The following is a 378275-nucleotide window of genomic DNA, read 5'->3' as shown; positions in this document are numbered from 1 at the left end:
TCCGTCATCGCTTGCACGACGTTCGCGTCGGTGAAGCTCACCTGTTTGGCCGTGCGTTTCGAGTTCCAACCCGGATCGTTCGCATACACCTGGTCGATCAGGAACTTGTTGACCCAAAAGCCCATATGGAAAATGTCTTTGCCGCCGACCACGATCGGCGAAATGCCGCTGGCCTTCAGCTTCTCCTGAATCTCCATGAATTCGCCGTACGTTTTCGGCAGTTCGGTGATGCCGGCCTCCTCATACGCTTTCTTGCTGTAAATGATCCCCTGCGGCGAGTTCACCTGCAGCGGCGCGTTCCATACTTTGCCGTCAACCTTTGGCGGGTCGTGGAACAACTCCAGCAAATCGGATGGCAGTTCTACGATTTTGCCCGCGTCGGCAAACACTTCCGTATCGCGCATTTCCACCAGGTCCGGGAACTCGCCGACCGCGTCCTTCGTTTTCAGCCAATCCAAATAAGCGGCGGACGTCGTTTCGCTGATATCTTTGATTTTGATCTGCGGATTCGCCTCCATAAACCGCTGGACCGTATCGGCGATCGCTTTTTTCGTGGCGGGATCGCCGGAAGCGTAGCCGATCGTAAAGCTGACCTCTTTCGGAGCATCTCCCCCGGCGGCGGCATTTCCATTGCTGCCGGTTGAAGGCGTTGCCGCCGTATTTCCGCCGGAGCTGCCTCCGCCGCATGCGCTCAGCACCATGGACGCCGCCAAAACCAGGGCGGAAAGTTTTGAGCCTCTTTTTTTAGCCATCTTTCAGGTAACCTCCCTTTTATCCTGCGAACTGGAAACGAATGAACGATGTGCGCATCACCGTTTTGAAAACGTTTCCTTGGTTCAAGCATAACATTTGCCCTTCTGGGGCTGAATGAACTTTTTTAAGTTCGACATGCGTTGTTTTTAAGAAGGTACCGTTTCCTCTACAATGGGAAAGGTAAGTACAATCGAGGTGCCGAGATGCTCCCGGCTATTGATGACGATCCCATAGGTTTCGCCGAATACCGATTTGATCCGTTCGTGCACGTTTTTGAGCCCGACGTTTTTGCCGGGAGCTTCAGGATCGTTCAGCGCGCGGTTCAAACGCATCAGCGTATCGGAACTCATTCCGGCGCCGTCATCGTAAACCGTGATGACAATGGTCCGCTCGCGTCTTGCGACGGTAAGCCCGACCGTACCTCTCCCTTGCTGCTTTAACCCATGTTGGATGGCGTTCTCGACGATCGGCTGCAGGGAGAGCTTTAAGATGTGCCAATTCAAATCCACTTCCGGAGCCACATGGCAATTGAACATGTCGCTGAAATGGCGGGCGTTGTTGTAGCCGACGCGTTCGGCGATTTCATAGATCATCAGGTCTGTCTCCAATAGCAAGCGGAGCGCATGCTTCATCCGTTCCTCCGTCAAATACTGCTTGAAATTTTTTCCGGTATGTTTTTTGAAAAAGCTGCTGAAGTAGTACGGGTTCATATAAATCATAGCGGCCATGGACTCCAGCGTGATGTTTTCGGCGTAATGCTCCTCTATATACGTTTTGACCCGGCGCAGCTCAGCGATTTCTTTGTTTGCCAACTTATAGACGATCTGTTCGCAGGCACGCTCCACGATCGCCGCAAACTCCTTCTTTACGCCTTCATAAGCCGCATACCCCGAAAGTCTGACCAACAACGCGTTGGGATCGTGGCCTGATGCGCTTAACTGGATGCCGATTTTTGCCATATGCTGATCCAGCAGTTGGATCGCATTGTACACGCTCATCACCGCCAGTTGCTTACCGCCCGCCGCTCAATCGCCGCAAGAAGCCGGTTCGCCGCCGCATGCAGTTCCTCCCTGTTCTGCGACATCAGCGCCTTGGCTATGTTCTCCTCCAGCTCGGCGATGCTGCATAACTCTTCCGGGCGATCCACCGCGGTTTCATCCGTCTCGTTCACCCGGTTAAGGCCGGTGAAATATTTTTGGTTAAGCGCTTTCAATGCGGCGCGGTAGGAATCGGAGGCCGCCTCGATGCCGCATACCGGCCGGCCTATTCCCAGGGAAACCGGCAATTTGAGGAAAGCGTTGATCTTCCCGTGCAGGTCGTACGCCAACTTACGCGGCTCGTCCGCGTGTTCATGCTGGATCAAGATCCCGAACCTTCCGTCTTTATGGAACATCAAGCCGTTGCCGCCGGGCTCGATCGTTTCTTTGATTATGTTGTGCAGGGCGAAATGGACCAGCTTCCGCTCCCGTTCTTCCCAGCGGGAGGCGCTTCCCATCGTTTCATCCGGCTCCAGCAAACAGATGCTCGTATGCCGGCTCAGCGCCACCGCGCCCATGCGGGTTAATTCGGAAGCTGCCCGCTTGTCCCCGTCCATCAAGCCGTCCAGCAACTCTTCGATCGTCACGGTGCGTTGTTTCCGCTCATAATGGGTCAGCTTTTTCCTGGCCCGCTCGCCTTCGTTTTCCTCGCGGATCAGCGCCGCCGCCTTGCCGACGACGCTTTCCAAATGCGCTTTGTTCACCGGCTTGACCAAATAGTCTACGGCGCCGTATTGAATCGCCTGCCGGGCATAAACAAACTCCTGGTATGCGCTAATGAAAACGACTTTTACCTGCAGGGATTGTTCATGGATCTCGCGGATAATGTCGATACCGCTGCAGCCCGGCATGCTGATATCGCTGATGATCAGATCCGGGCGGCATTCGCGCAGCAATTGTCTCAGTTCGTTGCCGTCATTGGCCTCTCCGATCATCGAAAACCCTAGTTTTTCCCAATCTATCAGTTTTTTTAGCCCGCGCAATATGACCGGCTCGTCGTCCGCCAATAAGACCCTGATCTTCATGCCGCATTCCTCCCATCACAAGGTATAACACCGAGCTCAAACGAACTGAAACGATTACGTGTCTTCCATTATACAGCTTCGTCACTTAACTTTAACATGCGGGCTTTCTCAGCTTACCGCTGTTTTTTAAGCTCCATGTGCTATTTTTTAAGTTCCTTGCAGCCCGGCATGCACAAACAGGCCGCCAAGCGGTTTAGTCCGCACGGGGCTTGCAGGTTACACGCATGGTACAAACCAAACAATCAATATATATGAACAGCGAATACTGTTTCTTACACTACGGAAAAGGTGGAAAAATCACATGGCCGAAACGAAACATCGCCCCTTTATATTTGTAACGATCAAGGCGTCTACGATCCGGAATTTTATCATCCTGGATTTAATCGCCGGGACCGGACTTTACTACCTGATTAAACTGGCTACCGCGAGCGCATTGCTTGGCACGGTGGGCAGCGCTTTGGGAACGGAAGGGATGAAGCGAATTCCCGCCTTGCGGTTCGCCAAAGTTTATTTTTCAACAGTAAAGAAGTAAAATGCGGTCCCGCCTTTTCCGGACAGGACCGCTATAGATAGGTTTCAAGACCCCATTCACCTGCGTTGACGCGCCGCCCGCGCTACAGCACCGCCGCGGAACCTCCGTCGATGTTGACCGCCGTGCCTGTAACATACGACGCGGCATCGGAAACCAAGAAGGCGATCACCTTCGCCGCCTCCTCCGCCCGGCCGATGCGGCCAAGCGGGATGCCGAAGCGGGGATCGGCGGCAAATTGCTCCCAGGTAAGCTCCGGAGCCGTCGCCTTCCATTTCCGCTCGATCTGATCGCTGCGGATGAGGCCGATGCAAACGGCGTTGACGCGAATGTTGTCGCGCGCCAAATCCTTGCTCATCGCCTTCGTTAAGGCGAGCCCGGCCGCCCGGCTGACCGAGGTGGGCAGCGAAGAGGCGCCGGGCGTTTTGCCGCTGATCGCGGTGACGTTGAGGATCGCGCCGCTCCCGCTCTTTCGCATATGAGGGATGGCCGCCCGGGCGAAGTTCACCGCCCCGAACAGCTTCAGATGAAGGTCGGCTCCCCACGCTTCCGAATCCACCTGTTCGAAGGGCTGCGCAGCCGAAGTTCCGGCGTTATTCACCAAAATATCGATGCCGCCGAACTGCTCCGCCGCCCGCTCCACCGCCCGGCGCGCCTCGGATTCCGAGGAGACGTCCGCCTGCAGGATAAGCGGCTTGACTCCCGTTTGTTCCATCAGTTTAGCTTCCGCTTCCTTCAGTGCCTCAAGCCCGCGGGCTACAAGGGCCACCTGCGCCCCTTCGCCGGCGAGCGTCAAGGCCGTAGCCAGGCCGATGCCTTTGCTGCCGCCCGTGATGATCGCCCGCTTTCCCTTCAGTCCCAAATCCATGCCGCATTCCTCCTAAATACAAATATTGTTGCTGATTAAGCCAGATATCTCTCGGCTGCCAAGGCCGTCCTAACTACATCCCTCCACCTCACATTGGAAAAATCCAATAGAATTCGTTCAAAATGCCACTAGCGTTGCATTAAATCCGCCAAGATACAATTTCTCGCCACCACATTCTAACGGTTGCCACAGCCGCTATTTGCTTCAATATCGCCGTTTTCAAATTCTAACGGTCACAGCCGGTGTTATATTTATCGCGAAAGTTATTTCAATCCCTTGGCTTTCAAATATTCTTCCTTGTACGCCGCGGCCTTTTTGGCGATCAGCGATAAATTGCGCTGCTTCACCGCTTCGTTCGTCAAATCGGAGCCGATGCCGACGGCCACCGCGCCAGCTTTGATCCACTCGCCCAAATTGTCCAGCGTTACACCGCCGGTCGGCATGATGTTGGCCTGCGGCAGAGGCCCTTTGATCGCCTTGATCATCGAAGGATTATACAGGTTGCCCGGGAACAGCTTGACGATGTCCGCCCCCAGCTCCAGCGCCTCCTGGATTTCCTTGATCGTCATGCAGCCGGGCATGACCGGGATGCGATAGCGGTTGCACAGCAGCACCGTGTCGCGGTTCAGCGACGGCCCGACGACAAATTGAGCGCCGCTCAAAATAGCCGCCCGCGCCGTCTCGGGGTCGAGCACCGTACCGACGCCGATAATCGCATAATTCGCCGCCTCCTTCGCATCCCAGGAGTATTTACGGGCCAGTTGCTCGATCGCCTGCAAGGCGAACGGGATCGTCATCGTAATTTCAATCACTTTGATGCCGCCGGCAATCGCCTGTTCGGCCATTAACACGACTTCCTCCGGCGTCTCGCCGCGCAAAACCGCGACAACGCCTTCCTCTACGATTTTTTGTACGAGCTGCAGCTTTTTCATGGGAATTCCTCTTTTCTGTATATGTTCTAAGATAAATGTAATCTAAAACGAATCTCAATTCCACGTCATACGCTTTGCCGTTCAATTTCGGCTCTCCTGGATCGCGGGAATTGGTGTGACAAATGACACTTGCCAAACGAACCTAAATGGGATTAATATGAACCTATATGAACATTATACACCCAAACAAACGAAAAAAGGAGACGATAGAAAAATGGAACGTCGTTATGCCTCTCATCCGAATGAAGTGAAACAGTTCGATACGGCCCGGCTGCGCCAGGAATTTTTGATTCCGAGACTGTTTACGCCGGATAAGCTTGAATTGGTGCTCACGCACGAGGATCGCCTGATCGTCGGCGGGGCCGCGCCGGTAAATGGCGAGGTGAAGCTTGAAACCGATCTTAAGGAGCTGGGCGTATCCTATTTCCTGGAGCGGCGCGAGCTTGGCGCCATTAACGTCGGCGGGCCGGGATCGATCGTGGTGGACGGCACCGAATACGAATTGGACACCAAGGACTGCCTGTATGTGGGCAAAGGATCGCGGGAAGTTATTTTTAAGAGCAAGGACGCAGCGAAGCCGGCGAAATTCTATTTGAATTCCGCTCCGGCCCACAAGGAATTTCCGACAGCCAAAACGACTTTGGACGAGGCGGAATCGGCCGCGCTAGGTTCGATCGAAAATTCCAACGAACGGACGATCCATCGTCTGATTCACGAAAACGGCATTCAAAGCTCCCAGCTTGTGATGGGGATGACCCAGCTCAAGACGGGCAACATGTGGAACACCATGCCGGCCCACGTGCATCCTCGCCGAATGGAAGCTTATATGTATTTCGATCTGCCGGAGGACTCCATTGTGGTTCATCTGATGGGCGCGCCCGACGAAACCCGCCATATCGTGATGCGTAACGAACAGGCCGTCATTTCGCCGAGCTGGTCGATCCATAGCGGCGTCGGTACAAGCAATTATACGTTTATCTGGGGCATGGCCGGCGACAACAAAGCTTACGGGGACATGGACGCCGTGGCAATGAAAGATTTAAAATAAGAAAGGTTGTTCAAAAAGTCATCTTTTGATCACGAAGCTGATCAAGAAGCTTAATCGACATCGAATCTTGAATTCAGCTGGGCCTTCCGTTGCTCACGTAGGTTATCCTACGCTCCGCTACTCAGTCCCTGCTTCATTCAACCTTCTCGGTGCTGAAAACCTGACTTTTTGAACTCTTATTTTAGAAAGCAAAACCTTAACGGAAGAGTGAAGCTATACGATGAGTCAGATACGGCGGTACGAGAAAATCATGGAGATTCTGCTAACGAACAAGGAGGTTACGGTAGCGGAATTAAGCGAAACTTTGGGGGTTACCGGCAAGACGATCCGTGAAGATCTCGCCAAACTGGAGGAGCAGGGCCTGCTGGTCCGCGTACATGGCGGGGCGGTGCTAGCGCAAGGGGACCAATTCGGGATACTGCCCTCCCGGGAGCCTTTGGCCAAGCATGCGGAGGAGAAAGCCGACATCGCGCGCAAAGCGCTGCTTCATATCGAAGCGGACGACATTATCGCCCTGGACGGAGGCAGCACCACGCTGGAAATCGCCCGCCGGCTCGACAACCGCCCGCTGACCGTCATTACCAACGATGTATATATTATCGGCGAACTTGCCGCCAAAGACCAAATCCGCCTCGTTGTTCCGGGCGGCTACCGGGTCCGCAACATGCTGGCCGGCCCGGAGGCGGCGGCTTACGTCAAGCAGCTGAACATTCAAAAAGCGTTTATCTCGGCGACAGGAATCCATCCGGAACATGGGCTGTCGATTTATACCGGCGATCTGATCGGCCTCAAGCGCGCTATGATCGAAACGGCCCGCGAGACGATCGCCGTCATGAACCATCAAAAATTCGGACAAACGGCGCTGCGCACGTTCGCCGCGCTTAAAGAACTGTCGCGGATCATTACCGACGGCGGACTTAGCGCCGACACGGCGCGCAAGTATGAACATACCGGGGTCATTATCGAGCATTGAAACGGAAAATTGAAATGATAAGGAGTGTATTTTTCATGAAATGGTTTGATTTAACGGGGAAGACGGCTTTAGTTACGGGGGCGGCCGGCGGTCTCGGCCAGGGAATCGCCGCAGGATTGGCCGAAGCGGGAGCCGACGTCGTCAGCGCTTCATTAGGCTCCAGCGCGGAAACGGTTGAGAAAATTAAAGCGTTCGGCAGAAAGGGTGCGGAAATCATCGTTGATTTGAGCGATCACAGCAAGCTGCAGGAGACGTTTGACGAAGCGCTGGGGCTCACCGGACATATCGACATTCTCGTCAACAATGCCGGAATTATCCGCCGCACGCCGGCCAAAGACCACAGCGAAAAAGACTGGTTCGACGTCATTAACATCAACCTGAACACCGTGTTCCTGCTGTCGCAGATCGCCGGCCGCCATATGATCGAAAGAGGCAGCGGCAAAATCATCAACATTTGCTCGATGCTCTCCTACCAAGGCGGGATCAACGTTCCCGGCTATACGGCCAGCAAGCATGGCGTGGCCGGACTGACCAAAGCGTTCGCCAACGAGTGGGCGGAGAGCGGCGTTCAAGTGAACGGGATCGCTCCCGGCTACATGGCTACGGACAACACGGCGCCGATCCGCGCCGACGAGAACCGCAAGGCTTCGATTACGGACCGCATTCCCGCCGGCCGCTGGGGTACGCCGGACGACGTGAAAGGCCCGGCCGTGTTCCTGGCCTCAGCCGCTTCGGACTATCTCAACGGGCACATTTTGTGCGTCGACGGCGGCTGGATGGCCAGATAATTTTATCTTGAATTCAGCTGGGCCTTCCAAGCGGATGCTTCCGAAGCATGTTTCCTTCGGAAACATTTGACTCACGTAGATCTGTCTACGCTCCGCTACTTTCGTCCCTAGCTTCTTTCAACTCAAGCGTTTTGAAAAAACGCACTTCGGAAGCATTAGCTTCGGTCCTGAAAACCCAACTTTTTGAACTCGCACTTAAACGGAAATCACCTGCAGGCAGCTCCGGATATCTTTCACGGCGGCTGTCTGCTTCCATACTCGCCGGTAATTATCAAATGCTAATACAGCACTCTCCACAAGTAGAAGGTCGCATACGACTCCCATTTTTTCCAGCCTTCCGCCCATGCCAAAAGCTCCTTTCTGGCCGGCTTCCGGTCCATTCCAAGCACATGCTTGACCGCGTTATGCAAACCGACATCGTCAACCGGAAAAGCGTCCGGCATTCTGAGGCAGCGCATCAGCACGTAATTGGCCGTCCACGGTCCGATCCCGCGGATGCCGACAAGCCGTTTCTCCGCTTCCTTGATCCCGCCTGCCGCCCGCAGCCCTTCCTTCGTCAATTCTCCCGCAGCGATCAGACGGGCCGTCCCGATCAGGTATTCGGATTTTTTCAGGGTCATGCGGACTCCCTCCAGATCCTGAACGTTTAAAGCGGCGATGTCCCCGGCGGAAGGAAATACAAGGTACCGTTCTCCCTCACAATCCACGGACCGCCCGAACTGCTCAACAAGGCGGCGCTTTAAGGTGTAGGCAAAAGCCAGATTGATCTGCTGGCCGATAATCCCCCAGGCTATGGCTTCGAACAAATCCGGAATTCCCATATTGCGCAAACCGTAAAATGATTCCACCGCTCCACGCAGCAGCGCATCCTCTTTCGCCAGCTCATAAAACGGCCGTAAATCCGTATCCAAATCGAACCAATCTCTGACATAGCGGACCACCTCTTCGCGATCCCGCTTCCGGGATGGCGCCGTACCGCCGAGAAAGCGGACCGCCAGCGCATCGTTCCCGTCCGCGCTGATCTCTACGACGGGAATTTCTCCGTTTTCCAGCGGGATGGCTTTATACACCCGCTGATCGCCGATGCGCAACAGACACTCATTGGACGAACGCGACAAATATTTCATATTTTCGGCAAAACTGAATTCCTCGGGAACCGGCAGCCTCAACATATGCCCCTGATCTTCCCAAACCGCGTCCGGCTTCCCCGGATAAAATCGGTTATTCATCTACCCAACTCCCTCACTTTGGCGTCCGCTCCTAGCGTCCGCTTCTTCATTTATAGTTTTAACATGATCCGCGATCCTATCATTTCGTTATCTTGCTTTTCCATTCGAAAAGCATGGCTTGGTCCGGGAGGCAAAGGTATACTGAATGTGGAGGTGAGCTTATGGCGCGAGGCCAATATCCGACCTTTAGCGAGGAATGTGAACATATCCATGCAAAACGTGACGCCGGGAGCGAAGAGCAGTGGCAGGCGATTATCCATAACAATGCCGCGTATGACGGAAGTTTTTTTTACGCGGTAGCCAGTACGAGGATTTTTTGCCGGCCATCGTGCAAATCGAAGCCGCCCAAGCGGGAGAACGTGCGCATATTCGCTGGTGCCGAGCAGGCCAAAGCCGCCGGGTTTCGTCCGTGCAAACGCTGCAAGCCGGAGGGCTGGCCGCTGCCCGACACGGAATGGGTGGAGCAGATCGCCGATTACATTGATGCGCATTACCAGGAGAAGCTGACGCTGGAAACGCTGGCCGACATGTGCCACGGAAGCCCCTTCCATTTGCAGCGGACTTTTAAACGCGTCAAACGGATGACGCCGGGAGAATATATCCAGCAGCGCAGAATCAATCAGGCCAAGCAGGCGCTGCTCCATTCGCGGCGAACCGTGGCGGACATCGCCCTGGATGTCGGCATCGGCAGCCCGGCTTATTTCATCACCTTGTTTAAAAAAACAACCGGACTTACGCCTGCGGAATATCGAAAATCGCAAATGCGTTGAGCGCCGGGAACTACAGCGATCTATCACTTTTGGAGGTGCCTTACCAATATGAAAACAACCCAAGTCCAAACCTTATTCTGGTCGCAGCTTACCGATCAGGATTGGAACTTATATATCTGCGCAACGGAGAAAGGGTTAGCATATGTCGGTTCCCCGGCCTGGCCTTTTGCCGATTTGGAGGCGTGGGCCGGACGCCGCTTCCCCGGCAGCCCGCTCGTCCGGGACGAAGGCAGGATGAAGCCGTATGCGGCCGAGCTGACGGAGTATTTCCACGGCCGGCGGCAGCATTTTACCGTCCCTTTCGACCTGCAGGGAACCCCGTTTCAGCTTGCCGTATGGGAGGCTCTGTGCGCCATTCCGTTCGGCCAAACCCGCTCCTATTCGGACATTGCGCAACAGATCCGCAAACCGTCCGCAGTGCGGGCCGTCGGCGCGGCGATCGGGGCCAACCCGCTGCTCGTGACCGTCCCCTGCCACCGGGTCCTCGGCAAAAACGGCGCGCTCACCGGCTACCGCGGCGGCCTGGAGATGAAAACCAGATTGCTTGCGTTAGAAAAACAAACATTTTACAAATAAATCAATGATAGACATATTATTCTTTGTTTATTATAATGGAGTCACATAATGTAAACGCATACAATACATGGAACTTGAGGGAGGGATGCTCAACATATCTGCCAAACTTTCATATTAAAGGAGATGTGTGATGTTAAAAACAAAAGCAAGCAACGTATCCTTGGTATTGGCCTTAGCACTGGTTTTGACGATTTTCGGCGGATTGTCGCTGCCTTCCGCAACCGTATTCGCCGCCGATGCCAGCGGAACCACTGCGAGCATCTCGGACATTCTGAAAAACCAGCAGGCCGATGGCGGCTGGAAAAAGGATTACAAAGTAACCAGCGGGGAGTGGGCGAAGTCCACGATTGACAACAAGGCCACGTATACGGAAATAAGAAGACTAGCGGCTGAGTATGCCAAAACCAAAGACAGCAAATATTCCGCCGCAGCTATCAAAGGAATCAATTTCTTATTAAACATGCAATACGCCAACGGCGGATGGCCGCAGATTTACCAAAGCTCGGGTTATCATAAACACATTACTTACAATGACAATGCCATGGTCAATGTCATGATTCTGCTTGACGAAGTTGCCAACAAGAAAGGCGACTTTTCCTTCGTAGACAGCTCTTTGGCCAATCGCAGCAAATCCGCTGTTGCAAAAGGCGTGGACTGTTTGTTAAATACTCAGGTTGTCGCTAACGGAAAGCTGACCGTTTGGGGACAACAGCATGACTCAGCCACGCTAAAACCGGCAGGGGCAAGAGCATACGAAGTTCCTTCTCTTACCGCCAGTGAAAGTGTTGGTATTGTAAAATTCTTAAAAACCAGACCTTCCACCACACAAATTAAGGCTTCAATTCAAGCTGCGGAAAATTGGTTTAGAGCCGTTAAGATTACCGGAATCCGAATAGTAAAGACGGGCGATGATGTGATCGTTGTGGACGACCCCAGTGTAACGGCTCCGATCTGGGCCCGCTTTTACGAGATCGGTACGAACAAACCTATCTTTGTAGGGCGTGATGGCGTAGTGAAGTACAAGCTCAGCGATATTGAGCAAGAGAGAAGAACCGGATATGCTTGGTACGGCAACTGGCCTTCGAGTCTGGTGAATTAATCGAATTATTATAAGTAAAAGAGCTTATGCCAGCGCTGGCATAAGCTCTTTTACTGTAAAGTGACCCAATTCGCTCCGAAAACTTCTCAGTTCGCTCTTACTCCGGCCACCTTCCGCCTCCCGGCATGGGGCAAGTACGCTCCTTCAGCTTAGCGACGACCGGAACGATGCAGCCGCAAACCCGGCAGGTCGTGCCGTTCTCGAATTTAGGGCAGGCGCCGCAGGCCCGGAGCCGCTGTTCATAAACCTCATCGGGCACGCAATGCTCCGAAGCGAACATCGGCGACGCCAAAATGCGGGCGATTTGCGCCTCGGTCACCTTGTATTCCTCCCGGCAGCCTTTGCATTCCGCCGTTTCTCCCGCCATTTTGAGCGCTCCTTAGCTTTCCGCCGTAAGTTCCAGCGTAGTGACCGACATCGGCGGCAGCGTGACCGTGAGCAGGCCGTCCTGCAGCGCAAAACCGGAGAACGGCTGCGGCTTGACGTTGTCCGGCGCGGCAAACGTGTTGTGCGCATCGATCTTGTCCCCGGTCAGCGTCGTCCCGGCGACGGACAGCTTTTGCCCCGCCAACCCGCGGATATCCAGAATCACTTCATTTGAGTCAAGATGGCTCAGATTGCACAAGCTGATATGGATTTTGTCTTGGCTGTCCCTTGAGGCCGTGGCGGACACCGCGGGAATTTCCTCCCCATCGAAGCTGAGGCTTCCGGCGTCCAGCGTCAGGTCCAGGAATTCGGCGTCCTGATGCACCTTGTACATGTCGAAGACGTGGTACGTCGGGGTCAGGATCATTTTTTCCCCTTCGGTCAGGATCACCGCCTGCAATACATTCACGGTTTGGGCAATGTTGGCCATGCGCACGCGCTGATGATGTTTATGGAAGATGTTCAGCGTAAGTCCGGCGACCAGCGCATCGCGAATCGTGTTCTGCTGGTACAAAAATCCGGGATTCGTGCCCGGCTCCACGTCGTACCAGGTGCCCCACTCGTCCACGATCAGCCCGACCCGCCGCTCCGGATCGTATTTATCCATGATAACGCTGTGGCGGGTGATCAACTCGTCCATGTGCAGCGTTTTCCGCAGCGTCGTGAACCATTCGCGCTCCGCAAACCCCGTGGCCGGACCTTTATTCTGCCATTCCCCAGGGACCGTGTAGTAATGCAACGTAAGCGAATCCATGAACCGGGCCGCTTCCCGCATCAAGACTTCCGTCCAGTTGTAATCGTCCGAATTCGGCCCGCAGGCAATCCGGTGAATTTTGTTGTCGCCGTAGTTGCGCACGTATGTCTGATAACGCCGATATACGTCGGCGTAATATTCCGGACGCATGTTTCCGCCGCAGCCCCAGTTTTCGTTGCCGACCCCGAAGTAGGTCACTTTCCACGGCTCTTCCCGCCCGTTCTCCGCACGCAGCAGCGACATTGGGGATTCGCCGCCGAACGTCAAATATTCCACCCATTCCGACATCTCTTGAACGGTTCCGCTGCCTACGTTGCCGTTGATATAAGGCTCGCATTCCAACTGGCGGCACAACTCCATGAATTCATGGGTGCCGAAATGATTGTTTTCTACGACCCCGCCCCAGTGGGTGTTGACCATCCGCTTTCTGTCTGCGCGCGGGCCGATTCCGTCCTTCCAATGGTATTCATCGGCAAAACAGCCTCCCGGCCAGCGCAGCACCGGGATTTTAATGTTTTTAAGCGCTTCCACAACATCGCTGCGTATCCCATTCGTATTTGGAATCGGCGAGTCCTCCCCGACCCAAATCCCTTCATAAATGCATCTGCCCAAATGCTCGGAAAAATGGCCGTAAATGTTCCGGTTGATCGTTCCTTGCCCCACATCGGCGTTAAGTACACCCTTCAGCGTCATCGGTCGTTTCACTCCTTGATTAATATTTATGTTAATTAATTTATATACTACAAACTCATTATAATCGCACATTGCAACCAACGTCAATCATATTCCGGGAAAATCACCCAATTCATTTTGAGTATTGTAAACCATCCGACTTTTAAGTAATATACTTATTAATCAAATCGAAAAGGGCGGAAACACGATGAAACTCGATCTAACGGAAAAATCTTTGCCCGTTTACGAAGCGTTAGCCAGCCCCGTGCGGCTGCATATTTTGCGTTTATTGGCCGAGCGGCCGATGAACGTGAAGGAACTGGCCGGCGCCGTCCACTTATCCAGCGCCATCATGACCATGCACGTGCGCAAGCTTAGCGAAGCGGGCCTGATCGCCACGCAAATGGCTCCGGGCAAAAGCGGGCTGCAAAAAATCTGCTCCCTGGCCGCCACTTCGCTCGAGATCCTTTTTCCGGCCGAACAAACCGCAAACCGCCAAAGCCATCGGACCGAAATCCCGATCGGTCATTACGCCGATTTCCATATCGAGCCTACCTGCGGTCTGGCCACGACCAGCCATATCATAGGGAGCTTTGACGATCCCCGGTATTTCTGGGATCAGGAACGGATCCATGCCGCCATCCTGTGGTTCGGCAAAGGCTATATCGAATACAAATGCCCGAATTTCCTGCTGTCGAGCCAGCGGCCCCGCGAGCTCTTGATCATGATGGAAATCGCCTCGGAAGCGCCCGGCGTCAACAACAACTATCCGTCCGACATTACGTTTGCCCTAAATGAGGTCAAGCTCGGAACTTGGACGAGTCCGGGAGATTACGGCGATCAGCGGGGAAGATTTACCCCCGATTGGTGGCCGCAATATACGAACCAGTACGGGCTGTTGAAGCAGTTGCGCGTCACGGATGAGGGGACTTATATGGATGGCGTTAAGCTATCCGGCGTTACACTGAACGACGTCGATATCCGGCGCAAGCAATGGACGCTAAGGATCTCCGTGGAAGACGATGCCCAACATCAGGGCGGGGTAACGTTATTCGGCAAAGGCTTCGGCAACTATGATGAGCATCTGGTGGTGGAGTTGGTATATGCGGATGCTTGAGGAGAGGGGAAGGGGAACGCGGAATAACGCTGTCTTCCGAGGCGGCCCAGTCCACAGCCGTGAGAGCCGGCAAAACAAGTGGACGAGGGCAGTCTGACATGCTGGATTGAAAGGCAAGTAGATGGGGGCCATTCTGACATGCTGGCTTGGCAGGAACACGGGCCGCGGCGGTAAAATAGCGGTATTAGAGGGCGTTATTGTGATCGATTTGGCTATTTATCAGGAATAGAGGTAATTTAGGGCGCTATTTCTCAGTGAAACGGCCCATTGCCCTATTGCTGCCCTAGTTGTCCACCAATAGCGGTAAAAAGTTCCGCTATTCTTCCCCAAATTGCGGTTTGCTCAAAATAAGACCATTTTTTACCGCTATTCCCCGCCCGCTCCGCCTCCTTGAAATAATCTGGACCGGTTTGCTTTATGTCCCAGTCTGATCAAGTTTCACTTTAGCACCAACCTTCGGCTTAAGCCAAGGTTATGCTTATTTCACCGCTTCCCGCCTGCGGAACAATCCGCACGCCCTGCTCGCCGGCAGCCGCCGTGCCACCTTCCACCGAGGCTACTTCCGAAATGCCGCGCAGCACCAACTCCCAAGGCTTGCCCGCCGCCCCGCGCACCCGGCTCACCGTCAAGGCTTCGCCCTGCCGCTGCACGCACACCTCGAGTTCCTGCTCGCCTTGCGGGTTGTACACCCGGGCCGTCGTCTCGCGGCCGTCCTCCAGCTCAAACAGGTGCAGTCGGGCACCGTCCACGTAATCATAATCCGGACGCTCCCGGTTCGCGCCCACCGCGATCAAGCTGCCGGGGCGGACCATCAGCGGCAGGCTGAAATAATCGTGCCGCTCCTCCACCCAACGTCCGCTCTCCTTACCTCGCCGCTCAGGTAATTCGTCCAGCGCCCTTCCGGCAAGTAATACTTGGCGATTCCTTCACTGTTGAAGATCGGAGCGACCAACAGCGAATCGCCCAACATGTACTGGCGGTCGAGCGTTTCGCAGGCCGGGTCGCCCGTAAACTCCAGCACCATCGCGCGCATGACCGGCACGCCCGTTTTGGTCGCCTCTACGGAGGCGCCGTAAATATACGGCATGAGCGTGTCCTTCAGTTGCGTAAAGTGACGAAGCACGTCCACGGCTTCCTCGTCGAACAGCCACGGTACCCGGTAGGACTGGCTGCCGTGCAGCCGGCTATGCGACGACAACAGCCCGAAGGCGGTAAAAAAATGGCGTTATTTGGGCGAAATTCGCCCATTTGAGGGGAATAAAGGAATTTTATGGTCCTATTTTTTCGAATCGCAAAGAAATGCCCGCGTCCTGGACCATTTATAGGTAAATAAGGATAAAAAATTCCGCTAATGGGGATGAATCTGCTGGCTCTGGATAATAAGTACATAAAGTTCCGCTATTTTGAAGGCCGACGTTGGCCGTTCCAGCAGCCGGCTGTCAAACCGCAGTTCCGCTGAAAATAAGACCATTTTTTACCGTTACTCGTTTCGGGCGAATCACATGGAACAACGGCTGCACCCTGACTAAAGTCAATGAAGCAGCCGCCCTAATGGAGCAAAGTTCTAATAATAAATCCGTATAACACCCTGCTGTCCGTCTGTCTGGCCTTCCGCAACCTCAATCCGCTTAATATGCTCCTGGCCCGCCGGGACAATGACCGGCGTAATGACCGTGTAGCCTGCCTGCTCAATCGCGGGGATATTGAATTCCAGCAGCAGTTGCCCTTGTGCAACGGAATCGCCGGAGTTCACGTGGGCCGTAAAGCCTTCACCTTTCAGGGCGACGGTATTCATTCCAACATGAATCAAAATTTGCGCGCCGGATTCGTGTTCAAGCATGACGGCGTGTTTGCTTTTTTCCATCACGTGAACCACCTTGCCGGCAAACGGAGCGGTCACCTTCCCTTCCACAGGTTGAATCGCAATGCCTTCTCCCATCAGTCCGCCGGCAAACGCTTCGTCAGGCACCTCTGCAAGGGGGAGAACCTTGCCTGGCAGCGGAGCTAAAACTTCCAGAATCTGCTCCACGGCCTTCTTCTTTTTCCAACCAAACATACTCTGCCTCCGATATCAGATTTACAGATTTACAGATTTACAGATTTTTGGCGATAAAATAACCTTCTCTGGTCGCGTCCATCACGTTTCTCGGCTTGTTGGCGTCGCCGATGATGAAGGTGTCCGGGACAATATTGTAAAAGGAGTCGATGAGCTGCGGATTCGTTCGCATCCCCGTCGAGAGAATAACCGTCTGGGCCTTATGAAGTTTGCGCTCGCCGTTCTCCTCGTAAATCACGCCATCCGGGGCGATCTCCCCGATCCGGACATTCATTTTGACATGCAGCGTTGTTTGTTTGTCCATCGCTTGTCTTAAAGCAACGCGATACAGAATATTGCCGTTTTTCGCCAGCAAGTCTCCCGCTTCCATGATCGTCACGTTTTTGCCGTGCCGCGCCAGCTCGATACCGAGCTCGCAGCCGGTCGAACCGCCGCCGATCAGTACGACCTCCTGCCCTACCTCATCCATTCGGGTATATACGTCCAGCGCTCCGAGCACATGGCTTTGGTTCACCCCTTTAATCGGAGGCGTAAACGGCACCGCGCCAACGGCGATAATAATCGCGTCCGGGGACAGCTCTTTAACCCGCTCCGGCGTAGCCTCCACCCCCAACTGCACCTTGACGCCTGACTTTTTAATCTGGGTGATCAGATAATTCATGTAATTGTATAAATCGATTTTCAACTCTTCGTATTCGGCATACCGCAGCGCCCCGCCAAGCGAATCCTGCTTTTCCAGCAAAATAACCTCATGCCCCCGCTCGTCCGCCACCAAAGCGGCTTTCATGCCGGCCGGGCCACCGCCGATAATAACGACTTTCTTGCGCTGTTTCGCTTTTGGCAGCTCCAAAGGAACCAGGTCGTAACGGGTATAGCGCGGATTGACCGAGCAGCCGACATTTTTCCGCTCCGTGGAAATATGGTAGCAGTACTGGCAGCGCAGGCAGGGGACGATATCTTCGTCTCGGCCTTCCTTGGCTTTCTGCGGCCAGAACGGATCGGCGATCAGCGGGCGTCCCAGGGCCACGAAATCGGCCTTGCCCGCGGCGATAATCGATTCCGCTTCGGCCGGGCTCATAATCGCGCCGACGACGGCCACGGGAATCTTGACGTTCCGCTTTACTTCGGCGGCCCATTCCACGTTGGGCATATGCTCTTTAAAAATCGTCGGAGCCATGTGCACATTGCCTTCGTAATTGATGTCCAGGCCCGCCGAAATATGCACCATATCGAGTTTGTCTTCGACAATTTTGATAAACTCCAGCACGTCCTTGAATTCGATCGAACCGTCGACGATTTCGGAGGCACTGATCCGCATGTCCACGACAAAATCAGGGCCGACCGCCTTACGAACCCGGTCGATGATCATTTTCGGGAACTTGATCCGGTTTTCAAAAGAACCGCCATATTCGTCCGTGCGTTTATTGAACAGCGGGGAGAGAAATTCAGCCGGCAGCCAGCCGTGGGCAAAATGCAGCATGACCAGATCGAAGCCGGTTTCCTTGGCCCTTTTCGCGGTTTCCGCCCAGTCGTTCGCCACCTCGTCCATCATTTGCTCGTCCATCGCTTTTACGATGGTGCCGTCCGCTCTGACCAGATCGACCGGGCCGATCGCGTAATCGTCCACGCGCGCGTATTGGCCCGAATGGATCAGCTCGAGGGAAGCCTTTGCCCCGGCCTGATGGGCGACAATGACGCGGTTTCGCGTTGCTTCCATCTGGTATTTATCAAAGGCGTAGGGCTCGTCCGGCCGGGAATAGCTCGCTCTTTTACGGCTGACATTGACGCTGCCGGTAATGATCACGCCGGCGCCGCCGATCGCTTTATCATGGTAAGGCCCCGCTGGGGTGGCGATAATCCGGTTGTGGAACACTACGTTTTTAATGCGGATCGGCTTGAATAGGTTGGGAAATTTCATCCGTACCACTCCTCTGTCTGCTGTATACCTCTTTACAGATTTTTGGCGATAAAATAACCTTCTCTCGTCGCATCCATTACGTTTCTCGGTTTGTTGGCGTCGCCGATAATAAAGGTGTCCGGGACGATGTTGTAGAAGGAGTCGATGAGCTGCGGATTGGTCCGCATCCCCGTCGAGAGAATAACGGTCTGGGCCTTGTGAAGTTTGCGCTCGCCGTTCTCCTCGTAAATCACGCCATCCGGGGCGATCTCCCCGATTCGGACATTCATTTTGACTTGCAGCGTTGTTTGTTTTTCCATCGCTTGTCTTAACCCGACGCGGTAAAGGAGATTGCCGTTTTTCGCCAGCATGTCTCCCGCTTCCATAATCGTCACATTTTTACCGTGCCGCGCCAGCTCGATGCCGAGCTCGCAGCCTGTCGAACCGCCGCCGATCAGCACGACCTCCTGCCCCACTTCATCCATTCGCGTGTAAACGTCCAGCGCTCCGAGCACATGGCTCTGGTTCACCCCTTTAATCGGAGGTGTAAATGGAGCTGAGCCAACGGCGATAATGATCGCGTCCGGGGACAGCTCTTTAATCCGTTCCGGTGTAGCCTCCATGCCCAATTGCACCTTAACGCCGGATTTATTGATCTGGGTGATCAGATATTTCATGTAATTGTACAAATCGATTTTCAGTTCCTCATACTCGGCATAACGCAGCGCCCCGCCAAGCGAGTCCTGCTTCTCCAGCAAAATAACCTCATGTCCCCGCTCGTCCGCCACCAAAGCGGCTTTCATGCCTGCGGGTCCGCCGCCGATAATGACGACCTTCTTGCGCTGTTTCGCTTTCGGCAGTTCCAAAGGCACCAGGTCGTAACGGGTATAGCGTGGATTGACCGAACAACCGACATTTTTCCGCTCCGTGGAAATATGGTAACAGTATTGGCAGCGCAGGCAAGGAACGATATCCTCATCCCGGCCTTCCTTGGCTTTTTGCGGCCAGAACGGATCGGCGATCAGCGGACGTCCCAGCGCCACGAAATCGGCCTTGCCCTCGGCGATAATCGATTCCGCTTCGGCCGGGCTCATAATCGCGCCGACAACGGCCACGGGGATCTTAACGTTCCGCTTCACTTCAGCGGCCCATTCCACGTTGGGCATATGTTCTTTAAAAATCGTCGGAACCGCGTGTACGTTGCCTTCATGATTGATGTCGAGTCCCGCCGAAATATGCACCATATCGAGTTTGTCTTCGACGATTTTAATAAATTCCAGCACATCCTTAAATTCAATCGAACCGGCGACGATTTCGGAGGCGCCAATCCGCATGTCCACGACAAAATCCGGGCCGACCGCCTCACGCACCCGGTCGATGATCATCTTCGGAAATTTGATCCGGTTTTCAAAAGAACCGCCATATTCGTCCGTCCGTTTATTGAACAGCGGGGAGAGAAATTGAGAGGGCAGCCAGCCGTGGGCAAAATGCAGCATCACCAGATCAAAGCCGATTTCCTTGGCCCTTTTCGCGGTTTCCGCCCAGTCGTTGGCCACCTCGTCCATCATTTGCTCGTCCATCGCTTTAACAATGGTGCCATTCTCTCTCACGAGATCAACCGGTCCGATCGCGTAATCGTCTACACGCGCGTATTGACCCGAATGGAGCAGCTCGAGGGATGCTTTTGCTCCGGCCTGATGAGCAACTATGACGCGGTTTCGCGTCGCTTCCAACTGATATTTGTCGAACGCGTAAGGCTCGTCCGGCCGGGAATAACTCGCTCTTTTGCGGCTGACATTGACACTGCCGGTAATAATCACGCCGGCGCCGCCGATCGCTTTATCATGGTAAGGACCCGCAGGGGTGGCGATAATCCGGTTGTGGAACACTACATTTTTAATGCGGATCGGCTTGAATAGATTGGGAAATTTCATCCATACCACTCCTCTGTCTGCTATTCTCTGGATTCATCCAACATCTCGCCGTTCGACAGAATGACATTTTTGTACCAGTAAAAAGACTTCTTGCGCTCGCGGTTCAAAGTTCCGTTACCTTGATCATCCCGGTCCACGTAAATCAGGCCATAGCGTTTTTTCATTTCGCCGGTGGAGGCGCTGACGAGGTCGATGCAGCCCCAGACGGTATAACCCATCACGTCCACTCCGTCAAGCAAAACCGCGTCTTTCATATGAGCGATATGTGTTTTCAAATAATCGATCCGGTAATCGTCCCTGATCATTTCGCCTTCCTGCTTGTCGTCCACAGCGCCAAGGCCGTTTTCCACCACAAAAATCGGCAGCTGATACCGGTCGTACAAGTTATTTAAAGCGATCCGCAAGCCTAAGCCGTCAATCTGCCAATCCCAGGCGCTTTTCTCCAGATAAGGGTTGGCAATACCGTCCAGCATATTACCTTTTACTTGAATTTTCCGCTCGGGCTTGGCACTGGTAACGAGGGACATATAATAACTAATGCCAATATAATCAACGTTTCCGGCCAGCAAATCCCGTTTATCCTCCGGTGTGATATCAAGCGAGATTTGCCGCCGTTCCAGAAATTTATAGGCTTTGGGAGAATAGTATCCTCTTACTTGGACATCAGAGAAGTAATAATGAAGATCCATATTATGCATATTTTCCAGGTTGTCTTCCGGGGAACAGGTTTCCGCATAGGACAGCGGGTACAGCATCATCATACCGATTTTGAAATCCGGATTGATCCGGTGGCCCAATTCCACGGCTTTGGCGCTGGCCACCAATTGGTAATGCGCCGCTTGATACACCGCTTGCTCCGGGCGGTCGTATTGCTCGATGCGGATGCCCGCGGCAATCAGCGGATTCAAAGTAATGACATTGATTTCATTAAAAGTCATCCAATATTTTACTTTCGTGCGGTATCTCCGGAACAAGGTATCACATAGCTTGACGTAAAAATCGATCATCTTCCGGTTCGTCCAGGAACCGTATTCCTTGACCAAGTACAGCGGGGTCTCATAATGGGAAATCGTGACGACCGGTTCGATTCCGTATTTAAGGCACTCGTCAAACACCCGGTCATAAAAAGCCAACCCTTCCTCATTCGGCTCCGTTTCATCGCCTTTAGGGAAGATTCTCGTCCAGTGAATGCTCGTTCTGAAGCATTTAAACCCCATCTCGGCGAACAAGGCGATATCTTCCTGATAGCGGTGATAGAAATCAATCGCCTGATGATTTGGATAGTAAGTATTTTCCAGGATGCCTTCGGTATACAACCGGCTTTGGCCATGCTTGCCGGCAGCGGCGACATCGGCGGTGCTTATTCCTTTTCCTCCGATGTTCCAGGCTCCTTCGCATTGATTGGCCGATACGGCTCCTCCCCACAAGAAGTCGTCCAGCAGCTTTCGAGTTGACATACGGTTTCTCTCCTTACTCTCTATTTTTAACGGAACCTCTTTCGATAATTTCCGATTGGAAAATGGCGTCTTGTTGCAGCTTCTTCACCACATCCGCTCTCGTCTTGCTCCCGTCCATCATGGCAATCAGAGATTTGGCGACCCTCCTCATCACCTTCTTTTGATGAAGGTCAACCGTTGTGATCTGGGGAGTAACGATTTTGGAAATCGGATAATTGTTATACCCTACGATCGACACATCCTCCGGAACGGAAATCCCGTTTTCCAGCAGCTTTCGCAAGCCGCCGACCGCCAGATCGTCGGTGGCGTAAAAAATCGCGTCGATTTGCCCGGAAGCAATCTTGCCTATCATTTTTTCCGTAACGCCGTATCCGTGGTCGTAATCACTGCCGCGCGCTTCAAAAGTGAGTTCCTTATCGAACGCCAGTTTGTATCTTTTTAAAGTTCGCAAGTACCCTTTATAACGGTAATTCGTCCCGATTGAGGTTTTGCTTCCTCTGACAAAAGCGATTTTGCGGTGTCCCTTCGCAATCAGATATTCCACGATATCCTCACCGGTACGATCATAATCCAGGACGACATTGACCACATGCTCGTTTACAATGAATTCCGGCGTTCTGCCCATGACAAAAATGGGCATACTTTTATTGGCATACGCATTGACAAATTCGTCGGAAATAAACTTGGACATACAGATGACGGCATCCGCCCTATTCTCGGAAATAAATCGCTCCGCCGTGCCTTTATGCTTGTCATTTGCCGTTATAATGACCAAATCGATATTTTTCACCTTCAGCTCATTTTGTACGGCTTCCAAGGAATCTGTAAAGTACGGACGGGTTGGATTATCAGCAATGAGCAGAACCACATTTGTTTTCTTGCGTTGTAAATCTATCGCCGAACCGTTTCTGACATAGTTCAGCTGTTTTGCCGCTTCCCTGACCTTTTTCTTGGTTTTGTCGGCAATTTCGGGACTGTCGTTTAAAGCCATGGAGACGGCCGAAACCGAAATATCCAGCAGTTTTGCAATATCCTTGATCGTAGCCATTTTATTTGCACCTCGCGCCTATTCTTCCGTTTTTATTTTATTATAGAGTAGATTCGAGCATCTGCGCGATTTTCGGCTTCGGCTATCTGTTGGCGCCCCGCGGTTATGCCTTCGGCTTCTTGAAGTTGATATTTTGCTTGCTCAACAGAATCGTCGTAAAAAAAGATACGCTCAGCGAAACGCCCACCGCGATAAAATAAGTCACCGCGGTCGGGGACGACAGGAATGCCGGCAGCCCCAGTAAACCGCTAAAGGCAAAGTTCGTAATGTAGGTTTTGGTCACGCCGCAGACAATGCCCCCGGCCAAACCGCCCAGTGTCAGGGAAATGAAATATTTTTTGTTCTTCATTACCACCCCGTAAATCCCTGGCTCGGTAACGCCCGACAGGAAATTAACGAAAGCGGAGGAACTGGCCATCGCTCTATCTTCCTTGTTTTTGGAAATTATCATGACAGCAAGGCAGACCCCTAACACCGCATAGTTGCCCATTCCTCCAGATCCGAGGCTGTATTCCATACCATGTTCCGCCAGGTACGATAATTGCAGCGGCAGGACGACCCAGTGAATGCCCAGCATAATCACGTAGATGAACAAAGCCCCGAATATCGCATTAAAGATAATGACGTTGGAATTAAGGAAAAACTCGTATCCGTCAGCGACAAGATTAGCCAAAAATCCGCCAACCGGTCCGAACACCATCAAAGTTAAAGGAACCATGATCAGCAAGGATAAAAACGGCACAAAGATGAACTGCAGCGCTTTGGGCAAAAATCTTTTGAGCAGCTTGTCCAGATACGAGTAAGCCCAAATCGCCAAAATGATCGGGATGACGGTGCTGGAAAAATTCATCGCGGTAAAATGAATTCCCAAAAAGTCGATCACATTGCCCGTTGTCGTAATCCCCGTGATGTTCGGTTCCATCAAAGCGGCGCCGATCACCGCGCCGATATAAGGGCTGGCCCCGAACTTTTGCGCGGCCGTAAACGCCAGCAGGATCGGAAAGAAATAAATCAAGGCATTGCCCGCACCGGCCAGAATCAAATACGTATTGCTTGTGTTAGGGAGAATCCCGGATTGCGCCAAAATATCGATCAGACCTTTAATAATCCCGGAGGTCGCCAGAATGGGAATGTACGGTGTAAAAATCGCCGAAATCGTAGCGAGCAGCTTATCGAACCACGATTTTTTAGGGGCCTTGGCGCCAGCAACGGCGTTATCCCCAGGCTTGGCGGGACCGCTATCCGGCGTTTGCCCGTCCGGAGCGTTCTCCAGTTGCCGCATAATCTCGCTGTACATTTCATTAACGAGCGGGCCGATAATTACCATCGTTTGCCCTTGCGAATCCACTACTCCGAGCACTGCCGGCAGCGCCTTAAGCGCGTCCCGCTCGGCCAAGGAGGTGTCATGCAATTCAAAGCGCAGCCTTGTGGCGCAATGAACCAGGCTGGAAATATTGCTCTTTCCCCCCCACCAGTTTGATAATGCTTGTTGCGGCCTCTTTATTACTCATTCGCGTCACCCCGGTAACTTTTTCTCATGTGCTCAAATCCGCTTACTGAAACGTTACAGAAAACATTCAAAAAAAATTGAAATAATTGATCTGAAACGTTTCAGAAATGCTTCAAAAAAATTTCTTCCCTGCAGGTATGCACCCAGTATAAACGACATGATTCGACTTGTCAATGAACCGTTTTCAAAAATCCCGGGAACAATCCCCTTTACTTTAAGAAACGCAAGGAAATGGAGGAGAAATACGCCCCTTATTTATTGTCGTAATTTTTTTTAATCATGATTTCTATAGTTCTAGAAGTGTAAAAATGAAATAAATAAGGAGAGGAACCACATGAGGAATTCATGGAAAATTTATGTGCTGGCCATTGTCAGCTTTTTGGTCGGAACTTCGGAATACATTATCGCCGGATATGGGATATGGTCGCAAGCGATCCGCGGCCCCGACGATGTATTTGGGGCAATTAGAAAAGGAGCCATCCTGATTCGAGAGGCCCCTGTCAACTTGGATTTACGTATGGGATCTATAACATCGCCAACGCACCGCCAATGTTCAAGCCGTTGCTGTTCCGCTGAAGTTCAAGGACTTCCTCTTATTGCGGGCAGTTCGCAAAAAGCGTGAGCAATTCATCCACATTGGGTCCCGAACCTACTTGCTTGACAACGGCCTTCCCTTCTTTGATATATGCCAATGTTGGCGTACCCTGGAAATCAATATGGTCGACCAGAAATTGGCCGATCTCAGGTCCCCAATCACCGCCATCTAAATTATAGTAGTAGATTGGTTGTGAAATAAGTAAAGAAAAATCTTTTAAAACAGGCGAAAACTCCCGGCAATAATAGCAACTCGGTCTGCCTATATAAATATAAAATCCTTCACCGGAATTGAATTTAGCGATGGTTTCGTCCGCATTAAGCTTAGGCAAATGTTTTACATTGTTTTCGTATTCCTCTACAGTAACCCCGTTCTCATATTTGCCAAAATGCGCTTGGGTCATATTTGATGAGGCATAAGTGCTACCTGCAACAAATAGGCACATGATACAGGTTAAAGTTATGCTCCATAAAAAACGGATTTTTCTACTTCGCATACACAAACCTCCATTTCCGTTAGAGTTCACAAAAGTCCTGTCCAGAAAGCGCCGCATTGATCCGGTCCATTAGGACTGCAGTCATGCTGACAATCATCAGGGTCGCAGATTTGAACGGACATGTCGAATTCCTCCGCTTGCAGCCATTTTAATTCTTCCACTTTAATCCTCTCCTTTACTCAGTGGTAAGTACTTGATTTATACATTACGATAGTTGGACTATAAAACCGCAGAAATGTAACATTTAGCTGTATTTTTGCTATATTTAACATACTTTCTATAAAAGTTGATGACGAGCAAACCATGGAAAAAAGCAGTAAAATAAAGATAAAGCAATACGGAAATGAGGAGGAAAACGATGAACCGTATCCTGATTGTCGAAGACGACATCTCCTTAAGCAATGGAATTACACTGGCCTTAAAAGACCCTGACACTACTTTCGTGCAAGCCCATAGTCTCGCCGGCGCCAGAGATCAATTAAAAACCGCCGGATTTGATTTAATGATCCTGGATATTAATTTGCCGGACGGAAACGGACTTGAACTGTTGAAGGATATACGCAAAACAACAGCCATGCCGGTTATCGTCCTTACGATTCATAATTTGGAAACGGATATTGTAACCGGGTTGGAACTGGGCGCCGACGATTATATTACCAAACCCTTCAGCCTGATGGTATTGAGGGCGCGCGTGGCGGTGCAATTAAAAAAATCCGGAAACCAGCCCCTGGACTGCTTTCAACACGACGATTTCCGCTTTTCTTTTCATAAAATGGAATTCTTAAAGAAAGGAAGTCCTGTTGAGCTTAGCAAAACCGAACAAAAACTGCTGCGTATCTTGGTTGAACATAAAGGGATGACGGTTTCCCGCGAGCACTTAGTGGACAGCATCTGGACCGACGGAGCTGAATATGTGGGGGAAAACGCCCTATCTGTAACAATAAAAAGATTGCGTGACAAGCTTGAAGACAACCCTTCCGCGCCGCGATACATTAAAACGGTCTACGGGCTTGGTTATACATGGGCGCAGAAATGATGATTTTTAATTATCTATGCTTGGGTGTAGCCGCTTCCGCCGTAATCGGCGCTGCAATTACCGTCTTTTTATACCGGAAATATGTCAGAAATACGTTAAAAACAATTGATAATATGATCACGGCTGCTATTGACGGCAGTTTTTCGGAGCACGTCTTCGACGAGTCTTTGTTGTCTTCAGTGGAAGCCAAGTGCGCCCAATTTCTGTCCATTTATTCTGTATCGTCCCAAAAGTTGCTGGCGGAAAAGAATAAAATAAACAAGCTGATTTCCGATATTGCGCATCAGACAAAAACACCTGTCGCCAACATTCTGCTTTACTCCCAACTGCTTGGCGAATACGATTTGCCTCAGGATGTTTCCATATGCGTTAAAGCCTTGAATTCCCAGGCCGAAAAGCTTCATTTCCTTACTGATGTATTAGTCAAGACATCTCAGCTTGAGACGGGCATTATTAGTGTCTCTCCCCGCCGGGAAACGGTTCAAAAGCTGCTGGATTACGTAAGGCATCAGGTCTTTCCAAAGGCTGAAGCTAAAGGAATTTCGCTCGCTATACCAGATACGGCCATCCACGCCCGCTTTGACTTGAAATGGACCGCGGAGGCCGTCTATAACGTTGTCGATAATGCTGTAAAATACACGGATAAGGGTGGAAGTATCGTCGTTCGGGTTAGTGAATATGAGTTATTCTGCCGGATCGATATTACCGACACCGGAATCGGAATTGCGGAAGAGGAACAAACGAAAATATTCAAACGTTTCTATCGCTCCCCAGCCGTACAGATGCAGGAAGGCGTCGGCATTGGATTGTTTTTAACCAGAGAGATTTTAACCGCCGAAGGAGGATATATTCGGGTAAAGTCCGATTTTGGGAGCGGTTCTACCTTTTCGATATTTCTCCCTATCGACAAATTTCCACAATAAGAATCTGCATTAGACTTTTTGTTTTGAGGAAATACCGTAATTTAAGCATTCAATATTATTTTATTGAAATGACTCTCCAATTCCCTATCGTGCGTAATTAATAATATGGTATGGTCCAACTTAAGCTCTTCTAATATAGCCATAAAATTTTGTTTGACAATGCGATCCAAATTTGCAGTCGGCTCGTCAAAAATTAAAACCTCTTTATTGCCAAAAATGGTCCGTAAAATCGCAACAATCTGCTGTTGTCCGCCGGACAGGGAAAAATTTTTTCCGATGATTTGGGCGTTTCCGCCATCCTGGATAAATTTCTTGGTATCCAATAACTTAATATAAGCATCCAATCGCTCGATAGGGATTCCCTGTTTTCCTAAAGTTATGTTATTCATAATAGTATCCATATACATTACAGATTCCTGAAAACAAATGCCTATTTTACCGTTCACCTCCTCCCGTTTCCATTCCCTTAGTTCTATCCCGTCAAGAAAGATATCGCCCGTATAATTGCAATTGATCTTCGTTAATAATTTCAGCAGCGTACTTTTTCCGGCTCCATTGCGTCCGGATAAACAAAAAATCTCATGGCTATCGATAGAGAAGCTAATGCTCGATAGAACATCTTCTATTCCGTTATAGCTGTAGCTTACATTTCTGAATTCTAAATGCATCGTTGACTCACCTCGAAATAAAAGTATTGTTTATTTTACAGCTTTCATAGCCTATCTCCTTGTTCATGACACCAGGTACCATTTATTTGTCATAAAATACATTTCAGCTATTTTTAATCATTGAAGTTCTTTCAAGACTGTTAGAATTCTGAAAGATTGTGGAAAGATCAGTATGGTAATGTCTGTGTTGTAGAAATGCTTGCAAGCACAGACATTAACAGACATTATTTGTTTTGGAGGAGATCCGATGAAGATATTAGAAGCCAATAACCTGAAGAAATTTTATGGCAGCGGTGAGACTGCCGTTCATGCTTTGGACGGGGTGACCCTCGAGGTGGAACATGGGGAATTTGTCGCCATCGTCGGCACATCCGGCAGCGGCAAGTCCACCCTGCTGCATATGCTCGGTGGTCTGGACCGGCCGACAAGCGGAAGCGTCACGGTCGACGGCAAGGACATCTTTTCGCTTAAAGATGAAGAATTGACCATTTTCCGCCGCCGAAAAATCGGGTTCGTCTTCCAAAATTATAATCTGGTGCCTGTCTTAAACGTGTATGAAAATATTGTGCTCCCGATTGAATTGGATGGGAAACAAGCGGACAAAAACTATGTGGACAAAATTGTAAATACGCTGGGACTTGAGAATAAACTAAACAATTTGCCGAACAATCTCTCCGGCGGACAGCAACAGCGCGTAGCCATTGCCAGAGCTCTGGCAGCGAAACCGGCGATTATTTTGGCCGACGAGCCGACCGGAAATCTGGACAGCAAGACCAGCATGGATGTCATGGGTCTTATTAAGGTGTCCAGTCAACAGTTCCGCCAAACAATCGTGATGATTACCCACAACGAAGAAATCGCCCAAATGGCGGACCGCATCATTCGCATTGAGGACGGTAAATTAATCGGCGGTGCGGTCGGATGATCAAAGTAAAGAATAAAAAAGTCATCCGTAAGCTGGCGGATAAAAGTTATAAAACCAATAAAACGAGAAATCTCATCGCCATTTTAGCGATAGCTCTCACTTCATTGTTATTTACGGTGCTGTACACCATGGGCTTAGGCACCGTGGACAGCATACAGCAGACTACGCTGCGGCAGGCTGGCGGCGGTCATGCTGTCCTCAAACATATTGATGATGAGGTATTCACGAAGATTAAGGAACATCCTTTGATCAAAGAAATCGCCTATAGACGAATTTTGAGCGACGGTGTTTTAAACAATGAATTTTTAAAACGACAAACAGAGTTTTGGTATTACGATGATGCAGCGCTAAAGCTCGGATTCATTAAGCTGGCTGGCGGCCGTAAGCCTGTAGCCGAAAATGAAGTAATCGCCGATACCCAAACATTGCAGTTGCTGGGGATTCCCTTAAAGGTTGGCGAGCCTTTAACCCTGCAGCTTGACATTCGCGGCAAACAGGTTGAACGCAGGTTTAACCTTTCCGGCTGGTGGAAGAGCGACCCGATGTTTAATGCGGGACAAATCTACGCTTCCAGAGCTTATTTGGATGCGCATCACGCTGAACTGCAGAACACATATAAGAAAGACAAGTTTTATACAGGGACTATTCACCCTACTATCATGTTCAACAATAGTCTTGATTTGCGCGGCAAACTCGATAAAGTGATCATTGAGAGCGGATATTCTCTTGATGAAGAGGCAGCAAACTATGTCGAGAGTAATGTAAATTGGGCGTACCTTGCAGCCAATTTCGGTAATATGGACCCTGGAATCATAGTTGCGCTTATTTTAATGCTGCTGCTGATCATGTTTACCGGGTATTTGATTATTTATAATATTTTTCAAATTTCGGTAATACGAGATATTCGTTTTTACGGCCTCCTGAAGATGATCGGCACCAGCGGCAGACAGATCCGCCAGATTATTCACCGACAAGCCATGCTCCTGTCGGTCATCGGCATCCCCCTCGGCTTAATCATAGGCTACATAGTGGGAAAGTCGCTTGTTCCTCTGATTATAAACAACACGAACTTAGCCGGCGCGGAAGCATCGGTATCCCCGAGTCCGTGGATTTTTATATTGGCCGCGCTGTTTACACTTATCACGGTGTTTATAAGTACCAGCAAGCCGGGCAAAGCAGCCTCAAGCGTGTCGCCGGTCGCGGCGACGAAATATGTAGACCGAATTCCCGGGAACAAGACCATGCCGTTGAAATCCACACGCGGCGTAAGCATGCGCAGCATGGCCCGGGCTAATCTGGGGCGCAGTAGAAAACGTACACTTATGGTCGCGATCAGTTTATCCTTAAGTCCCGTACTCCTGAACACCGCGTTTGACCTCTCGCAAAGTATAGATACAAACAAATATTTGTCATCCCAGTTTGGCGATACGGACTTTCTTATCGGACATGCGGATTTGTTCAAACAGGAGTTTGTCGGACATGAAAACGGAACTTCCGAAAGCTTTATTCAAGCGGTTCAAGATCAGCCGGGTTTTGAAGAAGGTTGCCGATTATACGGAGACCGAAATGTATTTACGGTTGACAAATCAAAGCCTGCTGGAGATGTGAACGATGGAGTTGATGCCTACGGCAATTACATTGCCCAAGTATTCGGACTTGAAGAGTTGTGCATGGGCTATCTTCAAATCATGGACGGTGAGCTCGATTCTGGCAAGTTAGCTTCAGGCAGATATATTTTGGAGGGCGTCGATCTCAACGATTACGGCGAACCATATTGGGAACGAACGAAATACAAAGTGGGCGAGAAAGTTACGCTTCATAAGTTTATGGGGAACGAGGAAGCTACGATGGACCGATATAAAACCTTTCATTTTACGGTACTCGGTCATGTGGCTATGAAGGAGTACTCTAATTCTGATAGCAGAGCAATGAGTTATAACTTTTATCTCCCTGCGGACATCTATAAGTCATTGACGCGGCAACGCACGGTGATGAGTTATGCTTTTAATGTATCCTCCAATGAAGAAGCCGGCATGGAACACTTTTTGAAAAGTTACACCAAGACAACAGAACCGTTCATGGATTACCGGTCCAAATTTACCGTGTTAAATGAAGTATCGGGAATGCAAACAACGGTGAAGATGATTGGCGGCACGCTTAGCCTAATCATTGGTCTGATCGGTGTCCTAAATTTTGTAAATGCAATTCTAACCAGCATTATCACCCGGCAGCAAGAGCTGGCCATGTTGCAAAGTATCGGTATGACCAAACGGCAATTACGCAGCATGCTGGCTTTTGAAGGATTTTATTATGCGTTGGGCACTAGTTTGCTCTCTATCCTGCTAGCTATCATATCTTCAGTCTTCATTGTAAGACCTTTGAGTAATACCATTTGGTATTGTAGCTACCATTTTGTTATTTGGCCTGTACTAGCTGTATTGCCTATATTGTTTGCTCTCGGTACCCTCATTCCATTAGCGGTCTATTCTTCGAACAGCAAACGAAGTATTGTGGAGCAGCTTAGGCTGGCAGAATAAGTTAGTAAGCTATTACAGAACAATCGCTTTTTATTACACTTAGATATTTTTATTAGATTTTGGTTTTATGCTGTATCTAAGTTAACTGTGCATCTGATTATATTCATTGATAAAGGGAGCGTGTAAAATGGAAAAATTAGAACTGTTGGAAGCGGAACAATTTGACATGTCCATTCAAAGTTATTGCGATCCAAATGATTGTAATCATGATTGTTTTCCTACCGGGCGAAATGATTGCGGCTCTTTTTTGTCAAGAAAACAATAAGCATAAGAATAAGTCTTAGTATCAATAAATAGTAATACTCAGATGCATAGTTAGCTTTTATGTCCGAATTCTAAATATATGGTTAATCCACCTCTTCGGCGTTCATAATTAACTCGACTCTGTCGATGGATACTTTGGCCTGTTTCCAGCCGGCAACGTAGTTAGTCACCGCTTTAATCGGTCCTATTATTTGATTTGAGTAATATACAAACACCGTTAATATTCCTACGGTTATTTGATCGTGCATAACCAATAACGCTCCGACGCCCAAAAGAAAAACATTCCCGACCAAAATGATAATTGAAGGAACGATAGCGGCTATTTTAAGCGTGTTTCCCCTTTTTCGGTTTGCTTCAAGCGCCTTCTCCTCTAACGGCATATAGTTGCTTAAAACATAGTCTTTCAATCCCAGTCCGATAGAATACAGTATGGAATGAAGCGTCCCTCTTATGTAATAGAAAGAGTCATCATAGGCTTCCAACACGATTTTGCTTTTTTCCGTGATTTTTTTGTTAAAATACGTCTGGCTGATGAACGACAGCAACATAACCAAAAGGATGATAATAAATAATTTAGAATTGTAAACTAGCAGAACTATTGTAATCACTATAAGAAACAGCAGGTTGGATATAAAAATCGGAATGCCGTTGGACAGCCATCTTTCAATAATTCCTACATCGTTTGTAAACAAGGATAGCAGCTTATCATTATGTGCATTTATCGTCTCTCCGGGTAAACGAAAGAGCTTGGCCAGCAATTTTTGTTTCAGATTAAATGATATTCGTTTCGCTAATGCGGTAAAAATAAACTCGGAAAACAGGCTGAAGCAGTGAGACAGAACATACAATCCTATGGAGATCATCATAAACTTAAAGATCAAGGAAATGTCTCGCAACTCCAACCCGGCGTCTATAATTTTGCTGATGTATTGCGGAATCAACGTGCTGACTACGGCATCCGCAGCCTGAAGCATTAATAGCAGGAGAACAAAAAGATGGAGATGGCCGACTCCGGCGGCAATCCACTTATACTTCCCGAACATAAAGTTTCCCCCCCCCCCCCGTGCAATCAACAATGCGCTACTCTATATTACAACTCTAAGAGGCATTCCCCTTAGTTAATGCCATCAATCACCTTTTTTCTGTCACAAAATACATCAACTGCAGTTTATTTTGTCAGCAAAACATCGGATTATGACATCTGAACCATATTGTCAAAAAATAATGATTTATTTAATGTAGCGAATGATTGCATGAGAGGAGAGTCTGTATGAAATATGTATTTAATCCTTACTTGCATGAGTTATTCCACGATCAACAGGCCATTATCGCCAATACGAAAACAGGCAACTTTCTGAGGACCTCCAAATCCTATTATCACGTACTAAAAGAACTGATCGATTCCGAAGAAACCGGACAGTTGTTAAATTTAACGGAAGATGCGCCTCACTCTGAAGTTGTTCAGAATTTAAAGAAACTGTTTGATGCCCTGGTGAATATCGAATGCATTCTAACGGAAGATCAATTAGCAGATATCTATCGGGAACGCCTGGATGTCGTTTACCTGGCCTTGACCAATAAATGCAATCTGAAATGCAAGCACTGCAGCGCTTCCGCCGATATCCGTTTCACCGATGCACTAACAACAGACAAGATTAAGGAAACTATTGACCGGATCGTCAAACTCCGGCCTGAAGCCGTCAATTTAACGGGTGGAGAACCAATGATGCGCGTTGACTTCATGGAGGTACTGGCTTATCTAAGAGCCAAGTACGACGGGGCGGTTTTATTAGCCACAAACGGTCTATTTATAAACGAAAAAAATGCCGGACAGCTATTGAAATATATCGATCATATCTCTTTTAGTGTCGACGGATATGATGAAGAGACCTGTGCCAAGATCAGAGGCAGAGGCATATTTGGCAGAGTTATCCGAAATATCCATCTGTTAAAAAGTCTAGGGTTCAAGAAAATTTCTTTATCCATGACCATAACAAATTATACTTATGATGGAGGTAGAGAGCGCTTCCTTCATTTATGTGAGCAACTAGAGGTGGAGCCAATTGTTCGCACTTTAACATCGGAAGGCAGAGCGGGGGTAAATAGTGAGGAGCTTTTCCCTTCTCAGCCCCTTGCAGCAAAAAATGTCCCTAAAGACTTAAACTGTAGGTTATGTTCTCCCGGTAAAAGGGAGTTGTTTATTGGCGCAAATGGAAATATTTATCCGTGCGGCGGATTGATGGAGTCGGATCATTTTATATTAGGCAATATCTTTAATAATGATTTACTGGAATTATTAACTATCGGAAACTCACAAGTTGACTTTTCTCCCGTCGATCGGGCAAGACCTTGGAATCTCGAACCTTGCAAGAGCTGCGATGTCAACTTATTTTGCCACCATTGCATCAGCAATATTTATTACCTGCGGCTGAATAAGCCGTTGTTTGCTGCCGTATGCCAACAACACAAGGCGGAATTAACGCAAGCTATCTGGAAGGATTAGAAATAAAATAAGGGGAGGTTGGAAGATGAATTTTACGTATTGGGTGACAGAAGATTGTAATTTACGATGCAGTTATTGTTATGTCAATAAAGCTCCACAAAAGATGGATCAGGAAACAGCAGCCAAGTCCGTGCAATTCACTGAAAAAATACTTGCCGCAAATCCGGTAAAACGTAACGATAAAATCCACATTGGGTTGCATGGCGGTGAACCATTGCTTAATTTTTCAATCGTCCGTTACCTTATCGAAGAATTAAAAGCCAAAATTACCGGAAACGTTACTTTTTCAATGACCACAAACGGAACAATTCAGCAGTATGAGATACTTGATTACGTTGCGAATCAGGTGGAATTATCCGTAAGTATAGACGGAAAACAAGAAAGCCACGATATCAACCGCCTCTATAAAAATGGACAAGGCAGCTATAAACGGGTGATTCAAACCCTTGACTATTTAAACAGTCAGTCCATCATTTACCGGGTAAGAATGACAATCACCCCCAACAATGTCGCTTATCTGACCGATAACTTTATTGACCTTTATGAAAGAGGCTGCCCGGTGGTTGCATTTGCTCTGGATGACAGCAATCTTCATTGGAACAAACAGCTTATGGAAATCTATCAGCGAAATTTAAATGAGATTTTTTCATATTTGGTGAAAAAGAATTTTACTGATGCCCAGTATTATCTGTTTAATTTCAAAAACGAATATTTCAGGCCCAGAGGTACCTGTGACGGTTGTCATACAAGTTTTCATTTCTCCAGTGAAGGAAAAATTTATCCTTGTATTTTTGCTGTAGGTCATGAGGAATTCGCCATGGGCAGCGTATTTACCGGGTTGGATGCAGCGCGCTTATCCTATTTGGATAAAATTAATCAAAAAGATGAAGGTAACTGCACGAAATGCGCTATGTACAATAATTGTCGGAGTAAAGTCTGCAAGATTATCAATAAAATTCAAACCGAAAATTTCTACAAGGCGTCACCTGTATTGTGTACAGCTCAAAAAATCCACTACTCTACAGTCAAAAAATATGACTACATATTGGAAAATTTCATAGCAAACCATTGAACTTCAGCGAATATTTTCTCCTTAATTTAAAATATAAGTTCTTTCAACACTGTTAGATTCCAGAAAGATCATGGAAAGATTCTTATGTTAATCTTTGTACTATAAGCGATTATCGTACAAAGATTTTTTTTTGGAGGAACCGAAATGAAAATATGCGTCCCAATGATCAAAGTAAAGAACAGTAAAATCGTTCATTATTTAGCGGACAAAAGTTTACAAGCGAATAAAACCCGCAATATTATTGCGATTATTGCGATTGCCTTAACCGCTTTATTGTTTACAACTTTGTTTACTATGGGACTTGGCACAGTGGAAAGCTTACAGCAAGCTACGATGAGGCAGGCAGGCAGCGATGGTCATGCCGTACTTAAATATCTTACCGATGATGAATTTAACAAAGTCAAAAGCCACCCGCTTATCAAAGAAATCGCTTATGAACGCTTGTTAAGCAGTAAGATAACAAATCGAGAACTTTTAAAGCGCCATGCGGAATTTTGGTATTATGACGAGGTCGGGCTTAAACTCGGTTTTATTGAGCTTGAAGAGGGGCGCCAACCGGTAGCGGAAAATGAAGTCATTGCTGATTCGGAAACCCTAAAGTTACTCGACGTACCATTAAAGGTAGGTACCCCCTTAACCCTTAATCTTCTGATCCACGACAAAGAAGTGCAGCGTGACTTTATTCTTTCCGGTTGGTGGAAAAGCGACCCCGTGTTCAACGTAGGTCAAATCTTTGCTTCCAAAGCCTATGTGGATGCTCATGCGGAAGAATTGCACAGCACCTATAAGCAGGATTGTGATACCACCGGAGTAATCAGCGCATATCTCATGTTTGATAATAGCTTGGACTTGCAAGGAAAACTTAATCAAGTGATTAATGAAAGCGGCTTTTCCCTTGATAAAAATGCTTCCAACTATATTGAAGGTAATGTTAACTGGTCGTACCTCTCCACCAATTTCTCTTTTGACGGGGGAACAATTGTTGCGCTATCTGCCGGGCTGCTGCTTATTATGCTCACCGGATACTTAATCATCTACAATATTTTTCAAATCTCGGTGATGCGGGATATTCGCTTCTACGGTCTTCTAAAAACGATCGGCACAAGCAGCCGGCAAATCCGCCGAATTATTCGCAGACAAGCGCTGTTTCTTTCGGCAATCGGAGTCCCTATCGGGCTGCTGGGCGGTTATTTTGTAGGTAAATCGTTTGTCCCATTACTGATGAGCAACTCTTCATTCGTGAGCGGCGAAGTGAAAGTATCTCCAAGCCCTTGGATTTTTATCGGCTCCGCTCTATTCGCTGTCATGACTGTTATGATCAGCACTTTTAAACCCGGCAGAATGGCTGCGGCGGTGTCGCCGGTTGAAGCTGCAAGGTATGTGGATCGAGGAACTACCAGGCGGATCGGCAAACCAAAGAAATCGGCCAACGGTGCAAAAATGCCGCTGATGGCCTACGCTAATCTGGGCCGCCATAAAAAGCGTACCGTCCTGGTCGTAATCAGCCTTGCTTTGAGCCTAGTGCTTTTAAACACAACGTTTACGTTATCCCAAAGTATGGATATGGATAAATATTTGGCCAGTTATATCGATAGCGACTTTCTCATTGCGCATGCCGATTATTTTAAAGAAAATTTCACCGGCCTCGACAACGAGACATCGGAAAGCTTTGTCCAAGCCGTACAGCAACAACCTGGTTTTGAAGAAGGAGGGCGTATATACAGCGGGACAAATATATTCTCTGTTGATTATATTAAGAATGAAGAGGGATACGAACCCGATGCTCGTGGGCACTTGCCCGTAACCGCGTATGGGTTGGAAAAACTGCCTCTTCACCGGCTTCAATGGATTGACGGTAAATCTGATTTTAACAAGCTCGCTTCAGGAAATTATATTTTGGAAGGAGTTCCTCTGGACGATAATAACAACCCGGAGATGCAATATGCCAGATATCAGATAGGTCAAAAGGTGACCCTTCATTCGGATCAAATGAATACAAGTCGTGAATTTACGGTTCTTGGTCATGTAGGCTTAACAAGTACCAATTCGGGTACGGACGCCGCGGGTTACGCCAGCTTTTACCTTCCAGCGGAAATCTTCAAGTCTCTTGTTAAACAGCCTGCTGTAATGAGCTATGCTTTTAATATTTCCACGGATCAGGAAACAGCGATGGAGGCTTTTTTAAAGAATTATACGGAAACAACCGAGCCTATGATGCACTACAGATCCAAATTTATAGTTATGAATGAATTTAAGGGGCTTCAGGATACGGTTAATATGATTGGCGGTACGCTCAGCTTAATCATTGGTTTGATCGGTATGCTTAATTTTGCGAACGCAATTCTTACCGGAATTTTAACCCGGCGGCAGGAATTCGCCATATTGCAAAGTATCGGAATGACAATGAAGCAATTAAGGACCATGCTCGTTTATGAAGGATTGTACTATGTAGCGGGAACTAGTTTATGTTCCGTCTTATTAGGAAGTCTCTTTTCCGTCTTGGTTGCGAAACCGTTAAGCAATTTGATGTGGTTTATGAATTATCATTTTATTCTCTGGCCGCAGATTGCCATGCTGCCGATTCTTCTGGTAATGGGGGGTTGTCTTCCCATTGCTATCTACGCTTGGAGCGGCAAACAAAGTATTGTTGAACGGCTTCGTTCCATTGAATAATAAATTACCATAGCAAAAAGAAGAAGTATTCCTACTTCTTCTTTTTGCCGTCAATTGTAAAATTGATTTCCCAAGTCTTTACTTACCATTGGGTAAGAAAATGAGAACTACAATTGTTGGGTCCTTCGATACAATCCCTTTTGCACGAACCATCACAAACAGCCTGTACTTCCATATCGAAGTCTTCCACCGCAAGAGTTTCGAGTTTTTCCATCGTCTCTCACCTCCTTTTCTATTTTTACTTTACATCAAAACTCCCCTTACATTTTTATACTGTAAAAAACGGCATTTCTACTGATATAAAAGACAGTTCCAAGCCTCTTTCCAGCCGATTGTTTAAACCTGTAATAGAATGCTAACATAAAATTTGTTTTCATTGGTTTTTATATCCAATATTCCTGAGTTCCTCTGGACGATCTGCTTAATACTTTTTAAACCAAAACCATGCTCTCTTCGATTTAATTTATTGGTAGCCAATCTTCTTCCTGTCACTTTCGGATTAAAAGAGTTTGATATTTCAATATAAAGCTGCGCTTGACAATATTTTATATTCAAATTTATTTCTTTTTCACCTTCAGTAACCTTATCGCATGCTTCAATGGCATTATCCAATAAATTACCAAATATCACCGATATAATCTTGTTGTTTAGAGAAATCGCCTCGGGCAGCAAACAATGAACACTTACTTTGATATTTTTTGCGGCAGCCAGTCTTATTTTTTCACTCAGCAAGTAATTAAGTACGTTGTCAGGTGTATATTTCTGTGTTTCGGTATTTTTTATTTCTGCGAGAATCTCTGCGGTAACTTTCTCTGCTTCATCAAGTCGGCGATCTATTAACAACCCCTGCAAAGTTAACAATGTATTTCTCATATCATGCTTGATTTTACGGATATCGTTCTGGGATTTATCTAAATAATCATAATATCGCATTGCGGATTTAGTGGCGCAATTTAGTGATTGTTGATCCAGTAATTCTTTATAAATATGATTTGAATACTTTACAAAAATGAATAAGAGGAAATTCACCAATAAAATTCCCCCTATTGAAAGTAAACACTCCACTTGGACAATAGTTTCATGAAAATTGGAGAACAAAGCGATATGTATACACAAAATAATCGAAGAGAGGAAACAGTTTAAAATAAAAAAAACTTGTATGCAGGAAGATGTATATTTTTTCTTCATAAACCTCTTACCTTCTTACAAGAATACTTTTTTTGGATTTAAACAACTTTTTTAAAAAGCTTTCCTCATGTATTTTATCATTTTTTCTTTAAAATCTTTTTTGTATTTTCTACTGATCGGTAATTTTTTAAGCGTTTCCGGATGCTTCATGTTAATATCATAATTTATCAAAACGCTTTCATATTTGATTCCATAAACATATCTTAGGTTTATAATGTATGATGCATGAATTTGAATAAACGTCAGCGGATCGAGTTGAGAAAGGATCTGGGTAATGGTCTGATTACATTTTAATACTCCAGTTGTTGTATGAATGTACGCGGTTCTCCCGCTTTTTTCAAAATAGAGGATTTCATCCGTATTGAAAATCAATTTATTTCGTTCGTAATTGAATTCAAAATAACTATGATTACTATTCAAATAACTATCTGCTCTCTGCAGAACTTCAAAAAAGGCGTCTTTGCTGACCGGCTTCAGCAGATAATCGAATGTTTGAACTTTGAAAACATCCTTCATGTATTCATTGTAACCCGTTATAAATATGATGACCGCCTTTCTATCAAATTCTCTTATTTTCTGGGCCAAGCTGATTCCATCCATTTCTGGCATATCAATATCTAGAAGATAAATGTTGTATTCCATCTTATTTTTTATTACATATTGAAGCAACTTCTGTCCGCTTCCAAAGGCATCAACTTCAACCTGGGAAAATGGATACTGTAAAACCAGATTTTCAATGTGGCTTAGTTCTACCTTCATATCATCACATAAAGCGATATGCAGCACCTAAATCACACCTCAAAAGTTTTTTCACTAAATAGCACTTTTCTACATTTTATATCAAAATCATTATAAATAATATAATTTTTGTCATATTAAGGTTTTTTGATAAAATAAAAGCAGTTCTCCATTACGGAGAGCTGCTTTTATTTTAACTAATTAGTTTCATCGACAGTTCTTACTTCAGAATACCAACCTCTTTACAGAACTTGTAAATATATTGAACATTATCCACAATAGCATGAGGAACTACCTTTTGTCCTATTTCATCATAATGTTCGGATTGTTGCGCCAGTTTAGCCAGTGATTTGGAATATACGGCTGTATCTTGAAAGGAATCGGAGACTGAGGTATTTAGAGCTTCTTTATATACAGCTTCAGGAAGCGTGTTACCGGGTATTGTATAATTCAGTCTGCTTTTATCAATATATTTCTCAAATTGAGTATGATTACTATTTAGTGCGGTCAGATTTGCAGCATGATGAGGTACGTTGATGTCAGATACATAATGCGTTCCTTTTCCTAAATGGATAAAGGCCTCTTCGACATCTCCCATACGATAGGCTTCAAGGGCATTCTGATAATATTGTTCTGCCCTGGTTTTTGCCGTAGGTGAAGTTTGCCCTAACCAGTTTTTTCCTGTATCCGGATCATAGAAATGTCTAGCAAAGGTACCCAAGTCGTTTTCATATTTATCCGGCCAATCCGTATAGTATAACAAGGTGGACCTGTAAGTGCTAATCACTGTAGGACCTAGATCATGGTTTAAAATCGCAATGGCCTGAGCAACAATATATTGATGCGTATGGTCCGCCCCGCCGCTGGAGAAATTAGGGTGAACAACCTCATTGGCGAATTCCGGCAATCCATTCGAGGGCTCAGTTGCTTCTTCAGCGTTACCTACGGTACTGTTACTTACGAAAAAGACAGTTACCGCCGCAATAAGAAAGAGTAGCTTGGCCATCTTTTGAAACATTTTCATCTGTAATCTCTCCTTTTCTTTAATTTTGCACTTTAGTGTGATTTGCTATTTTGCAGACATTCCGGCAGTCCACCACCTCCTGTAGAAAATTCAATAATGCAGGGAGGCTGCAAACATTTTGTATATTGATTCTGTGATGGTCCGTTAAACTAAAATTCAACTCATTTTCCAAGTGAAGCCAAAAATCATAAAAATTATTAAAGTTGATTCCGGTTAACCGGGAAATAAAGGGGCCGTCATGAATTGAATCCAAGTCAATATGATGATTAGTTGTTTTGCTTATGGCCTTTTTTATTTTTCCCCCAAATACTTCTAGCAAATTATAATGGGTATCCCCATTTGATATAATTGGAACGTGGGGACGATCTTCTTGATGTCGTAAAGAATAATCTTCAAACCATCGATTGAATTCTGAAAATGTCATCCGTTCGCAGTTACCTTTTACGCTGTGTATTAACTTTAAGCTCATTCCGACACAGAGTGCGTTTGCTTTGGAAGTCCCTTTAAAAAAAGCAAACCTGTTGGCAAGCGTATATACAAATAAAGGAGAATCATCAAATATCGCTTGAATTTCTTTTCTGGCAGAGAAAGAAAATAATTCGTTGGAGAGGAAGGGTTGTCCCGCTACACCGATTACAGTAGGCAAATTAGCGGGATAACTGCTTTGACTATTATTTTTGATAGACACAAAAATGAGTTTATTTTGGTCCACTAACCGTTTCGTGATATCAAACAGTTCCTGCTGGTACGCCGCAGCGGTTACTGCCAAACTTATACAAATATACTTAATATTTAGTGAAAGACATTTAAATAATGCTTTCCGTAAAAGAGAAGTACTGGTTTTCCCTTCCGAATTCGCTATTTTAATCACATAAAACAGAGCTTCATCGTAAACTTGCAAGATCGTATCCGCGCACATCGTACCATGACCATTATCGTCTTGATAGAGATGATCTTCGAGGATTTGATCATTTAGACAACGAAACTCGGTTCCTCCTATGACATGCTTGCTTAAATTACAATTCTTCATATCAATTCCCGTATCAATGACTACTACCTGTTTCATATCGTACATGGATTCACACCTGACGTATTAAATATAGATAACCTATAACTAAATTACCACTTTCGTCCAAAATATTTTTTATATGTCATAAAAACATACTTACGTGATACAAATAACACCGCAGTTCCACTTCCAGCTTAAAAATCCAATAAAAAAAGCCGAACCATGCCAGGGCTTTTAACCCCGGATGGATCGGCTTTAACATATTCTATAACCAGTTATGTTTCTAAGGGAAAATTCCCCCCTACCCCGTTCTCCCAAGCCCTTGATCCGCCGAATGGACGCGTAATCCCGCCCCATATTTTTACACATTATACGAAACTATAAATCAGGGGGCGATTAAAAAAAAAGAACCTCCCTGATTCGGGAAGCTCCTGTCAACCTGGATTTTATACCTCCAAAATGGAAGGCATAATATGCGGCGTTCGGCCAACCTCTTTCATAAAATACCTCCGCATCACCTGCTGAGTCGCACGCAGCCAGGCTTTGCGGTCATATTCCTTGTCGCGCATCCGGTTCAGGCTCCGCTTCAGTTGTGCCTCAGCCCGCCGCAACAGCGGTCTGGCATCCTGCATATAGACGAAACCGCGGGTCACGATGTCGGGTCCCGCCAAAATCTGCCTTGTGTTCCGGTCCACCGTCATGACCACGATCACGATACCTTCCTGAGCCAATTCCATCCGCTCGACCAGCAGCTCATCTTCGAAGGTGCGCATCTCTCCGTTGCTGATGAACACTTCGCCGGACGGGATCGTTTTGCCCCGTTTGGCCCGGTTGCGGAACACCGACAGCGTGTCGCCGATATTCAGGATAAACACGCGGTCCTCGGGAATGCCCGTCTGCAGCGCCAAATTGCGATGGTTCAGCAGCATGCGGTATTCGCCGTGAATCGGAATGAAATATTTCGGCCGGATAAAGCTAAGCATCAGCTTCAAATCTTCCCGGTTGCCATGACCGGACGTATGGATATCGAAAATCGAGCCGTAAATGACATGCGCCCCGGCCCGCAGCAGCGCGTCGATGCTCCGGTTGATGTTCGGCGCATTGCCTGGAATTGGGGATGAAGAATAAATCACCGTGTCCCCGGGATAAACCTGCACATGGCGATGAGCGCCCGAGGCGATCCGGCTTAAGGCAGCATTGGGTTCGCCTTGGCTGCCCGTGCAAACGATCAAAATCTGCCGGTCCTCAAACCGGTCGATATGCTTCACATCAACCAGCATGCCTTCCGGTACGCGAATATACCCCAGCTCCTGTCCGATGGCAAATATTTTCTCCATGCTGCGGCCGATGACGACAATCTTCCGGTTGCACAGCGCCGCCGCCTCCACGACCTGCTGAAGCCGATGGACGTTGGACGCAAACGTGGCGAACAAAATCCGCCCTTTGCAGCCGCGGAACGAATCCAGAATCGCGTCGCCGACGCGGCGTTCGGAAGGAGTGAACCCTTCCTTCTCGCTGTTGGTGCTGTCGGCCAGCAGCGCCAGCACGCCTTCCCCGCCGACGCTGGCCATTTTAAACAGATCGGCCGGACGGTCCTCCGGCGTAAAGTCGAACTTAAAATCCCCCGTGTGCACGACGGAGCCGTAAGGCGTATCGACCACGATGCCAAACGCATCGGGAATACTGTGCGTCGTCCGGAAAAAATGCACGGCCAAATGGTTAAACTTAAAGCGATCATCCTCATGAAAAACATGCAACTCCGCCTCGCCCTGCAGCCGGTACTCTTCCAATTTCGCCTTGACTAGGCCAATCGTCAGCGGCCCGCCGTAAATCGGAATCTGCAACTGGCGAAGCACAAAGGGAATGGCCCCGATATGGTCTTCATGACCATGCGTCAAAAAAAGCCCTTTCATTTTATGTTTGTTATCAATCAAATAACGAATATCCGGAATAATGCAGTCGATGCCCGAAAGCCGGGAATCCGGAAATTTAAGGCCGGCGTCAATCAGGACGATTTCATCCCTATATTCGATGCCGTACATGTTTTTGCCGATTTCGCCGATGCCGCCAAGCGAAAAGATGCGGACGGGCGGCGGAGACGATTTGGAACGCCGGTTTGTTTTTGCTGGTTTATTTGCTGCTACATTCATTAGATCGTTAATCCTCTCTGAAGGGTTCATTCTTCGTAAGCATTCATACAAAATTATACTGAATAATGGGCATAATAACTATTTAAATTTTTCTTGTGGCGGTAAAGACGGTTTGGAGTTGTTCCATTGTCAATGGAATTAATACACCAGCAGCTTGCCTTTCGGTCATCAGAACCCTTGATTGCAAACAGAAATAGACCGTTACCTTGAGCGGAACGGTCTATTTCCGTTTAGTTCATTTTAGATGGCTTGTTTTCTCCAACTTCACTACCTGCTCTTCAGACAGCCCCGTAACCTTAACCACCAGCGATATATCCATTCCCTCGCGAAGCATATTAAGCGCCGCCTTTTCCATGCCGGATATTTCCAATGATAGATCAAAATGTCGATCGCTATCCGTTAATCAATTGGATTTTTCCAATGAGAGACGTCGGCACGATAGAGCAAAAAAGCACCGGATTCTCCTTACCAGGAATCCGGCGCTTTTTTACACAGCCGTCGTCGCTACTCCCACACCCTGCCGCTTTCCGCGGCCGCAAGCCATTGCTTCGCCAGCAGATCGTGGCCGGCTGCGGTCGGGTGCATGCCGTCCCATAGCCAGTATTCCGCATCTGCCTTTTGGGCGGCTTCCTCAAATGCCGCCTGAAGCGGAACATGCACGGCGCCGAACTCTTCCGCCAAACGGAGCACGGTTTGCTGGTAGCGGGAAACGATCTCCCACCACAACTCCCACTTCTCCGCCGTTGCGCTCGTTTTCAAGATGAAAGGCTCGCAGAGAACAAGCTTGGCGTCCGGCAAAACCTCTTTCGTCTCCTGCAACAGATGGCGGTAAGCGCGTTCAAACCGGTCCGTAAACCCGCCCGGCTGATCGTTCACGGTGAACCAGGCGTCATTGACCCCAATCAGCAAGCTGATGACGTCCGGCTTCAGGCTGATCGCATCCTCGTTCCATCTCGCGTATAAGTCGGATACCCGGTTTCCGCTAATCCCCCGGTTGATGAAGGATGGCCGAAGATGGGCGTACTCATTCCCCAGCTTGGCGGCGATGATGTAGGCGTAGCCGTGCCCCAAAATATGGTTGAGGTCGGTTCCGCGGTCCCGATTGCCGTCGGTGATGGAATCCCCTTGAAACAAAACAACCAACCCTTTTTTCATCTTAAATCTCTCTCCCTTTCTTTGGCGAATCATCGGCGAGTTCGCCTACTCGATACGAAACAGGTACAAATTTGCCGCCAAGCCACCCCAATAGTATACACCCTTTTCCATCCGGGGTGTCTTCATCCGTAAAATCGTAGACAAACGTATAACGGCGTGCTTTCAAAGTAGTTTCTCGCGATTGTACTCAATGTGATAACTCAATCTGCTCTCCGTTGTACTCGGCAGTGTCCACTTCTCCCTCATAATACGGCTTTTTCAGAGGGAAATCCAATCCCCTCCCAAAAAATTACACAGATACCTCAAGCAGTGATTTCTGAGCCTCAGCGATAACTAACACGTGGAGGATGATCTTTTTGATGTTTTGCATAATTGCGGCACCATAACTCGCCGTCAAACCACCTGATGCTTTTGGAATGCCCGATAAGAAAGCGGCACCAGCAACGCTATAACGATTACTGCAAACCCTGTCATGACTTTATACTCCAAAATCATTTGACCAAAAATATGGTACACTTCATAATCGGTTACTTTTTTAAAACCGTCCATCATATTTCCCGGAAACAAATCCATTAAATGATTAAACAGACGGCTGCTTTTGCTGGCCGGAATAAACAACGGACCGATCAAGAAAATCCCGCTGGCTACGATAACGGGAAAGGGGCCCCTCATCCGGCTCGACAACCACAGCGTCATCGCACCCACAAGCAGGCAGGCCAGACTGCCCATAAGAACCGTCCATAAATACGATTGAAAAACCGTATAGGGCACAGGCGCCAAAAAGTCAATAATCTGTACACTGGCATTCCCACCATTAAACCCATATATCCCCAATAGCAAGAGCGTATAGGACGCCAGCGCGAAGACAAGCAATCCCAGGGACACAAGGAAACTGGCTTTTAATTTGGCGGCGATAACCTTATTCCGGCCATAGCGGGAGGATAGGATGATCGAGTCAGCCCCGCTCTGGTATTCACCGGCAAACACGGGAGCGAGACAGATTGCAATCACAAAAGCAATGATTAAAAAAAGACTCCGCAGATTCTGAAGCACCTTCTGCCAACCGGTAACATAATCCATTTGAAGAGGAGTAGGAATGTTTTCAATCATCTTTATAAAAAAGGCTTTTTCTTCCGGCGAATAATTGCCATAGGAATAATTGTAATTCAAATATCCGTGGATCTTCTCGATCCGCTTCTGGTAAAACGCCTTTGAGTCACTTGGCTTCAATCTGTCGATAATATAATGATCGTACTCACTCAATGGAGAAAAAGTAAATCGGATCAAAGCAGTAAGCTGTTCTTCCTTTACTTCATATTTGGCATAAGCCCTACTAGTCATCTCCCCTTTCTCATCAAGGTTTCTCGGATCACGCATTATTTTTTGGTGCCGTTCAACCGCATCCGCTACTTTTTCTGCCGTTAACGGGCCCGCAAGCTGACGGTCGTATTCTTTTCGTAAGGAAATAGCCTCCAGTCCTTTTAATTCCTTCCCATCCTTATCCGTTATCCACGCACCCGTAACCATCATACTTGTCAAAAATAGGATTACTGCCGCTAAAATCGCCATCCCCGCATAAAACGATTTCCGGCGGGTGATTTTCTGCAGTTCGAATCGGGTCAACGCATCCATAAGTGGTCCCCCCTATTTTCTTCACCAGCTGTTATAGCCGTTTCATCTTGAAGATAGTGATTAGCCGAAAATAAATACTTATCTGGCTAAACCACCTGATGCTTTTTGAATGCCCGATAAGAAAGCGGCACCAGCAACGCTATAACGATTACTGCAAATCCTAACATAACCTTGTACTCTGGAATCATTTGACCAAAAATATGGTACACTTCATAATCGGTTAGTTTTTTAAACCCGTCCATCATATTTCCCGGAAACAATTCCATCAAATGGTTAAATAGGCGGTTGCTTTTGCTGGCCGGAATAAACAACGGACCAATTAGGAAAATTCCGATAACAATGATAACGGGAAAGGAGCCTCTCATCCGGCTGGACAACCACAGCGTCACCGCACCCACAAGCAGGCAGGCCAGACTGCCAATGAGGACCGCCCATAAATATGATTGGAAAACCGTATAGGGGACAGGCGCCAAGAGCTCAATTATCTGTATACTTGCGTTTCCGCCATCAAATCCATATATCCCCAATAGCAAGAGCGTATAGGCCGCCACCGCAAAGACGATCAGTCCCAGGGACACCAGGAAACTGGCTTTTAATTTGGCGGCGATCACCTTATTGCGGCCATAGCGGGTGGATAGGATGATCGAGTCAGCCCCGCTCTGGTATTCACCAGCAAACACGGGAGCGAGACAAATCGCAATCACAAAAGCAATGATTAAGAAGAGATTCGGCAGATTTTCAAACACATTTTCCCAACCGGTAACATAATCCAATTGAAAGGGAATCGGAATGCTTTCATTCATCTTTATAAAAAAAGCTTTCTCCTTCGCTGAATAATTTCCATAGGAATAATCACCATTCAAATACTGATTAACTTTTTCCATCCGCTTTTGATAAAATTCCTTTGCATCACTTGGCTTCAATCTGTCGATAATATAAAAATCGTACTCATTCAAAGGAGAAAAAGCAAAACTAATCAAGGTATAAATCTGATTATTTTTAACTTCATATTTGGCATGGGATTCAATGGTCATCTCTCCTTTCTTATCAAGGTTTTTCGGATCACGCATCACTTTTTGGTGCCGTTCAACCGTATCCGCTACTTTTTTCACGGTTAACGGTCCGGCAAGCTGACGGTTGTACTCCCTTAATAATCGGATAGCTGGTATTCCGTATAAGTATTTCCCATCCTTACCTGTTATCTGGGTATTCGTAATTAACACAATTGTCAAAAGTGGGATCATTACTACCAAAATCGCAATCCCTGCATAAAATGATTTCCGGCGGGTGATCTTCCGCAGTTCAAATCGGGCCAACGCATCCATAAGTGGTCCCCCTATTTTTCTTCACCGGCTGTTACAGCCGTTTCATCTTGAAAATGGTACAAATACAAATCTTCCAACGTCGGCGCAACCGATACTGCATCCTGGGAGGGCTTTACTGGGGACACGATGCGCAACTCCACCTGATTCCCTTCATGCCGCAGATTGCTTACACAATAGCGGGCATTCCATTCCTCCGCCTCTCTGGCCGAAACTTGGCAGGACCATACACAACCTTCCATGGTAGCAGTCAGTTGGGCCACCGTACCGGTCATCAACAGCCCTCCTTGCTTCATCACTATAATTTGGTCGGCTATGTATTCCACATCCGACACAATATGCGTTGAAAGAATAACGATCTTATCTTTGGCCAAATCGGCAATCAAATTGCGAAACCGTACCCGCTCCTTGGGATCAAGTCCGGCCGTCGGCTCGTCCAGCACCAACACACAGGGATCATTAAGCATCGCTTGGGCAATGCCCAGCCTTTGCTTCATGCCTCCGGAGAAGGTCCGGATTTTCTTGCGGGCCACTTCCTCCAGAGCAACTGTGCGCAGCAATTCACGAGTTTTCCCCTTCGCCGCCGCCAGCGTCAGTCCCTTCAACGAACCTACATACCACAGGAACTCCTCCGCGCTGAAATCAGGGTAATAACCGAAGTCCTGCGGCAAATAGCCCAGCAGATCACGATAACGCTCCCCCATGCGGGCAATATCCTGGCCGTTCATCTGAATCGTTCCCGATGTTGGATTGAGTATTCCGCAGATCATCCGCATCAACGTTGTTTTTCCCGCGCCGTTAGCCCCAAGCAGACCATACACACCGCTGGACAGGCGAACCGAAATATCGTTCACCGCTTTTTTAGCGGAAAATTGCTTACTTACCTGATTCAAGGTTAGTTCCATCATTGAGCGCCCCTCCACACTGATTTATATCTATAAAACCATAATTTTACACAACGATTCTCAACGCAGTTTCTATACTCCGACAGGCCTTGCGTACTCCGCTTACCTCGAAAGTAATTCCTGTGACTGTAAGCAGCAGCAATGCCAGCCATACTCCGATTGCCGATGTTTCAAACATTCCGAGGGAGGGATTAAGTGCCAGTATCGTTTGTACTAGTGCCACAAGACCGCAGTAAATCAAACAGTAATACCCGCAGCTCGGGGTGCGAACCCTATTCAACAGCCATAAGCAACCAAGACAGGTCAAATTGAAGGGCACAAGTAAATAGAGAAGAATGATGCTGATATCCATCTTCATATAGGCGCTCAATAATATGGCCAACACTGCCAGACCTATCAGATCCGCTATTCCCAACAAGCTCATACGAACCAATATCAGCTTCTCCAGAAGATGGCGCGTACTTAATTCGATCTCCAGCATACGGCAGCTTAACGATCGCGTTAACGTCTGTATACCCGCTGTCACCAGTAACGGTGCGGCAATAGAGACCAGCATGATAAGTTGGATATTTTCATTCGGTTTGTGAAGAGAATGCTGTAACATCAGAGCCGTCCCAAGTACAATAAATAACTGCGCAACCCACACCTTCCAGCTGATGAAGCGAATCTGGGTCATATAAAACTCTGAAAAGGATGTTCTGCGGGCCGCCTGTGTTCGGTGCAGTATCTCTCTCGCCCCTTTGACGGTTTCCTCCAGCTTCTGCTTGTCAACGAGGGGTGAGGGGTAGTTCTGCAGGGCGGCGATGATGGTATTTCGCGACTCCTTGTCCAACGGATTCACTCCTTTCCCAGTACTGCCTTAGTACAGTCAAACCACGTTTAACCCGATATTGCACCATACAAACATTCACTCCTGTTATGCGAGCAATATCACGGAAGGTCAAATCCAAGCAAAACCGCATGAACACCAGTTCCCGTTGCTCTTCAGGCAACAAATGGAGCAACTCATGAACCAGTTGCCTCCTTTCTACCTGATCCTCTATTGAGATGCTTTGCTGCAAGACTTTCCTTTCCGCCTCCTCCGCTGCTTCCTCCCAAGATAGGGACGGCCGCTTCCGTAGATGATCATTGCAAAGATGGCGAGCGATCGTGTATAAGTAAGCGCGGCATTTTCCTGTATTTCTGTAACCTTCAATGTGTCGACAAAAACGATAAAAGGTTTCTTGTGTCAAATCCTTCGACTCTTCCTCATTCCTTATCCGCCAGTAACAATATTTCTGAATGTCAGCATAGTAGAGTTCAATCAGTTGCGTCAGATATTGGGTTTCCCCCTGCTGGATACGCCTAATCCATTCACTCTCGTCCAACCTCCTCCCCCCTCTCCATCATGTATAACTGTTTTAGGTGAACAAAAAATGAAATAGTATGTGTCTTTTTTGTGAAGTTTCTCAAACAGAAACTTCATATGAATTTGCCTGCATATTACCCTGTTCGATTCTAACAAATATTAGAAGAGTAACGGGAAAATACGGCGGTCATTTGAAAACGGAAGTCGGAAACCATCAATTTGATACTACCGTCAGTCTCCCTCTTCCGGATAGTAATCCGGATAGTAACCCACGCCCAAGTTTCAGTACACCGATAAAAGTTGTTGACAGTAATACGGTGAAGTAAGTGGTCTCGAGAAAAAAAACTCGCTGAGGAGAGGCGAAAAATATCGGCAGATCAATACCCGCTGTCCGGACGCTTTGCACGATTATCCCGTTTGATCCGGCAGCAGAGAGGAAGATAAATTCAGGAGAGGAAAATAGGTTTGGGAGAAGCAGACATGTTCGAGATCGTTAGACAGATTTGTGAGAAGGAAGTTTAGGAGACGTGAAGCAGACCTGACGGGAGGAAGGAGGGGCAAGACACCGGGAAAAATGAAAGGGCCCTGATTAGCCCCCCTCTACCCCTGAACAAGAGGGATAATCGTGCAAAGAAGCATGAGGGATACCAGGACACGAACGCTATCATAATTTATTTTGTCAAGCACTGATCTCGGTTTTTAGCCAAAAATAGGCCGCCCAAAAGCGGCCTCCCCCGGCTTGCGGTTCGCCGTATGAAGTGAACCATATGTCGTTTTATACTGTTAGCCTTATCGCCGGCCCTTATTCTACCGTCGCAGCTGCCTTATTTCACGGCCACATAAAACAGCCGAGCGGCGTCATCCATCGCTTCAACCCACTCGAAGTCGGCGTAGCAGTTCACTTCGCGGAAGCCGCATTTCAGCAGCTCGCTTTTCATCCATGCCGGATCATAGGCGCGCTGTGTATGCGTCTCTTCAAAACGGCGGTACAAGCCCGGCCCGTTTTCCTCTTCGCGGGCGAAAATCGTCAAATGATGTTCGATCTCATTCCGGAACGGGTCGCGCTCGCACGTCCAAATATACGCCACCCGCGATTCGTCCCAAATAAACGGCTGCTCCTCCTCATACCTGATCAAGGTATTCGGGTGATGCACGTCAAACAGGAACGTCCCGCCGGGTTTCAGCCCCTCGTATGTACGGCGGAAGGTGCGGACGATATCGTCCTCTTCCAGCAAATAGTTCAGGCAGTCGCAAAAGGAAATCACCGAATCCACCGGTTCCGGCATGGCCCATTCCGTCATGTCCTGCTGCACCCAGCGCACACTGCCTTCCCGGAACAGGCGAACGCCCTGGGGCGTGCCTTCCATTTTGCGCCGGGCCACCGCCAGCATATCGGCGGATAAATCGATGCCCGTCACCTCGAAGCCGGAATTTACGAGCGGAATCGTGATGCTGCCCGTGCCGCAGCCGAGATCGACGACCGACTTCGGCATCCCGTGCCGCTCCCAGGCGGTACGGGCAAAGCGGATCCAGTCCGGGTATGGCATATCCTCCATCAGTTCGTCATATACATAGGCAAATTTTCGATACGAAGCCAATTTCGTCACCGCGCTTTCTGTGATTTAGCCTATTCCCCGGCATTTCCTTCCCCGGCCTCGGGCTGCGTCAAATAGGTCCAGTTCTCCTTCTGCACGACCTTGCCCTCTTTCATCAGCTTGCCGAGCGCGCGCTTAAACGCCGCTTTGCTGATGCCGAAGCGCTGTTTGATTAAGTCCGGCGGCGTCGCGTCCGAATACGGCATTCCCCCGCCAGGCCGGCTGCGCAAATACGCCAAGATGCGCTCGGCGTCCTCGCCCATGCCGACTTCCTTGCGCGGGGCCATCGACAGGTTGACGCGCCCGTCCTCGCGGACATGGGCGACCCGCACGCGGACGCTTTCGCCCAGCCGCAGCAAGCGGCTTCGCTCTGTGGCGTGGATCATGCCGATCGCGCCGAAACCGAGCACGCCGCCCTGCACGATCACGAACGTGCCCATTTGCAGCGGCTTGTATACAATCGCGTCCACCCAAGTGTTTTTCCACGACTGCGGGGCATGAAACGTATGCGGAGCCAACTCCTGCTCGCCGGCGAGCTTAGCCTTCAGCCGCCCCTGCTTGTCATGCTCCATGATCACGTAAACATGGTCGCCCACCTGCGGATGCAGTTCCTTTAGCTCCGGCAGCTCGCGGATCGGAAGCAGCAGCTGCCGCCCGAGTCCCATTTCCAGAAAGCAGCCCAGCCGGGGATGCACGTCCGCCACCTCCAGCAAAGCGAGCTCACCGAGCGTAAGCAGCGGTTTTTTCATCGTCGCCGCCAGCCGGTCCTCCGTATCGTAAAACAAAAACACATCCACCGTTTCGCCCGGCTTCACCTGCCGGGTCAGCTCGGAATAATGCAGCAGAACGTCCTGCCCGCCCGCGCTGAGAAAATAGCCGTAAGGCGAAACCTCCCGGTCGATCGGCAAAGAAACGATAGTGCCCGCAACGAGACTCATACTGTCTCCACAACTTTGGCGTCCGACCAAAGCCGTTCGATGTTGTAATATTCGCGCTCATCGCGATGGAACACGTGCACGACGACATCCCCCAGATCCATCAGCACCCAACGGGCGGAATCCATGCCTTCGATGCCGCGGATTTGCGCTCCGGCCTCCTGGGCCCGTTTGCGCACCTCGGTGGCGATTGCCTGTACCTGCGTATCCGAGTTGCCGTGGCAAATGACGAAATAATCGGCAATCAGGGAAATGCCTTTCAAATCGAGGGCCACGATGTTCATCGCTTTTTTATCGTCAGCGGCCTGAACCGCCAGGTTTAACAATTCATTTGATGTTACCGCCATTCATTCAGCCTCCTTGGTTTTTGCTCTTTGTTTGATCAAATCGTTGCGCGCCAGCAGCGTCAGCGGAAAAATCGGTTTACCCTTCTCCAGCAAAAAAGAAATGGTCGAATCGAAGCCGGCGATCAGCGCGTCTTCCAGATTCGTCTCGGCCAGTTCGCGAATCTTCTCCACCCCGGGAAACTCCCGCCCCGGCTCCATGTAATCGGCCAGGCAGACGATTTTGTCCAGCAGGGTCATGCCGACCCGGCCGGAGGTGTGGTAGCGGATCGCGTCAAGCACCTCCTGGTCCTCCACGCCGTAATCCCTGCGGGCGATAAACGCGCCGACCTCGGCGTGCAGCAATTGCTTGTCATGTTCCAGCAGTTCGGCGTTCAGGCCGTTCTCGCGGATGATCGCTTCCTGCCGGTCGATCGGCCAAAACTTGGCCAAATCATGCAGCAAGGCCGCCAGATCCGCTTTGACCGGGTCGGCCCCGTAACGCCCCGCGAGGATGACGGCGGTTTCCATCACGCCCTCGACATGCTTCCAGCGTTTCGCCGGCATCCCCGACGAAACCGCCGCAATCAGCTCATCACGACTGTATCCCATACAATCCGCTCCTTGTCATATAATCATGCACGGAATCCGGCACCATATACCTGACCGAACGCCCCTGCGCCAAACGGCTGCGGATCAGGCTGGAAGAGATGTCGACCAGCGGCATTTCCGCCAGCCGCACCGCCTCCTGAATAAACGGAGGCAGCGCATCCAGTTCCAGAAAACTGCCCGGCCGCTGCAGCCCAATGAACGTAAGCATTCCGGCCAAATCCTCGATCCCTTCCCATTTGGGCAGGTAATTCACCATATCCGCGCCGATAATAAAATACAAGTCCAGATCGGGATGTTGTCCCCGGATTTCCCGGATCGTATCCACCGTATAGGAGACGCCGCCCCGCTTCAGCTCAATGTCGAGCGGCTTAAAGGCGGGATGGCCCTGAATGGCCGCCTCGACCATTTCCAGCCGCTGCTTGCCGCTGACTCCGGCCCGGTGTTTATGGGGCGGAATATGCGAAGGCATAAACCAAACCTCTTCAAGATGATGCTGTTCTCTGGCGGATTCCGCCGCAAGCAAATGGCCGAGGTGGATCGGATCGAACGCCCCGCCCATAATCCCGACTTTTTTCATGTTGGTTTCCCCCCGGGCCGTCCTAAGGAAGCTCGATTTGTTTGTATTCGCGCGATTCCTTGTACAGGACGATCGTGCGGCCGATAAGCTGCACCATCTCTGCGCCGGCCCCTTCCGCCAAGGTTTCGGCAATCTCCCGCGGATCGTCCAAATTGTTGTTCAGCACGGAGATTTTGATCAGCTCGCGACGCTCCAGCGCTTCCGCGATCTGGCGGATCATATGCTCGTTCGTCCCGCCTTTGCCTACTTGAAAAATCGGCTGCAGCCCATGCGCCAGACTGCGCAAATAACGTTTTTGTTTTCCTGTTAGCATTGTATATTCAAGACCCCTTAACATTCAAATGTGCGATGCCCATACTGGCCATAACCGCCGCGCGCATCGCTTCAATCGGAGCGGGCAGGCCGGTCCAATGTTCAAACGCGTACGCGCCCTGGTAAATAAACATTCCGAATCCGCTGTGGATCGTGCAGTCTTTCATCTCGGCTCTCCGCAGCAGCTCCGTTTTCAGCGGATTGTAAATCAGATCGCTGACGACAATTCCCCCCGGAAGGAGAGCGGGATCGATCGGGGTTTCCTGCACATGCGGGTACATCCCTGCCGATGTCGTATTGATCACAATATCCGCCGCTTGCAGATATTCCGCCGCTTCCTCCATGCCGCAGCCGCTTATGCGGCCGAGATGGGCCCATTCCGCGGCCAGCTCACGTGCTTTGTCCGCCGTCCGGTTGGCCACTATGACGTGGGCGGGACGTTCCAGGAGCAGCGCGTAAATGATGCCGCGCGCCGCGCCGCCCGCGCCCAGCACGACTGCGGTTTTACCCGTCAGATCGGGCACCGTCTCCTCTTTCAGAGAACGGATGTATCCAATGCCGTCGGTATTGTACCCCGTCAGCGTGCCGCCATCGTTGACCACCGTGTTGACGGCGCCGATATAACGCGCCCCTTCATCGATCCGGTCCAAATATTTCATTACATCCAATTTATGCGGGACGGTGACATTGATGCCGCGAAAGCCAAGCGCCGCGATCCCCTGCACGGCCTCCTTCAACCGCTCGCCCTTCACGTGAAAAGGCAAGTAGGCCCCGGCGAGGCCGCAAGCCTTCAGCGCCGCTTCGTGCATGGCCGGCGATTTCGAATGCCCGATCGGATCGCCGATCACGCCAAGCAGCAGCGGCAGCTTGTTCTTCTCCATTTGTTCCTGACCGTTCATAACTTCCCCCTCGGCCCCCTCAAGATCAAATTAAGGAGCGGCGCACCAGCACCTTGATTCCTTTCGGAACATGGGCGGCCACGACGGCCCCGGCGTCGCTGTTGATTTTAATCCAGCCCAGGCCGGAAATGAACAGATCGCTGCTGCTTCCCTTGTCGATCCGGAACTCGTGCCGTGTCCATTCCGGAAGCTTGTCTATGTTTTCCCGGCTTGGCGGCGCCAGTATCTCGCCCGCATGGTCCGCGAACAGCTCGTCGGCCCGCGCCAGCTTCGTCCGGTGAATCGGCACGCGCCCGCTGACGAAACAGGTGAACGATTGCCGATCCCCTTGTACGAAATCAAAACGCCCGAAGCCGCCGAAAAATAACGTCTGCCCTTCATTCAACTGATAAACCGCCGGCTTCAGCGGCTTCTCCGGCAAAATGACGCCCAGATCGCCGGGGGCCACCATCTCGCTGTACCGCGAAGGATACACGATGCCCGGCGTATCGATGATCTCGCGCCCGTCATCGAGCGGAATATGGACCATATCGAGCGTCGTGCCCGGATAACGCGAAACGGTGAGCTCCTGCTCCAAATCGCTGTAATCGCGGATCAGCCGGTTGATGAGCGACGATTTGCCGACATTGGTCGCCCCGACCACGTATACGTCGCGATCGCCGCGGTGGGCCGCCACCGCCTCCAGCAGGCGGTCAAACCCGCTGCTTTGTTTGGCGCTGCACAGCACGACGTCCTCCACCTTCAGCCCCATATCCTTCGCTTCCTTTTGCACCCAGTTCCGCACCTTGTTCCAGTTCGTCACCTTCGGCAGCAGGTCGATCTTGTTCACGGCGAGCAGCACCGGGTTGTTGCCGATAAACCGCTGCAGCCCGGAGATGACGCTGCCCTGGAAGTCAAACAGGTCGACGATATGGATGACAAGCGCCTTTTTGCCGCCGATTTGCGCCAGCAGCCGCAGGAATTCATCCTGCTCCACCGTCACCGAAGACGATTCGTTGTAATTTTTAATGCGAAAACAGCGCTGGCAGATTACCGGCTCTTTGGCGAGCGCCCCGCTCGGGACATATCCCGGCTTATCCTGCGCCTCGCTTTGCAGGGCGATGCCGCACCCGCTGCAGCGAAGTACGCTTGCTGTTCCCCGTACCTCCGTCATCGTTTTTTTTCCTCCTCCAGCCATAATCCAACTTTGCCCAGCCGCCGTTTGACGATACGCTCCAGCAGCCGGTTGATGCGCGTTCCCAGCCCTTCATCCTGCACGGAAATCGGCAGAACCAGGATCGTGTATAAATCCAGGCGGTTGCCGCCGAACACGTCGGTCATCAACTGGTCGCCGACCACCACCGTTTCCTGCGGAGCCAGTCCCATCATTTCCATCGCCCGGCGGAACGCCGCGGCGGACGGTTTTTTGGCCGCATGCACAAACTCGATATTTAAAGGGTTGGCAAACGCCGACACCCTGTCCCAATTATTGTTTGACACAATGACCAGTTTAAACCCGCATTGCTTCACTTTCCCGAACCATTCGATCAGTTCGGGCGTAGCGAGCGGCGCCTTGGCCCCGACCAGGGTGTTGTCCAAATCGGTGATGATGCCCCGGTAGCCACCCGCGTACAGCTCCTCCAGGTCGATTTCGAACACGGTGTCGACGCGTTTTTTCGGTATAAATATCTCAAACAATTATGTTCACCTCAGTTTCCATACGACAAACTATACCATAATCTGCCGCCAACTGCCTATATTTTGAGAGGCAGCAACTCTCAATTTAAAAAGAAAACGCCCCTCGCGCTGGGGGCGCGGGGGAACGCAAATTCAAATGCCGTTTCGCCGGCTTAAGGCTGCATGGGCAGTCCGCAGCCGCGGCGACCGCTCGTACGCTTGAGCAGATCGCGGGCGAGACGACGGGCCGCTTGCCATTCTTCCTCCGAGACGGAGGCGGAGCTGTAATTCGCTTTTTCGAAGCTGGCCAGCAGCGGGTCGAGCGCGCCGGACAAATGCGGCTTCTCCCGCTTCCAGCGGGCGAACGTTTCCCGCAGCGTTTCCTGGTCGCCGCGCGTAAGCCCCCTGAGCCGCAGCCTTTTGACCACCCGCAGCGTCTCGAACACCGTCTTCTCGCCGGGCGTTAAAGGCCGGCCCAACCGCAGCCGCAGCCAAGTGAAGTAAAGCTCGTTCCGAACCTGATACAGTCCCCAAGCCAGCAGCACGGGCAGCGCGATAAGGGATACGCGGCGAAGTACGGCAGGATCGATCTTGTCCAGGAAACTTTCTTCTATGGCTGCGGTCTCCGTCTCTTGAGCCGGCTCCGGCGCCAGCGTCTCCACGCTGTCCTCCTCGGCGAGCAAAATCGGCGCGTCAAAGCCTGGCGTCGCCTCGAACGGAATCCAGCCGTAATCGCCAAAATACAGCTCCGCCCAAGAGTGGGCGTCGGCGTTGCTTACCGTGTAATTCCCGCTGATCCCAGGACTCCGCATCATCATTTCCTCGCTCGGCTGGGTTCCCGGCGCGTAGCCCTTCACCCACCTGGCCGGAACCCCCAGCGACCGGGCCATGATCACCATCGCCGTCGAATAATAATCGCAGTAGCCCTGCTTGATTTCGAACAGAAAGCTGTCGACGAAGTCGCCGCTTTCGCGCCGGGACAAGTCCGGCTTGTTCGTATATTCGAAGTTTTGCCGCAAATAAGCCTGCAGCAGCTCCATTTTCTCATACGGCGTGGACCCTTCCGCCGTGATCTCCCGCGCCAGATCCTTCACCCGCTGCGGCAGGCTGTCCGGAAGCTGCAAGTACTCCCCGTCCGGGGGCTCCGGATACAGCTCGTCATAGTCAGCCTGCTTCAGCTCCCGCAACGGGATGAGCGGAACATTTGCGACAACCTTGTATTTTCGCGGATAATCCGGGAGATCGCCGGGATCGCGGTACCCGTGCCAAAACAGTTCGCCTTCCCGCCGGGCCCAACGCATATCGGCAGACTGCTGCCGGTCGTCCAGCAGCTCGACGCTCTCCATCGCGTAGCCTCCGAACAGCACCGGATATTCCTGGTCGGTGTTCATCGTAATGATTTGCTCGACCTGTCTTGTCTCGACTTTCCCGGGACGATCCGCGGCGAGCGGCCCGTCGGACGGGGCGCCCCGATACCGCTCGGTCTCCCGCGGCTCATCCTCCAGATCGGCCCAGCCCTTGCCCGAGTAGATCCGGCGGGTTTCCCCGCGCCAGTATGACCTGACGGGCGTGGATACGGACATGACCGGCGTGTAACTGAATTCGAAGCCGTCGCCCAGGTCCTTGTCGTCGCGGCTGTATCCGGACATAATTTGCTCCTGGGATAGGGCCGTTCCCGTAGTTTCTACAGCGCCCGCAAGCGTTGTTCCCGCGTCGCCCCCCGCTCCGCCGCTGCGCTTGATCCAGGCCGTGTAGGGATCGGTCAGCGTCGGCGAAACCGCCGGCATGCTGATGCCGATCAGCAGGACGCAGGCAAACACCAGGGCGATGTTTATAGCGACTTTGATCGGCTGCCGCCGCAGCCGCTGCCACCCTTGCGGATATTTCAGCCGGTATTCGTAAAAATGCCAGCTGGCCAGCCAGCCCAGCCCGGCAAAAACAAGCCAGGCGACATTGGACCATAGATAATAGGAAGTAAAGGAGTCCAAAATCGTGAACGCCAGCAGATGAACCGCCAGAAACAACAGGATGCGTTTGCGGCCGACGACCAGCCGAACCGCCAGTTCCAAGAGCGCCCAGGCCGCCAGCGAAAACCAGATATACGGAACAAAGGACAGCGCCATGCCGCGGATCTGGTCGGGAAACAGCGGTCCGTAAGGGACGTAAACACCGCAGCCGGTCAAGACGATCCTCCATCCGGCAAGAACAAGCGCGATTTTGACCGTCCATCTCCAAGCGGCCTTGATCGGCAGCAGCACTTCGATAAGCGCTATGGTAATGACGGTGACCGTGACCAGCGTGGTCGTGGCCGAAAACCAGATCGGCTCGGTAAAATCGATCCACTGCATGGCGATGACCGTAAGCCAGAGCATCACGAGCAGCCGGTACGAAAACCATTTCCAGTGCGGCGCCGTGGTCATCATAGCTTCGCACCTCCCATGGCTGCCGGCAGCTCGCCGAGGGCAGCGATTTGGACGCCCCCCAGCCCTTGCTCGCGAAGCGTCCGCTGCCAGGCGGAAGGCTGGCTTCGATTGGCCCGCGGCTGGGCTCCCGCCGAGTTCCCACGGCCGATTTGGATATGATACGGCACCATTTGCCGCGTTTTGGCCCAACGCAGCATGCCCAGCGCCTTCTCATCGGCCAGCGGGCTGATGAGAATAAAAAACGCCCCCGGCGGAAACCATTCTTTATGCGATTCCAGCTTGTCGAGAGGGTTGCCGTAACCGTCCGCGTCGATGTCCACGAGATGATGGATCATCTGCTCGCGTTCCAGAGAACCTTCGGCGGGCGCAAAGAGGCGAAACGTTTTGCCCATCGTGCCCATGCCCATGCTGATCCGCGCCCTAGCTCCATACTCCAGCAAAGAGGCGGCCGCCGACACGGCCAGCTCAAACTGGGCTGCGCCCGCATAGCTGGCCGTATGGGCGTCGAGCAGCAAAACCGTCTTCGGCAGCGACTCATGCTCGAACTCCTTGGACTTCCACGAACCGGTTTTGGCCGTCGCGTTCCAATGAATCCGGGAGATCCGGTCGCCGTAGACGTAGTCGCGTACCCCGTTAATCTGCGTCGTTTCCCGCCGCGAAAGGGAGATGGCCGTCTCCGGCCCGGCCAGACGCGAATTGCGGCTGTACAGCTCCCAATGCGGGATGAACACGGTGCGCGGCAAGATGCGGAACTCCCCGCCGGACTGCACCGTCCCCGTATGCTCCATCAAACCGAAAATATCCTCGGCGCTGCAGGTCGTGCCGGCAAATACGTATTTCCCCCGCTCAAGCGGGGGCGTCTTGTACACCAGTTCCGCGCGTCCGCGAAAGTACGGAACCACACTGTCTTCAAACGCCCAGGTGTCGCCGTTGTGGCGCTTCAGCGTCTCGCGGATGACGAGGTAAGGCAGCGGCATAAACGCCGGGAGCTGCAGCCTAAGCCTGACGAGCACCTGCTGGCCCGCTTGCAGCACTCCGCCGCGTTCTTCGAGCGATAAATTCCGCGAGCCCCGGATCCGCTTCACGCCGCCAAGCCCGCCGATCGCCCAATAAGCGGCCAGCACCGATACCATCATCAACAACATAAACGAAGTCTTGCCGCCCTGAAACAAAACGTACAGGAGACAGATCAGCCATACGGCGGCCACTCTCCAAAATTTCCGGCTGGCAAGACCCGCTTTAACTCCTTCGAGAAACTCCCGCATAGTTACCGCCCTACGGATAGCGGCACCTGGACCTGCCGCATGATTTGCTCCAGAACCTGGGCGGCATGGACTTGCCCTAGCCGGGATTCCGGACGGAGCAAAATCCGGTGGCCGAGCACGTACGGCGCGAGCGTCTTGATGTCATCCGGCAGTACATAATCCCGCTCCTGCAAAAAAGCGTACGCTTTGGCGGCCGCCACGAAAGCCAGCGAAGCGCGCGGCGAAGCTCCGAGCAACACGTCTTGATGCTCGCGCGTACGGCGGACGATGTCCAGCAGGTAATCGGCCAGCGCTTCACTGAGATACACATCGCGGATTTCTTGCTGAATGGCCGCGATTTCTTCCATCGTCGTCACCGGCTGCAGCTGATCGGCCGGCTGCCCCTGGCTGTGGGAACGGAGCAGCGATTTTTCGGTGGCCGCATCGGGGTAACCGAGCCCGATCTTCAGCATAAACCGGTCCAATTGAGCCTCCGGAAGCATGTATGTTCCTTCAAAATCGATCGGATTCTGGGTCGCGCACAGCATGAAAGGCCGCGGCAGCTCATAAGTGATGCCGTCGGCGGTCACGCTCCGCTCCTCCATCACTTCCAGCAGCGCGGACTGCGTTTTCGTGGTCGCCCGGTTGATTTCGTCGGCCAGCAAAATATTGGTCATCACCGGCCCGGGCCGGAATACGAACCGTTCCTCATGGGGATGAAACACCGATACGCCCGTAATGTCGCTGGGCAAAATGTCGGGATTGCATTGAATCCGCCGGTAATCGCCGCGCATGGACTTGGCCAGGGCTTTGATCAGCTGCGTTTTCCCCGTACCCGGGACATCCTCGATTAATACATGTCCGCCGGCAAGCAGCGCGGAGAGCAGGAGATGGATTTCAAAAGATTTTCCTAAAATGCACGATTCCAAATTATTTTTTACGGCGGTTAAAGTTCGAATCGATTGCTGTTGTACGGGCACGTATTTTTCCCTCCCAAATAGAACCCTGTATATATCTACCTATTTTACATGAAGATAGATTGGGAGTACACTCGCCGGCCCGCAAAAAGCCTGATTGTTATTTATTTCCTAGCCTTTGGGCCGGACGACCAAGGCCGCCAGGAAGGAGAAGATGATCGCTGAAGAAATCCCCGCGCTGGTGACTTCGAAAATACCGGTAATGACCCCGATCCAGCCCTGTTGCTGAAGTTCGGTCAGCGCCCCGTGAACAAGCGAGTTCCCGAAGCTGGTGATCGGCACGGAAGCCCCCGCCCCGGCGAATTTGACAAGCGGATCGTACCAGCCCAAACCGTCCATGATTGCCCCCACAACGACCAGCGTGCTCATCGTATGCGCCGGCGTCAATTTAAGCACGTCGAACATCAGCTGCCCGACAACGCAAATCAACCCGCCGATTACAAACGCCCAAACATAAATCATGATTCGCTTTCCTCCTTTTCCAGAGCGACCGCATGGGCGATGCAGGGAATGCTTTCCCCCTGCTGATAGGACAGCGGGGACAAAAGCGCTCCGGTGGCAACGACCAGCACGCGGCCGAGCTCTTTGTTTTTTAATTTTTGCAAAATCGAACCGTAGGCGACCACGGCGGAACAGCCGCAGCCGCTGCCTCCGGCCATAACGAAGGGCTGTTTGCCGCGGTCGTAGATCATCAGCCCGCAATCGTTAAATTCCGTCTTATCCATCGGTACGCCGTCTTTGGCCAAAATATCTTTGACAATGGCATGTCCGACCGAGGCGAGGTCCCCCGTGACGATTAAATCGTAATCTTCCGGCCCCCGCCCGGTGTCGCGGAAATGGGAGACCAGCGTATCCGCGGCCGCGGGCGCCATCGCCGCCCCCATGTTGAACGGGTCCTTCACGCCGAGGTCCTGGATTCGCCCGATCGTGGCATGTGTGATCCGCGGCCCCCGGCCTTGCGAAGACACGACGGCGCATCCTGACCCGGTTATCGTATATTGAGCCGTCCCCGGTTTCTGCGAGCCGTATTCCGTCGGATAACGGAACTGCTTCTCCGCCGTGCAGTTATGGCTTGCCGTGCCGGCCATCACGTACCGTCCGGCTCCGCTATCCGTAATCAGCGCGGCCAGCGCCAGGCCCTCCATGGAAGTGGAGCAGGCCCCGAAGACGCCGAGGTACGGAGCGGCGATGGTCCTGGCCGCGAACGTGGCGGAGATGATCTGATTCATCAAATCGCCGCCGACAAAGCAGGACAACTCCTCCCGGGCGATCCCCGCGTTGACCAGGGCGAGGGCGGAGGCATGCTCGAGCAGCTTGCGTTCGGCCTTTTCCCACGTCTTTTCGTCGATTTCCAGATTGTCGTACACGAAATCAAAAGTCCCGCCGAGCGGTCCGCCCCCTTCCTCGGGACCGACGACCGTGGCCGCCCCGACGATCGCCGGTTTGGACCGAAACTCCCAAGTTTGTGCGCCAATTAGCATCAGTGGCCCCCCTCCAAACCGAAAATCGCATAAACCACCCCTACGATAAAAGCGGCCACCACGCCAAACACGACCACCGATCCCGCCAGCTTGAACATGTTGGCCCCAACGCCAAGCACCAGCCCTTCCGCCCTGGATTCGAGGGCGGAGGAGCACATCGAGTTGGCGAAGCCCGTGACGGGAACGGCGGTGCCCGCTCCGGCCCATTGCGCGATTTTATCGTATACCCCAAGCGAGGTGAGAATGACGGAAATCAAAATCAGCACGGCGGCGGTCGGACTGCTCGCCTCCCTTGACGTCATCCCGGCAAACGTCATGAACAACTGCTGGATACCTTGTCCGATCAGACAAATGAAACCGCCGACCAGAAAAGCTTTGAGACAATTGGCAAAGATGTTTGTCTTCGGCTTGTGCTGGTCGGCAACCTGCTTGTACTCCTCTTCCGTCAGCAGCAGATGGTTCAGCTTCACCCGGGCGCCCGGTTTACTTTTTGTTGGCAACGGTATCCCTCCTTTTTCTGCTCATGCCTTATAAGCACGGTATATTCATTATTTGTCAGCGACTGGCTTGTTATGTTTGGTAAATCATCCATAGCGGCAAGCGGCGAACAAAACAAAACCCGCCAAAGATCGCTCTGGCGGGTTCGGGACACCGGGTTTTGGGTAAAACAATTAGCGTCAAACAACGGAACTGGCGTCCAAGGCGTCCTATTTGTTTTTAAAGGTACAAAAGAATGATGACCAGCAGAATAAAGAGAAGACAGATCAACAGCCAATCCATGGAGCGGAGTTCCATTTTTTTGCCTCCCTTATTTGGCCCCTTGCTTGCTAAAGTATATGCGCCGCCGCGAATTTGGTGCTTGGCCCGGCGGCAAAAGAACAGGCCTTTTCAGGCGCATGGACAATCGGAACAAGGTGGTTCATACTAAATGTAGAAAGCGTATGGCCTTGCCATTTGCAGGAAAAAAAGGAGAGAAACAAGATGAATGAAAAAACGCAGCAGCTGTTTAAACAGCTGACCGAATTTCCGGCGGCCCCCGGGTTTGAGCGGGAGCTGCGCGCCTTGGTGAAGGAGAAAATGTCCGCTTTTACGCAGGAGTTCGTTCAAGACCGGCTCGGCAGTTTGTTTGGGGTACTGCGCGGCGATGAGCAGGGACCGCGGGTCATGGTCGCCGGGCATTTTGACGAGGTAGGCTTCATCACGACCGGCATTAGCGATAACGGTATGGTGTCTTTTCAGCCGCTCGGGGGCTGGTGGAGCCAGGCGGTATTGGCGCAGCGCCTGCAGATCGTTACGCCGAAAGGGAAGATCGTCGGCGTGGTCGGATCGACGCCTCCCCATCTGCTCGATGAAGCGCAGCGCGGCAAACCGGTCGACCTGAAAGCGATGTACCTGGATATCGGCGCCGACAGCCGCGAGGAAGCGGAAGCGGCCGGCGTGCAGATCGGGCAGCAGATTTTGCCGATCTGTGAATTTACTCCGCTCGTCAACCCGAAAAAAATCATGGCCAAAGCCTGGGACAACCGGTACGGCGTCGGTTTGGCGATCGAGCTGCTGGAAGCTTTGCATGGGGAAAAACTGCCCAACGTGTTGTACTGCGGAGCCAATGTGCAGGAGGAGCTGGGCACGCGGGGAGCGCGCACGGCGGCCAATTTGATCCAGCCGGACATCTTCTTTGCGCTGGACGCCAGCGCCGCAAACGATATGACCGGCGACAAACGGGCCTTCGGCAAGCTGGGCGAAGGCGCTTTGCTGCGGGTGTTCGACCCGACGATGCTGACGCATCGGGGGCTGGTCGAGTATATCCGGGACACGGCCGATACGCACCGCATCAAATACCAATATTTTGTATCCACAGGCGGAACCGACGCCGGTCCGGTTCATTTGAGCGGCATCGGCGTGCCTTCGGGCGTGATCGGCATCTGCTCGCGTTATATCCACACCTCGTCGTCCATCATCCATACCGACGACTACGCGGCCGCCAAGGAGCTGCTGATCCGGCTCGTCAAAGGGCTCGACCGCACAACGCTGGCTACCATTCTGGAGCGGAGCTGACCAAACGGCGGGGGCGCTGCTTTAATTAACGCCTGGATGGCAGGCTAACTCCTTGTTTAGCTTGACCGTCCGGCGGTTTTATTTTCGCTTAAGCAAGCCCGGTGAGCTCTCCCGCTGGATCCTGGCGACGGACCGAGACGCCTTTATTTCGGCGAAATCGCCGGCTTTCAGAATCTAACGGACACCGGACGACCTTACTCGGCACTAGCGTTGCATTAATTCTCTAGCCACAACTAATCTAACGGTTGCCACAACCGCTATTCGCTCAAAAAACGTTGATTTCAAATTGTAACGGTTGCCATAGCGCTTATTTCACTGAAATCCGGCTCATTTTGCTTAGATTCAGGCATATAACGCTTCTCACAACCGTTAAAATTTTGAACAGGGCTTTTTTCGTCAAATAGCCGCTATTACAACCGTTAGATTTTCTGCGAACCCAATTTTGCTTCGAACACCTAAGCCTTTCCAGGAAAACTGAACCCAGCCGTATGCGATAGGTCGCCATCAATACCTTGAATCTAAAATAGGATATATAGTACATTATTCCTATTAGACCCATATTTTACCTTCTTTTTCTAGAGCCAAAGTCATCCCCTTATAGTCCCCTATTATTGAAAATTTTTTGAATTTGCCGAAAATTTTATGAAATATCAGGGCCCGCTTTCCGATATAAGTAATATATTCCTAATCTGTGGGAGCGCCGCGACTTCACTCTCCCATCATTCACAACCAAATACAAGGAATAGGATGTAAATCGCAAACCTGGCCGAAAGGCAGGGACGCAAAGCCACGGATCTAAAATTCTTAACGGAATCATGACCGCCGGGATGCCAACCTTATGCCGAATCATGGCTTGTTGGCCGCCGGACTTTCTTCGCGAAAGTCTTTTTTTGGTTTCAATTAGGGCTTGGGGCCAGGTTAAAACGTCGCGGCGAAGCTTCGGACAAGGAAGGAGGGGACCTGCTTCTAAAAAAGTTAAAACGGCGAAACACGGAAAACGGCAGCTGCTAAGGGTATTAGAGTGACAGCAAAGGAGTAAGTAACTTGAAATTATCCCATTTCGGTAAAGGCTTAGCCCGCAAGTTGTTGTTGCTGATTGCCGGACCGCTTGCGGTGCTGGCGATCGTGCTCGTTCTGATCTTCTGTCTGCTTGGACTGATGAACGTCTGGGCCGCCGCGCTGATGATCGCCCTGTTTGCCTTGATCGGCGCGGGGGAGGCCGTGCTGATTGCCGGGCTGCTCGACAAATCGTTCCAAAAAATGGCCGAGCGGACCAAAGCCATGACGGAAGGCGATTTAGCCTTCGACGGCGACGTCCAGGTGATGGACGAATTCAGCGAACTGGCCGGCCACCTGAAGCTGATCGGCGCCCAATTAAGGGAAGCGGCCGGGCAAATGCAGGACATGTCGGCCAAGGTAGCCGATACGTCGCGGGACTTGACGGGCAATATGGAGTTTTGCAACGACCTCGTTGTAGGGGTCACGGAATCGATCAAAATGATTTCCGAAGGTAGCGAGCAGCTCGTCGAAAGTGCACGGAACAACCATTTGATGCTTGAAGAAGTCGGAAAAGGCATGGAGCACATCGCCCTGTCAGCGCAAGGTGTGGCGGAGGAAGCGACCGAGGCCGCGGCTCAGGCGAATGCGGGCAATGAAGGCATCGACCGCCTGGTTGACCAAATGAGCAAAATTTACGAAACCACGGTCGCTTCGTCGCAAACCGTAAACCAACTCGGCGAGCGGACGGAAGAAATCGACAAGGTCACTCTGCTGATCTCGGAAATTTCCAGTCAAATCAATTTGCTGGCATTAAACGCGGCTATCGAGGCCGCAAGAGCGGGCGAATACGGCAAAGGGTTCGCAGTGGTCGCGGGCGAAATCCGCAAGCTTGCCGAGCAATCGGCGGCATCGGCCAAGGACATCGCCGAGATGGCCGGCCATATCCGCACAGGCTCCGATCAATCGATCGAAGCGATGAAACGGGTCATGGCCGAGGTCGAGACCGGAAGCGTCCTCGTTACCTCCGCCGGCGATTCGTTCCAGCAAATCGTGCATTTGGCCGAGCAGGTGTCCACCCGGGTTCAGGAAGTTTCCGCGGTGACGCAGCAGATCAGCGCAAGCACGGAACAAATCATGGACTCCGTAAGACAGACGCTCGAGATTACCGAGGTCAATCTGGCCGGGACCAAGGAGATCATGGCTTGCTCGGAAGAACAGTTGACCGCCATGGAAGAAACGCTCGAATCTTCCAAGCAGCTCGAGACGGAAGCCGAAAAACTGAAGTCCCTATTAAACAGATACTCAATCTAGCAAGCGAGGAGGATGGACATGGAACGATTAGCTTTGCTGTTTGAAGCGCTGGAACGCCTGACCGGCGTGGCCGATATCGCCTATCACGAAATCAGGGAAGGCCGCTTGAACCCGGTGTTGAAAACGAAAACGGATCACCTTGGCGTGGAGCGGTGGAAAAGCGTACATGCGCAAAATCCGGTCTATATCGAACATGACCGCCTGCTTCGCGAACTGATGGCCCATCCCCAAACGGCGGCAGTGGTCCAGGACGTCAAAAACGATCCCAGGTCGGCCGATGAGTTTTTTCTGTTCGGGATCGACAGCATCATGGTTATTCCCGTCATGCAGGACGGCGCGGTACAGGGGATTGTCGTTGTCGCCTCGATAGGCAAGCTGCATTTTTTCTCCGCCGAGGAGATCGAACGTGCGGAAGCACTGGTGAACGAATACAGAGATGCGTTTCAACACTAGGATAAGGAGATATCCGGAATATGAACATAGCCGAAGCCATACTCAAGTATTTGAAGGAAACCGGAGTGGATTGTATTTTTGGGATTCCGGCAGGAATCATCGGTCCGATTTACGATGCGTTGATCGATGTCGATATGAAGCCGATCATTACGAAAAATGAAGCTGGAGCGGCTTATATGGCGGCGAGATATGCCAGCACCTCCGGGAAGCTGGCCGTTTGCGCCGGCGCCGGGGCGGTAGGCGTAGCGAACATGATGAACGGGATCGCCGACGCCATGCGGGCCAAAGCTCCGCTGCTCGTGATTACCGGCTACGTAAACCGGTGGCAGATCGGCAAAGGTGCCATCCAGGAGATGGACGCCCAGCATATCGTCAGACCGATCACCAAATACAGCAACACGGTCATGAACGAAACGGAAGTCATGGCCGAGCTGGACAAGGCGGTAAGGATCGCCCTTACACCTCCTTTCGGGCCAGTACATATTTCCGTGCCGATCGATGTGCAGCGGATGGAAGCGCCCCCCAGCCTTCCCGCCGCCCCGGATCCCGCGCTGCTTCAGCGGATTCCGTTCGATCCGGCGGAGTTGGACCGGGCGGCTGCCCTGCTGAACGAAGCGGAGCATGGACTCATCATGGTCGGACGCGGCGGGCGCGCCGCAGCCGAAGAGATTATGCGCCTTAGCGAGCGGCTGCAGTGGCCCATCATTACGACGCCGTCGGCAAAAGGAATCATCCCCGCCGACTTCCCCCTTAACCTGGGGAATTACGGGTTTTCCAGCACCGACGCGGCGTTTGAATACGTCAACGCTTCCCCGGCTTCGTGCCTGGTCATCTTGGGAACAAGCCTTGGGGAAGCCTCTACCTGCAATTTCAACGAAGCGCTTGTGGCCGGACGCAAAGTGATCCATATCGACCGCGACGGCAAAGAGCCGGGGAAGGTCTTCAAAACGGACGCGGCGGTGGTCGCCGATCTCCAGGACGCGGTCCCCTATCTTCTCCGGCAGGCTCAGCCTGCGCCAGGAGCTTTCAAAAAGCCGCTGCCGCTTAACGAACCTTATGAACTCAATCATACCGGCTTGTCGCTGCGGCTGTTTTTGGAGAAGCTGTCCAAGGTCATGCCGCGGGATACGCGTTATGTGTGCGATATCGGGGAATTCACCAACTTCGTGCTGAAGTATCTGGAAGTCCCCGCGGGCGGAGACTTTGAAATCAATCTAAACTACGGAGCGATGGGCTCGGCGATGGCCGGCGGACCGGGACTCTATCTGGCCGATTCAAGCCGTCCGGTCGCGGTGATCGCCGGCGACGGTTCGTTTTTCATGAACGGTTCCGAAGTGCTTACGGCCAAGGAGTACAAGCTGCCTATCACCTATATCATCATCAATAACGCTATGCTTTCCTATGTCGAACGCGGGCAAAAATTTCTGTACAACCGCACGATGCCGGACTATAAGCAGGAGCGGATATCCATCGCCGACATGATGCGGACGGCCGGAATCCGGACGATGTCCGTGGACCGGCTGGAGGATATGGACGAAATCCCGGGATTCGTCCGGGAAATGGCAGGCCCTTGCCTGATCGAGGTGAATACCGATGGCAGCGAGCCGGCGCCGATTCTCGATCGTCTGAAGGCGCTGAAAAAGTAATTTTTTTAATTTTTAACTATCAACGATTACAGGAGGAACCACATCCAATGGGAAGCTTTAATATTAAAATCGATCAATCCGCCAAAGTATTTCACGCCGATGTAGAAGGAACCTTTTCGCCCGAAGACGGACAAGCGTCCATCGAGGCTTATAGCAAAGCGATTTCAACCATTTCCGTACCGGAGTATGAAATCGACATCGACTGCACCAAACTGAACGTCTCCGCGCCGGATTCACTGCCGCTTCTGGAAGGATGCTTTGCCCTCTACAAAAAAGACGGCTTCAAAAAAGTGACGCTGCGCATTGTCAAAAACCCGATTCTGAAAATGCAGCTTTCGCGCGTGGCCCGAACCGTTAAGCTGGACAGCTACGAAATCATCGAAGTGTAAGGAGAGATGGCTATGAGAGGCGTGCAAATTCGCGAGATTGCCATGTACCATCCGGCAAATGAAGTGGATAACGAATACTACATCAACTATTTTGCGGAAAAAGGGACGGATGTGACCGGTCTCGTAACCGCGCTCGGGCGTAACAAGCGTTTTATCATCGACAACCCGGAAGAAAATACGCTGACGATGGCGGCGGAAGCCTCAAAGCTGGTGCTGAAGAAAAGCGGTCTTGAGGCCAAGGATGTAGACCTGATTATTTTTACATCGCAAACACCGGAGTATCTGCTCCCCAGCAATGCGCTGAAGCTGCACCATGCACTGGGCGGCGACCTCTCTACAGCCTGTTTTGATATCAACGCCAACTGCGCGGGCATGCTCGTGGCGATCGAGCAAGCCTGCCGGTATATGACGGCCAACCCGCGGGTAGAGCGGGCGCTTGTCGTCGGGGCGGATTATTTGTCGATTCACAGTCCGGAGCAGCCCGTCTATTACTCCAACTTTGCCGAGTCGGCGGTTGCCGTCATTTTGGAGCAGGCGGAAGGAACCCGCGGGCTGATCGACTCCGTTTATCAAACCGATACGTCCGTGATCGACAACTCCCTGTTCCCGGCCCACGGTTTGTCCAATTTGTACCGCGAGGAGTTTACGGCCAAAGACGCGCAGGTGCAGTTTACGCCGTTTGACGATTCGGTTTGCGCGGAATCCGCGGTGAACTCCATCCGCATTTTGCTCGAACGCAACAATCTGAACAAGGAGCAAATCGGCGGCTTCCTGTTCTCCCAGTTCACCATCGGCAATATTAAACGGGTTGCCGAAGGCCTGGGGATCGATCAAGACAAAGCCGTCTACATCGGCGACCGATTCGGATACACCGCTTCGACCAGCCCGCTGCTCGCCCTTCACGAGGCCGTGCAAGCCGGCAAAGTACAGCGCGGCGATTACCTCGTCTTCTGGACGGTTGGCGCCGGTTGGCAAAATGTCAGTCTGCTGATGCAATATTAAGAAGAGGAATTCCTAAAAAAACGCGGGTTGCCGAGGAGAATCTCCCTGCAGCCCGCGCTTTTGTTGCTCCCACCGCTACAGCATGGAGCGGCCCCCCGTTGTTATACAACGATCATGCATATTGCTCGTGCGTCATTCATGCCATCGGCCCTGCGCTTCCCTCTTCTCACTAAAATATACTTCATTCAGGTAGTCGCCAGAATGCGTGCCAACATTAAACATCCTTATTTAAACCGCTCCAAGTACGGGCTAAATGCTCCTCCGCCCAGCGGATATGATTCGCGTCGATGTACTGGCGGAACCTGCATTCGATATGAAGAATCAACGCAATGTACAGGTCGTACAAGGCCATCCGCTCGCGCTCCGCCAAAGTAAAATCCTGCTTGCCGTAGCCGTCCAGGAACGCCCCGTTTTCCACAAACGAGCGGAAGTAGTATTCCATCAGCGGATCGCCCCAGAGCGCCCTTTCGCAGTCGATGATGGCGATAAGACGCCGGTCTTTGACGAATACGTTCCCGTCCCACAAGTCCCAATGGACCAGCCGCGGAACCGTGACCTCCGCCAAGCTGGCCTGCCGCTCCCGAAGCAGGGCGAATACCTCCTCCGCATCCATCGGGAGGGCAACGGCTTGATCCGCGGCATCGGCCAACAGGCCGCCGATCATATTCGTAAAGACGGCCGGCCAGCTATCCCCTTGACTGTCTTCCCGTGCGTAATACCCGAATCTTTTTCCTTGAATTTCGTTAATCCGCCGGTTCACCCGGCCCAGTTCAACTTCAATGTCCCGCCGTTCCTCCGGCTTAAGCCGCTCCTTCACCTTGTTGTAAGGATCGCCCGGAACGAACTCCATCAGGAACCACTCGCTTCCCTCTACGCCACGCTCCTCGTACAGAATCCCGGGCACCGGGATACCGTCCGCCGCGGCGAGCAGACGAAGCACCTCCACCTCCGCGGTCATCACATTCCGCTCATATCGCAGCATCCCTTCCTCCGAACCGGGAGCAAGCTTCAGCACCGTCTTCATGCCGTTATCCAAGGTCAAAGCGTACGCGGAGTTGAACCAGCCGTCCTTTAATTCCTCAAACCCTTCCAATCGTCTCTGTCCTTGAAACGCTCGCTCCACTAAAGCCGTGAGCTCCTCGCCGGACAACCGCCGCTTGATTGCGCTTTCCACACCCGCTGCCTCCTCTTTGAAAAAGCACCCCGGACGCGAAACCGCCTGCAGGGTGCTTGATGAACGTGATTCTATTTATCTTCCAGGATGAGCACGCCGCGGCCGGGCACGGTTACGGTTCCGGTCAGCGTCTCCCCGCTAAGCAGTTCCTTTTTGGCATTGGCGCCGATATCCACTTGGGCGTCTTCCGCATTGTGGTTAAGCAGGAACAGATAAGCTTTGCCGTCTTTCACCCGGCGCGCCGTCTCAACGCCCGCTGGAGCTTCAAACAGCGGTTTGATTCCTTTTTCCTCGCATAGATTTTTGAGGAATCCTTGCAGGAAAGAAGCTTCCGGACTGCTGGCGACATAATACGCCCGGCCGTTGCCGAAGCGGTTCACCGTCAGCACAGGCATGCCTTTATAGAAATCCGCGCCGTACTCCGCCAGCACTTCGGCGCCTTCCGCATGAATGAGGTCGCAGAGCAAGCCGCATTCGTATGGTCCTGTAAGTTCGCCCCACGGCTGCTTCATGACGATTTGGTTCTTCTGGTCCGGGAACAGCGCGTCGATCTCTTCCGCCCAAATGCCCAGCACCGGGCGCAATTCCCCCGGGTACCCGCCCGTCGTAACCAGATCGTTCTCGTTAACGATCCCGCTGAAGAACGTCGTAACGAACGTCCCGCCGTTTTGGGCAAATTCCTCCACCTTTTTCGCAAAACCCGGTTTCACCATATACATGACCGGCGCGATTACGATCTCGTATTTGCCGAAGTCCTCTTCCACCGACACCATATCGCATTCCACATGCATCCGGAAGAGCGCATCATAATATTTGTGAACCTCATTAACGTAATTCAGCGCGACGGTCGGTCCGCTGGAGAGTTCCGTCGCCCACCGGTTTTCCCAATCATACAGAATCGCCACCTTGGCTTCCGTGCGAGCGTCGAGCAGCGTGTCGCCCAGTTGCTGCAGCTCCCGGCCGAGCTCGGCAACTTCGCGGAATACGCGGGTATGCTCATGTCCGACATGCTCGATCACGGCGCCGTGGTACTTCTCGCACGCCCCAATCGACCGGCGGAGCTGGAAGAACAGCACCGTGTCGGCGCCGTGGGCGACCGCCTGGTAACTCCATAGCCGCATTACGCCCGGGCGTTTGAGCGAGTTGTAGGGCTGCCAGTTTTGCTGGCTTGGCGTTTGCTCCATCAGCATAAACGGCGCTCCGCTTTTCAGCCCGCGCATCAAGTCGTGCGTCATCGCCGTATGGCTAACCGGCGTATCGAGAGAAGGGTAGTTGTCCCAAGACACAATATCCATGTACTTGGCCCATTCGAAATAATCGAGCTCCGGATAGAAACCCATCAGGTTCGTCGTTACCGGTATGTGCGGCGTATGCTTTTTGATGGCCTCATATTCCAGCTTATAGCAGTCGAGCAGCGACTGGGACTGAAAGCGCCGATAGTCCAGGGAAATCCCTTGGAAATTGGTGCGGTTTCCGTTCCATTCTTCACTCAACTCGTTCGGAACAACGATATCTTCCCAATCGTAAAACGTATGCCCCCAGAAGCGGGTATTCCAGGCGCGGTTTACTTCATCCAGCGTGCCGTAACGCTCCTTGAGCCAGGTGCGGAACGCCGCGGCGCAGTTGTCGCAGTAGCAATATCCGCCGTATTCGTTGGATACGTGCCAGATCAAGAGGCCCGGGTGATCCTTGTACCGCTCGGCCAAGAGCCCGGCGAGCTTCTCCGAATACTTCCGGTAAGTCGGCGAGTTCGGGCACGAATTGTGGCGTCCGCCGAACCGGCGTTTCCGCCCCTGCACATCGACGCGCAGCACATCCGGGTATTTCCGGGCCATCCAGGCGGGATGAGCGCCCGTGCTTGTCGCCAGGCATACGTGCACGCCGCTTTTATATAAACGGTCGATCGTTTCGTCCAAAAAGCTGAAATCGTAGGTATCCTCGTCCTGCTGCAGCATCCCCCAGGAGAACACGTTTACGGTTGCCACGTCGATGCCCGCCAGCTTGAACATCCGTTCGTCTTCTTGCCAAATTTCAGGTCCCCACTGCTCGGGATTATAGTCGCCGCCGTACCATATTTTCGGCAGTTTTTCGTTGATCACTGCACACACATCCTTTTGAGAGTAATATAATTATATCTCCATTGTAGGAAGTTTCTTATCCGCTTTATATATAATATTTTTGTTTTGATATATAATAATGTGGAACTCATCCCAGGAGGGAAAAATATGAGCGCACGCGCGTTTACCCGTTTTGTTTTTTCTCCCGCCGCCAACCCCGATCTTCCGCTTCTTGTGGAGAGCATCGGTTACAATCCGAGTCAGGAAAAAATCACCCGCCCGAACGGATACCCCTATTATCATTGGCTGCAAACCGAGGAAGGCGAAGGCCTGGTTACCTACGGCAGCGAAAGTGTCGTGTTGTCGTCCGGCTGCGGCGTTTTGCTGCCACCCGGGATGCCCCACGCCTATGAGGCGAAGCGAGGCGCCGGCTGGGCAACGTATTATCTAACCTTCGGCGGAGCGGCCGCAGCGGCGATTTTGTCGGCTTTCGGCATTCGCGATTCCGCCTTGTTCCGCTGGGATCCGGAGACCCCTCTGGCCCCGATACTCGGCGAAATGCTGAACAAGGTCGGCAGCGGCACCGACCTGTTCGGCCTGGAGACGTCGGCCGGCACCTACCGTTTTCTGGGTATGCTGAGCAAGTTCGGGCATGCCAGTAACATGTCCGTCTCCCGCAATATGGAGAAGCTGGCGCCGCTGCTGCATTGGATGGAACAGGAGTACGGCAACCCCGACATTGGCCTGGAACAGCTTGCCCAAGAGATCGGCATGTCCGGCCGCCATTTAAGCAAGCTGTTCCAGCAGACGCTTGGCGTATCTCCCTACGCTTACCTGACCCAAATGCGCATCCATAAAGCCAAGGAGCATCTGGCCGGCGAACCGGGAGTTACCGTGGCCGCCATCGCCGGCAAAACCGGATTCCGCGATGCCAGCCATTTCGTCGCCACCTTTCGCAAGCATACCGGCATGACGCCGCAGCAGTTCCGCCGGCTGCATTAGATGCGGCCCCGGTGGTTGCATTGGTTGTTGCCGGTGGCTGATGCGGCCGGTGGTTGCACTGGTTGTGGCCGGCGGTTGCACTGGTTTGTGGCCGTGGTCGCACTGGTTGTGGCCGGCGGTTGCATAAAGCGCTGACCGGCCGCAAACGGACCAAGTTTGGCTGCTTGCCGTATAGCCCGGCCCGGCGTAAACGTCTCAAGTAACGCTGTTTGCAATACAGCTTGACCGTGCGTACGGGACACCTAGTTCCGCCGACCGCCATTTCGGCCCGGCACGATGCCCAAGCAGCTCAAGCAATTCCGGCGGCCAGTTGATGTTGCGACAAATCATTTCTGACCCCAAAACAAACTCTAACGGTTGCCATAGCCGCTAATTGATCCCAAAACGCCGATTTCAAATTCTAACGGTTGCCATAGCGCTTATTCCACTTAAATCAGGCTATTTTCACCTGAATTAGAGTAAATAACGGCGCTGACAACCGTTAGAATTTAGAAAGGGACTTTTTTGATAAAATAGCGGCTGCTACAACCGTTAGAATTCCGCCAGTCGCAATGCTGCAAAAATGCAGGTCTCCCCCGCACGGTGCTCCGGCACGATGCACGGCACGATACTCCGATCTTTCCGAGCAACTGCAGTCTTGCAGCAGTTCGGTTTATGCTAGCCTAATGGTTTACTCTGGTAAGCTACTCTGATGAGCCTAATCCTAACGAACAGCAGTGACCTTATTTCCGCGAAATCAACAGTTTTCAAAGTGTAACGGACACCACGGACCTTATCTGGCACAAATACGTAAGGTTGCGGTCTTTTTCGCACAAATAGTAAGCTCCCCCCGTTAGAAATAAAAAGGGCGGCTTTTCAGGCAAATAAGGCCGTACAGGTCCGCTGGCCTTCACCAGTCAGATCTGCCTATTCAATCAAATACGGCGTATTCGCATCGGTCCAAAAGCGCTCCCCGTCCCCGGCCGTGCTTCCGTCCGGCAGATGAACACGCCGCCCATTCAGGCCGTGCACCGTACACCATCCGCCGACAGCCGATGTGATGCAGGCCGATGCGACCCCGCCGCTCTCCCAGGTTATATCGACGGTAAATCCGCCGCGCGCCCGCAGGCCGCGAACCTGGCCGGACGCCCAGGCCTTGGGCAGCGCCGGCAGCAAATCGATGCCGTTCATATGGCTTTGCATCAGCATTTCGGCGATTCCCGCCGCCCCGCCGAAATTGCCGTCGATCTGGAACGGCGGATGGTCGTCAAACAAGTTCGGATACGTCGAACGGGACAGCAGCGTTTCCACGAACCGGTGCGCCGTTTCTCCGTCCCCCAGACGCGCGTACAGATTGATCAGCCAAGCACAGCTCCAGCCGGTATGGCCGCCGCCGTTTTGAATCCGGTGCTGAAGCGATTTCCGCACGGCTTCCGCCATTTCGGGCGTATCCCGCACCGTAATCGAATCGCCGGGATAAAGCCCGTACAAATGCGAGACATGGCGGTGTCCCGGCTCCGGTTCGGCGAAGTTTTCGCTCCATTCCTGCAGCCTCCCGTCCGGGCCTACCTGCGGCCCGGCCATGCACTCCGCCGTTTCCGCCAGTTCGCGGCGCCACATCTCATCCACGCCCAAAATTTCCGCCGCCCGAATCGTATGCGCAAACAGCTCGCGTATTAGCGTCAAGTCCATCGTCGTTCCCGCCGATACACTGCACTTTTCGCCCTCCGGCGTCAAAAACTGATTTTCCGGCGAGGTCGACGGTGCCGTCGTCAGCAGCCCGTCAGGCCCGGGGACCAGCCAGTCCCGGCAAAATTCCGCCGCCCCTTTCATCAGCGGATAGGCGGTCTCCCGCAGGAACTTATCATCCATCGCGAATTCGTAATGCTCCCAAAGATGCCGGCACAGCCATACGCCGCCCATCGGCCAAAACGCCCAATTGGCCTGGCCGTCCGTCGGCGTCGATTGGCGCCACAGGTCGACATTGTGGTGAGCCACCCAGCCCCGGCAGCCGTAATGAATCCGCGCTGTCCTTGCCCCCGTATCGCTCAGCTCCCGGATCAGCCGGAACAGCGGCTCATGGCACTCGCTTAAATTGGCCACCTCCGCCGGCCAATAATTCATTTGCGCGTTAATATTGGTCGTATACCCGCTGTTCCAGGGCGGCTGAATATGCGGATTCCAGATCCCTTGCAAATTGGCCGGTTCCGTCCCCGGTCTGGAGCTAGCCATCAGCAAGTAACGGCCGTACTGAAAATACAGCGCCGCCAGCCCCGGGTCCTGCGCCCCGCCGCGATAAGCCTCGAGCCGCTCATCAGTGGGCAGTTGCGAAGGTGCCGTGCTCCCAAGCCGCCCTTCGGCAGGCAACACCGGTGGTACCGAGTCCCCAAGCCGCAGCTCGACGCGGCGGAACAAACCGCGGTGATCCGCGATATGTCTTTCCCGCAGCCGCTCATAGCCCAGCGAAGCTGCTGCTTTCAAAACGGTGCCGCATTTTTTGGCAAGTTCGCCTTCCTGCATCCCCGTTCCGGGCATGACCTTATAACCGGCAAAATCAGTCGCCGCGGCCAGCAAAAACGTCGCCGCCCGCGCTCCGCGAACAATCAGCCGGCCGGATTCGTCCGTCCCGACGGTCCCGCCTTCTGTCAGCGCTTGCAGATGCGCTTCAAAGGATATCCCCAATCCCTCTTCATACAAGACGGATTGCGGGTGGTCGCCGCGGTAATTGTCGGCAATATGGCTGGGGCAGCGCCCTGTCATGACGATTCCCGCTTCCCCCAGGAGCGCTTTCGTTTGGAACACCTGCGGGGAATCAAGCGATGCCGAAAGGTCGATAGTCCCCTCCCCTTCGGCGCGAATATGTACCGCAAGCACCTGGTCCTCCGCGCTGACCAGCACCTCGCGAGTGTAGACCGTCCCGCCAAGCCGGTACGAAACGGTCGCCACCCCCGCGTCCAAATCCAAATCCCGCCGGTAATCCGAAACCGCCGGAACGTCCTCCAGCAGGTCCAGCTTTAAGTTGCCAAGCGGCTGATACGCTTCGGTCCCCGTGCCGGCCATTTTGGCTTCAACCAACTGCTCGGCCTCTTTATATTTCCCGGAAAATATCAGCTCCCGAGCCCTTTTTAAATGCCGCAGCGCGTCGTAGTTTTGCGTGTCGCGCGGAAAACCCGACCAGAGCGTGTCTTCGTTTAAAGCGATAAGCTCCTGCTTCACTCTGCCGTAGATCATGCCGCCGATTCGCCCGTTGCCTACGGGAAGCGCTTCCTCCCAACGCGATGCGGGCTGCTTATACCATAACTTCCATCCTGCTTCCGCCGAACGTTCCAGTTTGGCCACCTCTCTCAATTTTATAATAAGTTGAATTATTGACTATACGTGTATACTCCTAAATTCTACGATAAATCCGCAGAAAAGGCCCGATGAAAATACGGGCCTTTTCGTTAATTTTCATATTTGCGGCAATTTCCGGCGATCCTAATTTATTGCAAATCTTTGCCTGTGAACAATTCCACTCTCTTCTTAACGAGTTCGGTATATTCGGCTTCCATCTTTTGAGCGCCGGCTTTGTCCAACTCGGCGAGGAAAGCGTCGTATACCTTGTCGAAGTCCGCTTCCTTGGCCAAAATGGCTTCCGGAATCCGTTTGCGGACAATGTCCTGCGTTTTCTGGAAAATAACCTGATAATCCCCGTCGGTCGGAACCGGCATGTTGTACAGGGCGCCCCATTCTTTAGCCGGGAATTCGTCCTCTTGCGGGAACAGGTCCTTCCAGGTGGTTGCGTTGTAAGCTTTCAACGTTTCCTTCTCGGCATCGGTGTAGTTCTCTACAATTTGTTCCGGGAAGTTGGTCGTATAATAATTGCCGGAAGCATCTTGAACACCGTCACCATAGCGGGCGCCAAATATTTTGTACAAGCCGTCCGGATTGCCGAGACCGGTCTCTTTGGTGAAATTCGTCGTATCGTTTACTTTTCGGTCTACAACCTCGGTCGGAATGACGCGTTTGCCATTCTCGTCGACCGTGTAGTGTTTGCCTTCAATCCCCCAGTTTACAAGGACCTGGCCTTCATCGGAAGAAAGCCAGTCGATGAATTTAATCGCCCGCACCGGATCTTTGCAAGCGGTCGTAATGCTGATGCCGTAATAGTCAACGCCGGCCGATTGGAAGGAGTGGTCCTTATATTCTTCGCTCAACGTGACCGGGAAGTGCGCATACGTGTATTCGTCTTTGCCGGCCGCTTTCAGCGCGTTTTCGGCATCCATGTAACCCCATTCCTGATCGATCAGGCCTAGCACGCGGCCGCTGGCGATTTTCGCTTTGTATTGGTCGTCTTTTTGCACAAACGTGTCTTTATCAAGCAGACCTTCGTTGTACATGTGGTTCAACCAACGGAAGTAATCCTTCTCTTCCGGACGCTTATAGTGCAGCTTCGCTTCGTAGGTTTGCGGGTCCACGTAGTATTCGCCGTCGTCGGGAGCGCCGGTGGCGATAAACGCCGGGTTCGTCACGGTGATCATAATTCTCCAGTCGTCGGCGTTCAGCGTCAGCGGAATCGTCGGCTGTCCGTCCGTGGTTGGATGTTTTTCCACATATTGCTTGAGGACGTTTTCAAAGTCTTGCACCGTGCGCACCTTCGGATATCCGAGCTCTTTCAGAACGCGCTGCTGGATTTCAAATCCGCCGCCAGAGTCAAAATACTGCTGGTCCACGCCGCCGTTGGTCGGGATCGAATAAATCGCCGGATCCTCCTTGCTGTATTTCAACCGGTTCATATTTTCGCTAAAAATCTTCTTGAGGTTCGGTGCATGCTTGTCGATCAACTCGGTCATGTCGACGACCAGGCCGGCATCGACCAGTTTGGATAAGTTGGCTTTGGCAAAAATCAGGTCCGGCACATCACCGCTCGCCGCCATCAAGGCGATTTTGTTGTCGCCGCCGCCGCTGCCCACGTCGAATTCGGCTTCGATCGTCACGCCGGTTTTTTCCGTAATCGCTTTCCCCACTTCATCCTGCATATTGTTCCAGTTCGGGCTGGCGTCAGCGCCGAAAAATGTAAAGGTGACAGGGCTCGTATCATCGCCCGCTTCGCCATTTGCGCCGGAGCCGCCGGACGCTCCGTTGTTGCTGCCGCAGCCTCCGACCAGCAAAGTGCCGGCCAGCAAAATCGCCGCGAAAGTTTTAGGGCTTCTCCATTTCATTTCTTCTTCCCCCCGTATTCTTATTCAAAAAAATGTATTGTATAACAGGCTATATAAGTTGATCTTGCTAACCTTCGCATTTCTTTAGTTCAACTTATATTGACCTGCGTCTACCGGCTGAGAGCCAATCATGTTAGGCTTTAACTGCTCCCAACGTCATCCCGTCCACGAAGTAGCGCTGCAGGAACGGATAAACGACCAGAATCGGAACGGTAACGACGATGGTGATCGCCATTTTGATCGATTCCGGCGACACCTGTGCCATCTGGTTGGCCAAATCGTTGGCGTTGGCCATATTCGCGCCCTGGTTAGTGCTTTGCAATATTTTCATCAATTCGTATTGCAGCGTCGTCAAATGCGGTTTGCTGCCGTTGTACAAATACGTATCAAACCAGGAGTTCCACTGGCCCACCGCCAGGAACAAAGCGATCGTCGCCAAAACAGGCTTGCAGAGCGGCAGGATCACTTTGTAGTAAATCGTGAAATCGTTGGCCCCGTCGAGCTTCGCCGATTCCTGCAGCGCATACGGCAGCCCGTCGATAAACGAGCGGATGACGAATACGTTAAAGGCGCTTACTAACGTGGGCAAAATATAAATCCAAAACGTCCCGATCAGTTCGAGATGACGCATCAGCATGTACGTCGGCACCAGACCGCCCGTGAAGTACATCGTCAGGGCCAGGAACGTGGACACGAATTTACGCGATTTGAAATCGGGCCGGCTGAGCGTGTAGGCCAGCATCGAAGAACTGATCAGTCCGAGTACGGTGCCCAGCACCGTCCGGAATATCGTAATTTTGAAGCCCTGAATCAGGCTGGTATAACCGAAGATCGTTTCGTAGTTTTTCCAGGTAAATTCGCGCGGCCATATGTAGATGCCACCTCTGACCGTATCTGTGGAATCGTTAAGCGATATCGCCAGCACGTTCAGGAAAGGGTACAACGTGATGATCAAAATGACCGACATCAGGATAAAGTTGAAAACATTAAACGCTTTTTCGCCTCTAGTGAGGTTAAACGCTTTGCCGCTGCTTGCCATCTATGTTCCCTCCCCCTACATAATGCTTTCTTTCGTCGTTTTCTTCATAATGCCGTTGGCCGCGAGCAGCAGGATAATGCCTACGACAGAAGTAAACATACTGATCGCCGTGCCGTACGAGAAGCGGCTGATATTAATGCCATACTCTAAGGCGTATATGTCGAGCACCTCGGAGTAGTCGGTAACCAGCGAGTTGCTGAGCTGGAATTGCTTCTCAAAGCCGATGCCGATCAGATGGCCGATCGACATGATCAGCAGCACCGCAATCGTCGTCCGGATCCCCGGCAGCGTGATGTTCCAGATTTGCCGGAACCGCCCCGCCCCGTCGACGCGGGCGGCTTCGTACAGCTCCTTGTCGATCCCGGTAATGGCCGCCAAATAGATGATGGCGTTCCAGCCGGTTTCCTTCCATACATCGGAAGCGGTTACAATCCCCCAAAACCATTTCCCTTGCGCCATGAACTGAATCGGCTCGTTGGTAATATGAAGCGCCATCAGCAGTTCGTTGACGACCCCTCCGTCGATGGAGAGCATTTTCGTGATGATCCCGGCCACAACAACCCAGGATACAAAGTGCGGCAAATAGGAAACCGTCTGCACCGTGCGCTTGAAAAATTTGCCCCGCAGTTCATTGAGCAGCACGGCAAAGGCGATCGGGAAAATAAAATTTGCGATCAGCCCCATGACGCTCATGGCCAGCGTGTTTCTAAGTACGAGATAAAACCTTTCGTCCTGGAACAAGTCCACGAAATTTTTGAACCCTACCCATTTCTGGTCGGTAAAAGATTTGGCCGGCTTATAGTTTTGAAAAGCCATCGTCCAGCCCCAGACCGGAACATAGTTAAACACGAACAACCATATGACAAACGGCATGGACATCAAGTATAAATACTTTTGCTGCACTAAACTTTGCCAGGTACCTTTTTTTCGCTTTTTTCGCGGCTTAGGGGCAACGCTTACATTATTGCCGGGATTTGATGACAGCGTTTCCACAGATTCGAGTCCCCCCTTCATTTCTATATATCAATCATAAGCGAAGGGGGAACACGGAAATACCCGACAGATTTCAAACAAAACCATATAAAAATTAGACATCGTCCGGCGAAAATCCAAAGATCCGCGATCAGGACGGGATCGTAAAAGCGATTTCCGTTCCGGAGCCGGGCGTGCTGGCGATATGCAGGCCGTGCTCCTCTCCATAGGACAACACCAATCTTTGGTGGACGTTGCGCAGGCCGATCCGCGTCCGCTGCGATTCCTCGGCGGCGGCAATGGAACGCTTCACTTCGGCAAGACGCTCCGCCGTCATCCCCGTCCCGTTGTCTTTAACGGTCACATGCACCAGCGCTTCTTTCACTTCCACCTTAACCTCCACGTTGACGCCGTCCTCCTTGCCCTCCACGCCGTGAACGACGGCGTTCTCTACCAGCGGCTGAATAATGAGCGGCGGCACCCGGATGTCCTCCGCCGCCGGATCGATCCGCAGCTCGTACTTCAAGCGGTCCTCATAGCGGAATTTCTGGACCTCCAGGTAGGAGCGCACCATCTCCAATTCCTCTTTGAGCGGCGTGTTTTCCCGGCCGACTTCAAGGCTTTTCCGCATCATTTTCCCGAGCAGGCGCACGACGTTGGCGATCTCTTTATCCCCTTTCAGATGCGCGTTCATCCGGATCGATTCCAGTGCATTGAACAGAAAATGCGGGTTGATTTGGCTGGCCATCATTTTCAGCTTGATTTCCCGCTGTGCCAGCTCCAAGGCGTTGTTTTGCTCCGTTTTTTCCACCACCTGATGCATCAGCCGGTTGATGCTGCCGACCATGTAGTTGAATTGGCGCGACAACTGCCCGATTTCATCGTTTCCGTCTATCCGGGATACGACATTTAGGTCCCCGAGCGCCAGCCGGTTTAAATGGCGGCTTAACCGCAGCATCCGGTTTGTGGTCAAAAAAGAAACGATATAAACGAACACGAGAGCGATCAGCAGGACGAGCAAAATAATGCCCAACCCGAAAAGGCTGACCGCATTGGCGCTTTTGACGATCGACTCCGTCGTGAACACGGAAACGATCTTCAGCCCGTTCATGCTGGAATCGGGAATCAAGGTATCCACCACCAGATAGGAAGGCGCGTCCCCGACATCCGCCTTGAACGTCCCTTTTTGCAGGTTCCGCAAATCGGTGCCGAAATCGAGCGATTCCAGCGTTGTCCCGACCAATGCCGGGTTTTTCGCAGCCACGACATAACCCTGCTCATCGGCGATAAACGTTTCAAAAGGCTCCTGCTGCAGCATCCGGTTCAATTCGTCCTGATTCAGAACGACCATAAGCACTCCGCTTTTCCGCGTGCCTTCAAACGAAATCTGGCGGACGAGACTTAATCTGCGGACGGGAAGTTCCTCATCCTCCTTGTTGTTAATGTAAAACCAGCCGATCCTTTTTTGGGACATCGCTTGCCTGTACCAGTTCGCCGACGCCGTCCGCTCATCGACCGGTATAAACTCCAGGTTGTTGATCAACGTCGGATTGTCGAAGTAGAACCGGATCCCCGAAATTTCCCGGTATTGCCTGACGTACCCGCGAAAATCGTCATAGTTCAAGTAAGCTTTGGTCAGCTCAAGCACCGACGGATACCGGGTAGTGACGAGGGCTTCGAGTTTTTTATCCAGCATAAAAATATCCGAGATGTCGCTGGGCACGCGAAGCATCGACGCCGCGCGCGATTTCACCCGTTCGACGTTGTTGACGGTCTGGGCGATCGCCCGGTCCATCGCCTGATTGCGGAAATAAGCGGTTACGACAGCGCCGACAATCAACACGGGAATCATCACGACAACGATGTAGGAGATAAGCAGCTTGTGCTTAAGTTTCAAATTGTTCGTGAACTGCACGATTTTACTGAACATTGGAATAAGCGATTCCTCCTTAGTCTCCTTAAAAGGAAAATATCCCCTCTTGCCAAGGGGAAAAGGGGATATTTCCAGGCGGCCGTTCGCATGGTCCGCCTGTCCGTGTTTAATTGTACACCTGCACGCCATCGCCGCGGTAGGCAATCACGCGTTATTTCAAGGTGATTTGCAGCTCCGCCTTGCCGGTGAACGCGGCTACTTCGATCGTTCCGTTTGCGGCTAGCGTTCCGCCTTGGACGGAGGCGATTTCGCCCATGCCGTGCAGCGCTACGCGGAACGGCTTGCCAGCGCCTTCGGCGCTCAGCGTCACAACGTTGCCACTCTTGGCTGCCGTCACGTTCAGCTCCGCGGCCCCTTTGGCACTGCGAACCGTGCGGGATACCGCAGCTCCGTCGGCAAGCTGGTACAAGCCGATCTCTGCGCCGTCCGCATAATCGTAATCCGGACGAGTATCATTCGCCCCGGTGGCCAGGATCGAGTTCGGGCGAACGAACAGCGGCAGGCTGAAGAAATTATGGTTCTCTTTACGCCATTTTCCGCCTTCGACCGTTTCCCCGGTCAGCAGATGCGTCCACTTGCCTTCCGGCAAATAATACGTTACATCGCCTTTTTCGCTGAATACCGGGGCCACCAGCAGCGAGTCCCCCAGCATGTACTGGCGGTCCAGCGTGTCGCAGGCCGGATCGTCCGGGAATTCCAGGAACATCGCCCGCATCGTCGGCACGCCCTGCTGCGTGGCTTGCACCGCCGTATCGAACATGTAAGGCATCAGGCGGCATTTCAGCTTCGTGAAGAATCGCGTCACATCCACCGCTTCATCGTCGTACGCCCACGGCACCCGGTACGAACTGCTGCCGTGCAGGCGGCTGTGGCTGGACAGGAGGCCGAAGGCGAGCCAGCGTTTAAATACGTGGGCCGGGGCCGTGTTTTCGAATCCGCCGATGTCGTGGCTCCAGAAGCCGAAGCCGGCAAGTCCGAGCGACAGGCCGCCGCGCAGGCTTTCCGCCATCGATTCATAATCGGCGTAGCAGTCGCCGCCCCAGTGAACCGGGAACTTCTGGCCGCCGACCGTTGCGGAACGGGCGAACAGCGCGGCTTCGTTTTTGCCCAATTTTTCTTCCAATACTTCAAATACGACTTTATTGTACAGGTACGTATAGTAGTTGTGCATTTTCACCGGATCTGCGCCGTCGTAATAAACGACATCCGTCGGAATCCGTTCGCCGAAGTCGGTTTTGAAAGAATCGACGCCCATGTCGACCAGTTCGCGCAGGTAGCCGGCAAACCATTCGCAAGCGGCCGGGTTCGTGAAGTCCACAAGCGCCATGCCGGGCTGCCACAGGTTCCATTGCCAAACATCGCCGTTGGCTTTTTTGACCAAGTAGCCGTTTTTCATGCCTTCCTCAAACAGGCGGGAGCGCTGGCCGATATACGGGTTGATCCAAACGCAAATTTTCAGCCCTTTTTCTTTGAGGCGCTTCAGCATGCCTTGCGGGTCCGGGAAAACGCGTTCGTCCCATTTAAAGTCCGTCCAATGGAATTCCCGCATCCAGAAGCAGTCGAAATGGAAAACGTGCAGCGGAAGATCGCGCTCCGCCATGCCGTCGACGAAGGAGTTTACCGTCGCTTCATCGTAATCGGTCGTAAACGAGGTCGTCAGCCAAAGGCCGAAGGACCAGGCCGGGGGAAGCGAAGGTTTGCCCGTCAAATCGGTGTATTTGTTCAGCACGTCCTTCGGCTCGGGACCGTCGATCACAAAATATTCCAGCGATTCCCCGGGAACGCTGAATTGCACTTTTTTCACTTTTTCCGAAGCGACTTCAAACGAAACCGCCCCCGGATCATTGACGAGCACGCCATACCCTTTGTTGGTGACGTAAAAAGGAATGTTCTTGTACGCCTGCTCGGAGCTGGTGCCGCCGTCTTTATTCCAGATATCGACAACCTGACCGTTTTTCAGGAACGACGTAAAACGTTCGCCCAGACCGTAAACCCATTCTCCGACGCGCAGGTCGAGCTCCTCGCGCATATACGTGTCGCCGTTGGAATCCGTCACATGCGCCATCGATTTGAAGCCGCTGCCGGTGATTCGCTCGTCAACGCGGTAGAAATCGACCGACCACTGCGGGCCTTTGTTGATGCGGACGCTCAGGCTGCCGCTTTTCAGTTCGGCATATTGCTCGTTTTCGGTGATTTCAACATGGGCGCCGCCTTCGTTCAATTCAAAGTGCGGGCCATGGTCAACAACCCCGGCGAAATGGAACAGCTTGACGCCGATCACGCCGGGAAGCGGGGAATGGAACTGCATCGTCAGCAGCGTTGTATTGATCATATCGCCCCGGCCGCGCAGCGGCATCGTTGAAGCGGAAGCGATCAGCGTGTTGTTTTGGGCTCGGAAATCGTATGCTTGTACCGCGGGAGACAATGTAATGCCATCGCGAATCAGCCAGTTGCCATCGGTAAATTTCATTTTTTCATTACCGTCCTTCCTCTAGCGCATTGTTTTAAAATGAAAAACGTTCTATACTTGCATTATACTGATACGCATCACAATAAACTAACATAATTCGACGATAATATAACACTATATTGATGAGGTGATCATGGATGGACCAAGCGCTCCGCCGCGCTTTGCACGAGAACAAAAGCCACGGCACGCAGCGCCTGCCGTTCGGCACATACTGGTACCGCTTCGGGCCGGGCGAGCATGTCATCGACTGCCACTGGCACGAGGAAGCCGAGTTTTTTTACTGCCTTGAAGGGGAAACGCTGTTCCAGGTCGACACCGATTATTTTCCGGTCCGCGCCGGGGAAGCGGTGTTTATCGACGGGGGCGACATTCACGCCGCGCATGCGCTCGGGGAGCAGGGCTGCACTTTTTTCTCCCTCGTGTTCGATACGCAGCTGCTGGCCAGCGCCCATTATGACGCGGTCCAGGAAAATCTCGTCCTCCCCCTCCAGGAACGGAAAGCGACGTTTCCCCGCCATATCCGGCGGGAGCAGCCTTATGAAATCGCGCTGCTCGAGCATATTCTCGCGATGATGCGGAGCTGCAGCAACGAAACGCCCGGGTACGAAGGCGCGGTGAAAGGCCATCTGTATTTGATGCTGGCCGAAATCGCCGCCGAAGGCCGTGCCGTCAGCCGCATAGCCAGCAGCCGCAGCGAATCGTCCAAAATCGAGCGGCTGAAAACGGTCATTTTGCACATCCAGCAAAACTACGGCCATCCGATCCGCCTCGGCGAACTCGCCGCGCTGATTCCGATGAGCGAAGGGCAGTTTTGCCGCTTCTTCAAGTCGATGACCCGGCAGACGCCGATCGATTACATCAACTCGTACCGCATCCGCCAGGCCACCGAGCTCCTGCGCGAACCGGAGCGGAAAATCTCCGACATCGCGCTGGAGGTCGGCTACGACAACATCAGCTACTTCATCCGGGTGTTCCGCAAGACGATGAACTGCTCGCCTTCGGAGTTCCGCAAAAAGCTGCAGGAGCCGGTCGAGGCTTAGGGCGGGGGGCGGCACGCTTGTATGGCGGCGGCGGGGCAGCGCTGCTTGCGAGCCGCCCATCGACGAAAAACATAAGGGCTAAAAATGCCGCTATTTCGGCGATCTCCCCCACTTCAGGTCAAACAAAGGACATTTATGTCGCTAATTTCTCGATTCGCATGGAAATTACCGTATTCTGGACCATTCCCAGGAAAATAAGGCCAAAAAGTGTCGCTAATGGGTATGCACATGCTCAATCCAGGAAAATAAGATCATAAATTTACCTTATTCACTTGATGAAGGGGTAAGGGGGGAGGTGCTGGTAGAGTTCGGCTCTTTTCCCCGTTTCTTTTTCATAGCTGCCAATTTCTCAGCCCTTATCGTCCCCTGCTACCCTAGCGGATACTGAACCGGCTGATCTGAACCTCGCCTTTGAGGTGAAGGTATACGTCGCGGCGGCCCGCCGCCCCCGTTACCGGCGCGGTCACCGTCGTCCAGGCCTGGCGGCCGCCGGTCGGCAGCACCCGGCACGTTCCGGCGGTTTCCCCATCCGGCGAGCCGAGCGTAACGACGATCTCCCCGCCTTTGAGATGCCCCGAAACTCTCGCCTCGAACTCCGACGCCCCTGTGCCGAAATCCACATCATGGAACGCGATCCAGCCGCCGCTGTCTTGAACGGTGCGGATGCTCTCCCCGCCCTCGCGGCATTCGTCGATAAAGACCCGGTCATAATTATCGTAATTCACCGCTTTGACCGATTCGCGGAGCAAACGCGGCGGAACCGTCTCCCCGTTGACCCGAAGCGTTGCCGCTGCCGCGATTTTCTCCGAGGACGGGCCGACCATAATCGTGTAGGCGCCGGTTTCCACACAGTACCGTTCGCGGGTCACATCCCAGAAAGCGAGCTCGGATGCTTTTAATTCCAGCGTAACCGTCTTGAACTCGCCAGCCTTCAAATGAATCCGTTTAAAGCCTTTTAATGTCTTAAGCGGCCGGGGCACGCAGGAAGCTTCGGCCCGGACATACAATTGAACAACCTCGTCTCCGTCCAGCTCACCGGTATTCCGGACGTTCACCGACACGGTGACGGTACCGTCCTGTCCGATTTCAGCAGGGCTCAATGACAATCCTTCATATCCAAACGTCGTGTAACTCAGCCCATGTCCGAAAGGATACAGCACTTCTCCGTCAAAATATTGATAGGTCCGCTTTCCTTTGATAATGTCGTAATCCATAATGTCCGGAAGCTGATCGGCCGACTTGTACCAGGTCATATTGAGCCGGCCCGCCGGGTTGTAGCCGCCGAACAGCACATCGGCTACGGCGCGCCCCAGTTCTTGCCCCGCATGGGATGTAAACACGATCGCCGGAATATGTTCCTGTTCCCAGTTCACCGCAAACGGGTACCCGCCGACAATGACGACAACCGTTCGCGGGTTAACCGCTTTAACAGCCTGAATCAGCGCCTGCTGGGATGGCGGCAGTGTAATGTCCGGCCGGTCGGTCGTTTCCTTTCCGTTAATGAACGGGCTGTTGCCGACGAACACGATCGCCGTTTCCGCGTTTTTCGCCGCTGCGGCGGCTTGCTGCAAACCGCCCTGCACCACTTCAACGATAAATCCGTCATGTATGCCGGCAGCGGCTCCTCTATTGGCGAAGTTGGCTCCCCCGCTTACCGCGGCTTCCGCATCAACTGTTGCACCAGCGCCAACCATTACGGCTCCTTCAGCTTCACCGGCGCCCTTTTCCTGGTCCGCTTCGACGTTCATGTATCCCCGGACGTCTACCGACACTGGCTTGCCTTCCCACGACAGCATCCGCATGGAGCCGTCTGCCTGCGTTTCGAACCCAAACGCTTCCTTCACGAACCAGCCGCGCGCCTCGTCCGCCGTCGCCTCGAGCCGGCCCGATTCGCTTTCGGTTACGAACTTCCCGTTGCTGAGCGCCCGCAGCGTAATTTGTCCCCAGCCCCAATCGTTTCGCTCGAACACTTCGGCCTGTTCCGCGTCTTCGCAGTTTGCCGCCAGAGCAGCTCCGCCCTCTTCGCCGGCGGCGATACCGACGTATTTGCCGGTGGCCGCCGAACGCAAGCGAATCCGATCCAACCCCGTCGTAAAATGCACCGGACGGCCGTTCATTTTCTCCGTCACACCCTGCAGCGGGGTTATGCGGTACGGCGGCGTGCCGCTGTACCAGTCGGTGAACGCCTCGTCCGCCAACGGGCCAATCACCGCCACCGAAGCCGCGTCCTTGCCCAGCGGCAACAGCCTGTCGTTTTTCAGCAGCACGACCGATTCGCGGGCCGCTTCCAGCGCCAGTGCGGCATGCTCCGGCGCGCACAGCTTTGATTCTGCCACATGGCTGTACGGATTCCGCTCCGCGGGATCGAATTCGCCAAGCCGGAAACGGACGCGGAACGTATTGCTCAGCGCGTGGTCCAAATCGGCCTCCGTCAGCAGTCCTTGCTGCAAAGCGTCACGCAGCGCCTGCTGCGAGATCGGCTGATCATCCGTAATGCTGTCGATACCGGCCTTAATCGAGCCGGCGACCGCTTCGGCGTAAGAGTCCACGTAATGGTGATCCATCACGGTGCCGAGCACGTCCCCGGCGTCGCCCACGACGAAGCCGTCCATGCCCCATTCGCCTTTGACGATTTCGTTCACCTCATGATTAAAGTTGCACGGCGTGCCGTTGATGCCGTTGTACGCCGTCATCATCGAACCTGCGCGCCCGTCGCGAAAAGCCGGCTCAAACGCCTTCAAGTAATATTCCCGCTTGTTCCGCGGATCAATGCTGACCGATGCGCTTCCGCGGTCCACTTCATTATTGTTGCCGTAAAAATGCTTTAAGGTTGACACGGCTTTGTAATAAAAAGGATGATCGCCCTGCATACCTTTGACCAGCCCGGTCGTCAAGGCACCGGTCAAATGCGGATCCTCCCCGTACGCCTCTTCGGTACGCCCCCAGCGCGGGTCCCGTTCCATATCGACCGTCGGCGCCCAAATCGTCAGCCCGTTAGCGGCCGGGTCGCGCTGGTAGTAAACCCTGGCCTCGTCCCCGATGACGGAGCCGATTTTTTGCAGCAGTTCGGGGTTCCAGGTACAGGCCAGCCCCGTATTTTGCGGGAACACCGTCGCTTCGCCAAGCCAGGCCACGCCATGCGCCCCCTCCGTGCCATGCTTGTATTTGTTCACCCCAAGGCGCGGAATATCCGTTTGATATTGGCACATCAGTTCAATTTTCTCTTCGAGCATAAAACGCGATATTAAATCGTTCACCCGTTCCATTAGCGGAAGATCCGGGTTTTGATAAGGATAACTCATGTCACGACCTCATCCCATTTTGAATTTCCGGTTTGTAAGCGCTGCACAAATCACGCGTTCCAAAACCGCTTCCGTTTCATCCCCCCCATCATACAATGGTCCGAAAGCGCTTTATACAACGATAATTAGTCATGTTTTCATGTAGAAATCTAGATTATCTGCTTAAGGAGTCGCTTTCTCAAATCCAAGAATTTAATCAACAAGTGAAGCAGACTTGACGGGAGGAATGGGACAAGACACCGGAAAAAAATGAAAGGACCGTGATTAGCCCCCTCCTCTTCTCCCTGAACAGAAGGGATAATCGTGCAAGGCAGCATGCAGGGATACCTAGACACAAACGCTATAGACAACCATCGATATCAAATTAAAGGATGCTGCTCGGATCTTAGGATCGAAGAATCGGTTAACAGTATCCTTAACGACAAGGATCTCAATGAAGACCTAGGCGTTTCGGTTAATGTGAGCGAGATTACTGGAATGAGATGCGACGGCGTTGTAGAGTGTATCTATGAGTATAAACCAACCATGGTTATCATAAATACACTGGTCCTTTATTCCTTTAGCATATTTGGACACTGGGTTGGGAAAGGAATCAGAGAAATATCCCGAAAACGTTAGGAATCGCCAGCCGCCGCCCAACACCAAAACGGCCGCTTTCCGCACTCGGAAAACGGCCGCTGCCAACGTCCAACTGGGCTTTCTATATATCATCCTTTCGCTTGCGCGAGCTTCTTGATCACGGCCTCCGTGACCGGGATGTCATAGACGCGGAGTTCATCCAGCATGCCTTTGAACGGCGGGTCCCACCAGTTCACGCCCAGGCTAAATGTGCCGGAGTCAGTCGTGAACACGCCCGGGAATCCGGTGCCGGCAAACTTCTGCACCCCGTCGATGTAGACCTTCACCGCTCCCTCATCGGCCGTGAAGGCGACATGGTGCCACTCGTTCAACGGGAGCTTGGCGCCGGTTGCTCCGTCGTACCAGGCTTCGCCCGACCACAGCATCGTATTGTTGTCCCACGATTCCGGCACCAGACTGATCCAGCTTGATGTGGAATTCGCACCGAAAAACGTCGTCGTAAACTGCGTATACTGCTGCGGGTTGACCCAAAACGAAACCGAATAACGGTTTCCGGAAATGAGTCCGCCGGGCAGCTTGATCCCGGAATTTCCATCGAACACCGCCGCCTTGCCCTCAACGCCGTCCGCATAAGCGATCGTACCGCCTGTACGGTCAATCCGGTCGCCGGTCGCCACCCCTTCGCCAAATTGGCCAAAGGAATCCCTTAAATTGTCCTCAAAAGAAAACCGCGCCTGCAAACCGTACTCCGGATCGATCGGAGCCACCACAACCGCGAACGTTTTGCTGGCGGCAGCTTTTCCTTTCGTTATCGTCGCCGTCAGCTTGGCCGTCGCGGCGGCTTCCCCAACCTCCGGCGGATAAATCACCCCGGTATCGGAAATGACGCCCGGGTCCGAAGATTTCCATGCGATCGCAGCGCCCCGGGTCCCCCGCCCCGGCAGGTTCAAATTGGCCATCACCCGGCTCGTATCCCCCAAATCCAGGTCTTCAACCACCGCTTTGACGACCTGCCGGTCGGACATATCCGGCTGCCGAATTCCCCATACGGACTCCCCTTTGCCGGAAACGGCCGTAAAAGTCAGCGTTTCGCCGCCCAAATCGGCGTCCCAGCCGCGGACGAATACGCCGCGAAAGACCTGGCCGCCCAACGTAAGGGTCGCCTCGTATTTGCCGGACAGCTGCCACTTCCCCGTCACATCGCCGCTAATCGTGTTGTCCTTGTTCAGACGGATGTTCACCGATTTAACGATATCCCCGGAGTAGGCCAGCCCGTGGTTGACGAATTTATAATCGCCGGCCACCTGGGACGCCTTCACCGTTTGCAGATTTTCCCCGGCATAACGCTCCGGAGCGACGACAAACCAACCGTCCCGGTTCAGGAACATCTGGTGAACCCGAAGCTCGTGCAGCTCTCCTTTTTGCGGAAAACGCGTATGGAACACAAGAAAATATTTGCCGGTCCGCTCATCATACAGCACCGAATTATGCCCTGGGGACGCATAACCGTAGCCGGTCCCCGTGCCGCTTTCTCCGATTTCCCGCGGGAACAGGAAGTTGCCCATCATTTTGATGCCGTAAGCGGAGTTTTCCGTATTTGGCGGCAGCACCGCATTTTGGCCCGCCGCATCCACGTAAGGGCCGCCCGGGCGCGAAGCGCGGAACTGCCTGATGTTGTATCCGCCGTTTGCTCCGAGCCATCCGTACGACACGTTCAAATAATAGTAGCCGGTCCCTTGATCATAAACGATGTACGGGCCTTCCCCGGACTTCGTGTGCCCGCCGGCGATTTTCGTGCCGAAATAGCGGTCGACCATCCGGCCGTCCGCCGCCGTCCCGTCCTTCCCGGGATAAACCGGCCGGCCTGTCGCCGGATCAAGCTCCAGCAGGAAGATGCCGCCCGACCAGGAGCCGTAAGCCATCCACAGCTTCCCGTCCCGGTCAAAAAACGGTGCGGCATCGATCGCGTTCGGATAAAGTGCGTTATTATAGGAGCCGTCGGTCTTGAACCAGCTCGTGTTCACGCCCGCGAGATCTCCGTCTTCGATCAGCCTTCCGATATTCGTATTCGTCCATTTTTTGTTCACCTTGCTGTCCGCATCGTACGCTTCATCCCTCGTAAAACCCGAATATACGGCGGTATCGACGTACTTGTAAGGTCCTTCGATATTTTTCGATACCGCCAGCCCGATCGCCGAACGGATATAGGTGGAGGACGCGCTGTAATACATCATGTAAGCCCCGGTCGTGCCATCCTCATTGACGAAATGCTCGTTCCGGATAATGCCCGGCGCCCAGACGGCAAAGCCGCCTTTGCTGTCCGAATCGTTTTCCCCGGCCCAGGCGAACGAACCGGCCAAATTTTCCGATAAATCCCCGTACAGCGCGTTGCCCGGCGTTTCATACCCGTTCGTGAACGTCGCCCAATTCAGCAAATCGGCGGACTTGGCCGCTTCGATATGCGAACCGAACACGTAATACGTCCCGCCGTCCTTTACGATTGAAGGATCGTGCACGGAGACGTTCGTAAATGCCGGGGGTTTTCCCGGCTTTTTCGCCGGCAAACTGCCGGCGGAAGCCGCGGCCGGCATCAGCATCGCGAACGCCAAAACCATAATCAGGCACCTGCCAAACGTTCTTATTTCCATGAATAGTCCTCCCCTTGCAATCGAATGGATTATCGAACCATCAGCCCTTAATCCCCGAATTCAGATTGATCGATTGCAAAAAATATTTTTGCGCGAACACAAACAGCAGAAACGTCGGAATGATCGCCAGAATCGCCGACCCCATGAGCTGCCCGATCATCCGGTAGTTGCCGTAAATGTCCTGCAGAAGCAGCAGCCCCGCCGTCACCGGCATCTTCACCACATCGGTGTACACGATGACCGGCCAAAGGAAATCGTTCCAGGACCCGACGAACGAAAATAAGCCGCACACGATCAGCACCGGCTTGATTAAGGGCAGAATCACGGAAAAATAAATCCGCAAATCGCCGGCCCCGTCGACGCGGGCGGATTCGTCCAGCTCATGGGGAATTCCTTTCATAAATTGCCGTACCAAAAAGATGTTGCCCATGCCCGCCAGCCCCGGAACGATCATCGCCCAGGACGTATTGACCCAGCCTAACGCGTCGATGATTTTATAAGATGGGATCAGGTTCACGACAGCCGGAAAAAAAGAGATGCCCAGCAGCGTGAAAAACAGCGTGTCTCTGCCTTTGAAGTTCATGCGGGAATAACCGTATCCCGTCAGCGAAATGACGACGATCACCAAAAAGGTATGAAACGCCGCAATATATAAAGAGTTGATCAGCCAGCGCAAAATGGGCGCCGTTGACGTATTTTTCAGAATCGTCACGTAGTTATCGACAATCCACTCGGCAGGCAGCAGCCTGAACCCGGTGGACACGACCTCCGATTGGGAGCGGAACGATGTGGTGACGCCGAAGATTACCGGAACGACCCAAATGACGCACAGCGCGATTAAAAACAGATAAGCGATAAGCTGGGAAACGGAAACGGTGAAGGATTTGCGTTTGGAGCCCGTTCCGATCCCCGGACCCGGAAGCCGGCTTAATTCGCTTGGCGCGCGGTTCTCCATGCGAGTTGACACCTCCTGTTCTTTTCTTCCATTCGTTGCTCCCGGATTATGCAGCGTTCCGGTTCATCACATAGTACTGCAGCGTCGATATGACCAAAATAACGAGCCCCAGCAGCACCGCCATCGCGGACGCCATCCCGGCGATCGATTCCCCGGTGCCGAAGGCGAGCTGGCGGATATACATCATCAGGACGTGCGTGCTTTGCCGCGGCCCCCCGTCCGTCATCATCAGCGGTTGGCCGAATACGTTAAAAGCGCCGGCTGTCGTCATCACAAACGTATAAATGACCGGAAAGCGGATCGACGGCAGGGTGATGCTGAAAAATTTGCGGACCGCTCCCGCGCCGTCGATGCCGGCGGCTTCGTACAAATCTTTGGCCACCCCGTTAATGGAGGCGCGGTAAATGATCATGTTCCCGCCGACGCCGCCCCATACCGTAATGACGATAATGATGATCCAGGCATAAGGCTGATTGGCCGCCCAGGCCACGTCCGAGCCGAACACGTTCCCGGCGATCCCGAGCTGCTTGTTGAAGATGAGCAGCCAGATCAGCGCCGCCGCCGAAATCGAGATCAGGCCGGGGACATACAGGATGGACTGGATGACGCCCTTCAGTTTCACTTTTTTGTGCTCCAGCGCGGCGGCGATCAGCAAAGGGAGCACGATCAAAATCGGAACGCTGAGTCCGACGAAAATAAACGTGTTTTTCAGCCCGTTGCGGAATTGGTTGTAGAACGTCGAATCTGCGTCAAACAGGATCGTTTTATAGTTTTGCAGCCCGACCCATACCGGATCGTTCATCAGATTCCACTGGGTAAACGAAGCATAAATTCCGTAAATCGTCGGCACGAAAACAAAAATGACAAACAAAATGAAGTGCGGACCTACAAAAAAAACGGGCGCAAGTTTGTTTTTGTTTTTCATCGCGTTCTACTCCGCCGCTTTGCTGCTTTCCGCGATTTTATCCTCCACGTATTTCTGCATCGTTTGCAGCGTTTCGCCGATGCCGACGTTGCCGCGGACGATATCGGCCGCGTACGTGTCCACCGCCTCGGCCACATACGGATAATATTCATAGGTGTAAATGTAAAGGGATTTAATCTCCTCCTCGTTGGACGTGAAGAAGGATTGGATGTAGGTTTGATACTCCGGGCTTTCGATCACCTGCTTGCTGGCGACGATTTGGCCGGCTTTCGCCCATTCCATGGAATTTTGGCGAATGAACTCCAGGAAGGCCCCGATGCCCGCTTCTTTCTCGTCGCTGCGTTCATCGTTTTTCAGCATGGCAAACAGGTGGGAAGAAGCCCGGTTCGTAAATTTCTCGGGCGTTGGAGAGTAAATGTTGGTCACGCCGAAGTTCAGGCCTTCCACCGCGGCATGCGCCGTCGAGCTCCAGGTTCCGTCCGTGGAGAACAGCACGTTCCCGGATTGGAACATCAGGTAGCCGTCTTCGCCAAACGGCGTCATCAGCCCCGCGTCGGCGATTTTTTTGACGTTTTCGAACGCCTGCTTCATCGCCTCCGTATTTACGGCCGGTTTTCCGTCCTGCTGAATGTCCCCGCCAAGGTTCTGCACCTGCGCCAGAATCACCCAGCCGAGCAAAGCGTCGTTTACTACATAATCGCCTTCGTCCAGCTTTCCTTGAAGCGACAGCATCTCATCGATCGTAACGACGTTATCGTCCAGGAACGATTCCGCATTGTATTTCTTCAGCAGATCTTTGTTGTAATACATCGCGTTGCTGTGGATGTCCAGCGGCACCGTATACTGCGTTCCGCCGATATTGCCGGTCGCCCACGCCTGCGGCAAATAATTGGCTTCTTTGATTTCAGGCTGCGCCCCCAGGACGGCCGTCATCGGCTCAAGCACGCCCTGCTTGACGTAGCCGGGCACGCGGTCGGCATGGATAATGGCCAAGTCCGGCACGCCTTTTCCCGTATTCAGCACGGTGGAAATCTTCGTGTACATGTCCGCCGTTACGATATGTTTGACTTTAAACTCCGGATTGGTGGCGTTGTAATCTTTGACGAGCTGATCCATGTAAGCCCCGTCATCCCCGGTCAGCGGCGTCCAAAAGCTGATCGTGTTTTTATCGGCACCGCTGCCGCAAGCCGCCAATAAAGCGCTTACCACAAAAACAAGGATACATGTAACCGTCCATTTTTTTCTCAACCTATTCCCCTCCAGCTTTGTTTTTCTGTGCAGTCCAGTAATGTACATATATGCAGGTTAAAATCATGCTTTAACAACCCCGTTTGTAACCCCTTACAAAACATCGACTTTGGAATCAGCCTCCTCTCAAACCCATAATTTTCATGCTTATGGTTAAAATACTAATCCTATTGTCCGTACACGTCAATGATTTATTTGTTTTTTTGATTTTATGTACGTACCTATTAAATGATGCTAGAAATGTGGATTTAGCGATTTTATGCTGTATTTATTATGGATTTGTTTAAAATAAAAAGTCTAAAACTATTAAACTCCTTCTATACAATGCATTCAATATATCAAGTTGTACGTACAATTTGATGCATCAGAAAGCCGTGCTTGTCCCTTCTCCCTGGCTCAACCGCAAAAAGCAGCGATGTTCGTTGTTCCACCAACATTCGCTGCTTTGGCTTCAGGCACTTCATCCAATCCTGCGCAATTTTCCTTACGCATTGCTCGCTGTTTTGCGGTATGCGGACGGGGAAGTCCCGACGTATTTTCTGAACTTGCTGTGGAAATAATCGACGTTGGTATAACCGACCCTCTCGGCCACCTGGTACACCTTCAGCCCTTCCTCCAGGTATGCCTTGGCCTTTTCGATCCGCACTTTGTCCAAGTAAGTATTAAAATATTCCCCGGTGGCGTTTTTGAACAATTTGCCCAGGTAAGCGCTGTTATAGTTAAAAATGCCCGACAACGTCTCCAGCTTCAAATTTTCGTTGAAATTGCGGTGAATCAAATCCAGCATGATCTTCACTTCGCGGTGTTTGCCGCCTTCGCCCAGCTGATGCATGATTTGCTGCAGCAGGAATTCCGTTTTCTCGTACAACCCCTCGATCGTCCGCATTTTGTGTATTTCCGATATATAATCGGAAAATTCTTTGCTGCGATCCTGCAAAGCGGAAGACTGCTTCAAGGCCCTGCCGAGAATCGACGTCAACACTTCCACAAAACGGCGCTTGATTTCCTTCTCCGGATACCCGCCGGCGGCAAGGGCCCGCCCGGCTTTACGAACGAGCGACTTCACCGCCTCCCGATTCCCGATATCCAGGGCATAATGCAGCTGCTCGCCGATCTCTTCGATCGAGGAGTCCGGCAATTCCGCAGGCGCCCCGCTCCGCAGCGCTTCGGGGGATAGTATGGCGCCCTGATCCAAAAAGAAATGCAGCTTAATAAGTTCGCACGCCTCAAGGTAGGAGCTGCGGATGTCCGGCAGACAGCCGACCTTGTTCCCCAGCGCCGCGGTAAATTCCGCTCCGGCGCCGTTTAGCTCTTCCCGGATCTCTCTGTATACGCTTTCGTATTCCACAGCGAGCAGCGGTTCCCTTAACAGCACGCCGAGCTTGGCTTGAATGCCGAACACCCAGCCCCGCCCGGTATCCTCAAACAGGTGGGCCAGTTTTTTTCTCACCAGTTCCCCTGCGCTCATATCGGCGTCATCCTCGGCATGTACGGCCACCAGCAAAACCTGATACGCCTTGCCCGTGATCCCCACTTCTCCGGCCCGCTCATACAGCGGCGCCGTCTGCTGCTCATCCGTACCCGCCAATACGGACTGGATCAGCGATTCGCGGGTCCACTCCGCCGTAACATGCCGCCATTCCTCGGAAGCGGTCTCTTCCTCGACCGCCTTTTTGATTTTCGCCAGATATTCCTTAAGCTCATCCTCGTCGACCGGCTTCAGCAAATAGCCGTCGGCCCGCTGCGTTATCGCTTGTTTGGCGTAGCTGAAGTCCGCATAACCGCTGAGGATCAAGATATGAAGCTGCGGATCCTCGCTCCGCAGCTTTTCGATCAGCTGCAAACCGTCCATCCCGGGCATCCTGATATCGGCCACAACCAAGCCGGGATGATGCCGCCTATATTTATCCAACGCCTCGTTTCCGTTTGCGGCCGTGTCAACCACGTCGTACCCGAGCGCATTCCAATCGATAAACGTACGAAGTCCTTCGCGCAGCTTCGGTTCATCATCGACAATTAGCACTTTAATCATGTTGCATTCCTCCAGCCGGAAAATGTTTCACATGCACCAACCTTCCAGCGAATGGTCTGATGAAACGTTTACAATAATTATAAGTTATTCGCAAAAAGAGGAACAAACATTATCCTGCTCCGTTATAGCACTATTTTGATCCTCCGGCGGCGGCTTTATTTGTCCATTTCCCGGCCTAACGGCACTGGCGTTGCATTAGCGCTTACAAAATCTCTGGTACACCTTAAGCGCTATTCCATTTAAGATCACGCCAGAAATCTAGCTATGATGAACGTAAACAAAAGACAGCCCTCCATATTGCTACATCTCGTAGGTTAAAATGGATAGTGAAAACCAAACCATTTCAGAGCTACATAGCAAAGGAGAGCTGATACTATGCAGTCTACCACAAAATTCGTCGGTTTAGATGTATCCAAAGAAAAAATTTCGGTTGCTATTGCAGATGCAAGCGGTGAAACTCCTCGCTATTACGGGAGCATTCCTCACACCCCGGCGGCGCTGCGCAAGCTGATCAAAGAACTGGGACCGGCCGAAACGCTATCGTTTTGTTATGAGGCAGGTCCGACAGGTTACGAAACCTATCGCTGGATCACCTCCATGGGAGCCCATTGCGTTGTCATTGCTCCGTCGCTTATTCCCAAACGCCCTGGCGATCACGTGAAGACGGATCGACGGGACGCCGAGCAGCTTGCCCGTCTGTTTCGTGCAGGAGAATTGACTCCTGTCTACGTCCCGGAGCGGGAAGACGAGGCTTTGCGGGAGTTGGTTCGCGCCCGGGAGGCCGCCAAAGAGGACGCGCATCGGGCACGCCAGCGGATATTGAAGTTCCTGCTCCGCCATCAAATCGAACCGCCGGCTACGATAAAGCGTCGTTGGACCCGGAAGTACCGTTCCTGGCTGGAGCAACTGACATTCCCTTATGAGCCCATGCAAGTAGCCTTCGACGAGATGCTCCATACCTTAAATGAGATCGAGCAGCGGATGGGGCGTTTGGAAAAAGCCTTGGTTCAGCAAGCCACGGTCGGCTCCAAGGCAACTCTGATTCGGGTGCTTCAGTCCCTGCGTGGGATTGGACTACTGACGGCCGTCACTCTAGCTGCTGAGATCGGTTCATTTACTCGCTTCCGCTCCCCGGCCCAACTCATGGCGTATTTAGGGTTGGTTCCTCGTGAGAGTTCAACCGGCCTGAGTACTCGGCGCGGAAGTATGACCAAAGCCGGTAACGGGCGCTTGCGCCGATCCTTGGTGGAATCCGCCTGGAGCTACCGTCATCGGCCTGCGGTGAAAGGAGATCTCGCCAAGCGTTTGGATGGCATGCCGGCCGATATACAACTGTTGTCGTGGAAAGCGCAAGAAAGATTGCATTACAAATACCGTCATCTCATTTTTGGAAAGAACAAACACAAAAATGTGGCCGTAGGCGCGGTGGCCAGGGAGCTAACCGGGTTCATATGGGCTGTTGCTCGAACGGTGGAACAACCGGTGGCTAACTAACGCCCCTTCCGTCCCCTTTGGGGAGACGCAGGGAGCGTTGCCCCCTGCACCCCCACACTCGCCGTGAGGCGTTCCTCATTTCCAATGAGGAATAGGAAAAGTGTTGATTTGAACCTAACCGCTTGTCAAGAAAAGCGCTTGACAAGCTCACGCCTGAGCACGAGGCCCGGGAGCAAACGAAGGTTCCGGGAGAGAATTTGCGTCAACCGTTTGCACTAGGTGAGTAACTGAACGTGCGCTTCTAGCTTGCAAGAGCTCTCCTTGACGAAGGCATAACATGTGGTACCAACCCACGGATAGCAGCGTGCCGACCGTCGCTCGCATTTTTGCTCTCGCGCCACGTGCTCAGGCACCTCTCACACGGAGGGCTTGACAAAAACGTTCATAGCAACGGTTGTGAGCGCTATTGCCTGCTCTAATCTGAGCCCAAATCGCCGGGTTTTAGCTAATTAAGCGCTATGGCAACCGTTAGAATGTGGTGGCGAGAAATTGTATCTTGGCGGATTTAATACAACGCTAATAGCCTAACGGACCCACATGACCCAATTTCGCTCTAAAAGAGTTCACCCCGGCCGATTCGAGGGAAATGGAGTCATCTCTGTCCGTTACATTTTTCAAACCTTCGTTTTTCCGCAGATAACGTCTCTAAAGGTCCTTTAGCCTCAGTCCCTCTATAACGTCAAAAAAAGCAGCCTCCCTGCCGCCATACGGCAGCGGTTGGTTGCTTTTTTTCTCCGGGTCTAACCCGTCTTTACTCGTCTCAAGAGCGGACTCCGTCTTTCACGGGAATGCCGAAATTCGGGGTTCCGTCAGGGTTCCAGCCAAAATACTGGGCCCGCGTGTGGCGGTTTGGATCGTACAGCGGATCGCCGGTGATCTCCTTGTAATTGCGGGCGTGGTAGATCAGAACGTCCCGCCCGTCTTCGGCCACGGTAAAGCTGTTATGCCCCGGCCCGTATTGCCCTGTCTCCTCGTTCGTTTGGAACACGGGAACCGGCGATTTCGTCCAGGCTGCGGGATCAAGCGGATCGGCTTCCTCGCTGGCCGTCAGCAGCCCCATAGAGTAGTGGTGGTCGGTGGCGCTGGCCGAATAAGCGATAAAAATACGCCCGTTCCGCTTTAACACCGCCGGACCTTCATTCACTTTAAAGCCGATCGTTTCCCACGGATACTCCGGCGTCGCAATCATCACTTGTTCCCCGGTCAGCGTCCACGGGTTGCTCATTTTCGAAATGTACAGATTGGAGTTGCCCTCGATGTCCGGGTCCTTCTGGGCCCAGACATAATACCGTACCCCGCGGTGCTCGAACGTCGTTGCGTCGAGGCAGAACGTTTCCCAGCGGGTGCGGATCTGCCCCTTTTCTTCCCACCGTCCTTCCAGCGGATTGGCCGCTTCATTCTCCAGCACGTACATCCGGTGGTCGAACAGCCCTTCCTTCGTCTCCGTCGTACGGGCGGCGGCAAAGTAAATGTACCATTTGCCGTCGATATAATGAATTTCCGGCGCCCAGATGTTGGCGCTCAGCGGGCCGGAGTCGTATTTGCGCCAAGCCACAACCGGCTGGGCCTCTCCCAATCCCTGAATGGTCGCCGATCTGCGGATTTCGATCCGGTCGTACTCGGGGACCGAAGCGGTAAAGTAGTAATATCCGTCGCTATGTTTGTATACCCACGGGTCGGCCCGCTGCTCCACGATCGGATTCACAAATTCTCTATTTTTGTCCATCGGTTCTCTCTCCTTTATATATGTGTTCGGAAAATTACGGAATTTTCTGGTTTTATTTTCGGGGATTGAATCTGTTCATCGCCATTAGCGGAATTTATTGTACTTATTTTCCAACGAACGGTGCAAAAAGCGGTCATCTCCCTGCGATTCAAGAAAGTAGCGCCATAAATTTCCTCTGTTTCTCCCAAAGTGGGGGATCTTGCCGAATTAGCGCCGTTTTTTTTCGTTATTTTTCGCCCGAGTTTTTATAGCTTGCTTATGCCCAGAGCCTCGCCCTAATTTTAATACAGCTCCCCAATTCCCAAAATGCTCTTTTACCCGGTCAGCCTTTCACCGCTCCCGCCGTCATCCCGTCGATAAAGTACTTTTGAAAAGCGACGAACAAGATGAAGATCGGAATGATGGAAAAAAAGGAGCCGACGATCAGCAAGTCGTAGTTGTTGCCGTAAGGCGTCAGCAGCGTTTTGAGCCCGATCGGCAGCGTATATTTATCGGCGTTGCTCAGCACCATAAACGGCCACAGGAAATTGTTCCAGCTGTTCATCCCGTTCAAAATCGCCATCGCCGCAAAAGAAGGCTTCATGACCGGAAGAATCAGCCGGACGTAAATGCCGTATTCGCTTGCGCCGTCCACCCGGCCGGCCGCGATGATCTCTTTCGGAATCCCGCGCAAATATTGGCGGAAGAAGAAAATCGTCGCCGCGCTGGCGATGCCCGGCAAAATGATCGCCGAATACGAGTTCATCAGCCCGATGTTGTAGGTCAGCGTATAAAGCGGCAGCAGCAAAATTTCAAACGGAACCATCATGATGAGCAGAACGCAAACAAACAAAGTGTTTTTTCCTTTAAATTCATAAGCCGAGAAGCCGTATGCGACCGTTGCGCTGACCAGCAGCGTCAGAACGACCTGCACAACCGTCAGCAGCAGCGAATTGAAAAACCATAGAAAATAGGAATGATCCCCGGTAAACAAATAAATGAAGTTGTCGAAGCTCATGGCGGACAAGTCAAACCGCAAATTCAGCCCATAACGGATCAAATCTTCCCCCGGTTTGAAGGAGGCGATCGTCACCGCGTAAAACGGAATGAGGATCAGCACGCACAACACGGCGAAAAAAGCAAAAAGGACGATTTTAAGCGGCAGTTCTTTTTTCATGCTTCCTCCTCCTTTTTGAACATGCCGGTGAAGGCCAGCTGCGTTAAATTAATCGCCATCGTAATGACAAGCAGCACGATGCCCACCGCCGCCGCGTATCCCAAATTGTTCTTCTCGATGCCCTGCCGGTACAAGTAACCGACGATCGTGAGCCCGATATTTTTCGGAGAATTGTTGCCGTTCCACAACATCATGCTCTCGATAAACATCGCCAGCCCCGCGTAAATGCTGATCGTCAGCACATAAATGGTCGTGGGCTTCAGCAGCGGCATGGTGATTTTCGTAAAGCGCTGAAAACGGGAAGCTCCGTCAATCGACGCGGCTTCGTAGTATTCTTCGGGGATGCTTTTGAGTCCGGATAAAAAATAAAGCATATTAACCCCCGTCCACCGCCACGTCGCCAATGCCACCAAAGCGATCATCCCGGTCGCCTGCCCCTTCAAGAACTTGACCGGATCCACGCCGAACCAGCCCAAAAAGCTGTTGATGAGCGAGCCTTCCATTTCGCCGAACATCAGCCGGAAGATCGTCCCGGCCACAACGACGGAAGTCAGTGCGGGAAAGAAAAACGAGGATTTGAAAAATTCCCTTCCCCACATGAATTTGGTGTTGATCAGCACCGCAAACAGCATCGGAAACGGGATGAGGATCACCAAGGTCAGCACCATATAGACGGCGCTGTTTATCACCGCTTTAAGAAACACGCCGTCGCCCATCAATTTGCCGTAGTTGTCAAAGCCGATCCAGGCCGGTTCCTGTCCCAACGTGACCTTTTGGAAGCTCATTCCGACCGAATTCGCCAGCGGGTACACCCAAAACATCAGAAACACCAGCACAAACGGCAACACAAAAACGTAAGGAGCAACTTTTTGCGAGTATAGGAATTTTTTTATCATCACTCTACTCCTTTTTAAACGGAGCTACTCTTTGCGGAAAAGAGCAGCTCCGTAACTTTATCATTCTATTTCAGTTCTTGTTCGATTTGCGCCTGGGCATCGTCCAGCGCCTGCTTGATGTCTTTGCCGTCCTCGAAAATTTCGTTTAGCGTAACCGTGCACAACACGTTGTTGATCGTCGGCGAAGCCGAAGTCGATTTGATCAGCTGGATCTCGTCTTTAATCTCGTTCAGCACGTCAAACGGGTTGTTGACGAAGTATTTCACGAACTGGTTTTCCGGATTGTGCGTCACGTCTTTCATATTCCAGACATCCATGTTGATCGGATCAAAGCCCAGCGTATTCCAAATTTCGATATTGGCATCGAGCGAAAGCTTGGCGTAAGCGATGAACTCCTTGGCCAGTTGAACGTCCTTGGCCGTTTTGGTGACGACGGTTGCCGTACCGCCGCCGCCGTATGAACGAGGCATCCCTTTCTCGATCACGGGCAAAGGAGCGATGGCGATCTTGCCGGAGAGATCCTTCATATAGTTCGTATATCTCGACATTTGCCAGAGCGGCATGAAAGCGGTCGCATAGTTGCCGGCATTAAATTCGCCGTAAGCTTCTTCCGTATCGGGTTGACCGCCGGCGATCGTGGCGATGACGTTGTTGTCCTGCAGATCTTTAAGGATCGACAGCCCTTTGACCAATTCTTCGGAGTTGACCTTGGGATTGCCGGCATCATCGGTAAAATCGGCCCCTTGCTGGGCCAGCAGCATCGAGGCTTGCCAGGTTGCGCTCGTATCCGCGGTCCCCATGTATTTGCCGGTTTTTTCATATACCTGCATCCCGGCTTTTTTGAAATCGTCCCAGGTAACGATCGATTTGTAATCAACGCCCGCTTCATTTAAAATTTCCGTGTTGTAAAAAGCTACGGTAGCCCCGACATGCGTGGAAAGGCCGTAAACCGTTCCGTCTTTGCTGTAAAGATCCAATTGCGACTGAACGACCGTACCCTTGTAAGGCAGAGCCACGTCATTCAACGATTCCAGTTGCGGAGTTCCTTGCATGAAGTCGGGATATTTGCCCAATTCGATATCGGCGATGTCCGGCGCGCCGACGCCCGTCTGCACGGCGATGGACAATTTATTGTGCATATCGTCATAAGGCATGACCGTCACGTTCAACTTAATCTGCCGGTCCGGATTTGCCGCGTTCCACTTCTCCAGCATCTTTTCGAAATGCTGTCCGTGCAGCTCCACGAACGTCCAGTAGGACAGCTCCGTCGCGCTTTCGCCGGCCCCCCCGTCGAGCACGGAGGTTTCCCCTCCGGCCGTCGACGAGGACTTGTTGCAGCCCCACAAAAACGTGGCCATCGTTAAAATCAAAAGCATGGCGATTCCTTTTTTCATACTTGACCCTCCTTGGAATTTGAATTTCTAGGCACGCTCTATACTATTCGGTTGCCCGCTTGCTTAGGCGAATTACGTTCCACGAAGCTTTGGCAAGACGGGCGCTCACCATGCCGTCACGGCACACCGCATCGCCCCCGGCATGAGGTGTTACGTTCTCCCGATCCGCCGTGTTGACGGCCTTCAAATCTTCATGTTCCAGCACCAGATGCTGGGTCAGGCGGTAACCCTCAAAGCCGCGAATATCGCAGGTAAGCTCCAGCGCTTCCTGCAGATGACGGTTGACGGCAAAAATCGTGAGCTCCTCTTCCGCCTCGTTGTAGACGACGGCGCTGTCCAGGTAAGGAACATCGGTGAAATCCTGGGCGTCATAAACCGACGAGTCGACGATCGGCAGCAGCGACGTGCCGCGTCCGTATTTGGACACATGCATATATGGATGAAAAATCGTCTGCTTCCAGGCCCGGCCGCCGTTTTCGGTCATAATCGGGGCGATGACGTTGACCAGTTGGGCCATGCAGGCCATTTTGACCCGGTCGGCGTGGCGCAGGAACGTAATCAGCATGCTGCCGACGAGCAGCGCGTCCTCGAAGTTGTAGATGTCCTCGAGCTGCGGCGGAGCGATGCTCCACGGCGCGATTTGCGCGTCCGCCTGATTGGAGTGATACCAGACGTTCCATTCGTCAAAGCTGAGGTGCATCGTTTTTTTGCTGCGCTTCTTCGCCTTGATATAGTCGCATGTCGCGATCACCGTGCGGATGAAATGGTCCATATCCATCGATCTGGCCAAGTAGTTGGCCGTATCGTTGTCCCGGTTGCCGTAATATTGATGCAGGGATATGTAATCGGCCACCTCGTAGGTGTGATCGAGCGTAATCGCTTCCCATTCCGGGAACGTCGGCATCGAAGAACTGGAGCTTCCGCAGGATACGAGCTCGATGTCCGGGTCCACCAGGCGCATCGCCTTGGCCGTCTCATAAGCGATCCGGCCGTATTCCTGAGGCGTCTTCTGCCCGACTTGCCACGGCCCGTCCATCTCGTTGCCCAGGCACCAGGTTTTGATGCGATGCGGCTGTTCGTAACCGTGGCTCCGGCGCAAATCGCTCCAGTAGCTGCCGCCGGGATGGTTGCAGTATTCGATCAGGTTTCTGGCGGCGTCCACGCCGCGGGTGCCCAAGTTTACGGCCATCATGACCTCCGAGCCGATTTCCTTCGCCCAGGCCGCAAACTCGTTCGTTCCCACATGGTTCGGTTCCACCGTTCTCCAGGCCAGCTCCAGCCGTTTGGGGCGGGCTTCCACCGGGCCGACTCCGTCCTCCCAGTTATAACCGGAAACAAAGTTGCCGCCCGGATAGCGGATAATAGGTACGTTTAATTCCTGAATCAACCGCTTTACGTCGCTGCGGAAGCCTAAGCTGTCCGCCGTAGGATGCGAAGGCTCGTAAATCCCCCCGTATACCGCTCTGCCCAGATGCTCGATAAATGAGCCGTATATACGTTTATCTACTTCGGCTATCTTGAATGCTTTGTCTACGACCATGCTTGCTCTTGGTGCGGTTGACGACAAATGTATCACCCTCCGTTTTATGAATTTATAAATTGATTTGAAATAACTTGAATGAATCCGCTTACAGGTATAAAATAGCACATGAGAATATCGTTGTAAATATATTTTTATAAATCTTTTTATGTTTTTATAAAATCAATTTAAGACAAGCTGTAAAACCGTGGTTTCACGGCGAAATCAGCATTTAATCCGCATTTCCCAGGTATTTTGTTTTATGATTAATTGAATTGAAGTACGTTTTTCCTGCAAATTTTAAGTAATATTGAAGTTGAATTTACATTTTTTTTATTTAACTATTTATTAAATAGTGCTGTTAGTTTATAATTATCTAAAATAAATGAAAATTAGAACTCTATTATCTCTAGCGGAAGAAGGTTCATGACGATGATCTACATTAAGGATTTGATGAGCGGGATTGATATTTTTAAAGCGTTAAGTTCGGAGATCAGAATTCAAATCCTCGAATTGCTCGCCAAAAATCAGGCGTTGAATTTAAACGACTTAGCCACCAAGTTGGGCCTCAGCAACGGCGCGATTACGATGCATATCAAGAAGCTGGAAGAGAGCGGACTGATCGAAATCAACACCTCCGTCGGCAAACACGGGATTCAGAAAATTTGCTATTTGAATAAGGATAAGTTGATGGTCGACCTGCGCAGCAAGGAAGTGGACAATTTATACGAAGTGGAAATTCAGGTCGGGCACTACAGCAATTATCAAGTGGCCCCTACCTGCGGGCTGGCCACCAAGGACAGCATCATCGGCGATTTCGACGATCCCCGTTATTTCGCCGATCCGCAGCGGATCGATTCGGAGATCATCTGGCTGTCCGAAGGTTACCTGGAATACCGGATTCCGAACTACCTCAAGCCGAACCAGACGTTCCGCGAGATCCAGTTTTCCCTGGAGCTTGGTTCGGAAGCCCCGGGTTTTAACGACAATTATCCGTCGGACATTTATTTTTATCTGAACGGCGTGGAGCTTGGCTTCTGGACGAGTCCAGGGGATTTTGGGGACGCCCGCGGAACCTTCAACCCGGACTGGTGGCCGCCGCATTTGAACCAGTACGGCATGCTCAAGCTGATCCGCATCAACCATGAAGGCAGCTTTATCGACGGCTGCCGGATTTCGGACGTTACGCTGGCTGAAATCGGACTGGACTACAAATCCGAGCTGACGCTGCGCATCGCCGTCACCGACAAAGCCGTCAACAAGCGGGGGCTGACGATCTACGGCAAAAACTTCGGCAACTACAGCCAGGACCTGCTCGCCCGCGTGCTGTATGATGTGCATGAGGAGTGAGGCAAGCGGTGGGCAGGATACGAGCTTGTTGTCGTGGTGCACCAGGTCCACTAGGCGCGTCGCCTTTGCCGTCTCATAAGCGATGCGGCAATGGCCGTTTGCGGGAAAAGGAGAGCGGGAAAACAACGTGCGAAACGATAGTCGGAAACGATAGCCGAAGACAATAACTGAAGACGATAGCCGAACGGCGGCATAACAAAAAGTCTGCCCGGAAGCTCGTTTATTGAACTTCTGGCAGACTTGCGCTTTGGGCTAAACACAAGCCAGGAAATAAGAACAAAAAATGTCGCTAATTCGGCGGGATCACCCAGTTGGAGAGGAATAGGGGAAATTTATGTCGCTATTCTAGTGAATCACAGGGAGATGGCCACTTTTCGCACCGTTCATTGGAAAATAAGGACAAAAATTGTCGCTAATGGGGATGAATATGCCGGATTCCGGAAAATAAAACCATAAAGTTCCGCTATTTTTTATGAGGGTGGTCCCGCAAGCAGGCCCGTTAGAAAAAGAAACTCTGTCTTTTCGAGCAAATAAGGTCGTTCAGGTCCGTTAGCAGCCGGAGTTTCACAATTTGTTCCACGCTGCCCGGCTACATTGTTTGCCCGTTATCCACCGTAATGATCTGCCCAGTGAGCGAAAACTGCTCCAGAACGGCGCAAATGAGCTGAGCGATCTCTTCCGGCGGGGAAATGCGCTCCAGCGGCAGGTGGGTGATGAGCGACCGCATTTGTTCTTCTTTGCCTTCCCACCATCTCGTCGCAACCGCTCCCGGAGCGATGCCGCATACGCGGATCTCCGGCGCCAAAGCGTGCGCCAACGATTTGGTTAAGCCGTGTACGGCCGCCTTCGAAACGGCGTAGGGAAGGGACGAGCCTTTTCCCGTCATTCCCGCGACGCTTCCGACGTTGACGATCGCCCCTTGCTTCCCCTCTCTCAAATAGGGTGCCGCGGCGCGCGCGCAGTTGAACATCCCCTTGACGTTCACTCCAAGCAGATCGTCCCATATCTCCTCGGTTACGGCATCCAGATCCTGCATCGCGATATATCGGGTGATGCTGGCGTTGTTGACGAGATAATCGAGCGTGCCGAATTGGCGTACCACCTGCTCCACCATCTCCCGAACCTCGTCGTCCCGCGACACGTCCGCCCGGATGGCCAGCGCCCGGCCCCCCGCCTGTTTGATTTCCCGTACGGTTTCTTCCGCTTCCACCGCGGATCGCGAGTAATTGACGGCGACGGCCGCTCCTCTTTCGCCCAGCAGCAGGCTGGTGGCCCGGCCAATTCCCGTGCCTCCGCCGGTGACTAAAACTACTTTGTTGTGAAAGCTCATATCTGCTCCTCCTCTTTATATGTCCGTTATGGTACGGCTCCCTTGCCCCTTCGCCTCGGCCGTGTCACTTTTTCCGGCCCCCCCTTCTTTAGCGCCGCCGATTTCCCGCTTGCCCTGCCAATTTACCATAAAAATACCGGCACAGATCAACGCTCCGCCCGCATATACATACCAATTCACCTGCTCGCCCAGCAGCAGCCAGCTTGTGAGCACGCCAAACAGCGGCACCAAAAACAGAAAAGCGCTTGTCCTGGCCGGATCGCTGTTTTGAAGCAAATAAAACCAGACTGAAAATTGCACGATCGAACACATAACCACCAGCCAGAGCAGCACCAGCAACGACGTCAAGGTCACGGAGAAAAACGGCTTTTCCGTCAGCCCGCTTAACACGAGCAGCGTAGTCCCTCCGGCCATCATCTGATAAGCGGCGAGGACCTTCAAATCAAATGCCGGGCCGATGCGGTTGATGATGAGCGTGGCGACCGTAAAGCAAACCGCTCCCGCAAAGGAAACAAAGGTCCCTAGCTCGATTTTCATATGCAATCCAAACGTCAGCAGCACGCCGGCAAACCCGATGACAACCCCAAACCATTGCCAAATGCGGTAAGCGCCGCGGTTCATGACCGCCCCGATGACGAGCAGCATCAGCGGGCTCGTGCTGGTGATGATCGCCGATTCCCCCGAAGTGATCCAATGCATGCTGTAGTAGGCGCAGCCCATTACGCCGGCCGACTGGAACAAGCCGAGGGCTGCGGCTTGCAGCCATTGCTTTAACCCGCGAGGCTGCCGCTTTTTCATCGTCAACAGCGCGAGCAAACCTCCGGCCGAAACGAACCGCATCCCCATCAGTAAAAAAGGCGGAGCATAATTTAACCCCAGCTTGCCGACCGGAAAAGCAATCCCCATCAAAAACGTGGTCAACAGGAGCAGGCCGGTATATTTGAACCCGTTCATTTTCATGTTGCAGCCTCCCTTTCGCGAATCATGTTTGTATTGTACCGGAGGCCTGCAATTATGTATAATGATTGATACAGATATCTGATATCATGTTTTTTGATACCAAAAAGAAACGGAGGAGAACGACCATGGAGAGCGCGGATTTGCGCATCTTTCAGGCGGTGGCCAGAGAAGGTTCCATTACGAAAGCGGCGCTGCGGCTTGGTTACGTGCAGTCCAATGTGACCTCGCGCATTCGGCAGCTGGAATCCGAACTCGGAACCGCGCTGTTTCATCGCCATAACCGGGGGATGACGTTATCCTCCAGCGGCAAAATGCTCCTGGACTACGCCGACAAAATCATCGGCCTGCTGGATGAAGCCGCCGCGGCCCTTACCTCTTCCGGCGAACCGGGCGGCCCGCTTCTGATCGGCGCTTCGCAGACGACGGCGGCCGTACGCCTGCCCAAGCTGCTGAGCCGATATTACAAACGGTACCCGAAAGTGGAAATTTCGCTGATCACCGACTTGTCGGATCGTTTAATGGAAAAAATGCTGCAATACGACCTGGACGTCGCCTTCATCAGCAGCCACTGCAACCACCCTGACCTGGAGGCCTATCCCGTCTTTGAGGAAGAAGTGGTGCTGATTTCCCCGCCGGACATCACGGAGCTCGACGAAGCGCTCGCCAAACCGAATCTCGTGTACAGCAGGGGCTGCGCGTACCGGGAATTGCTGGAGAGTTGGCAGCACAACCGCGGTCAGAACTACCCGCACACGATGGAGTTCGGCACGCTGGAGGCGATAATTGGAGGCGTATCCGCAGGGCTAGGCATCTCGCTGCTGCCGCGGGTTGTCGTCGAGAAAGAAGCGAACGCCGGCAATCTTTACGTTCACCAGGTTCCGGAGTCATTCCGGCAAACGAAAACCGAACTGGTCGTGCGGAAAAACTCGCATCCCACCAGCGCCCTGCTCGCCCTTATGGCCATGCTGAACATCGGAGAAGAGGAAAGGATCTCTTCATGAACAAAGCGAGCGAATATTAAAGCAAACGATTGCCAAAAAAACGAGCCGATTCGCGGTTTATACCGCCTTCGGCTCGTTTTTGTTCGAATCGGTTAAAAGCCTCGGAGTTCCTCACCGCTACCTTGCGATAGGTCCCCACAACGCTTCCGTTCCGTGATCACTCGTCCGCTTCGTTAAGCGCCCGCAGCAAGGTATGGCGGTCCCGGACCCGATGGGCTTCGAGCAGGCTGCGCGCGAACAAATCATCGTCGATGCCCAGCTCCGTGCGGCTCGCCGGTCCGCCTACCTGGCGCAGCAAATCGCGGATTTGCCCCTCCTCGGGCACATCCTTCAGCCATTCGCGGACCTGCGCGCCGTGCTGCCGGAGCGCCTCCGGCTCGGCGCCCGGGCAGATTCCCCGCTCGCCCGCGTTATGGTAAACGCGGGCGATCTCGGCGCAGGCCGCGCCCACTTTTGCGCCGTGCAGCACCGCCCGCTCGCCCCGGCGCAAAAATTCCATCTCCCAATAGTGGGAGAGATGGTGCTCCGCGCCCGAGGCCGGATGCGACTGCCCAAACAGCAGCATGGCGATGCCGGACTCGATCAGCGCCGTCATCAGGGCGCGGATGCCCTCCTCCGAGCGGGCGCCGATCTCTCCGGCATGCTCCACGCACGAACGCAGCGCCCGTTCGGTAATGAGCGCCGCCTGTTCGTCATACGGTTCCCCCGCCGTCAGGCTGGAGAACTTCCAGTCGAACAGGGAGGTGTATTTGCCCAGCATGTCGCCGAAGCCGGCGGCGACCAGGTGCTGGGGTGCCGACATCAGGATATCGAGGTCGGCGAAAATGGCGACCGGCGGCACGGCCGGGACGGTCTTTTTGACGCCGCGGATGATGAGCGGCGCGCCGGCGGAGGTGAAGCCGTCCACGGAAGGCGCCGTCGGGACGGAAACAAACGGCTTGCCGCTCTTATGGGCGGCAAAGCGAACGATATCGTGGATCGTGCCCGATCCGACGGCGATCAGCGCATCCGTCTCCTCCGGACCAACCTCCAGCAGCAATTGGACAAGCGACACTTCGTCGGCCACGACGTCGCCCATGTCGTTCGGCCGGATCAAGCATAGCTTGGCGGCGAGTCCGGCGCCCTCAAGATCGCGGGCCAGCCTTTCGCCCGCCGCTTTGTACGTGTTCTCGTCCGCCACCAAAATAGAGCGCTGATATTCCCGCTCCCGCAGAAAAGGCGCGACCTCCCGAAGCACTCCCCGCTCCAGCTCAATCCGCTCCAGATGCTGCAATTGCCAACCATCCATCTCCAGCATGGTCCCTCTCCCTCCTATTCACATAAACCTGTCTACTATTTGCATGAACGCACTGCCTATCAATATTGTGGCATACCATACGCCGGTAATCCTATGAAACATTTCTCCGCAACCTGACGCCCTCCACCTCACATTGGAAAAATCCAATAGATTGTCGGAAATCGGACGCCATTTCGCCCGCTCATTGGAAAACTTCCAATAGATTTCGCTCAGATTGCCCATTTTGCACCCTTCCGAGCCAATCTATTGGAAAATATCCAATCAAGCCGCTGTATTCACCACTTAATTTCCAATTCTATTGGAGTAATTCCAATCAGAACATGGTGTCAGGTCAAACATGGTGCCAGGCCGCGGAAACCTGTCATCCGACAATATCACTTACTCCGCCGACTTCTTAACCCGCTTCAGCCGCTTCATCACGTCGTTTTCGCCGCGGCCGAAGTAGTCGTGCAGCTTGCTGTATTCCTGATACAGACGGTCGTACACTTTCACGTGCTCCGGAATCGGCTTGAACGTTTCCTCTTTGACCCGGGCCATCTTCCCCGCCGCGTCGAGGATCGTGTCGTAACCTCCCGCCGCCGCACCGGCCGCCACGGCCGCAAACATCGCCGCGCCCAGCGCCGGCGTCTGCTTGGAATCCGCCACGAAAATCTCACGGTTCGTCACGTCCGCGTAGATTTGCATCAGCAGGCGGTTTTTTTGCGGCAGGCCGCCGCAGGCATACAGCGCGTCGACGCTGACGCCGTTCTCATGGAACGCGTCGACGATTTTGCGGGTGCCAAAAGCGGTCGCCTCCAGCAGCGCCCGGTAAATTTCCTGCGGCTTGGTCAGCAGCGTCATGCCGAGGATCATCCCGGTCAAATCGGTATCGACGAGCACGGACCGGTTGCCGTTCCACCAGTCAAGCGCCAGCAGACCGGTCTGCCCCGGCTTGTAAGCAGCCGCTTCCCGCTCCAGCCATTGATGAACGTTCAGGCCCTCTTTGTCGGCCGCTTCCTTGACGTACGCCGGAAGCGCTTCCTCGACGTACCATTCAAAAATGTCGCCCACCGCCGATTGCCCGGCCTCATAACCGTAATACCCCGGAATGATGCCGTCCTCGACGACACCGCACATGCCTTCAACCTGCTTCTCCTCGGTACCCAGCAGCATATGGCAGATTGACGTGCCCATGGCCATCACCAATTTCCCCGGCGTTACAACGCCAACGGCCGGCACGGCCGCATGCGCGTCAACGTTGCCGACCGCGACGGCGATGCCTGGCGCAAGGCCCATCATCTCAGCCATCTCCGGCAGCAGCCCGCCCGCGCTCGTCCCGAGCGGAATCACCTCGCCGCGCAGCTTCGTGTCTGTCAGATTTTCCAGCCGCGGATCAAGCGCCTTGAAATACTCCTTGCCCGGATAGCCGTCCTGCTTGTGCCAGATCGCCTTGTAGCCGGCCGTGCAGCTGTTGCGTACGATGTTGCCGGTCATTTGCGCGATGACCCAATCCGTCGCCTCCAGGAACATGTCGGCTTTTTCATAGATTTCCGGCGCTTCGTCGAGAATTTGCCATACCTTCGCGATCATCCACTCGGACGAGATTTTCCCGCCGTACCGCGGCAAAAAGGCTTCTCCCCGCGCGGCGGCGATCTCGTTGATTTTATCGGCTTCCGGCTGTGCGGCATGATGCTTCCACAGCTTCACCCAGCTGTGCGGATTGTCCGTCAGCTCCGGGTCGAAGCTGAGCGGCTGCCCCTTGGCGTCGACCGGCAGCATCGTGCAGGCGGTAAAATCGATCCCGATGCCGATCACGTCGGCCGGATCGATCCCCGACTCCTTCAGCACCGCCGGTACGGAACGACGCAGCACTTCCAGGTAATCGCCGGGATGCTGCAGCGCCCAGTCGTGCTCCAGCTTGATCCCGGATCCGGGAAGACGCTCATCGATCACATGATGCGGATAAGGCGTAACGTGATCGGCCACCTCGCGGCCGTCCGCCAGATCGACCAGCACGGCGCGTCCGGACTGGGTCCCGTAGTCGACGCCAATCGTGTACTTTTTGCCCATGTTCATACCCTCCCCCAAAAATAGCGAACGCCTGCTAGCGGCCAGCTAGCGGCAAAACTTGCTGTTTCCCCATGGACGTTAGCTTGGACGTTCACTTCATTTACCATGACTTTCGCACAACTTGCCTTGGTTACTTCTGCCCGTAATACGCGTTTGCCCCGTGCTTGCGCAGGAAATGGCGGTCCAGCAGCGTCTGGTCCATCGGCGGCGTGTCCGGATTAATCTGCAGCATGCGGGCGGCGATTTTCGCCACCTCTTCCAGCACTACCGCGTTATGCACGGCGTTGTGGGCATCCTTGCCCCACACGAACGGCGCATGGGAATGCACCAGCACCCCCGGCACCTGATTTGGATCGAGCCCTTTAAAGCGCTCCACAATCACATTGCCTGTCTCCAACTCGTAAGCCCCATCAATCTCCGCCTTGGTCATCGGCCGTGTCACAGGAATTTCCCCGTAAAAATAATCCGCATGCGTCGTCCCGTACGCCGGCAGCGCCCGCCCGGCCTGGGCCCAGCTTGTGCCCCAAGGCGAGTGCGTGTGCACGACGCCGCCGATATCCGGGAACGAACGGTAAAGCACCATATGCGTCGGCGTATCGGAGGATGGGCGCAGATCGCCCTCCACCACGTTCCCCTCAAGGTCAACGACGACCATATGCTCCGCTTTCAATTCCTCATAAGGCACGCCGCTCGGTTTAATGACAAACAAACCGCTGTCCCGGTCGATTCCGCTTACGTTCCCCCAGGTAAAAGTGACAAGCCCGTGTTTCGGCAGGTCCAGATTCGCTTCCAGCACCTGCTGTTTTAACGTTTCCAGCATCGTTCGTCCAGCTCCTTTCCGAACCCATTTCAAGTTAACCCAAAATTTCACATTCCCAAAAATACTCCCGCCGCAGGCGGAGGGATTCCCGCTCGAATCAGCGTTCAGCTCGCGCGGGGTCCCGTTCTGGCTGCCGCACGGAATCCCGCTCTAGTTGCCGCTTAGCTTCCGCACGGAATCCCGCACGATCAGCTCCGGTTCAAACACCGTATCCTCATATCTATCGCCCTGTTCGATCATGCCGATCAGTTGCCTCGCCGCCAGCTCGCCCATGACGGTTTTCGGATGCGTCAGCGTCGTCAGCTTTGTTCCCGAGGCGGCCGCCAGGCTGGAGTCGTCGAACCCGATGACGGAAATGTCCTCCGGAACCTGCAAACCACAGGCCGCGGCAGCGTCCATCAGGATGACCGCCAGTTCGTCGTTGTAGCAGACGAAAGCGGTTGGCCGCTGCTCGGGCGGCCCTTGCAACAGCTCGATGGTCCGCATATACGTAAAGTCGGCCTTCTGCTCCGTCGTGTAAGTCACTACGTGCTGCGGCGAAACGGAAATTCCGTATTCCCGATGCGCCGACAAAAAACCCTTCAAACGGTTAACGCCCTGCAGGTCGTCCCTTTTGAAAAATCCGGCGACCTGCCGGTGCCCGTTCTCCAGCAGATAACGCGCCGCCTTGCGGCCCCCCGCCTCGTCGTCCACTTTCAGGCAGGGGCATTCCAGCTCGCGGTATTTCTCGTTGATCATCAAATACGGGATTCCCTTTTCCTGCAGGTCCAAAAAATACCCCAAATTCGGATTTCCCTCCGCGCTTTTCGTCGGCTCGATGATCAGGCCGCTGAGCGGCTGGCTCGTCATCAGCTGCAGGCTGTCCATTTCCTTCTCCTTCGTGTTGTCCGTGCTCGACAGCAGCAGGCGGTACCCCCGGCTGCGCAGCTCCGCTTCCGCCCCCCTGACGATATGGGGGAAAATATAATCGGAAATGTACGTCGTAATGATGCCGATCGTTTTGACGGCTTCGCCTTCCCGGCGCTCGGGATTACGGGCGAACGTTCCCTTGCCCTGAATCCGCTCCAGCCAGCCGTCTTTCTCCAGCTCCCCGAACGTTTGCCGCACGGTCTGGCGGCTTAAGCCAAACTGCTCGGCGATTTCGTTTTCCGATGGAAATTGGTTGCCGGGCTGCAGTTTTCCGGACTCCAGCCACGACAGCAATTCACGTTTCAACTGCAAATATTTTGGAACTCTCTTATCGTTCATTTCTCGTCCACCCTCACAATCACCTATATACCCGCTATTGTATCACATGCCGGGTGAACGCATAGGTTAAGCAAAATACGAAACCAATGCAACCGCCGGAGCCGTGAAGCGGCTGCGGTTAGCGCAATGCGGTTAACGCAAGCAATATCCACCCGCCGGTCCGGCTTGGCTGCGATTAACGCAAGCGGTATGCGGCGTCGCTCCAGCGCAGCTCGTTTTTGAAGCGCTGTACGGACGTGTCCTTGTCGATGAACACCGCTTCGATGCCGGCCATTTCCGCCCAATCCGCCAGATTTTCCGCCGTGATGGCGTAGGACAGGACGGTATGATGCGCCCCGCCGGCCAAAATCCACGCTTCCGCCGACTCGCGCAGCGACGGCTGCGGCTTCCACAGCACGCGGGCCACCGGCAGCTTCGGCATCGGTTTGTCGACCTTCACGCCATCCACGACGTTGACGAGCAGCCGGAACCGGTGTCCCAGGTCGACGAGCGAGGCGTTCACCGCCGGTCCGTCCTGGCCGTCGAACACGATCCGCGCCGGATCCGCCTTGCCGCCGATGCCGAGCGGATGCACCTCGATCGTCGGCTTCGTCGCCGCGACCGTCGGGCATACCTCAAGCATGTGCGCGCCCAGAATCATGTTGTTGCCCGGCTCGAAATGATACGTGTAGTCCTCCATAAAGGACGTGCTTTTGTTGTTCGCCAGCACCTTCAGCACGCGCGTCAGGGCCGAGGTTTTCCAGTCGCCTTCGCCGCCGAAGCCATAGCCCGCTTCCATCAGGCGCTGCACCGCCAAGCCCGGAAGCTGCTTCAGTCCGTGCAGGTCTTCGAACGTCGTCGTAAACGCGCCAAACCCGCCGGCCTCGAGGAAGCGTTTCATGGCGATTTCCAGCTTGGCCTGATAGGCGATCGAATCGCGAACCGGTCCTTCGCTTAAACCGGCTTGCGTGATCGTGTACGTTTCCGCGTATTCTTCCAGCAGCGCCTTCACTTCGGCGTCGCTCACCTCGTTCAGCACCTGCACCAAGTCACCTACGCCGTAGCCGTTCACCGACCAGCCGAACTTGATTTGCGCTTCCACCTTGTCGCCTTCGGTCACGGCCACCTCGCGCATGTTGTCGCCGAACCGGGCTACCTTCAGCTGGCGGCTTTCGGCGTAAGCCGCGGCCGTCCGCATCCAGCCGGCGATGCTGGCGCGCACCTCCGCGTCCTCCCAGTGGCCGACGACGATTTTGCGGGCGATCCCCAAGCGGGTGCCGATGTGGCCGTATTCGCGGTCACCGTGCGCCGACTGGTTCAGGTTCATAAAGTCCATATCGATCGTTTCCCACGGAATATCGCGGTTAAATTGCGTGTGGAAATGAAGCAGCGGCTTCTGCAGCTGAGACAGCCCCGCAATCCACATCTTGGCCGGCGAGAACGTGTGCATCCAAGTGATGATCCCCGCGCACGTCTCATCGCCGTTTGCTTCCAAAATCAATTTGTATATTTCATCAGAGCTCTTAACAATCGGTTTAAACACCACCGGAAAACCAAACACCGGATCTTTGCCAAACTGTTCGACGATGATCCGGGAATGCTCGGCAACCTGTTCCAGGGTCTCCGGACCGTACAAATGCTGGCTGCCGGTTACAAACCAAAAAGAATGCGGTTTCAACTTCAACATAAAATAAAACCTCCCAAAAAGTATTGTTCCTTCCATCGCCAACTTGTACATACATTGAATGATAAAAAACTTGCCTTAAAATGTTGTACGTACAAATTTTGATACTTTTATTTTAAAGTCGTCCGTTCAAAAAGGCAATAGCGTTTTCGTTAATTAAGAAAAACGTCTGACAGCGTCTTTGTCTGGATCTGACTTCAACGCTGGGCGCAGGGGGAGGCTCTTTCCAATCTGTAGACGCTGCCCAAACTCAACTTTCACAGCAAGAAATCGGCAGACAAGCCTTGATGCACCTTTTGCACCGTAGCCGCTCCGAGCAGTGTCCGAAATCAACGCCAGGTGAGGGGGCGGTCTAAAGGGTTCGTGTCTTGGTGTTCCTGTCTTGGTGGCTCTACCTTGGAGTCCCTGCCCGCTGCCTTTGCACGATTATCCCTTTCGTTCAGGGGGCAGAAGTTGCTGCAGATGTGTGTGGCGATACCGGTGCTTCCCTACCGCCGGCTGATCGGGCGCCAAACGAATCCGCCCCTTGCGGCTGCAGCCTGATCGAGACGTTGGAACGGTGGAGGGGGAGTTTGATACGGATCAATTTGATAGCTGGTAGTTAGCATGAACGGTGTGGGAGTTAGCATGAACAGTGCGGGCGTTGTTGCAGACGGAAGGGTTCAGGCTGAAGTAAAATCACGGTCTTTTCGTTTCCACCGCGTCTTGTCCTTGAATCTCAACTCTTGGTCTCCTGTATTGATTTCCTGTCCGGTCTGTTTCACTTCTCCTATAAACCTGCTTCCTTCTCCCAAGACTGTCTCATTTTCTCGAATCGATCTGATTCTCCACCAAATATTTACTTTTACCGAGCTTGTCCATTTCCTTGCTACCTGATAAAACGGGATAATCATGCAAAGCACCCGGACAACGAGTGTTGATCTGCCGCCCACCCACCGGCCTTCCTTTTCCTCAAGCTTTCAAAGCCCTTCCGCGTTTCTTGCCACGATCGGTTGCCGGGGGCTAACTTCAAGTACGGTTTATAAGGTTGAGCCTGAAAAGAAAACTTTAATTCGTTTGGCAGTTGATTTAGGTCGGGCTGATGGTCTATCGTAATGAAAGACACCATAATGTCAAAAAAACGGACCCCCAAATCGGAGCCCGTTTTTCGGTGCGCATCCTTTATTCCAATATCCCCGCGGCCGGCGTGACCCCAAACGCTTTAGCCAAATCAAGCAGCTGCGCGTCGGTGATTCTTTGCTTGATTGGATGGTGCGCGACCAGCATGTAAATCTGCGCCGCCTTCTCCACCGTCTCAATCAGCCCAAACGTTTCGTCCATCGTGCGGCCGCTGCCGAATATCCCGTGCTGCGGCCAAATCACGACGCGATGATCGCGCATTTTGGCGGCGGTGGCCCGCCCGATTTCCGGGCTGCCCGGAACCATCCACGGCACGATGCCAACGCCGTCAGGAAACACGACCAGGCACTCCGTGCACATTTCCCACAGCGTTTTCGTCAGCTTTTTCTCGTCCAGATCATGGATGAACGTCATCGCCAGCGCGTTAGTGGCATGGCAGTGCATGACGATCCGGTGCTCGGGATCGGCCTTCAACCGTTCGATGTGGCTCATGAAATGCGAGGCCAGCTCGCTGGTCGGAACCGCGCCGTCGCGCAGTCCCCACAGCACGTCGACCCGCTCCCCGTCTGCGGCGACCCGCACGACGCCCAGGTTCGCTGCCGGATCGGAGATCACGTTCCGGAAATATTTGCCCGACCCCGTCACGACAAAATATTTGCCCGCCAGCTCCTTCACCGGAAAAGAAAGCGGAATGCTCCTCGTCTTCTCCCCTTGCCCGGCGCCAAGATTTTTAAGCACCTCCGCCTCGTCCAGCAAATAACTGATATTGCCGCCGTTGCGTTCGTCCCAGCCCAGCCGCCACATATGATACGTAATCTCCGCCATTTCCCGGACAAAAGGAATTTCCAAGTCCCGCGAAACCCGGCTTTTCTCCATCTCCGTTATCGTATTCACAGCAGGTTCCTCTCCTTATATATATTTTTTAATAATCCGTAAACGCCGTTTTACTTTACCCGCGAACCGCCAGGACGTTCTCTTCGTATTTTTTCACGTCCGCCAGCCATGCTTCTCTCACCGGAACGCCCTGCGCAGCGCAGAAATAATCCCAGATCGCCCCGTACGGATACGATTTGAATTCTTCGACCAGCGCCAGCCGGGACGTGTAATCGCCGGCCAGCTCCAGCTCCTTCAACCGCTCGACCGGTTCCAGCATCGCGCGCAGCAGCGCTTTGAGCGTGTTCCGGGTGCCGATCACCCAAGCCGCGATATGGTTGATGCTGCCGTCGAAGAAGTCGAGTCCGATATGCGTGCGGTCCAGCAAATTGCCGCGAACGAGTTCCCGCGCGATATCCAGCAGCTCATCGTCCATCGTGACCACATGGTCGCTGTCCCAGCGGACCGGACGGCTGACGTGCAGCAGCAATTGATCGCCGAACAGCAGCCAGGAAGACAGCTTATTCGAAATCGTTTCGGTCGGATGGAAATGGCCGGAATCGAAGCATACCGCTTTGCCTCTCGTCAGCGCGTAACCCATATAAAATTCATGCGATCCGACGACGTAGCTTTCCGAGCCGATGCCAAACAGCTTGCTTTCGACGGCGTCGATGTTGTATTCCCCGCTGATCTCCTCGGCGAAAACCTCGTCGAGCGCTTCCTTCAGCCGCACCCGCGGCGACAGGCGGTCGACCGGCGAATCCTTGAAACCGTCGGGAATCCAGACATTTGTCACGCATGGCTGGCCAAGCGCTTTGCCGAACGATTCGGCGATTTTGCGCGAGGCTTTGCAATGATCGATCCAGAACCGGCGGATTTCCGGGTCGGGATGGCTGAGCGTAAACCCGTCTTTGGCTTTATCATGCGAAAAACATGTCGGGTTGAAATCGAGGCCAAGCCCCTGCTCCTTCGCCCAGTTGACCCATCCGGTAAAATGCCTTGGCTCCAAGGCATCCAAATCCACGGTTTCATCCGTGTCGGCGTAAATGGCGTGCAGGTTCACCTTATGTTTTCCCGGAATCAGAGCGAACGCCTGCTCCAAATCTTTTCGCAGTTCATCCGGCGTCCGCGCCCGGCCGGGATAGCTGCCGGTGACCGCGATGCCGCCGCTCAGTTCCTTGTCTTTGTTTAAAAATCCCCGGACGTCGTCCCCCTGCCAGCAGTGTACGGATACTTTGATCCGGGCGAGCTGCTTAAGCGCGCCTTCAACGTTAATCCCATGCTGTTCGTATAGCTTTTTGGCTTCGTTATAGCTGTTTGCAATGCTTTGCTCCATCGTGTTCTCCTCCTCTTTTTTCATTTATGGATGATCCGTCAGCGCCGTCAGCGCCGCGAACCGGCTGCGTGCCTCAGCGATCGCTTCCGGATCGACCGGCTGCGGGGCATAACTGCGAACCGGAAAAGAGCGCCGGATGATTTCCCTGGCCTCGCCGATATTCGAGATAACGCCGCAGCTCACCATCTGCACGGCCAGATTGCCCAAAGCGGTCGACTCCGTCGGCCCCGCTTCCACCGCGATCCCCAGCACGTCCGCCGTCAGCTGGCATAACAGTTCGTTGTTGGCCCCGCCGCCGACGATATGCAGGGTGTTGATTTTTTCCCCGGTCAAACGTTCCAGCTCTTTAATGTAAAAATCATAAGATAAGGCCAGGCTGTCAAAAATGCATCTCGCCACCTCGCCCGGCGTATCCGGAACGGGCTGGCCGGTCTCCGCGCAGTAGCGCCGGATTTCCTCCGTCATATGCCGGGGGTTGAGGAAGCGGTCGTCGTTGCAGGAAATCAGCGAACGGAAAGGCGGAACTTCCTCGGCCAGCGTGACGAGTTCGGCAAAGCTGTACTGTTTTCCGTAATCCTTGCGGACTTCCTGGATCAGCCACATGCCCATGATGTTCTTCAAAAAGCGATACGTCCCGTAGGCGCCCCATTCGTTCGTATAGTTCCGCTCCATCGCCTCCCGCGTGGCCAGCGGCGCATCCCGCTCCACGCCGATCAGCGACCACGTTCCGCTGCTGAGATATCCCCAGGATTCCCCGCGGGCCGGCACGCCAAGCACGGCGGAAGCCGTGTCGTGCGTCGCGGCGCAAATCAGCTCGCATTCGGGGAGATCGTAAGCCTGCATCAGCTCCGGCTTCAGCGGACCGAGCGGCGTTCCCGGTTCGGTCAAAGCGGGAAACTTCGCCCGCGGCAATCCGAGCAGGGCCAGCAATTCCGGATCGTAATCCCGGGTTTGCAGATTCAGCATGGCCGTCGTCGAAGCGTTTGTCGCTTCATGAATCGGCCGCCCCGACAGCAAATAATACAAATAGTCCGGAACGAGCAGGATCTGCTCGGCGGCCGCCAGCTCGCGGCGGTCATGGGCGTACAGTTGGTACAGCGTATTAAAAGAAAGGTGTTGAATACCGGTTTTGGCGTAGATTTTGGCAAACGGCATCTGCCGGTGGACCTCGTCCACCGCCTCATTCGTGCGGGGATCGCGGTAAGAGAACACGTCCCCGATCCGTTCGCCTTGACTGTCCAGAAGCGCGTAGTCCACCGCCCAGGTGTCGATGCCAAGCGTGCATTTTTCAATGCCGAGCCGTTTGGCCTCCGTCAGCCCGCGCAAAATTTCCCGGAACAGATGATCGATATCCCAGTAAAAATGTCCGTTTTTCTCCGCAAAGCCGTTGTCGAAGCGGTGAATTTCCCGCAGCGTCATCAAACCGTCCTGCAGATTTCCCGCAACCAGCCTCCCGCTGGAGGCGCCGATATCAACGGCGATATGATGATTCATCCCTTCAGCGCTCCTCGCTTTGAAATGTTGCCGATTTTAAAACTCGTTTTCTTCAATCTCATCCTACGCCCGTTTTTCTGTGTTGTCAACGATATAAAGATTGTTTATGTTGTTTTATTTTTGTTTTTGTCTGATTTATGACATTGATCACGAGCTTTCGCAAACTCGCGACTTTAGTCATGAATAAGAAAACTTCGGTTCAGGCATGTCATTTGACATGTCAATGAATCGACATGGTTGTTACGTATGGTAAAATTATTATGGCGATGAATCATCCTGTTTTGTTACTATGGTGAGCGAACAAACCAATCCGAAAGTAGAATGCATTGCCAACTGCCGAACAGACTACCTGCAAAAGCTATCAGCGCATATTGTCAAAAACCACGATATGATTGCGATTGAAGATTTGCAGGTGTCTAACCTGATGAAAAACCATAATCTGGCCAAAGCGATTGGTGAAGTGTCCTGGTATCAATTTAGAACGATGCTTGAGTATAAAGCAAAGCGGTACGGGCGAATGGTTGTTACTGTTGGCCGAACCTTCGCCTCTTCTCAACTCCGTTCGTGTTGTGGTTACCAAAATAAAGAAGTTAAAGACCTTCAACTTCGGGAGCGGGTATGTCCGGCCTGCCTAACCCGCCATGATCGAGACATCAATGCAAGCAAAAACATCCTTGCCGAAGGCAAGAGGCTCTTATCTGCATAATTCAGGAACCGCAGGAACTTCGGGGATAGCTTGGTGGCACATTACGTGCTAATTCTGTTCAGCAGAACGGACTACCCAAGAATCTCGTGGCTTTAACCATGATGAGAGGTTCAAAAGGTTAAGATTTACCGCTATGATGAAATGGAAGACTAGGCCAATTTGGGGCCTTATAAAAAGAAATCCCGAGGTGAATGCCATGCTGGCGGCTGAACGAAAGCAAAAAATCATCGACCTGCTGCACCAGGACAAACGCGTGCTGGTGTCGGAATTAAGCCGGATGTTCGAGGTGACGGAAGAGACGATCCGCCGCGATCTCGAAAAGCTGGAAAAGGAGGGGATCGTCAATCGCACCTACGGCGGCGCCATGCTGGTCCTGCACACGAACGAGGATCTTCCGTATACGACCCGCAATACGCTGAACGTGGAGGTCAAGCGGCAAATCGCCCTGAAAGCGATGGACCTGGTCCATGACGGCGATACGCTGATGGTTGACCCGAGCTCGACTTGTTTTGAGTTTTTGAAAACTTTGCCGCCGAAAAACAACGTCACCGTCATCACCAATTCCGTCAGCGTGCTGCAGGAATTCGCCGGCGCCGGGCTGCAGGTCATCTCGACCGGCGGTACGCTGCGCGGCCGCTCGCTGTCGCTGGTCGGGCCGACCGCCGAACAGACGGTGCAAAAATACAACGCCGACACCGCCATCATCAGCTGCAAAGGCATGTCGCCGGAAAAAGGCGTCTCCGATTCCAACGAGCCGGAATGCGAGCTCAAGAAGCATATGCTGCGCCATGCCGGCAAAGTGATCCTGCTCGCCGACCACACCAAATTCGACAAAACCGCCTTCGTCAAGCTGGCCGATTGGGAGCAGATCGATTATTTGATCACCGATCGCCGCCCATCCGAAACCTGGCTAAAGCTGCTGCGGGACAAAAATATCGAGGTGCTGTACTAACCGACCAGAAGGGCAAACACGACGCCGGGGCCGTGCACGCCGATCGTCAGGTCGTTTTCGATGTCCGCGAAGCGGCTCGGCCCGGAGATGAAATGGATGCCGGCCGGCAGGGCGGAGCGTCCCGCTTCGTCAAATTCGTCCAGCACCTCGCCGAGCCGTGTCTTCATCCGCTCGACGGGAACGACGGCGATCAGCACCGTCGGCAGCAGGCTGACCGAGCGGCCTTTTTCCGGGGACGATTTAACGACCAGGGAGCCGGTGTAAGCCACGGCGCAATCGGCCATCACGATGCCGAAGTCCGCCTCCGCGGCGCGGGCGATCCACGGCTCTTCGGCGTCGGTGTTCCACACCGACAGCCGGGCGCCGGAAGCGGCGAGCGCCGTTTCCAGCCTGAGCTCCGCCAGCGCGGGATCGTTTTGGCGCAAAATATACCGCGCCTTCATTTCCTCCGCTTTGCCGAGCATAAACGTCTTGGCCGCTTCCATATCCGCCAGCCGCACCACATGCCCCCCGGCGCTCGTGAAGTTTTCCGCAAACCGGTTAAGCTTCTCCTCCGGACTCCACGCGAACTCCCGCCAGTAATCCGGCGCTCCCCTAAAAGCGCGCGGCGGAGCTTCCTGCAGTCTCGGCCGCTTCAGACGCCCGGCGATCCGGTTCATAAACTGCTCCTGCTTGGCGCGCGAATCCGCTTCCATTTCCTTGAGCCATTGGCCGTAGTCCTTATCCATCATACGTATGACCTTCTTTCTGCACGGATGCCTGACCGGCCGGTTGCCAGCCTGAAGATTGCTGCCCGCCGGCCGGACGTTTCTTCAGCGCGGCCTGCAGCCGCTCCTGCGCGTTCCGGCGCGCCGCCGTCTGCGCCGCTTGGGCCGCCGCGTTCAGCTCCCGCTCCAGCCCGCCCCAGCGCTCGCGGAACGGCTGCCGGTCCAAGCTCGGAGCGACGCGGCAGCTGTTCCAGCCCTTCAGCGGGCCGATCCGCGCCGGGATTTCGCCGCCGCGCACGACGAGCTTTTGCGCGATGCGCCCGAGCTTCAGCGCCTGGTGAAACCGCTTGGAGTTCGCCATCACGGCGGCGAAGCCCTTCATCCCGGCGTTCTCCAGCTTGTTCCCGTAGCCCTGCTCGACCTTGCGTCTGCGCAAGTAGACAAGCATGTCATGCAGCGGGATTTTGACCGGGCAAGCTTCGTAACAAGCCCCGCATAGGCTGGAGGCCGAAGCGATGTCGTCCCATTCGGCCACATTGCGGGTGAGCGCCGGCGTCAGCACCGCCCCGATCGGGCCGCTGTACGTCCCGCCGTAGGCGTGGCCGCCGATGTGGCGGTACACCGGGCAGGCGTTCAGGCAGGCGCCGCAGCGGATGCAGTTCAGCAGCTCCTGGAACTCCGGGTCGCCGAGCTGTTCGGAGCGCCCGTTGTCGAGGATGATGATGTGCATTTCCTCCGGACCGTCGCCATCGCCGGTTCGCCGCGGGCCGGTAATGCCGGACATGTAGACGGTCAGCTTTTGTCCCGTCGCCGAACGCGGCAGCAGCGTCGCCATCACTTCGAGATCGGTCCAGGACGGAATGATCCGTTCCATGCCCATAAAGGTGATCTGCGTTTTCGGCACGGTGGAAACCATCCGCGCGTTGCCTTCGTTTTCGAACAGCACGATCGAGCCGGTCTCGGCGATGGCAAAATTGCAGCCGGTCATGCCGATGTCCGCCTCCAGAAATTTGGCGCGCAGCTTCCGCCGGACGAAACCGGCCAGCACGGCCGTATCGGGCGGCAGCTCCTCCCCGGCCTCGCGCGACAGCAGTTCGGCGATTTGGTAGCGATTTTTGTGGATCGCCGGGATAATGATATGGGACGGGGCCTCCCCGGCGAGCTGGATAATGTATTCGCCCAAGTCGGTTTCCACCGTCTCCACGCCGATGTTTTCCAGCGCTTTGTTGATATGCAGCTCCTCGCTGACCATCGACTTCGATTTGACCACGGAGCCGGCGTGCTTGCGCTCGGCGATCTCCAGGGCGATGCGGACCGCTTCCTCGCCGGTCGCGGCAAAATGGATGTGCGCACCGTTGGCACGGGCCTGCTCGGCAAACCGGTTCAAATAGTAGTCGAGATGCGCGATCGTATGCAGGCGGATTTGCCGCCCGCGCTCCCGCCATTCCTCCCAATGGCCGTGATCTTCGGACGCTTTCTTTTTCCCGTCCCGCAGCCGTTCCGTCGTAAAACGCACCGCTTTGCGCAAAAAATCGTTGTTCAGCGCCAGCTCCGCGCGCTTTTTGACCGTGGCAGGCTGGGGCCGGGTTTGGGTTTGGACTAGAGTTTGAGTTTGAGCTTGGGCTTGCGAAGCTGTCGTGCTTCCCTGGTTCATGCTCCGCTCACCCCCTCGTACAGCAGTTCCGCCAGATGCATGACGCGCACCGGCTGCTTGCGGTAGCGCAAATTGCCGGCGATGTTCATCAGGCAGGCCATATCCAGCCCGGTCAGCACCTCCGCCTCCGTCTCCAGCACGTGGTCGGCTTTTTCCGTCACCATCGCCCCGGAGATGCCGGCCATCTTCACTGCAAACGTTCCGCCGAAGCCGCAGCAATCCTCCGCGAACGGAAGCGGAACCAGGTCCAGTTCCCTGACGTTTTGCAGCAGCGCCATCGGTTCGTCCTTGATGCCCAGCAGCCGGCTGCCGTGACAGGAAGGATGGTAAGTGACCTTATGCGGGAACACGGCGCCCAGATCGGCAACGCCCAGCACCTGCACGAGAAACTGCGTAAACTCGTACGATTTGTTTTGCAACTCCCGCGCCATCGCCAGCCGAACGGGATCGTTTTCGAACAGCTTGGGGTAATGGTGGATCATCCCGATGCACGACCCCGAGGGCGCAATGACAAAGTCGCTGTCCGCAAAAGCCTCCAGCAGCGTGGCCGCCGACTTCCGCGCCTCATCCCAGTACCCGCTGTTGAACGCCGGTTGTCCGCAGCACGTCTGCTTCGCCGGGAACTCCAGCTTGACGCCCAGCCTTGCAAGCAGCCGGGCCATCGCCTCTCCGATGCGCGGGTAAACCGCGTCGCTGATGCAGGTGATAAACATCGACACCTTGATGTCCGGAGCGGCGGCCGAATCTGTCTTTTCCGCTGAATTTGTTACGATCTTCCCTATTTCCGTACGCACTCCATCGTCCGTTTGTTTGTCCATCTTAAGCACCTCCCATGCGTTTTACTTGCCTGCCGGTGTTCGCAGCGTAGCGGATACTCCGGTCAATCCGGTCAATCCGGTCAATCCGCTCAAACCGAGATCAGCTTAAACCGAAATCAACTTGATCGACCGCTTGCCCAGCTCGCCCAAAACCGCTTCATCCGGCCGGTAATCGGTGATGATCGCATGCAGCCGTTCCGTAGGCGCCACATGGGCAAAAGACTGCTGCCCGAATTTGCTGGCATCGGCCAGCAGCACGACCTCGTCCGCGATGTCGATCATTTTCCGCTTGACCATCGCCTGCAGTTCGTTCGACTCGCTGATCCCGCGCTCGAGGTGGAACCCTTTGCATGATAAAAACAGCTTGTCGACGTGGTACGCGTCCAAAGAGCGCTCGGCGAGCGGCCCCACCCAGGACATCGAACGCCGCGCCAGCTGGCCGCCGGTGGAAATAACCTCGATCTGCTCCTTGTTCCCAAGCTCGGCGGCAACCTTCAGCGAATTGGTCAGCACGGTCAGCGGCATATCCGGCAAATCGGCCGCCATATACCAGGCCGTCGTGCTTGCATCAAGCAAAATCCGCTCCCGGGGCTGAATCCGCTTTACCGCTTCGCGGGCGATTCTTTTTTTCTCCTCCGCCTGCATGACCTCGCGTTCGAAGTAAGGCGTCTCCGGCTGGTGGCCCTGCACACTGACCGCGCCGCCGTGGGAGCGCAGCAGCCGCCCCGCGCTTTCCAGCCGGTCCAGGTCCCGCCGGATCGTCTCCTCAGTCACCTGGCACAGCTCGCTCAGCTCCGACACGCGTATGCTGCCGCGTTCGTTGACGAGGCGGACGATTTTTTCATATCTCTCCGCAGCTAACATCTGCATCCTCCTGCCCTATCCTTTCTAGTTGAACGTTTTGAAAATAACGTGAGGTGCTGCCTGAGCCCCTCCGTGAACCCCCTCATAAAAATAGGGGAATTTTATGCCCTTATTTTCCGGAATGAAGCAGGCTATCACCAATAGCGGAATTTTATGTCCTTATTTTCCCATGAACGGTGGGAGAAACGGCTATTTTCCGGCGATATAAGAAAATAGCGGTAAAAAATTCCTCTATTTTACTCAAAATGAGAAATACCGCTGAAATAACGCCGTTTTTTGTCTTTATTTTATCACCTGCAGAAAGAACGTCCCCATGCTCACGTTATTTCAGGAACTATCTACTAGTCTTCATATTCGCAAACAAATTAGCGAACAAAAGCCGCCGGAACCCCGCCGTCGATCGTCAGCATGCAGCCGGTCGTTTTGGCCGCTTTCGACGAAGCGAAGAACGCCACGCCTTCGGCGATGTCGCGCGGATAAATGTTGACGAGCAGCGTCGTCCGCTTGCGGTAGTACTCCTCCAATTGATCCGGCTCGATACCGTAGGCGGCGGCCCGCTCGTTGCGCCAGTTAGAGTTCCATATCGCCGAACCCTGCAAAATTGCATCCGGCAAAATCGTATTGACGCGGATGCCGATTTCCCCGCCTTCGGCGGCGATGCAGCGAGCCAAATGGGCTTCCAGCGCTTTGGCGGAGCTGTAGGCGGTGACGTTTTTCCCCGCATACACCGAGTTTTTCGAGCCGATGAACACCATGCTGCCGCCGGTATTTTGCTCCTTCATCTGTTTGAACGCTTCGCGCGCCACGAGAAAATATCCCGTGCCAAGCACGGAAATATTCAAATTCCATTCCTTTAGCGACGTTTCCGTGAACGGGCTGGAGGTGGCAAGTCCGGCGTTGTTGACGATGATGTCGACGCCCCCGTAGGCAAGCGCCGTTTCCGCATAGGCCGCCGCCACCTGGTCTTCCTGGGTCACGTCCATTTTGACCGCCAGCGCCCGGTTTTCGCCGTATTTGGCGTTGATCTCGGCAGCCACTTTTTGCGCACCTTCCAGGTTGAGGTCCGCAAGCACGACATGAGCGCCTTCTTCTACTAGACGCCGCGCCGTTTCGCTGCCGATGCCGCCGGCCCCTCCGGTAATAAAAGCGACCTTGCGGGAGAACTCCGCTTCGGCGGGCGCAAGCGACAATTTGTACAGCTCCAGCGGCCAGTACTCTACGTTATAAGACTCGTTTTCGCTAAGCGACACGAACCGGCCCAGCGCGGTCGCCCCTTTCATCACGGCGATCGCCCGGTGGTACAAAGCGCCGCTCAGCTTGGAGTTGGTCCAGCTTTTGCCGGTGTTCAGCATCCCGAGGCCGGGGATCAGGATCACGCGGGGAGCCGCGTCGAACATCACGTCATCCGCCTGCTTGTTGCGCTCAAAATAAGCCTGATACTGCTCTTTATAGGCGGCAATGCCGTCCTTTAATTTGTTTTTCAGGCCGTCGATGTCGTCCGCGGCCGGCGTCCAGTCGACTAACAGCGGCACCACCTTGGTATGCACCAGGTGATCCGGGCAGGCGGCGCCGATTCGCGACAGCTGCGCGGCGTCCTGGCTGCCGGTGAATTCCAGCACATCGGCTTCGTCGTCAAACGTGACGATCACCGGCTTGTCGCCGCTCGCCAGCCCTCTGACCAGCGGCATCACCGCCGCCGCAATCCGTTTGCGCTGCTCCGCCGGAAGCGGCTCGGCCTTAGCTCCGCCGAACACCCGGCCTTCCGCGGCCTGCGCCTGAACCTGCGCTTCAATGTAGCGTTCCGCTTCATTGATGATCGCGACCGTTTTGGCATAGCACGCTTCCGGCGTATCGCCCCAGGTCACGAGCCCGTGCTTTTCCATCAGCACCAGCTCCGCTTCAGGGTTGGCCAGCACGCCTTCGGCGATCATCTTGGACAACGTGAAGCCCGGCCGGATATAAGGAACCCAGACGAAACGGCTGCCGTAAATTTCCCGGGCAATCTCCTTGCCGTTATCGGCGCAGCACAAGCTGATAATCGCGTCCGGGTGGGTGTGGTCCACATGCTTGAACGGCAAAAAAGCGTGCAGCAGCGTCTCGATCGACGCGCGCGGATGTTTGGCATCGATCATGCAGTTCGCCAGGTAAGCGACCATCTCCTCATCGGACATCTCCTCCCGCTCGAACAGCGGCCGGATATCGTCCATACGCAGGCCGGTGAAATTCCCCGCCTTCATCGTCGCCAGGTCCGATCCGCTGCCTTTCACCCACATCACCTCGACGTTGCGCCCGCGAAAATCTTTTTCGATCGTTTTGCTCGACGTGTTGCCTCCGCCCCAGTTGCATACCCGGCGGTCCGCGCCCAGCAGGTTGGAGCGGTACACCAGCTCATCAAGTCCGGGAGTTAATGCCGCTGCTTTGGATGAATCCCATAAGTTCTGAACCATGTTTTTTCTTTACCTCCATTTTTGAATGTTTGTTTTTTTCTTTATTTTTGTTTGTTTTAATTTTAAACCATTTGTTTCGTTTTGAATATAGCGCTTTCAAGAAAAAATAAAAAAATCCTCCGTTCCCTTAACGGAAGATTTTCGAATCGGCCTGCCGATAACCGTTACAAAGTTCAGTTGCCCTACCGCCTGATTGGAAAAAATCCAATAGATTGACGAAAAGCGGAGGCAATTTGGATCTCTAATTGAAAAATATCCAATAGATTTCGCTCAAAGCGCCCGTTTTTCACCGTGCCAAGCCGATTCTATCACTGGCGTTGCATTTAAATCTGGCAAGATACATTTTCTGGGCACCCCAATATTCTAACGGTTGCCACAAGCGCTATTTATTCCAATACCGTTGATTTCAAATTGTAACGGTTGCCATGGAGCTTATTTCGCTGAAAACCGGTAATTTCTGCTTGAATTCAGGCAAATAACGGCGCTGGCAATCGTTAGAATTTCGAAAAGGTCTTTTTTCGGCAAATAGCCGCTGCTGCAACCGTTAGATTTCGGATGGCTTTTACGGGAAGACTTGAGCAAAAGTTAATGCAACGCCAGTGCGATTCTATGGAAATATCCTATATAGCCGTGGGGTATTTGCCGGTATTTTTTCAATTCTATTGGATATTTCCAATTAGAACATTGCGTTGACCCCGGGACTGCGGGAATCAGGTATCTGGCTAGAGCAGCCTCTAAGGGGCCTGAATGACGACGCCCTTTTTTAAAATCACGTTGGCATACAGCGCTTTTTCCCCGGTGGATACGATAGCGTAAGCCTGTTTGGCCCTTTCGTAAAAAGCGAACCGCTCCACCTCCTCGAAAGGGTCATTGTCGTCCACCGGATGGTACCGGCTTACAATTTCCCGGTATTTGCCCCAGATCGGCGTTTCCACCGCGTCCCCCGGTGTCACCGCCATCAAGGACACGGGCCGGTCGACATAAACATCGAGGGGAAACAGCGGCAGGATCGCCTCCAGCAGCTCGGGGATCCCGTGCCCGCCGCAGCGCACCAAACGCCGGGCATGGCTGGCCGCCGGAAAATTGCCGTCGGCGATGACGATTTCGTCCGAATGTCCCATCTCCATCAAAATTTTGATCAAATCCGGCGTGATCAAGCCGGAAATTCCTTTTAACATACACCGGCCTCCCAAATTCTTATAGTGAGTAAACGAACCGCCCACCTAGCTGCCGGAACGGAAACGGCCGCCGATCGGGGAAGCGGCAAGCCGCAGATACCGCTTGTAGGCTCTCGCCCATTCCGCCCGGCGCTCCGGGCTGCCCGGCTGGAAAGTTCGGAGCGGGAACGACGACTTCACCAGTTCCCGCCCCTCCCGCATATCTTTGATCCGGCCGGCGGCTCTGAACTGTACAAGCAGATTGCCGATCGCGCTCGCCTCCACCGGTCCGGCCCAGACCGGGCGTCCGATGGCGTCGGCCGTAAAGCCGCACAGCAGCTCGTTCTGAACGCCGCCGCCGACCATATGCAGGCCGGCAAAACGCGAGCCGGTCAGCGCCTCGGCCTGCTCCAGCACCTGCCGGTAGCGCAGCGCCAGGCTTTCCAGGATGCAGCGGACCGTGCCGCCGGCCGAATCCGGCTCCGGCTGCCCGGTCTCCCGGCAGTAGCCGCGGATTTCCTCCGGCATGTCCGCCGGATTCATGAAGCGCAGGTCGTCCGGATCGATCAAGGAGCGCAGCGGCTTGGCCTCCTCCGCCAGCCTGACGAGTTCGGCAAACGTGAAGCTGTCGCCGCTTCCCTGCTCCCATTTGCGCTTGCATTCCTGCAAAATCCACAGCCCCATGATGTTTTTCAGCAAATGGAAGCTTCCGTCCACGCCGCCTTCATTGGAAAATTGCTGCTCGAACACCGCGGGCGTGAGCAATGGCCCAGGCATCTGCGTGCCGAGCAGCGACCAAGTGCCGCTGACCAGGTACGCGAAGGACGAAGACGCTGCCGGCACGGCCGCCGCGGCCGATTCCGTATCGTGCGAAGCGACGGCGACCACTTGGATCGGCGGCACGTCCAGCTCAGCGCAAACCTCGGCCGTAAGCTCTCCGATCACCGTCCCCGGCGGCACCGGTTCCGGAAAAATGTCCCCAGGCAGACCAAGCTCCTCCATCAGCTTCCGGTTCCAAGCGCCCTGTCCCGGGTCATAGAGCCCCGTAGTGGTCGCCATCGAAAATTCGCAGGACCGTTTTCCGGTGAGAAAATAGTTCAGCAAATCGGGCGTGAGCAGCAGGGTTGCAGCGTTGTCCAGCTTGGGGGAAGCGGCTTTTTTCATCGCGTAAAGCTGATATATCGTATTAAAGGGCATAAACTGCAGCCCGCTCTCGCGAAACAGCCGCTCCGGACCGGCCAGGGCGGATACTTCCTCCACCAGTCCTTCGGTCTGCCGGTCCCGGTAATGGTACGGGATGCCCATCAGCTCGCCGTTTTGGTCAAGGAGTCCGAAATCGACGCCCCAGGTATCGATACCGCAGCTTTCCGGTTGGAAGCCGGCCTGAAAAGCTTTGCGAATCCCGTTTTTGATTTCCTGCAGCAGCCTCGGCGTGTCCCAATGCAAATGGCTGCCGATTTGGACCGGGACGTTCGGAAAACGGTGGACTTCCGTAATTTCGAGCTTGCCTTGGCCTTGTGCGCCCTCCGCAACAATCTCGCCTATAATGGCGCGGCCGCTGCCCGCTCCCAAATCAAACGCCAAAACGCAAGGAAATGGAAGTCGCCGTTCGCTCACGTTCATAGACATGGACATGCTTAACGCACCTTCCGTTATTTCATTTTTTGCAGCAGCTGAATCCGGTAATCCTCGCTCTCCAGCGCGGCGATATCCGCCACTTCCCGATCGGTGAGCGGCACCGGCGTTCCCGCCGCCCGGGCGCTTAAATAAATCTTCGCGCTCTCCTCGACGACCTGGGTCCGATAGTACGCCTCGCGAAGATTCCGGCCGGTCGTTACAAGCCCATGGTTGCCGAGCAAAATCGAGCTTGTCTCACCAACTTTGGCCGCCACGGCATCAGCAAGCAGGTCGGTCGTCGGAATGAGGTACGGAATATACGCCGTCCGTCCGACCAGTGCGGCTTGATCCGGAAACATGATCGGCAGCTCCCGCTCGATCAGCGTAAAAGCGATGCAATTCGGCGGGTGGGTGTGCACCATGGCGCCGATATCGGGCTTTTGCCGGTATCCGTACAAATGCATCAGCACTTCCGATGACGGGCGCAGCCCGCTATCCGTCACCTGCCCCGTCGGAATGTCCACTTCGATCCACTGCTCCGGCTCGATCTCCTCAAGGGCGAAACCGCTCGGCGACAAGTACATTTTATCTCCCGCCCGGGCGCTGATATTGCCCCCCGGCCCTACGACCAGCCCGTTTTCCACGATTTTGCGGGCGTATTTGCAAAGTTCCTGCCGGATTTCTCCGGCGTTATCCTGATCCATTTTTGCAATTCTCCTTTTGGGCTTAATATGTTGATTTAGATTGTCCGCGGTTAGCTGATTAGGTCTTTCCGTCCTTTTCTTGTGGACTTTCAGCCAAAATGTCTTTCAAAAGGCGGACACTTCGAAATCAGAAAAGTAATGCCTCCAGAGCCTAACTGTACAGCGGTCCGAACGCCGTGCAGGCGCGGAAATCGGCGCTTTCCGCGTCTTCGGTGCCGAACAGGCCCCAGGCGCGCGGGCGGAAGATTTTCTCCTTCGGCACGTTGTGCATGCTGACGGGGATACGCAGGATCGAAGCCAGTGTGATCAAGTCGGCGCCGATGTGCCCGTAGCTGATCACGCCGTGATTGGCGCCCCAATGGTCCATGACATCGTAGACGCTGGTGAACGCGCCGCTGCCGGTCAGGATCGGGGCGAACCAGGTCGACGGCCAGGTCGGGTCGGTCCGCTGATCCAGCGTATCGTGTACGTGTTCCGGCAGATCGACCGAGTAACCTTCGGCGATTTGCAGCACCGGGCCGAGCCCCTTCACCAGATTGAGCCGCGCCATCGTCATCGGCATGCCGCCGCGGGTCAAATAATCGGTCGAGAACCCGCCGCCGCGAAAATATTCCACCGAAGCCGGGCGCCACTGCGTTGCTTTGAGCATGCGTTCGACTTCTTCCGCGCTGATTTCCCAGTACGGTTTGATCGCGGGCGCGCCGTTTTTCGTCTGTTCGCCGGTGCCGTCCAGCGCCGCCGAGCCCGAATTGATCAAATGCAAAATGCCGCCCGCCGCGCGGCCTTCCAGCTTATAGCCGGTCACCCGCTCCACGGAGGAAGGGCTCCAGTACGTGCGCACGTCGGCAAAAATCTGCGCCGTATTGGTCAGCAGGTACCCGAACAGCATGCCGACGCCGTTTAAGCTGTCGTTTTCCGTGGCCACTACATAAGGAGAACGCGTTCCGTTCCAATCAAACGACGAATTCAGCAGCGTCTCCATAAAATCCCCGTTCGGAAAATGATCCGTCCACTGGCGCTGCCCCTGGAATCCGGAGGCGATCGCATGATGACCCTGCGCTTCCTCCTCAAAGCCCAGTTCGGCCAGGCGCGGATTGCCGATCATCAGATCGCGCGCGATCAGCGTCATTTTGACGACCGTTTCCCATTCCCGATCCTTGCGCTCGCGGGACGTTTGCAGATGCGCCGGGTTGTTGTCCGGCCCTTCCTGGCAGTTGTTTTTCACCCAGTCCAGCGCCCGCTTGTATTCCTCGGGGTCAAAAATCTCCTCTTCGATCCGGCGCGTAAATTCGCTCATGTCAACGTATTCGTTCCGCATGCCCAGATATTCCTGGAAAAAGGAGTCGTTCACCATCGAGCCCGCGATGCCCATCGACACCGATCCCATCGACAGATAGGCCTGATCACGCATCATCGCCGCCGCCAGCCCGCCGCGGGCAAAACGCAGCAGCTTCTCCTGCACATCGTCCGGAATCCGGTCGTCGCCTTCGTCCTGCACGTCTTCTCCGTAAATGCCGAACGCCGGCAGCCCTTTTTGCGCGTGCGCGGACAAGACCGCCGCCAGATAGACCGCCCCCGGCCGCCCGGTGCCGTTAAAGCCCCACACCGCTTTCGGAATCAGCGGGTCGGTATCCATCGTTTCCGTGCCATAACACCAGCAAGGGGTCACCGTGATCGATAGGCCGACTTCGGCCTGCTTGAATTTTTTTGCCGCGGCGGCCGCTTCCGCTACTCCGCCGATACATGTGTCGGCAATGACGCATTCCACCGGCCGGCCGTTCGGATAACGCAGCTCGGCGCTGAGCAGGCGCGCAACCGCCTTGGCCAGGTTCATCGTCTGTTCCTCAAGCGATTCGCGGACTCCTCGCCGTCTGCCGTCAATCGTCGGGCGAATGCCGATTTTCGGAAATCCGTTTCTCCATCTGTAATCGTTTTCAACCATACCTGTCCTGCCTCCTTGGCCTTGGAATATGGTCTCATTTTAAAATGAGCTAACCAGCTTCGTGAACCTACTATATTGCCTTATTCGCAGCACAAAACCGCAAAAAAGTGAACCTCTCCCGCAAGCCCCGTTCATCCGCCCAGACATAGCTTCCAAATAGCGCATCCATTGAAAACATGAAGCCTATGCAGGCGTGAATTTCGCGTACTGTACACCAGTGATCTTCTCAGCCCGTCAGAGTTACTACACCCCTTATTGGAAAAATCCAATAGATTGCCGGATATCGAAACGCCTTTTTTTCCTCTCATTGGAAATATCCAATAGATTTCGCTCGAAACGTCTGTATTGCGCCATGCTGGGATTCATCTATTGGAAAAATCCAATCAAACCGCCGCATCCCCACTTTATTTCCGATTCCATTGGAGATTTCCAATCAGAACGTCCGGCCAGGCAGGCCGCGAAAACCTGAAACCGCCTCCCGATCAGATCGGCTTGTTGAAATGTGAAACCTGAGGTCCAGCTTTTTTTCCAACCTCACCCGCTTGGGATATAATAGGCGTATCCATCCGATCGTGGGGAGGAACTCTAGCGTGCCAAAAATCGAAATTCCGCATCGCAAAAGCGATCGTTTTCGCTTCAAAAAAACGCCCGAGCTGCTGTTCGCCGGCCAAGTCGTCGATGAGCGCCGATTTTACGCCCCGCCGCAGATCCATGATTTTTGCGAAATTATTTATATTGTTGAAGGCGCCGGAGAATTCCGGATCGCGGGCAAAACGTACGAGGTTCGCCCCGGGGACGTGGCCGTATACAACGCCGGCGTACCGCACGAGGAACGCTCGCTGAGTCCGGAACCGTTCAAATTGATTTACTGCGGCGTAAGTAACGTGCATATCGAAGGCGTCCCCCAAGGGCAACTGCTTCCCGCGTACGTGGAGCCGGTCATTCCATGCGAAAAATACGCCTACAAAGTGGAAAGCTGCCTGTCGGAAATGCTGCAGGAGTGCGATTCGCAGGTACTGGGCTACGAAACGCTCAGCAACAACCTGCTGATGTCGCTCATTACGCTCTTGTACCGGATCGTCGACGTCAAACATCCGTTTGACCCGCTCAAGGACAAAAACGAAATCACGGTCCGGACCAAGCAATTTATCGATAAAAACTACACCCGCAGCATCACGTTAAAAGAAATCGCCGACACGCTGTACGTCAGCCAGCATTATTTATCCCACCTGTTCAAAAAGGAACTGGGCGATTCGCCCGTCAACTACCTGATCACCCGCCGCATCGAAGAGGCCAAACGCCTGCTTGCGGGCAGCGACGCAGCAATCCATGAAATCGCCTCCCGTGTCGGGTATGGGAATGACAAGTATTTTTCCATGCTGTTCAAAAAAGTGACCGGCCAATCGCCCAGCGCCTACCGGGACGCGGAAAAGCAAAAACGTACCGGGCGCTAAAGCAGCGGGAGTCGCTAAAGTAGCGGCGCGCCAAACTGTATAATGGTTGTTCTCTTACGTTGGGTATGGGGGATAACGGGGAAAAGAAGAGCCAAGAGCGGTGTACGAACTGCTACGAACTGCAAAAGTGCAGGCGATTTTCGTCGAAACTCCTCGAAACAGGTGGCTCAAATGTAAAAGCCCGAAAGTGCGGCGTGAATATTCACGCCGCACTTTCGGGCTTTTACTTTATTGTCAGTTCGTATAAATGTTTTTTTCCTTCATAAGTAAATTGAATTTCCCCGCTATCGAATTCGAAATCCCTAAGTATCTCTTTCTGACCGGTTTTGGTGTTATAGACAAATGCTTCATTGGTGTAACTCCCATCCGGATTGCCTGGCGTAGTGTAAACGCCCACGTACAAACCTTCCGAATTATCTACTGTATAATGATAAAATCTGCCTCCAGAGGCATGAAATTCTTCGATGACCTTGTTGCTGCTTGGATCATTAACATTCATTGCCCATAATTGTTGTCTTAGAGGCTGCGAACCACCACGAAAATCGGAAACGGTATGATATAAAATCGTATCGTTTACGGCAAATAAGTCATCAACTACGACATCGGCTTCGCCATCTTTAAGGGGTAGGGTTAGAAGTTTCGTCGATGTGTTGATATCCAGCGTATTATCTTTTGCATTACTTAGATATATACTAAAAGGCTCGGTAGGATAGTACTCTGGATAACTTTCCGTTTCAGGACGCTGCTCTAGCGTTGGCGCAGGAATCCAAACCATTCCTTTGGGTGTTTTAACGGCAAAGGTATATTTCTCCGCATTTTCGTCTTTTACTGCCACCTTATAAATCTCGCCATCGACATCGAGACTGATTGTTTTTTGAGATCCCTTACTATTATCAGTTGCAGGGCTGGTTTCATTTTTCGTTTGAGTAACTTCTGTTTTTGTTTTTTCCGTGGAAGCAGGCGCGCTTGTTATATTCCCGCAAGCCGATAGAATCACCGAACAAATCATGAAACCTATTACAAACTGGAGTGCCTTTTTGTTCAATACATTTGAGCTCCTTTAACCAAAATTTCATGCGCTTCTTTTATTGTATAACAATATTGCACTAATTCTGTGTCATTTCTGCTATTTAATGTTTGAAATTATTTAACAATTGGAAAAGAGGAGTACTTTTGTCTTTTTAAACGATAATATCCGAAAAAATATAGTATGGAAGCTCGGATCATCTATACTGTGACTTTTTTATCTATTACATTGTTGACAAGTGCTTTTTTTTGAAATATATTGAAATTGTTTGATAGGATATTAGTAATATTTTACTACATCCAGGTCTTTTTAACTATAATCGAATATTCGGCACACTAATCGAAAGATTAGGTCGCAAAGCCTTGGAGTCTAACAATTCGAAAAGCGAATTAATGACCGTCCGGCTGCATAACAATGAATACTATTGTTTATGCAGCCTTTTTTATTTTCCCCTCGTTCTCAACGGATTTTTCCGTGAGATATATAAAATACCCAAAGCAAGGAGGGTAGAAAATTAGTGCCTGAAAGGGAGGAATTCTATGAAAAAATGAGGAGGAACCAATGAAACGCGGGTTAAAAATAATATTGTCCTGGATTTGCATGTTTTCGCTTTTTGCCAGTCCCCTGTCCGTCTTCGGCGCAAGTTCGGGGGACCCCGTCTGGCCGAATCCCGGAGCCATTCAATTGAGCAAAACCGCCCAACCTACAGGGAGCCCTGGCGAGTGGGAAATTACGCTCAAGGCTGAAGGAAAAAACGTCCGGACCAGCTCGGACATCGTGCTGGTCATCGATAAGTCGGGGAGCATGGACCAGCGAAGTGGATGGTTTACACCATCGAAGATGGATAACGCTAAAGATGCCGCAAAGAAATTTGTGGATAATTTGCTGTTACCAAACTCTTCCACCCAAATCGCTGTGGTCTCATTTAATAAATCCTCTACCCTTATCTCAGGTTTTAAAGGTGCTGGCAATAAGAACGCTTTGAAAAATGCCATAGAAGGTATTGAACCGACCGGCGGAACGAATATCCAGGCGGGCTTGAAGAAAGCTAGCGACCTGTTGGCGAACAGTATCGCGCAAAACAAAATAATCGTGTTGTTAAGCGACGGTGAACCAACATTCAGCTTCAAGGGAACACATGCTGAAGGATTCAACTGGCCTAACAGCAGCAACAACTTTTCGATTACGAGTTTTGATTACGGAAAAACCCTTGGGACAGGTGCAGATTTTACTTTTAAAAACTATGATTGTAATATCTTTGGTTTTAACTGTAAAAACGACACCTACAACATCAACAATTATCAAGTCAAGGATAACGGCATCGGTACCATTTCCGAAGCAAAAATCGCCAAAGATGCAGGGCTCAAGATCTTTTCGGTAGGCTTGGAAGTTTCAAACAACAGCAACGCGATAAATGTGTTAAAAGACATTCAAAGCGAAGGCTACTTCCCTGCCAACAGCGATGAATTGAACACGATTTTCCGCGAAATGGCCGGAAAGATTTCCTATGCGGCTCAAAATGCCAAAGTCGTTGATCCGATGGGAGACATGTTCAATCTCAAGAAACAAGGCGCACAAGTCAGTCCTCAGGATTATTCCGCATCGCAAGGTACGGTAACTTGGAACGCTGCAACCGAGACATTTACTTGGGACGTCGGCAATATCGCCGAAGGTGAACCTGCTTCATTAACTTACAAAGTGGTCTTGGACCAATCCAAAAACCCCGTTTCTAATGTCCTCTATCCTACGAACGGCAAAACGACAATCGAATATACGAATGTTACGGGCGAGAAAGTTTCGAAGGATTTTGAGGTGCCGAAAGTAAGCATCGGCAACGGTTCCATCCTCATGAAGGGCTATAAAGTCAATGCGAGCGGCAAGCCTGTCAATGCCGAAGGCGTTGAAGTGGAAGGACCGGAATTCGCGGAATTGCTTTATAGCGAGTATTACAAGGATCAAAACGGGAATGAGGCTTTGCCGATCGGGGCTGCGGAATATTCCGTATCGGCCAAAAACATTGCCGGGTATCAGTTGAAGGTAGGAGAAAATCCTGTTAGCATCCGGCTTACCGCTACCAATCCGACACCGACAGTTTGGTTTGGTTATGAGGAAGCGGTTGAACGGACAGTTACCGTTCATTATTTGGAGCAGGGAACAGAAAAGGAACTCGCTCAATCAACTACGGTAAAAGGTGTCGCTGGGCAAAAAGTAACTCTAACGGCTGTCGAAATTCCGGGCTACACTCCGGAAAACAAAACTGCCGAGTACGTGGTTAAAGCCGAAGGCAGTAACGAGTACACCTTCTACTACGTCGCTAATAAGCAAAGCGTAGAAGTACAGTACCTCGAGCAAGGCACCAACAAGAAACTCGCTGACCCAACTACGGTTGAAGGCGTGACCGGGCAAACACTCGAGCTCAAAGCGATCGGCATCCCGGGCTACACCCCGGTGGAGCCAAGCTTCAACTATAAGCTTGGCGTGGAGAATGCTCCGCATATCTTCTACTACACACCGAGCGAACAAACCGTTACAGTGAAGTTCGTGGAGAAGGAATTGGGGAATGAACTGATCGAACCTCGCACTGTGACGGGACACACCGGCAAAACCGTAACTCTCGAAGCAGCCGAAATTCCGGGCTACACTCCGGAAAACAAAACTGCCGAGTACGTGGTTAAAGCCGAAGGCAGTAACGAGTACACCTTCTACTACGTCGCCCATAAGCAAAGCGTAGAAGTGCAGTACCTCGAGCAAGGCACCAACAAGAAACTCGCTGACCCAACTACGGTTGAAGGCGTGACCGGGCAAACGCTCGAGCTCAAAGCGATCGGCATCCCGGGCTACACCCCGGTGGAGCCAAGCTTCAACTATGAGCTTGGCGTGGAGAATGCTCCGCATATCTTCTACTACACAGCCAATGCCACCGAACCGGATGACAGCAGGACTCTGACCGTCAGATACGTGGATCAACAGACAGGTAAAGACTTGCTCAATCCAACTGAGCGTTCGGGCAAAGTAGGCGAAAAAATTACCCTGACGGCCGAAAATTACACAGACACCGTTACGGGGGCGGTTTACAAACCGCACGCTTATGAAGTGCCGTACACCTTCACAGAAGATCAGGTGCAGCAATTCGTATTCAAGTATGCCCAAGGCAATACCGGTCAGGAGCGTATTGTAACGATCCACCATGTGGACCGAGAGACCGATGAAGAGCTTATCGAGCCAACGGCTTCCAAAGGTATCGCCGGAACGAATTTGGTCTTTTATCCTGAACCAATTTCAGTGACCGATGTCGTTTATTTCCCGGAACAAACCAAATACGACATTAAAATTACACTAGACGCTGGACAGGAATATACCATCTACTACGTTAAAGGCGAACCGGATGAACTGGCACAGGTCACCGTCTCTTATCGAGATCGAGAAACAGGTAACGAGTTGGCCGCACAGGAGATCTACAAAGGCCGCATTGGGGCCGGAATAGAGTTCTCCGCTAAACAGGTAGAAGGATATACTCCGGAAGTTGCAAACCACACGCATACTTGGACCGACGATCCGAATCAGACTTATGTCTTCTATTACACGAAAAACGCACCGGCGGATCGGCAATTGACCGTCAAGTATTTGGAAAACGGCACAAACCGGCAATTGGCGAGTCAGACCACAGTATCCGGCAAACCGGGAGAGACGAAAACGCTGACGGCCGTATCGGTATCCGGGTACAATCCAGTGAAAGCGACCGCTTCCTACACGTTTAGTGATCAGGAAGGCCAAGAGTACGCGTTCTACTACACTAAAAAATCGTCGGATTCATCCGGCTCCAGCGGATCGGATAATTCGGGAAGTTCAAACCCGAATCCAAGCCCAAGCACACCGGAAGTAGATCCGCTTCCGCCGTTGCCGCCGCTGCCTGCCGTTCCGCCAAAACTGGAAACGGAAAATCATTACGACTACATTAACGGGTATCCGGACGGCACGGTTAAGCCGTTGAACAATATTACCCGTGAAGAAGTCGCGGCGATTTTCTACCGATTGCTCGATGATGAAAGCCGCTCCGCCTACCTGAAAACCGGAAATTCCTTCTCTGACGTTGGAAATACGCGCTGGTCCAATAAACATATTTCGACGATGGAGAATGCCGGAATTATTACGGGATATCCGGACGGCATCTTTAAGCCGGGGCAATATATTACCCGAGCCGAATTTGCGGCGATCGCTTCCCGCTTCGACAAGCTGGACGAACGGCAAAACGATACGTTCACGGACATTACGGGGCACTGGGCGGAAAAATATATCGCCTCCGCAGCCAACAAAGGCTGGATCAAAGGCTACACGGACGGAACCTTCAAACCGGAACAATACATTACCCGGGCTGAAGCCGCCAAATTCATCAACAGCGTACTGAACAGAAAAGTCGATAAGGACGGAATTCATAAGGATACGAAACAGTGGCCGGACAATATCTCCGGCATGTGGTACTACTACGATATTCTTGAAGCCACAAATCATCATGAATACTCCAGAAGCGAATCCGGAGTCGAGGTTTGGAGTGAAATAAAAGCTAGCCGCGTCTATCCTTAAAGCAAGCAGGCTCCCTTTCGGTGAACCAACCGGAAGGGGGCCTTTTATGTTTACTATTTCCAGTTTGCGTACAGCTTGTCCAAAAACTCATAAGTCAAAGGCATATGCTCTTTCAGATGTTTCTTCGTTTCCTCGCTGTAAAAATACAAAGTTGACGTTTCCGCAAAATACTCGTTCGAATACGCCGAGAGATAACCGTCACCGCTGTAATCGTTGTTGGCTTCCTTTTTCCAAATTTCAGTAAATTCGAGCGAAGAGCTGATGTTATTCAGCACAACCCGGTCAATCGCATGGAAAGTTTCATGAAGCTCCAGGTTTTGTCCGTTATGGCCCTTCCCCTTGTTGCTGTACCCGATTCTTACGATCACCACGTTCATGCTGACGCCCGGCACATCGTCCCAGGTCAGCCCGGTCTTCTCCCAGCCTCTCGGAGTAATGCCCTTGTACTGGGCGAGCTCCGGTTCATCCGTAATTTTGCCGTTGACCAGTTTGATTTTGACGCCGTTGTCCTTTAAGCCTTCCAGAAGAGAAGCCGGAATTTCGGAGAGCCGGCTTATCATTTTGCCTGCGTCGCTTTTGTTGAAGTCGTCCTTGGGGAGCACGACGATATCATTCACCAAACTTTGGCTATCATCCGCATAAGCCGGAATTGCCGCTAGATTCATAGCAAAAATAAATGCAAACGCCAAATAAACGATTCGTTTCATCCCGTGTTCCTCCCAAAAGCGCACCGAATACGATGCGTATTCAACCGAATCAGGAAGAAACGAAATACCGCGTATTTGCGTTTGGCTTCCATATCGGCAACTGGCTGGCGTTACGGATTTCCGTGGTAGCCCCTATAGCTTTGCGTCCCCATCTTTCGATGGATTTGCCTTTATCAATATGAAATGTCGTCTAAAGCCAACAAAAAAGACCTTCTTACCGAAATAAGAAGGTCCTGTAGTGCAACGCTTAAAAAACGCTGGCCTCTTGATCGGTAACTGGCTGGTATAGCGAACATGCCGCCTTAACCCCTATAGTTTTGCGTCTCCACCTTTCGATGGATTTGCCTTTATCAATCGCTAAACTATTTAACTTTCATAAAATCTACCAATCTAGTTTTAGAATAAGTCCGATAGACTAGATAGTCAAGAGTTCTTTGAAAAAAATGTCGAGAACGTCCGGTTAGAAAAATTACCGTTTTTTCGTAAAATTACACATCATTTCCGTAGAGGAACTACTTCCCTTTAGTAGAATTAACGATTATGATAACTTACATTAAGTGCTACTATTTTATAATTATAGAAAAGGAGTGAATATATCGTATATTTTAACGGTCTGAAATTGTTGAATTCTAAGAAAATGGGAGGCTGCTGATGAAAAAATATTGGGTATGGTTAAGTATCGTGGCATTGTTGGTAGGGGCCGCTCTGCTCCCCCTCGGTTCATCTGCGGTTCAGGCCGCCGAAGGGGCGAATCTGGCACTGGGAAAAGCCAATGCGGCAAGCGGACATAACGACGTTTATGTTGCTGCAAATGCTTTCGATAATGATCAGAACACCTATTGGGAGAGTACGAACAATGCGTTCCCGCAATGGATTCAAACCGATCTGGGCAGCAAAACGAGCATCGACCGGGTTGTTTTGAAGCTGCCGGCGGGCTGGGAGCCGCGCACGCAGACGTTATCGGTTCAGGGAAGCGATGACGGCGCAAGCTTCTCGTCTATCGTCGATTCCGCCAAGTATACGTTTGATCCGGCGGCCGCCAATACGGTGGAGATTGATTTCGCAGCCGTGACCACCCGTTACGTCCGAATCCATGTGACGGCCAATACCGGCTGGCCGGCGGCGCAATTTTCCGAAGTGGAGGTATACGGGAGCGAGAACGGGGGCGGCGATCCCGATCCCGGCTCCGATCCTGGTGAAGAGCCCGGCGACGGGACGAATCTGGCGGCCGGCAAACCGATTGAGGCCTCCTCTGCCACCTTTAATTATGTGGCCGCCAATGCCAATGATGACAACATAAACACGTATTGGGAAGGAAACGGCCATCCAAGCACATTAACCGTAGACTTGGGAGCCAACGCCAACCTTTCCTCGGTAGTGATCAAACTGAATCCGTCGAGCATATGGGGAACGCGCGCGCAAACGATCCAGGTGCTGGGCCGCGAGCAAGGCTCCCCGACCTTCACGAACCTGGTTTCCGAGGCCAAGTACACCTTTAACCCGGCTACGAAAAACACTGTTAAGATTCCCGTCAGCGGAACGGCGAGCAGCGTACAGCTGCGCTTCACCGCAAACTCCGGAGCCCCTGGCGGACAGGTCGCCGAGTTTCAGGTTTTCGGCGTTCCGGCGGCCAATCCGGATTTGACCGTGACCGATTTGTCCTGGACGCCGAGCAATCCGCGGGAAACGGATGCCGTCACTTTGACCGCAACCGTGAAAAATATCGGCACAGGTCCCTCCCCGGCGACGGATGTCGGCTTCTACCTGAACGGAACGCTGGCCGGCACTTCCCCTGTCAAAGCGCTGGACGCCGGCGCGGTGGCGAAGGTATCGCTGATTGCCGGCGCGAAAACCGCCGCTTCTTATTCGGTCAGCGCCAAGGCCGACCCGCGCAATTCGGTGATTGAGCTGGATGAGACGAACAACGAGTATACGAATCCAACGGCGCTCGTCATTACGCCCGTCGCCAGCTCCGACCTGGTCGGCACGGTCTCCTGGACGCCGAGCACCCCGGCTTCCGGAAATGCGGTATCATTTCACGTGAATCTGAAAAATCAAGGCACTATCGCTACGGCCGATGGCGCTCATGAAGTCACGCTGACGCTTAAAAATGCCGCAGGCGCCACGCTGCAAACGCTAAATGGAGCTTATCAAGGCATTTTGGCGGCCGGCGCGGACGCTGATATCGCGATTCCGGGAACGTGGACGGCAGCGGACGGAAACTACACGATCCAGCTCACCGTGGCCCCGGACAAGAATGAAACCGCGGGGAAACGGGAAAACAACACCAGTTCGGCCAGCCTGGCCGTGTACGCTCAGCGCGGGGCAAGCATGCCGTATTTCCGCTACGACACCGATGAGGCGGTCCGCGGCGGCGGCGCCGTACTGAAGAGCGCTCCGACCTTCGATCAGGCGCTTACCGCGTCCGAGGCTTCCGGTCAAAAATACGTCGCGCTGCCTTCAAGCGGCTCCTATCTGGAATGGAAGGTTAAACCGGGGCAAGGCGGGGACGGCGTGACGATGCGCTTCACGATGCCCGATTCCTCCGACGGCATGGGGCAAAGCGGCTCGCTTGACGTTTACGTCAATGGCGCCAAGGTGAAGGCCGTACCGTTAACCTCCTACTACAGCTGGCAATACTTCTCGAGCGATCAGCCGGGCGATACGCCCGGTGTGGGACGCCCGCTTTTCCGTTTTGACGAAGTGCACTGGAAGCTGGATACGCCGCTTAAGCCGGGCGATACGATCCGCATTCAGAAAGGCAACGACAACATTGAATACGGAGTAGACTTCATCGAAGTTGAGCAGGTTCCCGATCCTATCGCCCGTCCGGCCAATGCGGTTTCCGTCACCGATTACGGCGCTGTGGCGAATGATGGCAAGGATGATCTCAACGCTTTTAAAGCAGCCGTAAATGCGGCGGTGGCGGAAGGCAAAACCCTGTATATTCCGAAGGGCACCTTCCACCTCGGCGGCATGTGGGAAATCGGCTCGGCAAGCAAGATGATCGATGATCTCAAGGTCATGGGCGCGGGGATTTGGCATACGAACCTGCAGTTCACCAATCCCGATCGGGCGTCCGGCGGCATCTCGCTCCGCATTTCGGGCCAGCTTGACTTCAGCAATGTATACATGAACTCGAATTTGCGGTCGCGGTACAACCAAGAAGCCGTTTATAAAGGGTTCATGGACAATTTCGGCACCAACTCGAAGATCCACAACGTGTGGGTGGAGCATTTTGAATGCGGATTTTGGGTCGGGGACTACGCCCATACGCCGGCGATGATCGCAACGGGGCTGGTCATCGAAAACAGCCGCATCCGCAACAACCTTGCCGATGGGGTCAATTTCGCCCAGGGCACCAGCCATTCGACGGTACGCAACAGCAGCCTGCGCAATAACGGCGACGACGCGTTGGCAATCTGGACTAGTAACGTAAACGGCGCTCCCGCCGGTGTAAATAATACGTTCTCGCACAATACGATCGAAAACAACTGGCGCGCCGGGGGCATCGGCATTTTTGGCGGCAGCGGACACAAGGCTACCCATAACCTGATCATCGACGCCGTCGGCGGTTCCGGCATCCGCATGAACACCGTGTTCCCGGGCTATCATTTCCAAAACAACACCGGCATTGAGTTCTCGGATACCACGATCATCAACAGCGGGACTAGCAAAGACCTATATAACGGGGAACGCGGGGCGATCGATCTGGAAGCCTCGAACGACGCTATCCGGAACGTCACGTTTAACAACATCGACATTATCAACAGTCAACGTGACGCCATTCAGCTCGGGTACCCCGGCGGCTTCCAAAACATCGTGTTCAACAACGTTACGATCGACGGCACCGGCTTGGACGGGGTAACCACCTCGCGCTTCTCGGGACCGCATCCGGGAGCGGCGATCTTTGCCTACACCAACAACGGTTCCGCCACATTCAACAACCTGGTTACCCGCAAGATTGCCCATCCTGATCTGTATTACATTCAGAACGGGTTTAAATTGGAGATCAATTAAGGGTTCCGTACAAAAAAAAGCACGCGAGCAGCAAGGGATTAGTCCCTTGCTGCTCGCGTTTTTAATGACTATTTATTATAGGCTCTTACGGTATCGCCGATGGCCTGCAGCAAACTTTTGCTGGTATCGGTGGTGTCCTGGGTCAGCTCCCAGGCCATAATGCCGCCAAGCTGCTCCAGGGCAAATTGGGTCTTCTTCTTAATGGTCGGAATTCCATTATAGTAAGCTTCCATCCCGTTGATCATAGAAACGTCTGTATTATAGGCTTTGGGGTTGGCTTGCAAAATAGCGGCATAGGAAGCCCACGAAGGTCTGCCGTAGAAAGGAACGCCCAAAACGACTTTTTCCGCGGGCATTTTTCTCGTTTCCTTCCAATACTTTCCGCTAAGCACGGCAAATTCATAGGTGGAATGTCTGATGCCGTCGCCCCCGTCATAAGCCATGACATTAAACCAGTCCACCGCATTGATAACCTTGTCGGTGTGAGCCGCCGCATCCCAGTATACTACGCCTTCCGGAGTCACGCCGCTGAGGACGGCGGAAGTGAGAAGCATATTTTGTTTTTTAAGCTCCTTGCTTAAGTACACCATCAAATCTTCATACTGCTGCTTGCTTGAACCGTCCGTTCGCGGGTGCTCCCAGTCCATATCCACGCCGTCAAAGCCGTATTGCTTGGCCATCGCGACGATGGCGTCGCCGAACTTTTTAATCTTCTCCGGCGTATTGGTCGCCGCCATGAAGGTGTTCTCCAGCGGGGTTCCGTTGTAAGACCAGCCGCCTATCGCAAGCAAAACCTTCACATCGTTGGCATGAGCCGTCTCAATAATTTGGCTGGCGGCACCGGCATTCTCCAGCGGCAGAAGCCCGCCTTCACTGGTCGGAATAGCAAACGCATAATTGATATGCGTCAGGTTATGGTATTGAATCGTATTGATCTTGCCGGGTTCCCAACTCGGGTAGTACCCCACAACTTTAAAGCCGCCTGGAAGAGGCGGATCCGTCGGGTCGGTTGGGTTGGTAGGATCGGTCGGATCGGTTGGATCCGTGGGGTCCGTCGGATCGGGATTGCCCCCGATCAGTTCCCAAACGTCCGAGGCGCCGGGGGTCTCCCCTTGCGTCCACCATTTGGCTTTGTACAGTTGACCGTTGTAAGAAACGATATTTCCGCCAACATAGGCCGTACTGCTGTTCCATGCCGGATAGGTGCCATCCGATGGGGTAATCAGCTCCCACACCTCCGATGCACCGGGGGTGTCGCCTTGAGTCCACCATTTGGCCTTGTAATCCTGACCGTTATAGGAGACGATGTCTCCGGCGAGATAAACTTTGCCGCTGTCCCATGCCGGATAGGCACTGGCCAGCAAAACCCGGCCGCTATCGGCCGCGGCCGCAGCTTGATCGGCTGCCGCTTGGGATACCTGCGCGTTAAACCCTAGTGGAGTGAAAAGTGAAATCAATAATGCCAACACGACTAAAAAAGAGAATTTCTTCTTATGATTCCTCATATGTTCAGTCCTTCCTCTTATCAATCTACTAAATTAAAATAGGCCGCCGTCTACCAGCCTACTCTAACGATCACACCTTTGGGATCGCTGACTTCCAGGTAAGCGGCTTGCCCGTTTACGTCATCGTAGGCAAAGCCGTAGGCCAGCCCGTCGATGCTGTGATCATGCCAAAATTTTGCATAATAGTTGGCCGGTGCAGCCTTATAATATTGGCTGACATCGTTCCAATCGGAAGCCGTAAATACATGCCGGTTGAGCGCCGCGCAAACTTGAGGATCGCTGGCGCCGCCGATGCCGAGCAGGATGTCGCGGGTGGAGATGCTAGAGTAGCCGGCAAAATAGTTTTCATAGGCTCCACCGGGCTTAAACGGCCCGATCATAGGGCTGACGATCCGGTAGGGCGCCTGCAAGGTTCCCAGCGATTTGAACTCGGCAGGCACTTCATTCCGATATTTTGCAAACAGGCCGGAACGGGTTTCCGCTTCAAACTCGCCTACGGTCCGGTCGTAATTTCCCGCCTTGTTGACCAAGCGGTGCTGAATCGGGAAGCCGAACTGATCGACCCTTGTTGTGTTCCCGTGATATCCGGCATCATCCACCGTAAATTCGGCGAAGTCAAAATAGACATCGAGGTTGGGATCGGTAGGATTGTTGAGATCCGGACCGGCGAAGCCGTCGTCAAAGGTTCTAATATACAAAGGAGAACCTACGCTAAGGAACAATCTGCCTGAAGTGATCTTGGGAAGATTAACCCAGGAAGCGCTGCTGACCTTGTGATAGATGTTGGCATAATTGGCGCCATTTTTCGTTAAGTGGCCTGGGGCATCGTTTAAAGCGGTGGAAATGGGCACGAGCTGTCCGGACAAATTCAAGTAACTCCATTGGCCGTTGGCCGGATTTTTGCCGATAACTCCCCAATAAATTTGATCGTCGGCATAGGCCCCGCCGGTGCCGTTCATGACTTTGAGGCTAACCCCGCCGCCTGTAGGATTGGGAATCGAAGAAGCCGGGATCGAGTAGATCGAGTCGCCTGTTGGGTCCGTTGGGTCCGTTGGGTCCGTTGGGTTCGTTGGGTTCGTTGGGTTCGTTGGGTTCGTTGGGTTCGTTGGGTCCGTTTGCCCCGCGCCTCGATAGGTGAAGGTCGTTGTGTCATAAGCCGGAGTGCCGTTATTATAAGTGAAGAAATATTCAATCACGGCTCCGGCGGCCGAATCGACGAATTGCTCGTATCTTCCGGCTCCGGCGTTGTAAGTCATTCTGAGATTTTGCTGAACGCCCGAATTCACCTTATAATGGACATCCACCCACGTCGTATCGACCTTTGACTTGAACCATAAAGTCACGTTGTTGCCGGATACGTCAACACCCCGAGTAAAATCCTCCGCTGCCGAGACGTTCATAGAAGAGGTATTCATAGTAAAGGATAAAAGAAAAGCGATGAACAAAACGGAGCTGCGCTGAAGCCATTTTTTTGTCATAGTATTCCTCCTTTCTCATTTGCGAACGTAAAGCAATCTTTGATGAATTCGCTATCTCCTCCCTTTCCGTCAAACTATCGTATAATCGCCTGGCAAACTATCAAGTTATTTTTTATTATGTAAAATGCAGGCAATTCTACGATTATAATTTGCCTTATGCACTATATTTTGTCAATGATTTTAGTTATATATTTTTGAATATTCATATAGTCAAAAAAAGCTTAGCCCTCCTTGGTTCCCCAGGGTGCTAAGCCTTCTTGCAAATTGCTTTAGATTACGTCAGATTCCCCATATTACTCTTCAACATTCGTTCGATCCTCACGTATTGATCCCGCGCCATGGCGAGGGAACGGATTTTCCGCTGCATTTCGGCAGCGACTTGATTGCGGCGGTTCCTTACATCGTCGATCGCCCTTTGCAGCTGGCGAACTTGACTCTGCACGTTAGACTCGCTATAAGCGCGCGAGACGTTCGACGCGATCCGTTCCGCATCGTTGACGATTCGGCTGGTTGTGGAAACAACATCGTCGTCCGTTCTTTTAAATTTGGTCTGCAGGTCGGTAAGCCGATTTACGCTGACCATGAGAAGCCCGCCGGAAATTTTGGACAATCCCTTTACGACTTTGCCCGTAAATCCCTTGATTCTCTTAATGGTCTGTTTCCCCAAATCCGTCACTTTGTCCCTGGCCATGCTTACCGCCGAATTCACGTTGTCTTTAAATTCATCAACTTCCTGACGGATCAAATTTGTCGCTTTGCTGAAAAGCGTAGTGATATTGCCGACGAGGTTATCCCAGCCTTGTTTCAGGCCTTCCATCATCCGTTTATAGGCGGCAACAATTTTATCGCAGAAGCTTTTAACCGCCCGGCTCAACGTTTGGGCAAAACGCGCCATCGCCTCGGCAACCCGAACGGCGGTTTCTTTGATGTTCCCGGCCAAATTTGCCATGCCGGTTTTGACGCTCTCCCAACCCGCCTTCAGTTTATCCGCCATCGCCGTAAAGGCGGCGCTGACTTTGGCGCCGATCTCAATCGCCGTCTTCCGGGCCTGATCCAATTTGGTAACGAGCCAATTCCCGATCTCCTTCGCTTTGGTTACCGACGCGTCAATAAATTTACGGAAGCCTTCCCGGGTCATTTCGGCTACATGCTTTATCCCGTCTTTCAGTTCGCCCACTTTATTGGAAATGCTCTCTTTCACGTCCCCGAACCAGCTTTTTACCTTATCGACGGAACTGTTCCAGGCATTTTTGGCGGCTTCGATCGCCTTCCTGGTGCCTTCGGCAATCCAGTTGCAGAAATTTTGGACTCCCTGAGAGAATTTGTCCATAAACCGGTTTAACTTCTGCATTACGGCTTCCCCGGCTTGTCTGAGATCCGCGAAAAAGTTATTAATACCTTGGACCATAGCGCCCCAACCATTTTTAATTTGCTGGGCAAAAGTCAAGAACGCAGCACCGATATGCTCCCCAAACTCCTTGAATTTTTTGGATGCAGCATCCATCGTATCATTAAGCCAATCTCCAAATTGCTTGACCTTTGCAACCACATAATCTTTTAAGTCATTCAAATTTTTCCAAACTGAATGCAGCAAGTCATCAATAAAAATGTATGGAAAAACAGCTGTGCCGAGAGCTGCGGCAACGAGTTCGGCAAAATTTCCGTATTTGTCCGATACTTTGGAAAGAGCAAAATCATCCAAGTGACTTAAAGCTATAACTGCGCTAATAATCGATTGCGTTAAACTTTCCTTGGGCGTTCCCTCCTGACCGCTCTCCTTTAATGCCAGCAAACCGTCGAGCACATAACTGCGGAACGGTTCTTGCATAGTTGTACTGGCATAAATCGTAAAATCATTTAAAAATTTCGAAACTGCTCCTTGTTCCGTTTCATCATTTAACTCGCCTTTTTCATTCAAAACAATGTTTGGCTTATGGTAGTAAAATATGTCGAGTGGATTGTCGGGATCGCTCGTTTGAATGTACTTAATCGTCCCGGCAACCGGAATAAGCAAGCTGTTTACAGGATCATCACTAGCAGAAATTGAAGTAATCTTATGCTTATTTGCTTCTATTAAATCTTTGTATTTCTCAATAAAATCTTTGGAAAACCCTTGGCCATCCAAGGATACGACTCGTTTCACCTTATCTGAAAGAATCCCTACATACTGGGCCTTATTGCCTCCCTTGGAGTGGCCGGTTACCGTGATGTTGTTATAGGGCAATTGTTCAATATATGCCAAAGCGCGCTGCTGCATCTCGGTATCGGTTAAATATCCGCCCGTACCGTTGTCATGCCACTCGGCGTCTCCTGAGGTGCCGCGGAAGACGACAACAGCTTCGTCTGTCTCCAAATCAACAAAGGTTGCCATGCGTGCCCCCACTTCCAGTGGAGTCTGCTTATGCTGAACGATCTTTCCGTTTTCGTCATAAACAAAGCCGGGGTCCCCATGCAAGACAGTTAACCCCTTTAGCTGTGGATCCCGTTCAATATTTTTAAGAATGCCAATCCATTCATCTCTGGACATCGAGCCGGGATATTTTCCCGTCCTTGGATCCTTGCTTAAAGATAATTTGTTATTATTCAGCAAATCATCAACAATTTCGCCTACTGTTTTGTCCCTGCTATTTGCAACACCTTTTAAATAAATTAGGTTATCGAGGAGTATTAATTGGCTTTCGCTTAATTCCGCCATTAGTTCCCCTCCCCATATTTTTTAACTTCAAGATCATGCGTCACTTTAATAATTTGACGGGGCCGAGGAAAAAGTTCCTTTCGTTCCGCCGATGTTGCATCTAATACGTCAAGTCCTATGGAATCAAACTTATCGTTAAATACGACATACAAACGGACGGATCCAACCATTTTATGTTCTTTCATTTTCTCCGCTATTCTCCTGATTCCTTCTTCATCGCTAATCCCTTTGGTTGAATCTTCGTTGACAAAGATGACGGTATCCGAAAAAAACAACTCATCGGGAGCATAAATCTCTTCTATTTTCGTGTTCTTATTCAGACGATCCGCCATAACCCCTTCCTCAAAACCAGTGAACAGCTTAAAATCCTTGTAAATTTCACTCACGAAACCGGATAGGACCTCTTCATATTTTGGCTTGATATAGATTCCAAAATATCCGTCACTCATCCCGTAAGAGCCATCTTCTGTACGTGAACCCCATACTTCAAACCTATCTTCTTTTGTACCATTTTTAGGGTAAGCCCACAGTGTATCGTAACTATAGGCAAAACCGCTGGATTCAAAAGAAAGGGGTGAGAATTCTTCCCCGTATTTTTCTTCAAGATAAGCCAACATCTTATCCTTGATCGCGTCCGGATCCTGCTTCTTACTCATACATCCGCTCACTCCTAAAGTAATGATCATTCCTGCCAACATAACCAGCAAAATTCGTACCCATTGACTCATCCGTTTCCCCCTTACCATTCAAAGCCGAATTCGGAAAGGAGCATTGATTGGCTTTCTCTTAATTCCGCCATTTAGCTCCCCTCCCCATATATTTTCACTTCAAGCTCTTGAGTCACTTTAATGATTTCGTAATCTCTTAAAAATAACTCTTTCTCTTCGCTCGGTGTTGCATTCAAAGCATTCAGATCAACTGAATCGAATTTCTCATTATAAACAGCATATATACGAATATTGCCTACCATTTTATGTTCCTTCATTTTTTCAGCGATTTTTCTTATCCCTTGTTTATCATCAATCCCCTTGGCAGAATCCTCTTTTACAAAAATCACCGTATTTGAACCGAACAGTTTGTCCTGCAAATATATATCCTCTATCTTCGTGTCTTTATTCAGTTCGTCCGACCAAACCCCTTCATTAAAGCCAGTGAACAACTTGAAATCTTTGTATATCTCACTCACAAAACCGGACAAAAGCTCTTCATATTTCGGCTTAATATATATCCCAAAATATCCGTCACTCATCTCGTATGAACCGTCCTCCATACGTGTCCCCTGAACTTCAAATCTGTCGGATTCGGTCCCTTTTTTAGGGTAAGCCCACAGTGTATCGTAACAATAGGCAAAACCGCTGGATTCAAAAGAAAGGGGTAAAAATTCCTCCCCGTATTTTTCTTCAAAATAAGCCAACATTTTTTCCTTGATTGCGCCCGGCTCCTGCTTACCTTTACACCCGCTCACTTCTAAAGTAATGATTATTCCTGCCAGCACAACCAGCAAAATGCGTACCGCCCGCTGACTCATCCGTCTTACCCTTACCATTCAAAGCCGAAATCGGGAACCTGGAAGGAGGCTTCCAGCCGGCGGGCGATCGCTTGATCGAGGCAAGCCTTCACCCGCTCCAATTCCTGATCCAGCAAGTCATAGATTTGCGTCCGGAAACTGTCAATCGGGGTATTCATATCGAACGTTTCCTGCTCCAGCGTAAACAAAGCGACTCCCATCAGCACCGTCTGGACGCTTTCAAAGATGCGCATCACGAAATCCGTTGCCTTCATCGCATATTTTTCCGCCTTTTCCGATACTAAGGTTTCATAGTTTTCATCAGGCAGTTTATCCAGTTCGGCTGCCAGCTGATCGCGGCCCGTTTCCAATTGTCCGGCGGCATATCGCACTGCTGCGTCAATGGCGTGAAGAAGCTTCTCTTTATTCAGTTCACCGACCTTCATGAAAACGGAGTAAACGCCCAGATCCGCGAGAATCACCGCTTCCTCTTCTTCCGATCCGGGAAAAAAGATCTTCCATACCTCGGGTTCCACGGTCCCGGCCGTATTATAGAACCAGCTCACAAACCGGGAAAATTCGCTTTGTGCCGATACAACCGCCTTCCCGCTTTCTTCAAAAACCAGCTTTCTATACAAAAAGGCTTCGTCCGCTTCGCCAAGGTCTTCCGCTTGTTTCACAAAAACGACCTTCCCGGTATGGTCCCCTACCGGATCATCCTCGCCCACAAAGTTGACGGCCTTCCCCGGAAGCTCTTCCATGGTCGGCGCGCCAAAAACGACGGCTTCCGCACCCAGCGCTTCCGCGAGCAGCGCGGCATGCCAGCCCCCTGGCCCAAGGCCGGTAAACACATGCTTTCCCCCGGGTACCAGCATTTCCCGAAGTTTATATATCGCTTCGTCCAACGGGAACGAATATGTATCGTAATCCTCCGATGCCCGTGGTTCCGAGACGGCGATTGCGCCTTGACGATGCGTTTGATCCGCAAAAAGAAACCATTCCGAGCCGCGCTCGCCCCCTCGTCCAAGCAGTTCCCAATCCGCTAAATGGGCGGACTTCAGCATGGCCTCGGCCAAATCTCCCTGCCCCCGGCCCGCAAGGGAAGGCTGCAGGCCGCGAACGATTTCCATCACGCTGCCGGAATGCTGCGAAGTCAGCAGCCCGGTGCCCGTCAATTCACATAACCATAGGTAATGTTGTTCATTCAATATCATTCAATCGCACTCCGTATCTCGGATTATCTCTTAAACGCTTTTTTGGCCGCCTCGGCCCTGCGCCGGTCATCGGCGATCTGGACTTCTCGGGCCAGCCGTTCCAGCCCCGACTCTATATCGCGGATCTCCGCACACAACCGGTTGATTTCATTCCTGGTTTTTCCTGTATAATCCTCCTTGAACGCAGTCCCGGCCTTGCCTTTCCACCAGGAAGACGTCTCCTGCACATGGGAGCCCAGCTGTTTCTCGGTCTTTCTCAAGTCCGCTTCTCCTTGGGCCGTTCTTCTCGCGGCCGAACGGATTTCACTCGTTGAATACACCGCTTTATTCCTCCCGCCTTAACGTTTCGCGTATCTTTAACCCATCCGTTTCGTAAAACTCCGGCTTCAAAGTGGTCTCCACCACTTCGGCATCCAGCAGTTCTTCAAGCAGCCCGATCACATCCTTACATTTCTCTCCTGTGATGCCCAGCGTCTCCGCTTCGATCCGGCCATCGGGACATATCCGGATTTGTATTTTTTCATCCATCATGTTTCCCCCTTAAAAATCAACCGTTCTCCCGCCGCGTTTGAAACGGACGTCATCAAACTCGCCCGTGCCCGCCAGAATTCCCCCGTAGGGGTTGGCGAGGCCTTCATTCGCGTACTCTTCCCGGTCCTCTCTCGGAGTTGCCGCCACCGCCCGAACGTTCGCCCAATCCCGGATCCCGCGAATTTGTTCGGCCAACGTCACCGAAAGCGGCACGGTGTTGGCGATGGCCCGTTCAAAAAACTCCAGGCGAACCGCCGAACTTTCCGCATACGCCTCAAATAAAGCATCGATCACCAACTGCTCGATCTCGGCGCCGACAAAACCTTCGCATTTGGAGGACAAATGCTCCAGAATTTCATCCGTCAGCTCAAACTCGCCGGAAACTTCCGGGTCCGTCAACCGTTTTGATATATGGACCTTCAAAATATCCTTTCTTTCCCGCTTGGTCGGCAGGTCCACAAAGAAAATTTCGTCAAACCTTCCTTTGCGCATCAATTCGGCGGGCAGCGCGGAAATGTTGTTCGCCGTCGCAATCACAAACACGGGGCTTGTTTTCTCCTGCATCCAGGTCAGAAACTGCCCGAACACCCGAGCCGAAGTGCCGCTGTCAGCGCCCCCGGAGTATCCGCTAAAGCCTTTTTCGATTTCATCGATCCACAGAATCGACGGGGAAATCGCCTCCGCCGTTTTGATCGCTTTGCGCATATTCTCCTCGCTGCTTCCGACGATTCCCCTGAAAATTTTGCCCATGTCCAGCCGCAGCAGCGGCAGCTGCCACATCGAGCTGATCGATTTGCTGATCAAGCTTTTGCCGCAGCCCGGAACGCCGGTAATCAGCACCCCTTTAGGAGACGGCAGCCCGTATTTGCGGGCCGAATCCAGCCAGGATTTGTTGCGTTTGGACAGCCAGCGCTTCAAGTTTTCCAGCCCGCCGACATCCGCCATTTTCAAATCGCTGCGTACAAACTCCAAGATTTCGGTTTTCTTGATGATTTGTTCTTTTTCTTGCAGGACGACTTCGACATCGTGGACATTCAGCTTTCCGTCCTCAACCATGGCCCGGGCAAAGGCGTTTTCCGCCTCCGAAAGCGTCAGGCCAAGCGCCGCCTTGGCTAAACGCTCCTTGCCTTCATCATCCAGATCGATCTGAATCCGCCCGCTCTGCTCATTGATTTGAATCATTTCCTCAAGCACGGCCTTGATCTCTTCAAAGGAAGGCAGCTCGAAATCGACGATCGTGACGTCCTTTTGCAAATCGTCCGGAAGCATCAAAAACGGAGACGTAAAAATAACGTTGATCGGATGCTCGCTTTGCTTGATATTGGTCAGCATATCCCTGAGCTTGCGGATGAGCTGATAATCCGGCGCCCGCCATTCCCCGCCAAAAAACACATGAAAATCCTGCAGCACAAAAATGCACGGTTTATCGTATTTTTCGATGAATTCCAGCGCCTTCAGGGGCGGTTTCGTATCCCCCTTCGCTTGGCCTTTCCCGTCGATGATGCCGGTCGTTACCCGCCACATCATCACTTCCCGCGGCGTTTTGATAAGTTCGGCGTCCTGGGCGACCTCGCGAATCAAGGATAAAATCCGGTTCTCCTCCCAGGTCTGAATGTAAAGGTACGGAAAGCGCGCCCGGAACAAATTGGCCAGATGTTTTTTCGTTTTATTGGTTGGGTTCGCGGTAGTCACATTTTCAACCCCATCTCATTAGTAATCGATCCGGCGTCCGCTGCCGGTTTGGTTCAGGTTTGTTGCGGGCGTATCTGCTGCGGGTGCATCTGTTGCGGGCGTATCCGTCTTTTCGCGATGTTCGGCCTTGTGCTCCTCGTTCCACGCACGTTCCGGCTGATCCGCTTCCGTCTTCTTTTTCGGCGCCGGAGGCTTAAACTGGGTCGTACTCCCCGCCGCTTGGAACTTCGCTTCCGCCTCTTGTCTCATTTGGGTGATTTTTTGCTGGCTCCTTACTTTCTCATTAGCCTTATACACATCCAACTGAATCAGAAAAACCGGCCTTACGTTAAAAGCATGTATAATGCTCGCAACCCACACGGACAACGCGATAGCCGCACCGATCCCAATAGCCGTCGTAGAAAAAGCGACGATTGTGCCCGCCAAATAAACAATTCCCCAGATTTTCCAGCGCCAAAGCTTTACCCGGAGCCCTATGTACAAAAAAGCGATAAAACTTGTCATCGCGAACGGAACCAAAGTCAGAAGAATCCACCAGCTGTTGGCGATTTCCCAGGCTTTCCCGCGCTCGGTATACGTTCTAAACATGCCTGTCTCCTTATCTATTCAATATGTACGTCAGTTGGATCGAACGATCTCTAAGCCGCTCCTCCTGTTCCAGGATCAATCCCTGGCTTCTCGCCTTCTCCACCAGATTCTGATAGACCTTTTGCTGAAGGAGCCGGGTATAAGATTGCTCCACGTTGGCAATCCACTCTTCATAAGCGCCCTGGTCCGCCGTTTCGGGCAGAATCAGCGTGTAGCAGCCCGTTTCATTGATCGTAAAAATAACCTCGTTCGTAACGGTGGAAGCAAACTTCACGGCCTCTACCCCCTCCGCGGTACGGAACGAACAATCCCAATCCTCGAGCGCTTGCTTCAGCAAAGCTTCATCCTTCATGCGCGTTTCCAGGATCAAAAGGTTGTTCTCTCGGTTCTCCAGTTTCCGGGAGATCCCTTCGGCAATTTCCTTGGTTAATGCAATGGCAACGGGGATCAGCACAATTTCCAAACTCATTCCTTAACCTCCTTACGTTCGTAACCCAGCCCCAGCAAAAGCTCCAAATTCTCCAATTGAGCCATGCCATTAGCGGTGATGGTGCCATCGGCATGCAGCCGTATTTCTATTTTATTCGCGATGTTCGGTAAACGGGCCTCCAGTTCTTTATACCGATCCGTGAGAAAACGGTACTGCTGGTTTCGCGAACCGATCCAGGGGCGGCTTAAATCATGTTGGCTTTGGATATACGGGCCATCGATCAGCAGGTCGGTTTCCTTCAGCAATTGCTGCCAACCACGATGGCCGGATCTGCGGATGGTGTCATAGTCATAACCCGAGAAAGTGACGACCGACAGGTTCATCTCCTTGACCTTCCTGGCCAACACGCTAAGCTCATACGCCTGGCTAAACGGCTCGCCCCCCAGGAAAGTTACACCTTCCAGTTCAGGAGAGGCATTTCGGACAATCTGTATATCTGAAACGATCTCGTCGATTTCGCGGATCTTCCCGCCGTCCATCTCCCACGTATGCGGATTAAAACATCCCTCGCAGCGAATCGGACAACCCTGCACCCAGATCGCATAACGCAGCCCGGGCCCTTCGACTTTTGTTTTTTCCACGATTCTTGATATGCGAAGCGCAGTCATCCTATGCACCAACCTTAACCTTAGGAAAATTCAGGAAATAAAATTGCGGTAGTTTGGATTAATTTTACTATAAATCCAATGTTAAAAATATATACCCTTCCTACTTGATACATCCTTGGAGTTAGGTATAAAGACTTGGGAGGATAGGCTTGGATGGGTTTATGTGACGGCGGATGGTAGTCAGACGAAGCAAACGTAAAAGGCTTATTCCGAAGGGGGAGTAAGCCTGAATGTATGTTTGGATACTAATGGGGCCGTGGTAAATGTTTGCTCTAGCGGCGATTTCTAACGGTTGCGGACGCGCTTATTTGGCGTAAAAACGGGCGGTTTGATTTCTAACGGTTGTAGTGGCGCTTATTTCGCATAAAAATGGCCCCGCAGCCTAAAAAATGCAAAATAAGCTCTCCTGCAACCGTTACGATTTATTTGACCTTGATTTTGCCGAAATAGCGGCGGTCGCAACCGTTAGAAAGATGATGCTACTGATGTTAATGTGACAACAAAACCTTTTACACCTTGACTCATAAGAAATGAGCTTAATGGTTTACATGGGTTATGAGCGTTATTGAATTATTATCTGTTTTACAGCCGTTAACTCTTTTCTAGAGTATCTCCCATCCTCAAGCGGTACGTAAACCATAACAGAAACTCTAACTTCATATTCCCCTGACAGTAACTCCGATTCATCATGGTCGGCCACATCTATAATCATATATTTTGGAGTATGTTCCGATATTGTAAAAGTATATTTAGGAAGACTTAACGTTGAGACTATAAATGAACCGAAAGCTTCTTTTCCATTCTTATATAACATGATTTCTTTCATGTCAATTTTGTCAGAAATATCTTCTTGTTTATCAGATGTTATCTTTAATACTATAGGGATTGATTTGTTCAATGCTCTGTATTCGAATCCTTCTAGTAAATGTATTACTAAATCCATAATTACAGCCCCCTAAAAAAGTCATAATACTGTTGAAACCACTGAAGGTCTTCGTCAGAAAGCCCCATCCTTTTCCCTTGCCAGATATTTGTCGATGTTGCGTACCTCTCAGCTTGTTCATCGGGTAACGCCATAAATTCTTTTCTACCCAACTTAAGAGCTTGTCTATAATGCTTAATTTCATGCAAGATCGTATTAGCCATCATTTTTGCGTTACCGAAACTCTTATTTAATTCTAAAACCGGTTCGCCTTTTGCATTAAACTTAAATAGTCCTAAAGTATCTCCAGTTTGAGTAAAACTACGATTAGTGGATTCATATAATTTCCTTATCTCATCAGCATACTTCTTACCAAACGCCTTTTCAATTTCCATAAATGCTAAATCTACTTTTTTTGTATTGCTCAACCCTGCAAAACTTTCGTCAAATGTACCAACAAAATCAGAGGGATTAAGAGGTTTTTTTGCATACCAAGCATCATTCCCCGTCCCCTCAGCCACTACACTCGTGCCTGATGGCTTCACTTCTTTCACGGTGGGAGCCTCCTCCACTTCCGAACGCTTCAGCCACCCGGTCAGCTTTTGTCCCGCTGTACTCTTGAGCGCGCTGGAAATGAGCTTAAACGCATAGGTGAAGGTCACGTCCCCGGCTCCGGCCATAGCGGTATCAAGAGCGATATTTTGGGCGCGGCCTGCGAGGTCTTGGTCGCCGTCATGCTTGAAGTCGGTTACCGCGTCAGATGCTTCGGTAGCCGTGCCGAAGACCGCTCCCGCCGTCATGGATCTGACCACCGTCGGCGATAGCTTGGAGAGAGCCGCCGGGGTTTTCACAGCTTTTAAATATTTAAAGGGCAAAAAGAACCCGACTACATTTCCGGCAGCTTCGCCAACTCCTTTGCCGTACGGATCATCCAGCGGATTTACGTAACCTTCCGGTTCCGGTCCCATAATCCATTCGGCAAGCAGCTCCGGCAATCCTGCCGAGGCCGTGTTGATTGCGTTCACCACAGCATTCGACCCGCCAACCATCAAGTTCGCAAAAAAAGGATTGCCGATGCCGCTTTGTTTTTGCCGCATCTCGTTTTCTTCTTTTTTCTCAAGTTCTTTCAGCTCGTTATAGATCCTGTCTTGTTCTTCCTTGGTCAAATCTGCCCAATAGGTCTGCTTCAGCCGCTCCTGAACTTCCGGATCATCGCGGTTTAGCACATCGTCCAGCGAATAGCTTCGCGGATCTACCGACGTGATATAGTATTGCGGCTCGCTCTTGGAATCCTCAACCGGTTCCACTTTCGGCATGTTAAACAGCGCCTGCCAGGTTGCCGGCCCGATTACACCCTGGAGCCCGTCTTGATCCTTCTCGTAAACCTCCCGGAACCCTTCCAACGCGCGTACGGTAGCTTCATCAAAATAGCCGTTCGCCTCGACCTCAAACCCCAGCTCTTGTAACCGTAGCTGCGCCATTTTCAACGGCTCGGAATAGGCCTGACCGTGCATTTGCACCGTCAGCAGCCCGCTCAGCTTCCCGAACAGAGTCCGCCACACATTTTCATCCACGATTCCTTGCCGATCTCCGGTATTGTCCAGGCCGTATTTTTCTTTGTACCGATTAACTGCTTTCAACGTGGCCGAGTCAAAACACCCGTTCGCTTCCAGTTCGTACCCCAGTTCCTGCAATCTTTCCTGCAGTTTTAGCACTTCATCGCTTTTATGCTCCGGATCCAGAGTCAGTTCTTTCGTAAGCGGCTCCACAGTGATAGGGATATAAACCGCTGCCCGGGAGAATAAGGAAAACGCCGAAAACGGCAAAGGAAAGACGCTCGTTTTATTCCCTGAAGTCGTCGGGAGCGCGGCAAATTTATTTAAGGTAACTGGAAGTTTTAACTGCTTCGCCTTTAAAAAGGACTCCTGCTCCTGGCGAGTATACTCGTTCGCCGCCCAGCGCAGCGTTTTCTCTTTCGTGCGCAATTCGCCGCCGATCTCCCGGGACAGCTGCCTAATCCGCTCCATCCGCCGCTCCACTTCAGATATTGCGGAGCGGACTCCCGGCTCGGAATAAGCCGAACTTGTTCTACTGGCTAACTCCGATACCCTTTTTAGCGTAACTGTGACTTGATCCCCGAACTGTTGCTCCAACCGGCGTACTTCGTCTGCGAGCCCGTTAATGCGGGCCGGATCAACCTTCAGTTCCAAGACGTTCCCCCTCCTTTCCCCAACATACTTGGAAACGCAAAAAGTTGTTCAAGAGCGGAAAGCGGTTTGCGCCGAAACAAAAGGGCCTGACTTCGCTCCGGCATCATCCCCAGCATCCAGGTTCCTTTTTCTGTTCGCGCACAGGTAAACAGCGCTTCGGCCTCCTCTCCAGAAGCCAAGTGGTATCCGGCAATGACCCGGCAATCGGACTGTGGCCCAAAGGCTTCCGCTAAGTCTGACGAGGTTTGGCCGTCTATCCCAAGCTTTTGCCAAAGAACCGTTGCCGCTCCTTGTTCTCCCGCACCTGCAAGCGCCAGAGCGTAATTGGCCTCCGCCGCGGGTAGAGGGTAAAATGCCTCCTGCTCACAATCGCTAAGCAAAAACTGCTCCCGGAGCATGGCAATCGCTTCTTCCCGCCGGTGCAAAGCTGGACCTCGCAAGTCTCTTCCCCAGTTAAGCGCGTGAACATCCCCGCCCGGCAATGGATAAATTCCATGGAGACTGCCCCGTTTTTTTCCACCAAGCAAGCAAACACCTGGTCCGGAAACGACAAAATTTCCGCAATCGCGGCATAATCACGCTTTATGTATAGTTGATCCTCATCTTCTTCCGTCAAAATATGTTTTCTCTTCAGCCGCCCGGACACGATCTCCCATCGTTGGCGGGCCTCCTGCAAATTAAGGCCATTCAGCACATTTTCCAAACCGAACAAGGTAGTGGCTCCGGAAAGCAAGCATAGGTAAAACCACTCATCATTCGACAGCACATAGTTAGTCCTATTCATTCCGTACACCTGGACATTTAGATATTTTATGGAAAAGACACTTCAATACATTCTATCAACCCGCCGCCGGCCTCACAATTCCTTAGTTGGCATAATATCCCACAATTGATCCGTTTCACCTATATAAATGAACAAAAAGTCCGAAACGGCTTGGAGCCGCCCCGGACGTATTGATAAGAAAATTTACTAATCTAGGTTAAGAAGCATCATGGCCCCGGTGTTCAACCGGAACACAGGCCAAAATCCGATCCAGCCGAAAAGCCCGGGGTTCGCCGGAAGCAAGGCAAGTTGCCCGCACCAGACCTTCACGGACGTCATGAATCTTGATCTTTCGCTGGGTGATTTTTCCCAAGCGGTCCATGTAAATGATCTCAACGGTCCGGCCAATGTATTTTTTCACCAGTACCATCTCCAAATAAGAACGTTTGTTTGTAGTATATGCAAACACACGTTCTTTATACAACAGGGAAATAATGTTTTTTTGACTCAGTCTAATAATCAGTGCTTGACAGTGATGTCGGCAACCGGTCATGGAAAGAAAAGCTGGAAAGGCGTTGAAAGCTTGAGGACAGGGAAGGCCGGTGGGCAGGTCGGCAGATCTACATCCGCTGTCCGGACGCTTTGCACGATTATCCCGTTTAATCAGAGAAGATGATAAATTCAGGAGAAGAAGATAGGTTTGTAAGAAGCAGATATTTTTTCCTTATTAATCCCTCACATCCTAGCCCCCACCCCCTGCCCTCTGAACGAAAGGGATAATCGTGCAAAGCAGCCTGCAGGGAAACCAAGATACGAATGCTATATATAGACAGCCACCTCAGTCCTCGTCCGGCATCCTCGAATCAATAGAGCTAGAGTCATAATTTATTTCGTCAAGCACTGATCTCGGCTTAGTGCCGTTTTTATTAAATCAAATGTTAATCCTCTTATATTTAACCATTCCATGCGGACTGATCCTCAAATTAAAATAGAAAAAACCGCTTTAAAGTAGCGGTTTCTTTATAAGACTCTATAACATAAAAAATATCATTTTGTAGAGTATACCTCCGTGGATTGTTGTTGTAGACAACGGGATAATAAATCCAAAAAGTCTTATAGAACAGCTTTACAACGGCATTTTATGTCCGGCTGAAAAGATAGTTCCCGAGGATCCGCAGTATCGTCTGTGGTATAATACCCCTAACAACAGAAGGGCTGAGATGGGTGGTCGGCTAGTCTCCCTTGAAGGGAGGTGATGCCTGTGGAGGTTAAGGACGTGCTGTCTTTAATGATTCAATTCGGAGCGTTTTTAATAACGCTGATCGGTTTGGTCATTACGATAGTCACTACGTTAAACCAAAACAAAAAGAAATAGACCGCCCGTGGTAGGAGATGGTCTATTTCTCTGACCTTGACTACAGCCGACCGCTCTTCAAAGCGGCTGTTGCCAGAGTGAAGATGTGCGTATCTTCACTCTTTATTTTATGCAGTTTCATTTGATTTCATTCTAACATAGTAAAAAAGGTATTGACAATACTATACAAGACTATCGATTGGGTAAAAAAATGAGGTCCTGATTTTTTCTATACCCCGAATCCTCTAATTCCGGTTGTTTTTTAGTAGCTTCACTCCACTTTAATAGTATACGGAATTTATTTCATTCCGAATTCAACATGAAGGTGGAGTTATGATGGCCAAAAAAACGTATAATGTCGATTTAAAAACACCTAGTTTTAAACAATTTAATGACGGAACAAACAAGTGGTACAGCAAAAAAACGAGCTGTGGCGGAACGATTGGTGAAGAAGGCTGCTTTTTGACTTCGGCCGCCATGATCTTTAAGGGATTCGGCGATAATGTAGACCCCGGAACGCTAACGGACAAACTTAAATCGGATTACAAAGGGGCCGATTGTCCGTTCGCCTGGGATACCGCCGCTAAGGCTTATTCCCACACCTGGCACAATAAAACCAACGGCTCTTTTGACAATATTCGCGATGATCTTTTCGAACTGATTGTAAACAGCCGAATCCCGGTGATGGTGCATGTGCCTAATCATTTGGTCGTCGTTAAAGGCTTTTCGGGCACCCTTACCGTCGATATTGACGGATATCCTTATTACACGGAAATCACTGCTTCCATGTTCAAAGTAAACGACCCGGGAAGCAGCAAAAACACGACCTTGCAGGATGTAATCACTCAAAAAGGCAAAGTGGACTATATTACCTATTACACAGAGTAATTGCAACTGCTAATAAGGGATGGCGATTTCGCCATCCCTTTTCCCTAATAAGCGAGGACATTGGTTTCCGATACATCGACGGTGTCCGGAACTTTTGGCAAATCGTCTATGTTTTTCTTCGTAACCAGCAATATTTTGAGCTTCGGCAGATTGGCAACAGGAGCTACTCTGCGAACGTCGGTATCGCGAATGTCCAAAAGCTTAAGATCTTCGAGAGCGGCCAGCGGCGAAAGATCGGTTACCCGGGTGCTCCGCAGTTCTAAACGCTCCAGGACATCAAGCTCTTTCAATAAACTGATATCATTAACCGGGTTATTGGAGATAAGCAATCCTTCGAGATTCTTAGCTTGCTGTATACCTTCAAGACTGCTTAACCTCGCATTGGATAAAGAAAGATATTCAAGCGCATCCCAATTTTTAATAAAATCCAATGATTCGATATCGCTGTCATTGATATTTACCGATTTAAGGCGGAGCTTGCCAAAATCGGGCAACTGCTCCAAACCAACCCCCTCCAACTGCAAATACTCCAAATGAGGAATTTCACCCAAAAAATCTAAATTTTCAGCATTGGTATAAGATAATGTAAGGCTTTTTAGATTGACAAGTTTTTTTAAGGAAGATAAGTCGATCGGTTCGGTTATCCCTTCCAATTGGATGCCTTCCACCTTCTCCAGATCTTCCTTGGCCAGATTGCTTTGGGGATCCCCCAAGGAATCTCGGATGGCCGCTGCCACGGGCGGCGGAAAATCACCTTCGGCCGATCTGTTCCTCGTTGTGTCCGAGGCTGAACTGCAGCCGGCCAAGATGACAAAAATCAATAAAAAAACAATGGGAAACCTGTGAAATTCCGTATTCTTAAACAAGTTCGCGCTACCTCCTTTATTTTCCTCAATATTAATAAACGAAATTATTTTCTAAAAGTTTCCATATAAAAATAAAAATACGACCCAATTTCCGGTCGTATCAATCTTTATGCTCATCTTCAACCTGTTTCCGGCAAAAATCCGTAAAATCAGGGGAATTTGTAAGATCATAAGTCATAATTCTCTTAATAAGCGTCTCGATGATATACTGTTCAAGATCGTCTTGGCGATCGGCCTTAGCCTTATAACGATAGGCTCGAATGGCCGGCAAAAACCGGACAATAATCCGGGTCAACGCGTCTTTGTCGCCATTTTGAGCTCGCGCGACCAGGTCGAATAAATCGTTTTCCATTTCCATCGCTTTAACCGCTTTCCGTCAGCATTTGCCGCAGCTTCTTCAGTGCCAGATTCCTTGTTTTATTGACAGCTTGGGGAGATATGTTTAATTGGGCGGCGATTTCATGATCTTTATAGCAAAGCGCATAGCTCTTGGTGACGATGATTTGTTGTTTGGCGGACAGCTTGGAAAAAGCGTTGAACAAACAAGGATTGGTGAAGGTCTCCTGAAATTGTTCAGGAGAGGCAACTGCGGGGTCGGACGGAAACAAATCTACGGAACCGGTAAGCGCTTCTCCCAAGGATCGGTCTCCCCGGCCATCGGACAAAGGCACATCGAAAATAAGCGGATTGCGGCGGTCGATTTTCCGGTAGAAACGAAGCCGTTCAAGGGCGGCATATTTTATGGTAGAGGAGAGGTAGCGGGTAAAGCGGATTTGAAAATAGTGCTTGCGGAATCGGGTTTCTAACGCCATTTGGCGGTCCGCTTGTCCTGCTTGGGATTTCAACAAAAGAATGATGTTTGACTCATCGCGAAAAAAACTCTGTATGACCCGGTTTTCAAAAATAGGTTTATGACGCGCGCAGTAGCTCTGAAATTCTCTTTGCAGCGGCTTCGCCAGCATAATACCCCTCCGTTATTTTCAAAATTGACGGTTCCCGTTATCCAAATCTATCACTTTCCTGATATATTGTATGACTGCTTCATAGAACCCGCTTGTGCGTCTGCTTGGCCGGTTCCTGCGTGTTTATCGCCAAAAAAAGAAACCCCGGCATCACCTTACCGGTGACCCGGGGCTTCTATTAACGGTCAACCTCCAAAATATTCCTTTAACCCTTTGAGAACCCCCGCCGCAAAATCGAGAGAGGCCTCATAGATAGGGTAGTCCAGATTAGCCAACGCGGTCGGATTCGTGATATACTCCACCTCGATCAGCGCCCGCGGATATTTATAGGATGAGCCGCTCGGGTATCGCAGAATGCCGAGTGAACCGACCGCAGCTTTGGTATCGTCCAGCACCCCTCTGTCTTTCGTACCCAAGTAACTGACAACGCCGTTTTGAAGCGCTTGAGCGAACGGCTTATCGCCTGATCTTGTCTGGGCGTAATAGGTTTCGGTTCCGCTGGCCGTTGTGCTCCCGCCGTTCCAATGAATGCTGATGACCGCATCAACTTTTTCATCTTGGCCCTTTTTCCACCGATCATTAATTTCTACTTTCTTATCGCTATTTCTTGTCATTACGACCGTAACGCCGGCGTTTCACCTCGTTGTTTATTGATTGGCGCCAATCTATCCATTAAAGTGATCTTAGTAGCTAAAAAAACAACCTTCAGGAGGAAAATGATGAGAAATGGCCTTGTTTTGCCGCTGATCGCCCTCATTTTAATGCTGACAGCCTGCGGAGGAAATGAAGTTAAGCTGCAATTGGATAACCCCCGTCCGGGAACGGTTCTGGACACCCGGCAAATTCAAATTTCCGGAAAAGCATCGAATCTCAGGGAAACTTATTTCTTCTATCAAATCGAAGACGGGCATTCTTTTATCGGAGAAGGGAAGTTGACCGTCGATCGGGAAGGGCGCTTCGATTTGGTGGCAGAGGTCAAAACTCCGTCCAACGCTAACGCCACCATAAGCTTTTATCTGGACGAGGATCATAACGGGGAATTTGATGTGGAGACGGATACCGAACAAAAAATCGGCTCCGTAGACCTTGTTTTCGATGAATCCTTGGTGCAAAGATAAACGCGGCAGATACATTATTAAAAAGAAAAAATAGACCGCCCCAGAGGAAGGTGACGGTCTATTTCGGCGGAAACGTTAGCCGCGGCGGTTTATTAGTCCTTCGTCGTTCCCGGCCGGTTATTGCCAAGCTCAAACAACCCGGTTGCCGACAAGCCGGCCAAGCCGCCCGCCCACAGCCGCAACACCAGGTCCATGTCCGTAAAAGGATACGCCGCCGCACCGATCAACACACCGATGATCACGCCGATGAACGGCACCCAATTTTTCGGCAGGTTTATCGTTGTTTTCACGAGTTGCACAACAGCTAAAACAAATACCGATAAGACCGAAGCAAAAGCCAGCACATTGGTCAAAATTTCATTTTGCATCCCTTATCGCCTCCTTTCTTATTCCTCGGGAATTCCCGCCGCCCGCCGCAGGTAATTCGCCAAATTGTGAAAATGCTGAGCCCGCGGGTCGTTTCCTTCGGTTTTCGCTTTAAACCAAGCGGGGGAGAGCCAGCGGAAAATGATTTCCTGGGCGTTGCTTTTGGGAAGCCGGGTGAGCGGTTTGGCGGCCGCATCGTTGGCAAGCGGGATTCCGGCAGCTAAACGCAGATTGTTCGCCAGGTTATGAAAATGGGTTTTGCCGGCTTCGTCGTTTTTCCGTTGGGACGCAAACCATGCCGGGGATACGTAGTTGTCGATTAGCGATTGCGCAATCGAGGCCGGCAATGGGGTAAAACTTCCGTTAGTATTGGTGTTCGCATTCGAACTAGCGGATCGGGTGGATTTGATTTCAGCGGCTACGTCATCCAGCAAATGTTTTAAAGTTTTGCCGCCGGTGGCCAAGGCCTGCTCACAATCGCTCTTCCGCGCCGGATCCAGCTGCTTGTGCGAGGGGATAAAAGTGTAAGGATTTTTGTTCCACTTGTCGCAGCAAAAGGCCAAATACCAGACATAACGATTGTATGCTTCGATAAAGTTGATTTTTCCGCCGTAACACAGTTCAATCCCCAGCGCGGCATCGTTGGCGTCATACCCGAAAGCATCGTTGTCAGTGGTTACGTTATACCGCACATGCCAGGCCTTCTCCGCCGGATCGGATCCGGTACCGGTCGGTATGATCTCCAAAATTTTCGTATCGTCAATAAACACGTGGGCCGAAGCCGAGCGGTCGGTTTGCGAGTTAAAATAGCTGTAATGGTTGTCCGCCGTAGCCCCCGGATTACCCGTGTCGTGCGCTACAAAAAATTCCGGCGTCCCCGTCTTCAGCCTTGTGCCGGGTCTTACGTTGGATCGCTTGGCAATGTACCGGCGCTCTATATTATATTTAGTAACATCCAAAACTATCACCTCCTTGATACAATCTATTCTTCCAAACGGTCGATCCGCTTGTGCGCCTGTTTGGTCGATTCCTCGACCCGCGTCAATCGCTCGGAAAACGCCTCGAACCGCTGCCCCTGCAGCTTTTGTTCGATTTTCATGTCGTCCACGCCGCGCTTGATGTATTCCACATCGGCGCGCTGCACCGCTTCCAGCTCCGCGGCCTCTTCCGCTTCCTGCCGCATCGCCTTTGCGCGCCCCGCCCACCCTAAAGCAATACCGCTCAGCGCGGCCAAGACCGACGTTACCGCAGTAATTACCGTAATATCCATTACCCTCACCCTCTCTCGATAAAAAAATGGCCTTCGGATCGGCTCCGAAGGCTAAGAAAACATCTATTAAGTGCATTCAAAGCAGATAGAAAGCACATAAATCTGATTTTTGTATAGAAATGCTCAACTCTGCTGAGAATTTATAAAAAAAATCTTCCGATTTTCCCGCTGCTCTCTTTGTACACGTACTGCCCCGGAATAACGACAAGTGGAGCCTCAGTTGCTCCCCTAATCAATCCAGCCCTAACAACACTTCCATCCGGATTTACCTCGACAGTCACACGTCAAGCCTGTAAACTTAGCGATTTCCGTTACCCTTGACATTTCACCATCCGGAAACTCAATTGCTTCTGTCCTATCTTTTGACCTAAACATTCTGATCATGTATACCACCTTACGTATAAGATATTTATGATCTATCCAGTTACCTTGGATCGGCTCTGGAGGCAAGAAGTATTCTTCCTTAATTAATAACATCATATTGTACGGTGATATTCTTAACGTAAATTGTCATATTTGTATTGATAGTGCCAGTACCTAAAAATAAAAAAATAGGGTGCCTTACATTTACATTAACAATGCCGGATGAGGAAGACCTAAAGACTCCCGTAAGTAATGGAGGATTGAAATTAATCACAGTTCCGAGTGGTGTTGTCCAGTCGATAAGGCCATACGTATATGTTATTGCGTCAATCGGAAAAGCGCTTACGTATAAACCAGCAGCTGTGTCCCCCCACACTTCCGCTTGTATTTTTAACTGGCCGATACCCTTAGGAATAAATTTACCTACGAGCAAATAGGCGTTCTGTGTTTGTTTTGTAAAGCTATACTCTGTTGGTTGCGTATATTGAACCGTATTACCACTAACAATAACTGGCATATTTCCACCCCATGTCTGCCAGGCTGTCCATGTCCCGGCTCGTAATTGTCTCCAGTACGTAACGCCATCATAAAAATTCGTTGCCCTTTGCAGCCGCCAGTTACCAGGATCTTGCGAATGCGACATGTGCTCGACGTAATACCAGTCGGCACTTGGAGCGTTCGCCATATTAGCCCCATCATAAAAGCCGTTTTCTGTAACGCCGTTCAGATCGCCGGTAAACCGCATGGCCCTGGGGATGCTTGCATTTTTAGCGTTGCTCTCGGCTGTGCCGGAGGTCGTAAGCGCAGCATTCGCCGTGTTTTGTGCTCCTGCCGCCGCCGTATTCGCAGCATTGGCTGTTATCTGCGCCGCTGTGGCTGCGTCATACGCCGACTTGACCGCCTTCGGCGTTGCCGCCCGATCCTCTGCGGTGCTGTCCGTGGCGCTAGAGAGCTGTACGATGCCCTTCTGTGTGAGGGAAGCATCGGGAACATTGATGTCCTTCAATTCTTCTCGAACTTCCCCCACCGCCGCATCAATTTTATCCCAGTTGTCATTTAGCATTGTTTGGATGTTAAACGTATCGTTTCCATCGGTTGCCGGGTCTTTTTTGAGTAGGTTGAGATTAGGTGTATTACTGGCCAACCGGATCACCTCCTGCAAATTGGTTCAATGAGATTTGTTCCATCTGGTTAAGAGTCAACACCTCGTGAATGTCGCGAATCAGCAAATAAGAAAATTCAAACTTCAATGCCAAATGCGCCGGTTTAAGTTCTCCGATAACGGCTATAAGATCGTTCAGGTTCGGCGGAATCCCTGCACTATCCACGAACTTCACCGTAAAGCTCCATTCACTGGGCTGAAAAAAAACATCCACCTTCCCGCCGTAATACGCCTCCGCCACACTCTTCACCAGCCGCCCCGAAAACTTCCCGCTTCCCCGCAGCTTGGACTCAACAACAGCCCGACGCTGGTCGAGCGGCTTACCGGGATCGGTCTCGATGCCGAGCTCACTCTCCCAGCGGTCAAGCCCCCAAGTGGCCGTCCGTACAAAAAACTGCTCCAGCGTTTCGTTTAGCGCCTCGAACAGCCGATCCAGCTCAACGCCTTTGGCATTCACATCCGCCTGCATGACCCGGGAGTTTTCGTAATAACTCGGCAGATAGGAAAACATTTCGCGCCCCCGCGGGCTTGTAAGTAAAGGGGTGCTTGTACCTGCCGGCCATGGCTCGCCCGCACTTCCCGGCAAAGCTCCACTCTTATCCGCCAGCAAAGGTTCACCCATGCTCCTCATGTTAGTCAGCACATACTCACTCATAAACTTCCACCGTCCCCAGCACCGCGACCTGCCCCGGGTAAATCTCCAAATTGGTATCCGCGTTCCCGTTCACCGTCAACTCGGCGTAGTCGATGATCGGCGGAATATCCAGCAGAATCGCCGCAATCCGTGTAAAGCGCACCAACGGATCGGCAAAAGCCAGCTGCTTCAAATACGCACGCACGCCGTCTTCGATCCGCTTCCGCACCTCGGCCAGCGTCACCCCGCTCGCTAACGTAAGCTTGACGCGGATGTCGATCGGAACCTCATCGGCCGCCATCACCGTGACGATCGGGCCTGCCGGCGCCATGCCTTCTCCCTGCCCGTCCTGGGTCGGATCGATGTAGGCCTGCGCTGCCGCCACAATTTCCTCGTTGGCCGCCCGCTTTTCCGTGTCCAGCAAATAAATTCCCACCGTTCCGGGCCCCTTCCACAACGGCTTTACCTGCACCCCGCCGACACCGGGCACCTCCCCGGCCCATTTCATATACTGCGCTTTGTTGCCGCTCGTCCCCTGGTTTCGCACCTGGGAATAAAAACGCTCCAATAGCAGCTCATCCGACTCGGTATCGGCGCCGCCCCGGGTCTCTTCCGGGTTTGTCACCGCCGTGACGCCGCTCACCGGTGTCGCGATAATCTCGATCACGCCCGCCGGTACGTTGCCCGCTTGCCCTGCCACAACAGCCCGAATCGGAGCGCTTCCCTCGCCGTTTTCATCCAGCGTTACCGACGCCGTCGTCTCGTATTCGATCGACGCCTCCGCCGTAACCTCGTCGGCCGGCGTCGCCACGACCGTTCCCGCCGGAACCGTCCTCCCGGGCGTCCCGGTAAACCTGACCGTGCCCGTCGCCGCCACGGCCGGCCGCCGGGTCACCCCATGCTCCGCGGCCCGCAAATCGAGGTACTCTCCGTACGTCGTACTTGCAAACCCGCGCTCCAGCACCTGCCGTGCCCACACCGCCGCCTCCGCCAGCATAAATGCTGCCGGGGCTTCAGCGTCCCAAATAAAAGAACCCTCGGATTTATCGATATCCGCAGGCACCCTATCCAGCATCCGCTGCATGATTTGTTCTTCCGTTTGATCCTGCAAATAAAGCGGCAGCTCCGCCATCATGTCACACTCCCTTCCGCGATTATCTCTTCCTCCCGGACATTTTTCACCCGGCAGCTAAACCGGCATCCATCGTCCTGCCACGAAAAAGAAAAATCCCCCACGCTTAAAGTGCGGGGATCCACCATCAGCGTCTCCGTCGCGATCCGCTCGATCTCGCTTTCCTGGACGGCGCGGCTGTAGCCTCTGCCGATCAGCTCTTCGAATTCCTGCCCGTACGACCGCGAATAAATCAAATGCCGGTAGCGCGGCGTGCGGATCGCTTTTTCACACCACACCACCCAGGCGGCGGTGTCGTCGGCCCGGGCTATTTTTCGCGTGGGCGTCATTACGAACTCCCCGGCCTCAAAATCAAATCGCCAGCTTCGCCCAAAAGCCACCTCATCATTCGTCGTTTCCGGCGTTTCTTCCTCGGCAGAGGACCACGCATCCACCACCGCTTCCGGAAAAAGATTAGCCATTCCCGCTCACCACCCTGCAAATGACGATCGCATCATTCCCGCCGTTAATCGGCAGCGCCAGCACCCGGTCGCCTGGCTGGTACCGCAAGGTCAACGCCACTCCCGCGGTTTCCGAGGGTTCAAAAGAGAATTCACCTTGCTGTACTTCCACGATGCGTTCTCTTTCGTCATCCAGCCAGCCAGCCTCCCCGGTAAGCGCTAACTGAGGCAGCTTCAACGTCCCCGGAAATTCCGCGACCAAATAATCCTGGATTTCATGCTTAAAGTTGTCCAGCTTCAGCCCCGACCTCGTAATGGTCCCCAGTTCGGCCGAAACGCCCGCCAAAGCTTCCGCCGCTTTCCTCGCGGCATTTTCCCGCAGCGAAACGGCCAAAGCCGCATATGGATCAGTTGTCAAGAAAATACCTCCTTTTCACGTCGGCCTCCGTTGCCAGCTCCAGCGTCATATGACCAGGCTCGCCTAACTCGTGGGACACCGACGTCACGATCAGATTCAATCCGTTAAAATTCACCTTATCCCCGGCGCGAACCGTGTTCAGATCCACACAGGTGACGGTGTAGGACTGCCCTAGGCCCGTCAGCATGGATTCGGCGAACTTTTTGGCGGCACTGGCGGTTTTGACGTTTTCGTCCTGAACGATCCGCTGCAGCACGCCGTATTTAGCAGTTTCCCCGCTCGCCACGGCCAACACCTTGGATGGCGCATTCTCCTTCTGATCCTCGGTGCCGATCACCTTCACCCGCGTGACCGAGCCTTCCAGCGTGCGGTTTTGCGTCGCTTCCTCCAACTGCTCCAGCACCCAGACCGTTTTGTTGCTGCCGATTTGAAAAAGCGTCAGCCCGGCAGGCGTCATCCGCGGAATGTACATGTTGCCTCCAGCCTTAACCGTCTCTTTGAGATCGGACATGATCATGCTGTAAAGCGTCTGCGGCCGGTAGACGGCTTTTTTCAGTTTCGTTTTCGTGTCAGGCACCGAATCCAGTTTAATGTTCCAGTCCGCAGCGTATTTTCGCAGGCGTTGAGCGGCCGTTCCTCCGGCTGAAAAAAGGTACTCATCCTCCGATTTCGCCAAATAAATCGTCCGGTCGTACACCGTCACCGTCATATGCTTTGTCTGCTTGATCGAGCTTGAGCATTCCCAGACGACTCCGGGGTGGAGCAAATGCGCCATGCTTTTACCGCCAGCGCCTGAAGCTCCGCCGCCCCCGCTAAACGGCACTCCGCTAATGCGGATTTCCTGCCCCGGTTCAATGCCGGGAAAAGACGCCGGAATTTTCAGCAGTATCGTCCCTTGGCAAGAAATTTGGTCCAGCGAATCCTTCAGCGTGATCCCTTCCACTAGCTCGCGCAAATAATATTTGTTCTGCAGCACCACTTCGTAACTCACTGCGGCATCACCAGCTTTTGACCGGGCTTGATTTTGTTCGGGTCCTTGCCGATCGTTTTCTGATTCGCTTTGTAAATCTGCTGCCACTTCGAGCTGTCGCCGAGCTCCAGTTTAGCGATTTTGGACAGCGTGTCTCCGGATTTGACGACGTAGGTTTTCGCCGGCTTTTTCGTATCCGGACGGGTTGATTTTTTGGCCGACCCCCCCGCCGCCGAAGCAGCCGTATGGACCTTCATCTCCCGCCAGGTGCGGGCGGTCAGGTCGAAGTACACGTCCCCTGGCTCGCCGCCTTTAAAGCTGCTGTTATGCGCGGCAATCGTAACAAGCACGTTCACCGCCGTACCGGAAATAATCAGCCGCACCGGTGACTTGCCGTTCATCATCGTGGTGAGCTGATTCATCGCCTCCTGCGGGTCGGGGAGATTTTCATAGTTGCAGTATCCCGGATCGTAAACCGCCGGAAAAAAAGAAGAGAAGGCGACCTCTTTCACCTTCTCCCCAGCCGGGAAATCATATTCCCCCAGCGACAAAATATTGACCGTCTCCAGCGCCTTGCCGCGGGAAATCGAAATTTCGTCCGGATTCACCGGAAAATAAAAGTCATTGCCCGCTCCGTCGATCAAATGGATTTCCATCTTCCTCATCGCCCCTTACTTCAGATTTTGCATGGCGAACCTGACCTCATTGGCGATTTTCCAGCCCGCCGCCTTGGCAAGTTCGTCGTAATTGATCTCGTCTTTGTTGACGGTGAGGTTGAGGGCGCCTTGGGATAGGGAAACGTTGACCGGGGCTGACGGTTTATTGAAGTAACCAGGAACACCAATTTTGGACCTTAGATCCTCAGGCAACTCATAATAATCGGGAACAGGCGTCCCCATGACCCTAGGAACGTATGGTTCAGGTGGAGTAATTCCCTGCACGCTTGGAGCCATTTCACGGTCGGAATATGCCTGAGGTTTTTGTTCGATTTTCCCATGAAATAAATCGTAAATATAGCTGCCTAAAGGATCGCCTAACAAACCTCCGACAGTAGCTCCAAGGGCAGAACCTACAGCAGGTCCTACTGGACCGGTAACGGGAGAAGTCAAAGTTCCTAGCCCTCCCCCGAGGGCTCCTAACACTCCTCCCAAAATGGCAGATGTAACTTTTTGATACCTCTCCCTGCCTGGCTTGGCCGAAAATATCTCGATACCGTCCATTAGCACTCCGGCATATCCCCCTAATCTTTTTACAACTGGGGTGACTACATTTCCTAAAAATCTGAGACTTTTCGTACCCGCATTCGTTAAACGCCTCATATTTTGGGGAGAAATTTTAGGCTCAAGGCGTGATCGCAACCCCGGCCATTTAGCTTGCCACCAATTTTTAACTGAATTCTTCGCTTCTATTAGTTTCAGGTCAAGAAGTTCCTTATAACGATCCTTAAAGTATTCCTGAATGACCTTTCCCCCAAAGTCTAAGACCTTGAAAGTTCCATCCAAAACATCCTGCAGAGGAGACTTCTTTTTGGAGGAAGTTGAGGATTCCCCTGATTCCTGTGGAGAACCGGATTTAGATTTGAATTCGATCCCCAGTCCGGAAAGAACTTTTTGAGTTGCCTGAACAGGCCCCCATTTGCTAGCTCCCAGCTTTTCAGCTACTTGTAGAGGATCAAGTATGGTTAAAAAAGATTTAAAGAAAGATTGACCCGATTTTATCCCTGCTTCTGCATACACCGGTGCTTTTCGAATCCAACTTTGGAATTGGCTTGATGGACCGCCAGTTTGACCTGAAATGTCATTGGGGGATATCTTAGTCATCTGGCGATATAGAAAGTTAAAAGCATCAAGCTTTGGAACCCCCAAAAAATCGAAAAACGGAGGAGTTTTCCTTTTCGGATTTCCCGAACCTCCGCTTCTCCGTCCCTTGCCCCCTCCACCTTGTCCAGAATTCTTCTTCTCAGGCATCTTAATATACCCTAACTCCTGCATGATCTTCTCCTTCAACCCACCGCCAAGCGCGCTGGCAATCGACGAGGAGATGCGCTGCATCGTGCTTTTGCCGTCGGAGCTTATCCATTTCGTAAAAGAATCCCCGACCGCGGTCTCCCAGTCCACGCCGGCGACTGAAACGCGCCAGCGTGGGGCACTGAGTGCCGCCAGTGTAGCGTAAAGCTTCACGGCCGCTTTGGACGCACGGTCGTCGAGCTCGGCGACCGGTTTGACCGTGGTGCGGTGCAGCCGCGTCAGCGTGTCGCCGATTTTACGGGCGGCGGAAGAAAAGCGGTCGTCCAGCGTGACGGCGGGTTTGATTCGCGTTTTGCCCAAAAGCCCGGCGCGGCGCTGGGTTTGCTGCAGCAGCTTATCCAGGGAACGCAGCTTTTTTTGCGTTTTGTCTACGTCGCGGTTATCGATCTCGATCTCGAGCTCATAGATCTCTTTGTCGGCCATTCGTTACCTCCTTTCTCCGTACTTCGCCTGCCCGCCCGGAAGCGGGAAAACCGGGAGCCGGGAGACGCTCATTGCATCATCTCCAGCTCCCGCTCCGCAAACGCTCTAAGCAGCAGACGCTCTCCTTTGGGGAGCGACCAGTATTCCCCGGGGCGCAGATGATGCCGCGTCCACAAATGGAACAGCAGCGTCGTCGTGCCGCCGGAGCCGATCAGTTTTTTAGATCATCGATGTCGACCCCAAAGCCGGAAATCTCCAGCACTTTATCGCCGACGGCGTCCAGTTCCCCGGCCAGCAGCAGACGGCGCACCGCCTCTTCCCCGCCGGACAGCTTCAGCCGGCTGATCAGGCGGTCGTCGCCCCAGCCGCTCAGCTTCAAACTTTGCGCTTCCCCGCCGTTCTCCCGCTTCTTAACCACTTCCAGCGAGGCGGTCGCTTCCTTGATCAATGCGGCGTTAAACAGCTCGCTGTCGATTTTTTCCGTGACCTGGCCTTTCGTCGTCTTGCGGATCGTGCACCGCTCACGGATCGCATCCACCTTGCTGGACGTGAGACCGCGCAGCGTGACCCTTAAACCCAACCGCCCGATAAAAACGGTCTCCTCCGGCAAATTCGCTGCCGTCTCGAAAAGACCGTCCAAAATTTCCTGCTCATTCAACAGCCCATCCTGACTCAAAATGATTCCTCCTCTTGTAAGTTACTGGCCTAATAATCCAAAATTAAGATGCCACGATCGGGTCCAGCAGTTCGTACGACTCGAACGTAAACGGCGTTTCCTCAGTAACTTCTTCTCCGGCCGTCCAGTTGGCCAGTTGGATTTTGTCCACCATGCAGTTGTTCAGCTGAATCCGCTCGAAGCCGTAGGCTTCCGGGTCGTCCAGCTTATGGATGATCGAAAACTTCTGGAAGCCCCGCGCGATCATGTCGGATGTCACTTTGTAGCCGCTCATCGTTCCAGTTCCTTTTTTGCGCCCCAGCTTGTAAACGGTATAGTCGGTGCCAACGAGGTTCAGTTCCTTTTTCTCCGCTTCGACGTTGGCCTCCAGGTGATTCAAATTCGACTGCCACTGGCCTTCGATAAAAATTTGCCCGTACGTGCCCATAATCACGCGGCCGGGATCAAGAAATTGTGCCATAGATAAGCTCTCCCCTCAAAAATTATTGCACGTAAAACGTGCCGAAAATTTGTTCCATCACATCGGTGTCGTCCGCTTTCCACGCCAGGAAAACCTGATCGTCCTCAGGGACAAACTGCGGCGCGCTGCCGTAAAAACGCGGATCAAGCGTGACGTCAAAACCCGTCGCCTCAATGACGCTCTCCGCGGCCAACGTCTGCAAATACTGCTTCCCGGCGCCGATCAGGGCCAGCCGGCCTTCCTCGGTGTTGTTCACCTTGCCGATGTAATAGTCCTCGGCGGTACGCTGCAAATCGGCGTTGATCTGGTCGATGACGCGGATTTTGCGGATTTTTTTCCAGCCTTTGTTCTGGCCTTGGCGCGGTGAAATCAAGCTGTTCACACCGCGCAGCACCTTCACCCTGCGGCCGTCATGGACGAGCAGGAAAACCCCGCCTTGCACCGCCTGCTCCTGTTCGGAACGGGTCCAGCGCCGCGTAACATCGTCGAAAGGCGAAGCCGCATACGTCGTCGATTCCTTCAGCGACTGGCCGGCGATCAGCCCGGCAACCCAAGCGGCGATCTGTGCGGAGCTGTACTCTTTGCCGTTCAGAACCGCGCCGGTGCCGACGTTGACGATGCCCTCGTAATCGATAACGGCGCTGCGGGCGATCGCTTTGCTCACCGCGTCGGCTCCGGTATCGTCGGCCGCCGAACCGCCCAGCACCGCGATGATACCTTTGCCCTCTTCGCGGACGCGTTTCACCCAAGCCACGATGCTGGTGCGCAGTGCCGGGTCGGAAACACCGTCGAGCGTCAGTACGTGGAAGTCCTGGGTTTCAAAAGCGGCGATAGCCGCCACGTAATCGGCGTTCGTGACGCCGGAAATGCCGCTTTCTCCGCCGGTCAAAGCCGCGCCGGACACATCGGCCAACGTACCTTCGCCAGCCGCCTCCGCCGTAATCCAGAGGTTGGCCTTGTCCGCGTTGATCGCGGCCGCCGCAAGCTCGGCCGATCCGCTGCCCAGCGGGAACGTCCGCAGCAGCGTCGAACCTTCATACAGCTTCAATTCCTTACTGCCGGAAACCGACAGGCTCGGTTGAACCGTAACCTTGAAGCTGTTGCCGCGTTTGCCCGGGTACTTGGCCTTGAGCAAAAGCGAAGCGGCGCCTTCCCCATTGTTCAGCGTCAGCGATGCCTCTGCCGCCGTGCTGGCGGCGATCCGGTAGGCGAGCAGCTTTTTCGGCCCGCCCAACAGTGCGAGATACAGCGTCGTCAGCGCGGTTGCGCCATCGGAGTCGTCATTCCCGAACAGCTCCCGGATCGCCGCTTCGTTCGCCACCTCCGTGAATTGTCCCATCGGCCCCCAGTGGGCTTTGACCGGAGCGACGACTACGCCGCGCGCTCCCGACCCAATCGCGGTCCCCGCCGCGCTCACAAAATTCATATACAGTCCCGGCAAAACCGGTTGATCCGTTAAACTCCATGTTCCTCCTGCCATATTTAAAGCACCCTCTTCCCCAAAAATTGTTTGACCAGCCGCTTGGCTTCCTCCACTTGCATCTCTACTTGCATCATCTCTTTGCCGGCCCCATCTCCGACCCCGGCTCTGGCCCCTGCCACAGCACCGGCCAGCACCTCCGGCTTAACCCCCAGCAGCGTTTCGGACACCGCCATCAGCTCATGAAGCGGATAAGCTTTTTCTGTTGCTGCATCTTCCGCGGCCTTCGCTGCTGGATCTTCCGCGACCTTCGCAGCGGCAGTTTCCTGAACTGCCCTCGTCTGAGTTGCCTTCGTGGCCGCCGTTCCTTTTTTCCCTGCCACTTGCCTCACCTCATATTGGATTGATAATGAACGTATTGCATGAGCGGCGCTTCCTCCACCGGTTTGGCGGTACGCCGGATGAGCGAAACGGTCAGCGGACCCGCCGCCACAGTCCCCAATCCGGCCGTCGGCACGCTCACCTTTGGCTCGCCGATGCGCAGGAACGTCCGCTCCGCGCGGTCCAGCGGGATTTTCACCGCAGCGCCTAACGCTTCAAGAAGCTTCAGCATACCCGCGTGCTCCTGATCGGCATTCTCCGCCCGGAAAAACGCGGTCATCCGCTTTTCGATCTCAAAGGATGACGGACTGAGCGTCCGCACGTCCATGTCGATCATTTGCCACAGCACCGCGGGCCTTGCATGGCCAGGCGGCCAAGCGCCGCAAAACGCTGCCCACTCCGGGCCAAGCGTCCGTTTCGTCCAGTCGGCTAACGCCGTAAGCCACGAATCGCCGGTGATCTGCACCGACTGCGAGACAGGCTGCGGCGATATCAGCGCGATCTGCATCCCGCGCTTTGCCGCCCCGCGTTCTTCGTCAAGGTCGTCCCCCTCCGAGCCCAAGATTCCCAAATACAAACCGGCCCAAAGCTCTCCGCTTTCCGCCTCAAGCAACTGCTTATCAAGCGCATTAACGACAAGTTCGCCCAGCCGGTCCATTTCCTCCGGGACAGCTGCGGATACATAGAGATCGACCTCATTTAAGAGCCTGAGCCCTTTCCAAGCACTGTCCGTACTGTCTGTACTGTTCGCACTGTCCGCGCTGTCCCCGCCGACCGGCCGCACAACCGCAAAAGGCAATGCGCTTTCCGCCTGGGCCGGTGGCGGCGAATCGTACACTTCCTTCAACTCCGGCACGGCTTCCAGCAGTTTGCCGCGAATCACGCCTATCGCATCTCCAGCAATGATACTCACCTCCTTTCCAGGTGAAACTCATTGATCACGCAGCGCGGAAGGCTGCAAAACTGTCTGGTTCCTTCAAAACGTCCCCAAATGCAGCCCCGGCAGCGTTCCGGCTGAGCCCAGACTTGCGCCGAAGCCTTTACCGGCGGGCTATTGCTCTTTTTCCGCACACGCATCCTTCCTTCCAAAACAAAAACCGCTGATGGCTCAGCGGCTTTCGCAAAGTTTATAGTAGGATCAGATCAGGTGTCCCTGATTTCCACACTACCAATTTACCACGGATAAACCCAAGCGAACGGACATGTGCCGGACATGTGCCGGACATGTGCCGGACAAGCGGCGGACAACCGGAGGACATTCACCGGACAGCTAACGGACAAGTGTATGAAAAGCGTTCACAGGAAAGGTATAGTGTCGGCAAAACCCTTTACAAAATCAGGCCGCCTGAGAAACTCCACGTAAAAACTCCTGTGTAACACTAGCGTTGCATTAACTTTTGCTAAAGACTTCCCAAAAAAAGCTACCCGGAAATTTAACGGTTGTAGTAGCGGCTATTTTCCGAAAAAAGACCTTTTCTAATTTCTAACGGTTGTAAGCGTCGTTATTTGCTTGAATCTAAGCCAAAATAGCCGGATTTCAGTGAAATAAGGGCTATGGCAACCGTTACAATTTGAAATCAACGTTTTTGGCACAAATAACGCTTGTGGCAACCGTTAGAATATTGGTGTGGCTAGAAAATGTAGATTTAATGCAACGCTAGTGCCTGTGTAAAAAAATAAGTACATAAAATGCCGCTATTCCTCCGATATCCGTCCATTTGAAAGAAATAGAGGCAATTTAGGTCGTTATTTTCCCTCGTCGCTGCCAATATACCCGTCTTCCGAACCATTCTTAGGGAAATAAGTACATAAAATGTCGCTAATGGAGATGAACGTGCTAGGTTCCGGAATATAAGTACATAAAGTACCGTTATTTTTGAAGGCCAACGGTTGAGCCAACGGCCAGCTCACAGCCAGCCACGGTCAGCCAACGGTCAGCCCACGCTCGGCCGATCCGGCAGCCGGCTGTAAAGCACCGGATTCCAGGTTGAGCCCTCCCCCCTCCCCACAATATGCAAAAAGGCCGGCATCAGCCGACCTCGTGTTTCGTTTTTTTCGCTTTTGTCTCTTCCTGCTCCTCATACACCTCAAGCCTCATCGCCGCCGCCAAGATGCGGATGGCGCTGGCTTTGATGCGGCGGTAGGTCCGGTCGGAGATGCCCATTTCCCCGCAGCTGATGAAATCGTACTCCCCTTCCGGGCTGAGATAGCTGCGTTCGATCACTTCCCGCTGATCCGCCGACAATTTCTCCATCGCCATGTCGAGCAGTTCCGATTTCCGGATCAGCTCCGCCTCCTTGTCGGCATTGCGGATCGCCAGATGCTCGGTCGGTTTGCTGACCTGGTTGGTGGCGCCATGGTACCGGGGTTCGTATCCAGGGGTAATCATCGCCTCCTGCCGGATCATTCCGATTTGGCGGAACTGCCTCACTTCCTCCAACCGTTTTTCCACCGCCAACCGGGTGGCCGCCTCATTGACCGGCAGCGTACTAAAAAAAGTAGTATATACATGAATCCGTCTTCTTCCCATTAGAAGCCCTCCTGTCCATTATGCTAAAATGAATGCCGCGGTTCTCGGATCTATAAAAACGGGTTCTAAATTGATGCCATTTCGGTAACACTAGACAGCATTGCTTGTCCATTACAGGTTTCATATGCCAAGCATGAATTACGGGACTTCTCCTTGTTCTGTCAAGCCGTCTCCTTCAAACCTCCTCCTTTCCATTCAATTTCCCTCCTCATTTTTACCATTTTGGTAAGTTGTATCCTGATTATAAATTACCATTTTGGTAATGTCAACACATTATATTGCCACTTCGGTAATTTTCAATCGCCTTAATTTTTCCATTTATTAATTAGACGAGCACATAGCAAAAAAAGTTTCTACAGGTATACCTTCCAAAATAAGCTGATTTGGCCCATTTGCATCGTTTCTTTTAAATTGCTGTCGAACAGGGTAAAAGGGGCATGAAGTACATTTAAGTTAAAACGCAGGACGTTGTTCATTTTGTCAACCATCAATCCATCCAAATTTATCTTTTCTTATTTACCAATTTGTCAATTCATGATATACTGGACTAAACGGCAAATGAGGAGTAAGTATGCAAACGCTAGGCGAGCGGATCAAATCCTTAAGAGAACAAAATAACCTCACGCAAAAAGACCTGGCTGCCAAAGCGGAAATGTCGGTCGCGCAGCTGTCCAGATACGAGACGAACGACCGCAAGCCCGATCCCGAATCGCTGCGGAAGATCGTCGACGCCCTGGATACGAACGCCGACTATTTGCTGGGCCGTACGCAGGACCCGTCCCCTTCCGGGGAGAAAGGGAGCAATATGTCTTTTTTTGGCGGTCCCGAAGCGTATACGGCCGATGAAATCGCCATGATGGAAGCTGCCTTAAAAGCATACCGTGAGCAGAAAAAGAAGCTGCTGGGCGGAGATGAACCGAAGTAATCAAGAGGAATGCCGATCAACATCCGGTTTTTACATAATGCACGTTACGGCCCTGATTGCGGGGCCCTTATTTTGGACCCCAAACCGAACATATATTCTTATTTGAGGTGGTTTTTGGATGTTATTCGCCTATTATCATGAGACCCTTCTGGAGCAGTGGATTAATACGAAATGCCTGAACCATGGGATTGCGAGCCCGGCGGATCTCGACATTGAGCGGGTGGCCGAAGCTTTTGGCGTGGCGCTGGTGTATGAATCTTGCCCATCCTTTTCCGATAACGAGGAGAAAGTGATTTTTCTCAACAAATACAAGGATGCGGCGGAAGCCCGGGTTATCTTTTTTCATGAGTTGTGCCATGTGCTCCGGCATGCCGGGGATCAGCGCCGTATGACCGCGTTGTTCAAAAACGCCCAGGAAAGCGAAGCCGAGCAGTTCGTGCTGTATGCCGCCGTGCCGTTTTACATGTTCGCCAAGCTGCCCGTGCCGGACCATCGCGGCGAAGCGATTCCCTATATTGCCGAACAATTTCAGGTCCCGCTTACACTAGCCGAGCAGCGGCTGGATCAAATCCAGCGGCGGGTGCTGCACGGCAGTCTAATTGCGGCGGCCCAGGCCGCGAATCGGCGGCAAAAGCAAGCGGCTCCAGGATGGTCGAGCGAAACCCAAAGGGTGCTTTCCCAACTGGAGCGCCAAATTAAAGGAAATGGGGGAATGTAAAGGATGCGGATCGCGGCTTTTTGCGATTTTTACGATGACGCCCTCCGTCCCCTGCAGCTTGTGGTCCGAGCCCGGCCCGGGGAGCTCGACTGGACACAAACCATATACATACCTGTTTCCGGCCCGTTTGAACCGTTTGAACCCGAGGATTTTGGCGACCTTCCCGGCGTGTCCGTCCTGCTGGAGGATTTAGTGCTTCCCAAAGTGCCGCCGGAGGAGAGGGAAACGCCGGATAACCCCGATCATGCATCGGTCAAAATCATCGGCATCCTTCTCTCCAGCATCGCCGAAAGGCACGAAAATGCGGAGGACATCCTGCAACTGGTGGTCCAGATGGCCGATGTCGAAGAAGTATTGAAATACGAGCGAAACCGCTAATATTTCACCACCGGCCACTTTTCCTTGCGCAGCGCATCCATCAGCACGGGGCCGGCATGCAGGTTGCTCTGCACCAGCTCTCTGGGAGTTAAAGCCATCCACTGATTTAAGGAAATGTCCGCAAACCGGTCGCTTTTGAACATTTCCAAAAACCAGATGCTTTTGTCGCCCGTATTTTGGATGTAATGCCCGAAGGCAAACGGCACATAACCTACATCTCCCGCCCGGACGTTAAACGTGCGGGCCGCTCCGTGGCCGGCAAAAACGGTCATCCGGCCTTGGCCCGACAAATAATATTGCCACTCATCGTTATTCGGGTGCCAGTGCAGCTCGCGCATGCCTCCGGGCTTGATTTCAACCAGGGCGGCGGCAACTGTTTTCGATATCGGGAAGTTGGAGGAATCGGCGATGCGGACGCTTCCGCCCGGGGTCTTCAGCGGCTTTTGGGCCAACATGCGGTGCGTGAAACTGAGCGGGACTTCGCCGTACGGCGAAGTAATCTTTTGGCTTTCAAGCGGACCGGGAACCCGGCCTTGATAAATATATACCTGCTCTTTCGGGATATGATCAAACGCTTTGCGGGGAACCCCAAAATTGGCCGCCAGCACTTCTTTGGGCGTATGCGCAAACCAATCCGAAATCGACAGTGTATTCATGTCGGAGAAATGTCCGTCGTCAAACACGAGCAGAAATTCGCATCCCTCTTCCAACCCTTGAATCGAATGGGGGATGCCGGGCGGAAAATACCAGAGGTCGCCCACGCCAACGTCGGCGATAAAATTTCTCCCGTCTTGATCCACAGCCGTGATCCGGGCTCTCCCGTCGATCATAAACGACCATTCCGCCTGCTGATGCCAGTGGAGCTCCCGCACCCCGCCCGGCGTCAGTCTCATGTTTACGCCGGCCAGCGTCGTCGCGACGGGAAGCTCGCGTATCGTGATTTCCCGCGACCAGCCTCCGTGATCCAATTGCATGTGCGTATCGGAAAACGAAAATTTCAAATTGGGAATCAACCCCTGGTCCGTGACCGGAGGAACCAGCATATCCGGATTTTCCAAGTCCCGCAAAATATCCCGGGGACCCGGGTCCGTCGCCCCGCTGCCGTCCGGACGAATGGGCTCGGGAATGGACACGCCTCCGGAACGAGGTTCACCAGGAAAACGGTTCTCCATAAGGATCAATCACTCCTCTGCCGAATGTACGGCATCATTTTCCACAATCAATTGATCCTATTCAAAGCGCCGGTCAAATATGTTCGTCTGATTCCAAAATTTACTTCTCAAGCACCAGCTCCAGCCGGACGGAAATATCGTTTTCCGTATCCAAAACGACGTTGTGCGGATTTTGCAGGCCGAAATCGGCGAAGGTCACGGTCGTTGTGCCGGACAATCGCACCTGATTATCCTGGTAAAGCGCTTGTCCGTCGAATGTAACCTCTTTATCGATCCCTTTGACGTTCATCGTTCCGGCCATCTTAAAATCGTAAACTTTCCCTTCCTCCCATTCGCCAGGCAGTCCTTCAAAGGAGGCGGCGGTAAATGTTGCCTGGGGATACTGCGCTACATCAAAAAAGTCGGCGGTTTTGATATGCTCGTCCCGCTGCCCGTTTCCGGAGTTCACATCGCTCATCTCCAAGACTCCCTCGGCCTTCATATCCTCGGGCTGGTCCAGCTGAATCGTCCATGTTCCGCTAACCGCGGCATTTTCAAAGTTTACGGTCTCGCGCGAAGTCGTCACGGAAAAATAAACCTTGGAAGCGTCGGTAATCTTCCATTCCCCGTTCAACCGCTCGGCGGTTACGACCGTTTTTTCACCGTCTGCCGAAGCATCGGCCACAGCGCCGCTGGCCGGAATAGCTTGCTCAATTTCCACCCGGTTGCCCAAGTAGTTGTCCATAAACTTATAACCGCCCGTTCCTATCAATATCACTGCAGCGGCCCCGCCCGCTATGATCCAGTTTCTCGTTTTTTTGCTCATAAATTGTAAAACCTCCTATCCCTATTTATCTCATAACCTACCATTCGAATGTGTCGGGATGATGTCAGAACGCCGCCTTTTTCCGTAAATTGGATTTTTTGAGAAAATTCCCATTAGGCGATGCTTGCGGCCGGGCTCGGCATATGGTATTGATGTAAGCAACGAGATTTCGAGAAAAAGGAGATTTCCGTGAAAACCATATTGATTATCGAAGACGAGGAAGCCATTTCGCGCGTGCTGGCCGCTTACGTCAAGAAGGCGGGTTACCAGCCCGTCCGGGCCGCTAACGGCGCTGAAGCCATGGAGCAGTTCGCTCGCAAAGCGCCGGATCTGATTTTGCTCGATCTCATGCTGCCGGACTCGGACGGCATGGATCTGCTGTCCGCGATCCGGAAAAAAAGCGCCTGCCCTGTCATTATGCTGACGGCGAGGGACGGAATATCGGACCGGCTCGACGGCCTGAACGGAGGGGCCGACGATTACATGGTCAAGCCGTTCGTCCCGGAGGAGGTCATCGCCCGGATCAACGCCGTGCTGCGCCGGCCGCCGCATTGGAACGACCACCGCAGTACAAGAATTTACGGCAACCTGCATATCGATTTGGCCGCCAAGCAGGTCCAGGTCAACGGAGCCGAGGTCGCGTTAAATCCCCGCGAGTTGGCTTTGCTGCTTTTCCTGGCCGAGCGGCCCAACCGGACTTTTACCCGTGAACAGTTGATTGAGCAGGTATGGGGGATGGACTATGACGGGAGCGACCGGGCAGTCGATCTGTCGATTAAACGGCTGCGTCAGGCGCTGTCGCACTGGTCGGCGAAAGACGGAGAAATCCGCACGCTGCGGGGAATGGGGTATCAATTATGGGTCAAAGAATAAAACCTGCGCCTAAGCAGACCTCGATCCTGTCTTACTGGACCCTGCGGTATTTTGTCATCTTGTGCCTGGGCCTGGCCATTATCACTGTGGCTGCGGTGTATTGGATTCGGGAAACGGCGAGGGACAGCCGGCTGAAAACGACCGGACTGCTCGGTCAGGAAATTTCCGAACGGGTCACCTCCCCAAACGGGGAAATTGTCATTCCGCCCGATTTTCAGCATTTGCTGAAAAGCCGGTTTGTTTATTTCAATCTGGACAAGGACGAGCTTTGTCTGATTATTACCGATGATCAAGGGAACCTTGTATTCTCCAAACCAAAAATCAGCGATAAAGATTTGAAACACAAGCTGACGGACGATCTGGCCGAATCGCGTGACAGCCGGTTTATGGCGGTGACGACTCCGATCATGAGCGGCGGCGAAAAAAAGGGACAGGTCGCCTTGCTTCAATCCAAACGCTCGCTGACCTATAGCCCGAACGAAATCGTTTTGGTCGTTCTGCTGCTGCTTACGCTCGTTTTGTGCGGTTGGATCACGCTTTACGCTTTGTCCCGCAAGCTGTCGCGCCCGATTCGCCGCGTCGCCCTAAGCGCCAGGCAGATCGCCGCCGGCTCATACGACGTCAACCTGGATATCGCCACGCCGGAGCGCGAAATCCAGGAGATGATCGGCTCCTTTAAGGACATGGCCTTTCGCCTCAAGCAGTTGGAAGCGTGGCGGGCGCTGCAGCTGGCCGGAGTGACCCATGAGCTAAAGACCCCGGTCACCTCCATCAAAGGTTTGCTTTTGGCGGTGCGCGAAGGGGTGGTGAACCGGGAGGAAGCCGAGGAATTTTTGGATATCGCCCTAAAGGAGTCCGAACGGCTGGAATGGATGGTTGCCGACCTGCTCAACTACAACGCTCTTTCCTCCGGCAGCCTGGAAGTGAAAAGCAGCCCGCTCAATGTGAAGCTGCTCGTGGAGGAAATCGTCTATCAATGGGGGCTGCTCCATGAGGAGGAACAGGTCTCCGTTGCGATCGAACCCTGCGGGGAGGAGCTTGTCGCCCTCGGGGACGCCCTGCGGATTCAGCAAATCGTGGTGAATCTGCTGAACAACGCCCTGCAAGCCGCGGCGGACGAACGCCCGCTCCGCGTCGGTATCCGGCTGATTTCGCACGACAGATACATGGACATCCTCGTCCGCGACAACGGCGGCGGCATCCCGGCGGAGGAACAGCCGCACATCTTCGAGCAGTTCTACCGCGGGCAAGCCAAGAAGCGGAAAGTGCGCGGGCTGGGCCTCGGCTTGACCTACAGCCGGCTGCTCGCCCGCGCCCAAGGCGGCGACCTGCTGCTGGACGGCAGTACGGACGCGGGAAGCACGTTTGTGCTCAAGCTGCGGCTGGAGCAGCCGGATTGGGAGCGGAAGGACTGGGAACAAAAAGACTGGGAACAAAAGCCGGAACATGTGCACAGCCTTGAGCAGACGGCAGCTACCGGCAGGCCTATCGCCGGCTCTTAAAGAAAGCGGCTGTTGGCGTTTCGCCTCCAGCTATCGGTGGTTCGCCTCCAGCATCGGTGGTTCGCCTCCAGCATCGGTGATTTGCCTCCAAAACATCCCATGAAATGCAAAAGGGCATGCGATTTTCGTCGAAATTTACCGAAATAGGGGGTTCAAATGCAAAAGTGCAGTTCATCCCCCCTTTTTTATCGAACAGCCCCAAACCAAATGCGCTTTTGCATCTCAACCGCTCTAAATAAAGTAATATACCGTAAATCAAATGCACTTTTGCATTTGATCCAGCCAAAGCCGAACCCAGAGTCCAGATCTAGACTCTAGACTCTAGACTCTAGAATCTAGAATCTAGAATCTAGAACCCAGAGTCCAGAGTCCAGAGTCCAGTCTCCCGACTCTCGGCGATAGAACGTTTAAGCATTTATTCTTGGGCGGGGGACAACCGCAATTGAAACGTACGGTCATACGGCGTTAGCAGGTTGACCAGCAAGGTCCGGCAATCGGGCGGATAACTTAGGTTGTTGAGTTCCTTTGCCGAGTGTTCATGGCCGCCGCCTTCAAGTTCGATCCAATCGCTTCCCGAACTGTACCGGACACGCCCGTCCTTCCAAAAGTACGTTCCTTCGCCCGCCGACGCAACCCCCTCTCCGAACCATGCCCCTTCGCTGCCGAAGATGAAGGAAACCTGCGTCATCAGCACCTCCGGCAGCCGGCAGCAGAGGCGCAGGCTCCAGCCCTGCCCGGTTTCCGCAAGCTCGAGCTCCACCTCATGCTTCTGCTCATGGGTGACTTCGCGAAGATGATGCGGCAGCAAATACCAGGGGCTCACCGCTTCCCCCGCCGCGGCAGGCAAATGCCGGGCCGGTACGGGCCCGTAATAGCCTTTATACTCCTCGGCCCGCAAGCGATAACCTTGCCCCAGCCGCTCCAGCGTCTGAAACTTGACAAACCCAGGCCCAAAAGAAGTGCCGATCTGCACGCCAAGCAGCCGGGCCTCACCGTGCCGCAGGGCGAAAAACGAATTCGCTTCGGCCATGACGGTCACGCTCGTCTTTCCTTCCCGCTGGCGGGCGACCGGCGCGCCGAAATCGGGATGCAGGCGGCTGTGGTAAATACGCCCTCCGTGCCCGGCCGCCTCCATCGCCTGCAGATAACGCTCGCGTGGAAAACCGCCGTTAATGACAACTTTGTACCGGTCCGGCAAGGGGCCGGGCTCTACCTTGCGCCGCCGCAGCTCCGGGTAACGCAGGTAGCCGATCAGCGCGTTGTTCGGCAGCATGCCGGGTTGCCCCAGCGCCTCGCCGGCGAGATCGGCCAGCGCCGCAAACAGCGGATCGCGGTCGCGCTCCTCCATCAGCTTCAGGATCAGAAAAAAACCGCTCAAATCGGATTGGCGGCCGAAATCCTGACGCCCGGAATAATCCGTAACCACGTCCCCGCCGGGATGGATCAAGTACGCCATCATCCGCAAGTTCCGGCGCACAGGTTCCAGCAGCTCCGGGCGGCCCAACAGCTCCGCAGCATAATACAGCACGAGGTCGCTAACGGCGTTATAAATGCCGTTGCTGCGTTCCGTCCACTCCCCGTCCTCCGTGCAGTCGAGGCCTTCCGCGAGCCATTGCTCCGCCCGCTCTTTCAGCTTTGCTCGCCCCGTCAGCTTAAACATAAACCCGAGAGCCGAAGCGATGACCCAGCGGTGATTCGGAGTATGGCATCCTCCCGTCTGCAAGACGGGAATGGTTCGCTCCAGAAAACGGCGAATATCCGCTGCCGCCTTGCGAATTTGTTCATATACAGCGGCATGGGCGTTCAACAACTCATAGACCTGTGCCAAACCGCTCACGACGAAAGCCGTGTCGGGCGGCGAATGCAGGTTCGTCCACGGCGGCGAAATCGAACCGTCGGCATGCTGCGACCGCAGCATAAATTCCGCCGCCAGTTCCAAACGATGCAGCAGCTCTTCATGATGATAGAATCGGGAGTCTTCGTTAATGAGAGCACATGCCCATGCGGCCATTTCCTTCGGCGTTCCGCCGTGGCTCGGCCAGGCAAGGCCGTTCGCCGGATCGGCCACCCCGCCGTAGAAGCGGCTGGCTGTGTCAAGCACCTGACGCTCCATCGCATCTTGCACGAAATCATCGTTCGCTAAGACCAGCTTTTCATAAATCTCCATACGCTTTCCCACACTTTCTTCAGCCGTCGTCCAGTTCATCTGTATAAGTTGAACTACCGAGTGAACGTGACAGGGCAGCCGTTGAAATGTTCCTATTGACCGCGATCGCTCCCGTTTCTTCGGAATCATTCCACACTTTTGCCTAACTTCCGCTTTTCTTTGGTTCAACTTACACAGCCTGTAATCGACTGATCAGATCATACGTTGGCCATATCAACCTTTCACTGCGCCAAGCATCACGCCGCTTACGAAGTAACGCTGCAGCCACGGGTAAACGAGCAGGATCGGCACCGTCGCAAACATGACGCTCGCCGACTTCAATCCTTCCGGTACGAGCCTGGAGACGGCGCCTGCGCCTTCCGCCGCCAGAAGATCGGATATCATATTGTTCTGGATGAGCTGGTACAATTTAAGTTGCAGCGGATAAAGCTCCGGACTGTTAATGTACATGAGCGTATCCTGAAATCCGTTCCACCGGCCTACCGCATAAAACAAGCTTAGCGTGGCGATAACCGGGAGCGAGAGCGGCAGGATAATGCCGAGCAAAGTCCGAAAATGGCTGCTCCCGTCAATTTCCGCGGACTCCTCCAGGCTCTCCGGAATATTGTTAAAAAAGGTAATCAAAATAATTAAATAAAAAGGATTGATAAGTCCCGGAAGCACAAGCGCCCAGATCGTGTCCAGCAGGTTCAGGCTGCGGACCAAAATATATTCCGGAATGATGCCGCCGCTGAAGAACATCGTAACGAGCACGATCGTCATGAATAGCTTGCGGCCTTTCAGCTTTCTTTTGGACAAAGGATACCCGGCGGCGATCGTCATGACCATGCAAAATACCGTGAACAATGCCGTCAGCAGCACCGTAAATCCTAAGGAACGGATCATAGACGAGTCGGTAAATACCTGCTTATAGGATTCAAAAGTGATTTCAACCGGGATCAGACTGACCTTCCCCGATAAGATGGGCCCCGCAGAGCTCAGGGAAACCGCTAAAATATGGATGAACGGAGCTAGACAAAGCAGTGTGGCGGCGGCTAAAACGATAAAATTGACAATATCGAACACGCGGTTGGCTGTTTGCTCTTTCACAGGCGTCCGCTCCTTTCAAAATCTTCGCATATCCTACATAATCCCCTCGTCGGTAAGCTTCTTGGAGATAGCGTTTGCGGAAAGAACCATAACCAGCCCTACGACGGCCTGAAACAAGCCGACAACCGTTGCCAGCGTGTATTGGCCGGATTGGAGCCCGATTCGATAGACGAACGTGCTGAGTACGTCGGAATACTCGCGCACGGCAAGATTGCCGATCACATACGGGCGGTCAAAGCCGATGGTAATCATATGGCCGAGATTGATGATCAGCAGCATGACGATCGTCGCTTTCAAGCCGGGGAGCGTAATATGCCAAATCCGTTTCAGTCTGCCGGCCCCATCGATGCTTGCCGCTTCGAACAGCTCTTTGTTAATGCCGGTCAAAGCCGCCAAATAGATAATCGTCCCCCAGCCCGCACTTTGCCACACACCGATCACCAAATAGGTAATCAGCCAAGTGTTTTTTTCCGTGAGAAAAGGAACCGCTTCATAACCCAAAGAGGTGATGATATTGTTGATCATGCCGGATTGCGTGCCAAACACTTGGGCGGCGATGCCGCCGATGATCACCCAGGATATGAAATGCGGGATATAAAGGATCGTTTGCGAAAGCTTTTTGAACCAGGCGGTCTTCATTTCATAAAGTAAAATAGCCAAAATGAGCGGCGCCGGAAAAGAGACCAGCAAATCCAAAAAATTGAGCATCAGCGTATTGCGGAGCGTAATATAAAAATCCCGCATGCCGAACACTTCCCGGAACGCCTCGAAGCCGGTCCATTCGCTTCCTCCAATACCCTGGAAGAAGTTGAAGTCTTTAAACGCGATTTGAATCCCGTACATCGGCCCGTATCTAAAAATGATAAAATAAGCGAGCGGCAGCGCAAGCAGCGCGTACAGCTGCCAATATCTGCGGAAATAGACTTTCCAACTCACAGCGGTCCCTCCTTATGCGGCGACTTACTTGGACTGCATCTCTTTATAGACAGCCGTGCGTTCGTCGAGAACCGCCTGGCCTCCGCTGGCCATATAATCTTTCATCATCGTTTCATACACGCTGTCGAATTGATCCGGCTTCACCATCGTCGTCTTCACGAGCATTTCGTTGAATTTTTCCTGCAAAGTCGTACCGTATTTCGTTTGCGCCGCAATCGGTCTCTTCATCACAACCGGCTCGATCACATCGGTATTGGCAATTTGCTGGGCTTTGGCGACAATATCCTGATATTCCGGCGGGAATTGCAACGCTCTGGCTTTCAGGTTCATTTCCTCGCTTCCCAACTGTTTGCCGTTCGCAATAATGGCCATGTCGCCGCTATTGTACAGACGGTTTAAGGCTTCCTCCGTTTGCTTCTCCATCGCGACCGGAACGCCGTCTACCATCATGTAATTTTCGCCTTCGATGCCGTTTTGCATATGGAACAGGTGGTCGTCCGCGGCCATCCATTCCAAATACTTGATGGCTTCCACGGCGCGTTTGCTCGATTTAGGAACCATGATATACATCCCGTTCGGATTGTACATCGGCTTGGGATGTTTGCCTTCGGAGTTCGAATATACGTCCACCGCCGCGAGAATGGCGCCCGGAACGTTCTTTTGCAGCGTTGCGTAAGTCCCGTTCTCATAAAAAGGGTTGACATCGTCCTCGCTGAAGAAGCCGACTTTGCCCGACGATACGTCTTCGCCCAATTTTTTCTTGTCCGTATCCAGAGCGAAGTCCTTGCTCATCAAACCTTCGTTGTACAGCTTGTTCATAAACCGCAGCGCATCCTTAAAGCCCGGCAAAAGCGCCGGATAATCATTGGAGCCGAGCGTTTGCGTCAGCGTATAACTTTGTTCCTCCGTCAGCGGCTCGATGAATGACCAGATGAGCGGTTCGTACTGGGCGTTGGCCACCGTCATCGCCAGAGGAATCACCTGGCCTCCCGTCCCGCCCGGATCTTTCTCTTTGAAGGCTTTCAGCGCTTCATACAGCTCCTCCGTGGTTTGCGGTACGGCAAGACCCAGCTTATCCAGCCAATCCTGACGGATAAAGGAGGCATATTTACCTACTTGTGAACGTTTAGCGGGGACCGCGTATTGCGTGCCTTCATACAGGCCGTATTGCAGAATGTCTTCACCCAGGAAAGCCTTTAAATTCGGAGCATGCTGCTGCAGGAGCGGACCCAGATCGGTTAAACCTCCTTGCGAAGCATAGCGGTTAAAAGTATTCGTGTCATAAGTGAACACGATGTCCGGCACGTCGCTGCCGCTGGCCATCAATACGTTCAGCTTCTCCACCTCTTCGGACCGGGGAACCGGTACAAATTCCACATCGATGTTGTTGGGATCCCCGAAGTTTTCTTGAACGTAGTTCGTTAAATAGTTGTCCGTAATCGTGGATCCGGCCGGAGAATTTCCGCGATCGAAAACTTCGATCTTAAGCGTAACCCGTTTCCCCGATTCTCCCGCTTGCGTTCCGCCCGGCTCATTGGACTTTGAATTTGACGATGACGAACATGCGGTGAACAACAAGGAGGCAGTCAGAATAACAGCGGCTATAGCCATTCCTTTGCTTTTTTTGTTTCCGGTCATCTTATCATCCCCTTCTTCGAAATGAGGTAATATCCCGGACGGACTGTCTATGATTGCGTTTTCATTTTTTTTGCCGATGCAGCCCTCTGCGGAATGACCAAAGTATGCCATGGCCTTCGATGAAGCGGCAATAAACTAGTTTCAAAACGATAAACCCTCGCGGGGATATCCAATATTTGCAAAAACAAAGCGTAATCGTGCAATAAACATTTTTCATGAATCCCAGGAATGGCGGGGCTTTTCGGGTCTCAGCCGCAATTTTCTGTAATCCCCCGGCGTTACGCCGACGATTCGTTTAAAAACGCGCCCGAACGTAATCGAGTTGGCATAACCCACACGAATGGAAATATTCTGAATCGTCTCATTGGTTTCGGCCAGCAGTTCCTGTGCCCGCTCCATCCGCAGTTTGACGATAAAATCAACGAATTTCAGGTTGAATTCTTCCTTAAACAAATAGCTGGCGTACTTCGCCGAAATGTGAAAACGGTCGCTCAAATGTTTCAAAGACAAATCGGGATTTTCAAAGTTCTCCTCAATATAAGACTTTAGTTCGCCCACCAGCGCGCGATGATTTTTGGTTTCACTGTGCGCAACATACATGCGGTACATTTCGGTCAAATGTTCGGAATAGTGAGCTTTTAATTCCTCGAGAGACCCCGTCATTTCAGCGGCTTTCAACTGGACGGCGGCTTCCGGGCCCTTGAAGCGGCGATACAGATCGTCGGAAATGGAGGACAGCTCATATCCCAGCATATCCATCATAATTTGCAGCACCATTCCGATATCCTCATCCTTCAAGCAATCCTTCGCCACCTGCGCGAACAACTTGTCCAGACAGATACGCCATTCGCTGTTCAAACGTCTGAATTCCCTTACAAGCTCGGAACTGATCAACACATATTCGTACCATTTGCGGTCGCCGGCTTCCGGCAAATCATCGCTCATCATGACCGCTTCCTTGCCCAGCGACAATTTATGCTGCAGGACATCGACCGCCGCTTGATAGGATCGCCCGATCTGTTTCCAATTCCGCTCCACATCTCCGACGCAAAATAGCAAGGAAAAGCGCAGATGCTGCTCTACCCATTCCCTTCCCTTGTCCGCGAACGCTCTAATTTGCTCCAGCGCGGAAGAGCAGCGTTCGCCCACGCCGACGATCATGCCCATTTTTTCCTCGGCAATCCATTCCGCCCAGCCATACATGCCGTCGATTTGCGCCAGCTCCTGCAAGACGTTCGTCAGCGCAAATTTCAGGGTATGCTGATCCCGTTCGGAGAACGTGCTGCGGAACTCCTCAAAGTTGCGGATCTCTACCACCACGAAAGCCAACTGCAGATCTTCCCCTTCGGGAAGCACTCCCAGCCTCTTCAAACGGTCATCCAGCATGTCAAGCTTTTCTCCCCGCATCATGTCATAAAACAACTGGCGCCGCCTCACCAGCAGGTTTTCGCGCTGCTGCTTCTCGAAGTCGGCCGCCTGCCGAATCAGATTTTCCAGCGTTTGATCGATCATGGACAACTCGTCCATGTTCAGCCCAAACTCATTCTCGCGCTGCCGCAGCGATGCAATCCGGCTCATCATCGCCCGGATCGGCTTATAATTTTTTCGCGTAATCAAAATGATATACAGCAGGGCGAAAGCAACCGTTAAAATGCCAATAACGACCCAAATATAAGAAATAAAGGATACCCACGTAAACAGCTGTCCGGCGGCGATTCCGCTTTCGAACCGCCAGCCGAGCATCTCCGACTCGATCCGGTTGACGACCTTGCTGCTCTTATCGCCTTCCTCGGACGGACCAGCGGAACGCGTGGTGAACAGCAGCTCGCCGGACACATCGCGAACATCCAGGAACGAGACCTCATTGCTGTTCATCGAGCGGATCATTTGCCCGACCGCGTACATATCGATATTGATCACGACAAGACCGTCGTTTCCAAAAGGCAGGGGCTCTCTTTTATAGATGGAAATAACCCGTTTATTCTGATCCGAACTGAACTCCCGGTAACTTCTGGCCGGCGACCAGCTGCGGGTATCAAGGTTCGCCAGCGCCTGTTCGAGGAAAGGGCGGTCGGCAAAGGTGTCCCAATCCACAAGCCCGCTGCGCGTCAGCACTTTTCGATCCTCATCACGGTAGATATAGATTGAATCGATCAAGCTGTCGCTAGCGGCAAGCTCGCGCATGCTGCCCGCCACATCAAGGACGATCTGGCTATCCCGCTCCGTCAGCCCGACATTCAGGAAATCCTCGTACCGTTTGTTTTTTTCGATTTCCCCGAGGACATCCATCTCAATGCCTTTAAGCGAGCTGGTAAGCCGGCCCACCATGTAATCCGTCGTGATCCGGTCGGCCTTGACCGTCTGCTTATACGAAATGTCGCTGATCACAATGACGAAGATGAAAAACAAAACGGCCACCGTTATTAAAAAGATAGGAAAATACGATAACAGCATACGTCGGTACCAGTTTCCTCTCATTTCACCACCCCCATTGGTGCACATTTTCCTTTTTTTACAGAGAAAACGCTTACTTTATTGTAAAAGAGCATTTTTAACGAAGTCAATGAAAATGGAAAAGGTTAGCCGACTTGCCAGTCAAGTCGAAAAGCGGTCGCGGCAAGAAACATAGAGGGGCGTTGAAAGCTTGAGGATAGGGAAGTGGGGTGGGCGGCAGAATTAACACTAGCTGTCCGGAGACTTTGCACGATTATCCCGTTTGATCAGGTTACAGCGAGAAAGACAAGCTCAAGAGAAAAAATATTTGGTGGAGAAGCAGATAGGTTCGAGATAATTTAGACAGACATAGGAGAAGAAATCAGGTTTAGAGGAGGTGAAACAGACCGGACAAGAGATCAAGACAGGAGATTAAGGGCAAGACGCGAGGGAAACGAAAAGACCGTGATTTAAATTTAGCCTGAACCCTTCCGTCTGCAGCAACGCCCGACACTGTTCATGCTAACCCACATCAATCAAATTGATCCGCATTAAGCTAACCCTTCCGTTCCAGGTCCACGATCAGGCCGCAGCCGCAAGGGGCTGGTTCGGTTGGCGCGCGATCAGCTTACGGTAAGGGATCGTCGGAATCGCCACACACATCTGCAGCAACTTCTGCCGCATCGTTTCTTCCGCTCCGGGCAGTCCTCCGGGCAGGCGCAACCGGCGGCGTCCGGTGTATTCGTTCAGGTACGCCTGCAGATGTTTCAGTCCCAAGGCTCCATACGTACTCTTCAGCGATTCCCACGCCTCTCTCACCACTTTCCGCAAGGGCGCATACAGCCGAAAGGCCTGAGGGAACAACTGTACCGCCGATGTACGGACATCCACATGCCCGCTAATAAACGCGGTTAGATCGTGACGGTTTGCCCTCTTTTCGCCTCCCCGCTTATGCGGCACCAGGCGGATTTTAACCTGCTCCGGCTCGCCCGACTCCGTGACCGTGCAGCCGGCTACGACCGCCGAGGCGTACGGATGCGTAAGCTGACACCGGGACGGATTACGCCCATACTGATCGCTGTTCACCTTCACGTCTCCAGAGAGCAGCTCCCGGGCATCGAACTCCCCCACGGCATGGCGTATTTTGTGCAGCAGCGACCAAGCGGTCTTGTAGGTGACCCGGATCACCTTGCTCAGCCGCAGCGCCGAGATGCCGCCCGGGAGCAGGAATAAATCCAGGGCCTCGAACCACTTGAGCAAGGGCAGATGCGTTCCTTCAAAAATCGTGCCGACCAATGGCGATGTTTGATGCTTGCACTTTCCGCACTCGAACAAGGGGATATGCCGGGAAGTTAGACGGCTGCACCGGGTGTGAGCGCAGCGCGGGCAGACAAAGCCGCTTGGCCACTTCATCGCGATCAACGCCTCCATGCAGTCCTGCTCGCTGTTAAAACGGCTGCTGAATGGTTGAAGTTCCGTTCCCGTATTGACTTCCATATCCGCTCGCCCCCGAATCAAGAATGTACGAACATAGGTTCTATTTATTTCATTATATCAAACATACGTTCCCTCATCAAGTCAAAAATCTACCTGAACCGCCTCATTTTTTCCCCTCTCTTTTTCCTCTCTCTTTTTTGGAACCCTTGCTCTATCCTCCTTCCCCTGTTCCCTGAACGAAAGGAATAATCGTGCAAAGGCAGGCAGCAGGCAACAGGCAGGAACATCAAAACACGAACCCTTTAGACAGTCCCTTCAGACAGCCAGCTCCCTCACCTGGCATCGATTTGTGACACTACTCGAAACGGCTACGATGCAAAAGGTAGATACGCTGACTCCGCCGGATCGTGACGCCGCTACAGCGTTGACGCTTCCATGCTTCTATAGTTGCTCAACTTGATCAACAAAGCAGCCCAAAAAGCCGGAAAGACACTGTACGCCTCTGATTCAGCGTCAACTCCGGCAATGGATTGCTGTTTTACCCAACTACATCAAGGCACGTCTGCCGATGTTTTGCTGCGAAAGTTAAGTTAATGATAAATAATTATGAAATCGGCAGGAGCGGTATGCGCTGGCGATCAATCTCCGGACTGCAGTTCAAGCTTGAAGTCCATATGCTTGCCCGTAAATCCCGGGCGATAAGGATAAACAATCTCCACGCAGCCGTCCCGTTCCCGGACGAGCGGCTCCGGAGCGTTCGCCTCGACACGGATCGACAGCCCCGGGAACACCCATTTCGCAGGCGTAATTCCCGCGGCAAATACCTTCGGCCCGCACACCTCGAAGCAGACTTCGAGCGCTTTGCCGGTCTCAAGCGTTACGGCTGCGGTCAACTTGCCCCGCGACGCTTCCGCATCCACGAAATAACCGCGCAAATGCGTATTCCAGCCGCCTTCCGGCTCCCTGCGGATTAACCGCAAATAATAGCGGCCGCCTGAGTCGTTTTGCCAATGTATCGTCGCCGGATGCAACTGGCCGTTGGTGTTCCGGCTTCCCGTTAGCGCCCCGATCATTAGATTCCGCTCAATCCAAGCCGTCGCCGTACACACGAACCGGTTCTCTCCCGGCTGATCCCGTTCGCACAGCTCGCGGAACCGTTTGGTGACCAGGCGGTCCTCCTTATGGGCCAGCAGCATCGGCTTCACATGTTCCGGGACGCCCGCGCCGACGAGCGCAATCATCGGATCATGGCCCGTCTCGCAGTTGACGCCCGCCAAATGCTTGAAGCTCTCGCCAAACGCCAAATAAAGAAACACGCCCAGCGAGCTGTGAGCGGTCATCTCCATCTCGTAAGCCCTGGCATAGGGGCCGGCCATATTTTCAAGATGCGGGTTGTAAAACAAGGCAATGTTTTCCCAAAGGCCTTGCTCCAACGTATGGCCCATCGCTCTAATATTCACCGTCCGGGCATATTTCCGAATCATTCCGAGAACGGTGAGATCGACGCCGTAATAAGTCGTAGAGTTGAATTCCGCAACCGTGCCGAATTCCGCAAAGGCTTCCAGGAATCTCGCGGCTTCCCGGTCGGCATGCCGGATCCAGGCCTCATTGCCGTAGCGGCAGCCGTAATAATGGACGATGAAAAGATGCATCAGCTCGATATTCGTGTTCATCGGAACCGCGTCCGACAGCCGGCGGTCGATGGAGCCGGCGACAGCCTTTTTCATCGCTTCGTCCATGCGGCCGGCCAGTTCCCCCGGAAGCTCCTGCTCGAAATGCTCCAGAATAACCGCAAAGGCGCTGGCAATAAATTCTCTCCAGTTCGGATCATAGGTTTGCCAAACCGTAGGAATCACCTGACGGGCGGCCTTCGCGAAAGCCTCCTCGACCCGCCGCTTCCCCTGCCTGTCCCCGGCGCCAAGCTCATCCGCCAGCTTATCGGAAATCGCCTCCAGCGTGCGGGTCATGTAATACGCAAAGCCCGGACCGAAGCTTTTCCACGGAAAGCCGCCGGCTGGAGGCTCCGCCGCTTCCGGCGAGGTTTTGAAAGTGCCGTGGTAAACTTCATCCGGACGGTCAAGCTGCAACTCCAGCACTTTGTTCAAAACGGCACAGGCTCTTTCCAGGTCTCCAGCGCCGTTCCTGATCAGCAGGCCTACGGCATAATGGGCGCTGCCGCGGGTGGAATGCCGCTTGCCCTCGCCATCCTCCACGTTCCACAGCATGTGCATCTCTTCATCATAATGGCTGTCCATCTCCGCCATAGCCTGCCGCACTAAAAACAACTGCTCCGCCGTCAATTGATCCAGCATGCCTGCCTCTCCTTCCAGCGACGAAAAAACTCGCCTTTTTAGCCTCACTATAAGTCCCTCAAAGTCGTGCCGCTGTCAACCGCATTAGATGGAATGCCCAAATTATGTCACGGCCTTCCCGCCGGCGCAATAAACAAAATTCCGATCGATAAACCTGAAGCTCCATCCTGCGTCACCCTGTACAAACAAACCGCATTCGTGCAATAATCCATTCGCCATTTCTTTTGCAAAATAAAAAAAGCCGCAACCAAGCGGCTTCTCCGTATTTTCATATCGAGATTTTCTCGAAATAAGCGGGGTCATGTATTATAATTTTTTTACCTGATACGGTGATAATATGATCTTTCTTTAACTGATTTAACACGCAGCTAACCGTTTCTCGTGACGTTCCGGATATTTTGGAGATTTCGATGGTGGTCAGTGGACACGAAATGACAATCTCTTCACCGTTTTGTTCCCCCAAATCCTGTCTTAAATAATTAAGTGACTGAATTACCCGATCCTGTGCATTAGGTGTTGTAATATATTGAACACGATGTTCATGAAGTTTTAAGATCAAAGAAAACTGCTGAACCACAAATATTAATTGCTTTTGATTGGCCTTCAACATATCTTCAAAAATCGCCGCTGGAATATAATACACATCTACATCTGTCAAAGCTTCTGCCGAGTAAGTATATCTTTTATCCGTAAACATACCGCCGTAAGGAAAAATTGAATATCGTTTCACATAGTCCTCATAGAGTAAGTTTCCACTTTGATTGACCCGCTCCAACTTTACAAAGCCATCTAACATCAGGTAAATGCGTTCCCTTGAATCCCCTTCCAAAAATAAAAATTGACCCTTCTTATAAGTTCGCCAATAGACAAACTCCGTTAAGCTTTGCAATTTTTTTTCAGATAAATCAGCAAACAAGTCAAACTGTTTTAAATTTTCTATTACATTCCTTTTATTCATAAATACACCTCTCTTGTTGCGTAATGGAATTAAGTTGAATTTTATCATAGACCCGAATTAATCAATGAAACAAGCAGGCCGAATTCGGGAGCAAATAGGACCCAAATTCGACCATTTTGATTAAAAGTAGTATTTTTATATCTTATTTATGCATGCACAGGTCCCTTTTGTTTAGAAATAACCGTACCCGTTTTTCCTTCCAACGCTTCATTGACCTTGTCTAGAGAGGTAATAATAGCTTTTCGTTCTGAATTTGCATTCACGAAATTGATGGCAGCTTCAATTTTAGGAAGCATGCTTCCCGCCGCAAAATGCTGTTCTTTTACATATCCTTCTAATTCATCAACGGTTACAGACTCTAACCTTTTTTGATTTGGCTTATTGAAATTCACATACACAAAATCCACTGCCGTTAAAATGACAAGCGTATCGGCCTCTACTAATTCTGCTAATTTCTGAGCGGCGAAGTCTTTATCAATCACCGCTTCGGTCCCCGTTAATCCTTCTTTACCATGAATGACCGGATTTCCGCCGCCGCCCACAGCAATGACGATATTCCCGGCCTTTACCAAAGAATCGATCACTTTATATTCAAGAATGCTTACAGGCGTTGGCGACGGTACAACCCGTCTCCATCCTCTTCCTGCGTCTTCTTTAAATACTACTTTGGTTTCCTTCATTAAGTCTCTTGCTTCATCCTCTGTATAAAAAGGCCCGATTGGTTTTGTGGGATTGTTAAAGGCTTCGTCTTTTTCATCGACGACCACTCGCGTTACGATGGTTACCACATCTTTATTTATATTTTGTTTTCTTAATACTTTTGCAATCGCATTTCCCATCCAATAGCCGATCATGCCTTGGCTCATCGCACCGCAAGTATCCAACGGCATGGCGGGCGTTTTTTCCGATTCGGCCGCCTTTTGCTGCAATAAAATATTCCCCACTTGCGGACCGTTCCCATGGACAAATACGACATCCACATCATTTTCTATAATTTTTACAAGTTGTTCCGCCGTTTTTTCCAATGCTTCTTGCTGTGCCTTTGCCGTAGCATTACCGGATTGTATCGCATTTCCGCCTAGTGCCACTACAATTTTTCTTCGTGTCATATTTCAACCCTCCAATAGTTTTTCATTTCCAAAAACTTCAAATCGTAATGTTCCCCGTAACTAATTCATAGATGGTGAATATTGCTAAAGCGGCAATAGCAACGGATAAGATCAGTTCCGCCCGAGTAAAGATCCGCTTTGGTTTACTTTTCTTTTGCAGCTTATAATAGATGAAAATGCCTGGTGCATATAAGGTCATGGCCAATAACAAGTAATCCAGCCCAGCCGCATAAACCAACCAAATTCCATAAATACTTGCGACTATACCAATGATTATATTGATGGTTCGGTCTTTTTCTTTGGATCGCAAGCTATACTTCAATTGATAGAACGCCGAAAACGCATAGGGAATTAAAATGGCTGAGGATGCTAGAGAAAACGCAAAATTATACGCTTGATCCGAAATCATGAAAGTTAATAAAAACAGTTGAATTAAACCATTGGTAATCCATAATGAATTTACAGGAGCTTTGTTTTTATTCTCTTTCGCAAACCACTTTGGAAATACACTATCTTTAGCGGCTAGATAGGGAATTTCAGATGCAAGTAAAGTCCAGCCTAGCCAAGCGCCTGAGGCGGAAACAACCAAACCCAGGTTAATAAATGCAGCGCCCCATTTTCCAACAACACTTTCAAATAAATAGGCCATAGCCGGATTTTTTAACTGGGCAATATCCGCTTGCTGCATCAGCCCGAGAGATAATAATGTAATCAATACGTAAATAATAAGTGTGCCTATCAATCCAATGACGGTCGCTTTCCCGACATCACGTTTATTTTTGGCGCGGCCGGATAAGACAACAGCCCCTTCAACACCAGTAAATACCCAGAGAGTTACAAGCATGGTGCTTTTAACTTGGCTGCCTACCGCCCCCCAAGCAAAAGTACCGCCTTGTCCCCAAAATCCGTCTATGAATATATCGATTCGAAAAGCAAAGATTCCCACAATAATAAACACAAACACAGGTACTAATTTCGCGATTGTAGTTACTAAGTTGATAAGCGCCGCCGATTGTACGCCTCGTAAAATCAGCAGGTGAACACACCAGAGCAATATGCTCGCCCCAATAATCGAGGCTATATTTTGCCCCCCATCAAAAATGGGAAAAAAATACCCCAACGCACTAAATAATAAGGTCGCGTAAGCTACATTGCCAAGCCAAGCGGCTACCCAATACCCCCATGCGCTGTTAAATCCCATAAAGTTTCCAAACCCGGCTTTGGCGTAGCTAAAAATACCGCCATCCAAATCCGGTCTTTTGTTAGTTAAATTCTGAAAGGATAATCCAAGCGCAATCATGCCGATTCCTGTGATAATCCATCCGATAATCATCGCTCCGGCGCCGGCTTCTTTGGCCATATCGCTTGCCAGGTTAAACGCTCCGCCGCCGATCATCGAACCGACAACTAGAGCCGTTAGTGTAAATAATCCTAATTTGTTATCTTCACCCATTGCGCTCACTTCCCAAAGTAGCCGCTAAAACCGCTTTAATGGTGTGCATTCTATTTTCCGCTTGATCGAATACTTTGGAATGCTTGCTGCGGAATATCTCATCGGTGACTTCCATTTCTCTTAATCCATGTTTTTCGTAAATTTCTTTGCCATACGCGGTTTCCAGATCATGAAAGGCAGGCAAACAATGCAAGAAAATCACATCGCTATTCCCCGTTTCTTTAATCATTTGCCTATTTACTTGATAAGGGGAAAGCAGTTCAATACGCTCGGCAAATTTATCTTCTTCCCCCATAGATACCCAAACATCCGTGTAGATTACATCCGCGCCGAAAGCGGCCTCTTCAATGCTGCTGGTTACCATGACCCGGTCGCTGAATTTTTTGGCCAAATAAACGACTTCTTGTGCCGGCCATAATGTTTTTGGCGCACAAATCCGAACTTCCATGCCAACGATTGAACCGCCGACCAATAAGCTGTTGGCCACATTGTTCCGGCCATCGCCAACATATGTTCCCGGATGGTTAACAAATCCGCGAGCGTTTGGGTAGGATGCCACAGATCCGTTAGACCGTTCCATACCGGTACACCCGAGTGCTGAGCTAATGATTCCACTGTTTTATGGGCAAAGCCGCGGAACTCGATGCCGTCAAACATCCGGCCTAACACTTTCGCCGTGTCTTCTACGGATTCTTTTTTACCGAGCTGGATATCGCCTTTCCCCAAATATTCGGGATGCGCGCCTAAATCCGTACAAGCTACTGTAAAGGCACACCGGGTGCGAGTAGAAGTTTTTTCAAATAAAAGAGCTATATTTTTTCCTTCCAAATAACGATGGGGAATACCGTTTTTCTTTTTCTCTTTTAAATCCGCCGCTAAATCCAGGAGATACAACAATTCCTCTTCCGTAAAATCGATCTCCGCCAGAAAACTTCTGCCTTTTAAGCTTGAACTCAAGGTTCCCATATCTATCCCTGCTTTCTCCATAATTTAAATATCTTTGCGAACGATTGGCATGCTCATGCAACGCGGACCCCCACGGCCACGGGATAATTCCGAGCTCAATATTTCAATGACCTCGATGCCGTGTTCACGCAATAAAGCGTTTGATACATAGTTGCGGTCATACGTAACAACTACCCCCGGCGCAATGGCCAGTGTATTGGATCCGTCATTCCATTGTTCGCGAGCCGAGGCGATTTCATCTCCTCCTCCGCAAGGAATGAGAACCAAATCCTTTAAGCCCAATACCTCTTTTAGCGATTCTATTAAAGAAGTGTGGCGGGTAATTTTAAGCGTTTCTTCATCCGGACCTTGCTCCAAAACATAAATATTCATATTCCCTTGCGGTCCCTGGATCGCCGGATGAATGGTAAATTTATCATAATCAACCATCGTAAATACGGTGTCCAAATGCATAAATGCCCGGCATTTTGGGATTTCTATGGCCAGCACTCGCTTGAACTTTTCTTGGCGGCTAAATAGATTTAGGGCTAATCGTTCGATGGCTTTAGCTGAAGTGCGGGCAGACACGCCAATGGCAATCGTTTCTTCATTCAAAATGAGCTCATCGCCGCCTTCAATGGGAAATTGATAGTTGCGATCCAGCCAAACCGGCACATGATGACCGGCAAATCTCGGGTGATGATTGATAATGTACTCCATAAACAATGATTCACGTCTGCGCGCGGTTTCTCTCATTTTATTAATCGTTAATCCGTCGCCAATAACCGCTGCGGGATCACGGGTAAAATACAAATTCGGCATGGGAACCAAATAAAACGGGGAATGATCCTCCATAAATTCATAGAGTTGCATTTTCTTGCTCGTTTCAATTTCGTTTTTCCGTACCCCGCTCATTATTTTTTGAACTAAATCTTCATTGGCGAAGGAAAGTAAATATTCTTTTAAAATTTGCTGTGAAACATCTCCTTCAGCCCTTGCTTCCTCTAAAACACGGTCAACAAATTCTTCTCTCAATTTCTTATCCGCCAACGCCTCAGCCGCGAGTTTTTCCAAATAAAGAACTTCAATTCCCCGATTGCGTAATGTTTGGGCAAAATAATCATGTTCTTTTTGAATCACCGGCAAATAGGGGATATCGTCAAATAATAACGGCTGTAAATAATCCGGCGTTAAGTTTTCCAATTCCTGCCCAGGACGTTTTAATAATACCGTTTGTAATTCCCCAATTTCCGAAGCAACATGCATGGGATGCTCCATTTGCTGTACCTCCTTTGTATGCTTTGATGTTTACAAGGACATCATAAAGGGTCCATGCTTTCCGCCTCGTGAAAACGCCAGCATATTAGTCGTGAAATATTGCACAATTTTATTTTTAAAATCATAAAAATCTGTATTTTTATAAAGGATTTTTTCCATTTTTTTGCGAAACCTATTTTATACTGCGCATATATGATGAATAACAAGAAAAAGAGCGAAGGAATGCCCGCTTCAGGCAGCCTACGCTCTTTTCAAGCAATCTCGTATTCTCAATTGACCATCTACCAGCTGATTTTATCTAAAAATCAAATTAAATCTTTCTTCTAAAATCTTTCGCTCCGATCGGTTCCGGGAAATGACAAGACAGGTATCATTCCCGCATATGCAACCCGCCATTTCTTTCCAATTTAGATCATCCAATAAAACACCGATAACATGCGCATTGCCAGGCAACGTTTTAATAATCGTTAATTGATCAACATAATCAATCCTTACAACAACTTCTTGCAACTTCCTCTTTAACTTCAAATCCGTTTGCAAAGCCATTTCTGAAGAAGCATGATATATCATAAGTCCTTTCGGAGAAGCTATTTTGATTAAATTCAGCTCACGGATATCCCGTGAAATCGTAGCTTGCGTTACCATCACATCTTGTTCTGCCAACAATTCTACCAACTTCTCTTGGGTTTCTATTTCATATTCGCTCACCAATTGCTTAATTAATCTTTGTCTTTTTTCTTTTTTCATAGAAAGGCACTCCTTTTTATATTTATAGCATTATCACAATCTTGCTCTAATTTTCTATTATTTGCTATTAAGAGGGATACAGAAATTCCACATCATACCTTGTCCCGAACTAAAAAAAGGCTGCCATGTTCTTACACATGGCAACCTCCGGGAAACATAACCGTTTAATATTCAAATGCAAACTGCCGGCCCAGCCACTCCAGGCATAACGGAAACCAGGTGGCCAGATGGTCGTCGGGATCGCCTACCTCCGTGCTGCACATCGACATCCCGTGTCTGCCGTTTTGGTAGAGATGGCATTCGAAAGGCACGCCGGCTCGCCGCAGCGCTGAAGCGAACAGCATGGAATTTTCCACCGGCACGGCAGCGTCCTCCACTGTATGCCACAAGAAGGCGGGAGGCGTTGAGGCGGTTACATATTTCTCCAGCGAAAACGACGCTTCTCGTTCTGCATCACTCCATCCGGGACCCAGACGTTCAATGGAACCCCGGTGCGCAAATTCGCCCGCCGTAATAACCGGATAACACAGCACCATCGCATCCGGCCGGCCTTGTTCGCCTTTGCCGCCAGTGGCTTCCTGCAGCTTGGCATGGTCCCATAAGGTCCCCGACGAAGCCGCCACATACCCGCCTGCCGAAAAACCGCAAACGGCGATCTTGTTGGGGATAATGCCCCACTCCGCGGCGTTTTCCCTGATTTTCCCGATCGCTCGAGAGATGTCTATGACCGGCCGCAGCTCGCTCGCATTCTCGCGAATGGAATAATACAGCGTAAACACATGATACCCTTTGGCAAAAAAAGCCGTAGCCGGCGGGTCCGCTTCCCGCGGCGAAAGCATCTCAAAGCCGCCGCCGGGGCAGATCACCACGCAGGGCCGCTCCAAACGGTTGCCCATGCTTTCTTTTTCGATATCGTGCAAATAACCGACCAGTCTGGCCCCGCTACTGGAATTCGGGTTCAAGTTAACGATCCTCATTTTTTGCCGCCCCCATCTCGAAATTTATTCATAGTCTATTATACTAAGCTCAGCGGGATTTGTTAGGAAGAATGTAACAGGGTAATTTCATTGCCTTCCTTATCCGTCCCGATATCTCATTATTTGTTTAGGTTTATCCTAAATAATGGTATAATCTTCATGAAATTAACTAATGGTGGTGTTCTATATAGTCTTAGTTACTGCAATAAAAGTACCGAAATACATCGAACCTGATACATATTCTTTATTTCTTAGTAACGTTGAAGAAAAAAAGAAGGAAAGAATTAACCGTTTTTATAAAATCGAAGATTCTTATCGTTCCCTCTTGGGCGATGCTTTAATTAGACATAAAATCAAACAATTCACCGGTATTCACAATCATCAATTGAAGATAGATTTGAACAGCTATGGCAAACCCTATATTGATCCTTCTTTGGGTATACACTTTAACATAACACATTCCGGGGAGTGGGTTGTCGCAGCATTCGGAGAAAAAAACGTTGGAATAGATATAGAAGAAATTAAACCTATCAACTTCGAAATTGCCAAAAAATGTTTTTCACCCAGGGAATTTGCCGACTTAACAACTTTGACTGATATAGATGAAAAACGATCATATTTTTACGATTTGTGGACTTTAAAAGAAAGTTATATTAAAACAATTGGAAGGGGGCTATCGATCCCCCTTAATTCGTTCAGTATTTTCATGAACTCTTATAAGGAAATATTTATTGATGGAGCGGAGGACACCGTGTTTTTTAAGCAGTATAGTCTTGACTGCTCCTATAAACTCTCGGTATGTTCTTATCTCAACGAATTTACTAATACCATAGAACAATGTACAATTTACGATTTAATATAGTCTTCGTCATACAGAACTCTGAAATGAAATTGATCCCCTGTATTTCTGCAGGGGATTTTGCTTCCGTTCAGGAATGGCCCGGCTTTATTAAGTTGTCTTGATGGGTAGCATTCGGGTCTTTGGGAAGCGCAACGAGCACCAACGGAATCAATGCGGTCATCCCTGCCACGAACGCGATATAAGGGACAACATGGCCGAAGGAATCAAATAAAAAGCCCCCCAGCGCGGGTCCGACAATCATGCCGATATTGGAGCCTGTGGAATATTTGCCGTAGGCATCGCCAATGTTATGCTCGGAAATGCTCTTCATAAACATTGCATCCAGCGAGAACTCCAGCATGGAAAATGAAAGGATAAAGACCGTCCAAAACAAGGCGAATATGCTCAGCCTGGAGGAAAACAGAAGGGCGGCAACCGATATGCCGGACATCACGGTTGATATAACAATTGCCTTGCGGTAACCCATCCGATCGCCAAGTTTGCCCAGATAAGTACCCGAAAATGAAGATACCAGCAAGGGGACCAAGAAGGTAATGGCGATCTCTTCAATGTCTGCTTCAAACACATCTTGCAGGTAAGGAATCAACAAAACGATAATCATGCTGGAGATCAGCCGGAACAGTACATTCACCGTCCAGACTTTGCGTTTCTCGGTTGATAAAACAACACTTTGCGGATTCATCATTCGCTTTGGCTCTTCCTGTCTTAAAGTAAGTGCATAAAGAAACGCCAACAAGGCGGCTGCTCCGCAAGCTGCGAACAACACCTTCCATCCCTGCAGCAATTCGTAGTTGCTTAATATGTAGAAGCTTAATCCGACGCCGATGAACCCGCCAAGATTGCGGTTGCTGTTAAAGCGCCCCAGTTGTTGTGCTAAATTCGTATTGGCATCGGCGATAAGCCCGAAGACGGAAAGGGTCAGCAGAATGTTTGCGATGCCGTTCAACACTCTTGCGGTCAGCAAAAACGTTAATTGATCAGCCATAGCAAATGTAAAATAAGCTGCGACAAAAAACAAGAAGGACGCAATAAAGATGGAGCGTCGGCTATATTTATCCGACACTATGCCAAGCACAAGCCGCATAATCAATTGGACGAGCGAGAACACGGAAACCAAAAGGGTAAATTGAAATGTAGTATATCCGAGTTCCTCAGTATACAGCGGCAACAAAACATCAAAAAAGATAAAGGGTAAGGATATCATTAAAACCGGGATCGCTAGTTTTTTATACGGCATTTCCCCACCTCACTTCATAACCTTGCTGTCAACTTCTGATTAAAACAAATAAACGATCACCTGATCATTTTGGGCAATACCGACTTCATGAAGACGGCTTGCAATGAATTCTACCTTATAGACCAGCTGCAGATATGTGATTGATTTCTCAGCTAATATCGATCAGGGTGATTTCATTGCCTTCTTTATCCGTTCAATACAGCGGGCCGCATACGTAGCCAGCTCCGTCCCTTTACCCGTCCTGAAGCCCTCGATCTTCAAAGATTTCTGTGAATCTTATGCTTTTGCTTATGTTTAAATCCATCAGGTTCCTAGCAAGAATACCGGTTAAGTCGTATGATTAGTTACATACGGGTCTCACACTAAGGAACCTTCACTACAAGAGGTAGTTCAAAAAGTCATCTTTTGATCACGAAGCAGGTTAGAAGGTGATCTCGACGTCGAATCTTGAATTCAGCCGGGCCTTCCGTTGCTCACGTAGGTTCGCCTACGCTCCGCTACTCAGTCCCTAGCTTCATCCAAACTTCTCGGTGCTGAAAAGCCGACTTTTTGAACTTTCACTATAAGGAGGCATTTATGGACATCCCCAAAGGCACCTACGGTTTTCGGTTCGCGGAAGATAAGGAGCTCCAGTTATGCAGATTATTTGCGGCGGGCTGTGATTCTATCACCACGCCTTCTTATCGTTGGGACGGACTGGAGCGGACCGATGGACCTCTCCTGCTGTTCCAATACACCCTTTCCGGCGAAGGCGTATATGAGTCGGGGAACCGGACTTACCGCGTCACCGCCGGACAGGCTTTTCTCGCCGAAATTCCAGGACCCCATCGCTATTATTATCCCCCGGAATCTCAAGAGCCTTGGGATTTTCTGTTCCTGCTGTTCCGGCCCGAGCTGATATTGCCCCATTGGCGCAAATTCCTGCGCGAGGCGGGAGAGGTTCCGCAGCTGCCGGCAGACTGTGCGCCAGTCCGGCTATTGCGAATGATGGTGGCCGATGCCGCAGCGGGCAGAATCACCGATCCCTTGATCGCATCGTCCTGTGTCTACCAGTTCATGACGGAACTTGCCAGGATGCAGGTCGCAACGCTGCGGGACAGGGAGAACTGGCCGGAGAACGTAAGGCGCGCGGCCGAATTTATCGAGCTCAACTATTCGCGGATGATCAGCATCGATCAGCTTTCCGAGCATGTCTCCCTGTCCAAATACCATTTGATCCGCCGCTTTTCGGCCAGCACCGGCCTGACGCCCGGCGCTTACTTAACCCGCGTCCGCACCGAGAAAGCCATGGAGCTGCTGCGGGGAACCGGCCTCAGCATTGAGGCGATAGCCGAGCGGATCGGCTACTCCAGCGGAAGTTATTTTATCAAAGCGTTCCGCAGCTTGACGGGGCTTACTCCGGGAGAATTCCGCAACGGGAGCGAAAGCCTTGCTTACCGAAAGTTGTTCTTCGATTAACCACAATATTGTACTATCAAGCTTTTAAGATTACTATAGATATCGCTAATCTCCTTTATTATGATGAACATGGCAAGAGCAATAATTAATCAGTAAAGGAGCTTAACAATGGATCATAAGCTTGTAGCGCCTACTCCGCCGCTGGGCTGGAACAGTTGGGACTGCTACGGCGCGGCCGTAACGGAAGACGATGAAATCGTGAGAAATCCGGTTCGTGCGGAAACGTGCCAAAGAAAGCAACTCTGTAGTACGAGTGAGCGAGTATAAACGCCTCACCGGCGCTAAATGAGTGGCCCTTCTTCAGACTATCCTCTGCGGTTGCCTCAACCTTAATTGCCTCCTTCTCGAACTCATTCTTCCAACTGGTGATGGAATTCGAATCAATCTGCCGAGCGAGTTTGAATAGCTCCCCCTGTGAGACGCCCCCCAGAGAACATGCAACCACTGGAAAATGAAATCGATGTCGTCACGTTCGAAGAATACCTTGTGCTTCTAACGAGCAGCGACCTTTGTGTCTTGCAACAACAAACGTATTAAACAAGCTAACAAGCATAAGCCCATACTGTACCAAACTCATGCCTTTAAGGCAGACTAACCTGTACTGTCTAACTTTTTGGGGTCACATCGCAAAGCAGGTTGTTTTTGTTTTTCATGCTCCTCATATTCAACTGGCTAAAACCACTTAATATAAAAATGTCATGAACGTTCATGACATTTTTATATTAAGTGGTTTCTCCCTTTCTAAGAATATTATGGTAAAATGTTGATGAAGATAAGAAAGTACATGTTCCACAAAATGATTTTGCGTGGAGAACAATGAAAAACTGCCATATACTTCATGACAACTTTAAGTTGATAATATCTCCTTTATCTCAGAACATTGTGTTAAAATGGTAAAAAGAGAGCATGTATATAGGGAGGTTTAAAGTATGTTCCGTCGTGACAAAAAATATTGGATTCTTGTCCTTCCATTTCTGGTAATTGCAGCAATACTAGCTTTTAGTTTACCCCCAAAATTAAGACCGCTATCACCACTAGTTATATTAGTATTTTGGGCAGTATATTACATTTGGATGTATTTCGAAAAAAAAATAAATCGAACAAAAAACAATAAAGCGTATGCACTATGATTAGCGATATTAGCAATAGGCAAAAAACCACTGATTCCAAGGGTTAAAGAAAGCACAACAGCCGTACCTCTAATTGCTTTTAACATTTTTCAACCTCTTTTCAATTGGATATTTTTCACAAAATCCTACTTCCACTCTCTCTATCTTTCTTTTCATAGACCTTGTCTTAAAGTGTACCAGTAGCTCACAGAATTTCCCAAACCCTAAAAATGGCTGTTTTCAGCCAAAATCCAGTATTTCCCTTAAAAGAACGTTATCTCCTAAATACTTGAAATTACGCCCAAAAAGCCCTTTTATGCCCAATCAATGAAAGGGGAGATCTTCCATTTTCGCAAGAATTCTTGAGAAAACTCCCACATCCTTGAAATTCGATACTAGATGTTCCGTATTTCAAAGAAAATTCCACATGGAGATTCTTGCTCATGATTAACGCTCTTATCTGTACAATGCCTATTATGCTTGACGGTAGTTGGTTAATCTCTTCTGTTGAGTACACTAGCGTTACTGTGGTCTATAAACCAAATTAACCTTTCCATGAATGTCTCGGTCACAGGCTATGATGAAAATCTCGTCTCATCCTTAATTCATGCTTATATTTTTCGGAACATTCTGAGGATCGCAGGTCCACCTAACAGTAGGGAAAATTACCCACTGTGAAGTTTCTCCCTCCGACACCGAGAAAAACACAAACTTGTGAATATAGTTCCAACGTATCTCATTTCACATGGAATAGACCTAATAAGACCGAGCATGGCGCGGTCTGTTAAAAACACTATATTCTTGTCTTCCCACCGTTCATGCATGACCTAAAGTTCTAATCGCTTGCTTAGTACGAGGTAACTACGTTTTCGGTAGTAACAATTTATTCTTCGATTAACCGCAATATTGTACTATCGGGCTTTCAAAATTACTATAGATATCGCTAATCTCCTTTATTATGATGAACATGGCAAGAGCAATAATTAATCAGTAAAGGAGCTTGGCAATGGATCATAAGCTTGCAGCGCCTACTCCGCCGCTTGGCTGGAACAGTTGGGATTGCTACGGTGCGGCCGTAACGGAAGACGAGATTCGGGGCAATGCGGAATACATGGCGAAGCACCTCAAAGCATTCGGCTGGAGCTACATTACCGTCGATATTCAATGGTACGAGCCCTATGCGAATTCCTCGCAATACCGGCCGTTTGTTCCGCTCGTGATGGATGATTATTCCCGGCTCATGCCTGCCGAAAACCGGTTCCCCTCCGCGGCGGGCGGCCAAGGCTTTAAGCCGTTAGCCGATTATGTACACAGCCTGGGACTGCAATTCGGCATTCATATCATGCGCGGCATTCCTCGCCAGGCAGTTCACGCCCACACTCCAATTCTGGGTACAACCGCGACGGCACGCGATATTGCGCATACGAACTCGATCTGTCCATGGAATACGGACATGTACGGCGTGGATGCCTCGAAGGAAGGGGCCCAGGCCTATTACGATTCTCTCTTTGAACTGTACGCAGCGTGGGGCGTTGACTTGGTGAAGGTGGACGACATCGCGGCTTCCAAGCTGTACGACACCCATCAGCCGGAGATCGCCCTGATCTCCAAGGCGATCGAACGCTGCGGCCGGCCTATGGTGCTGAGCCTGTCTCCCGGCCCCGCTCCGGTGGAATACTCGACCGTTTTTGCCGAGCATGCCAACATGTGGCGAATCACGGACGACTTCTGGGACCAGTGGCCGCTCCTGCTGGATATGTTCGACCGTTGCCGGGCTTGGCAGGGCGTACCAGAGGCAGGCTCCTGGCCGGACTGCGACATGCTGCCGCTCGGCCACATCGGCATTCGTTCGGTCGATGGCGGGGGTTCGGACCGCTGGACCCGGTTCACGCGCGACGAGCAGCTGACGATGATGTCGCTCTGGAGCATCTTCCGCTCGCCGCTTATCTTTGGCGGCGAATTGCGGGACTGCGACGACTGGACGCTGTCGCTGCTGACCAACCGCGAGGTGCTGCGCATGCACCGGGAGAGCCGCGGAGCCAAGGAAGCGTTGCGCCAAGGAGATCTCATCGTTTGGACAGCCGAGCATCCCGAAGGCTTCCGCTATGCTGCCGTATTCAACATAGGCGAAAACCCGCTGCCGCTGGACCTCCCTCTGGAGCGGATCGGCCTGACAGGTATTGCCGCAGGCACCGAGCTGTGGAGCGGAGCGCCGGCCGAGCTTACGGCAGACGTGCTGCGGGCCGCTGTGCCGCCGCACGGAGTGCGCCTCTATCGGTTCTATAAGATGCAGCCGTAAAGAAAGATCTCTGCCTCGGGATGAGGCAGAGATCTTTACATCTTTTTATCCTCCTTAAGATACACGCGCACGAGGATGTCCTGATCGTGATTGCCGAATCCCGATCCGTAGAGCGTTAATCCCCCATAGTCCGTACTGGTTCACATTTCGATGCCACCATTCGGGGGTATATTTCCCTCGCGCGGCTCTTCCGAAATCGGCCGGACTTGTCCAGGTGCCAAGGGAGACACCGTTGAAGGTGAATTCAATATCCGAAGGCGAGCCCGGGAGCTTCCGAGGCGATCTCCATTGAAATTTCGATGGCTTCCGCGGTCTGATCGACAAGCAGATAGTTAGGCATTTTGTATTCCACATAGCCCCACCCCAGCCACAGAACGGCGGCGTGGACCCGCTCCGGATCAAGGAAATAACGTGGGTCGTCCCAAACTCCGATTTCTCTCGCGCGCGTCCCGAGGCCACAGGTAGGATGAACCTCAAAAGCGGTGTAATGCCCCACCGAAATGCTCTGCTCTCTGATCTTGGCCGTGCAACCGACGGTCGGCAGCTCGATTTCGACGAATTTTTGTTTGAGGAAACACAATTTGTGCGTCCCTCCGCCTAACCGTACCCGGTGACTTCCAACGGGCCCGGCCTGTTCGAGTTTTCGGATATGCATGGTGACTATCGAAGGGCTCAGTTCTAAACGATCCGCGATATCCTTCACATTCATCTCTTGATCGGCAATGAGACTCATGATTTTCCACCTAACTTCACTGGCCAACGCTTCGTATAACGGTATAAATTTCGGTTCCCCGTTCGCTTTGATGATCATCCTCTGCTCCTATTCGCATCTATTGAATTCACATATATTAATTTATTTATTTTCATACTAACTCTCAAGCCTGATCCATTGTAACGGATCAAACAATAGTGTTTAATTTTCTTAACTACTGAATCACCCTAGATTCATGTATCTGTGAATTCAAGAGAGACGAGAGAGGCGAACCTATGAAATACAATAACCCGGGAGAGCCAGATTCAGCTCGGCACGAGAAAAAAATGCTGACTTCGCCGTCTACGATGAGCTCCTGGACCGGTTAGGGCGCGGTTCGACCTATACGGATGCTTACGGCGGCTATTCCAATGAACGCAATGGCGGTAGGTGTAAAAATATCACGATCCCCGCAAGATTTTCAGAATATTTGAGTTGTGTTTGCTCCTTGCGTTCATACTACTTCCCCTTTCAGAATAAATGCACCAAAAGCGCTAAAAAACAGTCTATAATATTTTTCACAAAAAAAGCAAACAAACCTGAGTTGTCTATTATAAGATTCGCTTCTGCTGCTGGAAGTAAGTTATAGTAGGAGTAGTTAAAAATACATTCCAGGAGGCTGCTGCCATGTCACAGGAAATCAGGATTAACCTACCGGCCAAAGATTGTTATAGGCCAAACAACGATTCTGCTGTTCCCGGATGAAACGTTTGAGAAATTTACAGGTTCAAAAACCGCAGATACTTCCCATTGCGCGGAGGTCATATTCTCCATTGGGGCTGGAAGAAGAGAAGAAGTAGATGACTTTATCCGAAAAGTTGAGGTTGCCGGAGGAAGCATTTTTGGCAAGCCGAGTGAAACGGACGGCTGGATGTATGGCGCTGGATTTGCTGACCTGGACGGTCATCGCTGGAACCTGCTGTACATGGATGAGAGCAAAATGCCGAAACGCTAATATGGAAAGCAAAGGCGATGGATCTCTCCATCGCCTTTGCTTTCCATCCGATTTTGCCTATAGCGTGAAACTCAACTTCCCTTGCTATTTCTTCTTATAGAACTCATGATACAGCTTCATGAGCGCTCTTTTCTCAATCCGTGACACATAACTCCGGCTGATGCCGAGCTCCTTGGCAATTTCGCGCTGCGTCCGCTCCTCGCCCCCGTGCTCCAGGCCGAACCGTCCCTTGATCACTTCCTGCTCGCGTTCATCCAAAATGTCGGGGTTGCGGTAGATCTTGCTCTTCTCCATTTTAAGCTGAACCCGGTCCACGACATCGTCGGCCTCCGTGCCCAGGATATCAATCAGCGTAATTTCGTTTCCTTCCTTATCCGTTCCGATCGTGCAGCGACACGTCCTTTCGGGTTTTCTTCAACGAACGCAAATGCATCAGGATTTAATTTTCGATACAACGGGCCGCGAACGTGGCCAGCTTCGTGCCCTTATTCGGCCGAAAGCTTTCGATCGCCTTAATGAAACGATGGCATTTCTGTGGCGGAGAAAGGCATTCATTAGCCAACCCAAGGCTGATTGCGTAAAGGATTAACAAGTCCCTTAAACATAACTGACTGGGACCACTACCGCAAAATGATTAATTATGAACTCTTAAAAGGTTACCTCAAACGAGCAATTAGCCCAAGATTCCACATGGAATACCTTTCCCAAGTTGATGATATATTTGATAATTGAGAAATATTGATCCCACCGTGATTTTAGTGAATCGTAAACACAAGATTTTCTCTTTTCGCAACTTCTGATATTTCTCAGTAAACAGAAGAGGACACGCACCTCGCCTCGAGTTTAGGATTGTTACTAGCGATTTATCGACGACGATGATTGAGTCACATCGAAGGAAATAACACTAAATTTTCTTAAGAGGGAATCAAATTAAGAGGTAATCTCTAGCACAAAATAACTCATAAATTAACACAAATTATATGGAATTTTATATCCAGTTCGTCAACTCACCTTTGTCTATAGGTGATTCTATGATTCACTTAATTCGTGTTTTCCTACTATGAAATGTTATAACCAAGGTCTAATCTTCCATTCTCTTTGTAAAATCATGAATTAATATTTTTTCACTAGTAGCTGATGGTATACCATAAATAGCATCTTCTGCTAAGTCAAATTCAATTTTATCTGGATTATATTTAGAAAACCCTTTTGAGATTCTGCTTTCAATTTCATAAATGGTAGATTCTATATTAGTGATATCAACACCTTTTAAAATTGCAGGGCCATAATCCCACCATTTTAGCTCGAGAAGTCTTTCAACAATCTTATCACTAAATCTTTGCTTAATGGTTTTAGCAGCGACCCCTCCGACGACCGTATATGGCGGCACATCTTTAATAACTACAGCTCTTGCCCCAACAATTGCACCATCACCAATTTTAACTTCTCTAGCTATATAAGCACCATTTCCAATCCACACATCATTACCTATATCAATTTGGCCCTTTCTTGATGTTAGATCATCCATTTTTTTACATATTACTTTCGTAAACTCTGGGTCGTCATAAAGTACCTTTGCTGCTTTCCATGTTTTGTCAAACTCCCCTGAAAACATGGGATGTGGCGTCAGCGACTCTGTTGGATGTTCAGCATATCCTGTCACAACACTTGGCCCAAGAGCACAAAATCTACCGATACTATTGACGTGCAGATAATATGAACTGTGCCCGGTATACGTGAATGCACCTATCTGGCCACTATCGATCCTTCCCAAACCTAGCTGAACAGGGCTTTCTACGACCACTGACTTTCTTTTTTTCCCCCAGGACCCTAATCTAACGAAATCAACTACGTTAACTCCATGGTTATTCAGTCCTAAACTAGGATTTAAATTCATAAATCTCTCCCATTTTTATTTACATATTAGTATCACACTTTTGAATACATTCCCTCTTAATGGAATCTGTAATCAAGAGTTTTTTAGGAAATTAAAGCTATCGCTAGGTCCAAAGTTTACCCTTTCGAGCAGTATCCTCAAAAAATTGATTAATGCAACAATTATCTCCACTTCTCGTCTAATCCCTAGACTTTAAATGATAAGAACTATATTTTACATTACAGTCAGTTAGATACCTACCTTTTATAAATTAATACTTTGAACAAATTCATTTAATAAGTATACACCCTGAATATATAATGCCTCTGCTATTCTGTCAGTTTGGGAATGCATAAAAAAGGGTGGGGCGCTTAAAAAATGAACTGCTTCTATAAATGAAGTTCTTGCTTTCCAATTACTACAATCTGAGTATGTTGCATGCCTATTAATATTTTTATCCAATTGATTCTTTATAAGATTATATTCCTTAAAATCACGATGGCCATTAATTAAAAACAATATCTCTGGATATTTTCCACTGTAGTTGATGTCAAATTTAAACGAACCACGTTGAATTTCATGTGAATAACCATCAATTGATTGGTATAATTTTGCCAAATCGTAGGCCAAATCCCCCCCCTTATTAGTTACTCTTGGATCAAGTAGAATAATGTCGATATCACTTTTATTCTTAAAATCAAACATAATATGATTTGCTTCAAGGTCACCATGAACTAAACCAATAAAAGGTGGTGACAATAATTTAAAATAACTTGAGTCAACTATTTTGTTCAATAAATTAGCTCCATTAACACATTCCTTTCCATTTATAATAAGATACGGTGAATTTATTAAATTAAATAAGTCAGCTCTTTGATTGAGTAGATACTTAATTCTATTTATAGCCCTATTGTAGTGCATTACTAGAAAATAATCTTTGGGAGTTGGTATATGAAACTTGGGATAAATCTCCAAAAACATAATATCAATCAATTTTTCTAATACTAATATTATTTGATTCTTTTTAATTGAAGAACTTAGTAATGCCTCATCAAGTTGCAGCATATTATAAAACGGCATTAAATAACTTACATATCTATCGTTTATAGTATATTCTTCAATCCTAGGAAAATACTTTTTTATGTTTTCTGGTAAACATTTCAAATAAAATATTTGATCTATTGTTGTCTGTCTCTCGTTTTCATTTGCAATCTTTCTCATAAACTTTTTACCATTTAGTTCAATCATGTTGACTGAACTAAAACTAATACTATTAACCATTTTTTTCCCCCTCATTCGAATTTAGTTTTTTAGGTATTGGTTTTGCAGGTACTCCGTAGACTACTGTGTCTTCAGATACTTCTTTTGTTACAACAGATCCTGCACCAGTAATAGCACCTCTTCCAATATTTGCAGGAGCAACCAGTAAAGTCCCACTACCAATAAAAGCTCCCTCTTCTATTTTAGAAGAGTATTTTCTTACACCATCATATGTACACGTAATAGTTCCTGCCCCAATATTTACGTTTTTTGAAACATTAGTATGACCAATATATGAAAAATGTTTACATTTACTTTTCTCTCCAATGATTGAATCATTGATTTCACTATAAGCTCCGATTTGAGCCTTATCTTTAATTACCGTATTTCCCCTCAGAAATGCATACGGCCCAACTGATGAGTGCTTTTCGAGAGTACTATCTATAACATAAGACATCATTACTTCTGCTCCTTCACATATTAATGCATTTTGTATATGCGAAAAGGAATGAATTTTTGCGTTGGACTGAATTATTGAACATCCACGTATTATAGTGTATGCACCTATACTTGCTCCAGGTTGTATTCTAACTGATGCATCAATTTGTACAGATGTAGGATCATCAAAAATAACACCTTGTCTTTGCCATTTTCTAATTAATTCTTTCCTTATTGTATTTTCTGCGATAGAACGTGTTTTTTCGTCAATTACAGTAACACTAGAATTATTTATAACTTTTAGGCTACCATTAATCTCAACTAGTTTTATTATTTTTGATAATAGTGGTTCGGAGTTTTTTATATTAGGTAAAATCTCAAGAAATTTTTCCTTTTTTATAGAAACAACTCTAGGTAACCCAGCCAAATTTTCACTGGAAATATCACAAAAATACGAAGCATCATATTCTGAAGAATCATTTGACAAAAGACTTAATAATCTGTTTGTTTTACAGAGCGGTTGATTTTGTTCAATAAACAAAACCGAACCACTTTCCAACTCTTGAACATACTGAAATAATTCATTTATATGACTTATCCCATTTACCTCTTTTGAAAGTGATGTTTTTTCTATCATTTGAGTGTTACCTAAATAAAGTAATTTATCCGCAATTGATTCTACATTTTCAATTACAAAATTAACCATAGGTTTATTAGCTAGACAATAGTTATTTAAAAGAACCGATGTATCATGATAACCATAATTATTTGTTAAACAAATTACAACTAGACTAAATTTTTCCAATTCACACACACCACCTATAATATATTTTAAACTAAGATTTTTACCCAATTAGATTTTTTGCATTCAATTTCTTATCTTTAATGAATGAAAAGAAACAAGCTCTATTCCATTCTCTTTAATTAATTCAATAATCTCTGGGCTAGTTAATATTAATAATTCATCTAACCGTGCGTCTTGATATGAAGTTTTTTCTTTAACTTCACTATCTATAAATCCTGGATGTGTCATCAATTCTGTCGTTCCTACAGATAATTCGTTCAATATGCTTTTAAGAGACGCAATAGAAACATAATCACCATAAAAGTTAGCACAAAAATGATCAGGACAAATGATCTTATATTCACCTAACATCTTATTTAATATATCCAATTGAGTTTCTAGCCCATCTACTGGCACTTTGCCCAGTAAGTTTTGTAGTGAATTTTCTGAAAATTTATTCGTTTTAATCCGAGGAGCACGTGCTGGGATATCGTACAACTTAGCGGTTTTGAGATACACTTCAAAAAAAGACGGATGAAGATAACACCAATGATGACAATCAATATGCCCTGGTTTTGTCCCTGTTATTGAAATAAATCGATCTAATTGTGAGCAAAATTCTAAAAATAAATGATCAGGTTTAATCTTTTCCCTATTTTTATAGGCATCAATATAAAATCTTCCGTCTTTTTCAACTAACGATGGTACAATATTTGGCGATAGTAAGGGATCGTCCTTGTTAAAGACTAAATGTACTCCAACTTCAAGCTCCTTATAATCAAGCGACTTTAATAATGCTTTTTCCGTGTAAGGTTGATTCATCATAGTAGTTGTACTTGTAATAATTCCCTTTTGATGAGCATATAGAATTCCTTCAGTAATCGATTGAGTAAGTCCATAATCATCTGCATTTACAATTAATTTCTTAAAATTATTACACAATATAATTCTCCTTATCCGGGAATTTTGACTTTTTTTCCACCAAAATTGACCCCTCCAGTAATATATTTATACAAGGCAATCCATGAGGTGAAAGGATAAAACCAAAACCATACAGGACTATATAAAAACGTATATGATGGAACTAAACCTCTACCGTAAATTAATTGCCCTATAAGAGTAATTATCAAGACTCCGAAAGTTATCATTAGAGTAACGACAGAAGCAAATTTAGGACTGACTATCAATAAAATAATAAGAACTGGTAGGATTATGGCATGAATGATAAATCTAATAGGCAAGGCTAGATTTTCATAAGCATAGCGAATTCGTTGTTCAAAAAATTTTTTTTGGGATATTTTTTGAGTTGCTTCTATAGATAAATCTTTAATGAATCCAATCGAATATTTATGCCTTCTAAAATGGTTTTCTATCGTAAATTCATCAAACAATGCGTCTCTATTAGGAAAACCTATTTTTGAAATATGCTCTTTACGGAAAGCTAAATGACCACAATATTGCTTTCTAAAATCAGTAATATTAACAAAAAACAACCCACACATATCAATCAATACATCAGGTGAATAATTATCAAAATTAGGCATTGTTTTAAAACAATCATACTCATCAAAAGATTTGGTAAGCTTTACTAGAGTATCGCGCGTTATTCTAAAATGATCATCTAGAAGAAGAATTTTATCATGGACTATGTATTCAAGTGCTGAGTAAATACCATTTAGTTTATCGTTATCTCCATCACGATTCTTATAGGAAGGAATAAAGTGTATTATATGACTATATTTCCCAATATAAAAATCCATATATTTGAAAACATCACATGGGCTTTCGTTTGCAATCACAATTTGGCAACAATCTTCCCTAATTTGCTGAGCGAATGTATTAATATACTCTATAAAATTATCAAGATTCTCATCTTTTATAGTTTTTATGGGTATAATAATTGAAACTTCTAATTTTTCTTTTTTATCAAAATATCCTTTATAAGGTGAATACTTCGGTTGGTCAGAAGATATAGTCATTTATTGTAACCCCTTTTTCTTTCGACTATTCAACAAAATTATATATTAGTTGAAACACTTCTACTTTTTTATCACTCTTAGCAAAATCATATCCAACTGAGCAAGCATAATACCTGGACCTTATATCGTGAAATTCACTTTCTAAATAAAATCGACCCTTTTGAGTTTCATGGTATTTAAGTGCTTCTATCTTTGAATTAAAATAATCTGTTATCTCGACAAAAAAATTGGGAATAAAACCAGATCTAAATACTTGAAGAGGCTCACATAAAAGTATAGTATTTACAGTTTTTATTCGACTTGCGGAATTAATTACAGCTTTTCCGACAACATTATGATCCTGGTGGTCGACTCCATATGCATCAGGAAAATGAGTAATAATAATTTCAGGTTCAAGTATTCTAATCTGATGCTCTATTGATGAAATCAATTTATTATTTAACACTAAATATCCGTCGGTAAAATCCAAATTGACAACTTCGATATTACTTTTTTAAAAGCTTCTCTTGTTTCCTTTAGTCGTATTCCATTATCTAAAGAGTTTATTTCCTGCTTTTCTTTGTCTATTAAAGAAATGCCATTCTCACCTGCACAAACAATTATTACCTTACAAATATAGCCCTTATCCTGATACTTCCTAAGTGTTCCAAAACATCTTAACTCTGCATCATCTGGATGTGCCATTATTGCCAGAACTAATTTATTCATCTAATCCCCTCCAAATATCAAATCATCGAAATATTAATCTTGTGAATTTCAGCACATTAGATAATTTGTTTATTCTATTTTTTAGAAACATGACCTAATTAGAGCGAAAATGGCCCAATAACGAAACAAAGGGTGAAGTCCCACGTATCAATTAACTCCGCTTTCTTGAATGTCCATGGAAAAGAGTGCTTTTAATAAATTTATTGCTAATGTGGGAGCATGGGCTTAGTCTTATCCAATAAAATTGGCATATCCAAAAGGTTAAAATTAATTTTCTAGACAATTCAAATGACAGAAGAACATGGTTATAGAAATCTGGCAACTTCACTAATACGCTCGACTTACATTCTTAATAAGTTCAAGTAACAATGAAGTAGCATTATTATTTTTAGGGTATGCCATGTTTTTTTTGTATAAATTCCGGTTATTATATAGCTTCATAACATTCTCAAATAAGGATTTCTCGGATAGTTGTTCTTCATACAAGATTTCACAATAGCCTGATGCCTGAAAATAACGAGCGTTCAAAATTTGATCTCCCCTACTCTGAGCCTTAGTTAAAGGGATTAGGAGCATGGGTTTACAGTGATACAAAAACTCGAAAATTGAATTAGCCCCCGCACGAGAGACAATAATATCTGACATTGCAATAATGTCAGGCAATTCTTTACTAAGATATTCGTATTGTCTATAGAATGGAGAAGAAAACATTGTATCAATTTGACCTTTACCACAAATATGTATAACTCTGAACCTTTCTAAAAGTCTGTGTAATGCTAATCTTGTTGTTTGATTAATTGTCCTCGATCCTAGGCTCCCACCTATTACTAGAACTATTGGTTTACTTTTATCAAATCCACAAAATTTTCTTCCTCGTTCGGCATTCCCATTTAGGATCTCCTCTCTAATCACTGGTCCTATAAATTCAACTTTATGGGAATTTTTTAATTCTTTTAAATGAGGAAAAGTAGTACATACTACTTTTGCAAATGGAAAAGATATTTTATTCGCAAGTCCTGGTGTTATATCAGATTCATGAATTACTATTGGTACCTTATTTAACCATGCACCTAAAACAACAGGAACAGAAACGAATCCTCCTTTTGAGAACAATATCTCTGGCTTTCTTCGCTTAATTAATAAATACGCATCAAGTACACCCTTAATTACTTTATAGGAGTCTTTGATATTGTTTATATCCAAGTATCTCCTTAATTTTCCTGTAGAAATTGCGAAGTAATTAATTCCTTCAATCTTAGTTACTAGCTCTCGTTCAATTCCGCGATGTGAGCCTACATAATCTACAGACCATCCTTCTTTAATAAAATATGGAATCAATGCCAAGTTTACAGATACATGCCCCGCTGAACCACCGCCAGTAAACATAATCCTTTTCATGTTCCACCTCCAAAATCAGTAAAAAGATAAAATCCTTCTTGTTTAACAAAAAAATATTTGGAAAAACTAATGTTTGATTTAATCATTTTTGAATTTGATTAAATCAGAAAAAAATTTGGAAAAATCGCTCACATTAAGTAAAACTATGTGAAGAAATCAGGGAATAAATAATCCAGCTATTAAGTGTTCTAATAATTCCGCTTACATTTATTCATTAATACATAACCTAAAACCAACATTAAAATTCCTGTCTTGAACTTGGGAATAATGCCTGTTAGAACATCTAGAATGATAAAAAGGATATGCAAAAGAACCTCCTCTTATAACTCTCCCTGGACTCCATTTTTCGCCTTTCCACGGAGCAAATTCGGGGCAATTTGGGGGACCAACAGGATTAACAATATCCCCCATATCATAGTAATAAAACCAATCTTTACACCACTGCCAAATAAGCCCATGCAAATCATATATGCCGGATTTTGTGACTGTACCTTTTTTTACCTCACGAGGGGCGGTCAAAGGAATTTCATTCACCTTCCTTACTAAGCCAGCTTTTCTTAACTCCTCTGACTTCCTACAAAAAGTTAAACAATCACACTTATCTTTTGCAGCATTTTCAAATTGAGCTTCACTAGGTAAGTCGAATTTCATTTTATACTTTGCTGATAGCCAGTCAATATATTTTTGGGAATCAATATATGAAACACCTATAATTGGATAATTATCACCTCGTCCATTTATTTCCAAGAATGAAGGCCCCGGTACCAATTCATCTTTATCCATATCCCATACTTCAACAAAATAATCATGTTCATAACCTGTTTCCCTAATAAATTTCATATATTGAGACACTGTTACTGGTGTTGACTGTAAATAATATGAATTTGTGATATTAATTAATCTATTTACCTCTAGATTATTAGCAAATTTATCATCTTTTAATGCTCCCATCAGAAACTGATTAGGGTCTATTTTAATTAACTCGATATCATCAATTTGTATTGTTTGCATTGAGTTCTTTTGCCTCCCTAAATATGTTTATAAGTTCTTTTGCTCTTTCAAGTCTCTTGTTTTTTCCATATAAATATGAAATAGTTGAATCATAATCATCAATATGAGGAGTTATAAATTCGATCGCTATATCCTCAAAACTATCTTCATTTAGATACGCTTTGGAACCTTGACCAGAAATATATGTTGTAGCACCTAGATGCTTGCATATATTGTATAAAAGTTCATTTTTCTGTCCTGAAATTTTAAGATGGGAACTTAACATTATTGGTGTGTCAATTTTCAGTTCATGTCTACACATTTCGAGGAATATCATATTAATATCAATCAATTTGTAATTATTATATATGGCACCATAATTACAGGTATTAGAATTAAAATTCATTTCCATCTTACGAATCAGCTTGCGTTTCCAACCATAATCTGGAGCTACTCTGACTTCGTTAATCTTCCTATAATAGGAATTTTTCTCGACCGGTACAGTAAACCATTCCATTGAGCCATTCTGTGTTTTGAATCTATTTCTATTTTGAAAACTTCCTCTTCCTTGAAATTCAACATCATCAAGGATTACAAATAGATCGCTATACACCATTTTCTGGAAATATCCTAAATAAGGAATATGTTCAGGTTGGCTAATTGCTATCTTCATTTTTTTTCACCGCCAGAATAAGCATATAAAAATAATCTAAATTTTGTTTTTTTTCCCTACAGACTATTTTATAATCAATAACATTCAATTTTTGCATTTCAAATACTTCTAAATATTTTTTAATAACTTTGTTCATATCAAGACTCGAACTTTCAGTATTGTAAAATTTTTCTCTGATAGACTTCCATTTTTTGTGTTTATAATAATCATAGGGTTTTCTAACTATATTGATTGCAACAATTGTGTCTCTGCGAACAATTTTATTTAAGTAAGAAATAAAATCAAAATGTTCGCAATATTGATTTTGTTCCCCATATAAACCCAATGGATTATCAATACTTATAATGTTGGCATCATGTTCTAAGTTCTCATAAGAATCATTTATTAATGAAAGAACTGTATCTTTTACGACAAAACAGCCATTATTAACATTTGTTAAAAAATCTTTTCTTAAATTTCCTTTTATTTCCCAACCAATCGTTTTATTACAGAAAAGAGATAAATATTTCAAAAAAATTTGGCCTGTTCCACCGAATAGTTCAAGAGTTATTAATGGATCAGAAATATACCTTTTAGCCAAATCTATAATAGTTGCTGTACAATCTTCAATAAATGATTCTCTTTCAAGAATTTCTTTATCCATTTTTCTTCCTACTTTCTTTGGGTTAGATAAGCCATCAGTCACCATTGGTAATTAATAACATTTTTTTGATTCAACTAAATTTCTAACATCCGCATATGATCTGAAATTTTCAAAAACTAACTCCTCATTCGAAAATTCAATATTAAATTCTTCTTCTATTCGAGCTATTAAATGTATAATCGAAAGTGAGTCAAAACCCAAATTATTTAATAAATCCGATTCATCAGTAATATTTGTCAAAATTTTTTTTCTAATTGAGAGACTTTCAATAATCTTCTTTAATTTTTCATCAAGTTTCTTATTCAAATTTAATTCCTCCATTATGTTCTTTTAATTTTCCCATTCCGAGTACGTTTAAAGTCATTTACAAAATATATTTTCTTAGGCACTTTATAAAATGATAGGTGTTCATAACAATAGTTTAGAATATCATTTTCTGTTGTATCCAATTTATTTCCGTACAACATAATTTTTGCAATCGGCACTTCTCCTAAAAGGTCATGATTTTCTCCCTTGACCAGTACATTTTGAATTGATTCGTGTCCTAAAAGTACTTCCTCAATTTCCTCTGGGTAAATATTCTTACCCCCACTGATAATTACATTTTTTTTCCGTCCTAGAATGTATAAAAACTTTTGGTTGTCAAATTTTCCATAATCACCTGTATATAGCCAATTATCTCTTATTGCCCTTTGAGTAGCTTCTTCGTTCTTATAATATCCTTTCATGACATTATTCCCCTTAACTATAACTTCACCTACTTTTCCACATTCAACGTCTTCCCCCCTTTTATTTACAATTCTTATTTCAACACCAGGTATTGGTAATCCAACAGACTTAATTTTATTCCAGTGTTCTGGTAGCAAATGTGAGATTCTTGCAGATGCTTCAGTTTGTCCATACATATGTATAAAAGTAATATCAGGATTAGCACCCTTTATTTTCATTATTTTTGCTTTTGGAGTATCCCCCCCTCCAAAACATATAAACCGTAACGAAGAAAAATCTTCATTGTTATAGTTTTTTATATCTTCAAACAAAACAAATAAAATAGAAGGGACACAAGTATAATTGGTTATTTTCTCTTTGCTTACAATTTCAGCGAATTTTTTTCTAGTGATTAATCCATCCATAAGATATATTGACGCCCCCATGTACAGATGGGTGAGAAATTGAGATGTATTCCCAGATGCCAAATGCAAAGGTAAACTAATGATAGTTTTATCATTTTGGTCAAGTTTTAATGATTCAATTATGGAGCAGACATTACTTAATAAATTCTTGTGTGTTAACATCACTTTTTTGGGATTACTTGTAGTTCCAGATGTATGCAGCATAATCGCAACACTTTCATCATTGAAAGAAGTACTTTGCTTAAAATTAATAACTGGAAGACTATCGGATCCATATGTCAGAAATGTATCTGTCTCTATGTTATAAACCATCACTTTGAGTTTATTGTTTCTTAGAACCTTGTGCAAAAATTCACTATATCTAGTATTTGTAATTATGATTCTAAGCTCACAAAATATAATTTCTCTTATTATTTCTTCCTCTGTCGATCTTACATCCAGAGGGACTATTACTTTTTCTAAAAAAGTAATAGTGAAATATGAAATTACATATTCAATTGAGTTTGGAATAAAAATCCCAATATTTTCTGTTAAATTGCAATAACCGCCAAATATTTTAGTTTTATATATAACTTTGGAATAAAGTTCTTTGTAAGTTATTGAAGATATTTTAGTTTTTATAGCTATATTTTCATTATTACTGTTAATATTTAGAATTTCCTTTATTAACATCGTTAACACCTGCTTATTTATTTTGTAGCGTACTCAATACAGTTCCCTAAGCTAAAATCAATATTAGAAAATTCAATATTGAGTCGTCTTGCTTCTTCCCATGTTTTACAACCTACCCCAATCGAAAATAATTCACCATCATCATTTAGAGGTAAAATTTGTATAATCTTATTTTTTTCATAAGTAAGTCCAAATTCATACTCTTCCCCGATTTTCCTTACACTAAGAGAGACTCTGTTAGTATTTATTTTAGTTAATCCATACGGAGTATTGTCACCTATCTTCGAAAGAAATACAGTATTTGAACAATGAACCCCCCAAAAATAAAGTTTTCCTCTCGTAGTTCTAAATACTATTCCAGCATGAAAAAAGACATAATTATCAAAATTATCAAATATCAGTGTCGTATTAAAATTGAAATTTTCATTATATATTTTTTCTCCTTTAAGATATGCTTTAGGTGATTCATCATTTACCCACGAATTATACACTTTAGAATTATTGAAATTGAATTCAATGCAATCGTTTTCTTTAATTTTCACTATGAGATCTTTATTATTTTCGATGTTCCATCTCATATTATTATCAAATATGTTTATGGGAGAGTGCTTCTTAATGAGTACGGATATCTCATTTTTAATTTCAAATAACAAATCACGGATTGTTATTTCATTTAATGTGGATGATAGGGTGCTTTTTTCTATATCCGTTTTTTTATTTCTGTGAAGACATAAAATAAAACTTAAATTGGCTTGCTTCCAAGAAGAAATCAATATTTCAGATATTTCCTTTAAACGCAAAATATTCCGATTACTAATTGGTATATTTTCTAATAAATTGATAGTTTCTTTAAACAGCACTTCTTTATGTTTCACTATCTGTAACAATTTCATATTACTAGAGTAAATCTGGTCATTTGATAATAAATCAGATTCGATACATGATCGCATAATATCTAGTTCAATAAACGGCTGATTTACAATATTTCTTGTTATAAATTCAAAATAATCATAAACGAAATACAATTGATGAATATTATTTCCAACAAGCTCTATAGAATAAATCCATTTTGAATTGTAGATTTTATTATATGAGGAACTTGTTGATTCTAATGTTTTGAAGTCTATAACAAATTCGTCATAAAAGTGAATATTTTTTTTATTCTGAGTTCCATCAATTATAAAGTAAATTTGTTTTTCTTCATCGTATCCAGAAACTAAATATAAATGGGGCCAATTTTCTTCCTTATAATATATTGAATACGGAATTTCTTTTTGATTCCCTTTTATAAAAACAGGGTGATTACAATTTATCTCCTCTTTAATAATTTTATGTATATTACCAGATGAGGATACTTCAATTTTGTTCAAACTAAACCCTACTTTTGGTAGAATTATTTCGAACACACCAAACAAACTATTGATTTCGTTAAATTTGGTATTATACGACAATAAAAACTTTAGATATGCGTAGAATAATGAAGAATAGTTATTTCTCATTCCTTCTATCGCGATCCCTAGCGGTTTTTCAAAACAAGATAGATAGTCTAATAAGTAATGCTCTTCTAATGGTTTTATATGACTTAATAATTTTCTCATCAATTTTAAACCTCGATTTTTAAAGTGATCCAAAAAACACTATCAATACTACGGCCAACTATCAATTCCAGGGATATAGGTTATAACAATATGCACCTCTTCATCGCCAGTAACTTTAACCCCGTGTGCATATCCAGGTGGTATCATTATGCAAGTTTGCTCTCCATTTGATTTTAAAAACTGTGTCCCAGTTGGACCTTTCGTCCATACTTCAAACATTCCTCCCCAAAGAAGCATAATTTCTACTTCCTTATCGTGAACGTGTGCATCTTCCGTATTTATTTTCATATCCAAATACTGAAAATCCAAATTTGGTAACTCTTGTTTAGTAATATATTTACCATATTTAGAAATAGGTCCATCCTCAAAAAGAATATTACTTTGTCTTCTAAACAAAGGCCTCGTTATTTGAGGTACTTCTTCAGCTCCATCAACACTCTGGAGCGAAATACTAACTTCGACTAAATTTACAGGCATATCTCCCAAATGATATATTCCATAATTGCAAAATGGTGGTATATAAGCAAAAATTTGTTCTCCTTCAGATTCAACTTTTTGTAAAGATATTTGATCTTCAGCCCATAGCTCGAACCCCCCTCCCCAAGCTAGAAGAACTTTAATCTTCTCTTTAGAAAAATTTACTTCCCTTGATTTAGAATTTATAAGATTGAAATCAAACCCTACTCCAGGTAACTCTTCATTTGTTATATATTTAATTTTTGAATTATTAGCTTTAATCAAACTACTTTCTTTTTTAATTATAGGGACGACTCCTGGGAGAGACTGTAAACTGAACTTTTGTAAAGTTCTAATTACTCTATTATTTTCCAATTTAATGGCAAAAGCATTACAAGGGTTAATGTCAACGCAGCTTAAGCAGCCACTGCATTTGTCAGAGTCAATATAAAATGTTTTTGCTAGTTCAATATTGTTGTCATCTCTTTTAATAGCATTATTATCTGGACATAGATCAAAAAGCATGCAGAAACCACATTTAAAGCACAATCCATCCTCAATAATAGCCTTAATCATATTTATTTTTCATCTCTTCCATTATCATTATTATTTCTAACCCAACATATTTCCGCCTATTTGCAAAAGAAACATTCCTCGTAATATTAACTGATCGAAGTTATCACAGAATGTTAATTTCTATGTATGACACCAGTTAAACAGTGAACTGCCCCCCCACCCTTCATTAATTCTGAAACATCAACTTCAATGCATCTAACATTATGATTTTGATATATCTTGAGACAATCCCTACTACCTTTATTAATTAAAATAGTCTCTTGATCAATGCTTACAAAATTTATCGCCATATATTTATCAACTTCATGGGTGTTTGATAATTCTATAATGTCAAAGCCATGTCTTTTTAAATATGAGTAAAGTAAATAAGAAGCTCTTTTTGGAACTAATACCGCAGTCTTTGGCGTTAATATATTGAAAACGCCGTCTAAATGCCCACATCCATAGGTTGTTTGGATTTTTACAATTTCAGTAAAGCCCATTTCTTTTAAAATAATCTCTATATAATCAAGAGCTCTCAAATTTGTTCGAATCCCCATTCCAAGAAAAACAAGATCCTCATTAATGATTACGATGTCAGGACCTTCCAGCAACATATCATTGAAGGGAGTTGCAATTATCGGAATTTTCAGATCTATAAGTTTCTTAGCAACTAATTGTTCCTCACCTTTTCGAATATCTGATGCCATTCTCGATAGGATTGCCCCTTGAGGTGTCATTGTGAATAAGTCTCTTACGAACATTAAATTTGGAAATCTTTCATATTCTCCCTCAATATAGTCAACTATCACACCATGCTCTCTGTAGATATTAGCCAAATTGTCATGCTGTTCACGAGCTTTCACAGGATCAAGAATATCAGTCCATAACAAATCTGAAGCTGAGGTTTTATTTTCAATTTCTTTTCCTGGACGTCTTAGCAGTACATGTCTTAAGTTTGAGGATTCTTTCGTTACTCCACAACAAGCCCATATATTACCTAGCTCTTGAATATGCAAAGTCCCCCTCTCAATCCATCCTTCTCCACCGTGTGCAGAATCAATCAGACTCAATGAGTTGCTCATTCTTTTACTCACAATGAAACCTCCTCTTATCAGGTACTTAGTTTTTATTATTTGCATTGACAAACAAACCACGACATTTTCTGTGACTTTTCATTAACAATAAATTTATCCGTCAGTTCGACGTGCAATTTAATTTCATAACCTAATGATTCACCTATTGTATATTTCACTTTATTGTAGTTAATTGATTTACTATTATCTTTCAGGTGCACTCTCAACTCAAATTCAAAAACATTATTTTGAATCAATTGAAACTGAATCACATCATTTTCACTTGATTCTGTAAATATGTTATTTACTGTTCTTAGTATAGACGGAGAGCTAAATCCTATGGGTCCACGAATCATATCAACCTGTCTATAACCTGTTAAATCTATAATTGGACTATTATTCCCACAACTACATTTGAAATCTAGAAAAGTTGCAAAATCACCAGTTGAGAACCTAATTAATGGGAATGAAAGAGAGTTCAAGCTTGTTATAACAACTTCACCAGTTTCCCCAGGCTTCACATGACTTCCTTTGTTATCCAAAACTTCTACAAATACATTGTCATCTGTAACGTGTAGGTTATTTTCCTTGCATGAATATGCCACTCCCCAACACTCGCGTAATCCATACATATTACCAACCTTACAATTAAAGACTTCTTCAATATACTTTCGTTGATTCTCTGATAATCCTTCTGCGCGATTTTCTATATATTTAATATTAGCTTTTTTGATATCTTTTTGATTTCTAACAATATAATTCGCCAATAGGGTAAGCGCTCTCGCTGGTCCTTGAAGCATTTGTGGTTTATAATCATTAAGTACCTCAATGTATTGCTCTAATATCTCATCTGTTAAATTATTCAAAGAAAGTAAAAGCCAATTGTCATCAGAGATACTAATTGGTGTGTTTGATCTTGCATAAAAAGCAGCAATTTTTCGAACATCTAACATTTCACCTATTCTGGTTTTCCTCTGTTTAAGTAGACTAATACTACTATGCATCTGCTCATTTAATGTTCTTGGAATTTTAATCGGCGTTCCAGTCGTACCTGAAGTACTTTCGTATATCAACTCTTTCTTTAAATATTTTTTTGAGTAAAAACAATTATAGTTTTCTCTGATAATATTTTTATTAATTAATGGTAATTTTTTAAATTGACTATAAGTTATTTTGCTGACATCGATGTTATTTAAGAGAGAAGAATAGTAAATAACATTTTCTTTACTTTCGATTAGAAGCTTTTTTATGAGCTCTCCTTGTTTGACATTCCACAAATTCTCCCCCCCCTAAAGGATCCAATAAATAAATTAAAATCTCATTAAATATAAAAGAAATTTAAAAATCACAAATGATAGTAGGTTTAATTATTAGACATATTTTTCATTAATCTCGTATTTTAGTAATAACTTATCTAGCATATCTATTATTTCTTTCTTATCTTTTGGAATTAAGCGCTTATAATTATAAGCTGCTGATATTTTATAGTAATCTTCTTTAATTGTAGAAAACACATAAAAAAAATCATCATACCTTCCTTTTTGTAATAACACATAGCTATACATGATTTTCGCACAATGCTTTAGGAATTGACTTTCTAGACATCCAATTTCCTCCAATATTATTAAATAGTTTGTTTCGCTATCAAATTTTTGTTCAATCTCAAAAAAACAAAGAAATTGCGTGTCAAAATTATCTTCAGATAAATCTACCCCAGTTTGTTCAATTTCTGAGTTTGTATAAATATCATTTTTAATTCTATGTTTTAGCATCAATTTTGCACGTTCAAAATGCCTCGGATAAAGTTGTAAAAAACCTGTAAAATGATAATATTGACCTACTTCAACCTCCAGCCAATTAGCTACCATTTCTTGAAGAACAGACCATTCAAAAAAATTGATGCCTGAAAATCCCCATATAAGATCATTAGCGCGAACTGTTACATTCATATTCAATTTATTTTCACGTATTGAGAGTTGGATCCAATTATTGCAAGGTACGTCTTTAAATAAAAGGGAAATGTCTTTCTCTGGATCAAAGAGAATCATAACACCCCTATTACTACCTTCATCACTTCTTAGGACTTCAACAACTTGTTTCAACTGATCTACTCCACCGAACCAACTTCTTAATCTAGTACCATACCCCCCCCTCCAGGTTTTACCGTCATCTGAAAACCAATCAGCCCTGGGTAAATATTTTTTTAAATACGCCAGGTCATTCCTTCCCCCAAGTACCCATAGTGTCTCAGCAATTGTCTGGACAATGTTATTATTTCTGTAAGGAATAAGAAGACAACGTTCCTTAGGTTTTTCGACATGTATAATTGCAGGTGCCAATTCTAAAATATCATTTGTATAGTAGTCATAATTGTTCTGGAGAACTTCGAGTGATTTATAAAAAACATCTGTGATATTACTACCCGAAATAATTTTCATAATCAACCACCTGTTATCGAAATAAAAAAAGTAGTTATTGCTAATTTAAAAGTGAGATATAAATTTTTTAGGTATTTACTTACTTTACGTGCCCAAATTCTTGCAAATAATAACTTGCAATCATTCAAAAACGGATAAATCAGACAAAATTTACATGTTTGGGATTGTCCAGCAATATGTAATTCATAAATGTATTTTTATTAACCCAAAAACAATTGATGGGACAATCTTTTACAGCTAATGGATTATGTGAATACCATTGATCAGCAAAACTACCTTTATATATGTTTCCAAATGAAGTTTCGCTGTAACCCTGCAAAGAACAACAAGGATAAATATCTCCATTAGCCCAAACAAATGGAGACAAATATTGACAAATACATTTTAGGAACGGTTTCATTATTCCTTGAACTTCTGCCTTAAGATTAGGGGAAAACACTTTAAAGTTAGAGTCGGCTAACATTGATGCTTTCTTGATATTTTCTTCACAAACATCCAAATACTGATTTAAAATTGTAGGATTGTCACTCATTTCAACGGGCTTGAACCACACATGACTAAACCCTAAATCCTTACTCATTTTAGCAAATTCATATATTTCCTGATAATTTTTCGGAGTAATTACACACGAAGCACCAACAATAACGTTAGTCTCTTTACACAATTTCATAATTGGTTCTAAATTCAACAGATTCGCACCACGAATTTCTTTATAAATAGTTGGGTTATAAGAATCAATACTTATTCTCACCCATGATACAAAATCTAATTTATGTATTTTATCAGACTTTAAGTGTAAACCATTTGTTACAAGCCCCAATTCAAGATCGAGGTCTCGAATCTTATCTACAATATCCCAAAAGTCAGGATGTAGCGTAGGCTCCCCACCACCGGTAATTTCTACTGATTTAACCCCCATCATCTTTGCCTCTTCTAAGAGATTAACTACTGCATCCGTTTTCAAAGTTTCACCAAGATTATTCTGTTCTTTAACATAACAATAGTAACATTTGTTACTGCATTTATTTGTCAAACCAAGTTGAAGACTTACAGGAGAACACACCCCTCCACTTTTAACGATATTTAAACGGTCAAGGAAATGAACCCCTTTCCACGGGCTGTATTCCTCATATAATAATGTCATAAATCTTTACCTCCATTTGATAATTTATTTACGTAAAAAACCTAGAAAGCCTTTATCCACTCTATCTTTATTTAATCATTTATTGTAGTCACCCCTAACATTAAAATAAATCACCTTAAACCAGATGATTCAAACGTTTGCATAAACGATTATATCATCATTATTTTTAATAAAATGTTATTATTTGTCTAAAGATCATAATTTCACTGAATATTCATATATTACCAATACAAAACTAATACTTACTAGGATTTTCTTTTACTCATCAAAAAGATTTATTGAGGCTAACTTACTTTATTGAATCCTGTCTCGGAACACATAATAAATTGTAGAATAAAAAAGTATATTATTGTAAGTAAAAAACTAATATGAGATCAATTTACAACCAGTTTTAAACTGAATCTTTCATTTTTTCCTTAAAGACTATCTATGAGGCCTCAACATGATATTATAGGAGGCTATTAATACATCTCGCCAAAGGTATCAATATAACGGTCCCCACAAAACTTTTGCACTAAACCCTTACAAAACAACTCTTGAAAAGTCTTATTATTTTCCTGTAATTGGGTCAACATACCGTCACCAACGATACGACCATTCTCCATTACAATAATGCGATCCGCTTCTTTAACAGAGGAGAAATTATGTGCAATGATTATAACTGTTTTCTCAGAGGATATTTGTTCAATTGTTTTTTGGATCAAATATTCGTTGTTTTGATCCAGTTGAGAGGTGGCCTCATCTAAGATAAAAATAGTTGGCTTTTTTAGTAGCGCTCGAGAAATCATTAACCGCTGCTTTTGACCACCTGACAAAATAACACCCTTTTCACCTACAACAGTTTTATATCCATCCTTCATATCTTTAACAACATTGTTTATGTTCGTTGCGTTACACGCTTCTTCTATCTCCGCCGTTGTTGCGTTAGCATTTGCTAGCCTTAAATTCTCTTCAATTGAGAGGTTAAACAAATAATTATCCTGCATAACCATAGCAATCCGTTTACGAATATATCGTGGATCATACGCTTGTATTGCAACATCATCTAAATAAATCGTCCCGCTCTGTGCTGTATAAAACCCACACAACAAATGAACTAGAGTACTCTTACCAGATCCACTTTTACCCACAATCGCTATTTTTTCTCCAGGAGATATCTTTAAATTGATCTCCTTTACTCCTTCGCCAGTTATCTCATCATAAACATACGAAACGTTGGAGAATCTAATGGATCCCTTGAAATATTCCGGAGCATGGTTCGATTCCGTAGTTTTGGGAGGCAATAATAGTTCCAATACTCTTTGCAACGCCGGGAAGTCCTTCTTCAACTCCAAATCAAGGTTATTAATATTGTTAATGCCCATAAAAAATTGTTCGTAAAACTTCATAAAGACAATTAAGCTTCCAACTGTCATTTCATCACTGAATATGAGCAACCCTCCAAGGAAGTAAAGGTTCATTCGGGTAATAAAGAAATCCTTGAATGCAATAAAGCTTCGATTACCGTACCAATACATCTGCTGCTTAAAAAACAACTTGCTTAAACTCTTCCAGTACCCCGTAAACGCGATACTCTGCTGTTTTTCAATACCTAGTGCTTTTATTTCTTTCCAATTTCCCAGCGTTTTCTGGAGCCAACCTTCGTAGCCGCCCCATTCCTTCCTGAACCCTTCTGAAGAGCGCTTAACCCCATTGCCTAACCACCGAACCATCCAGAAAGAGAGCGGAACCATCAGAAATCCAAATAAAGCGAGTTTCCAACTTGTTACGAGTAAAATAACACCATTGGATATTGCCAACAGCCAATAGAAACCATAATTTAAAATTTGTTGCTCTACAAATGCCTCACAGCGATCAACATCGGTATCTAAACGGTTTTTTAAATCTCCACTCGAATATCGTTTTTGCAAAAGAACGTCAAACTTCATAATGTTCTTCCAAAGTCTTGTTCTTAAATCAAATGAAAATTTCATGCGGTATTTATTCAAATAATATAACTGAACATAATGAGTGACACTTTCTAATACAAACAACATTCCAAAACCAATACAAATCCAAGCTAACCAAGATACATCCTTCTTTAACAATACTTCATCAATCAACCATTTAAATAAGTATGGAGAAGCCAGACCAGTACATAGTAGAATAAGCTTAGTCAGTCCAAGTAAAGATAAATTTATAGTGTGAGATCGCAAAAACCTACGAAAACCAATGACCAGGTTATATCGGGTGTCATCAAATAATCTTTTCATGACGCTCTCCTTCAACTGCAACCCTATGCCTAAATATCCTTGCATACTCTTTACACTGTTCCAGAAGTTCTTCATGTTTTCCAACGGCAATTATTTTTCCTTCGTGCAAAAATGCTATTTTATCGGCCTTACTAATACTAGAAAGCCGGTGTGAAATTACTATAGTAGTTCGATAGCGGCACAGTTCATCCCAGGCCTCTTGAATGATCGCTTCAGCCTCATTATCTAGAGCGGAAGTTGCCTCATCCAAAACTAGAATCTTCGGGTCTTTGAGGAACATCCGAGCTATCGCTAACCTTTGTCTCTGCCCCCCAGAAACAGACCGTCCCTCTGAGCCGATTATTGTATCTAGCCCTTCAGGCAATGCATCGATAAACGGTCCTAAGCATGCATGGCGAAGGGCAAGAAGAATTTCTTCATCCGATGCATTTCGCTTAGCCATTTGAATATTGGATCTGAGAGTGCCATCAAATATCACAGGATCTTGCATGACGACACCGATATTCTGCCGAATAGACCGAATAGAAATATCCCTAATCGCTTCCCCGTCTATGAATATCTCTCCTTCAGAAGGCTCATAGTATCTTAACAACAACAACATAAGCGTAGACTTTCCCGAACCGCTTGCGCCAACCAAAGCTATTTTCTCATTGGGTTTTATAACTAAGGACAGCCCATTTAATACATTCGCTTCCGGTTTATAATTAAAGGATACATTATTAAACCGGATTTCCCCTTCACGTACATTGAGGGGTCGTCCTTTCTTATCCTCTCCCTGCTCATTCCATAAATCAAAAATTCGGCGAATAGACACACGATTTTGTTGAAATCGGGTATTCGCGGTACTTAGATTATTCAGCAACCCATTAGCTCTACTGAAATATTCAATCGTTGCGATGAACCCCCCGAGCGTAAATGAGCCTTCGATGATCAAGTAGACAGAAATGATATATAGCGAGAGGTCTGAGCAAAGTGAGAAGAAAGCAATTACTCGGTTTGACGTTAATTCCAGCTGTAGCTTTTGAACCTTCAATCCGATTAACTTTGACCATAAGCCTACGAATTTTCTTGTTACATTTCGCTCGCCCGCTAAGAGTTGAATATCCCTTAGCCCGTTCAATATTTCGAAAACCCAGCTAATCGTCTTTCCATATTCAGTCCTATAAAGATCCAATCTCAGTTTTATGTACTTTCCGAATAACATAGCTGTATATACCGATAATGGAACAACGATGAACATAAGCAATGCAATCTTAATATTCATCAGCGCAATTAATACAACCGCTGTAACCAATCTCAGGAAGTTAGCAAATACATAGAATACATTCCAATGAATCAAATTCATAAATTCTTCTGCATCTTTGTTAATTAACGTAATCAAATTCCCCGTCTGCGAGTGGTGAAACCATTTGGCCTTAAGGGAAAATACTTTTTCGAATATTTTCCTTCTGATATCAAACAGAAAACGTGTCATTAAATAAGCCCACGTTGCGTTTAGGATCAAATGTAGAGATTGTTCACTGACATAGATCATCACATAAACACCAATAATATGCAGAAACATTTGTTTGTTCTGTTGATAGAATACCTCATCAACCAGTTTTCCAAAAATAAATGGATATAACATTCCTACAAATGAAGTAACCAAGACACAAATAAATAAATTAATAAGGACCCATTTGTAGGGCCTTGCAAGCTGCATTATCGTTTTGACTTCATGTTTGAATCCCACTTTTTTAACTCTCCTATCTTAGAAAATAAATTAAAACAAAGCCAATGAACGCGCTTACAAGTGCGGATACTATTGGCGTTTTAACCACTACAACAAATAAATGTTTCTTCATTTGACTACCTCCCAAAGCTAATTTATATTCCTTGTCATAAGGAATTCAAGCTGAATTATCATTTACATCAATCTCCATTCCTAAATTCCGACAGTTCAAAATTCCATCAATCTCTTACATCTTCCTTTAGTAGTTATAAATTTAATGTTTTCTCATCAACATACAAAAGTTAATTACAAAGTAAAATTTTTCTATAATTATCATATCACAACTTGCGCAAACATTTTCACATTATTATTGAGAAAAAAGTCCATTAATGGATTTTTTCCGTAGTATAAATCGGATCCCAGCCTAAAATAGACTGCATTTTTAGGAAAACCTTATTTTTTATTGTTTTTGCTACATAAGGATAAACATTTGCTCAAACGTTTTCATAATAGAGTGGCGTATTTTGTATGCCATCCTTTTTAGTAGAAAGATACTATCCTGAATTTCGAAAGCCCATAGGAGCAAGGTTAGCGCAGGACTCAAAGGGCCTCCTTCATGTAAAATTACAGTAGATTTTCTAGCGATATTGTCTCGATTACAAGAATGAATGATAGTTCATCCCCCTCCCAAATGAAGGGGCGTTGTGGAAGGATCATTCCGTCTTCGCCGCCAAAGCCCTTATCGAATCGGGCGCAGCCGATCGGATGCTCACCAAGCAGGTCAAACGTTTGCCTTCGCAAACACCATTCCACCAAAGATACGGAGCCTCTTTCACGTTTTCAGAGCACTGTACTTTCGAAATTCAGGATCAAGTTAAATGCCAAATTTCAACCATATTTGCAATCACCTTGATGCATTTTTCTTGATTTTTTTCTATAACATCCAAATCCCCTCAGGCTTAAAAGTTCCTCTATTCAGATTAAAAAAATAATGCAAGGAAGGAGGTTTCTCAGTTCACTGCATCCTCTTCGTGCCATGACGATTTATTTATGTCGGAGGGCCCCACGTTACGCTTCAAGTTGAATAGCAGTTCCATGCTCCTCTCCGCGTCATACCCGTGGCCTAGGTTCATCTTGTCAGCCCATACGGGACCTTCTTGATGATGCGGCAAGATTTACTTCATGCTACGGCCTAGCCTGTTGCCCTCCTCGCCTTGGACCAGTAGTTAGTTTCATTGGTACGCTAACAAATTTCGCCATCCACAGGCATTAAATCTACGCTGGGGCTTAGCCCTCTTCGAAGACTTTAACCTATAAGAGTATGCATGCCTCAAGGGCACGCGATAATTTTTAGTCTGTCAATCGACAGACTAAAAATTATCGCTTCGCCTTATAAAACTCATGATACAGCTTCATGAGCGCTCTTTTTTCGATCCGCGACACGTAACTGCGGCTGATCCCCAGTTCCTTGGCGATTTCGCGCTGAGTCCGTTCTTCTCCCCCATGCTCCAGCCCGAACCGCCCTTTGATCACTTCCTGCTCCCGTGCGTCCAATATATCGAGGTTCCGGTATATTTTGCTCTTTTCCATTTTGAGCTGTACCCGATCCACCACATCATCTGCTTCCGTCCCCAAAATATCGATCAGGGTAATCTCATTGCCTTCCTTATCCGTCCCGATCGGATCATGCAAAGATACGTCCTTCCGCGTTTTTTTCAGCGATCTCAAATGCATGAGAATCTCGTTTTCGATACACCGCGCCGCAAACGTTGCCAATTTTGTGCCTTTTCCCAGACGGAAGCTTTCGATGGCCTTAATCAGCCCAATCGTGCCGATCGAGATCAAATCCTCCAGATCCTCGCCGGTGTTGTCGAACTTCTTCACGATATGCGCCACAAGCCGTAAATTGTGCTCAATCAAAATGTTGCGGGAAACCGCATCCCCTTCAGCCATCCGCTGAAGATGCTTCGTCTCCTCCTCCTCCGTGAGCGGCTGAGGAAACGCGTTGTTTTTCACATAAGAGACGAGCAGCGTCAACTGTTTGATGAACAGCGCTATGGCGGTAAACAATCCTGGCATAGATGACACCTCCTGCTGAATCACATGGCAATGAAAACAAACCTGCTTCATTTTGGGTCATTTCATTGTATGTGGGCGGAGGCCCGACCGTGCCTGTACGGGGGGAATTTTGACTAGGTTAATTGCCCAGTGACGGCATCCTTTTTCTTCTTTCTTAGCTGAGGGGCTAATTGTATATAGCGCCAAGGCCCCATTTATTGAGCCAAGCCAAAAGAGGATTAAAGCAAGTTTCAAGGAGATGTCCGGAATACCGTCTTTTATTAAACCAAACAAGAGCATAAAAACCGCTCCAATAAACATCGGACGTAAGACCAGATCTTTGGTCTCAGCCAGGTTCTGTGTTGGAGAAATGAAGAACTGGCCGGCATACTGTAACCCCTGTGCCGTCACATACCCGGTAATTCCCAGCATAATATTATCGTAGTTGTGTCAACTGGGTATCATCTGCATTATTTATTTTCGAAGAATTCATCATCTTCAAATAATTCCTTCTGAGGGGTTACTTCCAAACCCTGCTGCGGCTCCAATTGCATTGTTACCTTACCCGACGCTTTTTGGCCAACCCATTTGATTGCGCCGCTCCCTTTAGGTAGATATAACTCAATTTCTTCATCACCTTCCCCTTCCCAAAGCGTATGTATCTCACTGTTCCCATTCACTTGAATTATTTTGAATTTACCCCGGTCAGCATTTCCGCGAATAGATATTTTAGTTGTTACATCAGAAGCAGTATTTAAATGCCATATCGTATGTAATCCCGAAAAACCCGAAAATTTTATATATGCCTCTTCTTCGGTAACATCGCCTGATTTGCCGGCAAAAGTGTAGCTATCTCCCGAATCCATTAAGCGCTCTTCGTCATTGAAGATGTTTTCTTGCTGCGCTGTTCCGTTACTACAAAAACGTATTGAAAAAATCATATTAAATAGCAAGAAATATCGGCAGATCAATATCCGCTGTCCGGACGCTTTGCACGATTATCCCGTTTGATCTGGAAGCAAAGAGGAAGATAAATTCAGGAGAAGAAGATAGGTTTGGGAGAAGCAGACATGTTCGAGATCGTTCGACAGGTTTGTGAGCAGGAGGTTTAGGAGAAGTGAAGCAGACCTGACGGGAGGAATGGGGGCAAGGCACCGGGAAAAGGAAAGGGCCGTGATTAGCCCCCCCCTCTACCCCCTGAACAAGAGGGATAATCGTGCAAAGCAGCATGCAGAGCATGCAGGGATACCAAGACACGAACGCTATCATAATTTATTTAGCGAATTTTCGTCCAATGGAAGCCGTCATTCGAAATAACAACATTACTTCCATCTCCATAACCGGTTAATTTTGAGTCTGCTTGAATAACCGACATGGCATTCGGTAAAGACTTATCCAGGTTGGTCGTTTTCCAATGGATTTGGTCGGTTGAGGTCAGTATTTTGGAACGTACACCCCCCGGGCTAAACCAATATTGTGCAAAAATCATGTAATTCTTACCGATTTTGAGCATTGGGGAACGGGAATAATTGGTGTCCAACGTTTTTTTAATGTTCTGCACAGTAAAGGTTGTCCCGTTTTTTGAGGTCAATCGGTTGCCGAAGTCGTCGAACAAGGTAACGGTGCCGTCGGTGACCGGTTTCTCAAGCTGATAGCTATAATTATTTCTTGGAACATCATTGACTGCGAAGGAGTATCTCAAGTCTGACTTAACGTTGGCGGATTGCATGATCCAATTTTGAAGGTCCTTTGAACTGTAAACAATCATTTCCGCATACCTTTTCTTATCGGCATCCACGATAAATTGATTTTTGGAATGCGTTTTTGACTTCGTATAAAAGGTATACCCGCCGCCGAAAGCGGAATATATCTTTCCATTCCAGGTTATGAAGTAGATGTTTAAAGGAATCTCCGCTTTTTCGTACCAATCCATCCCGTTAGAAGAGGTGAACAATTTGCTCCGGTCACTAAATGCCTTAGCGAGCAAAACGTATTGTCCGTTTATGTATTGGACGTTTTCAATCGTGTAGGGTTGACATAGTGAATCCGATACATTTCATCGGTAGGAATCCGGTAAGATACCCAACTTTTCCCGTAATCGCGGGTAACGTTCAAATAATCGTACACGACCATGATCGTCCCCTTTTCATCCGCCGCAATCGAAATAATTTCATCCCCGGTTGCGCGATTGAAAGCAACTTGAAACTCCACCGGATCTATTCATTTGGCGCACCTGACCCTTTCACAATAATTTAGTCGATCCCCGCTCACTTCTTCGACCGGTAAACGATCACAAAATCGCTGTCCGTCCTCGCAGGGGCGATCCAGGAATCAGCGCTGGTAAGAAAGTTCGGATCATCCAGATCGATGATTAAATTCCCGGAGTTTTCATCGGATACTCCACCGTGAACCAGAAAAAGTCGATCGGCCGATTGGGGCACTTGGCTTCGGTTTATTTTTACGGCAATCGGATCATCCCAGTCTACTTCGTTGCCATTATATTCTTGCTTGGGATAGCTCACGCGGTAAACGTTATCGCTCAGCAGCTTGTAGTCAAACTGATCTTCTTTGTCCGGATCCAGGGCACTATAATCGGCCTTTGTAAAGGAATCGTCTTCCGTCAGCGGACGAGCGGAAAAAACGACGTCTTCGGAGGTTTGGAATTCTACATTCTCCAGCATGGAGGCCAGGCTGATCCCCTCTCCGACATCTACATATTCAAAACGGTTTTCTTTCATTTCCAGCGGCTTCATGTCGCTTTCGGGAAATTCTTTTTTGATACGTTCTATGTACTTGGTGTTATGAATTTCACCGCTGATCCTGCAGTAATTATACGCGGGGCCATAAATAATCGGATCGAGCGCTTGGGGATTTCTGATGTCCAGAATTTCCTTCATTCTAGCGTCCATATATTTGTCTTCCTTGTTGACGTATAGGGAAATCTCGCTTTCCCCGTTGCTGAAATGTCTTGCCAATTGGTGAAACAGTTCCATGGTGTTATCGTAATATTGATTCTGATTCGCCTTGCCGCCTTTGAAGAAAATCTCCAGTTCCAAGCCGAAATGGCTGTTCTGCAAAAATGTCTTCAAATCCCCGTCATATTTTTGCTTCAGCGTAAAATAATCGATACCTCCATGGTCAAGTTCGCTGGAGATGCTGTACTTTTGGACGTAATACTCATCCGTTACTTTAAATTTGTCAATCAGCTGCTCTTGAATATCGGCTTTGATCCGTTCGGCTTGATAATTGTCCGAAAGCACATTTTTTAACTCATCGCTGTACCGGTTCCATGTGGGGCCGGCCAACACTCGAAAAGAGGTACCGTTAAACTCCAACGTAACCGTTCCGCTTTTGGGGACTTCACGCTTGAAAACGGGAATCGGCCCGTTCAGCCCGGCATAGGACAACTTCACTTCCACCACTTTCGCATCGTCCATCCCGTACTTTTCCATGACGTAATTTTGAGCCATTTGGGCCAGCTCTTTTTTCACCTGTTTTTCCTTTGCCCCCCTCGAGCCGGAGCATCCGGCAACCAGAATACAAACCGCTAAAATAAACACTATGATGCAGATGGTTTGAAGTGCCGTGTAACTTTTCATTTATTCACCTTTCCTACATTAAAAACTACAAAATATATAGTTTCAACTCTTCGCAAATATCCTGTGTAATTTTGGCTCACCCCCTTTTATCTAGATTTTCATACCCAACGTAGTTTGATGTAATCATTTGGATCACATCTTCACGGCTAGAGAAGAGCAGACCGTTATACCGACTATACAATTCATCAACTTGTGATTCTGAGTAAACGACCTTTTTTCTAATCGAATCAAGCACATGATCTTTATGATGATTATATAACTCCTTCGATTTTAAATACCTGAAGATTATTTTCAACTTTCTGCCTCAATGCAGAATCCGTACATATTTCTCGTATGACGATTTCAAATTCTTTCGCCTTTGCCAAACAAATAATTGATCTGAGAGGTATCACCCGGTTTTAATTTGCTTTTGTCAACCATATCGATTCCGAATTTGAAATATTGACCGAACTCATCTACATATGGATTCAAATTCCTGTACAGCACGCAGAAAATGATGAAGAGACGACGAATATCGTCGTCTTGAACAGCCTGGTCTCAAAACCTGTTTTATGCTCCGGTGACTTCTGCATTTTTATTGATAGCATCAATAATGCCGATAATTGCTCGTGCGTCGTCCATATTATTGCTAAACAGCTCCGCAATGCTGCCAACCGTACGGAATGGCTCCTCTTGAAGAACGGATTTTTCGATCATCCCGTTTTTAACGACATATTCGATAATGAGCTTTACAAACCGCAGTTGATTGACATTCAGCCGATTTTCTTGGAGAAACTCCATGAAAGCTTCGTTCGCGGCCTCCTGATCAAGACCCACGATACTTCGTACAAGCTTGGTTACCGGTAAGTCTTTATATTCACGCTCATAATCCTCTTTTGTCCCTAACTCTTTCCATAAAATTTGTTCGAGCGTCTTTAAGTCTTGTTTCGTGATCGGTTTGTTGTTGCGAAGTTTATAAATGGCGAGCTGATCCTTGTTGGCATGCAAATAATGGGTAACCTTTTTGCGGTAATTTTGCAGGTCGTTCGTGTTGTAAAATCCGCGGCTTTCTTCCACACCGAGCCACTCATCTTTAAAATTAGTATAATAAATTTGCTGCGTTTCGCGTTCCAGAAACTTAATGAGTTCCCGCAATGCTTCCCGTACCTTCTCCATTTCGAAGATGTCCGCTTCTTCCCAGAATTCCGCCGTCTTAACCTTCTCTATGATACTTCGCTGGGCGACAATCTGTGGGATCGTGCCCAACTTGGAGAGACTTTCCGCAGTCTCGATGACTTTGCGAATCGGTCTGACAGCCCCCGTTCCTTGAAGCTTGGCCAGTTCAATGACCAGCATTAAATGATCAAATCGCTTGGCCAGTTCGTCATTGCTGGAAGAAACGACAAGCGGTGCAATATGCTCCTTCAAATCGCCCATATCGGTATCGGTTAACGAGCGCCATGCGCCATCATTCTTATATTTATGGACGTATTCAATGTGCTGTCTGACGCGGAAAAGTTCCTCATTAAGCGCATTCACGTTTTCTTTTAACAATTCCACCATATCCGTGCGATAGGAGATATACTCCGGTTCCTGAAACCGAAGTTGTTGGAGTTCACGAACAATCTGCACACGAACATTGAACAATTTCTCGGATAGGGTTTGAACAATCCCCGCTTCTTTCCCTTTTGGGTTTGCCCGGAAAAATTCAAAGTTACGGCAGAAGTCAAAGATCAGGAATTCTTTCTTATCTTCGCCAATGCCGTGCAGATCTTTACATAACCGCGTTCCTCGACCCACCATTTGCCAAAATTTCGATTTCGAGCGAACTTTCTTGAAGAAAACCAAATTGACGACCTCAGGAATGTCCACGCCAGTATCCAGCATATCAACGGAAACTGCAATTTGCGGCAGCTTGCTCCACATGGAAAAATCATCGATCAGAGTTTGATAATAATTCGTTTTAATATCTATGACCCGAGCAAAATGCCCTTTCAAGTCCGGGTACAAAGCATCGAATCGTTCCACGATCGCAACCGCATGACGATGGTTTTTGGCGAAAACGATCGTTTTGCCCAATTTGTCGCCGCCTTCGACCTTTAATCCCCGCTCCATGACAAATTGAAGTACACGGTCGATCGTATCCTCGTTAAACAACCACTCATTAATCGCCGCGCTGTCAATATCCCGCGGTTCTTCTTCTTCATCTTCCAACAGTACTTCCTCGTATTGTTCTTTTTCAGCCTCGGACAGATCATCATAGCGGATGCCATCATCCATAATTTTGGTCGTTGTTTCAACCGTACGATAATCGACCAAGTATCCTTCCTTAACAGCTTGCTCCAATTCATAAGCAAACGTTGGGACCCCATTTTCCAGTTGGAACACATCGTATGTATTTTTGTCGACTTCATCTTTAGGCGTTGCCGTCAGGCCCAACAGTATGGCGTCAAAATAGTCGAAAATCGCCTGATATTTCTTATATATGCTTCTATGCGACTCGTCAATAATGATCAAGTCAAAATGCCCCACCGTGAACAGCTTTTTGCCGTCCTTCCGTTTAGCCTCATCGATCGCATTCATCATCGTCGGATAGGTCGAGAATACGATTCTGGCTGTCTCTGGATTATCCTTGCTATCGAGCAGATTACACAGTGTCATTTCGGGCAAATATTGACTGAAGCTGTTTTTGGCTTGGCGTACCAGCGTTGTGCGATCCGCAAGAAACAGTACATTTTTCACCCAGTTGTAGCGGCTTAACACGTCGACAATCGCACTGGCGGTACGAGTCTTGCCGCTGCCTGTCGCCATAACGAGCAAGGCGGTTCGCTGCCCTTTGTTTAACGCGTCGCAAACCGAAAGCACCGCTTCATGCTGGTAAGGGCGATTTACGATATTGTCGTTGATTTGGACTTCCTGCAACGGCTTCTGAATCAAGCGGCGGTTGATCAGCAGTTGCAATTCATCCTGACTGGCAAAACCGGATACCACTCGGCTGGGATAATGCAGATCGTCCCAGAAGTTCGTACGAAAACCGTTCGTATAATAGATGACAGGTCGCTGACCGTATCGCTGCTCCAGGCAATCGGCATAGAGCTTCGCTTGCTGCTTTCCTATATTGGGGTCTGCACTTGTACGTTTTGCTTCCACAACGGCAAGGGGTTTCCCGTTCTCACCAAACAACACGTAATCCACATAACCGATGCCCTGCCCATTCGGCATCCCCTGTACTTCAAACTCTTCCAGCACATTTTTTTGGAACGTCCATCCGGCCAGCTTAAGCTCGATATCGATGTAACGTTTACGAGTCTCGTATTCGCTGATTTCATCCGGCACGAAATGATATTCCTGCGTATTTTGAGCCCGGCGTTCCGTAAGGAGTTTCCGAAGTTCTTCATTTTCTTTCACCAAGTCTTCCAGCTTGCGGTCTTTCGAACCCAACCGGTCATACAAATCCTGCAGTTCCTGAGGTCTTACTTTCTCTTGCAACTTGTTTTCTTCCATCAATAGTTGCTCATCAAAGCTTCTTGCCGTATACTCGGCCGAATAGCAATAATCGATCCAACTGATGAAGTTATGCAAGTTGCGAAGAGACAGGACAGCCTCACCGCGGCTGATCGTTGCATTTGAATGCACAGCCAGATTGCCCAGCTTGGTAACGTATTTCAGTTGAGGCAGCATAGCCTGATCGATGACGCGAAGAAAAGTCACGTCATGGATCAAGCTGGACAAGTTATCTTGATAAGGTACCTTCAAGTCGCTATCGTAGGTAAACAACCACTTGACGGCAAGCTCCAAAGCCCGACGGCTGAGGATGGCGCAAGTCGCCGGACTGACGACCAACGCCTTTTCCGCCTCAATACAGGCACCGGCAAAGCTGGCATAGGTTTTATTTTCACTGAGAAAACCAAAATTCGATAGCTGCATATCGCCCATCTAGACCATTACACCATCTTTCACTGTCAATTCACCTTTGAAGGCTTTTTGCAGAAGTGCCTGGAAGTTGGATTCTAGTTGTTGGAGAGACTTCATTTGTAATTCTTTTTGGGACTGATATTGTTCAAATATCAATGAATATTTTTGTTGAACATCTATATCTGGAATTGGCATCTCTATTTCATTAATTTTTGCTAAAGTAATACGTTTAATTGCCGCTCCTGACATGTTATTTGTAACTACCTGTTTCACTCGTGGATCATTTAAATAACTCACCAAGAATTGCGCAGTTATAAGGTCAATATTTATTTTAATCAAAGCTAGACTAGACAGCATACTAAATTCGAAGTCATATGGATTAATGGCGGCAATACCAGTCGTGGCACCATCTTTTATATATAAAATATCTCCTTTTTTTACAGGGCATCGTTTATAAATTGCGGTATGTTCACTTACAGAAATGTAAGTTGGGTTAGAAAAAAAGTCCACTCTGTTTGGTTTAACATGTTTAGCTGTAACATATGGTACTCCATTTGTTTTGGGCTCTGGCGAATGGTGAGTTCCATCGGTAATCAAAGTGCAGACATCACTTAGTTTGCCGGTCTTCCAAGACTTTGTATTTCCAACTGGATCACCAAACATATCCAAAAAAACAGCGTGAACTAATTCGTCAAGTTTAGCTATTGCTTGTTTGCGTTTTTCAATTAAAGATCGAGCTTTTTCTAAAGCATCAGCGATTAATTTTTGTTGCTCAAATGTCGGCAAAGGAATTTCTATATTTTCTAAAACTTTCTTCTGAATATGAGGTATAGTTGCCCCTGTACAGTTTTCTCTAAGATAAGAGCTCTTTGACTGAAGAAACATTGCAATATATGAAATACAGTCTTTATTATCTTTTGGTCTTAATGCCGCTATCGTACTCCCAATTATTCCAGAAAGGTTATACCCAACCGTACCTGCATTCGCACCATCCCATGCGATTAATATATCATTCGGTGTTACATATACGCCAGATGCAGCTTTTCTTACCATTTTTATATTTTCATCGTTACGCAAGTCGTCAATCTGTATATACCGAACCATTTCATTAGTGTCATTTAATTCATTTTCATCATATTTCTTACCCTTAGAAATAGAAAATAACTCGCCAATTCTTTGTTTTCTCACCCAAACAACGCCTCCAATTCCTCAAGCCCCTCAGTAATCTCTTTCTCCAGTTGCTTGATCGAAGCCAGAATCACCTTCGGATCCTCATACTGAACTTCCTCATATTCCGTTTCCTTATAACGATTAATGCTAAGATCATAAGCATTGTCACGAATCTCATCTACCGGAACCAAAAAAGATTGTTCCGTGCGTTTACGATCCTTCTCAGCATCCACATTGCTAAATCGCTCTATAATATCCGGTATATCATTGGTTTCAATCGGACTCCGTTTGTCATCAAGCGAATAACCGTCAGCTTTCATATCATAGAACCAAACATGATCCGTTCCACCTGCGCCGGTTTTAGTGAAGATCATGATTGCCGTTGAAACCCCTGCATAGGGTTTAAACACACCACTCGGCATCGAAATAATGGCTTCCAATTTGTGATTGTCCACAATTTCCTTACGAATCGCTTTATGCGCCGTGCTGTTGCCGAATAAGACACCATCCGGGACAATGGAAGCACAGCGTCCGCCCACCTTGAGCATCCGCAGGAAGAGGGCAAGGAACAACAGCTCGGTCTTTTTCGTGCGTGTCACCCGAAGCAGATCGGCGGATACGGAATCCGCATCAAGCGAACCTTTAAACGGCGGATTGGCTAAAATTAATGTATATTTATCCTTGTCCGTATTATTTTCGTTCAAGGAATCACGGTATTCGATATTCGGATTATCCACTCCATGCAGCATCATATTCATTGCACCGATGCGCAGCATCGTGCGGTCCATATCGAAGCCGTGGAACATATGATTGTTAAAATGCTCTTTTAATCCTTGAACAAGGAAAAGATCGGCATGATTTTCACGCAAATATTCACCAGCAGCGACAAGAAAACCTGCCGAACCGGCCGCCGGATCGCAAATGATATCCTCTGGCTTAGGTTTCATCAAAGCGACCATCATTTGGATAATATGTCTTGGTGTACGAAATTGTCCGTTTGTCCCGGCGGTAGCCACCTTGGACAACAGATACTCGTATAAATCCCCTTTTGTATCCCTGTCCTTCATATCGATCATATCAATTCCTTCGATAATACGAACAAGCATATTAGGGGTTGGGATCATAAAGATCGCATCGCCCATGTATTTGGCGTAAGCCGAATCCTTATCTCCATGAAGCGATTTAATAAACGGAAATACTTCGTTCGAAACGACATCATACATCCGCTGCGGGTCAAAATTCTTGAATTGATTCCAGCGCAAATGCTGCTTGTCACTCGGAAACATGCGGGCAAACGGCACGGATAGTAGCATCGATTCATTTTCCTTGCGGGTTTCCGCTTCATCCAAGTCCTTAATAAACAACAAATATGTAAACTGTTCGATTACGCTTAATGGATTGGTAATACCGCCAGTCCAAAAGGTCTCCCAAATCCGATCTACTTTCTGTCTTAATTCACCAGTTATCATGTCTATCTCCTTTTACGAAGGTTCTTGTTCAATTATACTACGGACTACCTAATATGACATACTCCTACATATCGGCAATCTCATTCAGCAATTCATCTACCAGCCCATCCACACATGCTTTCCCCAAACTCAAATCCAAAAAAGCAATCCGTACCTCCACGCCATCTCCGCTATCAAATTTGATAGGCTGCTCGGTTCCCGATAGTTTAGGCGTCCAAGGATAAACTAAATATACCTTGCCCGCACCGTACTTTTTGCCGTAAGCATATGCCTGGTACATGTCCGCTTGCGTAATGCCGAAGTCCGAACCAGGGGAAAGGAGCTTCCACTTCGTGTCCAGTACTACAACTCCGGACGGGCCTTGTACGACAATGTCCGGTTTCAACTGAAACCTTGGCGGGTTGTCAAACAGACGATAAGACCGATCCTGTGTCTTCACATGGATACGGGGATCTGCGAGCACTTTTTTTAAAAGTCCGGCCACGTAACGTTCAAATACTTTTTCCATCGGGAACAGCAGCGCATAGGCGGCACTGCCTCCTCTAAATGGCGTGAAGCTTTGACCGGCTAAGAATAGGCGGCACCACTCCAATATCGTCTGATATTCTTTCATATTCCGATCTGTAGATACACTAGCCCAATCCCGCTCCGGATGCACGGATCTCTCCACGCTGTCGAACGCCCCCAGTAAAGAATAAAGGTCCTTTTGGTTATTCGGATGGCCGCTAACCTTAAGCAGCAGTTCCACCGTTGTCTTGATCAGCCGATTTTCCGGCCGGTTAAGACTGAACTCGTCATATTCGATATAAAAGCGTTCTTTGTGGGCGGCATTATGCTTCATATGCTGGGAAAAGAGTTGCTTTCCCTTGTAGAAGCGTTCATTGTCTTGATGCACCGAATAATCGGATTTCAAGCCGCGTTTGACTAAGGCCGCAGCCTCTTCGATGAACATACGAATGAAAATGTCCAGCAGATGGTTTTTCTCCGCGCCGAGGCCGGTCGGATTATAATGTTTATTCGGTATATCGTTGACGGACCTCAACATATCGATAAAGATGCTCTTCGTTTGTGTTATGGAGCTTTCATCATCCCGAGCGTATATTTTGGGCAGGATTTCGATTTGAGTGCCATCGGTCATGGCGATCACGCCCACATGGTTTTTGGCGCTGATGATTTTGCCGATCCCTCTCCTGCTCCCCACGGTCATCAGTTCAAGAGCATCCGTCATAGTGCTTGTTCCTCTGCTTTCCAGCACAATACGTTCCAGGCGGTCAAAGGCCGGCTCGGCTATGCACTGATATCCAAGTGCAGTTCCGTCGGGATTTTTGCATAAAGTTCCATACTCTTTTAACGTAACCTTGTTAATCTTCCTGCTGTTACTGAATAGTTTCATGCTCATAGCGCACCTAATCCAGGTTGTTATAGTCGTATATTTTTAAATAAGCACCTAACTGGCGGAATGCATCGCGATTGATTTCGTAAGTAATAGACTCTTCTAGATCTACTTCGTCCAGTTTGCCGAACAGCTCTTTCATATCCACCTTGTTTACGACGATAAATTGTTCCGGCTTCGGCTTGTTGTTGTCCCCCAACACAAGGCGGATTTTCTCGTAATTGTCGTAGAAATATTCTTGAAGCAGAGGAATAATCGTATGCTCGAAAAGATGTCCCAATTTCCCAAGCGTAGGCTCCTCGTACAAACTCAAAAAGTATGCGTGCCCAATGGTATGCTCACGATCGTACAACGCTTCGATTCTCCGGTTCATCGTTTCCAGCATCGTTGCCAGATTCAACAGTTTTCCATCGACCTCAATAGAGCCAAGACGTTCAGGCTCCGGCATCATCTCGGCAAATGAAAACCGCCGCCGCAGCGCCGTATCCAACCGGGCGATGGAACGGTCCGCCGTGTTCATGGTAGCAAGCAGATAAACATTATTCGGAATGCCAAAAGACTCATGCGAGTACGGAAGATCCAGCATGAGTTCTTCCGGCATCCCGATCCGTTTCGTAGGTTCGATAAGGGTGATCAGTTCGCCAAAAATTTTGGAGATGTTGCCGCGGTTGATCTCATCGATGATAAAGACATAATTGTTGTTATTTTTTTGGACGACCGAATGGACGTGATTATCTTTCTGTTTTCCCAGAATGGCAAGCACGTGCGATAAAGTAATTCGGTTCAACCGGTAGACGGAGCCTAGCGTCATCACTTTATTTCCGTTGAGTTCCAGAATGTTCTCCCGGATATCCTTGACTAACCAGTTCACCTTGCGGGAACGCTTGTATTCCGCCATGTCTTCCAGCCACTCATACTCCCCTGTGACGACGCCGATCGCATCAATCGTCTCTTCATCATGAAGAACGAGAACAATATCTCCTTTCTTCATCTCGTCAATAAAACGGGAAAGGATTGCCTTTCCGCCATGCCGGTAATCCGTGTCTTCGCTCAAAATTTCACCGTAAGAATCCCAGCCGATACGGATCCGGTCATTATTGAAGCAATCCCGCTTAATCGGATTCTCCCTGGAACCTCCCAAGGAAACCTTCCATATCGTCGGTTCTTTACCAATTCCGTAGCCGTTGCCGTCCTGAACGATAAGTTTTTGCGCCTTTTTACAGAACTTTTTAAACAAGCCGGGCACAATATCGTAAACGACTTCCCCGTTCCCCGAATCCGTTGCCGTTTCTCCGCCGGATGCCATTTGCGGTTTGATACCTTCGATAAACTCTTCGTAACCGTAGGATTGATGAAAAGTCGTAAACGCAATCTGCCCTTTTTCTTGATACGCCTCATAGCGAGCCTTAATTTGATCGTATCCATCCGTCTCGGCTTCTTCGAGAACGACGTTAAGAGGCTTGTTTTCAATCATCGAAACTGCATACAGAACGGTGTGATAAGTTTTGCCGGTTCCCGGCGGTCCGTATAAAATGATATTTTTGTCCAGAAGACGATGCTGTTCCGAATCTGCTACAAAAGATCCTGCATTATCATCAGAGTGACCGGTCTCTTTACTGGCAACAACTTGGAAACTCAATCCATCCCCTCTTTCCCGAAGAAACTCCTCATAGTATTTAAGGCCATATTGAAATGCTTTGTTACCGCCTCTTTCATTTACCAGTACAAAATTTTCCGCCTGCTCCATAGCTATTTTCATGTTCCGGTATTGGTCGGCATCAGCGACTTCGAATACATTGGTAGTCTCAAGTTCAATATTAGTAAGCTTAGCAGGGGAAGTAGCTAAGTAGGTAACATATTGGCTAACGGTTTTTTCAGAATAAGGCTGCCCATCCGCCTTCTTCTTCCGCCTTAACCAGTCGGTATATTCTTTTTTGCGCAATTTGGCCTGATCTTCCATAATAATTCACCTTTCAACGATAATTTTGTAAATGGCTTAACACTGCAAGATAAAGTCCTCTTGCTTAGTACTCTCCTATGGATGGAACTATTAATAATTGACCTTCGACAAATCCTCTAGTTCTTCCTGCCTATTTGCAAGGAGTAATCGATCCTAATCATGTATAATATCACTAAATTCACAGATTCAACCCTTATAGGGGTGGGGAGGGCATTTATATGAAAAAACCGCTGATCGGGGTTTTGCCGTTGTACGACGAGGAGAAGGATAGCTATTGGATGCTGCCCGGTTACATGAAAGGCGTCGAGGAAGCCGGGGGGATTCCGTTTATGCTTCCGTTAACGACGGACCCGGAAACCATTGTAGCCATAGCCGAAACGTTTGACGGTTTTTTGTTTACGGGCGGGCATGATGTTAGCCCTGAAATTTACGGGGAGAAGGTCGAGCCGGTGTGCGGGGCAAGGTGCGAGGAAAGAGACGTTATGGAAAAGCTGCTGTTTAACCGGGCGATCGAGCAGGATAAGCCCGCCTTCGGCATCTGCCGCGGCCTGCAGTTGTTTAACGCGTTGCTCGGCGGGACGCTGTACCAGGACCTTCCCGCGCTGCGGTTGAGCGGCGTGCGGATCGGGCATAAGCAAACCCCGCCATACACCATCCCCGTCCACGACGTTCACATCGAAAAAGGAAATGTCCTGTATGAGATCGTGCAGGCCGAGTCCTTGAAGGTCAACAGCTACCATCACCAGGGGATCAAAAAATTGTCAGGGCAGCTTATGGCCGCCGCAGTTGCGGAGGACGGGCTGATCGAAGCGGTCGTCATGCCGGACAAAAGCTTTGTCCTGGCCGTGCAGTGGCATCCGGAATTCAACTATAACATCGACGACAGCAGCTTTCGGCTTTTTAAAGCATTTGTGCAGGCGTGCCGCCCAGAGCAATGAAACCGTCCTTCACAAAGACGGTCCATACAACCGATATGTATTTGAGACACTGATAACCCGCTTAGCCGGTTAACCAGCTCTGCAGTACAACCGCATGATTGCAGACCGGATCCTTGGCGGCATAAACGAGCGTCACACGCTGCTTCTCCGCCAACTCGCGGATGCGGGCCGCAAGTACGGCCCGCTCCGGGTCCGTCTCCAATTCCCGGACATAGCTATCGCTAAAAGCCGCAAAACGCTCCGGCTGATGATTAAACCATTTGCGAAGCTCGGGGCTGGGCGCGATGGCTTTCATCCATTCGTCGATCGCGGCCTGTTCCTTCTTTAAGCCGCGCGGCCACAGCCTGTCCACCAAAATGCGGTACCCGTCCCCCGAAGCAGGCGCTTCGTAAATACGCTTCACGGCAATCCGGCTTTCCATTGCTGAATCCATCCGACATTCGCATCCTTTCCATATTTTTTGCACTAAACTTCTAAGCTAACCTTCTACGTTAAATTCTGCGCTAACTTCTACGCTAAATTTCTCTACGCTAACGGTTGCCACAGCCGCTATTTGCTCCAATATCGCCGTTTTCAAATTCTAACGGTTGCCATAGCGCTTATTTAGCTTGAACCCGGCAATTTGGGCTCAGATTTGAGCAGATAACAACGCTCACAACCGTTGGATTTTTTTCTCGGACGGCCATGGGAACGGGCTACCTCCAAGGCCTGCTAAGGGCCCCTGTTAAGGGACCCTGTTAAGGAACCCTACTAAGGGGCCCTACTAAGGGGCCCTGCTAAGAGACCAGTAGCCCTGGAGGAAGTCACCCGCCAGCATTCCGCTCGGCCGCAAACATGCGGACTTCTTCCTGGGTAGGCATCCCCGCCTGGGCGCCGAATTTGGTAACGGCCAGCGCGGAAGCCAGCCCGGCGTATTCGACCGCTTCCCGCAGGCTCCGGCCCCGCGCGATCGAAACGGCCAGCGCGGCGTTAAAGCAATCGCCCGCCCCCGTCGTATCGATCACCGGCACCGGATGGCCCATAACGAAACGCACCTCGCCGCTTTCGTCCAAATAAGCCGATCCGCCGGCCCCCAGCGTCGTAACGACGTTGGCGGCTCCCAGCTCCTTCAAGCGCCGCATGGCCGCACCAAGCGTAGTTCCGTCGGCGGCAATGCCGGTATAGCCGCTCAGCTCGGTCCGGTTCGGCGTCATAAAGTCGGCGCAGCGAAACAGCTCTTCCGGCAACGGCTGCGCAGGGGCGGGGTTCAGCACGACCGTTTTCCCGAGCGACTTCGCTTTCCGGGCGGCGTATAGCGCCGTTTCGACCGGAATTTCCAGCTGCAGCAGCACGATGTCCGCCTCCTTCAGCTTCGCCTCGTTCCGGTCGATGTCCTCCGGCCCCACCCGGTCGTTTGCCCCGGGGACCACCACGATGCTGTTATCGCCCTCGCCCACATAAATCGAAGCGATGCCCGTCGCCGTCCCGCTCAGGCGTTTTACGCCGGTTACGTCAACACCGTCCCGCCCTAGAGCGTTCAGCAGCTCCAGCCCAAAAGCGTCGTCTCCCACGGCTCCGATCATCGCGGTTTCCGCCCCGAGGCGTGCCGCCGCAACCGCCTGATTGGCTCCTTTTCCTCCGGGAACAAACCGGACCCGGTCGCCAAGCAGCGTTTCTCCCACCCGCGGGTGACGCGGGGTCTCCACGACGATATCCATATTCAGACTGCCGATAACCGCCACTTTCGTATGGTTCATTAACATTACTTCCTTTAAATTGAAATGTACATGAATGACACATGTAATTTTATCAAAAAAAACGTCCCCATTCACGCAACGCCGGCTCGCCGGATCGTTTTTTAGAAATTGTCGAGTTTCGTATGGTCTACTAGAGTATAGTCTGCAGCTTCCAAATGAAACAGACGAAAAAGGAGGGGCCGCAATGAACATCGGCGAAGGCGATGATGCCGATTTCGCATATTTGAGACATCTTCAAACCGAACGGGAAAAAAACCAGCACCGCCATTTTTTTCGCGTTGCTCTGGAGATCGAATTAAAGCTGCAGCCGAAACCGGCTGACCGCGCCGCCGGCAAGGATGAGCCGCTAGTTTTGACCACCCTCGACATCAGCGGAGGCGGTCTTTCGTTTCTTTGTCCGGATCCGTTGGAACCAAGCAAAGAAGTTCAAGGGTCCGTATATTTAAGAACGAACATCCACCAGAAGCATATTCCGTTTACCGGTAAAATAATCAGCTGCACAAGACATACCGATCAGAAATACCGCATTGCCCTGAAGTTTGTCGAAATCAAAGACACCTTTCGTTCCGACATCATCCGCTTTTGCTTGTATAAACAAACGGAAATGCGCAATAAATTCAAAAACTATCCCATATAGCCCCGGTTTTACGCCCGCCGTCAAGCAGGGACAAAAGGATTTCCGCCGCAAATGTCGAATCTTCATAGATTATGAGAACGTACAAAAAACAGATATTCATGATTTTGCTTGTTATTGCCGCGATCAACGGAATCCGGGTTACCTGGAACAGCTTCCACCAAACGATCGAGCAACCGGTGGCGGCCGAAAACGGCATTCTCGATTTGCGGGGATGGAAGCTTCCCCCAAACCATACGATCACACTGAACGGGGAGTGGGAATTTTATCCGAATCAAAGGCTGACATCCGTACCGGATTCGGCATTGGATTCGGCCCCGACGAGCCCTGTATCCGCTAACTCCGGGAAAGTCTTTATTCCGGTGCCTGGCGCTTGGGATCAATATTTTCCGGACGATCAGCAGGGGAGGTATACTTACGGAACATACCGGCTGCGGATTTTCCTGGACGAACCGGCTTCCCAAACGCTCGCGCTGCGAATCGCCGAAATAACGCGGGCCTCCGCCGTTTATGTCAATGGACAACCCGCCGGCGGCAAAGGAAACCCTTCGGCTCAAAGCGAGTCGTACAAGCCGGGGCACCGTCCTTACACCATAAACCTTCCCAAAGGCGGCGATTCCTACGAAATCGTGATTCAGGCCGCAAACCATGCCGGAAAAGGAGGAATTACCAAATCGATCCGGTTCGGCACGCTGGATGCGATCAATCAGCGAACCACGCTTTCCATGGCACTGCAAGGCTTGCTTAGCGTTGTTTTTCTGGTGCATGGCCTGTACGCCGTAATGCTGTATTTTTTGGGAGCGGCCAATAAGGGACTGCTGTACTTTTCGGCGGTCATCGTGTGCGCGGTGATCAGCGTTTTGGGCGTTGACGATAAGATTTTGTTCATATTATTGCCGTCCATGCCGTATGAAGCCGACCTTAAAATCGTCCTGTTGTCTTATGTCGGGGTTGTTTCCTTCATCCCGCCGTTCATCAAAAACATGTTTCCCGAATACGGCCAGTTGAAAATAGTTCGCTGGTTTGCCTATTTTACTTCATGTTATGCGCTGTTTGTGCTGATCGCTCCGTCAAAGTACGTCATTCCGTCGGAAAAAATTTTTTTGGCGCCGATTTTGCTGTTGTCCGTCTCGATCGCCGTTTACATACTGCAAGCCGCCGCCCGAAAGCAGAAGGATGTCTTCTTCCTGCTGCTGGCCTGCACCATTCTTGGAAACAATATCGTTTGGATCGTTGCGGCGGCGAAGCTTTCCGTTGAAATGACGTTTTATCCATTTGACCTGATCTTTACCATGCTGGCCTTTGCGGCCTTTTGGTTCAGGCGGTTTTTCAAGGCGACGGCGCAAACGAAGCGGCTCGCCGACAAACTGCAGCTGGCCAACCGGCAGAAAGACGATTTTCTCGTCAATACGTCGCATGAACTGCGAAATCCGCTGCACGGGATTATGAATATTACGCAAAGCGTGCTGGACGATCCGGTTCACCAGACGAGCGAAGAGCATCGCCAAAGGCTGGAAATACAGCTGTCCGTTGCCAGACGCATGTCGCTGCTGCTGGACGACCTGGTGGACATCGGCCGGCTGAAGCAAAACACCGTCCGGCTGCAAATCAAACCGGTTCGCCTCCAATCCGTTATCGGCGGTATTTTTGAAATGCTCAGGTTCATGTTAAACGGTAAAACGATCGAACTTGAGGTGAATATCTCGGACCGGTTTCCCGCCGTAAAAGCGGACGAAAACCGGCTCATTCAAATTTTGTTCAATTTGCTGCACAATGCGATCAAGTTCACGGACCGCGGGAAAATTTCCTTGGATGCGGAAGTCGTGGACGGTATGGCTTATATTCGCATCCAGGATACGGGGATCGGTATGGATGAGACAACCCTGCAGCGGATCTTTTTGCCTTATGAGCAGGGGGATTCAACCGCTGCAAGAGCCGGCGGGGGGTTCGGACTGGGCCTTAGCATCTGCAAGCAGCTGGTGGAGCTTCACAGCGGGACGATTACGGTGCGGTCCGTTCTCGGCCAAGGATCGGAATTCACCTTTACGCTTCCGGCTGCCGGAGAAGACGGCGAGGCTTCGGAGCAAGCAGTTCCCGCCCATGTCCCTTTTTATTCTTATGCCAAAACTGCGGCGGCGCTTGCCGATGAAGCCGGGAACCGAAGCGCGCAGGGCAATGAGTCCGGAGGGGACGCGGAGCATCCGCTTGAGGCGGGCAACAAACCGAAGGTACTTATCGTAGACGACGACCTGCTGAATCTGAAAATCCTCGCGGACATTCTCGGGCCGGTCCAATATAACATCACTACGGCCGCAAGCGCCGACGAAGCGCTGCCCCTTGTCGACAACGCGCGGTTCGATCTCATCATTACGGACGTCATGATGCCCGGCATGTCGGGATACGAATTGACGCGGGCGATTCGCAAGCGGTTTTCAATCTCCGAGTTGCCGATCCTGATTCTTACGGCGCGGAATCGTGCGGAGGATATTTTTACCGGCTTTCAGTCGGGCGCCAACGATTATGTCACCAAGCCGGTGGATTCCTGGGAATTAAAGTCGCGGGTTCAGGCATTAACGCAATTGAAGCTGTCGATCGAAGAGCGGCTGCGCCTGGAAGCGGCTTGGCTGCAAGCCCAAATCAGACCGCATTTCCTGTACAACACAATCAATTCCATCGCCGCGCTGGCAACCATGGATCTGTCCAAAATGCAGGCGCTGCTGGAGGAATTCAGCAACTATTTACGGACGAGCTTCGATTTTCACAATTTCGACTTGGAGGTTCCAGTCTACCGCGAGCTTTCCCTGGTCCGCTCGTATCTGTTTATCGAGAAGGAACGATTTGGCGAACGGCTTCAGGTACAGTGGGAATTGGACCCGGATCTGCACTTTTTCCTGCCGCCGCTGTCCATCCAAACGCTGGTGGAAAACGCCGTGAATCACGGTATTCTTAAGCGTTCCCGCGGCGGCCAAGTGATGATTCGCATCAAGCGTTTGGCCGGCGAATATGAGGTGTGCGTCAGCGATGACGGCCTCGGCATGAGCGAAGAACGAATCCGCCAGATCTTCGCTTCGCCGGATCATCGCGGCATGGGAGTTGGCCTCCGCAACACCGATCGGCGCCTTACGCAGCTGTACGGCCGCCGTTTGGAAATCGCAAGCGCCCCCGGTCAAGGAACGACCGTGCGTTTTTGCATTCCGATATAGTTCAAAGGACTCTCCCCCAGCTTAAAGCTGTTCAGGGAGAGCCCTTTTGTTTTCGCCGGCCCACTGCCGGTACCACTCGATTATGTATGGACTTGGCCGTTCGTTTAATTCCTCCGCCAGAATCGCGGTCAACAAACGGTACTGACGATGGACGGAAAGGTGATTATCCAGCGAGCCGTAAATCTTCATCAGCGCAAAATGCGCTTCCTCCGCCAAGGGATACCGGTTGCAAATTTCGAGATATTTTTCGACCGCTTTGTCCCGGTATCCGCTGGAATCGTACCACTCGGCCATTTGGAATGAGGCGCGGAGCCATAGCATCTTTAACCGGAATCTTTCGCTCTCCGCCCACCAGTACTCATAATTCTGCATATAATCTCCCTGATACAAGTCCATGACTCCTTCGTATTCGCCGATCGTTGCTTCGTTCACCGGATACCCCGAAAGGATGAAACGTTCCCATACCTCCACGTCCAGCCGTACACACTCCAGGCTCAGCACGTACCCGTCCGTTGCATTCGAAATATGAAAATAAGGACCAAAGGGCTCAATGGTTCTCCGGATATGGTAAATTGCCGTATATAATTGGGAATACGCTTTGCCCGGCTCGTATTCCGGCCAGAGCAATTCGATCAAGGCCGATTTTCGCACAAGCTGGCCGCGATGCTGCAGCATATAAAGGAACAGCTCCTGAGCCCGGGACGTTCGCCACCGGATCGGCGCAAACGTACGGCCCTTCGCTGTCATTTACAGCTGCTGAAACAAGCTTACGTGCAGCTCTTCTTTGGCCGCGGGCGGCGCCGCCGGAACTCCTTCCAGGCGCTCCCGGATTCGTTCCAGGGTGATCGTCAGACGTTCTTTTCGCAGCGGTTTCATGACATAGTCAAGCGCGTTTAACTCAAAAGCTTTAACGGCATAGTCGTCATAAGCCGTAACGAAGACGATATTAAGCCTAGGCTTAAACTGCAGCAGCTGCCCTGCCAGTTCAATGCCGCTAATTTCGGGCAGATGAATATCCAAAAACACGACATCGATGTCCGTTCGCAGAATGAATTCCTTGCCCTCGACCGGGTTGATAAACTTGCCGGCGACATGAATCCCGAATATACTTTGCAAATGATGCTCCAAATAATTCAAAGCCAAGTTCTCATCATCGATTAGGACAACATTCATCTTATTCTCCTCGAGTATGTATATGATATATGTTACATCAAGTATACATATATTTAATAGAACTAGACAATTTCTCAACAAAATAAAATTAAGAAAAATACCTATAAAAAAAAGAGCCGCGTCTCAAAAAGACGTGACTCTCTTCCGTATGCAAAAACCTATTTACGCTTGATTTGGGGCGGCGGTTTGAACTGCGCCTTCCGGTCCGCCGCTCGCGGCGGCCGATGGGCTTGGCGTCTGGTTCGTGGACCGCAGCGGCAGCTCCTTCAGGAGAAACACCAGAATAAACGCTGCCACGAGTACGAGCGTCCCGGTCAAAAACACCGTGGACAACGTCGTGCCGAGCGCATCGCGGATCCCTTGAATCATCTGCGCGAACAGCGGCTGCACATCGGCGGGCAGGCCGGCCTGCGTTTGCTCCAGCAGCGGTTTGTTCATCAAGGTCTGCGGATTGGCAAAGGCCAGAATCTGCTCGGACATTTTCGGATCCACCTGGCTCAAATCCGGAGCGGAAGCGGACTGCATCTCCGCTTTCAAATTTTTCGTCAAGTTGTTGGACATCACCATCCCCATGACCGCGATCCCGATCGTTCCCCCGAGGTTACGGAACAGCTGCGTCGAAGCGGTGACGACCCCAAGCTCCTGATGCGGCACCGCGTTTTGCGCAGCGAGCGAGAATACCGGCATCCCCAGGCCAAGCCCGAAGCCGAACACGATCATGCTCAGCACGGCCAGCGGCACGTTGTTCATAAAGACCATAATGGCCATGCCGGCAATCATGATCGGCACCCCAATCAAAGCAAACGATTTGTATTTTCCTTTTCTAGCAATCAACTGCCCGGTAATCGCGCTGGATACGACCATCACGATCGACATCGGCATCGTTACGTAACCGGCATAGGTCGGCGAAATGCCAAGCACGCCTTGCACGAAAAAGGACAGATAGACCAACGCCCCCATCATCCCGAAGTTCATCAGGAAACCGATAATATTTGAGATGGTAACGATGCTGTTTTTGAATAAACGAAGCGGCAGGATCGGATTTTTTACCTTGGATTCAACGAATATGAAAATGATGGCGGAAATCACCGTGGCCGTGATCAAACCGATAATCGGCGCCGAATTCCAGGCATATTCCGTGCCCCCCCATGAGAATGTGAGCAGCAGCGGCACAAGCGTTGTCGTCATGAACAGCGAACCGAGGTAGTCGATTGCTTGCGACTTGCCGCGTTCCATTTTCGGAAACAGGGAAAGGATCATAAAGAAAGCCACAATGCCGAGCGGGAGGAAAATCCAGAACAGCCAATGCCAATCCATATGATCGACCAAATATCCGCCAAGCGTCGGCCCAAGTACGCTGGAGAAGCCGAACACCGCAGTCATCAGGCCCATCCATTTGCCGCGTTCACGCGGCGGGAACAAATCGCCGACCGCCGTAAAGGCCGTTGATTGAATAATCCCGGCGCCGATCCCCTGAATCCCCCGGTAAGCGATAAACTGAAACACATTGGATGAAGTCCCGGTCAGGAAGGCCCCGACCATAAAAAATAATATCCCGATCAGCAAAAAAGGCTTCCGTCCGTAAATATCGGACAGCTTGCCGACCAGAACGGTGGCGATCGTCGAGGTTAACAAGTAAATGTTGATCGTCCAGGTATAATAGTCCATGCCGTCAAGAATCGAAATAATCCGCGGCATCGCCGTGCTTACGATCGTCTGGTTGATCGCGGCGAAGAACATCGCCGCCATAATGGCGATCATGATCGTGATTTTCCGCTTTATTGAAAGGTGTTCCATCGTTGTCTGTTTCATCTCCATTAATTTTTGGTTTGCTCTAAGCTCGCCAGCAATAGGGCGAATATCCGCCGCAAATGCTGCAAATCTTCCTCCTGGAGCTGATTGAATATCCCGTCAATCATCTCCTTTTGGTTTTCGTTCACTTGCCGGATGATATCTTGGCCCAGTTCAGTAATCGAAATATTCACAACCCTGCGGTCATTTTCCGCGCGCTCGCGTTTGACATAACCCTCCATAAGCAGCTTGTCGGTAATCCCCGTAATCGCCGCCGGTGTGATTCCGAGGCACTCTGCGAGCTGTGATACTTTTTGCGTTCCCGACATATCCAGAATATACAGCATTTTGTATTGCGGGAAACTTAGGTTATATTCCCTGCCGCGCTTGTTCCACTCCTGTGAGATCGATTTGAGCAGAGTGCGGAACATCGAGGTCACTTCGAACAACTCTTCCTTTTTGACCATGCATTCCTCCTCCCTTCGTTCTTAGAGGTAGTTCAAACGACAATTGGTAGTTCCAAAATTATTTAACTAATAATTAATTTAGAACTTAAATATTAGAGCATTTACATACTATAGCGCTGTTGAAACGGTACGTCAAGCCGCGTTTTATTGAATTTTTTTTCTGGCCGCCAACCTTGACTGCACGTTGTCAGGGACGCGGCAACGGGTTTTCCGGGCTTGTTACCCTTTTACTAATTGTATGAACGCGCTAACGCCAAACCCTAACATAACGAGGCCTGACAGTTTATTGAATATAGACAGCCCGGGACCATTTAGCATTTTTGCACGCAAGAAACTTACCGCACTCACCAGAAAAAGCCACCAAAGCACCGATCCCAGAAAAACACCGCCAACCAGTAAAGGAATCGCCTTGCTGCCGGCCGATGAAGAAACAACGCCGGAAACACTGAAAATCCCGAGAAATGATACGATCGTCACCGGATTGGATAAAGTGAGAAGGAATGTTGCGGTATAGGAGTTTAGCGAGCTTTTTTGCACCGGTTGGGTTTGGAGCTGGCCTTGTGGAGGGTTAATAAAAAATCTGAAGCCGAGGTAACAAATGAATAATCCGCCTAAACTTTGAAAAAGAGCTTTATACCCCATCAAATAACTTATGAAGGAGGAAAGGCCAAGCCCGGCGATACTCCCGTAAATGGCATCTGCCGTCGCCGCCCCCAGACCGCTAAACAGTCCGCTTTTAAATCCCGACGACAATGTTTTTTGAATGCAAAAAATGCCGATCGGCCCCAGCGGCGCGGCAATCGCAAGCCCTAATAATACGCCTTTGAGCAACCATTCCCAAACCATACCGTTCACTCTCCTATTCTTCTTTCAATGTGGAGAGAATGAACACGGTGTTGGATCTGACGATATTGTGGTTAGCTTTTAAAGTGTGCATGATGAACCCCTCCAGTTCGGAAATTTCCGCAAGCGCCACTTTTAGCATATAGTCGTATTCTCCGGAGGTGTGATGGCATTCCAGCACATGCTCCGATTGAACGACGGCTTCACGAAATTTTTGGGTTTCCGCCGAACCGTTCAGCTGCACAAATATGTACACGGTACAATGCTGCCCGATCGCCCGCCGGTTCAGCTTGACGGTAAATTGATCGATCACCCCGTTTTTCTCCAGTTTCCGGATTCTTTCCGCGATGGAAGGAACGGACAAATGTATCATTTTGCTGATATCGGAACTGGTAGTGCGGCTGTTGGCTTTTAAGATTTGCAAAATCTGCAGGTCGATTTCATCCATGCAGCTCCCCTCCTTCCTTTTAAGTTGATTATAGATCATTCGCAAAAAATGAAAATATATCCCTTATATTTCATTAAATATTCAATTTACGTACCATTCTAGGTTGAAAAAATAAATAAAGCGCTTTGCCATGTAACGTCTAACTTAAAAAATTTAAGTTTAAGATGAGGCTCAACCTAAAAAACGGTGCTTGATTACGTGTTAATCTCGAATGATCAAGCTAACCGGAACATCTTCTGCGCTAACGGTTGCCACAAGCGCTATTTGCTCCAAAAACGTTGATTTCAAATTCTAACGGTTGCCATCGTGCTAATTTCACTTAAATCCGGCTATTTTGGCTTAGATTCAGGCAAATAACAACGCTCACAACCGTTAGAATTTAGAAAAGGCCTTTTTTCGTAAAATAGCCACTGCTACATCCGTTAGATTTTTTTCGCGCTCTTTACGTTATCGAACTTGTCCCGCGGTCAAGCGCCGATTCTAAGGCTAATAAAAAAACAGAAACCCCTCCCGCTTAAAGGATTCGTCTCTGTTTTATCTACTGTCAAATCATTCAGTTGCCCGATTGCCTAAGCGCCTGTTCAAGCTCCTCTTCCATCGATTGAAGCGACTCCCGAACCGTACTCTGATCCGACATGATTTTTTCCATATGCTTCTGCGAGATTTCATCTATTTTTGGCAAAAAGGAAGCGGGGAACTTGCGTAATTGATTAATAAGCGTAACGTTAACCTGTTCGAGTTTGTAAAAGGATTTCAACGGTTCATCCATCGCGTCCGGATTAGGCCGCGCCGGCAGATCGGTCATGTTGATTTGCGGCAATAACTTGGCGTAATTTTCACCGCAAATATATTGAATGAATTCCAGCGCCCCTTTAGTTTCTTTTATCTCCAAGGGAATTGCAAAAATATCGTTCATATAAACACCATTCCCCATATGAGGGTTGTTCGCGCTGACCGGAAGAGTCACCATTCCCCATTCCCATGCCAGCGGCTTTGCCCCTGGTTCGTCGCTTCTACTCATTAATGTTCTATATAAGGTAGATTCGTCCAAAGCCATCGCTATATCTCCGCGCAAAAAAGGATACGCCCTTAACTCCAATGCTTCCTTTTGCATAGAGTCATCCGCCTTGATCCGGCTTGGATCGTAACAAACTTTGGTTTTAAAACAATCCGTGACATTTTCGAAAATTCGCTTCCAGGATTCAGTGTTTAAGGTAATATGCTCGCTATTATTAAAAGACAAACCGCTGGATTCCCCGACTTTCAACGCCATCATAAAAGGATTGGGCGAGTCTTTATGATAAAGCCCGTATTGAGGCTCGTTATTTTCATTAACCGCAGGAAACTGCCCCGCCAACTTGAACATCTCTTCCCAAGTCATAAAATCATGAGGGTATGCAATCCCGTATTGATCAAAAAGACTTTTATTAGGTGTAATTCGGATGCGTCGCCAGAAAAAAATTACCGTATTGCCGATTAAAGACGGTTTCATTCCAAGCAAGAACTTTTAAAGTGACATCGGCTTGCTCTTGCTCTTCTTTTGCAGTACACCCGGTAAATAGGATACACAGCATAAACAGGGTGAAGATTTTCCTAAGCATTTTAATATTGCCCCTTTTTTGTAATATTCAGCAGAAGGGTATTTTCATAGCTGATGGAAGAATATAAAGATGATTCCTTGATTTAAACTATTTTACTATATATTTCATTATAAGAGAGGAGCGTAAAATGGTCATATTGCATTGTTTGCAGCAAACAACATGGGAGGAGGTCAAGGATCGTTTATATTACGGAAAACAATCGATTGAGCGCGATGGATTTATCCACTGTTCTTCGATTGAAACTTTTTGGCGGGTCGCCCCAAATTTCAAGGATATGCATGAACCGTTGCTTCTCTTGTGCATTGACACCGGCAAAGTCGAAGCCCCGATTAAATGGGAAGACACCGGCAACTATGGGCAAGTTTATCCGCATATCTATGGCGAATTAAACCTGAGCGCCGTCATTAATGTCTTGCCGTTTTTGAGGGATGGGCAAGGGGATTTTGTATTAAATGAGGAATTAAAAAATTACTCGCAATCGTAAGCTAGCGGTAAAAAAGGCCGCCGGGGAAATTTGCTCCGACGGTCTTTTGATGTGCAGCTTCTATTACCAAATATAGCGGTAAATATAGGGCTCAAAACAAAAATTGGCGCTTAACCGCAGGACAAGTTCGAAAGCGTAAAAGAGCGCAAAAAAATCTAACGGTTGTGAGGCGATGCTATTTGGGCAAAAACGAACGGATACAAAATGTAACGGTTGCCAGCGGGCCTATTTCCCGTTTTTCTGGCGGTAAGGTGGCGGTTTCGCCTAAATAAGCGCGATGACAACCTTTAAAAAAGAAACCACTGCTTTTTCGCTCGATGAAGCGCGATGACAACCGTTAGCGTAGAAAATGTTCCAGATAGCTTGATCATCCGAGAGTAAAACACTAGTCAAGCACCGATTTTTACCGATCTTTAGGTTGAGCCCCTTTTTTACCGTTATTTCCGCTGCCTCCAACAAAAACGCAGAGTGTGCTCCTTCTACACACTCTGAAACTCTACCGCTTAATCCTCCTTAAACACCGGCGCTACCGTCAGCTCGAAATCAAACGATTTCTCCTTGAGCTGGTAAGCCTCGGCGAGCTGCGGCCCGCATGAGCCCGAGCCTGCCCCGCTCATTTTGTAGTCGATCGACACGATCGTTTCGTCCCGTCTCGTAAGCTCGTAGATGTGCCGGGCCCGGGTCAAGTCCTCCGGCGTGTAGTGCAAGGCCTGGAAGGAGAACGGCTGCGGCGAGCGGAATTCCAGCCCCATGCCCAGTTCGCTGGAAGCGGTCGCCCATTCCGTCCCGTAGCGGGATCCGTTTTCCTGCGGCATGACGTAAGCTTCGAACATGTCGTCCACGGTAAGCAGATATTTGCCTTTGCGGACGCTGGCCCGCTTGTCGACATAGCTTTCATGCGGACCGTAGCCGTAATACTCAATCTCCTCGGTTCCTTTCGGCATCGTCAGTTCCAGACCAAACCGCGGCAAGTACGGAAGGTCTTCACGGACGTCAACGTGTACAGCAAGTTTCACTTCACCGGTCGGCGCAAACGTCCATACCGCTTGCCCGCGCAGGAACGGACTAAACGTATATCCGCCCAGCGAAAAATCGGTGCAGACCTCAACCGCAGCGTCCGAACGTTGTTGCCACCGGCTGCCGTACACCTTCATGCCGGCGCGGTTCAGGCCGGCCGCTTCCCAGGCTTTGCGGATATACATGTCGTTGTCCATCGGCGCCCGCCAGATGTTGAAGCGGGCCGGCTGATACAGCAGCGGAACACCATGCTTCGACATACGGCTGACCACCCCGGTCCGCAAATCGAAAACATGCTCGAAATCGAAGCCGGTTACCGTCAGCAGGCCGCCGTGCTCCTTGACGTCCATAAACTCGGCGTAATGCTCGCCTTGCCGCGGTTGAACCTCCGGCACGGCCGCCTTCGCTCCCGAAAACTCGAATTGATAGAAGGCGATCTCGTAGCCCTCTTCCGCAAAGCGGTTTTCCTGCTGCTGCCGCACTGAGCAGGTCAGCACAAACGGCCCCGGAAGCTCCTGCGGAAGCACGAAAGGGATCGTCAGCGGCTGCGATTCCCCAGGCAACGCCGCAAGCGGACCCGTCCGGCCCTGCTGCAGCGTTTCGCCTTCCCGCTCCAGCTTCCAGTTCACCGCTAAGTGCGACAGGTCGATAAAATCGTAGCGGTTCAGCACCCGGAAGCGGCCCTGCTTCGCATCCTCCGCTTCGATCAGCACCGGCGCGATCACCTGCTTTAATTCCAGCAGCCCGGTATGCGGTTTGCGGTCCGGCGACACGAGACCGTCGATGCAGAAGTTGCCGTCGTTCGGCTTATCGCCGAAGTCGCCGCCGTAAGCAAAATAGCTTTCGCCGTCCGGCGTTTTGGCCGCGATGCCGTGGTCGCACCATTCCCATACGCAGCCGCCCATCAGCTTCGGATAGGCATAAATGACGTTCCAGTAGTCCCGCAAATCGCCCGGGCCGTTCCCCATCGCATGGCTGTATTCGCACAGGAACAGCGGTTTCGCGTTGTTTTCGTCCTTGGCGTACGCTTCGATCTCCGGCACCGACGCGTACATCCGGCTGTCCATATCGAGGCATTCCGTATTCGGATCGCCGTGATACCGGGCGGCCGCGCCCTCGTAATGGACCGGTCTCGACACGTCGCGCGCTTTCGTCCATTCGGCCATGGCGATATGGTTCGGACCGTAGCCGGATTCATTGCCCATCGACCAGATGATGACCGAGGCGTGGTTTTTGTCCCGTTCAACCATCCGCACCGCCCGCTCGACAAAAGCTGCCTTCCAAGCCGGGTCCACCGTCAATTTATGAAAAGAACCCTCCTCGATTTTCCCGGTTTGCGTCACGCCATGGCATTCCAAATCCGCCTCGTCGATCACGTAAAACCCGTACTCGTCGCAAAGGTCGAGGAACCGCGGATCGTTCGGATAATGCGAAGTCCGGATCGTATTGATGTTGTGCCGCTTCATCAGCTTCAGGTCCCGGATCATGTGGTTCAGCGGAACGGTTTGCCCGAGCGCCGGATGCGAATCGTGGCGGTTGACGCCTTTGAGCTTGACGGCGCGGCCGTTAATTTGGAAGACGCCGCCCGCGATCTCCACCTTTTTAAAACCGGCCCGGAACCGCAGCACCTCCGCTCCCGCATACAACAAAAGCTCATATAACCGAGGCGCCTCGGCGTTCCACAGCTGCGGCTGCGGCACGTCCAGTTCGATGGCGCCTCGGCCATCAATCTCGGCCTCCTGCGACGCAACAACCTTCCCGTCCGGGTCGCACAGTTCGGCTTTCACCGTGATGCCGCCGGTCGTTTCAATTTCCGAACGCAGCTTGCCCGAAGCCAGATCGTCCGACAACAGCGGTTTGTTGAACACGTCGCGCACATGCGTTTTGTCCCGGGAAAGCAGATACACATCGCGGTAAATGCCGGAGAAGCGCCAAACATCCTGATCCTCCAGATAAGTTCCGTCGCACCATTTCAGGACCAGAACCGCGATGCGGTTGCGGCCGGCCTGCACGTACGGAGAAAGGTCGAACTCGGCCGGAACGCGGCTGCCTTGGCTATAGCCGGCAAAATGGCCGTTCACCCATAAATAGAAGCAGGCGTTAACCCCTTCAAACACGATATAAGTTTCCCGCTTCGTCCACGCCGACGCCAAATTGAAATCCCTTACATAAACGCCCGCGGGATTGTCGTCCGGCACAAAGGGCGGATCATAAGGAATCGGATAGTTGACGTTCGTGTAATGAAGCTGGTCGTAGCCGTTCGTCTGCCAGCAGGAGGGCACGATCAGGTCGTCCCAAGCGGCGGGATCCGCGTCTTTTTCAAAAAAACGGTCGCCGATTTCACGCAAGCTGCGGTGATAACGGAACTTCCAGGCGCCGTTCAAGGTCTGGTAAAAAGGCGAACGCCCGCGTTTTCCCGTCCTGGCCGCTTCCGCATCCGCGTATGGAATAAAGGAAGCTCTCGCCGGCAGGCGGTTTACGTGCAGAGTAGACAAGGTTTCCCAGTATTTTTCCAACTCGATCATGGCTTCACACTCCTAACAGGTTTGCTCTCATTATAGATGTGAGCTATAATCGGACGGAAGCCACAAATCGGACAAAACACCGTACAAAATGGACAAAAGAGGTGTCGTCCCATGGAACTGCTCCCGCTTAGAAGCAATTTGACACATTCCCTGCGCGAGCTTTTGCCGTTATCGGTTTATACCGCGGGTACGGAAATCCAGCCGCCGATCACGCGGATGAAAGGTTTCTCCGCCCATCAGCTGTTTCTGACCCTCTCCGGCTCGGGGCGGTTTCGCCAGCTGCAGGTGAATAAGGACAAATGGGACATCCTCGGCCCCGGCCAGCTATTATACATCCCCGCCGGCTGCGCGCACGAGTATATGCCGTATGGAGAACAGCCCTGGTTCGTCGGGTACGTTACGATGGTGGAGAATTTTGGAGACCTGTTAAGCCGGTGGGGGTTTCATCATGCTCCTAAAAAGCTGCAGCTGTCGGACGTCTCCCTGTTCACCGGCCCGCTCCGGGAAATCTGGGAGCGCTCCGGCGCAGGCAATGACCCGTGGCAAACGACGGAGTTGCTGCTGTCCCTGCTGCTGACGATCGTGAAGGATACCGCCGCCGGCAGGCCCGCTCCCCCGGACTCCGAGCCGCCGCTGCACACCCCGCCGCCCGCTTCCTACCGGGAAACGGTTGTCGATGTGGCCGTCCGCTTCCTGCACGACCATATGAACCGGCCGATCACCATCGCCCGGCTGGCGGAGCATGTCGGCTATTCGCAAAAGCAGCTGACCCGCCTGTTCCGCCAGTCGATCGGCCTGACGCCGCTGCAATATCTGCAGCAGATCCGGCTCAGAACCGCGCGCCTGCTGCTGCAGGATCACCCCGAACTGACCGTCAGGCAGGCCGCGTCCTACGTCGGCCTGGAGCCGGTTTATTTCACGCGGCTGTACAAGCGCGAGTTCCACCGGCTGCCTTCAGCGGATCGCGGCGGCGGGGCGGAACAGGCAGACTGAACACGAATGGGCGCGATAAATGGTCAGGCCGGCAAATGCAACAACAAAAACTCCCGCCAAGCCGCCCGCATTTCCGCCGTTTCCATATGGCCGCCCCCGGTGACGACCGTCCGCCAATGCTCCGGCTGCCCCGCAGCCGCGTAAGCTTCCCGCAAACCGGCAGCCAATAACTCGACTCCTGCAACCGGACACAGCCGGTCGTTGCGGCCGGTAAGGCTCATCCGCGGTCGCGGCACGATCAGCTTTTGGACGTCCAGCGTCGTAAAATGCTTCAGCAGCCCGGGGACATAGGAGTAGAAGCCATGATGGTCCAACCCCCGCTTGGCGATCAGCGTTCCGGCGTCCACCTGCCCGCAGATATCAACCGTGACCTTGACCCGTTCATCCAATGCAGCCAGCCACCAGGCCATCAGTCCGCCCATCGACATGCCGATCGTGGCAACCCGCGAAGCATCCACGTCTTCCCGGTCGCACATATAATCGAGCAGGCGGCGGTTGTCATACAGCATCATCCCCCACATGACCTGGCCGTTCCACAGCATCTCCTTGACGAGCTCGCTTTCGGTCTTCCCGCCCCGCTCGTTGAAGCCCCACATATCGATGCAGGCTACGACGCAGCCCATCCCGGTAAGCTCCTTGGCAAACGACGGCTCCTGCAAATAATCGCTGCTGCGGATCAGCTCGTTGCGGCCATTGCCGTAATTGCCGCCATGGGAATGGTTAAAAATCACAAGCGGAAACGGCCCTTCCCCTTCTTTCGGCTTAGCCACATAAGCTGGGACCGGGTCATTTCCGTTCAGATCCAGCACCAGCGTTTCCAGCAAATAGCCGTCACGTTCCTCCGACTTCAACAGCTTTGCCGAAATCGGCCCTTCCGCCGGGAGATCCCCCAGCAAACTGTGCAATTTTTCCCGCGCCTCGACCGGCTTCCAATCCACTTGCAATCGCCCTCCTTAAAAATTGTCCATCCGATTTGTTTCCGTTTCATCAGCTTTGTTTGCGTTTCGTCTGCTTTGCTTGCGTTTCATCCTCCTTCATACTTGCGCTACTTTTCCTCCTGGCGGTTGCTCGCTTCCCTTCTTTTAGCCGCGCTTATCCCTGCCTGTATACCTGAAATATCCAAAATCGGCATAGCTGCCGCCGAACCGGTTCATATCATGAGCCGCGATCCCGATAAAATTGCCGGTAAATCCGCCCGAGAGAAAGCCGATATTTCGCGCTCCGCCTAAAGGGAGCCACGCTTCCTTATCATCCAGCCGGTAATAGAACTGTCCGTGAACCCCGGACACGTCTGCCGCCAATTGAATCGCCGTGAACCGGTCCACATCGATCAAAACAGTATCAAGCGTGAATTCGTCCCTTTCGCAGCACATCAGCCTGAGCACCTTGCCCTGGCCCTCTTCATGGCTGACATAGGCATACCAATAGTTATCCTCGTTTAAATAGAGCATCAGCCCGGCCATTTGCAAATAAGAAACCGGGGCGCATTCCACCAACGTTTCCGCGCGGAAAGACTTGTCCGTCTGGCGGATCGCCACGATATGATGACGAAACAAGCTTTGCGGCGATTCGCCCGCTTGAATGCGCAGCCAGCCTTTTCTTGCGGACAGCGAGCACCAGCTTTCATCCGCCATAATGCGCAGCGTATTCCAATTTTCCTTCAGCCCCGGGCCGGAAAAATCATCGGCAAAATCCGTCACGCGATCTTGCGGCATAACCCCGCCAGGCAGCGGCACGGCAAGCTGCGGCGTGTTCCCGCCCGCGGCCAGGCGGAGCCAGCCCGCCTCGTCCCAATACACCTGCTGCAGCGCGGTTTCTCTCCCCAGGATGGCATACTTCCCCTCGACAGGCCGCGTACATAAATGCGCCATATACCAGTCTCCATCGGGCGTCTCCACCAAGCTGCCGTGGCCGGCGCATTGCAGCGCCAGACCGGGATCGTTCCGCGAGGTCAGCATCGGATTCAGCGGGTCGACTTCATAGGGGCCGAGCAGTTCCCGGGAGCGCGCCACGGTAACGGCATGCCCGGTCCCGGTTCCCCCCTCGGCGGTAATGAGATAGTAGTAGCCGCCGCGCTTGTAGATATGGGGCGCCTCCGTCTTATTCAGCGGCGTGCCATCGAACAATTTCTTCGGTTCGCCGGCCAGTTTGCCCAGGCGGTGATCATATTCCTGAATCACGATGCCGCTCGATTTATTGCCCTCGCTGATGCGGTAATCCCACAAGCAATTAAGCAGCCACTTGCGGCCGTCGTCGTCATGGAACAAGGACGGATCAAAGCCGCTGCTGTTGAGATATACCGGCTCCGACCAAGGCCCGTGGACCGAAGGCGCCGTGATCAAATAATTATGGCAATCTTTAAAAGGGCGCTTCGTGCTTTTTACATCGGTATACAGGAGATAAAACAAACCGTCATGGCAGCTAAGCTGCGGAGCCCAAATGCTGCAGTTTTTCGGATTTCCCTGCAAATCTGCCTGATGGGTCAATATATCCGTGCAATGCTCCCAATCAGCCAAGTTTGCCGACTCGTAAACTCTAACCCCGGGGAGCCACTCAAAAGTAGAAACCGCGATGTAATAAACATCTCCTGCCCGCAATATACAAGGGTCCGGATTAAATCCCGGCAATATCGGGTTTTGGACAAAAGCTGTCTTTGTTCCTTCCGCTACCATGATCCTCGCGCCTCCTCGCCTGAATCCTTACCCGAATCCTCTTCCGCGTCCAAATTCGCCGGCGGAACCGTAATCTGCTCCAGCAGCCGTTCCTCGCGTTTTGTGTTTCTGGACTCGCAATGCTCCACGGTCACCTGCTCCCCGTTCTCCACATAAAAAGCCGGCCCTTCGTGATTTTCGATAGTGACATGGTGAAACCGGATTTGTCTTACATTCCCGAGGAAAAATCCGCGATTGTTCATTTCGCTTAAGTCCGCCATCATTGCCGGAACGCCCGGCGCCGCGTTCTCCGCCATGGAAATATCGATATGATCGAACGTAATTTCGGAAATGTACTGTTCGGCCAGGCCGTAAAGGAATCCGGCGGCGGCATGGACCCGGCGCGCAGTAATGTTTGAAAAATGAATTCGCCGGAAACACGGCGTCTCCTCCGTCACGGGGTAAGGATTTTTGTCCCAAACGTATTTGTCTTTGCCGCGCGGACCGCAGAAATAATAAAGATTCATGATAAACGGGCAGATGACGTCCTCCATCACGATATTGCCGATACGGATATCTTCCACGATCCCCCCGCGTCCCCGCCGGGATTTCAGACGGATGCCGCGGTCGGTATGCTGGAATACGCAACCCGTGATCGTGACGTTGCGGATGCCGCCGCTCATCTCGCTGCCCAGCACCACGCCGCCATGACCGTGCACCATCGTGCAGTTCATAATTGTAATATTTTCGCATGGGACGCGTTCCGCCGTATCCTCGGTGCCGGCCTTAATCGCGATGCAGTCGTCCCCCACATCGATATGGCAGCCGGTGATCCGTACATTGCGGCACGATTCGGGATTGATGCCGTCCGTATTCGGCGAATCAGCGGGATTATGAATCGACAAATTGTCGATCGTCACATCGGTGCAACGGATCGGATTGACCGTCCAGCTCGGGGAATTGACCAGGTTCAGGTCCCTTAGCGTCACGCGGCGGCAGCCGTCAAAGCTGATCAGCTTCGGCCGGGGAAACTCCAGTTCCTCCGGCGCGTACCGCTTCTTGTCCCACCACGGCCCGCCGTTTCCGTCGAGCGTCCCGTAGCCCGTGAGCGCGACATTTTCCAAGTCCTGGCCAAAAATACACGACATATGCACCTGCTGAAGCACGCCTTCCCATCTGGAGACGACCGCCGGGTAATGCTCCGGGTCCGTACTGAACGACAGCACGGCGCCGGGGCTTACATGCAGTTCGATATTGCTCCTCATCTCGATCGCACCGGTCAAATATTTGCCCGCCGGCACGAACACCGTGCCTCCCCCCGCCGCGCTTGCGGTTTCGATGGAAGCTTGAATCGCCGCCGTCACCAATGTTTTTCCGTCCGGAACCGCGCCGAAATCGGCGATGTTGTATACATGCATCCCTTTTTCCTCCTGTTCAAGGGGTCTCTTTCATGTCCGCGAGCCATTCCACCTCGGCGCAGGCCTGCAGGAACGCCCCGACTCCCTTTAGATCGTTCGTAATGATCGGCTCGCTGATGTAATAAGCGTAGGTGCCGTCCCGGCGATCCTCCCCGCCCAGCCCGGCCACCTGGCAGTTTTTGTTCAAATTCACCCAGCCTTGTTTCGTTTCCAGCACAAATTCCGTAATCAGCCCCCGGAAAGCCTTATCCAACGTGTTCCGCCAATCGTCCGCATCCAGCACTCCAAGCCGGATTCCTTTGGCGATGGCAAAAGTGATCATACTGGAAGCCGACGCTTCCAAATAATTGCCTTTGCGTCCGCCCATATTCACGATCTGATACCAAACGCCGCTGGCCTCGTCCTGGTAATTTCGCAAAGCCGTGAGCACGCCTTTGAAGATCCGGACCAGCTCGGCATAATCGCGATGCCCCTGCGGCAGCAGCTCCAGCACATCCGCCAAGGCCATGACGTACCACCCCAGGGAGCGGCCCCAGAAATTCGCGGACAATCCGGTGGCGGGATCGCACCAGGGCTGGACTTTTTTTTCATCCCAGGCATGATAAAGCAGTCCCGTACCAGCGTCCTTCGTATGCTTTTCGCACAACATAAACTGCTTCGTCACATCGTCCAAGCCGTTTCCGTCTTCGAAGGTCAGCAAATACTCCAAATAAAACGGCGCCCCCATGTAAAGACCGTCGAGCCAAATTTGATAAGGGTAAATCTTTTTGTGCCAAAAAGCCCCTTCCGACGTACGCGGATGCGCAGCCAGCTGCGATCTCAGCAGCGCGGCCGCTTGCCTGTACTTCTCCAGGCCGGTTTCCCGGTGCAGCAAAAACAGCAGCTTGCCGTTATTCAGGTGATCGATATTGTATTCATCCTGGCGGTATCCCCGCACGCTTCCGTCTTCGCCGATAAAATAATCCATATGTTCCCGGATATACTGAAAATACTTGCGCTCCCCCGTCCGCTTCCACAATAGCGCAAACCCTCTTAGCACCACGCCGTAATCGTAGGACCATTTGCCGTTATACCCCTTCTCGTACAATTTCGGCGTCCGTTCCAGCACGGATTGCGCGGTTCTTCCAGCCCAACTCATCCATTGGCCCCCTTATACGCAGCTTCGTACTCGCTGATAATTTTGCTCCCCCCGGATTGCTTCCATTTCTCGACCTCCGCCTTAAACCCGTTCAAATCGAGGGAGCCGAGAATGTATTTATAGGTGGCGTCCGTAATAATCTTTTGCAATTCCGACCCCATCGTCGTATAGGTTTCCGATTCCAGCGAATAAGCCGGATTGTAAACCGCGTATTTCTCATTTTCCAAAATCAGTTCAGTGGCTTCGACCTTCAGCGGATCGGCATCGTGAATTTTATAACCGGGCTCCTTGGGACGGGAAGAGGAAAACGGCTGGACTTCCTGCTCCCATTTATTCTGATTCAGGATCGTGACGGCCATATCCGCGTCCACCGTGTAGTGCACGCCTTCGATACCATAGGTCATCAAGGTGAAGATCTCTTCGTCCATCAGATCGTTTACGAATTTTAGAAGTCGCTTCAATTCCGCCTCGTCTTTGACTTCCGATTTGGGGAAGGCCAGCAAACCGCCGATTCCTCCGTTCCCCGCCCAGATCGCCCGGTCGCTTTCGTTGCCGGTGGAAGTAATATCGTTGACAAGCGCTATTTCCATGCCGTCCTGAATGCCGATCGCGTTATTAAGCAAGTTTTTGCCGTCAAACAAGGCGCCGACATAAATGCCCGCTTTGCCTTGCGAGAAGCCGTCCTGCTGGTCCTTCTTAGCCGTAACGGCAAAATCCTGGTTAATATAGCCGTTAACGTATAATTCCTTCATGTAATCCATCGTTTTGAGGTATCCCTCGGTTTCAAACTCCGGCGTAAATTTACCGTCTTCGCTGACTTCCCAGTAGTTGGGGGTGCCAAAATAAGAGCTCAATGTCTTAAATGCTCCGTAAATCAAATCGCTGCGGTCGATAAATCCATAAGTGTCCTTTTTCCCGTTGCCGTCCGGATCCTGCTCGGTGAAAGCTTTAGCCACGGCCATCAATTCGCCGGTGGTTTTAGGCACTTCGAGGCCCAGCTTGTCGAGCCAGTCCTTGCGGATCACCACGCCATTGCGGGCCACGTCCTTGAGAAAAGGAACCCCGTACAGCTTGCCGCCGATCGAAGCGGCCCGCCGCTGTTCTTCGGAAATCGCCCCCAGATTCGGGAATTCATCCAGATAAGGCCCGACTTCCCAGAACATTCCCGCTTTAAGCGCATTGCGTACGGATGCGTTTTCAAGAATCGTCAGGGAGACGATGTCGGCCAGCGAGGTGGACGCCAGCGCGGTATTGATCCGCTCCTCCTTGCTCGCGTCGGGAACCCAGGAAAATTTGATTTTCGTATTCGTTTTTTCCTCGATCAGCTTCTGGATATCGCCCGTCGGCGTAGTAGGCGTATGCAGCATATTCATCCAGGTAATGGTCGCCGGTTCTTCGCCTCCCGGGCTGCCGCCACCTTCGCCCGCGCCGGTGGTTACGCTTTTCACGCCGCCGCAGGCGGACAACAAGAGGATCAGGGCGAACGACAAAACCGCCATTTGCTTCATTTTCTTTTTCATTTTCATTTTCATACCCCTCTCTTTTAATGAATCTATAGAAAATTGCACTTATTAGTACACTCCATCTTCCCCGAATTTTTTGGCCAGCTTGTTGGAGAGCATCACCAGTATCAAACCGACCAGGCCCTTGAACAATCCGACCGTTGTACTAAAGCTCAGCTGTCCGTTCTTTAAGCCGGCGGTATAAATATAGGTATCGAAGATTTCCGCCACCTCGCGGTTCAAGGAATTAAGCATCAAATACATATGCTCAAAGCCGAGATCCAGCGTGCTGCCGATTTTCAGAATCAACAGCGTAATGATCACGGGGCGGATCGCCGGCAAGGTGATGTGCCACGTTTTTCTCCAGCGCCCGGCGCCGTCCATTTCAGCCGCTTCATATAGTTGCGTATCCACGACCGTGATGGCGGCCAGATAAATGATCGTCGACCATCCGAGCTCCTTCCAAATGATCTGCAGAATATACACGGTCCGCAGCCACTCCGGAGAAGTCAAAAAGCTGATCTTGTGAAAGCCGAGCGCGGCCAGCAGTTCATTGAATACCCCGCCGTCCACATTCAGGAACACATACGTGATGGACACGATGATGACCCAGGACATGAAATGGGGAAGATACATGATCGATTGCACCGCGTTTTTAAACCATTTGTTCCGCACTTCGTTCAGCATCAGCGCCACAAGGATCGGCAGCGGAAAGAAAAATACGATGTTCATGGCAAACAGGATCAGCGTATTCCTCAGCAGCATAAAAAACGTGGGCTCCGTAAACAAACGGAGGAAATGCTTTGGCCCCACCCAGGGACTTCCGGCAATCCCCAGGAAAGGCTGATAATCCTGAAAGGCGATCACCAGCCCCCCCATCGGCAAGTACTTAAAAACAATAAAGTACACAAGCCCGGGGAAAATCATCAGATATAAAAGTTTGTTGCGGTTTAAGGCTTTCACTAGAGCAACCTCCTCAAAGTTTTGTGAGCGCTGCTTCCTGCATGAGCTTCGAGCAAAACTCGCTTCGGAAGCATAAGCCTAGTTTTGTGAGCGTTGCTTCCTAAGTAGACTTCGAACAAAACTCGCTTCGAAAGCTTGGGCTCGGAACTACCCTTTTTACGTTTTTAAGCGTAATGGATAGGGGACGTTCCGTATATAATCACCAGATGACAGCGGTTGCAAAACCGGCCGGGAGCGGGCTTTTTCGGTGATTTCACCTTAGTTGCTGATTACGGGCTAAGCTGAGGAGCATGCGGATTATTGGCCCTCTTTTTCCGGTCCGAACAAGACCTCAATTGGAGATTATATACGTAATTCTCCTTTCGCTGGTAAGGTGGAAATGTCAAACGATAAAGAGGAGGAAACTCAAGTGGCACAAACTTTGCGGAAAAAACATTCCATCGGCGATCGGATCTTTACGATGATCAACGGCGCTTTATTGGCCCTCATTGCTCTGGCTTGTCTTTTGCCTTTCATTAATGTCATCGCCAGCTCTTTTGCTTCAACCCAGGAAATTGTAGCAAAGAAATTCATCCTGTTTCCAACCACGTTTTCCCTGGACGCCTACAAGTACATTTTTTCAACGCCAACGATCTTTAGAGGATTGGGCGTATCGGTCGGAGTCGCCTTGGTCGGAACCCTGGTAAGCATGGCCCTTACCGCTTTGATGGCGTACGGATTGTCCCGCAAATATCTGCTCGGCCGCGGTACCATCAATTTTATCGTCGTCTTCTCCATGCTGTTCAGCGGCGGGATGATTCCTACATTTCTCGTCGTAAAAAGCGTACATTTGATTGATTCCTACTGGTCCATGATTATTCCGACCGCCATCAACGCGTTTAATCTGATCATTATGCGCAACTTCTTTCAGGCGCTGCCGGACAGTCTGGAGGAATCGGCCAAAATCGACGGCTGCACCGACTTCGGCGTCTTCTTCAAAATCATGCTGCCCCTGTCGCTGCCGTCAGTCGCAACCATCTCCCTCTTCTACGGGGTTGCGTATTGGAATACGTACATGAATGCGATTTTGTATCTCAACGACTCCCTGAAATGGCCGATTCAGGTGCTGCTGCGCCAGATCGTCATCGTGTCCAGCGGCATGCAGGGCGACAACAGCGTCGTCGATATCGTCCCGCCGGCCCAAGCGATCAAGATGGGCGTGATCGTCGTCGCCACCCTGCCAATGCTGATCGCCTATCCTTTCGTGCAGCGCCACTTCGTGAAAGGGGCCCTGCTCGGTTCGGTCAAGGGCTAACACTTCCCCTGCTAAGTGACTAAAAACGGCCTGATAAAAACGGCCTGACGTCGTTCATTGATAGCCATGGCTCCAACATTGGAGGGAACGGGGAACTTATCCTGGGTTTGCTAAGGGACCGGAAAGACCTGACCCTATTTGCCCGAAATCAGCATGAAGCCAGCATGAAGTCAGAACGAAATCAGCATGAAGTCAGAACGAAATCAGCATGAAATAGTTCGAGATCGGCCCAAAACCAGCCCAAAATACACCTGAAATATGCTTAAAATACGCCTGGAATATGCCTGGAATATGCCTGGAAGGCCAAATGAGGGCGTCCGTTAACACTTTTAGAACGCTTAATTTTGACGAAGGACGAAGTAAGGTTATTTCGCTCCGTTGCTAGTCCGCCTCAACATATCGATTAGTGATATTAGTGATGTCAGCGTATATCAAGCACCAATTTCTGTTTTGAGCCAAAAAATAAGGGCAAGAAATGTCATTATTCCAGGGATACCCGTCTATTTGAGAGAAATAGAGACAATTTATGTCGCTATTTTCCCTCATCGCAAGGAAATGATCGCGTTCCGGAACCATTCTGGAAAAATAAGGGCATAAAATGCCGCTAATGGGGATGAACAAGCCGGATTCCTAATAATAAGCACATAAAATGCCGCTATTTTGAAGGCCGATGCTCAGTTGGTCCGACAACAGACGCTCAGCCGGTCGGTGCCGCAGCCGATGGTCGGTCTTACAGCCGACAGCCGATTGGTCCCGCTGCCGATGGTCGCTCCCGCAGCCAGCAGCCGATTGGTCCCGCAGTCGATGGTCGCTCCCGCAGCCAGCAACCGATTGGTCCCGCTGCCGATGGTCGCTCCCGCAGCCGACAGCCGGTCGGTCCCGCTGCCGATGATCGGTCCCGCTGCCAGCAGCCGACAGCCGGTCGCCCCGACAGCCGACGATCCCGCTGCCAACGGTCGATCAACGCAGGCAGCCGGCCTTCACGCCCCGATTCCCCCAATTTTCACTTTCTAACCTGTCAAAAAAGAGCTCTTCCGCCATGGAAAAGCTCCTTTATATTATCCTCAAACCGCTTGCCTTGCTTTGCGGTATTCGCCGGGGGTGACGTGCTCTTTTTTGCGGAACGAGCGGATAAAATTTTGCGGTTTATGGTACTGAAGCCGCTCCGCGATCTCCCTGACGGTCATGTCGGTTTCGACCAGCCACTTTTTGGCCATTTCCAGCCTGTAGTTCAACAGATATTCGGTAAATGTCGTGCCGTGTTCCTTTTTAAAAATGTTGCTTAAATAGTTCGGATTATAATGCAGCCGGTCGGCGATTTGCTCCAAGGTTAGTTCCTGATCGTATTCGGCCCTGACGATGACGGCGATTTCTTCGGATAAGCTGCGGAATTGCTTGTTTGTCTTATCCTTCATGCTTCTGACCATTGGAAAAATAATTTCGTCCACCAGCATCCGTTCGATTTCTTCGGGATTCCGCGTATCCAGCAGCACATGATACAGGGCGTAATTGTCCTGCTTAAGCAGGACCTCGATGCCGAGCAGCTGCTCCAGCTCAATCAAATTGTTCACGAACCGGACCAGGGCTACCTCGAAATTCATGGAATGTTTGTTTTTCTTCATCATCTCCGCGAGCAGCAAATACAAACTGCGGCTGACCTGCTCCTCATCGCCGAGACGAATCGCGTCGAAGAGCCGGGATTCCAGCTCCGCCGGATAATAAAGCAGCACTGGGCCCGAAACGCCCTGCGAAATATCCTCATAAAAGATGATCGATTCCTTGCCCAAATTAAGCCGGTGATGCAGCGCCTGCTTGCCCATTTCACAGGCTTCCTTGCTGCCGAGCAAACTGTCGTACGGATCGCTGATGCCGATGCTGATGGACACCTTTAAATATTCCCGGGCCCTTTTCATCAAGGCCGTCGCCTGTTCAAACAGCGGTTTGCGGATTTCCTGTTCGGTTTGGCCCGTAAACATCAGGATCGTGGCTTGGGTCTTATCGTTCAAAATAATCGGCAGCATCCGCCGCTCCGGCGGAATTTGCTCTTCCACCAGTTTATTGACCGCCAGCAGCAACACATCTTTATCCGACGCCTCGCGTTCGCCCAAATTGTCCAATTGGATCAGCATCGTTACGTAAAGGCGGTCCTCCATCGGCCGATATCCCAGCCTGGGCAGCTTTACGGCCAGTTCGTCCGCCGAGACGCGCCCCCGGAACAGATTCATGACGAGCTGCGTTTCCAACTGCGGCTTTTCCGCTTCCATCAAGTTCTCCAGGCTTTCCTTTTCGGTTATGATCGTATCGATGGAATGAATAATCGTTTCGATTTCATTTTTGGAGGCGGCCAGATCGTCGAGCGACAGGCTGCGTTTGATTTGCCGGATCGGCCTTGTAAAGTAAACGGCCAGGATATAAGCCACAATGACGATCAGTAACGTCAGCACCGCCCCCATCGTGATGATCCCGAACTTGGCCAGCTTCAGGGCGCCGGCGACTTCTTTTTGATCCAGCAAGGTCAGATAGATCCAATGGTTATATTCCGATACGGCGTAAATGATTTTCGGCGCGGACGTATGACCGCCGGCCTTTTGCAGGGACAGCACCCCCGTTGGTTCATGGTTCTCGTCAATCCGGGAGACAACCTCTTTCAATTGTCCGGAAGCGAGCCCGGGGTCCTGCGGATGGCCGCCGGAATACATGAGCTCGCCCTGCTTATTCAAAATATAAACGCCGCTGCCGTCACCCGTCTGGATCGTCTGGTCCAGCGTCTCCAGCGAGATGTCCGACATGGCGATCGCCTGTTTGTTCTTGGAGAACACCGGCAAGGTGTTGACGAACCGGATCCCCGTGTCCGTTTTGATCCAGAACAGGCTTTGGTTTTTATTTTGTATATAAGCTGCGATAAGGTCGTTTCTTTCTGCTTCGCTCAGTTTCGTCAGCCTGCCGTTCGAAATCCGCCAGTTCTGCTCCAGGCTGATCAGCGCGTATTCGGTTCGCTCCATCCCCAAGGTGGCGATGTAGTTCAGTTGGCTGTTCACGTTCCGGTACGCGATGAAATCCTGCTCCGTGATCGGGTTTTTGACAATTTCGCTAAACGATGTCGTCGTGCTGTACGTGTCAAACGCATATTCGATCGACCGGATCTGCTGCTCCAAATTATTTTTCGTCTGCAAAATAAAGCTTTGTTTGCCGCCGGCGATCCGCTCATTAACGGAGTTGACCGTGCTGAAATAAATGTAACCGGCAAAGCTGGCCACAAGACCAATGCCGAGCACGAGAATCGGGATGAATATTTTATAGAACAAGCTTCCTTTATGCATCGACGGGCGCTCCTTCTCCCAAGGGATTATTTTTATTATAGCGCTTACATGATTTTGTTGACAATTTATTTTCACGTGTGCAAAATGATATTTTTCTTGACTTTAAAATAAAACGCGATTTAGAATGAAAACGTGAAAATTTTAATTGACGAAGAAGAGGTTGTATGGTCACGATCAAAGACATCGCACGCGTCGCCGGCGTATCGCACACCACCGTATCCCGGGCGCTGAACGGAAGTACGCTGATCAAGAAGGAAACGCGCGACAAAATCGAAAAGATCGCCGCAGAGATGAACTATGTTCCGAATGTCAACGCCAAAAGCCTGGTCATGAAAAAGTCGTATACGATCGGACTGTTTTTTTCCAGCATCGACCAAGGGACCTCGTCCAGCTTTCTCGTCGACGCCATCAAAGGCATCAACGCCGCGTTGGACGAAAATTACAGTTTGACGGTGCACGGGATCGACAGCATCCGCCACCTGGACGGCATTTCTCCGCACCGGTTTGACGGCATTCTCGTCATGAGCCAAAGCGACGCCGACAACGCCTTCATTTATCACGTTAAAAGCATGGGCATTCCGCTGGTCGTATTAAACCGGCTGCTGGAGGACCGCAGCATTCCCAATGTGGCGGCAGGCGACCGCGACGGGGTGCGGGAAGCGATCGACTACGCCCTGGCGCAAGGCCACCGCAGGCTGGCGATCATCGAAGGCAAACCCGGCTTCAAATCGTCGGCGGAGCGGAGGCAAGGTTTTCTCGACAGCCTGCTCGCCCATGGCGTCGCGATCTCGCCCGATTATATCGTCCTTGGCGATTACAGCATCGAAAGCGGGCACCGGATGATGGCCCGGCTGCTTTCCCTGCCGAAGCCGCCGTCGCTTGTGTTCTGCTCCAACGACGATATGGCGATCGGCGCGATGAACGCCTGCTTCGAACAGCGGGTGGCCGTACCGGACCAGGTTTCGCTCATCGGCTTCGACGACATCCTGTTTGCCAAATACACCAACCCGGCGCTCACGACGATCCGCAGGCCGGTTGCCGACATCGGCGAGCTCGGCATGCGCAAACTGATCGAACTGATGCAGGAACCGGACTCCCCGCCGGAGCAGCTGCTTGTTCCCACGTCGTTAATGGTGCGCGGCACGGTGGCGAAAGTTTAACGGTGAAAACCTGCAAAAGTTAGGCCACAAACTACTCTAACGGATGCCACAACCGCTATTTGTTCCTAAAACGCTGGTTTCAAATTCTAACGGATGCCACCCGCGCTTATTTCACTTAAATCAGGCTATTTTTACTGAAAAAAGGCAAATAACGCCGCTCACAACCGTTAGGATTTAGAAAAGGCTTTTTTCGGAAAATAGCGGCTACCGCAACCGATAGATTTCCGGGAGAGCTAGTTGGGGGCAGCAGTGCAAAGGTGAAAGCTTTCAGGCTCCCAGGCTCTCAGGTTTCACCAAAACGCTCGCCAACCAGATCTACGAACCAACTTACCGAATGGACGGGAAGGTTCTGAAACCAACTCAGAATTCACGCAAAATTGTTAACGTGTGCATTAAACCATACATTTCAGCTAAGGAGCGATGACGGATGGCACGATTGCTTTCCAGAACCATGTACCCGGACTTGCCTATCTATCCCGAGCGCGTGATTCAATTCGGGGAAGGCAACTTTATGCGCGCTTTTGCGGCATGGCAGCTGCAGCGGATGAACAAGCAAGGGCTGTTTCAAGGCAGCGTGGTGATGGTCAAACCCCGGAACGGCCCGGTGAGCGAGGATTTCGAAAAGCAGGACTGCCTTTATACGGTCGCGATCGACGGCATCGCCGGACAAAAAACGGTGCGGGAACGCGAAATCATCACGAGCGTCAGCCGCCTAATCAGCCCTTACAGCGACTATGAAGGCTTTTTGGCTTTGGCCGAGGACGATAATCTGGAGTTCATCACGTCCAACACGACCGAATCCGGAATCGCTTACAATCCCGTCGACACGCTGAACGACCGGCCCCCCAGCAGCTTTCCCGGCAAGCTGACGGCCCTGCTTTACCGGCGTTTCCGGCTCGGAAAAAAAGGCTTCGTCATCCTCCCCTGCGAGCTGATCGACCGCAACGGCGAAAGACTGCGGGAATTCGTGCTCCGCTACGCGGCCGATTGGCGGCTCGGCGAACCATTTGCAACCTGGCTGAACCGGGAAAATACGTTTTGCTGCACCCTGGTCGACCGGATCGTCGCCGGTTTTCCGCAGGAGCAGGCAAATGAACTGGAGCGCGAATTGGGCTATCAGGACCGGCTGATGGTGGCGTCCGAGCCGTACCTGCTTTGGGTGATCGAAGGCCCGTCCTGGCTGCCCGCGCGTCTGCCGCTCGCCCAAGCGGGATTAGATGTTATTTTCACCAAGGATCTGAAGCCTTACCGCGAACAAAAAGTCCATCTGCTGAACGGCCCGCACACAGCGATGGCTTCGCTGGGGCTGCTCGCCGGGCTGCAAACGGTGGAAGAGGTTATGAAGGACGCGGATTTTTCCGCGTTCGTGCGCCGGTTGATGGACGACGAGCTGCTGCCGGTGCTCCATTTGCCCAAACCGGAATTGCAAGCTTACGCCCGGGCCGTGCGGGAACGGTTTATGAACCCGTTTGTCCGGCATGAGCTGGCGTCGATTTATTTGAACAGCATTTCCAAATTCACAACCCGTCTGCTGCCCGTCCTGCTGCGGCATGTTCAGGAAAACCGGAAGCTGCCGAGGCTCCTTACCCTCTCCTTCGCCGCCCTGCTGCTCGGTTATCGGGGAGACCGCCTGGAGCGGAAGGACAGCCCGGAAGTGCTGGCCGTTTTTGACGAGGCTTGGCAAACCCCGGATCCGAACTTGTTCATCCGGACAATCTTGAAGAGCGAAGTCTTATGGGGATTGGACCTGTCGGACATCCCGCAGCTCGCCGAAGCCCTGAAGGACGATTTAATGCAGCTTGACCAAATGGGTTGCCGCGCCGTCCTGCGGCAGCGTTTAGGAGGAGAAATCACATGCAACGACTGATGAAAATGAACCCCCGGGACACCGTGGCGGTGGCGCTGCGCCCGATTGAAGCCGGGGAAGAAATCGCGTTTGACGCTTTGTCCGTCAGAGCCCGGGAAGCGATCCCGCAAGGCCATAAAATCGCGCTTGCCGATTTGGCGGCCGGCTCCGCCGTGATCAAATACGGTTATCCGATCGGCCGCGCGGCGGCGGATATTGCCCAAGGCGAATGGGTGCATACCCACAATTTAAAAACCGGTTTGGCCGGGGAAGAAACGTACGAATACCGGCCCGACCTCCATCCCGTCATTTATCCCAAACGCAACCTGACCTTCGACGGCTATCGCCGCCGAAACGGCAAAGTCGGCATCCGCAACGATTTGTACATCGTGCCGACGGTCGGCTGCGTCAACGGCATCGCCGAGCAGATCATCGCCGAATTCAAGGCGCTGCATCCGGACCTTGGCCCCTTCGACAATGTGACCGTGCTGAAGCACCCGTACGGCTGCTCGCAGCTCGGCGACGACCACCGGATGACTCGCAGCATCCTGCTGGACGCGGTGAGCCATCCCAATGCCGGCGGCGTGCTCGTGTTCGGCCTCGGCTGCGAAAACAACGTGGTCGCCGAATTCCGCGGCCTGCTTGGCGATATAGACGAAAGCCGGGTCAAATTCCTTGTCGCCCAGGAGGTGGAGGACGAAGCGGAAGCCGGTTTGGCGCTGCTGGAGGAGCTGTACGAAGCGGCCAAGCATGACCGGCGCGAACCGGTGCCGCTCAGCGAGCTGAACGTGGGCCTGAAATGCGGCGGGTCCGACGGCTTTTCCGGGATTACGGCCAACCCGCTGCTGGGGGCGTTCTCCGATTTTCTCATCTCCCAGGGCGGCTCGACGGTGCTGACCGAAGTACCGGAAATGTTCGGTGCCGAACACATGCTGATGGCCCGCGCCGCGAATAAGGATGTTTTTGCGCAAATCGTCGCCCTCATCAATGACTTCAAGCAGTATTTTCTGTCTCACGGCGAGCCGGTGTACGAAAATCCCTCCCCGGGCAACAAGGCCGGCGGCATCAGCACCCTGGAGGACAAATCGCTCGGCTGCACGCAAAAGGCGGGAACCGCTCCGGTCGTCGACGTGCTGCAGTACGGCGAAAAGCTGCGCAAAAAAGGCCTCAGCCTGCTCCAGGCGCCGGGCAACGATCTGGTCGCAAGCTCGGCACTCGCGGCCGCTGACTGCCAGCTCGTCTTGTTCACGACCGGGCGGGGAACGCCGTTCGGCAGCTTTGTCCCGACGGTGAAGGTGGCGACGAACAACGAGCTGTTTGCCCGCAAAGGGCACTGGATGGATTTTAACGCCGGCCCGCTGCTGGAAAAGCCGATGGAAGAAGTGCTCGAGGAATTTATCGCTTATGTGATCGCGGTAGCCAGCGGCCAAAAAACCCGCAACGAGCAAAACGAAGTGCGCGAGCTGGCGATTTTCAAAACCGGGGTTACGTTGTAAACGGGCCCGCAGGAGGAAGGTAAACATGAAAATCACCGTATTTATCGCCGGGGATTCCACGGCTGCGCTGAAAGGCGCCGCCGAGAAGCCGATGACCGGCTGGGGCGAATACCTGCAGGATTATTTCGATTCGTCCGTCCGCGTCGACAACCGCGCCGTCAACGGGCGCAGCACCAAATCGTTTCTGGACGAAGGCCGGCTCGCCGACATTGAGCGGGATCTCCGGCCGGGGGACTACCTGTTCATCCAATTCGGACACAATGACGGCAAACAGGAGGACCCCTCCCGTTACGCCGATCCGGAAGAGGCGTACCCGGGCAACCTGAAGCGGTTTATCGCCAGCGCCAGGCAGCGCGGCGGAACGCCGGTGCTGTTGACTTCGGTCAGCCGCAGGCGCTTTCTCGCGGACGGAAGCCCTGACCCCGAAGCCGTCGGGGCGTATCCCGAAGCGATGAGGCAGGCCGCCGCGGAGGCCGGAACGCCGCTGCTCGATATTTTTGCGGCATCGCAGCAGTTGTACCGGGCGCTGGGTGAGGAAGGGTCCCGCCATCTGTTTATGCATTTGCCCGAAGGGGCCCATCCCAACTATCCGGACGGCATCCGGGACGACACCCATTTTTCCGACACTGGGGCCCGCCATATCGCCAGGCTTGTGGCCAAAGCGATCAAGCATTCCCTTTCGCTGCCGGATTTGAAGCCCCATTTAAGCGGACTAGCGGAAAGAGTGCAGGAGACGAAATGAACTGACCCTGGACACTTTGGATAACGGAATGGATAACGAAATAAAGATGCCCGAGGCCGGAACCTCGGGCATATATCGTTAAAGCCATATACTAACCGTCACTGTTCAGCATAAACCGACGCCGTGTATTTAAACAAAGCATATCCCAAAAACGCATACACCGCGACCGGGATCAGAAGTGAAAGCGAAATCGCGGTAAACGGAAAAATCATCAATACCGCATTGGCCCATAGTCCGTAAGGCAAGTATTTTACGTTTTTCGAGACTAAGGTCAACCAGGCGCCGAGCAGAAAAGCGTAATTGGCCAATGATACCAGCGGAATGGTGTAGAATACCGTATGGATAAAACTGTAGCCGCCGTATGGAAGTACCGCCGCCAACAATTCATACAAAAACTTGACGCCTAACCCGCCGAACAGCAAATGAAGGGAATAGGCCTGAATCCGCGGATACCATTTAAATGACTCAAACCAGGTTCGCAGCTCGCGGAGAACCACGGAAAATTGCTGCATTTGAAATAATTCCTCCTAATCGGATGTTCGTGGACAACCTTGCACCAGGCTCCCCATCATATTTTCATTCAGACAGGCTGGCGATTTGCGCCAGGTTCCCATCGATTTCGGCCTTCAGCTTAAGAATCCGTTCCATATTTTGCGTGAACGCTTCTTTTCCGAGAGGCCAATTGCCTCCCTGCGCAGCTTCGAAAACCCGTTTGCCCATCTCCTGATATTGCTGATCGATTTGACCCTGCAGGGTGTTGTTTTGCATCTTTAGCCGGTTGACTTCCACCACCGTCTTGGCCTTGCTGCCCGCCTCGGCAACGCCCGCTTTCAGTTTATCGAAAAAATCCAATTCATTTCACCCCGCTTCCTGATACGATGCTAGATGTGAAATTTCTACATAACTCAGCAAATTCCTTCAAAAATCTTAAAAAACCTCGCCGCCGGCGAGGTTTCTCGTGGTTTATTTTAAATTTTCGATGATACCGTCTCCTTACGGCGATGTCTGCCCTGACGAACGGTGAAGAGCAGAAGCAGCAGGGAAAACAGCACCAGCACCAGGCAAATGGCAAAAACCGTATGGAAGCCGGCCAGCTCCAGCATCTGCGCCGCCCCGGCCGTTTGAGCCATTCCGGGCGTTCCGGCGCCGCCGGCCGCATTCGTCCCCGCCTTTCCCCAATCTCCCGCATTGCCCGCCCCGCCGGTGAGCAGCGCGCCGCCCGCGGCTGTCCCGAACATCATGCCGAGGTTCCGGGACAAAGCGAGCAGGCTGCTGATCAAACCCAGTTGGCCGCCGCCTGCCCGGCCCATGACAAGGCTGTTGTTCGGCGAGGTGACCATGCCCATGGAAATGCCGAGCAGGACGATCAGCGCGATCAGCAGCAGCAGCGGATGCGCCGCCGTCAAAAATCCGAGGACCGCCAGCACGCCGCCCATCGTCAGCAGCCCCGCCGCCAGCAACGGCAAAGGACCCAGCTTGTCCGACCAGCTGCCGAACACCGGGGAAGCGACGATCAGCGCGAGCGGATAGCCCATCATGATCAGCCCGGCCAACGCGGGCGGGATGCCCAGCTCGCTGCGCAGAAACACCGGCAGGACAAGCTGGGCCGAAAAGGCTGCCATATACGTGACGATGGTGATCCAGATGCCCGTATTCATCGCCCCGTCGGCAAGCAGCCGCAGGTCGATGAACGGAGAGCTTGCGCGCCCGCGAAATATTCTCCCTCCGGCCGCGCCGCCCGACCCGTTCACACGTCTAGCTTCCCACCGGGAAGAAAGGCACCAGGCGGCAAAGCCGGCCGCGCCGGCGGCGAACAGCAGCAGCAGAGCCAGTACCGCCGGAGAAAACCAGCCCCACGCGGAGCCGAGATTGATCGCCGTCACCAGCCCCGCTAAGGCGGCTGCGAACAAAAACGCTCCGGTCGCATCGATCCGCCCTTCATGCACAGGCGGATCTTTGGGAATAAACCGCTGGGCCAGCCCCCAAGCCAGGAGCGCGGCTCCGGCAAGCAGCCAGAAGCTGGTCTCCCAGGAGAACCATTGGATCAGCACGCCGCCGAGGCTGGGACCGATCATCGAGCCGGCGGCGACGAACGTGCTGATCAGGCCCAGCGCTTTGCCCCGCTTCTCCGGGGGAAACACCGAGACGATCAGCGCCATGTTCGTCGCCTGATACATCGAAGCGCCCACGCCCTGCACGGCCCGGAAGGCGAGCAGCCAGCCGAGCGACGGGGCCAGGGCGCAGCAGAGCGCCCCAAGGGCAAAACAGAAGTACCCGAGGTTGTGTACGGTCCGCCTGCCGAACGTATCGCCAAGCCGCCCCATGATCGGCAGCAGCACCGAGATGACAAGCAGATATGCCGTAACGATCCATTGCGCGACAGCCATGTTCACCCCAAAGTCATGAGCGATGTCCACCAACGCGATATTGAACAGACCGGCGGAAAGATTGGACAAGAAAGCCCCGGTGCAAATGATGTATTGAACGAGCAGGCGCCGCCTGCTGTTCAGCGGGGGGTTCCCCAAAGGGCGGCCTGCGGCGGCCTTGCTTTTTTGCAGCGCTGCTTCCGTCACCGTTGTTTCGCGACCTTCAGCAGCATTTCCGGCGCTTTCCGTTCCCGCTCCCAGAGAGCAATGACGCTTCCGGACTCCGTTACATCGCCAAAATACCCTCTGATGTTTTCCATCGTCATTTCATGAGCCTCCTTGGAGTAAGAAGCGCAGGCGTCGCTGAGCAATACGATGTGGTAATCGAGCATAAACCCGTCCCTCGCCGTCGATTCCACGCAAACGTTGGTGCTGACCCCGGTCATGATCAGGGTTTCGATTTTTTGGCTGCGCAGCACGGAATCGAGCCGCGTATTGACAAACGCGCTGTAGCGGTGTTTGTTCACCACCGTTTCGCCCGGCTCGGGGGCGACTTCATAGAAGCCGGCCCCCCAGGTGCCCGTCCGGCACACCTCCAGCGACCGTCCGTTCGAGCGGGCTTTCCAGGCCGCGGAATCGGTCGCTTCTTCATGGAACGTCTGGATAAATATGACCGGAACTTCATAACGTCTGGCCGCCGCCAGCAGGCGATGCAGGTTCGGCATCATCCCGCGCACGCCGCTGACGTCGCTTCCGACCTTGGCCAGCGCCCCTTCCGGATGACAGTAATCGTTCTGCACATCGACGACTAAAACGGCCGTACGGCTGTGCAGAAGCTTTTGTTCCAGATTGTTGTCCACGAATCCTCACCCCGCAATCGTTTATTTGGATTTGTTCACAAACTGCATGTCCACCAATTGGTCATAAGCATAATCGCCTTTAAAAATGCCGGTTTTGATCAGCACGTCCATATCTTGCTTAACGGCCGCCTCCGTAATAAACCCGTCCCGGCTCCACAAGCTGTCCTCATACGCCCGGTCAAGCGAAGCCTGGATCGCCTCGTCCGACAGCGTCGGGAACTCGGCTTTCATATTTTTTTGCGCCAGCTCCTTGTCGTTGTTGACGGCGTTCAGCGCTTCTTTGATCGCATCGACGAATTTTTGCACCGTTTCCGGATCGTTTGCAATCGTCGATTTTTTGACGCTCAGCACCGAATAGGAGAAATCGCCGAAATCGTGGAACTTGTAAAACGGCTCGCCCCATACGTCTTTGGAGATCCCGTCGCTGATTTGCGGTTCGGCGCCGTTGCCGATATCGGCCGCGCCCTGCTGCACCATCGTTACCACGGTCGACGCGTCGGCCGGTTCCAGCAGGGTGACGTCTTTTTCCGGATCAAGCCCCAAATACAGCAGCAAATAACGGATCAGCAGATTCGGGGTTCCGCCGTGGCGCCCCGCGTTGATTTTTTTCCCTTGGAAAAATTCCTTCAGATCGGCTTCTGAGCCGCTTTTGGGCGCCAGCCCTTTTTTCGCGACCAGGTACACGTTGGCCCGGTTGACGACATTCACGACCGACACGATCGGGTCGGAGTTTTTGTTGTTGGCCAGCGCATTGGACTCCGTGCCGCCGATAACGCCCCAGGCGTCGCCGCTGACGACGGCGGTCACGTGCGCCCCGCCGGACGCCTGGATCACCTCCACATCGAGCCCGCGTTTTTGGAAGTAGCCTTCCCGCTGAGCCAGGTAAAGCGGTAAATACCCTGTGGAATGGACCGGCTCGGCGATGACGATCTTTTTGAGTTTTTCCCCGCCGGGCGCGGCTTCCGCCGTCGGCTCGTCCTTCTTGCCCCCGCATCCGGCGAGCAGTCCGCCGGCCAGCGCCAAAGCCAGCAGCAGCGGCAATGTGATTCTTTTCTTCATACGGTTTCCCCCTCAAGTTGAATGGATAACGGTGCGATGCACTACCTCACGCCAAGTCCCTTTGACAGTCCTTTTTCCAGCAGCACCACGCCCCAATACATGACCATGGACAGCGCCGACAGCACGACCACGCCGACCCACACGAGATTGATGTCGAGAATCGTGCCGGCATACATGATCATCCGGCCGACGCCCTGGCTGGAGGCGATAAACTCGCCGACGATCGCTCCCGCCAGCGCGAGCGCAATGTTGATGCGCAGGCTGCTGATGATCCACGGCATCGACCACGGAATCACCACTTTGGTGAACACCTGCATCCGTTTGGCGCCCAGCGAATACATCAGCTTTTCCATGTCCGGATCAACGCTTTTGACCCCGCTGTAAGCCGATAGGGCCGCCACGACGACTGTCATCGAAAAAGCGAGCGCCACTTTGGAAAAAAAGCCGATCCCGAGCAAAATGACGAGCACCGGGGCCAGCGCCAGCTTCGGCATGGCGTTCAGGACGATCAGGTAAGGTTCGCTGATGCCGGCATAGCTCTTTGACCACCAGAAGGAGAGGCCGAGCAGCGCGCCAAGCAGCGTCCCGAACACGAAGCCAAGCACGGTGGAGCCGGACGTGTAGATGATGTCGGAAAGCAGCGTGCCTGCCGTCAACTGTACCCAAGTCGTTTGCAAAATAACGCTCGGGCTGCTCCAGTAATAAGGATCAAGCCAGTCAAGCCGGGTAAACACCTCCCATACGACAAACAACAGGACCGCCACGGCAAATCTGCCCCAGCCGATCACGCGGGCCCGCCTCCGGGCGGCCGCTTCCTCATCGTGGATCAGCGGAGCGGAACGGGACGCGGCCTGCGCCTTGGCCGCTTTCGCCGCTTTGGCCGCCCTTCCCTCTTTTTCCGCCTTTCCCGCAGCACCCGCCGTCTCCGCCGCATCCGCCGGCAGCGCCTGAACCACAAAAGCCGATTTTCGTACCGTTTCCATCGTAGAATCGCCTCCTAAATCTCCTGGATAAATGTGATATGCTAAGCTCGGCTATAAAGCGATGTCCTCTTCCGCGTGCCCCGCCGCAAGCTCATCAAGCAGATGATGCTTGAGCTCCATAAAATCCGGCGAGGTCATGTCTTCCGTCTTGCGCGGACGCTCCATCGTGACCGTAATTTTCGACTTCACGCGCCCGGGGCGCTGGGAAAATACGTAAATGTCGTCGGACAAATAAATCGCCTCGTCGATGTCGTGCGTGACGAACAGCACCGTTTTGCCGAAGTCCGTCCAGATTTGCAGCAGCCAGTTTTGCATCGTCAGCCGGGTTTGCGCGTCCAGCGCGCCGAAGGGCTCGTCCAGCAAAATGATGTCGCGGTCGTACAGCAGCGTCCTGAGCAGCGCCGCCCGCTGCCGCATGCCTCCCGACAGCTCCTGCGGATAATGCTTGTCAAACCCCTTCAGCCCGTACTTCTCCATCAAAGGCAAGGCCCGCTCTGCGGCCTCCTTGCACGGAACGCCGCGCACCTCCATGCCGAGGATGATGTTGTCCAGAATCGTCCGCCACGGCAGCAGCATGTCTTTTTGCAGCATATAGCCGACATAACCCGTTTTACCGACGATATTGCGCCCGTCCGCGATCACCTGCCCGGTCGAGGGCGGAATCAGGCCGGCGATAATGTTGAACAAGGTCGACTTTCCGCATCCGCTCGGACCGATCATGCTGACGAACCGGCCCTCCTCGATCGTCAGACTCGTTTCCCGCATGGCGGGAATCTCCTGACCGTTTCGGCGAAACCATTTGCTGACCCCGGAAATTTCGATTTTCGGCTGCATGCTCCCCATCCTCCTTAAAGTGCAAATCTTTTTTGGGCTCAAAACCGAGATCAGTGCTTGACAAAATAAATTATGATAGCGTTCGTGTCCTGGTATCCCTGCACGCTGCTTTGCACGATTATCCCTCTTGTTCAGGGGGCAGAGGGGGGGGGGCTGATTACGGCCCTTTCATTTTTCACGGTGTCTTGCCCCATTCCTCCCGCCAGGTCTGCTTCACTTCTCCTAAATCTCCTTCTCACAAACCTGTCTAACGATCTCGAAATTAACGATCTCGAACATGTCTGCTTCTCCCAAACCTTTTTTCCTCTCCTGAATTTATCTTCCTCTCTGCTGCCGGATCAAACGGGATAATCGTGCAAAGCGTCCGGACAGCGGATGTTGATCTGCCGATATTGCTTGCCACGATCGCTTACCGGCCTTCCCTGTCAAGCGCTGATTATTAAGGTTGAGCCCTTTTTTTAATAGCAAATTCGGGTACAAAAAAATCGCCAGCCCAGGTCCGCAGGCGCATCCTTCGATGCGCCCACGAGTCCAAACTGACGATTAACCGGCTCTCCGCTACCGGAGTTCCGGCGGTTCCTTCAGATAATGCTCCACGTCGCGATCCAAGACCACGATCGTACCGGAAAATTCGGTCTCGGCATCGTAATCTTTGAGTACTGCGACAATATTCAATTGAAATTGCTGCTCAAGCGCCGCCTTGATTTCCCGCTTAAAGACCTGAAACAGCAAATAATCGAGCTGTCTTGTCGAAAAACGGTACTCCTCGTCCAAAAGCTTCAACACCGGGACTCGTCCATTTAAGGAGACGATCACGATTTTGTTGCCGACGAAATCCACCTTTTGCTGTTTTACACCCACGTTAAAAATCCGCTTATTGATCGCGTTGTAAATCCTCAAAATTTCCTGCTTCAGTTCGCCCGCCGAAGTAATCATCCCCACACCCCATTTCATGTAAGATAATATGTCATATTAATCGGGTGCGATCCTTAAAACGATGAATCTTGTGTTTAATTATAGGCGATTCCGAGGACTTGTCAATATATTTATGTCAAAAAAAATAACATATTTTTATATATGTTATTTAACATTACATACATATAACATTATCCGCTTTATCCCGAATATTCCGATAGCTTGTCGATTTCCCGGTACAACTGCTCCGCTTCCACGACCAGCCCGGGCTGGCCCAGCCTGATCGACATCGCGAGCAGCCGGTCCGCCTTCTGCTTCAACCGCTTCATCTCCACCAAAACAGCCTCTTTGTCCGTTCCCAGAGAAGAACCATTCACACGCGATAACCCCTTTCCAAAAAATTCCCAATCATCTCATCTTCTTTCAATTTACCGCATTTTGCATTAATGGCATTTTCAAGGAGTTTTGAATTGGCTTCTTTTCTGGGGGGACAACCGCCAAAACCATGAGCATGAAAATGTAAGCGAACATGGGAGCGGACCGCGCCTCAGCGATTATCTGAGGAACGGCCCGCGCATGGTTCCCGGCCTCTTTCATAATCCCAAGCATGCACATGCCAAAAGCTGATTTTCCCGATCCTGATCTTTGCCAAGACAATCCCTCCTACGAGAATATAATAGAACTTTCTTTCGTGGTAGTGATCAAAGTCTCACATCCCGCGCCTCACTTCAAGTAGGCTGTACGCCCTTATCCGCATGCATTAAAATAGAAGTAAATACGCCCTAAGGAGGTCTGCCATGAGCGAAAAGAAGCAGGACAAGCAGCGCACTTTCGTCAAAGAAACTCCAGGCAGCTATTGGATCGAAGGGCGATTCGAAATTATCGGAGGCGTATGAAGAAATGAAGAAAATTACGTCATTATGCTTCCCCATTGAAAGCAGACACGAAAGGAGCCATACAATGTTTTCCCGTAACCGCAATTCTACCGATCCCTATACTTCCGTCCAACCTCAACCTCGCGCGAGTGTGTACCGATTTGCCCGGCGAAGCCTGCGGCGGACTATCCTGCTTGGCCTGTCCGCCCTGCTGCTGTTGATCAGCTGGAATACCGCCGGAACCGGGAAAAGCGCGGCAAGTCCGGACCGAGCCGCAGCCGCGCAAGTGGAAACGGCCCCGCCCGGTTCGCCGCAAGACGGACTGTCCCCGGGTACATCGCCGGACGCATCACAAGACAAATCTATCGAAAAGCTGAATCAACTGCCCAAAGGAAAAGGATTCGTCTATCTCGATGAAGTGATCCCGGATGCGGTTTACGACATCCGCTATTATACCGGGGACAACTTTATCGGCGAGCGGATCGACGGATATAACGCCCCTTTTGCCATATTAACCTTAAGGGCGGCCCGCGCTTTAAAAAAGGTCAACGACGATTTGGAGAAGCAGGGCTACCGGCTCAAGATCATCGACGCCTACCGCCCGCAAAAAGCGGTCGACCATTTCATCGCCTGGTCCAAAAAACCGCAGGACACACTGATGAAAGAGAAATTTTACCCCGACGTCGACAAGAAAAACCTGTTCAAACTCGGCTACCTCTCTTCCAAATCCGGACATTCCCGCGGCAGCACGGTCGATCTGACCATGGTGTACAAACGGACCGGGGAAGAAGTCGATATGGGCGGCCGCGTCGATTTCCTGGGGGCGATTTCCGCGCACGGAGCCAAAGGGCTGACCAAGGAGCAGCGCAAACACCGCTACATCCTGAAGACCGCGATGGTCAAGCAAGGTTTTAAACCGTACAGCAAAGAATGGTGGCATTACACGTTAAAAAACGAACCTTACCCTTCGACCTATTTCGATTTTGATGTGGAATAACAGGGTCTTAGACGTCACCACTTCAAGCGGTAGATCGCCTTGTTCTCCAAACCGCGGATGAACGGCGTCCACTCCTCGGTTTCCGGCGTCGTATTCAACGCGTCCTCCACCATTTGCAGCTTGGCGTCCAGCGCATCGATATGGTGCAGCGCGACCGCTTCCGCCATTTGCGGCTGCACCGGGCTGCCCCATTCGCCCAGGTTGTGGTGCGAGAGCACCAAATGCTGCAGCCCCAGCACCTTCGGCGAATCGGGATCGATGCCAAGACGGATCGCCGCCTCGGTGATCCAGCTCGAGGCCATCGCGATATGCCCGACCAGCTTGCCCTGCACGCTGTATTCGGACACGATGCCGAGCTGCGCGACCATCTCCTCCGGCTTGGCGATGTCGTGGAGTATAATGCCCGCCTTCAGCAGATCGCGGTTCAGGAACGGCCGCTGCCGGCACAGAAAATCGCCGATTTCCAGCATCCGCACCATATGGTAAGCAAGCCCGCCGAAATAGGCGTGATGGTGCGTTTTCGCCGCCGGGTAATGGGACAGCTTCTCCTTCACCTTGCCGACGCAATACCGGACGATCTCGCGAATTTCGTCGTCGTCGATGTCCGCGATAACCGATTGAATCGTATAAATCAGATCGTCCGGCGAAATCGGCGCGGAGCGGATAAAATCCGTGAGCGTCACACCATCCTCCGCTTTGGCCGGGCGGATTTGCATGATTTTGACCTGCAGCTTTTCCCGGTAGGTTTGCACAACCCCGCGTACCTTCACGAGCCCCATCGGAAAAAACGTCTCCTTGTCCGTCTGCGAAGCGTCCCAAAATTTCGCCGGCATCTCCCCGGTTGCGTCGCATAATACGATGTCCAAATAGTCCTTAGGCGGATTGGCGTTCGTCTGCTTCACTTCCAGCTCCTTGAGCAAATAGAAGCCGACGAATTCATCCTGGTTCTTGAGCTGCTTGATTAAAGTCACTTCCAAATTCCTCCCCCAAATGATACATCCATTATACTACGGGATCGGGTAACCGGCATGGAGCAAAAAAAAGAGCCCTCCCGTCACCCGGGAGGAACTCTCTGCCTTAATGCGTCCGGCGTAGGCAAAACGCCGCCCGGCCACGCCTTTGCGCTTTATTGGTCCGCCGCCTCGACCACCGCCGAACATAACGCCCGCGCCATCCGCTCCAGCGAAACCTGCTTATCGACCGCGCCCAGCTCATAAGCAACCTTAGGCATGCCGTATACAACGGACGACGGCTCATCCTGCCCAAGCGTGCGGGCGCCCTTACGGCGCATGGACAGCAGCCCTTTGGCGCCGTCGTATCCCATGCCGGTCAGAATCACGCCAACTGCCCGGGAGCCGCATTCCTTGGCCGCCGATTCGAACAGCACGTCAATCGCCGGACAATGCCCGTTGATCTTATCGCCTTCGAAGCATTCGACCTTGAACCGGCCGCCCAGCTTGCGAAGGCGCATATGCCGGTCTCCGGGCGCGATCAGCACTTTTCCCGGTTCCACGATATCCCCCGCTTCCGCCTCCTTGACCGTAAATTTCGTGCTGTGATTCAAGCGGTCGGCAAACATTTTGGAAAACAACGGCGGGATATGCTGTACGATCACCATGCCCGGAAACGCCGAAGGCAGCTGTTTCAAAATATACGAAATGGCCTCCGTCCCCCCGGTTGATGCGCCGATGGCTATAATGCGGTCGGAGTTGAACGTCTGCTCCGGGATGTTGCCGGTTCCGGCGGGTCGGAACCCGGGCCGCGAAACATTCGTGACGGCGGCGATCTTCACCTTCTCAATCAATTCCCGGATAAACAGCTCCACGCTCCTGGGCGACCGTGGATCCGGCTTGCCGACAAAATCGACGGCCCCGGCGTTCATGGCCTCAAACACGGCGTCGCTGATCGTGCTCACCACGATGACGGGCAAAGCGTATTGCGGAAGCAGGCGGCGGATAAATTCGATCCCGTTCATCTTCGGCATTTCCACGTCGCAGATCATCACGTCCGGGCGAAGGCTGACGATTTGGTCGCGGGCGTCGAACGGATCAACCGCTTTTCCGACAATCTCGATATTCGGATCCGATGAAAGCCCCAGGGAGAGCACTTCCCGGTACATCATGGAGTCATCAACGATCAGCACGCGCAATTTCCTGGGTACTCCCATACGATCTCCTCATTTTCACAAAGCTTATTCTTTACGATAAACTGCGGGCATCACGTATTTGAACGGCGTCGTTTCCCGCTGCAGCGATTCGGAATGGCCGATGAACAAATAGCCGCCCGGCTCCAAATGCCTGTAAAACTTGTCCACCAAAGCCTGCTTGGTAGGCGCATCGAAATAGATCATGACGTTCCGGCAAAAAATGACGTGAAACTTCCGCTTAAAAGGAAACGCCGGTTCCATCAAATTGAATTTGCGGAAAATAACCTCTTTTTTTAATTTATCGGATACGACGCTGTGCATTTGATCCACCCCGGTGAAATATTTCATTCGCCAGGCGGGAGGAAGAACGGCGATATCTTCATTGGCGTAAACGCCTCTCTGCGCTTTGTCCAAAATTTGCCGCGAAATATCGGTCGCCAGCACCTGCGAATCCCACAGCGGCTTGTTCCGGGCAAAATATTCATCCATCAGCATCGCCAGCGTATAGGGTTCCTCCCCCGAGGAGCACCCCGCGCTCCAAACGCGGAGGTCCTTGTCCTTCACCGTGGCTTCCAGGTAAGGGAGCACCTTGTCGCGAAAAAACTGAAAATGATCGTTTTCCCGCATAAAAAACGTGTGGTTCGTCGTGATTTTGTCCACCAGCGTCATGACCGCCTCTCCGGTTCGGTCGGAGACGATATATTCGAAATAGGCCTTAAAGCTGGTGAAGTTTTTGCTCATCAATACGTTGTTCAGCCTGCCCATCACCAGCGCCTGCTTCTCTTCCTTGAGATGAATCCCGTAATGGAGCCGGATGTAATCCGACAGCTGCCGAAACTCCTGGTTCGTAATGCGGACCATACCTCAATATTTACCGAATTCCGAGTCGCTGAGGAGAATCTTGGGCACCGCGGAAGCGCCGGAAGGCTCGTGATTCCGCTCTTTTGGACCCATGTTTTCCAGGACGCGAAGCACTTCGGGATTCAATTCCTCGAGGCTGCCGTTGTATCCCGCAAAACCTCCGTATCCGCTGCGCTTCAGCTTAAACTGCGCAACCTGCTGCTTCAGGAGAGCCGCCTGGCTGGACAGCTCCTCGCTGGCGGCGGCGCTTTCCTCCGAGGTCGCCGAGTTGGTTTGGATGACCTGGGACACCTGCGAGATGCCTTGGTTGATTTGCGTGATCGCGGCCGCCTGCTCCGTCGAGGCCATCGCGATATCGCCAACCAGGTTGGCCACCTTTTCGATGTCGCCCACGATCGACTGCAGCGCTGCGGCCGTCTGGTCGGCGATTCTCGTGCCTTCCTGCACTTTGTCGATCGAGCCTTCGATCATATCCGTCGTTTCCTTGGCCGCATTCGCCGAGCGGGCCGCAAGGTTGCGGACCTCCTCCGCCACGACGGCGAAGCCTTTGCCGTGCTGGCCGGCCCGGGCGGCTTCCACGGCGGCGTTGAGCGCCAAAATGTTCGTCTGGAAAGCAATTTCGTCGATGACTTTGATGATTTTCGAAATGTTGCTGGAAGCGTCGTTGATTTCGCGCATCGCCGCCAGCATGTCCTTCATCTGCTCGTTGCCCTGGAGCGCGCTGTTTTTCGAATCGGCCGCGAGCTTGTTCGCTTCGTTCGCGTTTTGCGCGTTCAGCTTCGTCTGCGAGGAGATCTCCTCCAGCGAGGCGGTCAGTTCCTCGACCGAGCTGGCTTGCTCGGTGGCCCCTTGCGACAGCGCGATGCTGGAATCGGACACCTGCTTCGAGCCGGAAGCCACCTGGTCCGCGGCCGTATTGATGCTGGTCAATATCTCGTTGTTGCGTTCGATCATTTCCTGGATTTTTTTACCCATCAGATCGTTTTCCGACCTTACCTTCACCTGCACGGTCAGATCCCCGCTCGCCACCATCTCCACCGCCTGGGCCTGCTCGCGGATGCTGGCGATCATGCGGGCAAACGACAACATCAATTGACCGATCTCGTCCTTGCTCTTCGTCTCCACGTTGATGTTTACATTGCCCAGCGCCAGCTCATCGGCCGCCTCGGACAGCTTGCGGATCGGCTTCGTGATGCCGAGGACGATCAGGAAAGCCAGGCCGATGGCGATCAGCGTCATAACGATAATGATCGTAGTCATGATGGCGACCGTGCCGGCGTAAGCTTTATCGCCATCGTCGCTCGCTTTTTGCGAATTCGTTTGATTGTATTTCACCAAATCGAGCAAAGCGTTTGAAGCCTGATCGAATTCCTTCTCGGAGGTTCCGCTCATGAGCTCCAGCGCTTCGGCCTCTTTATGCTGATCGACCAATCCGATGATTTGGTCGCTGATCTGCAAATAACCGGCCCACTCCTGTTTAAACACGTTATACAGCCGGGCGGCCTCTTCGTCGTTTTGGGTCTGCTCCTCGTAACCGGTCATCAGCTGCTGCAATTCCTGGACTTTATTATTTAAACGCTCTTTCATCTCTTTCAATCCCTGCGGGTCGTTCTCCGCCAAAATAATCCGCAATTCGGTGGTCCGGTAATCGGAAGTGGCCGTGTTCATGACATGGGCCGCATCCATCGCCGGGAGCCATGTATCGCTGATGACCGTGGACTGCTGATTCACTTGGTTTAACGAATTGATCGAATACACTCCGAGGCCGACCAGGGAGAGAACCAAAAGACTAAAGGACAGGATTAATCTTGCTTTGATCGTTAGCTTCATCATTTTCCATAACCCCCGTTGCGGTTTTCGTTTACAGTTGACTTAAATTTTCCGCTTCATCATGATGAAGCAGCTTGTCGCCGTCCAGCAGCAGCTTGACTTCGCCGCCGACTTTTCCGACCCCTTTGATAAAACCTTGCTGGCTGCCGCTTTTGATCTCCGGCGGAGGAACGATATCCTCTTCCGCAATCGTGACGACCTCGGCGACGCTGTCGACGATCAGCCCGATCGAAATGTCCTTCATATCCACGACGATGATGCAGGTCCGGTCGTTATACTCCCGGAACGGCTTTTTGAAGCGCAGCCTCACGTCCATGACCGGAATGATTTTGCCGCGCAAATTGATGATGCCGCGGATATGCTCCGGCAACTCCGGCACCTCGGTAATCGCCTGGATGCCGATGATTTCGGTGACGAATTTGATTTCGATGCCGTAAACATCGCTCCCGATCATAAACGTGAGGAACTTTCCTTTCTGCGTGTCGTCGTCCTGCTCCAGCGGCAGGCTTGCCTCTTGATTCGCCATGTCTCCCTCTCCTTTGCTTGGTTGTCCTATGATGCCGATGCCTTGACGAGTCCCCCGACATCGAGGATCAGGCTGATGCTTCCGTCCCCGAGCATCGTGCAGCCGGCCAAGCCCCCGATGTTCCGGATTTTACGGATATACGCCGGCAAGCTCTTGACCACAACCTGCTGCTGCCCGAGCAATTCGTCGGCAAAAACGCAAAACGGCGTGCCGTCCTGCTCCACCATGATCAAAATCCCGTCTTCCATCGCGGTAATCTCGGTCTTGACCTTATAGCGTTCGTAAAGGCGCAGTACTCCGTAGCACTGCCCGCGCACCATGACCATTTCGTTGCCGTCGGGATCGGTGACCACGCTGCCGGGGGCGGCGCGGAACGATTCCTTGATCGCCGTCGTCGGGATCGTATATCTCGCCTTCCCCACCTTCACGTTCATGCCGTCGATAATCGCCAGCGTCAGCGGAATGCGGATCGTAATCGTCGTTCCTTCGCCTGCCGCGCTGTCCACCGACACATTCCCGCCAACGCTTTCGATATTGCGCATCACGACATCCATGCCGACCCCGCGCCCGCTATACTCGGTAATGACCTCTTTCGTGGAGAAGCCGGGGAGAAAAATCAAGTTGTAAATCTCGCGGTCGCTCATCTCCGATTCGTCCTTGAACAGCATTTGCCGCTCGCGGGCGCGCTGTAAAATTTTCGCTTTGTTCAGCCCCCTGCCGTCGTCGCGCACGATAATGAACACCTCGTTGCCGACGTTTTTCGCTTCAAGGGTCAACGTCGCGGATTCTTCCTTGCCCGCTGCCAGGCGTTCCTCCGGCGTTTCGATGCCGTGGTCGATCGCGTTCCGTACAAGGTGCATGATCGGATCGGAGATGTGCTCGATGATGTTTTTGTCCACTTCCGTATCCTCGCCAAGCAGTTCCAAGCGGACTGATTTATCCTGTTTTCTGCACATATCCCGTACGATGCGGTTCATTTTTTGGAACGTATTAACCAGCGGCACCATGCGGATCGACATCACCTTGTCTTGGATTTCGCCGGTGATCTTCCGCAGATGCCGGGCGGCCTTCTGAAACTGTTCAAGCTCCAGTCCGGCTAATTCCGGGTTTTGCGTGACCATCGATTCGGCGATGACGAGCTCGCCGACCAGGTCCATCAACTCGTCGAGCTTGGCCAAATTCACGCTGATGAAACTGGAATGCTGCGAGGCATTAGCTCTGGCAATATCCTGCGTTTTGGCCTCCGGCGGCTGCGAAGTGCGGGCAGCCGCTCCCGGCACCTGGGAGGGTTCGGCGGCGCCCGGCTCGGAAGGGGAGGCAGGTGCGGCGTCCGTAGAAAGTGCTGCTGCGTGCGCTGCAGAATGTGCCGCCGTAGACTCTCCTGTTCGCGCTTCCGCTTCGGGTATCGGCTGAAGCGTCTCTGCCGCGGCGGCCGTCTCTGCCTCAGGCTCTGCCCGGCTTTGTTCCGGCAAATTGATCATTTCCAAATGCTTTAAGGATGGCGCCTGCGACAGGTAAGCAGCTACCGTGTCCGCGGATTCGCCGTTCCGGAACAGAATTTGGAAGCCCTGCTCTCTTATGAGCGAGGCTGTTTCGGGATTTTCGGCAATGTCCTCGGGCCAGTAGGCGAAATGCTCGGTCATTTCCTGCAGGCTGTGAACGACTTGATATGCCCGAACATTCTCCATGTTGTAATCGTCATCAAAATAAAGAACGGCTTTTAAATGAGCGTCGGAGGGGGAGACCTCACCATCCTGACGTTTGCCGGTTTCGGGGCCTTGAAGAGGGGAAACTGCCGGCCCGGCATGCTGTGCGGCTTTTAGTTCTTCCAAATATCCGGTAATGCTGCTTTTCAGCGAAGATGCGTCCCCGTCGGGAGAATCGCCCTGCCTGATCTTATACAGCTCAAGCTTAATGAAATCGCCGCCCTGCAGCACCAGCTCGGACAACGCCGTGCAATCGGCCAAGCGGGGCTGATGTTCGCGGATAAACGCAAACAGATCTTCCATGATGTGCGACAAAGCCGCGATGTTATCGAAATTCATCATCGTGGAGGAGCCTTTGATCGTGTGCATAATACGGAAAATGTCGTGGATGGCGGCGGACGGAAAAGCGTTAAGCTCTTCGCATTCCAGGATGATCTGTTCCAACTGCTCGAGCAGTTGCGAATTCTCGTGAAGATAGACCTCTAATAACGGATCGCTATTCTCTCGTTCTGCCATAAACTATCTCCCCGTTTTACATAATTCGACATTATTGATGTTTATTCGACAAATTTCAGACATAAAAAAACTCCTTCTTCATGAACCTTCTAGCGAAGAAAGAGAACCCGAAGAAAGAGAACCCGAAGAAAGAGAGGACGCCTATCCAACTATAGAAACCCGGCTGCCGTAGCTGTTGCTGGTACTTTAGGCCCGTGGCTTTGCGTCCTTGTCTTTCGGCAAGTTTGCCCTTCTAGTCTTTGCTATTTTTTAGTTGGTTTCATACTAACACGCCAGAGCAGATTGTGTAAATACTAAAAAACGGTCGATCTGAGCCGTGAGAAAGCCCGATTGACCGGCGGAATATGCAGCCGTTTTTCGAGCCGGAATCACGGCCAGGCCTTAGGTAATCCGACGCAGTTCGGGGCAGTGTTAAGGAACTTCAGTGACAGCTTCAGGTCAGCTTCAGGGCGGATTCAGGGCGGATCAGCGAAGCCACAAACAGCCCCGGCGAAACCTCATTGGATATATCCAATTAAAATGGAAATTCAATCGTAAATTTGGACGCTTGATTGGATACTATCCAAATAGATGAGACTCGGCAAGGTGCAAAATGGGCGGTTTGAGCGAAGTTTATTGGATACTTCCAATGGATACGGCCCATCGCTGCTATACGCAGCCCATGCCGTCAGTCCCACTACGAATATGGCACAGACGGGAATAATTCCCCGCCCGGCAAGCACGGCAACAAGCCGCCGAATAAACTCGGCGGCCTTGCTACGATCTTATCGGCCCTACACTCTAATGCGCGTTTCCGATGGCAATCCACATGACGAAGCCGTAGTGGACATGGCTTTCCTTCAGCCTGGAAATCGTAATGACGGCCGATTCTTGAGTTTGTTCGCTTAGCGTGGCGTAAAAAGCCGAATGGTTCGTCATTGCAACGATAACAAAGTTAGGATTAGCAAACGGCTCTTCAAATTCAATCTTCACTTGCGTTTCGGCCTCATCGCGCTGCAACAAAAACGCCGACATTCCAAACAGCTGTTTGGCCGGCTGATCCAGCAGCGTCTGGACCGGAGTAAAGGCAAGGTGCTCCGCGCCGACCGCGCCGGTTTTCAGGTGGCGCGAGGCAATCGCTTCATCGGCAAGCTGTGCGCTGCCGACCGCCGCGTTTGCAATATGCCCGCTTTGCACCGCTCCCTGCTGCAGATGCTCGCCGCCGACCGACTCCTCGGCCAGAATGTCGGCATCCACAACACCGGCCTGAAGGTGTACCCGATCTATCGACAATGGCTGAATGTCCTCGCCGCCGATCCCTTTTTCCGGCAGCAGCCCGTTTCGCTGCAGTTCGGCCGACAGATGCCAGACATCGATCGACTCGGGACCGATGTGGCGGGATGCGATCGCCGCCTCCTCGATATGTCGGCCTTCCACACTCTCCTTCGCCAGATGCAGTGCCCGCACGGACTCAGGAGCCAAATGAGCGCTCTGCACCGACTCTGCGGCGAGATGCCCGCTTTGCACTGCTCCCCGCTGCAGATGCTCGCCGCCGACCGACTCCGCGGCCAGCACCTCGCCGTCTACGGCTTCAGCCTGCAGATGAACCCGGCCTATCGACAGCGGATGAATATCCTCCCCGTCGATCCCTTCTTCCGGCAGCAGCCCGTTTCGCAGCAGTTCGGCCGACAGATGCCAGACATCGATCGACTCGGGGCCGATGTGGCGGGATGCGATCGCCGCTTCCTCGATATGCCGGCCTTCCACGCTCTCCTTCGCCAGATGCAACGCCCGTACAGACTCAGGGGCCAAATGAGCGCCCTGCACCGACTCTGCGGCTATGTGACGCGATGCGATCGCCGCTTCGCCAATATGCCATCCCTCTACGCTCCCCTGTGCCAGATGCTGCGGCCCTACGGCTTCAGCGGCCAGATGAGCGCCCTGCACCGACTCCGCGGCGAGGTGTTCGCTTTGCACCGCGCCCCGCCGCAGATGCTCGCCGCCAACCGCTCCCTCGGCCAGCACCTCGCCGTCCACGGCTCCGGGCTTAAGCTGTACCCGGCCTATCGACGTCGGATGAATGTCCTCCCCGTCGATCCCTTCTGCCGGCAGCAGCCCGCTTCGCTGCAGTTCGGCCGACAGGTGCGTACTCCCGATCGCTTCGCGCGCAATGTGGCGCGATGCGATCGCCGCTTCCCCAATATGCCGCCCCTCTATGCTAGCCTCGGCCAAATGCTGCGGCCCTACGGCTTCAGGAGCCAGATGAGCGCCCTGCACCGACTCTGCGGCGAGATGTCCGCTTTGCACCGCCTTCCGCTGCAAATGCCCGCTGCCGACCGACTCCGCGGCCAGCACCTCGCCGTCCACGGCTCCGGACTTAAGCTGTGCCCGGCCTATCGACATGGGATGAATATCCTCCCCGTCGATCCCTTCTGCCGGCAGCAGCCCGCTTCGCTGCAATTCGGCCGACAGGTGCGCACTCTCGATCGCTTCGGGCGCAATGTGGCGGGATGCGATCGCTGCATCCTCGATGTGCCGTCCCTCTATGCTCTCCTTCGCCAGATGCAGCGATCTTACGATCTCGGGAGCCAAATGGGCGCTCTGCACCGACTCCGCGGCGAGATTCCTGCTTTGCACCGCGCTCCGCTGAAGATGCTCGGCACCGACCGACTCCGCGGCCAGCACGTCGGCATCCACGGCTCTGGACTGCAGATGTGCCCGGCTTATCGACAAGGGATGAATATCCTCCCCACCGATCCCGTCTGCCGGCAGCAGCCCGCTTCGCAGCAGTTCGGCCGACAGGTGAAAGCCTTCGACCACTTCGGGTGCGAGATGCCCCGATGCGACCGCCGCTTTGCCGATATGCCGCCCCTCTACGCTGGCCTCCGCCAGATGCTGCGCACGTACGGCCCCGGAGGCCAAATGATCGCTTTGTACGGCCTCGGCGGCGAGATGTCCGCTTTGCACCGCGCCCCGCCGCAGATGCTCGCCGCCGACGGACTCTTCCGCCAGTACGTCGCCGTCCACGGCTCCGGACTGCAGATGCACTCGGGATATCGATAACGGATGAATATCCTTTCCATCGATCCCGTCTGCCGGCAGCAGCCCGCTTCGCAGCAGTTCGGCCGACAGGTGCTCACTCTCGATCGCTTCGGGCGCGAGGTGGCGCGATGCGATCGCCGCTTCTTCGATATGCCGCCCCTCTACGCTGGCTTCCGCCAAATGCAGCGAACGTATGGCCTCAGGGGCCAGATGCGCGCTTCGCACGGCCTCGGCGGCGATATGCCCGCTTTGCACGACGCCCCGCTGTAAATGCTCGCCGCCAACCGACTCCCCGGCCAGCACATCGGCATCCACGGCTCCGGACTGCAGATGCGCCCGGCCTATCGATGAGAGTTTTACATCCTTCCCATCGATTCCGTCTTCCGGCAGCAGCCCGCTTTGCTGCAATTCGGCCGACAAATGCCAGAAGTCGATTGCTTCGGCCGCAATATGGCGGGATACGATCGCCCCTTCACCGATGTGCCGGCCTTCTACGCTCTCCTCCGCCAGATGCTCCGCTTGCACCGCCTCTTGCGCCAGGTGGTCGCTCTGAACGGCCTCACTGGCGATGTGGCCGCTTTGCACCGCCCCCTTTTGCAGATGCTCGGAACCAACCGCTTCCCCGGCCAGCACATCGGCATCCACGGCCCCGGACTGCAGATGCGACCGCTCGATCGACAGCGGCTGGATATCCTCCCCGTCGACACCGTCTTCCGGCAACAGTCCGCTTTGCTGCAGTTCGGGCGACAGATGCCAGAAGTCGATCGTTTCGGGCGCGAGATGGCGCGATGCGACCACCGCCTCGCCGATATGCCGGCCCTCGACGCTTTCCTCCGCCAGATGCCGCGCCTGGACCGCTTCGGCGGCCAATTTTCCGGCCGAAACGGCGCCATCCTGCAGCACCCGCGGCGAAACGGCTCCGGAAGCAAGATGATTCTCGTCAACGGCATGCGTTTGCAGATGCGCCGAGGAGACAGCGTTATCCGCCAGATGCAAGGGTAAAACTGCACCCGGGGCCAGACACTCCGACTGCACGGCGCCCGGAGCCAGATGCCGGGGCTGGATAGCCTGCGGGGCGATTTTTGCGGCCGTCACGTTGCCGTCGGCCATTTTGGCGGTGGTTACCGCCAGATCGCCCAGTTTGTCGGTCGTAACGCTTTCCGGCGACAGCTTCAGGGACGTGACCGCATGATCCTGCAAATGCGGAGAAAAGATCGATCCGGCCCCCAAATGCTCCTCCCGGATAGCCCCGTTCTGCAGCAGGCTGCCGTCAATGCTCTGTTTGGCCAGATGAATGTTTTGAATCGCACCCGGGGCCAAATGCTCCGACGACACCTGGCGAGGGCCGATCGCGTATCCCGTCACCGCGCCCGGAGCCAGGCTGCGGCTGGTCACGCTGTCCTCCGTGAGCTTGTCGGCGGTGATGCTGCCGGGCTGAAGGTGGGCCGCCGTAATCACGCCCTCCGCCAGGTGATGTCCGGCAATCTCGCCGAAAGCCAGCTTTTCTCCCGTGACGGCCCCATCCGCCAGATGCCATTCCTGAATCGATTCCGGCAATACATGCTCTCCTTGGACCGAGGCAGGCGCCAAATGCATTCCGGTGACGGAAGATGGCGCCAGCTGCGGCGAATGGACCGCGGATTTGGCCAGATGGCGGGTCTGCACGGCCTCGTCGGCGATTTTCCCCGGCAAAATGCTCTGATCGGCGATTTTGGACGAAGTGACGGCCTGTTCGACGATTTGCGCGGTGCCGATGGATTGATCGGACAATTTCGTAGACAGGATCGATTTGTCGGCCAAATGCCGGCCTTTAACCGAACCGTCCGCCAACTGCTCCGCTCCGACGCTACCGGGCTGCAAATGGGCGGTGCCGACGCTTCCCGAGCGAATATGGCGGGATTCGACCGCCTGGTCGCAGATATGGCCGGTACCGACGCTTCCCTCCCGCAGCTGCTTGGTGCCGACGCTGGCGGGAGCCAGCATCTCGCCGCCGATCAGTCCGGGAGCGAGGTGGCTGGCGGTTATGGTGTTTTTCGCCAGATGCCGGCTTTCCACCGCGCCTTCCCGCAGCTTGGCGCTCGTCACAGCGCCGTCGCGCAGCTTGGACGTCGTAACCGATTCATCGCCCAGTTTGGAGGTATCCACGGCTCCGTTCGCCAGGTTGACCGATTCGATCGCCCCGCTGCGGATTTTTTCGCTTGTCACCGCTTGATTCTGAATCAAATTGGTCGTGACGATCCATTCGCTTAAATGCCGGCTTTCGATGGAACCGTCCGCCAGCTTCTCCCCGGCGATGACCCGGTCGGCCAATTTATCCGAGGTGATGCTGCCGTCCGCCAGCTTTTCCCCGCCGACGGAGCGATCCTTGATCGCTCTGCCCTCGATCGCGCTGTCCACCAGATGGCTGCCGGTTACGGACAAAGGGGCAAGCTTGCTCGAAGTGACGGCTCCGTCGGCCAATTTGATGGTGTCCACTGCATAATCGGCGATCCAGGCGGTACCGATACTGCCGCGCATAATCCGCGAAGCGTCGATCGTATGGGGCGCGATTTTTTCCCCGGTTACCGCCGCATCCATAATATCATCCGTATAAATAATTCCCATTTCCTGTTTCAGGACGTTTTTATCTACCGGTTTGTCTTGTACCTGCGGCACACGCTCGCCGGTAGGGTATTCCGGCGCTTCCTGCCAAGGCGGAGGAAATGTCATCGCTTCCTTCCCGGGCTGGGGAGCTGCCGCCGCCTCTTTCTTGGGCAGAGGGGCCGCAATCGCCTCCTTCCCGGGCAGAAGGTCTTCTACCGCCTCCTTTTCGGATGAAGGGAGTTCCAGTTCTTCCTCTCCGGGGGCGGACAATAGCGAAGAGGCGCTCTGATGAATTTTTATTTCCTTTGCCTCCTCCGGCCGTGCCGCTCTCCTTTCTTCCAACAACATTAACTCGTTCATATCCGGATTATCCACATAGTAGAGTGAGGATTTTCTCGCCCTGCCGGATTTTGTGCCTTTGCCTTTTCTCAAGGACCGCTCGCTCCTTTACCAAAAAGATGATCGTCTCTTCTGGTATCATATGCGGACGTTTAGGCTCTCGTCACAGACGACTTCCCCCGTATCTGCCGATGATCCGGCAAAAAAGAGAAAAAAATTATTGGGTCGCGTCCTGCTCGTATATTTGCGAATCCGCCTCTTGAACATGGAGCAACGAACGCACAACATGAAACGCGCAATGCATCCGGCAATGCGTCCAGCAATCCGTAGACATCCGCGGCTAAGCGCCTATCGGTACGGGGATCGTCACTGCTCCCGGACCCACACGGTCATTTCGCCTTCCCCGCGATTGGCCCAGGCATAATACGGGATAAATTTCAGCGCCGCCGGCCGCGTGGCCGAAGGCGGCTGCGGACTGTACAAGCCGCCGGCCCACGCCGCTTCGTCCTGGCGCTCAGCCGCGGCTTCGATCGTAACCACGCCGCCGAGCAGCTCCGCCTCCCTCCGGACGGCAAGCTCCACCGTTTTCGGCAGCGCCAGCTCGTGCAGGTTCGCTCCGTTGTCCGCTTGCTCCAGGCAGTACACGAGCGGTCCCCGCTGCAGCGCGACCTTTCCGGCGTTTGCGCGGACAAGCGGATGGCTGTACATGCGCGTAACCGGCATGGAAAGCCGCAGCTCCACAACGTCGCCCTCCTGCCAGCGCCGCTGTACCCGCGCATAGCCGTTCCTGACCGTGCTGCCGTTCAGCGGCACCGTTTCGCCGCAGACGGTGAGGCTCGCTTCGGGACACCAGTCCGGCAAGCGCAACGCCAGCGAGAACTCCCCGCCCTCCTGCGGGTGGACCGTAAAGCGCACCAGACCGTCCCACGGATAATCGGTCGCCTGCACCAGCTTCACCCGGCTTCCGCCAACCTGCAGCTCGGCTTCCCCGCCGATGTAGAGGTGGGCGTACACCGTATCCCCTTGCACCGTATAAATGTATTCCCCGAGCGAGGCGAGCAGCCGGGCGACGTTGGGCGGGCAGCAGGCGCAGCCGAACCATTCCTGGCGTACCGTTTTGATATGGTCGTATTTATGGTTGGAGCCATGGCAGGCTTTCGGATCCACCTCAAGCGGATTGACGTAAAAGAAATGCTTGCCGTCCCGCGCCATTCCGCCGACGACCGTATTGTAAAGCGCCCGCTCCATGACGTCCGCGTATTTCGATTCGGGCGCGAGCCGCAGCATCCGCTGGGCAAAGAAAACAAGCCCGATTGAAGCGCATGTCTCGGCATACACCGTATCGTTCGGCAAATCGTAGTCGAAGGAGAACGCCTCGCCCTGCGGCATCGAGCCTACCCCGCCGGTGATATACATCTGCTTGCCGGCGATGTTGTCCCACAGCTTGCGGCACGCCGCGAGCATGGACTCGTCCCCCGTCAGCGCCGCCACATCGGCCATCCCGGTAAGCATGTATAAGAGCCGCACCGCATGCCCGGCCGCGGTCTCCTGCTCCCGTACCGGCAGATGCGCCTGATGGTAGGCCAAGTCCACATGCTTGCCGCTTCCCGGCCAATGCGTTTTGCCGCCCCGTTTTTGCAGCTCCGCTTCAAAAAAGTTCGGTTTTTGTCCGCGCTGATCCAAAAAATACTTGCTTAGGCGCAAATACCGCTCATTGCCCGTCACTTCGTACAGCTTGACTAGCGCCAGCTCGATTTCCTGGTGCCCGTCGTAGCCCGGCAGCTGCCCCGGCTCGTTTCCGAACACGGTGCCGATATAATCCGCAAACTTGCAGACGACGTCGAGCAGCTTTCTTTTGCCCGTAGCCCGGTAATACGCCACCCCCGCCTCGATCATATGCCCCGCGCAGTAGAGCTCGTGACATTCCGTCAGATTGGTCCAACGTCCGTCCGGTTCTTTCACCGTAAAATACGTATTCAAATACCCGTCATCCTGCTGGGCCTGGGCAATAATGTCGATTAACCCGTCGGCGGTTTCTTCCAGCTGCGGATTTGCATCCGCTTCCAATAAGTAAGACACCGCTTCCAGCCATTTCGCCAGGTCGCTGTCCTGAAACACCATTCCGTAGAAATCCCCTTGCTCAAGCCCGGCCGCGATCCGGAAATTGCGGACGGCGCCGCTTGGTTCGGCGCTCTCCACCCGGTCGTTCAAGGCCTCCCATTGATAGGGAACGACCGCGTCGCGCACAAGCCCAATATAGTAGCTCCAAAAATCGTCCCGGATCCGCACCCGGTTTAACGGCACTCTTTCGGACCGCTGCGTTTTGTCGGTTTGGAACATACGAGAGATCCTCCTCTTTTTTTGAAATATCATACTAACCAACCCTATTCTATCTCATAGATTTGCTTCATAATATGAATGTCAGCAACTTAAAAGTTATAATATTTCACACTTATCCCGGAGGGATCGTCCGATGCTGAAAACAGCGGAAATCGTGCAAATCGCCGCTCCGCCCCTGCCCTATTTTCTCGAATGCGGGTATACCGTTTACGAGCCCGGGGAGGAGCATCCGAGCCGCAGGAATCTCGGTATTTTCGACCTGCTCGTTATGGAGAGCGGGACGCTGCATATCGGCGAAGCCGGGCGGCGGTGGAGCTTGACGGCGGGGCAATCGCTGCTGCTGCTCCCTGACCAGTATCATTATGCGGCGGGGCCGTGCGAGGAACCTACGGCTTTTTATTGGCTGCATTTTCACACGGTTAGCTCCTGGCAGCAGATTCCCGCGGAGGAACCGGATTTCCCGTACCCCGGCGCGGAAGAGCACTATCGGCGCTTCCTGGCCTCGCCTTATTCCATCCAGCTGCCCAAAATGTGGACGATGCCCTACCCCGAGCAGGCCTACCGCCTGTTTCGCCACCTGCTGCATCATTCGGGGGAACGCCAGTCGAGCGCCTTTTGGACCGGGCAGCAGCTGTTCGGGGAACTGCTGCGTACAATGGACCTTAGGCAACTGGAGTCATACGCTTCACCGGTCGTCACCGTGGCGGAAAAAGCCGAAGCGTTCATCAAGAACAATTACCGCGCGGAAATCAGCAGCGGGCAGATGTCCGAGGCGCTGCACTACCACTACAACTACATTACGCGCTGCATGAAGCAGGTATACGGGATGACGCCGAACGATTATCTGCTGCATTACCGTCTCGAACAGGCCAAGCTGCTGCTGCTGAAAACCGAATGGCCGATCTCGGTCATCGCCGCTTATGTCGGGTTTGGCAGCACGCCGTATTTCTCCAACCGCTTTGCGCTCAAAAACGGCTGCTCGCCGCGGCAGTTCCGCAAGCAGTACACTTCGTAAGTCCAAGGCGGTTCCTAGAATAACGCGAGTATAGCGGAACGGGCGGGCGGCGGTACCGGGACAGCGGAGTGGCGGGGCAACGGGGCGGCGGGGCCCAGAACATAAAGACAAAAAACGCCGTTATTCCGGCGCTATGCACCCATTTGAGAGAAATAGGGGAAATTTATGCCTTTATTTTCTTGACTGGCAAGAAAATGTCCGCGATCCGGGGCATTCGCGGGAAAATAAGTACAAAAAATGCCGCTAACGGTGATGAACATGCTTATATCCGGATAATAAGAACATAAAGTACCGCTATTTTTATGAGTGGACACCCAAACCGTCCGACATAAGGTTTTGCCAGTTTTGCCGGTTTTACCGGTTTTGCAACTTTCGCCCCCTGGCCCCTGCTCTTGTCCCTCCCGCCTTATCCCATCCATTACCTGGCCGCTCTTTGTCCGCTTTTTGTCCTTGCCTTGTCCGCTTCATGGCCCTTCGCCGCTCGCGGGTTCTGTTACTTTGGTAGTACGGGAACCTTGGGGAACTGCCCCTTCGGAGCCCGAGTGAAAACACCGTACGGGTACTTAAAGACTTTGCGCAAAGGAGATGAAGTTTACACCGGAATACTTAAACGGCCCTAAGGCAAACAAGTCAAAAATCAAGAGGCAAAAGACAAGGAGGAATCATAATGAACAACCAGCATGTAAACAAAACGCAACCGGCAGCAAACAGCACGGAAAATGTTAAGGGGGCAGTGACCGGTATGGCCGCACAGCCTGCCGCCGTAAACGCCACCTGCTACGTCATCGATCCGGCGCAGTGGGGCATCAAAACCGACGGCACCGAGGCGGTAAAAACGACGGAGGGCTTGAACAAGGCGATCGCCCATGCAAAAAGCGCCGGGTATAACGAAGCGTTTATTCCGAAAGGGACGTACTTGATTCAAGGCGTCGGGACCACCTTTCCAAACACTCCGGAAAAAGGCGGCGGCATCGTGGTGCCGTCCCACATGAAGCTTACTTTGGATCACGAGGCGGAACTGAAGGTTCAGCCAAACGCGGAGAGAGGTTACTCTTGTATCTATCTGCGCAAAGTGCAAAATGTCACGATTTCAGGCGGGATCATCACTGGGGATCTGGACCAGCACGATTTCAGCAAACTCCCGAAATCGACGTATGAATGGGGCTTTGGGATTTATGTCCACGGCGGTAAGAATATTACGATCGAAAATATGAAGATTCGCAAATGCATCGGCGACTGCATCTTTCTCGGCTCGGTGGGCCTGTTGGGCGTAGACCCCGATTATGACAAACCGGAAAAAGTAGCCATCCGCAACTGCTCATTGGACGGAGCACGCCGGAACAACATTTCGATCACGGCTGCCGATGGCGTCTTTGTAGAAAACAATGTAATTACAAACGCAGGCACCGTCAAGGGCACCAAACCTTGGGCCGGTATCGATATCGAAGGATACGGCGAAGGCGCTATCGACTACGAGGAACCGCGCAGAGTTGTCGTCCGGGGCAACGTGTTCCGCGGCAACGCCGAGGTTTCCGTGCTGAACTTTAACGGTTATGGAGTAATTATCGAAGGGAATCACGCAGACAATACGTTCTCTTACGGTAATGGTACGGATACGGTTATCAGCAACAACGTAATGGTCCGGACGGACGGTAGCAAAGTCGCCATCGCAGCGCAGCAGGTATCGAACGGATATGACGGAAACAACGTGACGATAGTCGGCAATATCATTAAAGGCTTCAGCAGCGGCATCGACGCCCGCGGGAAAGACGTGGTCGTGACCGGGAATACGGTGTCCCATTTGGGCAACACGGGCGGCACGGGCATCGGCGTATGGGACGCGGAAAACGTATTGGTCGCGGACAATGCCGTGCACCGCTGCGCGGGCCTGCCTTACAAGGTCGACAACAGCAATGACGTACAATTCCTGAACAACAAGGCCCTCCATTCGGAACGCTTCGGCCTCGAACTGGACAAGTCCACCAATGTCGTGCTGCGGGGCAATTCGTTTGGCCAGTGCAATGGCGGCATATCCATCAAAAACTGGGGGACAAAGGGGACATCGGTTTTCGCGGAAGGCAATTATATCGACTGCGCCAGCTACACAGGAAAACAAACCAATAATTACGCGATCAGCTTCGACAAAAACAGCGATGTTACGCTCAAAGAGAATTATATATTTGGCTCCCGATCCGTCGCCATTTACGGAGAGAGCAGCGCCGGCAAAATCGTTAAAATCGCCGACAACGAAATTTCAGACATCACAGGCAATTCGGCGATTCAAATCAAGGGGGGGCAGCGCGCCGAGATTGTCGGCAACCGCATCACCTTCAAAAGAAAAGATGACGCTGCGTACGGTATTTCATTAGCTGATAACGCCGAGGATGCAATCATCGCTCAAAACACGATTTATTCCAATAACGGTAAATCTATACCCAACGCCATCGTAACCGAAAGCTCGAAACGAACCAAGGTTCTAAACAACCTGCTGATCAATGGCAAAATGTTGCTCAATAAAGATGACACCAATATCGGCAACACGATCGTTTAAACGTCCAGCGTTTTACCGGACCGCCATTTCCTGACGTAATAAACGATCATGAGCACCAGAGGTATGGCGAAAGCCGCCGTCTCCAGGCCCAGGCGTACGCCATATACGATAAGGATAATTCCGCTGCCCACCGCTTTATCTCATCATCTGGCTGTATACACCGGTGAATGATTGGTTTCAGCGTATGCTCGGGTAAAACGTCAAAAAACCTGTCCCTATTAACCTGCTAAAGGTGATAGGGATAGGTTTTTTATTAAGATTATAGAAATTACTGGTTATATCCGCCCTTCCGGTTCCTCCGCCTCGGCCTTGCGGCGCGCCGCCAGCAAGCACAGGACGATCAGAACGAAAGCGGTCAGCGCCATAAACGGTATTGTAATAAAACCAAGCCAGCCGCTGCCCAAATAATCCACGTTGCAAGGAACCCCCACTTTGCAGGGAACCAGCCGCGCCAATCCCGGAATTTTTTGCTCACCGTAATGGTAAAGCGAGATCGTTCCGCCGATGATGCAAAGCGGCAGCACGTACGGAATGATGCTCCGGTCGTTCCGGTAGGCCGCGATGCCCAGCAAAATGACCTGCGGATACATGAATATCCGCTGGAACCAGCAGAGCCGGCACGGTTCATAGTGCAGCACCTCGCTGAGATACAAGCTGCCCGCCGTAGCGACCAGCGCGACCAGCCAAGCAAGGTAAATGCCGTAATCCCTTAGAAAAGCCCGCACGCCCGTTCCTCCCCGTTCGTTATTTGCCCTGGAGTTCCTGATCGATGTATTTTTTCAGAGCAGCGTAATCGCCAACGTTGCCCGCATACTCAATACCGTTAATGAAAAACGTCGGCGTGCTGTTTACGCCCAGCTTGTCCCCTTTGGCGTATTGTTCATCGACTTCATTTTTATAAGTCGCTTCCGTTATGTCCTTCTGCAGCTGGTCGTAATCGATCGGCAGCTTCAGCTCTTTGGCCAGCGCGACGAGAAACTCCGCCGAAGCCCATCCGCTATTCTCATCGCCTTGGCGTTCATAAATCGCATCGAAATAAGTCCAGTAAGCGTCGGGGTTTTGGTGAAATACCGACTGCGCCGCCAAAGCCGCCGTATGCGAATCCGTCCCGAGAATGGGCAGATTCATAAAATAAAAAGCGGCCTTGCCTTGATCTACATAGTCTTTGACCAGCTCCGGTTTGATCAGTTGATTTACGTTTTTGCAAGCCGGACACTGGAAATCGCCAAATTCTACGATCTTCACCGGTGCTTCGGCATTCCCAAGCACAGGGAGGTTCGCATAATCAAACGATGCCGTTTCTGATTTCGGTTGCGGTTGGATCGCCAGGACGGCGATAATCAGCACGAGCAATACTCCCACCGTGCTGAACCAGATCAATCTTCTCGTTTTTTGTTTTTGCTGCTGCTTGAGCTGCTCGGCTTTGCGCTGGGCCAAAGCGTTGGTTTTCGTTTTCGGCGGCATGCGAACCCTTCTTTCTGAATAAAATCTTGCAATATATGTTGAACTAATGATTGCGCGGATAGGACAGCCGTTAGTTTAACTTATGTAATCCCGGTTATCCTGCAACCATTCTAGTTACAAAAGCGGGTTTCGTCAAGCTTTCCTCTTCTCCTCCCCTCTCTACCTGTGCCTTATCTTCTACTTCGCTGATAATTTTATAATTTCTGGTATTTTTCAAAAAACGGGCCGCTTCCTGCGTGATCGCGCAGGGAGCGGCCCGCCTAACGGCAGCCTGAACTCCAGGCCCATGATCTTGCCGGTTTTTAGTCGGTCCTTTATTCGCCGGCTCCTTCGGCCCCCGCGGGTTCTTCGTCACCGTTCCTGGCCGCATCCGCCTCCGCTGAACGCGGCAGAACGATCGAAGCCAGCAGCTCGTCCGCTTGCGAATGCAAAACAACGCCGTCCGGAAGCCGTACGTCCCCGGCCAGCAATTTATCGCCCGCATCCAGGGATGAAATATCTACATCCAAGCTGGCCGGCAAAATATCCGGCAGCCCTTCCACCTCCAGCTCCGTTTCCTGGATTTGCAGAACTCCGCCAACCTTCGTGCCTTTGGCCGTACCGATCAAGTGCACCGGCATTTTTACGCGGATCGGCTTGTTTTTGGTCACCTGCTGAAAATCGACATGGACGATTTTCCCGTTATGCTGCTGAATTTCCTTAATCAGCGCCGGAAAAACCTGTCCCCCTTCGACCTTCAAGTCGAAAAACTCCGTTCTTCCGGTACGGACGACCCTCAAAAGCTCCTTCACATCCACATGAACCGCCAGATTTTCGGTTTCGGCCCCGTAGATCACTGCGGGCACCCGGCCGTCTTGTCTCAGCCGGCGCAGCGACGAACGGTTAAACTCCGTTCGGGGTGCGGCATTCAAATAATACGCGTGATGATTTGCATTCATCTTGAACAACCTCCTTGAAATATAAAAACTTCAATGGCAGGCGTCAAAAGACGTCGCATTTCTATTTTACTCCATTTTTGCCGGGAGTGTACAAGCATCGGATGATTTTAGGAAGCGCGATTTTACACGGAATTATAATTTTTACATAGATTTTACAAAAGTAGGTATTTCGCCGGCATATCGGCATTGTAAAATAAAAGATGGAACACCATACTAAAACGAAGATTTTAAGACAGCTTTTCGGCCAATGGAGGTCATGGTAGAGATGGCGCTTGCAGAAACGAAAAACCAAGGTTCAAGATATTTAAACCGCGATTTAAGCTGGGTGGAATTCAACCGCCGGGTGCTGAAGGAAGCGAAGGATCCGGCGACGCCTTTGCTGGAAAAAGCCAAATTTCTCTCGATCGTGTCGAGCAATTTGGACGAGTTCATGAGCGTGCGCGTGGCCGGGATCCAGGATCAGATCCGCGCGGGTTACACCAAAAAAGATTTCACCGGCTATACGCCCGATGGACTATACAAACGCCTGATTGCTAGAATCTCGGCGATGGTCGGCGAACAGTACCGGACGTTCCGGGATCTGTCGAGACAGCTCGCCAAAGAGAACATCGTATTTCTAAAATACGATGAGCTGACCTCGACGCAGCGCAAATCTATGGAAACGTACTATCACGACATTATTTTCCCGGTGCTGACTCCGATGGCCGTCGACCAAAGCAGGCCGTTTCCGCTGGTCCATACAGGGTTTGTTTATTTATCCGTCGTGCTGAAGCGGGAAAATGAAGCGCAGAAGCCGGACGAAGAGGAGGAGAAGGAGCCTTATTTCGCGATCGTGCAAATTCCTTCCAATCTGTCGCGCATCATTCCGCTGCCGCATCATTCCAACAGCAAAAAGCAATCCTTCATTCTGATCGAAGAGTTGATCCGCCACCATATTCAAACGCTATTCAGCGGTTATGTCCCGCTCGCCGTGCACGAGTTCAGAGTAACCCGCAACGCCGATTTGGCGTTTGACGAAGAAGGGGCCGAGGATCTGCTCGAGGAAATTGAAAAAGAGCTGCGGAAACGCCGCTGGGGAGCGCCCGTTCGGCTGGAGATCCAAAAGGGTATCCATCCTTACGCGCTGGAAGTGCTGAAGGAGGAATTTGAGATTACGGACGCCGTATTTGAAATCGACGGACCGCTCGATTTAAGCTTCCTCGGCAAGCTGCCGGGCGTGGTCAAAGGGTATCCGAAGCTCCGCTACCCGCAGATCGATCCGGTGTATCCCCGGGAATTCGATGCCGAAGACGATTTTTTCGAGGTGCTTAAGCAACGGGACGTGCTGGTCTATCATCCTTACGAAAGCTTCGACGCCGTGACGGATTTCATTAGCCAGGCTTCGGAGGACCCGGCCGTGATGGCGATCAAGATGACGTTGTACCGGGTCAGCGGCAATTCGCCGCTCATCCGGGCGCTCGCCCGCGCCGCGGAATCGGGCAAGCAGGTTACCGTCGTCGTGGAACTTAAGGCGCGGTTCGACGAAGAGCGCAACATCGCCTGGGCCCGCACGCTGGAGAAAGCGGGATGCCATGTCGTGTACGGCCTGGTGGGCCTTAAAACCCACGCCAAAATTTTGCTCGTCGTCCGGCAGGAAGGCCGTGATTTAAGGCGGTACGTGCATGTGGGGACGGGAAATTACAACGACATTACCGCGCGCCTGTATACCGATATCGGTTTGTTTACGACCGATACCGCGATCGGCGAGGACGCCTCGCAATTGTTCAACCTGATCACCGGATACTCGGACGCCGGCGAATGGCAGGCGTTTACGCTGGCGCCGACGGGGATGAAGGACAAGCTGTTTGCGCTGATTCGCCGGGAAGCCGAACACGCTGCGGCCGGCAGGCCGGCCAAAATCATCGCCAAAATGAACTCGCTGTCCAACCAGGAGATGATCGACGAGCTGTACGCCGCTTCCCGGGCCGGGGTTTACATCGACCTGATCGTCCGCGGCGTCTGCTGCCTGCGCCCCGGCGTGGAAGGCCTGAGCGAACGGATTACGGTGCGCAGCATCGTCGACCGCTTTTTGGAGCATTCGCGCATTTATTATTTCGAAAATGGCGGGAAGCCGGAAGTCTGGCTGTCCAGCGCGGATTGGATGACGCGCAACCTGACGCGCCGGCTGGAGCTGATGTGCCCCGTGACGAAGCCGGAAACCCGGGAGACGCTCGTGCAGATTTTGATGCTGTCGCTCTCCGACAACGTCAAAGCGAAGCGTCTTGTGCCAAGCGGAAAATACGAGCCGTTCACCGGCACTCAGCCGGCCTGCCGCAGCCAATTTGACGCCCTGGACATCAGCGTGTGGAAGAAGAGCGAACCTCCCACTCCAATCTGAGCTCCCACGCTTTTTTGAAGCTTTTTGCCGCAGTTTCAAGCTGCCTGATCTCCAGGTAAGCTTGACTGCGGCATTTTAGCGTCAGCAGCAGCGCGCCGGAGGTCGCCCCGGCCTTGAGCAGCTCGACGTTTTGCGTTTCGCTGGCATCCAGCGCGACGGCCGCTTCCACGATGGCGCCAAGCTTCTGGATCAGGATTTCGTCTCCCTCCGCAAGCAGCTCCCGGTAATTTTCCAAATTCATTTTTTTTCCGTGATTGGCCGGATAATCCGCCGCATACCCGCATATAACGGCCTCACGGTGGGTTAAAGCGCCAAGCGGGGCTTGCGTCAGCCAATATAACGTATGCTTGTCGTACTGGTGGTAGCGCACGGCGCCGCCGATTTTGTACAGCATGGCTGCCGCGGCCGCGATCTGCCGGGTTTTCGCCCCGCCGGTTGCGGGGGCTCCCAGCAAAAGATCATGCAGCCGGACCGCGTACAGGCTGACCTGCTGAAAATGAGCACGCGGGGACTGGTTATGAAATGCAAGCAAGCCGCGGGACTGCAGCGCTAACACTTCGGAGGCGGCGGGAACCTGCAGCCCCAGCGCATCCTGCAGCAGCCCTTCCCGCAGCCCCGCTCCGCTGATCAGGCAGCAGTCCGCTCCGATGCGCGCAAACACGGTCTGCAGAATAATCAGCCCCGGAGCGATAATGTCGGCCCGCGCTTTGGACAAACCGTCGAGGCGTTTGCGTTTTTCGAGCGGCATGAACGGCAGCGTTTCGGCATAATGGCGGATGCTTTCCGGAGCCAGCCTGTAATAGTGGGCGAGCCGCAACGGATATTTCCGCCGGCGCTGGTCGAGTTTGCCAAGCGTGCGGATCGTGCCGCCGAGACCGATTAACGGCAGCCCCGGATGGGCGGCCATCCATGGATGGCCCGACAGCACCCGCTCGATCTCGGCCGCCAGATTGGCCGCATTTTCGGCCGTCCACGGTTCTTTTCCGTTCCCGAACTTGACCTGGGCATTCACCGCACCTAAAGGGAGCGAGATGCTGTGCAGCAGTTTACGGGCCCGAAACAACGTGATTTCCGTGCTCCCTCCCCCGATGTCGATGATGAAGCCGTCCTCCTCCGCCATGGCGCCGGCGACGCCGAGAAAGCCGAAATAGGCTTCCTGCTCCCCGGTAAGGATTTCGATCTTAAGTCCGGTATGCCGCGTGAGCAGTTCGGCAATTTCCCCCGCATTGGCCGCATTCCGGATCGCCGCCGTCGCGGCGACACGGATTTGCCGGCAGCCGTACACGTCGCAAATTTCCCTGAACTGCTCCAGAATCGGCACGATCGAAAGAACGTCCTTCCGCTCCATGGCGCCGCCCGAATTCATCTTTTCGCTGAGCCGGGCGGACTCTTTAATTTCCTGAATCAACCGGTACTCCCCTTGCGGCGTTGCTTCATAAATAGCCAGACGGATAGAGTTGGATCCGATGTCAATGATTCCGATCGTCATATGGCTGTTTTTCATAGTTTGCTCCTGACATCCCTTTAAGAGGTTCTTAAAAGTAAGTTTTACCTCACTTTATCCCAAATTCGTCCAAAAATAAACCTTAATTTGTTTGAGGGCGTTAAAAGCGTACAGGGCAGGGGAGGGGGGAGGCCGATGGGTTGTGGGTTGGTCGGCAGATCAATATCTGCTGTCCGGGCGCTTTGCACGATTATCCCGTTTGATCAGGGAAGCAAAGAAAAAGATAAATCCAGGAGAAGAAAATATATTTGTAAGAAGCAGTCATGTTCGAGATCATTAGACAGGTTATTGCTGCAACCTGAATCCGTCTGCATCAATGCCGGCACCGTTCAAGCACTTCGATCAGGCTGCTGCCCCAAGGGGCTGATTCGGTTGGCGCGCGACCAGCTTACGGTAAGGGATCGCCGGAATCGCCACACACATGCGCAGCAACTTCTGCCGCATCGTTTCTTCCGCTCCGGGCCGTCCTCCGGACAGGCGCAGCCGGCGGCGTCCGGTGTACTCGTTCAGGTACGCCTGCAGATGCTTCAGTCCCAGGGCTCCATACGTACTCTTCAGCGATTCCCACGCCTCTCTCACCACTTTGCGCAAGGGAGCATACAGCCGAAAGGCCTGAGGGAACAACTGCACCTCCGATGTACGGACATCCACATGCCCGCTAATAAACGCGGTTAGATCTTGACGGTTTGCCCTCTTTTCGCCTCCCCGCTTATTTGGCACCAGGCGGATTTTGACCTGCTCCGGCTCGCCCGAATCCTTGACCGTGCAGCCGGCCACGACCGCCGAGGCGTACGGATGCGAAAGCTGACACCGGGACGGATTACGTCCGTACTGATCGCTGTTCACCTTCACGTCTCCGGAGAGCAGCTCCCGGGCATCGAACTCCCCCACGGCATGACGTATTTTGTGAAGCACTAACCAGGCGGTTTTGTAGGTGACCCGGATCACCTGGCGCAGCCGCAGCGCCGAGATGCCGTCAGGGAGCAGGAACAACTCCAGAGCGTGAAACCACTTCACCAGGGGGAGATGCGTTCCTTCAAAAATCGTGCCGACCAAAGGCGATGTTTGATGCTTGCACTTTCCGCACTCGAACAAGGGGATATGCCGGGAAGTCAGACGGCTGCACCGGGTGTGAGCGCAGCGCGGGCAGACAAAGCCGTTTGGCCACTTCATCGCGATTAGCGCTTCCATGCAGTCCTGCTCGCTGTTAAAACGGCTGCTGAATGGCTGAAGTTCCGTTCCCGTATTGACTTCCATATCCGCTCGCCCCCGAATCAAGAATGTACGAACACAAGTTCCATTTATTTCATTATACCAAACGCACGTTCCCTTATCAAGCCGTAAATCTCACCTGAACCGCCTCATTTTTTCCTTATTAATCCTTATCCTAGCCCCTAACACCTATCCACTGAATGAAAGGGATAATCGTGCAAAGCAGCATGCAGGGACACCAAGACACCAAGACACCAGACACGAATGCTACATATAGACAGCCGCCTCAGTCCTCAGTTCGGGTCCCCGTCAAATCCAATCAAGCTGCTGCATTTACTAGTAAATTTCCAATTCTATTGGATATATCCAATGGCAATGCCAATACTTAAATTCACCTAGAAAAAACCGGCGCCTCGGAAGGCGCCGGCTTAACAGAGAAACCCGCAAAACTAGTTTGGAAAAGAATAGATAGAACTTCCTAATACGGCTAATTCGGCAATTTCGCCTACTTCGTCTTACTCGCCGATACCGCCCACCAGTTCCACGACTTCCTCCGCGGTCCGCATTTGCAGCGCTTTGGCTGCCAAAGCTTCCATCTCCGCTTTGGAAAGCTTGGAAATCTGCGAGCGTGCCGGTAAAATCGAGGTCGCGCTCATGCTGAACTCATCCAGGCCGAGGCCGAGCAGCAGCGGAATCGCCACTTTATCGCCCGCCATCTCGCCGCACATGCCGGCCCATTTGCCTTCCTTGTGGGCGGCGTCGATCACCATTTTCACCAGACGCAAAATCGCCGGGTTATACGGTTGATACAAGTAGGAAACGCGTTCGTTCATGCGGTCGGCGGCCATCGTATATTGAATGAGATCGTTGGTGCCGATGCTGAAGAAATCCACTTCTTTGGCGAATTGATCGGCCATAACGGCGGTCGAAGGAATCTCCACCATAATGCCGAGCTGGATATCGTCCGCGACCTTGACGCCTTCGGCCGTCAGCTTCTCCTTCTCTTCCTGGAGCACCGCTTTGGCTGCGCGGAACTCGTCCAGCGTGGCGATCATCGGGAACATGATCCGCAGCGTGCCGTAAACGCTCGCTCGAAGCAGGGCGCGCAGCTGCGTACGGAACAGATCCTTTTGCTCCAGGCAAAGACGGATGGCGCGGAAGCCGAGGAACGGGTTCATCTCCTTCGGCAGATTAAGGTAAGGCAGCTCCTTGTCGCCGCCGATGTCGAGCGTTCTGACAACGACTGGCTTGCCCTCCATTTTTTCCAGCACCGTCTTGTAAGCATTAAATTGAACTTCCTCCGACGGCAGCTCGGTGCGGCCCATGTACAAGAACTCGGTGCGGTACAAGCCTACGGCTTCGCCGCCGTTGTCGAGCACCCCGGCAACGTCGTTCGGCGTGCCGATGTTGGCCGCCAGTTCAACGTGCACGCCGTCCTTCGACGTGGTCGCCACTTCGCGCAGCTTCTTCCACTCCTCGATTTGCTTGAGGTAGTCGTCGCGTTTTTGCGTGTATTCCTTCACCACATCGTCGGACGGGTTGATGATCACCAGGCCGTCCAGACCGTCCACGATCACCAGATCGCCGTTGTTTACTTTGCCGAGCACCTCTTTGGTCCCGACGACGGCCGGAATCTCCAGCGAACGGGCCATAATCGCGGAGTGCGACGTTCTGCCGCCGATATTCGTCGTAAAGCCCTTGACGTATTTGCGGTTAAGCTGAGCAGTATCGGACGGCGTCAAATCCTCGGCGATAACGATGACTTCCCGGTCGATCTCCGCCGGATTGACGTAGGTGAGGCCCAGCAAATGGGTCAGCACCCGTTTGGTGACGTCCCGCATGTCCGCGGCGCGTTCCTGCAGGTACGCGCTTTTCATGTTCTCGAACATGGCGATAAACTGATTTGCCGTCTCGTCCAGCGCGTATTCCGCGTTCACTTTCTCGCTGGAAATTTTTTCCCGTACCGGATCCAGCAGCTCAGGATCGTTCAGGATCAGCAGGTGGGATTCGAAAATCTCCGCTTTCTTCTCGCCAAGCTCTTGAAGCGTGCGCTCTTTGATCGCTTCAAGCTCCTGCTGCGATTTGGCCAGCGCTTCGTCCAGCCGTGCCAACTCGGCGGCGGGATCCGAAGCATCCCGGCGTTTTACCGTAAAATCGGGATGCTCCAGTCTGAACGCCGCGGCGATGGCCACGCCGGCCGAAGCGGCGATGCCGTCGATCTTAAGCATTTACTTCCCCTAACCCCTCGTTAACCATGACGTCGGTGAGCGCTTGAAGAGCTTCTGCAGCTTGTTCTCCTTCAACGGACAACGTAATGGTGTCCCCTTGCTCCAGTCCCAGGGACAACACCCCGAGAATCGATTTCAGGGTCACTTTTTTGCCCTTCGCTTCGGCAAAGGATTCAGCTCCTTTAAACTTGTTGGCCGTATTTACCAATGCCGTAGCAGGGCGTGCGTGGATACCGTCTTCATCCGTAATTCTAAAGGTTCTTTCCATAATAAAATCCTCTCGCTTTCTCGTGAATGTAGTATAAATATATATCAACGCTCCCTTTTATTTTAAGGGAACGCGATTACAATTCCAAATTTTCTGCCGGCGCCCGTGACGCTAGGGCGCCGGCAGCTTTTATTTGATTGTAACGATATCGGGCTCGCCTTTCGCCAGCTTGCCGGTTTTGTTCAGCTTGACCGCCGCCCCTTCCGGCAGGTTGGAGAACACAATCGGCGAAATGATCGAAGGCGCGTGCTCCTTCACGTAATCCAGGTCGACCTCCATAATCGGCTGTCCGGCCGAAACCAGGTCGCCTTCGTTCACGAGCACCTTGAAGCCTTGCCCTTTCAGCTTCACGGTGTTCACCCCGATGTGCACCAGCACTTCCTTGCCGCCGTCCGACATGATGCCGACGGCATGCTTGCTAGGGAACACATTAAACACCTTGCCGTAGACCGGAGAAGCGATGACCCCGTCATGCGGCAGAACCGCAAAGCCGTCGCCCGTCATTTTTTCCGCGAACACCGGGTCCGGCACATTGGAAATATCCATCAGTTCGCCGTTGACCGGCATCACGATATCCTCGTTGATGATGGCGTCGCCGTCCTGGGCCGCCTGCCGCTCCACTTCGGCAGGTTTGTCCGCCTCCGTCTTCTCGGCGGCTCTCGGCGCCTTGCCGTTCATAATATCGGCAATTTGCGTCTTGATCGTATCGGAGCGCGTGCCGAAGATCGCCTGGATATTGTTGCCGACCTCCAGGACGCCGGAAGCCCCCAGATTTTTCAGCCGGTCCTTGCTTACGTTGGCTTTATCCTTAACTTCAACCCGCAGCCGCGTGATGCAAGCGTCCAGGTGGACGATGTTTTCCTGTCCGCCCAGCGCGGACAAAATGTTGTGCGGCAGCTCATCCTGCGTGACTTTTCCTCGGCTGGTTTCCGCATCTTCATTATCTTCAGCCGGCTCTTCCCGTCCCGGCGTCCTGAGGTTGAACTTGCGGATGACGAACCGGAACCCGAAGTAATAGATCACGGCCAAAATCAAGCCGACGATGATGACGTACCACCAAGGCGTGCGGTTTGGAATAACCCCGAAAATCAGGTAGTCGATCAAACCGCCGGAGAACGTCATCCCGATTTTTACGCCCAAAAGATGCATCGTCATAAACGACAAACCGGCAAACACACAGTGCACGGCGAACAGAACCGGAGCCACGAACAGGAACGAGAATTCGAGCGGTTCGGTAATCCCCGTCAGAAACGAGGTCAACGCCGCTGAGCCCATAATCCCCGCCACATATTTCTTGTGCTCGGGTCTGGCCTCGTGATAAATGGCGAGCGCCGCCGCCGGCAAGCCGAACATCATGAACGGGAATTTGCCGGTCATGAACGTTCCGGCCGTAAACGGCACGCCGTCGCGAAGCTGAGCCATAAAGATGTTCTGGTCACCGCGCACCAGTTGGCCCGCCGCATTGGTGTATTCCCCGAATTCGAACCAGAACGGGGAATAGAAAATGTGGTGCAGACCGAACGGAATCAATGCGCGTTCGATAATCCCGAACACAAACGCGGACAACGTCCGGTTCTGATCCAGCATGAAGTGGGAAGCGGCGTTCAGCCCCGATTGAATCGGCGGCCAGATGACGACCATCAGCAAACCGAGCAGCACCGAGGTGGCCGCCGTCATGATCGGAACAAACCGTTTTCCGGCAAAAAATCCGAGATAAGACGGCAGTTCGATTTTAAAGAAGCGGTTATACATGGCGGCGGCCAATATCCCGACGATAATCCCGCCAAACACGCCGGTGGCCAGCGTCGGAATCCCCAGCACATTGGCGTAGGCCGCGTTGGTTCCGATCATCGATGGCGTTACGCCGATGACCGTACCCATCGTCACGTTCATCACGAGATAGCCGATAATCGCGGCCAGGCCGGCGACGCCCTCGCCTCCGGCCAGACCAACGGCAACGCCGACGGCGAAGAGCAGGGCCAAATTCGTGAACACGATCTGCCCGGCGTTCATCATGACGGTCGCTACCGCATGAATCGTCTGGTTGTCCAAGGCTGGAACCCGTTCAAGAAAGTCCGGGCTGACCAGCATATTGCCGATCCCCAGGAGCAGTCCTGCAGCAGGGAGCAGCGCGACAGGCAGCATAAGCGCTTTCCCGACCCGCTGCAAAACACCAAAGAAACGCTTGAACATAATGCACCCTCCTGAAATATTAAATGATCATAACAACAAAAAAGCATGAGTCAAAAAAGATTTTCGGTTATCGTTTCGTTAGGGATAGAATACCCCGTAATCCAACGATACACTCAAAAACCTTTTATCAACTCATGCCTGATCGAATCAGTTACACATTGTGATTTGATATTGTTGTTAATGCACTTGAAATTATAGCAGACCTATTTTGCATACGCAAGAGGTTAGTTGATCTCGGGCGGAACGATGCGGTGCAAGTGCATTGTCAAATAGGAGACTTCCGCCTGATAAACCGGCATTTTCAGGCGTTTCTCCATCACTTTGGTCAATTTCCAAGCGAGCGCATACAAGGTCGGATACTCGCGCTTAAGCAAGCTTTCCAGCTTATCGACTTCGGCCACCCGCTCGCCGCGGCGAACCCGTTCGATGGCAAACCGCAGGTGCGTCAGCAGCCGCGAGTAGTCAAGCGAGTTCCGCAGGATGGAAAATTGCAGATCATCCTCAATTATGCCAACCAAATCGGCGATCAGTTGGGCATGCCCCCGCACCTCGCTGATGTGGCGGTTCGTCATGGCACTGTTGATGTGAAGCGCCACGAATCCGGTTTCATCCTGGCCGAGATCGACGCCCATTTTCCGGCGGATCAAATCGATGGCGTATTCGGCCAGCTCGAATTCCAGCGGATACAGCTCCTTCGTCTCAAACAGAAACGGATTGTGGAAGGCGAGATCCTGCTCCGCCCGCTTGATGGCAAACGCCAAATGGTCCGTGAGCGCAATATGGATGTGCTCATTCAATGTCGCTTGCGTTTTGCTGGAAATATACATGATGATTTCGCCAATGAGCTCAATCAGTTGTTCGTCCACCTGGGGAATTAGCTGTTTGTATTGTTCCTGTTCCTGCTGATTCGTAAGAATGAACAGTTTCTCTACCGCCTCAAGAGGAATGGACTCGCCCGATTTGCGGTTAAATCCGATGCCTTTGCCGATCACAACGACTTCGCCATGATCCGGATGGTTGGCGATAATGACGTTGTTATTCAACACTTTGGCCACGCGTAGACTGTTCACAGGTCGCACCTCTTCTTGTCTATTCTCCGAAAACATGTACGCCCATTATAAACGATTGGCCGAGCCCTTGTCAGCCGTTTGCGGATAAATGTATAGGACAACCGCCGCAAAAAGCGCTTCAGCCGCAAAACAAGAGGCCGTCCTAACTGCTTAGGAGGGCCTCTTTGGATCCACTGAAGTCCAATCTCTTACTCTTTAGCTTCCCGCGAAGCCGCGCTTTCCAGCGCAACCGCCTCCCGGCTGGCCTCGCCGCTTCGCGCCGAAGCTGCGGGCGTCCCCTCCGCCGGCTGCGCGGACGCCACCGTTTTGCCTTTCGTCAAGCCCTGAATCAAGCGGTCGAGTTCGATGCCGGACACGCTTTTCAGCATATCCGGAGCCGTCGCCATTAATTCCGTGACGTAATTGCTGACGCGGGCCGCCCCTTCGCCTTTGCCCGTATCGACCACCGTCAATTTATCGATGGAGGACAATGGACTGGCGATTTGTCCGGCCAAGTCGGGAAGCATTTTGACAACGATATCCAAAATCGCCGCTTCTCCGAACTTCGAAAACGCCTCGGCCAGCTTCTCCTTGGCCTCTGCTTCCGCCAACCCGCGCAGGCGGATGATCTCGGCTTCCGCGGAGCCTTTGGCCCGCTCGGCTTCGGCGATCGCCAAACCTTCCAGCCGTTTCTGTTCGGCCGATGCTTTCGCCTGGGTTTCGATGGAGTATTGCAGCGCGTCGGCTTCCCGCATCTTCCGCGCCTTTTCGGCTTCCGCCGCCTGTTCGACCGCGTAACGGTCGGCATCGGCTTTTTTCTTCACTTCAGCATCATACTGTTTCTGACGTACGTTGATTTCTTTATCCTTCAGATCGATTTCCCGTTCCTTGCGCACGAGTTCGACCTTCATCTGCTCCTCAACCGCGATCTGCTTGGCCCGGGCCTCCTGGATGAAATAAGCCTGGTCGGCATCGGCCTTGGCGGTATCCTGCTCTTTTTTGAAGGAAGCGATCTTCAGCTCTTTTTCCTTCTCCGCTTCGGCGATATTCGTGTCCCGCAGCAGTTCGGCCTTTTGCCCGGACTCTTCGGCCAGCGCCTTTTGAATCCGCGCATCCCGCAGCGCTTCCGCTTCGGCGATATCGGCGTCCCGTTTGACCGCCGCGATCCGCGGTTTCCCCAGCGCCTCCAAGTAGCCGTGCTTGTCGCGGACGTCTTTGATCGTGAACGAAACGATCTGCAGCCCCATCTTTTTGAGGTCGCGCGCCGCCACGCCTTGGACCTCTTGGGCAAATTTATCGCGATTGCGGTACACTTCCTCGACGGTCATGGAGCCCAAAATGGAACGAAGATGTCCTTCGAGCACTTCCTGGGCTTCGCCTTTCAGCGATTCGATCGGCTTGCCCATGAACTGTTCGGCCGCGGTAGCCACGTCCTCGATCGAGCTGCCCACTTTGATGATCGCCACGCCGTCGGCCGAAACCGGAACGCCCTGTTCGGTATACACTTCAGGCGTCATTACGTCAAGTTTATGGGACAATAACGATAAGTACTCCGCTTTCTGAAAAATCGGCCAGATAAACGCCCCGCCGCCGCGGACGATTTTAATTTTGCGGCCGGACTGGTCATCGGAAATGTTCCGGTTGCCGAGAAAAGAACCGGTTACGATCATCGCTTCGTCCGGGCTTACGGTTTTGTATCTGGCCCAAAAGGCAAGGCCCAGCACAATGATAACCCCGATCACAACAGCGGGAATCAGGATAATGTCAGGAATGCTTTCAAACAATCACATCAGCTCCCTTTTCAAGATTGGTTTTCATACAGCTCGGATACTTGAATGGTTCCGTCCCTCGTATCCACAACGACGACGCGCGTTCCGGCGGGAATTTCCCGATGGTCAAAGCTGGAGGCGATATGAATCGTGTTGCCGGCCACCAGCGTTACCATCACTTCGCCGAAACCTTCCGAAGGAATCGGCACGGTCACCTCGCCCACTTTACCGGGCAGCTCCGCGGTCGAATAACCGGTGGAATTTTCGCTGTTTTCCGCCGGCTTGACGTAAGCGAAGTAAACTGCGGCGGCCAGCGCCAAAGCGATGACGAGCGCAAGCGCGATCACGGCGGCGTTCCCGAGTCCGGTATAGCGATGCAATAAAATCCCGGCCCCGCCAAAGCTGGTTACCGCCGAAGCCGTAATGACCGGTTTGAGGAAATCGGCGGACACCGCGTCGAAAATCCCATCTATCCAGCTGCCGATCAAGTCTCCGATCAGCGCGCTGACGACCGCAAACAGCGCTCCGCCGATAAAGCAGGACCAAAACAGCGTTTCCATGCCGTCCCTCCTTTCGATAAACAAATATGTAAATCTATATATTTCATACGTTATTTCAGGGAATTTGTTTCAACAAAAATAGCCTCCCAGCGGTTGGAGCGCGGTTTTCCCAGTGATTTTCCGCATCAATAAAGAAAAAGGGCCGGTCCCCCAAAAAAGGGGACGGCCCAATAACTTATGCTTACAGCGACATCCGGTAAATTTCCACCACGTCCTGCTTATTCAGCACGGCGAATCGGCCGAACGGACCGAATTTGACCGCCTTGTCGGCCATGATTTCAAGCTTGCTGTCGTCGATGCCGTAATCCGCCAGCCGGCTTGGCGCCCCGATCGAGCTCCAGAACGAACGCAGCGCCTCGATGCCCTCCAGCGCCACGGCCTCGTCGCTTTTGCCCTCCGGATCCACGTCAAACACGTTTACGGCCAGGCGTTTAAAGCGGGACACGTCATGCTTCAGGTTGTATTTCATCCAGTTGGGGAACAGGATGGCGAGCCCGCCGCCATGCGGAATGTCGTACACGGCCGACACCGCGTGTTCGATGTTGTGGGTCGCCCAGTCGCCCGAATAGCCCATATTCAATACGCCGTTCAGCGCCATCGTGCCGCAGAGCAATATCGTTTCGCGATGCTCGTAGCTTTCGAGATCGGCGATCAGCTTGGGCGCCGTTTCGATCACGGTGCGCAGCAGTGCCTCGCAAAAACCGTCCTGCAGCGGTGTATTGGTCGCTTTATGGAAATAATGCTCCAGCACGTGGGACATCATATCGACCATGCCGTAAACCGTCTGATCCTTCGGCACGGAAAACGTATTTTGCGGATCGAGGATCGAAAAGGCGGGGAAAGCGAACGGGCTGCCCCATCCTTGTTTTTCCTGCGTCGCTTCGTTCGTAATCACCGATCCGCCGTTCATTTCGGAGCCGGTGGCGGCCATCGTCAGCACCGTCCCGAGCGGAAGCGCCGCCGTCGCCGCAGCCTTGCGGTCCACGATATCCCATATGTCCCCGTCAAATTTGGCGCCCACCGCAATCGCTTTGGAGCAATCCAGCACGCTGCCTCCGCCGACGGCGAGCACCAGCTCGATGCCCTTCGTTTTGCACAGCTCGACCCCGCGGCGAACCGTGGACAGCCGGGGATTCGGCTCCACGCCGGCCAGCTCCGTCACTTCGGCGCCGATTTCCCCCAAAACCGCCAACACTTTATCATACAGGCCGCTGCGCTTGATGCTTCCGCCGCCGTACACCAGCAGCACTTTTTTGCCGTAAGCCGGAACCTCGGTTTTTAAAGCTTCCAGCTGGTTTTTGCCGAAAATCAGCTTCGTCGGATTACGAAACACAAAATTGTCCATGCCAAGCTCCCTCCAACCTGTTTTATGTAGAAATTACGACCTTATTATACTTCCAACCGCAAAAAGAAAACAATGAAAACGAAAGCCGCGGAAGCCGTTGGCAAGGTGCCTTTAGGAATGGCGCCACGGAGAGACAATGCGGGAAGCCGGTACTTTGAGGAACAGGAACAGGAACCGCCTGCTCGGGAAAGCCCAAGCTGCCTGAGAAACCCACTGCGAAAATAATAAGGACAAAAAATGTCGTTATTCCGGTGATATCCGTTCATTTGAGAGAAGTAGAGGCAATTTGTGCCGCTATTTTCCCCACCCGCAGGGAAATGCCCGCGTTCTGGAACATTTATAGAAAAATAAGTACAGAAAATGCCGCTAATGGGTTGAATTTGCTGGGGTTTGGAGTAATAAGCACATAATTTGCCGCTATTACGACGGCCGGCGGTCGATCATTCCAGTAACCGGCTAGCAAACGCAGATTTCGCACATTTCGCAGACTTTGCAGATTTCACAGACTTTGCACATTCCCGGACTTTGCACATTTCGCAGACTTATCAGACTTAGCAAACTTAGCAAACTTAGCAGACTTGCAGACTTAGCAGACTTGCAGACTCGCATTTTTGCAGACTTTGCAATTTCGCGACTTTACAGATTCGCAATTTCGCCGATTTCAAGATTGAGCTTACCTCCACCGCCGATTTTCGCACCGCATAAGTCGCGCGAATAAATAAAAATGGGGGCCGGCCCAAGCCACATGCTTGCCCGGGCCGCCCCCTCACGCATCTCTGAATAAACCTATGCTACTGTTTCCGGTAACCCGCCGAGGCGACGAAACGTTCAAAAGCCGCCCGCCCGGCTTCCGTCGTCTTAAACACGCCGGCATGCCCCAGGATTTCCGAGAACTTGCGCCCGACCTCGTCACGCAGCAGCGCAGCGGCCGCATCCCGGGTCAGCGAGGTTCCAAACCGGTCAACCAGCTCCTTCACCCAGTCGGCGTGCACCGCCAAACGGGCGTTCGGGTCGGTTACGGTCTGATCATACAGGGCCTTGTCCCCGCATAGGATGCCGGCGATCTGCGCCAGCTCTTCCTTCAGCCGCCCCGGCAAAATCGCCAGCCCCATGACCTCGATCAAACCGATGTTTTCTTTTTTGATATGGTGCATTTCCCGGTGCGGATGGAAGATCCCCTCCGGATGCAGTTCGTCCGTCCGGTTGTTCCGCAGCACGATATCGGCTTCAAAACCGCCGTCCGCGCTGCGGCGTACGATCGGGGTCACCGTATTGTGCGGCACGCTTTGCCCGTCCTGTTCGCTAAACGCCCGGATCGCGGCGTCAGGGTCGCTGTAGGCTTTCCACTTCTCGTACAGATCGTCCATCGCTTCGAGAAGCACGCCGGGATCGCGGCCTTGCAAACGCAGTACCGACATCGGCCATTTCACCATGCCGGCCGTTACGCCGGAAAAATCCGGATGGGCGAAGGCCGCTTCGATCGGCGCTTTTTCCAGCGGGAACGTATGGCGCCCTCCCTGAAAATGATCATGGGTCAAAATCGAACCGCCGACGATCGGCAAATCCGCGTTGGAGCCGATGAAGTAATGCGGGAACAGGGCCGTAAAATCGAGCAGCCGTTTAAATGTCTCCCGGGTTAGCTTCATCGGCACATGGTCGTGATGGAACACGATGCAGTGCTCGTTATAATACACGTAAGGCGAATATTGGAAAAACCACGGTTCCCCGTTCAATTCCAGCGGAATGACGCGCAGGTTTTGCCGGGCCGGGTGGTTGAGCCGTCCCGCATAGCCGACGTTTTCGCGGCAGAGCTGGCATTTCGGATACACGGGAGGCGGCAGCAGCTTGGCCATGGCGATCTCTTGCGGATTTTTTTCCGGCTTGGACAGATTGATCGTAATCTCCATCTCGCCGTAAGGCGTAGGCTGGTTCCAATAAATATTTTGCCGCACCCTGTCCATCCGGATGTAGTTGCTGTCCACCGACAGCTTGTAGAACGCGTTCGTCGCGGCGGCGATTCCTTGTTCGCTTTGCGTTTTGCGGAAAGCGGCGATCGTCTCGGAAGGGCGCGGCATCAACAGGCCCATAATCCTGGCGTCCAGCAAATCGCGGTACGTCGCGGTATTTTCCGGGATCAGCCCGATGGCAAAGCCGTAGTCGATCAAAATTTCCAGCGGCTCCTGCGGCCCGGACAGGGGCTCCTCCGCCACCGTTCCGGCGGACGGCTCGTCAAAAGAAAACAGCTCCAGCAGCCGGTTGCGCGAGTAATCGACGTCCCACCAATCGATCATGCCTTGCTCCAGCGCGTAATGGACCAGCCGTTCGAGCGCGTGCAAAACGTCCAGCCGGTTTCTCTCGTCTACTCCCATCGCTTAACTCACCCCTTAGTTGTCGTTATAGCCGTCCGGATGATTGCTGTGCCAAGCCCAGGCGCTCTCGATAATGTCCTCCAGCTTGCCCCGCGAAGGCTGCCAGCCAAGCACGCTGCGGGCCTTGTCGGAAGAGGCGATCAACACCGCCGGGTCGCCGGCGCGGCGCGGGCTGATCACGACCGGAAAATCGCGGCCGGTCACGCTTTTAACCGTTTCGATTACTTCTTTGACCGAAAATCCCTGCCCGTTGCCGAGGTTAAACACGTTGCTGTCCCCGCCGCGCTGCAGGTAGTCGACCGCCCGCAGATGGGCGTCCGCCAAATCGCCGACATGGATGTAGTCGCGGACGCAGGTGCCGTCCGGCGTATTGTAATCGTCGCCGAACACTTGGATCGACGGGCGCTGCCCCAAAGCCGCCTGAATAATGAGCGGAATCAGGTGGCTTTCCGGGCGGTGGTCTTCGCCGATTTTCCCGCTTTCGTGGGCGCCTGCGGCGTTAAAGTAGCGCAGCGATACGTATTTGATTCCGAGCACCTGGTCGAACCAGGCCATCATCCGCTCCATCGTCAGCTTCGTTTCACCGTACACGTTGGTCGGCTCGGTTTTGTCGCTTTCTTCGATCGGCACTTTTTCCGGTTCACCGTAGGTCGCCGCCGTGGAAGAAAAGACGATTTTGCGCACGTTCGCCTGATTCATCGCATCGAGCAGGCACAGCGTGCCGTAAACGTTGTTGTCGAAATATTTGACCGGGTCCTTCATGCTTTCCCCGACCAGGGAGTTGGCGGCAAAATGAATGACCGCCTCGATGTCGTTTTCGGAGAACAGCCGTTTCAGCAGCTCCTTGTCCCGCAAATCCCCTTCGTACAGCTTGCCGCCCAGCAAAGCTCCGCGGTGTCCGGTCTGCAGATTGTCGATGACGACAACCTCCTTGCCTTGCTCCAGCAGCGCCGCCACCGTATGCGAGCCGATATAACCCGCTCCGCCCGTAACCAAAATCGCCATGATTAGTTCTCCCCTTTCATTTCATGCACACCGTCGCCCACGCCGCAAACGTAGAACTCGCCTTCGATACCGGTCCGCTCAAGATAAGCTTTGCCGACCTCGGCCAGGAACCGGTCCACCGCGTCCTCATGCACGAGGGACACGGTGCAGCCGCCAAACCCGGCTCCGGTCATCCGCGCGCCCAGCGTTCCCTCGATTTTGCGCGCTTCTTCCACCATCACGTCCAGCTCCAGGCAGCTGACTTCATACAGGTCTCGCAGCGAATCGTGCGAAGCGTTCATCAGCTCGCCGAAGGCTTTCAGATCGTTGGCGGTCAGAGCGTCGACCGATTTCAGCACGCGCGCGTTTTCTTCCACCACGTGTTTGGCCCGGTTGAACAGCACCTCGTCCGGAAAATCCCCCCGCCACTCGTTGAGCTGCTCCGGCTGCAAATGCGCCAGGTACTCCAGCCCGGGCTCGCGCTTCCGCAAAATCTCCAGCGCCGCGTCGCACTGCGAACGCCGTTCGTTGTATTTCGAATCGACCAGCCCGCGCCGTTTTTTCGTATTGCTGATGATAAGCTTGTAGGCCCCCGTCCGGAACGGAACGAGCTTATATTCCAGCGTATCGCACATCAGCAGGATCGCGTGATCCTTCGCCCCGTTCGCCACCGCAAACTGGTCCATGATGCCGCTGTTGACGCCGACATAGCCGTTTTCCACCCGTTGGGACAAGCGGGCGATTTCCACCGTATCGGTTTCTTTTCCTTCCATGCTGAGCAGCGCGTAGGCCGTCACCACTTCAAGCGAAGCAGAGGAGGACAGGCCCGAACCGTTCGGGATTTCGCCTTGGAACAGCAGGTCGTAACCGCCGCTGAGCCGGGCGCCGAGCTTCTCCAGCTCCAGGATAATGCCGACCGGGTAATCGATCCATTCGCCCGATTTCTCCTTGCCGAGCTGATCCAAATCAAGCTCCGCCGCATAAGGCAAATTCATGGAAGCAAATGACACTTTGCGGTCGGCGCGTTTGCGCAGCGCCAGCGTGGTGCCGAACTCCAGCGCCGCGGGAAATACGTATCCTCCGTTGTAGTCGATATGCTCGCCGATCAGGTTGACGCGTCCCGGCGCGTTGAAGATGCGCAGCGGCTCCGCGCTTTCGCCGTATTTGGATATAAACAATTGTTCCATTTCCTGTTTCTTCATCAACGTACACCCCATCGTCAAAGAATCTGTACTTCTTGTTCTCAGTATAATGAAAACGCTCCGCTTTGATAATGCATCTTTGCGAGTTCTATATAGATAAATGTGACTTTTCCGGTTAAAATGGGGACAGTAAAATGCGTGTTCAAAAAGTCAGGTTTTCAGTGCCGAGAAGGTTGGACATGAAGCAGGGACTGAGTAGCGGAGCGTAGGAAGATCCTACGTGCGCAACGGAAATGTTTCCGTAGGAAACATGCTTCGAAAGCATATGCTTGGCCCAGCTGAATTCAAGATTCGATGTCGATTAAGATTCCTGTCCTGCTTCGTGATAAGAAAAACTTCTATTGAAGTATTTTCTAGGAAGCCAGACCGCGATTAGCGGTAGTTTTTCTTGCGATATTGCGATATAAGGAAGCTGATACTTGAACGTCTATTCTTTCTTATATCTTCAAAAGATGACTTTTTGAACTTCCTTGTTAAAGGAGAAGAGCCGATATGATGCAAAATAAACAAGAAACCTACAGCGCGGCGGCCAATCCCGAGATTTATGAATCCGGCGACCTGCACGTCTTGTTTGCAGGCGAAAGCCAAACGCGCGCCGACCACCGGCTGGGCCCCAAAGTATACGATTATTTTCTGCTGCACTTCGTCGAGAGCGGCAAAGGAAACTTCCGCACGGAATTCGCCGCCTTCGACTTAAACGAAGGGGACTGCTTCCTGATTCACCCCGAGCAGCTTGTCAGCTATGGCTCCGATCTGTCCGAGCCGTGGCGCTACCGCTGGATCGCCTTTACCGGAGACAAAGCCGCGGAACTGGTCCTCCGGGCCGGCCTGACGCCCGAGCTTCCGGTGCTCCGCCAAGGCGCGGGCAGCAAAATCCCCGGGATTCTGCAAAGCGCGCTGCAGGCTTTCCAGGCGAAAAAGCCAAGCTCGCACCTGCTGTCGCTCGGCCTGCTGCATCTCTTGATGGCCGAGGCCCAGGAAGCCCTGGCGAAGGAATCGCCGCACCCGTCCGGCGAATCCGGGGTCCAGCGCATCGTCAAACAAATGATTCATTATATGTCGAGCCAATATGCGCACCCGGTATCGATCGAGCAGATGTGCTCCTCCCTTGGCTATAACCGGGCGTATTTATCGCGTATTTTCAAAAAAGCGACCGGCTTGACCCCCGTCACCTATCTGCTGAAGCTGCGCATCGATAAATCCCGCCAGCTGCTGCGGGAGCGGACGGAGCTGTCGATCGAGCAGATCGCCGCCTCCGTCGGGCTGACCGACCCGCTGTATTTCTCCCGGCAGTTCCGCCGCTTTCATCACGAATCGCCGAGCGAATACCGCAAGGCCGTGACGGGGGCGGTCCAGGCCGAACCCAAAAAAGCCCCATCCTCTCATCCGTGAAAAGATGGGGCTTGCTGCTAACGCAGCCCAAGATGTCTGCCCACTTCGCCGAATACGGCGCCGATCGGTTCCGTGATCAGCAGATCGGCCCGCTGGTCGTAAGCGGTGGATGAGGCGTTGACGAGCACCGTTTTGTCCCCGCGGAAATAAGTGACCAAATGAGCCGCGGGCTGCACCGTCAAAGACGTTCCCCCGATCAGCAGCAGATCGGCCGCAGCGATGGCGGACACCGCCGCCTCGATGACCTCGTTGTCCAAACTTTCACCGTACAAGACGACGTCCGGTTTGATAATGCCGCCGCATTCGCAGCGGGGAACTATCTCTTTTCCGCTCATGATCTCCTCCAGCGTGTAGCGGCGGCCGCATGTCATGCACGTATTGCGGTGAATGGACCCGTGCAGCTCCAGCACCTTGCGGCTTCCCGCCAGCTGGTGCAAACCGTCGATGTTTTGCGTAATGACCGCATCCAGCTTCCCCGCGCGCTCCAGGTCGGCGAGAAAGAGATGGGCCGGGTTCGGCCGGGCTTCGGGATGGATCATTTTCGATTTGTAGAAGTCAAAAAACACCTCCGGATGCCGGTCGAAAAAGCGGCGGCTCAATATCTCCTCCGGGGAATAGGGCGAATCCTTCTCCGTTTGGTAGATGCCCGCCGCCGAACGGAAATCGGGAATCCCGCTTTCCGTGGAAATGCCGGCACCGCCGAAAAACACGATACGGCCGCTTTCCTTCACCCAGGACGCCAGCCGCTCCGTTTGCGTTTCACTGTTCATCGCATTGAATTCCTCCTTAAATTTTGCTCGCGCCGCCTTAGCGCACCGAGAGTTCCCGATAACCGGAAACGATCACGTCCGCATCCCGCAAATAAGCTGTCCCCGGCGGCGCCCCGTCCTCCGCAGCGGCCAGCCCGACGGTCAGCCCGGCGCCGGCCCGCTTGCCCATCTGCATGTCGGCGTTGCTGTCGCCGATGACCACGGCCTCCGCCGGGGAAATGCCCAGCTCGCGGCAGGCCAGAAGCGCCATGTCCGGATCGGGTTTCCCGCGGAGGGCCCGGTCGCGGCCGACCACGCTGCCAAACCGCTCGCGCAGGCCCATCCATTCCAGATGCTCCAGAGCTTCCGCCGTCGTGTCGGAAGTGACCACCGCCAGCGCAAGCCCCGTTTCCCGGCAAGCGTCGAGGAACTCGCGCAAGCCCGGCAGCGGCCGCGCCTCCCGCCGCCGCTTGAGCTGCGCCAGCGCCGCCGCGTTGAACTCCCGCACCCGGCTTACCGCATCGTTCCAGGGAACGCCCGCGGCATAAAGCGGGCCGGCCAGAAGCGCGGTGACTTCCTCCTCCGTGCCCATCGCGACCGGACCGGTGCGGTCGTACCCGCTGACGCGGTTCGCCTCGTCCAGCCGCAGTCCAAGCGCCGCCGTTTTGTTGAACAGGCCTGCGGCTCCCAGCGTCTCCAACTCCCGCTCCACGAAGCCGGTCAGCGTCTCCGCCCAGCTTCCCCAAAGCGCCATGAAATCGAGCAGCGTGCCGTCTTTGTCAAACAGTATGCCCCGGCAAGGGACAAGGCGCCCCGCCGCCTGAATATTCGCCATCCGCACCCCAACCTTCCGGAAATCCATGGTGATATATTCCATTATACCATTTTGGCGCCGGGGTTCATCAGTTCGACATAATTGCAGCAAGTGGCAGCGCTTTCCATTGTGATTTCTATCACAAAGTTTTCCTGGTAAACATCGTACCTTAATACTTGAGTTATATATTTAAAATTTTGAGTTTCTAGCGGGAATGAGGAGGAGGCAAACGACATGACGGAAACCGGCATTACCCCTCGAGGCGAGACGTTTTTTCTAAACCTGCGCTTTCTGCTGATCGTCTGCGTGTTCGTCGGCAACGCCATCGAACCCCTGATGGGGCGGATCGGCGGCATGGCCTGGCTATACACGTGGATTTTTACTTTTCATATGCCTTTGTTCGTGTTCGTGACGGGGTATTTTGCCAAAGCGAATTTGCTTGGCGAGGCCGGGCGCAAGGGGCTGCTTCAGATCGGGCTGCAATACGTCATTTTCCAAAGCCTTTATTCCTTGCTGGATGCTGCAGTGTTTCACGTAAACGGCATCCACCGCTCCTTTTTCGCCCCTTATCTGCTGCTCTGGTTCCTGGCCAGCCATTTGGGCTGGCGTCTGATGCAGCTTATGCTGCGCAAATGGCCCGCGCTTCACCAGTTGGCCTTCTCGATCGCGCTGGCCGTGCTGGCCGGCTATCTGCCCGTGGACGGAAGCTGGCTGAGCCTGTCGCGCACATTTGTCTACCTGCCCTTTTTTATCGCAGGCTATCATTTTTCGTTTGAACGTATGGAACGTCTGCTCACCCGGAAAGTCCGGCTTGCCGCCATCGCCCTGTCGCTTGCCTGGTTTGGCCTGATCGCCCTCGGCGGAGCGGATATCGCCCCCGGATGGCTGTACGGCAGCATGACCTACGGCCAGCTCGGGCATCCGGAATGGTACGCCGGCGTTTTCCGCTTGCTGCTCTATCCGCTGCAGCTGTTTGCGGGAATCGTTTTTTGGGGATTTGTTCCGGCAAAAAAGAGCAAAGTCACCGAGATGGGACGCCATACCCTCTACGTATTCCTGCTGCACGGATTTATCGTCCGCCTGGCTGCGGTTTCCCCGCTTTATGCCGCCGTGCGGAGCCTGCCTGCCGCCCTCGGCGTCGTGGCCGGAGCCGTGGCGCTGACTTGGCTGCTCACCCGCCGCTGGGTGCGGATATGCAGCTCCCCGCTTATCGAGCCGCCGGTATCCTGGCTGCTGAAACTGGAACGCCGGGCCTTTCGCCAAGTAGGCGCAACGGGCAAACATTCATAGGCCCACAGTCCGCTTTTTATGCGCATAACCGAGAACATGGCCTTATTTCCTGTCACAATTCGTTTCAAAAGGCAAATCTGTGGTAAATAAATCATACCATTTATTTACCAACCAGATTAGGAGGGATTACATGGCAAGGAATGGAAGGAAAATGACTCGTGAAGAAGCAGGACGTTTGGGAGGTCTAGCCACCGCCAAAACCCACGGCAAACAATTTTACCAGGAAATCGGTCAAAAAGGGGGCGAAGCCACCTCCAAATCGCACAGCAAGGAATTTTACCAGGAAATCGGCCAAAAGGGCGGCGAAGCCACCTCCCAAAAGCACGATAAAGAATTTTACCGCAATATCGGCCGCAAAGGCGGCGTTTCCCGCAGCAAAAGCTATTAAAAGCTGCTATTTTTACGAAGTCCCCGAAAAAATTCGTGGATTTCTTGTTTTCGCGGGAGCAAGCCCGGCTTTTCCTTCGTTCTGCTCCCTGTGATCCCCGCTAGAAAAAGATAACTACTTGTGATAGACTTTAGAGAAAACCTTTAGCGGTGTAAAGCTACAAAATCTAAACCATCATGGGGGGGATAGGCATCATGACAACCAAGAAAATGCGTTCTGACATGATCAAAAAAGGCTTCGACCGGGCGCCTCACCGCAGCTTGCTGCGGGCGGCGGGCGTCAAGGAAGAAGATTTCGGCAAACCGTTTATCGCGGTGTGCAACTCTTATATCGATATCGTTCCCGGGCATGTGCATCTGCAAGAATTCGGCAAAATCGTAAAAGAGGCCATCCGTGAGGCGGGCGGTGTTCCGTTTGAATTCAACACGATCGGCGTGGATGACGGTATTGCGATGGGGCATATCGGGATGCGTTACTCCCTGCCGAGCCGGGAAATCATCGCCGATTCCCTGGAAACCGTCGTTTCCGCACACTGGTTTGACGGCATGGTCTGCATTCCCAACTGCGACAAAATTACCCCGGGCATGATGATGGGCGCGCTGCGCGTCAACATTCCGACCATCTTCGTCAGCGGCGGCCCGATGAAGGCCGGCGTGGACAGCAAAGGCCGCAAGCTTTCTCTGACTTCCGTTTTCGAAGGCGTGGGGGCTTACCAATCCGGCAAAATCGACGACAGCGAACTGCTGGAACTTGAACAGTACGGCTGTCCTACCTGCGGCTCCTGCTCCGGCATGTTCACCGCCAACTCGATGAACTGTCTGGCCGAAGCTCTTGGCCTGGCGCTTCCGGGGAACGGCACGATTCTGGCCGTTTCCGAAGAACGCCGCGATTTCGTGCGGAAGTCCGCGACCCAACTGATGGAACTGATCAAGCTGGATCTTAAACCGCGCGATATCGTGACCAAAGAATCGATCGACAACGCGTTCGCCCTGGATATGGCAATGGGCGGTTCCACCAATACCGTCCTGCATACGCTCGCTTTGGCCCAGGAAGCCGGAGTCGATTACCCGCTGGAGCGTATCAACGAAGTGGCCAACCGCGTGCCGCATATCGCCAAGCTGGCCCCGGCATCCGATATTTTTATCGAAGACGTGCAGCGTGCCGGCGGAGTGAGCGCCGTGCTCCACGAACTGCTCAAGAAACCTGGAGCGATCTTCGGCGATCAAATCACCGTCACCGGAAAAACGATCGCGGAAAACGTTGAGGGTTGTGAAATCCTCGACCACAGCGTCATCCATCCGATCGACAAACCCTATTCGGAAAAAGGCGGCCTGGCGATCCTGTACGGCAACCTGGCTCCGGAAGGCTCGGTCATTAAAGTCGGCGCCGTGGATCCTTCCGTCGGCGGTTATCATAAAGGACCCGCGATCTGCTTTGATTCCCAAGAGGAAGCTTTGGAAGGCATCGCCAACGGCAAAGTCAAGGAAGGCTGCGTCGTCGTCATCCGCTACGAAGGGCCGAAAGGCGGTCCGGGTATGCCGGAAATGCTCGCTCCGACATCGCAAATCGTCGGGATGGGCCTGGGCGCCAAAGTCGGCCTGATCACCGACGGCCGCTTCTCCGGGGCCTCCCGCGGCATCAGCATCGGCCACATTTCGCCGGAAGCCGCTGAAGGCGGTCCGATCGCTTTCGTGGAAGACGGCGATATCATCGAGCTCGATCTGAACAACCGCAAAATCGAGCTTCATGTCAGCGAAGAGGAAATGGCCCGCCGCAAAGCGAACTGGAAAGGCTTTGAGCCGAAGGTGAAAACCGGCTATCTGGCCCGTTATTCCAAGCTCGTCACCAACGCCAGCTCCGGCGGCGTCATGAAGATCTGATTGACTTGATTTCGTTTTGTCCGCATCGGAAAACCGCCGGAGCACCCGCTCCGGCGGTTTTTGCTTTTTGATCAGCGGGATCATTTGTTTGCGGGCTGCGGGCTTTCATCGGTTTCGCGGTCAAGCAGGAGCGCGGCGATTAGCCCGATCCCCAGCACCAATGCAAAAAGTGCGAACGACACCGCAAAACTGCCGGCTCTTATAAATTGCAGAGCGAGAACCGGGCCAATGCTTGTTCCGGCAAACAAAATAAAGGTATACATCGAAACGGCGATTCCCCGTAAGTTGCCGCTCAGACTGCCGACGAGCGATACTAATGACGGCACAGCGATGGCGATTCCCGCGACGAACACGATGGTCATGACCACTAGCAACGGCAAGTTTGAGATCAGTCCCAGCGCAGCCATTCCAACTATGGCCATCAACAATCCGCTCCGCAATACAGCCCTGGTGCCCAAACGTTTGGCAAGCTTGCCGGCAAAGGGCGACAAAATCATACCGAGCACACCGAACGCCCGTACCAGCAAAATTTGCCCCGGTTTCAGCTCAAACGGTGCCCGGCTTACATAGGCCCCCAACATGGTGTACATTCCCACAAACGACATCAACAAGACGAAAGCGACGAGATAGCAGAGCAGGAGACGTTTTTTGGCGAAAACTTTGCCGATATGCTTGATCGGCTCCCAAATCCCGGCGTGAGAATGGTGAATCTCGCCCTTCGGCAGCAGCAACCAGGTCAGTATAGCCGTCAAAGCGTAGATCGTGGACAGAAGCAGGAAAACCGCATTCCACCCGTAAGTCTGGCTGAGCAGGCTGCTAATCAATTGCCCGGCAATGCCGGCGACAAGAAAGCCTGTGCTGATGAATCCGATCGTAGAGACGCGCCGTTCGGCAGGGAACATCTCCACCGCGTAAGCCAGGGCCACCGGCGAGAAAGTGGCGGCCGCGGCACCTTGCAAAGCGCGCAACACCAGGAGTCCGGCGAAATTGTGCACGAGCCCCAATATAAGCGAAATCAGCGTCAGTGCGATCATGCCGGTCAGAATCACCTGTTTGCGTCCGTATCTGTCGGACAAGGCACCGTAAACCAGGCAGCCGGCGGCAAAACCGAGCGAGAAAATACTGCCGGCCGCAGCGGCTCGCGTGGCAGATACTTGAAACAAGTCCGCGAACAGATCGATGAGCGGAATAGTGACATACAAGCTGCACATGACCACCATCCCGGACCAACTCAATAATGCGGTCATTAATGAATAAGGATGCTGTTTGACAGATAAATGATTCATTTCGGAACTTCTCCTTTTATTAACGATAATGATTAGATAATCTAACTATGAGTTTAAAAAAAATTATCTTCCGACTCCCAAGCGTTTTTCCAAACTGGTATTCATTTTCCCGAATAATTTCAGCAATACTTGTTGCTCTTCATGAGTCATATCGCTCATCAAAGAGGCGAGCACCGTCCAAAATTCCGGTAAAACTTGCCGGACGAGCCGCCGTCCCTCCTCGGTTATTTCAACATGAACCATTCTGCGATTGTCCGTATTAACCGTGCGTTTGACCCAGTTTCTTTTTTCCAGCCAGTCCAGCAGCGCGGTTGCCGAAGCCCGGCGAATCCCGAGCCGGCTGGCAAGCGCAGACGGAGTCGGGGAAGCGGCTTTGTCATTGGAATGTAAGGTCAGCAACAGCAGAAGGTCCAGCTTGCTTTCCGTGATCCCATACGGCTCCAGCTTCAGGTCGACTAAATCTTGAATATTGTCGCTGATCCATAATAATAATAAACCGATATGCGCTTTCTCGGTTAGATCGCTTGAAACGGACTTCTTCATCAACTCCAAGTACGGTGAAATGCCCAGTCTAGGCAATTGCTGCTCTTTTGAGTAGTCCTGCTCGATTTTTCTTCTCATTTAATCACCTCCGCCAATTGATTAGATAATCTAATTATTTTCAGTGTACATGATCCCGTGCGGGATTGCAAGCCAGAATATGCACTTGTCTATCTACTCAAGAAGCCGTCCCCAAAAGCAGCTTCAAGCCTGCTCGGGACGGCTTCTTGATGTTATAACGGAACGTTTGGTTTAATTGCAAGGCAGCGTTGTACGCAATGCCCTCTCATCTTCCTCCGCCGCGGCGTGCTGCTCTTTGGCCAAACGGTGGCGGCGGTGCCCGGAATCCATAAATTCACTGATCAAATAGTCAATCGGCATCACGATCAGCTTTGGAACCATCTCTTCCGTATGCTGCTTTAACCTCGAACTCCCCTCCGGATGAACAACACTCATCAATAATTTCAAATAAACCTGGGAGGAACGGGCAAACCAGCCTTTGGGCAAGTCCGTGACGGTAAAACCAAACTGCTCCGGTCCCCGGTTGATCATAGTTACGCCGTACAAGGCCTTAACGTCGTTCAGTTCCGGATGGGCGGTTACGTATTCCGCTAACCGGGGCAACGATTTCTCCATGGCGCGGATCATTTGGATCGCAAGCTGGACCGAAGATCTGGCGCGCGTGCTGTACTGAAACAAGGTCTTATTATCGAGATGAAGTTCCAATATCCGGTCTCCCTGCTCCAAAGACGTTCCTCCGGTCATGGCCACCGGTTTGCCATGATAGGTCGCTTCCCGAAAATGCAGAATCGGATTGTGCTCATCGACGACCTTAAGCTGAAAAACGAAATGGAACAATTTCTCCCACAAAAGCCACAGCGCAACGATGCATCTTTTGAATCCGGATATGGATGCCGGCTTCTTCCGTCCGGGTTCCGCCTCCTTCGTCACTGGCTTCGCTTTTCTTTTCATCTGGCGTGCAGCCTCCGTCTCTTGGATCATTTCATCGATCCGGATGCTTTGCAGTCCCCGCCGCTGGGCTTCCTGCAGCACCCGTTCCAGAGCGACCAACATTTCCCGCGGCGCATCGCTGTTTGCTCCCAACGTAGCGCCGCAATCGTGAAGCAGAAATATTTCTCCGCCGCGAAGCTTCCTCATCATTCGCTCCGTTAACCGATTCGCGCCGACTTTGACGCGCCAATCGCTAAACATCGCCGACCACAACACGATTTGCGTATCGCCCCGGCCCGCGAAATCGAACAAATTCACGATCCCCCATGGCGGGCGGTAATAATGAGACCGGACTCCGGTGGCATCGTAAATGATTTTGTTCGTTTTTTGGATTTGTTTTTTTACGGCGGCGGGCCCCATCAGCCAATTGGTTTTATGGACGTAATTATGGGTCCCGATCAAATGGCCCTCTTCATGCATCCGTTTCAGTAATTCGGGATACTTCTCCGCGTTCGTACCGACGACGAAAAAAGTGGCCTTGGCTCCGAAACGCTTCAACAAGTCAAGCAACTGCGGCGTATATCTCGGATCAGGGCCGTCATCGAAAGTCAGCGCGAATTGCTTCTCGTTGCTCCCATGCTTGAATACGCGAAACCCGAAAATCCGGGTAATTAATCCGGGTATAAAAGCGTACAGCGTTGAAATATAAAACAACCATAGCAGCAAAGTCTCCATATGCTTTCCCCACTTTTCAATGATCAATGACTTTGGCATGCTTTTTAGCATAGCATCTACATTATTTTATCATATCCCCCGCCGGTTTAGGCGTACTTTTTTGGGGAAAGCTCAGGGAAGTTTTTGCGCCATTGGCTTAAAGTACGAGTACTAAAAGTCTGGTTTTAAGCACCGGACATGCTTTACGAACCGCGCGACGCCAGCAAGTCCATCGTCCTGCGGAACAGCTCGGCCGCTTGATGCGCCGAGCCTGCCGGGCGGTTTTGGACCAGTACCGCGACGGCATATTGGGGCTGATCGGCAGGCCCGTATCCGATAAACCACTGATGGTTCTTGTTTACGCCGTCTTTCGGCACCTGGGCCGTCCCGGATTTTCCGGCCAAGGGCCATTTGGCCCGGTTTAGCGAGCGTCCCGTGCCCTCGGTTACCACCATCCTCATCCAGGACAGCAGCGTGTCCGCCGTATGGGGCGAAATTTGCCCGGCGGGAGAAGGCGCGGCTTGTACCGGGAAACCGGCCAGCAGCGAACCGTCCCTAAACCGGATTTCGCTGACCAGCCGCGGCGCCGTCACCTGGCCGCGGTGCAGCAGTGTAACAACCAAGTTGGCCGCCTGGAGCGGAGAGACAAGCACATCGCGCTGGCCGATGGCCGTCTGGGCAAGCGCGCCTCCGTCCACTTTAGACCTATCGTTAAAAACGGCTCCCGCTTCCTCCTGATCCAGCTGTCTGAGATCGTCCCCGTCCAGAAAGCGTTCGGCCTGCCAGCCTACCTGGCGGGCAAGCCCAAGCTTGGATGCCGCTTTTGCGATCCTTGCCGGTCCCAGCCTTTCCCCCAGCGCTGCAAATACGATGTTGCAGGAACGGGAATATCCCTCCCCCAGCGTAATCGTTCCGTGACCGCCTTCCTTCCAGCAGGACAATCCGTATTTTCCATAGTGTCCGCTGCAATGAAAGGTTTCATGCGGGGAGGAAACATGCTCCTCAAGCGCCGCTGCCGCGACAACCGTTTTGAAGATCGACCCCGGAACCGCTGCTTTTACCGCTTTGTTGGCCCAGTCCGGCCGCTTCGGATCCACATGCCGCGGATCGTAAAACGGCAAAGAAACCATCGACACAATGTCCCCATTGTCCGCATCGAGAACGACGACGGCTCCTTCCTTGACATTCATCTCGGCGGCAAGCCGTTCGATCCCCCTTTGCACCCCCTCGTCCACCGTCGTTTTAATTTGCAAAGGATAATAACGGCTGCCATTCGCATTGATCCGCGTGCCTAAACCATCCAGCGGCCGTTTTTGCCCATCTACCGTAAAAGCGGCTCGCACACCGCCGATCCCCCGCAAATAGCGGTCAAATGTCTTTTCCAGCCCGGCCGCTCCGACTTGAAGGGTCATCGGCAAAGGGGTGCGCGGCTGATCCCGGCGCAGCCGCCGGATGACATCCGGGCGCTGAGCGACATAACCCAGCCACTGATTTCCGCGCATTCCCGAATCATAACGCGTTACATAAGGCAACACTTCCAGCCCTTCAAGCCGGGGCAGCTTGCTTGCCTGCGCTTCGGTCAGTTGTAGCGGCTTCTCCCCCTCCCGAAGCCAAACATAAGGTTTCCGCAATCCGGCCCACAATGACCGAAGCTCCGCAGGAGTCACCTCAAGCGAGGCCGCCAATTTACGCAGCGCTTCTCCGTCCGGGACGTCTTTTACGGGAAAAAGAATCGGCGACCAGGCTACCCGTCCGGTTAATGGAAGGCCGTTCCGATCCAGGAAGTTGCCTCTTCCCGGGTCCAATTCGATGCTTTCTTCCCGCTGCCGCACGGCCAGCTCGTTGATCGTCTTGCCGCCGACGGTGGCCGCCCGGAAAGCGGAAGCCGCTTGGATCCAGGCCATCCGCAAGGCAAACACGCCAAGCACGACCGTAAACAACAGCAAAATATAAAAAATGCGTTTTTTGCGCAATAATGACATGATTCGCCCCCCTTGTCCCTTATTATTTCCTGGGAAAAGCGGGTTCACACCAGGGGCGGCTGCTTGAAATAGAAAAGTTCGTCCTGTATCCTCGTCCTGCATCCTGTTGAGCTTCATCCATTGGAAAATATCCAATCTAGCGGTTATGCTTACCAGTGATTTTATTTTCCAACTCTATGGGATATATCCAATTTCAATTCGGGTGCCAGCTGCAGCAGACAATGCCAGCAACAGTCTGGCGGCTCGTAGGAATAGTTGCAAAACGTACAACTAGATCTCAACGAAGCAACAGGTTCATCCGTTTTAATTGCCTTTCCTGCAACTACACCCCATTACTTGCGCCATACCTTCGAATCGTGCAGATTTAATTGCGCAAATTACAACTAAACAAGCGCCCCGCTCCATTTCCCGATCAATAACTGTATCTTTTACAGCTATTCAGCGCAGACACATCTTAAAAACAAACAGCCCCGCAAATCAACTGCTGATTTGCAGGGCTGTGTATGTGCTTAGGTTCAATATGCCTAAACCGTAAACTTGGACAGCGATTCTTTCAGGCCGACCGATACGTTTTCGAGCTTGTTCGACAACTGCACCAATTGATCGCCAACCGTTTGCTGCTCGCTGCTGAGCGAAGCCACTTCTTCGGAGGTGGCCGACGACTGCTGCGCGACGGCGCTGACATTGCTCATCGCTTCCGACAGCACCGTCTGCGCTTCGTTCAACTCGTCGATCGAAGCCGTTACCGAATCGAGATGCCGCACGAAGCCTTCCATTTGCTCTTGAACGGAAACGAAAATCTGGCTGGTTTCCTGTACGGAGTTGGCTTGCTCCTGGAACAAGGGGCTCGCTTCCGAGAGCGCTTTGACCGTTTCGTTCATTTCCTTTTGAATCGTATCGGTAATCTCCCCGACCATCGTAATCGATTGGCGCGATTGCTCGGCCAGCTGGCGGATTTCGTCGGCAACAACCATGAACCCTTTGCCTGCCGCGCCTGCCCGGGCCGCTTCAATCGTCGCATTCAGGGACAAAATATTCGTTTGCTGCGTAATGTTTTGCATCACGTCAAGCACTTTCATTACGGAATTGGTGCTTGCTTTCAAAGAATTGACTTTGTCCGTCAAGGCATTGACCATTTCTCCCGTGATATTCGTTTTTTCCAGAAGGCCGTTCAAATATTCGGTACCTAATTGACTGGACTTCTCGACTTGCCGCGCCGATGCTTCCATCTCTTTGTTGGTTTGAATCACGCGTTCCATTTGCCGGGAAATGTTCTCCGTCAGTTCGTTGCCGCGCTCGGCTTCGTTCGCCAGGCTGGTTGCCCCGTTGGCGATCTCCTCCGTCGCGATGGCGATCTCCTTGGCAGAAAGCGCCGTTTTGTTGGAGGCGTGCGTCAGTTCGGTAGCGGTATCGAGAACCTCCTGCGCCGAACTGTTGGTTTGCTTCACCAGCGAGGTGATATTTTCCATCATCACGTTAAAGCTGTCGGCCAACTGCCCGATTTCATCTTTAACCTTAAGCTCCAACCGGACGTTCAAATTCCCTTTGGAACCTTCCTCCATCAGGTTTTTCAATTTGCCCAGCGGATGCGCGATCATCCGCACCATCCAGATGCCGATCAAAATCGCGATAATGGCGACGCCAATCAGCGAGAAAATCGTAACCAGCAAAATGGCGTTGGCGCTCTGGGTCAATTCTCCCGCGTCAACGGTGCCGAGCAATTTCCAGCCGGAAGACTGCTGCGTATTGAACACAGCCAAAACGGCGTTTCCGTTCGCATCGGTCGTCCGGAAGCTGCCGTAAGGCTCGTTTGCGGCGGCCTCGCCAAGCTTAAATTCCGATTCTTTGCCTTCATCTCCGGCCGCCGACGAACCGACGACGATATTTTGGTCGTTCACCATTTGCAGCTTGGAGTTTTTGCCCAAATTCACTTCCTGCAGGTAACCGTTCAGCACTTCCAGATTGATGTCCGCGATCAGAATGAACCGCTTCATGCTGTTAACGCTTTGCACGGATCTTACGAGACGGAACACGGAGGAGCCCGCTTTTTGTTCCGGCACATTGATCCACATCGTTTTGGACGATTTGGTCACGTCCTCAAACCACGGCTGCTCCCGCACCGTGCCCAGGAAAGCCGTATCGGCGCTTCCGGAAGTGACATCGTCAATGACCTTGTCCGGGGAGAGCATATAAACGGCGGCAACGCCCGTAGTGGAAAATGTCAGCGTATTCAAACGAGTTCTCATTTTATTCGTTGCCGTGAACCGGTCATATTCGGAAACCTCCGACAACGACGCGTCCATAATCGCACTCTGCATTTCGTCATCCAGGAACATTTGCTGCAGATTCTCTTCGTATTTTTGCAAAACGATATCGAGCTTTTGGGAGGTCTGCACAATCGTCTGCAAATTCGCTTGTTCGGCGTTGTCCTGGATCGTCGCCTTAGCCATCTGGGAAGACAAAATGCCGATCGTTAGTACAAACACCATAATCGCCACGAAGAAAATCAAAAACAAACGTATGCCAACCGATTTGGATGGATTAATCTGTTTGGGCAGCTTGTCCTTCAACGAAACCGCCGCCGCTTTCCAGTCAAAACCCGGTTTGCCGGTGTTTCCTTTTTTGGATTCCGTCCGCTCCCCTTTCTTGCTTTTCGCTTTTTTCTTGCTGTCCGCCTGTTGGTCCTCGTTCTTTGGAACCAGACTCATGTTGATCACCCACCACTCATAATAGTTGCACCCTCTGCCAAATAGGCTTTAGGTCATGCCTTAATACTACTGGTATGTATGACTTCCGTCAGTAAATAGTTCGACAATAACTGACGTTCTCCTCTTTAATATCGGCTGGAAATGGAATGGATTTTAAATTTTCTTAACAAAAAAGTCCCAAAACGCAAAAAAGAGGCCTTTTGTCCTAGATAAGAACAGGCCTCAAAGCATATTGCATTTTTAAATTATTTCTTCTTCCGCATCATGTCGAAATAGGATACCGGGTGCTCCACTTTCATTTTGATCCGCTGCAGCGGATGTCTTGCCGCATCCAATTCATTGCCGTCCTCGTCATAAATCGCCCCGACCGTCTGTTTGAAAAACGTCCCGCCCGGTCCGAAAAATTCGACTTCCTGCCCCGGTTTAAAATGGTTGCGCTGCTGAATGACCGCCATGCCGGTATTTTCGTCATATTCCATCACCAATCCGGCAAAGTCGTAAGGCGCAGCCTTTTCCTCCGGCTCGTAAATATGATCTTCATGGTCCGGCGTGTCGTAGAAGAACCCCGTATTCAGCGGGCGATTCGCCGCCTTATTGATTTCCTCCACCCACTCCGGCTTCAGCTCATAGTTGTCCGGATCGGCCATATAGGCGTCGATCGCCTGGCGGTAAACGTTCACGACCGTGGCCACGTAATGGATCGATTTCATCCGTCCTTCGATTTTAAAGCTGTCCACCCCGGCATCGATCAAATCCGGAATATGCTCGATCATGCACAGATCTTTCGATCCCATTGTAAACGCGTTGTCGTTTTCCTCGAACAAAGGCAATTGGGTCACACCCAGACGGAACTGCTGCAACACCTGGTTCTCCCGGGCTTCTTCCTCGGAGACCCAAGCGGCCTCCGGACGGCCGTCCTCAAACAAATCGTATTTCCAGCGGCACGACTGGCAGCAGCCCCCACGGTTGGAGTCGCGGTCGGTAAAATGGTTTGACAGCACGCAGCGGCCCGAGTAAGAGGAACACATCGCCCCGTGAATAAAAGCCTCCAGCTCGATGTCGACATGCTTCTTGATTTCCTCGATTTCGTGCAAACTCGTCTCCCGGCCAAGCACGACCCGCGGCAGGCCTTGCTCCTTCCAGAACTTAACCGCCTGCCAGTTAACCGTCGATTGCTGGGTGCTGAGGTGCACCTCGAGACCGGGAACGACCCGCCGCGCCGTTTCGATAATGACCGGATCGGCCACGATGATCGCGGCGATGCCGATCTCGTACAAATTCCGCAAATAATCTTCAATGCCCTCCAGATCCTCGTTATGGGCATAAATATTGGTGGCCACGAACACTTTGGCCCCGTATTTCCGCGCGAACTCCACGCCCTCGCGCATTTCTTCAAAACTGAAATTATCCGCATTGGAACGAAGGCCGTATTTTTGTCCACCGATATACACGGCATCCGCTCCGTAATGAACGGCGAATTTCAGCTTTTCGAGATTGCCCGCCGGAGCGAGCAGCTCGGGTTTCGCCAGCCGGTAACGATTTCCCGCATATTTCGGGATGTGTTTCTCCGCTGTCCGCATCTTCGTTCACCTCTCCGTTTTATTCAATACACTTGCTCTTTATAGAAAAAGCCGAAGGACAGCTCGCGCTCGGGGTCCTGTACGCGGCGGATTGCCTCGATCCAGGATTCGTCAAACTCATAGCCGTCCGGATCGCGGAAATAAGCCTCGATCGCCAGACGGTACGCGGAGATGACCGTCTCGTTATAGGCCGCCGGCTTCAGCAGCGTTTCGATCTTAAAGCTGTCGATGCCCGCCGCCATCAGCACATGCAGGTCCTCCAGAATGCAAATATCGTCCGAACTCATGATATGCGTACCGTTCCGGTCTTCATAGATCGGGAACTTCTCTTCCGGCCGTTCGGCTTCGATCAGGAACAACCCGCGCCGCGGGCCCAGGTCGCCGCCGGGTTCCACCGGGCGCCCCTGATGATTCATGTAGCTCTGCACCAGCCGGCGTTTGGAATGGTATATGTTCGTCATCCCGTGCACCTGCACCTCCGCTTCAATCTGCAGCGAAGGGGACATGCCCGTAATCTCGTCCATATTCAGCTCGCGCGCCAAAACGACACGGGATGCGCCTTTGGACCCCCAATAATTGGCGGTCGCGTAATTCGTTGAAGTCATTTCCGCGTTCCAATGGAGCCCCAGCTCCGGCGCAACTTCGCGCACCGTCTGCAGCACCGCCGGATCGCCGAATTCCACCGCGTCGACGCCGCAATCGGCGAGGCGCTTCACATAATCGGGCAAATCCTCCAGCAGTTCGTTCGACATCAGGTTATTCACGCATACGTAGATTTTGGCTCCCCGCTCATGTCCAAAGCGAACGGCCGCGGCAATTTCGTCCGGCGAGAAATCGCCGGGAAGCCGCATGCCGTATTTAGCTTCGCCAATGAGAGCCGCATCCGCCCCGGCCGCCAAATAACGCTCCAGCTCTTTCAGCGATCCCGCGGGAACGAGCAGTTCCGGTTTTTTCGTCATACAGTTTACCACCTTATTTCTCGGCCATAGCCTTGCTAGTCTCGATGTTTTTCAAATGCTCCGCGTACGTTTTGGCAAACAGATGCTCGCCGCTTCCGTCTTTTTTCGTCACATAAAAAAGATATTCCGAAGCCGCCGGCGCCAGCGCCGCCTCGATTGATTTAAGGCTCGGGGCCGCGATCGGGCCGGGCGGCAGACCTTCGTAAAGATAAGTATTATAAGGGCTGTCCACGCTTCGCAAATCGGAATTCAGCAGCCGCTCCTTCGGCTTGTCCAGCACGTACTGCACCGTCGCGTCGATCTCCAGCTTCATGTGCTTGGCCAGCCGGTTATAGATGACGCCGGCCACCATACTTCGCTCCTTGTCAACCACGACTTCCCGCTCCACCAGCGAGGCCACCGTCATCAGTTCGTTCAGGGTAAGGCCCCGTTCCTTCAGTTTTTGCCGGAAGTCCGGGATGCCGTCCAGCCTTTTCTCCGTCTCCTGGAGCATACGCAAGGCGATATCCCGCTCGGTGCTGCCTTTTTTGAGCTCATAGGTTTCCGGGAACAGATACCCCTCCAACCGATAGGTTAATTTGTCGTTTTGCGGAATTTCCTTCAGCAGCTCGCTGTCCAGCCCGGAAGCGTCTCCGGCCAGCTTTAAGAACGCGTCCTTGTCGAGGACGCCCTCCTCGCTCAGCTTATCGGCCATCTGCTTAACCGTAAACCCTTCGGGGATCGTAAACCGGACCATCTCCGCTTTGACGACATCGCCGCTGTTCAGCCTGGCGATGATTTCGTCATACATCGCTCCCGGATTGAATTCATAAACGCCGGCTTGAAAACGGCTGCCTTCGGACTTCCATTTCAAGTAAGACCGGAATAATAATGAATTTTTAATAAGTCCCTGTTTCTCCAGCAAATCCGCAATTTCGCCGGTGCCCGTTCCGGGCTCGATCGTTATTTTAACGGCCTGTTCCGACGCCTTGACAGGCTGCATGCCCGTATATACATAAGCGCCCGCGGCACCTGCCGCGGCTATCACGAGCACGATCAATATGCTCAGCCATTTTAGCGCCTTTTTCAATCGCTCAACCCCTTTACAGCCAAAAAGAGCGGTTGTTACCCCGCCCTTCCCAGACCGTTCTTATCCGCTTCGTGCTTAGAACCTGGTAATACGTTTATTCCGGGAACGTCAATTCGTCATAAAGCTCGGATACGTTCTCCCACTCATCGTCGTCGTCGATGGTAATGAGCTCCAAAGATCCGTCCGCCGCTTCCGCGATTTTAAAAATCTCCGGTTCATCGTCCCGGCCGGCATTTTCCGGCAGCAGAACGGCGTAGGACGCCCCCGCTACGTCAAACTCACGCTCGACCTTGTAGTAGGACGCTTTGCCGGATTCATCCTCCAGCTCCACAACCGGGCCATAGGCGTCGCGCACGCGCGAAGACCAAACGACTTGATCCGCCGTGAACTCAGTCATGATCATCTTCTCCGTCGAACTCGTCGATCAGCGTGTTGAACGTCTCCTCCACGATTTCCCATTCTTCATCGCTTTCAATCGTGAACAGCTTCAGATCATCGCCGTCTTCCTCGTAACGGAATGCGTATACCTCTTCGCTCTCTTCATCCTCGTTCTGATCGGAATCCAGAGGAACGACCATCATATACTTATTGTCGGAACCGTCAACTTCGAATTTCATAATCACTTCGAATTCTTCTTCATTCCCCTCTTCATCGGGAATATAAATAATCTCCGGTTCTTCTTCATTGCCGATACGATCTTTAGACATGAGCGGGTCCTCCTCACATTTTACTCTTAGAGTCCAAATAATTTTGTAAAATCAAGCTGGCGGCCATTTTGTCCACGACCCCTTTGCGCTTCTTTCTGCTGACGTCCGCCTCGAGCAGCGTCCGCTGCGCCGAGACGGTCGTTAGCCGCTCATCCCAAAGATGAACGGGCAGATTCAGCCTGCTTTGCAGGTCGTCGGCAAAAGCCTTGCATATTTCTCCGCGGGGACCGATCGAGCCGTTCATGTTCTTGGGAAGCCCAACTACGATCTCTTCCACTTCATGCTGCTTCACCAGCTCCGCGATCCGGCCGAATTCTCCGCCTTCTTTGCGGCGTTCGATCACTTCCACGCCTTGGGCGGTCCAGCCGAACGCATCGCTGACGGCCACCCCGATCCGGCGGTCCCCGTAATCCAGACCCATAATTCTCATGCGTTGCTCCTTTAAGTGCGAGTTCAAAAAAGCCGACTTTTCAGCACCGAAGTGTATGCTTCCGATATGCGTTTTTTCAAAACGCTTTAGGTCGGATGAAGCTAAGGACGAAGGAGCGGAGCTGAACGTTTTCGGAGAAAACGGCTTCGCAAGCATAAGCTTGCGAGCCTGCGTGAGCAACTGAAATGTTTCCGCAGGAAACATACTTCGAAAGCATATGCCCCCACCCGGCTGAATTCAAAATTCGACGCCGAATCCGCTTCTTGTCCTGCTTCGTGATCAAAAGTCGGCATTTTGCCTCTTTAACGGTGGCCGGCCATGTAGTACCGGACCAACTCTTCAATCAATTCATCGCGCTCTTTCTTGCGCACCAAGCTTCGCGCGTTGTTATGCCGCGGTATATACGCAGGGTCCCCCGACAGCAAGTAACCGACGATCTGGTTGACCGGGTTGTATTCCTTCTCCTGCAGGGCTTCGTATACCGTTAAAAGTATTTCCTTTGCCGACGCCTCTTGCTCATCGCCCTTGACGTTAAACTTGACGGTTTTATCCATGGAGTCCATGATGACACCTCGCTTCTTCAGACATCCCTATATGATCGCAGCCGGCTTCTACTTAGCCTAATCATACTATACCATATCATGGGTTCCATAAGGAAATTTTCGGCAGCCCCCGTCAAATTTTTATCGGCGGATTCAGCCTTGTGAAGCGATCAGTTGTTCCGCTAGCTTCAAGGCTTCGTCCAGCTTGCCGGCGTCCTTGCCGCCGGCTTGGGCCATATCCGGCCGGCCGCCTCCCCCGCCGCCGCAAACCGCGGCGATTTCCTTGACGAGCTTGCCGGCGTGAAGTCCGCGTCCCACCGCTTCCTTTGGCACGGCCACGACAAAATTCACCTTGTCATCCATCGGCGCGCCCAGCACGAGAACAGCGTCGGGAAGCTTGGCCTTCAGTTCGTCGGCCAGACCGCGCAGCGCCTCCATGCTGCCGGCTTGCACCTTGGCGGCGAGCAGGCGGGTTTCGCCTACGCTGACGACCTTGCCAGTCAGCTCGCCGGCTTCGATCGCGCTGAGTTTGCTCTGCAGCGATTCGTTCTCCCGGCTCAATTCCTTCAGTTGCTGGTACAGCCCCTCGATCCGTTTCGGCACATCGCTTACGTTTGCTTTAAGCAGGCCGGCCGCCTGGTTCAGCAGGTCCAGCTGCCCGTCCAGGAACAAGTAAGCGCCGCGTCCGGTCACCGCCTCAATCCGGCGCACGCCGGAACCGATGCCGCTTTCGCTGACGATCTTGAACAGGCCGATTTCGGCCGAGTTGTTCACGTGGCAGCCGCCGCACAGCTCCAGGCTGTAGTCGCCGACCTTCACAACGCGGACGATATCGCCGTATTTCTCGCCGAACAGCGCCATGGCGCCCATCGCTTTCGCTTCATCGATCGGTTTGAGCAGCGTGCTGACCGGCAGCGCCTTCCAGATCTGCTCGTTGACGCGCCGTTCGATTTCAGCAAGCTCCTCCGGCGAAATGCTGCCGAGATGCGAGAAGTCGAAGCGCAGGCGCTGCGGCTCAACCAACGAGCCGGCTTGATTGACATGCTCGCCCAGCGTTTCCTTCAAAGCTTTGTGCAGCAGGTGGGTGGCCGTATGGTTTTTGACCGTTTGGGCCCGCTGCTCCTCGTCGACCGCTGCGGTTACGCTCATGCCGACGCGCAGCTCCCCGGATTCCACCGTCACCTGATGCACATGCTGGCCGTGCGGCGCTTTGAACAAGCCCTCCACTTTGGCGCTGCCCGACTCGCCGCGGATGATCCCCTGATCGCTCACCTGACCGCCGCTTTCGGCATAAAAAGGCGTGGCTTCCAAAATGATCTGCCCCGTCTTGCCGGAGGCGAGCGTATCGACGAACGTTTCGTCCGCGATAATAGCCACGATAGTGGTGTTTACTTCAAGCTCATTATATCCAACGAACTCCGTTTTAGTCGTAAAATCCGCCAACACGCCGCCCTGCACTTTCATGCTGCCGCTTTCGTGGCGGGCCTTCCGGGCCCGCTCGCGCTGCTCCTCCATCGCGGCTTCAAAGCCTTCGCGATCGACGCTTAGGCCTTGTTCGGCCGCGAAATCTTCGGTCAGGTCGAGCGGGAAGCCATAGGTATCGTACAGCTTAAACGCATCCGTCCCGCTGATCAGCGTGCGGCCGGCCGCTTTCGCTTCGGCACTGATCTCGGCCAAAATCGCCAGGCCGTCGCTGAGCGTTTCGTGGAAGCGCTCCTCTTCGTTATGGATGACTTTCTCAATAAACTCCCGTTTGGTCACGACGTCCGGGTAGTAGCTGCCCATAATTTCCCCTACGGTTTCCACCAGGCCAAACATAAACGGTTTGTCCAGTCCGATCAGCTTGCCGTAGCGCACGGCCCGGCGCAGCAAGCGGCGGATGACGTAACCGCGCCCTTCGTTGGACGGCAGCACGCCGTCGGCCACGGCGAAGGCGACCGTACGGATATGGTCGGCGATCACTTTCATCGCGACGTCGCTGTCTTCGGCAGCCTTATACTCTATCCCGGCCATCGCCGCCGTCTTGGCGATAATCGGCTGGAACAGATCGGTGTCGAAGTTGGAGTCCACATTTTGGAGGATCGACGCAAAACGCTCCAGACCGGCTCCGGTATCGATGTTTTTGTTGGGCAGCGGCGTGTAGCTGCCGTCTTTGTTATGGTTGAATTGCGAGAATACAAGGTTCCACACTTCAAGGAAACGTTCGTTCTCGCCGCCCGGATACATTTCCGGACCGGACAGATCGCCGTAGGCGTCCCCGCGGTCGTAGAAAATTTCGGTACACGGTCCGCAAGGGCCTTCGCCGATATCCCAGAAGTTGTCCTCCAGCTTCACGATCCGCTCCGCCGGAATGCCGATTTTTTCGTTCCACAGCTTGTACGCTTCTTCATCCTCGGGGTAGACGGTCACCGACAGACGCTCCGGATCGAACCCGATCCACTGGGGACCGGTCAGGAATTCCCAGGCCCAGGTGATCGCCTCTTCCTTGAAATAGTCGCCGATGGAGAAATTGCCCAGCATCTCAAAAAACGTATGGTGCCGCCGCGTTTTGCCGACGTTTTCGATATCGTTCGTGCGGATGCACTTTTGCGAGTTGGCCAGGCGCGGATTTTCCGGCTTCACCCGGCCGTCAAAATATGGCTTGAGCGGGGCCATCCCGGCGTTGATCCATAGCAGCGACGGATCGTTATGCGGAACGAGCGAAGCGCTCGGTTCGATTTTGTGGCCTTTGCCGGCGAAAAACTCCAGCCACTTGGAACGGATTTCACTTGCTTTCATAGTTTTTGACCTCCTAGAGTTCATATACAAATAAAATTCGGCACCCTATCCGGATGCACCGGCAAAAATAGCGGCGTTTTTGGGCGTTATTTCGGGGACTCGGCCAGTTTTGCGGAAGATAGCGGTAATTTTAGGCGTTATTCCGTCAGCACCTTAAGGAAACATGCCCATTTGCAGCTCCCGCTCGAAAATAGCACCAAAAAAGTCCTCTATTTACGGCTTGACCGGGGAATCCGCGAAAATAAGACCCCTTTTTTCCGCTATTTAGCTGAGCCTTGTAAAAACGCCTCGCGGAACAACAAAAAAACGCCCCTGAAATACAGGGACGATTGCATCGCGGTACCACCCTGGTTATCGCCTCCGCCGCCGTCCGATTCCGAAGACCGGCACGACACCGTATAGCGATCGCCTCATTGGTCCGGTAACGGGGACCTCGCCGGTGAATTTGGACTCACACTCCGAAATCAGCTTTCCGCCCGCGCGAGATTTCGGGTTCTCTCAGCCGACGCATTCAAGGAGGGCATTGCGCCCGGCCTAAAGCGAAGGAACCCTTCTCTGATAAATCCACGATTCGAACGTACTCCATTTCATCAACGATTTAACTACTTTGAAAATAATATTTTTAGTATATAAGGCGAAAAACGCGCTGTCAATGCACCTTTACACTGGATGGCACCGGTACGCCTCAACCGGGCACATTTAGCGTCGTTTACCCGGCACTTAGCGGCGTTTGGCAGCACTTAGAGCATTTAGAGCACTAGCGTTGCATTAAATCTGACAAGATACATTTTCTAGCCTCACCTATATCTAACGGTTGCCACAAGCGTTATTTGTTCGAAAAACGTTGATTTCAAAGTGTAACGGTCAACTCCCGGGCCGCCGCAGCAACCCCTTCACATGGCCTTGCGCCGCACGTAATAAGTGAAAAAATGCTGAATGATCACCTTCATTACGGCGAACAGCGGTACGGCCAAAATCAACCCCGGAACCCCGGCGATCTCCCCGCCGACCAGCAAGGCGAAAATGATCAGCATCGGATGCAAGTGCAAGCTGCGGCCGACCACCTGCGGCGAGATGACGTTGCTTTCGATCGTCTGGCAAAGCATGTTGACGAGCAGCACGAACAGCACCATTTTCCACGATATCGTGGTAGCCATGACAAGCGCCGGGGCGGCGCCGAGAAAAGGCCCCAGGTAAGGAATGATGTTGCAGACCGCCACAACTCCGGCGAGCAGCAGGGCGAACGGCATCCCGATCATCATGTACCCGATATAAGCCAGTACGCCGATAATAACGCAGACAAGCAGCTGCCCCCGAATGTAGTTGCCGAGCGCCTGGTCGATTTCCCTCAGCAGCGTGATGATCGATTTGCGGCCGGAGCGCGGAAGATATCGAAGCACAAGCCGTTCAATCAACTCGATGTCCTTCAGCATGTAGAAAATGAGAAAAGGAATGATAAACGCGTTAAAAACGACTCCGATCGTTGCCCCGATATTGTCCAAAAAACGCGAAATCGCGCTCGCCAGCCGGTTCTCGAACTGAAAAAACCAGTTGTTCATCCCCATGCGCACGCTGCCCGGCAACAGGCCGTTATCCCAGCGGTTCATCATCTGCTGCGTATGGATGGTCAACTCCGGCAAATGCTCTCCCAGCTCTTCCAACTGCTCCACGAACATCGGGATAACGTTCATCAAAATAACCGCAAGCGCGGTCAGAAACACCGCATAAATGAGCAGCACCGCGATCGTTCGCGGCACTTTGCGCCCGCCGAGCATGCGGACGACCGGATTCAGGACGTAGGAGATGATGATGGCGATCACGAACGGGGCGAGCACCGCTTTGAGAAAGCCGTAAACCAGCGCAAACATCGGGCGAAGCAGCCAAATGAAGTACAAAATCAACAGCCCGAGCAGCAGCCAAACCCCATAGCGGAATGCCTTGCTTTTGAAGATCGGTTCCATGCGCGATTCCTCCTTTGGCAATGGATTGGCTATAGTTCATTATTTGCCGGAGGAGGGAAAAATAATCGCAAGCGTTTTGGGCCATGGCTAATCCAAGGCTATTACATCTATCCATCTATACCATCTATACCATCTATGCCATCTATTCTTGCTATGCCAACAGTGTCCGTTTATGCCAACAATGCCCGCTATGCCAACCATTCCAATTCCAGCGAAATGCAAAAGTGCAGTTCCTTCTCACCAATGCTCCGAATATGGCTCACCAAATGCAAAAATGCAGTTCATTCCCGGTTGAAAGCGTATTTTTCATCAAAAAAATCCCAAATCAGATGTAATTTTGCATTTCATTCGCTCAAAAGTGGAAGTTTATAGTGCGTTGTAATGCATTTTTGCATTTGATCCAGTAAGGCGCCAGTTCTTCTAGGCCGGACAGGGAACCCCCTACCCGGCCTAGAAGAACTTATAGCCAATTACCGATACATGCGCAGCCTATCAATTAACGGGCCATTAATGGGCCATTAACGGCCCATCAACGGGCCTAGCTTAGTTAGCGGTCCTTGTTCAACTCCTCGTAATGGCGCAGCGCGGCTTGAACAATCGGGTGGTCCACCCCAAGCCCCGTGTACTTCGCAAGGGTGCTCTCCGGCCCGGCCCCCCGCAGATAAGCCTGAAGCTCCTCTACTTCCGCGTCATCCGGCGCGGTGAAGAACAGCGCCGCCGCCATCGTCCGCGCCAGGTAATCGTACCCGAGCCCGCGCTTATAAGCTTGCGCCGCCGGGGAGACGAGCCTGTCGCCGGGGGACAGCTTGCGGATCGGCGAGCGGCCGACGCGCGACACTTCATCCGTCAGCGCCGGATTGGCGAAGCGCTGCAGCGTCGTGTCGATGTAGGCCTGGTGCTCCGCCTCCGCAAACCCGTGCTTGGCTATAAGCACCGCTCCCGACTCGGCAAGCACCGAACGGACATGCCCGGCTACCTTTTCATCCTTCATCGCTTCCTGAATGGTTGCGTAACCTTGCAATTGGCCGATGTAGGCCGCCGAGCAGTGCCCCGTGTTTACGGTAAACAGCTTGCGTTCGATGTACGGCTCCAACCGGTCCACGTAATGTACGCCCGCGACTTTATGGAAGCCGGCGAACATTTGCGATTGATCCACCGCCCATTCGTAAAAAGGCTCGACAACGACCTGAAGCGGGTCTTCGTGCTGCTGCAGCGGAACGATCCGGTCCACCGCCGCGTCCGGAAAGGCGACCGTTTGATCCGCCCAGCGGCGCGTCTCCTCATCGAGCTGCGCATAGACGTGCGCCTTCAACTGGGAACTGCCGCCGATGGCGTTTTCGCAGGCGATGACGTGCAGCTTCGCCTCCGCGTTGCCCTGCTTGCGCAGCTTAAGGCCCGCGGCAATCGTGCCGGCAATATGCTTCAGTATCGATACGCCGACCGCCGTCGTCACCAGATCCGCTTCCGCAACCGCCCGCGCGGCTTCCTCCGGTTCGCTTACGCTGTTCAGCGCGGTGACGCCCGTAACCGTCAGCGTTTCGCGATGTTCGCTGGCAAGGATGACGGGATACTCCCCGCGCCGTTTCAATTCGGAAACGACGCGGTCGTTTACGTCAACGAAGCAAACCTCGTAGCCCGAACGGGACAGCAGCAGCCCGATGAATCCTCTTCCGATGTTGCCCGCGCCAAAATGGACCGCCTTCATCATTACATCCCCCCTTCGAGGATATCGGCAATTTCTTCTTCGGTCGCGGCGTTCATGATGCGTTCCAAGTTCGATTCCTCGGTGAAGATCATGGCCACGTTGGTCAGCACCTCCATATGGTCGCCGCCGGCCGCCGCGATGCCGATCACGATAAACGCCGGCTCATCGCCGCCGAAATCGACGCCTTCCGGAAAACGCACGACCGACAGCCCCGTGGAGAAGATCAGATTTTTCGCTTCCTTGGTCCCGTGCGGGATAGCCAGGCCGCCGCCCATGTACGTAGAAACGATCTCTTCGCGCTCCAGCATTTTGTCGACGTACTCCGGCGCGACGTGGCCGGCGTCGACCAACAGTTTACCGGCCATGCGGACGGCTTCGTATTTGTCTTTGGCTTTTCCGTTCAGGATAATTTTTTCTTTAGACAGCATTTTCATTTATTTTCTCTCCTTTTCCACTAATATCCTACCAATTTCCATCAATAGTTCTCAACATACTGCAGCAATTCCGCCGCCAAAAAGTCGCGGATATCCGCGCGCTCCCCGGTTTCGAGCAGTTCGATCAGCTCCGGCTTGAGCAGCAGGGCGCTGATTTCGCTAAGCACCTCCAGGGTTTCCTTCGGCAGCTCCCGTGGGGCCAGCATAAACAGAATGGCGCTTATCCGGGTATCCCCGTCCAGCACCACGGGCTCCGCCATCCGGAACAAAGCCAGCGAACGATAGTTCACAAACCGGGTGCGGGTATGGAATAGCGCAAGCGAAGTGCCGGGAATGACTTGGCTGGCCATCTTTTCGCGTTCCAGCAAGCGGTCGGCGACGGCCTCAATATCGGACATTGCGCTGACGCTTTCGCGCGTCTCCCGGTACCCTCCGGTTCCGGGAGAGACGGCGGCGCTCTCCGGAAAGGCAGCGTTTATCTCTTTGAGCGCCGCCAAAACCGTCTCGCGCAGGGAGCAACCCGCGTTATCCAGCGCTCCCACCACGAACTGGTCCAGCAGAAGGACGATTTCATCCATCATGGAGTTTAAGGTCCGCAGCCGGTCGTACGCCCTCGTTTTGGCCGAATCTTTGTGCGGAGCGTTTTTCCTCAATTTGAGTGTCGTATTTTGCAAATAGTGGAGCAGCCGGTCGCTGTCCTCGTCCGTCAGCAAAGGACTTAACCTAACGTACCGATCGGACGGAAGCGGCAGATCGATCGTGGAGATGATCAAATCGTAATCTTCCTCCGGCAAGCGTTTCGCTTCGTACCAGGACACATTCCCCATCACTTCGATCTGCGGCATTTCCTTGGCCAGCCGCGTAGCCAGCAGCTTCGAGGAGCTGAGTCCGCTGGAGCAGACAAGAATGGCCCGCACATTCCGGCCCAGCTGATTCAACCGCTCTATCGACGCGCCGAAGTGCATGACCAGGAAGCCGATTTCCTCGTCGGGAACCTCCAGGTTCACGCCGCTTTCGTTCATCGCTTCCCGGACGATGTAGAACAGATCCTCGTAGTCCTTGCGGATCGCGCCCAGCAGCGGGTTGCGGATTCTCGCCCCTTCGCGGATCCGTTTGAACGCCGGACCCACATGCTCAAGCAGGCCGCTGCCGAGCAGCCGGTCCTCCTGAAACGGGATGCCGGTCCGCTTCACGACGTTGTCCGTCAGCCGGGACACGATGTCCACCAGCTCCATGTCCGCCTGCACCAGCTCCGGCGAAGCATCCCTGGCCTGATGGAACAGGCGCCCCATATATTGAACCTCATCCTGCGGAAACCGCAAATCCAGCTTTTCGCCCAAAAGTTTGGCAAAACGTTCCGTCTCGCCTTCTCCGGGCCGGTCATCGCTGCCTCCCGGAGATGACGCGGCCAAAACGGCTCCGGAAACGCGGCGGCCCACCCTAATGCGGTTGACGGTTACGGACAGGTTGATCAGCAGCTGGGTATAGGCTTTTTCGGATAAATGCTCGGTCCAATCCCAGTTCATTTGCCACAGCGTATTTTCCACCGTCATCAAGTGCTGCGAGCCCGCCGCTTCCAGCAAATGGTCGATGGCCGCCGACCAGCGGCGTTCGGTTGAACCGCCGATCAGATCGGAGTAGTCCAAATGATCGGATGCCAGTTGGCAAATGGCGGCCCTTTTGCCGATCTCCTCCCCGACGATTTCCACACCGTATCCTCTCCGGCGAACCAGCTCAAGTCCAAACCGGCGAATCCACGGACCAACCTCATCAAGGTCGCTGCTTACGGTAGCCGCCGTAACTTTCAGATCGTGAGCCAGCGTAAACAGCTTGCATGGCTCAAGTTCATCCAGCAGACGGCAGATCAGCATAATTTTCCGCTCTTCGCCGGAATAATCGCCGGGGCTGCCCTCGAGCAGCAGCCGGCGCGCTTCCTCCAGGCGCTCCTGTTCGTCATTGCCCGGGGCATCGCTCCAAACGGAAATGCCCGTGCCGGATTTACGGTACAGCATGAGGCCAAAATAGGCGAGGCTTTTCTCGATTTCGTCCAATTCCCGGTGTACCGTCCTGACGCTGACCCCGATATCGGCGGCGATCTCGGCGGCGGTCATACCCGTTTTCCGCCCGAGCAGGAGCAGAAAGATCTGCTTTTGCCGGGCGGTCATTTTCCTCACTAGAACTCCCCCTTCGAAAAAACAGACGCAAAACACCGGCGAAGCGAACCGCCAGTGTTTTGCCAGTATCGTCCCCGCGAGCTTAGCCTTTCAGCCGTTCAACCAGCTCGTCGTATTTCGGACTTTTCAGGAAATTGTCGATGGAGATATGCTCCGCGTCCGGCTTGTTCGCCTTGGCGCGCTCCGTGAGCGTTTTTTGCGTAATGACGATATCCGCGTCATCCGGAATTTCGCTGACCGCCGAATTGACGACCGTCACCTTCACGCCGGCATCCTGCATTTTTTTGCGCAGCACCGAGGCGCCCATGGCGCTCGAGCCCATGCCCGCGTCGCAGGCGAACACGATTTTGTTAACCGCATCCTTGCGCACGCTCGTTACCGCTTCAGCCGCTGCTTGCGTATTCACGCCGGCGGATTTCATCTCTTTCATTTTTGCCGACGCTTCTTCCAAATCCAGTTCTTCATCGTTTTTCTTACCCGTTTTCAGCAGCAAAGCCGCAACCAGGAAGGAAACAACCGCAGCTACGATGACACCGCTGAACATCGGCAGGAATCCGCCTTTCGGCGTCATCATAATGTAAGTGAGAATACTGCCTGGAGAAGGCGCCCCGGAAAGAGCGGCACCGGTCAACTGGAACGTAAACGTACCGGCTACGCCGCCGGCGATCGCGGCAAGAATCAGCACCGGCTTCATCAGGATGTACGGGAAGTAAATCTCATGAATCCCGCCGAAGAAGTGGATGACGACCGCACCCGGAGCGGATTGCTTCGCCGAACCGCGTCCGACCAGCCAGTAGGCCAGTAGGATACCAAGGCCGGGGCCGGGGTTCGATTCCAGCATAAACAACATGGATTTACCCACCCGCGCGACTTCTTCAGCCGCGAGCGGCGTAATAACGCCGTGGTTGATGGCATTGTTCAGGAATAACACCTTGCCGGGTTCGATAATGATATTGACCAGCGGCAGCAATTTGGCATCCACCAGGAAGTTCACGCCGGAAGACAACACCTTGCTGATCGCTTGCACGAACGGACCTACGCCGGAGTAAGCTCCCAACGCCATCGCGCCGCCAAAAATGCCGATCGAAAAGTTGTTGACCAGCATTTCGAAACCGGAACCGATTTTGCCTTCAATCGCTTTGTCGAATTGTTTGATCAACCAAGCCGACAAAGGACCTACGATCATGGCGCCGAGGAACATCGGAATGTCGCTGCCGACGATAACCCCCATAGTCACGATCGCGCCGGTGACGGCCCCGCGTTTGCCGTGAACCATCTGCCCGCCGGTGTAGCCGATCAGCAGCGGCAGCAAATATTTGATCATCGGGTCGACCAATTTACCCAAATATTCGTTTGGAAACCAACCGGTCGGAATAAACAAGGCGGTAATCAAGCCCCAGGCGATAAAAGCGCCGATGTTCGGCATGACCATGCCGCTAAGCGCACGTCCGAACCGCTGCACCTGCACCCGGATTCCGCCGCTTCCCTCTGGTTGTGCTTTGGTTTGTGCTATAGCCATAAAGAGAAACCTCCTTCAAAAATTGTGCGGACCACCACAAACTTTAGGATTTACCGTGTTCCTAATCTCATCCTAATTCAAAGCGCTTTCTTTCTCAATCAAATCAAAATGCGGTTTCGTCATGATCGTTGTTGACAATTTTTTAAGAGCAGAAAAAAAAAGCCGCCCGCTCTATTTACGATAAATAGATGGACAGCTCTTAGCATTTCCGCAGGCGGAAGCGAATATATATTTTTTAAGAAGAAGCTTGGATCTGCGGGAATTCCTGCACGATCTCCTCGCCGAAAAACAAGTCGTCCAGGGAGCTTAGCGTCCCGTCTTCCTCCACTTGATAAACCGACATTTTGTCGCCGTTCACCGTCAGTTCGATAAAGCATCCCCAGCAGTAAAACTGATGGGAACCGATTTTGCCGATATCCTTGGAATTGCAATTTGGACATTTCATCATTGACCGACCACCTACCGTTCGTAAAAATTCATGGTTTTTCAAGCAGTTGCTCGCTGCTGCGGGGCACCATGATCGCATTTTCCCCTCGGGTCATTTCCGGGACAAAGGGGAGCACTTTCCGCCCTTCCATCAGATCGGTGAAAAACCCGTCGCTTATTTCAATTCCAGTAATTGTGTTTCCCAATTCGTGTTCAAAATAAACATCCGTGACGTATCCGATCCGAATCCCGTCCTCCGTAAGTACGGACAGATCCTTCAATTTGCCGGGTCCGGACAAAAACGTATTTTGTATATGCTCGGCTTCCCATTTGCAGACAGCCTGTTGATTGCGTATCATCACAGCATCCTCGCCGTAAGCGACGATATCGTCCCAGAGCACCGCCTTGATGCTGGAATGAAAAAGAGATCTGTTCTCCAGCTGAATGCCCGTGATCGACCAATCGCTCCCCAGCAAGACATCAAGAACTTTCCCGACCCGCTTGCCTTGTTCCACGTCAAAGACAGCCAGGCCGATCATTTCCTGCATTCTCATGAACCGCCGACACTCCCTGCTGGCATTTCCCTTGGTTGCTTAGCTTAATTTCTGCCTCCCTCCGCAAAAGCTAGAGGACCCCCGTTACGAGTGCCCATAACTTCTTTTACGGAGACGTTCCAAAATGGTTGCAATTTTTTCTGCGGTTTGCACAACTTCTTCTTTAGTATTACCCCATCCGAAGCTAAAACGAATCGCCGAACGTAAAAAAGCCTCAGATACGTGCATCGCCTCAAGCACATGCGACGGTTCCAGCGACCCCGAGGTGCAGGCCGATCCGCTTGAAGCGGCAATCCCTTCCATATCCAGGTTCATCAGCATCGTCTCCGAATCACACTCGGGAAAACTGATATTGGCGATATGCGGCAAATGCTCGGTAGGATGGCCGTTGACGTGGAAGCGTTCGCGCGTAATGCGCGCCTCTAGCGCGTTCAGCAATTCCCGGCGCAGCTCCGCCTCGTGGGCGGCCCGCTCCTCCCGCTCAGACACAACCAGTTCCACCGCCTTGGCGAAGCCGGCGATCCCCGCCATGTTTTCGGTTCCGGCGCGGCGTTTTCTTTCCTGGAGGCCGCCGTGCAGAATCGGCTCGATCGCCAAGTCCTTCCGTACGTACAATGCCCCAACTCCTTGCGGACCATTGATTTTATGGGAGGAGAAGCTCATCAGATCGACCGGCAGCCCGCTGCAGGCAATCGGCAGCGAACCGAGCGCTTGCACGGCGTCGACGTGAAACAGGATATCCCGCTCTCTGGCGATTTGTCCGATCTCCGCGACCGGCTGAATCGTACCGACCTCGTTATTGCCGTACATCACGCTGATCAGGATCGTATCCGGGCGAATCGCCTCCCGCACCTGCTCCGGATGCGCCTGGCCGTACCGGTCGACCGGGAGATACGTCACCTCGAAGCCGTCTTTTTCCAAACGCTCGCAGGCATGCAGAACGGCGTGATGCTCGATGGACGTCGTAATGATGTGGCGCCCCTTGTCTTTACGGGCAGCGGCCGTGCCAAACAGCGCCAGGTTGTCGCTTTCCGTGCCGCCGCTCGTAAACACCAGCTCGTCCGGACGGCAGCCGATGCGCGAGGAGATCGCGTCCCGCGCCCCGTTCACAAGCCGTTTGGCGGCGCGGCCGTAAAAATGCACGCTTGAGGCGTTGCCGAACTGCTCCCGCATCACGTTCAGCATCGTTTCCGCAACCAGCGGACGGACCGGGGTGGATGCGGCATGGTCGAGATATATGTGAGTCATTTTCCTTAGCCACCTTAAACGAAGGGATGCCGGGACATGTTCCCGACTTTTTTTAAGAGGTAGTTCAAAAAGTCCGCTTTTGATCACGAAGTGAATCAAGAAGCAAACTCGACATTGAATCTTGAATTCAGCCGGGCCTAAGCATATGCTTCCGAAGCATGTTTCCTACGGAAACATTTCAGTTGCTCACGGCGCTCCTAACGTCCCTAGCTTCATCCAACCTTCT

General features: G+C 51.4%; 306 protein-coding genes, 8 pseudogenes and 5 riboswitches. Of the genes and pseudogenes, 63 read left to right on the top strand and 251 right to left on the bottom strand.

Annotation, left to right across the window (positions count from 1 at the left end):
- The 3 genes from DYE26_RS33060 to DYE26_RS33050 form a co-directional block, all read right to left on the bottom strand.
- Positions 1 to 752 (bottom strand): ABC transporter substrate-binding protein (locus tag DYE26_RS33060; RefSeq protein ID WP_115311372.1); only part of this gene is annotated, 752 nt, incomplete at its 3' end.
- Positions 753 to 899: 147 nt separating this feature from the next.
- Positions 900 to 1745, bottom strand: coding sequence for a helix-turn-helix domain-containing protein (locus DYE26_RS33055; RefSeq protein WP_164815317.1), 846 nt, complete (start codon positions 1743 to 1745; stop codon positions 900 to 902).
- 5 nt (positions 1746 to 1750) lie between these two features.
- Positions 1751 to 2815 carry a response regulator gene (locus tag DYE26_RS33050; RefSeq protein WP_051985354.1) on the bottom strand — a complete coding sequence of 355 codons (1065 nt, stop codon included), beginning with the start codon at positions 2813 to 2815 and terminating at the stop codon, positions 1751 to 1753.
- A gap of 301 nt (positions 2816 to 3116) precedes the next feature.
- Between DYE26_RS33050 and DYE26_RS33045 the strand changes: the two genes are divergently transcribed.
- Positions 3117 to 3347 (top strand): hypothetical protein, encoded by a 231-nt coding sequence (locus DYE26_RS33045; protein ID WP_051985353.1) that lies wholly within the window; start codon positions 3117 to 3119, stop codon positions 3345 to 3347.
- Between the two features lie 82 nt (positions 3348 to 3429).
- Here the strand turns inward: DYE26_RS33045 and DYE26_RS33040 are convergent, their stop codons facing one another.
- Entirely contained in the window at positions 3430 to 4212 is a 783-nt protein-coding gene (locus DYE26_RS33040) for an SDR family NAD(P)-dependent oxidoreductase (protein WP_036621145.1), read from the bottom strand.
- A gap of 263 nt (positions 4213 to 4475) precedes the next feature.
- Positions 4476 to 5144, bottom strand: a complete 669-nt coding sequence (locus DYE26_RS33035; RefSeq protein ID WP_036621143.1) for a bifunctional 2-keto-4-hydroxyglutarate aldolase/2-keto-3-deoxy-6-phosphogluconate aldolase — start codon at positions 5142 to 5144, stop codon at positions 4476 to 4478.
- Positions 5145 to 5358: 214 nt separating this feature from the next.
- On the opposite strand from DYE26_RS33035, the gene kduI reads away from it, so the two are divergent.
- The 3 genes from kduI (at position 5359) to kduD (ending at position 7953) form a co-directional block, all read left to right on the top strand.
- A complete protein-coding gene (gene kduI / locus DYE26_RS33030) occupies positions 5359 to 6192 on the top strand; it encodes a 5-dehydro-4-deoxy-D-glucuronate isomerase (protein ID WP_036621142.1) in 834 nt (277 codons plus the stop codon).
- 220 nt (positions 6193 to 6412) lie between these two features.
- Positions 6413 to 7165 carry a DeoR/GlpR family DNA-binding transcription regulator gene (locus DYE26_RS33025; RefSeq protein WP_036621141.1) on the top strand — a complete coding sequence of 251 codons (753 nt, stop codon included), beginning with the start codon at positions 6413 to 6415 and terminating at the stop codon, positions 7163 to 7165.
- Positions 7166 to 7200: 35 nt separating this feature from the next.
- Positions 7201 to 7953, top strand: a complete 753-nt coding sequence (gene kduD, locus DYE26_RS33020; RefSeq protein WP_036621140.1) for a 2-dehydro-3-deoxy-D-gluconate 5-dehydrogenase KduD — start codon at positions 7201 to 7203, stop codon at positions 7951 to 7953.
- A gap of 278 nt (positions 7954 to 8231) precedes the next feature.
- Here the strand turns inward: kduD and DYE26_RS33015 are convergent, their stop codons facing one another.
- Positions 8232 to 9182 carry a DNA-3-methyladenine glycosylase family protein gene (locus DYE26_RS33015; RefSeq protein ID WP_051985352.1) on the bottom strand — a complete coding sequence of 317 codons (951 nt, stop codon included), beginning with the start codon at positions 9180 to 9182 and terminating at the stop codon, positions 8232 to 8234.
- A 206-nt stretch (positions 9183 to 9388) separates the two neighbouring features.
- Here DYE26_RS33015 and DYE26_RS33010 point away from each other — a divergent pair, with 206 nt between their 5' ends.
- The 3 genes from DYE26_RS33010 (at position 9389) to pelA (ending at position 11627) form a co-directional block, all read left to right on the top strand.
- The gene (locus DYE26_RS33010) at positions 9389 to 9952 is read left to right on the top strand and encodes a bifunctional transcriptional activator/DNA repair enzyme AdaA (RefSeq protein ID WP_036627817.1); all 564 of its coding nucleotides are present in this window, start codon (positions 9389 to 9391) and stop codon (positions 9950 to 9952) included.
- 48 nt (positions 9953 to 10000) lie between these two features.
- Positions 10001 to 10528: a methylated-DNA--[protein]-cysteine S-methyltransferase gene (locus DYE26_RS33005; protein ID WP_036621139.1), complete on the top strand. Its 528-nt coding sequence runs from the start codon at positions 10001 to 10003 to the stop codon at positions 10526 to 10528.
- A 130-nt stretch (positions 10529 to 10658) separates the two neighbouring features.
- Positions 10659 to 11627 (top strand): pectate lyase, encoded by a 969-nt coding sequence (pelA, locus tag DYE26_RS33000; RefSeq protein ID WP_036621137.1) that lies wholly within the window; start codon positions 10659 to 10661, stop codon positions 11625 to 11627.
- Positions 11628 to 11724: 97 nt separating this feature from the next.
- Here pelA and DYE26_RS32995 read toward each other — a convergent pair whose 3' ends face one another.
- Positions 11725 to 11994, bottom strand: coding sequence for a DUF6171 family protein (locus DYE26_RS32995; RefSeq protein WP_036621134.1), 270 nt, complete (start codon positions 11992 to 11994; stop codon positions 11725 to 11727).
- A gap of 12 nt (positions 11995 to 12006) precedes the next feature.
- Positions 12007 to 13500 (bottom strand): alpha-N-arabinofuranosidase, encoded by a 1494-nt coding sequence (locus DYE26_RS32990; RefSeq protein ID WP_036621131.1) that lies wholly within the window; start codon positions 13498 to 13500, stop codon positions 12007 to 12009.
- 187 nt (positions 13501 to 13687) lie between these two features.
- Between DYE26_RS32990 and DYE26_RS32985 the strand changes: the two genes are divergently transcribed.
- Positions 13688 to 14596, top strand: coding sequence for an ArsR/SmtB family transcription factor (locus DYE26_RS32985; RefSeq protein WP_036621129.1), 909 nt, complete (start codon positions 13688 to 13690; stop codon positions 14594 to 14596).
- A 461-nt stretch (positions 14597 to 15057) separates the two neighbouring features.
- Here the strand turns inward: DYE26_RS32985 and DYE26_RS34485 are convergent, their stop codons facing one another.
- The 8 genes from DYE26_RS34485 to DYE26_RS32950 form a co-directional block, all read right to left on the bottom strand.
- Positions 15058 to 15444, bottom strand: a complete 387-nt coding sequence (locus DYE26_RS34485) for a hypothetical protein (protein ID WP_036621126.1) — start codon at positions 15442 to 15444, stop codon at positions 15058 to 15060.
- Positions 15408 to 15794 carry a TIM-barrel domain-containing protein gene (locus DYE26_RS34480; RefSeq protein ID WP_227872829.1) on the bottom strand — a complete coding sequence of 129 codons (387 nt, stop codon included), beginning with the start codon at positions 15792 to 15794 and terminating at the stop codon, positions 15408 to 15410. The genes DYE26_RS34485 and DYE26_RS34480 overlap by 37 nt, the downstream gene beginning before the upstream one ends.
- Positions 15795 to 16160: 366 nt before the next feature.
- Entirely contained in the window at positions 16161 to 16652 is a 492-nt protein-coding gene (locus DYE26_RS32975) for a PTS sugar transporter subunit IIA (protein ID WP_036621121.1), read from the bottom strand.
- A gap of 37 nt (positions 16653 to 16689) precedes the next feature.
- Positions 16690 to 18570, bottom strand: a complete 1881-nt coding sequence (locus DYE26_RS32970) for an oxidoreductase (RefSeq protein WP_036621119.1) — start codon at positions 18568 to 18570, stop codon at positions 16690 to 16692.
- Positions 18571 to 18602: 32 nt separating this feature from the next.
- Entirely contained in the window at positions 18603 to 20483 is a 1881-nt protein-coding gene (locus DYE26_RS32965; RefSeq protein WP_036621117.1) for an oxidoreductase, read from the bottom strand.
- Positions 20484 to 20503: 20 nt separating this feature from the next.
- Positions 20504 to 21940: a 6-phospho-beta-glucosidase gene (locus DYE26_RS32960; RefSeq protein ID WP_036621115.1), complete on the bottom strand. Its 1437-nt coding sequence runs from the start codon at positions 21938 to 21940 to the stop codon at positions 20504 to 20506.
- Positions 21941 to 21953: 13 nt separating this feature from the next.
- Positions 21954 to 22988, bottom strand: coding sequence for a LacI family DNA-binding transcriptional regulator (locus DYE26_RS32955; RefSeq protein WP_036621113.1), 1035 nt, complete (start codon positions 22986 to 22988; stop codon positions 21954 to 21956).
- A gap of 103 nt (positions 22989 to 23091) precedes the next feature.
- Positions 23092 to 24492, bottom strand: coding sequence for a PTS transporter subunit EIIC (locus tag DYE26_RS32950; RefSeq protein WP_036621111.1), 1401 nt, complete (start codon positions 24490 to 24492; stop codon positions 23092 to 23094).
- 340 nt (positions 24493 to 24832) lie between these two features.
- Here DYE26_RS32950 and DYE26_RS34475 point away from each other — a divergent pair.
- Positions 24833 to 24910 (top strand): annotated as a pseudogene (locus tag DYE26_RS34475) (hypothetical protein); the annotation flags it as partial.
- Between the two features lie 181 nt (positions 24911 to 25091).
- Here the strand turns inward: DYE26_RS34475 and DYE26_RS32940 are convergent.
- On the bottom strand, positions 25092 to 25589 hold the full coding sequence (locus tag DYE26_RS32940) for a DUF6568 family protein (protein ID WP_036621110.1): 498 nt from the start codon (positions 25587 to 25589) through the stop codon (positions 25092 to 25094).
- Between the two features lie 358 nt (positions 25590 to 25947).
- Here DYE26_RS32940 and DYE26_RS32935 point away from each other — a divergent pair, with 358 nt between their 5' ends.
- Together DYE26_RS32935 and DYE26_RS32930 are read left to right on the top strand one after the other, a co-directional pair.
- A complete protein-coding gene (locus DYE26_RS32935) occupies positions 25948 to 26625 on the top strand; it encodes a response regulator transcription factor (RefSeq protein ID WP_036621106.1) in 678 nt (225 codons plus the stop codon).
- Positions 26610 to 27548: a sensor histidine kinase gene (locus DYE26_RS32930; RefSeq protein WP_371861046.1), complete on the top strand. Its 939-nt coding sequence runs from the start codon at positions 26610 to 26612 to the stop codon at positions 27546 to 27548. Before DYE26_RS32935 ends, DYE26_RS32930 begins: the two co-directional genes overlap by 16 nt.
- Before the next feature lie 41 nt (positions 27549 to 27589).
- Here DYE26_RS32930 and DYE26_RS32925 read toward each other — a convergent pair whose 3' ends face one another.
- On the bottom strand, positions 27590 to 28216 hold the full coding sequence (locus DYE26_RS32925; protein ID WP_036621105.1) for an ATP-binding cassette domain-containing protein: 627 nt from the start codon (positions 28214 to 28216) through the stop codon (positions 27590 to 27592).
- Between the two features lie 247 nt (positions 28217 to 28463).
- On the opposite strand from DYE26_RS32925, the gene DYE26_RS32920 reads away from it, so the two are divergent.
- Together DYE26_RS32920 and DYE26_RS32915 are read left to right on the top strand one after the other, a co-directional pair.
- A complete protein-coding gene (locus DYE26_RS32920; RefSeq protein WP_036621103.1) occupies positions 28464 to 29141 on the top strand; it encodes an ABC transporter ATP-binding protein in 678 nt (225 codons plus the stop codon).
- The gene (locus DYE26_RS32915) at positions 29138 to 31678 is read left to right on the top strand and encodes an ABC transporter permease (protein WP_036621101.1); all 2541 of its coding nucleotides are present in this window, start codon (positions 29138 to 29140) and stop codon (positions 31676 to 31678) included. The genes DYE26_RS32920 and DYE26_RS32915 overlap by 4 nt, the downstream gene beginning before the upstream one ends.
- 347 nt (positions 31679 to 32025) lie before the next feature.
- Here the strand turns inward: DYE26_RS32915 and DYE26_RS32910 are convergent, their stop codons facing one another.
- Positions 32026 to 32985 (bottom strand): ABC transporter transmembrane domain-containing protein, encoded by a 960-nt coding sequence (locus tag DYE26_RS32910; RefSeq protein ID WP_036621099.1) that lies wholly within the window; start codon positions 32983 to 32985, stop codon positions 32026 to 32028.
- A 227-nt stretch (positions 32986 to 33212) separates the two neighbouring features.
- Between DYE26_RS32910 and DYE26_RS32905 the strand changes: the two genes are divergently transcribed.
- The 3 genes from DYE26_RS32905 to DYE26_RS32895 all read left to right on the top strand — a co-directional run bounded on the left by DYE26_RS32905 (position 33213) and on the right by DYE26_RS32895 (position 38190).
- Positions 33213 to 34445, top strand: a complete 1233-nt coding sequence (locus DYE26_RS32905; RefSeq protein WP_036621097.1) for a radical SAM/SPASM domain-containing protein — start codon at positions 33213 to 33215, stop codon at positions 34443 to 34445.
- A 25-nt stretch (positions 34446 to 34470) separates the two neighbouring features.
- Entirely contained in the window at positions 34471 to 35517 is a 1047-nt protein-coding gene (locus tag DYE26_RS32900; protein ID WP_036621095.1) for a radical SAM/SPASM domain-containing protein, read from the top strand.
- 162 nt (positions 35518 to 35679) lie between these two features.
- Positions 35680 to 38190 (top strand): ABC transporter permease, encoded by a 2511-nt coding sequence (locus DYE26_RS32895; RefSeq protein WP_036627814.1) that lies wholly within the window; start codon positions 35680 to 35682, stop codon positions 38188 to 38190.
- A gap of 82 nt (positions 38191 to 38272) precedes the next feature.
- Here the strand turns inward: DYE26_RS32895 and DYE26_RS34650 are convergent, their stop codons facing one another.
- From DYE26_RS34650 to spoVAC, 27 genes are all read right to left on the bottom strand, one after another.
- Positions 38273 to 38404, bottom strand: coding sequence for a hypothetical protein (locus tag DYE26_RS34650; RefSeq protein WP_255310298.1), 132 nt, complete (start codon positions 38402 to 38404; stop codon positions 38273 to 38275).
- 122 nt (positions 38405 to 38526) lie between these two features.
- Positions 38527 to 39378: a sensor histidine kinase gene (locus DYE26_RS32890; RefSeq protein WP_082207718.1), complete on the bottom strand. Its 852-nt coding sequence runs from the start codon at positions 39376 to 39378 to the stop codon at positions 38527 to 38529.
- A gap of 51 nt (positions 39379 to 39429) precedes the next feature.
- The gene (locus DYE26_RS32885) at positions 39430 to 40164 is read right to left on the bottom strand and encodes a LytR/AlgR family response regulator transcription factor (protein WP_036621093.1); all 735 of its coding nucleotides are present in this window, start codon (positions 40162 to 40164) and stop codon (positions 39430 to 39432) included.
- Between the two features lie 172 nt (positions 40165 to 40336).
- Positions 40337 to 41140: a zinc dependent phospholipase C family protein gene (locus DYE26_RS32880; protein WP_036621091.1), complete on the bottom strand. Its 804-nt coding sequence runs from the start codon at positions 41138 to 41140 to the stop codon at positions 40337 to 40339.
- Between the two features lie 19 nt (positions 41141 to 41159).
- Positions 41160 to 42215 (bottom strand): S8 family serine peptidase, encoded by a 1056-nt coding sequence (locus DYE26_RS32875; protein WP_051985349.1) that lies wholly within the window; start codon positions 42213 to 42215, stop codon positions 41160 to 41162.
- A 380-nt stretch (positions 42216 to 42595) separates the two neighbouring features.
- A complete protein-coding gene (locus DYE26_RS32870) occupies positions 42596 to 44299 on the bottom strand; it encodes a ribonuclease J (RefSeq protein ID WP_036621089.1) in 1704 nt (567 codons plus the stop codon).
- A 504-nt stretch (positions 44300 to 44803) separates the two neighbouring features.
- The gene (locus tag DYE26_RS32865) at positions 44804 to 45454 is read right to left on the bottom strand and encodes an SGNH/GDSL hydrolase family protein (RefSeq protein WP_036621087.1); all 651 of its coding nucleotides are present in this window, start codon (positions 45452 to 45454) and stop codon (positions 44804 to 44806) included.
- Positions 45455 to 45847: 393 nt separating this feature from the next.
- Complete coding sequence (locus tag DYE26_RS32860; protein WP_036621084.1) at positions 45848 to 47086, bottom strand: ABC-2 transporter permease; 1239 nt, start codon at positions 47084 to 47086, stop codon at positions 45848 to 45850.
- 86 nt (positions 47087 to 47172) lie between these two features.
- Entirely contained in the window at positions 47173 to 48411 is a 1239-nt protein-coding gene (locus DYE26_RS32855; RefSeq protein WP_036621081.1) for an ABC transporter permease subunit, read from the bottom strand.
- A gap of 11 nt (positions 48412 to 48422) precedes the next feature.
- The gene (locus tag DYE26_RS32850; protein ID WP_425325242.1) at positions 48423 to 49316 is read right to left on the bottom strand and encodes an ABC transporter ATP-binding protein; all 894 of its coding nucleotides are present in this window, start codon (positions 49314 to 49316) and stop codon (positions 48423 to 48425) included.
- Between the two features lie 43 nt (positions 49317 to 49359).
- Positions 49360 to 50145, bottom strand: coding sequence for a hypothetical protein (locus DYE26_RS32845; RefSeq protein ID WP_036621079.1), 786 nt, complete (start codon positions 50143 to 50145; stop codon positions 49360 to 49362).
- On the bottom strand, positions 50081 to 50680 hold the full coding sequence (locus DYE26_RS32840) for an RNA polymerase sigma factor (protein ID WP_036621076.1): 600 nt from the start codon (positions 50678 to 50680) through the stop codon (positions 50081 to 50083). Before DYE26_RS32840 ends, DYE26_RS32845 begins: the two co-directional genes overlap by 65 nt.
- An 805-nt stretch (positions 50681 to 51485) precedes the next feature.
- The gene (locus tag DYE26_RS32835; RefSeq protein ID WP_036627808.1) at positions 51486 to 52259 is read right to left on the bottom strand and encodes a class I SAM-dependent DNA methyltransferase; all 774 of its coding nucleotides are present in this window, start codon (positions 52257 to 52259) and stop codon (positions 51486 to 51488) included.
- 29 nt (positions 52260 to 52288) lie between these two features.
- Positions 52289 to 53194, bottom strand: a complete 906-nt coding sequence (locus DYE26_RS32830; protein WP_036621075.1) for a CvfB family protein — start codon at positions 53192 to 53194, stop codon at positions 52289 to 52291.
- Entirely contained in the window at positions 53191 to 53538 is a 348-nt protein-coding gene (gene rsfS, locus DYE26_RS32825) for a ribosome silencing factor (RefSeq protein WP_036621073.1), read from the bottom strand. Before rsfS ends, DYE26_RS32830 begins: the two co-directional genes overlap by 4 nt.
- Positions 53539 to 54126 (bottom strand): bis(5'-nucleosyl)-tetraphosphatase (symmetrical) YqeK, encoded by a 588-nt coding sequence (gene yqeK / locus DYE26_RS32820; protein ID WP_036621072.1) that lies wholly within the window; start codon positions 54124 to 54126, stop codon positions 53539 to 53541.
- Positions 54110 to 54703, bottom strand: coding sequence for a nicotinate-nucleotide adenylyltransferase (locus tag DYE26_RS32815; protein WP_036621070.1), 594 nt, complete (start codon positions 54701 to 54703; stop codon positions 54110 to 54112). The genes yqeK and DYE26_RS32815 overlap by 17 nt, the downstream gene beginning before the upstream one ends.
- A gap of 22 nt (positions 54704 to 54725) precedes the next feature.
- Positions 54726 to 55016 carry a ribosome assembly RNA-binding protein YhbY gene (gene yhbY, locus DYE26_RS32810; RefSeq protein WP_036621069.1) on the bottom strand — a complete coding sequence of 97 codons (291 nt, stop codon included), beginning with the start codon at positions 55014 to 55016 and terminating at the stop codon, positions 54726 to 54728.
- A 7-nt stretch (positions 55017 to 55023) separates the two neighbouring features.
- Positions 55024 to 55914, bottom strand: coding sequence for a shikimate dehydrogenase (gene aroE / locus DYE26_RS32805; protein WP_036621067.1), 891 nt, complete (start codon positions 55912 to 55914; stop codon positions 55024 to 55026).
- Positions 55915 to 55939: 25 nt separating this feature from the next.
- Positions 55940 to 57067 carry a ribosome biogenesis GTPase YqeH gene (gene yqeH / locus DYE26_RS32800; protein WP_036621065.1) on the bottom strand — a complete coding sequence of 376 codons (1128 nt, stop codon included), beginning with the start codon at positions 57065 to 57067 and terminating at the stop codon, positions 55940 to 55942.
- Positions 57064 to 57591 carry a YqeG family HAD IIIA-type phosphatase gene (locus DYE26_RS32795; protein WP_036621064.1) on the bottom strand — a complete coding sequence of 176 codons (528 nt, stop codon included), beginning with the start codon at positions 57589 to 57591 and terminating at the stop codon, positions 57064 to 57066. The genes yqeH and DYE26_RS32795 overlap by 4 nt, the downstream gene beginning before the upstream one ends.
- 152 nt (positions 57592 to 57743) lie before the next feature.
- On the bottom strand, positions 57744 to 59993 hold the full coding sequence (locus DYE26_RS32790; RefSeq protein WP_051985348.1) for a DUF4129 domain-containing transglutaminase family protein: 2250 nt from the start codon (positions 59991 to 59993) through the stop codon (positions 57744 to 57746).
- Positions 59990 to 61258 (bottom strand): DUF58 domain-containing protein, encoded by a 1269-nt coding sequence (locus tag DYE26_RS32785; RefSeq protein ID WP_036621063.1) that lies wholly within the window; start codon positions 61256 to 61258, stop codon positions 59990 to 59992. The genes DYE26_RS32790 and DYE26_RS32785 overlap by 4 nt, the downstream gene beginning before the upstream one ends.
- A gap of 2 nt (positions 61259 to 61260) precedes the next feature.
- Entirely contained in the window at positions 61261 to 62217 is a 957-nt protein-coding gene (locus tag DYE26_RS32780; protein ID WP_036621062.1) for an AAA family ATPase, read from the bottom strand.
- Positions 62218 to 62325: 108 nt separating this feature from the next.
- Complete coding sequence (gene spoVAE, locus DYE26_RS32775) at positions 62326 to 62676, bottom strand: stage V sporulation protein AE (protein WP_036621060.1); 351 nt, start codon at positions 62674 to 62676, stop codon at positions 62326 to 62328.
- On the bottom strand, positions 62673 to 63695 hold the full coding sequence (spoVAD, locus tag DYE26_RS32770) for a stage V sporulation protein AD (protein ID WP_036621057.1): 1023 nt from the start codon (positions 63693 to 63695) through the stop codon (positions 62673 to 62675). Before spoVAD ends, spoVAE begins: the two co-directional genes overlap by 4 nt.
- Positions 63695 to 64195, bottom strand: a complete 501-nt coding sequence (gene spoVAC / locus DYE26_RS32765; protein ID WP_051985347.1) for a stage V sporulation protein AC — start codon at positions 64193 to 64195, stop codon at positions 63695 to 63697. Before spoVAC ends, spoVAD begins: the two co-directional genes overlap by 1 nt.
- A 481-nt stretch (positions 64196 to 64676) precedes the next feature.
- Here spoVAC and DYE26_RS32760 point away from each other — a divergent pair, with 481 nt between their 5' ends.
- The 6 genes from DYE26_RS32760 to DYE26_RS32735 all read left to right on the top strand — a co-directional run bounded on the left by DYE26_RS32760 (position 64677) and on the right by DYE26_RS32735 (position 71550).
- Positions 64677 to 65750 carry a M42 family metallopeptidase gene (locus DYE26_RS32760; RefSeq protein ID WP_036621056.1) on the top strand — a complete coding sequence of 358 codons (1074 nt, stop codon included), beginning with the start codon at positions 64677 to 64679 and terminating at the stop codon, positions 65748 to 65750.
- A gap of 745 nt (positions 65751 to 66495) precedes the next feature.
- Positions 66496 to 66585, top strand: a riboswitch (cyclic di-GMP riboswitch).
- A 209-nt stretch (positions 66586 to 66794) separates the two neighbouring features.
- Positions 66795 to 68060, top strand: a complete 1266-nt coding sequence (locus DYE26_RS32755; protein WP_036621055.1) for a methyl-accepting chemotaxis protein — start codon at positions 66795 to 66797, stop codon at positions 68058 to 68060.
- Positions 68061 to 68078: 18 nt separating this feature from the next.
- Positions 68079 to 68513: a GAF domain-containing protein gene (locus DYE26_RS32750; RefSeq protein ID WP_036621054.1), complete on the top strand. Its 435-nt coding sequence runs from the start codon at positions 68079 to 68081 to the stop codon at positions 68511 to 68513.
- 20 nt (positions 68514 to 68533) lie between these two features.
- Positions 68534 to 70159: a thiamine pyrophosphate-binding protein gene (locus DYE26_RS32745; protein ID WP_036621052.1), complete on the top strand. Its 1626-nt coding sequence runs from the start codon at positions 68534 to 68536 to the stop codon at positions 70157 to 70159.
- Positions 70160 to 70206: 47 nt separating this feature from the next.
- Positions 70207 to 70548 carry a hypothetical protein gene (locus DYE26_RS32740; RefSeq protein ID WP_036621050.1) on the top strand — a complete coding sequence of 114 codons (342 nt, stop codon included), beginning with the start codon at positions 70207 to 70209 and terminating at the stop codon, positions 70546 to 70548.
- Positions 70549 to 70560: 12 nt separating this feature from the next.
- Positions 70561 to 71550, top strand: a complete 990-nt coding sequence (locus DYE26_RS32735; protein WP_036621047.1) for a ketoacyl-ACP synthase III — start codon at positions 70561 to 70563, stop codon at positions 71548 to 71550.
- Between the two features lie 214 nt (positions 71551 to 71764).
- Here the strand turns inward: DYE26_RS32735 and DYE26_RS32730 are convergent, their stop codons facing one another.
- Both DYE26_RS32730 and DYE26_RS32725 read right to left on the bottom strand, forming a co-directional pair.
- Positions 71765 to 72724 (bottom strand): phosphotransferase family protein, encoded by a 960-nt coding sequence (locus DYE26_RS32730; RefSeq protein ID WP_051985346.1) that lies wholly within the window; start codon positions 72722 to 72724, stop codon positions 71765 to 71767.
- Positions 72725 to 72795: 71 nt separating this feature from the next.
- On the bottom strand, positions 72796 to 74823 hold the full coding sequence (locus tag DYE26_RS32725; protein ID WP_036621045.1) for a beta-galactosidase: 2028 nt from the start codon (positions 74821 to 74823) through the stop codon (positions 72796 to 72798).
- Between the two features lie 126 nt (positions 74824 to 74949).
- Here DYE26_RS32725 and DYE26_RS32720 point away from each other — a divergent pair, with 126 nt between their 5' ends.
- Positions 74950 to 75783 carry an AraC family transcriptional regulator gene (locus tag DYE26_RS32720; protein ID WP_036621043.1) on the top strand — a complete coding sequence of 278 codons (834 nt, stop codon included), beginning with the start codon at positions 74950 to 74952 and terminating at the stop codon, positions 75781 to 75783.
- 906 nt (positions 75784 to 76689) lie between these two features.
- Here the strand turns inward: DYE26_RS32720 and DYE26_RS32715 are convergent.
- The 6 genes from DYE26_RS32715 to yicI form a co-directional block, all read right to left on the bottom strand.
- Positions 76690 to 79101 carry a glycoside hydrolase family 95 protein gene (locus DYE26_RS32715; protein ID WP_051985345.1) on the bottom strand — a complete coding sequence of 804 codons (2412 nt, stop codon included), beginning with the start codon at positions 79099 to 79101 and terminating at the stop codon, positions 76690 to 76692.
- Positions 79102 to 79244: 143 nt separating this feature from the next.
- Positions 79245 to 80963, bottom strand: coding sequence for an ABC transporter substrate-binding protein (locus tag DYE26_RS32710; protein ID WP_036621042.1), 1719 nt, complete (start codon positions 80961 to 80963; stop codon positions 79245 to 79247).
- Between the two features lie 133 nt (positions 80964 to 81096).
- Positions 81097 to 82002, bottom strand: coding sequence for a carbohydrate ABC transporter permease (locus tag DYE26_RS32705; protein WP_036621039.1), 906 nt, complete (start codon positions 82000 to 82002; stop codon positions 81097 to 81099).
- A gap of 15 nt (positions 82003 to 82017) precedes the next feature.
- Complete coding sequence (locus DYE26_RS32700; protein WP_036621037.1) at positions 82018 to 83016, bottom strand: ABC transporter permease; 999 nt, start codon at positions 83014 to 83016, stop codon at positions 82018 to 82020.
- Between the two features lie 109 nt (positions 83017 to 83125).
- The gene (locus DYE26_RS32695; protein ID WP_036621036.1) at positions 83126 to 84904 is read right to left on the bottom strand and encodes a cache domain-containing sensor histidine kinase; all 1779 of its coding nucleotides are present in this window, start codon (positions 84902 to 84904) and stop codon (positions 83126 to 83128) included.
- Positions 84905 to 85058: 154 nt separating this feature from the next.
- Positions 85059 to 87377, bottom strand: coding sequence for an alpha-xylosidase (gene yicI, locus DYE26_RS32690; protein ID WP_036621035.1), 2319 nt, complete (start codon positions 87375 to 87377; stop codon positions 85059 to 85061).
- Between the two features lie 137 nt (positions 87378 to 87514).
- Between yicI and DYE26_RS32685 the strand changes: the two genes are divergently transcribed.
- On the top strand, positions 87515 to 88417 hold the full coding sequence (locus tag DYE26_RS32685; RefSeq protein ID WP_036621034.1) for an AraC family transcriptional regulator: 903 nt from the start codon (positions 87515 to 87517) through the stop codon (positions 88415 to 88417).
- 374 nt (positions 88418 to 88791) lie between these two features.
- Here DYE26_RS32685 and DYE26_RS32680 read toward each other — a convergent pair whose 3' ends face one another.
- The 6 genes from DYE26_RS32680 to DYE26_RS32650 form a co-directional block, all read right to left on the bottom strand.
- A complete protein-coding gene (locus DYE26_RS32680) occupies positions 88792 to 91719 on the bottom strand; it encodes a glycoside hydrolase family 3 protein (protein ID WP_036621033.1) in 2928 nt (975 codons plus the stop codon).
- Positions 91720 to 92426: 707 nt separating this feature from the next.
- Positions 92427 to 94946 (bottom strand): LamG-like jellyroll fold domain-containing protein, encoded by a 2520-nt coding sequence (locus DYE26_RS32670; RefSeq protein ID WP_036621030.1) that lies wholly within the window; start codon positions 94944 to 94946, stop codon positions 92427 to 92429.
- A gap of 40 nt (positions 94947 to 94986) precedes the next feature.
- On the bottom strand, positions 94987 to 95901 hold the full coding sequence (locus tag DYE26_RS32665; RefSeq protein WP_036621028.1) for a carbohydrate ABC transporter permease: 915 nt from the start codon (positions 95899 to 95901) through the stop codon (positions 94987 to 94989).
- A 46-nt stretch (positions 95902 to 95947) separates the two neighbouring features.
- Entirely contained in the window at positions 95948 to 96826 is an 879-nt protein-coding gene (locus DYE26_RS32660) for a carbohydrate ABC transporter permease (protein WP_036621026.1), read from the bottom strand.
- Positions 96827 to 96832: 6 nt separating this feature from the next.
- Positions 96833 to 98122, bottom strand: coding sequence for an extracellular solute-binding protein (locus DYE26_RS32655; protein ID WP_051985344.1), 1290 nt, complete (start codon positions 98120 to 98122; stop codon positions 96833 to 96835).
- Positions 98123 to 98558: 436 nt separating this feature from the next.
- Positions 98559 to 100106: a response regulator transcription factor gene (locus tag DYE26_RS32650; protein WP_036621022.1), complete on the bottom strand. Its 1548-nt coding sequence runs from the start codon at positions 100104 to 100106 to the stop codon at positions 98559 to 98561.
- Between the two features lie 375 nt (positions 100107 to 100481).
- On the opposite strand from DYE26_RS32650, the gene DYE26_RS32645 reads away from it, so the two are divergent.
- Entirely contained in the window at positions 100482 to 101600 is a 1119-nt protein-coding gene (locus tag DYE26_RS32645) for an IS110 family RNA-guided transposase (RefSeq protein WP_036623922.1), read from the top strand.
- A 760-nt stretch (positions 101601 to 102360) separates the two neighbouring features.
- On the opposite strand, the gene DYE26_RS32640 is transcribed toward DYE26_RS32645, so the two are convergent.
- The 5 genes from DYE26_RS32640 to arfA form a co-directional block, all read right to left on the bottom strand.
- A complete protein-coding gene (locus DYE26_RS32640; RefSeq protein ID WP_036621019.1) occupies positions 102361 to 103326 on the bottom strand; it encodes a glycoside hydrolase family 43 protein in 966 nt (321 codons plus the stop codon).
- Between the two features lie 322 nt (positions 103327 to 103648).
- Complete coding sequence (locus tag DYE26_RS32635) at positions 103649 to 104482, bottom strand: carbohydrate ABC transporter permease (RefSeq protein ID WP_036621016.1); 834 nt, start codon at positions 104480 to 104482, stop codon at positions 103649 to 103651.
- On the bottom strand, positions 104479 to 105378 hold the full coding sequence (locus tag DYE26_RS32630) for a carbohydrate ABC transporter permease (RefSeq protein WP_036621013.1): 900 nt from the start codon (positions 105376 to 105378) through the stop codon (positions 104479 to 104481). Before DYE26_RS32630 ends, DYE26_RS32635 begins: the two co-directional genes overlap by 4 nt.
- A gap of 65 nt (positions 105379 to 105443) precedes the next feature.
- Positions 105444 to 106772 (bottom strand): ABC transporter substrate-binding protein, encoded by a 1329-nt coding sequence (locus tag DYE26_RS32625; protein ID WP_036621011.1) that lies wholly within the window; start codon positions 106770 to 106772, stop codon positions 105444 to 105446.
- Positions 106773 to 106815: 43 nt separating this feature from the next.
- Positions 106816 to 108312, bottom strand: coding sequence for an arabinosylfuranosidase ArfA (gene arfA, locus DYE26_RS32620; RefSeq protein WP_051985343.1), 1497 nt, complete (start codon positions 108310 to 108312; stop codon positions 106816 to 106818).
- 411 nt (positions 108313 to 108723) lie between these two features.
- Here arfA and DYE26_RS32615 point away from each other — a divergent pair, with 411 nt between their 5' ends.
- Positions 108724 to 109641, top strand: coding sequence for an ArsR/SmtB family transcription factor (locus tag DYE26_RS32615; protein ID WP_036621008.1), 918 nt, complete (start codon positions 108724 to 108726; stop codon positions 109639 to 109641).
- Positions 109642 to 110230: 589 nt separating this feature from the next.
- Here DYE26_RS32615 and DYE26_RS32610 read toward each other — a convergent pair.
- Together DYE26_RS32610 and DYE26_RS32605 are read right to left on the bottom strand one after the other, a co-directional pair.
- Positions 110231 to 110971 (bottom strand): SDR family NAD(P)-dependent oxidoreductase, encoded by a 741-nt coding sequence (locus DYE26_RS32610; protein WP_036621005.1) that lies wholly within the window; start codon positions 110969 to 110971, stop codon positions 110231 to 110233.
- Between the two features lie 15 nt (positions 110972 to 110986).
- The gene (locus DYE26_RS32605) at positions 110987 to 111931 is read right to left on the bottom strand and encodes a DMT family transporter (RefSeq protein ID WP_227872831.1); all 945 of its coding nucleotides are present in this window, start codon (positions 111929 to 111931) and stop codon (positions 110987 to 110989) included.
- 125 nt (positions 111932 to 112056) lie between these two features.
- Between DYE26_RS32605 and DYE26_RS32600 the strand changes: the two genes are divergently transcribed.
- On the top strand, positions 112057 to 112932 hold the full coding sequence (locus tag DYE26_RS32600; RefSeq protein ID WP_051985342.1) for a LysR family transcriptional regulator: 876 nt from the start codon (positions 112057 to 112059) through the stop codon (positions 112930 to 112932).
- A gap of 157 nt (positions 112933 to 113089) precedes the next feature.
- Here the strand turns inward: DYE26_RS32600 and DYE26_RS32595 are convergent, their stop codons facing one another.
- The 8 genes from DYE26_RS32595 to rhaB all read right to left on the bottom strand — a co-directional run bounded on the left by DYE26_RS32595 (position 113090) and on the right by rhaB (position 124831).
- Positions 113090 to 114229: a sn-glycerol-1-phosphate dehydrogenase gene (locus DYE26_RS32595; RefSeq protein WP_036621003.1), complete on the bottom strand. Its 1140-nt coding sequence runs from the start codon at positions 114227 to 114229 to the stop codon at positions 113090 to 113092.
- A 378-nt stretch (positions 114230 to 114607) separates the two neighbouring features.
- A complete protein-coding gene (locus tag DYE26_RS32585) occupies positions 114608 to 116278 on the bottom strand; it encodes a ribulokinase (RefSeq protein ID WP_036620999.1) in 1671 nt (556 codons plus the stop codon).
- A 130-nt stretch (positions 116279 to 116408) separates the two neighbouring features.
- Entirely contained in the window at positions 116409 to 117098 is a 690-nt protein-coding gene (araD, locus tag DYE26_RS32580; protein WP_036620998.1) for an L-ribulose-5-phosphate 4-epimerase, read from the bottom strand.
- Positions 117099 to 117248: 150 nt separating this feature from the next.
- Positions 117249 to 118346 (bottom strand): GntR family transcriptional regulator, encoded by a 1098-nt coding sequence (locus DYE26_RS32575; protein ID WP_036620996.1) that lies wholly within the window; start codon positions 118344 to 118346, stop codon positions 117249 to 117251.
- 175 nt (positions 118347 to 118521) lie between these two features.
- Positions 118522 to 120012, bottom strand: a complete 1491-nt coding sequence (araA, locus tag DYE26_RS32570) for an L-arabinose isomerase (protein ID WP_036620994.1) — start codon at positions 120010 to 120012, stop codon at positions 118522 to 118524.
- 1158 nt (positions 120013 to 121170) lie between these two features.
- Complete coding sequence (gene rhaD / locus DYE26_RS32560; protein WP_155621092.1) at positions 121171 to 122004, bottom strand: rhamnulose-1-phosphate aldolase; 834 nt, start codon at positions 122002 to 122004, stop codon at positions 121171 to 121173.
- A 73-nt stretch (positions 122005 to 122077) separates the two neighbouring features.
- Positions 122078 to 123337 carry an L-rhamnose isomerase gene (rhaA, locus tag DYE26_RS32555; RefSeq protein ID WP_036620990.1) on the bottom strand — a complete coding sequence of 420 codons (1260 nt, stop codon included), beginning with the start codon at positions 123335 to 123337 and terminating at the stop codon, positions 122078 to 122080.
- Positions 123338 to 123361: 24 nt separating this feature from the next.
- Entirely contained in the window at positions 123362 to 124831 is a 1470-nt protein-coding gene (rhaB, locus tag DYE26_RS32550; protein ID WP_036620989.1) for a rhamnulokinase, read from the bottom strand.
- Between the two features lie 319 nt (positions 124832 to 125150).
- On the opposite strand from rhaB, the pseudogene DYE26_RS32545 reads away from it, so the two are divergent.
- Positions 125151 to 125537 (top strand): annotated as a pseudogene (locus DYE26_RS32545) (RNA-guided endonuclease TnpB family protein); the annotation flags it as partial.
- Positions 125538 to 125733: 196 nt separating this feature from the next.
- Complete coding sequence (locus DYE26_RS32540) at positions 125734 to 126489, top strand: DeoR/GlpR family DNA-binding transcription regulator (RefSeq protein ID WP_036620988.1); 756 nt, start codon at positions 125734 to 125736, stop codon at positions 126487 to 126489.
- On the opposite strand, the gene DYE26_RS32535 is transcribed toward DYE26_RS32540, so the two are convergent.
- From DYE26_RS32535 to DYE26_RS32495, 9 genes are all read right to left on the bottom strand, one after another.
- The gene (locus tag DYE26_RS32535) at positions 126486 to 127217 is read right to left on the bottom strand and encodes a LutC/YkgG family protein (protein WP_036627793.1); all 732 of its coding nucleotides are present in this window, start codon (positions 127215 to 127217) and stop codon (positions 126486 to 126488) included. The genes DYE26_RS32540 and DYE26_RS32535 overlap by 4 nt on opposite strands.
- Positions 127210 to 128850, bottom strand: a complete 1641-nt coding sequence (locus DYE26_RS32530) for a LutB/LldF family L-lactate oxidation iron-sulfur protein (RefSeq protein WP_082207716.1) — start codon at positions 128848 to 128850, stop codon at positions 127210 to 127212. The genes DYE26_RS32535 and DYE26_RS32530 overlap by 8 nt, the downstream gene beginning before the upstream one ends.
- Positions 128847 to 129575 (bottom strand): (Fe-S)-binding protein, encoded by a 729-nt coding sequence (locus tag DYE26_RS32525; protein ID WP_036627790.1) that lies wholly within the window; start codon positions 129573 to 129575, stop codon positions 128847 to 128849. Before DYE26_RS32525 ends, DYE26_RS32530 begins: the two co-directional genes overlap by 4 nt.
- 198 nt (positions 129576 to 129773) lie before the next feature.
- On the bottom strand, positions 129774 to 130532 hold the full coding sequence (locus tag DYE26_RS32520) for a DeoR/GlpR family DNA-binding transcription regulator (RefSeq protein WP_036620987.1): 759 nt from the start codon (positions 130530 to 130532) through the stop codon (positions 129774 to 129776).
- Positions 130533 to 130897: 365 nt separating this feature from the next.
- Positions 130898 to 132979, bottom strand: coding sequence for a bifunctional rhamnulose-1-phosphate aldolase/short-chain dehydrogenase (locus tag DYE26_RS32515; protein ID WP_036620986.1), 2082 nt, complete (start codon positions 132977 to 132979; stop codon positions 130898 to 130900).
- Positions 132980 to 133713: 734 nt separating this feature from the next.
- Positions 133714 to 134157, bottom strand: coding sequence for an L-fucose mutarotase (gene fucU, locus DYE26_RS32510; RefSeq protein ID WP_036620985.1), 444 nt, complete (start codon positions 134155 to 134157; stop codon positions 133714 to 133716).
- Between the two features lie 45 nt (positions 134158 to 134202).
- Positions 134203 to 135771, bottom strand: coding sequence for a rhamnulokinase (locus DYE26_RS32505; RefSeq protein WP_230877226.1), 1569 nt, complete (start codon positions 135769 to 135771; stop codon positions 134203 to 134205).
- A gap of 17 nt (positions 135772 to 135788) precedes the next feature.
- Positions 135789 to 136457 carry a class II aldolase/adducin family protein gene (locus DYE26_RS32500; RefSeq protein WP_036620984.1) on the bottom strand — a complete coding sequence of 223 codons (669 nt, stop codon included), beginning with the start codon at positions 136455 to 136457 and terminating at the stop codon, positions 135789 to 135791.
- Between the two features lie 151 nt (positions 136458 to 136608).
- Complete coding sequence (locus DYE26_RS32495; RefSeq protein WP_036620983.1) at positions 136609 to 138399, bottom strand: L-fucose isomerase; 1791 nt, start codon at positions 138397 to 138399, stop codon at positions 136609 to 136611.
- Positions 138400 to 138989: 590 nt separating this feature from the next.
- On the opposite strand from DYE26_RS32495, the gene DYE26_RS32490 reads away from it, so the two are divergent.
- A complete protein-coding gene (locus DYE26_RS32490) occupies positions 138990 to 139853 on the top strand; it encodes an AraC family transcriptional regulator (protein ID WP_036620982.1) in 864 nt (287 codons plus the stop codon).
- Positions 139854 to 140076: 223 nt separating this feature from the next.
- On the opposite strand, the gene DYE26_RS32485 is transcribed toward DYE26_RS32490, so the two are convergent.
- Positions 140077 to 140898, bottom strand: coding sequence for a hypothetical protein (locus DYE26_RS32485; RefSeq protein WP_036620979.1), 822 nt, complete (start codon positions 140896 to 140898; stop codon positions 140077 to 140079).
- 301 nt (positions 140899 to 141199) lie between these two features.
- A riboswitch (cyclic di-GMP riboswitch) is annotated at positions 141200 to 141292 on the top strand.
- A 149-nt stretch (positions 141293 to 141441) separates the two neighbouring features.
- On the opposite strand from DYE26_RS32485, the gene DYE26_RS32480 reads away from it, so the two are divergent.
- The gene (locus DYE26_RS32480) at positions 141442 to 145461 is read left to right on the top strand and encodes an S-layer homology domain-containing protein (protein WP_115311371.1); all 4020 of its coding nucleotides are present in this window, start codon (positions 141442 to 141444) and stop codon (positions 145459 to 145461) included.
- Positions 145462 to 145514: 53 nt separating this feature from the next.
- Here DYE26_RS32480 and DYE26_RS32475 read toward each other — a convergent pair whose 3' ends face one another.
- On the bottom strand, positions 145515 to 146168 hold the full coding sequence (locus DYE26_RS32475) for an anthrax toxin lethal factor-related metalloendopeptidase (RefSeq protein ID WP_036620973.1): 654 nt from the start codon (positions 146166 to 146168) through the stop codon (positions 145515 to 145517).
- Between the two features lie 92 nt (positions 146169 to 146260).
- Positions 146261 to 146347: riboswitch (cyclic di-GMP riboswitch) on the bottom strand.
- A gap of 89 nt (positions 146348 to 146436) precedes the next feature.
- Positions 146437 to 146524, bottom strand: a riboswitch (cyclic di-GMP riboswitch).
- Between the two features lie 295 nt (positions 146525 to 146819).
- On the opposite strand from DYE26_RS32475, the gene DYE26_RS32470 reads away from it, so the two are divergent.
- Entirely contained in the window at positions 146820 to 150188 is a 3369-nt protein-coding gene (locus DYE26_RS32470; RefSeq protein ID WP_036620971.1) for a discoidin domain-containing protein, read from the top strand.
- A gap of 68 nt (positions 150189 to 150256) precedes the next feature.
- Here DYE26_RS32470 and DYE26_RS32465 read toward each other — a convergent pair whose 3' ends face one another.
- The 16 genes from DYE26_RS32465 to DYE26_RS32390 form a co-directional block, all read right to left on the bottom strand.
- The gene (locus DYE26_RS32465; protein ID WP_036620968.1) at positions 150257 to 151693 is read right to left on the bottom strand and encodes a glycosyl hydrolase family 18 protein; all 1437 of its coding nucleotides are present in this window, start codon (positions 151691 to 151693) and stop codon (positions 150257 to 150259) included.
- A 50-nt stretch (positions 151694 to 151743) separates the two neighbouring features.
- A complete protein-coding gene (locus tag DYE26_RS32460; RefSeq protein WP_036620967.1) occupies positions 151744 to 153171 on the bottom strand; it encodes a glycoside hydrolase family 64 protein in 1428 nt (475 codons plus the stop codon).
- 274 nt (positions 153172 to 153445) lie between these two features.
- Complete coding sequence (locus DYE26_RS32455) at positions 153446 to 155866, bottom strand: Mbeg1-like protein (RefSeq protein WP_051985340.1); 2421 nt, start codon at positions 155864 to 155866, stop codon at positions 153446 to 153448.
- Positions 155866 to 156594 (bottom strand): hypothetical protein, encoded by a 729-nt coding sequence (locus tag DYE26_RS32450; protein WP_036620965.1) that lies wholly within the window; start codon positions 156592 to 156594, stop codon positions 155866 to 155868. Before DYE26_RS32450 ends, DYE26_RS32455 begins: the two co-directional genes overlap by 1 nt.
- A 71-nt stretch (positions 156595 to 156665) precedes the next feature.
- The gene (locus DYE26_RS32445) at positions 156666 to 157394 is read right to left on the bottom strand and encodes a hypothetical protein (protein ID WP_036620963.1); all 729 of its coding nucleotides are present in this window, start codon (positions 157392 to 157394) and stop codon (positions 156666 to 156668) included.
- Between the two features lie 11 nt (positions 157395 to 157405).
- Positions 157406 to 158587, bottom strand: coding sequence for a hypothetical protein (locus DYE26_RS32440; protein ID WP_036620961.1), 1182 nt, complete (start codon positions 158585 to 158587; stop codon positions 157406 to 157408).
- A gap of 23 nt (positions 158588 to 158610) precedes the next feature.
- Positions 158611 to 158907 (bottom strand): WXG100 family type VII secretion target, encoded by a 297-nt coding sequence (locus DYE26_RS32435; protein WP_036620960.1) that lies wholly within the window; start codon positions 158905 to 158907, stop codon positions 158611 to 158613.
- A gap of 4 nt (positions 158908 to 158911) precedes the next feature.
- The gene (locus DYE26_RS32430) at positions 158912 to 159115 is read right to left on the bottom strand and encodes a DUF2997 domain-containing protein (RefSeq protein ID WP_036620958.1); all 204 of its coding nucleotides are present in this window, start codon (positions 159113 to 159115) and stop codon (positions 158912 to 158914) included.
- Between the two features lie 12 nt (positions 159116 to 159127).
- Positions 159128 to 160810: an AAA family ATPase gene (locus DYE26_RS32425; protein WP_036620957.1), complete on the bottom strand. Its 1683-nt coding sequence runs from the start codon at positions 160808 to 160810 to the stop codon at positions 159128 to 159130.
- 18 nt (positions 160811 to 160828) lie between these two features.
- Complete coding sequence (locus DYE26_RS32420) at positions 160829 to 161398, bottom strand: hypothetical protein (protein ID WP_051985338.1); 570 nt, start codon at positions 161396 to 161398, stop codon at positions 160829 to 160831.
- 10 nt (positions 161399 to 161408) lie between these two features.
- Positions 161409 to 161867, bottom strand: a complete 459-nt coding sequence (locus tag DYE26_RS32415; RefSeq protein WP_036620954.1) for a DUF1257 domain-containing protein — start codon at positions 161865 to 161867, stop codon at positions 161409 to 161411.
- A complete protein-coding gene (locus DYE26_RS32410; RefSeq protein WP_036620952.1) occupies positions 161864 to 162496 on the bottom strand; it encodes a 4Fe-4S single cluster domain-containing protein in 633 nt (210 codons plus the stop codon). The genes DYE26_RS32415 and DYE26_RS32410 overlap by 4 nt, the downstream gene beginning before the upstream one ends.
- Before the next feature lie 562 nt (positions 162497 to 163058).
- Positions 163059 to 163439 carry a hypothetical protein gene (locus DYE26_RS32405; protein ID WP_036620950.1) on the bottom strand — a complete coding sequence of 127 codons (381 nt, stop codon included), beginning with the start codon at positions 163437 to 163439 and terminating at the stop codon, positions 163059 to 163061.
- A 2-nt stretch (positions 163440 to 163441) separates the two neighbouring features.
- The gene (locus DYE26_RS32400) at positions 163442 to 165628 is read right to left on the bottom strand and encodes a peptidoglycan-binding domain-containing protein (RefSeq protein ID WP_036620949.1); all 2187 of its coding nucleotides are present in this window, start codon (positions 165626 to 165628) and stop codon (positions 163442 to 163444) included.
- Between the two features lie 253 nt (positions 165629 to 165881).
- Positions 165882 to 166412: a hypothetical protein gene (locus tag DYE26_RS32395; RefSeq protein WP_124331678.1), complete on the bottom strand. Its 531-nt coding sequence runs from the start codon at positions 166410 to 166412 to the stop codon at positions 165882 to 165884.
- Between the two features lie 196 nt (positions 166413 to 166608).
- Positions 166609 to 166821 (bottom strand): hypothetical protein, encoded by a 213-nt coding sequence (locus tag DYE26_RS32390; RefSeq protein WP_371861056.1) that lies wholly within the window; start codon positions 166819 to 166821, stop codon positions 166609 to 166611.
- Positions 166822 to 167646: 825 nt separating this feature from the next.
- Between DYE26_RS32390 and DYE26_RS34470 the strand changes: the two genes are divergently transcribed.
- Positions 167647 to 167766, top strand: coding sequence for a putative holin-like toxin (locus DYE26_RS34470; RefSeq protein WP_230877209.1), 120 nt, complete (start codon positions 167647 to 167649; stop codon positions 167764 to 167766).
- Between the two features lie 315 nt (positions 167767 to 168081).
- Positions 168082 to 168633, top strand: coding sequence for a C39 family peptidase (locus DYE26_RS32385; RefSeq protein ID WP_036620946.1), 552 nt, complete (start codon positions 168082 to 168084; stop codon positions 168631 to 168633).
- 44 nt (positions 168634 to 168677) lie between these two features.
- On the opposite strand, the gene DYE26_RS32380 is transcribed toward DYE26_RS32385, so the two are convergent.
- From DYE26_RS32380 to DYE26_RS32365, 4 genes and pseudogenes are all read right to left on the bottom strand, one after another.
- The gene (locus DYE26_RS32380; RefSeq protein ID WP_036620945.1) at positions 168678 to 169499 is read right to left on the bottom strand and encodes a leucine-rich repeat domain-containing protein; all 822 of its coding nucleotides are present in this window, start codon (positions 169497 to 169499) and stop codon (positions 168678 to 168680) included.
- Between the two features lie 100 nt (positions 169500 to 169599).
- On the bottom strand, positions 169600 to 169857 hold the full coding sequence (locus DYE26_RS32375; protein ID WP_036620944.1) for a helix-turn-helix domain-containing protein: 258 nt from the start codon (positions 169855 to 169857) through the stop codon (positions 169600 to 169602).
- Positions 169858 to 169861: 4 nt separating this feature from the next.
- Positions 169862 to 170311: a sigma-70 family RNA polymerase sigma factor gene (locus DYE26_RS32370; protein WP_164815304.1), complete on the bottom strand. Its 450-nt coding sequence runs from the start codon at positions 170309 to 170311 to the stop codon at positions 169862 to 169864.
- A 335-nt stretch (positions 170312 to 170646) separates the two neighbouring features.
- Positions 170647 to 171081: pseudogene (locus tag DYE26_RS32365) on the bottom strand (N-acetylmuramoyl-L-alanine amidase family protein); the annotation flags it as partial.
- 99 nt (positions 171082 to 171180) lie between these two features.
- Between DYE26_RS32365 and DYE26_RS32360 the strand changes: the two are divergent.
- Positions 171181 to 171579, top strand: coding sequence for a hypothetical protein (locus DYE26_RS32360; protein WP_036620939.1), 399 nt, complete (start codon positions 171181 to 171183; stop codon positions 171577 to 171579).
- Positions 171580 to 171671: 92 nt separating this feature from the next.
- Here the strand turns inward: DYE26_RS32360 and DYE26_RS32355 are convergent, their stop codons facing one another.
- The 18 genes from DYE26_RS32355 to DYE26_RS32275 form a co-directional block, all read right to left on the bottom strand.
- The gene (locus tag DYE26_RS32355) at positions 171672 to 171947 is read right to left on the bottom strand and encodes a holin (protein WP_036620937.1); all 276 of its coding nucleotides are present in this window, start codon (positions 171945 to 171947) and stop codon (positions 171672 to 171674) included.
- Between the two features lie 18 nt (positions 171948 to 171965).
- A complete protein-coding gene (locus DYE26_RS32350) occupies positions 171966 to 172913 on the bottom strand; it encodes a peptidoglycan recognition protein family protein (RefSeq protein ID WP_240534111.1) in 948 nt (315 codons plus the stop codon).
- Between the two features lie 14 nt (positions 172914 to 172927).
- Positions 172928 to 173215 (bottom strand): hypothetical protein, encoded by a 288-nt coding sequence (locus DYE26_RS32345; protein ID WP_036620935.1) that lies wholly within the window; start codon positions 173213 to 173215, stop codon positions 172928 to 172930.
- Positions 173216 to 173678: 463 nt separating this feature from the next.
- Complete coding sequence (locus DYE26_RS32340) at positions 173679 to 174722, bottom strand: pyocin knob domain-containing protein (RefSeq protein ID WP_051985337.1); 1044 nt, start codon at positions 174720 to 174722, stop codon at positions 173679 to 173681.
- Positions 174712 to 175251, bottom strand: coding sequence for a YmfQ family protein (locus DYE26_RS32335; protein WP_036620934.1), 540 nt, complete (start codon positions 175249 to 175251; stop codon positions 174712 to 174714). Before DYE26_RS32335 ends, DYE26_RS32340 begins: the two co-directional genes overlap by 11 nt.
- Before the next feature lie 136 nt (positions 175252 to 175387).
- A complete protein-coding gene (locus DYE26_RS32330) occupies positions 175388 to 176506 on the bottom strand; it encodes a baseplate J/gp47 family protein (RefSeq protein ID WP_036620932.1) in 1119 nt (372 codons plus the stop codon).
- Entirely contained in the window at positions 176506 to 176967 is a 462-nt protein-coding gene (locus DYE26_RS32325; protein ID WP_036620931.1) for a DUF2634 domain-containing protein, read from the bottom strand. Before DYE26_RS32325 ends, DYE26_RS32330 begins: the two co-directional genes overlap by 1 nt.
- Positions 176960 to 177364 (bottom strand): hypothetical protein, encoded by a 405-nt coding sequence (locus DYE26_RS32320; protein ID WP_036620929.1) that lies wholly within the window; start codon positions 177362 to 177364, stop codon positions 176960 to 176962. Before DYE26_RS32320 ends, DYE26_RS32325 begins: the two co-directional genes overlap by 8 nt.
- Positions 177354 to 178355, bottom strand: a complete 1002-nt coding sequence (locus DYE26_RS32315; RefSeq protein ID WP_036620928.1) for an XkdQ/YqbQ family protein — start codon at positions 178353 to 178355, stop codon at positions 177354 to 177356. Before DYE26_RS32315 ends, DYE26_RS32320 begins: the two co-directional genes overlap by 11 nt.
- The gene (locus DYE26_RS32310; protein WP_036620925.1) at positions 178352 to 178990 is read right to left on the bottom strand and encodes a LysM peptidoglycan-binding domain-containing protein; all 639 of its coding nucleotides are present in this window, start codon (positions 178988 to 178990) and stop codon (positions 178352 to 178354) included. Before DYE26_RS32310 ends, DYE26_RS32315 begins: the two co-directional genes overlap by 4 nt.
- Positions 178991 to 179005: 15 nt before the next feature.
- Positions 179006 to 180784 (bottom strand): hypothetical protein, encoded by a 1779-nt coding sequence (locus DYE26_RS32305; RefSeq protein WP_036620922.1) that lies wholly within the window; start codon positions 180782 to 180784, stop codon positions 179006 to 179008.
- A 68-nt stretch (positions 180785 to 180852) separates the two neighbouring features.
- Positions 180853 to 180972, bottom strand: coding sequence for a MucR family transcriptional regulator (locus tag DYE26_RS34645; protein WP_164815305.1), 120 nt, complete (start codon positions 180970 to 180972; stop codon positions 180853 to 180855).
- A 23-nt stretch (positions 180973 to 180995) separates the two neighbouring features.
- Positions 180996 to 181460 (bottom strand): phage tail assembly chaperone, encoded by a 465-nt coding sequence (locus DYE26_RS32300; RefSeq protein ID WP_036620919.1) that lies wholly within the window; start codon positions 181458 to 181460, stop codon positions 180996 to 180998.
- 43 nt (positions 181461 to 181503) lie between these two features.
- A complete protein-coding gene (locus tag DYE26_RS32295) occupies positions 181504 to 181920 on the bottom strand; it encodes a phage tail tube protein (RefSeq protein WP_036620917.1) in 417 nt (138 codons plus the stop codon).
- A gap of 22 nt (positions 181921 to 181942) precedes the next feature.
- Positions 181943 to 183400, bottom strand: a complete 1458-nt coding sequence (locus DYE26_RS32290; RefSeq protein WP_036620915.1) for a phage tail sheath family protein — start codon at positions 183398 to 183400, stop codon at positions 181943 to 181945.
- Between the two features lie 2 nt (positions 183401 to 183402).
- Positions 183403 to 183723, bottom strand: coding sequence for a YqzN/YkzM domain-containing protein (locus DYE26_RS32285; RefSeq protein ID WP_036620913.1), 321 nt, complete (start codon positions 183721 to 183723; stop codon positions 183403 to 183405).
- A 5-nt stretch (positions 183724 to 183728) separates the two neighbouring features.
- The gene (locus DYE26_RS34465) at positions 183729 to 184604 is read right to left on the bottom strand and encodes a hypothetical protein (RefSeq protein ID WP_051985336.1); all 876 of its coding nucleotides are present in this window, start codon (positions 184602 to 184604) and stop codon (positions 183729 to 183731) included.
- Between the two features lie 1146 nt (positions 184605 to 185750).
- Positions 185751 to 186251, bottom strand: a complete 501-nt coding sequence (locus DYE26_RS32275; RefSeq protein WP_036620910.1) for an ArpU family phage packaging/lysis transcriptional regulator — start codon at positions 186249 to 186251, stop codon at positions 185751 to 185753.
- Positions 186252 to 186822: 571 nt separating this feature from the next.
- Between DYE26_RS32275 and DYE26_RS32270 the strand changes: the two genes are divergently transcribed.
- The 3 genes from DYE26_RS32270 to DYE26_RS32260 all read left to right on the top strand — a co-directional run bounded on the left by DYE26_RS32270 (position 186823) and on the right by DYE26_RS32260 (position 188272).
- Positions 186823 to 187176: a helix-turn-helix domain-containing protein gene (locus tag DYE26_RS32270; protein WP_036620908.1), complete on the top strand. Its 354-nt coding sequence runs from the start codon at positions 186823 to 186825 to the stop codon at positions 187174 to 187176.
- Between the two features lie 118 nt (positions 187177 to 187294).
- Positions 187295 to 187894, top strand: a complete 600-nt coding sequence (locus tag DYE26_RS32265) for an ImmA/IrrE family metallo-endopeptidase (RefSeq protein WP_036620906.1) — start codon at positions 187295 to 187297, stop codon at positions 187892 to 187894.
- 3 nt (positions 187895 to 187897) lie between these two features.
- Complete coding sequence (locus tag DYE26_RS32260; protein WP_036620904.1) at positions 187898 to 188272, top strand: hypothetical protein; 375 nt, start codon at positions 187898 to 187900, stop codon at positions 188270 to 188272.
- Here DYE26_RS32260 and DYE26_RS32255 read toward each other — a convergent pair.
- Both DYE26_RS32255 and DYE26_RS32250 read right to left on the bottom strand, forming a co-directional pair.
- Entirely contained in the window at positions 188269 to 189444 is a 1176-nt protein-coding gene (locus DYE26_RS32255; protein WP_036620902.1) for an oxalate decarboxylase family bicupin, read from the bottom strand. The genes DYE26_RS32260 and DYE26_RS32255 overlap by 4 nt on opposite strands.
- Before the next feature lie 100 nt (positions 189445 to 189544).
- Positions 189545 to 190249, bottom strand: coding sequence for a YceI family protein (locus DYE26_RS32250; RefSeq protein ID WP_036620901.1), 705 nt, complete (start codon positions 190247 to 190249; stop codon positions 189545 to 189547).
- Between the two features lie 189 nt (positions 190250 to 190438).
- Here DYE26_RS32250 and DYE26_RS32245 point away from each other — a divergent pair, with 189 nt between their 5' ends.
- Positions 190439 to 191122: a response regulator transcription factor gene (locus DYE26_RS32245; protein WP_036620900.1), complete on the top strand. Its 684-nt coding sequence runs from the start codon at positions 190439 to 190441 to the stop codon at positions 191120 to 191122.
- Positions 191107 to 192624: a HAMP domain-containing sensor histidine kinase gene (locus DYE26_RS32240; protein ID WP_063836303.1), complete on the top strand. Its 1518-nt coding sequence runs from the start codon at positions 191107 to 191109 to the stop codon at positions 192622 to 192624. Before DYE26_RS32245 ends, DYE26_RS32240 begins: the two co-directional genes overlap by 16 nt.
- A 415-nt stretch (positions 192625 to 193039) precedes the next feature.
- Here DYE26_RS32240 and DYE26_RS32235 read toward each other — a convergent pair whose 3' ends face one another.
- The 6 genes from DYE26_RS32235 to DYE26_RS32210 all read right to left on the bottom strand — a co-directional run bounded on the left by DYE26_RS32235 (position 193040) and on the right by DYE26_RS32210 (position 202384).
- Positions 193040 to 194791 carry a prenyltransferase/squalene oxidase repeat-containing protein gene (locus DYE26_RS32235; protein WP_036620899.1) on the bottom strand — a complete coding sequence of 584 codons (1752 nt, stop codon included), beginning with the start codon at positions 194789 to 194791 and terminating at the stop codon, positions 193040 to 193042.
- Positions 194792 to 195004: 213 nt separating this feature from the next.
- On the bottom strand, positions 195005 to 195880 hold the full coding sequence (locus tag DYE26_RS32230; RefSeq protein WP_036620897.1) for a carbohydrate ABC transporter permease: 876 nt from the start codon (positions 195878 to 195880) through the stop codon (positions 195005 to 195007).
- 33 nt (positions 195881 to 195913) lie between these two features.
- A complete protein-coding gene (locus DYE26_RS32225) occupies positions 195914 to 196816 on the bottom strand; it encodes an ABC transporter permease (RefSeq protein ID WP_036620895.1) in 903 nt (300 codons plus the stop codon).
- Between the two features lie 24 nt (positions 196817 to 196840).
- On the bottom strand, positions 196841 to 198454 hold the full coding sequence (locus tag DYE26_RS32220; RefSeq protein ID WP_036620894.1) for an extracellular solute-binding protein: 1614 nt from the start codon (positions 198452 to 198454) through the stop codon (positions 196841 to 196843).
- A 213-nt stretch (positions 198455 to 198667) separates the two neighbouring features.
- A complete protein-coding gene (locus DYE26_RS32215) occupies positions 198668 to 200932 on the bottom strand; it encodes a helix-turn-helix domain-containing protein (RefSeq protein ID WP_036620892.1) in 2265 nt (754 codons plus the stop codon).
- A 537-nt stretch (positions 200933 to 201469) separates the two neighbouring features.
- Positions 201470 to 202384, bottom strand: coding sequence for a transposase (locus tag DYE26_RS32210; RefSeq protein WP_115311370.1), 915 nt, complete (start codon positions 202382 to 202384; stop codon positions 201470 to 201472).
- A 387-nt stretch (positions 202385 to 202771) separates the two neighbouring features.
- On the opposite strand from DYE26_RS32210, the pseudogene DYE26_RS35045 reads away from it, so the two are divergent.
- Positions 202772 to 202913: pseudogene (locus tag DYE26_RS35045) on the top strand (IS4 family transposase); the annotation flags it as partial.
- 49 nt (positions 202914 to 202962) lie between these two features.
- Here the strand turns inward: DYE26_RS35045 and DYE26_RS32205 are convergent.
- The 8 genes and pseudogenes from DYE26_RS32205 to DYE26_RS32170 all read right to left on the bottom strand — a co-directional run bounded on the left by DYE26_RS32205 (position 202963) and on the right by DYE26_RS32170 (position 212103).
- The gene (locus DYE26_RS32205; protein WP_036620888.1) at positions 202963 to 204636 is read right to left on the bottom strand and encodes a hypothetical protein; all 1674 of its coding nucleotides are present in this window, start codon (positions 204634 to 204636) and stop codon (positions 202963 to 202965) included.
- 268 nt (positions 204637 to 204904) lie between these two features.
- The gene (locus DYE26_RS32200; RefSeq protein ID WP_036620885.1) at positions 204905 to 205594 is read right to left on the bottom strand and encodes a Crp/Fnr family transcriptional regulator; all 690 of its coding nucleotides are present in this window, start codon (positions 205592 to 205594) and stop codon (positions 204905 to 204907) included.
- A 146-nt stretch (positions 205595 to 205740) separates the two neighbouring features.
- Positions 205741 to 206703, bottom strand: a complete 963-nt coding sequence (gene arcC, locus DYE26_RS32195) for a carbamate kinase (RefSeq protein ID WP_036620883.1) — start codon at positions 206701 to 206703, stop codon at positions 205741 to 205743.
- 37 nt (positions 206704 to 206740) lie between these two features.
- On the bottom strand, positions 206741 to 208156 hold the full coding sequence (arcD, locus tag DYE26_RS32190; RefSeq protein ID WP_036620880.1) for an arginine-ornithine antiporter: 1416 nt from the start codon (positions 208154 to 208156) through the stop codon (positions 206741 to 206743).
- A pseudogene (argF, locus tag DYE26_RS32185) lies at positions 208149 to 209122 on the bottom strand (ornithine carbamoyltransferase). The gene arcD and the pseudogene argF overlap by 8 nt, the downstream one beginning before the upstream one ends.
- Before the next feature lie 24 nt (positions 209123 to 209146).
- Positions 209147 to 210379 carry an arginine deiminase gene (gene arcA / locus DYE26_RS32180; protein ID WP_036620878.1) on the bottom strand — a complete coding sequence of 411 codons (1233 nt, stop codon included), beginning with the start codon at positions 210377 to 210379 and terminating at the stop codon, positions 209147 to 209149.
- A gap of 294 nt (positions 210380 to 210673) precedes the next feature.
- Positions 210674 to 211126 (bottom strand): arginine repressor, encoded by a 453-nt coding sequence (gene argR / locus DYE26_RS32175; protein ID WP_036620875.1) that lies wholly within the window; start codon positions 211124 to 211126, stop codon positions 210674 to 210676.
- A gap of 164 nt (positions 211127 to 211290) precedes the next feature.
- Positions 211291 to 212103, bottom strand: coding sequence for an alpha/beta hydrolase (locus DYE26_RS32170; protein ID WP_036620873.1), 813 nt, complete (start codon positions 212101 to 212103; stop codon positions 211291 to 211293).
- A gap of 172 nt (positions 212104 to 212275) precedes the next feature.
- Here DYE26_RS32170 and DYE26_RS32165 point away from each other — a divergent pair, with 172 nt between their 5' ends.
- Positions 212276 to 212965 (top strand): 4'-phosphopantetheinyl transferase family protein, encoded by a 690-nt coding sequence (locus tag DYE26_RS32165; RefSeq protein WP_036620872.1) that lies wholly within the window; start codon positions 212276 to 212278, stop codon positions 212963 to 212965.
- A 67-nt stretch (positions 212966 to 213032) separates the two neighbouring features.
- On the opposite strand, the gene DYE26_RS32160 is transcribed toward DYE26_RS32165, so the two are convergent.
- Complete coding sequence (locus tag DYE26_RS32160) at positions 213033 to 214202, bottom strand: MFS transporter (protein WP_036620870.1); 1170 nt, start codon at positions 214200 to 214202, stop codon at positions 213033 to 213035.
- Positions 214203 to 214778: 576 nt separating this feature from the next.
- On the opposite strand from DYE26_RS32160, the gene DYE26_RS32155 reads away from it, so the two are divergent.
- Together DYE26_RS32155 and DYE26_RS33715 are read left to right on the top strand one after the other, a co-directional pair.
- Entirely contained in the window at positions 214779 to 215660 is an 882-nt protein-coding gene (locus tag DYE26_RS32155) for an AraC family transcriptional regulator (protein ID WP_036620868.1), read from the top strand.
- A 108-nt stretch (positions 215661 to 215768) separates the two neighbouring features.
- Positions 215769 to 215927 (top strand): hypothetical protein, encoded by a 159-nt coding sequence (locus DYE26_RS33715; protein WP_164815274.1) that lies wholly within the window; start codon positions 215769 to 215771, stop codon positions 215925 to 215927.
- A 796-nt stretch (positions 215928 to 216723) separates the two neighbouring features.
- Here the strand turns inward: DYE26_RS33715 and DYE26_RS33710 are convergent.
- Positions 216724 to 216876, bottom strand: coding sequence for a hypothetical protein (locus DYE26_RS33710; protein WP_164815275.1), 153 nt, complete (start codon positions 216874 to 216876; stop codon positions 216724 to 216726).
- Positions 216877 to 217775: 899 nt separating this feature from the next.
- Here DYE26_RS33710 and DYE26_RS32145 point away from each other — a divergent pair.
- The gene (locus tag DYE26_RS32145) at positions 217776 to 219068 is read left to right on the top strand and encodes a glycoside hydrolase family 27 protein (protein ID WP_036620865.1); all 1293 of its coding nucleotides are present in this window, start codon (positions 217776 to 217778) and stop codon (positions 219066 to 219068) included.
- Positions 219069 to 219103: 35 nt separating this feature from the next.
- Here DYE26_RS32145 and DYE26_RS32140 read toward each other — a convergent pair.
- The 35 genes and pseudogenes from DYE26_RS32140 to DYE26_RS31965 all read right to left on the bottom strand — a co-directional run bounded on the left by DYE26_RS32140 (position 219104) and on the right by DYE26_RS31965 (position 260101).
- Positions 219104 to 219879: pseudogene (locus tag DYE26_RS32140) on the bottom strand (ArsR/SmtB family transcription factor).
- Positions 219880 to 220546: 667 nt separating this feature from the next.
- Positions 220547 to 220726, bottom strand: a complete 180-nt coding sequence (locus tag DYE26_RS34755; RefSeq protein WP_164815276.1) for a hypothetical protein — start codon at positions 220724 to 220726, stop codon at positions 220547 to 220549.
- 132 nt (positions 220727 to 220858) lie between these two features.
- Positions 220859 to 221291 (bottom strand): annotated as a pseudogene (locus tag DYE26_RS32130) (sigma-70 family RNA polymerase sigma factor); the annotation flags it as partial.
- A 564-nt stretch (positions 221292 to 221855) separates the two neighbouring features.
- Positions 221856 to 222671 carry a CatB-related O-acetyltransferase gene (locus DYE26_RS32125; RefSeq protein WP_051985335.1) on the bottom strand — a complete coding sequence of 272 codons (816 nt, stop codon included), beginning with the start codon at positions 222669 to 222671 and terminating at the stop codon, positions 221856 to 221858.
- 243 nt (positions 222672 to 222914) lie between these two features.
- The gene (locus DYE26_RS32120; RefSeq protein ID WP_115311369.1) at positions 222915 to 223931 is read right to left on the bottom strand and encodes a hypothetical protein; all 1017 of its coding nucleotides are present in this window, start codon (positions 223929 to 223931) and stop codon (positions 222915 to 222917) included.
- Positions 223924 to 225153, bottom strand: coding sequence for a hypothetical protein (locus DYE26_RS32115; RefSeq protein ID WP_082207713.1), 1230 nt, complete (start codon positions 225151 to 225153; stop codon positions 223924 to 223926). Before DYE26_RS32115 ends, DYE26_RS32120 begins: the two co-directional genes overlap by 8 nt.
- A gap of 63 nt (positions 225154 to 225216) precedes the next feature.
- On the bottom strand, positions 225217 to 226074 hold the full coding sequence (locus DYE26_RS32110) for a carbohydrate deacetylase (protein ID WP_036620861.1): 858 nt from the start codon (positions 226072 to 226074) through the stop codon (positions 225217 to 225219).
- 11 nt (positions 226075 to 226085) lie between these two features.
- Entirely contained in the window at positions 226086 to 227111 is a 1026-nt protein-coding gene (locus DYE26_RS32105; protein ID WP_036620859.1) for a glycosyltransferase family 2 protein, read from the bottom strand.
- Positions 227112 to 227136: 25 nt separating this feature from the next.
- Entirely contained in the window at positions 227137 to 227580 is a 444-nt protein-coding gene (locus DYE26_RS32100) for a PIG-L deacetylase family protein (RefSeq protein ID WP_172531737.1), read from the bottom strand.
- The gene (locus DYE26_RS32095; protein WP_115311367.1) at positions 227556 to 227819 is read right to left on the bottom strand and encodes a PIG-L deacetylase family protein; all 264 of its coding nucleotides are present in this window, start codon (positions 227817 to 227819) and stop codon (positions 227556 to 227558) included. The genes DYE26_RS32100 and DYE26_RS32095 overlap by 25 nt, the downstream gene beginning before the upstream one ends.
- Before the next feature lie 327 nt (positions 227820 to 228146).
- Entirely contained in the window at positions 228147 to 229217 is a 1071-nt protein-coding gene (locus tag DYE26_RS32090) for an undecaprenyldiphospho-muramoylpentapeptide beta-N-acetylglucosaminyltransferase (protein ID WP_036620854.1), read from the bottom strand.
- Positions 229218 to 229424: 207 nt separating this feature from the next.
- The gene (locus DYE26_RS32085) at positions 229425 to 230228 is read right to left on the bottom strand and encodes a formylglycine-generating enzyme family protein (protein WP_036620851.1); all 804 of its coding nucleotides are present in this window, start codon (positions 230226 to 230228) and stop codon (positions 229425 to 229427) included.
- Positions 230209 to 230880, bottom strand: coding sequence for a WbqC family protein (locus tag DYE26_RS32080; RefSeq protein ID WP_036620848.1), 672 nt, complete (start codon positions 230878 to 230880; stop codon positions 230209 to 230211). Before DYE26_RS32080 ends, DYE26_RS32085 begins: the two co-directional genes overlap by 20 nt.
- A complete protein-coding gene (locus DYE26_RS32075; RefSeq protein ID WP_036620844.1) occupies positions 230864 to 231523 on the bottom strand; it encodes a hypothetical protein in 660 nt (219 codons plus the stop codon). The genes DYE26_RS32080 and DYE26_RS32075 overlap by 17 nt, the downstream gene beginning before the upstream one ends.
- A 51-nt stretch (positions 231524 to 231574) precedes the next feature.
- A complete protein-coding gene (locus DYE26_RS32070) occupies positions 231575 to 231829 on the bottom strand; it encodes an acyl carrier protein (protein ID WP_051985333.1) in 255 nt (84 codons plus the stop codon).
- 14 nt (positions 231830 to 231843) lie between these two features.
- Complete coding sequence (locus DYE26_RS32065; RefSeq protein WP_036620843.1) at positions 231844 to 233328, bottom strand: class I adenylate-forming enzyme family protein; 1485 nt, start codon at positions 233326 to 233328, stop codon at positions 231844 to 231846.
- A gap of 17 nt (positions 233329 to 233345) precedes the next feature.
- A complete protein-coding gene (locus tag DYE26_RS32060) occupies positions 233346 to 234926 on the bottom strand; it encodes a BtrH N-terminal domain-containing protein (protein ID WP_036620841.1) in 1581 nt (526 codons plus the stop codon).
- Positions 234927 to 234974: 48 nt separating this feature from the next.
- Positions 234975 to 235958, bottom strand: a complete 984-nt coding sequence (locus DYE26_RS32055) for a 4Fe-4S dicluster domain-containing protein (protein WP_036620840.1) — start codon at positions 235956 to 235958, stop codon at positions 234975 to 234977.
- Positions 235959 to 236071: 113 nt separating this feature from the next.
- The gene (locus DYE26_RS32050) at positions 236072 to 237034 is read right to left on the bottom strand and encodes a dimethylarginine dimethylaminohydrolase family protein (RefSeq protein ID WP_051985332.1); all 963 of its coding nucleotides are present in this window, start codon (positions 237032 to 237034) and stop codon (positions 236072 to 236074) included.
- Positions 237035 to 237069: 35 nt separating this feature from the next.
- Entirely contained in the window at positions 237070 to 238290 is a 1221-nt protein-coding gene (locus tag DYE26_RS32045) for a phenylacetate--CoA ligase family protein (protein ID WP_036620838.1), read from the bottom strand.
- 93 nt (positions 238291 to 238383) lie between these two features.
- The gene (locus DYE26_RS32040; protein ID WP_051985331.1) at positions 238384 to 239451 is read right to left on the bottom strand and encodes a thymidylate synthase; all 1068 of its coding nucleotides are present in this window, start codon (positions 239449 to 239451) and stop codon (positions 238384 to 238386) included.
- A gap of 139 nt (positions 239452 to 239590) precedes the next feature.
- Entirely contained in the window at positions 239591 to 240595 is a 1005-nt protein-coding gene (locus DYE26_RS32035) for a radical SAM protein (protein ID WP_036620836.1), read from the bottom strand.
- A gap of 461 nt (positions 240596 to 241056) precedes the next feature.
- Complete coding sequence (locus DYE26_RS32030; protein ID WP_036620835.1) at positions 241057 to 242847, bottom strand: ABC transporter ATP-binding protein; 1791 nt, start codon at positions 242845 to 242847, stop codon at positions 241057 to 241059.
- On the bottom strand, positions 242831 to 244579 hold the full coding sequence (locus DYE26_RS32025; protein WP_036620833.1) for an ABC transporter ATP-binding protein: 1749 nt from the start codon (positions 244577 to 244579) through the stop codon (positions 242831 to 242833). The genes DYE26_RS32030 and DYE26_RS32025 overlap by 17 nt, the downstream gene beginning before the upstream one ends.
- 1356 nt (positions 244580 to 245935) lie before the next feature.
- Positions 245936 to 246637 (bottom strand): RNA polymerase sporulation sigma factor SigK, encoded by a 702-nt coding sequence (sigK, locus tag DYE26_RS32015; protein ID WP_036620831.1) that lies wholly within the window; start codon positions 246635 to 246637, stop codon positions 245936 to 245938.
- A 57-nt stretch (positions 246638 to 246694) separates the two neighbouring features.
- Positions 246695 to 247048, bottom strand: coding sequence for a hypothetical protein (locus DYE26_RS32010; RefSeq protein ID WP_036620828.1), 354 nt, complete (start codon positions 247046 to 247048; stop codon positions 246695 to 246697).
- A gap of 38 nt (positions 247049 to 247086) precedes the next feature.
- The gene (locus tag DYE26_RS32005) at positions 247087 to 247482 is read right to left on the bottom strand and encodes a hypothetical protein (RefSeq protein ID WP_036620825.1); all 396 of its coding nucleotides are present in this window, start codon (positions 247480 to 247482) and stop codon (positions 247087 to 247089) included.
- A gap of 410 nt (positions 247483 to 247892) precedes the next feature.
- A complete protein-coding gene (locus tag DYE26_RS32000) occupies positions 247893 to 248603 on the bottom strand; it encodes a hypothetical protein (protein ID WP_127463436.1) in 711 nt (236 codons plus the stop codon).
- A 14-nt stretch (positions 248604 to 248617) separates the two neighbouring features.
- The gene (locus tag DYE26_RS31995) at positions 248618 to 248827 is read right to left on the bottom strand and encodes a hypothetical protein (RefSeq protein WP_036620823.1); all 210 of its coding nucleotides are present in this window, start codon (positions 248825 to 248827) and stop codon (positions 248618 to 248620) included.
- A 56-nt stretch (positions 248828 to 248883) separates the two neighbouring features.
- Entirely contained in the window at positions 248884 to 250215 is a 1332-nt protein-coding gene (locus DYE26_RS31990; protein ID WP_036620822.1) for a hypothetical protein, read from the bottom strand.
- 549 nt (positions 250216 to 250764) lie between these two features.
- Positions 250765 to 254121, bottom strand: a complete 3357-nt coding sequence (locus DYE26_RS31985) for a DEAD/DEAH box helicase family protein (RefSeq protein WP_036627763.1) — start codon at positions 254119 to 254121, stop codon at positions 250765 to 250767.
- A 9-nt stretch (positions 254122 to 254130) separates the two neighbouring features.
- Positions 254131 to 255297: a restriction endonuclease subunit S gene (locus tag DYE26_RS31980; RefSeq protein ID WP_051985330.1), complete on the bottom strand. Its 1167-nt coding sequence runs from the start codon at positions 255295 to 255297 to the stop codon at positions 254131 to 254133.
- Positions 255294 to 256748 carry a type I restriction-modification system subunit M gene (locus tag DYE26_RS31975; RefSeq protein WP_036620821.1) on the bottom strand — a complete coding sequence of 485 codons (1455 nt, stop codon included), beginning with the start codon at positions 256746 to 256748 and terminating at the stop codon, positions 255294 to 255296. Before DYE26_RS31975 ends, DYE26_RS31980 begins: the two co-directional genes overlap by 4 nt.
- A gap of 64 nt (positions 256749 to 256812) precedes the next feature.
- A complete protein-coding gene (locus tag DYE26_RS31970) occupies positions 256813 to 257976 on the bottom strand; it encodes an McrC family protein (protein ID WP_051985329.1) in 1164 nt (387 codons plus the stop codon).
- A 178-nt stretch (positions 257977 to 258154) separates the two neighbouring features.
- On the bottom strand, positions 258155 to 260101 hold the full coding sequence (locus DYE26_RS31965; protein ID WP_036620820.1) for an AAA family ATPase: 1947 nt from the start codon (positions 260099 to 260101) through the stop codon (positions 258155 to 258157).
- Between the two features lie 218 nt (positions 260102 to 260319).
- Here DYE26_RS31965 and DYE26_RS31960 point away from each other — a divergent pair, with 218 nt between their 5' ends.
- Positions 260320 to 261039 carry a gamma-glutamyl-gamma-aminobutyrate hydrolase family protein gene (locus tag DYE26_RS31960; RefSeq protein WP_036620819.1) on the top strand — a complete coding sequence of 240 codons (720 nt, stop codon included), beginning with the start codon at positions 260320 to 260322 and terminating at the stop codon, positions 261037 to 261039.
- Positions 261040 to 261100: 61 nt separating this feature from the next.
- Here the strand turns inward: DYE26_RS31960 and DYE26_RS31955 are convergent, their stop codons facing one another.
- Positions 261101 to 261472 (bottom strand): DUF488 domain-containing protein, encoded by a 372-nt coding sequence (locus DYE26_RS31955; RefSeq protein WP_227872837.1) that lies wholly within the window; start codon positions 261470 to 261472, stop codon positions 261101 to 261103.
- A 370-nt stretch (positions 261473 to 261842) separates the two neighbouring features.
- Positions 261843 to 262775, bottom strand: coding sequence for a ribokinase (gene rbsK, locus DYE26_RS31950; protein ID WP_036620817.1), 933 nt, complete (start codon positions 262773 to 262775; stop codon positions 261843 to 261845).
- A 184-nt stretch (positions 262776 to 262959) separates the two neighbouring features.
- Here rbsK and DYE26_RS31945 point away from each other — a divergent pair, with 184 nt between their 5' ends.
- Together DYE26_RS31945 and DYE26_RS31940 are read left to right on the top strand one after the other, a co-directional pair.
- A complete protein-coding gene (locus DYE26_RS31945) occupies positions 262960 to 263412 on the top strand; it encodes a flagellar brake protein (RefSeq protein ID WP_036620815.1) in 453 nt (150 codons plus the stop codon).
- 98 nt (positions 263413 to 263510) lie between these two features.
- Positions 263511 to 266612, top strand: a complete 3102-nt coding sequence (locus tag DYE26_RS31940) for a hybrid sensor histidine kinase/response regulator (RefSeq protein ID WP_240534108.1) — start codon at positions 263511 to 263513, stop codon at positions 266610 to 266612.
- Positions 266613 to 266633: 21 nt separating this feature from the next.
- Here DYE26_RS31940 and DYE26_RS34750 read toward each other — a convergent pair whose 3' ends face one another.
- The 7 genes from DYE26_RS34750 to DYE26_RS31910 form a co-directional block, all read right to left on the bottom strand.
- The gene (locus DYE26_RS34750; protein ID WP_307719331.1) at positions 266634 to 267359 is read right to left on the bottom strand and encodes an AfsR/SARP family transcriptional regulator; all 726 of its coding nucleotides are present in this window, start codon (positions 267357 to 267359) and stop codon (positions 266634 to 266636) included.
- Entirely contained in the window at positions 267360 to 267785 is a 426-nt protein-coding gene (locus DYE26_RS34745) for a LytR/AlgR family response regulator transcription factor (RefSeq protein WP_307719332.1), read from the bottom strand.
- A 162-nt stretch (positions 267786 to 267947) separates the two neighbouring features.
- Complete coding sequence (locus DYE26_RS31930; RefSeq protein WP_036620810.1) at positions 267948 to 269582, bottom strand: MDR family MFS transporter; 1635 nt, start codon at positions 269580 to 269582, stop codon at positions 267948 to 267950.
- Positions 269583 to 269602: 20 nt separating this feature from the next.
- Complete coding sequence (locus DYE26_RS31925) at positions 269603 to 270043, bottom strand: MarR family winged helix-turn-helix transcriptional regulator (protein WP_036620806.1); 441 nt, start codon at positions 270041 to 270043, stop codon at positions 269603 to 269605.
- 219 nt (positions 270044 to 270262) lie between these two features.
- Positions 270263 to 270889, bottom strand: a complete 627-nt coding sequence (locus tag DYE26_RS31920) for a LysE family translocator (RefSeq protein WP_036620803.1) — start codon at positions 270887 to 270889, stop codon at positions 270263 to 270265.
- Positions 270890 to 270902: 13 nt separating this feature from the next.
- Positions 270903 to 271334 carry an Lrp/AsnC family transcriptional regulator gene (locus tag DYE26_RS31915; protein WP_036620800.1) on the bottom strand — a complete coding sequence of 144 codons (432 nt, stop codon included), beginning with the start codon at positions 271332 to 271334 and terminating at the stop codon, positions 270903 to 270905.
- A gap of 553 nt (positions 271335 to 271887) precedes the next feature.
- Positions 271888 to 272826 (bottom strand): ABC transporter substrate-binding protein, encoded by a 939-nt coding sequence (locus DYE26_RS31910; protein WP_127463438.1) that lies wholly within the window; start codon positions 272824 to 272826, stop codon positions 271888 to 271890.
- Positions 272827 to 273062: 236 nt separating this feature from the next.
- Between DYE26_RS31910 and DYE26_RS31905 the strand changes: the two genes are divergently transcribed.
- Entirely contained in the window at positions 273063 to 273419 is a 357-nt protein-coding gene (locus DYE26_RS31905) for a DUF952 domain-containing protein (protein WP_036620794.1), read from the top strand.
- 503 nt (positions 273420 to 273922) lie between these two features.
- On the opposite strand, the gene DYE26_RS31895 is transcribed toward DYE26_RS31905, so the two are convergent.
- Positions 273923 to 276961 (bottom strand): glycoside hydrolase family 2 TIM barrel-domain containing protein, encoded by a 3039-nt coding sequence (locus DYE26_RS31895; RefSeq protein ID WP_036620788.1) that lies wholly within the window; start codon positions 276959 to 276961, stop codon positions 273923 to 273925.
- Positions 276962 to 277072: 111 nt separating this feature from the next.
- Between DYE26_RS31895 and DYE26_RS31890 the strand changes: the two genes are divergently transcribed.
- The gene (locus DYE26_RS31890) at positions 277073 to 277954 is read left to right on the top strand and encodes a helix-turn-helix domain-containing protein (protein ID WP_036620786.1); all 882 of its coding nucleotides are present in this window, start codon (positions 277073 to 277075) and stop codon (positions 277952 to 277954) included.
- A 23-nt stretch (positions 277955 to 277977) separates the two neighbouring features.
- Here DYE26_RS31890 and DYE26_RS31885 read toward each other — a convergent pair whose 3' ends face one another.
- The 6 genes from DYE26_RS31885 to DYE26_RS31860 all read right to left on the bottom strand — a co-directional run bounded on the left by DYE26_RS31885 (position 277978) and on the right by DYE26_RS31860 (position 285590).
- On the bottom strand, positions 277978 to 278892 hold the full coding sequence (locus DYE26_RS31885) for a dienelactone hydrolase family protein (RefSeq protein ID WP_036620785.1): 915 nt from the start codon (positions 278890 to 278892) through the stop codon (positions 277978 to 277980).
- A gap of 144 nt (positions 278893 to 279036) precedes the next feature.
- A complete protein-coding gene (locus DYE26_RS31880) occupies positions 279037 to 280626 on the bottom strand; it encodes a glycoside hydrolase family 43 protein (protein WP_036620782.1) in 1590 nt (529 codons plus the stop codon).
- Entirely contained in the window at positions 280620 to 282023 is a 1404-nt protein-coding gene (locus DYE26_RS31875) for a glycoside hydrolase family 28 protein (RefSeq protein WP_036620780.1), read from the bottom strand. Before DYE26_RS31875 ends, DYE26_RS31880 begins: the two co-directional genes overlap by 7 nt.
- Before the next feature lie 16 nt (positions 282024 to 282039).
- The gene (locus DYE26_RS31870) at positions 282040 to 283161 is read right to left on the bottom strand and encodes a glycoside hydrolase family 88/105 protein (protein ID WP_036620778.1); all 1122 of its coding nucleotides are present in this window, start codon (positions 283159 to 283161) and stop codon (positions 282040 to 282042) included.
- Positions 283158 to 284681, bottom strand: coding sequence for an extracellular solute-binding protein (locus tag DYE26_RS31865; RefSeq protein ID WP_124332565.1), 1524 nt, complete (start codon positions 284679 to 284681; stop codon positions 283158 to 283160). The genes DYE26_RS31870 and DYE26_RS31865 overlap by 4 nt, the downstream gene beginning before the upstream one ends.
- 51 nt (positions 284682 to 284732) lie before the next feature.
- Positions 284733 to 285590, bottom strand: coding sequence for an ABC transporter permease (locus DYE26_RS31860; RefSeq protein WP_051985836.1), 858 nt, complete (start codon positions 285588 to 285590; stop codon positions 284733 to 284735).
- A gap of 415 nt (positions 285591 to 286005) precedes the next feature.
- On the opposite strand from DYE26_RS31860, the gene DYE26_RS31855 reads away from it, so the two are divergent.
- Entirely contained in the window at positions 286006 to 286920 is a 915-nt protein-coding gene (locus tag DYE26_RS31855; RefSeq protein WP_051985328.1) for a carbohydrate ABC transporter permease, read from the top strand.
- A gap of 1064 nt (positions 286921 to 287984) precedes the next feature.
- Here the strand turns inward: DYE26_RS31855 and DYE26_RS31845 are convergent.
- Complete coding sequence (locus DYE26_RS31845; protein WP_036620772.1) at positions 287985 to 290240, bottom strand: helix-turn-helix domain-containing protein; 2256 nt, start codon at positions 290238 to 290240, stop codon at positions 287985 to 287987.
- 164 nt (positions 290241 to 290404) lie between these two features.
- On the opposite strand from DYE26_RS31845, the gene DYE26_RS31840 reads away from it, so the two are divergent.
- From DYE26_RS31840 to DYE26_RS31825, 4 genes are all read left to right on the top strand, one after another.
- On the top strand, positions 290405 to 291400 hold the full coding sequence (locus DYE26_RS31840; RefSeq protein WP_036620770.1) for a LacI family DNA-binding transcriptional regulator: 996 nt from the start codon (positions 290405 to 290407) through the stop codon (positions 291398 to 291400).
- 427 nt (positions 291401 to 291827) lie between these two features.
- Entirely contained in the window at positions 291828 to 293267 is a 1440-nt protein-coding gene (locus tag DYE26_RS31835; RefSeq protein ID WP_036620768.1) for a tagaturonate reductase, read from the top strand.
- Positions 293255 to 294742 (top strand): UxaA family hydrolase, encoded by a 1488-nt coding sequence (locus DYE26_RS31830; protein WP_036620765.1) that lies wholly within the window; start codon positions 293255 to 293257, stop codon positions 294740 to 294742. Before DYE26_RS31835 ends, DYE26_RS31830 begins: the two co-directional genes overlap by 13 nt.
- Before the next feature lie 25 nt (positions 294743 to 294767).
- The gene (locus DYE26_RS31825) at positions 294768 to 295484 is read left to right on the top strand and encodes a rhamnogalacturonan acetylesterase (protein WP_036620761.1); all 717 of its coding nucleotides are present in this window, start codon (positions 294768 to 294770) and stop codon (positions 295482 to 295484) included.
- Between the two features lie 98 nt (positions 295485 to 295582).
- Here the strand turns inward: DYE26_RS31825 and DYE26_RS31820 are convergent, their stop codons facing one another.
- The 9 genes from DYE26_RS31820 to DYE26_RS33700 all read right to left on the bottom strand — a co-directional run bounded on the left by DYE26_RS31820 (position 295583) and on the right by DYE26_RS33700 (position 302878).
- Positions 295583 to 295996, bottom strand: a complete 414-nt coding sequence (locus tag DYE26_RS31820) for a hypothetical protein (RefSeq protein ID WP_036620758.1) — start codon at positions 295994 to 295996, stop codon at positions 295583 to 295585.
- A gap of 64 nt (positions 295997 to 296060) precedes the next feature.
- Entirely contained in the window at positions 296061 to 296336 is a 276-nt protein-coding gene (locus tag DYE26_RS31815; protein WP_051985327.1) for a hypothetical protein, read from the bottom strand.
- Between the two features lie 116 nt (positions 296337 to 296452).
- Positions 296453 to 298057, bottom strand: a complete 1605-nt coding sequence (locus DYE26_RS31810; protein WP_240534107.1) for an MFS transporter — start codon at positions 298055 to 298057, stop codon at positions 296453 to 296455.
- Entirely contained in the window at positions 298054 to 298710 is a 657-nt protein-coding gene (locus tag DYE26_RS31805; protein ID WP_036620756.1) for a cysteine hydrolase family protein, read from the bottom strand. Before DYE26_RS31805 ends, DYE26_RS31810 begins: the two co-directional genes overlap by 4 nt.
- A gap of 21 nt (positions 298711 to 298731) precedes the next feature.
- Positions 298732 to 299769 (bottom strand): ABC transporter substrate-binding protein, encoded by a 1038-nt coding sequence (locus DYE26_RS31800; protein ID WP_036620755.1) that lies wholly within the window; start codon positions 299767 to 299769, stop codon positions 298732 to 298734.
- A 41-nt stretch (positions 299770 to 299810) separates the two neighbouring features.
- Entirely contained in the window at positions 299811 to 300752 is a 942-nt protein-coding gene (locus DYE26_RS31795) for an ABC transporter permease (protein ID WP_036620753.1), read from the bottom strand.
- A gap of 51 nt (positions 300753 to 300803) precedes the next feature.
- Positions 300804 to 301586, bottom strand: a complete 783-nt coding sequence (locus tag DYE26_RS31790; protein ID WP_036620752.1) for an ABC transporter ATP-binding protein — start codon at positions 301584 to 301586, stop codon at positions 300804 to 300806.
- 558 nt (positions 301587 to 302144) lie between these two features.
- On the bottom strand, positions 302145 to 302522 hold the full coding sequence (locus DYE26_RS31785) for a Na-translocating system protein MpsC family protein (protein ID WP_155621113.1): 378 nt from the start codon (positions 302520 to 302522) through the stop codon (positions 302145 to 302147).
- A 179-nt stretch (positions 302523 to 302701) separates the two neighbouring features.
- Positions 302702 to 302878: a hypothetical protein gene (locus DYE26_RS33700; protein WP_155621114.1), complete on the bottom strand. Its 177-nt coding sequence runs from the start codon at positions 302876 to 302878 to the stop codon at positions 302702 to 302704.
- 583 nt (positions 302879 to 303461) lie between these two features.
- On the opposite strand from DYE26_RS33700, the gene DYE26_RS31775 reads away from it, so the two are divergent.
- Positions 303462 to 304373 (top strand): M15 family metallopeptidase, encoded by a 912-nt coding sequence (locus tag DYE26_RS31775; RefSeq protein ID WP_082207706.1) that lies wholly within the window; start codon positions 303462 to 303464, stop codon positions 304371 to 304373.
- 14 nt (positions 304374 to 304387) lie between these two features.
- Here DYE26_RS31775 and DYE26_RS31770 read toward each other — a convergent pair whose 3' ends face one another.
- The 8 genes from DYE26_RS31770 to DYE26_RS31735 form a co-directional block, all read right to left on the bottom strand.
- A complete protein-coding gene (locus tag DYE26_RS31770) occupies positions 304388 to 305344 on the bottom strand; it encodes a 3'-5' exoribonuclease YhaM family protein (RefSeq protein ID WP_036620750.1) in 957 nt (318 codons plus the stop codon).
- A gap of 155 nt (positions 305345 to 305499) precedes the next feature.
- Complete coding sequence (locus DYE26_RS31765) at positions 305500 to 306540, bottom strand: protein-glutamate methylesterase/protein-glutamine glutaminase (RefSeq protein WP_036620749.1); 1041 nt, start codon at positions 306538 to 306540, stop codon at positions 305500 to 305502.
- Positions 306541 to 306564: 24 nt separating this feature from the next.
- Positions 306565 to 307380 (bottom strand): CheR family methyltransferase, encoded by an 816-nt coding sequence (locus DYE26_RS31760; protein ID WP_036620748.1) that lies wholly within the window; start codon positions 307378 to 307380, stop codon positions 306565 to 306567.
- Positions 307381 to 307383: 3 nt separating this feature from the next.
- Positions 307384 to 309213 carry a methyl-accepting chemotaxis protein gene (locus DYE26_RS31755; RefSeq protein WP_036620747.1) on the bottom strand — a complete coding sequence of 610 codons (1830 nt, stop codon included), beginning with the start codon at positions 309211 to 309213 and terminating at the stop codon, positions 307384 to 307386.
- A 28-nt stretch (positions 309214 to 309241) separates the two neighbouring features.
- Complete coding sequence (locus DYE26_RS31750; RefSeq protein WP_051985326.1) at positions 309242 to 309736, bottom strand: chemotaxis protein CheW; 495 nt, start codon at positions 309734 to 309736, stop codon at positions 309242 to 309244.
- A 26-nt stretch (positions 309737 to 309762) separates the two neighbouring features.
- A complete protein-coding gene (locus DYE26_RS31745) occupies positions 309763 to 311958 on the bottom strand; it encodes a chemotaxis protein CheA (RefSeq protein WP_036620745.1) in 2196 nt (731 codons plus the stop codon).
- A 150-nt stretch (positions 311959 to 312108) separates the two neighbouring features.
- A riboswitch (cyclic di-GMP riboswitch) is annotated at positions 312109 to 312197 on the bottom strand.
- Between the two features lie 541 nt (positions 312198 to 312738).
- A complete protein-coding gene (locus tag DYE26_RS31740; protein WP_051985325.1) occupies positions 312739 to 317994 on the bottom strand; it encodes a WIAG-tail domain in 5256 nt (1751 codons plus the stop codon).
- Positions 317995 to 318267: 273 nt separating this feature from the next.
- The gene (locus tag DYE26_RS31735; RefSeq protein ID WP_036620743.1) at positions 318268 to 320241 is read right to left on the bottom strand and encodes a glycoside hydrolase family 127 protein; all 1974 of its coding nucleotides are present in this window, start codon (positions 320239 to 320241) and stop codon (positions 318268 to 318270) included.
- 133 nt (positions 320242 to 320374) lie between these two features.
- Here DYE26_RS31735 and DYE26_RS31730 point away from each other — a divergent pair, with 133 nt between their 5' ends.
- Both DYE26_RS31730 and DYE26_RS31725 read left to right on the top strand, forming a co-directional pair.
- Positions 320375 to 321256: an AraC family transcriptional regulator gene (locus DYE26_RS31730; RefSeq protein ID WP_036620740.1), complete on the top strand. Its 882-nt coding sequence runs from the start codon at positions 320375 to 320377 to the stop codon at positions 321254 to 321256.
- Positions 321257 to 321923: 667 nt separating this feature from the next.
- A complete protein-coding gene (locus tag DYE26_RS31725) occupies positions 321924 to 323807 on the top strand; it encodes a right-handed parallel beta-helix repeat-containing protein (protein WP_051985324.1) in 1884 nt (627 codons plus the stop codon).
- Here the strand turns inward: DYE26_RS31725 and DYE26_RS34640 are convergent.
- The 5 genes from DYE26_RS34640 to DYE26_RS31710 form a co-directional block, all read right to left on the bottom strand.
- Positions 323804 to 323938 (bottom strand): hypothetical protein, encoded by a 135-nt coding sequence (locus DYE26_RS34640; protein ID WP_255310260.1) that lies wholly within the window; start codon positions 323936 to 323938, stop codon positions 323804 to 323806. The two genes, DYE26_RS31725 and DYE26_RS34640, sit on opposite strands and share 4 nt — an antisense overlap.
- Before the next feature lie 144 nt (positions 323939 to 324082).
- Positions 324083 to 324532 carry a disulfide oxidoreductase gene (locus tag DYE26_RS31720; protein WP_036620739.1) on the bottom strand — a complete coding sequence of 150 codons (450 nt, stop codon included), beginning with the start codon at positions 324530 to 324532 and terminating at the stop codon, positions 324083 to 324085.
- A 19-nt stretch (positions 324533 to 324551) separates the two neighbouring features.
- On the bottom strand, positions 324552 to 325271 hold the full coding sequence (locus tag DYE26_RS31715) for a DsbA family protein (RefSeq protein WP_036620736.1): 720 nt from the start codon (positions 325269 to 325271) through the stop codon (positions 324552 to 324554).
- A gap of 94 nt (positions 325272 to 325365) precedes the next feature.
- On the bottom strand, positions 325366 to 325488 hold the full coding sequence (locus tag DYE26_RS34635) for a hypothetical protein (RefSeq protein WP_255310261.1): 123 nt from the start codon (positions 325486 to 325488) through the stop codon (positions 325366 to 325368).
- Between the two features lie 97 nt (positions 325489 to 325585).
- Positions 325586 to 326209 carry a 50S ribosomal protein L25 gene (locus tag DYE26_RS31710; RefSeq protein WP_036620734.1) on the bottom strand — a complete coding sequence of 208 codons (624 nt, stop codon included), beginning with the start codon at positions 326207 to 326209 and terminating at the stop codon, positions 325586 to 325588.
- Positions 326210 to 326474: 265 nt separating this feature from the next.
- On the opposite strand from DYE26_RS31710, the gene ppk1 reads away from it, so the two are divergent.
- Positions 326475 to 328586, top strand: a complete 2112-nt coding sequence (gene ppk1, locus DYE26_RS31705) for a polyphosphate kinase 1 (protein WP_115311364.1) — start codon at positions 326475 to 326477, stop codon at positions 328584 to 328586.
- Here ppk1 and DYE26_RS31700 read toward each other — a convergent pair.
- The 12 genes from DYE26_RS31700 to DYE26_RS31645 all read right to left on the bottom strand — a co-directional run bounded on the left by DYE26_RS31700 (position 328546) and on the right by DYE26_RS31645 (position 345269).
- The gene (locus DYE26_RS31700) at positions 328546 to 330090 is read right to left on the bottom strand and encodes a Ppx/GppA phosphatase family protein (RefSeq protein ID WP_036620730.1); all 1545 of its coding nucleotides are present in this window, start codon (positions 330088 to 330090) and stop codon (positions 328546 to 328548) included. The genes ppk1 and DYE26_RS31700 overlap by 41 nt on opposite strands.
- A 342-nt stretch (positions 330091 to 330432) precedes the next feature.
- Positions 330433 to 331347, bottom strand: a complete 915-nt coding sequence (locus DYE26_RS31695; RefSeq protein ID WP_051985323.1) for a transposase — start codon at positions 331345 to 331347, stop codon at positions 330433 to 330435.
- Between the two features lie 470 nt (positions 331348 to 331817).
- Positions 331818 to 333530, bottom strand: coding sequence for a phosphoenolpyruvate--protein phosphotransferase (ptsP, locus tag DYE26_RS31690; protein ID WP_036620727.1), 1713 nt, complete (start codon positions 333528 to 333530; stop codon positions 331818 to 331820).
- Positions 333523 to 333798, bottom strand: a complete 276-nt coding sequence (locus DYE26_RS31685; RefSeq protein WP_036620725.1) for an HPr family phosphocarrier protein — start codon at positions 333796 to 333798, stop codon at positions 333523 to 333525. Before DYE26_RS31685 ends, ptsP begins: the two co-directional genes overlap by 8 nt.
- A 129-nt stretch (positions 333799 to 333927) precedes the next feature.
- A complete protein-coding gene (ptsG, locus tag DYE26_RS31680; protein WP_036620723.1) occupies positions 333928 to 335991 on the bottom strand; it encodes a glucose-specific PTS transporter subunit IIBC in 2064 nt (687 codons plus the stop codon).
- A gap of 224 nt (positions 335992 to 336215) precedes the next feature.
- A complete protein-coding gene (glcT, locus tag DYE26_RS31675; RefSeq protein WP_036620721.1) occupies positions 336216 to 337061 on the bottom strand; it encodes a glucose PTS transporter transcription antiterminator GlcT in 846 nt (281 codons plus the stop codon).
- 188 nt (positions 337062 to 337249) lie between these two features.
- Positions 337250 to 338824, bottom strand: coding sequence for a flotillin lipid rafts scaffold protein FloT (locus DYE26_RS31670; protein ID WP_240534106.1), 1575 nt, complete (start codon positions 338822 to 338824; stop codon positions 337250 to 337252).
- A 17-nt stretch (positions 338825 to 338841) separates the two neighbouring features.
- Positions 338842 to 339369, bottom strand: coding sequence for an NfeD family membrane protein (locus DYE26_RS31665; protein WP_036620719.1), 528 nt, complete (start codon positions 339367 to 339369; stop codon positions 338842 to 338844).
- Positions 339370 to 339550: 181 nt separating this feature from the next.
- Positions 339551 to 340714, bottom strand: coding sequence for an iron-containing alcohol dehydrogenase (locus DYE26_RS31660; RefSeq protein WP_036620718.1), 1164 nt, complete (start codon positions 340712 to 340714; stop codon positions 339551 to 339553).
- Between the two features lie 791 nt (positions 340715 to 341505).
- Complete coding sequence (locus tag DYE26_RS31655; protein ID WP_036620716.1) at positions 341506 to 343083, bottom strand: UDP-glucose--hexose-1-phosphate uridylyltransferase; 1578 nt, start codon at positions 343081 to 343083, stop codon at positions 341506 to 341508.
- 15 nt (positions 343084 to 343098) lie between these two features.
- Complete coding sequence (gene galE, locus DYE26_RS31650; RefSeq protein ID WP_036620713.1) at positions 343099 to 344088, bottom strand: UDP-glucose 4-epimerase GalE; 990 nt, start codon at positions 344086 to 344088, stop codon at positions 343099 to 343101.
- 2 nt (positions 344089 to 344090) lie between these two features.
- Entirely contained in the window at positions 344091 to 345269 is a 1179-nt protein-coding gene (locus tag DYE26_RS31645) for a galactokinase (RefSeq protein ID WP_036620712.1), read from the bottom strand.
- Between the two features lie 495 nt (positions 345270 to 345764).
- Between DYE26_RS31645 and DYE26_RS31640 the strand changes: the two genes are divergently transcribed.
- Entirely contained in the window at positions 345765 to 346661 is an 897-nt protein-coding gene (locus DYE26_RS31640; protein WP_051985833.1) for an AraC family transcriptional regulator, read from the top strand.
- 17 nt (positions 346662 to 346678) lie between these two features.
- On the opposite strand, the gene DYE26_RS31635 is transcribed toward DYE26_RS31640, so the two are convergent.
- Together DYE26_RS31635 and DYE26_RS31630 are read right to left on the bottom strand one after the other, a co-directional pair.
- Positions 346679 to 347431: an NAD-dependent protein deacylase gene (locus DYE26_RS31635; protein ID WP_036620710.1), complete on the bottom strand. Its 753-nt coding sequence runs from the start codon at positions 347429 to 347431 to the stop codon at positions 346679 to 346681.
- A 37-nt stretch (positions 347432 to 347468) separates the two neighbouring features.
- A complete protein-coding gene (locus DYE26_RS31630) occupies positions 347469 to 348245 on the bottom strand; it encodes an HAD family hydrolase (protein WP_036627735.1) in 777 nt (258 codons plus the stop codon).
- Positions 348246 to 348458: 213 nt separating this feature from the next.
- On the opposite strand from DYE26_RS31630, the gene DYE26_RS31625 reads away from it, so the two are divergent.
- The 3 genes and pseudogenes from DYE26_RS31625 (at position 348459) to ilvD (ending at position 351782) form a co-directional block, all read left to right on the top strand.
- Positions 348459 to 349514, top strand: a complete 1056-nt coding sequence (locus tag DYE26_RS31625; RefSeq protein WP_036620708.1) for an acyltransferase family protein — start codon at positions 348459 to 348461, stop codon at positions 349512 to 349514.
- 130 nt (positions 349515 to 349644) lie between these two features.
- Positions 349645 to 349899: pseudogene (locus DYE26_RS31620) on the top strand (KGG domain-containing protein); the annotation flags it as partial.
- A gap of 197 nt (positions 349900 to 350096) precedes the next feature.
- Positions 350097 to 351782, top strand: a complete 1686-nt coding sequence (gene ilvD, locus DYE26_RS31615) for a dihydroxy-acid dehydratase (protein ID WP_036620704.1) — start codon at positions 350097 to 350099, stop codon at positions 351780 to 351782.
- An 80-nt stretch (positions 351783 to 351862) separates the two neighbouring features.
- Here the strand turns inward: ilvD and DYE26_RS31610 are convergent, their stop codons facing one another.
- From DYE26_RS31610 to DYE26_RS31505, 21 genes are all read right to left on the bottom strand, one after another.
- Positions 351863 to 353068 (bottom strand): MFS transporter, encoded by a 1206-nt coding sequence (locus DYE26_RS31610; protein WP_036620702.1) that lies wholly within the window; start codon positions 353066 to 353068, stop codon positions 351863 to 351865.
- A 63-nt stretch (positions 353069 to 353131) separates the two neighbouring features.
- Positions 353132 to 353689, bottom strand: coding sequence for a MarR family winged helix-turn-helix transcriptional regulator (locus DYE26_RS31605; protein ID WP_036620700.1), 558 nt, complete (start codon positions 353687 to 353689; stop codon positions 353132 to 353134).
- 171 nt (positions 353690 to 353860) lie between these two features.
- Positions 353861 to 355294: a polysaccharide deacetylase family protein gene (locus tag DYE26_RS31600; protein ID WP_036620698.1), complete on the bottom strand. Its 1434-nt coding sequence runs from the start codon at positions 355292 to 355294 to the stop codon at positions 353861 to 353863.
- A 182-nt stretch (positions 355295 to 355476) separates the two neighbouring features.
- A complete protein-coding gene (locus DYE26_RS31595; RefSeq protein WP_036620696.1) occupies positions 355477 to 357255 on the bottom strand; it encodes a peptidoglycan D,D-transpeptidase FtsI family protein in 1779 nt (592 codons plus the stop codon).
- 524 nt (positions 357256 to 357779) lie between these two features.
- Positions 357780 to 359963 (bottom strand): methyl-accepting chemotaxis protein, encoded by a 2184-nt coding sequence (locus DYE26_RS31590; RefSeq protein WP_036620694.1) that lies wholly within the window; start codon positions 359961 to 359963, stop codon positions 357780 to 357782.
- Positions 359964 to 360208: 245 nt separating this feature from the next.
- The gene (locus DYE26_RS31585) at positions 360209 to 361543 is read right to left on the bottom strand and encodes a peptidase U32 family protein (RefSeq protein WP_036620691.1); all 1335 of its coding nucleotides are present in this window, start codon (positions 361541 to 361543) and stop codon (positions 360209 to 360211) included.
- Between the two features lie 23 nt (positions 361544 to 361566).
- On the bottom strand, positions 361567 to 362502 hold the full coding sequence (locus DYE26_RS31580) for a peptidase U32 family protein (RefSeq protein WP_036620688.1): 936 nt from the start codon (positions 362500 to 362502) through the stop codon (positions 361567 to 361569).
- A 13-nt stretch (positions 362503 to 362515) separates the two neighbouring features.
- Positions 362516 to 363571, bottom strand: coding sequence for an endolytic transglycosylase MltG (gene mltG / locus DYE26_RS31575; RefSeq protein WP_036620685.1), 1056 nt, complete (start codon positions 363569 to 363571; stop codon positions 362516 to 362518).
- Between the two features lie 94 nt (positions 363572 to 363665).
- The gene (locus tag DYE26_RS31570) at positions 363666 to 363968 is read right to left on the bottom strand and encodes a DUF1292 domain-containing protein (protein WP_082207705.1); all 303 of its coding nucleotides are present in this window, start codon (positions 363966 to 363968) and stop codon (positions 363666 to 363668) included.
- Positions 363961 to 364278, bottom strand: a complete 318-nt coding sequence (locus tag DYE26_RS31565; RefSeq protein ID WP_036620682.1) for a DUF1292 domain-containing protein — start codon at positions 364276 to 364278, stop codon at positions 363961 to 363963. Before DYE26_RS31565 ends, DYE26_RS31570 begins: the two co-directional genes overlap by 8 nt.
- Before the next feature lie 13 nt (positions 364279 to 364291).
- Positions 364292 to 364708, bottom strand: coding sequence for a Holliday junction resolvase RuvX (ruvX, locus tag DYE26_RS31560; protein WP_036627733.1), 417 nt, complete (start codon positions 364706 to 364708; stop codon positions 364292 to 364294).
- 302 nt (positions 364709 to 365010) lie between these two features.
- Positions 365011 to 365271: an IreB family regulatory phosphoprotein gene (locus DYE26_RS31555; RefSeq protein WP_036620680.1), complete on the bottom strand. Its 261-nt coding sequence runs from the start codon at positions 365269 to 365271 to the stop codon at positions 365011 to 365013.
- A gap of 132 nt (positions 365272 to 365403) precedes the next feature.
- Positions 365404 to 368028 (bottom strand): alanine--tRNA ligase, encoded by a 2625-nt coding sequence (alaS, locus tag DYE26_RS31550; protein WP_036620677.1) that lies wholly within the window; start codon positions 368026 to 368028, stop codon positions 365404 to 365406.
- Positions 368029 to 368921: 893 nt separating this feature from the next.
- Positions 368922 to 369989, bottom strand: a complete 1068-nt coding sequence (locus DYE26_RS31540) for an AI-2E family transporter (protein ID WP_036620671.1) — start codon at positions 369987 to 369989, stop codon at positions 368922 to 368924.
- Between the two features lie 547 nt (positions 369990 to 370536).
- Positions 370537 to 371694 (bottom strand): mannitol-1-phosphate 5-dehydrogenase, encoded by a 1158-nt coding sequence (locus DYE26_RS31535; protein WP_036620668.1) that lies wholly within the window; start codon positions 371692 to 371694, stop codon positions 370537 to 370539.
- A 2-nt stretch (positions 371695 to 371696) separates the two neighbouring features.
- Positions 371697 to 372128 (bottom strand): PTS mannitol transporter subunit IIA, encoded by a 432-nt coding sequence (locus DYE26_RS31530; RefSeq protein WP_036620666.1) that lies wholly within the window; start codon positions 372126 to 372128, stop codon positions 371697 to 371699.
- A gap of 41 nt (positions 372129 to 372169) precedes the next feature.
- Complete coding sequence (locus DYE26_RS31525; protein ID WP_036627732.1) at positions 372170 to 374293, bottom strand: BglG family transcription antiterminator; 2124 nt, start codon at positions 374291 to 374293, stop codon at positions 372170 to 372172.
- Between the two features lie 91 nt (positions 374294 to 374384).
- Positions 374385 to 375821 (bottom strand): PTS mannitol transporter subunit IIBC, encoded by a 1437-nt coding sequence (locus DYE26_RS31520; protein WP_051985322.1) that lies wholly within the window; start codon positions 375819 to 375821, stop codon positions 374385 to 374387.
- Between the two features lie 235 nt (positions 375822 to 376056).
- Positions 376057 to 376266, bottom strand: coding sequence for a hypothetical protein (locus tag DYE26_RS31515; RefSeq protein ID WP_082208025.1), 210 nt, complete (start codon positions 376264 to 376266; stop codon positions 376057 to 376059).
- A 31-nt stretch (positions 376267 to 376297) separates the two neighbouring features.
- Positions 376298 to 376801, bottom strand: coding sequence for a PRC-barrel domain-containing protein (locus DYE26_RS31510; protein ID WP_036620664.1), 504 nt, complete (start codon positions 376799 to 376801; stop codon positions 376298 to 376300).
- Between the two features lie 84 nt (positions 376802 to 376885).
- Entirely contained in the window at positions 376886 to 378049 is a 1164-nt protein-coding gene (locus DYE26_RS31505) for a cysteine desulfurase family protein (protein ID WP_036620663.1), read from the bottom strand.
- Between the last annotated feature and the right edge of the window lie 226 nt (positions 378050 to 378275).

The organism is Paenibacillus macerans, assembly GCF_900454495.1.
Classification (GTDB): domain Bacteria; phylum Bacillota; class Bacilli; order Paenibacillales; family Paenibacillaceae; genus Fontibacillus; species Fontibacillus macerans.
This window is presented reverse-complemented; position numbering and strand designations above follow the sequence as displayed.

Bases quoted from the DNA above. Each gene is read 5' to 3' on its own strand.
- DYE26_RS33050 (WP_051985354.1), bottom strand. From the start codon at position 2,815: ATGAAGATCAGGGTCTTATTGGCGGACGACGAGCCGGTCATATTGCGC.
- DYE26_RS33045 (WP_051985353.1), top strand. From the start codon at position 3,117: ATGGCCGAAACGAAACATCGCCCCTTTATATTTGTAACGATCAAGGCG.
- DYE26_RS33040 (WP_036621145.1), bottom strand. From the start codon at position 4,212: ATGGATTTGGGACTGAAGGGAAAGCGGGCGATCATCACGGGCGGCAGC.
- DYE26_RS33035 (WP_036621143.1), bottom strand. From the start codon at position 5,144: ATGAAAAAGCTGCAGCTCGTACAAAAAATCGTAGAGGAAGGCGTTGTC.
- kduI (WP_036621142.1), top strand. From the start codon at position 5,359: ATGGAACGTCGTTATGCCTCTCATCCGAATGAAGTGAAACAGTTCGAT.
- DYE26_RS33025 (WP_036621141.1), top strand. From the start codon at position 6,413: ATGAGTCAGATACGGCGGTACGAGAAAATCATGGAGATTCTGCTAACG.
- kduD (WP_036621140.1), top strand. From the start codon at position 7,201: ATGAAATGGTTTGATTTAACGGGGAAGACGGCTTTAGTTACGGGGGCG.
- DYE26_RS33015 (WP_051985352.1), bottom strand. From the start codon at position 9,182: ATGAATAACCGATTTTATCCGGGGAAGCCGGACGCGGTTTGGGAAGAT.
- DYE26_RS33005 (WP_036621139.1), top strand. From the start codon at position 10,001: ATGAAAACAACCCAAGTCCAAACCTTATTCTGGTCGCAGCTTACCGAT.
- pelA (WP_036621137.1), top strand. From the start codon at position 10,659: ATGTTAAAAACAAAAGCAAGCAACGTATCCTTGGTATTGGCCTTAGCA.
- DYE26_RS32995 (WP_036621134.1), bottom strand. From the start codon at position 11,994: ATGGCGGGAGAAACGGCGGAATGCAAAGGCTGCCGGGAGGAATACAAG.
- DYE26_RS32990 (WP_036621131.1), bottom strand. From the start codon at position 13,500: ATGACGCTGAAGGGTGTACTTAACGCCGATGTGGGGCAAGGAACGATC.
- DYE26_RS32985 (WP_036621129.1), top strand. From the start codon at position 13,688: ATGAAACTCGATCTAACGGAAAAATCTTTGCCCGTTTACGAAGCGTTA.
- DYE26_RS32975 (WP_036621121.1), bottom strand. From the start codon at position 16,652: ATGTTTGGTTGGAAAAAGAAGAAGGCCGTGGAGCAGATTCTGGAAGTT.
- DYE26_RS32970 (WP_036621119.1), bottom strand. From the start codon at position 18,570: ATGAAATTTCCCAACCTATTCAAGCCGATCCGCATTAAAAACGTAGTG.
- DYE26_RS32965 (WP_036621117.1), bottom strand. From the start codon at position 20,483: ATGAAATTTCCCAATCTATTCAAGCCGATCCGCATTAAAAATGTAGTG.
- DYE26_RS32960 (WP_036621115.1), bottom strand. From the start codon at position 21,940: ATGTCAACTCGAAAGCTGCTGGACGACTTCTTGTGGGGAGGAGCCGTA.
- DYE26_RS32955 (WP_036621113.1), bottom strand. From the start codon at position 22,988: ATGGCTACGATCAAGGATATTGCAAAACTGCTGGATATTTCGGTTTCG.
- DYE26_RS32940 (WP_036621110.1), bottom strand. From the start codon at position 25,589: ATGCGAAGTAGAAAAATCCGTTTTTTATGGAGCATAACTTTAACCTGT.
- DYE26_RS32935 (WP_036621106.1), top strand. From the start codon at position 25,948: ATGAACCGTATCCTGATTGTCGAAGACGACATCTCCTTAAGCAATGGA.
- DYE26_RS32930 (WP_371861046.1), top strand. From the start codon at position 26,610: ATGGGCGCAGAAATGATGATTTTTAATTATCTATGCTTGGGTGTAGCC.
- DYE26_RS32925 (WP_036621105.1), bottom strand. From the start codon at position 28,216: ATGCATTTAGAATTCAGAAATGTAAGCTACAGCTATAACGGAATAGAA.
- DYE26_RS32920 (WP_036621103.1), top strand. From the start codon at position 28,464: ATGAAGATATTAGAAGCCAATAACCTGAAGAAATTTTATGGCAGCGGT.
- DYE26_RS32915 (WP_036621101.1), top strand. From the start codon at position 29,138: ATGATCAAAGTAAAGAATAAAAAAGTCATCCGTAAGCTGGCGGATAAA.
- DYE26_RS32910 (WP_036621099.1), bottom strand. From the start codon at position 32,985: ATGTTCGGGAAGTATAAGTGGATTGCCGCCGGAGTCGGCCATCTCCAT.
- DYE26_RS32905 (WP_036621097.1), top strand. From the start codon at position 33,213: ATGAAATATGTATTTAATCCTTACTTGCATGAGTTATTCCACGATCAA.
- DYE26_RS32900 (WP_036621095.1), top strand. From the start codon at position 34,471: ATGAATTTTACGTATTGGGTGACAGAAGATTGTAATTTACGATGCAGT.
- DYE26_RS32895 (WP_036627814.1), top strand. From the start codon at position 35,680: ATGATCAAAGTAAAGAACAGTAAAATCGTTCATTATTTAGCGGACAAA.
- DYE26_RS34650 (WP_255310298.1), bottom strand. From the start codon at position 38,404: ATGGAAAAACTCGAAACTCTTGCGGTGGAAGACTTCGATATGGAAGTA.
- DYE26_RS32890 (WP_082207718.1), bottom strand. From the start codon at position 39,378: ATGAAGAAAAAATATACATCTTCCTGCATACAAGTTTTTTTTATTTTA.
- DYE26_RS32880 (WP_036621091.1), bottom strand. From the start codon at position 41,140: ATGAAAATGTTTCAAAAGATGGCCAAGCTACTCTTTCTTATTGCGGCG.
- DYE26_RS32875 (WP_051985349.1), bottom strand. From the start codon at position 42,215: ATGTACGATATGAAACAGGTAGTAGTCATTGATACGGGAATTGATATG.
- DYE26_RS32870 (WP_036621089.1), bottom strand. From the start codon at position 44,299: ATGAATGTAGCAGCAAATAAACCAGCAAAAACAAACCGGCGTTCCAAA.
- DYE26_RS32865 (WP_036621087.1), bottom strand. From the start codon at position 45,454: ATGAAAAAAGGGTTGGTTGTTTTGTTTCAAGGGGATTCCATCACCGAC.
- DYE26_RS32860 (WP_036621084.1), bottom strand. From the start codon at position 47,086: ATGGATGCGTTGACCCGATTCGAACTGCAGAAAATCACCCGCCGGAAA.
- DYE26_RS32855 (WP_036621081.1), bottom strand. From the start codon at position 48,411: ATGGATGCGTTGGCCCGATTTGAACTGCGGAAGATCACCCGCCGGAAA.
- DYE26_RS32850 (WP_425325242.1), bottom strand. From the start codon at position 49,316: ATGATGGAACTAACCTTGAATCAGGTAAGTAAGCAATTTTCCGCTAAA.
- DYE26_RS32830 (WP_036621075.1), bottom strand. From the start codon at position 53,194: ATGAGTCTCGTTGCGGGCACTATCGTTTCTTTGCCGATCGACCGGGAG.
- rsfS (WP_036621073.1), bottom strand. From the start codon at position 53,538: ATGGCGGTAACATCAAATGAATTGTTAAACCTGGCGGTTCAGGCCGCT.
- yqeK (WP_036621072.1), bottom strand. From the start codon at position 54,126: ATGGGATACAGTCGTGATGAGCTGATTGCGGCGGTTTCGTCGGGGATG.
- DYE26_RS32815 (WP_036621070.1), bottom strand. From the start codon at position 54,703: ATGAAAAAAGTCGGGATTATGGGCGGGGCGTTCGATCCGATCCACCTC.
- yhbY (WP_036621069.1), bottom strand. From the start codon at position 55,016: ATGCTAACAGGAAAACAAAAACGTTATTTGCGCAGTCTGGCGCATGGG.
- aroE (WP_036621067.1), bottom strand. From the start codon at position 55,914: ATGAACGGTCAGGAACAAATGGAGAAGAACAAGCTGCCGCTGCTGCTT.
- yqeH (WP_036621065.1), bottom strand. From the start codon at position 57,067: ATGACGGAGGTACGGGGAACAGCAAGCGTACTTCGCTGCAGCGGGTGC.
- DYE26_RS32790 (WP_051985348.1), bottom strand. From the start codon at position 59,993: ATGATGACCACGGCGCCGCACTGGAAATGGTTTTCGTACCGGCTGCTC.
- DYE26_RS32785 (WP_036621063.1), bottom strand. From the start codon at position 61,258: ATGCGGGAGTTTCTCGAAGGAGTTAAAGCGGGTCTTGCCAGCCGGAAA.
- spoVAE (WP_036621060.1), bottom strand. From the start codon at position 62,676: ATGATTTATGTTTGGGCGTTTGTAATCGGCGGGTTGATTTGCGTTGTC.
- spoVAD (WP_036621057.1), bottom strand. From the start codon at position 63,695: ATGCTAATTGGCGCACAAACTTGGGAGTTTCGGTCCAAACCGGCGATC.
- DYE26_RS32760 (WP_036621056.1), top strand. From the start codon at position 64,677: ATGAATGAAAAAACGCAGCAGCTGTTTAAACAGCTGACCGAATTTCCG.
- DYE26_RS32750 (WP_036621054.1), top strand. From the start codon at position 68,079: ATGGAACGATTAGCTTTGCTGTTTGAAGCGCTGGAACGCCTGACCGGC.
- DYE26_RS32745 (WP_036621052.1), top strand. From the start codon at position 68,534: ATGAACATAGCCGAAGCCATACTCAAGTATTTGAAGGAAACCGGAGTG.
- DYE26_RS32740 (WP_036621050.1), top strand. From the start codon at position 70,207: ATGGGAAGCTTTAATATTAAAATCGATCAATCCGCCAAAGTATTTCAC.
- DYE26_RS32735 (WP_036621047.1), top strand. From the start codon at position 70,561: ATGAGAGGCGTGCAAATTCGCGAGATTGCCATGTACCATCCGGCAAAT.
- DYE26_RS32720 (WP_036621043.1), top strand. From the start codon at position 74,950: ATGAGCGCACGCGCGTTTACCCGTTTTGTTTTTTCTCCCGCCGCCAAC.
- DYE26_RS32710 (WP_036621042.1), bottom strand. From the start codon at position 80,963: ATGAAATGGAGAAGCCCTAAAACTTTCGCGGCGATTTTGCTGGCCGGC.
- DYE26_RS32705 (WP_036621039.1), bottom strand. From the start codon at position 82,002: ATGGCAAGCAGCGGCAAAGCGTTTAACCTCACTAGAGGCGAAAAAGCG.
- DYE26_RS32700 (WP_036621037.1), bottom strand. From the start codon at position 83,016: ATGAAGGGGGGACTCGAATCTGTGGAAACGCTGTCATCAAATCCCGGC.
- DYE26_RS32695 (WP_036621036.1), bottom strand. From the start codon at position 84,904: ATGTTCAGTAAAATCGTGCAGTTCACGAACAATTTGAAACTTAAGCAC.
- yicI (WP_036621035.1), bottom strand. From the start codon at position 87,377: ATGAAATTTACCGATGGCAACTGGCTGATTCGCGATGGCATTACATTG.
- DYE26_RS32685 (WP_036621034.1), top strand. From the start codon at position 87,515: ATGGACCAAGCGCTCCGCCGCGCTTTGCACGAGAACAAAAGCCACGGC.
- DYE26_RS32680 (WP_036621033.1), bottom strand. From the start codon at position 91,719: ATGAGTTATCCTTATCAAAACCCGGATCTTCCGCTAATGGAACGGGTG.
- DYE26_RS32670 (WP_036621030.1), bottom strand. From the start codon at position 94,946: ATGGAAATAAGAACGTTTGGCAGGTGCCTGATTATGGTTTTGGCGTTC.
- DYE26_RS32665 (WP_036621028.1), bottom strand. From the start codon at position 95,901: ATGGAGAACCGCGCGCCAAGCGAATTAAGCCGGCTTCCGGGTCCGGGG.
- DYE26_RS32660 (WP_036621026.1), bottom strand. From the start codon at position 96,826: ATGAAAAACAAAAACAAACTTGCGCCCGTTTTTTTTGTAGGTCCGCAC.
- DYE26_RS32655 (WP_051985344.1), bottom strand. From the start codon at position 98,122: ATGTACATTACTGGACTGCACAGAAAAACAAAGCTGGAGGGGAATAGG.
- DYE26_RS32650 (WP_036621022.1), bottom strand. From the start codon at position 100,106: ATGATTAAAGTGCTAATTGTCGATGATGAACCGAAGCTGCGCGAAGGA.
- DYE26_RS32645 (WP_036623922.1), top strand. From the start codon at position 100,482: ATGCAGTCTACCACAAAATTCGTCGGTTTAGATGTATCCAAAGAAAAA.
- DYE26_RS32640 (WP_036621019.1), bottom strand. From the start codon at position 103,326: ATGGACAAAAATAGAGAATTTGTGAATCCGATCGTGGAGCAGCGGGCC.
- DYE26_RS32635 (WP_036621016.1), bottom strand. From the start codon at position 104,482: ATGAAAAAAGAACTGCCGCTTAAAATCGTCCTTTTTGCTTTTTTCGCC.
- DYE26_RS32630 (WP_036621013.1), bottom strand. From the start codon at position 105,378: ATGATAAAAAAATTCCTATACTCGCAAAAAGTTGCTCCTTACGTTTTT.
- DYE26_RS32625 (WP_036621011.1), bottom strand. From the start codon at position 106,772: ATGAAAAAAGGAATCGCCATGCTTTTGATTTTAACGATGGCCACGTTT.
- arfA (WP_051985343.1), bottom strand. From the start codon at position 108,312: ATGGTCGTAGACAAAGCATTCAAGATAGCCGAAGTAGATAAACGTATA.
- DYE26_RS32615 (WP_036621008.1), top strand. From the start codon at position 108,724: ATGATCTACATTAAGGATTTGATGAGCGGGATTGATATTTTTAAAGCG.
- DYE26_RS32610 (WP_036621005.1), bottom strand. From the start codon at position 110,971: ATGAGCTTTCACAACAAAGTAGTTTTAGTCACCGGCGGAGGCACGGGA.
- DYE26_RS32605 (WP_227872831.1), bottom strand. From the start codon at position 111,931: ATGAAAATGAACGGGTTCAAATATACCGGCCTGCTCCTGTTGACCACG.
- DYE26_RS32600 (WP_051985342.1), top strand. From the start codon at position 112,057: ATGGAGAGCGCGGATTTGCGCATCTTTCAGGCGGTGGCCAGAGAAGGT.
- DYE26_RS32595 (WP_036621003.1), bottom strand. From the start codon at position 114,229: ATGCTGGAGATGGATGGTTGGCAATTGCAGCATCTGGAGCGGATTGAG.
- DYE26_RS32585 (WP_036620999.1), bottom strand. From the start codon at position 116,278: ATGGGCAAAAAGTACACGATTGGCGTCGACTACGGGACCCAGTCCGGA.
- araD (WP_036620998.1), bottom strand. From the start codon at position 117,098: ATGCTGGAAACGTTAAAACAGCAGGTGCTGGAAGCGAATCTGGACCTG.
- DYE26_RS32575 (WP_036620996.1), bottom strand. From the start codon at position 118,346: ATGAACGATAAGAGAGTTCCAAAATATTTGCAGTTGAAACGTGAATTG.
- araA (WP_036620994.1), bottom strand. From the start codon at position 120,012: ATGTTGAAGTTGAAACCGCATTCTTTTTGGTTTGTAACCGGCAGCCAG.
- rhaD (WP_155621092.1), bottom strand. From the start codon at position 122,004: ATGGAGAAAAGCCGGGTTTCGCGGGACTTGGAAATTCCTTTTGTCCGG.
- rhaA (WP_036620990.1), bottom strand. From the start codon at position 123,337: ATGGAGCAAAGCATTGCAAACAGCTATAACGAAGCCAAAAAGCTATAC.
- rhaB (WP_036620989.1), bottom strand. From the start codon at position 124,831: ATGAATCATCATATCGCCGTTGATATCGGCGCCTCCAGCGGGAGGCTG.
- DYE26_RS32540 (WP_036620988.1), top strand. From the start codon at position 125,734: ATGCTGGCGGCTGAACGAAAGCAAAAAATCATCGACCTGCTGCACCAG.
- DYE26_RS32535 (WP_036627793.1), bottom strand. From the start codon at position 127,217: ATGGATAAGGACTACGGCCAATGGCTCAAGGAAATGGAAGCGGATTCG.
- DYE26_RS32530 (WP_082207716.1), bottom strand. From the start codon at position 128,850: ATGAACCAGGGAAGCACGACAGCTTCGCAAGCCCAAGCTCAAACTCAA.
- DYE26_RS32520 (WP_036620987.1), bottom strand. From the start codon at position 130,532: ATGTTAGCTGCGGAGAGATATGAAAAAATCGTCCGCCTCGTCAACGAA.
- DYE26_RS32515 (WP_036620986.1), bottom strand. From the start codon at position 132,979: ATGGTTCAGAACTTATGGGATTCATCCAAAGCAGCGGCATTAACTCCC.
- fucU (WP_036620985.1), bottom strand. From the start codon at position 134,157: ATGTTAAAAGGAATTTCCGGCTTGATCACGCCGGATTTGATCAAAATT.
- DYE26_RS32505 (WP_230877226.1), bottom strand. From the start codon at position 135,771: ATGTCCATGTCTATGAACGTGAGCGAACGGCGACTTCCATTTCCTTGC.
- DYE26_RS32500 (WP_036620984.1), bottom strand. From the start codon at position 136,457: ATGGATCAGGATAACGCCGGAGAAATCCGGCAGGAACTTTGCAAATAC.
- DYE26_RS32495 (WP_036620983.1), bottom strand. From the start codon at position 138,399: ATGGTTGAAAACGATTACAGATGGAGAAACGGATTTCCGAAAATCGGC.
- DYE26_RS32480 (WP_115311371.1), top strand. From the start codon at position 141,442: ATGAAACGCGGGTTAAAAATAATATTGTCCTGGATTTGCATGTTTTCG.
- DYE26_RS32475 (WP_036620973.1), bottom strand. From the start codon at position 146,168: ATGAAACGAATCGTTTATTTGGCGTTTGCATTTATTTTTGCTATGAAT.
- DYE26_RS32470 (WP_036620971.1), top strand. From the start codon at position 146,820: ATGAAAAAATATTGGGTATGGTTAAGTATCGTGGCATTGTTGGTAGGG.
- DYE26_RS32465 (WP_036620968.1), bottom strand. From the start codon at position 151,693: ATGAGGAATCATAAGAAGAAATTCTCTTTTTTAGTCGTGTTGGCATTA.
- DYE26_RS32460 (WP_036620967.1), bottom strand. From the start codon at position 153,171: ATGACAAAAAAATGGCTTCAGCGCAGCTCCGTTTTGTTCATCGCTTTT.
- DYE26_RS32455 (WP_051985340.1), bottom strand. From the start codon at position 155,866: ATGGCGGAATTAAGCGAAAGCCAATTAATACTCCTCGATAACCTAATT.
- DYE26_RS32450 (WP_036620965.1), bottom strand. From the start codon at position 156,594: ATGAGTCAATGGGTACGAATTTTGCTGGTTATGTTGGCAGGAATGATC.
- DYE26_RS32445 (WP_036620963.1), bottom strand. From the start codon at position 157,394: ATGAGTCAGCGGGCGGTACGCATTTTGCTGGTTGTGCTGGCAGGAATA.
- DYE26_RS32440 (WP_036620961.1), bottom strand. From the start codon at position 158,587: ATGATATTGAATGAACAACATTACCTATGGTTATGTGAATTGACGGGC.
- DYE26_RS32430 (WP_036620958.1), bottom strand. From the start codon at position 159,115: ATGGATGAAAAAATACAAATCCGGATATGTCCCGATGGCCGGATCGAA.
- DYE26_RS32420 (WP_051985338.1), bottom strand. From the start codon at position 161,398: ATGTTTAGAACGTATACCGAGCGCGGGAAAGCCTGGGAAATCGCCAAC.
- DYE26_RS32415 (WP_036620954.1), bottom strand. From the start codon at position 161,867: ATGAGTTTGGAAATTGTGCTGATCCCCGTTGCCATTGCATTAACCAAG.
- DYE26_RS32410 (WP_036620952.1), bottom strand. From the start codon at position 162,496: ATGACTGCGCTTCGCATATCAAGAATCGTGGAAAAAACAAAAGTCGAA.
- DYE26_RS32405 (WP_036620950.1), bottom strand. From the start codon at position 163,439: ATGGATTTAGTAATACATTTACTAGAAGGATTCGAATACAGAGCATTG.
- DYE26_RS32395 (WP_124331678.1), bottom strand. From the start codon at position 166,412: ATGAATAGGACTAACTATGTGCTGTCGAATGATGAGTGGTTTTACCTA.
- DYE26_RS32390 (WP_371861056.1), bottom strand. From the start codon at position 166,821: ATGGTACTGGTGAAAAAATACATTGGCCGGACCGTTGAGATCATTTAC.
- DYE26_RS34470 (WP_230877209.1), top strand. From the start codon at position 167,647: ATGCCTGTGGAGGTTAAGGACGTGCTGTCTTTAATGATTCAATTCGGA.
- DYE26_RS32385 (WP_036620946.1), top strand. From the start codon at position 168,082: ATGGCCAAAAAAACGTATAATGTCGATTTAAAAACACCTAGTTTTAAA.
- DYE26_RS32375 (WP_036620944.1), bottom strand. From the start codon at position 169,857: ATGGAAATGGAAAACGATTTATTCGACCTGGTCGCGCGAGCTCAAAAT.
- DYE26_RS32370 (WP_164815304.1), bottom strand. From the start codon at position 170,311: ATGGCGTTAGAAACCCGATTCCGCAAGCACTATTTTCAAATCCGCTTT.
- DYE26_RS32360 (WP_036620939.1), top strand. From the start codon at position 171,181: ATGAGAAATGGCCTTGTTTTGCCGCTGATCGCCCTCATTTTAATGCTG.
- DYE26_RS32355 (WP_036620937.1), bottom strand. From the start codon at position 171,947: ATGCAAAATGAAATTTTGACCAATGTGCTGGCTTTTGCTTCGGTCTTA.
- DYE26_RS32345 (WP_036620935.1), bottom strand. From the start codon at position 173,215: ATGGATATTACGGTAATTACTGCGGTAACGTCGGTCTTGGCCGCGCTG.
- DYE26_RS32335 (WP_036620934.1), bottom strand. From the start codon at position 175,251: ATGTTTTCCTATCTGCCGAGTTATTACGAAAACTCCCGGGTCATGCAG.
- DYE26_RS32330 (WP_036620932.1), bottom strand. From the start codon at position 176,506: ATGGCGGAGCTGCCGCTTTATTTGCAGGATCAAACGGAAGAACAAATC.
- DYE26_RS32325 (WP_036620931.1), bottom strand. From the start codon at position 176,967: ATGGCTAATCTTTTTCCGGAAGCGGTGGTGGATGCGTGGTCCTCTGCC.
- DYE26_RS32310 (WP_036620925.1), bottom strand. From the start codon at position 178,990: ATGGAAATCCATTTGATCGACGGAGCGGGCAATGACTTTTATTTTCCG.
- DYE26_RS32305 (WP_036620922.1), bottom strand. From the start codon at position 180,784: ATGGCCGACAAAGAGATCTATGAGCTCGAGATCGAGATCGATAACCGC.
- DYE26_RS32295 (WP_036620917.1), bottom strand. From the start codon at position 181,920: ATGGCACAATTTCTTGATCCCGGCCGCGTGATTATGGGCACGTACGGG.
- DYE26_RS32290 (WP_036620915.1), bottom strand. From the start codon at position 183,400: ATGGCAGGAGGAACATGGAGTTTAACGGATCAACCGGTTTTGCCGGGA.
- DYE26_RS32275 (WP_036620910.1), bottom strand. From the start codon at position 186,251: ATGGGAAGAAGACGGATTCATGTATATACTACTTTTTTTAGTACGCTG.
- DYE26_RS32270 (WP_036620908.1), top strand. From the start codon at position 186,823: ATGCAAACGCTAGGCGAGCGGATCAAATCCTTAAGAGAACAAAATAAC.
- DYE26_RS32265 (WP_036620906.1), top strand. From the start codon at position 187,295: ATGTTATTCGCCTATTATCATGAGACCCTTCTGGAGCAGTGGATTAAT.
- DYE26_RS32260 (WP_036620904.1), top strand. From the start codon at position 187,898: ATGCGGATCGCGGCTTTTTGCGATTTTTACGATGACGCCCTCCGTCCC.
- DYE26_RS32255 (WP_036620902.1), bottom strand. From the start codon at position 189,444: ATGGAGAACCGTTTTCCTGGTGAACCTCGTTCCGGAGGCGTGTCCATT.
- DYE26_RS32250 (WP_036620901.1), bottom strand. From the start codon at position 190,249: ATGAGCAAAAAAACGAGAAACTGGATCATAGCGGGCGGGGCCGCTGCA.
- DYE26_RS32240 (WP_063836303.1), top strand. From the start codon at position 191,107: ATGGGTCAAAGAATAAAACCTGCGCCTAAGCAGACCTCGATCCTGTCT.
- DYE26_RS32235 (WP_036620899.1), bottom strand. From the start codon at position 194,791: ATGGAGATTTATGAAAAGCTGGTCTTAGCGAACGATGATTTCGTGCAA.
- DYE26_RS32220 (WP_036620894.1), bottom strand. From the start codon at position 198,454: ATGACCGGAAACAAAAAAAGCAAAGGAATGGCTATAGCCGCTGTTATT.
- DYE26_RS32215 (WP_036620892.1), bottom strand. From the start codon at position 200,932: ATGAGAGGAAACTGGTACCGACGTATGCTGTTATCGTATTTTCCTATC.
- DYE26_RS32210 (WP_115311370.1), bottom strand. From the start codon at position 202,384: ATGGAAGTCAATACGGGAACGGAACTTCAACCATTCAGCAGCCGTTTT.
- DYE26_RS32205 (WP_036620888.1), bottom strand. From the start codon at position 204,636: ATGCTGGATCAATTGACGGCGGAGCAGTTGTTTTTAGTGCGGCAGGCT.
- DYE26_RS32200 (WP_036620885.1), bottom strand. From the start codon at position 205,594: ATGAATAAAAGGAATGTAATAGAAAATTTAAAACAGTTTGACTTGTTT.
- arcC (WP_036620883.1), bottom strand. From the start codon at position 206,703: ATGACACGAAGAAAAATTGTAGTGGCACTAGGCGGAAATGCGATACAA.
- arcD (WP_036620880.1), bottom strand. From the start codon at position 208,156: ATGGGTGAAGATAACAAATTAGGATTATTTACACTAACGGCTCTAGTT.
- arcA (WP_036620878.1), bottom strand. From the start codon at position 210,379: ATGGAGCATCCCATGCATGTTGCTTCGGAAATTGGGGAATTACAAACG.
- argR (WP_036620875.1), bottom strand. From the start codon at position 211,126: ATGAAAAAAGAAAAAAGACAAAGATTAATTAAGCAATTGGTGAGCGAA.
- DYE26_RS32170 (WP_036620873.1), bottom strand. From the start codon at position 212,103: ATGAGGATCGTTAACTTGAACCCGAATTCCAGTAGCGGGGCCAGACTG.
- DYE26_RS32165 (WP_036620872.1), top strand. From the start codon at position 212,276: ATGGTGGTGTTCTATATAGTCTTAGTTACTGCAATAAAAGTACCGAAA.
- DYE26_RS32160 (WP_036620870.1), bottom strand. From the start codon at position 214,202: ATGCCGTATAAAAAACTAGCGATCCCGGTTTTAATGATATCCTTACCC.
- DYE26_RS32155 (WP_036620868.1), top strand. From the start codon at position 214,779: ATGGACATCCCCAAAGGCACCTACGGTTTTCGGTTCGCGGAAGATAAG.
- DYE26_RS33715 (WP_164815274.1), top strand. From the start codon at position 215,769: ATGGATCATAAGCTTGTAGCGCCTACTCCGCCGCTGGGCTGGAACAGT.
- DYE26_RS33710 (WP_164815275.1), bottom strand. From the start codon at position 216,876: ATGTTAAAAGCAATTAGAGGTACGGCTGTTGTGCTTTCTTTAACCCTT.
- DYE26_RS32145 (WP_036620865.1), top strand. From the start codon at position 217,776: ATGGATCATAAGCTTGCAGCGCCTACTCCGCCGCTTGGCTGGAACAGT.
- DYE26_RS34755 (WP_164815276.1), bottom strand. From the start codon at position 220,726: ATGACCGTCCAGGTCAGCAAATCCAGCGCCATACATCCAGCCGTCCGT.
- DYE26_RS32125 (WP_051985335.1), bottom strand. From the start codon at position 222,671: ATGAATTTAAATCCTAGTTTAGGACTGAATAACCATGGAGTTAACGTA.
- DYE26_RS32120 (WP_115311369.1), bottom strand. From the start codon at position 223,931: ATGGTTAATAGTATTAGTTTTAGTTCAGTCAACATGATTGAACTAAAT.
- DYE26_RS32105 (WP_036620859.1), bottom strand. From the start codon at position 227,111: ATGACTATATCTTCTGACCAACCGAAGTATTCACCTTATAAAGGATAT.
- DYE26_RS32095 (WP_115311367.1), bottom strand. From the start codon at position 227,819: ATGAATAAATTAGTTCTGGCAATAATGGCACATCCAGATGATGCAGAG.
- DYE26_RS32090 (WP_036620854.1), bottom strand. From the start codon at position 229,217: ATGAAAAGGATTATGTTTACTGGCGGTGGTTCAGCGGGGCATGTATCT.
- DYE26_RS32085 (WP_036620851.1), bottom strand. From the start codon at position 230,228: ATGCAAACAATACAAATTGATGATATCGAGTTAATTAAAATAGACCCT.
- DYE26_RS32080 (WP_036620848.1), bottom strand. From the start codon at position 230,880: ATGAAGATAGCAATTAGCCAACCTGAACATATTCCTTATTTAGGATAT.
- DYE26_RS32075 (WP_036620844.1), bottom strand. From the start codon at position 231,523: ATGGATAAAGAAATTCTTGAAAGAGAATCATTTATTGAAGATTGTACA.
- DYE26_RS32065 (WP_036620843.1), bottom strand. From the start codon at position 233,328: ATGTTAATAAAGGAAATTCTAAATATTAACAGTAATAATGAAAATATA.
- DYE26_RS32060 (WP_036620841.1), bottom strand. From the start codon at position 234,926: ATGAGAAAATTATTAAGTCATATAAAACCATTAGAAGAGCATTACTTA.
- DYE26_RS32055 (WP_036620840.1), bottom strand. From the start codon at position 235,958: ATGATTAAGGCTATTATTGAGGATGGATTGTGCTTTAAATGTGGTTTC.
- DYE26_RS32040 (WP_051985331.1), bottom strand. From the start codon at position 239,451: ATGAAAATTATTTCGGGTAGTAATATCACAGATGTTTTTTATAAATCA.
- DYE26_RS32035 (WP_036620836.1), bottom strand. From the start codon at position 240,595: ATGACATTATTATATGAGGAATACAGCCCGTGGAAAGGGGTTCATTTC.
- DYE26_RS32030 (WP_036620835.1), bottom strand. From the start codon at position 242,847: ATGAAAAGATTATTTGATGACACCCGATATAACCTGGTCATTGGTTTT.
- sigK (WP_036620831.1), bottom strand. From the start codon at position 246,637: ATGCCAGGATTGTTTACCGCCATAGCGCTGTTCATCAAACAGTTGACG.
- DYE26_RS32010 (WP_036620828.1), bottom strand. From the start codon at position 247,048: ATGCTGGGAATTACCGGGTATGTGACGGCACAGGGGTTACAGTATGCC.
- DYE26_RS32005 (WP_036620825.1), bottom strand. From the start codon at position 247,482: ATGGATTCGGGAGATAGCTACACTTTTGCCGGCAAATCAGGCGATGTT.
- DYE26_RS31990 (WP_036620822.1), bottom strand. From the start codon at position 250,215: ATGAAAAGTTACACGGCACTTCAAACCATCTGCATCATAGTGTTTATT.
- DYE26_RS31985 (WP_036627763.1), bottom strand. From the start codon at position 254,121: ATGCAGCTATCGAATTTTGGTTTTCTCAGTGAAAATAAAACCTATGCC.
- DYE26_RS31975 (WP_036620821.1), bottom strand. From the start codon at position 256,748: ATGATAACTGGTGAATTAAGACAGAAAGTAGATCGGATTTGGGAGACC.
- DYE26_RS31970 (WP_051985329.1), bottom strand. From the start codon at position 257,976: ATGACGGATGCTCTTGAACTGATGACCGTGGGGAGCAGGAGAGGGATC.
- DYE26_RS31965 (WP_036620820.1), bottom strand. From the start codon at position 260,101: ATGGAAGATCAGGCCAAATTGCGCAAAAAAGAATATACCGACTGGTTA.
- DYE26_RS31960 (WP_036620819.1), top strand. From the start codon at position 260,320: ATGAAAAAACCGCTGATCGGGGTTTTGCCGTTGTACGACGAGGAGAAG.
- DYE26_RS31955 (WP_227872837.1), bottom strand. From the start codon at position 261,472: ATGGATTCAGCAATGGAAAGCCGGATTGCCGTGAAGCGTATTTACGAA.
- rbsK (WP_036620817.1), bottom strand. From the start codon at position 262,775: ATGAACCATACGAAAGTGGCGGTTATCGGCAGTCTGAATATGGATATC.
- DYE26_RS31945 (WP_036620815.1), top strand. From the start codon at position 262,960: ATGAACATCGGCGAAGGCGATGATGCCGATTTCGCATATTTGAGACAT.
- DYE26_RS31940 (WP_240534108.1), top strand. From the start codon at position 263,511: ATGATTTTGCTTGTTATTGCCGCGATCAACGGAATCCGGGTTACCTGG.
- DYE26_RS34750 (WP_307719331.1), bottom strand. From the start codon at position 267,359: ATGACAGCGAAGGGCCGTACGTTTGCGCCGATCCGGTGGCGAACGTCC.
- DYE26_RS34745 (WP_307719332.1), bottom strand. From the start codon at position 267,785: ATGAATGTTGTCCTAATCGATGATGAGAACTTGGCTTTGAATTATTTG.
- DYE26_RS31930 (WP_036620810.1), bottom strand. From the start codon at position 269,582: ATGGAACACCTTTCAATAAAGCGGAAAATCACGATCATGATCGCCATT.
- DYE26_RS31925 (WP_036620806.1), bottom strand. From the start codon at position 270,043: ATGGTCAAAAAGGAAGAGTTGTTCGAAGTGACCTCGATGTTCCGCACT.
- DYE26_RS31920 (WP_036620803.1), bottom strand. From the start codon at position 270,889: ATGGTTTGGGAATGGTTGCTCAAAGGCGTATTATTAGGGCTTGCGATT.
- DYE26_RS31915 (WP_036620800.1), bottom strand. From the start codon at position 271,334: ATGGATGAAATCGACCTGCAGATTTTGCAAATCTTAAAAGCCAACAGC.
- DYE26_RS31910 (WP_127463438.1), bottom strand. From the start codon at position 272,826: ATGAAACCGTCTTTAATCGGCAATACGGTAATTTTTTTCTGGCGACGC.
- DYE26_RS31905 (WP_036620794.1), top strand. From the start codon at position 273,063: ATGGTCATATTGCATTGTTTGCAGCAAACAACATGGGAGGAGGTCAAG.
- DYE26_RS31895 (WP_036620788.1), bottom strand. From the start codon at position 276,961: ATGATCGAGTTGGAAAAATACTGGGAAACCTTGTCTACTCTGCACGTA.
- DYE26_RS31890 (WP_036620786.1), top strand. From the start codon at position 277,073: ATGGAACTGCTCCCGCTTAGAAGCAATTTGACACATTCCCTGCGCGAG.
- DYE26_RS31880 (WP_036620782.1), bottom strand. From the start codon at position 280,626: ATGGTAGCGGAAGGAACAAAGACAGCTTTTGTCCAAAACCCGATATTG.
- DYE26_RS31875 (WP_036620780.1), bottom strand. From the start codon at position 282,023: ATGCATGTATACAACATCGCCGATTTCGGCGCGGTTCCGGACGGAAAA.
- DYE26_RS31870 (WP_036620778.1), bottom strand. From the start codon at position 283,161: ATGAGTTGGGCTGGAAGAACCGCGCAATCCGTGCTGGAACGGACGCCG.
- DYE26_RS31865 (WP_124332565.1), bottom strand. From the start codon at position 284,681: ATGAAAAAGAAAATGAAGCAAATGGCGGTTTTGTCGTTCGCCCTGATC.
- DYE26_RS31860 (WP_051985836.1), bottom strand. From the start codon at position 285,590: ATGATTTTCCCCGGGCTTGTGTACTTTATTGTTTTTAAGTACTTGCCG.
- DYE26_RS31855 (WP_051985328.1), top strand. From the start codon at position 286,006: ATGTCAAACGATAAAGAGGAGGAAACTCAAGTGGCACAAACTTTGCGG.
- DYE26_RS31845 (WP_036620772.1), bottom strand. From the start codon at position 290,240: ATGCATAAAGGAAGCTTGTTCTATAAAATATTCATCCCGATTCTCGTG.
- DYE26_RS31840 (WP_036620770.1), top strand. From the start codon at position 290,405: ATGGTCACGATCAAAGACATCGCACGCGTCGCCGGCGTATCGCACACC.
- DYE26_RS31835 (WP_036620768.1), top strand. From the start codon at position 291,828: ATGGCACGATTGCTTTCCAGAACCATGTACCCGGACTTGCCTATCTAT.
- DYE26_RS31830 (WP_036620765.1), top strand. From the start codon at position 293,255: ATGCAACGACTGATGAAAATGAACCCCCGGGACACCGTGGCGGTGGCG.
- DYE26_RS31825 (WP_036620761.1), top strand. From the start codon at position 294,768: ATGAAAATCACCGTATTTATCGCCGGGGATTCCACGGCTGCGCTGAAA.
- DYE26_RS31820 (WP_036620758.1), bottom strand. From the start codon at position 295,996: ATGCAGCAATTTTCCGTGGTTCTCCGCGAGCTGCGAACCTGGTTTGAG.
- DYE26_RS31800 (WP_036620755.1), bottom strand. From the start codon at position 299,769: ATGAAGAAAAGAATCACATTGCCGCTGCTGCTGGCTTTGGCGCTGGCC.
- DYE26_RS31795 (WP_036620753.1), bottom strand. From the start codon at position 300,752: ATGGAAACGGTACGAAAATCGGCTTTTGTGGTTCAGGCGCTGCCGGCG.
- DYE26_RS31790 (WP_036620752.1), bottom strand. From the start codon at position 301,586: ATGCAGCCGAAAATCGAAATTTCCGGGGTCAGCAAATGGTTTCGCCGA.
- DYE26_RS31785 (WP_155621113.1), bottom strand. From the start codon at position 302,522: ATGATTACTTCGGCGGGCGAACTGAAGCAGGAAATTTTGAGGATTTAC.
- DYE26_RS31775 (WP_082207706.1), top strand. From the start codon at position 303,462: ATGTTTTCCCGTAACCGCAATTCTACCGATCCCTATACTTCCGTCCAA.
- DYE26_RS31765 (WP_036620749.1), bottom strand. From the start codon at position 306,540: ATGGGAGTACCCAGGAAATTGCGCGTGCTGATCGTTGATGACTCCATG.
- DYE26_RS31760 (WP_036620748.1), bottom strand. From the start codon at position 307,380: ATGGTCCGCATTACGAACCAGGAGTTTCGGCAGCTGTCGGATTACATC.
- DYE26_RS31755 (WP_036620747.1), bottom strand. From the start codon at position 309,213: ATGATGAAGCTAACGATCAAAGCAAGATTAATCCTGTCCTTTAGTCTT.
- DYE26_RS31750 (WP_051985326.1), bottom strand. From the start codon at position 309,736: ATGGCGAATCAAGAGGCAAGCCTGCCGCTGGAGCAGGACGACGACACG.
- DYE26_RS31745 (WP_036620745.1), bottom strand. From the start codon at position 311,958: ATGGCAGAACGAGAGAATAGCGATCCGTTATTAGAGGTCTATCTTCAC.
- DYE26_RS31735 (WP_036620743.1), bottom strand. From the start codon at position 320,241: ATGTTCCAAACCGACAAAACGCAGCGGTCCGAAAGAGTGCCGTTAAAC.
- DYE26_RS31730 (WP_036620740.1), top strand. From the start codon at position 320,375: ATGCTGAAAACAGCGGAAATCGTGCAAATCGCCGCTCCGCCCCTGCCC.
- DYE26_RS31725 (WP_051985324.1), top strand. From the start codon at position 321,924: ATGAACAACCAGCATGTAAACAAAACGCAACCGGCAGCAAACAGCACG.
- DYE26_RS31715 (WP_036620736.1), bottom strand. From the start codon at position 325,271: ATGCCGCCGAAAACGAAAACCAACGCTTTGGCCCAGCGCAAAGCCGAG.
- DYE26_RS31710 (WP_036620734.1), bottom strand. From the start codon at position 326,209: ATGAATGCAAATCATCACGCGTATTATTTGAATGCCGCACCCCGAACG.
- ppk1 (WP_115311364.1), top strand. From the start codon at position 326,475: ATGGCGCTTGCAGAAACGAAAAACCAAGGTTCAAGATATTTAAACCGC.
- DYE26_RS31700 (WP_036620730.1), bottom strand. From the start codon at position 330,090: ATGAAAAACAGCCATATGACGATCGGAATCATTGACATCGGATCCAAC.
- DYE26_RS31695 (WP_051985323.1), bottom strand. From the start codon at position 331,347: ATGGAAGTCAATACGGGAACGGAACTTCAGCCATTCAGCAGCCGTTTT.
- ptsP (WP_036620727.1), bottom strand. From the start codon at position 333,530: ATGCTTAAGATCGACGGCATCGCCGCTTCGGCCGGCGTGGCCATCGCC.
- DYE26_RS31685 (WP_036620725.1), bottom strand. From the start codon at position 333,798: ATGGAAAGAACCTTTAGAATTACGGATGAAGACGGTATCCACGCACGC.
- ptsG (WP_036620723.1), bottom strand. From the start codon at position 335,991: ATGTTCAAGCGTTTCTTTGGTGTTTTGCAGCGGGTCGGGAAAGCGCTT.
- DYE26_RS31665 (WP_036620719.1), bottom strand. From the start codon at position 339,369: ATGGAAACGCTGTTTTGGTCCTGCTTTATCGGCGGAGCGCTGTTTGCG.
- DYE26_RS31660 (WP_036620718.1), bottom strand. From the start codon at position 340,714: ATGGACAATTTTGTGTTTCGTAATCCGACGAAGCTGATTTTCGGCAAA.
- DYE26_RS31655 (WP_036620716.1), bottom strand. From the start codon at position 343,083: ATGGGAGTAGACGAGAGAAACCGGCTGGACGTTTTGCACGCGCTCGAA.
- galE (WP_036620713.1), bottom strand. From the start codon at position 344,088: ATGGCGATTTTGGTTACGGGCGGAGCGGGTTATATCGGCTCGCATACG.
- DYE26_RS31645 (WP_036620712.1), bottom strand. From the start codon at position 345,269: ATGAAGAAACAGGAAATGGAACAATTGTTTATATCCAAATACGGCGAA.
- DYE26_RS31640 (WP_051985833.1), top strand. From the start codon at position 345,765: ATGCAAAATAAACAAGAAACCTACAGCGCGGCGGCCAATCCCGAGATT.
- DYE26_RS31635 (WP_036620710.1), bottom strand. From the start codon at position 347,431: ATGAACAGTGAAACGCAAACGGAGCGGCTGGCGTCCTGGGTGAAGGAA.
- DYE26_RS31630 (WP_036627735.1), bottom strand. From the start codon at position 348,245: ATGGCGAATATTCAGGCGGCGGGGCGCCTTGTCCCTTGCCGGGGCATA.
- DYE26_RS31625 (WP_036620708.1), top strand. From the start codon at position 348,459: ATGACGGAAACCGGCATTACCCCTCGAGGCGAGACGTTTTTTCTAAAC.
- ilvD (WP_036620704.1), top strand. From the start codon at position 350,097: ATGACAACCAAGAAAATGCGTTCTGACATGATCAAAAAAGGCTTCGAC.
- DYE26_RS31610 (WP_036620702.1), bottom strand. From the start codon at position 353,068: ATGAATCATTTATCTGTCAAACAGCATCCTTATTCATTAATGACCGCA.
- DYE26_RS31605 (WP_036620700.1), bottom strand. From the start codon at position 353,689: ATGAGAAGAAAAATCGAGCAGGACTACTCAAAAGAGCAGCAATTGCCT.
- DYE26_RS31600 (WP_036620698.1), bottom strand. From the start codon at position 355,294: ATGGAGACTTTGCTGCTATGGTTGTTTTATATTTCAACGCTGTACGCT.
- DYE26_RS31595 (WP_036620696.1), bottom strand. From the start codon at position 357,255: ATGTCATTATTGCGCAAAAAACGCATTTTTTATATTTTGCTGTTGTTT.
- DYE26_RS31590 (WP_036620694.1), bottom strand. From the start codon at position 359,963: ATGAGTCTGGTTCCAAAGAACGAGGACCAACAGGCGGACAGCAAGAAA.
- DYE26_RS31585 (WP_036620691.1), bottom strand. From the start codon at position 361,543: ATGCGGACAGCGGAGAAACACATCCCGAAATATGCGGGAAATCGTTAC.
- DYE26_RS31580 (WP_036620688.1), bottom strand. From the start codon at position 362,502: ATGACGAAAAAACCGGAACTGCTCGTTCCCGCGGGATCGCTGAAAGAG.
- DYE26_RS31570 (WP_082207705.1), bottom strand. From the start codon at position 363,968: ATGACTGAGTTCACGGCGGATCAAGTCGTTTGGTCTTCGCGCGTGCGC.
- DYE26_RS31565 (WP_036620682.1), bottom strand. From the start codon at position 364,278: ATGTCTAAAGATCGTATCGGCAATGAAGAAGAACCGGAGATTATTTAT.
- ruvX (WP_036627733.1), bottom strand. From the start codon at position 364,708: ATGAGAATTATGGGTCTGGATTACGGGGACCGCCGGATCGGGGTGGCC.
- DYE26_RS31555 (WP_036620680.1), bottom strand. From the start codon at position 365,271: ATGGACTCCATGGATAAAACCGTCAAGTTTAACGTCAAGGGCGATGAG.
- alaS (WP_036620677.1), bottom strand. From the start codon at position 368,028: ATGAAAGCAAGTGAAATCCGTTCCAAGTGGCTGGAGTTTTTCGCCGGC.
- DYE26_RS31540 (WP_036620671.1), bottom strand. From the start codon at position 369,989: ATGGAACCGATCTTCAAAAGCAAGGCATTCCGCTATGGGGTTTGGCTG.
- DYE26_RS31535 (WP_036620668.1), bottom strand. From the start codon at position 371,694: ATGAAGGCGGTCCATTTTGGCGCGGGCAACATCGGAAGAGGATTCATC.
- DYE26_RS31530 (WP_036620666.1), bottom strand. From the start codon at position 372,128: ATGAAAATGCTGTCTAAAGAAAAAATTATCCTGAACGGAAAAGCCAAA.
- DYE26_RS31525 (WP_036627732.1), bottom strand. From the start codon at position 374,293: ATGACCGCCCGGCAAAAGCAGATCTTTCTGCTCCTGCTCGGGCGGAAA.
- DYE26_RS31520 (WP_051985322.1), bottom strand. From the start codon at position 375,821: ATGGCTATAGCACAAACCAAAGCACAACCAGAGGGAAGCGGCGGAATC.
- DYE26_RS31515 (WP_082208025.1), bottom strand. From the start codon at position 376,266: ATGAAATGTCCAAATTGCAATTCCAAGGATATCGGCAAAATCGGTTCC.
- DYE26_RS31510 (WP_036620664.1), bottom strand. From the start codon at position 376,801: ATGAGAATGCAGGAAATGATCGGCCTGGCTGTCTTTGACGTGGAACAA.
- DYE26_RS31505 (WP_036620663.1), bottom strand. From the start codon at position 378,049: ATGACTCACATATATCTCGACCATGCCGCATCCACCCCGGTCCGTCCG.